This is a genomic window from Veillonella rodentium, from assembly GCF_900187285.1.
Lineage (GTDB): Bacteria > Bacillota > Negativicutes > Veillonellales > Veillonellaceae > Veillonella > Veillonella rodentium.
This window is the reverse complement of record NZ_LT906470.1, coordinates 222,843-552,500: the sequence shown is the minus strand read 5'-3', so window position 1 is coordinate 552,500 and position 329,658 is coordinate 222,843. Positions and strand designations below refer to the sequence as shown.

Here is a 329,658-nt window from a genome sequence, read left to right as displayed (position 1 = left end):
CTCATGTGCCCGGATAGCCATCGAAATCTATTAAATTGTAACTGACTTACCATTGAGTCAGTTTAGTATTTAATAAATAAATACTAAATGGTGGAGACGAGGAGATTCGAACTCCTGACCCCCTGCTTGCAAGGCAGGTGCTCTCCCAACTGAGCTACGCCCCCATGTTTCAATGGTGGGCCTAGGTGGACTCGAACCACCGACCTCACGCTTATCAGGCGTGCGCTCTAACCAGCTGAGCTATAGGCCCATTGAATATTATAAGAAATCATTATCTTGTAGATAACAGATCTCTCAAAACCGAACAATGATAAGTAGTAAGTACAGCTAGCGCTTATGCTACGTCTACTTACCCGCCAAAGTGTCGACCTAAGTGACATCCGGGCGCTCGGCCCGGTGTATGTCTCCCTAGAAAGGAGGTGATCCAGCCGCACCTTCCGATACGGCTACCTTGTTACGACTTCACCCCAATCATCGACTTTACCTTAGACGGCTGGCTCCCGAAGGTTACCCCACCGGCTTTGGGTACTTCCGACTTTCGTGGTGTGACGGGCGGTGTGTACAAGGCCCGGGAACGTATTCACCGCAGTATGCTGACCTGCGATTACTAGCGATTCCGACTTCACGTAGGCGAGTTGCAGCCTACGATCCGAACTGAGAGAGTGTTTCTCGGGTTCGCTCCACCTCGCGGCTTCGCTTCCGTCTATTGACTCCCATTGTAGTACGTGTGTAGCCCAGGTCATAAGGGGCATGATGATTTGACGTCATCCCCGCCTTCCTCCGCATTGTCTGCGGCAGTCTCTCATGAGTTCCCACCATTACGTGCTGGCAACATAAGATAAGGGTTGCGCTCGTTGCGGGACTTAACCCAACATCTCACGACACGAGCTGACGACAACCGTGCACCACCTGTTTTCTGGCTTCCGAAGAAGAGGAACCATCTCTGGTTCTGTCCATCAATGTCAAGACCTGGTAAGGTTCTTCGCGTTGCGTCGAATTAAACCACATACTCCACCGCTTGTGCGGGCCCCCGTCAATTCCTTTGAGTTTCAACCTTGCGGTCGTACTCCCCAGGCGGGGTACTTATTGCGTTAACTCCGGCACAGAAGGGGTCGATACCTCCTACACCTAGTACCCATCGTTTACGGCCAGGACTACCGGGGTATCTAATCCCGTTCGCTCCCCTGGCTTTCGCGCCTCAGCGTCAGTGTTCGTCCAGAAAGTCGCCTTCGCCACTGGTGTTCTTCCTAATATCTACGCATTTCACCGCTACACTAGGAATTCCACTTTCCTCTCCGATACTCTAGATCAGCAGTTTCCATCCCCTCACGGGGTTAAGCCCCGAACTTTTAAGACAGACTGACTGATCCGCCTGCGCGCGCTTTACGCCCAATAATTCCGGACAACGCTTGCCACCTACGTATTACCGCGGCTGCTGGCACGTAGTTAGCCGTGGCTTTCTATTCCGGTACCGTCAATCCTTCCAACTATTCGCAAGAAGGCCTTTCGTCCCGATTAACAGAGCTTTACAACCCGAAGGCCGTCATCACTCACGCGGCGTTGCTCCGTCAGACTTTCGTCCATTGCGGAAGATTCCCCACTGCTGCCTCCCGTAGGAGTCTGGGCCGTGTCTCAGTCCCAATGTGGCCGTTCATCCTCTCAGACCGGCTACTGATCATCGCCTTGGTGGGCCGTTACCCCTCCAACTAGCTAATCAGACGCAATCCCCTCCTTCAGTGATAGCTTACATGTAGAGGCCACCTTTCATCCATCCTCGATGCCGAGGTCAGATCGTATGCGGTATTAGCAGTCGTTTCCAACTGTTGTCCCCCTCTGAAGGGCAGGTTGATTACGCGTTACTCACCCGTTCGCCACTAAGATTGATAGAAGCAAGCTTCCGTCGCTCTTCGTTCGACTTGCATGTGTTAAGCACGCCGCCAGCGTTCGTCCTGAGCCAGGATCAAACTCTCCAAGATATCTTGAAGCTATTTGAATAGCTCATTTGTTTTGTTGTCGCTACAATTAAGTAGCTTTGAATTATGGTTGGTTTTGACTGTGTCAAAACCCGCACTCTGGCATATGTTCAATCGTTTTGATTGATTACCTATCATTGTTCAGTTTTCAAAGATCTGTTACCAGTTAACCCAGATAAAACCTGGCATCAAAGCAATTCTCATTCGAGCTGCTTTGCCAACTGGCGACTTGAATATAGTAACATGTTCACATTTTTATGTCAACATATTTTATATAGCTTTTTATGTTTCCACATAAATAAAATAACGAATAAGATACTACATCTTATTCATTAAGAAACAGCCCTTCAAAAGACTGTATGCATATTATAGTACAACCATTATATATACGCAAGGTTTAAGTTCCCCGTCGGCGAAACTTCATTTTTCATTCATCTTACGCCAAAGAAACCCTTAGGCCACAAAAATCGATATGCTTTAATCATTATAAAAACGCATTTGATAATACGAAATATATTGTGTACAATGTTTTTATAGAATAAAAATTAATCTATAGTTCGAAAATACAGAAATTATAGGACAGTATGCTTATATCTATAACTGTATTTACAACAAATGTGTTAATGTATCCTGTTACGTATAATTGTGTAAGGAGATTATTATGAAACGATCTAAAAACGTATTTACCAAAGCCATCGCTATAGCTGCAGTATGTGCAACAATGGCAACTTCAGTCTTTGCAGCACCACAAGGAACATTTGATACTACAGAAATTCAGGTAACCGGTCACGCTTCTCGATCCGTTGCGCCGACCTATGCGATTTTAACATTGGGTATCAGCAGTGAAAACGCCAATATCAACACCGCAAAAGCCAATAACGACCGCATCATGAGCGACCTCATCAGCAAACTCGCAAACTTAGGCATCGACAAGAAAGATGTGTATACCTCCAACATATCAATAAACCCTGCCAGCGACTATCAGGATGGTAAGCGCATAAACACCGGATATAGCGTATCCAATCGTGTCACCGTTAAGATTAACAACCTCAATAATGTAGGAAAAGCTGTTGATGCCGCAGTCAGCGTCGGCGCTAACGATATTAACAACTTATCATTCCAAAGCGAAACCTCTCAAGAGTTATCAGATTCACTCACCACCGAAGCTGTTAAAAACGGTCACCATAAAGCTGAGGTTATCGCCGCTGCTCTAGGACGCACATTAGGACCTGTCAAATCACTTTCTATCAGCAGAAATGAAACTAGCACTATCGACAATACTTATTATCGTAGTGCTAAAGTAATGGAAGCCGCACTTAGTACATCCACACCTGTGGAAAACGGCTCTTTAGTTATATCTCAGGATGCTAATATCATTTACTACTTACAATAGTTAACGAGGCACCACGCCTTCATGAACTGCTACGATGCCACCTGTCAACTCATGATAGGTGGCATTTTCATATCCTAACGACTTCCAAATTTCCAAAATTTCACGTTGATGAGGATAACGACGTAACGACTCCGGCAGCCAAGAATAAGACGAATTATCCTTACTCAACTTTCCTATAACAGGTAATATATAGGAAAAATATAAATTGTATAATTGCTTAAATCCCATCATACTCGGCTTTGCCAGTTCTAATACGACAACCTTCCCTCCCGGCTTTACAACGCGTTGCATTTCTGAAAGTACCTGTTTTATATCAGGCACATTTCTCATGGCAAAACCGCTCATAGCCGCATCAAAAGTATTATCTGCATAAGGTAATGCCATCGCATCACCCTGTACTAAATTAACTTGGTCCGATAAACCGGCCGCTTCAATTCGTGCATGCCCCTCCTTCAACATATCATGATTAAAGTCCAATGCCTCTACCATAACAGTCGGTTCCTGTCGTAATACTTCCTTTGTAAATACGCAGGTACCGCAAGCTACATCAAGCACATGTTGATATGGCCCCACATTCATTTCTTTTACGGCGAATTTTCTCCAAAAATAATCCTGTCCGAAGCTGAGTACCGTATTCATCAAGTCATAATGCTTGGCTATATTAGAGAACACGCCTTGCACAAATTCTTCTTTATCATCATAGGTTTTAAATTCTTTAGTATTCATTACTTTCACTTTCACAGATTAAAATATTTTGATATGTTGCATATGGCATAGTATACCATATCACCGACGACACTAAAAGCATCTCCACTGCACTCTATATCAATCGACTATCTCCTACAATGCCAGTTGTCTATTGCCTACAATTCTTGTTCGTTGTATAATGACATATGTCCCTTGTAAAAGGATTTATGATTTTGTAATTTATAAATTGTGGAGATCCACATCTACTAATTAAGTATTAATTAAGTATTGGAGTGTAACATGAATCGATTTATGACATCAATAAATAAAGTCAGCCTCATTCAACAAATTATTATCGGTCTGATTATAGGTATTGTGACGGCGCTTTATATTCCCGACATCGCAAAAGAATTATCACTGTTGGGTATCTTATTCGTAGGTGCTTTAAAAGGTATTGCACCGATTCTCGTATTTTTCTTGGTTATTACCGCCATCAGCAAACATCGATCCGGACAAAAAACGGGGATGGGCTCCGTCATCACTCTATACTTGTTAGGTACCTTCCTATCCGCCGCGTTAGCGGTTATCGTAAGCTGGTTTTTCCCAACCACATTACATCTCGCAACAGGGGCTACCGATGCGGCACCACCGCAAGGCATTTCGGAAGTAATGATTACATTATTAAAAAATATCGTAGATAATCCTGTGCACGCTTTGATGACCGGTAACTATATCGGTATTCTCGGTTGGGCACTCATGATTGGCGGAGCATTACGACATGCTCCAATGGGTACAAAAGAAAACATAGAATCCTTTTCCCAGGCAATTACAACCGTTGTAGGTTGGATTATCCGATTCGCCCCACTCGGAATTATGGGCCTCGTAGCCGACTCCATTGCTACAAATGGTATTGAAGCTTTACTAGGATATTTACAACTACTTGTTCTCTTACTAGGTTCTATGTTCTTTGTAGCACTTGTAATCAATCCATTGCTCGTATTCATCTTTATTCGTCGCAATCCATATCCTCTGGTATTCAAATGCTTACGCGAATCTGCAATTTACGCCTTCTTCACACGCAGTTCCGCCGCAAACATTCCGGTGAACTTGGATTTAGCTAAACGATTACACTTAAATCCGGATATGTATTCCGTATCCATTCCGTTAGGTGCCACAATCAACATGGGGGGCGCAGCCATCACCATCACGATTATGACGTTAGCTGCAGCTCACACATTAGGGATTCAAGTGGATATTCCGACTGCAATTCTCCTTTCTGTCATCGCCACTATCGGTGCTTGCGGAGCCTCCGGTGTAGCAGGCGGCTCCTTACTGCTCATCCCATTGGCGTGCTCCCTATTCGGTATTTCCAATGATATCGCCATGCAGGTTGTAGGTGTAGGTTTTATTATCGGAGTATTGCAGGACTCTACGGAAACAGCACTGAACTCTAGTACGGACATTCTCTTTACCGCTACGGCAGACTATGCAAAACGCGGCTATAACGAAGACTGGCAATAATTTTTGACGCCCTCAGAAACGAAACTATAAAAGTTAAATTAACTTTTGAATTCGGTTTACAGGGCGTCTTTTATTGTATAAGAACAACAATATATTACTTTCACTCGCATCGCAACACATAACCCCTCAAAAGCTATATATCTGTGGAATCTATTTAAACTATATGTCTGAGAAGTCTATTCAACCGATGTATTACACAGTCGATATTACAAATATATATTAAAAATAAAATCAGTCCTCTATATTGATTTTCTTCAATGTACTGATATAATAGAATTAACAATAATAACTCTCAATGATCAAATCAGAAAGGAATCGACATGAAACAATACGATATTATTGTAGTCGGCACAGGCGGTGCTAACATCGTAGTAGATGCAGCGCAAAAAAAGGGCCTTAAGATTGCACAAATAGAAAAAGGTAAATTCGGCGGCACCTGCTTAAACCGCGGCTGTATTCCTACAAAGGTAATGGTAACGGCAGCCAATGCCGTACAAGAGGTCGAGGAATTTAAAAAGATCGGTATCAATGTCAGCGAGGCAACAATGGACTGGAATACCATTTCAAAACGCGTATGGCATGTAATCGATGAAAACAAAGATATTTTTAAATATTACGATGCCTTTGACAATGTTGACGTTTATCGCGGCGCAGCCAGCTTTGTATCCGACAAGGTAATGAAAGTTCACCTCAATGACGGCGGCGAATCCGAAGAAATTACAGCCCCTATCATCATTCTAGGCACAGGCGGTCATAGCAACATTCCAAATGTACCGGGCCTTCAAGAGGCAGGTTTCTTATCCAGTGAAAGCCTCTTCGGTGATAAATATCCGGAAAAACCATATAAATCCTTAGCTGTATTAGGTGCCGGCCCAATCGGTGCAGAATTCTCACATGTATTCGCTTCCGCCGGTACAGATGTAACAATCATTCAACATAATGTACGTCTCGTACCGAAGGAAGATGAAGAAGTATCGGCTCATCTACTCGAAAATTACAGAGCTCGCGGTATCAATGTAGTCTTGAACCAGGATACCGTAGAGATACGCCAGGAAAATGGCCTCAAGGTCGTTGTAACAAAAGATCGTACAACGGGGGAAATCACGGAGACGAAAGTAGAAGAAATCTTAGTTGCCGCCGGCATTCGCCCTACCGTACAGGAATTACATCTTGAAAATACGGGCATCACAACTTGGAAGAACGGCTGGATTAAAACAAATGAGTTCTTGGAAACCTCCGTCGACGGTATCTATGCGTTAGGTGATGTGAACGGCGAACCCGCATTCCGTCACCGCGCCAATTACGAGGCGGATATCATTGCACACAATCTCTTCTATGCCACAAGCGAAAAGGATTATCGCTGGGCCCGTTACGACACACTGCCAAAGGTCACGTTTTCGTATCCTGAGATTGGCAGCGTAGGCCTTACCGAGGCGGAAGCAATCAAGGCCGGCTATAATGTAGGTGTCGGTAAAAACTACTACTCCGCTACGGCTAAAGGCTATGCAATGGGCATCAATCCGGGCGATGTAAATGACGGGTTTGTAAAAATCGTCGTTGATAAGGATACCAATTATATCCTCGGCATGCACGTTGTAGGCCCGCAAGCCTCTATCCTCTTCCAACCATATGTAAACCTTATGAACAGCGGTGTTACACCTTTAACCGCAATTAATGAGGATATCGCATCGGAACAAACTAAGCGACTACGTGCTCAAGGTTTAACGCGCAATATGGATCCACGATCGGTCATTACCGTCGGCGAAACCATGAGTCCTCACCCTTCTCTAATTGAAGTTATCATGTGGACTCAGGTATATTACGAACATCGCTGGTAATACAAAACCTGCTCATAAGGTGAAACTATATCATTACATGAAGTAATAAAAAAACGGTCTGTACCGATTAATGTCGGTACAGACCGTTTTTCTTTATTTCAATACGATAAATATTTAAATACTATCACATTCGTATCCATGGATTAACGACCTAAATCGATACCGCTACCCCAGATAATGTTTGTTTTACGTCCATCAAAACCTTGATCCGGTTCCGGTGGTAATTTACTTGCCTTACCTTGACCTACATAGGCTCCGGTTTGTGCATCGACAGTAACGACAACTTTCTTACCGTCTTGGTGCATCGTTACATGATAAAGGACCTTACCTTCATGTGCCTCAATTTTCCAGCCCTTCATAACCGCATCCGCACCTAATTGTTGCTTAGCCACAGCTTCTGCCTGAGCAGCTTCGATGACTTTATCTTTATTAAAGATTTCGCCAATCACTTTCTTAGGCTTACCGCCTTCTTCCATATCGGATACATTGCCCGTAATTACATCAATTTTCAATTTATATTGATGATATTTGCTATAACCTACCACTTTATAGCCATAATTTAAATCATTAGAATTCAATTCTACGGAATGAATTGCCGCATTAGGGAAACGATTTTGGAAAATCGTACCGATTCTACTCATCGTCATGACCATAGATTCACCAGGTGCACGTTGTACGGATATATCAGTACTCGTTTCCGGTTTTGTCTTACGGGCCTGCGCTTCGTTCGGTGCCGCAACGGACAAGACTCCGACCGCTAAAACCCCCGTTAACACCATAGAAACTAACTTTTTATTCATTTATAAATCCTCCTAGCATATACAGGCTTTCACCATTCGTGAAAGCATCTCATATAACAGAATCACCAATTAATGATAACCATATAGCGACAGTTAACTCAAAACTGATTTACAAACCTTCGTTTGAAGCCAATCGAGCCTCCACATCGGCCATCAACAATTTATAACATGTAGCCACCAAAGGTACACCTACTAACATCCCTATAACCCCCATGAGACTGGCACCGACGATAACCGCTGCAAACACCCACAGTCCGGGCAGACCGATAGAGTTTCCCACCACCTTAGGATATATTACATTACTTTCAATTTGGTGCAATACCTCTAGGATAACAACATACAATAATGCATCCATGGGGTTGACGGTGAGCAACATAACAGCACCCATCACTCCACCTATGTAAATACCGAGGAGAGGAATCAATCCTGTGAGGCCGATAACGCACGCAATCGTTGTGGCATACTCAATATTGAACAGCCATAATGTTACGCCTACCATAACACCCAAAATCAAGGCATCGATAAATTGGCCTACAAAGAAATTACTGAATGTCTTAACAGCGACATTACCTACATACGTTGTTCTCTCCACCCATACATCTGAAGCATACGCTTTTAACATGCGTTTTCCCTGTAAAATCAGACGTTCCTTATCAAGCAGCATATATACTGCGAAAATAAGTCCCAGCCCGATATTCAAGGTCCAGGATAAAACGGATCCCATCGTATCAACGATGTAAGAGCCGCCCTTTGTCCCCCATTCACGTGTATACTTTACAAAGCTTTCACCATTTAACGTGTCCATAATCGTTTGATTCGATGCAAACGGAATAGCCTCTGTTATATGTTGTATCCACACCTGAAAGTCCGCATAAAGTTGTGGTGCCGCCGAAACAATAATTGACATAGAATGAATTAATTGCGGTACAGCCATGCGAGCAATGAAATATACAATGAGACTGATGGTCACAAAGGATAAAATGATACTCAACGGTCTACGAATCTTATATCGCCAGCCAAACTTGGTTTTAGGCCACAGCCAGCGTTCATAACGAACGACAAGAATGTCCAACACGAATGCCATGCAGGCCCCTAAAATAAGGGGTACAAAAGCTGACAGTACAGCATCAATAGCATTAGCGATGTCGCCTATGCGAAGCGCCACTATCACCATAATGCCGGCCAGTATAATAGCGCCGACGAGTTGTTTATAATATTTGAATTTTTCCATACGCATAACCCACTTTACTATACTCACAACGCATACCATACCACATATTAATGAACGTTATATGACCTGCCAGAACACAAAAGCCCACCTTATCGCGTATTCAATTCCCGATAGATACGAGAGCATGACGATAAGATGGACTTAAGAAATATCTATTCTAGATTCATCTAGAAATTAGCGATGAATGTATACGTCTACACGACGATTTTCAGCTTTACCGGAAGAAGTTGAATTTGTTGCAACCGGTTTAGCATCGCCATTAGCAACACCGATCAAACGATTAGCTGCTACGCCGTTATTTACTAAGAATTGAGCAACGCTTTGTACACGGCGTTCAGACAAGTTGATATTATATTGAGGGTTTGCATCAGTATCAGCATTACCCATCAATTTAATCTGGTCCTGAGAGTATTTGTTTGCAGCTTTCAATGCAGCATCCAAGTTAGGCGCTTGATCATAACGTGGAGTGGATTGATCGGAGTCAAAGTAGATGGATTGTACATAGTAATCCAATTTAGGGGTTTCATGTTTAGGAGCTTCCTGTACTACAGGAGCCGGAGTGTATGCGGGAGCTGGCGCTGGGTCCGGAGTAGCTACCTTAGAACCACCGAAACGATAGGACAAGCCAACAACAGGACCTTGGAAGGAAACATTATGATCACCATCCGCTTGAGTGTTGATATAACGATACCCTGCATTAATATCTAAATCTTCAGTCGCTTTGTAACCTAATCCGGCTTCCAAAGAAGTCGTTTTCTTAGTCCCGATACCCGCTTTACCGTAAACTTCCACCTTGGAACCCAGAGCGGCTTTGCCGATTATACCGGCTTGAGCGATATTATTTGTACCATCCGTATCATGACTATGAATCCGGGCATAACCGCCATATAGAGCCAAGTTCTTGTTCAAGGATTGAATCAGATTTACTTCATGCATGTCGGTATCAAGACTTTTTGTATTCAAACCGTGATAACCATATTGAAGTGCCGTTTTATCACTTAATGCATAAGTTAAACCGCCGTCGAAATTCCATTTATGGGAATCTTTTTCACCATAAGCTTTTGCTTCTACACTGGATGCACCAAGATCTACTTGGACTTCACCTTTGTCAAATTGAGTTTGAGGTGTTGCACCTACTACAGAAACACCTACGGCAGTAACAGCCATCAAAGCTAATAATTTTTTATTCATTATAATGACCCTCCATAATATCCCTTCAGAAACAGCCAGGGACAGCAATAAGATAATTATATTTTACACAACTTTTTTAAGTTTATCAATATATTTTATGAAATTTATATGAACTTTCCAGAAATTATCTATTCGAATCGAGTAACATGCACCAATTACTCTTCTTCAGTTACGGAAAACCACGCGCGATGAAAAACCGCCGCAATAGCACCACCGATAAGAGGCGCCACAATAAAAAGCCATACCTGAGATAAAGCTTCACCGCCGGTAAATACAGCTGGAGCTAATGCGCGAGCAGGGTTTACGGATGTTCCCGTCAATGGAATACCGATTAAATGAACCATGGTCAATGTAGCACCGATAACAAGGCCCGCAATGGAAGATGTTTTTTCACTGGATGTGACACCAAGAATAACAAGTACGAAGACAAACGTAAGAAAGGTTTCAGCTACAAATGCACCGCCCATCGATAATCCGACAGCACTTAAGTCACCATATCCGTCAGCACCGTAACTGGAAAGGGTTTCAGATGATCTAACGATAAAGCTTAATAAACCTGTGCCGGCAAAGGCCCCAAGCACTTGAGCCGCTACATAGCCGCCGAAGTCTTTCAAAGACATACGACCGGCAAGCCAAACACCGATAGACACCGCCGGATTGACATGACAACCTGAAATATGACCAATCGCATAAGCCCCTGCGACGATAGTCAAACCGAACGCCAAGGCAATAGCTACAACACCTAAGAATCCAAGTCCTAAACCGCCTGTAAAACCACCTGTTACAACGGCCGTACCGGTCCCGAAAAACACCAAAATCATTGTACCGATAAATTCAGCAATATACTTGTTCACGATTGTCCTCCTTATAAAAATTAAGCATAAATAAAACATAGTCTGCATCCGTAGATTTCTATTATAGCGACCATGTTCTATTCGATATTATAAAAAACTCTAAACCTTGTCAACAAGGTTTTACACATTCAAAGTCCCTAAATGTAATCATATAAAACAACAAGGGCCCGGTCAGTATGCACTAACCGAGCCCTTATGCTTTCTTATATACATCCCTTACATATATATGAAATTAGATCCTCCGGATCAGACAACACATTCCCCAATGTGTCATTTTTTCCACATTTGTTATTTTACATGAATCCTCTTGATTATGCAATAAACTATTCATAAAATTTTCACATTTCTTTCATGAGAAAATTTAAACAATTCGATATTGCCAGGCCCCACGAATAAAACGTATATAAGCGCAACAAAGTCTCAACGACTGATCGAAACAAAGTGATAACCACGCCCCAAAGAGCCCAAGCCCCAATGTAATGCATAATAAGTATGTAATAACAGGACGGATGATTGCAACACTGACGAGAGAATATTTCATAATATAATATGTATCTCCCGCCCCCTTTAATACACCGGAATAAACTTGCTGTAATGCTTGAGGAAAGGCCGCAACAGCCATAACGCCCATCAACGATGCCGCAAGAGTGACTACCTCGCTTTCACGAGTATAAAACTGCACCAGAATATCACCTAATCCAAGGAAAATACAGGCGCTCAACAAGCCGACACAGAAACCGATTCGCGCTCCGATTTGACCATATGCATACGCCAGATCAGGCCGTTTGTGCCCCAAACTCTGTCCCGTATGGGATGCCCCTGCAAAGCCGAGCCCCATAGCAAAATAATAGAATATATCCATCAAGTTCATACATACATAATGTGCCGCTAGCGGAACAGCCCCTAACGACGCAACAATCATCGTATACGTATACATACCGAAGCGTTCAAAAAACTGCTCCCCGAACGAACTGCCTCCGACATGAAATACCGTATGTAATACCGATCGTTCAAAGCCCCATTTCGACGGATGTCTTAATGTTAACCCGTCCGATGTATGTCGTGAAATAGTACGCAACAATAAGAGTGCAATCACCGCACTGCTGAGCATTGTGGATACGCCTGCCCCCATAACGCCCAGCTCGGGGAAAAATCCGATACCGTAAATCAGAAAGAAATTCATAATGGTATTCAGAATATTGCCGACTACATTCGACTTAAAAATAACCTTTGTATTTCCGTAGCCGATAAGTGCGGCCCCCACAATTTGACTGAAAGTCTGAAACAAGAGACTGATAACAATAAACCGCCCATACCATACAGCCGTTTCAATATAGCTGTCCTCAGCACCTGTGAAACGTAAAATAGACTCTAAATTAAAGAAGCATACGGCCAACAGCGGTATATATATAAAAAAATTAAGCAAAATCGACTGCTTTAATACCGCATTCATACCGTCAATATCACCTTCACCATAACGGCGGGCAATGATAGCCGTTACAGCTATAGATAGAGCCCGACAGAAAATGAGCATGACCATCTCGGGCTGCCCCATTATGCCCGCAGATGCCAATGCACCTGCCCCCAAGCTGCCGACCATAGCAAGATCGATAGCGGTCATGAACTGCAGCATCAATCCCTGCAAGGTAGCCGGCCATGCGATTCGTAAATATTTACCGTACAATTCCTCCGTCGTTCCCACTGCTCCGATTCGTTTTGCTGCAGGTAGAATAGAATCCACCGAAAACCAACGCTGTATGTACTCTATCATAATGACTCCCTAAAACTAAAACAAGGAACGAACAGTATAACCCTTAATATCTTTTGTATTATATCATATATTTCGGTACAAAACGGACTATACTGGTATCATTTAATCAAGAATACATATCAAAATTGCAAAACGTTTTTCAATTGGTCCGACAAAACGAAAAACACATCCACGAAATTGCATTTCCATATAGTAAAAACAACTATATCAAAAGCGGATAGTTCATCTCGAACTATCCGCTTATTTACTCTGATGATCCAGGAGGGATTCTAACCCCCGACCCACGGCTTAGAAGTGTGTAGACAACCCCAGTATCTATCTAGGTTCACCAGCATTTATATATGTTTGCAAGTATATATGCAAGCATAATTACATTATTTTTTTATACTTGCACGAAGTACCTGTTCACAAAATTTAGTGTACAAATCATTTTAAAGTACTAACAAAATCAAGAGCACCATCTTTCATCCGATTTTTAGGGACATCTACTTTTAATTGTGACCAATCGATTTCAAACTTATCTATTGATGGTGGCTGTATATTAATCTCTTCTTTACATTGTACTTTAAACGGAATGGATGTGTTAATTAAAACTGTCCCTCTAAACATTACATCTATAGGGTTACCTGAATCATCAAAGAATACAGCCTCAGCACCCGTATTAGTAAACAATACGTAAGCTAATCCTTGAATATATAATACTCCTTCACAGTTCTTTCCAACTAAAGAAGTTAAGGCAAACGAAAAGTCCAACTGAGCTACTGACTCTATCCACTGTATACATATATTATAGTCAATAGCTTCATAGATATCTCGATTTTCCAGATATGAAATAGCTTCATCTTTAAACTCTGCACTATCAAAATGCTTAGTTAATAACTCTCCTATATTTTTATCGCCTGGCTTTAACTGCCGTAAAACAGGGAGAAATTGATTAATATTATTATGAGTTATAAAATCGTGATTACTTTTACTAAAGGCTTCCCTAAGAAGCTCATCAGTACTCACAATATGAATTGGTTCGAGAATACTTTTTTTAAATTCCTTTAATAAGTGAATATTTATCGCATCTTTAAATTCATCTTTTTTAGATTTACCAAATGGCGGTTTTCCTTCTCGATAATCCTCAACTATAGATTCAATACAGTCTTTTGATAACTCGAGTTTAATATTTTGAGGATTAGCCAAAAACTCTTCCAATGGTAAATAAATTTTTTTATTTAAGTCGTTTTGAAATGATTTCCAAGGACTTTTTATATCGTATTCTTCAAGATCCTTACAAAGCCCATTATATGCATCATTTAACGCTTTGAACCTATCATTATAATGTCGTATAAATTCAGCTTCTAGTACTGAAGTTAGTATTAAGGTTACTTGATTTTCTTTAATATATCGATTTAACTCACCTAAACCACCCCGATAAAATTGAAACTTAGCACTAGTAACTATATTCGTATCTATAAACACATACATTTTCCACCTATATATTTCTTATTTACGAGTAAATCCATTATAAGACGAAAAAGCTAACATATAAAAAGCAATCGCAATCGGAAGGCTACTATCCTCATCATTAACCTCACCATATGCACTAGCAAGATTTATAATCTCATTATAAACAGTATCATTATTCTTAACTTCGGAATAATGTTCATCAACAACTTTTTTTATAACTTCTGGTAATACCATACACAGCTTGAAAAAAGCATCCTTTTCACCAGTAACTAACTCATAAAATTTATCAATACTAACTCTACGAATTAACTTATGCTTCACTTTTTGTTTATCAACAGTAGTTTGCCACATAATATTTTGTGAGGTCTGTGCAATAGCCTCGACCAAAAAGCATGCACAATTATCATCCTGCAACAATTGATTCTGCATTTTAATAAAAGTCTTACTAGATGAAGCTGAATTCATTGTATTATGCTTATTTTTAAGTTCAACAAAAATACGCTTTACTGTCCTATCACTAGTAACATCGATTAGATTTTCTGGTTCGAATATAACATCCCAACCACCTTCTTTACCATTAGCAGGCACTCGGCAATTTTTTATATATTTAAAAATATTTTGATGAAAATAACCGATATCATTATTATTAGACTTATCACGCTGTCTAAAAATTTCATTCTTAACAATTTCTTCCCAAGTAGCTTTATAAACGGTTTTATCAAAAATCATTTTAATTGGATCAATAATATTCCTGTTGAACCGCTCTAAATCAAAAGGGCACAACTTTTCACCATACTTTTCAATAGTGACTGTTACATGTTCTGTTAGTTCTTCTTCTGTGATAAAATCCAAATTCCACATAGTTACTCTCCCATTTTATCCAATGTATGTTTTATAGAGCGTGCAACCTCAAAGGCTAAATTAACAGGTACTGCATTACCAATCTGCTTATACTGTTGCCCCATTGCTCCCGAAAATTCCCATTCATCAGGAAAGCTCTGACATCGTGCACTTTCTCTAATATTAAAAGGCCTAGCCTCCAAAGGATGACAGCGTTCTGTTTGTTTTTGACTAGGAGAAGTTAAAACTGTCAAAGATGGTTCATCTAAACTCATTCTACGCAAAATGCCAGTACGCCCTCCTCCCATGTTCCAAGTAGATTTCATATACTCTTTCGCAATATTCTCTGGAATATCTCGCCAATAGCCGCCTGGTGGAACCAATTCAAATATACTTCTTTTGTAATCTGAATATTGTGCCCCTGGACTTGGTGGACAATCTAATAGGATATCCTTTAAGACAGGTTTGTACTTATGTTTTTGGGGAAATTCAAACTCTACATAAGATGCAAGATCTTTACGAATACCAATCATAATTAAACGTTCTCTTTTTTGTGGTACACCATAATCCCAAGCGTTTAGTATCTTTTCCTTTATAACATACCCTTCATTTTCAAATACATTTAAAATTGTGTCATGTGTTCTTCCTTTATCGTGTGTTAACAAGCCTCGAACATTCTCAAATAAAAACATTTTAGGCTGTAGTTTTTTTAGAAAGACCGCATAGTGATAAAAAAGCGTACCTCTAGTATCCTCTAACCCAAGACGCTTACCTGCATAAGAAAAAGCTTGACAAGGCGCACCACCACTTAATAGATCTAACTCACCTTTTGCTATCCCAAAATATGACTCTAAATCTAGCGGACTTATATTAGCAATATCATCATGAATGACATTCCAGGTAGGACGATTAAGCTTTAACGTTTCACTAGCTGATTTATCAAACTCCACTAAACCAATAGTTTTAAACCCGGCTTTCTCTATTCCTAATGCGAGCCCCCCACCGCCTGCAAACAACTCAATTACTTTATACTTATTAGACATTATTACTATTTCCTTAATGATTAATTAACGCTATTGCCAAAACAGGGCTAACCATAGGTTAGCCCTTACTTTAATCAAACTATTCTTTTTTATATTATATAATGGCCCTATTTCTACGTCAATCGATGTTGATAGTAAATGAATTACTACTAGATAAACCACACTATTATTTTATTATATACCGATATCAATACTCTAAAACTAAAGGCTACATACCCCAATAGCTGTCTTGATTGTATTAATATATAAAAAATTGCTTCAATTCTATAAATTCGGAACTTTAATAAAAAATTCATGATTTTTAAGCGAACTGAGTCCACTAAACGCCCTCATAGAATTACACAAAGATGATACATTATGATAGATTAAGACTTAGGATTCAAAGACAAGCGTATAAACTTCTATAAACTCTTACTTTGACCTTATGCATACCATTGTTTCAAAATACCCTAGACCTCAAACTTAATATTTTTAAATAATAATTACTTATATATTATGAATCCATTACATTGAAATATTTAAACTTTTCAGCTGTATAATATAATACTGATAGCATATATAGCTATTCCTTAAGGTTAACCCCTAGGTGCATTGACACCTAGGGGTATTTTTTATGGGAGGATTTGTATGATCAAATATTACCAAAACACATTCCTGTTTATTAGTAAGCAACAGTCAGCATTACAGCCATTACTGGAATCATTACAATGGGCTTTTAGACAACAGATTGAACGTTTAGATGTTCCTCTTATTCGTATGGGGATGTTAGCCAATATGCTTTCGGACAGCCGAAAACATAGCATTCTTGATTATGATCTCTATCAGCATAATCAAACAAAGGAATATATTTTACGTATTCATACAGAAAGCGAAGGCGATACACACTCTATTGATATGGAATATTGTAGAGAGTATTTGTCCCCTGATATTAAATTACATTACGTATCAGAAGAACGCTCTGAACTGACCTATATTAATACAGATACATCGCATGTATACTTACCAATTCGATTCAAGATTGAATTATACATCGATGAAACCTATGATATTAACTATTTCCTAAACCTAACTACTTTACAAAGATTTTTAGTGGCGACATTTCCTTCGCTACATATTGATATCTTCGATGGTATTAAAGCGATTCGCTCTAAAATCAATCGTCATATTAAATCGCTAAATACTAATAACGCTAAATACTAATAATTGGTGTCAAATTTCCAGTTATGAATCAAAATAATTTATTTCTATACAAGGAGAATCGATTATGAATACTACAGTTGAAGCTATGTTAACAGAAATTTTGCCAAAGGCATCCGTTCAAGAGTTAGTGGAACGTTATGGAGATCCATATGATGCATTATTTCATGCAGAAGAATCTGAGTGGTATGATGCACCAGGTATGGGGAACCGTGGCATTGCCAAGCTACGTGCCATTAAATCCATTATTAAGAATGTGCAAAACAGGCCTCGTAAAGCCCCTATTAATGTGGGACGATCTATTGATATCTATAAGGCTATGTCAGATATGCAGTATTTTGAAACAGAACACGTACGAGTGCTATACCTTAACGCCAGAAACCACTTAATAAAATCAGAGGACATTTCTATTGGTGATGTAACAACAGCCTCTCTAGATATTAAATGTATTTTCTCTTCTGCCGTTCGTCTGAAAGCCTGTGGGATTGTTATTGTCCATAATCACCCTTCTGGTGATTCCCATCCAAGTGAATTAGATATTCGTTGTACTAAACGAGTTGCTGAAGCAGGTAGACTATTTGATATTCCAGTACTAGACCACATCATCATCGGACATGGTGAATTTCATAGTATGAGTGAATGTGGACAATTATAAGGAGGATATGATTATGCCAGCCAAACGTTTTATTTGCCCTAATGGGGATGAAATTAATATGTATGAATGCTTATTGCGATGCCCACAAGGTACGAGATGTATGTTTTTACCTACATTACGAGCTGTGGCTACCTCACTAGAACGTAATTTAACCAAACCATCTGTTACTGAGTTATTAAGTGGTACTCGCGAATTATATCTCAAAAAGATTACAGAATATGCCGTAGATCCACAAAAGCAACTATACGCTTTACATGGGTCAGCTGTGCATACAATTACAGAACGCCATACTAGCGGTAACATGCTTTCAGAAGAACGCTTAAAAAATACCACCACAACAGGGAAATTTGATTTATATGGGCAAGTGTTATCTAATACGGATACTACGCTAGGTGATCTAAAAATAACAAGCTCATATAAGCTTATGAAAGCATTAGGGTATTATAAAAAAGATGTTGAAACTGGTGAAGTATATAAGACGGGAGTAAAAAAAGGCCAACCTAAAACACGAAAAGAATTATTCACAGATGGAGTACGTCATGTGTTAGATTGGGCCTTACAATTGAACTATTACAGACTACTGTTAGAGGAAGAAAACTATACGGTATCATCTATGGTTATTCAGGCCCTTTGTCGTGATACAGGGCTACGTATTGCCTCTGAACGCGGTATTACAAAGACGTTATATCTTATCCCTATCAATCCAATCAGCAATCATTGGTTAAAACGATATATGGAAGCTAAAGCAAAACGGTTACAACAAGCCATAGAAACGGGTGTAGTGCCGAAGAAATGTAGCCAACGTGAAACTTGGCATGGTAAAAAATGTGAAGGCTATTGTACTGTATCCGCTCAATGCAAAGCGATTGAAGACGCACAACAAGTTAAATCAGCATAGTAGAAAGGAAGCATTATGACACAATACTGCGGTATTATTATTACGGAGACAGATCTCTATGTATCTGTGGTAAAAAGAATACAAAATAAAATTAAGGTACTAGATCGCTATATATGTAAGCGTGGACAATCACTCATTTCAGACTTAGCAGTCATTCATAGTAAAAATAAGCACACCCCTACACTTTACTCATTAGCCTATACTGAAATTCCACATCTTATATTTAATAAAACTAGTTCTAATACCCCTTTGCAAGATGCATGGAAGCAAAGAGACGAGCTTACATCAGCACGAGATAATCAACATATGTACCAATTTATATTACCCACTATAGATAACCAGGAATGGTTGTATATGGTGGGTATTTCTCAATCTAATATATCTGAATTACAATGTGCCGAAAAACAAAATCATATGGAAATTGAGGTTGTTTCCTATTGGCCAGTACCACTATTAGATTTACATAAAAATCATAGTAAGCCTACACTTCTACTCATTGAGGAAAATAGCATAGTTACGGGATATCTTTGTAACGGAACTGTCATTGTCACTACAATCAACTGGAATCGACATACAGAAACTCCAAAAGAGATGATACAACGATTGCTAAAAGAATCACCTATTACATTACATGATACACTCGAAATTCAAGCTTATTTGAGCGAAAAGACATATCCTTTGTGGAAAGATCTAATATCGCAATATGGTGAGGTTAATAAGTCAACAATTAATGACGTCTTAAATCATTTTACATATCGTTGGGATGGTGATGTACATATGGATGCATCTGTTGGCTTAAGTTATTATTTAGCACGAACTGGTGTGCAAGCGGAGGAATAAAAATGACAAATACTGCATTATATGAAAAGCTATCTCTTGCTATGAAAAGTTGTAGCTACATTGAAAAAACAGGTGAAAATATCTTTCATGGGTATTCTTACGTTACTAGTAGCGATGTATTGGAACGTGTAAACGACGCTCTTACAAGTGTAGGCCTCATTACAGCTGTTACCCCTACCCTTCTTGATTTACGAGAGGTACAAACAGCTAAAGGTAATATTGATAAGCACGCTACAATTAACGTTACGATTTCTATTATTGATATAGAGACAGGTGAATCAGTACAAATAAGTGGTATCGGTTCTGGTCAAGATAGTGGTGATAAGGCCATTATGAAAGCTGAAACAGCAGCTATTAAATACGCTTATATGCTGAGCTTCTGTATTGCTACTGGCGATGATCCAGAAGCTGATAATAATACTGACCTTAATACACAAACTATGTCACAGTCTAATGCACCGACTACTAGAAAGAAAGACATCGCTCCACAAACTATGGCAACTAATGATTTACATTGTACAGATTGTGGATGTGCTATATCCAGTAAAGTATCTAGTTATTCTAAACAACGTTATCATATGCCTTTGTGTATGAACTGCCAGAAGAACCATCAATTTGTAGCATAATCTTCCTCACTATACTCTGAAAGGAGGTGAGATTATGGATCCAGTAATTGCACGAATTGTTGTAGAGGCAGCTGCAGCTGCTTTAATGTATTTGATTGCAGATGAATAATACATGAGCCATGTCGATAATACGACATGGCTCATTTTATTTTTATCTATTCGCATTGATATTTGAGTAATTTTTTTCAATAGTCTACAAAAAAAGACCTAATTATACAGTTTTAAGACCTATCTAGCGGCACAGATTTGATATGACTTATGCAAAAATTAAGATGTATTAATTTTAAAGGAGGTGCTAATGACATGGAAAGCACAAAGCTTATAATCTTTAAGCAAATCGGTGCAAAAATAGCTTATTATCGTACTCTACGTAGTTTAACACAAGCCCAATTAGCTGAAATAATTAATGTTAGTCCAGACACATTGGGCAGAGTCGAGCGTGGCAAATATAACAACAATATTTCAATTTCTATGTTATTAGATATCGCCATGGGGTTAAATATCGAACTTGCAACATTAGTTACATTTACGGAGCAAGATCGAGAAATGTGGCCTACCTCAAAATAGGGTTTTATATGTAAGGAGATGTTAATTATGGCTAAACGCTATACGGTTCAATTTTATACGACACAGCCTTCAGTTATAAAAAGTACAAATGTAACTGCAAGTAATCAGTCAGATGCTCGTTATCAAGTAAAGAAGCGATTTGCGAGCAATGGTGTTATTATTCATGTCGTTTCCGTAACAGAGATTTAGGGAGTTGAATCATGCAAAGTTTTACATTATTTGATGAAACGATACGATTTGGGCCTGATATACAACTAAGAAAAAAAGCTAACGAATTATTAAGCTTCGACTTATAGAAGATAGAAATAATCTAGTAGAAAATAATGACATTGGAAATCCTGATGTTGCATACAACCTATTAAGAAATACTTTTTATCAATGGATTAACAAATGCCTAGATGATATTCGAGAATTTGCTCAAGAATGTAATCGTGCAGTAAGCGAAAAAGAACTTCGTGATATATTTAATCTAGTTGCTTTAAAAGTTGAAACGCAATTATTAGATTTTGAAATTGATTATGAAATTCTAAAAAATCTAACTTCGCATAGCAACATACGCATCAACGCAAGAAATAGATCAACTTTCCTATTAAAAAAGAGCGAATTGAAGAATTTAATCAAGATATTCTAGAGCGAACAGAAACTTTTAAAAACGCTTTAGATGAATATCCACAAAAGGATTATGACCTCTTGATTAAGGCATTCTTACTAGATGATATAAAGGCAATTATTAAGCATCCTGCTTTATTTTACGAATTAGATTTTATCTATAACTTAGGACTAAATATTGCATTACATCTTATTTGTAGATGGAATCCGACTTATAATGCTGATGAATGTGATGAAATAGTTGAAGCGTTATCAAATGACAGTATACCCTTTAATAAGATAATGGACAATTTACCAGAGTTAATTATGAATTTACCATTCTGTGAAGCATTATATACACAAGAAATTATGGATAGTTTTATATATGAAGAAGATCGAAGAAACTACTATCAAATTGCCCAATTTTTAGACATGGATGAAAATTTAGTATATTAACTTACAGGGAGACAAATTATGTTAAAAAAAGTATTATTTGCTACACTATTTGCAGTAGCAGCATTAAATGTAAATCAAATCGATTTTCAAAACAACTCTTTACTTCCACAAATTCATTTAACTAATCAAGCTACTGCTGAAACTCCATATCAACAAGGTTACAAGCATGGTAGACTTGATGCTCAATGGGGTACAGCTTTTGGTGATAATATGTTGTATCAAATGGCAAGCCCAGAGTGGCAACGTGGTTATAGCGACGGTTACAGATCTGTACGCTAATAAATTTCAAAGGATAAAAAACGATAAACTCGGATATAGGTAAACTATAACCGAGTTTATTTTTTATTAACGATTAAATTACTAATCTGATTTTACACCTTGATAATAAGGAATAGACTTTATTCCATAAGGCTCAATAATTTTATTAATCATCTGCTTGTATGACCATAATGACATACCTTGTTCATAACGCTTATAATCTAGCCCTATTGAGTTAATTATATAATGACAATGTATATGTGCTTCATTCTTGTAATGAATTGCACCCAATACTTGATATACACTTCTAGAAAGTAACTCCCCTACCCCTTTACATATTTCAAGGACTGTATCTAAGGAAATAGTATCATCACTATCTAAGGAAAACACAACATGTGTAAATGATTTAGACTCATGTTGTATATTTGCAAGATTTTTTATTAGCATAAACTCTGAAATTGGATTATCAATTCCCATTTGTATACCAAAAATATAATTACTAGAGGTCTTATGTTCATCTCTTATATATTCAATTGCATTTGGTAAATCCATTCCATTTCGTTTAATAAATTTTAATATAGCCATTATTTCAACTCCATAATTGTCTTATTCAATGTATCTACTACTTTCGTCAATTCACTAGATATAACTTTTTTATCATCTTTTGTAAGTGCAGTATTGTTTGATAATGCCTGATAAATATTCCCTAATAAAAATGCAATTAAACGTTTTGGATCAACTATCACAATTTTCTCCGTGTTTAGTGAACATCGCCTTATATATTCAGACACAGACATTTCGCACATATTAGCTTGACTTTCAATAAATTGAATCTCATCTTCTGTTAACCTTAAATTTAAGCGTTTGGATTTGCTATCTACTTTCATAATAAAACCTTTCTGTACATACAATCTATTTTTAATTATTTGTATGTACAGTCAGTGTTATTTTAATAATAAGGCCGGGAGATGTCTTTACTGACATCTCCCGGCCCACTGCCGTTTTTATAACGGATTCTCTCTTCTTTTCCAATATAATTTCCACTATCATACATTTTTTATCCCTTCTAAAAACGGCAGTGGATAAAGCAAGATAGTGATTTGTATGTACAAATTCTTCTCTTTTTTACCAAATTTACCAAAAATAAAATCATAAAAAGTATAAAAATATATATGTAAATACATCCTAAAAATCGGTAAAAATGGAAAATTTGGTAAATAAACTATTGAAGCTATTAATTTTTCTCCCTATTTACCGATGCTGTTAAAATAAACCCAAGATTAGGGAGACCATTATACCGCATTCTATCATACATAGGCTCACAAATAGCTTTATCTAATACTGCTTTTTTTAAACGAATACAACACCCACTTTTTCCACTGTTATCATTTTCTAAATATAATGATAAGGCCCATAAAAAATCTTCAAGTGTATCATATAACGATAGGTATGATTTCCTTAAATCATCCGTGCTACAAGTAACAACGGCATCTAAAAATTCATTTACATTACGTCGATTAATATATGGTAAATATAACCAAAAAATATTTTCATCAAATGTATCCTCTATAATATCAGAACGTTGTTCTTTTAAAAGATCATCTCTCAATACAAAAGACTTAACAGGCATAGCCTCAATTTCCTTACTATTTAATGCTGTATAGAGATTTCTAAAGAACAAATATAGGCATTTCTTTACTTTTTTCATACTATCACTTAACTGAAAAGTATCCTTATAGTGATATCTACGCTTAGTTAATCCATTTATTAGGATTGATATATTTTTATCTAGCCTAAGCAAATCAACTAGTTTCTCATCTTCTACACGACCCCATTTATAAGATGAATCAATATCATATATATTTTTAACCCATGTATATATTGATTCTGTAAGTTGTTCATTCGCTAAACTTTGATTCCAACGACTATCTTTAGTAGCCCAAAGAATAGATTGAGCCTCACATTGTCTTTGTTCTTCATCATTAAAGATATAACGTCCATTCTTATATTCATTTTCAAAATGAAAATATGTTCGATTCTCATTATATAGATATATAAAAAGATCTATGATAGTTTGATGCGTAATACTATATATACTCTCCTTATTTATAATCTGTGATTTAACGATTTCTAAAAAACTCATATCCCCTTTCACAATATCTAAGCCATACTTCATTTGTATATGAACTAAAAAGGGTTTCGACAATAACCTATCTAGGTCTTGAATTATATCTGAATCATAGTAAGATTCCTTATTTACTTTATTATATAAAGTTTGTAAGTCTTGCCGATATAAACGATAATTTGAACTCGACAATACACTGTATGCATCTAATTTATACTCTTCAATCTTCTTATCTGTCCCGTGTGCAACAATAGCATTTATAGTACGATCAATAAATGGAAATATATCAAATAAGAATGCTGATAAAACTTGATTTAATAATTCAATATTCTTTAAGATTTCCCCTATATTATTAACCGAGGAATCATCTAATAAAATAGATTGACCAGTAAATAATCCGTGAGATGGTGTTTCATTAAATCTATTTAATACAGAGACTGCCATATAATGTGGCAAATTACATAACAGCAAAAAAAAGAGTAAAAGAGATTTTGTAAGTTCATCACAGTTAAAAGATAGTAGCCGCTTAACCTCATAGGAGACATTCTGTTGAGAAAGCCATTTATATAATAATGTAACGGGTAAACAACATGTTTGAGCATCAAGTTCCTCAAGTATAAAAGATTCATCTAAAGCAAAATTACCTGCAACATCTTTTTTTACAAGATTCCTATATAATTTTTGTGACTGCTTAATTAGAGTTTCTAAACCTATATAGCCCGCCCCATCTAAAGCATCAAAATCAGCATCACTTAATAACATTTTTTTATGTATTAAAAGAGAATTTACGGGAGAATCAATAGATGAAGAAATTATATTGGGAAACTCTTTTGTAATCTGACTAGAAGCTGGTGCCGTTAGAATCTTAGTATTAAAACTATATATTTTATTAAAGACCATTGTAGAAGTACACTTTTTCACTCTTCGATTTCGGCTTAATACTGTACTCTCGTTTCTTAATGAATTACATAAATCTATATTTTTCAATATTGATAGTGCAATATAATGATTGACAGTATCTTTTATTAAAAATGAATCCGAATAAAGTGAAATAGTACTAGATCCAATATTTAAATGCATTATTCCAAGTAATATCCTTATAGCATCAAAATCTCTTGTTTCTAATCCCAGACTATCAAGAAATGCTTTATATTGATGTCTCGACGGTCTCGCCCCTACGTCAGATAAACACAATCCATAGGACGTATCTAATGCTTCATATAGATAATTCCATATATTGCCTATTTCAATATCAGGCTCTGTTGATTCAACTAACTCTCCTTCATACTCACTTAACCTCTGATTTAATAGCAATAAATACCTATTAAAGCAAATATATTCAGAATCTAGCGACCATATCTCTTCTTTCCCATACTTATAACTATAATTATCACCAGTGGTATCTTTTCGTATGGGATTACTGGTCAAGAATGCATTATAACACTCTCTATTCATAACCTCTAAATCACTTCTGTTCATTTTTATTTTTTGCCTCCTTAAAACAATATATATTGTATTTTTTATAATAATAGGACATTTTTTATTTAAAAATGGCCTATTTTATTTTTTTACACAATATATAACTAGTATAACACAAATAATCATATACTATTAGTGTAGTCAATTGCTACAAAGATATATTTCCTAAAGGAGGTAAAAAATGGAAAAATTTCTCTCTTTATCGCCAGATAATGAGCCTAAAAGAGCCATTATCTCAAAGGCTGAATCAGAAGATATTCAGTCACTAACAAACAATAGTGTTATCTACAAAGAGATCTCACTACCTAGTCCACCTAGAAATGATGAATTCTCATCTCCCCCATCTATTTCAACAGTAGACTCACCGAGTACATATGCTAGTATTTCTCCACCAGGAGCAATACTACCAGTTGAAGCAAAAGATATATCGATTGTCAATAATCGATATGATGAGCTATCGCTAACACCACAAAATGTATCTACATACCCAGTAGCATACACAGTATGCAATGTAAATGAGCTCCAAGTATCAACAAAAGCTAACTCAGCCCATTATAATAATCTCCTAAAAAATTTTGTCGAGCAAGACGATGTTATTTGTCAGATCGACAAATCAACACAAGAAATAAAAGATGAGATTGTAAACTGTGTGCTTTCGTTTACAGAGGAACGTGAGGTTTACGATTTAGATGATTGTCAAAGCTTTTATGTAATCCATGTCAAAACATCGATAACAGAAACAGACGTTATCATCAAAAAAGAACAACTTGAAACGCTATATACATTGCTCAAGAAGAAATTTCCTGAAATCAGTCTCAATGCCGACTGTGGAAAAGCTAAGGAGCTGTTTAAACAGTATATAGCTGAACGTTATATACAAGATAAGGCAGCTATGAAAAGCACAAAAATAAATAAATATCCTGGCTGGGGAAAAGCCTTTGAAGCAAAAAAATTTCATTCTGGACAGGATGAAAATGGTGACACATTGTTAGCTTTGCCAAATATTGACCAAACCGACAAATATAATCTATATGATTATGGTCTCAAATTATTAAAACTTGCTCCATTTGAGGTTGTTTTACCTCTTTTCTTACATGCTCATAGTGGTTTTGTAAGAAAGCTATTTCAAGAGGGTGCTCATCCTATACAGTATGTACCTACCTTAATTGCTCCTACTGGTAGTAGAAAAACATCCCTTTCAAAGATTTTCTTTCTACTCTTCAATCATGAGACATACGCATCATTTAACGATACTGACCGTGCCATCGAACTCGTATCAACACACTACAAAGATCAAACGATCATATTTGATGATTGTAAGTTAACAAATGATAAAACCTTACTAACTAAATTTGAGAAATTCATTCGTCCACTCTCAGAGGGTCAAGGTAGAGCAAAGTCTAGTGATGCAGGCAGTCGTTTGGAGCGAACACAACAAATGCACACAGCTATTATCACCGCAGAGTCCTATCCTAATGAATTACAACAGTCAAGCAAGTTAAGACTCTTACCTATTTTCATGACACAAAAAGATGTAAATAATGAGGTTCTATCTTACTTTCAAGATGAAAGGGCTTTAGCTAAACAACGCTCAAAGGTAGCAAAGCTAGATAAATATATGATGCTATTTATACATTATATCGAACAGCATTATGACGAAATTGTCCTTATGGTTCAAAAATCCTCACCAGTATATGGCATAAGTCAGCACGCAAGACTTAACTCAATGTATCAAGTACAATCACTTCTTGCCAAAATAATCCTTAATTTTGGCGTATGGTGCAACTATTACAGCCAAGAGCAAGCAAATATTATACATCAGCAATGGTGTAATACTATCAAAGGGGGTGTTCTTGAAAATGATAGTTTATGTAACGATGCAACTCCAACGACTCTGTTCCTTAGAACACTCGCTAATGGTGAAGCTGCTAATGAAATTGTTTATGCGCCTGATAAAGCCACCTATTGGGCTAACCCAGAACTATACGTTGGTATTATACATCAGTCAAAATTAATACTAATTCCAAGTTCAGCATACGCTTATGTCGAAAGAACTTGTCAACGACTAGGTCGACGTATGGAGTATACGATGGATACTATTGCAAATCGTTTACGAGATGAAGGTATCTCAGAAGGATATAGTGGCTCAGACCGCAAAAAGCCCCGACCATATACCAAACTTTCAAAAGGAAATAAAAAAATGGATGTTATCTGCATCCCACTATCTAACTATTCTAAATTAACCATGGAGGAAGATTAATATGAATATCAGCACTAACTATCCAGTACAAGAAACACCTAATAATACAAAGTTCTATATGGCAATATGCTCTAATGCATATGTAATAGACCACAACCTTGATTATATCGTCCAATGGATGGAGCAATATCATGCTATCTACTTTAGCCAGGTAAACACTGTAGAAGAAGCAAATCAATTAGCTTCTACTGTAATCTTCTACAACCAATCATTATATATTCCTAAAGATCAATGGTTCATAAATATATGTGTAGGTGAGCATAATACACAGCTTAACTATAATCCTAATACACCTATGATATTTAATGGTACTGTGAATGCAGATACTACCAATGAAATTATAGACAGTAATTCTTTAGGAATTTGGTCAATCATAGCTGACCAAGGTTATGGTATTGTAGATAATTCATACACGCTAAAAGGAATGATAGAGTCCAAAAAGCTGACCAATATTATTGCTAGAAAGTTCAAGACATTGACAGAGGCAAACGTATTTGCACGTCACCGCTACACCAGACGCTATAACTCTCTTTTTCCACAAGCCATTCTATATATTCCACAAGGAGATATGAATGTTAATCAGTTTTATCCCATTCCAAATTATGAACAGTTAAAACAACAAAGGCTCCATTTAATGGAGTGGGATAACTTACTCCAAAGAGACATGTTCCTATAACTAGCTCTTTATTAGATATAGTAATTCTTTGAAAAGAGGAGGGCTGTGACGGCCATGAAAACTTCAAATAAAACCAAAACAGCCCTCTCTATTCAAGAGTTGAGCGAATTCTTAAATGTATCAGTGCAAACACTTCGAAAGCGTTTACGTGATCAGGGGTATTTACTACCTAAAAATAAAGTAGGCAATTGCTATTACTTTACACTGAGTGATTGTGAAATCTTCATTGCAAATAACTATGCTGTCTTTTATAATGATTTTGTGAACAGGTACTTCGATGGCAGGAGAAACGAGTCCATTATGTACCAAATTCCATCAGGTAAAGGTATCATCTCAAAGGAAACACAACGAAGTGGTAAGGCGTACTATTATATACGCAATCTGCCTCTATATTGTGATGACCAGGGTAGCATTATAAAATTCCGCTCCAAAGGTTTCACCTCTAAGGAAGAAGCCGAAGCTGAGCGAAAACGAATGATTGTAGATCGTGATAATGGTCTGTATAAGTACCAGTTTATCGAAGTCGGTCACGTACAACAATCATCGAAGAAAAAAGTGCCAACTGATGCCAATCAGAGCTATTATGACTTCTGTATCAATTACTTTACAAAAGCAACGTATGCTGAAGCAACACGGAAATTATATCTGGATATAACGGAAAATAGAATCAAACCGTTCTTTGGTAATACCCCTATTTCCGACCTCTCTAAGGCCTCACTACAACAGTTTGTTGACCAATATACTACAAATATTCGCAAAACATTCATTGTACTGAGTTTAACCTTAAAGAAACTGTATAGCCTGGATTTAATTCCAACAAATTTCTATGATGCTTTGATTAAACCAGTCTCAACAGCATCAAAGCACCCAAAAGAGGCTCTGACAGTCAACGAAACACAATGTTTCCTGGACTATTATAAAGGCCACCATTTAGAACATTGTATGCTGTTATTATTCCAGTGTGGTTTACGTATTGGTGAGCTACAAGCTTTACAATGGGATGAAGTTGAGATTATTGATGATTGTAAAGCTAAGATTCATATTAATTCTTCATGGGGTGAAACCCAGTACGGCATGAATCGAAAAGAGCCTAAGACACGCTCAAGCAGGCGTGTAATCCCGATTAGTAATACTTATACTATCTCGGTGCTTAAACGTGCACGAGCAATGTCTAAAGGCAAGCTATGGGTAGCTGAAAATAAGATGGGTTTACGCCCTATCGATAAGCATAATTTTAGTAAACGCTATTTTACTAAGGTTGGTAAAGAATTAGGTGTTGAAAAACATTTATCAAGCCATGTAGCACGGCATACATTCATATCAAATCTAGTTCAGCACAACGTACCGTATACTGAAATTGCTAAATTAGCTGGCCATGATAGCACAGCAATGATAATTAAAGTATATGCTCATGCGATACAAGATGAAGAGCAAACTTTCAATTACGTATCAAATCTATACACCTGATGCAAGGATAACGCAAGTATAAAAAACTATACTTGCACCATATCCTTGCATTTATTTTATAGTAATAAAAAAATAACCATAAGAGCCAAAACCCTTATGGTTATTACATTTCTTTGGTGATCCAGGAGGGATTCGAACCCCCGACCCACGGCTTAGAAGGCCGTTGCTCTATCCAACTGAGCTACTGAACCATGTATACTCATATATAATTATCTACTATAGTATAATTTATGTCTTATTTGACGTCAATAAGTGAAACGTCTCACCTAAAAAAGGCAAAAAAAAATGGAGCGGGTGAAGGGAATCGAACCCTCGCGACCAGCTTGGAAGGCTGGGGCTCTACCATTGAGCTACACCCGCAAAATAAAAATGGTCGGAGCAGCAGGATTCGAACCTGCGACCCTCTGGTCCCAAGCCAGATGCGCTACCAAACTGCGCTATGCCCCGTCATTCGTTACTTTGCCATTATAGCAAACTCAATGGTTGATGTCAACCACTGCTATCACAGAGAACATCATAAAACATAGCTCTCTGTAACGAAATTTATTATATCACCGACAAAAAAAACTGACAAGTATTTTTATGTGAAATTCTATAATTTTATAAATAAAAATAGAAACCGTATAGCGACATTACGGAGCCACACGATTTCTATTAATATCATAATCCGAATCACTCTAGAGTCGTGATTTAAATATGTCACGAAAGCTATATTGTGATTAACCTTCGTAGCTGCCATCTTCAATAACTTGAGGATTTTTAGCGATACCTTGTTTTACAGCAACTTCAGCAACAGCTTTTGCTACAGCCGGAGCCACACGTGGATCAAATACGGACGGCATTACATTTTCATCATTCAATTCGCTATCAGGAATCAAATGTGCCAATGCATCGGCAGCAGCCAATTTCATTTCGTCAGTAATCTTGGATGCGCGAACATCGATAGCACCGCGGAATACACCAGGGAATACGGCCACGTTGTTGATTTGGTTAGGCGCATCGGAACGGCCTGTACCGGCAATGCGAACACCGGCGGCTTTCATATCCGCATAAGTCGCTTCCGGATTAGGATTTGCCATTGCGAATACGATAGCATCATCAGCCAGATTTTCCAAAATGTCTTTTGTGAAAGCACCCGCTGCGGATACACCGAGAAGAATGTCTGCCCCCTTCGCATTTTCAGCCAAGTTGCCATGTTTTTCTTCAAGGCCTAACATATCGATCAATTCAGCTTGCAAGGAGTCAAGGCGTTTATAGTCCTTATGCAATACACCGGAGGACACCAATACGGTAATGTTACGGGCACCTGCAAGATATAATAGGCGTGCAATGTTCGCACCGGCTGCACCGGCACCGTTTACAACGATTTTAGCAGTTGCTAAATCTTTCTTTACCAAACGAAGAGCACCTTTTACACCGGCAAGACACGCGATTGCTGTACCGTGTTGATCATCATGGAATACAGGAATTTCCAATTCTTCTTTCAAACGATTTTCAACTTCATAACATTTAGGGGAAGAAATATCTTCCAAGTTGATACCTGCAAAGTTTTTTTGCAACAATTTTACGGTGTTAATCAATGTATCCGCATCTTTTGTATCTACTACCAACGGGATACAGTCAACATTACCGAATTTTTTAAACAGAAGGGATTTCCCTTCCATTACGGGCAAAGCTGCAGCGGCACCGATGTCACCAAGGCCGAGTACACGAGTACCGTCGGATACTACGGCAACCATGTTGGAGCGGCATGTCAATTCAAAAGATTCCGCTTCATTATCTTTAATACGCAAGCATGGTTCTGCTACACCAGGAGTGTATGCGACAGATAAATCATGTGCGTCTTTTAATTCATATTTAGTTCCTACAGTTAGGAAACCTTTTAATTCACGTTTTTTCTGTACTGCTAATTCACGTACGTCCATAATAAATCTCCTTTTGGATACAAACGGACTCAATAGAGTCGGTATAAAATACCTCTTGCTAACATCATTATACAGAATGTATGTTAACATTTCAAGATTTTTCGATTTAGTTTTTCGAAACATTTAGAAATGTATAATGATTGTAATTTTACGCTTTCACAGACGGCAGATTACGACCATAGAAAATCTCCATCATCTCTTGTTTTAATTGATGTTTAATTTCCTTGATTTCACGAGCGCTCAACTCATCCTCGGTAATACCGAATAAATAATTGTCCAGATCAAATTCCTTCAACATCATTTTCGTATGGAAAATATTTTCCTGATATACATTCACGTCAATCATATTATATAGATTTCTAGTCTTTGCGTTAATGTAGTTTTGAATGGAATTGATGCGATGATCAATGTAGATTTTTTTACCCGATACATCGCGTGTAAAGCCGCGCACATGGTAATCCAATGTGAGAATATCCGAATCAAAGTTGTTAATCAAATAATTGAGGGCATTAAGCGGTGAAATCTGACCGCATGTGGACACCTCGATATCAGCACGGAATGTGCTGACCCCTTTATGAGGATGACTTTCCGGATATGTATGCACCGTAAGATGTGATTTATCAAGATGCATCACCACATCTTCTTTTTCAATTTCCTCTTCGGAAATCAAGATGGTTACGGACGCCCCCTGCGGATCATAATCCTGCTTTGCCACATTCAAAATATTGGCACCGATAATGCGGCTCACTTCCGTCAAAATCGATGTCAATCGTTCCGCATTATATACCTCATCAATATACTGAATATATTGCTTCTTTTCTTCCTCGGTACGGGTGTAACAAATATCATAAATATTAAAACTCAAGGTCTTTGTGAGATTATTAAATCCATATAACTTCATTTTAGGCTTCGCTTTAACTTGTGTATCCATGATATGTCATAACCCTTTCCATGCATAGACTTACTATTTTTTGTGAAAGCTTCGTTTCCGATACTTTCACCATATAATTAAACAATATCCTGTTTATATACAAACTCTACATCAAATTGTCCTTTATCATAGGTAACGACGGCAAAAGTGCCGCCGGATCGGTCCCGAGGTAATGAAATACTGCCCGGATTGACAAATAGCGCATCGTCCTGACGATATTCGCCATGATGATGACTGTGACCGGCCACGACCAGGCGCGCCCCCATCGAACGTCCCAGATAAAGCAATTCCTGTATTCGATTATAATATGGTACCTCATGACCATGAGTCATGTAAATATAGGTATCCTCCAGAGGAATCAGCTGTTCCCTCGGCTCGAGAGGCTGCACGCGATCATTATTTCCCCGTACCGCATAAACCGGAATCGCTGTATGATCCTGCATATACCTCGCATCATCGCCATAATCCCCGGCATGCAGCCACATATCGATGTGTCGGTTCTCTGTCGCTTTCAATACGAGATCTATATTTTCCAGATACCCGTGGGTATCGCTGATTATACCAATTTGTTTCATACTAACCTAAAATGTTTTGCATTCTAAACCTAACTGTGATTCACATTAAACTTACAGGCATTTTATAAGTTTCCGTAACGCACGGCCTCGATGACTGATGCTTTCCTTTGCATCGATAGATAGTTCCGCCATGGTTTTCTTACATTGAGGTACGTAAAAGTACGGATCGTATCCGAACCCCTCTGTCCCCTTCGGTTCATCTTGAATCAAGCCGTCACAAAAGCCTTCCGCAGTTATTTCACGACCGTCCGGATACACGAGGGCCAATGCACATACATAGTGGGCCGAGCGGTTGTCGTTTCCCTGTAAATTGCGAATCAGTTTCGCATTATTCGCATTATCATCTCCATGAACCCCTGCATACCGAGCGGAATACACTCCCGGAGCCCCGTCAAGCACATCCACCGTAAGTCCCGAATCATCCGCAAGACAGGGCTTCTTTGTGATCTGCGCATAATAACGGGCCTTGAGCAATGCATTTTCCATAAAGGTAGTACCCGTTTCCTCCGGTTCATCGATATCGATGACATCTTTCACCGGTACACATTCAATGGACAGATGTGAAAAAGCCTCTTTAAATTCACGGATTTTACCTTTATTTCCCGTCGCCAATACAATAGTTTCCATATTATACCTCCGGTGCCGTCGGAAATTCTTTGCCGACTTTATTTGCCGTAGTACCTAAGACTTCACGTTGTTTCGCCATCAATTCATCAGTAGCGGCCTCCGCTAAGTCGAGCAATGCATTGAGCTCATCCCGATTAAAAGTACCGTGTTCACCGGTCCCCTGCACCTCTACCAGATTACCGGAACCGGTGCGCACCACATTCATATCTACTATCGCAGCGCTATCTTCTTCGTAACAAAGATCGGTAATAGGACCGTCAGAGCCGATTCCCACGGAAATCGCCGCACAGAAGTCGGTAATCGGGAACTTTCCTGCACCGCCGAAGGTGAAATCCACCGCATCAACAAGCGCCACGAATGCACCGGTAATAGATGCGGTGCGGGTGCCTCCATCCGCCTGAATGACATCGCAGTCAACGGTTATGGACCGTTCTCCGAGGGCGTTAAGATCCACGACGGCGCGCAACGCACGCCCTATAAGACGCTGGATTTCAACGGTGCGCCCCGTCTGTTTCCCTTTTGCCGCCTCACGGCTGACCCTCGTCTGAGTGGAGCGAGGCAACAGAGAATATTCCGCTGTCACCCAGCCTTGACCTGTCCCTTTCAGCCAACGCGGTACGGAATCCTCAACAGTAGCCGTGCAAATGACCTTCGTCTTGCCGCACTCGATTAATACGGACCCTTCTGCATATTCCGTAAAATGCCGTGTAATCTTAATAGGTCGTAACTGACCCGCTGTTCTGTTATCGCTGCGCATAGGAACCTCACCATTCTAAAATTATACAGATAGAACGCCCCTTCACAAAGGGGCGCCGTTAGCTTTATTATAGCATATTTTTTCTATTTTACATCACAGAGGATATATCCCTCAGTACTTTCGAGCAATCATAATTCATATTGCCCCATGCCTAAAGGATCCACAACGACATAACGGTCGGCACCGCCTTCTATTTTGGCGCGTTTCGCCTCCGTTACCGCATCATGCCTCGTGTCCTCATCAGCCTGCCAAGGGATAAACATGGCATAGACACTTTGCGGGCCGTACGGTCCATATTGACCGCGTGATAAAACACTGTGCCACCCTACCTTATCCTCATACATACGCACTTTTTCGATACGTTCCTCCTGAACCCCCGTTTCATCGTAGTAAATATTGCGATAATCGGACCATATGGGACCTGATCCTAAACGCTCCGCCTCAGCCATATCATATCGATTCGCCCACTGTACCTTCCATTTCGATATGAGATCATCAATATATACTGTGACATCCTTTGACTGTTTATAACGCACAGGGTCAAATGCGGGTTCAATAACCTTGCTGTAATCGAGCCCCGCCATAGATAAAATGATACCCGTATTGACATACGGCAACGCTTCTTGCACCGAATAACCGCCTTCAAGAACGGCTATATCCGCCTGCAATAAATCGACCAGTTCCGCATACCCCTTTGCGGTCACCTGCATATTCGCCAACGGATCGCTGAAATGATTATCCTGTCCCGCAGAATTGATGACGATATCCGGCTTGAAATCCTCCAAAATAGGCAATACCAATTCTCGCATCACCGTTAGCAGACCTTCATCACCCGTGCCCGGCGGCAACGGAATATCTATATTCCCGCCGACGGCTTGAGGTCCGCCGAACTCGTCCATAAAACCCGTCCCGGGATATAATGTCCGCCCGTCCTGGTGAAAGCTGATATACAATGTATCGGGGTCGTGATAAAACACATCCTGCGTCCCGTCGCCGTGATGCACGTCCGTATCCACCACGGCAATCCGCTTGATTCCATATTGTTGACGCATATGCTGAATCATGACGGCTTCAATATTAATGGTACAAAAACCTCGAATGCCGTGAACCATGGACATCGCATGATGCCCCGGGGGCCGCACGAGTGCAAATGCACGATCCACTTCACAGGATAATACGGCGTCTGCCGCTGCAATAGCACCTCCGGCTGACACTCGATGTGCTTCCGTTACCCAGGAAGCCAAATCAGGGGCCCCTACATGAACGCGTTCAATCGTATCCCAATCGGCTACGACCGGGTTATACTCACGAATATTAGAGAGATCCAGCAAGCCCTCCTCTACGATCTGGTCTCGCGTATAAAGCAGGCGTTCCTGCCGTTCCGGATGGGTTTCGGAAATCTTCCAGTCAAAGGCAGGGAAAAATACGAGCCCTAATGTCTGACGGTCTTCTACCGCCTCGACAGGTTTCATACCGGCTTGTAGCTGACCTGCATTATATATCGCATATGGATTCCCATCCGGGTGTTTATCATTTATAGAATGTCCTTTAGAGATCAATCCATGACGCCTACGATATGACAAGCCTTTATTCCACATGATGTTTCACCCCCGCTTCAAGTTGTACTTTCACCGTAATCAAACGCTCCAGCGATCGCCAGCCCTCTACTACAGGAAAATCCTCCAGACTGATGATCTCTACATCCTGATGATGATTGAGACCCAATCGGTCAGCTTCAGCATACAATAAAGTTTTAGCGTAATCGACTACATCGTCACCACGACGCAATGTGCAATTCGCTTCCTTAATACCCAGTTCGGGAACAACGAGCATACGTCTCTTCGTATCGACATGAACGGTGATCTCGATGGTCGATAAAGCCACGGCCGCACCGATGGCATTGGCCACAGCCGCATTATCCGGAATGGTAACCGGTAAGTTCAGATATGTTCCTATACTTTCACCTAAGCTCGATGCCGTTCCCCCTACTACCACAAGCTGAGCCGGTTTAAATAGATCGGGATTCACGATATCCGCCACCACATAAACGGGACGTTTATTTTCCGCCGCCACAACATCTTCGATACCACATTGAATAGTCTGAAGTGCGGTATGTATAATTTTTTGAGCTGATTCCTCCACCGGACATGAACTATCCAAGGCACGTATTGACTCTTCGGCCAACTTCACATCACCATATCGGGCAAAGCCCGACACGATAAGAGCATCCCCCAAGGTCGGTTCCTTACCGCCGAGCGCCGCTGACGGACCCACGCGTTCAGGACCTACGGTTAAACCCCCGTCCTCAATGCGTACCACGGACTCGCCGCCGATACCGACAGAGGTTACCGCAAAAGACCGGACGGCACTCGGATATTCACGGATGGAAACACCGTTCTTCGTCATGAGAGGGCGTCCCTGTTTCCACAAGGATATATCCGTCGTAGTCCCACCAATATCTAATGCCACCGTATGACTGTCTCCGACCGCTCTCAAGGCATACAGCCCCAGTACTGTCGCGGCCGGCCCCGTGAAAACAGTTTCAACAGGACGTGACTTCATATGCGCAATCGGCAGCGAGCCGCCATCCGCCTTAAGGATATATAAAGGAGCTGTAATATTACGTTTTCGTAAAGCCTCTTCAACGCTCATTTTAAATGATGTGAATACAGGTGTAACCGCACTGTTAAAATAAGCACTGATTGTACGCCGCGGAAAATTTAAGGATCCGCTGAGGCTGCTCCCCGTCGAAATCACATCGTAATGTGGTTTCAGCTGATTCGCCACGAATAGTTCCTCTTGCGGATTACGAACACCGAACTTTGCCGATACGGCTGCCAGATTGTGTTTATGTCGATTAGCAGAAATATCCACTACGGATGTTTCCACTACAATACCGCGGTGGTCCGTATATCCCTTTATATATTGTGGTCGTACGGGAAAACTATGGTCCACATTCATCCCGGGCCCCGTAATAACATACAAATCTACAGGTTTTTCCTTATGTTCCACAATCGTATTGGTCACAACAGTCGTAGATAAAGTAACCTGCTCGATAGATTTCATCACACTATCATCTTCGCCTGTCTTAGCGGCATGAGTACGCAATGACTGTAACACCGCATCAAGGGCTGCACCGATACCGTCCATAAGATTATCCTTTGTTGTGCGCGCTTTTGCCGATGCAATCACACGATGTCCTTCAATGATGACCGCATCCGTAAAAGTACCGCCCACATCCAGTCCTAGTAACATAAAGCCTCCTATACCGATCAGATCGCTAGAAAATATATAATCGGTTAATCAGAAAATCAATCGGAACACAATAAAAAAAGCTGTACTCATCTCTATGAGACGAGTACAGCCTTCTGTTATTTCGCAGATACAGATGCGTAATTCTTGATGATAACAATCGGAGTCATTTGACTGTCATTACCGAACGGATTATCAATCAAAAGCTTTGCAATTTTACCGGCGTCAACGCCGCTGCTCGTACCGAGTACGGCGGAGCGCTTCAAGTCATTAACATCCGCTACAACGGCACCGTAGCAACCGGTACGGGACACGATTTTCTCCGCTACCTTATCCGGATTTTTCGGACCGTATACAATATGTTTATCGAATGGCGGCATGGTACCCGTTACGTCGTCGGCAAGGGCCGCGGCACGGGAAATGGAATAAAACACGCCGTTTTTTCTAAATATTTTCGCAAGGGCGCCAAGGATAAAGGCACCCAGAACTTTCCATTTACCGTCAATTTCCATAGCCGCCTGCATGCCGTAAACGGAACTCATGGACCCCTCTGCAGGTACAAAACGATTGATGAGACGAGCCTGCCAGGACGGCGTTAACTCTTCCGGACGGGTGAAATGTCCCTGCGTAATCGCCACAACGGATTCCGCTACGCACACGATATCCTCAGGTCCTATATTATGTCCGCCGTATTCAATAATGGCATCCACGATGTCGTCATTATCTGTCAGTATACGCGTAGGAACCGTAACCAATTCTAACTCTGCCATAGCTGCCTCCTTAATGCCCTAATGCGGCTTCTAACTCTTCCGGTGTCAATCGTACACGATCTTTCGCAATATGCCAGTCTTCACGACCGACCACCTGGTATACGATATCGATATTCATGTAAGGGAAACCGATAAGAGCGTCCCGAATGTTGCCATTCTTAGCTTTCAATGTTACATATAGACGAATTGTACCGCCCTTACGTGGTTCGATGATGACGGATTCAAAGTAACCGTCGTTACGGGGACGATTCATATCCATCGTCCAGGACTCTACTTTCACCGCATCAAACTGTTCCTCCGGCAAGAGATGACGAGGGAATAAATCCATTATAGTACCGTTCTGACGCCCCTTATTTACAAACGGAATATCACAGAACAATGTAATGCTATCAAATGTCATATCCAATAGTTGAAAGTTCGTTTTCCGTTTCGGCAGTAACACAATATGCTCATCGCCTTGTTTAAGGACAAATAAACGAAATAATAAGTACAGCGCCGCAATAATTACGATAATGGCAACTACTGCAGTTAGGATATTATATAACCACATAAGGACATCTCCTTTACAATGTAATATACTCTATAGTTCTGCGACTTGTATCAAGAAAGGATGCGCTCAACGTATCGCCTAAAGCGATATCCTTCGTGAAATACAAATTCACAGAGCCCGATGTTTCCTGCGGATTGAACAAATCATTTCCGGCTAATGTACGCCTCACAAGTTCACTTGTTTCAAAAGCGGGATCGATAAAACGAATTCGCCCCTCCGTCAGTTCCTCCAACAGAGACTGTACAAACGGGAAATGGGTACATCCGAGGACGACCACATCAATTTCTCGTGATAAAAGAGGCTGTAAATATTCACTACATACATCACGCACAGAATAATCATCTAAATGGCCCTGCTCGATTAATCCCGCCAGCTCGGGGCAAGGTTGTTCCCAAACGAGAACCTCATGATCCACCTCAAGGGCTACATGTTTGTGAATATGACTGTTTACCGTCGCCACCGTAGCCATGATACCGATAGTATTGCTCTTACTGGCAGCGATAGCGCTCTTCACCCCTTGAGATACGCCGATAACCGGCACGGACACACGCTCACGCACCGCATCCAAAGCCACCACCGTAAAGGTATTACAGGCGATGACAATCAACTTCACAGGCTGATTTTCTAACGCATCCGCAATGCGGCATGCCAACGCGGTGATTTCATCATCACTGCGATTTCCTACAGGATTATTCGCATTATCACCGATATAAACAAAATCTTCGTTAGGAAACTGTTCTTGTAATACCTTTAATACGGATAGACCTCCGACCCCGGAATCAAAGACGCCGATGGGCAATTGTTGTCGCTTACTCATGATGCATCTCCTCGACAGCTGCTAACATGGGTTGATAAAAGGTATCCTCCAGCCGTACGATCTTTCCCGTCGATTTCGACATGAACGCATTCTTCGTTTCGCCCGTCGCAAGCAATGCACCGTCAGAGGCACGACGCATGCGATAGCGGAAAACCATCTGTGCACGAGTCATCTTGACCAGGTAGGTCTCAATATGAATTTCATCATCAAATCTGGCCGGTTCTTTATAATCGCAGGATACATTCATAATGGGAAACACGATATCCCGATTCATCATATCCCACAATGTCACCCCGATATGACGGAGAAACTCGATGCGGGCCATTTCAAACCATCTGAAATGATTACTGTGGTGTGCAATACCCATCATATCGGTTTCATAAAAACGTACATGTATTGAAGCAATATGCATAAATCTTTCCTTCTTAAACAGAATACAAATTTCATTGTATATCTATTGCTATAGGGTGTCAAATAAATAGAGGCAGTTCAATCACAACAGGATTAAACTGCCTTAATTGGTGAAAGTTTACCCATTGCCACCAAAAGGGAAAAATTTCTTTGCTTGTTGCTGATGACTGGTCTTGATATATCGATTGGCAACCTTATACGCAATCCCGAGTACAGCCATATCATCTAGCCATCCCAAAACGGCAATCGTATCGGGAACTATATCAATGGGCAACACAAGATATCCCAGGGCACCGGCAATAACGGCTTTCACATATTTCGGCGTATCCTCGTCCCGCAAACAGAAAAACAAGGTCACCGCTTGTTGTACAAAGGCAAGTTTCTTACCATACCGCCCGAGAAAGGCGACGAATCTGGATTCACTGAGAAACTTACCGTATTTAATGATTTTTAATGGATTCATCACATTAATCCTTCAATGCTTATCTGCGAAATTCGTCAAACTTGGCCCTTGTGGTTTCCCTTACCGTAGAGATCGCCTGACCCGCAGATTCCTTAGCAGTGCCTACGACGTTCGTAGCCGTGGTTTTCGCATTCTCCACAGCCACTTGAGCCGAAGCCTTTGCTACCTCCACTCCGCCTTTAGCTAATTCCTTAGCAGTCTCAAATCCGTCCTTCGCCGATTCGTATTTTTCCTTCGCCGCATCGGACACCTTTGCCACAACTTCAGCGGCATTATCATGGAGTTGATACTTCGTTTCGTTATTCCACTTTTCAATGGCCGGACTTACCTTATCATCATAGACCTGTTTCAAAGTTTCCTTCGCCAGTCCTGTTTCATTGGCAATACCGGCCCACACGTCGCGTTGACCTTGCGTGAAAGGAATGCTGGTCGCTGCATCGCGGGCAATTTCGGAGGCCATCGCTTTGCCGTTTTCAAAGAATTCCGCAACCATGGGTTTGTAGCGTTCAATATCGGAAGGCATACCGTCCTGAATCCAGATATGTGCAATCTTGCCGATTGCATACGTCAATCCGATAGCCACAGGTATGCGGACAGCTTTCACAGGGATCAATAAGGATATAGCGGCAGTCGCTACAGCCGTACTCAAACCACCTACAAAGCCTACAACGGCACCTGTTTGTAATTCTACATCATATAAATGGGCAATGCGCGTTACCATATATGTTGCATTAGCACATAGCGCAACATTACTGAATTTTGGAGATAAAGCCAATGCTGCCGCACGACCTGCCCCCCAGAAAATAAATTGTTCAACTTGATAATCACGATCTTGAGAACCGTCCATAAGAGGCTCAAGTGTTACGCCATTATATTCCGCCATAATTATTCTCCTTTGTTGTGTACCAACTATAGGTCATATTATTAGTATTATTATACCATTCTATGTGTAGAAGTGAAATGAAATTTTATATTTGCCACCGTAAATGGTTTATATCGAAAAGCATCATTATGAGGGAAATCTTTACCAACTTGTAAGACCTCCGTCTATGGTCCACGCCGCACCGGTTACGAACGAAGCCTTACGGCTCAACAAGAATGCGATGACTTCACCGATTTCATGCGGTTTTCCGATGCGTCCCAACGGATAATGCTGCCCCATTTCCGCCTTTGCGGTTGCCATATCCTGATGAGCATGGGCGATTTGTTTATCCACCAATGATGTATCTACATCCCCGGGACACACGCAATTGACCCGCACCCCGTGGGGCGCCATTTCCAAAGACAGTGATTTAGTAAAGCTGACCACAGCCCCCTTAGATGCGCCGTATACGGAACATGCCACATTTCCTTGAAGCCCCGCATCGCTGGCCACCGTTACGATACTGCCCTTCGCTAATCGTAAATAAGGCAACGAAGCCTGGCATAAGAATACGGTGCCCTTCACATTGGTGCCGAACATCTCGTCAAAAGCGGCTTCCGTCACATCCGCCAGAAGTTCTTCTTCATAATACCCCGCAGCAGTCACGAGTGCCGAAATACCGCCGAAGAAATTTACCGTTTCCTTTACAATACGCTGACAATCTTCTATTTTCGATACATCACCTTGCACAAAGCGCACTTTTGACGAAAAGCGGCGCAATTTCATTTTCGCCTTCTGCCCTTCCCGTTCATTACGACCGTTGATAGCTACGCACCAGCCGTCCTTCAACAATAGTTCCGCCGTAGCAAACCCAATGCCCGACGTACCACCGCTAATCAATGCCACCTGTACATCACTTTTATGAGGCATACCTAGCCCTCCTATAAGTTCGTAATATAATCAAACACCAATTTTATGAGCATGACAGTCGTTACCAATAAAAACACGACACGCACCAGAGACGAACCTTTCATGATGGCCAGCTGCGAGCCTATATACGCACCGATCACCTGACCGACGGCCGCCGCCAATCCATAATAAATTTGTACATGCCCAAGATAGAAAAACACAATAAGCGATGCTAAATTACTGGTAAAATTTAAAATCTTCGCATTCGCCGAAGAGTGAAGAAAATCAAATCCCGTAAAAATAAAACCCATGATGAGAAATGTTCCGGTCCCCGGTCCGATAAAACCATCATACATACCGATGCCAAGGGCGAAGGCCATACAAACATATAAAGCCCGTCCCATCACTTGCGATGTACGGTTCACCTCGCCCCAGTTTCTTTTGAACACCACAAACAGCGTCACACCTACAAGAAGAATGATGATAATGGGTTTTACATAGAGCGGCGGCAGCGATACGACAGCAACGGTACCGATCATGGAACCTATAAAGGTAAACGGTAAAAGTTTACGAACCAGGCTGAAGTCGACCATACCGTTGCGCAAGAACGTGATGGATGCGCTGCCGGCGCCAAAAATGCTGGATAGTTTATTACTGCCGAGAGCCACGCTGGGCGGCAAGTTCGTAAGCAGCATAGCCGGCACGGAAATGAGCCCGCCACCGCCGACGATGGAGTCCACAAATCCCGCGAAAGCGCCTGCCACACAGAGCAACATAAGCACTAACATATCATAGGGTAATCCCGTTATTCCTATTAGCCAATCCATAGATTTCCTCTTTTCACATAGTACAGCAACGGTCGCCGAAGGCCACCGTTGTCATGCTTTATGTATTTGATTGTACCCCGAGTCGATCTAAGGCCAATGTGTATCCATCGGCACCATATACCAAACATCGTTTCACACGGCTGATTGTAGCCGTACTGGCCCCGGTTTCCTCTACAATTGTTTCATAGCTGTCACCGGAACGCAACATTTTAGCCACTTGCAAGCGTTGAGATAATGCCTTGAGTTCGTTGACCGTGCAAATATCCTCAAAGAACGCATAGCATTCTTCAATATTTTTCAAGGTCAGGATAGCGGTGAATAATTCATCATTTTGTAGGCTTCTTAATTTCTCATTTATGCTCATAAGTACCTCCTATTTCTTATTCATCGCTTTAGATAGACCGTCACCGATCATCTGAATTACCTGCACGAGGATAACCAAAATAATGATAGTCGCAATCATGATATCCGCCTGAAAACGTTGATAGCCGTACCGGATGGCAATATCACCGAGACCGCCGCCGCCGATAGCGCCGGCCATCGCCGAGTAGCCGATGAGGTTCACGATAAGAACCGTTACATTGTCGATAATAGTCGGCAAGGCTTCCGGCAACAATACCTTCCAGATAATCTGAATCGGACTGGCCCCCATCGATTGAGCCGCCTCGATAACACCGAAGTTAATATCCTTAATCGATGTTTCCACAAGACGTGCCAGGAACGGAATAGCCGCCAAGGTCAACGGCACGCAGGCCGCCGTCGTACCGATAGAAGTACCCGCCACCATACGTGTAAACGGGATGATGGCAACCATCAAAATGATAAACGGTACGGAACGAACCGCATTGATTACGGCCCCCAACACCTTATTCAAAGCGGCATTTTCGAGAATATGTCCCTTTGAAGTAACAACGAGAATAACACCTAACGGAATGCCCAGTAACATCGCCATTACCGTAGAGACAACGGTCATCTGCAATGTATCCAAGGTACCGGTTATGAGTAGATTAATGACTTGCTCTGACATAACCGATCACCTCGCTTTCAATTGGCAACGTTCTGATATACTCAAGCCCTTCCTGCGCCCTTTCAGGGTCACCGTTCAATATGACGATAAGACGCCCTACACTCGTATCCTGAATGTAATCGATGCCACCGAAAAGAATGCTGACATCTAAATCGAACCGTCTTACGAGTCCTGCCACGACAGGTTCATCTGTAGCTTGCCCCGTAAATTTAAGACGTACCAGCGGTGCAGTACCGCCAATCCATTGATCATGCAGTTCCAGATGTGCAAGTGCTTCAGGAGGCAGATTATCACTCACGACGGAACTAATAAAGTCCTTTGTCGTATTCTCGCGAGGATGTGTGAACACCTCAATAGTGCTGCCTTCTTCGAGGATTACGCCGCCTTCAATGACAGCCACCCGGTCACAGATTTCGCGAATAACATGCATTTCATGAGTGATGAGGACGATAGTAAGCCCCATCTTCTCATTGATATTCTTCAGTAATTTTAAAATGGAGTCCGTCGTCTGCGGATCGAGCGCGGATGTCGCTTCATCGCAAAGGAGAACCTTCGGATTGGACGCCAATGCACGGGCGATGCCGACACGCTGCTTCTGACCGCCTGATAATTGAGACGGGTAATTATTCATACGTTCCGTAAGGCCAACGATATCGAGAATCGGCATGATACGTTCCTTGATTTCCGATTTGTTCATGCCTTGCAGTTCCAATGGGAACGCTACGTTATCGTATACGGTACGGGATGATAACAGATTAAAATGTTGAAAAATCATGCCGATTTGTTTGCGCGCCTTACGCAAATCGGATTTTCCAAGATTCGTTAAATCAGTTCCGTTTACGATAACGGAACCGGATGTAGGCGCTTCGAGCATATTAATGCAGCGAATCAATGTGGACTTGCCGGCACCGGATTGACCGATAATACCGAAGATTTCACCTTCCTTGACGGTAAGATTGATATCCTTCAAGGCCTCCACACGATTAGCACCTTCATAGACTTTACTAATGTGTTGTAATTCTATCAAAATACTATCCTTTCTTATGAAAGTAAATGCTAAACTAGTTTAACCTGACCACAGGTTATCACAACAGAGTACACCAATAACATTATTTTTAATAATGCCGGAAAACCGGATATCTGTTTATACAACGGATACCAAGACACCTGTCAAGGGAGCCCTTCTTCCATCAACTTTTGTAATGCTTCTCGAAGCCGTAGTGTGACGGCACCCGGTTTACCACCGGATACAGGATTGCGATCCAGTTTGATGATTGGAATAACACCGCCAATCGTATCGGTAAAGAATAATTCATCCGCATCATCCACAAAGGCGCGGTCGAATTCCTTTTCAATAAGTGTAATGCCTAATGACGGTGCAACACGGGTCAGAATCATTTGACGTGTAATCCCCTTTAAGATGTGATTATCCGCCGGATGCGTGTACAAAATACCGTCTTTCACGGCAAACACATTCGACGTCGCACCTTCTGTACAAATATCGTCACGGAACAAAATGGCCGTATAAGCAAATTTCTTTTCCGCCTTTGTTTGAGCCAAAATATTCGGAATCAGGTTGGTCGTCTTAATATCCACATGACCCCAACGTTCATCAGGTAAGGCAATCGCCTTTACACCTTCCCCTAATTTATTAACCGCTTCCATGTCCAGAATACGGATGGACATAAGCATCTGCGGCTCCAACTTAGACCGATCATAGGCATGATGACGCGGGGCTACGCCACGAGAAATCTGCAAATAAATATACCCGTCCTTGATTTCACTTTGTTCAATCAGTATCTCATGCAACTCCGTCAAATCATCAGGTGTCATTTTAACAGGAATATCCATTTCACGCATAGACCGATACAGGCGATCCTGGTGATACGATAAGGCAAAACAACGTCCATTTACAACGCGTACCACTTCATATACGGAGTCGCCGAACAGATAGCCTCGGTCATCAATACTGACTACCTTGGCGCCGGCTTCGACGAATTCGCCGTTAAAATATGTTAATTCTTGCATAGGAGCACCTCTTTTTCTATATCGTTACTCTATTTCTAATAGCAATCATCATGAATTTATTATATCATAATTGCTTTTAAATTTTCACACTTTACTTTGTGAAAGATAATATTTTTCCATAAAAAAATCCGCCGGCATAGCATAGCAAAAAACTATGCCCGGCGGATAATTATCGGCCCAATACAAAACGTCGCACCTGTTTAGGCAACTGATCCAACGCAAGGGTCGTCAGATACGACAAGCCCAATGCCATGATATACATGGCGACAACGTGTATAACCGTATATGTTAAATTATATTTTGCCATCAGACCGGACAGGATGAGCAGCCAAAACGGATGAACCAGATACACACCGTAGGATGTATCCCCGATTTGAGACCAGAAGGCCTCCAACGTCACGTTGAGCGGTACCGTCTGAAACAAAAACAAGCTGAACAGAGTACCGAGCCCCGTATAGAGAACCCCCATCGGACTCATTTGATGTACCGTATAAATTGCTTCAAGCACGGTGTAATGCCATACATCCATCACATAGTAGTAGGCCCCCAGCATGAGCAATGCCGAACCCACCGCACCGACGGCCAATGCATAGCGGTAACGCCACATATACTCACGCACCACATCATATCGCTCGGCACAAACGGCACCCAAAAGAAAAATCCAAACATAGTGAATCACCCAGTAATTGAGGCGCATATCTAAAAGATATTTGATAGCCGGCCGGTCGCCGAAATATTGTGTCACCCACGCCCCGAGCATGTAAGATGATACATAATCGATACCCACCTGTAGCACCAAAAGAACCGACAGCCACAGCACGGGCCGTTTCAATATGACTTTCACCATGACGCGCCATATCGGCATCATCACATAGAACCACAAAAGGATGACCATAAAATACAGATGGTACATGGATGTGCCGAACAACATATTCACGGCCAGCGGTCCCGGATGCAGATTCGCGAAATTATGAGATGTCGCCGCTGCATAAAGCAGATAAAACAACGACCATACAATATATGGAAATAGCACCACCTGAATGCGGCGGTGCATAAATTCCTTATATGAGAATGGTCCCTCTACCGAGGTGTGATAAAACAAACCGAAGGCAGAAAGAAAAAAGAACGCAGGAACTCCGAAGCGTGACAGAATTTCCAGCACGCCGATGAGCTGTAAATTTACAAAAGGATTTTGCAATGCATAGGCCCCTACGTGAATGCCGATAACACCGAGCATGCAGAGTCCGCGCATATAGGTAATTTCCGGTAAAAATGCCTTTTTCATAACCATGCTCGTTTCATTAATGTCCCGGTGCAGCGGCCGGTGTCGGCACAAGACGAGGACCTTGAGAAGTCGTAGCCGGTTGTGTTACCACATTCGAAGGCGCTGTTTCTGTTTTTTGTTGTGTCGGTTGTGCAGGTTGAGCCGGTTGCACAGCTTGTCCATTTTGACCTGTCGCTTTTGCCTTAGCCTCTGCTTCCGCCTTAGCCTTCGCTTCTGCTTCGCGTTTTAGACGCAATTCTTTTTCAAGAGGAACTACCGGTTTATCATAAACGGTGATATCCGTTTCAAATAAACGACCCCATGGGAATGTAGCTTTCACCGTACGAGGATTTACCTTAAGATATTTTTCAGCGAAATCCTGAATGCGTTCGCCGAGATAGCTTTCAAGACGTTCATTGAGCTCGCCCGAATAGCGGACGTTATCCGTGCGGATAGAATCCTGCATCCGGTAAATATCCTTACGGATATTCGCCTGATAAGCCCAGTTATCCAAGTACTGTTGCGTCAACATGTTGCGATGGCTTTCAGGGCTCATAGTTTTGAGCAGCAGGCCTTGCGCAATCGCATAACCTACCGTATTACTTGCCGTATTCCAGCCGTTATAGGCAGCGATTTTATAAAGCATATCGCGTTTATACATAGCGGATACCAATGTATTGTCCGCACCATTATTATAGGCGATATCCGCAACACTCACATTGACACCGGAATCAATCGCCTGTTGAATGCGATCGACAAAGGCATTGGTGGATTTAGAGATCATCGGGAAGTTTTCAAAGTTTTCAGATTCCCCCGTACTTGTTGTAAGCGGTGTATTCACAGCCAATAAAACCGTCGGCTTGCCTTGCGTTACCATCGTACCGCCTACAGCCTGCACGTGTTCCGCAATCGTCTTATCAACGGTCTGATCTTCGTATCCAGGCAAGGTTTTACCGGCGCCGCCGAGAGGATAAATCACGGAGAATGTCGGTTTTTCCGCACTTTCATCGGTACGGGAACGAGCCATCAACAACAAGCCGAGTTGATCGGCCCCCGGGAAGCTGCCATATTTTTCAACAGGAATATCCTTTGAATAGGAATTCAGATAGCGACCTTCCAACGCGGACTGAGATAATTGAGATGTATCATCATGGCCCAATGCGAAATAATCGAATACGCCGCTGCGGGTTTCATCAATTAAGCCCTTATTGACCTTCATGTTCTTTTGACGACGTTCAAACCAGTCCTGCAGATATTCCACAGGCACGGAAGCTTGAAGGCTCATCAATTTTTGCGTTTCCTCCTGCGTCAAGGAACCTGCATCCATCTTGTCCTGCAATGCGGCAATTTGGAAAATAGTCGGACCGTATTCGGCGTAATATGCCGGCTCCGTACCGCCACCGCTGGCACGAGGGGAGCGCATTACCGTACCGAAACCGTAAATGCGCACATTTCTATGACGCGCCTTTAAGCCTTCAATTCGTTTCAACCGATTTTGCAATACACTGAGAGGAATATTATGCTTACGAGAATCAACAAGACCGCCGTAAATAAGGGAGTCCGTACTCAATACCATAACATCTGCACGACCGGCATTCTGTTCGACCCAGTCCCAGATTTTGTCCGCCTGACCTTGATAAGTCTTGCCGGAAATCAGATTCTGAGGTGGTGTCAACACGGTCATCCCCGCTTCACGCGCCGTATCAACGGTGTACTGTAAACTTACAGGACGATCATCTTGCGGTACATACAAAACGGTTTCCGCATCAACATAGATGGACGTACCTGTAGCAATAGCTGTTGCCATGAGGGCCACTTTCAACCACTTATTAGTCATATATAAACTCCTTCTCCATAGGCGGGCCAATGTAACCCGCAGAAATAACTGCTTTATAATACCTTTAATTTCTGACAGTTTTATGAAATCCTTATTACTACGATTATAGCACTTACCGAACCTTTGGCAAACTCCACCGATATTTGATGGCCAACAGGCGTATAATGAGAACGATACTGAAAGAGCCATACACGGCCTGTCCGGTCCAGCCGTACATGACCATAACGTAATAGACGATGCCGCCGATAATGCTGGGCAAGGCGTATACATCTTCTTTCAGAACGGACGGAATGCGCTGCGCCAGCATGTCCCGAATAATGCCTCCCCCGACGGCGGTTATCGTCCCGAGAAGAACGATAAAAATCGGTAAGTCCGGATACAATGTATAGCCCGCAGATGCGCCGGTCACCGTAAAGGATGCCAACCCCACCGCATCGGCAAACAGATAACTGGCCCGACTGCGAGGCCCCATCACCTGCCGTCGATATCGGCTGCTGTAGATAATAAATACGATAATCGTCACCGCAATGACCACCGTTACATACACGATATTCCGCAGCGAGTTCGGCGGAAAATAGCCGAGCAATACATCGCGGACAATACCGCCCCCGATGGCCGTCGCCAGAGCGAGAACGGACATACCGAAGATATCCATTTTCCGCGCCACCCCCACAAGGGCGCCGGATACGGCAAAAGCAATCGTCCCGATCATATCGAATATATACCATATAATATCCATAATTCCCCCACACAATCTATTCGCATAACTCTTCACACTATGATAGACTTTATGTAAAATATTATACATGAAGAGGTATGGTCATGACAAAAGATGAACAATATATGCAAGAAGCCCTCATTGAGGCCCGTAAGGCCTATGAATTGGGCGAGATTCCCATCGGAGCAATCTTGGTACACGACGATACGATTATTTCCCGCCATCACAACCGCCGCGAACTGGATCATGATGCGACGGCTCATGCCGAAATTCTCGTCATTCGCGAGGCCTGTGAAAGCCTGCAGCGTTGGCGGTTGACTGGATGTACCCTGTATGTTACGATAGAGCCGTGTCCGATGTGCGCCGGCGCCATTATCAACAGTCGTATCGACAGGGTTGTATATGGTGCGAGCGATTACAAAGGAGGCGCGGTAGAATCACTATTCAATGTGCTATCTCATCCCGGATTAAACCACGAGCCGGAACTCACGGCAGGTGTCCTCGGCGATGAATGTAGCCAAATTATGAAAGATTTCTTCAAAGAGCGCCGTAAAGCACGGAGGAGTACCCAAGAGGCTGAAGGGTCCGCACTCGAAATGCGGTAGGTCGGGCAACCGGCGCGGGGGTTCAAATCCCTCCTCCTCTGCCACATAACATGCACAAAGCGCTAACGCAAGTTAGCGCTTTTTTAATAATATATTTATCATGTTTATCCTTTAAGGGAAGTGAAATTGATGCAGAAATTCTATCCTTATCTGATTACCGTGAGCCACATGATTAATGATTCATGCCAGAGCGTGTTGCCCGCCTTATTACCGTTATTTATCTTCACCTACGGTCTCACGTTGGAACAGGCGGGTTTCCTCATTTTGGCCAACACCGCTTTATCATCTCTGTTACAACCCTTATTGGGTTACATTTCCGACAAGATTCATCAACCTCGACTCATCGCATTAGGCGTATTACTGTCCGCCTGCAGCATCGGTGTAATGGGTATTGTGACGTCCTATGAAAGCCTTCTTATCTGCGCCACATTAGCAGGTATCGGCTCCTCCATCTTTCATCCGGAAGGCGCCAAAATCATGAACCGCCTCGGCGGAGGCAAAAAAGGTAAGGCCATGGGAACCTTCGCCATCGGCGGCAGTTCGGGCTTTGCCTTCGGACCACTTTTTGCGGGGGCCATCGCTTATACAGTAGGACCTCACGGGCTGTTAGCTTTCACCGTCGTCGGAATTATCGTTTCAGTCATTCTATGCATCCTTATGCCGCGCATCGAAGCCCATGCGAATACGATTGAACAGGCCGTCATAACCAGGAATCATACGGTCCCGGCCGTTCCGCTCAAAAATTACTGGATGTATTTCGGCATTCTGTTTATCATCATCCTGTCTCAATCTATTAACTTCCGCGTTATCAACGCATTCATTCCTGTGTTCTGGACACGGGAACTGGGAACGAGCCCCGAACAGGGCAGCTTTGCCCTCACCGTATTCTTCAGCATCGGTATCTTTATGACCTATATCGGAGGTCTGCTTGGCGACAAATACGGACCGATTAAAATCATCCGCCTGTCCCTCCTACTCTGGCTGCCGTCCATGTTTCTGTTGCCGCAAGTGCCGGAATTTTCCGCCACCATTATGTTACCCCTAGGCTATCTTCTACTGGTTATTATCGGTGCAGCCAAGGCGCTCAGCTACAGTCCCGTCATCGTGTTGGGGCAAACCTATTTAGCTAAAAGCATCGGCTTTGCCGCAGGCGTCACCCTCGGGGTGAGCCAAACAATCGGCGGCATCATCGCACCTGTTGTGGGCAACATCGCGGATACATACTCCTTGCCGGTGGCGATGATGACTCTGGTGCCTTTCCTTCTCGTAGGATTGATAGCATCACTATTCTTAAAAGATCCGAAAAAATGGGAAGTATAAGACAAAAGCGGATATAAATAAATTAACGTACTAAAAAGCAGTTACTTCCAGTTGGAAATAACTGCTTTTTAAAAGGAGTGCACATTTGGAAAATACGATTTTGGAAAAATATGAAACAGGAAATTTTTCTAGTATATATGTGGGATCCAAGCCAACTATCAAATTGGCTATGCTTAGATTGGAAAACTTTATATCGTATTATCTAAAAGGTCCGGGTGGAATAGATTATAAGTCCAATATTCTTACTATTAATTCATATGCTCGTGAAATTTTTTATGTAGAACAAACTGATGTCGACAAATTCGAAAACTGGACAGTATACTATGACGATGAAAACGACTGTATCGCTATAAGACATTGCTATTGGGATAAAGCCTTAGATCGGGACATGATAATGGCGGACGAGAAATTAAGAGCTGATGTTAGGGATAACGGTATTGTTGGTGCAGTTCCACATATTAATAATGAAACGGTCATCGACGTAAACGAAAGTAGTAAAAGTAAACTTTTAAATACAATTAAAGGCCTTGATAACGTAATATCGAAAATGACGATAAAAAACCTTTGTAATAATTTAGATTATCACAAAGGGGATTACAAAATCTCCAGATCCCATAATTTAGACGTGTGATTAGAAACTATTATTAACGATGAGCAAGTCAAAATATATTCAAAAATACGCGACCTGACTAATCTAATATCCGATATCTTATCACAACCGATGGATACGTCATCAGAATATAAAATCTCCTTTGACTATCAACTGTCACCTATTGATGTACTAAAAAATACCTTTGCAATCAAAAAATAACTAAAGAGTAATAAAAAACTATTGATAAAATGCACCCGTTTAATAGCGGGTGCATTTTCATCATTTAGTAATGTATTATTTTCTATTTAGTATCGTTAGTTACTTACTAGTATCGATACTTTCTTAATGTTTCAGCATTTCATTGAGTATAACCACATCGGTTTCTTTCATGCCTTGTGCCACGACACCGATGCTGCGGATGGTTTCATCCACGGAATACGCCACGAGGCCGTCGCCTTTTTCGTAGTTTTTATTGAGACGGGCCTGTTTATACCCCATAAAAGCGCCGTTCAAAGAGATTGCGATTTTACCGGCACAGGATGGTTTAGCGCCGTCACAGACGATTCCGGACAGGCTCGCCAGACCGTTCACGAGGGTATTTCCGATAATTTCTTTGCTTTCACCCTTCAGAAAGGCTATCCCGGCAACACTGACGACACCGGCGGCTACAACGCCGCAGTAAGCGGATAGTTTGCCGATACCGGTTTTAACGTACAGCGTCAGAAGATTGGCAAAAACGAGAGCCCGATACAGTTCTTCATCCGTTTTCTGCAATTCTTCAGCAGTCGTGATGATCGGTACCGACACCGTCAAGCCCTGATTGCCCGATCCGGAGCAGATAACAACGGGTAACGGACATCCGCTCATACGCGCATCGGAACCGGCCGCAGCACGGGCCTTGCACTTAGTTTCAAGGGATAGATTTTCCTCATCAAGCAACAGGATTTGCCCGATATTAGCACCGTAAGAGTTCTTAAGGCCTTCATCCGCAATAGCCGAATTATAAGATATCTGCTGTTGGATTTGAGGAATAATTTCAGAAATATCGCCTGTCTTGGCAAATTTATAAATACTGTCAAAGTCCATAGAGCAGGTATCCGACTTATTTTTGCTTTCATCGGCGTGCTCGGAGATAACCTCACCGTCAAGCGCCAGATATGTCACATTGGTATGGTCATTTTCGATACGTATTACGGCCGTATGGTCATCGCTTTCAGCAACGATCTCGATATACAGATTGTCTACGCCCTCGGCCAGTTCTACGGTACAGAATTCGGATTCCGTCAACGTGCCGAGCCGTTTACGGTCTTCATCTGTAGCCGCCCCCAGCACCTCGAGTTCACGTTCCGGATGTCCTACAACAGCACCTAGAACGATGGCGGTAATAAGTCCTTTTCGCCCCCCGGAATTGGGAATGACTACAGATTTTACATTTTTAATGATATTTGCACTACAGCGTGCATGGATACGATTAGGAAATTCAGGTAAAACAGAGGCGACCTTTGCTGCCCCGTAAGCGAGCGCAATCGGCTCAGTACAACCGAATGCAGGTCGCATCTCTGCCTGCAACAACGAAACAAAATCCATATTAGACTTCCGCAATAATTTCCACCTCTACGGAAACGCCCAATGGAAGATCTTTTACGGCTACACAGGAACGAGCCGGTTTAGATGTGAAATACTTGGCATATACTTCGTTAAACGCCTTAAAATCACCGATATCCGCCAAGAAACACGTAGTTTTTACAACTTTAGAAAAATCCGTGCCGGCCTCAGTCAATACGGCTTCGATATTTTTGCATACCTGTTCAGTTTGTTCCTGAATGCCGCCTTCCACAACGGTTGCCGTAGCCGGATTGATAGGTACTTGTCCGGATGCGAACAAAAAGCCGCCCGATACCTTTGCCTGGGAATACGGTCCTACTGCTGCCGGTGCTTTGTCTGTGTGAATTGTGTTCATAATCAATCTCCTTTTCTAAAAATAAAATACTATATAAATTAGTCTTGCCCACAAAATGCCATTATTACACTTCACAGTAATACTTATACATCATAATTTTTTATGATGTATGATTTGTGAAAGCAACGAACCATTATAAACTATTTAATGGACTTGAAAGCCTTATCAAAAATCGGACTGAAATAATCGCGTTGTACATCGCTTGTAAGGCCGATATACAATGTCGGTTTTCCCGGTTTCATCACGAGAGCCGCTTTGGCATAATACGGTGCCTGCCAACCGCTACTATTCAGCAACAGGCGGGAACCCACCGTATACGTCTGATATTTTGTAGAGTTCAATCGTTTCATCGGCTCCGTATCCTCTACCGTAAGCGTAGTTTGTGATTTAGGGGTAACGCTAACCTTTTTAGGATCGCGACCGGATACGTTAATCGGTTCATTTAGAGGAATTACCGTAGTTTGTTTCGGCAATACATTGTTCACAGATGTCAACATGAGCTGTTCCATCGCCGGATCTAATTTACCTTGGTCTAACATCCCCATAACCACCGCCATATTCGGATTCATGGAGCGACCTTTATTCATTTCCTCAGCCATGGTCTTAACATCGACAGCGACCATAAAGGCATCCTTCTGACCGGTCTTATCATTTCCTTGTAATTGGTATGCATCATAGTTTACACCCAGATTCTGTAAAAAGTTCACCACTGACTGTTCCGGAGAAACCAACATAGCATTCGTTTTATTTGCAGATGTATTTAATGCCTTTTGAGCCTCTGTTAATGCATAGTTACGGGTATTCGTCTGAGATGCGGTCACCATCGTTACGTCATTAGGTACCGTCATCGTTCCCGCCAATGTATGTACATCCTTTGCCACGCCTACAGCCGTCAAAGTCCCCATTAAGCAAGCGGTACATGCTAATACTTTCAAAGATTTCATATTATTTGCCTCCCTTAAGAGATTGTGTCTGATAGATATGATTTAATTCGTTAGCCCAGTAGTCATGACTGGAATCCTCAGATAACAGGAACTGAACGGAAACGCCCTTGTCTGTCGGCACCGCATAACCGATGAGTGAGAACGGCGATTTGAATCCGTCATAGCCAAGCGAACCGCGAAGATCGCCTTTTACAGCCGTACCGTAGCGAGTTTGAACCGGCTCGTAGGCCATATGCGTTGCGTCAACCTTCATCTGTTTAATGCCGAATGTAATCCAGTTGATCAGTTTCTGCTTTTCAGAATCTTTCATCTTCTTATCGGCTAAAACAGCTTGGCTGAAAGATTGAATCAACTGTTCCGGCAACTTAGCATTAAATTCCGTCATTTTCTTTGCCAGCTTTTTCCCATCCAAGGATTCACCCTTAACGCTTTGCAGCTTATTTTCAGCGGTAGCTTTGGAGTACATCGAAATTTCTTTTGACAAAGGATGCTTACTATTTGCTTTTATCTTATCCGCATCGGAACCTTTTTCTAAAACCGTTTTCTCTATGGCTATTGCCCCGTCAATGATGGATTTTGAATAATCTATCGTCATATAATATGCCGTATGATGACCTTTTGCATCGGCTCCCTGTAACTGATATATAGAATATCCGTCTACAACATTACCTTCAAGTTGAGGTAACTGCACCGAATATTGATTTTGCATAAGTGCGTTCACCTGAGCACGGGCATTATCATTTGCCTGACGAATCAATTTATTCTGTTCCGCGGTGCGCATACCTGGATCAGATGGAATATCCGCCAACTTCACCGCTTTCACGGAGGCCGAAGTATTTCCTTGTAAGCCGTAACCCATATCAACCGTATCGGCACAGGCAACAGCGCCCATTCCGACAGTCAGACAGGTAGCACAAGCCAATGTTATTAGTTTTTTCTTGAGAGCTTTCATAAGACACCTCACTGATTAACAATCATAAAACAGTATTATAGAATGTAAAAGTTTCTATAACACGTATATTTATTATTATACTATATCTCTCGTCACTACTGTATATATTATTTTCGTTACTGCACGCTATAATTTACAACCCGCCCGTTCTGCTATACAATACATAGAGACAGAAAGGAGTACACGTGTTGTGTACATAAACCATATGATACAAGAATTAATCCCCCTCACCCGGCCGCGCACATTGGCGGCGGCCCTCGGCCCCGTTCTACTAGGGGCATCCTTCAACTATTATGCATTTGGCGCCGCACACGGTACGGCCCTTGCCGTATTCCATACGGTGCTCATATTCCTCGCCGTCGTATCCGCGCAAATCATCGCGAATATGTGGAATGAATATGCAGATTTTAAAAGCGGTCTCGATCACGGCCAGAAGGTCGGCAACGCAGGATCCATCACCCGTGGAACCATGAGTCCTACGCTCATCATGCGCCTCATCAAAACGGTAATGATCGTCCCCATCGTCATCGGCCTCTATTTATCGGCCACGATTACATGGTATTACTTGCCGGTCGGCGTGGTGTGCATCTTAATCAGTTTCCTCTATTCAGGAGGGCCCAAACCGATTTCACGTACACCCTTCGGCGAATTATCCTCCGGTATCGCCATGGGGCTTGCCATCGTACTCATCACAGGCTATGCATGGACCCGCGAGTTATCGTGGGCTCTGCTCATCCCCGGCATTCCCTCTACGTTGCTCGTCGGTTCCATCATGTTGACCAATAATATCAGGGATATTAAAAATGATGAAAGCCACGGACGTCGTACATTACCGATTGTACTGGGCCGTGACAAAGCGCTGCATCTCATGAGTATCTGCTACATCTTTAATTTTCTGTGGGTTATCGCATGGATTATCGTAGGACACATGACATGGTTTTCCCTCTTAGCTCTTTTAGCGGCACCGTTAGCATTCAAAACAGTGTATACCTTGGATATGTATGCAGACGAATTCCAATTGGACAAAGCCATGGGGACTACGGCAGGCGCCGCCATGATTTACCAGATTATGTGGTCTGTAGGGCTGATTATAGGCAAATAACTTTCACGTTCCTCATACCATAGCTTTAAGTTATGCATAACTCATACTAATACCTTCTTGCAGACTAGGAAATAATTTAGTAGTATAGATTTATTAAATAAACTTGGTACATAAATTTCTTGTAAAAGGAGTGTTTTTAATGAACAAATTTTTAGCATTGGCGGCAACCGTAATTCTCGGCGGCGCCCTATTAATCGCTGGTTGCAGCAGCGATAACAACAAGGCTGCAAGCGGCGACAAACAAGTTTTAAAAATCGGCGCGACGGCCGTACCGCATGCAGAAATATTAGAACAGGTTAAACCTGTTTTAGCAAAAGAAGGTATCGATCTTCAAATCACCGAATTCAGCGATTACAATACACCGAATTTAGCATTAGGCGACAAGGAAATCGATGCTAACTTCTTCCAACATACACCTTACATGGATGAATTCGCAAAGGCGCACAACTTGCCTTTAGTATCCGCCGGTGCGGTTCACTTGGAACCGATGGGCTTATATTCTCGTCAAATCAAGGATCTGAAAGATCTTCCTAAAAGCGCAAAAATCGCTATTCCTAACGACCCTACAAATGGCGGCCGTGCCCTCTTATTGTTACAGAAACAAGGTCTTATCACACTGAAAGATTCCAGCAATATCTTGTCCACCGTACAGGACATCGCCTCCAATCCTAACGAATACCAATTCGTAGAGTTGGAACCTGCTCAAGTACCTCGTGCACTTGACGATGTAGCTTTGGCTGCGATCAATACGAACTTCGCGTTGAACGTAGGCTTGAATCCCAGTAAAGACGCATTGGCTATCGAATCCAACGATTCCCCGTACGTAAATATCGTAACCGTGCTTAAAGGCAATGAAAGTGATCCACGTATCCAAAAATTGATGGCTGCACTTCATAGCCCGGAAATTAAAAAATTCATCGAAGATAAATATAAAGGTGCTATTGTACCTGCATTCTAATTAACAAATCTGCATAACACAAAACGGAGTCGGTTTAAACCGACTCCGTTTTTATATCTGCCGATTCGAAGGAATACGGCAGTAATTCTTGTAATGTAACAACTGTATATTCACCGTTTAGATTGCCCATGACTATATAAGGAATCTTAAACTCCGCAATCACCTGCCTGCAAGCTCCGCACGGCGAACAGGGGCCGTCCGTATCGGCTACGACGGCGATCGCAACAAATTCACGGCATCCATGACTGACAGCATTAAAAATAGCACTGCGCTCCGCACAGTTTGTCAGACCATAGGATGCATTTTCTATATTACATCCCTTATAAGTCATGCCATCCGAACCTAATACAGCCGCCCCGACCTGAAATTTGGAATATGGACTATATGACTGACGACGGACATCAACGGCTGTATTTATCAAATTTCCTACGGCCTCGACACCAAGCCGCTTCACATATTCTGTTGCTACTTGATAATTTTCCGATTGTACTAACTGCATATACACTCCTATGTTCGATTATTACTATCTCAACAAGATATCAGGATACTTATTCAATACTGCAATTGCACATGTAATATTACGTAGTTTACACAATACAACTAAGTTCAACTCAATTCAGCATAACATAATACAATTACATAATATATGTCATTCAACAATACCCAAAATCGTATTCGACACACCCGGTGCTACCGCATCAATAGTTATCGCATCTATATAGGTCTTCTCCGCTCCATCAAGCAAACTTTCATCACCGGCATAGAGCGTGGCGATTACATCAGCTTTGGAAACGGCATCACCTGTTTTCTTGTGCATCACAATACCCGCACCGTAATCAATAGGACCATCCTTAACGGTGCGTCCTGCACCGAGCATAACAGAGGCTACGCCGCATTGTTCCGTATTCATATGGGTGATATACCCGTTTGATTGCGCAATCACGTCACGTGTATAACGACCGACCGGCAACAAGCCATCATCATTGAGAACTCGCGCATTTCCGCCTTGAGCTGAAATCATGAGCCTCAACCGCTCAAGAGCGGCACCGGAATCCAATGCCTGTTGTACTCTTTCAAAGGCCGTGTCATAATCACAGATCTTACCTAAAACAAGCATATGGGCCGCCATAACAAGGCATTCATGAGTTAAGTCCTCAGGGCCGTTGCCTTTCAATGTATCGATGACTTCGCGAATCTCAAGCGCATTTCCTATCGCGTGCCCCAAAGGGCGATCCATATCGGTAAGAATGGCTTTCACAAAGCGGCCGTTAGCCTTACCGATATCCACCATGGCCTGTGCCAATTGGCGCGCATCATCCAGGGTTTTCATAAATGCTCCGCTGCCGACCTTCACATCGAGAAGAATGGCCTGTGCACCGGATGCCAGTTTCTTACTCATAACGGACGATGCAATGAGCGGAATACTGTCGACGGTCCCTGTCACATCCCGCAAGGCGTATAGTTTTTTATCCGCCGGGGCAAGACCTTCCGACTGTCCGATAACGGCGAGTCCGATGCGGTTTACCTGTTCAATGAAAGCATCCTGTTTCATCTCCGTCTGCAAGCCCGGAATAGACTCCATCTTATCGATGGTACCGCCCGTATGGCCGAGACCGCGGCCGGACATCTTGGCTACCTTGCCACCGCAAGCGGCCACAAGAGGCGCAATAATCAGGGTTGTTTTATCCCCTACACCGCCCGTGCTGTGCTTATCTACGGTTACACCATCAATCGAGGATAAATCCACCATATGACCGGATTTCGCCATTTCCAATGTCAATGTACCGAGTTCGTCTTTATTCATCCCGTTAAAGACTATGGTCATCAACAAGGCACTCACCTGATAATCCGGTATATCTCCGTTCACATAACCGGAGATGACAAAGTGAATCTCCTCAGACGTCAATGGCAGAGCGGCCCGTTTTTTCAGAATAATATCGTACATGCGCATCATATCACCGCCAGTCTAAAAGGCCACCTAAGCCTGTCTCAGGTGGCATCTCATCATCTACTAGTAATCTTCATCCAAATGATTTTTTAATAGTTCTACAGCTGCGCTGGCACCGATGCGTGCACAGCCGGCTTCAATATAGGCCTTCATATCCGTTACGGAGCGGATACCGCCGGCGGCCTTAATCTTTACATTAGGACCGATATGCTTTTTGAAAAGATATACGTCCTCTATACTGGCACCACCGCTACCGAAGCCCGTCGATGTTTTGATATAATCAGCACTGCCATCAGTTATGCACCGACATAGTGCGACCTTTTCCGCATCGGTCAGATAACACGCCTCGATAATAACCTTTAAAACCTTATTGCCGCAAGCGGCTTTAAGCGCTTTAATTTCCGATGTAACGGCCTCAAAGTCACCTTCCTTAACCTTGCCCAAGTTGACAACCATATCGATTTCATTGGCCCCGTCAAGGATGGCCTGTTCCGTTTCGGCCACCTTCACCTCTGTCGTTTCATAACCTAAAGGAAATCCGATAACGGTACATACGTTAAGCTTCGGAAAGGCTTCATGTGCAGCGCCTACAAAATCAGGTGGAATACATACGGAAGCGGTTTTATAAGTTACGGCATCCGCACAGATTTGCTTCACCTCATCCCACGTCGCGGTAGGTTTTAACAACGTATGATCCACATATCGTAACAGTTCTTTTCCTAACATCGTCCCTCCTATTCCCCATAGAATATGTCGCACATATTCTCATCAGTCAATTTATAACATAATCTATTTATGACATACAACAAAAGGACTGTACAAATTCCAACCGGTTAAAAAAACGACATTTGCTCCGGTTCCGGCTCTTTATGTAGAGCCTCCTGAGCCGACCGATTTTTCTCATCGATAAACGGCTCCAACGGAACCCCCGCACTTTTAAGCAAATCAGGCAAACTGTCAGCTCCGCGCAGTTTAGCGGCCTCCATCACGACCTTTGCACAGGTTTCCGCATCATCGAGAGCGTAGTGATGTTTAAACTCTACCCCCAAATAGGCGGCCATCGTATTCAACTTATGGTTTACCAGATCAGGCCATACGGCGCGTGATAATTTCACCGTACATGCATAATCAAGATTCGGCCAGGGAATCTTATAATAATCCAATGTAGCGCGAAGTACATTCATATCGAACTTGGCATTGTGCGCCACCATGATGTTTCCTTTCAAGTGGTTTTCATAGATGGCATCCCACAACTGGTCGAAAGTTTTTTCATGCAATACGTCCTTCGGTTCGATACCGTGGATTTCAATACATTCCTCATCAAAGCTCATAAACGGAGGCTTGATGAGGCTATACGCCTTTTTTGTAATCTGACCGCCCTTAACGGTGATAACGGCGAGCGAGCAGGCGCTATTTTTAAATTTATTGGCTGTTTCAAAGTCTAATGCAACAAAATCTAACATAGGACTCCTTTCACAAATCTATATATAAGAATTATCATCAATTACTATATTTATTATAGCATGAAACCTCGAATTATCTACTGCCCGAAGGTTCCTATCAGTCACCTATTTTACGGCGATTTACATTGACAGGACCGCCCCGATATGTAAAAATTATTTAGATATATATAATATGGAGGTTGTAACATGGCAGATGACAGATTAATCGTAGCCCTAGACGTATCCACCATGGATGAGGTGAAAGCGATCGTCACATCCCTCGGTGACGCGGTCAGCTTTTACAAGGTCGGCATGGAACTATTCTACGCCGAAGGGGAGAAAACGATTCGCTATTTACAGGAACAGGACAAGCATGTATTTCTCGACTTGAAATTACATGACATACCGAACACGGTGGCCCACGGTGTATCGTCCTTGACATATGTGGGCGCTAATTTAATCACGATTCATGGGCAGGGCGGCCCCGTGATGATGAAAGCAGCGGTACAGGCGGCTCGTGAAAGTGCGGAAAAGCTCGGCGTGGAACGTCCAAAACTATTGGCAATCACCGTGTTGACCAGCTTTGACGAAGAAGCTTGGACGGCTACAGGCGGTCAGTTGCCGATTTCCGATCAAGTTATCCGCCTCGCAAAGCTCGCTAAGGAATGCGGCATGGACGGCGTCGTATGCTCCGCCCTCGAAGCGAAAATGATTCGACAGGCCTGCGGCAAAGATTTTCTCATCGTCACACCGGGCATCCGTCCCTCTTTTGCGACTACAGATGACCAGAAACGTATCGCCACCCCGGCAAGTGCCCTTCAGGACGGTGCCTCCCGCCTCGTAATAGGCCGTCCTATCACCCAGGCAGAAGAACCTCGCGAAGCAGTCCGGCTAATTATTGAAGAAATGGAGAGTCTATCAAAATGATGACAGAACAAGAAGTAAAACAATTACTCATCGACACACAAGCTATTCTGGAAGGCCATTTTCTGTTAACCTCCGGTTTACACAGCCCTATGTACGTCGAAAAATTCAACGTCTTACAACATCCCAAATACACGGAAACACTTTGCAAAGACCTGGCAGAACGATTCCGCGATCAAAATGTGGAGCTCGTCATCGGACCTATGACCGGCGGTATCCTATTGGCTCATGAAGTAGGCAAAGCACTTGGCACCCGTGCCATCTTCACGGAACGCGAAAAAGGCGTAATGACATTGCGTCGAGGATTTAAAATTGAACCGGGCACCCGCGTCCTCATCGTAGAAGACATCGTAACCACAGGCGGTTCCGTTCAAGAGGTTGTCAACGTAGTTAACCAGAGCGGCGGTGAAATCGTAGGCGTAGGCCTCCTCGTCAACCGCTCCGGCGGCAAGGCCGAATTCGGTGTACCGAAAGAAAAAGTACAGGCTCTTCTAAACCTTGAGGTTCCTACATATAAACCTGAAGAATGCCCGCTTTGTAAAGACGGCATTGCCATGACAGAACGCGGATCCAAACATATCAAGTAAAATACCCGGAACACTATACCCGCTCCTGTTTTCCGATACAATATCAAAACATCCGACAATATTGTACGTCATACATGTTTAATTACATACAAAAAGCGCTCCTTCAATGAGGAGCGCTTTTTGCGTGTGTGTAGTTACTGTGTGTAAGAGAGTTTTTGATACATAATGTATCAGCATAGAGTGTGTGGCTCTATGGTGGCCATGAATGCACTTTCATGACCACGCCTCTAAAAGATTTCACCTATATGACTCGCAATCGATAATTCGATATATATTTGACAATCAGTCATTCAATATAATTACTGAGCCTGTGTATTCGGTTGTGCTGCCCCCTGTTGCGTATTGGATGCTTGTGGAGGCACGGCACCATCAGGCTGATTTCCATTCATAGGACCTTGAGGTGCATTCGGCTGACCTTGAGGCGGAGCCACCGGTCCTTGTGGAGGGTTTGGCTGTCCTTGAGGACCATTTTGAGGACCTTGACCAGGATTTTCCTTAGGAGGCATTCCGTCCTGAGGCCCCTTTTGATTCCGATCATCCATCATCGGTTTATCCATATGCTTATGCGGGCCGTCATGTTTCGGAGGTCGTCTAAACTGTTGTTCATTCGTTTTCATCCATTCACCGAAATTCGGTAAATCATTGACCACAAACGATGTCGTTGCACCAACGGCACATATAACCATGAGAATCGCCGCAATTATAATTCGTCTCATAAACCCTCCTCAGTCCAAATTTCCGAAGTAGCGTTCACGAACGCCACGCAGTTCTGTGCCAATAAAGATACATACAAGGCCGGCAAATAATCCCATGCCGCCTAAAGCAACCAACGTAACGATGGACAAAGCGGGAAATGCCGTCACATTTTCAAACGGCTGCCAGGAGATGCCCAACAAATACAAAACAGCCGGTGTAATAATAAATATAAGAACCCCTACAATATAAGATAATATGCTGCCGATGAACAATAGCGTACGGGAAGCCTTCTTGGCCATACTCGGCAATTGAGGTAACAACCGTTCTCTATAATCATCTAAACGCTCATAAAGAGCCTGCATATTAATCGCTTTACTTTCACCGTCCTGCCCCGAAGTATCCGTAATAATACCCGCGTCTACATAGGATGCATAGATTTCTTCTGGGGTCCCCAACGATTTTATAATTTCACCGTCGGTCAAACCCTTTTCATAACCGGCAGCGAAATGCTCCTCATAGATTTCTATGATACTTTCCACATCGGCAACGCGCGCTTTCTTAAAAATATTGCGCAATGCCTCTAAAAAATTATTTTTGGTCATTATAGTCGACTCCTTTCAACAGGATGTTGATAATACCGGAAAATTCATCCCATTCCTGACGCATTCTGGCATAGGCCATACGCCCATCCGCCGTAATGTGATAATACTTCCGCGATGGTCCTGTAGGCGACTCTTTCAAGTACGTTTCAACGTACTTCTCTTTCTTTAATCGATTAAACAATGGATATATAGTACCTTCCGAAATTTCAATATACTCCGAAATCGTACTCACAATTTCATAACCATAGCAATCATTCTGTGTTAGCAATGCAAGTACGAGCATATCCATAACACCTTTTTTTAATTGAACTTGCATAGTTCCTCCCCTTGGACAGTGCCCATAGGCAATGTGAAAGTTCACTTATAGACATCATTATCTATCAGCAAATACATTATAACACAAGGTACTATATATTGCAAGGTACTTTGAAATACAACATATAAATAATAATCCTCTAAATGGAGAATTCACAGTTTTTATCTATGTTTTTCACATTTAGAGGACCATGTAAATCATTTACAATTCAGATACTTCTTAACACTATTTAATCAGAACTTAATTACCGGATTGAGAACTTACAGCCCCCAATTTAACCTGTGTGCTCTTCGAACGCCCGTTATGAGTATAGGATACCAAAATCGTATCTCCCGGACTCTTAGAATCAATTTGCTCTTTTAATCCGATAAGATTTATGACGTCCTTTCCGTCAATCTGATCAATCGTATCGCCTTCTACGAGTCCCGCTTGTGCCATAGGCCCGTTATAATCCAATTGAACGACGAGAAGTCCATCACCTTCATAGCTCACATTGTTGCGCGCTGCCGTCTGTTTATCCACGGCCCATACGCCGAGGTAAGGACGTATAACCTTACCGTTTTTGATAATAGAGTCGATGATCGGCTTGGCGGAATTTATAGGAATCGCAAAGCCCATCCCTTCAACGCCTTCTTTGGAAATTTTGGCACTGTTAATACCGATTAACTCGCCATCCGCATTGATAAGGGCACCGCCGGAATTTCCCGGATTGATAGCCGCATCCGTTTGAATCAACGGGAAGCGTTGCCCCTGATCGTCAATGGTTCGCGCTAATGCACTGATAACACCGGACGTAACCGAACCTTTAAATTCGAGTCCCAACGGGTTACCAATAGCAATAGCCGGTTCCCCGACCTGTAAGGAGTCGGAATCCCCGATTTCAATAGGCTTAATATCCTTAGGCGGTGCAATTTTAACAACTGCCAAATCCGTTTGCGGGTCCGTACCGATAACAGTACCTGTTACGGTGCTGCCATCAGATAACGATACCGTCACCTCTCCATTTTTAGCGCCGGACACAACGTGATTGTTCGTAACAATATGACCGTCATTATCGATGAGCACACCGGACCCTACGCCTTCCCCCGCATAAATCGTGCGATTAAAGATATCTTTTTGAAATACCTGCGTAGTAATGCCAACTACAGCAGGCCCCGATTTTTTGGCAGCCTGTACGACAAAGGTATTACGGGTTTCAGTCAACGGTTTTGTCTGCTTTGTCTGTTCCCGTACAGTAGGCCGGTCCCCTCCTGCCGGATTGCCGAAATAGTAATAGCCCCCGCCTAATCCAATGCCCAAAGCCAGGATACAGGCGATGATGCTTTTTTTATATTTTGAAAAATTCATAATCTCTCCTTTATATTTAATTTTATAAAACTAACTTTGATGAACTAATTATAGTACGCAAACTTTCATAATGCAATATTTCAAATTTCAATAGTTTACACTGCAATATTTTACGTTGCGACATAAGAATCGTAAAACACAAAAGGCATTCATCAGCTGACGCTAACGAATGCCTTTTATGCATATAGCTTGAGAGTGTAAGGACTGTTGAGAGAGAGTATATGTGATCAGGAAAAGTATGAGAGAGAACTTATTAAGAGAGAGAAGTTTAGTGTATTACTTTTCCAGAATCAAATTTTTATCCTTACATACATAGTATACAACGAACAGTTAAACTATCAATGTAGCAATATAAAATATTCTTAAAGGTTTGATTACATCTATATAATAAGTTCTTATGAATTTATATGCGCTCAACAATCAGGCTTATCGCATCTACAATTTAACCATCATTCCGGTTCATCAGACAAATTTATAACCAACGCCCCAAACCGTAATGATATGTTTACTGTCGGACGGATTGTCTTCGATTTCTTCACGAAGGCGATTGATATGTACCGCAACAGTAGCATAATCGCCGTAGGAGTCCAACCCCCAAACGCGAGAATATAATTCTTCTTTACTGAATACGATATCGCGATTACGCATCAAGAATTCCAACAGCTGAAATTCTTTCTTTTTGAGATGTACTTCCTTATCATTAACCCAGACCTTCATCATTTTAGGATCAAGACGAATTTCTCCGGATTGAATCGCATTGGTTTCCATAGCGTCTTTTTCCGTCAAGCGTTTATATTGTGCCAACATCGCTTTAATCTTAGCGATCAATACGGATGGAGAGAACGGTTTTTCAATATAATCATCCGCACCGACCCCTAAGCCACGAATTTTATCAATATCATCAAGACGAGCCGTCACCATTACAATAGGAACACGTACCTTATCACGAATTTGACGGCATACTTCAAAGCCATCCATTTCAGGTAGCATAACATCCAAAATAATGAGATCTACAGGTGTATTTAAAGCGGCTTCAATACCATCGGTACCGTTATTCATAACCGTCACTTCATACCCTGCTACCATTAGATAATCCCGCTCAATGTTGGCAATATCCAAATCGTCTTCAATAATTAAGATATGTTCACTCATGTTTTTCTCCTTGCTTAGGGAACTCTAATATAACACGTAGACCATGAGGTCTAACATTTTCAATAACCACTCTGCCTTCAAAGATTTCCATAATTCTTCGAATGATCGACAACCCGAGGCCACTACCCTCCTGCGGATTCGTACGGGACGAATCGACACGATAAAATGGACGCATCAACCGTTCTAATGATTCAGGAGGCACTCCCGGACCGTCATCACTGATGACACAATAGACATAGTCCTCATCGCTGTTCACATCAATAACACAATGACCGATATCAGCCATTTTGTATTTAGCACTATTATTCAGTACATTCTGTAATACACGCTGCAGCAATTGCGGATTCGCATTGATATATGCCGAATCTGTGACGATGCGATACTGAATATCGATGCCGCGAGCCTTGTATGGCGCCAAATGATCTTCCACAAAATCCCGTACATACTGTCCCAGCTCAATACGCTCGGATGGACGAGATTCCTTCTTATAATTCAATGTGGTAATAAGGAATAGTTCCTCCAACATAGAATCTAAATCATTGGCACGTTTCAATATGATACCCATATAGCGTTTTTGCTGCTCTTCCGTAGGTGCAATACCGTCACGCACCCCTTCTGCATACGCCTTAATGGCCGTCAACGGAGTTCGAATATCATGAGAAATTCCGGCAAGCAGTTCTTTCTGCTGCTCCTGCTCGACTTCAATCTGCTGATTCGCCAGCTGTAACGACTTCGTCATGTTCTTAACATGAATCATGATAAACTTCGTGACAAACCTGTTAATGGCGAAGAATGTGATAATGAAAAGCAGGCTGGCTACGATAATGATGTAGAAAGATACAGACTCCATCAAGCTGTCACTACCGTTAGTGGCACGCTTAATCGCAATATGATACACATAAGAATGATGCGAATCATATTTTCTCATTTCATAAACGAAGGTATTATTGGACTGATACACAATGCCCTGTAATTCAGGGTTCACATCAATAAGTCCAACAATAGCGGAAGCACTATAAATCTGCGGATTACCATAGTGATACACCAGGGCTCCTTGATCCATAACTTCCACGTAAACTTCTTTCGGGTCCAGCAGACTATAGCTAGGTTTAACCAATGTGTCTATGAGATTATTTTCTAATCCATAAAAAGTAATCGTTTCAGCAATACGACTTACACTTTTGAACTGCTGTTCCTGTTCAATACGCAAATAGTAACCAGCATTAGCCAATATGCGCAGACCTGTAAAATAAAGCAAAAATAATATAAATGCAATTAAAATAGGTACTACAAACAGCACAACATTGGATATCCAAATTCGAATTTGTAAATTCACAGGGCTACCTCAATATCATAAATAGTAGATACTCCTTATAGTTTACGCTATTTTGAATATTTAAAGCAAGTACAAACGTAAAAAATGCCCCATAATAATTACTTATAGCTTATTACTCATTAATAAACAGGAGATGTATAAAATACCATTATGTCAAAAATGTTCTTAGACGTCGACAAACAAAAAGAGGATTCCGAAGAATCCTCTTTATATTTTGATTAACGACGATTAGCATCGAAGAAGTTAATTGCAACTTCTGGGAACATAGCGTAAGTCAATACGTCTTCATCAGTGATACCGTTGTAGCCTTTGGAAGCCAAATCTTGACGGTAACCTTCCAATTCAGGTTCGATAAGATCTGCAGGACGGCAAGTGATAGGTTCTTCATCACCGATAATAGTACGACGAATATCATCGGAGATAGTACCAGGTAACGCACCATATTTACCGCGTACAAGGTCTTTAACTTCATTAGGAACCATTTTATAACGGTCGCCCATCATAACGTTCATCATAGCCATTGTACCGACGATTTGGGATGTAGGTGTTACCAATGGAGGGTAACCCAAGTCTTCACGAACGCGTGGCATTTCATCCATAACGTCGAAGAAACGATCGCCCATACCCATTTCGTTCAATTGGTTTTGAGTGTTGGACAACATGCCGCCAGGAATCTGATAACGACGAACAGCCGGGATTACATCACTAGCTGGTTTCAAGTTGAATTCTTCAGCGATTTGTTGTTTAACTTTACGGAAATGATCAACCAACGGAATGTATTTATCAAGGTCAAGGCCAAGATCCCATTCAGTGCCTTTGAACATTTCAATCATAGTTTCAGTAGCCGGTTGGCTAGTTGCATGAGCGAATGGAGAAATAGCAGTATCGATGATATCCACACCTGCTTTAGCAGCTTCCCAGTATGTTGTGCTTGCAAGACCGCAAGTGAAATGGCTGTGCAAGTCGATTGGCAATTCACCGAAACGTTTTTTGAAAGTAGATACCAAATCATATGCATCAGCAGGTCCTAACAAACCGGACATATCTTTGATACAAAGGGAATCAGTCCCCATTTCCACCAATGTTTCAGCAACTTTCAAGAAGCTTTCAGTTGTATGTACAGGAGAAATAGTGTAAACCATAGCGGACTGAACATGAGCACCGGCTTTTTTGGAATACTTGATAGCGGCTTCCATGTTGCGAGGGTCGTTCAATGCATCAAAAATACGGATGCGGTCGATACCATTTTTTACAGCCGCATTACAGAATGCTTCCACTACGTCATCGGAGTAGTGTTTGTAGCCCAACAAGTTTTGACCGCGAAGCAACATTTGCAATGGGGTATTTTTCAAATTAGCTTTCAATTTGCGAAGGCGTTCCCATGGATCTTCATTCAAGAAACGAAGACAGCTGTCATACGTAGCGCCGCCCCAACATTCAAGAGCTTCATAACCAATATCATCTAAAAGACCGAGCACCGGTTCCATTTGTTCGTAGCGCATACGCGTTGCCAAAATAGATTGATGACCGTCACGAAGAACGGTTTCGCAAATTCTTAATTTTTTAGCCATGTTAATCCTCCACTTCGAAATAGTTTGTAAATGTAATTTTATGCATTCACAAAATGTCTATCTCACACCTATTTACCAACGTTTTTTGTAGTCTCTACACATGTAGATGAAACACTCTACAAATCGTTGTAGCATACTTATATTAGACTACTTATAAAATTCTTTGTCAACAACTATGTTATGCTATTTAATCATAAATTCTCCGATTTACTCGGCTCATATTCGTGACATAAATCACATCAATCCACTGAAACCCTAGTGATCATCTTGTATGTTTAAACAATACATATTTAGTATAATTCCTGTTTTTAATAATAAACCAAAAATTATTTCGAAATAATTTTTAGTTATTAGTGGCTGAGAATTTATTTATATCGGTATTTTTTAATGTAGTTTACCGAAACATATCGGTTTGCTTATAAGCTCATCACTTTTATTAATATATTGCTCATTTTGCTGTGATTCATAAATATACAAAAAGGTCCTATGATATACATATCACGGGACCTACGCGTATATATTTTCACTTTTCAGGTCGCATTAAGGCTTAACCTTCTTAGGCGCCGTTTCAAGCACGATATTTTTTCCATCGCGCTTTACCTGAATCGAAAAGGCACCCTCGCCTTCTTTAAAATATTCCATCTTAATATCGAGAAGCATTTTACCGATCAACGTTTCCACCTTTTCCGTCAAAAATTCACGATAGAAAGAATCTTCTTTCCGCTTTGTGCTCTGATGAATAGTCGGTTTATTCGCGACGCGTTCCATATCGAACATCGTTTCTTCAAAATTATCATCAGCTTTGAAATGTTTCATCATATCCGCATCGGATAAGCCTTTTTGTATTTTAATCTTTGCCATATTTAACCTCTCCTATCAATTCCATAATTGCTTTTTTCACCCGTATCGAATCAATACCGGACATGCAGTACTGTGCCGGTTTCGGACAGCGCCGTTTCCGACAGCCTAAGCAATCCAGCGTATCATTAACCAACACCCTATAATGACCGGTTAAAGGGCCCCAAATGTTCGGATTTGTAGGGCCGAACAGTGCAACAGCGGGTTTCCCAAGGGCTAGCGCCATATGAAGCGCTCCCGTATCGGCACTGACAACAACATCGCTCTTAGCAATGATTGCACCCAGTTCCTCCAGCGATGTGTGCCCCATCATATCCTGTACGATGTGTTTCATATCCGTCGCTCTTATAGTTTCTATAAAAGGTGCATACTGCTCCGCTTCTTTTTCACCGCCAAGACATATGAAATTCGCTCTGTATCGTAATGACTCCACAAGAGAATACCACTTGTCCTGAGGCCATTCCTTGCTGGTCCACGATGTACCCAACACCAGGCATATCCGCAAGATACCGGAGTTGGAACGCGTATCCGATGCATCCTCAGCCTTATCTGCTCCGTCAAGCGATGACCATATAGATTCCGCCCATTTTTTTGATTCAGGGCTGACACGGAAATTCATCGCATACAAAGTGTTAGTATCGATTATTTCCTTATCATCAGCACCATTCTCTTTCGATATCGCTATGCCTTTATCCGCCAATGCACGAGGTAATAGTTGTACTACATCCATGTATCGACGGATTACATGCGCCTTACCTGGTTTTGCCTTATAATTTGTAAAAAGCCAATTTAATTCCTTTGTACCGCCTAGGCCCAGTCGGATAGGTGCACCCGATGCAAGCAGTACAAGCCCCGATATAAGCCGTCCCTGTACATCAACAGCCACATCAAAATGATAGGGCTTCAGCTTGGCTTTCAGATCCCACCACATACGCCACATCGTAGGGATATGCAGTTTTTTTGAATGTGCCTCATATACATCCCGTTCCCACGGGATGATTTCATCTACATAAGGGTTGCCTTTCAGTAAGTCCGCCATGCCGGGCGTTACGATCCAATGCAACTTAGCATCCGGATACTGTTCCTTTATCCACCGAGCTGCGGGGGTGGCATGCAAAATGTCCCCAATATAGCTGAGGCGTACAAATAATATATTCATATACATCCTTATGCTACTACGACTGTAGGAAGAAAGCCTTTATAATGAAGTGACATTATAAAGGCCTTTTTGTTATGACTTCTTTTTATTTTCACTGTTTGATTTATTCGATTTACTCGATGAGGATTGGGATGAAGATTGAGATGATGTATCATCATCCGTAACCTTCGTAGTTTCCTCACTGCCATTCTTGATAATATCTTTCACATCAGACAATGTTAATTCATTGAATGTGGTAGGGTGATTATATTTATAAACCGGCTGGAATCCTACGCCTAATTTACCGGTATACACAGTCAATGCATTATTATCTTCGTCTACACGAGCGATATAAATGGTCTTGTCCATATCGACACCGATAAAGCGGAAACGTCCCGGCGGATTGATAACACGCCAGCCGCCTTCAACACCGTTGAACATAAATATATCACCGGTACGTACATTATCATAGAAGAAATTATCTTCATCATAAAATACGCCGATATGCCCGATATCCGTAGCCTGCATATAAACGCGGCGCGTATCATAGTTCGCATCGGTACGATAAATGCGATACGTATTTTCTCGCACCTTGACCTTCATGTAAACAACATTGGTCGCCTCGGAATAAGCGGCATCAACGATTTTACTTTCACGAGGCAAATCCTCAAGTTCCGTATCCACTTCGTGTTCAGGATCATCCGCATTAAGGCGTGCCATAACAACTTCGTTACTGCGATACAAGCCCATAATAGCATAGTTTCTATCCGGCATCCAGTTAAAGTAGCTGATAGAACGGCCCTTCAAATTAACCGTAGTCGGGTTGCTTTCACCGGCCTTGTAAATTTTCAAAGAATTCTCCGTAACCACCGCCATAAATTGGTGATCATAAGATACGTATTTTGTACCTTCCTTCACATCAGGAAAGTTTTTTGTATCATCCTTATTCGCCCCCGCCACGTTAAATTCCGTAGTAGGTGCAAACACATATTGGTCCAAGTATAGGTACACCCCACCTTGCAGCAGAATCCCCACCGCAAAAGCGCTCAGTACGCGCGTAAAAGGTTTCATGCATCCTCCTATTTTACGATAAACGCCGTCGGGATCATCCGTTCCCCTAATAAATCGGCCGGTTTGTTCACGACCTTACCGTTAAGATATAAGGTGGAACTGGACCCGCCATCCAGATTAGCCGCGATATAACAGCCTTTTTCATACAGGATATCCTGTACATCTCGCAATGTCGCCCCCAGTGAATATCCCGGTTGACGTCCGTCGATAACGAGGAATAATACGGTTCCGTCCTTCTTTTGACCGATAGCCGTACGAGGGCCTACGCCCCAACCGCCGTCACCTTCGGTAATCATTTTCTTACCGTCTACAATAAGAGGCGGCCCGAAAGTAATGCCTTCCATAGCTTTCATATCCGCTAATTCAGACTTGTTATAATTGCCGGCGATAAGATTTCCCGCCTTCGAAAAGCCTACAAAATCTACATCTTCATCGACCCCTACGTCCTTGCCAATAACATATTCACCGTCATGGAGAATAAAGCCGTACGGCAAACGACCGGTTCCGGTACCGTTCGGATCGTGAAATCCGCCGCCGTTAATAGCGGCGACAGCATTATTCATCTTTGCGATATTACTGGTCGTATCGCCTTTTTCCTGAATATTTGCAGCAGTTCCCACCTGAATACGACGAGGATCAGGAATCTCTAAAATATATCCGACATAACGAGCGGACTCAATTTTTTCAAGATTTAAGGTCTTATCTTCACGAGCATTAAACTTAAATAAATCCTGGCTCTTCACAACCCCTACCGTGCCCAATATGGACTGTAACTGTTCATCATTGAACAGCCAAGTAATATAGTGAGGATGACGAGATTGTAAAATGGCGCCGATTACGGCACGTTTTACATTATTAAACGGTCCAAAGAGCACCACGATCGGTGATGTAATAGCGGTAAATAAAATCACCATGATGATGAATTTTACCCAATTCTTTTTGAACAATGTATTTCTCCTTATAAATCACTGAAATGTTCGGTACTTAGACGTTCCTCAAAATGCTTGAGGTCTACCGCATTACCGACCCACACGCGCAAGATATTGTATGGATTATCGCCGGTATGAGCCCAACCGGACTTCATAGCCATACCCATTTTAATTTCCGCCTTCTCACTGGCTTTATCGGTGTATCCATTCTTATCCCCGTACGGATAACAGAACCAAGGATTATCCTTAATACCGACCTCTTTTTCAAGAGCTTGTTGTGCCCTAGTGATATTTTCTATTTGTTCAGCTTCTGATAACTGCCCCATCTCTATATGTTGAAAGCCATGATTAGAAATGGTCATACCGCCTTTATGCATCTCCCGCACCTGATCCCAGGTCAAACGGGTACCGATATCACCGGGGTTAATAAATACGGTAGCGGCGAAGCCATATTCTTTCATAACAGGATAAACTATGGAATACGTATCGGCATAACCGTCATCAAAGGTTAAGACAACAGGTTTTTCCGGCACAGCGGCACCGTTAACCACATATTCATATAACTGTTCCATTGTCAACGGATGATAGCCGTTATCTTTGAGAAACTTCATCTGCTGTCTAAACAGATCCTCTCGAATGACCGCATCATTATCCTTGTCTTCACCGATTTTATGATACATGAGAACAGGAATTCCAGACGGATGCACCATCTTGACCTCTTTCACAGGCGGTGCATTGTTCGCTGTTTCACCTTTCTGTGAAAGTACTCCGCATCCCGTCAGAGCCACTATAAATAAGATAACTATGCACGTTACCAATGGAATCCGTTTCATAGCTCCTCCTTTATCAGAAATAATTATATACAGATTATTATAGCATTTCTATGAAAAATAGTAAAAATTAACGCTTTACAAGCACTTCTTCCAGTGATTTTCTCGACCTCGGATACATACCTTCATCAGGGTCCCCCATAGCGATAATCGCCAGTACATCATGAGAAATTCCCAGGAAAGCCTTACTTTCACATTGCATAAAATACACATCATTCATCCACAACGTACCGATTCCTTTTTCCTTGGCCCCGAGCAGAATATGTTCAATGAATGCTCCTATAGCCTGTAAATCACTTTTTTCCCACACGTGATGATAATCCGGCAAATCATCATAAGGATTATATACGAATAATAAATCACTCGCCGTTTTCATCGCACCGAGACTGATTTCCAGACTGCCGAAATGCTCTTTTCTCGATTTATATTGTTCAAACACGTGAAAACCTAAATTAACAAAATGCTCCTTCTCTGCACCCGTCATATGGACAACCTGCCAAGGTTGCCGGTTTTTCGGCGATGGTGCCCGCATACCGAGCTGAACCAGTTCTTCAATTGTCTCAGTGCCTACGGATGTGCTCATTTTATACTTACGCACGCTGGTACGCAACTGTATCACTTCTTGTAAATTCATATCGTTCCTCGCCGCTGAATACTGAAATTTACCATGTATATTTATTGTAATATGCTATATGATACTATATTATTTTAATTATAATATATATGATATAATATAAAAATTACTGATATAAAAGGAGTCCTCATGAAAAAGCGCCTCGCCCTCATCCAGATGGATGTTCATGTAAATGACACAGAATATAACTATAATAATGTCCAAAAATTACTATTCAATGCCCTCGCTGAAGAGCCGGATATCATCGTCTTACCGGAAACATGGAACACGGGGTTCTATCCGTCAAAAAATTTAATCACCATCGCCGACCGCAACGGAGAACGCACGCAGACATTGTTAAGTGACTTCGCCAAGGAACACAATGTCAACATCGTAGGCGGCTCGGTAGCGGTAGCCAAAAACGACCATGTATTCAATACGTCATATGCATTTAATCGTACAGGTCAGCTCGTAGGAGAGTATTCCAAAATGCATGGTTTCAGTCCCGCCAAAGAGGACACGTACTTTGCCGGCGGTACACATACATCCCACTTCGAGCTGGACGGTATTCCTTGCAGCACGGTCATCTGCTACGATATCCGTTTTCCCGAACTCGTACGCATGGCTGCACTACCGAATACGGAACTTCTATTCGTACCGGCTCAATGGCCGACCATGCGACTTCGCCACTGGCAAGTGCTCAACGAAGTACGGGCAATCGAGAATCAGTTATTCTTATGTGCCGTAAACGGATGCGGTACCGTGGGACACGTTCAAAGCACCGGCCACTCCGCCGTATACGATCCATGGGGTACCAATCTGTTGGAAATGGACACTACTGAAAATATCCAATCCGTTGACATCGATTTTGATGTGGTTCAGGATATCCGCAATAAAATTAATATCTTTAAAGACCGTAAACCTGAACTCTATAATCTGTAAAATAAAGACACATTGTTACTGAATAATCTTCTAAAATTATCTCAAGCTTTAGAGGACCTTTATAAATAACAATGTGTCTTTTAATTTTTATCGTGTTGTATTCGGATTATAAAAGATAACACGGTTTAAAGAAATATCATTAACCTTTGTAGCAAATCCAAACTGAATGAAAATTACCAACGAAAGAATCGTCAATGCAAAAAGTTTCTTTTTCATAGAGTCCCTCTTCTACCATGTTTTAAAGGTTTATACTCAAATCACGCATCAACATAGTCATAGACATACAAAAAGGGACCTACACAAAACTGTAGGTCCTTATCTTGGTGCGGTTGGCGGGACTTGAACCCGCACGAGCGTTAGCTCACCACCCCCTCAAGATGGCGTGTCTGCCATTCCACCACAACCGCATGGAATAGAAAATGGTGCCTCAGGACAGAATCGAACTGTCGACACACGGATTTTCAGTCCGTTGCTCTACCGACTGAGCTACCGAGGCATTTTTCGTAAAAAAAAATGGCGACCCCGATCAGATTTGAACTGACGATCTTCGCCGTGACAGGGCGACATGTTAACCGCTACACCACGGGGCCGCGTATCAACTCGCGTTGACTACTTAGATAGAATATCATAAATTCCGAACTAACGCAACTATTTATCGAAAAAATTTTATGAATTTCTCTATTCTATGCTATTATCAGCGCTTTAAAGCTTTCACCACAATAAATAATCAAGAATACACATATTTTCGTCATTATACGAAGGAATCCATTAATTTTTGTATTTAATCAAAGTACTTTACTTCATATGCTACAATATGTATATATCTATGTGTAAAAATAATCACAACATGTCTATAACAGAAAGGGTCCTTATGAATCGATTTAATTCCAAAGGTGTCACTATCGCCATCATTATCGCTATCGTAGGCATTTTAGGCGCAGCATGGTATTTCTGGTGGTATCTGCCTCATACACCGGCATATACATTACAGATTATATATCAGGCCGTAAAGGATAAAGATGCGGACGAAGCCTTGCGACATATCGATACAAAATCGATCGTGCGCAATATCGTCGAACGCGAAGGTAATACATATGTAGACACATCCAATCCATTCGGAAAAGCGGCCATCGCAGCAAGCAAGACATTCGGTCCCGCATTATTAGAGGATGTAATACGAAAATATATTGCCGATCCGTCCAGTTTTTCCTCTCAACAGGCGGCACATGAAAGCCCTACTACCGCCCAATCCGACAGCGACAAAAAGTCCATGGTCGATCGACTCATCGAAGGCCGTATGTTTGAAGGACACGATGTAGAAATCAAAAATATTAAATCATCAGAAGAGGACGACGATAAAGCAACTGTAACGGTAACCGTACAAAATAACAAGCACAATATGACGAAGGACATTCGCCTCTTGATGCGTCATCTCGGCGACGGCACATGGGTTATTTACGATATACCGGATATTGAAGATCTATACACGATTACACGAAAATAATAGAATCACTCGTTCAGATACCTTATGTACGATAAAGGACACATCTGTGATGCGAATCACAGGATGTGTCCTTTTGTGTTTATTTATCGCTCAAAATTGACAATGGCCAAGGTCACCGTCACCTGGGATATGAGGCGCTCTCTGTTATCCAGCATATCGAAACGCCATACATGTGACGTCTGCCCCTTCACGAGCAATGTGCCGCGAGCCGTCAACTCACCTTCACATTTCATAGGGCGTAAATGATTCGCCGTAACGGATTGCCCGACACCGAATTTACTTTCATCTATAATTTCATTCGTCATCATGCCGGCCACGATTTCCGCGAACGCCAGTGTGGCACCACCGTTTAAATAACCTTGCGGTTGACTGTGAAAGTCACCCAAATGCATAACCGCCTCACATGTGTTATCGCTTGTCATATGAGGTTTATCAATTTGTAAGGATTCTATTAATGTCATAACCTTCGTCTCTCCACACAATATTCTTCAATGCGATCATCAAATACAGTCACACCTAAGCCGTCTCCATCAGGAACACTCATGACGCCATCCCTAAAAGATATATCAGGATAGATAAGGTCCCTTTCAAAATATCGGGACGAATCGGATAAATCCCCCGCCATATATGGATCCCCGAGAGCCGCTAGCTGCACATGGAGCATCTTGGAGATACCTGATTCCACCATACTGCCGATCCAATACGGAATATGACGCTCCCGACATAGATTGATAGCCGCCTTCGTCGGAACAAGTCCGCCCATACGCCCTACTTTCACATTGAGTACATCGATGAGACCGAATTCAATGGCATAGGACAAATCATCATAGCCCAAAATCGATTCATCCAGACAAATAGGCGTCATAATGTGCCAGTCATCAGAATTGAGCCGTTTCCATTTCCAGTCTCGGTAAGACTCTAGAGACGCGATGGCAAAGGGTTCCTCGATACAGGTAAGGCCCAGCTCATCATACCGCCGCACCTTGTCAATTTCAGCATAGGTATAACTCTGATTCGCATCGGCTGCGAGCACCAAATCGGTGTATGCATCACGTATTCGAGCCATACGCTCATAACCATCTACAGGATTTACCTTTACCTTAATACGATTGCAGCCGGTTGCAACAAATCGTTCCACCGTAGGTAAAATTTCCTCCATCGGCATATCTCCGATGACGAGACCGCTCTGTATAGTGTCGCATAACGGTTGATTCATAATATACGATACGGAATTGACTCCGATACGCTCACAATGCAGATTAATGAGAGCATTTTCAAGGGCCGCAATAGCCATAGGCATGCCGTCCCTCTTAAGCCAAAACTGCAGTTGCCGAATATAAGTCATCAGCTTGGCCGGCCGCATGAGTCGCAGGTTGAACACATAATCATCGACTATGGTGCGCCAACAGGAATCCACCGTTTCCACCGTATAAAAGGGTGTCGTGAAAGCTACGCATTCTCCATATCCCACATAGCCCTGCTGATCTTCGATGCGGACAACGATCGTTTCTCGATCACGCACCTCACCCTTCGACGTCTTAAAAGTAAATTTCAAAGGCAACCGCAATCGGTAAGTAGTAATACTTTTAAAGTTTAATATATCATTCATAAGCACCTCACTACATACCTGCAATAAATTAACGCTCCCGTGCAATAAGACTATTGCGCATAATCTTTCCCGTTCCGTTTCTCGGTAAAGAATCCATAACCTGTACATATTGAGGAATCTTATATTTCGCTAAATGCTCCTGTAAAAAAGCGAGTATTTCATCTTCCCCAAGGTTCTGATTATCATTAAAAGCCAAGAAGAGTGCAGGCACCTGCCCCCATTTCGAATGCGACATAGGTACTACAGCGCATTCTTTTACGGCATCCAATGTGTAGAGTAAGTCCTCGATTTCTTTCGGATAAATATTTTCACCGCCGGAAATGATGAGGTCTTTACGTCGATTCAGGATATATACAAAGCCGTCCTCATCAACATAGCCGATATCATCCGTATTAAAATCACCATCGATAGGTTCACGATTGATATAACCGCTCATGACCATAGGGCCTTTCAGATGAATTTCACCGATTCCCTCTTCATCGGCATCAACAATGCGTACCGTCATGCCCGGCAACGGCAATCCCACGGACTCAGATTTATCAGGATAATCCAGCACAGAAAATGTCACACTTTGACTAAAGGTTTCTGTCATTCCGTAGGTCTTATAAATCGGCAAATTCTTTTTTATACAGGATTCAATAAGGGACTGCGGAATAAATTCACCGCCCAGTAAGATGACGCGTAAGTTATGATGTTGAATTCTCGGCTCCAAGTGAGTCAGAATGGTAGGCACCAATGACATCATATTGATCCGATTACAATTGATGAGATCAAGGACCTTATCCTCATCATATTTCGGCAATACCGTAACGGCCGTGCCGTTATACAAGGACCGCATCAGAATCGATAAGCCGCTTACGTGAAATAACGGCAGCACCATGAGCCAGTTATCTTCATCGGTCACGCCTAACACAGATCGGGACGCCTTTACATGGGCACGAATCTGTCCCCAACGCAAGGGAACGGACTTAAACTGCCCTGTCGTGGCGCTCGTATTCATAATGGCCGCAACATCCGTATCGTTAAAGGTCCAGTCAAACGTATCCTCTATCACAGGGGCTGAAATGATACTTTCACACGATTCAAACGCAACAGAAATAGCGGAGTCCGGCACCTGATGACGTCGCTCAATGCTGTGCAATACAGTCGTAACACCTAGTTGTGACAGTTGAGTCTCAATCTCGTTCGTCTTAAGATGTACATTCAATAAGAGGACCTCTTTATGAGCCAGCATAGCCGCCAAAATATAGATTGCCATCGTCACGGAATTATCGGATAAGACAGCGATTCTCGACGCATCTAGAGATTCCAGGCTACGAGCTGCATAGATCACCCCTCGGCATATCTCCTCGTAGGTATACCCATTCATACATATGCGATTGGGATAGTGCCGAGCACCGTAACGTAACCACTCCATCATATTACCTTTCATCGAATCATCAATATATTCCATATATAAAAGAAAGGCGCCCCACAAGGAGGCGCTCTATGCGAATCGTATCAGCAAAACACATCAGCGGGAGCCGAAACATATCACCTCATACTGAACGACTCTCACCTCATGCATTATTTCATTAAGGGAATTTAGGAAATTGCTTAAAGTTAGGTTTGCGTTTTTCCTTAAACGCATCGCGACCTTCCTTAGCTTCATCGATAGTATAATACATTAACGTCGCATCCCCTGCGAATTGTTGTAAGCCCGCAAGGCCGTCCGTATCCGCATTGAAGGCCCCTTTCAACATACGCAACGCCATAGGAGATAATTCAAGGATTTCGCTGCACCATTGGACCGTTTCTTCTTCGAGTTTATCGAACGGCACAACGCAATTGACCATACCCATTTCATAAGCCTGTGCAGCCGTGTATTGACGACAGAGGAACCAAACTTCACGAGCCCGTTTATGACCGATCATGCGCGCCAAATAGCCCGCACCGTAACCGGCATCAAAAGAACCTACACGAGGACCGGTCTGTCCGAACTTTGCATTTTCGGAGGCGATGGTAAGGTCGCACACGATATGCAATACATGACCGCCACCGATAGCATAGCCGTTTACCATGGCGATAACAGGTTTAGGAATAACGCGGATCAAACGCTGCAGATCCAGAACATTAAGGCGCGGCACATTATCTTCACCTACATAACCGCCGTGACCGCGCACGCTTTGGTCACCGCCGGAGCAAAACGCTTCTTTGTCTTCCCCTTGTCCGTGGTTTGCACCTGTCAATACAATGACGCCCACTTCGTTATCTTCACGGGCCACCGTAAACGCATCAATCAATTCCATAACCGTTTTCGGACGGAACGCGTTGCGCACCTGCGGACGATTGATAGTAATCTTTGCAATACCGTTATAAGTCTCATAAATAACGTCTTCGTAATTACGATCTAGTACTTTCCAATCAAATTTACTCATGGATGTAACCTTTCTCATCTAAAAAATTCAGCACCGCCTGCTCAAATGCGCGCGGCTGCTCTATGTGCACATTATGCCCCGCCCCTTCGACGATGACATGGTGAAAGTTCGACATCGTGCCGAACACATCTCTTCCTATTGTAGTATATTTTATGTCCAACGCGCCACTCACATATAGTCCGGAGACGGATAATTTTTTCAAATCATCTCCCACATAGGGCATGACACCTTGTCCCGATCCACGCAATGTAGCGGCTAACGCATTCGGACTGTTATGTGCACGTCTACGATATATGAGTTCCCGTTGCTTCTGTGAAAGTCGTTGTTGTGATGCAAAAATCGGCGCTTGCGCCCAATGCTCCGCAAACCACGCCCCATCGTGAGTTTCAATACGTTTAGCCAACTCTTCATCAGTTCGTCTTCGCGCCTCACGTCCAGAATCCTCGGCAATGCCGACGGAACCGCTCTCTAAAATGAGGCGTTTGACCTCCGACTCATATTGCAATGTATAGAGCAAGGCTAATCTCGCCCCCATGGAGTACCCCATCAGATGATAGCTTTCACCGGCCACATGATACAGAACCGTATGCAAATCCTCCAGCATAACGGGAATCGTATAGGCCATCTCGTCATCGGGAACATCAGAATCACCGTGACCGATCGTATCGATGCGAATCATGCGATACCCCGGCAGTGTAATCCCGTTCCATGTATATCCGGACTCGGAAAATCCGTGAAGACATACCAGCGGCTCACCGGTGCCGACAATAGTCAAGCCGTATCGATAGGCCCCTAAGTCTATATACATGCGTTGCATATCAGTGGATCCGATATTTTTTATGCAACTCTCGACTTCCTTCCTTGGATGTTGGAATTTCAATGATATGTACCCCCGACTGACCGATATACTGTGCGAACGCCGCCTCTAAATCGTCATTATTCCGAACGCGCACATAATCAACACCGTATAATGTGGCAAGACCACTATAGTCAATACCTTGCGACGTGTTAAATAAATAATCGAAATGCTCCGTGCCTTTTTGGGGCAAGTATTGGAAAATGCCGCCCCCATCGTTGTTATGAAGGACGATGGTGAGATTCAGCTCATGTGTCTTTGCGATGGCAAAACCGTTCAAATCGTGAAAGAACGACAAATCCCCCGTCAGTAATACGGTCGTCTTTCCGTTCGTGGACAGGCCTAATGCGGTCGACACGGTCCCGTCGATTCCGTTGGTACCGCGATTTCCGTATACATCCGCATCACTGCGCCCACCGGCCCAGAAGTAATCCATATCGCGGACGCTCATGCTGTTGGCACTCATGATTTGACCGTCCTTCGGCATGAATCGTTGCAACATATAGATGGTTCGACCTTCGAATAATTCCGATTCCTTCGCCACCGCATCCAATTGATTACGACTGTATGATTCCGTATCAATCCATGCAGCAAGGTACTCATCGATAGAGGTATCAAACGTTTGATCGCAACCATCAGCAATGTTCTCTGTCCCGGTAAATGTATTCGCTACACCGGCCGAAACACTCGTCGTATCAGTAGCATTCACTGCACCGGCAGAATGCAATTCAAAAGTATATCCTTTGAAACCGTTCATCAAACCTTGTGCCGTCGACTGAATATACATGATCGTATTTCCCATAGGATTCGTATAATCCATAGTAGGACTCACTGATATAATCATCATCTCGTCCATAGATCCTATCCATTGTTGAACACGCTTGGATACAACCATCTGACCGATTTGTAAAATACAGTCCGGTTGCAATGCATCACGACGATTTTCATCAACCAAGAATGCATCATAAGAGGTAATGATATGCTCATCATCGATGCGGCGCATATTCGATAGCGGATCTGCAAGAATAGGCGCTTTAAGCATATGTCCCAATTCCAAAATAGCCATTTCTTCGTCAAGACTCCAAGACGGGCCTGACAAGACGAGAACCTTTTTGTTCAAAAGCGCCTCATAAATGGGCTTAACCTCGCTTGGCCGCAACATACCGGTCACCAATGAAAACGGTTGTTTCATGCGACCCGCCTTGAAGTACTTTCTATCAAAATCTGGTACCAACGGTTCAAAGAGAGGTACATTAATATGTACCGGACCGCACTTCAGGTCCATTGCTTTCATATACGCCTTGCGCGCCACCTGACGCGGATACGTATAGAAATGTTCTTCGCGAGGTACAGATAGCTCCTCATAGTAATTGACAGCCGTACCGAAAAGCTTTTGCTGATCTACCGTCTGCGGAGCCCCCACATGTTGTAATGTATGAGGTCGGTCGGCGGACAAAATAATAAGCGGAACGCCACTATATTGAGCCTCTAAAATAGCCGGTAAATAATGAGCCACCGCAGAGCCTGATGTGCACACCAGTACTGCCGGCCGCTTATGAGCCTTTGCGATACCTAAGGCCATAAAAGCAGCCGACCGTTCGTCAATATTCATATATGTTTCAAAGCCTTTATGCTCCGTAAAGAGCATAGCCATCGTCGTAGAACGCGAACCCGGACTAAATACGACATGCCGGACGCCGAGCAGATGCAGTTCGTCTACGAGGGCTGCAATATATTCGTTCATTTCGATTCCTTTCACTTTTCCCTTCGGTAAGGTGTGGTTCAAAAAATGCATTATAAATTAGTCAAAAAGGCTGGTTAGCATGAGAAAAACGACTTGGCGGCTTCGCGAAGCGAAGTAGGTGGCCTTGGAGGCTTTTCGCATGCTGACCAGCCATAACTACGAGAAATTTATAATGCATCTAATATGGTTCTCATTTTATTGTTAGTTTCCTCATACTCCGCATCCGCATCGGAGTCGCCTACGACACCGCAACCGGCGTAGGCATACAGGGTATTACCTATAACGAGAGCCGACCGAATGGCCACGACGACGATGCCATCCCCCATGTCTTTCATAAAACCGAATGGCGCCGCATACATACCTCGCTCATGGGTTTCATATTTCTGTAACAGAGCAAGCGCCTGCTCCCGCGGTTCACCGCCGAGGGCCGGTGTAGGATGCAGCAATTTCGCCCATTCGACCAAGGGCTTCGTCGAATCTGTAGCGGTAATGATGGTGCGTAAGTGGTATAGATGAGCCAGCTCCATAATGCCCGTTTCCCCTACCGATACATGAGGCGTAATGTCTTTCATGGTATTCAGAATCCGGTCCCGTACGATATTGTGCTCAAGCAAATTCTTAGAATCTGTAAGCAACTGTTCCTTTGTCCACGCATTTGGGCCATCCTTCGGCGCTGTTCCGGCCAACGCATAGCTCAAGATTTCGCTGCCTCGATGGCGCACCAGAATCTCCGGCGAAGCGCCTAAAAATGTGCGACCATCCTTTTCATACCCGAAAATAAAACAATTCGGATTATTATCCGCCAAATTAGCCAAAATGCTTGCCACATTAAAAGGTTCCGGACTCGTAAACTGAACCTCGCGGGATGCAACGACCTTTGTCGTTTTTCCATGCGCAATGCTTTCACCGATAGCATTCATCAAACGGTCCCAGTCGGCTCTATCATCACTCGTTTCCGCATACTCATGGCGTACGCGCGGCACCGGTACGTCCTCGATTACTGCCGGTTCCCCCGCATATAGGTAAAAAGATTCCCCGTTTTCCACAATATAGTAATGGGTGAAAGCAATCATCTCATGCCCCATCCCCTCCCATTTAGGGTCATTCGAGGCATCAAAAAAAGTATCCCCATAAAATACATAGGCATACCATTTACGGTCTTCGTCATCGAGAACCGTCGCCAAGCGCTTGGCACCGACAACGATACGGTCACTTTGACGATCCACCCAAAACACGCGTTCCTCATTCGGAAAATTGAGCCAAAAAGCTACGGGGCTATTCAGTTCCAACGGTTCTTTATTATATATCATAATCGTATATCGCTTATCGCTATTTATGTAATCAGATATTCATCATATAAAACGCCTAACGTATAAAAGATTTAGTCCTCTTACACGTCAGGCGTCATCGTTAAAAGTTTCTACATTTTTGATATGAGCCTAACGCCCTAGCACGTTAACGGGCTCTTTCACGTTTTCATTATATCATAAATAAGAAATAAAACAATCCTCCACTCCGGCCATGACACATAGCATAGACCCTCCCAATGATAAGGTTATTTCACTTTACCACCGGAAGGGTCATGCGCAATTCCACGATGTAGAGAATTATTTATTTGAAAGCTTTAGCACCGATATCCTTACGGTATTGCATACCGTCAAAGGAAATATGCTCTATTCGTCCATAGGCTCGGTCCAGAGCCGTCTGAAGATCCTTCCCGAGTCCCACGACGCCCAGAACGCGACCGCCATCGGTCACATACTGATGGTCGACGAGCTTTGTACCGGAATGGAATACGATAGTCGTATCATAGGGTTCGATATCCCCCTTAATCACATCACCTTTCGAAGATGTTTCCGGATAGCCTTTCGATGCAAGGATGACGCAGGCAGCGGATGATTGCTTCCACCGCACCTCTTCCGCTTTCAATGTACCCTCGGCACAGGACATCATAACTTCGCCCAAATCGCTGTCCAGTAAAGGCAATACCACTTGTGTTTCAGGATCGCCGAAACGCGCATTGAACTCGACCACCTTCGGGCCTTCATCTGTAATCATGAGTCCCGCATACAGACAGCCCACATACGGCATACCTTCATCAGCCAATGCTTTTACAACGGGATTTAAAATCCTCCGCATCGCCTCATCCCGAAGTTCATCGGTCAGAACCGGAGCGGGAGCATAGGTCCCCATACCGCCTGTATTAGGGCCTTTGTCGCCGTCAAAAATGCGCTTGTGATCTTGAGATGCAATCATGGGAACCACCGTCTCGCCGTCCACAAATGCGAGCAAGCTCGCCTCTTCACCGACCATGAATTCCTCTATAACCACGGTATGCCCGGCCTCACCGAAACGATTACCGCTGAGCATATCCTCCACGGCTGCATACGCTTCGTCCACGGTCATGGCTACAACGACGCCCTTGCCCGCAGCGAGACCGTCGGCCTTCACTACGATGGGCGCCCCCGTATCATCAATAAATGACTTTGCGGATTCAACGTCGGAAAATACGCCATATGCAGCGGTCGGAATATCATAGCGTTTCATCAGCTCCTTCGCAAAGACCTTGGAACCTTCCAGTTGAGCCGCCGCCTTGGACGGACCGAACACGGGAATACCTGCGCTGCACAAACTATCGCTAAGCCCTGCCACAAGCGGGGCTTCAGGACCGATGACGACAAGGTCCACCTGATTATCTTTCAGAAACTGAATCAAGTGTTCTGTTTGCTTCCAGTCGATTCCTACCAACTCGGCACAACCGGACATGGCCGCACTGCCGGGAACAGCGTATACCTTCGTTACACTGGGGCTGATAGAGAGGCGCCAAGCCAAGGCATGCTCGCGGCCACCACTGCCGATGACACATACTTTCATAGAGTCCTCCGTCCGGCGCCTAATGCGCCAAGTTTCATAACTAAAATATATTAAAATGAATATATACTCTGGCAATACTGCATTCCATGTTCCTATATCAATGTTTAAAATGACGAATGCCGGTAAATACCATGGCTATGCCCGCTTCGTCGGCAGCCTTGATGGATTCCTCATCCCGAATGGATCCGCCGGGCTGGATAATCGCCGCAATACCATGCTTCGCCGCCGCTTCAACGGTATCGCCGAACGGGAAAAACGCATCCGATGCCATAACGGCACCATGAGCCGCCTCACCCGCCTGTTCCAGTGCGATATTAGCGGAGCCGACACGATTCATCTGTCCCGCACCGACGCCCAATGTATGATGCTCATTGGAAATGAGTATGGCATTTGATTTCACATGCTTTACTATCTTCCACGCAAATTCAAGAGCCTTCCACTGCGCCTCCGTAGGCTGCACCTTCGTCACCACTCTATAATTAGCGCGGTCCTCAACGATATCATCCTCCGTTTGCACCAATAAACCGCCGGAAACTTTCTTTACCGTCATTTGCCCCGATTCCGGTTTCGACAATTCGATAAGGCGTATATTCTTTTTAGCTTCTAAAATGATCAACGCTTCCTCTGTGAAAGCCGGCGCCATGATAACTTCTAAAAAGATATGACTCATTTCCTCCGCCGTCGGGCCGTCCACTTCGCGATTAAGTGCAACGATACCGCCAAAGGCCGAAACGGAATCCGCTTCATAAGCCGATACATAAGCATCCTTCAATGTATCTGCCGTAGCGGCTCCGCATGGATTCGTGTGTTTAATGATACAGGCCGCGGGCTCCGTAAATTCCCACACCATATTCCAGGCCGCTTCCATATCCACAATATTGTTATAAGACAACTCCTTGCCGTGTAACTGCTTTAATGCCCCCATACCATGAGCCGTACCGATTTCCCTATAGAAAGCAGCCCGTTGATGGGGATTTTCACCATACCGGAGATCGGTCACCTTTTCATAAGCGCTTAAATATTCAGGCGGTGTAGGACCTTCTTTCAGAATGGTGCTCATGTAATTAGCAATAGCTATATCATAAGCCGCCGTATGTGCAAAGGCTTCCTTCGCCAAAGCGAAACGATATTTTTTTGACAATTCACCGTCTGTCTTTAACATGTGAAGAACTTCATCATAGTGATTCGGGTTGACCACAATCCCTACATATGCGTGATTCTTCGCAGCCGACCGTACCATTGTAGGACCGCCGATATCGATGTTCTCAATAGCCTCCTCCAGCGATACATCGGGTTTTGCAATGGTTTCCCGGAACGGATACAAGTTGACCGCCACCAAATCGATAGGTTCAATACCGTGTTCCGCCATCGCCTGCTGATGCTCTTTATTATCTCGAATAGCCAAAATACCGCCATGCACCTTTGGATGTAATGTTTTCACGCGACCATCCATCATTTCTGGAAAGCCCGTCAAGGATTCAACAGACTTTACGGGGATGCCTGCATCAGCGATGACTTTCAATGTACCGCCTGTAGAGTAAATGGTGACACCTAACTCAACTAATCCCTTTGCAAAATCTATAATCCCCGTTTTATCGGATACACTTAAAAGTGCATTCTTAATCATATATCCTCCCAACCTCTGTTTTCGCACAGAATGACAATCTTATTCTTCAATGCGTACGATGCGCCCCTCAACAGAAAGCTTATCAGCACAAAATAATCGCAATGCCTCAACGTATGTAGCATGTTCTACGGGTAATAACCGTTCACTCAACGTATCCTCCGTATCATCGGGCAATACAGGCACCGTATTCTGCATAATAATGGGCCCCGTATCCATACCGGTATCTACAAAATGAACGGTACATCCCGTTACCTTTACGCCCGCCTCAATAGCCTGTTGATGTCCATGCAAGCCCGGAAAAGACGGCAATAAAGCGGGATGAATATTTAAAATCCGATGCTCATAGCTGTCGATTAACTGACATCCGAGGATACGCATATATCCGGCGAGTACGATTCCGTCCACCCCATAAGGCGCGAGGGCCTCTAATTGAGCGGACTCAAAATCCGCCTTGGAATCATAATCCGACCGTTCTATGACGACGATGGGAATCCCCCACCCGTCCGCACGCTGTACAATCCCCGCATCATGATGGTCCGTAATAATTACAACGAATGTCCCGTTAATATAGTCGTCACACATGGCCTTATAAAGAGCCTCTCCGTTAGAACCGCGACCGCTGGCAAAGAGGGCCAGTCTCTTCTTCACAACTTTATTACCCATACCACCATTCCCTACATCGGTCGTGATACTGCCGACGCTATTGCTCACAATAGCGATAGCGCCGATATCATCAGTCTCATGCATCAAATTCAGCCCCTTTGAGAACTACAGGGCCGTCACCATTAACGACACGGCCGATTTCATAAACCGCTTCATTCCGTTTCGCAAGATCCGCTTTCACTACGTCCGCCTGTTCAGGTGACACGACGAGAATCATGCCGATTCCCATATTGAAAGTACGGTACATTTCAGGCCATTTCACATTACCCCACTCCTGCAGTTTTGTAAATACCGGCAGGCGAGGCCATGTACTGACATCAATATGAGCCGTTACGCCTTTAGGCAGAATGCGAGGAATATTTTCATAAAAGCCGCCGCCCGTAATATGAACCATCCCTTTGAGCAGATTTTTCTCTAGGAGCGGCAATACAGCCTTCGGATACAGCCGTGTCGGCGTCAATAACTCCTCACCCAAGGTTTTGCCGAACTCAGGAATTTTGGTATCGATGGAGAATTTCTTATGTTCAAATACGATTTTACGAACCAATGAAAATCCGTTTGAGTGAACGCCGGACGAAGGCAATCCCAAAATGATATCTCCCTCCGCGATATGTTCACCGGTAATAAGTTTAGGTCGATCAACGATTCCCACAGCAAAGCCGGCCACATCATAATCATCATTATCGTAGAATCCCGCCATCTCGGCTGTTTCACCACCCAATAGAGCACAGCCTGATTCCTCGCATGCCCGCGCTACACCGCGCACAATATCCGCGACTTTCACCGGGTCCAACTTGCCCACTGCAATGTAATCGAGGAAAAATAGAGGCGTCGCCCCCTGAACGAGGATATCGTTCACACTCATCGCCACACAGTCCTGACCGATTGTATCGTGTTTATCCATCATGATGGCGAGTCGTAATTTCGTCCCTACCCCATCGGTACCGGATACGAGCATAGGATCCGTCATGCTGTGCCCCGCCAAGGAGTACAGGCCTCCAAAGCCTCCTAAATCCCCTACTACCCCGGGAGTATAAGTGCGCTTTACGGATTCCTTCATCAATTCCACGGCGCGGTTTCCCGCATCGATATCAACACCGGCGTCACGATAGGTTAAACTGGTTTTATTCGAGCACATATTTGACCCCTTCCTCCTGTTCCGACGGAACCGCAACACTGTAATCACCATTGAAGCAGGCGAAACATAAATCATTTGCGCCTACTCCCGAAACAGCGCGACAGAGCCCCTCACGGGATAAATAATGTAACTTATCCGCATGAATATAGTTCTTAATCTCATCCACCGTATGAGTCGCTGCAATGAGTTCTTTTCTGACCGACGTATCGATGCCGTAATGGCAGGAGTACTCAATGGTGGGAGAGCTGACGCACATGTAAACTTCTTTGGCGCCCGCCTCTTTTAACATTTTAACGATGAGTCCGCTCGTAGTACCTCGCACGATGGAATCATCGATGAGAACGATACGCTTTCCGCTGACGACATGAGGCAATGCGTTGAGTTTCATGCGCACCGCCAGCTCACGTTCCTCCTGATTCGGTTTGATGAATGTACGTCCGCTGTAACGATTTTTAATGAGACCTTCCGCGAAAGGAATTCCGGAGGCTCTTGCATATCCTAATGCGGCGGTCGTTCCCGAATCGGGGATGGACATGACAATATCCGCATCATATTTTGTTTCATTATATAATTCACGCCCCATGTTGATACGCGCTTCATACACCGACTGACCGTCGATATGACTGTCGGAGCGGGCGAAATAAATATATTCAAAAACGCATAGCTTTTTATCGATTTTTTCGGGCTCCGCATAGATAGTGCTGCGTACACCGCTATCATCGATAATGACCATTTCACCCGGATCGATATGGCGTATAAACTCCGCCTTAATCGCGTCAAAAGCGCAGCTTTCACTAGACAGTACATATCCGTTCTCGGTCTTGCCTAAGCAGAGAGGTCTGAATCCCTGCGGATCGCGAAGGCCCACAAGAGAATCATTTGTGGTAATAACCAACGAAAAAGCCCCCTCGATTTGACGCGCCGCATCGGCGATGCGTTCTACCTGTGTGGCAGCCTTGGACCGGGCAATTAAATTTACGATAACCTCCGAATCCATGGTCGTCTGAAAGATCGAACCGTCCGCTTCAAGGCGCTTGCGGATAGCAAGGGCATTCGTCAAATTACCATTGTGAGCCACCGCGATCTGTCCGCCCTGATAATGAATGACCAAGGGTTGAATATTGCGAGGATTACTGGAGCCCGTCGTGGAATATCTGACATGACCGGTTCCCATATAACTCGGCAAGGTCGGCAATTCCTTAATAGCCTCCGTCAAAAGACCCATGCCCTTTTTCAATTCCACATCGTGCCCATCCGTAACGGCGATACCGGCGCTTTCCTGCCCCCGATGTTGTAACGCAAACAAGCCCCAGTACACATAACGAGCCACATCTACGGTATGATCAAAGATGCCGAACACACCGCATTCTTCATGCCACTTGTCAAAAATAGGATCGTAATTCATGAGTCACTCCGATTAAGCACGCTCGCCTGTGAGGCGGAACAACATCTCCTTATAGGCTTCTTCAACATTGCCGAGATCGCGACGGAAACGGTCTTTATCAAGCTTGTCACCCGTTGTAGCGTCCCAGAAACGGCATGTATCAGGAGAAATTTCATCCCCTAAAAGCACTTCGCCGTTATGTCTGCCGAATTCCACTTTAAAATCTACAAGGGTTACATTTTTTGTAGCCAAAAATTTCTTTAAAATATCATTTACTTTTAAAGTGATGGTAGAAATCGTATCAAGTTCTTCCTGCGTAGCCCATCCGAGCGCCGTAATCTGCGATTCATTGGCAAAAGGATCGCCTAATTCATCGTTTTTATAACAGAATTCTAGAATCGGATGTTGTAAAGGTGTTCCTTCTTCGATGCCGAAACGTTTCGCCATGGAGCCCGCTGCAATGTTACGAATAATAACTTCTAATGGAATGATATCCAAGGTAAGTACCAATTGATTGCGGTCATCTTCACGACGGATAAAATGAGTCGGTACACCCTCTTTTTTTAGCAGCTCAAAGAAGAACGAGGAAATCTTATTGTTCAATACGCCCTTACCTAGAATCGTGTCATGTTTTTCGCCGTTAAATGCGGTGGCATCATCCTTATAATGTACAATGTATTCATCTTTATTATCTGTCTGATACACCTGTTTCGCTTTACCTTCATACAATAATGTCAATTTGTCCAGTTCGATGTTAGCCATGATGATCTCCTTTGCCGTAAATTATGAATGATCTATTTTAACCGTAATAAATGCTGAAACTGTTAATATTAAAAATTAAAAACTTTAATTCCGAAAATTTCGAAGTATTCATTGGGCGATATATTACCTCGCAGCGGACGATACAGTCTGAATCGACATCATTTACCGAGTTCGCTCTGCAACGCCTCGTTGTCCGCTAACACTTTATCCGCCATATCCTTTCGATATTGCTCGTATCGTTCTTTTAATTCTTTATTGAAAGCGGCACCGATCTGTACCGCAAAGAGAGCCGCATTTTTAGCCCCGTCCACAGCCATCGTCGCCACAGGCATACCGGACGGCATCTGAACGATGGCGAGTAATGAGTCGACGCCCTTAAGAGCCGTCGCATTAAGAGGGATACCAATAACGGGAAGCGTTGTAAAACTTGCCACAACCCCCGGCAAATGAGCCGCCGCACCGGCACCGGCAATAAAGGCGATGGCACCTTCCGTTTCGAGGCGTGTTACGAAGGACCGCACAGCCTCCGGCGTACGATGAGCCGAAGCAATAACCATTTCATAGGGAATATCAAATTCATCCAATACGGCAGATGCCTTCTTCATTATATCCAAATCGGACTTGCTGCCCATGATGATACCGACCTTCATATAACCTCCTAATAAAAAAGCCCAGCCTGAACAGACCGGGTCAAATGCGCACAGATAGCCTCCGAAGATTCACTTGTTGATTGTTGATAAAAGCGTTTCATGGTGCTACCTCCTTTTAGTAGCTAAATTGTAACACTAACAAGACCTTCGGTCAATACTTTTTTCGAATAATTAATATATAAGTTTTTATTATCGTTCGGTATATATCGAACAGCAGAATAATTAGGAAACAAGATCTATGAAGAATTCACATAATAAATTAGATACTTCACTTCGATTGAAACAATGTCATCAAAGTCTTTCATGACAAGGTATAATCATATTTATCATATAGTTTTCAGCATACAAAAAAGAGACAGTCGATTTATTGAATCGATTGTCTCTTTTATTCAACTTCCGAACGATATGCTCTTTTATACATCAGCAGCTATATATTTATAAACCAACTACATCATGTTCTAATGCGCCGTACTTTCAAAAGCGCTTTTCAATTCACCTACAGATTCGGGAATATAATCCACGATAGATGACATCAACGCATACATCAAGGCAGGCTCGAAAGCATCATCAGCACACATATATACGCAGTCCAGATATAAACTGGAATCCTGCTCGTCAATATAAAGTTTATAATTCTTATACGTTGCATTTTCACGATTGATAAGCGCATTTAAGGCAGTCATATTCTGAGCTGTCACCTTTTCAGGGCCCAAAACCAAACGGATAACGCTGTAAATACTATTATCTAAGATCACAAATAACGGCATATCCCACAACGGAGATTTGATGTACGAACGATATACGACAGTACCGTCTTCATCTTCAAAATCCTTGCGTTCAAAAGACGTTATCTGCTCTTCTTTCATAAATTTGTCAAAGGCTAGTGCTTTCGGATTCATAACGACCTCTATTTAACTATGCCCGCTACCTTGAGAATACCTTGATGTACCTCATCCAGGTGAGGTTGGATTACACCTAATAAGATATTCACCAGCACGCTAGGGTCAAACTGTTCATCCAATGTAGGAACGGAAATATCCATATATATATTACCATCTTCATTGCTTACATAATATTTAGATACTTTATATTCCTGATTTAATGTATTCAATTCCTCTAACACGGAAGGAATCATATCTTTTGCAACAGATGTCGTCGTAATCGCTACACGCACATAGGAAAATGCGGAATCATCCACTACGATAAACACAGGCAGGCTGTTTTCATGCACATCTAAACGACCGTGATATACAACAGTATTTAAGTCATCGGTCAATTCCTCCTTAAGAAACCAACCGTTACCGCCTTTTTCAAGATCTGCTACAAGTAAATCAAATTTTTCTGCTTTGTGATTCATAATACCCTCTACAACTAATGACAAGACCACACACACATCAGTCTTCTAAAAATACACAACCATTATCCTTGAATTCTTTGATACGCACTAACGACTCTACACGGAACCCCGCATTTTCAAGGCGTTCACGTCCGGGCTGAAAGGATTTTTCGATGGCAATCGCCATACCCACCACTTCATCACCTGCTTCCTGCACCAATTTAGCCAGACCCATAGCGGCTTCACCGGATGCCAAGAAATCATCGATGATCAATACCTTTTCACCGGCTGGCAAGAACTTTTTGGAAATCGTGATTTCATAGTTTTCTTCCTTTGTATAGGAATAGACAACGGAATGATATACCTCATCCACCATGAGAATCGATTTTTTCTTGCGTGCAAATACCAACGGTACATCGAGTTCCAATGCGGCCATCAATGCTAAAGCGATACCCGATGCTTCTATAGTGACAATCCGTTGTACCCCCGCATCACGATAGCGATCTGCAATTTCCTTTCCGATGGCTTTGAACAAATGCGGATCGATTTGATGATTCAAAAATCCATCTACTTTTAACACGCGATTATTGAGGACGATGCCCTCATCTCGAATGCGTTGCTTTAATAATTCCATGTACTTATACCTCCGTATAACTATCTTTAAATTTTAACGTAAATAGGGGCTCAGGGTCAATATATATTGAAAGCACATTTCATATATTATTTAAAAATAAAACTATACCTTATTAAAAGATAAACTGCATTTCAAACTCCTCGCAAAAAATTTGAAATGCAGTCCAGCATAATCAGTATAAGGTATATGATTTATAAAATTTTATCCCGATTGCTTTCCTTATTTACAAGCAGCGCCGTAAATCGTGCAGCTCCTTCCGATTGCGGCACCAGTCGGGAGCGTACAAGGACGATATCGCGAGTCGGCACAGGGATATCCGTATCGATACGTACGATAGCGCCTTCCTGCATTTTTTCCTGTACCACATGACTCGGCAACATAGCAATCCCCATGTTGATTTCCACGAGGTCCAGCAACACATCGACACTGCCCAGTTCAAAACGAGGCTTGCGGCATGCACCATGAGTCACTTCATCAAAGAATGTCCGACTTGCGGTTCCCTTTTGCAGTAAAAGCATCGGTTCATTCAGGAGACGCCCCTGATCAAAGAATCCGGCCCCTTTATATTCATGACCGCCTACAAAAACATCTTGAATTGTCGCTAAAGTGGTCACCTCCAGCTGAGGATTTTCCCTCAATCCTTCGTAATCATTGACCACGGCTAACTGCGCTTCCTTATCAAGCACCAGCTGCACACAGTCCGGTGACGGTTTATTGATGATATGCAAACCGATTTCGCTTTCCTGTAACTGCCACTTATGAAAGTAGGGCAACAGAAAATGACGGCACAAAGTATCCGTAGCTGCCAGATTTAAACTTTCATAAGCCTGATTCACACGTTCCTGCAGTTGAGTAACGCCATTATCCAAAATGGAAAACGCCTTTGCCACCGTATCAAAAAGTTCCTTGCCTTCCGGTGTAAAGCCTACGGATTTTGTAGTCCTCACGAAAAGGGGCATATTGAGTTCCCCTTCCAACTGTTTAATACTTTGACTGATGGCGGACTGAGACACTCCGAGTTCCTTCGCTGCACGAGAAAAAGATAAATACAAACCGACACCTAAAAAAGTTCTGTATAAATCTGCAGATACTGCCATTTTATTCACCTCTGTTATATACTAATAATGGAACTTTGTATAAATTAATACATACGTCAATCAAAACTCTTTATCTAGCAGGATGCTCAGCTTATCTAGCAAAACGCTCAGCAATCGCGTAGAGTTCTTCATGAATCTCAGGTCTTATGACCTTCATGAATTTTTCACATTTATTAGAAATTCTAATCTTTTTATTAATAAGATTATCTTTACTTATAAGTCTAGACCGATTATACTTATTTTGTCAACTCCATAAACGGAATTTATACATTTGAGGAGGCTACAATGGCTATTCAACGCTTATTCGTAACGAAACGAGAATCTTTCAATCAAGAGTCAGAACGTATGTTACACACCTTACAGCAGGAGTTATCCTTGCCGGCTACTGCGGTAACAATCTATGAACGTTATGATATCGAGCATCTATCCGAAAAGGACCTGGAAAAAGCCAAAAATCTTATTTTCTCCGAACCGCCGGTAGATACAATCATGGATACATTACCATCTATAGACGGCCTCGTATTCGCTGTTGAATATGTACCGGGGCAATACGATCAACGGGCGGACAGTGCGGAGCAATGTATCTCCATGCTCACCCTTACATCGGGACACATCGTGCGTTGCGCCCGTGTATATGCCATAGAGGGCACTTTCACGGAAGCACAAAAACAGGCGATTAAAGCCTACTACATCAATCCCGTGGACTCCCGCGAAGCAAGCCTCGATATGCCGAGCACATTGGCCCTCGACCTGGAGGAACCGAAACCGGTGGCGACCATCGACGGTTTCACAGAGATGAGCGATGACGATTTAAGGTCCCTCATCGACAACTACGGTCTTGCCATGACCGTAGCGGATCTTCAATTAATCCGCCAGCAATACACCGATGTGGAGCGTAGAAACCCGACGATTACGGAAATTCGCCTCTTTGACACCTACTGGTCCGACCATTGTCGTCATACTACATTTATGACGGAATTGACGGATATCACCATCGAGGATAATCGTTTCACCGGCCCTATCAAGGAAGCCCTCGAAGAGTATATGAACGGCCGCAACGAATTATATGTATCGAAAACAAAGGCCCGTTCTCTCATGGATATGGCTACCCTGGCCGTAAAGGAATTGCGTCATGCAGGCGGCTTGACGAATCTGGACGAATCGGAGGAAATCAACGCATGCACGATTATCGTACCCGTAGACGTGAACGGTACGATCGAGGAATGGCTCCTCTTATTTAAAAACGAAACACACAATCATCCGACTGAAATCGAACCATTCGGCGGTGCCGCCACATGTCTCGGCGGATGTATCCGCGATCCGTTGAGCGGTCGCGCCTATGTATATCAGGCTATGCGCGTAACCGGAGCCGGCGACCCGCACACAAGCCTGGGAGATACATTGAAAGGTAAATTACCGCAGAAGAAAATCACCCGCGAAGCGGCTCGCGGCTATTCCTCATACGGCAATCAGATCGGTCTCGCCACAGGTGAAGTAAAAGAATACTACCATCCCGGCTATGTAGCGAAACGCATGGAAATCGGCGCCGTTATCGGTGCCGCTCCACGCAATCAGGTACGCCGCGAGGAACCCGTCGCAGGTGATGTCATCATTCTGTTAGGCGGGAAAACAGGTCGTGACGGTTGCGGTGGTGCAACCGGTTCCTCTAAGGAACACACCACGGAATCTCTCGCAACTTGCGGTGCGGAGGTGCAAAAAGGGAACGCCCTCACAGAGCGTAAAATCCAACGCCTATTCCGCCGCCCAGAAGTAACGACACTCATCAAACGCTGTAACGACTTCGGTGCAGGCGGCGTATCCGTAGCCATCGGAGAATTAACGAACGGTGTCACCATCAATCTGGACTCAGTACCTAAAAAATATGCCGGACTTGACGGTACGGAACTTGCTATTTCCGAATCTCAAGAGCGCATGGCCTGCGTCATCGCCCCTTCCGATATAGACCGATTCAAAAAGTTCTGCGATGAGGAAAATCTTGAATGCACAGTCGTCGCCGATGTAACAGATACGAATCGCCTCATCATGAACTGGAAGGGCGAAACTATCGTCGACATCAGCCGTGACTTCCTCAATACGAACGGAGCAAAACAGCAACAGACCGCCATCGTAACCGCACCTGACGAAAAATCCTATTTCCGTCGCGGTTCCGCCAGTGCGGACAACTTTAAGGAGCAATGGCTCGCCGCCGTATCCGATTTAAACACGGCATCACAACAGGGACTTGTCGAATGTTTTGACAGCACCGTAGGTGCCAACACGGTACTCATGCCATTCGGCGGTAAATTCCAGAAAACGCCGACCCAGGGCATGGTAGCAAAATTACCGGTTCTTCATGGCGAAACGACGACTGCCAGCATCATGACGCACGGATTCGTGCCGGAATTATCGGACTGGAGTCCATATCACGGAGCGCAGTACGCTGTGCTTTTATCAGTTGCCAAACTCGTAGCCCTCGGCGGTAATCGCAAAAGCGCATATCTTACATTACAGGAGTATTTCGAGCATCTTACGACAGCAGAATCCTGGGGTAAACCGGTATCAGCCCTCCTAGGGGCTTACAAGGCGCAAAAAGAACTGGAAATCGGTGCCATAGGCGGCAAGGACTCCATGAGCGGAACCTTTATGGATCTCACGGTCCCTCCTACACTCGTATCCTTTGCGGTAGATACGACATCCGCCAAAAATATTATAAGTCAGGACTTAAAAGGCGCAGATCATCGCCTAGTATTCTTCGATGTGCCTCGAACCTATAACGATACGCCGGACTGGGATCGCTTCAAGGAAAACTGCGATATCTTACAGGAAGAAATAGAAAAAGGTCGCATTTACTCAGCCTATGTTGTTGACCATGGCGGTATCCCCGAAGCCGTTACCAAAATAGCCCTCGGCAACAATATCGGTGTGAAGTTTGACAAATACGCTGAACGAGTTCTTTTCCAACCGGCCCTTGGCGCTTTCATTGCAGAGGTGGATATCAAAGCAGTCAACCACCTGCTAGAACTATTGGATTTAAAGGTTATCGGTGTCACACAATCCGATCCGGTTATCGAGTGGAACGGTCAATCCGTATCGCTTAAAGAGGTCCAAGCAGCATATGAAACTCCATTAAATGATGTCTTCCCTATGTATGCAAAAAACGGTACAGGTGAAGCCGTGGCCTATATTCACGATCAACACGCGAAACCTCGCAGCACATCCTTAAGGGCAAAACCGAAGGTACTTATTCCTGTATTCCCGGGTACGAACTGCGAATACGATTCAGCCCGCGCCTTTGAGCGGGCCGGTGCCGATACGGACATCGTCATCATCAGAAACCAGACACCGGAACAGCTCAAAGAATCCATCGATGTGATTAAAGGGAAATTAGCTCAATCGCAGATTCTCATGTTCCCCGGCGGCTTCAGTGCCGGAGACGAACCGGACGGATCCGGTAAATTTATGGCCACCCTCTTCCGCAATCCATACCTTGCGGAAGGCCTTGAAAATCTCCTGTACAAGCAAGACGGTTTGGTGCTCGGCATCTGTAACGGATTTCAGGCACTCATTAAATTAGGCTTATTGCCGGGCGGACATATTGAAACATTAACGGCGGATCATCCTACATTGACATACAATACGATCGGTCGCCATATATCCCGCATGGTTCATACAAAGGTAATTTCTACAAAAACACCATGGATGAGCGAAGCGAAAGCCGGAGAAATCTACACGGTACCGATTTCTCATGGTGAAGGTCGCTTTATCGCCTCTCCTCAACAGGTATTGGAATTCAACAAAACCGGCCAGATTGCCACACAATACGTCGACTTTAACGGTATTGCCTCCATGGACAGCCGGTTCAATCCGAATCAATCCGTAGCCGCCATCGAGGGCATTTACAGTCCTGACGGCCGCGTATTCGGTAAAATGGCTCACTCCGAACGTTGTGGCGCGGATATCAGCAAAAACATTCCGGGCAATTTGGAACTGCCTATATTCACATCCGGCGTAAAATATTTCAAATAATAAATATGTGATTCATAGCCTGCTCTTTTGAGTAGGCTATATCCTTACAGTTATAACCATATTAATGACTTTTATGCCGCCTGTTGAAAGCTGTCTTACTCATATATCGGCCCGAAATCAATCGAAAAAACAGTATTCCAAAAGTTATCATATTGATTTTTTTCGAAAATATTAGTATTATAAAGTGTCAATATAATTTACAATCATGATGATTCACGTGAATCTATATGTATACAAATGTGAGTGAAGAAAGGATTTTATTATGCATTGTGCTCAGAAAATGACTCATCATATCTACTGGATCGGTAGTAATGACTGGACGACTGAACGTTTTGAAAACTTATTCCCCATCCCAAACGGCGTAAGCTACAACAGCTATTTCATCGACGATGAGAAAACTTGTGTTGTAGACAGCGTGGATGCAGAAATCCGCGAAGAATACTTTGACAACTTGACTCACCTTCTAAATGGCCGCGAACTCGATTACATCGTGGTAAACCACATGGAACCGGATCATTGCCAGACATTACTCGAAACATTGCAACGCTATCCAAATTGTAAATTGGTCGGTAACGCAACTACTTTCCGTATATTCGAGCAATTTTATCGCACGCCGATGCCTGATAATTACTATTTGGTAAAAGAAGGCGACGAAATCTGCCTCGGCAAGCATACACTCGTATCCTATACGATGCCTATGGTTCACTGGCCGGAAGTAACATGTACATACGAAAAATCTACAGGCACCTTGTTCTCCGCCGACGCATTCGGTACATTCGGCACCATTAACGGCAACATTTTTGCGGACCAGACCGATTTTGTTGCGACCTATGAGGAAGAAGCTCGCCGTTACTACACCAACATCGTCGGTAAATACGGTCCTCAAGTGCAAAATGCGATCCGTAAAGTATCCGCTCTTGAAATCAAACGTATTGCACCGCTTCATGGCCCGATCTGGCGCACACCGGAAACAATCCAGTATATCCTGCAAAAATACATGCACTGGTCCAGCTATACGGCTGAGAAAAAAGGCGTTGTTATCGCCTTCGGCTCCATGTACGGCAATACCCGTGATATTGCACAGCAATTGGCAAAACAATTAGCGAAACGCGGTATTCCGGACATCAAAATCTACGATGTATCCAAAACTAACGCATCCTACATCATCGCTGATGCATGGAAATATACAAATTTGGTAACTATCGCGCCTACGTACAACTTGAATCTATACCTTACCATGGAAAACTTCATTCATGAATTGAAAGCTCTCAACTTCCAAAATCATAAAGTATCCATCATCGGCAACCATTCTTGGGCATCCGCTGCGATGAAAATGATGGTGGCTCACTTTGAAAATGATTTCAAAGATATAGAAATCATATCTGAACCGCTCGATATCAAGTCCTCTTTGAAAGACGAAGATCTTCCGTTAATTGAGAAGATGGCGGACGATATCAAAGCATCCATCGATGCAGCAGATATCAAGGATGTACAATAATATCCGGATAACAGTAAAAGCCACCCCATCGAGGGTGGCTTTTCTCTCATAAATTCACCGGATATAACCAAATTCATCATATTTATGGCTCAGAAAGCCGGATGAATCTTCTATTTTTTCCTTGACATGGACATCCCTTTTTCGTATACTATTTGAGTAGCTGTAAAACAACAGAATACATGGAGAGGTGTCCGAGCGGCTGAAGGAGCATGATTGGAAATCATGTGTGCGGTTATACCGTACCCAGGGTTCAAATCCCTGTCTCTCCGCCAAAGCAAATAAGACCCTAGGTTAAACCTAGGGTCTTACTTTTATGTATTCTCGTTGCTATACTTTCAATAATTTCAGGATTCGTCCTACAGCAACCACCGATAATATTTGCCCCTGCCTTTCGCCAGGTATCAACATAATCAATGAATGAGCTTTGATCTCCGGACCAGGTTTTAGTAACACCGTCATAGGTTTCACCGAGATTCGGATAAACTACGATGGGTTTATCCGTGACAGAGCGAATATCCTTGATCAACGATTCCACATACTCAGGTGCCGTGCAATTTATACCAAGACCCGTTACAGAACGTACCTTATCAATCATGTCGGCACATTTAATAATCGTTTCTCCGCTGGAGATGTGATGCTCATCCTTACAGGAGAAGGATATCCACGCGGGAATTCCTCTTGTCGTAAACGGATCCGATAAAGCCCTTGCAATAGCAATAGCTTCATCATAAGACGGTACTGTTTCACATGCGAGTACATCAGGATTCTCTTCACAAAAAAGTGCAAGACGGGGAATATGGAACACCTCAAGATATTCCGTTTGTACCCCATAATCGCCACGATATTCGGAGCCGTCTGCGAGAAAAGCCCCATAGGGACCTACAGAAGCGGCTACCAAAGGTTTAGGCAAAGCCCCTTCCGAATAGTACCGGACCCCATCAGCAGTTTTTTCACCGAGCTTGATTCCCCTTAATGTAAGAGCCCCGCTCGCCTTTGCTTCTATAAACTCGTTCCGCGCTTGTACGGCAAGACGGACGGATAACTTTACAAGATCCAACGCCTCTTCCGTTCCATACCCATGAGCCTTAAACCCCGCTACGGTAGCTTGATAGCCGGAGCTTTCAATAATATCCGCCCCGGCCGCCAAATACGAGATATGCACCTTTTTGATAATATCCGGATTTTCGATGAGCATTTTGGATGACCACAGTTCATCATGAATATCACAGCCATGGCGTTCCAGCTCGGTACCAAAAGCGCCGTCCAGCACGAGTTGTCCCCGCTCCTCAATAATATCTAAAAATGCACTTCTTCTAGCCATTACATCACCCATTCCAACCATATCTCATATCACGAGATGCGCTTCTCAAACTATACATTGACCACTATCAACCTCAAGATTCTACTATACAAATATCTATTTCAAATCTTCTGCCGGAGGCTCCTTGCCGAACCACTTCTTATAAATCTCACGATACTTACCGTTCGCTTTGATCTTCGCAAGTCCATCATTAATTTTATTTAGTAATTCGCCATTCCCCTTTTTCACAGCGATGCCAAGCGGTGCCGCTTCATAATCTTCACCCGTTACTTTAGCGATTCCCCGCCCTTTATTCATCACATAATACTCATTAACAGGCGTATCGTTAATTACAACGTCTACGCCCCGGTTCTGCAATTCTAAAAACGCATCGACAATGAGATTAAACTCACGCACTTGTGCATTCGGAATTTTACGGGCAATTTCAGCCCCCGTAGATCCGATGGATACACCGATACGCTTTCCTTCCAAATCCTTAAAACTTTTAATATTCGCATTATCCATATTCACAACCAGTCCATTACCGGCAATATAATACGGATTACTGAAATCTACGGACTTAGCACGCTCCTCGGAGATAGTCATATCTGAAATAGCGATGTCCAAAGTATTACTTTGCAATGCCGGTAACAAGGCATCAAAATTCAAATTCTGAATCTCCGCCTCCACGCCTTCTTCCTTCGCGATAGCATTGATTATATCAATATCAAATCCATCCAGTTTGCCCGTATTCTTTTCTTTAAATCCGAATGGTGCATATGTCGCATCCGTCCCTACACGCCAAACCTTATCATGATTGCTTGTATTACTGCCACAGCCGGCGATAAATAAACTGCCGGCGATTGTGAAAGCACACAGCAGTGCTCCAAATTTTGTAAATCTCATTCTATACCTCTAACAGAATTAACCCCCATTAATAAAGATATACACAAAATCGATATACCTATAGGGGTAATATATACATATCATATCATCGTATATATACGAGGTCAACAATCCCGACTATAAAAATAGGTTTTAAAATAATATAACTTATAACTATGACCGAGGCTCAACTGAAATATCCAGATACCTGAAATGATGTCTAAAAGCAGCGTTAACTATACATCAGAATGCACTTAGCAACACATCAAATCAGCTACGTGCCCTTATCTATATTTCCTTATCGATATACCTGAATTAGCTATGAACCGAAATATCTAATAATGCACTTATTTTCGCAAGAAAAAGAACTCCCTTTGGAAAATCTCAAAAGGAGTTCTTTTATGAATGAAAGATATTCGTAATCTATAACGACTCTATTTTGCTACTTTTTTCTCTTTTATGTACATAGCAACCTTATAAAGGAATGTACATAATAACAAGTACATTACGATACCAAGATATGTAGCTTCCGGTGTTTCCACCCATGTTTCAGCAAATACATTGACCCCGGCAATGCGAAGAACCGCACTGAATAAGGAGCCGATTGCACCACCGGCAACAAGACCGGATGCGATTGTACTGCCTTTAGAGAAACGAAGATCAGCTAACGCTTTATCTTTTGTACTATTTTGTACAAGGTAGGAAATCAAACCGCCGATAAGTAGAGGCGTATTGATTTCCATCGGCAAATATGTACCGAGGGCAAATGCCAAAGGCGGAACCTTTATCATCCACAAGATAACGGCAAAGAATGCACCGGCCATATATAAAGGCCACTGAGCACTACCGCCCGTCATCATCGGTTCAATAATGGCAGCCATAGCGTTCGCTTGCGGAGCATTAAGAGCATGGTCCCCTACGAATCCGTATGCATCGTTCAAGAGAATCATAACACCTACGGAAAGAACGGCACAAAGGATGGTACCGACGATTTGCCATTGCTCCATTTTCTTAGGTGTTGCACCTGTCATATGCGCCACTTTTAGTTCAGACATGAAGTTGCCGGCCATACCGATGGTCGTACCTATAAAGGATGCCATCATGAGGACCGCAACCATACCGACTTTACCGGTCATACCTGCTGCTGTCAAACATACAGCGGAGATGATAATCATAAAAATCGTCATCCCTGAAACCGGTTCCGTTCCTGTATAAGCGATAGAGCTGATGCCTACTACTGCCAACAGGAAGGACATGATGAGAACGATAAGAAACGCTACAATTGTCTGAGCGAAGCTTTCAGCATACATCACATGGAAATATGCGGCAAATAAAACCGTACATAACAGAATACCTGCACCGATCCAAGACGTAGGCACGTCGCGTTGCGTGCGAAGCAAATTAACATCCACCGTCTTGGAGCTGAAAATATCGAGAACCGCATTTTTAACGACGCTGGCCACGACCTTGGACATCGTTAAAAGTCCGATAATACCGGCCATAGCAAGCATACCGATACCGATATGACGTACATAATCAAGGAAGACCTTACGAATAGGCGCATCCCCTAAAAGGACCTCCTGTCCGTTGATGTGCATCACATGTTCCGGTGCCAAGAAATAGACAATCGGGATACATACAAACCATGAAAAGAAGGAGCCGGCAGCGATGATAGCCGCATAACGGAGCCCCGTAAAGTAACCTAACCCGAGCAATGCAGCATCCGTATCGACAGCGGCAGATATTTTCGTCTTATCCGCTAAAATAGCCCCCCATTTAAAGCTCATGGTGCGAATAACCTCTTGCCACCACCCTAAACTGTTGAGGATAAAATCATACAGCAAAGCGACAAGGCCGGAACCGATCATGAGTTTTGCCCTGCTGCCTTCATTACTCATCAACACTTCCGCAGCGGCACGACCACTTGGGAACGGATATACATAATGCATTTCCTCTACGAAATAGCGACGGAACATAACGCATAATAGAACACCTAATACACCGCCGAGTATAATAGGAATCGCCATTTGTGCAAAGGATACATCCGTTACGCCCCAAATATAGAGCGCCGGCAGAAAGAACATGGCCCCTGCCAATGTGTTCGTGCTGGAGCTGGCAATCGCTTGAATATGAACGGTTTCAGCAAAAGCATTTTTCCGTTTCAAGATAACCGCCGTCCCCATAGCGAGCACGGATACCGGTGCAAAGGCATCTACAGTTTGACCGATTTTCAAGCATAGATACCCCACGGCCAGTGTAAAAATTGCCGCGTAGAACAGACCCCAGAATACTACATAAGAATTAATCTCCGTATAGTCCTTCTTAGGATCCAACACAGGTTCTACGGGCGGAATTGAACGAATTTCGTCCGACATGGTAAAACCTCCTCACATAACATTAATAGAGTCGTATATCTATTCACCTTTATACTATCACGGCATTATACATGATTCAATTACTTTATATGCATAACAGGAATATTTTTACACTTTATTCTTCAATATATTTTGCATTTTCTCCGCCTCTGTTCTACAATGAAAGTATATTAAACATCTTTATTATGTAACGGCATAACAAGTACTGACATGTATAACACGTATGTTTAGTTACAAGGAGGCGCATTATGGAACCAATGGTTGAACGTTTTATACGATATACGAGTATAAATACACGATCCAACGAAGACAGCACGACCATCCCAAGCACACAAACGCAGGTGGATTTCGCCACCAATGTACTGGTGCCGGATTTGAAAGCTATCGGCCTTAACGAAGTCATCTATAATCATGACAACGGATTCGTTATCGGAACCCTCAATGCCAATACGGATGAGCCGGCCCCTGCTATCGGCTTTATCGCGCACATGGATACAGCGGACTACAATGCGGAAAATATCAAACCGCGCATCATCGAAAACTACGACGGCAACGATATCTGCCTCAATGAAGAGCATCAGATTTTCACGCGTCGTGCGGACTTTCCGAATCTTAAAAATTACATCGGCAAATCCTTAGTTGTAACAGACGGGCTCACATTGCTCGGCGGCGACGATAAGGCGGGCATCTGTGAAATCATGGAAGCACTCTCCTATCTCGTGGCTCATCCGGAAATCAAACACGGTAAGATTATGTGCGCCTTCGGTCCCGACGAGGAAATCGGCACCGGCGCCGACCATTTCGATGTATCTCAATTTCCTGTAGATTACGCATACACAATCGATGGTGAAAATCTGGGGCAGCTTGAATACGAAACATTTAACGCCGCCGGCGGAACCGTTACCCTCAAGGGCGTATCCGTTCATACAGGCACTGCCAAGGGTATCATGATAAACTGTGCTAAACTGGCCATGCAGTTTGATGCGCTTCTACCGGGTGCCGCGGTCCCTGAGCACACAGCAGGTCGTCAGGGTTTCTTCATGCTCATGAGCATGGAAACGCAAGTAGACACAGGCAAAATGAACTACATCATCCGCGACCACGACAAACAATTATTTGAAGCGAAAAAAACTTTCTTTATACAGGCAGGTCAAACGCTAAACGATATTTACGGCCGCGAAGTCTGCGAAATCTCTGTCAAAGATCAATATTATAATATGTACGATATCATCAAGGATAATATGGAATGCGTGAACGTAGCCAAAGCGGCTATGAAAAAAGCCGGTATTACACCGCTTTGCGATCCCATCCGGGGCGGTACGGACGGCTCCAAAATTTCCTTCATGGGCATTCCTACGCCGAATATCTTTACGGGTGTGGAAAACCTTCACGGTCGCCATGAATTCGCCTGCATCGATGACATGAAAAAAGCCGTGGAAGTTATCGTCAACATCGTAAATATTGATAAATAATTTGCATCTGCCATAACTATGTATATACACCATAAACATAGGCGTATAGGACAAATAGTATAGGGAAAAATCTTATAACATTACGCCCAAACCAGACAGCAATAACAAAGCCCTCTATCCCGAACGGAATAGAGGGCTTTCATTATATACAACGCAACATAAGCAATTAAATTTCCAAATACTTATTTGTCGAACATATTAAAAATATTATCTATATATTATTAGACCTATTCTAATAAGCGATTAAACTTTTTCTGCCGAACGTTTACGATTTTTAATTTCCTCTTCTTCGGCACGAGCTTTCAAAGAAAGATCCTTATCGGTTCCCACAAGGCGACCGTATAGAAAATAATACGCCGCAAATGCCACGAGAGCTACCACAACGGTGAGTTGGAACATACTGGTATATCCAACCATTTCTTTCACCCCGCCGAGTATATATGGCCCGAAGCCGAGTCCCATATCAAGAGCGATAAAATAAGTAGATGTAGCCACGCCGATACGATGAACCGGTACGATTTTAACGGTTACCGCCTGTCCGTTGGACATGAATGTACCATAACCGAGACCGACGAATACGGCGGACAACAATACAATCCATGTAGAATCGGCGGTACTCAACAAAAAGATACCGAATGCCAACGAGATAAAACAAGGATACAATACGAAGTTTTCCCCTTTCATATCAAAGAGGAGACCCAATAAAGGGCGTGTGATGGTAATGACCACGGCGTATACAACAAAAAAGAACGTACCCGCCATAATAAGATTAATCTCACGCGTATAGGATGCCATAAAACCGATAACACCGGAGTAAGCAAAACCCACCAATACGGACACGAGGCTGATAGAATTCATACGAGGTTCAATATAATCGGAAATTCTGATACCCTTATGGCTTTCAGACTCAATGGCAAGATTCGGTTCTTTAAATTTCATGATAACCGCCCCGATTACACAAAGAATAATGAGGGCCACACAGAAGGCAATGATAAAATCATATCCGACAGTGTGAAGCATGAGAATCCCGAGAAATGGACCTACCGCAGCAGCGAGAGATGTAGACAGCCCATAATAATTGATGCCTTCCCCGCGACGGGACATAGGAATAATAGCGGCCACGATAGTACTCGTCGCCGTAGATGTAATACCGTAAGCAAAACCGTTCAAAAATCGTACGCTATCAAGAATCAAAAGATTCGGTGTATAAAAGTACATCGCTGTAGATGCCAGATAAATCAAAAGTCCTACATAGAGCATTTTACGACATCCGAGGACACTGATAAAGCGCCCTGCCAAAAGTCGTGCCACAACGGTACCGATAATATAAATGCCTACAGCCAAGCCGGCCTGACTCGCAGTAGCATGAAGTGTATCTTTTGCAACAACGGCAATAATAACAATCAATAAATAATAAATTAAAAATACAAGAAAATTAATCACCGTATCGAGGACAAACGCCTTCGTCCATAAGGCCTCTTTAGCCTTATCCATAATATCAACTCCAATTCTCACGTAATTGTCAACCATGTGATGACAATGGTTAATTATAGACCTCTCGCGACAAAAAGCAAGAATTAAAAAGTTATTTTTGTTATTAATTTTATTTATAAATAATTCTATAAATCTTTTATTATATTCACACTATAAGTATTTAAATTCTCATATTATTTTTTGATAATTCAACTCATTCAACAAATTTGATCGATAACAAATCACATATATTCCTGCAACGTTGTAGCAGACATAAAAATACCTTTGAAAATACATCCTGAGTCTTACTATTCTCATCTTACAGACCAGGTGAAACTGTTTTCAAAGGTTATTTCTTATGATTATTTTGTTGTTAATCCGCACTGATGAAAGAAATTCTTATAAGCGTCAGCCTTTTTCACCAAACTTAACGGATAGGCTCTCGATGTCGACGGCAATCGGGTTAATGTCAATTCGCGACCATCGTATACAAAGGGAATCGTTTCTCCTGTCTTCGGCAATTTCACCTTCTCAGGCAAAAGGCTCAATAGGATTTCCGTCGCCTTACCGCCTGTAGTACCGATATGTTTGCAATCAGGAATTTGTTTAAGCACGTCTCCCAAATTAACTGTTTCCACCACATCAAGAAATGCGTCGGATGCATTACCATGCTCACGAATCGCTTTATACACAGTCGGACAAGAAGCAATCCCTTTTTCATCTAAAAACTGTTTGATTTTTTCAGGATCCATCGCCTTTTCTTCACCTTTTCTGAAATGATCTTTCTCACCAAAGAAAACAAGGCCAAATACGCGCCACATATCATTCTGAAAATTTGGATAGTGAAACTCCATAGCCCGTTTCTCCGCAGCGGGAGGAAATGTTCCCATCATCATAACCGTCGCCTGAGACGGTAAAAACGGAGGAAACGGTCTCGTTTCAATTACTTCTGCCATACGGCATCAACTCCTTTCACCATCCATTATGCACCCAACAGTGCTAAATAATCCAATGAATAATATCACACTAAGAACTATTGTCCTAAAGGCTTGGAAACAAGCTCATTAATATAATCAAAACCGACAGGTTCCGGATATACGAGGTACAAACATATTACCGCCATTACCGCAAACCCGATAGCCAGATACGAAAAGCCGCCGGTTCTCGGGAATTCATACAGTCCGAAGAAACGAATACCGATGGCGCTACCGATAGCGGTGATCAACGACGGAATGGAGAACATACCGTATACCGCAAAAACAACCATAAGGCCCGCATATCCGCCTACAACAGTAAGCATCGGCAACATACGAGTCATCGGACTTGTAAAGGAACGCTTAATCCCTTCCGGATAATTCGATGCTTCAACGCCGAACATACCGAGGAGTACATTAAAATCAACCCAGATAAATTCCCATGTACTTTTGAAAGCATTACGATGATTGCCTGCGTACCAGGCAAAAGCGGTAATTACCAAAACAGCAGCACCGGCACAGATAAAGTAGTATTCACCCGGGATTTGAGGTCCTGCATAAGCCCCTACCGCTGTCACAACGGCACTTAAAACAGCCAATACTATCACGCGATAAACCTGAGGACGTTGATTTTCAGGAATCCGTTTATATACAGTCGCCACCATCTCTAAAACAAAACAAGCCATAAAGAAGGCAAGTCCTGCAGCAGGGAGAAGGAAGAACGTAATAACCAAGGTTAAAATGAACGGAATGCAAATACGCCATTTAGGAAACAGAACCAAATCCTTATAATCAAGTCGTATATCCTGTGTTTCCGTCGTAAAGTTGTTGTATACCACGAACAACAACATAAACGCGATTACGTCCACGGGTGCAGCACCCCAAATCAATATAGTCGGAACAATAATCATCGATAGAGCTACCCCTGATAAACGAGACAGTCCGGCTACAATAAACCCGAGTAATAAAAAAGGTACAAAAGCAGATATAATTTCAAACATAATAATCCTCCCATCGTTGTATAAATTTAAGTATATAGTATCTGCCTCATTACATCAAGGATATACGATAGCGTACCTAATGATTATATGTCGAATAATTACGTTCCAGCCGTTTTCTCACCGCCGAAGCCGAACATCCCATCATTTGGGCTATACGCCTGACCCCTAGGCCTTCTCCGCGCAATGTGCGTATGCGATTTTCATCAAGGTCCAATCTATTTGAACGAAGGGTAATACCGTATTCTCTCAAATACACGGCAACCGTCGCGCCCTTTACGCCATACGCAAGGGCGATATCATCAGTGCTCATGCAATGATGTGTATAAAGGTACGCCATTTCATCCACCCGATCCGACCTGTGCCTGTTCCGCCTTACCGAAAGGCCCATATGACGCAATACATGCAGCACCTTCCACCGTGACAGTCCATAAATCCGTGCAATATAATCCGTACTATTACCACTTTCATAGGCCTTACATATTTTTACTACATCCATCGATACAGGACTATGAGATGCGGAACACAAAAGTCCATGTTCACGCATGCGATTAGCCATCGTTGTGACCGACACGCCATACCGTTTCGCCAAGGCAGAGAGAGACCACCGCCCTGTTTCATACAGGGATTGAACATGTCTCATATTGATTTCTTTTTTCAGAGGCCGCCGAGGAATCTGATACGCCTTCATGCGACGTTCAATCGTATCTACGCTACACTGAAAGTATTCCGCCACATCTCTCAGGCTCCATTTCTTCTCTACATACAATTCATATAATAACCGGCTCGGAATGACACGCACATTTCGATACATAAAAACACCTTCTCTCATAAACGAACTCCTCTCCCCTGTATTATGAAAGCTATACACCTAAAATACAATAAATAAGAGGTTCCCATCAGTCACAGGGGTGACCAATAGGAACCTCTTTAAATATGTAATTATATAATAACCCTAAGCCGCGATAAAATCAGCGATATCTGCGTTCAAGAGCTTTCGGTTTTCCTAAAATGAAAGACCATTTCATTCCCTCTCTTACAGAGAGATGCTTTTTATTAACCTTCGGCTTTGTTATTGATGATGCAGTCACGCCTATATTATCAGCCAGAACTTCACCTATTTTTCCTGTTTTATCACGCTTAAAGGCCGCCAAGCGCTCCTGCAATGTAGGACCCTCGACGGATCCTCCAGCAGTTCCTGTAGCTGCTCCTATAGGATTTGATGAGCCTGTAGGCTTATCTTGCACAGGCTTTGCAACCGTTTTCTGTGATTCTATAGTTTCAGGCTCCTGAGTTGTTGTTTTAAAGGAAGTCGCCTGCTCTTCGGCAGCACGTTCAACCGGCCTCTCCACATCAAGTTCTGAGGGGGCTACCTTGCGCTCTATAGAAATGCCGTACTCTTTTTCCATATCCTCCCACGTCATCTCTTCAGAGTTTGAATACGAAGTGTACGCTTCTTCATCAGAGTCCTGAGAATTCTTAGATTTTGAATTCTTCAAAAAGGAAAATAAGACATATCCGATAATCATAAGCGCAAATACCGGGTTATGCTCAAAAATCGATAGCACTGTAGACAAGATAGAGTCCATAACCGCTCCTATTCACCATCCGCTAAATTTTCACGCATTTTAGTATCGGCGATAATATTATTCATATTATAGTAATCCATAACACCTAAATTGCCGTTTCTGAAAGCTTCCGCCAATGCTCTTGGCACCTCTGCCTGCGCTTCCACAACCTTAGCCTGCATGTCTTGTGTTTTAGCACGCATTTCCTGCTCTGTAGCAACCGCCATAGCACGGCGTTCTTCGGCGCGGGCCTGAGCGATTTTCTTATCGGCTTCAGCCTGATCAGTTTGTAACTGAGCACCGATATTACGTCCTACGTCCACGTCCGCAATATCGATGGACAAGATTTCAAATGCGGTACCCGCATCAAGACCTTTACCCAATACGGTACGTGAGATGTGATCCGGATTTTCCAAAACATCCGTATGTTCTTCAGAGGAACCTACCGTAGTTACGATACCTTCACCTACACGGGCGATAATCGTAGCTTCACCGGCACCGCCAACAAGGCGGTCGATATTAGCACGCACCGTTACACGAGCGCGAACTTTCAATTCGATACCGTTTTTCGCCACTGCGGAAATAATCGGCGTTTCGATAACCTTAGGATTAACGGACATCTGAACGGCTTCCAACACATCACGGCCGGCGAGATCGATAGCGGCGGAACGTTCAAAGGTCAATGGGATTGATGCACGTTCAGCGGCGATCAACGCATCTACAACACGGTCAACATCACCGCCTGCAAGGTAATGTGCTTCCAGTTGGTTTACATTCACATCCAGACCGGCTTTGTTCGCCTTGATGAGAGGCATTACGATCTGAGATGGATTAACGCGACGCAACCGCATCCCTACAAGGGTAAAAATACCTACATTAACGCCCGCTGCGAGTGCGGACACCCATAGTCCCAACGGAACTACATATAAAAATACCATAATCCCAATGATCAGAATGGGAATCAAAATTAAAATACCTATATCCATAATTACCTCCATAAAATCATAAAACAGCCTGAAATTTTTTTAACCTAAATTTTTAGCGAATTTAGCGAATATTAGATAATAATTTACTAATAAAAAATTTCACTAATAAAACAAACAGAAGATCTTTTAAATATCATCCCTGTTTTCTTACAATATTCCGTCCTCCCACTACACGAAGCACCACAATAGGTGTGCCCTCATCGATAAAGTCCCCCTCGGTAACGACATCCACCAAGGTATCATCGATTTTTGCAATTCCTGCAGGGCGTAATGTAGTGTGCGCCACACCGGTCTTACCGACTAAATCGGCCTGTACATCATTAGATATATAACCGGCTTTTGCGGTCGACCTCTGCCCCAAAGTAAAGAGCCGACCGAGCCAAGTTTTTTCGAAATGATTAAAAAATACCACTAATAATACAATTAAAAGTGCGGTCAATGCCAATACTGCATAGAGTGCTGTCGTTCCTTCCCCTAGTGCCACATAAACACCCCACAGGAAGAAACAATATCCGATGATTCCTAAAATCCCGCCGGGTACGACCAATTCTACAGCCATCAGAGCTATCCCTATGACTATCCATATTAAAAACTCCATAGAGCCTCCTCTCTTTAATTAATTTTACGCAACTTATATGTCTATTATACAATACGAACGATAATTTACAAATAAAAAACGACTGCTTTCACCATCATACATATGATAAAAGCAGTCGTTTTGTCGCACATAGATATTAATTTATCGATATACTGTACATTCAATGTTTAATTATATTTATAATACATTGTTCTGTTATATTGATTGTGCATCAAATTATGTTTAAAAACAATTTTTATACATCAGTTTTCTTAAGCTGATCGTTACCGATACCCGTTTTCTGCAAAATCAATAAGATGATACTCATCGCCATACCTACCACTGTAGCAAGGCCCATACCTTTCAGCACAATCGGTCCCACAACGAGTTCCGCACCGCTAAGACCTACGACGAGAATAACGGATGTAAGAATCATATTAACGGGATTCGTATAATCCACCTTGCGCTCAACGAGCATGCGCAATCCGGATGCGGCGATAATGCCGAATAGCAGAATCGATACGCCGCCCATAACCGGTACCGGAATCGCATGAATTAAGGCAGCCACCTTACCTACGAAGGAAACAATCATCGCCAATACGGCCGCGCCGCCTATCACCCAGACGCTGAAGCATCGAGTAATAGCGAGAACCCCAATATTTTCACCGTATGTCGTATTCGGAGTGGCACCGAAAAAGCCGGATAAGATGTTAGCTAAGCCGTCACCCAACAAAGACCGTTGCAAACCCGGTTCCTTCATCAAGTCCTTTCCTACAATGTTACTGGTAACCACCAGATGGCCTACATGTTCCGCAAATACAACGAAAAGTGCCGGCATAATCATGATAATCGCATTGATATCAAAGACAGGCATACCGTAGAACTGCGGCAACGAGAACCATGGTGCCGCCTCTACGCCGGAAAAATTCACAACACCCATAAAGGCGGACAGAATATATCCGGCCACAACACCGATAAGAACCGGAATGACCGCAAGAAACCCTCTGAACACAACCGTACCGAGCAATGTTACAACCAATGAGAACATAGAAACGATGATGGCTTGACTATGACTCATCCCGAGGTTCTGATCTCCGATGAGGCCGGACATTCCCATGGCAACCGGTGCCAGTTCGAGGCCGATGATAGCAACGATGGCCCCCATCGCAGCCGGTGGAAAAAGCTTATCAATCCAACGCGTTCCGATATATCTGACCAGAAAGGACAAAATCACAAAGGACAGACCGAATACAACAAAGGCACCCTTCGCCGCTTCATAGCCTAATCCCGCCGCTAATACGGCGCCTACAGGCGCAATAAACGCAAAGCTGGAGCCGAGGTATGCGGGGATACGTCCTTTACACACGAACAGGTATAATAATGTACCGATGCCGTTCATAAACAGCGCCGTTGCCGGATCTACTTTCAGTAAATACGGAACAAGCACGGTAGAACCAAACATGGCAAATAAATGTTGAAAGCTAAGGAGTAACATTTTCCCCCAGGACGGGCGTTCTTGAATATCAATGTAATCGTTCATCGTTTTTCCTCACACAACAACAGGAACTGGATTGATTTTAAAAATAAGCGACAGATTAAATCATATCACTCAGTCTATACACAACATGTTATATAACACTATATATTAACGACCATCAGGACGCTTGCGGGTCCGAACAGGTCGCTTACGACTTTCGTTCGGTTTAAAAGGTCCCGGAAACGCTGTTTCCCCTGAATTTTTCACCGTTCGCGGTCTGAAGCGGCTCTGCGTTTCCTCCCGCAATGACGGTAATGCATCCGGTGTACCGACCTGTTTCACGCCTTCCACATTACGGCGTCCGATGCTGGCCAAAATCCCGACAGCCATAAAATTCATCAATAAAGATGAACCGCCATAGCTGACAAACGGCAACGGTACCCCCGTAACAGGCATGATCCCACAGACCATGGCAATATTAAAGAATGCCTGACCACTGATGAGCAATGTAATCCCCATCGCTAACCATTTGCCGAATGTATCGCGCGATTTGTTAGCAATGCGGAATCCAAAATATGTGAAAACGGCTACCAGTAAAACTACAAATACGGCACCGGCAAAGCCCATCTCTTGAGCCCACACGGCAAACGCAAAGTCCGTATGCGCTTCGGGCAGATAAAAATACTTAGACGTACCTTGCATGAAGCCTTCACCGAAAAGGCCTCCGGAGCCGACAGCCAACAAGCCCTGTACCGTCTGATAGCCCATATCCTGAGCATGAGGCCACGGATCAAACCAGGATTGTATACGCTCCCAACGGTACGGCGAAGATCGCGCTAATAAAAATCCAAGGAAAGCCGCTACTACAAAAGCACCGCCAAAGAACTTCCCGTCAAATCCGGCTAAGTAAATCAAGATAAAAGAAAACCCTAGAATGAGTACCATTGTACCCATATCAGGTTGAAGAATCGTCAACAAGCCAAAAATGATCGGCCACCCCAATGTCGGCAGCATATAACGCAATCGCTCGATTAAATAACCGCCTACATCAGGAAGAGGGGATTTAAATCTGGGGCGTTTCCACTTCATCGTACTCAATTTTGCCGATGTCCATATGATGGCCGCCAGTTTAGCAAACTCCGACGGCTGAATGGATATAGGCCCTATGACAATCCAACGTCGAGCGCCATTGATAACGGTCCCCATCGCAAAAACAATGATCAGACTGATAGCCGTAATCACCATGATTCGTTGCAGAATATGTTGCTTCTGCAATCGTCTATAATCATAACGATACAAAAGAATCCCCATTATTATAGATAAAATCAGATATGCAAGATGTCTTGGAAAATATCCTAGCAGCCCCGTATTATCGGAAATAGAGCTGATATAGGTGGCACTAAAAATATTAATACTACCTATAATCGTAATAATCAATATAGGCAATAACATGCCTTGCAGGTCATTTTTGAAAAGCGTCCCCCAACGACTGATGCCTTTATTTGGAGATTCCATATTAAACCTCCTTTATGACTTTCGGTTTAATCGCTTCCAAACGGAAAATCGGCTGCCCTTTTGCACTGAATTTCTCTTCGTACTCAGTTTTTACATTCGGTAAGTCGGTACTATGCAAATCATAGGTTACATTTTTAAGTTCCCAGCCGCAGGCCTTGAATTCCTCAAGGGAAAACATAAACAAGCCTTCATTATCCGTCTTAAAATGCACCTCTCCGCCGTCTTTTAAAAGGCGCGCATATCGATCCAGGAACGTATGATATGTGAGTCGACGTTTTGCGTGTTTCGCCTTAGGCCATGGGTCACAGAAGTTAATGTAAAATCTGTCTACCTCGCCCGGTGCTACAATATCTTCAATACCGGCAATATCAAACAAAGATACTTTCGCATTATCCCGCTTAGCTTCAAAAATTTTTCGTGCCGCATAATAAATAACGCCGATTTGTACCTCAAAGCCCACAAAATTCGCATCCGGATAAGCCTCTGACATGCCTGCGATAAAGCGACCTTTTCCCGTTCCAAGTTCCATATAGAGAGGCCGTTCAGGATGTGAAAAGAGGTTTCGCCACTTTCCTTTATGATCCGCCTGTCCGGACAAAATAATATGAGAATCATATTCGTGGATAGCCTCATCAATCCACGGTTTTCTTCGAAGGCGCATGTTATCTCCTTACGTTTATTTACATCGTTTATATCTATTTAAGTAGGTCATATACCTATCTTTTTAATTATAGAAAAGGGGGATATAAACGTCAATCCTATTCTAAGCACAAAAAGACCTGCTTCCGTAGAAGCAGGTCTAAGACTAGTTAAAAATCATGCTTTCAAGATTTTCTATTTGATACTTGCTAAGCCCTAATTCAGATAGACTCTTCTCAGCAGTGGTAAATAAATTGTTTTTACCAACGCGGGTTCCCAATGCTGCAGCCGCTACCAGTTCACGATCTAATTTACCTAAACGGGAGCGATTGCGGTTCTGAGGTTTCGGTTTTTTCATGCGGAACGTATTATACTGCACTGCATCCTTATCCTCATCGTTTTTAGTTTTTTCCAGTGTCCCCGCTACAGTGGTGCCATTCCCCAAAAGGGCACCCAATCCTGTACGCTTCGGCACCAATTTTTCATAATCATCCCCAAATTCAGGGCGTTCTTCACGCAATTCCGCAAAGGTGGCAAGAGCTGTATTCATCTGTTTCAACCCCGCAGCGGAATACAATTGACGAATTGCAATGCTCACCTCTTGAGGTGTCAATGTACCGCTTTCTATAGCAGATGTAATAGTTTGTTTCAAAGAAGCTTGATCCCCATTTGCCGTATACCGACCAATCAACACCAAATCCTTTTGTCTTGCATTAAGCTCTTTCGGTGTATATGTATTTATTTCTGAGATAGGCGGTGCCTGCTTCGATACCTGCTCACCCGCCCCATTAGCCTCGAACATATAGCCACCGGCAACGATAGCCAAGGCTAATGTTAAGGTTAATACTCGTTTCAACGTCCTGCAATCTCCCTTACCATTAATGTTATATAGATTTATCAAGCAATAATACTGTAGTTACATACATTAACAACAATTATTCTTACTATAATACATACTGTAGGTATTATTATATAATACTTCATCTAATTTTTATAGTCCCAGTTCCAAAAAAACTATAAATTTTTAACAATTATAACAAAACTATAAATTTAATAACAATCGAGAACTGTCATCAAATCAATCTTTATGCGGACTTACAGCATTTTAAAAACCATTACCAATTCTTAACATTCGAAAACTCCGCAACTATAATTATTTGTATAATTTTGATAAATCAATATTATTGATAAGCCTTAAGATTAATATCATTAAATTTTATTGCAACATCCGTTTTGCATCAGCTGTAATCTGTTCAACCGACACCCCATTTTCCCGTAAAAGTTCAGATGCATCGTAACGATCATGAAATTCTTTAGCAATGCCGTAATTTTTCACACGCATTGCAGAAGGCCCGTAAAAGCTGGCTACACGCTGCCCCCAACCACCTTCTACAACGCCGTCTTCTAAAGTAAATACAACAGAATGATTCTCTTTTAATTCTTCTAACAAATCTTCATCAATACCGGACGCAAATTTAGGATTTACCACGGTTGCATTAATACCTTCTTTAGCCAATTCATCAGCAACTTGATTAGCTGGATGGTAGAAATTACCTAAGCCTAACAAAGCAATACCTTCACCACGACGAGTGACTTCAGATTTATTTAATACGCTATAATCAGTCATATCAGCCACACCAGTCGACACAAACTCACCTACAGGAACGCGAATGGCTACAGGATGCTCATTCTGATGAACCGCATAAGCAGTCATTGCTAACAATTCCTCCTTATTCGTCGGTGCCAAATATACAAGATTCGGGATACTCGTAAGCATCGGAATATCAAAAAATCCTAAATGAGTCACATCATTCATACCATATACGGAAGCCATATGATTTATAATAACCGCACTATTATTATTAACACAAAGATCCTGCACTAACTGGTCATACGTGCGTTGTAAAAACGTACTGTATACGTTAAATACAGGTTTCCCTCCATTTTTCGCAATACCGGAACTCATCGCGACAGCATGTTCTTCCGCAATACCGACATCAACATATTGCTTTCCTGCCTCTTTACGCCAGTCCGAAACAAAGCAAAAACCGCCTGGAGTACCCGCATTAATTGCCACAACAGTAGGATCAGCCTTAATTTGTTCCATCAAATAATCGGCGATAACCCCCGCATAAGATGGTCCGTTATCAACGTGTTCAGGTTTACCTGTTTCAAGATTAAACGGCATGGTCCAATGGAAAGCTTCTTTATTTTGTTCTGCAATAGCATATCCCTTACCTTTTTGGGTAACGATATGTAAAACGATTGGATGGTCAATATCTTTTACATCCTTAAACACATGAATCAGTGTCTCTAAATCATTACCATCTGCTACAAAACGATAATCTAGACCTAGAGCCTTAAAGATATTGTTAGAACTTTCACCATTAGACTCACGCAATTCGCGAAGGCCACCATACAAACCACCATGGTTTTCTGCAATGGATTGATCATTATCGTTTACGATAATAATCATATTACTGTTTAATGTTGCGGCATAATCAAGACCTTCAAAAGCTTCCCCACCGGATAAGGAACCATCACCAATGATGGCAATAATATTTTCAGAGTCACCCTTTAAATTTCGAGCAGTAGCTAAGCCAGATGCCAAAGAGATAGATGTTGAGGTATGACCAATGTTAAAGAAATCATGGTCACTTTCAGTTGGGTCCGTATAGCCTGTTACATCATCATAATGGTCGTGATCTAAAAATGCTAAGGCACGTCCTGTAACCATTTTATGTACATACGATTGATGGGATACATCATATACGATTTTATCTACAGGAGAATTAAATACATAATGCAAGGCCATAATCATTTCAGCTGCCCCCATAGGAGGGCCAAAATGACCGCCATGTTCAGATACCTTTGTCATAAGAGCTTGACGAGCTTGTGCTGTTAAGTCTGTTAATTCAGAAATAGATAAACCTTTTAAATCGGCTGGGGATTTTACATCAATTAAATTCATACGTTTCCTTTCTATTTGTTTTGTATTATTAACCGTGCTATACTTTACTTCAAGTATGTACTAAGTATAGAACTTAAAGTTAGGTTTAAGTCAATACACCCTACATTTACAATTTTTATATCCATCTATAAATGAAATATATATTAGGAGGTTCAATGACATATACTGTTGGCGAAATTGCAAAAAAACTGAATATAGCACCTTCTGCTTTGCGTTATTACGACAAGGAGGGCTTATTGCCCTTTGTAGAACGTTCTAACGGAGGTATCCGTATATTCCGCGAAGAAGATATGGATTGGCTGGAGTTAATCGAATGTATGAAACGTACGGGTATGCCTATAAAAGAAATCAAACATTTTATCGACTGCTGCGTTGAAGGCGATATCCGTATCAACGATCGATTATCTATTATTAGAAATCAACGAGATCGTGTGCTAGCAGAAATTGAGCACCTACAAGCTCGCTTATCTATGCTAGAGTTTAAAACATGGTTCTATGAAGAAGCACAACGTCGAGGCACTTGCAGCTTTTATGAAACAGCAACCCCTGATGATATTCCACTTGAGTATCATAAATATTTCGAACGCAAATGGCGCGCCGATAAAGAAGCCACCGAAAATGGTGAACCACCTAAAAAATATAGAGCTATATAACAAAGAGGAGCTATCCAGCGGATAACTCCTCTTTTTGCAGTACATAATAATTATAGAACCGCTTAAATTAACAGACCCTAATAAACAATTAACTCTATTTATTAGGACTTTCAAATATAGTTCTATATCCCCCATCCATTATAGCAACGATTTGTTCAATCTCACCGGTCGGATCATCTGTAAACGTAAAACTTTCACCAGCATCAAAGGAGGCACTGGTTCCACAGGACGAACTCAGATCGCGCGGTACAGGACGCAGTTCTATATCGGTTACCCCCTCAGGGGCCTCACGTTTAAATCGAATCGCACCGAAATGGGAATAAAAAGTAGCAATATATTTCATAGATACTCAATTCTAGGTAATTTAACAAATGGAATTATAGATTACAAATATCAACTATACATTAATCATATCACATAAAGTCCAAACTGCTACAATCTAAGCATCAGCGCGTTTTGTATTAAATATAGCAATGATGAGTGCTACTATAAATCCAACACCTACAGCAATCTGACCATTCAATGTAGGCCCTGCACCGGATGCGGCAAGGCCAAAATTATGTGCAAATGCAGCCCCTGCCGCAAGGCCAAGTACTGTAACAGCGGAATCGGAATTACCTTCACCAGTCATGATAAGTTGACGCAACGGACAACCGCCAAGCAATACACTGCAGAAACCTGCAAGCGCCATACCCAGGAAGTTCCACAATCCATCTGTATGTGCAATCGGTTGGTTTTCAAAGCCGAGATGGAAATTACCAAAGCTGATATTTACAACGAATACACCAATGAGAACAGCTAAATAACCAAAGATAAGAATAGATTTTTTGAACAAGAACAAATCACGGAAGCCACCAACGGTGCAAAGTCGGCTTAATTGAGCAAGGCCGCCTACAACCAGACCTGCGACCAAGGAAATAAACCAAGGTGCATGCATTGAGCCGGGACCTTTTTGACTAAAGAGGATAAATGCCGGTGCAGCCACAAGGAGAATCAGCAAAGCCACTTGAATGGCAGGCATCATGGCTGATTCCAGTTTACTCAACGCATAGGTACGTTGCAATGAATATCCGCGCTTTAAGAAAATCGTTCCGATACCGACACCTCCGGCAAAGCCGAGAATACCGAAAATAACATTTAAATCGCCTCCGCCCAGGCGCAAAATCATGCGAAGAGGACACCCGAGAAACATTAAGGAACCGATCATGACAAAAAAGCCGAGAATAAATCGAATGATAGGCGACGAACCTCCCTTGCTCTGATGTTCCCCCCGAATAATGGATAATGCATAAGCGCCTAATATAAGCCCGATGACTTCAGGGCGAATATACTGTACCGGTGCAGCCCGGTGCAGCCCAAGACTACCAACGGTATCACGAATAAAGCAGGCGATACAAAACCCCATATTAGCAGGATTACCTGCCAACACCAGAAAGCCTGCAATGGCCCCGATAATAAGACCTGAAATAATCAACGTCCGTTTCTCATGAAACCCTTTCATAATAAACTCCTTTCCGCTTACCTATACAACAAAACCAAACTATATGAATCCACCCGAATAAAAATATATAAGCATGATATAATAACCATAAATATACATTATCATTCATGGAGATTGCCTATGAACTATATTTATCTGGACAATGCCTGTACGACATTTCCCAAAGCGCCGACCGTAGCGAACGCTATGGCAAACTATATTACAAACCGGGGAATTAATATCAACCGAGGCTCCTACACTCTCGCTTATGATGTAGAAGATATCATCTATACGACACGCGAACGTCTGCATCATCTATTCAACGGCTGCGATCCGTCCCATGTTATCTTTACACAGAATGTTACGATGGGCCTCAACATGGTCATTAAGGGGCTGCTCAAGCAGGGGGACCATGTACTCGTCAGCTCGATGGAACATAATGCCGTTATGAGGCCGCTGACCCAATTGCTTGCAGATGGCATCACATTTGATGTCATTCCTTGCGATACAACAGGATCTATCGACCTCCCTGCAATACAGAATCTCATTCAGCCCAAAACAGTGGCTATCATCATCAATCACGCCTCTAATGTATGCGGCACCGTACAACCTATTGCGGAAATCAGCGAAATATGCAAACGCCATAATTTACATTTCATCGTCGATAGTGCTCAGACAGCGGGCACACTGCCTATCGATGTGAAAGCATCACACATTGACGCACTCTGTTTTACAGGACATAAAGGATTACTCGGTCCGCAAGGTGTCGGCGGTATTGTAATGACAAAAGATATGGCAAATCAACTCATCGCACTTATAGCGGGCGGTACCGGCAGTTTTTCGCACTTGGAAACCATGCCGACCACGATGCCTGACGCCTTTGAAGCGGGCACGTTGAACTTACCCGGCATTATCGGCCTCAACGAAGGACTTAGATTTATAGAGTCTCGAGGAATAGAATCAATTCACAACCATGAAATGGCTCTAACCAAAACATTTCTCGCAGGATTACAAGCGATAAAGGGCATTCATATCATCGGTAAACAGGATACACAGGACAGGACAGCCGTCGTGTCAATCACCGTAGACAATATGGATCCGGCCACCGTAGCCTACGAGCTCGAATCAATCCATCACATCATGACTCGTGTGGGGCTTCATTGTGCACCGCGAGCGCACAAAACATTGGGAACCTATCCCAAAGGAACCGTGCGTTTCTCCTTCGGCTATGCCAATACCCAGGAAGATGTAGCAAAAACACTGTCCGCACTGCGCATAATTACGAATACTTAAATAATCTAAAGGTTATATATTATATATAGCCTTTTTTTCGTCCAAAACATTTCATTTATAGTGGGTACATTTTACACGAGAATATATGATTTGCCCTATGCCTCGCATAGTCGTCCGATTGCATCGGCACGGCACCGATTGCAATGTGTCATCTGAGGCACATAGCGTCGAATGAACCGGCGTATATTGTCAATTTCATTCTTCGTCGGGCTCCGATGATTCGCAAAGAATGTATCATGTACGGGAATCATGGCGATACAATTCATCAAGTCGACACCCCACTCTTCCGCCTGTTTAGCGATAGCCGGTACATGATCCATGTTGACTTCCGGTACAACCACCGTATTAATTTTGACGATAATATTTCGTTCCTTTAATTTTCTGATACTTTCAGCCTGACGTTCCAATAAAATACGAGCCCCCTCGATACCTCTATAAATCGTATCATCATAGCACACCATGGAATACATATGGCTCGCCACGACTGGGTCGATAGCATTTACCGTAATCGTCACATGAGTAATTCCTAAATCATGAATAGCGTCAATATAATCCGGAACGGCAAGACCATTACTGGATAAACACAACATCACATGAGGGATTTCACGTTTCACGAGACGAAATGTTTCGAGGGTCTTATCCGCATCACACATGGGATCTCCGGGTCCAGCAATACCGACAACGGAAATATCTCGACGCGCATCAAATACCTTCCGCACAAAAGATACAGCCTCTTGAGGCGTATATATATGTTGTGTCACGCCCGGACGATTTTCATTGGCACAATCGTACATGCGATTACAATAATTACATCGAATGTTACAATTCGGTGCTACCGGCAAATGTAATCGTCCCCAGTTGGCCGCGGCATCCTTGTTGTAACACGGATGATTTTGCAGGAAACTTTGTCCTTGAATCTCTTTCATACTCAACCTTTCCGTCCGAACTTAATGGCATTCTTATGACATACATGCAAACAATCACCACAGTTAGTACAGTTCATTTCATCGGGGCGAGTTCCCATTTCACAGATGCGCAGGCACGCATCACAGTTATCACAAGCATCGGTTTTATAGACTCTGAAGATAGAAATCTTACGAATCAGTTCCATGATGCCCCCTACAGGACATACAAATCTGCACCATACATTAGCAATAATAAGGGATGCGGCGATAATGGATACCACCGTAATGGTACGGGCAGCCCAATACCATTCTGAGAACTGCATAGATAAAATGACTGCATTAAAATATTCATCACTCGTCCGTATCGGTATCATAATGCGGGGATTGCCGTATTTGAAATATACGATAGCGCCTAATACAACCATAATCACCATCCCCAGCTGGAATAAACGCATATAGGACTTTCGATTTTTCCATTTGCTTATTGAAAGTTTCCCCAGCATTTGATTTACCCATCCACTTGGACAGAACCAACTGCAAAAAGCACGGCCAAAGAGGACTGCCATAATCGGGATGATAATCCACCATGCATAGAAATACGCGGTAATTCGCCCCCAGCAGGTAATCATGGAGCAGCTTTCACAGTTGACGAAAGGCACGATATAAGGACAGCGGAACACTCCGTAATACACCCATTTGCCCATAATAAAAAGAAATATAAACTGCACGATACGGCGCCATATGGATAGTTTTTTTACTGATCTGGATGCACAGGCATTTTCGGATTGAGCAGTACAGCTTGTGGATGCATGACATTGATTACACATCTTTTACACCGAACCTTTCTATCAAATCGAGACCTCTCGCACTATGAACGGATGTAAACCCGTGGTTTTCAAGGATTTGTTGCCCTTCCCTGGAGCGTGTAAACTCAATATAATCCGATGCTAATGCACGATCCTGCACATATTTCATCGTGTTAATGGTGAAAGTCAACGGTGCCGGCGGCACGAATTGTGGTGATATCGGGAAATATTCGATGCGATCCTTAAAACGGTCATGTGTAGTGAGCCGTTTTTCAATAATGGATACGTCCCCTTTCCCCTCTATAAGGTCGCACATCATAGAGATAACACAGGCATTTTCAGATACCATGTTTTTCATAATTCCCTCTGTCAAGCCGGATAATTTCATAATCCCCTTTACGGAAGCACTGCCGGGCGGTGATGCTCCCAGCGGCAACATGATCCGGACACCCGGCTCAGCCATATCCTGCAAATCTCTTATCCCCGCAGGATTTCCTTTCGGTGTCACGATAACATAGTCTGTAAAACATAGCGGTTCAAAGGCGATACTTACACCCTTCTTGCGCATAGTTTTCGCCAATTCTAAACCGCGAGCGCCAAAAATCTCGGTGCGACTCTTTCCGGCCATCAGGGATTTACCGATTGCCCCCGCAAAAGCACCTGTGTACTGAATATTATGTCCGGTATGCATCGTATAGACTTGATTTAAATCTAAAAAAGCCTCCGACAGCCCTCCACAGGTCCACACTTGAAGTGAATCAGTCTGTGTCGGTTTATACGCACCGCGTATAAACGAGGGTACTGCGGAAGCTGCGGCTAAAGCTAAAGCGCCACCAATAAATTGGCGCCGGGATATATCTTTTTTCAAAAATCCCACATACTCACCACCTTTTTACTGAACTTTACAGCATTCTATATATTTGTATTATAATATGAATTTAATGCATAATTCTAATATTCTATGCATTTTAGGTGAAATCTCTTTATACAGATTAATCATATTAAATACCATAATTCATCTAATTCTATAAAAACGATCTCTATATATTCACATCGACAATATTGAATATTTATTACATTCATATATCATGCACTTTTCGGCAAATAAAGAAACGGTATATATACTATGCATTACAGTTATAGCAACAGGCTATCAAGCAGTTTATTATTTCTAGATAATTTTACATTTATATTTACGTACTTGGTGTAACTGATGATTACTTATACCTATCAGGCGTAAAAAAAGCGGTACAACCGATTGGTTGTACCGCCTTGATTCATCAATTATTCAGCAGTGAATGGCAATAAAGCGATTGCACGTGCACGTTTGATAGATGTAGTCAATTTGCGTTGATGTTTTGCGCAAGTACCGGAAATACGACGAGGTAAGATTTTACCGCGTTCAGTCGTAAAACGACGAAGTTTAGCAACATCTTTATAGTCGATTTGATCGATATGGTCTGCACAGAAAACGCATACTTTTCTTCTTGGCTTTCTGCCTCTATCTCTTCTCATTGCGAATCCTCCTTTTCGAATTAGTAGGAGTCCCTGACACTAGAACGGGATGTTTTCGTCATCGCCGCCTGTACTGAAACTATCAAAATTGGACCCACCATCGAAAGAATTAGTATTCATATCAAGGGATTGGCCCACAAAGTTCGCTACCACTTCGGTAACGTACCGCTTTTGACCATCCTGAGTCTCATAGGAACGAGTCTGCAAGCGACCTTCTACAAAGCAACGGTTGCCTTTACGAAGATTACCTGCCGCTTCACCAAGTTTACCCCACGCAACGCAGTTGATGAAAGCAGTCTGTTCTTTCGTCTCATTCGTTGTGGAATCAATATAGGTATTCGTTGCAGCCACTGTGAAAGTTGCCACCGCACGACCTGTTTTGGTATAACGGACTTCAGGGTCACGAGCTAAATTACCTAGAATTTGTACAGAGTTCATGTTTTCCTCCAGGCTTTAATTATGCGTCGTGTTTTACAATTAAATGTCTTAGGACTTCATCGTTGATTTTTATTACACGATCGATTTCTTTGATTTCAGCAGGATCTGCTTCAAAGTTAATCAATACATAAAAACCGTCAGTGAATTTCTTCACCGCGTAAGCAAGACGTTTCTTGCCCCAACGATCTACCTTTTCTACTGTGCCGCCTACACGAGCAATTAAAGCTTCTACTTTTTCAATAACAGCGTTAGTTGCTTCCTCTTCAGCTGGTTTCACAATAAACATGACTTCGTATTTGTTCATACAAAATCACCTCCTCTTTCGGACTAATGCCCCTATCGACACATAGGGGTAGGAAGTGCTTACCATCAATAAGCCTTACTATTATAACCTAAATATATAATGAAAGCAAGGACACATTTTAAACTGCATCTCCCAAAAATGTATCCAATTCTTGGAGGCAGTTTATTTATAGCCCCTGCTTTCATAAAAATTATATTCTATTGTATCGTTCATCCTCCGGATAAGCTATTACAGCACAGAGAATAACAAATATAGCGATGATTCCCATCATCGGATATGCCGAATCGTTCGGCAGGAAGGTCAACATCAAAGATGATACGATACCGCTGCCATATTGCATAGCCCCCAATAAAGCAGCCCCCGATCCGGCCATTTTGCCGGCACGATCTAATGCCAATGCATTCGTAACCGCTGCGATAATCCCATTCATGGAGAAAAATAAAAAACAACCGATAACGATTAACCACAGCGAATGATATCCTAAAAACATCAATCCCATCACAATCGATACGCAAAAAGCGGCAAACAGAGTCGCATACCGCAATAATCGATCGAGGCGTATAGCACTGACGATACGGCGATTGATGGCGCTCAACAACATAACACCGATAATATTAACAGCAAACAGATATCCGAAATATTCGGTCGGAACTTGATATACGTCAATATATACGTATGGAGAGCCTGTTAAAAACGCATAAATGGCAATATAAAATGAACTCACACAGAGTGTATATTTCATAAATCCCTTATTGCGTAATAAAATCCAATAATTTATATATGTATGGCTGATAGAACGCTTGCTGCGTTTCTCCCGGGGATGTGTTTCAGGCAATACAGCCACCGCCACGAGCATCACTATACCGATTCCGACCAATAGCCAGAATATGGCATGCCATGTATACCACAAAAGCAAATGCCCCGCCAGCATCGGCCCCACAATAGGCGCAATCGCCATGACAATGGCAAGGGTCGACAACATCTTAGCCGCCTCGGTCCGACCATAGAGATCTCGAATCATGGCCCGAGATAACATAGGTCCTACACAAGCACCAAACGCCTGGAATACTCGCCAAGCAAGTAACTCCATCATGGATGAACTCAATGCACATCCTACAGAACCGATAATGAATAAAACTATCCCAATTATAAGAGGCTTCTTACGCCCAATTTTATCACTAACGGCGCCCCAGAAAAGCTGTGCCAACGCAAAACCTATTAAGAAACCGGTCAACGTAAGCTCCGCATCACCATTGAGATCTCGCCCCATTGCAGGCATAGCAGGCAAATAAATATCCGTAGATAATGATGTAAACGCCATTAAGGCACTTAATATAGAAATAAAAAGCCATCCTTTATTGCTAATCGTCAGCATAAAGTCACCACTTTCATATGCACACAGAACCACAATTTAATAACTATACATCCTCATTATACCAAAGCTAAGAATATAATAAAAAGCGTAGCAAAAACTACGCAAGATTCTATAGAAAACTATTGCACCATTATTCTATATAATTTACTATATAAACTATACATGATATAAAATTCCAATCACAGAAAAGGAGTCCTCATGGCCAATATTAATGAAAACTATTTAAACCTACAAGGTTCTTATTTATTTGCCGATATCGCTAAAAAAGTTGCAGATTATCAAGCGGCTCATGCGGATGCGGATATTATCCGTCTCGGTATCGGCGATGTTACATTGCCGCTCGTACCGGCAGTAATCGATGCAATGAGTAAAGCCGTTCAGGAAATGGGAAAAGCGGAAACATTCCGCGGCTATGGTCCCGAACAAGGCTATGATTTCCTTCGCCAAGCAATCATCGACGGCGATTATAAACCATTAGGCATCAAAATCGCTCCGGATGAAGTTTTCGTATCCGACGGTGCTAAATCTGATGTCGGTAATATCCAGGAATTATTCAGCGAAGACAATATCATCGCCATCACCGATCCGGTATATCCGGTTTATCTTGATTCCAACGTTATGGGCGGCCGCACCGGCGAAGCGGTGGACGGTATTTTCCAAAAGGTTGTGTACCTGCCTACCTCCGCTGAAAATAATTTCTCTCCTGAGTTTCCAACAGAGCACGTAGACATCGTATACCTCTGCTCCCCTAATAATCCGACGGGCACGGTGTTAAGTCGCACGCGTTTAGCTGAATGGATCAACTGGTGTAAAGAAAACGATGTAATCCTGATGTTCGACTCCGCCTATGAAGCTTTCATCAGTACGGATGATACGGTTCACTCCATCTATGAAATCGAAGGTGCCCGTGAAGTGGCTATCGAGTTCCGTTCCTTCTCCAAAACGGCCGGCTTCACCGGTACACGTTGTGCCTATGCAGTAGTACCGAAAGAGATAACAGGGAAAACTAAATCCGGTGAACGTCAAGCGCTCAATCCTATGTGGAACCGCCGTCAATGTACGAAATTCAACGGGGTTCCTTATATCATTCAACGCGGCGCCGAAGCGGTTTATACAAAAGAAGGCCGCGAACAGACACGCACTAACATTGCATACTACAAAGAAAACGCCCGCATCATCAAGGAAGGCCTCGAATCTATCGGCCTCACTGTATACGGCGGGGTCGATGCACCATATATTTGGCTTAAAACCCCCGAAAATATGACAAGCTGGGAATTATTCGACATCTTGCTTGAAAAGGTTCAAATCGTATCTACACCGGGGTCCGGCTTCGGACCTCACGGCGAAGGCTACCTTCGTTTAACATCCTTCGGCAGTCGTGAAAATACGATTCGCGCTGTTGAAAGAATCAAAACTTTACAGTTCTGATAATCATTCAACAGTCCGATCATCGTTCAAAATGCACAAATAACTATATACATAGAAAGACCGGGTACATCTTCATTTATTCGAATGAGATGTACCCGGTCTTTTCATATCATTTAGGACTTTAATATTTACTTGATAATGCCGATATTTAGTTTACGACACTTATTTTAATTAATGACGATTACTTTTAATTAAACGTATCCTCATAAACCAATTAGAAGCTATACCGTATCCCCGCATCCACGCGATAGGAATTATCTACCTTAGCACCAAAGTTTTTGGTGAAAGTCCCGTATACATATGTGTTCGGACGTACGCTCCAGGAACCTCCGAGTTCAAGATCAAGCCATGTATCTTTTAAATTTACTTCACTCCTTGTTGTCGCTTCTCCGGCCATACTGTATGTAGCATTCATTTTACCGGAAAACTCATGGGCTAAAGCAGCCTTAAGGAAGATATTGCTGTTCTTATTTTCCTTACCGATGCCTACACCGACGCGGCCGATAACGGAATTAATCCCATCAGAATCAATATGTACGTTGCTGCCCGCGTCAGTTCGAGCATCAAAGCTTTTACTGGACAAACGGCTGAACGACAACTCCGCATTAGGATCGATATAAAAACCATTGTCCTTCTTAATCCGTTTACCATATTCAACACTCAAGGACGCCCCTGTATTATGGTAATCACCGCTTAATGTAGTGCTTAAACTATTTCGAACGGTGAAGTCATTTTTCAAACGATTTACCTTACCAATCACATCTACATAACGGCCATCGGTAAACTGTTTTGCACCATATAGAGCTAAACCCGCCGTTTTACCTGAGCCGGAGCCTTGCGCATAATCACTATGGCTCGTGCCATACAATAAAGCGCCACCGACTGTCCAGTCACCATGAAGCGTATCATAGCCCACCTGTGCCATGTTGTACGTTTGATTTACATAGGCATCATCTGTCATTTTAGACTTACCGCCAATATATTTGCCCCAAACACCATGTGCAGCCGGATTGATACGCACATCCCCGAGACGACGTTGCAAATCATTCGTATCGGCCCTCATCTGCATAACAGAAGAAGTTAACGCACTTTTAGCCCCTGAAACCAATTCACTTTCACGGGTCGTCATCGATGTTTTATCAGATACATAAGCTCTGCCGTTTACATCATAACCTTCGGTTCCAAGATTAGCCGTCACCGTCGGACTGATAATGCCTTCATCGACCTGTACCGTAGTGGACAGATTGCGTTCCCCTTTAGTATATCCGGCATATACCAGTTTATTGGCCAAACGATTCAATACATCCCTGGGATTCGCCGATTTAAAATCACCGGATTCATTCAGAGCACCTGAGGAACTGTGCATGGTAAGAGCCGAACCTGTATCGGCATGATTGACAACGATGTCGCCTTTCCCGTTTTTCATGGCCGGAGCGCCCTTCAAATAATCCGCCACAGCATGACCTTTGTAATTATTGATCGTTATAGTTCTTTCATCCACCGGCTGAATAATACCGCGACTCGCCTCATCCGCACCGCCTATAAAGTGCTCCACTTTACTGCCTGTATACAAATAATTTGCCGTATCGGGACGACCTTGCGTCGGATATACACGTTCCGCCCCTAACCATTCATTGCGCCACGTAGCACCATTCTGCAGATATAATCTTAAACCGCCATGATATGGATTGTTATTGCTTTCATCAAATTCATTAAGTACACCGCCAACTAATTTAGAATTAGGCGTTGTTAAGCCCAAAGAAATTTCAGATCCATGATTATAAGGATTCACTTCAATGCCGTAATTCTTATTAATAAACCCTACATTACCGTACATCTTCACATCATTTTTCCCCGGATGTAAACCATCCATCCCGATATTCACGTAAACAAAACCTTCCTCGGAAAGTGCGGAATATGTATCCGAAGTATCTAGCGGATGTGTTTTAACATCTGCACCGCCGAGAACGCGAATATATCCGTCTTTATTTGCCTGTAAACCGACACCGACCACATCTATATCGGCATTTCCCTTTACAGTAACGCGAGTATCGTCATTATTGCCGTCACTGGTGAGACCGCCATAGCCGGCATAAATACCGCTCATATAATAATGCGCTAAATCAGGTCTTCTCTGAGTTCCGCTTTCAGCCGGAGCAGGATTTTTAACCTTTATCGTTACATTTTTATCCAATGCCACTTGCGTCCCATCAAGCGCATAAATAGCCGTTACATTATTATGGTATTTCGTACCGTTCACGCCCATGCCCGATACATCTACGGTCACATCATCCGTATAGTGCCTCGTCTCCCCCCACAAATTAAGTCCTATGGATTTACCGTCCGTATGGCTCGTGATCGTCGTAGCCGATACCATAACATCTGCGCTGGCGCCCGTAATAAGCAATGCCGCTATAACGGCAATATATGTAGTCCTTTTCATGTGCTGACCTCCTCAAACGTACACACAATAAATATCTACTTTTATTCTATCCGCCCAGAGGGTGTATGTGTCAATTCTTGGACATATGATGTTTTCTTTTCAATCCATAACCATGAGCTATGTATCGATATAGTTGTGCAAAATATAATTAGAGGATTATACCTTTACACATCGCCGAATAATATTCTATAGAATATTATTAAAAGCACTCATTCTATGCTATAATATTCAATGGAATTTACTTTAATTATATATAGGAGGCTAATATGAATATTCGTATCGGCATCGTCGGCTACGGCAATTTGGGCCGTGGCGTAGAAGCATCTGTTAAATTACAACCGGACATGGAACTGGTGGGCGTATTTTCTCGCCGAAGAGGTCTTAAAACTGTTTCCGGTGTTCCGACCTATACAATGGAAGATCTACCTAACTTCAAAGGGAAAATCGATGTTATGGTTCTTTGCGGCGGCAGCGCAACGGATCTTATCGAGCAGACACCGATGGTATCCAAATACTTCAACTGCATCGATTCTTTCGATACTCACGCACGTATTCCTGAACACTTCGCCAATGTAGACAAGGTGGCTAAAGAAGCTAAAACGGCTACATTGATTTCCTGCGGTTGGGATCCGGGTATGTTCTCCCTGCAACGTGTATATGCTGAAAGCATCTTGCCAAAAGGCAAGTCCTACACATTCTGGGGCCGCGGCGTATCGCAAGGCCACTCCGATGCAATTCGCCGTATCGAAGGCGTCGTTGATGCTCGACAATACACATGCCCCAAAGAGGAATATCTCGAAGCGATCCGCAACGGTGAAACACCTGAGGTTGACGCATACAAGGGGCACCTTCGCGACTGCTACGTAGTGGCTGCCCCTGATGCGGACAAATCAAAAATTGAAAACGAAATCAAAACTATGGAAAACTATTTCGTAGGCTATGAAACCGTGGTTCACTTCATCTCCCAGGAGGAACTCGATCGTGACCATAAGGGTATTCCACATGGCGGTTTTGTTCTTCGCTCCGGTGAAAGCACGGACGGCATACGTCACGTTGTCGAGTACTCCTTAAAGCTCGACTCCAACCCTGAGTTTACCGGATCCGCACTCGTTGCCTACGCACGCGGGATCTATCGTCTCGCTAAACACGGCGGCACAGGTTGCTACACCGTATTCGATATTCCACCGGCTTGGATTTCCACACATTCTGCCGAAGAATTAAGAGCACATTCTCTATAATAGAGCAAGGCCCTCATCGACTTAATAGATGAGGGCCTTTTTCATACACATTAAAAGAGAGACCATACCAGATGGTCTCTTTTTCGTTCTATTAACCTTATTTTACATTTAATTAATACCAGCGTGTTAACGGTAATTCATTCGTAACACCTTTTGTCATCAAAATTTGATGCAAGTCCATATTACCGATGTAGAAGCCTGCCGCACAGCCGCAGAGGTAAAGATCCCACATTCGTACGAATTCGCTGCCCCGTTTCGCTTCCACCTGTTCACGAACGCCTTGGAAATTGTTGTACCAATGCATTAGTGTCTTATAATAATGATACCGTAAACTTTCAACATCGATAACATTCATATCATAGTCATAAGCGAGACTGACCATTTCCCGAAGGGACGGCAGACATCCGCCGGGGAAGATATATTTACGGATCCAGGCACTTGTTTCTTTTTCAGACGGATCGCTGATATAGTGAAGCAGGAACAGCCCGCCGTCTTTAAGCATGTCCGACGCATCCTCCATATACAGAGGGAAATTAGGACGCCCTACATGTTCAAGCATGCCGATGCTGACAATGCGGTCAAAGGTACGTCCCGAAGCTGCTACATCACGATAATCTATAAGCTCGATTTCAACCTGTCCTTCAAGGCCATATTCTTTAATGCGTTCCTGCCCTTTTTTCCATTGTTCTTCGGAAAGAGTACACCCATAGCCCTTAACACCGTATTTACGAGCCGCCTCAATGAGAAGAAATCCCCAACCGCAACCGATATCAAGCAAGGTCATCCCCTCTTTTAAATACAACTTATCGAGAATATGATGAACTTTTTGATACTGCGCATCTTCGAGACTATCATTCTCACGCTTAAAATACGCACAGGAATAGCTCATGGTTTCATCGAGCCACAATTTATAGAATTCATTGCCTAAATCATAATGGGAGGATACTTGTTGTTTTTGATCTTTCTTTTTAAGACCTGCATTAAAGAGCGAACTAAGTACTTTCCGATTGATAGAGTCCTTTCCTACATGACCGAGGACTACACAAAGGGCTTTAAACAAATCCCCTTCAATTTCGATATCTTTACGCATATACGCTTCACCGAGGGCGAGTTCTGCGGATATCAACAGATCCTTCTTGGGAATATCGCGATTAACGATGACGGTAAACTCGGATTCTCCGTCACCGATCGTATATTCATTATCTCCAATTTTTACGGTGAAACAATGATCATTGAAACGTTCTAAATAATGTACTAAGAAACTATCAAATAGCTTGGAAAACATATTTAACTTCCTTTCCTATCAGCTTTCACTATATAGATTCAGAAATATATCATTAATATGGTCGGATAGATTCTATACCCTATCAATAGATACGCTCATAAATTATATCTATATAGTTACGGCAATTAAAAATCTATATTAATCCTATATTTAATATGAACTTATCAAATTTCTTGAGGTAACATATTTAACTCTATTTATATTATAGCACTTCTTTATAGCACTTCTAAATAATCTATTCTAAATTTATAGAACAACTCCATCGTATTAGTATGGTATAATATTTATTTGATAAGGTTTGTAACGAATTATTGATATAAACTTTCACAATGAACGAAATCGTCCACATATTCCATGTGGCATTATGTATTATGTATATCAAAGGTGGTACCATGAGCACAAATTTAGAAGTAGGCATTGTAGGACTCCCAAATGTCGGTAAAAGCACATTATTCAACGCTATTACCAAGGCCGGTGCGGAAGCGGCGAATTATCCGTTCTGCACCATAGAACCGAATGTGGGCGTTGTAGACGTGCCTGACGATCGTCTACAAGTATTGGCGGACATGTTCGGTTCCAAACGTATCCTGCCCGCAGCGATGCGCTTCGTAGATATTGCGGGACTCGTAGCGGGCGCATCTAAGGGCGAAGGTCTGGGCAACAAATTCCTCAGCCACATTCGTCAAGTGGATGCGATTGCACAGGTAATCCGTTGTTTCGACGACCCTAACATCACACATGTATCGGGTTCTATCGATCCGATTCGCGATATTGAAATCATCAATACCGAACTGTGCCTGGCCGACCTCGAATCCGTAGAAAAACGGAAGCAACGCATCGAAAAAATCGCTAAATCCGGCGATAAAGAAGCTCGTGCCGAACTACCATTGTTGGAACGCATCATCGAAGGTCTCGGAGAGGCAAAGCCGGTTCGTGCCCAAGGTCTCGACGAAGACGAAATGGATATGATCAAAGAATTGACTTTGCTCACGGCTAAGCCATCCCTCTATGTGGCCAATATATCCGAAGACGAAGTATCCGATTACTCCGCTAACGAGTACGTAAAACGCGTGGAGGAATACGCAAAAGCGGAAGGCTCCGGCATCGTAGTCGTATCCGCCCGTATCGAATCCGAAATCGCCGAATTATCCGATGAAGAAGCCGCTGCATTCTTAGAGGACCTCGGTCTTTCCGAATCCGGTTTGACGAAACTCATCAAAGCAAGCTATGCGCTCTTAGGCCTCATCAATTACTTCACGGCCGGCGAAATGGAGGCTCGTGCCTGGACCATCGTAAACGGTACAAAAGCTCCACAGGCGGCCGGTAAAATCCACTCCGACATCGAAAAAGGCTTTATCCGTGCTGAAATTGTATCCTTTGATGACTTACAAGCTAGCGGCAGTCAGAACGCCGCTAAGGAAAAAGGACTTGTACGCCTGGAAGGCAAAGATTACGTCATGAAGGACGGAGATGTAACACATTTCCGTTTCAATGTATAAACAAATTTATAATAACAAAAACCAGTAAATCACAGGATTTACTGGTTTTTTATTGCTATGTAATAGCTTTTTATATAAATTTATTTGTCATTTTTATTTAAAACATTTTTGACGCCGCTGATTGCACCATCTACGGCATCCTTAATGTCTTCAGTTGCTTTTTTAAGATCTTCAGTAACATCTTTAGCAACATCTTTAACTTTTGCCGCTGTATTTTCTACAGCACCTTCCGCTTGCATTTTCTTGTCACCGGTTAATTTACCTGCATTCTCTTTTAATGCACCTTTAGCTTGGTCAAGTTTTTCATCTAAGGACATGATTATGACTCCTTTCATTTAAACATATAATTTATGCATCCAGCCTAAAACGTTTTAGTTATTCATATATTCAACATTAAACACTTAAGCTATCTATATAAATTTATAAACATATCAATATATTTTATATCATATCATTCTACAATTAAAAATTAAATGAAAGGTTTCAGTTTAAGTATAGGAACGCAATCAAATCCCTCTTACGATTTCATCCATCGTGCGACGCGTCTTATTACGATGAGGTTCTTCATCACGATAGCCAAAGGCCGCCATTACGGCAATACCGAAATGTTTTGTATCAAACAAACCGAGTTCATCACCCAAGAATGCAGTCATCTTATCCTGGTTAAAACCTTCTAACGGACAGGAATCGAGGCCTTCATACGCGGCCATCGTCAACATGTTCGCCATTACGATATAAGCTTGTTTAGATGTCCAGTCGAATGCAGCGCGTTCAGACTCAAAGGTTTTGTAATCTTCCGTAGTAAACCCTGCATAGAAATCACGATATGCCGCATCAATTTCAGCAGGTAACTGTTTGACTTCTTCTTGAATATGACGAATATAAGGAGAATCAAATTCCAAATCGACCTTCTTGCGTGCCAGGATCACTACAAAATGACTGGCTTCTAGACCTGCCTGAATCCCCCAACCATAATCCTTCATTTTTTCTCTGATTTCAGGATTTTGAATCACCAACAATTGGAACGGTTCAAAACCAAGGGATGTCGGCGCCAAGCGTGCAGCCTGCAAAATGGCATTCCAATCTTCATCAGATATTTTTTTAGACGGATCAAACTTCTTGCACGCATATCGATACGTCATGGCATACTCCAGATCCTTACGGTCAAATTTAGGCGCTTGCAGTTTTACTGTTTCTATTTCATATTTACTCATTTGTATCTCCTTATTTAATACATAAAATAATCTGAAATCACTTTATCATATCCTGTTTATAGGTTCTTCCCCAGTCACACATAGCCATGATAATAGGTCGCAATGTTTCACCGAATTCAGTCATGCTATATTCCGTCTTAGGCGGCACTACAGGATAAATTTCCTTATGGATAACCCCTTCACCTTCCAGGTCTTTCAACTGCTGTGAAAGCATTTTTATCGTGGCCTGAGGAATCAACTTCTGTATTTCATTAAATCGCAACGTACCTTCCGTCATTAAATGAAATAAAATAATAGACTTATATTTACCGCCTACGACACTCAATGAAGCTTCAACAGGGCAGTTAAACTGTTTTTCTTCCATAGCCACCTCCTCACGTGCGTTCATAACCATTTCTTATTTAATAGTATCACGAGCCGCTCTGACCGACAAACTATTTCTCCTATTTATGAAAGCTTTTAGCAGCATGCACTAACCCGTCCAGCCAATCCTGATGACCATTAATCATAGGATTCGGCTTTGCTTGATGTAATTCTTTTGTCAATTAATAGCGTTCATTTTAGTATTCATAATAAGCTCCTTTATATTTATCAAAATCATTAATTTCGTCAGCTGATGATGTCAGTATAACCTCTATTAAACTTTCTAACAAGAACGCACAAAAAAGTCACATAGTTACAAAAAAGTAACCATGTGACTTTAGCTGTATAACCTCATCCGATTTACACATACATATTTAAAAGCTTTCAAAAATAAACTATCTAAAATTATGACCAAACAGGATCATTCGCTCCTTTTCCTGATTAAACAGGATGAAACCCAATTCATATAAACCATTTAAGTCGCCATCATTTAACAAAGTCATATACTCACCTCTATCATCTTTATTGATAATAATAGGCGCTAATTCCTGCTGTAAACAAGAATGCACAATAAGTGCTCTACCGGTCCGTCCATTACCATCGGCAAAAGGATGAATTCGTTCAAATTGTAAATGTTGTTCCATAATAGCTCTAATTTTATCTTCATCCGTAACCGCAATATCAAGTCGATACTGTAATGTATCGCTCCAATTTTTTAATGCTTCCGGCACCTGGTATGGCTTTGTCAGTTCAAAATCAGCACCAATCACCATATTTTGAACTACCTTAAATTGACCATTATCATCACGAATATGAGCTAATAATAATCTCTGCGTTTCTTTTATAGTTTCAATTGTTATCGGAGCTCGATAAGATTCCATTAAGAATGCTAAATATTCTCGATAATTGGATACCTCATAGAACTCGCGTAATTCCATTTTTCGAGGAATCATATTATCTAAGAGAATACTTTTTGTTTCTCCCTGTGTCAATGTATTACCCTCGATAGCCGTACTATGATGAGCCATGCGGACGATCATATCATCAATATATTCACGAGGCAATCTAAATCCGACCATATTTATCTCCTTATATAGCAAGAAATCCGTATGTCTATCATATCATAAATAAATAATACTCGATACTCAACTCGATACTCATCATTAAAAGCCTAAGTCTGCTACACCTTATACGGCACCGCCAGTTCACCTTTTTCATACCAGAATAATCCGGATGTACTGATGCGGTGCTCTTTTAATATAGTTTTTACATGATCCGCGATATCCGATTCTATTTCAATGGATAGACCGCACATGTCATGCAACTCCGGCGGCGTCGCCATCAGTTGATGAGGCACATTAAGTTCGAATAGAACCTTATCCGCCTTATCCCCAAAGTAATATGACGTAAATACGACGAGTAATTTTTTATTTTCCAATACCTCACCCCCTTGCCGGGAATCCTTTTACAAGAATCTTAAATGACTCATGATGACAAAGCCAGCCAAAAGATCAGATTGCAGTTTTACATTATAAAGTACACAGCCGACCTATATTAACATTACGCTATAGTTCCATTGCCCCCTAATGCCATTTATTTTAGCTTTTATTATAGCTTTACAATATTATCCCCCAGGATGGAGTCAGTAATAGCATACATATTAGTAATGCTGCCCACGCCCAGCTGGTCTTTAATGCCGAAATAATCGAGGCAGATACCGCATGCCGCAATTTCAACACCGACGTCAGCTAGCTTTTTAATGTTCTCTAAATGAACGGAATCATTTGTCACCATCTTAACACCGCTATTGATAAAGCAGATTTTGGATGGTTTTACATCGGCCTCAACCATGCACACCCAGAATGTTTTCATCAAATTGCGACCCAATTCCTCGCTGCCTTCACCGAGATAATCCTTTGTCATAAGGATAACGCGATTCCCATAATTCATAGGTGCACAGACAGTTTGTCCACCGCCGGTGCCATTTTCGCCGGGTGTCATGGTGAGATAAAACTCCTTACCATCTTGACGAATGGCCACGCCATAACCGCGGGATTTACCGAACTTTTCTACATTATCGCGACTCACCTCATTGTCTACAACGGTCGTAATAACCGCATCAGGATTAGCATCGCTCACTTTTTTGGTTTCAATAACAGGTTTCGGGCACAAACTGCCACGCACATCTACGGTCAATTCATTTTTCTTGCTCATCATACACCTCTTATCTATATCTCAATATATTTTGTAAAAATATCTATCTACAGATGATACTAAATTATAGATATAACATATAAATAGTTAAATAATTATCGTATATTACCTATTTATTCGATTATGCCGTTACGCGTACCGAAAGTCCACTGAAGCTTTCAACGGTTCCTACAATACAGGCACAATCTACATCCGCCTCATGTAGTGCCTCAACTAAGGCTGTTCCCTCGCGTTCAGGAACAGCGAATAGCAAACCGCCCGATGTTTGAGGATCAAACAGGATATCCATCCACACCGGATCAAGTTCCGCATTGACCTGCACATCGGTTATAGCCTTGCGGTTGCCGTATGACGCAGCCGGTACAAGTCCCATCTGAGCAGCCTCCACAACATCGTCAAAAAGAGGAATATCAAGTGCCTTGATATGAATCGTCACATCAGAAGCACTCGCCATTTCAACGGAATGCCCCATGAGACTGAAGCCCGTCACATCAGTACACGCATGAACCGTAAACGCGTGCGCCACCTCCGCCGCCATGCGATTCAACGTACTCATACTCGTTACAGCCTGTGCCGTTCCCGTCGGGAAAAGATCCCCTTTCAAAGCGTTATTCATGATGCCCGTTCCGATCCGTTTCGTTAAAACCAGTACATCGCCCGCTCGTGCACCTTTATTTTTCCAGATGTTATTTGGATTCACTTGACCTGTCACGGACATGCCGAATATAGGCTCCTTGTTCTCTATGCTGTGACCGCCCACAATAGCCGCTCCGGACTCGGCTACAATCGCCGCCGCACCATTAAGGACATCCGTCAGCACACCCTGTTCCACCAAAGGCACGGGAAAACCCACGATATTCATCGCTGTCAACGGCGTGCCGCCCATAGCATACACATCACTTAAGGCATTAGCGGCCGCAATTTTCCCGAATAAAGTCGGATCATTGACAACGGGCGTAAAGAAATCCAAGGTCTGCACCAATGCCAATGATTCGGATAGTTTATAAACCCCCGCATCATCCGCGCCGGTCATATCCGCCAATACATGCTCATTTGTTACGGGCATTACAGCTTTAAGAACGCGATTTAAAATGTGAGGACCGATCTTACATGCACAGCCTCCGCTTGTTACATAATCAGTGAGTCGAACCATAGGACCACCTCCTATTCAATTTCCGGTAAACGCGATACGATTTTCTTAACCGCTTTTTCAAACTTCGGACGCGGCATCAGCAGTTGATGTCCGCAACCGTTGCATACAATGAGAAAATCCGTGCCAATTCGCCTGATTTCCCATTGATCGCTACCGCAGGGATGCGACTTTTTCATCTGTACCACATCGCCCACATAATATCTCACAAACGCCATGATGCCTCCTTATACGGTATATAGTATTTATATACTTATTATACCTAAAATCCAAATGCTTATATAGGTGAAAGTATATATAACACAATTATCGAGCTCTAAACCAGAGCATAAATTATGAATTTGAATACCAGTTATAAGAAACTCCGGAGTCATATCTAAATAATAATGATTTTTCATTTGGTTATCATTCTCAATATCATTTTCTCCATTTCATGTAACTCCCTCACTTATCAACCTTTATTTTCCCGCACAAACACTGCATTGATAACTTTTATCATTTAGATTTTTTTCGAAATAAATTTTGTAAAAACACTTGCATTTCTCATTTAGTATGTTACAATATAGTCAACAATGATTATTCGTTAAGTATACGGATAGACCATTGTATATAAAACTGTTATATAAGCAAGTGCTAAACGGAACGAGTTAGGTAAGTACCGGTTCCATAAACAGGCAAGTGCCTCTTTCACTAAAGAACAGGTGTTCTTGACTATGTCGAAGTCGTCGATAAAACTTTCAGAATAAGTATTCTATTGTATCTAAACTTAAGTAGTCATGTAATACAGGGAATAAGTATTCCTACATATATTGCTTTCACGACCGGGTGGTTATGAAAATAAAACGTTAAGTAACATTCCAAGAAAACTGTAAGTACAAAGGAGACAATGAACATGGCAGAATTAAAAGGATCTAATACTGAAAAAAATCTTCAGGCTGCATTCGCAGGTGAATCTCAAGCATTCCAAAAATATACTTTCTACGCATCCGCTGCCCGCAAGGCCGGCATGAACGAAATCGCCGATTATTTCGAAGAAACGGCTCATAACGAATCCGCACATGCTAAATTGTGGTTCAAAGCGCTTCATGGCGGCGATGTATCTTCCGATATCGAAGCTAACCTTCGCGACGCCGCTGCAGGCGAAAACTATGAACACACTACCATGTACAAAGAATTCGCTGACGAAGCTGAAAAAGAAGGCTTTGCGAAAATCGCTTACCAAATGCGCGAAGTCGGCAAAATTGAAGCTCGTCATGAACAACGCTACCTTGCATTGGCTGCTCAAGTTTCCGGGAATAAAGTATTCCACAACGATCAACCGGTAGCATGGATCTGTGCCAACTGCGGTTACATCCATGTCGGGGAAGAAGCTCCTAAAATGTGCCCGGTTTGTGCACATCCACAAGCATTCTTCCACCGTTTTGTAGAATCCATCTAATCTGTAGGTACAGGTTTTATAAAACTGCAGGTGCAGACAACCTCTATTCAGTATGCACTGACAACTTCCTTAAAATACAAAAGACGATGACTCCGGTCATCGTCTTTTTTTGCCTTTATCGCGCTCTAACTGTTTTATTTAGCTTTCTATTTATCTTTAAAGATTTGTGTCAGCTGTTGTGCCGCCTCACAGGGATCATCCGCACCGGCTATAGCCGAAATAACCGCCACACCACATGCACCTTCATGTAAAACTTCCTTGGCATTATCCAGTGTAATGCCTCCAATTCCGACAATCGGCAACGATAAGCCTGCACGCTGCAGTTCTCCAATCCGCTCAGGTCCGCATAGCGCCTGCGCATCGGCTTTACTGCCCGTCGGATATACAGGACCGATTCCTGCATAGTCGGCATGGACGATATCTGTCTGCTTCAGTTCTTCCTGTGAATGAATTGAAATGCCCACTACCTTATGCCCCATATAGTTGCGAACAGACTCCAGATTCATGTCCTCCTGCCCCACATGAACTCCGTCCGCACCGACAGCTACGGCAAGTGCCACATCGTCATTAATGATATATAGCACATTATAGGCGGCGCAGATATTTTTCAGTTTCTGTGCCGTTGCCAGCTTGTCGATTCCGATTAGGGTGTTATCCCCTTTCTCCCGATACTGAAAGCAGGTCACACCGCCCCTACATGCGGCTTGAACGGTTTCCAGCAATGTATCTTCACTATGCCCTACATCCTGCGTGCCGCATATAAAATACACCTTTAACTGTTCAGGTACTATTACGGGCCGCATCGCATCAGCTTCATTCAGCACCGCATCATTCATCGTATACAGTTCATCGATGAAAGCCGTGCTGAAACTGCCCGATAACATACCGCACGCTTCAGCGGCTCTTTCACCGGCAATATCGTAATAGGCCAAAACATAGGCTAAAAATTCCGCCTGCGACAACCGGTTAAAAAAAATACCGCTGATGCTCATAAAAGCCGCTAATACAGCACCGAGTAAACATCCTGTTCCCGTCACGGATGTCATCAGAGGATGTCCGTGCGGCACGCTGTAAACACGTGTACCGTCAGACACATAATCAAGCGTTCCGGTAGCGACTACAGGACAATGAAGTAATCGGGATAAATTATATATTACAGATGAAATATCATCAACCTGTCCGCCATCGACACCTTGCCCGCTACCTGGCGAGGACTCATGCTGATTGTCATGAAGGGCAGCATAAACAGCTTTAATTTCACTCTGATTCCCCCGTAACAGGGATATACCTTGAGCGTCCAGTAAATCCAGTGCAACGGATAGACGATAGGATCCGGCGTGGCAACCGACAGGATCCAGTACGACCGGTACACGATGCTGTTTTGCCAAACGCAAGGCTGATTTATAATATTCAAATTTATCCGGCGTTACCGTTCCGATATTGATGAGCATAGCTGATGCATGAACTATGAGATTTTCCAAATCCTCCACACATTCACTCATCACCGGCGAAGCCCCTACTGCCAACAAACCGTTAGCGGTGAAAGTCTTAACCACATTATTAGTAATACAGACTACAAGTGGATTTTTCATCCGTAATTCCTGTAACATATGTAACTCCGTCCATGCACGGCCGCATATATACGGATTTTCCCGTTCTATCATTGCTCACCTCTATCATTCTATCCATCGCGCATCTCTATAGCTTCATCGCCATATGATTAACAGGACCGCAACCGTGTCCCAGCCCCGGATTATGTTTAATGGCAAGTGAAATATACTCCTTTGCGATACCGATTGCATCCATCACATCATGCCCCTTGGCAAGTTCTGCCGTAATGACGGCCGAAAAGGTGCAACCCGTACCATGCGTATGAATTGTATCGTATTTAGGGCTCGTCCAGCTGCGAGCTTCCCCCTTTTTTGTGAAAGCATAGTCCGTCGCACCTGTTCCTATATGTCCCCCCTTAATAACGACAACCTGCGGTCCCATATCCGATAATATACGCTTTGCCGCAATAGCGATATCTCTTTCACCGGAAATAGGCATATCCGCTAAAACCTCCGCCTCACTGCGATTCGGCGTAACCACTGCAGCCAAGGGAATAAGCTTCGTTTTCAGAAAATTGACCGCTTCATCGGACACAAGTCTATCTCCGCTGGTAGCAATCATGACAGGATCCATTACATACGGAATGGATTGATTCAAATAGGGATAGATCACATCCATCATCTCCGGTAGGGCAATCATCCCCGTCTTGACCGCTTGCGGCTCAATATCCGAATAAACATCGCTCAGCTGCCGTTCAATACTTTCAAGAGACACATGTTCCACATGATGAACGCCTGTCGTATTTTGAGCAACTACAGAGGTAACGATGGCCATACCGTAGACATGGCGAGTCTGAAAGGATTTTAAATCAGCCATAATACCGGCTCCGCCGCTCGGGTCCGTACCGGCTATGGACAATGCAGTATGTAGTTTCATTATGCCTCCTTATGTAATATGTTACGACGGAACAATATCTGTAATACTGCGAAACCAATGCACGCACCAGCAACAGAACTCATAAAGAAAGATATAATCAAGGTCAACAAGGACAACGGTTTGCCTAATAAGAAATTGGCCACCGGATAGCTGACAATAGCACCGATGAGACCTGTACCGATGGCTTCACCTAGAGTCGCCGCCCATATAGCGTTATACCGTTTATATAAAACCGATGATAACCAGGCCCCTATCATACTGCCCGGAAATGCCAACGGCGAGCCCAATGCCAGTATATTCCGCAGGCAGGATGTACCGAACGCCGCCCCCACGGCATAGCGGGAACCGACAAGAACAGCCAGTAAAACATTAATCATATGTTGAAACGGAAAGATACGGGCCGGACCTACAGGAATGAACGTGGTAGACAATACCACACCCAGAGCCATACAAATACCGGCGAGAATTAACTTTTTCATAATACCTCCTATACCGCCATGCATCCGCCACTCCGGGTACTTTACGAAATGCCCAACAAAAATGAGACCCTCCCCAAATGGAATGGTCTCACAATGCATTCTGTATCACTCCACTTTCCTACGCCGGTATTATCCGGATCAGGTCTAGGGTTTTGAACAGTCAATCTCAGCAAAAGCACCCCTAGTGGCAATATATTTTTATATTTTATTTATAACATTATTATAGAATCCATGCAACAAAAGAATATTATCAAAAACTTAATTTATATTTCTACATCAATAATATTATTATCGTGTTACAAATTAATCTAATTAACATACACTCTGATTGCTATATACGGGGTTATCTCCTAATAACCAAATCTAACAATCAATAATTCTTTCTGAGCTAATCTACATTATTTTTTAAATACGATGCAACGATAGGTACCAAAGTTCAACCACGTATCATACCATTCAACAGTAAAGGCCTCATCTGTATCAAGAGACTTCGCAAAAATATCATATACTGCACTATTTTGGATATTAATGGAAAACCCCCGACCATTCAGTACCGGTAAATTTTGATATGTATAATCGCGCAACGGAACAATTGATGTAATCGTTTTATCCCGCACCGTAATCGCTACTTTATCACGCAGTATGAGAATATCAAAATCTGATGGATATACATAACTTTCACCTTGTACAGGAATCACATCTCCTACATGGTACACCTGATTATCTATATGCACTTTATTGATATTAAACCCTTCAATATCATAAAAAAACTCTTCAAATATATCACCGCGTGCTTTTACAGTTCCATTAACAAAGGTATATAATTCTTGATTATCATCAAGTCGGGCCAAAATGATACCGCATGCAGACGTCATATGTGTGACTCTGTCAATCAAGATAAATTCTCCAATGCCCTTATGGGCAGTAAATGTATCGACGGCGATAGGCTCCTGGAATTTAAGCACAACATGAGCCATTTCATTCTTATGCAATTCATCAGCTTGAAGTCGTTCACCACTGTTAACATCAATCTTATATCTGATTTTAGAAACTACGGCAGATACAGTTTTTGTACCAATGCTTCCCCAGTATTCGGTACCTTCTGACAACTCACTGTCATCCATCCAAAGCAGATTGGCATCAACCTTTGCACTTACTGTAAGCTCAACATCTTTATAGAGTACACAACCACGAGATACGTCTACTTCCCGATCAAGTTGAATGGATACCGGCTGATTTTTATTCGCTGTTTCCACCCTATCAAATCCGATAACAATAGATTTAACCTTAGCTGTTTCTCCACTTGGTAAAATCTTGATATCATCGCCTACACGAATGGAACCGGATTGTATTTCTCCTTGAAATCCTCTAAATGTATGATCCGGTCTTGATACACGTTGTACCGGCATATAAAAACCGATCTCTTGTTTAGCTTCAATATCAACGGACTCTAAATACGGCAATAATGCAGAGCCTGTATACCAGGGTGTATTAACAGACAATGTAGTTATATTATCGCCTTCCGTAGCCGATACGGGTATCAATTCTACTTGATGAAGTTGTAAGTCGGCCTGTAAGGACAGTACCTCATCTTTAATCTCATTAAATCGGGCTTCATCATATCCAACCAGGTCCATTTTATTAATCGCAAATACAAAATGTTCAATACCCATCAACTTACAAATACGAGCATGTCGTCTTGTCTGTACAAGTACACCCTGTCTGGCATCCACAAGAATAATTGCTAAATCGGCAAAGGAAGCCCCTACTGCCATATTTCGTGTATATTCTTCATGACCTGGCGTGTCCGCCACAATAAAGCTTCTATGATCTGTAGTAAAATAACGATACGCCACATCAATAGTAATGCCTTGTTCCCGTTCGGCCATTAGCCCATCCAGCAGTAAGGAATAGTCTATTTCACCGCCGCGACTACCGACCTTACTTTCCAATTCTAAGGCCTCCTTCTGATCCGCATACAACAATTTGGAATCATATAGGAGATGTCCGATTAATGTAGATTTACCATCATCTACGCTGCCGCAGGTGATAAATTTTAATAAACTTTTCACTAGAAATACCCCTCTCTTTTTCTACGTTCCATACTACCTGCCGCTTCACTATCGATAACACGAGTTGTCCGTTCAGAGGATACTGCACTTAATGTTTCTTCAATAATTTCATCCAATGTATGTGCTGTTGACTCTACACCGCCAGTTAATGGATAACATCCCAGGGTTCTGAAGCGAACACTTTTCATAACCGGTTTTTCACCGGGCTGCAAAGGGAACCGATCATCATCAATCATGATAATATTGCCATCTCGTTCCACTACGGGACGCTCCGCGGCAAAATAAAGTGGTACAATATCGATTTGTTCACGCTTAATATATTGCCAAATATCGGTTTCCGTCCAATTTGATATGGGAAACACACGCATGCTTTCCCCCTTATTAATCTTCGTATTAAAAAGGTTCCACATTTCCGGTCGTTGATTTTTAGGATTCCATGCCTGTTCTGCGTTACGGAAAGAAAAAATACGTTCCTTCGCACGTGATTTTTCTTCATCCCGACGGCCACCGCCGAAGGCTGCATCGAATCCATATTTCATAAGGGCTTGCTTTAAAGCTTGTGTCTTCATAATATCAGTATACGCAGAACCATGATCGAAAGGGTTAATACCTTTTTTCACACCATCCAGATTAATGTATTCAATCATATCAATACCCAAATTTTTAGCAGTTTCATCTCGAAATCGGATCATTTCTTTAAATTTCCATGTTGTATTTACATGAAGAAACGGAAATGGCGGTTTTTCCGGATAGAAAGCCTTTAATGCCAAATGTAGCATAACGGAACTGTCTTTACCTATAGAATAAAGCATAACCGGTTTTTCACATTGAGCCGCCACCTCACGAATGATATAGATAGACTCGGCCTCTAATTCATCTAAATGGGAAAATGTACTCATAATTTCTATCCTTTCTAATATTGATTGGATTCTTGACGATCAATTGTAATCGTTTCTTGTCGTCCATCGCCAGTCTTAATGTGCCAATATAAAAAATGATCTTTTGTTTCTACGGTCATCATGCCGCCCTGACCTCCCATATCAGCCCCCAAATAAAAAGCTATAGCCTGTACAGGACATTCTTTCACACACGAAACACAACCCCAACAGTCGCGGGGGTAAGCCATATGAGCTTTTCCTGACGCATTCATTTCTATAAGAGTGCCAGGACATACCACCGTACACCGCTTACATCCTATACAACGCTTTGAATCAATCGCTATGCTCATAAGAATCCTCCCTTTTCACCAATGGCCGCCGTATCATCGTAATGGAACCATTAACCATTCTTGAATTAACAAAATGTAATCCATCACTATCAAGTGCTGGATAATCCAAATACTCACCAAAGGTATGCCATCTTGTTTCCTTACGGCCTAATAGATGTGCAATTAATACGGTACAGACAGTTAATCTATTTTTTAATTCATATATAAATACCAGCTCTCTAATGGTATGAACACGCAACAACGGAACCAGAGACTCGATTCGTTGTATTTCTAATTGAGCTTTTTCTAACTGCTTTGTGGTGTACTGATACATGGAACCGATACCTCCCGCATATGTATCCATTGCTTTCTGCATGGCTTCTTCTAAATCAGAAACAGAAAATCTCGGTTCCTCCTCACCCGATGAAAGTAAAAAATGATTATATTCCTGTACGGTCTGTTCTAACACATCATTCAAATCATTTTCATTAACGGAAGACGACTCAGATATACGTTTAGCAATTTCCAATGCCGCAATCTCACCTTCTACAAGAGCGCCCGTAACATATTTTTGTGGGCATCCACCGGCAACATCCCCGGCGGCGAATAAATTATGAATCGTCGTTTCACGATTGGTATTAACCCAATATCCACTGGCCGTATGACCACCTACTATATATGGCTCTGTACCTTCAATCTCAACGGCTTGCTGTTTCGGTCCACAACCTGTGTCAACCCACTTCAGGGTTTGACTGGGCGCCATATTCAAGTACGCTTTTAATAAATCATCATTTTGCTGATCAGTAATAGTTGTTGTATCTAAATAGCACGGTCCATGACCATCTAAGGTTTCTTTAACGGTTCCATATACTCGCTCAGATGTAGTGAGTCCATATTTTGTTTCATACACCTCATCGTGACTATTCACTTGCTTAGCTCCAACCCCTTGTGCAATAGTTCCTGTCGGTGCAATAGTATCTTTACAACGCAACGCAACAAAACGCATTTCAAAGGTCGTCATTTCAGCGCCATGACGAATTCCCATGGCATAGCCTGCTCCTGTGTTAAATGGTGAATACCACATTTTATGCCTCGAAAATCCCGGATTATTTGGACGATATAAACCTGATGCGCCGCCGGTGGCCACAATTACATACGAAGCACGGATTTCATACGCTATACCAGTTTCAATATGAAAGCCCACAGCACCTTTAATCGTATTGTCCCCTACAAGATAATCGGTAATAACAAGCCGGTTAATAACAGTAACATCATCTAACTGTTGCACCGCATCGGCTAAAACAGGCTTAATATTTTCACCGTTAATCTTGATGTTTCGATTACCTCTTGCTACATAAGACCCATCATCGTGTTTGAGTATGACAAGACCCAATTTTTCAAGATCCGCCGTTATACGATTCAAACCTTCACACATGGTGCGAGCTAAATCTTGACGTACAATGCCATTAGCATCTTTCACTTGATAATCCACATAATCGTCGATGGTACGCCCCTGTACAATATACGCATTCAGAGCATTTACCCCCGCAGCTAAACATCCGCTCCGTTTAATATGCGCTTTTTCAGCAATGATAATAGATGCCGAACTATGTCTTCTAAGTGTTAATGCACTATAACAGCCTGCCGTACCGCCACCGATAATTAACACATCTGTATGCAATACTTGCGTCTTCGTTATCGTCATGGGCTTCATCACCACCTTAAATATAATACAGATTATCCGTGCTCATTTTGCTGTTTTCCACAACATGGGTCATATTATGTTCAAATATATAGAGACGGTAAATAAGTACATCAACTGCTTCACCGACCTCGAATTCCATACCATCTAAATCAGCATTACTATAGGTCACAATATCGCCTATACGTACCCATAATTCCATATGATTCCCCTTAAACAAGATGCGTTCTATGACGCCTCGCTCGGCAGCGCTCATATACTGTTTTAAACTGCCCTTTTTATAAATCTTAATCGATTCCGGCCTAATGATAGCAGACGAGCCCGCGATAGATGTTTCAAAGCCTTTCAGCTGCCGATATGATGTCACCTCTGTTGACTTTCCCATAAACTGCGCCACGAATGGCGTTTGAGGCGCCCCATAAATATCACGGGAGGTCCCCATTTGCTCGACACGTCCTTGATTGGTTACAACTATATAATCAGCTAATTCAACGGCTTCCTCTTGATCATGAGTAACAAAAATAGTTGTAATGCCCACTTTTTTAATAGTTTCCTTCAGCCAACTCCGTAACTCTTCTTTCACCTTAACGTCAATAGCCGCAAACGGTTCATCCAGCAGCAAAACATTAGGTCTTGGGGCTAAGGCTCGCGCAAAAGCAACACGTTGTTTTTGCCCCCCTGACAATTCACTGGGATGTCGCTTTTCCAAACCACTGAGACCAATGAGGTCTAATAACTCAGTAACACGTTTTTTTATATCCTGTTTACTAAGTCCTTGCATCTCAAGGCCAAATGCAATATTTTCAAAGACTGTCATGTAGCGAAATAAAGCATAGTTTTGAAATAGAAAACCAATTCCCCGGTCACGAGGTGCTATCGTATTCACGATGGTATTATTAATCTTAATATCTCCAGAATCCGGCGTTTCTAAACCGGCAATCATGCGAAGTATAGTGGTTTTACCACTGCCACTGGGACCGAGCAATGCGAGGACATCACCTTGTTCAATACCTATATTTATATCTTTTGATGCATGGTATGTATCATAATATTTATTAACATTACACAATTCCACATACATTAGGATTGTCCTTTCTTTTCTACAATACTGCGAATAAGAAGCATAAGTAACGCCATACCAACTAAAACGGAAGAAACCGCAAAAGCGGATACTACGCCATTTTCTGACCCGGACATATATAAGGCATCAATTTCTAAAGGCAACGTAAATGTTTCACCTCTCGCCTTGGACAGTGCCGCTACCGCACCGAACTCTCCCAATGCACGTGCACTACAGAGAATTACGCCATATAAAAAAGGCCATTTAACAGTCGGGAATGTAATTCGCCAGAAAATAGTCCACCCTGATGCTCCCATTAAAGCAGCCGCCTCTTCCTCTTCTTTTCCTTGTGTAAATAAAACAGGAATGACTTCTCGATAAATAAAAGGAAAGGTTACAAAAATGGTTGCCAGTATCACACCGGGAACAGCAAATACAACACGAATGTCAAGATTAAAATAAGAATTGATACTTTCAATATATGGATGCAACCAACTCATACGGCCAAAAGTCATAATAAATGCAAGCCCTGCAATAACCGGAGATACTGAAAACGGAACATCAATAAGAGTTATCAAAAAAGATTTTCCCGGAAACTCGAACTTACCAATACAATAAGCAGCGGCTAAACCAAATACACCTGTAACAAATACCGTAACTATCATTGTACCGAGTGTAAGACCAATCGCAGAAATAACATAATTTGTCGATACGGCCGCTATATAAAAATCTACGCCCTTGGAAAAGCCATTAGCCAATACACTAATTAAAGGAATAACAAGCATACATATAATAAATAATATGACAACCACTATCGTCAGCACTTCACCGACAGATCGATATTTCATCTTATGCCCCCCTTACACGTCTTGCTTGCACAATATGTATAGAATTAATGGCAAACATAATAAGGAATGAAATAAGTAATAAAACAACAGCTACTGCTGTGGCGCTTGTATAATCAGCATAGTTAAGCTTTTGCATAATCACATACGATACAACTTGCGTATGTTCTTTTACACTATTTCCAGAAATATAAATAACACTCCCATACTCACCAATACCTCGCGCAAAAGCTAAGCCAAATCCAGTTAAAATGGCAGGTTTCAATTCAGGCAATATGATACGCCGATATAAGGTCCACTTGGATGCACCTAACACATAAGCTGCTTCTTCATAAGTTATATCAAATTGTTCCAATACGGGTTGCACCGTTCTTACAACAAAAGGAATGCCTACAAATATGAGGGCTATGATGATTCCGATATGGCTATATGAGATCTGAATCCCCCATTGCTGAAACAAACTGCCCACAGCCCCCTGAGACGAGTACAGTTTGGATAATGTGATACCTGCGACCGCTGTAGGTAGCGCAAACGGTATTTCAATCAGCCCATTGACGATAGTCTTACCGGGAAAGTCATAACGTACAAGTACCCATGCAATTAAAACACCAAAAATAACATTAATGATAGCCGCGATACATGATGTTCCAAGACTGGTGGCAAATGCATACAGTACATTCGGTGCACTGATAAGCCGCCACCATTTATCAACGGGTATAGTAGTTGCGAACCAGACAATGGAGGCCAGAGGAATCAAAATTAATAATGAAATCATAGAGATTGTGATACCCAAGGTCATTCCAAAACCAGGAATAGGTGTATTTCCCTTAGGTGCCATAAATTTCATCAAATACACCTCCATCTTTGAAGAACCGTTCATACACTGCAGGCCAGCCACCAAAATTGCGTATTGTAGTTAATTTCATCTGTGTATTAAATCGATCAGTATAGTCAGCCATCACTCGTTTATTAGATGGTCTAAACCCATAGTCGGCTAATAATCGTTGAGATTGTTCATCATATAAGAATGATATATAATCCTTGGCAAATGTAGTCGTCCCATTTCTATCTGTCACCCCCGTTACAACCGCTACACTTGGCTCCGCCTGAATACTGACGGAGGGTGTAATCATTTCATAGGTATCAGGATACTGATTTAGTAAATGAAACGCTTCATTTTCCCATAACAGAAGAACATCACCTTGACCATTTTCTACAAATGTCGTAGTCGAACTGCGCGCCCCTGAATCAAGAATAGTCACATTACGGTATAACTTGTGTACAAACTCTTTAGCCCCTGTATCATCTCCATAATATTGCGACCCGTAATACCATGCGGCAAGAAAAATCCAACAAGCGCCGCTACTGCTTTTAGGATCAGGAGCTATGACATGAACATCGGTTTTTATTAAATCGTTCCAGTCCTGTATACCCAACGGATTTCCTTTTCTTACTAACATAACAATAGTCGAGGTATAAGGTGCAGAATGATTAGGAAATGCATCAATCCAGTCATCTTGTATCAAATGAACTTTAGCTAATAAATTGATATCTTGCTCGGAACCAAGTGTAACCACATCTGCATTATTTCCTTCCATTACGGATCGAGCCTGCCCGCTTGATCCGCCATGAGACTGGGAAATATTCACGTCATATCCAGTTTTAGCCATATATGTGTCATGAAAAAGTTGATTGTATCGCTCATAAAACTCACGTGTTGTATCATAAGAAACATTAGTTAATCTGACGTGGCTGCCATCCACTTTACTTTCTCTGCCACAACCGCCGTAGACCGCTAACACAAGTAAGCATATGACAACAAAAATATACTTCATGAGCACCTCGAACTAACTTAATAGAATACCTATGCTAAGCACGGTTTGTAAAACGGCCGAAGGCGTAATCACATCAGTAAAAATAAAATCAGGTTGTAATTGGCGTTGCCATATATACACACAACCAATTACTATGTATCCTACCAGTATAAAAATTATGGAATAAATGTTATTGTCTGTGCCCATATTGCTCCACCCTTTCTAACAACTATAAAGATTCTAAAAATACTAATGTGTATAACCATCTTAATGTGTATAACCATCTGATAGCCCATTTATTTAATTTACAGACACATATACTTACTCATACTTTACAACTAATGCATCAAAGTCTGCGGTGTGATTTGAAATCCAGTCCGCAAAGGATAGATTTACACTTGTCAAAATTTCACCAAGTTCCACAAAAAACGAAGGAATCTCGGTGCTTATAATCGTTCCAATCTGTTCCGCAAAATGTTCATGTCCTAACGTTTCATTCCCCCCTCGGAACACTCTGAATGCCGGTGTAGGTACCTTATCCACCACCTTCATAGCCCCATGGAAACCAATTGTACCAATTTGATGAGTACCACAAGATGATGGACATCCCGAAATATGGAATTTTGGCAACAAGTCACTATTCACATGGGTCGCATTGCGAACCGCATCAAAAATTTGAATAAGCAATCCGGATGAATCTTGCAAGCCTACTTGACAAATGGTAGCTCCAATGCAGGAAACGGATTTATAAAAGTCATTAATCCCTCCCTCTTCTGTAATCGCCAAGGCCTGACGTGCTTCATCAGCGGTTAAATTCACAATGTATAATGATTCTTCTGAACTCAATCGTATTTGAACCTCATCATCAAGACTGCCCACATACTCAAGAACTTTCAGAAGTTGCTCTTTTGACGGATTTCCTCCAAATGGATGCCAGCTGACATAATATAAGCCTTCTTGTTTTTGTTCGCCTACACGTGGATTTTGTAATGTTGAGTCAATCTTACCGCGTTTTACTATGGAGGACATAAATTCAGATGGATTAATGGTCAAAGCTTCTGTATCTTTAACATTTGCCAAGTACTTCCTGAATGTATCTTGTAAGGCTTCAGGCCCACCTAATATATCTTGTAAATACCGAACCCGTGCTTTACTGCGATTCTTATAATTACCATGTTCAGAAAAAATCAATGCTAAGGTTTTCACATAATACAATATCTCTTCCGGTTGAATATGATCACCCACAAGGACCCCCATTTTAGGATTAGGTCCAAGTCCGCCTGCCACATAGACGGAAAATGTTTTCTCTTCAGGATGAGCAAGTACGCCGAAATCCTTAAACGTTACATGTGCTGAATTTTCTAAACCATTAGAAAACGCAGTCTTAAATTTACGAGGAAACTTAATGCCTTTAATCAAAGTTAATACGTATTCAGATAAAGCTCTAACATAAGGAGAAAAATCCCATTGTTCATCCTTCTGTAATCCTAATAATGGGGAAGCTGCCGTATTTCTCGGATGATCTCCGCCCGCCCCACGATTATAAATACCATGGCTATGACATTCGGCAAACAGCTTAATGATAGTTTCACCATCTAAATTATGAAATTGAATACATTGTCCAGTTGTAAAATGAGGTACTTTCAAATCATAACGACGAATTGCATTAGCGGTGAAACGAATTTTATCTTGATCCAATACACCACCGGGGAAACGCCACCGACTCATTCCTGAATCAGCACCTTTTTCTGCATAGCTGCCAAATGGACCGGATAACCCCTTATAATCTTGTACAGATATTTCCTTATTATAGAATTTTCTCGTATTTTCTATAAATATAGGATAATCTACAATCAATTCTTCTTTTAATTCTTTTGAAATAGCCATGATAAGACTCCTTTCTAATTCATATTAATTAAATGTGTTTTATAATATTTTTATTTCATATGTTTCAAGTAGGATATTACTCCGTTCTCATTTATGTGTCAACTTCCACTACGTATATTTTTTTATACAGATGTATATTCACCATTTTTACAGGAATTTATGAAGCCTCTTTTCATCTATAATCGACCGCTATTCATTTGTAATAAAAATCACAATGCTTTTTTTAAACTTCATCTAATATTTAATTCCAAAGCTTTATAGGATAAAAATTTTAGGATTTAAAATCAGGAAATCAGATAACATGATAAGACCTTTTTAGACAAAAAATCACAGTGCATAAATTTCAAATTTTTATACACTGTGTGTTATTTTTGTCCGTTTTAAATTTTAGTTGATGATAACAGTACCATCTTCACAAATCCAGTGCCTATCCCCCACCATTTCTGCTTCACTTTCATCATGCGTAACCCATATGCACGGTACATTCCACTCTCGAATGATAGCTATCGAATCCTCCCGTACATGTTTACGCAGAGTCCAGTCAAGCGCCGACAACGGTTCATCCAGCAACAGTATCGTCGGCTTCGAGAAAAGAGCTCGGCCCAATGCGACTCGTTGCTGCTCACCGCCGGATAACTGTCCCGCCTTTGTATGGCGATACCTTTCAAGTCCCAATCGCTTCAATAGTTTCTCACACATTTCAGACGTACCACGTTTGCTGTATTTAATATTGTTCTCCACCGATAAATGAGGAAATACAATATTACCTTGCGGCATGTATCCTACTCGACGATCTTGCGTCGGTACCCAAATCTTTTGATCTCTATCCGCCCATGTGGTCGCATCATATCGAATGATTCCCGTTGTAGGCTTTACCAAGCCTGCAATACACTTAATAAAAGTACTTTTACCACTGCCGGACCGACCCGTCAAAACCGTAATTCCATTCGGTAAAACTCCGTCAGCTTTCACAATAATAGAAGGTCTGACCACCGAAAAAGAAAAAATCACCATAGTCTCCTCTCCTTAATTATGATTGATTTGGCGGAATAAGGCGCCTTTAGTGAGAATGTGAATACCGCTCAACAAAGCCAATGTAAGTACACAGATATAAATAACCAGTTCAAAAGCGTCCATATACTGTCCCGCCTCTACATATGAATAAATCGCAAGCGGCATCGTGCGCGTAAATCCCGGAATATTGCCCGCAATCAAAATGGTAGCGCCAAACTCGCCCATGGCACGACAGAAAGCAAGAATACTGCCCGTCAAAATACCTTTCCACGCTAACGGAATCGATATGGTAAAGAAGATACGTAATTCCGATGCACCTAATGTACGTGCCACATCCTCCATATTATGATCCACGGACTGCAACGCGGAACGCACCGTCTGATAAAATAACGGAAAAGCGATGACAGAGGATGCCACGACGGCACCGGCCGCGGAAAATACGATGCCTAAGCCGTGGCTTTCAAGCCAAGCCCCAAAAGCATAACCGGGTGTAAATATCATAAGCAGTGCAAAACCTACAACTACGGGCGGTAATACAAGAGGCAGGGTAAGAATCGCATCAATAACAGCAACGCCGTTCCATCGGCATTGATTCATCAAGAAGCAGGTAATCAAACCTCCGATAATAACAAATATGAGGGCAAGACTCGCCACCCAGATAGACAACCATAAAGGACTCATAAGTGCCCCCTTTCTTAACATACATATTACATTATACATATTACATTCATTCTACCATAATAAAACGCCAGCCCTCAAAGCCAGCGTCTTAAATTTATTTACCGGTATAAAAACCGTATTTTTCCAATATCTTTTTACCTTCGTCGCTCATCACATATTGATAGAAGTCTTTTGCCAATGCATTATCATATTTCTTAATGATGCCGATAGGATAAATAACGGGATCATGAGAATCCACAGGTGTTACCGCCGCAATTTGCACCGCATCGCCTGCGGCGATAGCATCGGTTTTATAAATAAAACCTGCATCTCCGGCGCCCCGACTGATAGATGCGGTTACAGATTTAACGTCTTTTGCATACACTACATTCGGTTCAACTTGCTCCCATACGCCCATTTTTGTTAATACCTGTTTACCGTAGTTGCCGGCCGGAACTGTTTCAGGGGTACCCAACACTATACGTTTTACCGTCGTGATTTGATCCAAGCTGATTTGAGGTTGACCTTTCGGTACAACGAGAACCAACTCATTGGTAACAAACGGTTTCACATCAGTTACAAGGTCCTTTTCCTGTAACATTTTCATGTTTTTCTCGTCCGCAGAAATAAATAGACTTGCCGGTGCGCCCTGTTCAATTTGTTGACGCAATGTACCGGAGCCTGCAAAGTTAACAGCAATTTGATCATCCGCTAAATGACGGTCCTTCTTATACGTATCCGCCAATTCGGTAAGGGCCCCTTTGAGACTCGCCGCCGCTTGAACGGTAATTTTTTCGGATGTACTCGGCTTCTCTGAATCTGCAGTTTTGCCGTTGTCATTACCGCAGCCTGCCAAAAATGCAATCATGCAAATACTCATTAACAGTGCCAGAATTTTCTTCATGATTCCTCCTGCGTATCCCATATCGCTCCATTCCATGAAAACCATGGCATCTTCGACGGTGATACTTATACAACATACAATATGCTCATATTATACTATAAAAATTTCTCTTTGGCGGTATACTTTCACACTACTATACATAAATACCAGTAATGTATATCATAAGCACGAATAATGGATAAAATTTAGGGCCCCAAAATATACGTACTATGATATGATAATAATAGATAAATATTATAGCATCTATATGGCGCCAGACCTGTATAACAAATGTATACATTCATGCTCAAATCGTCATATTTTATATCATACCAGTAAAGAAACTCCAGGTGAGATGATGAATCTATTCGAATTAATAGGCCATATTTTTATCAATTCCATGGTCCCTATATTTATGCTCATCGGCATGGGATATGTATTAGATAGAAAATTCAAGCTCGATTTATATACATTGAGCAAACTCAATTTCTATATACTGCTACCGGCTTTCGTCTTTAAAGCCCTATATGAAGCCAAGTTTTCATGGAGTACATTGGAAATCGTACTTTGTGCCATTTGTGTACTCATACTGAACTATATCGTTTCAGATATTGTCGGCCGTCTAAACGAATACGACATCGCCAAGACAGCGACCCTAAAAAACTGCGTCATGTTCAATAACTGCGGTAACATGGGTGTAGCACTGGCACTCTTCGTATTCAGCAATATCCCTTATGTAATCAACGGAACCGCCCCCTATGCCGACCTCGGTATTCTAAGTGTCGTATCGATCATGGTCATTCAAACCATCACGAGCAACACTTTCGGATTCTACCAGGCCGGCGCCGGCCGATTGAGCTCACGAGATGCGCTCAGAGTCGTGTTTCACATGCCCATGGTCTACGCTGTACCCCTGGCACTTCTATGTAAACTGCTGCCTTATGACTTGCACAATGTCTTCGCTTACGCACCGCTCACGATATTCGCACAAGCCTTTGTGGGCATCGCGATGCTCGCTTTAGGTGTACAAATCAATAGAACACCGTTGAATTTCTTCAAATCTGATGTTTTGTTGGCAAGCAGCTTACGACTCATCGTAAGCCCACTTCTCGCAGCAGCTGTAACCGTATGCTTTATCCTGTTCTACGGCCCAATGCACCCCATTGCGGCGCAAACACTCGTCATCACATACAGCGTACCGAGCGCTATCAATATGGCCCTCATCGCCATCGAAATGAAAAATAATCCGGAATATGCAACACAGGTCGTCATGGGCTCTACTATTCTTTCGGCAGTAACCATGCCTATATTTATCACATTGGCATATTATTTATTTCCGCTATACTAACAAAAACACATCTCGTACAATCGACGAGATGTGTTTTTTTATACCGTATTCAAAAACTTTACATATCAATCTTCTATATTGAAATCAGTCTTTATTGATGCGCCACATGTTCCATCCCCATTCGCACAAGGCCTTCCACGTGATCATCATCGAGGGAATAATACACTGTCTTACCTTCTTTACGATATGTAACAAGTCGTGCCTGACGCAACACGCGTAACTGATGAGATATGGCGGATTGTCCCATTCCCATCGTCTCAGCAATATGATTGACGCACATTTCATTATCCAGCAATAATTCCACTATTGTAAGGCGTGTCGGATCACCAAGGATTTTGAATAGTTCTGCTAACTTGATTAAAGATTCTTTTGTGTCCCCCATCGGTATCCCCTTTCTATATATTATAGATATATTATACAAAAAAAAAGGCTTTGTTCATAGAACAAAGCCTTTTTATGTAATTTATTTATAACAATCTTATGACAGTTATTATTTAATAATTAATACCGGGCATGTGGAGTGGCTGGTCACATAGCTGCTTACACTACCCATAAATAAGCCTTTCAATGGTCCGAGACCACGACTGCCCATTACGATAAGATCCGCATTGTATTTCTTTGCCACAGCGAGCAATGCAGGTCCAGGAGAACCGACTTCAAATACACTTTTAACCTTAACGCCTGCAGGGATTCCTTTCACTACATCATTCAAGATTTCCTTACCGGTTTCCTCCATATCCTCAGCAATTTGTTCGGACACATAACCGCCTGAAATCGGTGTTTGATCAAAATTGGAAATAGCAGACACAATATTAGCAACGTGAACAACAATCAATTCAGCGTGGTTGCGATCCGCTACAGCGAGAGCATGTTCCAATGCGCGCTTAGCATTTTCAGAGCCGTCTGTAGGTACGACAATAGTTTTGTAGGTAACCATAATAACCCCTCCTATTCCTAATCCCTCAAAGGGGATATGATCAAAGATTGTTTAGCCTATATTACTATATTCTAGACAAACAAGGAAAACTCCTCTTTTTTCCCAGAGGATTTATACTCATTATAGCACAGATTTTTAAAAATTATGCAAATAATACAAATTTCTGCATATCATAATACTTGAGATGATTGATTTGTATTCAATGTCGTAGTCAATTTAAAACCGTCCAAAATGTCGATAAATTCAGGTGTCGCCAGTGTTACGCCCGCAGGTCCGATCATGCGAGCCACGGCCACATTGCCTTCATTACCGAGAATAATGGTCGCTCCGAAGGACACCTGTGCCGCCGCGGATGTATCGGCCGTATTCGGATTTTTCATGTGTCCCGTAATGTAGAACATTACGTTTCCGTCTACGATATGCGTTTCATATCGTGAAATCGTGGCCTTATTCACTTCCACCAGCTGCTTCACATAGTAATCGCCCAGCATCTGTTTCCCCATCATCGTCGGCACACCCGAGCTGACCGCCTGTACAGGAATTGTGAAAGACTCGATATCTAGTCGCACGTTGTTCTTGGCAAACGCTATTTTCCCTTTTTCGTTAATCCGTGTAAATCCCTTCGGATATGTAAATTTAATTCCTTCCACTACGTTGATATCACTCGTACCGGCGAGCATTTTCTGTACACCTTTAATGGTACCTGAGCCGCTCTTGCGATTCAATAACTCAAATGACGGTATCGTCGTTTCGAGCAATCCCTGTTCCATAAAGTCCTTTTGGAACGGAGGATAGGTGCTGGCCAAATTATATCGATGAGTCGGATCCTTATCCATGATAAACTCCGTTTCAAAAACGGATTGAACAGACTCCGTAGAGGTCATCTCCGCATAGGATTTCGGCGTAGTCCGGTTCCAACGGGCCGCTGTAGCACCTTTTTTAGCGAAAAACCCGCCTTCGATATCATTCGCATCAAATACATCGCTGTGCTGACGCCAAATGCTGAGATATTGCTCATTGCTCAAGCCCTTGATCGGCACACCGTACCAAGTCGTGTTCCATTCCTTCTGAGATACACCGTCCTGTGGCGTGTTGTTACGCTTCGTGAAAGAAACCGTATACGAATCTTCCTGGGTCGGTCCCGCCAGGTTGAAAGAATACCCCTGAATATGCCCGCTTTCACTGCGCACATCCATATCCACCATGACACCGTCGGAAACACGCCACGGAATGGTAAAAGTATATCCGTTTTTATAGTCCTTTACAACCGTATTCATCTTTGTCGCATACGATTTATATTGAGCCGGCAAAATAGATGCCGAGTCCGTTTGCGATTCCACAATAGCGTGAGGCGTCGCCTCCGTATCTGCCGCCATAGCCAACGGCCCAACAAATGCCGTCACAATCATAAACGCTGCGGTAAAACATAGTTTCATAGCTTCTCCTTATAACATATTATCCAAGAAAGCCTTGGTTCTTGGAGACTGAGGATTCGTAAAAATTTGTTCCGGTGAGCCTTCCTCCTGAATTACACCATCCGCCATGAAGATAACGCGGTCCGATACTTCCCGGGCAAAATTCATTTCATGAGTGACGATAATCATCGTCATGTGATCATCAGCCAATTGTTTAATCGTCTTCAATACCTCTCCGGTCAACTCCGGGTCAAGGGCTGATGTAGGTTCATCAAAAAGCATAATTTCAGGATTCATCGCCAAAGCGCGGGCGATGGCCACACGTTGCTGTTGACCACCAGATAAACGCGACGGATACATGTTACGCTTTTCCCATAACCCGACCTTATTCAGCAAGCGTTCAGCAATCGGCAGGATATCTTCTTTTTTCATGCCTCTGACCATGTGCGGAGCAATCATAATATTGTCAAGCACCGTCATATGCGGAAACAAGTTGAACGACTGAAATACCATCCCCATACGCAACAGTAAGTTATGTTGAGTTTGAGAATCCGCATATTTTACTGAACCGCTCTCATCAGTACTCGCAAGAACGGTTCCATCAACAGTAATAGAGCCGCCATCGATGGTTTCGAGTTGCCCTAAACATCGCAAAAATGTGGATTTCCCGGAACCGGAAGGGCCGATGATGGATACGATTTCCCCTCGATTCATCTTGAGCGACACATCGCGCAATACAGGCTGATTGTTAAAACGCTTTTCAATGCGCTCCATGTTTACAAATGCCATAACTACCTCTTAACTAGTCGCATTTACCGGGTTGATATACACGAGTTTATATACACGTGGTCAAGTATACGTGCTATGCATATATTAGCACATAGCAGCTTACTTAAAAATCACCCAGACACTCAGCTGCGACAGATTACTATAGAAACAGATTAATCTTCATATACGGAAAACCGTTTTTCCAGATAATTGAAGATATTCGTCAAAATAAAGGTAAAGAACAAATAGAACACAGCCGCCACAATAAAGGCGGAAATATCAAAATCCCGTTGCACAATCGATTTCGTAATGCGCAGAATGTCATTCATCGCCAAGACGTACACGAGGGATGTATCCTTCAATAAGTTGATTGTTTCATTAGCCAGCGGAGGCAGTACGCGCTTGAACATTTGCGGCAGTATGATGGTACGCATCGTTTGTGCATACGTAAAGCCGAGTACCTTCGCCCCTTCATATTGACCACGGGAAATGGATTGAATACCACCGCGGAAGATTTCACAGAGATAGGCCGCGTAATTCAACACAAATGTGATAACGGCCGCTGTAGCATCATCCATCTGAATGGCGCCGTCCGTAATGATTGGCAACGCATAATACATGAATAAAATTTGTAACATCAACGGTGTGCCACGCATCAAATAGACGAAAGCTTCAACGATTTTATCCACTAGCGGCAGTTTGGACAAACGCAATAGTGCGAGTAGAATACCGCCCGGAATCGATAAAATCCATACCACAAAGAACAGCGATACGGTTACCTTCAACCCATCCGCGATGGCGGGGATAATCTGCAATAAATAATCCATTAAATACTCCTTCAAAACACGACTAGAGAAGAGGCTTTTCGGCCACTTCTCTAGTGTACATTTCGTTCTTTAATTATCAGTTGTACAGACTGACCATAGCATTATTAGTATATCACGAATCGTGCTATTTAGCATCGCTCTTATCTAAGTCTGCGCCAGAACCCAACCATTTTTCAGCTAATCTATCAGCAGTACCGTCTTTTTTCATTTCCGCCAAGATACCGTTGATTTTTTCACGTAATGCAGTATCTTCTTTGCGGAAGCCTACAGCAAAATCATCAACACCATAATCGGTACCTTCTACGATTTTGTATTTACCCGGTTCTTTTGTCATCAAATAACGAGCAATAACACCGTCAGCGATAACCGCGTCGACACGGCCGATGCCAAGATCCATAAACGCACTTACGAAATCGGCATAGGATTTAATTTCTTTAACAGTTTTACCGCTTGGATCATCGGTCAAGGCCTTTTCGCCGGTGCTGGCCTGTTGTACGCCTACCGCCTTGCCCGCAAGATCGGATTTAGACTTGATGCTGTCTTCGTCATTACGAACGATGATGTATTGTTTATCTTTCATATAAACATTGGAGAATGCAATATTTTTTTCACGATCCGGAGTAATGGTTAAACCATTCCACAATGCATCGATTTTCTTGGATTTCAATTCCGCTTCCTTGCTGGACCAGTCGATAGCTTTGAATTCCACGTCCATACCGGCACGTTTAGCCGCTTCTTTTGCCATGTCGATATCAAAACCTACAATTTCGCCTTTTTCATCTTTAAAGCCCATAGGCGGGAAGCTGTCGTCCAAACCGATAACAACCTTTTTAGGTAGTTCGCCGTTATTCGTTTTCGTATCGCTGCCGCAGCCGCTTATGAAAGCCATCATGGATACCGCTGCAAGACCGATTACCATCACTTTTTTCCAATTCATCATTAGCCTCCACGGGGCACATAGCCCACCTTCACTACGAATTAATTTATCTGATGAATGTATTATACTTTAGTTCATTAAAGTTGTAAATAGCTAATTTGAAGAATTTCTGTGAATCGCATCCATCATGGCCATTTTATCCTTGTACGATACGAGTTGTATATCCAAAGGAATCACATAAATTCCGCCATGCTGATTCATAGCCTGCAGTTCACGCCACGCTTCGGTAAACCCGATGATATGATCATAATCGACAAATACATAGTACTCATCCCCATTAAACAGACTGTGAAAGTACTCTCTAAAAGAAAGAGGCCTACGTTTTAACACGAGGCCCTTTTCACAGATGAAAGCGATGCTTTCACCTAATCCATGGAGCCACCACAATATGCAAAGCAGCAGTAGATAGTACCACAAACGCGCAGCCCATTCGGACGGCATATAGCGCACCAAAAGCACGCACCCCAACACGCCGAGGATACGACCGATCCACTGTCCCCACCGATGTATTTCTATGCTCTGTTGTACGTTTCCTGATGAAAAGCGTTCCATCGCCTCTTTTTTCGTCATGGTTTGCCTCACGGATAGTAAAGTTTAATATATGATTTTATTTGCGGCACAAGCCCATCGCCTGTTCGACCTTACGGTACATACGACTAGCCTTGGCATGTGCCTTTTCAGCACCTTCATCAAGAATCGTATCAAGCTCGGAACTCGTAATCAGTTCATTGTAACGCTGCTGAATCGGTTCAAGTGTTGCCACCAGTAAATCGGCGATATCGGATTTAAATACGCCGTAACCCTTGCCGGCATACATGCCTTCGATTGTTTCGTAGCTATCCTTTGTAATAGCGCGGTAAATACCCATCAAATTGGAAATACCAGGTTTATTGTCCTTGTCATAACGAACGGCATTATCCGAATCCGTCTGAGCCCGTTTCAACTTCTTCACGATCTGATCCGGCGCATCGAGCAGACGAATCGTCGCATTCTGATTATCATCGGACTTACTCATCTTCTTCGTCGGTTCCTGCAGACTCATGACGCGAGCGCCCCCTTCACCGACCTTGATTTCAGGAATCACAAAGGTTTCCCCGAAACGACGGTTAAAACGTTCCGCCAAGTTACGGGTCAACTCAAGATGCTGCTTCTGGTCATCGCCGACAGGCACATAGTTTGTACCATATAGCAGGATATCCGCCGCCATCAACGGCGGATACGTAAGCAATGCGGTCGGGATGGAATCCCCCTGCTTTTGAGACTTGTCCTTGTACTGCGTCATGCGTTCCAATTCACCTACATAGCTGATGGATTGCATAACCCAACCGAGTTTAACGTGCTCGGGCACTTCGGATTGAACGAACAGTGTCACCTTCTTCGGATCGAGTCCGACAGCAAGGTATAAGGCCGCCAGATTACGAGTATTTTTGAATAGCTCCTTCGGATCCTGCGGCACGGTAATCGCATGTTGGTTAACGATACAATAGTAGCATTCATCTGTATCTTGATAGTCTAAGAAATTACGTAAGGCCCCCAAATAATTGCCCAGGGTTAATTCCCCACTCGGCTGGATGCCGGAAAATATAACTGCCATAATAAACTCCCTATAGTGAACAAACCAACAGGACTTAAGCCCTGTTGGTCATGTATATTACTCTACTGTTACGGATTTTGCGAGGTTACGAGGTTTATCCACGTCCGCACCGCGTGTAATCGCCGCATAATATGCCAATAATTGCAACGGCACAACCGCCAGGATAGGCGCGATAAACTTATTCGCACGAGGTACATAAATCGTATGGTCCACGTGTTTGGACAACTCGTCGTCACCCTTCATGCCGATACCGATAACGATAGCTTCACGAGCTTTTACTTCGCGAATGTTGCTGATCATCTTATCGTATACATCTTCCTGTGTCGCCAAAGCGATAACAGGTACGCCTTCCTCGATGAGAGCCAATGTCCCGTGTTTCAATTCGCCGCCTGCATAGGCTTCCGCATGAATATAAGAAATTTCTTTTAATTTCAAAGCCCCTTCCATAGCTACCGCATAATCGATGGCACGGCCCAGGAAGAACGCATCGGATTTAAAGCCGTAATGCTTAGCGAATGCTTTCATATCCTCATCCACTTCAAAAATTTCGTGAATCAAGTTCGGTAATTCTTTAATACCGCTTAAAATGTCCATCCCTAACTGAGCATCCATTTTACCGTTCAATTGACCGAGATATACCGCAAATAAAAGTCCCGCTACAAGTTGTGTAGTATAGGCTTTTGTGGATGCCACGGAAATTTCAGGCCCCGCCCATGTGTAAACGGTGTTATCCGCTTCACGGGAAATGCTGGAACCCACTACATTTGTGATAGCCAACGATTTTGCACCAAGGCGTTTCGCTTCTTTCAACGCGGCCAATGTATCGGATGTTTCACCGGATTGACTGATTACGATGCACAATGTTTTGTCGTCAGTCAACGGATTACTATAGCGGTACTCGGACGCGATTTCAACGCTTACGGGAATCCGCGCCAAGCTTTCAATATATTGTTTCGTCACAAGACCTGCATGGTATGCGGTGCCGCACGCAACGATGAGAATTTTGTTGAAAGCCGCCACATCGTCCGCAGTCCAGTTAAGTTCATCAAATACCGCCGTTTTGCCATCCTCGGAAATATGAGTGCCGAACGTATCGCGCACGGCCTTAGGCTGATCGTGAATTTCCTTCAACATGAAGTGTTCATAACCGCCCTTTTCAGCTGCTTCAGCATTCCAGTTAACGTGGAATACCTCTTTGTCGACAGCGTTGCCCTCACGGTCAAATACGGCCACATTATCACGTGTAACGATAGCAAGTTCACCGTCATTCAAGATATATGTATCGCGTGTATAGTTGATAATAGCCGGAATATCGGAAGCAACGAAGTTTTCCCCTTTGCCGAGGCCGATAACCAAAGGATTTTCTTTCTTTGTACAAATGATTTTGTCCGGTTCATCGGCACAGATGATTTCGAGAGCATACGCACCGTCTACACGATTCAACATACGACAAACAGTACCGACAAAATCGCCATCGTACATGTCCTCCAATAAATGTGCAACCACCTCTGTATCCGTTTCAGATTTGAAATGATATCCTTTTGCGATGAGTTCCTCTTTTAAAGGCATATAATTTTCAATAATACCGTTATGTACAACGGCAAATTTACCATCTTCAGATGCATGAGGATGCGCGTTCATATCGGATGGACGACCATGTGTAGCCCAACGAGTATGTCCGATACCTACAGTGCCTTCATTAGGATCCGCTTTCACAATAGTCTCTAAATTGGAGAGACGGCCTACCTTTTTTTGAATTTTAATAACATTTTCAGGACCGATAACAGCAATACCGGCGGAATCATAACCGCGGTATTCCAATTTTGCCATACCGTCCAATAAAAAATCTGATGCTTGATTAAAGCCAATGTATCCAACGATACCGCACATATGTGTTTCCTCCTATAGGGCACAGAGCCCTTATGGTTCATAATTCATTCTGTTAAACATCTCTTTCAAGTAACCTTTGTTCAATCGTCACCGATTGGCTTTGCTTTACTTGTTACGACCTGAGAGGCCGGAAGAGCATCCGCTGATGATTCGATAACCCTTCACCTCGTCGACCCGGACGACTGCCTTCGTCGGGTACCTGCGCTATTCGCCTTTACGAATTACGGGACTCCTTTCTTTAGGATACGGCAGACCTATCGGTATGAATACATACCAAATTATATTATACGTGAAAGTAGGGATGAAGTTCAAGCATCGGTATCATTTCATCGCCCTTTCATCCTTCTCTAATATACTCCTATCATTCTTAATTTTATGCAATTATATTTTATTGCATTTCCTTGATTGAAGTTTGGTGACTACTAATTTATGTAAGTGGTCATATAAAGGAGTCTATTATGGTTAAGAATGCACAAAAAAATACAACAAAAAAGAATAAAGTATCCTATAAAAACAAGCGCAGTTATGCCAAACTGCGTCGCTGGGTGATTCCCGCCGTATTCGGTGCGGCATTATCCGCCTTGGCCTTTGCGCCGACCTTTGCGGAAACAGTTGAACAGAGTCCAACCGTTTCCAACATGGTCACACAACAACAGCAGATGCCAACGACTCAATCCAATGCAGAATCCATGCCGGCAAATACACCTCCAAACAGCAATCCGCCTCCGGGAAATCCACCGGAAGGTATGCCGAATACACCTCAAGCCGAAGCGAATCCGAGTACTTTCACAGGTACATCCGTAATCACGGAAAATCAGACCGTGTCCCACGAATTCGTAACAAGCACGACAGCGGATCAGAATGCCCTCATCGGTAAAAACGGTGCGACCATCAATGTTATAGGTAGCGAATTGGACAAAACCGGCAACACGACGAGCGATGACAACAGTAATTTCCGCGGTCAAAATGCGATTGTCCTAGGCATAGAGGGCAGTCAAATCAACATTAAGGACAGCAATATTACATCCGATGCAAACGGCTCCAACGCCCTCTTCGCAACCGGCGAAGGCTCCATTATCAACGTGGAAAATGCAAATATCCACACAAAAGGCAATTCGTCACGCGGCCTTGATGCAACCTATAAAGGAACCGTAAACGGCAAAGACCTTACCATCACCACCGAAGGAGATCATTCCGCAACGCTGGCCACAGATCGCGGCGAAGGCACTATCAATGCGGATTCGGCGAAACTCACCACATCAGGCTCAGGCAGTCCTGTAATCTACTCAACCGGCAATATTACGGCGAACAATATAAACGGTGAAGCGAGAAATAGTGAAATCGGTGTCGTGGAAGGGAAAAATTCCATTACCCTCACAAACTCAACGGTAACAGGCTACAAGGATAACGGCTTTATGCTTTACCAAAGTTTCTCCGGTGATGCTGAAAGCGGCATTGCCCGACTCAAGGCGGAAAACAATACCCTTACCACCCTGTCCACCGGCGCATTTCTTTATGTAAACAACACCACCGCCGAAGCGGACTTGGCAAATAATGCGATCTCCATGCCGAATACGACGACCTTGGTGAAAGCCGCAGCCGACACTCGCTGGGGTAAGGCGGGAGAAAACGGCGGACATCTCAAACTCCGAACAAGCAACCAGGCTTTAAACGGTAATATCTTAGCGGATTCCATCAGTTCCGTCGCATTGGACATGACAAACGGATCAAGCCTCGTCGGCGCGATTAATCCCGACAATACATCTAAAAACATAACCGTAAAACTCAGCAAAGATTCCAGTTGGGTACTCACGGGCGACAGCTACGTAACATCCATTGAAAACGAAGATACCACAGGGGCGAATATAAGCCTTAACGGATATAAACTAGTTGTAACGGATAATAAACAATAGTATAAAAACAAAAAGCAACGTCATTTATAAATTGCACCTCCAAAATTGATCATAATCTTTGGAGGTACAGTTCATTTAGTACGTTGCTTTTTATATTTATGCCTTGTCAATAGAAATCAACGCCGCATTTTGTGCATGTATCAATGTAGTATCAAATAACGGTATATCCGTATCATCCTGTTTAACAAGCAGTCCAATTTCAGTACAGCCTAAAATAACACCTTGCACACAGATTTCACTAAATCACCAATAATATTTAAGATTATTGTATTCATTATGATGATTCAAATTTAAATCTCGCTCATCTCTAAGCCCCCTATATATGTAGCTGCAGCGACTTACTTTACGCAGGACGGAGCAAAGGTACATATATAGGGGGCATACTAGTTTTATATGAAGTTTATGCTAACCCCTGTTCTCTACCGATGATATCGGCAATTTCCTGACATAGGGACTGTAATGCTTCCTGATTGGGGCCTTCCGCCATGACGCGAATCAACGGTTCCGTGCCGGATGCGCGTACAAGCACGCGGCCTTCGTCGCCGAGTTCACCCTCAGCTGTTACGATAGCGGCTTTGATGAGATCATTATCTTCCCAGCCGGTCTTTGTGGCAACCCGTACGTTCACAAGTACCTGAGGATATTTCGTCATGATCCCCGCCAATTCGGAAAGCGGTTTTCCCTTTTCTTTCACAAGGGCCGCCACCTGTACCGCCGTCAACATGCCGTCACCGGTCGTATTATGGTCTAGGAAGATAACATGACCCGACTGTTCACCGCCAATAGATAAATCATGTTCGCGCATATATTCAAGCACATAGCGGTCACCGACAGCGGTGGATACGGTTTTCATACCCAATTCCTCCGCCGCTTTATGAAAGCCGATATTACTCATTACCGTACCTACAATGGTATCATCTTTGAGTTTTCCCTCTTCCTTCAGTTTAAGGGCGCATAACAGCATGATCTGGTCACCGTCCAGCACTTGGCCCTTTTCATCCACCAAAAGGCAACGGTCCGCATCACCGTCATTAGCGATGCCTAAATCGGCGTGATGTTGCTGTACCGCCACCTGCAAACCCTCGATATGAGTGGATCCGCAGTGATGGTTGATATTAAGTCCGTCCGGATTGACATTGATATTGATAACCTTTGCACCGAGGCCCGCTAAAATTTCAGGCCCCACGCTGGATGCGGCACCGTTCGCACCGTCATACACGATGGTCATACCATCTAAGGACGTATTGATGGTATGACGTACAAAATGAGCATAAAAATGCGCCAAATTGCTGTTATGTTCAATGCGGCCTATGCCATCACCGGTCGGACGGGGCAATTCATTGTTCGCACTTTGGTATACATAGGTTTCTAATTGATCTTCCACTTCATCAGGTAATTTAAACCCGCTGCCGTCAAAGAATTTGATACCGCTATCCGGATACGGATTGTGAGATGCGGAAATAACAGCTCCGGCGTCAAAACCTTGTTGTTGCACGAGGTACGCCACGGCAGGAGTCGGTATAACACCGGCGATAACCACATTGCCGCCGACGGAACAAATTCCTGCAGCCAACGAACTTTCCAGCATAGAGCCGGAAATACGCGTATCGCGACCGATCAAAAATGTAGGATGCGCCTTTTTTTTACTGAAATAAGTGCCCGCTGCACGTCCCAAATGATATGCCAACTCAGGTGTCAAAAACTCGTTGACCACTCCGCGCACACCGTCTGTACCAAATAATCGAGCCATAATTTTCCTCCTCCAAGATTTTGTGAAAGCTTTCACAAAACCACCTATAATTGCTGTTGTGTATTATATCACAATATATCACATATAGAATAACTCTAAATCATTGTTTTCCTATGAATGCACATTCATCAAGCCAGGTTAATAATTTACCTGCCATCCTAATTGTCAATTGACGGTCTGGCATATTTAGCCATACAGAGAATTGCCGTTTCGGCGCCGTCGAGGGCGGCGCTCATGATACCGCCTGCATAACCGGCACCTTCCCCCATAGGGTAGAAGCCTCCCACCGTAGGCGATACACGCTCCTCATTGCGCCCTATGCGAAGCGGTGCGGACGTGCGAGTTTCCACCCCCGTCATGCACACCTTCGGATCGTCAAAGCCATAAATACGGCGCCCCCAATACGGCAAAGCCCTCTCAAGAACGGACGTCACATAGTCCGGCAGGCACTCGTGCAAGTCGCAGTTCACTACACCTGGTTCATAACTGTATACGCTGTCCGCTACGGTCGGAGCCTGTGAAAGCCCTAAGAATTGCCCCACCGTCTGAGCCGGTGCATGAAAATTGGACCCGCCCAAGTTAAACGCTTTTCGCTCCCATTCGCGCTGAAAGGCAACACCGTCAAGGGGATGTGTTCCGAAATCGTCTGGTCCCACATTCACGACGATGGCGCTGTTCGCTACACCGCTGTCGCGGGCGTATAAGCTCATGCCATTCGTTACGACGCCGCCCTCTTCGGATGCGGAGGCCACCACCTGACCGCCGGGACACATACAGAAGCTGTATGCGGTGCGGCCTGATTCCTTATCGTGATACACCAGGGAATATTCCGCTGCACCAAGGCCCAAGCTGGCCGGCTCCACACCGTATTGCGACTGATCGATAATCGACTGATCATGCTCGATACGAACACCGATAGCAAAAGGCTTTGCAGTCATTTCAACATGACGTTTATGAAGCATTTCATAGGTATCGCGGGCACTATGTCCGACGCCGGACAGAACAACAGTCGTATCGATGCGTTCATTGTGATTGACTTCAACGCCTACAATACAATTATTTTCAATAAATAAATCCGTTATCTTCGCCCCGAAACGCACCTCACCGCCCCATTCAATGATGCGTTCGCGCATGGCTTTCACCATGGTCCGTAATTTATCAGTCCCTACGTGAGGTTTATGCTTGTACAGGATTTCCTCAGGAGCCCCGAATTCAACGAAATATTTGGAAATTTCATGGAGCCTAGGGTGAGTGATGCGCGTCGTCAACTTGCCATCCGAGAATGTACCGGCACCGCCTTCACCGAATTGCACATTGGATTCCGGTTTGAACAGCCCCTGTTTCCAAAATGTTTCCACGTCCATACTGCGCGTATCCACATCCTGCCCCCGTTCAAAAACGATGGGCCGATACCCTTCACGGGCAAGATAAAAAGCGGCCAGCATTCCTGCGGGCCCGAAGCCCATAACAACGGGACGATGAGCCAGAGGCACGGAACCGATCACAATCGGTTCCGGTTCTTCCGCATGAAACAGGGATACATCCTTCTGTTTCCCCAATCTTTTCATAACCTGCGCCTCGTGCTTCACCTCTATAAACAAAGTGTACACAAATACGATATTCGGTTTCTTACGAGCATCAACGGCACGGCGTACGACATGAATTGTTTGAATCGTACCGCGTAGCGCTGGATATTTCTTTTCTACAATATCTTTAATATCCGACTTGACCGTAACGGCCACGCGGAGATTTATTATTCTGATCATTTATGTACCTATCGTAAATAATCCATGAGAACAACGGTCCTCATGGATTATTTTTAAGTCCCTACATTACGTATTTTCTTTCTTCTGAACATCTATTTTAATACGCACCGTCGAGACATTACTGCTAATACCGTTCGGCAATACTAGATTATATGTGCCCTGTATCGGTGTATTCACACTGGATATATCAATCGGCTCCGTTTGAATTTCATTCACGCTGTCCACAATTTCCTCACGTCCCGTAATCGTCAGCTGAGACGGAGATTGTGTAATAGATTTGACCTCATAGCCATCAGCTACGGTTCCCGTGGTCGGTACGTTTATCGGTACAGCCTTATCCTTGCGCAATAAATTCAATTCATATTGTGCCTGCCCCTGTGCCGGATTGACATGCACATCCAATACATTACCGCTGTTATCCCATGCTTCAAGAGCGCCTACGCTGCTGAAGTTTTTAGTCTGTCCCGTAAGGTTTACCTTCATGACAACCTTTGCAGCCGCATTGACCTGCTGTTTGCGGCCCGATACGGTCACCTCTTTCGGAACAATCGTGACGGACTTCAACGCCACATCATCGGAGAATTTACCTAGCGGCACGATTTCAACAGGTAATTTTCGTTCCGCATATTCATCAACATTGATAGTGATATTATCCGGTTTAACCTCCACAAGCGTCATACCCGCCGGCGGGGTGAAAGTTATAGTCACATTATTCTGACCCGGCTTTACTCCGGAGGCGTCGATATAAGCCTTGAGAACATCGGCTTTCATCGTAATAATCGTATCTCGAGGTCCGCTCAAGACCACACGAGCCGATGCCGGTGCATCCTCGATAATATAATTTGATTCTAAATTTTGAACTTGAATCGGCACATTATAGGTAACCTCCATCACAGGGTTTTGATCCCTCATGATGAAGAACCACATGACGATTGCAGCCAAAATGGACAGTAATTTCGCAACCCAGTTGCGTTTCAAATGAATCATCATTTTTTCGCCCTCCATTTCCACATGCTTGTAATGGTTTGACGAGGGCGTTCCATAAAGGTACGCAAAGCCTCTTTAATCTGGTCTTCCGGTAAATGACGATAAATACGTCCGCCATATGTGTACGAAATGGTCCCCGTTTCCTCACTGACGACGACAACGACCGCATCGGTCTGTTCGGATAAGCCGATTGCAGCACGGTGACGAGTACCCAGTTCCGTACTCAATGTGCGATCCTCAGTTAACGGCAACAGACATCCGGCCGCACGGATACGCCCGTCCCGAATGATCAAGGCGCCATCATGAAGCGGTGTACTGGGAACGAATATATTTTTTATGAGCTCACGACTCAATACGGCGTCTATGAGAATCCCCGTATCGACAAAATCGTTCAAACCCACCTCGCGTTCAAATACGATGAGCGCCCCCGTATGTTCACGGGACATGACGCGAGCCGCCGCCATCACTTCATTGATGGCCATATCCATTTCCTCTTCGTTCACGTTTTGAGCCTTACTGAAAATTCGCCCCCGCCCCAACTGTTCAAGGGCACGACGCAATTCCGGCTGGAATACGACAGGCAACGCGAAGAGAAGTACCGTCATCCCTTGTTGTAAAATCCAGTTAATTACATACAGATTTAACAGATGACTCAATAAATTCAATACCGCCAAGATGACAAGGCCCTTCAAGAGAGATACGGCCCGTGTATCTTTAAGCAGTTTATACATATAGTAAATACCGATAGCAACCGTTAAAATATCAACGATATCAAGGAACCTAAAGGTATGTATAAGTGCGTCAAAATGCATATTCATAACTCCTTATACAAAATAATAAGGTACAGCCTTATCATATGACTGTACCTTATATTTTATCGTATTTTGAAAGCACTGTAAATTTAGAAACGTTCAAATTTAAATATTCTGAGTTTCAATCCATACATCCATCTCGCCGCCGCAGACCATGCCTTCCTTAACGGCCGCATCATCGTCAAGTCGAACTTCGATGCGACGATGAGCTTCCTTTTTCTTCAGGGAATCGACGGCACTAAGCCGAATTTCATTCTCCGCACGACCGCCGCCGATCGTACCGAAGATGGATCCGTCAGGGAATACCACCATCGACGTTCCCGCTTTACGTGGCGTAGAACCGCGAGTAAACAGGATCGTAGCCACCGCTAATGTTTCATTCTGACGGGCACTGAGATATTCAACAAACTCACGATTCATGGTTCACTCTACCTTTCCGCAATGAGCCGCCCTTTTTTCCACGTACCACTGCTAAATATTCACTGACGATGGACAGAGCGATTTCCTCGGGTGTTTGCGCACCTAAATCGAGACCGATAGGAGCGTAAATCATATCGAGTTCCTCCTGTGTCCAGCCCTGTTCCCGCAATACTTCAAACGCGTAATGAATGCGTTTCTGACTGCCCATTACGCCCATATAAGCTGGCAGATAATCGCGCAATTGCTCAAGACAGATATTATCGTATTCATGAGCTCTCGTAACGATGATAAACCCATTATATTCATCGAGAGGCAAATCATTCTTAAAATTTTCCAGCGGCAAACACTTACGGATAACGCGTTCATCGAAAAATTCAGGGACCACATATTCGGGACGATCGTCCACAACAGTAACGCGACATCCGATGAATAAAAGCAGATCTGTAATAGCACGGCTCACATGCCCCGCCCCCAACACGAGAACGGACGGATCATTTTCCACAGGTTGCACGAAGCATTCCATCTCACCGACCATGCAAAGAGCATTCAGTTTTGCCTTGTCTACGATAAAGCCTTCGATAGCCGTCCCGTAAAGAACACTGCCATCCTCCGCATAAATAGTTTTATCACCTTGTCGCGGTCCTGACAGAACCGTAACCATCAAGGTGGTTTCGGTCGCATGTAACCGATTTTTCATTACGTCATAAATCGTTTCCATCTTGATTCCTTTCATAGTCCCAAGCGGTTACAGCTTCCAGCACGCCTCCACCGACGGCAAGGGATTTATCCGAAATACTATAACAATGAGATTCTTCGCAACGGGCATCAACATCGGCCAACTTGAAATGATCCGATACGATGAGCCCGCTCTTTAAAATTCCCCGGAGAATACCTGTAATCTTTGCACGAACCGGTTCATCGTCAACATAACCGATCACTTCATTGGCCTGTACGGAGTCCCCTATATGACGCTTCGCCGTAAACAAACCGGCTTTCGGAGCATGAATTACCCGTTCATGAGTAAAACCGCCTACATCGCCGGGAATACCCGTATTCGGCTGAGCCGGCCCATCATAGATACAGCGTCCCAACCAGTGACCGCGCATCGTTTCAATAACCACATCCACATCATAACCGGCGGTAAATCCAGGTCCCACACCGACCACGAGTTCCGCATCGGATTTGTTAGTGCCTAAATTTTTCTTGCTCAAAATAGCATCCACCACGATGGAAGGATGTAGTGTAGCCAGCAAGTCTTCATAAGAAGAGGTCACAACGGGAATCACATCATTCGCCAACATCTCCGGTATTTCTTCAATGGACACATGGCGCGCCACATATCGCTCCAGAATCATCTCACCGCGATGTACTGCATTACCGTAGCAGACCTCGCGACGAATCATCGTAGGTATAGCTATTTCATTAATGACAACGGGATAGCCGGCCCGTTTCAATCTATATACAGCGCCGGAAGCGATATCACCGCCTCCACGCATAAGCACTAATGGTTTCATAATGTCTCGCTTTCACGACCTTGCAAATGCTTAAAATCATCAGGTGTATCGATATCGACCCCGATATCATCACTAATCCAGACCTTCACCACATGATCCTTACCGATACCGCGAATAATGGTTTTTCCGCCTTGATCACCATCGATTTGCTGTAATGCCGAAAACCAATGAGATCCGAACAGTACGGGGTTTCCCGACCGGTATGCCGCCCCGTAATGAGGTACGACAATTGTTTTGGGATCAGCATGCTCTTCGAACGCCTCTATAATCTGTCCTACGACAGGCCCCGTCAATAAAGGCTGATCCCCTACGGAACACAGGATGCCGTCAAGGGGTATCGGCGTCAAATCCAATAGATGACGTACCCCCATGGCAATGGATATCCCCTGCCCCTGTTCGGGACGAGTATTTTGAATCGCTTCAAAGTCATAGCGCCTTACGATAGGTGCCAGCTTGTCATGATCATCGCCGGTTATGGCTACAAAGGGCCGCTTGCAATCCGTCAGAGACAATATATCAACCCCGTCCCAACCTGATCGGAGCGCCTCACAAACCGCATCAAGAACAGTCTTATTGCGCCACGGTAATAACAGCTTATTACATCCCATGCGCTTTGATTGACCGCCTGCTAACAGGACAATACCTATATGGAAAGGTTCACGATCTATAGATTCCTTCACCGCTTTAAAAGCGGTCACACAATCATCTTTCACAGCAGTCATAATTACCTATCGGCATTGAATAATGCGACGGATTTCACAACTCGCCTTATATCCGTCGGCCAAGATGATGGCGGAAATATCACTGTCTACGATTTGATCGATAAAGTCGTCGATAATGCGATGTTGCACCGTATCGTAACCGGTACAAAACAAAACTTTCTTGCCCCGACTATACTGAAACAGCCCCTGCTTATGCAGCACGATGTCCGCCAGCATACGCGGCGTCACGATAGCGCCCATATCACGTTTCACGATATCCTGAACGAGCTCGATGTTATGAACATGTTCATCATCGAGACTGGTCCCCAACATCTGTAAATTAACGAGCCCTATGGTGGTCTTCGTCAATGACGGTATAACCGGTTCCGTCGTCTTCGGCGCTTTCAGCCATTTTTCCTTCGCACCGTCCGCCTCTACGACGATTTGCCAATTAGGATGTAGACGTGAGAGTCCATCGATAAAATCGCAATCTAAGGAGTCCACCTTGGTTCCCGTAATGCCCGAAAACCACGCACCGCAATAGCCTCGCAAAATACGTTCCGTACAATATTCATCGGCTTCATTAATATCCGTTGTATAAATCGGTTCATAATGAGCCACCTGTGATTCATAAAGACGCGTCGTGGTGGTAACCACCATCGGTTGACCTTTCAACCTGCCATATTCCACCAGCTTGGATAATACTGTCGTCTTACCGCCGGCCCCTACGAGAGCGACGATCCCCGGCTGTACCAAACGATTCCAATACGATGTTTGTTCATTCATAGAACCAGGCCTCCTTAGAAAGCGAACAGAAACAGCTATGCTTTATATTTCTCGTCCATTCCCATAAATACCTTCTCCGGTGTCATAGGCAATGTGCGGATATCGGCACCGACAGCATTTTTAATGGCATGTTGAATAGCAGGACATCCCGTATTTATAACGACTTCGCCGATTGATTTGGCACCAAATCCGCCTGTCGGTTCATAGGACTCCACAAAGTCCGTATGAAGTTCCCCTATATCCTGACGAGTCGGTATTTTATACGTCATGAGATTATTTGTTTCCAAACGACCGTTAGAGGAATACCGCACATCTTCATACAATGCCATGCCTATCGCCTGAACTACACCGCCTTCAACTTGAACGCGCGCCAATTTAGGATTGATGACGGTTCCGCAGTCAACACAGGAGTAGAAGTGAAGAGGAATTACTTTACCTGTCTGTTTATCGACCTTCACTTCCGCAATGGATGCCATGAACGGAGGTGGTGATGTATGGCTGCCCCATGTAGCAGAACCGGATAACTGTTCCGCTTTAGGCCCCACCACTAACTTCGGCGCCAATTCATGAATATCCATCTTCTTGGAACCGTCCTTTGTGGTGGCTACAACACCGTCGAAGTCAATATTATCAATATCTGTTTCAAAGAACGTCGCAAACTTTTCAATAATCTTGCTGCGTAACTCTTCCGCCGCCATTTTTGTGGCCGTACCCGTTACATAGGTTGTACTGGATGCATAAGAGCCGGGATCGAACGGTACAATATCCGTATCGGATTCAATAACCGTCATATATTCCATAGGACAACCGATAACTTCACACGCCATCTGGCTCAATACGGTATTAGAACCCGTACCCATATCGGAAGAACCGGTATACAATATATAGTTCCCGTCATCGCCAAGGCGAACTTCTACGGAAGCCACATCGATATTGGCAACACCGGATCCCTGTAAAGCTAAAGCCATACCGAGGCCGCCTCGATACCGTTCATCGATATCCCAGGAATGAGGCCGTTCATCCCATCGGGCCATTTCTTTTACTCGATTTACCGTATCCTGGAAAAGACCGGAATCAAGATATTCATCAGGTGCATATACTATGCTCTGTTCGCCTGCGGCAATCAAATTCTTTTGACGTAATTCCGCCGGATCCATGCCCATTTTATCGGCCAACTGATTGACTGCACATTCCAAAGGCCACAATGCCTCTGTAGCACCATAGCCACGGAACGCACCGCCCGGTGTATGATTTGTGTATACACCTTCGGTACCATAGTGAACAGCCGTCGCTTTATTATAAAGAGGAACGGATTTATGTTCCCCGGCCGTGGTCGTCGTGAAGCAATGTGTCGCATGAGCGCCTGCAGCCGTGATGGAATCCATATCAATAACCTTGATAATACCGTCCTTCGTAGCTCCGACACGAATCTTCCACTCACGAGCATGACGAGTCGTGGAACACGTCTGTGCCTCTGTACGATCGTACAGAAGATAACAAGGTTTCTTTAGCTTCCATGTCACAAAGGCGGTCATCAATTCGGTACACGCCGTTTGTTTAGAACCGAAACCGCCGCCGATACGCGGCTTGATAACGCGCACCTTCGATGCCGGAATTCCGAGAGCATGTGCAATGTGACGACGCACATGGAATACAATCTGCGTAGATGATACGATGACAATACGTCCCAATGCGTCAATATAGCCAAAGCTGTTAAACGTTTCCATCGACGTCTGACGTGTCGCCTGGTCAAAATAAGTTCCTTCCACCACATAATCGCATTTTGCGAGTTCCACCTCGATATCTCCGACACGTTTATGATAGGATACGCAAATATTGCGTTTATAATCCTGCCCTACAGGAATATTATTGTGAATATCATCCTCCGGATGGACAATTGTTTCATGATCTATAGCCGTATGCATGTCGAGAACCGGCGTCTGCACATCATACTCCACCTTGATAAGAGGCATCGCCTTTAATGCTGTCGCTTCATCCTTAGCCACAATGAGAGCCACCTCATCACCGACGTAACGGACTACAGGATCCAAGATGAGTGCATCATATGCAGACGGTTCCGGATACGTCTGCCCCGCCAATGTATATCTTGTATTCGGTACATCTTCATAGGTAAAGATGGCTTCCACGCCCGGAATCAGCTTAGCCTTTGATGTATCGATAGACTTTATACGCGCCTGCGCATGAGGGCTGCGAAGAGCCTTAATAATAAGTGCATCCTTCGGCACAAAATCGCGCGTATAGGACGGCTTACCCGTCAAAATACCTTTTGCATCGACTTTATCGTAAGATTTGCCAATGTGCTGCTTCATCATAGACCTCCTTCTAAGAATTTACGAACCCCTCGAAGTTGTGCTTCATAACCGGTACAGCGGCAAAGATTGCCGATGAGATATTCGCGAATTTCATCATCATTAGCCTTTGGATTTCTACGTTTCAAAGCAATCGCACTCATCATCATACCCGTCGTGCAGAAACCACATTGATCCGCCCCTTCACTGGCAAGACAGGATGCCAACAGTTCAGCTTCTTCCTGCAAACCTTCCAATGTGGTAATTTTATGTCCCGGTGCACGGAATGTAGGATATGCACAGGACAAGGTGATTTCATCATCCACCCATACGGTACACAGTCCGCAATTCGTCGTATCACAGCCGCAACGTACGCTGAAATAACCTAGATTGCGCAATGTATCCAGCAACATTTCATCAGTCGCTACATTAACAGTAACGTTTTTATTATTGATATTCAGTAACAATTCCATTATTGCAGCACCTCCCCGGACAAACGCTGAACCATAGCTTTCACCATTTCCATACGATATTCCTTGGATGCATGTGAATTCTTCTGGTATACTAATTCTTCCGAGGCGAGCAATGCCGCTTCTTTTACGCCGGCTGCGCCTTTTTCTGAAAGCACCGCACTCGCTTTAGGTGCTAACTGAGGGACGCCCGGTCTCGTGCCGATATACAATTCAACGCCTTTATCATCACGGCGAATGGATCCCGTCAAGATTGGAAAATCTCCGCGGGAAATACGCAATGCTTCGATAGCAACAGATACCTCTACCTTAGGAATACGAATTTCTACGAGAATATCTCGCTCCCTATAATTCATATAGTCCTGCATAGACATACGTCCGCCCTTAAAGGTGACGATATCCGCATGAACCGCCAACAAAGCGGGGATAATATCGGAAAATCCGAATTTACTTGCAACAGACCCGCCCATAGTGGCCATATTGCGAAACTGAATTCCAAGAATTTCCTTTACACCTTTTACTACAGCACCGCCACAAAATTTTTGTAACGGTTCAAAACGCTCCACATCTCCTTGTGTAGCCATGGCACCGATAACAAATTCGTTATCTTCTTCTTTCACATAGCGTAGGTCAAGCCCTACCATATCAATGACAGCAGGCCACGTACGACGACCCAAACGCAACCAGCACCCGCCCGCCAGCATAGGGGCAGTCTTGTTTTTTACGGCTAATTCATAAGCCTCTTCCACCGTCTTCGGTTGTAAAACCTTCATAAATGCTAACATAACCTGTCCTCTCAATGGTATACTAATACTAAAACTACAAGAAGCGACAGCCTAGTGAGCACGGCAGTCGCCAAACTCGAGGATGACCTATGGAATCATCTCGTCTATATATATTTATTCTATCAAGGATTCGCTACTAAATCTATGATTAACTCTATAAATTTACAAAAAATTTGCAAAGAATTACATATTCCAGCTGTAGGAATCGCTCCGTGGCCGCTTCCGGCCGATGCCCAAAATATTCTCTATGAAAGTAATCCATGTCCTTTTACCGCAGCAGATGTTACGGAGCGTATAAAGAGTCCTGAAGATTTTAAACCAAACGGTGCCATCGTATGCTTATTCCCCTATTATGTAAACTATACAGGGCCTACCAATTTATCGCGTTATACATGGGCAAAAGACTATCATCTGGTCATAAATGACTATTTGACACGGCTTGTCAACGAACTAGGACGATTAGAACCGTCCGCTCAATTTTCTATTCACTGTGATACCTCCCCCTTAGCGGACCGATACATGGCATATCTGGCAGGACTCGGCTTTTACGGCAAGAACAAGTGCTTTATCAATCCCACCTGGGGATCCTATATCGTCATCGGCACGGTACTCACCACACTGGAACTGAAACCGGATACGCCCTCAACGGAGTCCTGCATCGGTTGTAATCGATGTATCAGGTCCTGTCTAGGGCAATGCTTAGAAAATGATGAATTCAGCTATACCACATGTAAAAGCTACTTAACGCAAAAAAAGGGCGACCTTACCGATACAGAGCGGACTATTATCGGCAAAACGCCTCTCATATTCGGTTGTGATGTATGTCAAGAGGTGTGTCCGCACAATAAGAATCTCCCGACCACACCGATCGTGGAATTCCAATCTATTGAACCTGTGGTCGATACGGCGGAACTCGAAACTTTAACCAACAAGGAGTTCAAAGCCAAATTCGGTCAACGTGCATTCTCATGGCGCGGAAAGAAAATACTTATTCGAAATCATGAAATCATCGATTCCGAAAAACATAAAGACCGTATCGGCCAATGAATCCGATGCGGTCTTTACTATATTGATACATCTTATTTAATTTCGTAATAATTCAGCTCATCCAGCGACTTTCCTAATGCCGGCAGATAAAGTTCAAGGAACATATCAACTTCAGGCATATTTAGATTTTTTAACTTTACCAGAATCGTATCATGAGCTTCCTTGAATTCATCATTTCCCGCTTTTAACTCGGTTACGCATTTCATATATGCCGAGATAATATCCGCTGCTTTCACAATAGGCCACTCAGGGCTAGATTCAGCATCGACGATAATCGGACGATACACGGATTGTAATTGTTCCGGCAACGTGGTCAGCATTTTCTCCTGCGCCAATGTTTCAATTTCACCATACAATGCACGTAGTTTGGGATCGAAGTATTTAATCGGCGTCGGCATATCACCAGTGAAGATTTCACTCACTTCGTGATACATGGCGATAACAGCTACCTTGTTGATATCTAACTCTCCACCGAAGTATTCATTTTTTAAAGCCGCCAAATTATGGGCCACCATAGCTACCTCTAAACTATGCTCCTGAATATTTTCCGTTTCCGTATTGCGCATGAGACTCCATCGATTGATGAAACGCATACGTTTTAAAAATGCAAAAAACGAACTCATACATCCTCCCACATAATAAGGTTTACTTACATCCGCGACAACAAAACGGTAAAAGCACATAACTGAAAATCAATAATTATAAGCCTACTAATTATATTAAAATTTATAGACTATATTAATCAGGTTAATAATTATAACGATACTTTAATAACGACATTATATAACGCCGCGAAGTTTAAAGCCGTAGTCCAAAAACTGCACCGCTTCGTTCCACCGGTTATCATCGTTGAGCATAACCACAATCATGGTATGTCCGTTACGCGTCGCCGAAGCGATTAGACATTCACCGGCCGCCTGCGTATATCCCGTCTTGAGCCCGTTTGCACCGGGATATTTGTTACGAATGAAAATATTTGTCGTACGAATCGTCTCAGGATTGCGATTTTGATATGGCACCTTATAGTAATCATTTGCTACCTTATCGCGGAACATCTGATACTTCATTCCGTATGCGGCGATACGTGCCAAATCAAGAGCCGTGGAGTGATGCCCCACCTGTGTTAATCCATGCGGATTCAGGAAACGACTGTTCTTCGCGCCCGCCTTTGAGGCGATGCGGTTCATATCAGCGGCAAACTTTTCCACAGAACCGCTCACATTTTCCGCGACTACAACGGCCGCATCATTGCCGCTGGCAACCATCATACCTTCAAGAACAGCCTCCAACGTAATCTGATCACCTACCCGTACACCGAGATTGGATTCCTCCATACTCGTCGCATAATTGCTGATTGTCGCCAGTTCATCGAGATGAGTCCCCTTCAATTCAAGAGCGGTCAGGAGCGTTACCATTTTCGTGGTACTCGCAGGATGCATCCATTTATTGGGATTCTTTGCGAATAAAACCTCTTTCGTATCCGCATCAATAAGTACTACCGCCTCACCGATGGTCGACGGCGGTGAAATTGCTGCCGCCGCAGCTGTATTGTCCGCACCTGCAGTGAAAGCTAAAAAAGCCCCTATGCAGATAGCTGCAAAAACCATTCGTTTTATAATCGTAAACATACTTCTCTCTTTCTATGCATTCATTTCATCACGTTTAAGGTTCAACTTGGCTTCATGCTCAACAGCAGAGGAATCTACGTCCCGTACATATACAACGCGTTGCGGATACGGAATATCGATACCATGTTCATCAAACGTATCTTTCACACTCGACATCGTATCATAAAATACGTCAAGGTAATTACTAGTGTTAACACGAGCAAATGCAGCTATGCGCACAGAATTATCGCCAAATTCCTTGATGCCGATTTCCATAGATTTGCTGTTAAGAATACGCTTATCCTTCGAAAACACATCTTTTAAAAGTTGAATAGCTTCGTGATGATTATTATCATAACTGATATCAAATACAAAGGGAATCATACGCTCACGCATATACGAAAAATTCGTTACCGGTTGCGATGTCATCTGAGAATTCGGGATATATACGCGTTTTTGATCCTTTGTAGTGATGATAGTATTCATAAATTGAATCGCCTGCACATTTCCTTCAATATTGCCAACGGAAATGTAATGTCCCGCACGAAACGGTTTGAACAGCAAAATCAAAAGCCCCGATGCTAAGTTTGCCAAATTATTCTGCAACGCCAAGCCGATACCTAAACCAAAAGCACCGAAAGCGGCGATAAAGTTCGTCGTAGGAACGCCGAGTTGATTAATACAAATCAAAATGAGTCCCACCAATAACACATAATAAACCATCTGGCTGACAAAGCTCATCGCCGCCGGGTCATAATCGGCACGCGTCATAACACGCTCCGCCACGCGCTGAACCCAATGAATTACGTATCGTCCTACCAGAAATATAATCAGAGCAATTAAAATATTTCCGGCTTGACTAAAAAACCAGTCCTTAAGATGTATTATCGTACTTTCATCATTAAATAATAATGTTGATAAGATCGTCCAAATTTCAGTCATATATACCTCCTTAGTCTCTTGCTAGTATACCAAATTTCTCGGTAAAAGTATGATATAATTTCACGTATAACAAAACATTTATATAAAACTACAGGGAGCCCCACCATGTTTACCAATCCATACGAAGCACCGGACGAACTCGCCACAGGTGGTCACATAACAAAAGAAATCAATTCAGTAACCGTTTTATTCGATGATATTCACTATTCCCTATCCAGCGGGCACTTGAACGGAGGCTTTCACCATACATTGGCCGTACGGAATCAGCAACTGACATACCGAATTGAAACAGAAAAGGATTTGCCCGGCGGCTCCGTATCGAATTATTTGGCCCAGGAATTCGAACATATCGATACACCCGTCCATTTCAGTACCGCGCTGCTCACGTCGGCCGATATGATTCACCACGCGTATGCCAAAATAGAGGAACGCGACACCATCGTCGAAACAATCGTAACCGCCGGTTATGATAAAACGGCCCACCGCGCAGGAACAGGATATTGCTACGAAGAAAAAAACGGCGTATTCACAACGCCCGGAACGATTAATATCCTGATTTTTACAAACAAGGCGCTGACGGACAGCGCCATGGTAAAAGCGATTATGACCATCACCGAAGCCAAGACGGCAGCTATTCAGGATTGGCATATAGAAAGCGTACGTCGCCATCCATTTATCAACGAAGATATTCCGGATGCCGTTACGCAAGAACATTTTACCTCCGCTACAGGCACGTCAACGGACGGAATCATCCTCACCATCGATACAAACGGAGATATTTTAACCGATGCGGGATCCTTTTCACTCTTTGGCGACACCTTGGCCAAAGCCGTCTACGTAGGCGTACAACGGGCCTTACAGAACGGAACGGATTTAATTTCTACTAATTCCGATTAAGGAATAACTGAAGATAGATTCATGAATAACTGAAGGTGGATTCATAAACAACTGTGGGCAATTCATGAACACATCAAACCAACTGAATATATTCCAAGAAAAAACCGTACATCTAGGCGATTGAGATGTACGGTTTATTGCATATAAAACTGTCAAATATATTATGAGACGCGAAAATGAATTTCAAATTAATATTCATGAAAATATTCTTGTAATGTTTTCAGGTGTTTTGTTTTCGTGAGGCTTAACATCAATAAGATACGCGCCTTCTGTGGACTCAAGGTATCGCTCACCAAATAACCGGCTACTGCATCTTGCGGCACGGCTGATACCATTCCGCTGCCCGTCCTGGATGCACGCACAATCGGAAAGGACAGATTCTGCGTAATCTGCCGCACATTTTGAGGAATCGTACCATGTCCGAGGCCGGCCAGAATAAGGCCGTCCGGATTGGTCGCCACCACACTGAGCGGCACCATATCATCCATGCCTCCATAGCAAGTCAAGATAACCACGCGCGGCAATTCTTCGCAGTCGGTCACATCAAATATAGATTGATTCGTATGACGACGCGTTGAAGCTCTATAATAATACGCCTTACCGTCTTGAACTATGCCCAGATGTCCCACTAACGGACTATCAAAGGTTGCTACATTTGTGGTATTCCGTTTTGACACGTCACGAGCCCCGTCAATATATCCGTTAAGTACGACTAAAACACCTTTACCTACAGATTCCGGCGTACGAGCAACCTGAATGGCCTGTAACAGATTAATAGGTCCATCAGCACTGATAGCCCCTGCAGGCCGCATGGATCCGGTAATCACAACAGGTTTATCCGTATGTACAGTCAAATTCAGAAAATATGCCGTCTCCTCCATACTATCCGTGCCGTGTGTGATAACAACACCGCTGATATCATCCCGGTTCACCAGACGCTGCACCACTTTTGCCAATTTAATCCAGTCTTTAACAGTAATATCCGAACTTTCAATATTGCTGAACTGCGTATATGCATAAGGGCCATACGGTTTTGTACCCGGTACAGAGGCAAGGATTTCATCAAGTCCTAATACCCCCGGTGTATACCCTGTCAAATCCGTATCTGACGCTCCTTGACCGGCAATAGTACCTCCGGTAGCGATTAAGGCAATTTTAGTATCCATAATTCCTCCATGATTACCATCTATATAACTACTTTTCAAAGGGATTGAAAGCCGGCATCAATTCCAATTTATGTCGATTGATACGGTTCAGATGATCAATGCGTTCCTTTGTTTTCGCATCATCGATATCACCGCTCCGAATATACCGATCCAAGACGGCATAGGTAAATCCCAGCTTATCCTCGTCGGATTGTCCGCTAAGGCCGTCACTCGGTATTTTATCCACCAAATACGCCGGAATATCCAACAGACGTCCTATTTGACGAACCTCCTCCACCACGAGATGAGCCAACGGACTGAAATCCCCTGCGCTGTCCCCGAATTTTGTGGAGTATCCCACATAGTCCTCCGAACCGTTACAAGTATTGGCAATGCGCGCTCCATTCGGTAAATTCTGCCCCACTGCATACAGTACGGTCATGCGCAATCGAGGCGGCATATTAATCAAAGCATCCTCGGATAATTCCGTCCGCTTCGTAACAGAACTGAAATGCTCGCCCTTAATGATCGCAGATGTCAATGCTTTATAAGCCTCGTCGATATTCACCACTACATAGGGAATGCCCAAGTGCTTCACCACCGCTTCCGCATCATCGATATCGGACTGCACGCCGTTCGGCATGAGAACACCTACGACACGATTCGCACCGATGGCCTCTTTACAGAGCGCCGCCACAATAGTCGAATCTTTCCCGCCCGAAATGCCTACTACGGCACTGCACTGAGGTCCGTTTTGCTGAAAGTAATCTCTGATCCATTGAATCAGGGCCTTCTTCGTAGACTCTGCATCTTTTAACATAAGACCTCCTATTTCTTACGTCCAATGCGATTGAGTAAATCCATCTTCATATGATAGTAATCGGGACTCATATCCAGATAATGACGATGCGGATTTTCAAAGCGCTGTTCTTCCTGCCAGATTTCATCATACAGCTGTTTTTGAACATACGCACGAATTTCCGTCAACGACGGTAAGTCCATTAACAGCTTTCCGTCTTTAATAACAAGTTGCTGCATCTCTTTAAACGTACAGCGCTCAAAGTACAGCTCGCGCCACGGTTGCTCCGGATCGATATAGCGATACGGTTGATCCGTATTCGGCACTTCCTCCGGCAACGTCAATAATTCCGCAATGGCACGGCCCTGCTCATTATACACGCGATACACCTTTTTTAGTCCCGGGTTCGTAATCTTCTCAACGGACTCGGATACCTTGATACGAGGTTCCCAGCGACCGTTTTTTTCAATGCCTACAATTTTATACACGGCGCCGAATACGGGGTCACTCTTAGATGTGATAAGCCTTTCCCCTACGCCGAACATGTCGATAGGCCCGCCCTGACTCAACAACGATGTAATCGTATATTCATCAAGGCTGTTGGATGCCACGATTTTACAGTCCGTAAGGCCTGCATCATCAAGAATTCGCCGCGCCTGTTTCGCCAGATACGCCAAATCCCCCGAATCAAGTCGAATGCCTTTCAACCGATGTCCCATAGGTTCTAACACGTCCTTTGCCACCCTGACGGCATTCGGCACACCGGAATTTAACACATCATACGTATCGACAAGGAATATCGCATTATCCGGATACAGTTCCGCGTAGGCTTTAAAAGCCTCATATTCAGAATCATAGTACATCACCCAGCTATGGGCCATGGTCCCGCTGACGGGAATACCGAATTGCTGTCCCGCGAGAACAGTTGCCGTAGAATGAACCCCTCCGATGTAAGCGGCCCGTGCACCGTATACGGCGGCATCCACATTATGAGCGCGCCGGGCTCCGAAATCCGAAACGATGCGCCCGTCCGCAGCACGGACAATGCGGTTTGCTTTTGTCGCTATAAGCGACTCGTGATTCATCATCGCCAATACGGCAGTTTCTATAATCTGCGCATCAATGAGAGGGGCCACGACAGTTATAACCGGTTCATTGGGATAAATGATGGATCCTTCAGGAAACGCATACACATCGCCGGTGAAAGAAAAATCTTTCAGATATGATAAAAATTCTTCACTGAATATGCCCTGTTCCCGAAAATAAGCAATGTCATATTCATCAAAATGCAAATTTAAAATATATTCAACAATCTGCTCCAATCCGCCAAAAATAGCAAAGCCACCCTTGTCCGGATTACGACGGAAGAACACATCGAAAGCGACACGATCCGTATTCGCCTGCTTTCTATAATAACCATGAGCCATGGTCATTTCATAAAAATCCATAAACATACTGATATTACGACGTTCGTGCTGCATCAGTTCACCAACCTTCTGCTATGCAATAGATATAAGTACGCACCGATAATTTAAATCCTACGTATACGTTTATTATACATTATAACCGGCATATAGCCAGTATAATTATAATTGAATGATTCATATTATGTTATATGCTTAATTTTTACGATATCCAATTCATGTATATGCAACCTGATTCGCTTATTACGCCCATATATACCGCCATCATTATAAATCATTCATTCAATGGTAAACTATGCTAATAATCATTCTTATGATATAACTATATATATACAATATATACTGTCGTATAAATCATTTCGGCTTTGTGAAAGTAAGTATAAAGTGCAGTATGTTATCCACTGAAAAGATTTACTATATCTTTCAATATAGCTCAGCCGTATACTGATGTTTATTCATACTGAAATAAGAATGAGAGGTACCACTATGGAAACAATCGTTCAAGCCAAACGAGTATTAGAAATTTTTAAAGACATGAGCCAAATTCCTCGTGAATCAGGCAACGAAAAGGCTATCAGCGATTATATTGTAAACTTTGCAAAAAACTTAGGTCTTGAAGTACAGCAAGACGAACTTTACAATGTAGTCATTAAAAAACCGGCTTCCCCGGGCTATGAAAATCGTCCATCCGTTATCCTACAGGGTCATATCGATATGGTCTGTGTAAAAGACCACGACTCAAGCCACGACTTTTCAAAAGATCCTATCGCTAACATCATCGAAGGCGAATGGATGCACGCCGACCACACCACGCTGGGGGCGGATAACGGCATCGGCGCGGCGATGATGCTCGCCGTTATCGAAGACGATGCACAGCAGCACGGCCCTATGCAGTTACTATTTACCACAAATGAAGAAACGGGTATGGACGGCGCCTTCGCTATTAAAGAAGGCCAGGTCACAGGCGATTACCTGCTCAACCTCGATACGGAAATAGAACATGACTTCACCGTAAGTTGCGCGGGCGGTTGTCATATACATGTGAGCATTCCCCTCTTGCGGGAAAACAATCTGCAAGGATATGATGCGGGCTTATCCCTTGCCGTAACGGGACTTAAAGGCGGTCACTCGGGCATCGAAATCATTGAGCAGCGCGCTAATGCCAACCAGGTTTTAGCACGTGTCCTCTATGATTTACAAAAACAATATTCTATCAATTTAGCTTCTTTCACGGGCGGCGTAAAACATAATGCCATCCCGTCAAAAGCCGTAGCGGAACTCTCCGTCCGTTCCGAAGATGTGGAAGCCATCAAAACATTGTTGGAATTCCATGAAAAACAATATCAAAATGAGTACTCCGTACAGGATCCGGACCTCAAATTTGTCATCGAGGACATTCCGGCACCAAAGGTAGTCTATGCGGACGACACGTCGGAAGCTCTCCTCTCCTATGTATACCTCGCTGAAGACGGCGTTCATTCCATGAGCAAAACCATTCCGAACCTCGTGGAAACATCGGACAATATCGCCATCGTTCGCGAAAATACTCATACCATTGAAGTGCTGATTTCCATCCGTAGTTCCAATGGTAACAGTCTCGATTATTTAGCAAAGAAAATGTTATTGTTAGCCAGCGCCCTCGGCGTATCCGCTACTCGCACCGGCGGATATCCTGCATGGGAATACGATAAAGGCTCAAAACTGGAGGAACAGGCTATCTCTTTATATAACGAAATATCCGATACACCGGCGAATGTAAATGCGATTCATGCCGGACTCGAATGTGGTCTGCTAAAAGGTGTTTTACCCAAAACACAAATGATCAGTTTCGGGCCTACCATCGTTAGTCCGCACACCCCTCAAGAACGAGTATTTCTCCCATCTGTGGAGCGTGTATTCATTTATCTCAAAGCATTATTGGCAAAATTGCAATAATTACATAATTAAATATTTATTCATACAGGCGTATGCATTCATATATACATGATGAGGCATACGCCTTTTTCTGTACAAATATTTATGAAACCCTTGAATATATACCAATATACTCATATAAAGCATATAATTATTATATTTTAGATAAACACTCCCATCATCTTGTCATTCATAAGTATGCATATACCCATAGGAGTATTTTATATGTTATTCTATGGGTGTATACTGTGTTTACATTATTCAGGAGGTGCATATGATTCCCATTGTCATCATATCCGGTTTTCTCGGCTCCGGGAAAACAACATTTTTGCAACATATCCTAAAAGAACACAAGACGACTGATAAAGTCCTTATTATAGAAAACGACTTCGGCGAAACCAGCCTCGATGCGGTCCACCTGGCACAAACGGGCGCCACCGTACAGGAAGTCACATCAGGTTGCATCTGCTGCAGCTTGCAGGGAAACTTTCGGGAAGCCCTGCTCAACATCCTCAAAGACGACTCTATCGATGTCATATATATTGAACCATCCGGCGTAAGCAAACTCAGCGAAATTCTACAGACCTGTGAAGACGAGGATATCGCCGAAAAGGCATATGTCTATGCAGCCATAACTACGGTCGATGCCATGCAGGCGCCGATGTTCATCAAAAACTTCGGACTCTTCTTCAAGGATCAAATCACACATAGTGATGCCATATTTCTGAGTCATACAACAGACAGTCGACAAACGGACGTAACAAAACACATGATTGACGAATTGGCGCCACACACACCGATTCACGAAGAACCTTGGGATACATTGACATTACGGGACTATATCAATCAGCTCCACCACGATCATCATGTGGAAACACTGCATGATCATCATCACTTTATGAGCCATACATACAAGAATTTACGAAGTCTCACCACATTGCAGTGGAAAACCGTCATGGAAGGAATGCCCGATACGGTACTGCGTGCCAAAGGCATTGTACCGACGGCAGAGGGACCTCATGAAATCCAGTATGGTACCCATTACTGTACGCTGAGTCCGACAGAATCCACCGATTACAGTCTCGTCGTTATCGGTACCGATTTTAATGTACCGATGGTCCACAACGAAGTGTGCGAATCATGATTCCCGTTTATATTGTTATGGGCTTCATAGGATCCGGTAAAAGTACACTTATCAATGAACAATTACAGCATCGCAAGAAACTGGGCGGTACAGCCCTTATTTCAGCTGAGGAAGGCTCCACCAAACTCATCAAAGAGCCGCTCGTATTGAATCCCGATCAGTTAAGCGCCATCAATCCAAGCCACCAGGAATCCTACACAGATATCAGCAAAACAATCGCAACCTGTCTCGATAAGGTGCAACCGAAAGAGTTATGGATTGAATGGAACGGCATGCTCGGCTTTCACCAATTAGAAGCCCTGTTATACAGTAAAGATTTACGCGACAAGGTACGCATAGAAAAAGTACTGTACCTTTGTAGCGACGCATTTATATCCACGATACTGCCCGCCTTAGGTGCCAATGCTGAAAGCCAACTTTACTGCGCCGACATTATCATTACGGAGTCGGATCAACATGATAATCTGCTGCACTCTTATAATCCGGATGCCCACATCATCATAAAGCCGACGGCAAAAGATGTGGAACGGCTATGCAGGAAAAACACATGGGGCCTGATTCCGAACCTGCTCATTATGGTCCTTACCGCTTATATCCTGATCGTCACCGTTTTCCGGCACGATGTGCCCTATTCGGTTCATCAGTGTTTCGCCATAGTGACCGGACTCATCATTGAAGCCATACCATTTCTATTGTTAGGGACCATTGCCGCTACAGGCATACGTTTTTTCGTACCTCAACGCATATTATTAAAACTTTTAGGCGGCCATTCATGGAAAAGCTACGGCACGGCCATGATGAGCGGACTCGTTTTGCCCGTCTGCGACTGCGCTATAATACCTTTATTCAAGGCGTTAATTGACCGGGGCGTGCCTCTATCGGTAGTGATTTTATTCATGCTCGCCAGCCCTATCATCAATCCGATCACCATACTGTCCACCTGGTATGCATTTCCGGATAATCCGATGATAACTGTATGGCGTATTTTACTCGGTCTCTCCGTAGCACTCATTGTGGCGTTATCATTTCGATACCGCCCGCCCCGATTATCAGAGCTGAGGGGTTCAAAACAGAGCGGCCAAAACTTCATATACGAAGCCTTGAGTCTTTCCTCCCCCCCATCAGGTGTTCAAGAAACCGTTTATAACGACGATACAGGCGCTACAATAAAAAAACGTTCTTTAACAGAAAGAATGTTCAGACAATCAGCAGTATCTCCTAAAATCCTATTACTTCATATGGAGCGTGAATTTACACAATTATTGTTATATTTTTCCATCGCTGCCGCTGTCGTAGCCGTCTTTCAGGTTTACGGCAAACCGTTTCTGCTCAATGCAGGCATTGCATTACCGGATATGGCGACTATTCCGGTACTATTATTGGCAGCATTCCTATTCTCCGTATGCTCCACATCGGACGCCATCATCGGGAAAACCTTAAGCGGCCTCTTTCCACTCGGATCCGTCATGGGCTTTCTCATCTTAGGCCCTATGATGGATATAAAAAATGTATACCTGCTACGGCAATACGTTCCGGTCACATTCATATGGCGTCTCGGATTGACCGTCGTCATTACCGCCGGTCTTACAGCACTTTTATTTCTCAAGTTAATTCAGTAATCTTTTATATCAGAGAATACCATAAATTTTTCTGTATTAATAGTTATTATATTGTATCGGTTCTGCATCACTAAGGAGATGATTGTATGTTTTCAGAACTATCAACCAAAGATCGCTTTTCCATCGTGAAAGGTCTGCTCTATGCCACGCTGGGTATTACCTGTATCTATCTCATCGTGACAGGTCGTTATTTAAACTATGTGGCTCCGCGCTATGAATTATTGCTCGCCCTCAGCGGAATCGCCCTAATCCTAGGGGGTATAGTCACCGTCGCATGGGCCCCTCAACGCCAATACAAACACAATTGGCGTACTGTTGTACCTATCGTCATTCCCCTGATGCTGCTCATCGTACCGCCTGTTCTCGTTCCTACCGCACAAGTTCAGGGTTCCGCACGGATTAATGACGACACCAATAATTTTGATTTCTCCAGCGACGATATAGGTGAGGTCATTACGATTAATAATGAAAGTAAAGAACCGGGGATTTCAAAAGATAAAAAAGAAATCGTTTTGAACTCGGATAATTTCTATCAGACGATTGTCAAAATAGGTTCTAACGCGGAACAGTATAAAGACTATACCGTATATATGACCGGCTATGTAAACCGCGATGATAATACGTTAAAAAATAATGAATTCACCCTATCCCGTATGGCGATGACCTGCTGTATCGCCGATATAGCACCGGTGGGAATGACCGTCCATAAAGAAAATGGAGACAGCTTCCAGAACGATCAATGGATATCCATTGAAGGTAAAGTATCCACGCGGGACTTCCATGGACGACAACAACCATATATAGAAATTCAAAAAGTGAAAGCAGCGGAACCGATTCTGGGTTACGTATATCCATAAAAAATAAACCACCTCTAAAGCAACCTGACGGCACATTATCGGCCGGGCAGAGTCTTTAGAGGCGGTTTATTTTAATAAGCGAAATAATCACAATCAGATTCTATCTAAAAGCCATAATTAAATTGTATCTCAGAACTGCAATTCTTTCACAATTCGTTTTCCAAGAGATGCGGCTACAGCGCACAAGAATAAATCGGGACCTACCGGAATCAAGAAACATGTAAGGATAACGGCTTCAACACCAATCGGTTTGCCAAGATAGAAGTTCATAATGAAGTATAGATAAATCATACCGAGACCATACACAATAAATAGATTTATAACGGCCCCTACCAACAACCGTTTAAATGATAACACCTGCATGGATTCCGCAATACGACCTACAGCATAGGCACCGATCATAAATCCTATCAAGTATCCGAATGTAGGCTGCAAAATATATCCGGGACCGCCACCGGATGTAAAAACAGGCACTCCGATGAGTCCTAAAACAATATAAATTCCTACGCTGATAGCACCTAAACGACTACCGAGGACAATGCCGGCCAAGGTAGTGAACAGAATTTGCAATGTGAAAGGACAATTCGGCAATGGCACCCGTATAAAGGCCCCTACTGCAATCAACGCCACAAATAAGGCTGTCATGGTCAGCTGACGAGTACTAATTTTAGATGGTTTCGAAACGGTAGAACTCATGGTATACCTCCATTAACGACTTCAGTGGAAAATAATACAACCGATCCAGCACACGACATCACTTGTCATCGATGTACATCATGATGCCTATATGCTAAACAAACTACTAACTATTTGTATTAAATCACTTGTATTTTTAATTGTCAACTACACATACATCAATTTCGGTTGACTATAGTCATATGCAGTTATAAAATCGTTAATAACAGAACCTGTTATAATGTATAATTTATATATAGTATTCAATATATCATTATCAGGAAAATTAGGTATCAGTAATAACTAAAAGATATGGAGATATTTATACAAAACTCTCTGTTTCTTCATCTAATTTTCATGTAGTACCATTAAATTATGTAAAAGTAGATTGAACAAAATCTACTTTTACAAAAACCGTAATATATTACCTTGATTTTTGGTATTCAGGAGGCATTACTATGAAAAATGTTAAGAAATTATCAAAGGTATTATGTGCATTAGGTGTTAGTACAGTATTATTGGCCGGTGCAGTTAGTGCTGCAAATCATGGCGCATACAATAACCGCAGTAATTGGGCCGGTGTCGGCAGTGTAACTCCTTCCAACCAACAGAATTCCTCTGTTGATTACATGGGTGCCGTAACGACATTCCATCAATATTTCCCTAATGCTACAGTGAAATCGATTTCCTATGATGCAAAACACAACCCTTACTATGAAGTTGAAGGCTTCTCCGGCAACCGAGAAGTTAAATTAAAGGTTGATGAAGCGTCCGGTCAAGTCATTTCTAAAGAAGCTAAAAAATATGGCTCTTCCAAATCCAACAAAACTTTCAACGTTCAAAACATTATCATTCCGGAAGTAGCGGAAACTAAAGCTATCGAAAAAGTAGGTAGCGATTTCCAAACAATGGAATGGACTGTTGAACGCGACGGCGGCAGAGTAGTATACGAATTCGACATGACTACTGGCGGCGGTAAAAACGCTGAAGTAAAAGTCGATGCTACTTCCGGTCAAGTATTGAGTGCAAAAGTAAAAAACACAAAATACTAATTCCAATTTAACGTCCGGGGGAGCAATTCAGACCCTAACCACTCGTCTGGACAAACACTACATATAACACACATACTATACACACTCTCACACACTAACAACCTGTGACACACACACCACAGGCTCTCCTAAGTCTACGTACATGTAGACGAATATTTGACTTATGTCCACACACCGTAAGTCAAATAACACTATACTCCCTTTCAAAAAAGAACCTTGGATCAATGATCCAAGGTTCTTTTACTACGTTCAATTATACTTTGTCCAAAGCTTGTGCCAAATCTTCGATGATATCATCAATATTTTCAAGACCTACGGATAAACGAATCATATCAGGTGTAACACCGGCAGATTTCTGTTGCTCTTCGTTAAGCTGAGCATGTGTAGTGGATGCCGGATGAATAACAAGAGATTTCGCATCCGCCACATTCGCCAAGTTGGAGAAAATATCCAATGCATCAACAAATTTGATACCCGCTTCCTTGCCGCCTTTTACGCCGAATGTAAAGACAGCGCCGATTCCTTTAGGGAAGTATTTATCCGCCAAGGCTTTATATTTGCTGTCTTTTAACTCAGGATAATTGATCCAGGATACTTTAGGATGTTTACTCAAGAATTCTACGACTTTACGGGTGTTTTCCACATGGCGTTCCACGCGTAAGGATAATGTTTCAATGCCTTGTAGGATTTGCCAGGATGCCAGCGGAGTAATGCAGGCACCTGTATCACGCAATAACTGAGTGCGGACTTTCACGGTGAAAGGAATCGGTAGATCACCGTACACTAAACCGTTATAATGTTCATCCCCTTCCACAAAGCCGGGATAACGGCCGGATGCTTTATAATCGAATTTACCGGACTCTACAATAATACCCGCCAAGGTCGTACCGTGACCGCCAAGGTATTTAGTCGCCGAATGAATAACTACGTCTGCACCGTGTTCAAGCGGACGGAACAGATACGGAGATGCAAATGTATTATCTACGATTAAAATCACACCGTGTTTGTGAGCGATATCCGCTACCGCCTGCACGTCAATCAAATTGATACCCGGGTTACCGATTGTCTCAATATATACGGCCTTTGTATTATCATCGATAGCCGCGTCAAATTCATCTAAATTGTCCGGATTAACCAACTTTGTGGTGATACCGAAGCGAGGTAGTGTGGCAGTAAACAGATTATATGTACCGCCGTACAATGTGGACGCAGCCACAATATTATCACCTGTGCCCGCTACGTTTTGAATCGCATAAGTAGCCGCTGCGGAACCGGATGCTACCGCAATACCGCCTGCACCGCCTTCGAGTTGTGCCACACGAGCATCCAACACATCCGTCGTAGGATTGCCGAGACGGCTGTAAATTGCACCCGGATTTGTTAACGCAAATCGGCCTGCCGCTTCCTCCGCATCCTTAAACACGAAAGATGTAGTCTGATAAATCGGCACCGCGCGGGAACCTGTCGGGTCCACCGTATGCCCTGCATGTAATTGTAAAGTTTCAAATCTGTATTGTTTGCTCATCGTAACAACTCCTTTATATGTGATAACTATCTCATCTGTTTTATACCTAGTATAGTACTATGCTTTAAAAATTATGTCTACTATTTTTTACAGCACCTTCTCCATAACTTAAAACTATGGGGCATTTCGTGACATCCGCTTATACCCCTTAAAAGTTTAGGCGCCTATAGTTAAAAAGCCTCAAATAAAAACCAATGGTTTCTCAAAAACGACTTGCCAATTCTCCAAGCGATAATATGTAGGTACCTATTTTATTCCTAAAATAAAAAAGCTCCTGAACGGGTTTCAAAACGACTTGGCGGCCTCGCGTAGCGAGGTGGATAGCCTTGGAGGCTTTGAAACCCGTTCAGGGGCTACTAACATTCTATAAGATTAAATATAGGCACCTAAATTTTTATCGCGCTCAAACTTCATTTTTTGTATCTGTTCAATAATATACGGTGTTTCCTGGTATACATAGTAATTGAGCCAATTCGTAAACAACAACGTGCTCACCGAACGCCAACGCACAACGGGTCGCTGTTTTGGATCATCATCGGGAAAATAGTTTTCCGGTACATCGATTTTCAATCCCTTCTTGATATCCCGCACATATTCCCGATTAAGGGTATCCCAATCATACTCGGCATGACCGAACACAAAAATATGCTTATTATCAAGACTACGTACAATAGCGGCACCGGTCGGTTTAGATCCGGCCAATAATTCCAATTCACGATTATCCTTAATCTGCTGCAACGATACCGTCGTATGACGGGAATGAGGCATCCAGAACTTTTCATCAAATCCGCGCATTAATACAGGTTGATCATTATAAATATCATGCTCATACACACCGAATAACTTTTCATCCATGACGGATTTATTGATACCGAAATGATGATAAAGGCCGGCCTGTGCACCCCAGCAAATATAAAAGGTGGAATAAACGTGTTCTTCACCCCAGTCCATAATCTCTACGAGCTCAGACCAGTAATCCACCTCTTCAAAAGGCATCAGTTCTACAGGGGCGCCGGTAATAATCATACCGTCAAAAAACTCATCCTTCACTTCGTCAAAGGTTCGATAAAAGGTTTCCAAATATTCTTCATCCGTATTTTTAGATTTTCTCGACGCCGTATGTAGCAATGTCAGATTCACCTGCAGCGGACTGTTACTGAGAGCACGCAAAATCTGTGTTTCCGTAATCTCCTTTGTAGGCATCAAATTGACAAGCAGAATATGAAGCGGACGAATCTGTTGATTTTCCGCTCGTTCCGTATCCATAACGAAAATATTTTCCTGAGCTAACTTCGTAATGGCCGGTAAATTTTTTATCACTTTAATAGGCATAATATCACCTCTAGGCTTTATACAATTTAAAAACCTTTTTTCTCATAAGCGCTTCGCAATGCATCGAGACCTTGTTCCAGGGTCTTTCTCGGACAGGCTACATTAATCCGCTCAAAGTCCTCGCCGTCAACCCCGAACATGGAACCTGTATCAAGCCACAGCTTTGCATCATTCACGATCCATTCGTCCCGTTCTACAGGGCTCAGTGGCAGTTGAGAACAATCGAACCACATGAGATAAGTCCCTTCGGGTCTGTACATGTGAATCTTAGGCATATGTCTTTCAAAATAATCGATAGTGAATTGAATATTCCCTTGAATATATTCCTTCAGTTCATCGAGCCAATGGGCCCCAACCTTATACGCTCCTTCACAGGCAACAATGCCCATCGTATTTAACTGACTGTAACCGGCACGGTCGATTTCCTTGATAAAACGTCGGCGCAACGAATCATTCGGAATAAAAATATTGCTCACCTGCAGGCCTGCAATGTTAAAGGTTTTACTCGGCGCCGTACATACAATACAATGCTCCGCATACGCTTCACCGAGTCCGGCAAATACGCGATGTGTATGACCATCCCACACAAAATCAGCGTGAATTTCATCACTCACAATGATCACGTTATGTCTGATACAGATATCGCCAAGACGTCTCAGTTCTTCCTCAGTCCACACGCGCCCCACCGGATTGTGAGGATTACACAAGAGGAATAACGCAACATGTTCCTCGACGATAGCGCGTTCAATGCCCTCAAAATCGATAGTATATTTTTCATCTCCTTTTATAAGAGGCACATTGATGAGACGTCGATCATTATCATCAATTACCATGCTGAAAGGATAATACACCGGTTGATTGATGAGAACACCGTCCCCTTCCTTTGTGAAAGCGCGAACCGCCATCGCCAACGCGAACACGATTCCCGGCGTCTTCACAAGCCATTTAGCTTGAGGGGTCCAGTTAAAACGAGATGTAAACCAGTGCTCCAGCACATTCCAATATGAATCATCCGTATCCGTATATCCGAATACGCCATGATTTACACGGTCCAACAAAATCTGTTTCAACTCTGAAGGTATCTCAAAGTCCATATCCGCCACCCAAAACGGTAGGATATCCGCCGGTTTCCCCCGCTGCACAGCGAAATCGTACTTTAACGATTTCGTATGAGTTCTATCCAAGATTTGATCAAAATTATATCGTCCCATCGAAACTCCTTTTATTTTTTGAAAGCTTGCGCTAAATCGGCAATCAGATCATCCGTATCTTCAATCCCTACAGACAAGCGCAGCAATCGGCGTGTAATGCCTTTGCGCTCCGCATCCTCCGGTTTTAAATCCGGATGTGTCTGCGTTACAGGATACGTCAACAGAGATTCCGTCCCGCCGAGACTTTCAGCAAATTGAATCAACTCGATTCCTTCTAAGACGGTCTTCGCCGTTTCTTCACTATCTACCTCGAAGGACAACATACCGCCAAAACCTGTAGTCTGTGATTTATTAATTTCATAACCCGGATGTTCAGGAAGCCCCGGAAATAATACCTTGGTCACCTTCGGTTCGTTTTTAAGCCATTGTGCAATGGCAATGGCATTTTTCTGATGCTGTTCCATACGAAGCGCCAATGTTTTTACACCGCGGATAACGAGCCAGCTGTCCATGGCGGATAAGCAGGCTCCTACCGTTTTATAAATCAGTCGCAACTTTGCTGCGACTTCATCATCTTTCACAATCGTAAATCCCGAAATAACATCATGATGACCGCCGATGAATTTTGTGCCGCTGTGAATCACGATATCCGCACCCAAGGTCAACGGTTTCTGAAAATAAGGGCTCAAAAATGTATTGTCGATGATAACCAGTGCATTTCGTTCATGTGCCAACGCACACAATGCACGAATATCGGTAATCTCCATCATCGGATTCGTCGGCGTTTCAATATATACCGCCTTCGTGTTCGGTTTGAAAGCTGCTTTCACCGCATCTAGATCGGACGTTCCCACATAGGTAAATTCAATGCCGTTCTGTTCATAAATATTTGTGAACATGCGGATGGAGCCGCCATACAGGTCATCACCTAATATGATGTGGTCCCCGGGGGAGAATAAATGGAATACAGCGTCCACCGCCGCCATCCCCGAGGAAAATGCCAATGCATCCGTACCTTCCTCAAGACCGGCAATCAATTGTTCCAAACGGTCACGCGTCGGATTCGACTCACGCGTATATTGATACCCCGTTGTGTCACCCAATTGGGGATGGGAAAATGTACTGGACATATAAATTGCAGGGGAAATCGCACCGGTACTATCCGGTTTGCCACCGCCATGAACGCATTTCGTATTAAACTTCATTCCAATCAACTCCTCATATTCGTATACAATATGTTAATTATAAAAGTAGACTACGAGTAAGGTCAACAAAAATGGGCGTTCATCGGTGATGAGCGCCCTTAAAAGTCATATCTATTTTGAATGGGTTGTCATAACTAGAAACTAAGACGAGCTCGTTTCATAACGATCAAAGCCAATATAATTCCCAATGACGACGTGACAAGCTGAGGCCAACTAGCTACGAACAACATGGTGTTAACAATCTTTTCAGGGAATGAGAATAACGAAAAGAATATCGAGTATCCGCCAAAAAGCACCCCCGCTTTCACAATGGCACCTGCGACGACAAGTAATATCTTGGGTTTATGTTGTAACCAGTAAACGGCAAATACATAGGCCGTCGTGCCAAGCCCCGTAATCAGGATAAACGGCGGCACCGGCAACATACCTTGCAAGTAAGCCACCACCGGTGCGATCCAGGCTATAACGAGGCCGTTTTTCCAACCATAACGCCACGTCGCCAATACAAACGTAGCCGACGTAATCGTTCCGATGAGGAACATGCTCACCGTATTAGGAATAAACGGGAAAATAAGACGCAAGCTTTGCGCCAGTAAAGCGACGGCCAATAATAGCCCCGTACCGGTTATAGACTTTGTGGACATAAAAAACCTCCTCCAACAGAAAGTACAGTTCAGATACTTACTATTACACTATCAATATATTGATTTTTTTAGATTTGTCAAGCCTTACCGTTTCAGGATAAAAAGAAGCCGGCATATGTCTATCTAGCAACTTGCGCAGGATAGAGCGCATATCGCAAAGCATAATAATTATTAATAGATACTAAACTGCAAGTAAAAATATACTTCTAGCTAATTTAAATTTTATACAATATAATAAAAGGTGCGCTTTTAAACTGCAATATATCGAAAGGCTCTATATGAAACCATTTTTCCATTATATAAAACCCTTATGGGTCCCCATAATTACAGTATCGATATTATCTTTACTCAATGTGACAGGCACATTATATATACCGACATTAACAGCATCTATCATCAATGACGGCGTGCTCCGTGGCGACCTGGAAATGATTACAAGCTCCAGCATGAATATGCTCATCGTCGCACTTTTAACAGTATTATCCGCAATCCTAAGCGTAGCAATGAGCGCCCATATTTCCGCCACTATAGGTAAGGGCATGCGCAATGACTTGATAACAGCCTTACAATACTTTTCACTACGCGACTTCACACACTTTGGCACCGGTACCATACTCATGCGAACAAGCCGAGACGTAGAGAAGATCCAATCCGTCCTGGGAGAAGGATTAAATATGATTCTCCCTATGCCGCTCATGATTTGTGTCGGTCTCGGTCTTACATTCTATAAAAGCTGGCAACTGGGCCTCGTCATCCTCGTCGTTATGGCTTGTATGATATTCACCATCATCTTTATTGAAAACCGTGCTTTACCGCTCATCAAAGCGATACAGCTGAAATTAGATGATATTACAGACATGGTACGCGATCATATTGTGGGCATGCCTGTTATACGAGCTTTCAACAGAAGAAGCTACGAAAACGAAAAAGAAATCCGTATTTTCACAGAAACAGCACAACTCAACAAGCGATTGAGGCAAACCTTTGCCATCGGTTTGCCTACCATATTGATTCTATTTAATATGAGTACCGTTGCCATCCTATGGCTCGGCGGATACAACGTCAGCATGGGCACGCTACAGGTAGGAGATATCATGGCCGTCATCGAATACGCCAACCTCATTTTATTAAGTATGCTCATGGCTATTTTCGTAATCATCGATATTCCTGAAGCTATCGTATGCTACACCCGTATTCGAGAGTTGTTAGAACACAAAAACTCGGATATATTCCCTGAGCCCTATCGCACTGATGATGCAAAATCTAATGCCTCAAAATCGGTGCTACATACGCAACAAAGTTATGAGACACCCCCATCAACGACGACCGCAACCCAGGATACACCATTACTCGAATTCCGCAATGTTACCTTCCGCTACGATAATGCGGAATCACCTGCTTTAGAAAATATTTCCTTTACCGTTCATCACGGTGAAACATTAGCCATCATGGGCGATATCGGCTCAGGTAAAAGTACGATTACAAATCTCATTCCTCGCCTTTTCTCCATTGAATCCGGAGATATTCTCTTCAAAGGTAAATCCATCTACCAGTGGAATATAGACGACTTGCGTGCACATATCGGTTATGTACCACAAAAAGCCTACTTATTTACAGGCACTGTCGATATGAACGTACGTTATGGTGCCGCACCAGACCAAGATATTTCAATTCAAGATATAGAAAATGCATGCCGATTATCCAAGGCGGATGAATTTATCAGTCGCCTTGAAGGTGGTTACCAGTATATCGTCTCCCAAGGCGGTACAAATCTATCCGGTGGCCAACGCCAGCGTCTTGCTATGGCCAGAGCCCTTGTCCGCAAACCGGATCTGTTTATATTCGATGATAGTTTCTCCGCCCTTGACGGCACTACAGAACGTTCTGTCCGTACTGCATTACATGAAGAACTGCAAAAGGATAATCGACCTGCCCTCATCTCTGTAGAACAGAAGGTAAGTGCTGCAAAAAAAGCGGACCACATCTTAATCATCAACCGAGGCCAGGTTGCAGGCTATGGCACACATGATGAACTAGCAGGTACATCTACTGTATATCAACAGATTTTAGCATCTCAGGAGGTGACAGTATGAATCCATTACGTCGCTTCCTAATCGACTCTAAAAGCCAATGGGGCTGGCTATCTCTACTCATCTTAGCGCTGATTGCTGCAGCCATGTTTGAAGTCTCCGCCCCGGTCTTACTCGGTAAAATTGTAGATGCAATCGTCAGCGGTTTGAAAACGGATCAAGATATTAATTCGATTATATCTTCGGTAGATACCATCATTCTCTGGCTCATCGCCATCTATAGCGGTCATGCATTATTTACATACTGCGGCGAATATATGATGGCTTCCATCGGTTCAAAAACAGTATTAGCATTACGTACGCGTATGAGTACTCATTTATACTCATTGCCGATTGAATACTTTCACGATCACCAACGAGGCGACCTATTAAGCCGTCTCACCTCCGATCTAGATACCGTTGCGGAAACAATAGGCGAAGGCGTGCCGGGCCTCGTATCCGCCATTATCGGAATTATCGGCGCCACTGCTATGATGCTTTGGATCAGTCCGATTCTGGGAGCATCCATCATCGTCATCATACTGATTGGTATCGTATGCTTAACGTGGCTATCTAAACGGGCGCGTCGTGTCTATCTCAAAAATCAAAGTGCTTTAGGTGTTTTCAATAGTGGTATAGAGGAAATTGTAGTAGGAAAACCGATTATCCAAACCTTTGGACTAGAAGAAACCACTACTAATCAAGTAAATGTACTTAACGACAATCTATTTAAAAGTATGCGAAGTGCTGCTTTCACAAGTCAGCTAGTAGAACCTCTCGTTAAGTTCCTAAATCAAATTACCTATTGTCTCGTCGCTATTCAAGGCGGTCTTATGGTATTACGTGGGTCCATTTCCATTGGGGATATTCAGGCATTCTTCCTCTACGTAGGTCAGGTATCCGACCCCCTATCCCGTAGTTCCTATATTATGACGAAATTTCAAGAAACCGCTGCGGCCTTAGGTCGTATTTATGAAGTCATTGATACACCGTCTGAAATTGACGATGGTGCACTGACATTATTCGACAACGAATCCGGAACTGATACAGAAACGACTACTACCAACTCACCTATGATGTCCCAAAACCCGAGTAATCAGGCCCATACAGGTACAATCGATTTTAAACATGTTGATTTCGGCTATTCGCCATCCAATGTGTTTATGAAGGATATTAATATCCATATTCCAGCTGGCTCTATGGTAGCCATCGTAGGACCTACAGGGGCCGGCAAGTCCACATTGGTAAATCTTATCATGCGCTTCTATGATATTATGAATGGCCGCATCACCATCGATGGCGTGGATATTCGCGATATATCTCGTGAAAGCTTGCACAATACGGTGGGTATGGTATTACAAGATGCTTGGATTTTCACAGGCACTATCGCTGATAATATTGGCTACGGCAAACCAAATGCTACACGAGAAGAAATCGAGTATGTAGCAAGGCTTGCCATGGCAGATCACTTTATCCGCACCTTACCAAATGGATATGATACGATGCTCAACCGAGGTGGCGATGATCTATCCCAAGGTCAACGTCAGTTGATTACCATCGCTCGGGCCTTCTTAGCAGACCCGAGTATACTCATCCTTGACGAGGCAACGGCTAACGTGGATACCCGCACCGAGGTGGAGGTTCAAAAAGCCATGAACACTCTCCTCAAAGGTCGAACCAGTATCGTTATCGCCCATCGCTTATCAACAATAAAAAATGCCGATTTCTTACTAGTTGTAGAAAACGGCACCATCGTAGAACAAGGGACACACCACGAACTCATCAAATGCGGTGGTCACTATAAAGAACTCTATGAAAACTATGCTGCGGGCATGAGCGTATAAAAGAATTTGCAGTTTATCCCAGTCTCCCATTAGTGCATAAGCAATAAAAGCGATACCTGTACTTTCTCGTAAAAGAGAAATAAATAGGTATCGCTTTCATATTTTTATTTATCTATAATCATACCACCAGTAGCTTTTAAATCTTCATACACCTTATATCCAGCTTTAAGGTGTTCAATTTGGTTATCAGGAACTACATAGTCAAATTTGTATTTATCACCTTGTAGGCGAATAATAGGGTTAGAACCTTCAATTAGCATTTTTATACCAGGAACTAGTTTTTCAAATGGTACATCAAGGAATTCATATTTCCCGCCCATAACAATCTGAGTACTTTTGCCACCTCCAGATTGACCAGCAAAACTGTTAATTTCATAATCCCATCGATTTTGATCAGTTGAGAAAATAATCTTATCCCAAAATACCCAATCAATACCATCTGAAAAATTAACAATTTTAATTCGTTCATTAATAAAATTATCTTTACTAATCGCATACCAATATACTGCATCTTGAGCAGGTATTTGCTCACCCCAAGGTTTGTAAATAACACTTTTCTCAACCTTATCCTCATATTGTGGAACCTGAGAAAGAATTGATACAAGTTCATTAGATTTTTCTTTTTTTTGCTCAACTGTAACTACTGTAGAATTATTGGAAGTAATACTATCATCTGCTTTATTTGTCAGTGCAACTCCAATAAAAAATAAGATTAACATAACTATAGTTGATAAAAATACCTTTTTACGATTTGGATTTTGCTCATTTTTAGGAAAAACACGTTTTGGTGAAATTATACCTATAACGAAAAACAGAATAATAAATAAAAATATTAAAGCTACAACTACAGAGTACATAAATATCCCCTTTCTCCATAACCCCTTATACAAGCTTCACATTAGTTTCATTTTACGTCAATTCATATATATTTATCAATAAACAATTCATAAAACTTCCTATCTAAATAAAAACCCTCCTAAGTGAATACACTCAGGAGGATTTTAGACTATATCGATTACTACAAGTCAAAAGTATAATTATACACTATTTTTAGATATAGAATTTTCTATTTATAACAATCACCTATATCGATTAAACAGAAATAATGATCCTAAAATGACCGGTGCCCCAATATAGAGCCCCATATTAGGAATTTCTCCCAATAAAAATGCGGCTACAATAGCTGCCACTATGGGCGAGATATACATAAAATTGGTTACATCTGAAACCTTTTTCGCATGTTCCAAAGCAAAACTCCAGAATACAAAGCCTAATGCACTAGATAGGAATGCTAAATAGGCCATAGCAAATTTCGCACTAATCGGTGCCACAGCAATCATTTCAATAGCATGTTCCGCAAAAGGCAAAGCCATAATAGCTCCCGTAAACATAGACCACATAGCAATGGTAATAGGCTTATATCCTTTTAAACTAAGTCCTCGATTTAGAATATTATACACTGCAAAGAGTATCATACCTAACAAGGTCCACAAGGCTCCTACAGGAATAGTAAGGGCGGAATTCCATAGAATGATTATGGCTACACCTATAAAAGCCGTTATTGTAAACAGCCAACCTATGGGGCGGATTTTATCTTTATAAACGATCATGGCCATCAGCGCTGTCGTCATCGGAGTCAAAGCCATAATAATACTGGATGTGGCCGCCGGAATTGTGCGCAACCCTTCATTAAATACAACTTGGTAAACGAAATTGCCTGTAGCGCCCAACAAAATATATAGTCCCCATTCACGCCATGTTGTCGGTATGTGTAAGCCTTTTACAACACCAATTACCAGCATAAGTAAGGCTCCACCCATAACCCTTGCTACAGAAAGCGTTAATGAATCTACGGATTGTAATGCTATTTTACTGAAAGGAAATGCAGTAGCCCACACAGCAATAGTAGCAGAAGCACCTAAAAGTGCTTTCTTTCGATTTGTCATTAACATCCACCTTTCAACAATATTCGCATATACAATCTATTATACCTTTTACCTCCTATGTAGGAAACGATTTCTTCCTTATTGGTTCTACAAAATGTACAACAAATTTGTAGGAACAAGTAATAAAACTTTATGAAAGCTATGTTGCAGGAATAGCCCTGTAATTAAGGCAACTGGTTACTTAGCTTGACTATTGTAAGTTCACTATTGATTCCATTAATTTCAATGCAATTTTCTGATTCAGCCACGGAAAAATCATCCACAGGATTTCCACATTCTTCAAAGAGCAATTTAGTACGAATACCTTTTTTCACCGCTTTGAAAGCATACTCATGAGGAACATGCAGACGAGATTTCGCCGATATCTGATTTACATCAATTCGTCCCGTATAATCCGCTACATATATATCCATTGGAGAGTTGTTATCCAGCTCTATATGACTGTTACCGCCGGCAATATAAATCTCTTTAGCCGCTCCATCCAGCTCAAACTTTTCACTATCAATATCAAACAGTTCCAGTTTTTCACAATGGGTCGCTAACTCCGTATCTCCCATGTATTTTTCAGGCAAATTTATAAAAATCGACAGATGTTCTTTTACAAACTCCTCGGATAAGGATTTGGAACGATTTACATCCACATCGATACGCCTCTTAATATCATCGATTTTTACTTTCACCAGTTCCGTCAAATTTTCAATAGTATCACTGACCAGTTGAACCTTTATCTTCTCACCCTCTCCAGCTCTCATTTTTACATGATTAACAGAACCCAATTTAATATCGAAATGTTTTATCTCATCGATATCATATTCTACAACGCTTTCATAAGGATATCGAGGTTTAACCGCTTCTTCTGAAAGCAATTCATCCACAGAGACATTGAATACACCTGAAAGGGCCTTTAAATTCGAAATATCCGGCATCCCACTGCCCGATTCCCATTTTGTTATGGCCTGTCTCGACACATTGAGCGTTTCCGCCAATTTTCCCTGAGATAATCCGGATTGTTTTCTATACTCCCGTAATTTTTCATTAAAATCCATAATGTGACCTCCTATTTTAGGCAATATCAGTTACTCTTCAACAAGAGCTGCTCAGAGTATAGTATATAGTGTCAGTGTAGAAAAGAAACGCTTGTTTTCCTGACCGGCAACGTTCCGTAGCATCGCAATATACGTGCATTTATAGAGACTTACAGGCTGATTCTGTACAAGATATAAACGGCCTCCGAACAGTACACAAATATAAACTATCCGATCATACTATTGAATAATCCGTCTTCATCCTCTTTAATGAAATTTTCATACCCTTCAGTAATATTGATATGCAATTTCATATTATTATGTATGCATCAAGTGAGATCGCAAAAAGAAAAAACTCATACAAGCCGCTATATACAAGCAAACTTCAACAATTCGACTTATGGAAATTTATAAAATACTTCACAAAATCGCATAGTATGTATTGAAAATCTATATCATCTATTTATTGTGGAATTGTTACAAACATTGTACACTATAGGCATAGAAATCTATACTTATATCCATTTATGGAGGTGCAAGATGCAACATACTGCATGGAAAGATTTTAACACAGGTGTGTGGGATAAAGCCATTGACGTACGTGACTTTATTCAGAGAAATTATATCCCCTATGAAGGGGACGACTCCTTTCTTGCCGGTCCTACAGAACGAACCACAAAATTGTGGAACCAGGTACTGAAGCTTTACGAAGAAGAACGCGAAAAAGGCGGCATGCTTGATGCCGACACTTCCGTGGCAACCCACATCACTGCGCACGCGCCAGGATATATCGACAAAGACCTTGAAACCATCGTCGGTTTACAAACGGACAAGCCTTTAAAACGCGCTATGTTCCCATATGGCGGTCTGCGTACGGCAAAATCCGCTATCGAAGAATACGGTTTTAAAATGGATCCCCAAACGGAAGCCTTCTTCAAAACACATCGCAAAACTCACAATGACGGTGTATTCGACGTATATACACCGGAAATGCGTGCAGCTCGTACAGCGCATATCGTAACGGGCCTACCTGATGCGTATAGCCGCGGGCGTATCATCGGCGACTATCGCCGTATCGCTCTTTACGGCGTAGATTACCTCATCGAAGAAAAAAATCAGGAATTTGCTATCACCATGGGTGATATGCTGGAGGATGTCATCCGCGATCGCGAAGAAATCAAAGATCAGATCCGTTCTCTGAAAGAATTAAAAGAGATGGCGGCCTCCTACGGCTACGACATTTCCGAACCGGCAAAAGATGTACGCGAAGCGATGCAATGGATTTACTTCGGCTATCTCGGTGCCGTTAAGGAACAGAACGGTGCGGCTATGTCTATCGGACGTAACTCCACATTCCTCGACATCTATGCGGAACGCGATCTTCGCAACGGTACATATACAGAGGAACAAATTCAGGAATTCGTAGACCATTTCATCATGAAATTGCGCATGGTACGTTTCGCACGTATTCATGAATACAACAACTTATTTACCGGTGACCCTGTATGGACTACTGAATCCATCGGCGGTATGGGTACCGACGGTCGTACGTTAGTGTCCAGGATGTCCTTCCGTTACTTACATACATTACAAAACTTGGGACCTGCACCGGAACCGAATCTCACGGTATTGTGGTCCCCTCGTATGCCGATCGGCTTCCGCCGTTTCTGCGCGAAGTTATCCATCGCCACATCTTCTATTCAATATGAAAATGACGAATTGATGCGCCCTAACTCCGGAGATGACTACGCTATCGCATGTTGCGTATCCCCAATGCGCATCGGTAAGGAAATGCAGTTCTTCGGAGCCCGTTCCAACCTTGCGAAATGCTTACTGTACGCTATCAACGGCGGCGTAGACGAAAAGCTTAAAAAGCAGATCGGTCCTAAATATCGTCCTATCACATCGGAATACCTCGACTTTGACGAAGTATGGGAAAAATTCGACGACATGATGGAATGGCTTGCCGGCGTATATGTAAACGCTTTGAACATCATCCATTATATGCACGATAAATACGCCTATGAAAAATTGGAAATGGCGTTGCATGACCGCAAGGTGACACGTTGGTTCGCCACCGGTATCGCCGGACTTTCAGTTGTAGCCGATTCCTTATCCGCTATTAAATACGCTAAAGTAAAACCTATTCGAGATGAAAACGGCATCGCCGTCGATTTTGAAACGGAAGGTGACTTCCCTAAATACGGTAACGATGACGACCGTGTAGATAGCTTAGCGGCTATGGTTGTTTCCACATTCATGAACAAGATCCGCAAACACCCTACCTACCGTCAATCCGTTCCTACTATGAGCTTGTTAACAATTACTTCCAACGTCGTATACGGTACCGCAACAGGTTCGACTCCGGACGGTCGTAAAGCAGGTGAAGCTTTCGCTCCGGGCGCTAACCCTATGCACGGTCGCGACTCTCACGGCGCCGTATCCTCGTTGGCATCCGTAGCTAAAATGCCATGGCGTGATTGCTCTGACGGTATCTCCAATACTTTCTCCATCATTCCGGACGCATTGGGTAAATCTGGTGAAACATTTGTTTCCCTGAGCGATTTTGATATTGAGTTAGACCCTTCTCAACTGCCTAACGCCAATACAAATTTCGCATGCAGTGAACCAAATGTTACTATAGAGGAAGATAAATAATATCTTCCACGGTATCGAACTGCTTTCACCGGCATCGATACGAGTGTCAATCTTGGTTGAAAGGAGGTTATACCCATGAGCAACCAACAAGTTGATAACTTGGTAGAGTTATTGGATGGTTATTCCCAAAAGGGCGGCCATCATTTGAACGTCAACGTGTTTACTCGCGAAACATTGTTAGACGCCCAAAAACATCCTGAGTTGTATCCTCAATTGACGATTCGTGTATCCGGTTATGCGGTGCACTTTAACAAATTGACAAAACAGCAACAGGACGAAGTTATTTCCCGTACCTTCCACCAACGTATCTAATCGAGGTTTTCTATGACAGGACGTATTCATTCGGTTGAAACGATGGGTACGGTTGACGGTCCGGGCATGCGCATGGTGGTATTCCTGCAAGGATGTCCCATGCGCTGTGCTTATTGTCATAATCCCGACACGTGGAATGAAGACAGCGCGGACGCTAAATTCATGACCGTTCAGGAATTATGGGACCAGTACGAACGTAACCGCCAATTTTATACTAATGGAGGTATCACCGTCACCGGTGGGGAAGCTCTCATGCAAATCGATTTTGTTATCGAGCTTTTCACATATTTCCGTGAAAGAAACGTCCATACCTGTTTAGATACAAGTGGAATCTGTTTTGATCCCCACCAGGAGGTGGCCTACCGTAAATTGCTCAATGTCACCAGTCTCGTCATCCTAGATCTGAAAGAAATCGATCCAGCCAAGCATCTATGGTTAACGGGTAAACCGTTGGAGCCCATACTCGGGTTTGCCAGATTGACGGCTGACGTGGAAGTTCCGATTTGGGTTCGCCACGTAGTGGTTCCGACCATTACGGATAATGCCGATCGACACTATCGGCTAGGATTTTATCTGGGGACTCTGAAGAATTTACAAGCTGTTGACTGCCTTCCCTACCACGTTATGGGGGTTGCCAAATACAAGGAACTAGGTATTGACTATCGCCTTGAGGACATACCCGCCGCAACAAAGGATATGGCTGCACAGGCTTCAAAAACAGTATTGGAAGGCATCAAGGCCTACCGTCGCCATTGGTGGAGTCCCATCAAAACACAACAACAATCATAATCAAGTTTGAGGATAACTACCTCCCTTGATATATATACTCATATATACTAGGACTTGATCTATGATATTGCCCTAATCAATAGAGCCGCCCCCTTACAACCGGGGACGGCTCTTATTGCGTTTATAGACTATTTTGATGTCTTCAGTTGGTATACTGATTTCGGTATTATCAGTGCATTATTCTCTTTTATATTCAGTTTATTCTAATATCTATTTTATTTAGATACTACATTAATCGGTTCACCTTTAAAGAAGGCCTGCACATTATCTCGGATAATACCTACGAGCCGTTGACGTGTTTCAAGGCCTTTCCAACCCATGTGCGGAGTAATGATAACATTATCAAGTGTATAGAGAGGACTGTCCTCTGCAGGCGGCTCCACCTCCTGTACATCAAGACCTGCCCCAGCGATACGTTTAGCTGCTAATGCTTCACAGAGGTCCGCTTCATTAATGAGGGGACCACGACCGGTATTCACAATGACCGCATTAGGCTTCATCTTAGAGATTGCTTCTTTATTAATAAGATGTTTAGTCTGGTCATTCAATGGGCAATGTAATGTAATATAATCACTATTAGCTAGCAATTCATCAAGGCTCACATAACGAATACCGTCGCCATCAGCCTTTGGTGTGCGTGTATGAATAAGAATATTCATACCCAGAGCTTTCGCCACTTTTACCACTTCCATACCGATGTGACCGGCACCGATAACACCTAACGTTTTACCATTAACTTCTGTATGACTCACCTGTAGATATTTTGTAAAATTACTGCGGTCCCCTTTCGCAAGCATCACAATCTGCTGCTGCATGGTGGATGCAAAATTAAGGATCATCATAATCACCGTATGTGCGACACGTTCCGTGCTATAGGCCGGAATATTGCATACGGTGATCCCCTTTGCTTTCGCCGCATTAAGGTCGATATTATTATAGCCTGTTCCCGCTTCTACAATGAGTTTCACAGTATCAGGGAACTTTAAAAGCAAGTCAGCATCAACGGGTATTTCTTTTGTAACAACAACACGAGCACCTTGAATCCGTTCAATAAGCTCAGCATTTGTACTATTATCATAAACCTGTACATCATTAGATAATATGGAAAAATCTAAGGCTTTATCGTAATTCATTTTACTGGCATTTACCACTACCACGCGTTCATTCATGAGAGCCTCCTCAAATTCTTGTACAATTATAGAAAACTTTTAATAACATATATATTAATTATACTACATAGAAATTATAAATTTCTTTCATAAAAGTATTGTGTAATTCCTTAAAAGTTATACAATAAAAGTAATGTTACATAGAATTGAGGAAGACCATGAGACCTACCTATTTAACCATCAATACAAGTCTCGTTCGCGAGAACTTGCGTAAAATTAAAGACAGCTTACCGGAGTGGAGTACCTCTACGGCGGTCATCAAAGCCAACGGCTACGGCCACGGCAGCGTTATGATGGGCCGTATCGCCGTCGAAGAAGGCTACGAGTCCTTAGCGGTGGCCATTCCGGAAGAGGCCATTCCGTTGCGTCATGCGGGTATCATGGTCCCAATTTATCTGTTAGGGCTCACAAGGCCGCAATCCTTTGAAGTCATTGCCGATACAAATTCCATCCCCGCCGTATGCGAATCTACCGATTTAGCGGCACTTAATCAGGTGGCGGACAATCACGATATGATTATCAACGTCGCTGTCGCCGTCGATACAGGCATGCATCGCATCGGTATCCGTCCCGAAAACGCCGTCGATTTCATCAAAGAGGTGGAACAATATCCAAATCTGGCTGTTGATGGATTCTTTTCACATATGAGCAATGCCGATGCGGCGGATCAGACACATGCGCACAGCCAGACGGAAAAATTTCACAAGATGGTCGATGAAATTCGTGCATTTCGTCCTGATGCGGAATATCGTTTTTCCCTCGCCAACAGCGCGGGGCTCTTGTCTGTAAAGGACAGTCTATTTACGGATGCACGCCCCGGTATCATCCAGTACGGCATCATGCCGTCCCTTGATGTACCGAATCGTTTAGGGCTAAAACCGGTTCTCTCCTTTCACAGCGAGGTCGTACACGTACAGCACCTCGATGCGGGCGAAGGTATCGGCTACGGCTCCACGTATGTAACGCCGGAACCGATGACGATTGCAACCATCCCCGTCGGTTATGCGGATGGCTATCCGCGCAGTCTTTCAAACCGAGGCACCGTTCTCATTCACGGCACCCGTTGCCCTGTAGTGGGACGTATCTGTATGGACCAGTTCATGGTATCCGTACCGAATACGATTACCGTTAAACCGGGGGATAAGGTGGTTTTGCTCGGCTCACAGGGTCACGAAAGCATCTCCGCCCTTGAAATTGCGGCCCTCGCATCGACAATCCCGTACGAAATCTTCTGCGGATTCTCGGAACGAGTACCTCGGCAATATATATAACAACAGAAAAGATTAACTACAGAAAAAGGCCCGTCCGTCATGGACGAGCCTTTTTCTGCTGTTCCCTATACGTGTTTTACCGTGAAGTAAGTTACGTTCTTATTGTGAGAGAGTATTATATAGTGTATAACTTATGAATGGAAAGGAATCGAATTCATAAGGGGGGCCCCCTGAACAATAGACGGCATAGGAGAGAGTCAATGTTTGTCTATCCTATCCAGGGGGCGCATGTGTGTGTTGTGTATTATGTGTGTGTCTTGTGTGTATTGTGTGTATAGTGTTTTTCTGTGTGTCTCAGAGTTCTTCACAACAGCATAGGGACAGCCCCAGGAAAGCTTATTTCACAGCTTTCCCTGTTTTCGCATCCAATGTGATGTTTACAGGTTTATTCTGTGCATCATGGAATTGGATATTATACAAAGGAGTTCCGTTCTTATTAGCTACGGACCAGGAATCGATGCCGGTCGCTACATTGCCCGTTTGTTCATAAGCAGCATTGATAGCTACATGCGGAGGTAAAATGGTACCCGGATCGATAGCAGCTGTATCCATGGATTTGTCATAAGCCTTTGCAGGACCTTCTGTAACATTACCTGTAGCTACATCTAATTTCATGGAATGTGCACCACTTGTATTGAAACCTTCTACTTCATAGACAGCTGTTTTGTTTTCTGCTTTGAAAGATACATTGGTAATCTTGGAGTTACCGTATTTAGTTTCAAATTGATCTAATAGCTGGTTAGCACCTACTACGAATACGCTGTTTTCATCAACTACGCCGGACGGTTGAGCCGGAGATTTCACATTCTTCGTCATCACTTGTTTACCATCTTTTTTAGCGACATTTTTTTCACCTTTAATAGGATCGGCTTTTTCAGGTTTTACGGACTTTTTCGCATCTATCGGTTTGATTGCTTTATCGCCCTTATCACCTTTAATCGCTTTGTCACCTTTGTCGGCTTTCATCACTTTATCGGCCTTGTCAGCTTTTGTTACCTTCTCAGCTTTTAATCCTGTTGTATCAGCATCAACAGCGTCAACTGTTCTGTTGGATGCACGAACTACCTTCGTTTGACCAGGGGCCTTCGCCGCTGTTGCAGTGTCTATCGCAGGCACAGGAGCTGTAGGAGTTGCGGCACTAGCGGCAGCAACGGTTCCCTTCGTTGCAGTCGGTACCGGAGTTGGATCCATAGGAGCAACAGATGTGGTTTCCTCTTGTTGTTGAGTTACCGGTACCGGCGTTATGTCTGCCGCAGTCACCGCTACGGTAGCACCGAATACACCTGCTACTGCTAAGGCTATACTATTTCTTAAAATAGACTTCTTCATGATATCCTCCTTCTGTTTCGTCGTTCTCTTTCGTTGAACTGGTACCCATGTTACAGAGGGTCTATGAACTCAAAATGTAGAAGGGTTCAAATTTCGCTCTATATCGGTGAAAGCAAAATGAATTTATCGGTAATTTTCAGAAAACTTCAGTATTTTCTGTTTCCATTTAAGTCCTATATGAACACTGTACAAAAGGCCTCTGTTCCCTTATTTACGGGACAGAGACCTTGATAGCATCATTCTCATCACAGCAGGTTATATCATTCATGAGTAAACGTTCACAAAAATGTCGTAAAAATTTCTGACAACAAAAAACAGCAGCTTCCAAATACATCCGACATTGGAGCTGCTGTACAATTACATATTAATCATCAAATTTAACGGATAACAATTTACCGGTCATAGCATCTATGCGCACCGCTACCTCATGAGAATCATCGGTTCCGAATACAACCTTGTAAACCGGTTTACGGTGTTCGTTATGTACGGACCAGCTGTTAAGGCTTACAGCGCGACCTTTAGTCTGGGCAAACGCGAAATTCACGACCGCTGCAGGCGGTAGGATCTGGCGAGGATTAAAGGCCTTCTTATTTAACGACTTGCGATAATCCCCGTCTCGTTTTTCAAAGATCTGATTGGTCGCATAAATATATATGAGCTCATATTTTCCGCTTTCATTGAAGCCATCCACTTCGTACTTGATCTGTCCCCCATCGGCATCAAAGGAGATTTCCGTGATGGCCGCATCAGGATGATTCTGAATAAATGCATTCAACAAACCGTTGGCCCCTACAATGGCCGCATGACTTTCATCAACGACCTGTACGGTCGGCTGAACAGGCACCAATTTCGCCGATGCCACATTCGGCATGCCGAACGCAGCGGCTAACGCTAAAACTAAACTACCTTTTACAAATAAAGATTTCATAAGTTCCTCCATACATAAAGCACATGTATCTATACACTATATATTACAATTATACACTATATTCATCAGTTTCAAACATAATAATTTTCGATGCGTAAAATTAGCGTCCGTGATACAATGCATATAGTATTATTATCCCTTTACAAGTGAGCATTTATGATTTCAATTTATCCAACCATTTACCATACATTTCAATGCAAGGCCGACAAATGCGAAAATACATGCTGCCAACTATGGACTATCGACATCGATGAGGCCACCGCCCGGCGTTATCGGACGATGCCCGGACCTCTTGGTGAAAGCTTGCGCAGCGCCATAACCGTCGACGATGACGGCAGCCACTTTGTCTTTACCGATAAAAAACCGTATTGTCCGTTACTAAACGAACAAGGTTTATGCAAGGTCGTCTTAGAACTCGGCGAAGAAGGCCTCTGCGAAACATGTCACATGCATCCGAGATTCTATAAATATATCGAGGACTTGGAGCTTTGCGGAGTAGGTCTTGCCTGTGAGGCCTCCGTCGAACTGTTGGAGCGAGACGCCTTACAATTTACTATCGAGGACGACGACAACGAATTCGATACGGATGAGACAATAACGTTATTAAATGTGTTTCAGCTGCTCGGACTTGGCTTAGAGCCTGAACTTTTACAATATACACCGACACCGAGCGCAGACTATTATGCGAACCTGTTGAGTCTCTACAAAACGACAGAACCGATCGATGCAAAATGGACAGTCCAGTTAAACGACCTTTCTGCCCGTATATCGATCTTAGTTGATACGGTTACGAACTATGTAAAAACTGACGGTAAAACACAATATGATGCGACATTTTTCAATAAAGTCTATCAATATATTCTGTATCGCCAAATCGATATGCTCGCCGACCATTCCCTGGAAGCTTTGCTCGATTATGCAAAAGACGGCACGGAGTATATCCTGATGACCGGTGCCATCAACGGTAAGCCGCTGCAACAAGTCGCCAGATGGTCCCAACAAATCGAATACGACGAAGATAATGTGGAACTGCTGCTGCAAAACTACGACGCGTAAAATATAACCAAGCCACAATTTAGCCTCGAGATTATTTATTCCTAGGCTTATAGAACAGAATGTATATTTTTAATACCGATGCACACTATGCCATCGATGTAAAAAAATAACCGCAAGGACAAACGGCCTTGCGGTTATTTTAGTTGGAGCTGATAATAGGATTCGAACCTACGACCTACTCATTACGAATGAGCCGCTCTACCAACTGAGCTATACCAGCATATGTATAGATTTATAGTACATCTATATACAGGTATTGTCAATTTATATTATTTCAATACGGTATGAAGCCATTGATTCCAATGTTGGAGCACCGAAATGGACAGTGCCGTTACGATAAACATAACCAAAAAGGTCTTGGCAATTCCTAAGTTTACATAACGACGCATGATTTGCGCAGCGATAAATACGGCATAATACTGACTGAAGGTCGTGATAAAATACGCTACATCAACTATGTATCGTCTCCACGACAGAGTATATAAGACAACCCCTATCAAATGAATTAAAACTATGATTAACGTGCGTAACGCGTTCATATAGGACAGGCCATATATGTAATTCTGTACAACCCCTTTATAAGAGCCTCGGCCACCGACAAGGTCCAATAAACGCCATAAGATACATCCGCCCAATACGACTTGAACCACGAGAAAAGAAACACTTGCTAATGCAGTAATCCCATCAAATTGAGGCAATCCTTTCAGAAATTTAACGCCCGTAACGGAAATTACGTCTGCCACTACAAATGGTGAAAGATAGGTAACCAAATATAAAATGATGGTGGAAGCCACCAAGTTGATCAGAGCCTTTCTAAAGGTTCCGCCGTCAACAATATTCCAAAATGATCTGTCACTTAATTTTGTAAAGAGGTGTAATATTTCTTTATACCAGCTCATAATGTATATATACCTTCAAAAATACTACAGATAATCGCAGCCCCAACCATAACAGCCACACCTTCAAAGACGGAACCGCTGACACAGGCACCGATAATACGTCCCACGACATTGAACAACAGCATCAGACTCAACACACATAAGCTCACCAAGCTTATCCCCATAATAATTTGCACCCCTATCGGCAATGTGGCAAGGACCAACAAGACGCCCAATGTTAATGTGATCAAAGCTATCACCAGTTGACTGACAGCCATGATGTGAAGTACCCCGGTAACAACAGTCCGCACATAGAAGGTCCGTTCCCTGGCAAGTGCATACCCGCCTACCACAATAGACATGATAAGAGCTTTCACAACCACCCATAACAGATGTGAAAGGTTCCAGAAATCCTGTTGTGAACATAGTCGATTTACAAAACATCCTAAATCATGATGAGACAATAGCGGTAAAGGAATGATTTGTAATTTCAAGAATATAGTGGAATTGCGTATAAACGATCGAATGGCCTCCATATAAACGCTATCCCCTACAATGGTAAATTGATAACATATGAGTGCCAACACCAGCATAGCGGCGAGTTGCCCATAAACTGTATCGTAACGATATATACGAGCATTCTTATCTTCAATAGGGCTCAATAGGCGATACGCAAATTCTGTAAGACCGGCCAACATATGTTTCACCACCTTTCACAAACACTCAATAAAATGCCTATGTACATGAAACATAGGCATAAATAACTTGCTATAATCAATAGTTTTAAATATATCTATAAATATAAAATATATTTAAAAAATTCTATTTTATTTCATACTCATTATAGCACAAAAGCAAGGCATACAATATACCTTGCTTTTATAAGTCTATATATTTTTACTATTAATACTGACTATGATAATATGATTTATCACTGATCTAATTTCACTACAAAATTACGCATGTAGCCCCTTTAAAAGCAGGAACCCTGCCCCCCATATAATCGCAGCAAGTATCAGAAATGATAATATGGCAATACCGAGCGCAGTTAATCGGGAGATATTAATCTGACGGCTCAACAACGATACACTAACCCAGAAACACCAAAGTATTACGGCATATGATGAATAGACAAAAACCACCAGACCAATATAACGTACATAATTTGAAAGGTTTAACACTATGCAAAATAACAGAAATATCGTCTGCCATATAGCCAGAATACTCTTAAAAATCTGTCCATATGCCATCTCATACCAGCAAACCGTCAATACAGTTTCATAGGTTGTCTCTATCTTAAATTTACCGGCAATCCAGGAAAATATAACCGAGTAAAGTGCTAGAATAAAGTAAAGAAGCACTATACCGAGAGTAATTGAAAATAAACCTTGTCCTACTACCGTACCAAGCTCCGACCCCACCTCGCCTAATGGAACGCCTAAGAAAGCATCGCAGATCAAAGGGATTATCTGACTGCAGAAAATATACAGCAAAAAAGTCATCAATGTGGCAATAAAGCCCTTATGACAGGACCCTTGTTCTACAATCTGAGGAATCCCTCGTTTAAACGGAGCAATTACAAGAGCCCAAATATCTGAATACCATTTTGTTTCCATTTTCCCTCCCAAAAACTAGAACCGAACTATATCGGGCTCATTATATCATATTTTTTTATGAATTAGATACTAAATATTCACATGTAACCAAAGGATATTAGCATATTAATAAAAATATATACTGAACTTGGGTTTTGTCTGCTCCGCACCACTTATTTATCTCTCAAACCAAATAAAACCGGCGACCCGAGGTCGCCAGTTTTATAATTATGTTATTGCAATGATGCAACAATTTTTGTTAGGTTTTCATCCATTCGATCAAGATAGGATTTATTATCTTCATTACTTTCGATTGTATAAATCGTTTCGACTTTAGCCCCTACTTCCTGTGCTAATGTTTTAGACACATCAGGGCTTGCCATTTCCTCTGCAAAAATAGTTGTGATATGATTATCTTTGCAGTATTCGATGAGTTTTGCCAACTGCGCCGCATTCGGTTCACCTTCGGCAAATACATCTTCCACACTGTTCTGTTCCAACCCGAAATCACGGCAGAGATAAGCAAAGGCCGCATGACCAGTTACAAAGTTTTTATGAGGTGCTTTGGCGAATTGGTCTTCATACTTTTTAATCATAGCATCCAATTTCGCTACATAATCGGTATAGTTCTTTTCATAATAGTCTTTATTCGCCGGATCCGCTTTTACAAGGGCGTCTTTAATATTTTTCACTTCGATCTTAGCATTCTTCAAAGACAACCATGCATGAGGGTCTTCTGCTCCATGTTCTTTGATTTCCTCCGGATCTGTATTTTTAATAGTCTCTACACCGTCGGATGCTTTCACAGACACGAGTTTATCATTTTTAGCCGCCGCAATGGCCTGTTCATCCCAAGGTTCCATTCCGAGGCCGTTATACACGAATAACTGTGCCGAGGATAGCTGTTTCATGTTTTCCGGTTTCAATTCAAAATCATGAGGTTCCGTGCCGTCCGGAATAATCGTGGATACTTCCACCTTATCACCACCGATGGCCTTCGCAAATTCCGCCATCGCATTAAAACTTGTTACCACTTGGACTTTCTTATTTGCCTGTTCTTTCGGAGCATCATTACCGCATCCCGCAAATACAGCAGTCATCAATATACCAATGACTAACAACACCAATTTCCTGACCATAGTAGTCCTCCTTTTTTAATACTGATCGCCTTCGCACACAATTAATATGACACATCTTCTTTGTTGCAGTTGCGACTCAGTTGCATTTGTAATATAGTTATAGTATAAACGTACCAAAAATTTTGTCAATCAGAAAAGTGGTTTTCATATGTTATCAATTAAACACCTTTATTTTTCCTATCAGGGTCAACCGCCATACGTGTTGAACGACCTTAATCTACATATTCATAATGGTGATTATATATCCATCGTCGGTGACAACGGTTCCGGTAAAAGTACCTTGCTTCGCCTTATCCTGGGCTTTCTGACACCTGTAAAAGGCAGTATCAGACGGAGTACAAACAACATCCGTTATGTATCTCAAAAGAATGATTTTTCCCACGCCGGCTTTCCCATTACGGTAAGAGAAATCCTCGACTCCTATCGTAAATTATTAAAGATTAAAGATAAAAACGAAGCAAATCGCGTTCTATCTTTAACCGGCATGACAGACTTTAAGGACCGTCTCATCAGCAAGCTGTCCGGCGGTCAGGCACAGCGAATCTCCATAGCCCGCGCCCTCATCGGTCATCCGGATCTCATCATTCTCGACGAACCGTCTACAGGTATCGACCGTAAAAGTCAGGAGGGCATTTACGCACTCCTGCGCGAGCTAAACCAGAAGCATCATATTACAATTATTTCCGTAGAACACAATTTGGAAATGGCCCTTGCGAACTCCACGAATATTTATCATATTGCAAACGGACAGGGACATCTCTGCTCCCCGGAACAGTATGCCAACGAAATCATGCACAGTTCAGGACGTAATCCTGTAGCGCACATGGACTGCTCCTGTTTCACGGATATCAGAAAGATCAGCGATACAATAGGCGTAGATAATACAACTCCGATGTGTAACGAAACATTAAATCCACCATCAGATGTACAGACTGATACATTATCAAATATGACAACCGAGGAGGTGCGCCATGTTTAATTATTCATTTATGCAGAACGCCTTCTTCGTGGCCCTCTGCATCTCTCTGCTTTGCCCGTGTATCGGCATCTTTATGGTACTGCGCCGCTCCAGCATGATCGGCGACACCATGAGTCACGCATCCCTCGCGGGGATAACGCTCGGTCTGTTGACGAACACCAATCCCATTCTGGGGGCCTTCATCTTCACCGCCATCTGTGGCGCACTCATCGAGTTCTTGCGAAAATATTTCGCACACCATCTCGACCTCATCCTCACCATTATTCTATCCCTCAGCATCGGTACCGCCATCACCTTAATCAGTTCAGGGCTGTTGAAAGCAAACGCCAATGTATTCTTCTTCGGCAGTATCCTCACCGTCAATACGACGGACATGATCAGCATCGGAGCACTCACGGTTTTATCGGTACTCACCCTATACTTCTTGTATAACTCCCTCCTCTACATTGCGTACGATGAGGAAGCGGCTCGCATAGCGGGCGTAAAGGTTGATCTCATCAACTATATCTTCGCCATCCTCATGGCGGCCGCCGTATCCATTTCCATAAAAATCGTCGGGGTCCTCGTACTAAGTGCCATGATTGCCCTTCCCGTAGCATCCGCTCTGCAACTGGAAAAAGGATTCAGAGTAACACTCCTCTGCTCCGTCGGATTCAGTTTACTCGCCATGATTATCGGCCTCTTCGGCTCCTACTACCTCAATGTAGCACCGGGCGGCTTCGTATCCCTCACATCAGTAGGTATCTTATTAATAGTACTGGTCATCAAGAATATCCGTGCAGTTATGAGGCGTTTACAGTTCAGCAAATAATCGCGACAGTTTATATATTTCCAATTATGAAAGTATTACCGCCGAAAATCAGGTTTAATTTCAAAGACTATACTGAGAAATAAAGAGCAGCTTTCATAAAAAATACGTATAGTAACGGGAACGGGGAAATTTTATGAAGAATATACAATGGCCGGAAGGCATAAAAAAAACCAGACAGCGGGAAGCCATCTGGTCCATATTAACAACAGCAAAGAGACCCGTCACAGCCGTTGACATCGCCGACCGGATCGGCGAAGGTACAACATGGATGTCCACTATTTACCGTACCCTGGAATTACTCGAAACAAAAGGTATCATCACGCGTACCACCATCATGGGCAGTGATATGGCGTACTATGAGATCACACCTCATACACATCGGCACTATGCGGTATGCACCAGCTGCGGTACCATGATCCCGCTCCATACCTGCCCCGTCGTGGAAATGCCGCAGGAACTGACGGAGGCGGGATTTACCGTGACAGAACACCATCTGGAAATAGCGGGTCTATGTAAAAAATGCAATAACAAGAAATAAAAATGATGCCCAGAGAATCAAACGCCGGGCATCATTTTTATTTACTTTGGATACCTTAAAAACACAATATAGCATAGCCTTACAGGATGGTAAGGGCAATATCTATATACAAAAAGGACGTAACTGTATAGTTACGCCCTCTATAGTTTCATAATATATTCTATTTAACCGTATTCAGCTTTCACCAATCACAACATCAACGGAGCCACAAGAAATCCGAGTGCCACGGAGATAGCGATGGCAAGTACGCCCGGAATGAAGAACGGATGGTTGAATACGAGATTACCGATCCGTGTGGATCCCGTATCATCCATCTGTACAGCCCCTAACAGTGTCGGATATGTCGGCAGTACAAAGAGCGCCGATACGGCCGCAAAGGATGCGATAATGATGTACACCGATTCCGTATGTTCCGGTGTAATACCCAACGCCAGGATTACGGCCGGCACCAAAGCCTGCGTCGTAGCCGCCTGGCTATAGAGTAATGTGCTGGCAAAGAAGAATGCCACCGCCAACAGGAACGGATACGCCGTTACAAGGCTGGACGCAAGAGCTTTAATCTCAGGGATATGTCCTTTTACAAAGGTATCCCCGAGCCATGCAACGCCCAATACGCAGACACAGGCGGATAAGCCGGATTTGAACGTGCTTGTATTAACAAGATCCGCCGTATCAAGTTTACAGAAGAATGTAATCGCTGCCGCGATAATCATCATAAAGCCTACGATAGCATCATTCCGACCGAAGATAACAGGCTTGATGATACCGATATTTTTAGAAATAGCCGTCGCATAAAATACGATACAGATAATGCCGATTAAGAAAATCAAAACAGACGTCTTTGCCCCCGGTTTTAAGTGGAAATCAACACTCTTTTCACGAGGTGGCGCCACATGGCCCGCCGCCAATCGTTCCCGGTAAACCGGATCAGAAGATAAATCATTATTCGCAAATGTAGACATGATAAACGCCGTAATCATAACGCCCACAAAAGTTGTGGAGATACAGATGGCGAGCAGTGTCGGATAATTCACGCCAAACGGTTCAAGGAATCCGCTCATAGCCACGACCGCCGCTGATACAGGGCTCGCAGTGATACCGATTTGACTTGCCACCACGGCAATCGACAACGGAACGGAAGGTTTAATATTCTCACTCTTCGCCACCTCCACGATAACGGGAATCATGGAGAATGCCGTATGTCCGGTACCTGCCAAAATCGTAAGAAAGTACGTTACGGTCGGAGCAAGATAGTTGATATGCTTCGGATTTTTCCGCAAAATACCTTCCGCAATACGCACCAGATAATCAAGGCCGCCGGCGAGTTGTAATGCACAAATCGCTGCAATAGCAGACATGATTATAAGGATTACGTCCCATGGAATTTGCCCCGGGAACATCCCCATCCCGAGACTCAAAAGGACTACCCCCAGCCCGCCGGCGTAACCGATACCCATACCGCCGAGTCGTACACCGAGGAAGATGGCCCCAAACAAAATAATAATCTGCATAATTACATAAATGTCCATACGATGACCTCCTTTATACATATATAGTATCATAAGTATACTTAATTATCATAGTGAAACAGCATTGTATAGAATATAGTTTTTAAGTTTCAATATACCCCCATAAAAATAAGAGCCGCACGTATCGTTTGCCCATACGGAGCAATATATCGATAAGTGCGGCTCTCGTTTATTATATGCTGTAACCTTTATAAAATAATCGGCTTCATGTCTTCTAATACGCCTTCCTCTTCAGTGGCACGGCGAATGCTTTCACCGACAATGCGTACCATATCTTCAAGCTGTTCAACGGTGGAGGCCAACGGAGGCATCAGAATCACCACATCCCCGATCGGACGACAGATAAGGCCCTGTTCACGGGCCAATACGGCAACCTTCGCGCCGACCGCATCATTCGGACGATATGCTTCGTGCGTTTTCACATCCTTTTCCAACTCAATCCCCACGATGAGGCCTCGTTGGCGCACTTCTTTTACATGTTCGAGGGATTCGATCGGTTTCAATGCCTTTGTGAAAGCTTCAATCTTAGCCGGCAACTGTTCCATGATATGTTCATCTCTGAACACTTGCAACGAAGCCAACGCTACGGCGCAGGCTAACGCATTCCCCGTGTAGGAGTGACCGTGATAGAAGGTTTTTCGTTCCTCAAAGGTGCCGAGGAATCCGTCAAAAACCTGTTTCGTGGTGAGCGTCGCCGCCAACGGCATATAACCGCCCGTGATGCCCTTCGACAATGTCATGAAATCCGGTGCCACATCCTCCTGCTCACAGGCGAAGAATGTGCCGGTACGACCGAAGCCCGTAGCCACTTCGTCAACGATAAGGAATACATCATGAGCTTTAGTGAGCTCACGAACCCGTTTCAAATACCCTTTCGGCATGACGAGCATACCCGCAGCCGCCTGTACTAACGGTTCCATCACAAGGGCTGTAATTTCATCACCTTCACGGTCCAGGATGCGCTCCAATTCCGCCAGAGACTCTTCAAAAGCCTGCTCCCGTTCCGCTACATCCCGATACACACCGGGACTTGGCAAAGTAATCGGCTTAAATAATAAATTATGGAACACTTCATGGAATAGCTGAATGCCGCCGACGGATACGGTTCCCAGTGTATCACCGTGATAACCCGCGTTAAGGGATATAAATTTTGTCTTTTTAGTTTGCCCGACCTGTTGACGATACTGATAGGCCATCTTGATGGCAATTTCTATGGCCGTACTGCCGTCATCGGATAAAAATACTTTATCGAGTCCTTCCGGCGCCAGTTCCACCAATTCCTTACACAACTGTGCCGACGGAGGGCTCACAAGACCCAACAATGTACTGTGAGCGATTTTATCCGCCTGGTCTTTCAAAGCCTGATTCAACACGGGGTGATTATGTCCGTGAATATTAACCCACAAGGACGACACGCCGTCATAATATTTCTTGCCGTTCTCATCGATGAGATATATCCCCTCACCACGCTCGATTACTACCGGTTTCTGTGCGAGCCAGTCCTGCATCTGCGTAAACGGATGCCATACGAATTCATGATCCCATTGTGCCGCCTGTGAAAGCTGTTTTGCTGCCATCATATCACCTCATACTTACGATATTTCTATTGTTATATTAATTTTAAATTGTTCCATAAAGCCCATAGTATTCTTGTGAACACCTGAAATATCTACCTTGTCATTTTGTCCAAAAGGAAAGATAATTCATTGCTGTTTCAACGGAAATCCAGCACCGTTTTCCACAACTGTTCCGAGTCTATAAAGGACCGTCCCCATCCAAGCCGTACGCTATGAATATTCGGGCCTTGATACGGCGGCAATGCACCTGCTACCGGAAGTCCCGTATACCGCTCCATATCCTCTATATTCGTCTTTAATAAAAACGGGTCCACTAATGTCGTATCGTTTACGATGATTGCTTTCACGAAGATTCCGTGAGCCTTCGCATACTCGCAGGTCAATACGGCCCGGTTAATAGAACCCAAACGACCGTCGGCAATCATAATCGTCGGTAGCTCGATGGCTGCCATAAAATCCGTAAATGTCTTATCCCCGTAAAGAGGCGTCGTAATACCGCCCGCCCCCTCTACAAATGTCAGATCATAGCGCGATACCACATCTAATGTATGACGCACCACATCATCGTAATCAATGACTACATCCGCCAGCTCCGCAGCGAGACGCGGCGAGTAATCCCCCGCTAAAGCATACGGATTTACCTCGTGTCGGCGTGATTCCGGTATTCCTACAGACTGCATCAGATACGTAGCATCCTTGCTTTCCAGATCATTTCTTACATTATCCTCATCCATCGTAATGCACTCAGGAAACGGCACCGCACTGGATGACACAGGCTTCACCATTCCCACGGAAAAGCCGTCATCTTGAGCCATTGCACCTAATAAACCTGTTACGAACGTCTTCCCCACATCTGTATCCGTACCGATTATCGATATACCGAGCTGTTTCATCGGGAAACCTCCCATCATATAACAAACTATGAGTTAACCGTTTCATTCTGTCGAGTTAACAATCTCATTTGCAGTATACAGCCGAACCGCATATATAGTCAACCGTATTTAATTATTCAGTTTACAGAAAAATTAAAAGTACAGAGTACGACTTAATTACTAAGTTATATTAAATATTCTCTACCGTAATTAATACTAAAAATAATGAATATCTTGAATATCATGTATATTTTATTAATAGAAGTATAGATTTACGTCCCCCGACTGTGATACTATTAATTACGTAGTATATTACGCCGCATGATACCACATATGACGTAACTGTATGTACAGTAAGGAGGTTTTATCATGGGTATCAATCAAAAGACATTGCCCGGCATTTTGCTCTGTGCGATTCTCGCTATTCCTTGTTGGCTGTTAGGACAACAGTTCCATCTCATCGGCAGCCCTATTTTCGCCATTATTTTAGGTATTATCATCGGATCCATATTCACTTCCTGGAAACGTGAAAAAACAGGGACCGGTATCGGATTCACATCAAAGAAAATTTTGCAGTGGGCCGTTATCTTACTCGGCTTCGGGCTTAATATTACACAGATTCTGCATGTAGGCTGGATTTCGTTACCTGTCATTATTTCCACCATCGCTACATCGCTCATCGTGTCGTATGCGCTCTACCGCTTCACCCATATCGATTCCAATACGGCGGTCCTCGTCGGCGTCGGCTCCTCCATTTGCGGCGGATCCGCCATTGCCGCTGCGGCTCCGGTCATCAAGGCGGACGACCAGGATATCGCCCAGGCTATTTCCGTCGTATTCTTCTTCAATGTAGTGGCAGCCTTCGTATTCCCTGCCTTTGGTGACATGATCGGCCTCTCCAACATGGGATTCGGGTTATTCGCGGGCACAGCCGTTAACGATACATCATCCGTTACGGCAACGGCGGCCGTATGGGACAGCATGAAAGGCACCGGTACACAAGTTCTTGAATATGCAACCATCGTAAAATTAACCAGAACCCTCGCAATCATTCCTATCTGTCTCGGTCTTGCCAGCTATCAGGTATATAAAGCCAAAAAAGATGCCGCTCAGTCCGGTGGCGGTTCTGTCAGCATCGCTAAGATTTTTCCAAAATTTGTACTGTATTTCGTCATCTGTTCCTTGATCACTACAGTGTTATCCTATATAAAGATAGATACTGCATTCCTCAATATCTTTAAACCTATTTCCAAATACTTTATCACCATGGCCATGGTAGCCATAGGCCTCAACACGAACATTGTAAAGCTCATCAAATCGGGCGGTTCCGCCCTCGCGTTGGGCGCCTGCTGTTGGATCGCCATTACGGCGGTCAGTCTTTTGGCACAGCACATGATCGGTTTATGGTAAATTTATAGCAAAATAACAAACTTCATCTAGTCAACAACAACCGACATATGGTATAGTTAATGTATAGGAACTGAATGTTATACCTCCTATAATCTCTTAAAAGATGTACCCTCGCAGGTACTGATTAAAGTCGATTATAGGGGGTATTTTTTATTATATTTATATATGTTCATCACATCTATAGGAGAGAGGAGAGATCATATGTATTTCTTACAAGGGCTGCTCATCGGTCTCGCCACCTTTGCACCGGTAGGCATGCAAAACTTATTCATCATCAATACGGCTCTTGTTCAGCCGGTGAGACGTATCCTATTGACGATTCTCATCGTAGGTGTCTTTGACATGTCGCTCAGTATAGCCGCCTTCTTCGGCATCGGTGCACTTCTTGAAATCTGGCCTTTACTGAAGCTGGGCGTCCTTCTTATAGGCGGTATTTTAGTATCTTATATGGGCTACACCACGTTCAATACGGAGCCGGATATACGCAATGTAGACACCAATGTACCTATAAAGAAAATCATGATGTCCGCGCTCGTTGTATCCTGGGGCAATCCACAGGCTATCATCGATGCGAGCATGATGTTAGGGGCTTTCCAGGCAAACTTGCCACGAGAAGGTATTTATCAATTCTTTGCGGGATTCCTGACCATGACACCGATCTGGTTCGGCTCTCTCGCGACGGCGATGCATCTGTTATCAAAGAAAATAAAGTTTTCACATATGACAATAATCAACCGTATTTGCGGTAGTATCCTCATCGTATACGGCATAAAACTCGCCATCAACGGAATCCATATGCTCTTGGAACTACTGTAATTATCAAAACTACTACTGTAAAAGCCGTTAGCATCTCATTGCTAACGGCTTTTTTCTACGGATAGTTCATCTAGTATCTGTTTGAACATATCACTGAATATATTTATATATGTATTTGTCTGGTTTAACTGAGACACGAAAAAATACTGCTTTTCTATGGCGTGTCCATGATTGGTCACCTGTTTTCGCTCTATGCCCTGCATCGGCTCCGTCAAATATTCAAAACAGTCCAATAACAGCAATCCTTGATTACCGGCTACCAGGTATCTCGCCTCCTCCAACGTACGGGCGTACGCAAAGGCACCATTATAGCCGATAGCCTTTCGATAATGTTCCTCCTCGCCAAGTGTATACTTACCGCGACACACCAAGATGAGCGGCGCATCATCAATCTGTTTGATATCGATACTTTCAGTTGTCGTGTACCCTTGCGGAACCTCAATAACAGACCGTGCGGTCCCTACGAGATGAGTGTCATATATGTCCGCCAGGACCTGCCATTGATCATTAAACACAACATCTACGCGACGATCCTGTAGCATACCGTACAATTCTTCGTGACTGCCGCTGTACATGCGGATATCAAGATTCTTATGACTCTTTGCCATGCGGATGACGGTCTGTTGCAAAATCACGCCACTATAGCGATTTAAATAGCCGATGCGCAAACTGACCCTTGCATCTGTACCGATACGTGTCGTTTCCACCGTAATGTCATGAAATCGCTCCAACAGTTTCTTGCCCGTCCGATACAGATACTGCCCGGCCGGTGTCAGGTGAAAGCTGCGTTTTTCACGCACAATCAACTCCACGCCCAACCCTGTTTCCAAAGCCTTGATCTGCTGCGATATGGCGGACTGAGAAATATATTGTTCATTTGCGGCCTGGGTAAAGCTGTTATTCTCTACGACAGACACAAAATACTCCAGCTGTTTTAATAACATAAGGATATTCACTCTTTACAAACTGTCTATACCAAAAATAAAAATTTACATATACATCTTTATAAATCATCGACTTAACGGCGATTGGAAAATCAAAAAACTTGAACAATTGCACTAAATAGATTTACGGATCAGATTTTGGTAGATAAATAATGCAGCCGCAAAGAAAATGCCTGCCGTACTCCAAAAAACCGCACCATATCCGAAACCACGTGCAATCATACCGCTGATAACCGGTCCCAGAACATTCCCCATCATCGCCACACTGGATACGGCGCCAAAGACGATACCCCTACGCTCTACGGGCACGGCCTGGGAAATGAGGGTATTCGCAATAGGCGTAATAAAGCCCATAAAGAAACCTGCAATAGCCCGAAAGGTCCCCAAGGCCCAAACGCTCGGCACGATATACTGCAATACGAAAAATCCTCCTACCGCACAAGTCGCCATCAGCAAAATTCTCGGCATGGAAAGGCGTTTTGAGAAATGGCCGATGGACAGGGATGCAAGAGCGCTGAAAATACCGGCACCGAAAATGATAACCCCCACAATAGTCGCTACATACTCATCGTTAACATTCATATAATGTTTGATATAAAGCGGTAGAATCGGACCTATGCCGGTAATGCCGAAATTACAGAGAAACTGCATGCCCACCAGCAACCGAACGGTCGGTATCGATAAAAATGATTTAATCAACGACCACTGTGATTCCTTCTCGTCCACCTTATGTGTAAACTGCAAATTAGGCATTAAAAAATACACACCCAACAGACAAAGTCCCGACAAGGCGGAAAAGAGGAAAAATGGAGCCCGATACCCCAACAAGTCCGCCGCCAATCCGCCCATAAGGGGGCCGAAAACAAGGCCCATCACCATGGATGCCTGATAAAGCCCCATGGCCCACGGCACCTTCTCCTCCGGCGTAATCAATATAATGATGGCAAGACCTATCGGCACATAACCGCCTACGAGCCCCTGCAACGTACGAAGAGCCAATAGCTGCAGCGGTGTTTGTGTAAATCCGCATACACCTACAGAGGCCGTCAGAGTCAAGAGAATAAAAAGCATCACCTTGCGCGGTCCTATTTCATTAGCCTTACGGGACCAGAACGGCGCACTCAAAGCCACCATACAAGGCGTTACACCGGATACAATTCCCGCCCACATAGCGGCTTCACCCTGATCATGGAGACCCAAATCGACCAGGAATAACGGTATAAAGGATAGAATACCTATAATGGTTATTCCCGCGCCGACTTGAATGGCGCAAATCAAATATATCAATCGTTTCCAATCAGAACCCATATGCGTCCTTCTTTCCAATTCGATGAATCGTAATCTAAACTTATAGTATCGTTACCTAAACTAATTGTATCGTAAAGCACATAAAAAGACCATCAGTTCCGCTGATACGACATTTAAAATTTTACCTTTAAAATGACATACAGCAGTATCTGATGGTCTTTGAATATTCTTTTGCAATGCTCAGCCTTATTGTTTCCAGACTTTGCTCTCACAGAACACAATTATTTTTGTTTGAACATCCAGTAAATATAGTAAATAACTAAGGCATAAGTTAACACATCGAACACAGGCATGAACGGTACCATTTTGGACAGGCGTCCGAAACCGTGCACATGAATATTCGCCGCTATGATGGCGACGAGGTTAAGCCGGTGAATCCAGATCGCCTTTTTGCGGGATATGGACTTTGCCATATTTCCGATCCACGGGGTCAAGTATAAAATACCGAACACCAATGCAATAAGCATGGATACCGTGGATACATAGCCGCCCCAGAAACCCAACGGAGATTTAACGGCTTTAAGAAAATATACATACCAGTGAATACATACAAGTACCACGGTCACAATCCCTAAAATCCGATGAATTTGAAACATCTCCGCCGGATTATACCGCTTAATAAACCATTTAGGTTTCGTCGCGATATAAGTCATCACAAGCCATGTCACATACGGTACAAGACCTAGATGAACCTTCCAGTTACCAAACGATCTCCCGCCGGAGACATAACCGTATTCCACTAGCCCCATAAAAATCAAGGACAAAATAATAACCCACCACAAAATATGATACTTGCTCTTAAATTTTTTCTTAGCTACTTCCGCCATAATAAACCTCGTTTCTTCATCTCACTACAGACTATTATACGACTGATACTTGTGTTACAAACACTTTATCTCTAGAGCTACCTCTAATTTCCAGTTGTATCTCTAATTAAAATTTAAAGTTGAGATCTGCACGATAGTAATCATTTACTTTATTACCTTCATGCGTCTTTGCATGGAATCCATAATAAGCATTGATGCCGACATTCTTTTCCGGTGCATAGGATGCGCTTAATTGCCATGCTTTATAGCCCTCAAATCGCTTATTTTTCTGCAGATCATTGGACTCATATTTTTGAGTTTTAAATACCGGTGCATTTTTGGCCTGATCAAAATAATCTAAATGAACTGTCCAGGAGTTTTTCTTATCAATCTTATACTCACCCCATTTAACACCTACGTTCCACACATCGGAATCACTAACGCCGGAAGCTTTTACCCATTCACCTTCCACACCGAACTGTCCAAGATTATATTTTGCATTAAATCCGTATACATTATCAAAATCATTATTCCGCTTACCATTGGACATACGTACATTAGCTTTTCCCACATGTGCAAGCATAGCACCTACATCAAAATGCTTACCGATTTGAACCCTGGCATTTACCAAACCCACATCACCATTATCATCCTTGCTCACCTTCGCAAAACGCCCGGCAGTCATATAACCATAAGCGCCGTTCAACGTAACATTGCCGAGTTTTGCCGTAGCCCCGACACCGTCAAAATTAGAGGAGTAAATCAGACCGTTACCGAATTTCTGTGTATAACGGCCCGCATCGACGATAACATTTTTACCAAATTTATGCTCCACATAGGCTAGATCCCAATCAGCCTGTGCCGTCTTGGAGGAATCACCGAATTCAATAGAGCCCGTCGTGATACGAGCTTTGACCGAAGTATTTTTATTGACCTTTGCATCAAGTCCCAACCGTACACGCGTGGTAAATTTATCTTCGTAATCATAACCATCAATACCCTCTTTACCGATATAATTGATACGCGCATCCCCTGTAATTTTTACCTTACCTACACGATCTTCGAGTTTTGCCACACGAACGCCCAATGTATTCAACTCATTAGAAAACTCATCTGTCAGGCGATTCAATAAAGCCTGCTGCTCCGCATTGGCACGGTCCTGATTTGCCAACCCTTTCGCAATCATTTGCGCCATTTCATAGCGGGTAATATTGTTTTGTCCTTTGAAAGTACCATCCGGATAGCCGTTAATGATACCTGCTATCGCTAACTGATCAACAGCTTGATAGGCCCAACTGTCGGAGGACACATCGGAAAAAGGGTTGATGGCAAACGCTGTCACTACGCTCATTAGGGACATCACTGCAAAAGCACTGGTAATCTTACGTTTCTTCATAATAAACCTCATAAATAAGAACCGGGATAACGCACCATGAAAATTTGATGAACATTAATTTGTATAATCATTATCATCTTTAACATCAAAATAATAACAATTTTCATTATAATAGTAAAGAAAATTTATATATCAATCTTACAATCAATCATGCCTTATATAGATAGATCATGAACAAAAAAAGATCTTTACAACGGCAAAAGCGGAGCTTTCATCATCATAAAGATCTTTAATAAAAATTGATGTGCCCTATTCATAGACAGGAACATACAAATTAAACATCATCCTATTATTTATTTGTAATCCCGTTTTCGATAAACGATAAACGGACGGGTCAAGTAGTTGAGCGGAACACTCAAGCAGTGTACCAGCCGACTGAACGGGAAGATAATCGCCACAACCATCCACGCCAACATATGGAACTTGAACATAAACGGCACACCTTCCATCAGGGACGGATCCGGCATAAAGGATAGTAAGCTGCGGAACCAGGGACCGATGGATACGCGATAATCAAAGAAGCCGGATGCATTAAGCAATGTACCCGCCATGCCGCTGAAGATAGCTAAAGTGAGGAACAGATATAACCATTTATCAAGACGAGATGTGTTGACCTTCATTGCGGGAACCGTAAAACGGCGCTTCATCAGGAGTAAAAACCCGACGATGAAAATAACTCCGGCTACAGCACCCAAATACAACGCCCCTTCATGGTACATATGGTCATCAATACCGATAGCGGCGGTCCACGCTTTAGGTACCAATACCCCCACTATGTGCCCACCGATAACGCAGAGCAAACCGAAGTGAAACAGCGGATTTGCGATGCGCAACTGTTTTTTCTCTAAGAATTCACTAGATTTTGTAGTCCAGTTTCTTTCAAAATAAAAGAAACGGACAAGCGTGCCTACGATTAAGAAGGTAAACGCAATATATGGCAAAGCGCCCCATAAAAATTGATTCATCGTGCACTGTCCTCCAATCCATTCGCAACCGACAATATGATATCAAATAAGAAAGCATAGGTCAGTTTTGCTTCGATCAATCGCTCCCGAATGTACTCTAATTTCGGCTTGCAGTAATCATATACCTCACGCGCTTTATCCGGTTCGATAACGGCGCAAAGTTCTAAAATAGCCGGAATATAATCGGGCATTTCCTTTGGCAAGTCAAAACCGTTTTCGAGGAAAAAAGCTTTGTATTTAACGAGTTCTTCCGCCTGTTCCCCTGTACCTTGCACCTCGTAGGACGACAGATACATCGTCGTATTCCGACTGAAGTCAAAGGTCCGCACATATTGATCTTCAAAAGCCTTACGGTCCGATTCCTCAATATAATCGAAGAACTCCAACAAACCCTGGCGAAGTTGAGGGTGCTCAACGGATTGAGCATCCTCCCTCCATTCGCCTAATTCGTTATACCAGGTTTCATCGGGATAGCGAAGCAAAAAAGAAGCAATGAGAGCTATTTTTTGTGCATCATCCATTATGACAACCCCCTGTCGGACATGCAAAACCACGTTGTTGTTGCATTTCTAAGCGACCTTCTCGGGATACCTTGACATCGGACGGAATGACAAAGCGATCATTATATTTGGACAATGCCAGCAATTTATACATAGCATACATTTGCTCTTCCGTAAGATCCACCTCGTGAGCAATAGGTTCCGCTTCGATTTCACGACGGCGCATGTATTCGCGCATATCGAGAATGCGTTGTAACACGCGAGCCAAAATTTCCGTATTGCCGGCGGTAAACATATTCGCCAGATATTGTACAGGTACGCGCATTTCATGTGCATCCGGCAAGTATACATCGGATGTAACACGTTGCAAAATCGGGCTGAGCGGCGGCACATACCAAACCATCGGCAATGTACGATACTCAGGATGCAACGGTAATGCTACGCCCCATTCTTTTACAAGTCTATAAACAGGGGACTTCTGAGCTGCCTTCAGGAATGCTTCGGAGATACCTTCTGCGCGAGCAGCTTTAATAATCTCCGGATCATGAGGGTCCAAGATCAAATCTACCGTATTTTGGTAGATACCCTGTTCATCCCTTGTAGATGCCATTTCTTCCACCTTGTCCATATCATACAGCACAACGCCCACATAACGCATGCGTCCAACGCATGTTTCCGCACAGATCTGAGGTAGACCGTTTTCCAGACGTGGATAACAGAATACACATTTTTCAGCTTTGTTTGTTTCCCAATTATAGAAAATTTTCTTATACGGGCAGGATGGAACACAATGTCTCCAGCCGCGACATACGTCCTGCGATACGAGAACGACACCGTCTTCATCGCGCTTGTAAATAGCGCCGGACGGACATGCAGCCACACAGGACGGATTCAGACAATGATTACAAAGGCGCGGCAAATAACGCATGAACACTTCCTCATAATCAAATACGATATCTTCGCCCATTTTCGTGAGGTTTACGTCTTCACGAGCATGATGGCCACCGGCCAAATCATCATCCCAGTTCGGGCCCCAGGTAACCTCCATTTTCTGTTTTGTTACAAGAGAACGGGGGCGTGCAACCGGTTGATTGTTTTTACGACCGGAGTGAATCAATGTTTCATAGTCATATGTCCACGGCTCAAAATAATCCTTCAATTCAGGTTGTTCAGGATGATAGAACAACTTCATCAGACGGGAACCTTTAGAGCCTGTAGAAAGTGCCAGCTTACCGCTCTTGTCGATAATCCAGCCGCCTTTCCACTTCTCCTGATTTTCCCAGTTACGCGGATACCCTACGCCTGGGCGGGTTTCCACGTTATTAAAGTACATATATTCCGCGCCTTCGCGGTTCGTCCACGTATTTTTACAAGTGATGGAGCATGTGTGACAGCCTAGACACTTGTCCAAATTTAGGACCATGGATACTTGAGCTTTAATCTTCAAGCCAATCCACCTCCTTCAATTTACGAGCCACAATCGTCATATCACGTTGGTTACCGGTAGGGCCGTAGTAGTTAAAACCATAGCTCAATTGACCATAACCGCCGATCATGTGGGTCGGCTTCATATGAATATGTGTCGGCGCATTGTGCGTACCACCACGACGATCTTTCTTAACCTGTGTACCGGGAACGTTGATATGACGGTCCTGGGAATGGTGCATATAGGAAATACCGCGAGGAATACGAGGGGACACAACTGCACGAGCAGCTACTACACCGTTTTTGTTGAAAGCTTCCACCCAGTCGTTATCTTTTACGCCGATTTCAGCCGCATCATCTTCGTTGAGCCAAATGGTTTGACCGCCGCGGAACAATGTCAACATTTGTTGGCTATCGAAATACATACTGTGAGTAGACCACTTATGATGTGGTGTTAAGTATTTCAATGTAATTTCCGGTATACCTTCAATGGAATAATCCTTTTGGACAGGTTTATAGGATAAGACAGGTTTATACAATGCCATGGCTTCACCGTAATCGCGCATCATTTCATGATCGCAATAGAAGGATTGGCGACCGGTTACGGTACGGAACGGTACCTTATCTTCCGTAGATGTTGTAAATGGAGAATAACGACGATTTTTATCGTTCTTACCGGTACTTGTTACAGAACTGATGATAAAGCGCGGTTGACGAACCATATCATCAAAGGTAATTTTTTCCTGTTCGCGACCCTTTGCATTCTTTTCAAGACCGGAAAGACCCGTTTTTTCTTCCATCGCCTTCCAGGAGCGAACAGCGAGTTTACCATTTGTACAGGATGACAATGTCAACACCGCATTACAAGCTTCTTTACATTCATAGATACTTGGACGACCATGAGAAACGAATTCAGGATTGTCGATTGTACCATTCTGATCGTACAACGTCTTATATTCGTCGGAAACATCCCACGCCATACCGTGAGCCCCCATCTTATTTTCAATATTAGGCCCCAATGCGATGAATTTTTCAAAGATTTGACCGTAATCGCGTTTTACATGAACGAGGTTCGGCATAGTTTTACCGGGAATCGGTTCACATTCGCCTTTACTCCAGTCGAGCACCTTACCTTCCGGTTGTGCCACTTCACCGGGACTGTCATGACCAAGAGGCACCGCTACAATATCTTCGTATTCCGTAAAACCTGACTCTTTCGCTACGCGAGATACTGTTTCCGCAAGGGTACGGAATGTATCCCAGTCAGATTTAGTTTCCCATGCGCAGTCAACAGCAGCCTGGAATACGTGTACGTATGGATGCATATCCGTAGAGGACAGATCTTCCTTTTCATACCATGTGGCAGCAGGGAATACGATATCTGAATACAGACCTGTAGATGCCATGCGGAAGTCGATATCGATTAAAAGATCGAGCTTACCCGCCCCATCGGCTTCACGCCATTTAATTTCTTCCGGACGTGTAGGAGAATCATCGTCTTCCAATACCGCATTTTTAGTACCCAATAAATGTTTCAAGAAATACTCGTGACCTTTAGAGGAGGAGCCGATAAGGTTCGCACGCCAAACAAATAAATTGCGTGGATGGTTCTCTTTAGCCGCCGGATCTTCTACGCAGAATTGTAATTCTTTGTTTTTCAATGATTGAGCCACATATTGGTTGATTTCAGACTCCGTACCGGCACCGGATGCACGAGCATCGTTAATCAATTGTTGACTGCCTTTGTTGAAAGTAGGATACGATGGCAACCAGCCTAAACGAGCGGCCAACACATTATAGTCACCGGGGTGACGGTAGCGAGGCTTAGCCAATTTAGATACACGATCCGCTAAATCGATACAGTCGGAACGATATTGTTCCGTAGCAAAATAGAACCAGGATGTGCCATTTTGCAAACGGGGCGCCTTGCTCCAGTCATTAGCGGTCATAATACCGCCCCAGCCTTCCACAGGGCGCAATTTTTCCTGTCCTACGTAGTGAGCCCAGCCGCCGCCGTTAACACCTTCTGTACCGCAGAACATGATAAGATTCAAGATTGTGCGGTAAATAATGTCAGCATGATACCAGTGGTTGATACCGCCACCCATGATAATCATGGAACGGCCTTTCGTTTTTTCCGCATTATCGGCAAACTCACGAGCCGTAGCAATAGCGATATCAGCTTTTATGCCTGTGATTTTTTCCTGCCACGTAGGTGTGTAAGGAGTGTCATCAGTATAACTCGTCGCTACTTCACCGCCGATACCACGGTCGATACCGTAGTTAGCGAGAATAAGGTCGTATACGGTTGTTACTTTTACAGGGCCATCTACAGTTTGTATCGTAATGGTAGGGATTGCACGTTCAATAACACCTTCATGTGCCTCGTCACCAAAGTATGGCAATTTAACGATGGTAACATCCTCGCGTTGGTCAAACACGGATAATTGAGGATCAATTTTTGCCCCCGTATCGCGGTTTTCAAGACGCAAGTTCCATTTCTCAGGATGGGTATGACGATCACCCATTGTACCGTTCGGAACAACGATTTCTTTAGTCGTTTCATCGATCAGTACCATCTGGAAGTCAGCGCCTTCCTCTTGACGACCTAAGTCCTTCGCATTCAAGAAGCGACCCGGCTGCACGTTGCCGTTGATTTCTTCAACGCGTACGAGGAACGGCATATCTGTGAACTCTTTTGCATACTCCTTAAAGTATGGCGTTTCTTTATCGATGTAGTATTCTTTTAAGATAACATGCCCCATTGCCATAGCAAGGGCCGCATCAGTGCCGGCTTTCACATTGAGCCATGCATCGGAGGACGTCGTAGATTCCGCATAGTCAGGGGATACGGACACAACCTTCGTACCTTTATAACGAACCTCCGTCAAGAAGTGAGCATCAGGCGTACGAGTCAATGGAACATTGGATCCCCAAGTCATAATATAACCCGCATTATACCAATCACCGGATTCAGGCGTATCAGTCTGTTCACCCCAAACTTGTGGACTGGAAGGCGGCAAATCGGCATACCAGTCATAGAATGATAACGGAGTGCCGCCCATTAAGTTAAGAAAACGGGCACCGGCCGCATAGGACAACATGGACATCGCCGGAATTACGGAAAAGCCCGCATTACGGTCAGGGCCGTATGTTTTTGCAGTATATAATAAGGATGCGGCAGTAATCTCTGTCGCTTCCTCCCATGTGGAACGCACAAAGCCGCCCATACCACGGGCAGATTTATATTTTCTGGCTTTTTCTGGATCCTCTACAATGGATTTCCAGGCTTCGATCGGATTCTTGGCATTCTTTTTCGCTTCTCTCCAAAGCTCAACCAATTCGCCACGCACATACGGATATTTTACGCGCAACGGGCTATAGAGATACCAGGAGAATGTCGCACCGCGAGGGCATCCGCGCGGTTCATAATCTGGCATATCATCCGGCGTTTCAGGATAATCGATAGCCTGATTCTCCCATGCCACCACACCATTCTTAACGTAAATATTCCAGCTGCAGGAACCGGTACAGTTCACACCATGTGTCGTACGGACTACTTTATCGTAGGACCAACGGTCTCGATAAAAATTTTCCCACTCACGACCACCATCCTCTGTAATCTGATGACCGCTTGGAGACACGTCCTTCTTGCGAAGAAACTTAAACTTTTGAGACAACAGGCTCATCTCATGTCCTCCTTCAAAACTACAAAAAATCCCTTGTGCCAGGCATGCCGACACAAGGGAGAAAAGCCAATTATTCGATGTTACTGATGTTCGGATCGATAGTATCGACATCCAAATCAAGCAATCCGATTAATGCATCAAAGTCACAGATAACCAGATGGTGTTTGTCGTAGGCTACATAGCCTAGTCTTCGTAACTCACTGAGCATGCGATTTAAACTTTCTCTTGATGTGGCGGCAAATTCGGCCAGCTCTTGATTAGTCAAGGCAATATCTATAAAGATACCGTCCTCACGCTTAATGCCATAACTATTGGCTAAACGTAACAGGGTAGAATAAAAAGCACCCTTCTTGCCGTATAAAAGCAAATCACGGTACTTCGCCTGCTGGCGGCGCATATGTAATGTATAGATCTTCATCATCGCAATCGCTAACGAATGATCCTTTGCAATAGCCGACTCCAACACATCATAACGTATACAATACACAGAACTGGGTTCTCGTGCAATCGCATTAAACACGTATGTTTTTGTATTCTCCTCATAGAGAGGAATCTCGCCTATTACATTACCAGGGCCTACAAGACGCAGAGCAAATATATGCCCGCTGGCCTCAAATTTTTTTATACTGAATCTACCTTTTAAAACAATATAAAAGTATTCAGCCCTATCCCCCTCATGGAAGAGAAAATCACCTTTTTTTAGATGCACTTCATCCCCCGGCAAAGCAAGCAATTTATCAATTAGATTACGATCCATACTATCACCGCCTACGTACTTCAACATAAATCATTAGAAAAACTAATTCATCCTTCGTAAAAGTACATAATCCGTATACATTCAAGTACACTTAGGATTATTATAACTTATTAATTTAAATATATGTGTGTTTTATATCACATTCATAGTATATTCTACACTATATAATATGTGTGTGATTTAAAGCACATGTTATTAAAGATGATACAATAATTATAACGTAATTCTATTCTGAAAGAGAGTACCTTATTGAATTGGCATTCATCAAACTGTGTAGTTGTTATAGCAAGGAGAAGTTCATTATGAGCGAACTAAAAATGCCTCAAGTAGGCGCTAGCCGCAGTGAAATCGTGGCAAACTGGCAACCGGAGAACCCTGAGTTCTGGGAGAAATTTGGTAAGAAAATCGCGAAACAAAACCTGGTTATCTCCACTATCGCCCTAACCTTATCATTTTGCGTATGGTATTTATGGTCTACCATCGCTGCACAGCTGAACAGCGCGGGATTTAACTTTACAACGGATCAGTTGTTTACATTGGCCGCCTTTCCTGGCCTCGTAGGTGCTACATTACGATTTGTGTACACCTATATGCCGGCATTGGTGGGCGGTAAGAACTGGACATTCTTCTCCACACTTATCTTATTGGTCCCTGTTGTATGGCTCGGCTTTGCCGTGCAGGATACGACGACTTCCTATACCACATTTATGATTTTAACCGCTCTTATCGGTTTAGCGGGCGCCAACTTCTCGTCCTCCATGGCATATATCGGCAACTTCTTTCCTAAATCAGAAAAAGGTACCGCCCTCGGTATCAATGGCGGTATCGGTAACCTCGGTATTTCCGTAATCTACTTCTTGGCTCCATTTGCTATGGGCTCCGCTACACTGGGTAATATCTTCGGTGTAACACCGACTATCATTAAAGGCAATGCGGTATATCTTGCCAATGCAGCGTTCATGTGGATTGTACCGCTCGTAGTTATCCTTGCACTCATGACGCGTTTCATGGATAATCTGCCTCTAGATAAACCGAATCCTAAAAACCTCGTACAGATTTTCGGTAACAAACACACTTGGGCTTTGACTTTACTTTACACATGCTCTTTCGGTGCTTTTTCCGGTTATGCCGCAGCGCTTGGCCTCTTAGTAGGTAAAGAGTTCCCTGAAATTCCATTCGCATCGATTGCATTCGTAGGCCCGCTCGTAGCAGGTGCACTTCGTCCTGTCGGCGGCTGGCTCGCGGATAAGATCAACAGCGGTACAAAAGTTACCTTCATAAGCCTCATCGGTTTATGTGCTACAACGGCATTAATCGCAGTCGGTGTAGACATGCATAACTTTCCGTTCTTCTTTACAATGTCCATATTGACCTTCGTATGTTGCGGTTTTGCAACCGGCGCAACCTTCCGTATGATTCCGCATGTATTCGGCAATCCGTTGCTATCCTCACTTATTACAGGATTTGTAGCGGCCGTAGCTGCATACGGTGCTTTCGTTACACCTAAAATTTTCGGCTTCGTATATTCCACATTCGGCAATATCCATCCGGCCTTCGCCGTATTGCTCGCTTTCAACATCGTGACCGTAGCGGTCTGCTACTGGTTCTATGTGCGCAAGGCGGCAAATATGAATGTATAATTTTTTGAACAGAAAATTTATACGTACTAATACCATATTGAAAATATAATTCACATCAAAAAATTAAATGATAAAAGTTTTTCTGTTCAAAAATATATCCTTCAGCGAGATGAAGAAAGATAATAAAGGGGCTGTAACAGAATGTGGTTTTACCACATTCTAGTTGCAGTCCCTTTACAATATAAGAAATACCCAGAAAATTAGGTTTATAAAATCCTAGATTTTCTTGGTGTTTTTTGTTTTTAGACGCACCTAAATAGGCCATTAGACCTATTTGCATTTTTCTTAGTTTAAGCAGTTCCTTTTACGGTGAATACTGTTGTATGAATTCGTCCTGCTTGTATTCGGTTGTGTAGTTTTGTAAGATAAAATCCCATCGCTAATAGGTACAACATTTTATGTACTTTACCAGTCCCTCGATGTAAAAAACGTCTAAATCCAAGATCCTGTTTTAAGACACCAAATGTACCTTCCACTTGAATGGAGCGGTTAATCCGCAATTGGACACCTGTATCACTAAGCAGTCTACGTTGGTTTTCTGCCAATACGGCATCATAAGCAGGGGTAATCTCAATTCTCTTTATAGGATTTACTGTTGTCTGTTTCGCATACGGTTGACAGTCTTTTTTGTATCCACATCGGTTATAGGATTCACAAATATATACCTTTCGCTCAGATACAAATCCTGTTTTCTTTTTAATGTTACGTGTATAGGCATATTTTAATTGGCGCCCTTTAGCACATATAAACGAATCCTCTTCCGGTATATATTGCATATTACGAGCTTTACCAATATCGGTAGTCCATACCTTAGTCTTTTGTCTTTCATAATACTGTGGTTTTATACAAGATAGATACTGGTTGTGTTTTAACCATGTTAGGTTTTCATGGCTATCATAGCCGGCATCTGCCACTACATATTTGAAATGTTGTGTGTGAAGTCGTTCTAATTGTTGTACAAACGGAATTAATGTATTGGTATCATTAGGATTAGGGAATACACCAACTCCCATAATATATTCAGAATGAACAGCCAATTGTATATTGTAAGCAGGCTTAAGCTGTCCATTACACATATGGTCTTCTTTCATACGCATAAACGTAGCATCAGGATCCGTTTTAGAGTAACTGTTACGTTCCCCCCCATAATATACAATTGCTATTCGTATTCTTTTCGCTTCTCATATAAGGATTCTGCTCGTTCGTACAAACGTTGTAACGGTGTTTTATGCTTGCCTTTCCCTTGTACCAACACCATATGCCGTACTTCAATTTCTTTAGCTAAAAAGGTATATACAAATTCATCGTTCATATAAAATGCATCTAAGCCCAATTCATTCCAGATATCTTGCTTGAGTACAGATAATTTAGTGGGTAACATAGATAGCTTTTTCTCTACAGCTTTACACCATACAAACGTATATTTATTGGCATTAGCTTCTAGCTTGGTCCCATCAATAAATACTTCATTAAAGGTTAGTGTGTCACGTCTCGCAATCGCTTCCATTATCTGCGAAAATAAATTCATGAGTATATCTAGCGCACAATGTGCAAAAAATCGTTGAAACGTCATATGACTGGGGGTAGCATAACCTTGTAGTAGCCACATATAGTTAATATTTTCCTCGCATTGTTGTTGGATCATACGTGTAGAATACACGCCGTTGGACATAGCATAGACAAAAATCTTAAACAGAATGTGCGGTGGAACTTTAGAGTTTGGTATAATTAAATTCATTGGTATGGTTCTTTTTCATACTTAAATTATACCAATGGAATGGGTCCTTCGGGACCCTTTTTCCTTATAAAATACAGAAAAATAGCTATTAGTTGATTGTATATAATCAACTAATAGCTATTTTTAGTAGAAAGGGGGCTGTTTTGTTACAGCCCCTTTATTATCCAAAGATTTCTTCGAAAATACATCGTCAATACTAGTGAATACTTTATCTCCGTATATTATTGGAATATTTCTTCAAACAGCGCGTCGTCAATGATAGTTCCAACGTAGAAGTCGCTGAAGATACCATATCGTGCACTCGCTTCTTCAAAGCGCATATCATACACGATTTTTTTGAATTTTACATCGTCATCGCTGAAGATAGTTATGCCCCATTCCCAGTCATCAAGGCCACAGCCGCCGGTGGTGAATTCGGACAATACATCTAAATATGTTTTTCCGAGTTCGCCATGGGCTTTCATCAAAGCACCTCGGTCACGAGGAGGCAACATGAACCAGTTATCGGCACCTTCGCGTTTTTTGCTCATATTGTAAAAGCAGATATATTTATCACGCGGCACATGAGGATATAATTTCTGATTGACCTCTTCCGTGTCGAGTTTATCCTTAACGTAAGTGCTCACTTCAGTCACGGAGGTATACGAATACGTCTGCACCAATACGCTCGCAATGGCAAGGCGACGGAATGCGCGTTCCACCTGTGCCAAATATTCTAGAGACGGTCCCAAAACCCATAAAATCAGATCACCTTTAGCGCCGTTTACATCATAAAACGCATAACTGCCTTTCTTCGCCTGATGTTTTTCTTCGAGATCTGCCAAAAATGCTTTCAACTCGTTGCGAGCCGCCGTTTTTTCATCCGCCGTGAAGCAGTTCCACGCACTGAAATCCATAGCGAATACCATATGTTGACTATGCCAACCTTCTACTGTAGGGATTGCTTTACCCATTATAATCACTCCTATCGAATAAATAATTCAAACTAAACATAAATTATCAGACTATTTCTTCACTGATACGCTGTACGAGCTCCTTTGCCTGTTTTACGCCATCCGGGATACCGATACCGTCAAATGGTGTGCCGATAAGATATAAATTCGGATAATTCCGAGCCACATGTGCTCGTACGGCTGTAATACCGGCACGATGTCCTACATTGTATTGAGGCATGCAATGAATAAGACGATTGATTTTTACCCATTCAGGTGCAGCTGAAAAACTCATAATGCGTCGGATTTCCGTAACCGCCAATTCTGAAAGCTCATCATCGCTTAATCGTTCCACCATATCATTGCCGGGCTTTCCGATAAAGACGCGCAGCACGATTTTATCATCCGGCGTCGTCTGCGGCCACTTCTGATTCAAAATAGTACATGCCGTAAGCGGTGTATCCGTTTTTCGGGTGATTAAGAGTCCCGAACCATTCAATTCGCCGTCAAATGTGGCTTTATCAAAAGCCATGATGGCAATGGCACAGCTGGACTGCTCCATGGAGCGCAGGTAATCAAATCCGGAATCATCCCGAAACCATTGTTTATAAGCAGCCGGCGGCGTACAAATAATCAAGGCATCCGCAACAACATTTCGGCTCTGAGCGACGCCCTGCGCTCCATCCCTCAGGATTTCAGAAGGAGGTAAGGATAAGGATGAATCTGTGTCCGTATGTAAACACTCACAGCCACATCGTTCCGTTACATATAGCTCATATCGATCGTCATTGCGTTGAATATCATCAACAAACGTATTATTATATAATTTTACATTACCGGGCATAGCCGCTACGATAGCGGTGATAACGCTTTCAAGGCCGCCCGTCAACTGACGGAACATGCCAGATTGAGCGGCTGTGCCTTTACGGGCCTCTATCGTCGACTGATGCGCCGACTTCTTAGCGGACTGATACTTCGCGTATTGACTGTCCGTCATAACACCCTTGCCGGCGCGAGGCACATCGCCTTCCGCGGCGGCTCCCTTAACAGCCTTCGTAACGCCCGCCTTGGAGTGACTCATCTTTGCAGCCATCATTCCTTTGACCATGTTTCCGTATTTTTGTTCCACCTGAATAAAGTGAGGGAACGTGGACAGAAGACTTATCTTATAAATATCTCCACCGTAAATACCCGCCAATAAAGGCTCGATGAGCTTATCCATCATCTCCTGTCCCAAATGATACTTGAAGAAATGACCGATAGACACGTCGCCATTTACATCAAGAGGATAGGGATTTTTGAAATAATCCAATCCGGCCCTCAATTTACCGGGCCACGAAATAAGGGTAGCTTTCACAAAGGGCATGATTTCCGTAGGAATCCCCATGATGGAGCCGCCCGGAATAGGATGGATTCTGCCCTCATCATAGACATAAGCCTGCCCAGTTTCATTGGACACCAAAGTATCCCCCAGCCCCAAATCATATACGAGGTCCGTCATTTCCGTCTTGCGGCCCAAATAGGAATCGGGCCCCAGTTCGACTACAAAATCATCTACGTGCTCAGTTTGAATTTTGCCGCCAAATCGCGACGCCTGTTCATACAGTTCTATATTCCATTCCGGCTTGGCATGACCTAAATAAAAAGCCGCTGTCAACCCCGTAAGTCCACCGCCTATGATTATTACTTTCACAAACGAATCCTTTCTGTTATAGCATCAGCCATAGCTCGTATAAAGCGCACATCATCATCGGGCATCGGAACGCGTCCATATCTGGCGCCGCCGGCCTCGACAAAGCCCCTGCACTCTATATCATTATCATACAACACTTCCACATGATTGCTCACAAAGCCGAACGGTACGAACACGATATGTCTAAAACCGTTCTGTAGTGCTCTTTTAATGGCATTCTGCACCGTAGGCCCCAGCCATTGTCCGTGCGCCCCCGCACTCTGCCACGCCAGAGACCGATGAGGAAGTCCCAGCCGATCGGCAATCCGTTCTGCTCCCGCACGAAGGCTGTCCGCATAACTATCGGCACTCATAGTCTCCCCCACAGGTACGCTATGAGCACTGAAAATAACTGTCGTCTCAGCTTTATCAAATTTATGGGACTGTAAGTATCCCTGAATAGATGTCATCCAATAATCAATGAATGCCGACTGATCCCACCAGTGCCGAATAAATTCACTCGTTACGTGAGGATATTCCGCTACCGCGGCATCGACCCGATGCTCATAAGCACCCGTTCCGAGAGCCGAATAAAACGGCGCCGTCACTATAACTATAATATGACTGACACCGCATTTTACCAAATCCGCAACAGCATCGCCGATAGATGGCTGCATATGAAGATAACCGTTTGCTATCGGCACTGACGGCAACAAATCCTGTAATACATGACATTGCCGTTTCGCCATCGTCGACAGCGACTGATCTGTCCACTGCCCTATAGCATCATAACGATTTATCAAATTCTGTACTTCACAGTCTGTCGGAGTGCGCCCCCGTCGAATGCTCGTCATATACGGAATCAAGTCCTTCTTATCCGACGGGCTGCCATACGACAAAAAGAGCACTCCCACTTGTTTTGAATCTTTCACAATATCCGTCATCCCTCTTGCGCCCACAGTTCCCGGCTGCGTTCATGAACATAGTCCGTCAGCCAATGCAGTTTTTTCGGGTCCGCCTCAGGGAATACGCCATGCCCTAAATTAAAGATATGACGACCGTATCGGATACCGTCCAGCAATATACGGTCCACTTCACGAGCCAATGTCTTTTCATCGGCATATAGATACGCAGGATCCAGATTTCCCTGAATCGTTTGTGTTACGCCCCGCTCATAGGCCATATTGATGCAGCTGCGCCAGTCAAAAGCGATAACATCCAGCGGCAAATGAGACCAGATCGATACGAGATGATCCGTTCCGACACCGTTCATGGCAATCGGCAAGCTGGGATACTTGGCTTTCACCGTCTTGATAATACGCTCCACATGCGGATAAATCCCCTGTTTATACTGCTCCGCATTGACGGCACCGACCCAGGAGTCGAAAATCTGCAATGCATCGGCGCCCGCATCGGCCTGCATAGACAGATACGCAATGGACATATCCGCCAGCTTTGTCATCAGCGCATCCCACACCCGAGGGGCACCGATGAGCATCCCCCGCGTTTTATTATAATTCTTCGTCGGTCCGCCCTCTATGAGATATGAAGCAATAGTGAACGGAGCCCCGCAGAAGCCGATAAGCGGCACATCAAGCATACCCGTTGTGAGCAGTCTGATGGTCTTCGCAATATAGTCCACCTTCGTCGGATCGAACGGATCGAGGCGCTCCACATCCGCCATCGATTGAATCGGCGTAGAGAATACGGGTCCCACCCCGGGCTTGATATCCACATGAATATTCATACCCGTCATGGGACTCATGATGTCTTTATAAAGGATTGCCGCATCAACGCCGTATTCCTTAACGGGCAGTTCCGTGACACGAGCGCATAACTCCGGCTCCTTTGTAATTTCAAACAATGTATATTTCTCTTTTATCTTGCGATATTCCGCCTGACTACGGCCTGCCTGCCGCATATACCACACAGGTGTTACCCCCGGATTTTTACCTTGAATCATATCCAAGTATGCTGTATTCAAGTATTCATCCCCCTTCTGTTTCGCTGTATTGTCTATATACTAGCACAGGCATCCATCCAAAACTATTACTTCGGTTACACTCCGATATAACTTTCAATTTTATGAAAATTCCCTTTGTGAAAGTTCCCTTACAAATTAATTTATATGTACTGCTCAATATATTGCAATAAATCAGATACTTACACTTTGCGCAATTGATGATAGTCGATACCCGCAACGGATTGCGCCATATCATACACGCTGCGTTGACACGTAAAGAGCCAAATCTGTTGATCCGCACCGATATCGGCCAACAATTCCAAAGCCTTTTTCTGCCGCGATTCATCAAATCGAACCAGAATATCATCAAGAATAATCGGCAACGCTTCCACCTGATAGGAAAAAACCTTTGCCAACGCAAGTCGCAACGCCAGATACACCTGATCTCCGAGACCGCTGGACCAGAATTTCAGTTCCAATCGTTCACCATTCGTATTAACCAGTGCTATGCCTTCATTGATACCCATCATATCAATCGTATATTTACCGCCCGTCAGACGCTCCACATAGGACGATGCCAATTCCAGCATATGAGGCTGTTTTTCCTGTTCATACGACTGCTGTGCCCGTTCCATGCAATGACTGATGAGAACCTGCGTAGCCCAGTCTTCCAGAGCATCCTCCAACTGACTCTGCAGCTCCCGGCGTTCCTGTAACGCCTGATGTTGCTCCTGGTCGGATCCGAGCGCCCGCATGGATTCTACAATTCGTCCTCTTTTTTCATAGAGATTGGCCAGTTTTTCCTCAATGGACGTCATTTCCCGTTCCGAGTGAGCTAATTCATCAAGCCAGTTTTCCTTATTGCCTTCATGCAGACGACGGTAAAACAAATCTTTATTTTCCGCATCAGGTGCCAACAAATCGAGCTGCACCTGACTTTGTTTATAAATAGTCTGCCACTGTTTATACTGATCCTCATCGATGAGATGCTGACGGTATTCATTGGAACTATCCATACCCGCCTTATGCAACAACTCTTTCTGACGCAACAGCAGTTCCTTTTCCTTGCGATGCCAGTTGTCGTATTCGTTACGGAAACTTTTGCGCTGCTCTTCCTTTTGCTCCCAACGGATTTTATTTTGCTGAAAGTTCTTGTACTGATTGTATATGCGCTTCAACTCCGTCGGAGACACAGGGGTCTCTACGCCGAGGTTATACCACAAGGTCATGGCCTGATCCTCGATGAGACGCAACCCTTCCTTGTGTTCCTCCAAGCGTTTTTCATAGCCTTCAATAGTCCTTAGCTGCTCCTGATATTGGTCATACTCCTGCTTGAGTCCGAAGAAATCATCTTCACTTAGACTTTTAGCGGCCCCTTGCGGCAACCAGTTTTGCCATGCTTTATAAGATTCGTCATATATGGATTGTAACGTGAGGCCTTCCTGAGTCCATCTGTCCAACGACGCAGCAGCCGAAGAATTGGCTCCGGCCTGCTCTCTGGAGCTTGCCACCTGATCCAGCGCATCAAGCTGATGCTCTACATCGGATTTACGGGATAGCAGGAGCTCCAGCTGATAATTCAACTTAGATGTATCCGTACTTCCGTCATGACGCATCGTCGATGCATACCAGAACAGCCCCATCGATAAAAGAATCAGCACAAATCCGCCTACGGTATATAAGACGGATTCCAACGCCACCAGACCGACCAGGACAAGCAAAACGCCCACGACGGCACCGATGCCGCCGATGCGTTGCAACCACTTCGGCAATTGTGTCTGCTGTAATTCGCCATCATACTCTTCAAGCTTTTCATCTACGAGATCCATCTCCGCCAAAATACGTTGTAATTCAGCTTCCAGGGCTCCTCGTTTTGCAGCATTTTCATCACCGTCATCTGATGTTGATTGATGTTCCAGATGCGCTGATGTATCACCGACTTCAGACGGCTTGCGGTCCTGCCAATGTAACAGCTGGTCTTTAGCCGTACGCAATCGGCTTGCCAATCGTTCACCCTCAGCCCAGTTGACAGTATCCGGCATAGGCTCATCATCGCGCCATGTGGAATATAAGGTGCGGGAAAATTCAAGCTGTTCCTTGACCTTCCGGATGTATGTATCCCCTTCTTCACATTCACTGCGCAACTGCTCCCATTTAGCACCTTGGTGGATAAGATTTTCAATATCTTGCCCATATATACCGAAAGGGCTGTCGGGGCTGAAGTTCTCCGGCATCAAGGACGCTTCCTTTTCCTGCCATAACTTCATATTCTCCCGGGCCCGTCTGATATCTTCATCAATACGCAGAAACTCGTCCCGGCTGAGCGCCAAATCGCTGTTATATTGCTGCATATGCATGCGCGCTTCTTCGCTGCGTCTATATGTATCCCACGCCCGCAACACCACATCAATACCGTCTCGATAATCCTTCCACTCCTGCAACTGACTCTGCAGTTCCGCTTCGGTCTGTTCCGTACTGTGAAACTCCCGCTCCAAGGCTACATACTGAGCCTCATGCTGAGACAACCGACTTAATTTCTGACGGTTTTCTTTCAGTTCATCCATCAGAACATTGATGCGGCGCTTGCCGTTTGAGGACGCAACCAGCAAATCGGTGGCTCCTTTTTCCACATTCTTTACGGCAGAGCCCAAGTTCTCGCCTCCTTCGGCGCCGAAAAATCGTGAACGCACCTCTACCTCGCGCAATACATCGAGGCCTTGCAGATCATCAAGGGTCAATGCGAATATGCGGTTATATGTATTCTTATCGATGCCATGCCACCAATATTGGGACGGCTCCTCATGAATGGCCGGATTTCCCGGGCTGTAAAAGCTCAATTCTTTACCCTTACGGCCGATATAATAGCTTTCACCGTCGCGTTCTATATCAACGGAACCGTTCATGGGGCCGTACGTTTTATGCGTGCCGCCGAAAAGCAGCGTACGAAGCCCCTCCAAAAGGGATGTTTTACCGCTTTCATTCGGACCGTATAAAAGCTGAACCCCATTGGATCCGGCAGTAAGCGACCAGTCCCGATACGGGCCAAATTCATCAAATCGTATGCGTTTAATGTTCATCGTTAGCCCCCATCAACACCGTAACACCTTCCAATTCGCAGCGTTTCAAAGCGCGCTGCAACAATTCATCAGTCAAGAGTTCCGCATAAGGTCCCAACCGTTTAAATTCAGGACGTTCCGCCATGATACGTTGCGCCTCGCCGACACCGCCGGCAGATACCATATCGTCATAGGCACGCAAGTAATCACCGACCACATCGGATAACATACGACGCTGCGCTAAATTAACGGCCGGTCGCGTACTCGGAATCATTCGGTACGGCATGACGAAAACGGATTTTCCGTGTTCTTCCCCTTGCGACTCCTCAAGCCACAACTTGCGTATCGACTCCTGAGCGCAAAGGCGATGTAAAGGTCCCGTACCGGTCAACACAATAGATAATAAAATCGGTTTCTTATACTGTTTGCGTAAATTATCTTTCTTACGGCGCAGGATTTCCATGAAATCAGCTTCATTCTGCATGCCTGCGATATCGATTCTGATTTCTTCAAAACGAATGGCGCAGGTATCGATGAAACGCAGATCACAATGACCGTTATGCGATACGGACACCAGATAGCATCCCTTCGGCCCTACCTCTTTACGATGCAGCCCCTGCGGATTGCCCGCATACACGACCATCGGCTCTTCATTGAGCACCTGTGCTTTATGGATATGACCGAGCGCCCAGTAATCCATGGCAGCCTCCGCCAGATCACCTAAGCTGCACGGACCGATTACATCATGATTTTCCGCACCTTTACTGGATCCCACCGTACCATGCATAACGGCGAGAGAGAATTCATCACGTTCAAACGCACGATACTGATTAGCGAAATTATCGCCTTCATTACCATGTCCACAGCTGATACCGTAAACACCGCCGATTTCTATAGTATTGACGAGCAGCGGAAAACGTTGTACCTGCGTATCGGAAAACACATGCACATTATTCGGCATTTGCAGTTGTGCCTGCCAACTTTCAGCAGGATCATGATTTCCCTGCACCATGTACACAGGAATGCGATGCTCCGCCAATCTGTAAAGGGCACGCACAAATCGCACCTGTGCCTCCAGATTATGATCTTCACTATTATAAATATCGCCGGCAATAACAACGGCGTGAACCTGTTCATCAATCGCTGTATCTACAATATTGTTAAAGGCGGTATACGTCGCCTCACTCACCATGCGATCAACGGTACGACTCATACCGGTCGCATATTGAAAGGGTGCGCCTAAATGCAGATCACCACAGTGTATAAATCGAAACGGCTGCATCTATATTCACTCCTTTGTGTCAGTACCATTAGTCAAAAATTATATATTTACAATATTTTATTATACTATAAAACGATGGATATTAGTTAGAAATAACTATCAATCTCCTCATATAAAAAATGCATTCCTGCACATTTGTTAACTATTTCATTTATAAAGTTGACAAATGTATCCGTAAAAGTTTACAATCAAATTGTCAATATTTTACGATTAAAATTAGGTTAACAATATATCAGGAGGCTAGTATGGCATTACCTATAGCTCAACAATCATCCCAAGCGGGAACATACGAAAAAATTCTTACCATTGCAAACCGCATCATGAACGGCGGTGAAATCACAAGGGAAGAAGCCATAGAACTGATTCACACCTCAGACGATGACACTATGATTCTACTTGCGATGGCCGATAAAATACGCCAACATTTCAATGACAATTCAGTTGATGTATGCGCCATTGTAAACGCACGGTCCGGTAAATGTCCCGAAAACTGTAAATTCTGTGCTCAATCGGCACACCACAATACAGGGGTTCAGGAATACCCGTTTATGGATGAAGAAAGCCTTCTCGACGCGGCACGCAAAGCTAAAGAGGCCGGTGCAATCCGCTTTTCCATCGTAACGAGCGGTCGCAATACAAATAACCCCAACGAATTTGAACAAATCATACACATTCTGGATCGCATCAAAAATGAAATGGGTCTTGAAATCTGCTGCTCACTCGGTCTATTGAACTACGATCAGGCTGTCAAATTGAAGAAGGTCGGTGTTACACGATATCACTCCAATATCGAAACGGCACCGAGCCACTTCCGGGATATTTGCAGCACACACTCATACGAAGATAAAATGAGCACCATCAACAACGCTCAAAAAGCGGGCATCCGCGTCTGCTCCGGCGGCATCCTAGGCCTCAACGAAACTCTGGAACAACGCGTAGAAATGGCATATGAACTTAAACGTTTAGGCGTTGATTCTGTGCCGTTAAATATTTTGAATCCTGTTAAAGGCACACCATTTGAAAGTAACGAGGCGTTGCCTCCGCTTGAAATCCTACGTACCTTCGCCGTATTCAGATTTATCTTGCCGAAAGCTTTAATTCGCACTGCCGGCGGTCGTGAAGTAAATCTACGGGACCTGCAGGCCTATGCATTGAAAGGCGGTCTAAACGGTATCATGGTAGGCGGTTATTTAACAACCGGCGGCCGTTCTCCGAAAGACGACCTTCAAATGCTTCAGGATTTGGGCTTAAGCCGGACTGTCGCTCAACCCTGAAACTTCAATGATATAAAAAATCCGGTTTATACATTATTTACATATATAAAAGGAATCGTCCGGCTTGCTGTGCCGGACGATTCCTTTTATTTCATAATAAACCTGTTTAATTCCATAATAAATTATAAATAGCCTGTCCGTTCGTATTTCCCTCAATAGGCTCGGGATCCTCATTATAATTCACGTTCTGATAAGGCGTACCGTCAGGCATATAGGCATCCACCGTAATCGTCTCCATTGTATAATTATATCGACTTATATACACTTTATAACGTAATTCGTCACCACTCAGCTCATTGACGCGCAACCATAACAATGCATCAAACTTACTTTTTTGAACGCTGTCATTATCAATGAACAGTTGATTACCGGATGCATCAGCCCCCACGTAGTACCATTCCGTTGCCAAAACAGTTCCGTCTGTACTGAGTAGCCACAAAAGAGACAATATGGTAAATATTTTCCTCATAGGACTACTCCTCTCTTACTACATGAACCATATATTTTATAAAAGACTGAAGCTGATCAACCCTTTATAAAGTATACGACTTTCCCCTTTCTATATAATACCAAAAGAAGATACCATTTATCAACAATGATTAAAATTTATCATCAATTTTTATTAAATATGAAAGAAATATGAAAAACATAAAAGAAATTTCTAAAATATTTTCATTTTCTGTTCATTTCTATTGCGTATTATAATAATGTCAAATGATAGACGAAGGTAACAATTCCCTGGTTACTTTGGATGTATTTATCTCCCGACAAGTAATACTAACCCCAAACCTACTACTTGTTTAAATACATCAGGTCATTTGATATTAATACTAACACTCCCCTTACATGAAAAAGACTCCGTATGGAGTCTTTTTTCGTTGTATAAAAACTTCACAGAATACTAAAACATAAGCGAATATGAAGACTATTTACTTTGTAAACCACGATAAACGAGTTCAAAAATAATTTTCTGAGCTTCTAACCACTCATCGCTTTGAGACCACTTGTATTCTTTATTAACGGCATATAGTCCGTGTACTAAAAATAAAAAAATAGATACGCCCACATCAAATGAAACCCCAAGTGCTTCTGCCATAACGAGCCCTTGCCGATCTTTTTCACGCCGTATAATACGTTGTAATACATATTCTGAAATTTGTTCATCTAAAAATAAGGGTAAATACTTTTTATGTCGCATAATACGCTGACATAACGGCAGTCTATCAAAAATAGAATCGTATGCTTCTCTCAATGAAACAGAATCAGAAGCAGCTGATAAGGTTTTAGCTATAGTTTGTAAATTATTATTATCTACCATTTCTGAGTTTGAATAAGCGATTGCATCATCCACTAAATCATCAACAATTTCCATAATATTACTATAGTGTAAATAAAAAGTAGAACGAGTTATACCTGACGTTTTACACAACAATGTTACTGTTACAGACTCAAAAGAATGGTTCTCTAGACAGCCAAGCAACCCTTCTTTTAACAACATACGTGTCATTTCTTTTCGAGTTATCATAAAACCTCCAATATAGACACTTTTATACAATGTGTCTATTAATAAACAGAGTATTAATTATTGTTGAGACTAGTATAACAAAACAAGGTACACTAATTGAATAGATTACAAATAGTAATCTATTCAATTAAATCAATAGTAATTCAATTAAGGAGATAGCCATGACTCAATATACTCACATTCGAAATGCAACGGGAAAATTAACAATAAAAAACACAACATTTCTTATTGATCCATTCTTAGCACCAAAAGATACTTATCCTGGCTTTGAAGGAACATTTAACTATCAACAGAGAATGCCTATGGTTGATTTGCCTGTATCAATAGACAATCTATTAAGCGATATAACTGCAGCAGTAGTTACACATACACATCTCGATCATTGGGATGATACGGCAATTAAATCTATTCCAAAATCACTTCCTATTTTTGTACAAAATACAGCGGACAAAGAACTTATTACGTCACAAGGCTTTAATGATGTACGCATCATTTTTGAAAATCTAGAGTTTAATGGTATCACATTGAGAAAAACAGGTGGCTCTCACGGCACTGTAGAAATGTATGCGAATCCAATTCTCGCACCATTAGCAGGCGATGCGATGGGCGTTATTTTTGAAGCACAGGACGAACCAACAGTTTACCTTGTAGGCGATACAGTGTGGACAAGCGATGTAGAAAAGGCACTGCTTCGTTTTGACCCTAACGTTATTATTATGAATACAGGATATGCTCAAATTTTAGGCTTTGAAGATAGTATTATTATGGGTACAAAAGATATTGGCCGCATGGTGGTACGCAAACCAGAGGCTAAAATCATCGCTGTTCACATGGATACAGTTAATCATACAGCAACAAGCCGTAAGGATGTGCACAAATTTATCAAAGGCACCAACATTGAAAGCCATGTAGCAGTGCCTGAAGATGGTGAAACCATCACACTTTAATAGGTCTAAAACAATTAGTACATTATACTACGGCTAATACAAGACTAGTAAAAAATCTATCCACAAACAATAAAAAACACCCTCTAAAGTCTAATAGTCATAATAACTACAAGATCTATAGAGGGTGTTTTTATACTTAACTACAAATTATAATTTATCAAAAGGATAAACTATTTTACTGCTACCCAACCTAAAGCGGCACGTTTGTCATCGATATCCGCCAAGATTTTTTCAGCTACCTTCTTAGGATCGGTATTTACATACATAACAGACCCTAAAATGTCTTTAGTATCCTCTTTGAGCCATTTTGTAACGGCATCGGACCCCTGCGTAGGCGGTTCAACGCAATGATAGGAGTTGATACCCATCAAGCGGAAGCCGAGAGACGCATCGATACCTTTTTCATTGGACCATTCAGGACTGGACATGGCAAACGGCAACTGCGGCAAATTAAGGCCCAGCTCAGCGGCGATACCGCCGAAGATACCCGATGAACGGGCATTATCCACGCATTCACCGACATGCCATACCGGCGGTTGATCATCACCTAGAAATTCCTGCAACGCAGGGCTACATTTCTTAATAGCATCTGTATTACAATAGCCCAGCTTCATCAACGGGAATGATGCGCAACCGTTCGTTAAAATGATACAGCCGTTTTTAATGAGTTCATCAACGATATCAACGGTCGCTTTTTCATAAATAACACGAGGGTTTGAACAACCGACTACATTGACGATACCGCGAACCTTACCGGATTTTAAAGCCTCCGCTAACGGTTTGAAAGAACCGTAATGTTTAACCGTGGATTCCGGAGAGAAGCCGACCTCAGCCGTAATTTCGTATGGAGGAATAAATACCGGCATGCCTTTACGCAATTCATGAGCTTCAAGGGCACGATCCAAAATTTTCCGTGCCAACGCTTTCGTTTCCGCCAAATTCGTATGATGGTGATCATAGCCGATATGTTCCGCACCCGGCAGACGAGCCGCATCGGATGTGGTAATCACCTTTGTATTAAAACAACGCGCCACGTCCATGATAGCTGGGTACACATCCTGTACGTCCGCTACCCAGCAATCGAGTGCGCCCGTACCGAGCACGAGCTCTGCCCCGATAGCATTACACAACGGAATAACATTTTCATACCGATACATGCTGGACAAACCGGAGCAGCAGATACCGTAGAACTGGATACCTTTTGCGCCGATAGCCTTAGCTTTTTCCTGATATTCTTCAGATGCACCGATCGTGCAGATCTGAGATACCAGCGTCGGCAAATGACCATGTACGGCGATATTTACATAACCTTTTTTAAGGGCTCCGATATTAACCTTGGACGTACGACGGCCGCCTTGACCGAACAGCGCATCCGTAGCGATATCCGCCGCCACTACACCGGTAAATGTGAAAGCCAGTCCGCAACGCAGGAATTGCTTCATGTTGCTTTCCCAGTCGCCATCCGTACCGACACAGGTGCGATGATATGCATCAAAGGCTTCATTGTATGCGGAAATAGGTAAGATATCCAAATTTTTCCAGACTTCGCGGCGTTCAGCAGGTGCCATCGCCGTAATCGTTTTATATTCACCCGGAAGAGCACGACTCAAGTCTTCCAGCAACACATCCGCCAAATCGTTAGCGACGTCATTTAACGGGCGCCCTTCCTCAGGAATGTTGAACGCCTTACATACGGTACGGATTTTCTCTTCTCCTAAAATAGGAATATCCAATTCACCGTTAGCAGCCGCTTTCAGAGAAATCAAAATTTCGCGCGCATGTGCACCATGTTGAGTCAACCCGCCTGCAGCGGCACGGGTCATGTTACGGGCAACGATAAGATCCGCATCCGCGCCGCAGACACCACGAGGGCTCTTAGGCGTAATCTTGCAGGGTCCCATAAAGCATATGCGACAACATACGCCGGCAATACCGAATGCACATTGCGGCTGCTGTTTATCGAAACGGTCGAAAACCGTGTCACAACCGATCTGCTCCATACGAAGAATCATTTCACGAACCGCCGGATCCGGTGTCTGTTCGATTACATCCTGTTTTGTAGGCCATGTTTTGCGATACTCCGCAACGGCTTTCAAATAATCGTTTACACCATGTTCATGAGGCACGCCGGGCTCATGGGTATGCGGCACCCATTTATCCGTAGGCAAAGCTTTGGCATGGCTATGATCATGATCGTGGTCATGATTATGTACATGTTCGTGACTATCATCATGAGTTTGACCATGCTTATGCTGATGACCATGTTCATGATCGTCCGTATGATTATGGTCATGATGGTCTTCATGATCATGTCCGTGATGATGCCCTCCACAATGACAATGTTGATGTTTATGGGCATTTTTATTTTCTGCATCTTTACTCATAGTAAACCTCCTTGTGACCTACATAGGCCAAGCATTAACAATAAGGAACATAATCCTCACCACAATTCATAGTTAATACTACCATAGTCATGGATTTTAAAGCCTATCTTATAGATATGTTTTAATTTACTATAAGTATATTTTCTGCGCGGACATTTGTCAATTATATTTTGAGAAAATTTTTTCACATATACATTTATAAATCCGATAACAACAATGTTTTTGCATCACTTTATTCAGCTTATATTCATAAATTTGTGAACAAATTAATTTCCACTAAACCAAGGGAATTAACCTTGCCATATTCATTATGTAAAATAATATAGTTTCAATATATGATGATATCTTTTTGATATGTGATGATATCGTTTTGGTATGCATATACAATGCTATAATTTGGGTATATATGGGTATATGATTATATAAACAATAATAAGAAGGGCCGCACCGGCTGCGATACATTCGCAGCCGATACAGCCCTTCTTTTATTATTACATTAATGTTTTAAGTACATTCATAACTTCTTCCGGTAATTCGTTCTTATGACCGATGAGTTTTTCCACATAGTCATAACGGAACTCAAAAGCCTGATGTAACTGATGATGGTATTCACGCACTTCAAATGGCGGTTCAAAGCCCGGTATCTCAACGTAGGAAAGATTTTCATACGCACCGAACGGTTTAAAGTCCAAATTGCCTTCCACCAATTGTTCCAATAAATTCAACGTCACTTCCTTAGGAATTTTCTTTTCCAGGAAGAATCCCGTGTTCATGATAAAGCAGTCCACACCGCACTCTTTAAAGAGTTTTTTGTAGCTTTCATAATCACGAACCAATGGATAGGTACGGAACGGATTTGCATACGGTTCAATAACGAGTGCGTCCGGATCCACGTGCGCGTCGAGTTTTTCAGCCGTAGAACGACGCGTCGCCAACGTCGCCCCCATGGTGGACGCCAACACAGGGTCGGATATCTTAAGAATCGGCGGCAATGTTTTATCCTTCATGAGCCATACGATGGCATTGACAGGTTCACCTACATAATTTACGCGATTGTCCGTCCAGAATTGAGATTTAATGGCACGACCGTTGTTATTGCGCACATCCTCAGCCAATACGACCTTGCGGCCCTCTTCATCCATCGTCACCCCTACATTCTGCAAGGTCAACAGGAATTCATTCGCCGGATGTTCTACAGGATAATCCTGCATTTTATCGAAATACGTAGGCTCCATCGCAATCGAACTCAAATCCTTCGTATTGATGATATACGCATCGTCATGCAAAATGGAAATATCGTAACGACCATTGTGTTTTTCATGAGTCAACGTGGATTTACCGGAACCGGACAGACCGAACACACCGATGGTATACGTCTTGCCGCCGTCCAGGTTATAGCGCTTCATACCTCCATGACAGGCGACATAGCCGAAGCGATTCGCCAAAGACCACGCCAATGTAAGGGTGCCTTTTTTATGTTCCCCGAAATAACGCATGCCGAGAATCATCGCGCAGTTATGAGCAGGATCAAAAATCGCAAGTCCGCCCGGATGACCGGGAACCACATAATCAGGGTCGGAGTAAATATAGATATCTCCTTCGGGAATATCTTCGCTTTCATTATAGAATTCTTTTACAGCAGCATCAAAAAATTTAAAGTTCATCACCCAGGAATATAAAATGGATGCATGATCTTTCGGAATCATCAAGTGAGCACGGGCGGTAAATTTCTTATCGAGGCCGACGATAACCTGTGCAGCAATCCATTCCTTACCGCGACTGTCATACACGGCGTCACGCGCAATATTGGCAAGTTCGATTTCATCAATACCTTCATCACCGATAATACGACGAGCCTTTGCGTAACGCCCCGTCGTCTTGCCGTCATTCGTAACAAGCACCTTCGCATCGGCCGGTAAGCCCTGCTCCAGGGGTTTATGTACAGGCATATCGAGGACGATGACACCCGGTTCTTCAGAAGCCAGCTGATACGCTTGTGCCACAGAGGTAACCGGTTCTACATTATTTCCATAAAATGCGGTTTCAATCGTACTGCGTAACTTCGAAAATAATGGGTTTGTTTTGATTTCACTTTGTTTCCAAACGCGTCTCGTCGACATAATATCTAAATCCTCACCTTTTAATATATACATGATTTCATCTGTGAAAGTATGAAAATAGCCAATACTCTCATTAATACTTATTTTACCCTTTTCTATCAAGTTTGTATACATAAAACAACCGGCGCGCCCTTAATATTGTGTATTTACTATTAATTAGTGCAACATAATTAAACCGGCAAAAGCCGCATGCCAGTACTTACACCAACATGCGGCTGTAACCAGGATATACCATACGCTCCCAATAGCACGGTACCTCCTATACATATACAATATAGGAAATACGAAAGGTCAACTATTATTATTGATGAATGCATTTAGTTTGGCAATCAGGTCGTTCACATCAAAATCTCCACGTTCCGCAATCATTTTAACCGTCGCCACCTTCGCCATGACTTTCACCATAGGGGTTTTCAATTTTTCAAATTTAGGATTCAAGGAAACCAAATAATCCACCACATCCGGAGAATGTTTGATCAGCTTGGACAATGTCGTTTTCTCATCGATGTGAACGTATCCGCCCGCATCGACTGCCAACGGTTCTTCTGCCACCGATTCCGCCGCTTTTAACGCCAAGGATTTTTCCGAGCCGCCGTCACCTACGTAATCGGACTTATCCCATGTCAACAATGTGCGGGAACCTTCCAGTTCGCGAATATGCGTGCAGTCCTGCATCATTTCCAAAACACCGCGGAACTTGCCCTTTTCATCACGCACAGCGGTATAAATAACATAGATAAACAAACCCGGTTTATTGATCCAGAACTCAGCCTGACTTTGTTCGCCGGAACGGAACTTTTCAACGATTTCCTCCACGATATGTACAGATTTCGCAGGATGACAATTCTTCACTTCGCGTCCGATAACATTGGCACTGCGAGGGAAAATCCGATGCGCCGTATCACTGTAGAATTTAACGAGTTCATTTTCGTCCACATAGGATAAATCTACAGGCAAGTGGCGAAAGATTAAATTGATCTGATCCAGGGTCAACTTTCCTGTAGCAACATCGAGAACGGCATCCTTACCGACCGGTGCACCGTCTACAGGACCTACATATTTAGACAATAGCCCTGCCAAATCATTCAGGAATTCATTAGATACGGCGCCGCACCGAGCAGAACCGCTTTGATTCGGTTGCGCAGCGGAATCGTTGATGCCCGGCACCACATAAAGTCCCGGAGTCTTAATGATAGCGTACCCGATTTCATGGTCATTCTTGCTCATGCGCACGAACTCTTCATCGCTCAGCAATTTGAAAGATGTAGGCAACAATACTTCCAGCTCTTTGGAATTCAAATCGCGTAACTTAGCCAATGTCTCCGGTACAGATGCCAGGAACTCATCATATTTATCTTCACGAAGCAATGCATAGGATGCGGAAATGGCATCACGCACCGCATCGTCAAATGTCCACATGATGCGCGTAGGTCGGTCAAAGCCATGATCCTCCAGCATCGGATACAGCTGATTCTGCTTTCTGGATAAGTGAGTCCGCCATTGAGCAAGAAAATCAAAAACACCGAGCCACGGATTCTTGATAAATTTATCCTGCTTCAACAATTCATCGGCCTCGACAGCCACCTTTTCAACGGCGTTGATCTCCTCCAAATACACCCACAGCGGATGATTTTCAGGATATTCATTCTCAGCGCGCACCAGTACGCCATCAAACAGATTCAGCAGATCATCCATCTTGTCGAGAATTTCCCCATCCTTATACACGCCCTTTAAACTCTGCTCCGCGTAAGCAAACTCATCAGGCGTACAAGTACCTAATTTTTCTTTCAGAATACGATTCCCGTCCTCCAGTGACAATTTACCGTCCAAATAATCCTCTTTTACGGACACGATAATTCTATACCGCTCATTATTAATATCCAGTTCTTGTTTTAAGGAATTCATAATTTATACCTCCAGGAGCTCACTCGTTTATGACTATGTTTTTATTATATCATTTTGAAAGTGATTTTCAGTATCCACAGGCACAATTTTATAATTTGTGAAAGTTTTTATACATATACTACACGTTTTATCCTGTCGCCCGATACACTAAGAACTGATAGGAACAGTTACACAAATAAAAAGACACCCTCACAACTATGTGAAGGTGTCTTAAAACCGTATCTTATTTTTTAAAATCAATAAATTCTGTTTTAAAAGATTCTACCGGCTTTCCATCGGAATCGGAAGCGGGCTTAAATCGCCAAGATGATACAGCGTCCACAATAGACGCATCTACCGCGGCATCCCCGCTGGATGTAAGTAATTTTACGTCGTCTACCGCTCCGTTTTCCTTAATGGTAAATTGTACATCAATGCCATGTATGTCGCCGGAATAAGCATCCAAAACCGCCGAATCAACAGCCGGTGTAGACACAGCTACAGGCGGTTCATACGGCGCAGCCAGGGCCGCCGTCACGGAGCCGGCAGCGACCAATGCACTTAATGTTATACAACGCAACACTTTGTTCATCATCATTCTCCTTATTTAGCAGATTGACCTACAACCTTCTTAGGTAATGTAATCGTCATACCAATAATAGATTCATGCGGTTTCTTATCGTTGCCGATGGCAGGTGTGAATTTCCATTTCATAATGGCATCTTTTACAGCCTCATCGACCGGTGCATATCCGGAAGACTGTTCCACGAACACTTTCTTCACAGCGCCCTGTTTATCAATCAAAAATCGAACCCTCATATTCGGTGCCACCTTAGCTGTCTGAGGGATCTCAGGCATTTCAGGTTTCACGATGGTAACCTCTTTAGGGGGTGAAATAAAACCCGCCGCGTTTGCCGTATAATTTCCAAACATCCCGAATGATGCCGCAAGTACAGCCGCAGCGGTATAGCGAATAATTCTATTCATGATATAAGTCCTCCTTGGTTCTCTTAATCTATGGATATTATCATACTAAATTAATATGAAGAAATGAAGAAATTAATCATTTTTCTTATTGAGATTTAATCTCATTTATGATATAGTCTAATTAAAGTAATCGATCGGCCATCACACATCATGTCGATGTGTAACATAAAAAATAAACAAGGAGGTTCTTCATGAAACGTAGAAAGCGTATTCAAATGAAGGTCATGATGATACTCGGTATCGTAGCCCTCATCGGGCCGGACCAGCTGCAATCATTCATACACTAAAGAATTCATGACCTCGGCAGAAGTACGACAGTTCTGCCCCAGCCGCTACGTTGGTAGCGGCTATTTTTCTGTATTTTTTATACGGGAGGTTTATTATGAAATTCAATCGACTTGTATTAATCGCTCTATCGTTAACCGTCATGATGCTGGCTCTGACCGGTTGCGGAAAGGACTCCGCCCGGGACGGGCAAAAGAAACTTCAGGTCGTGGCAACTACGACGATGTTGACGGACCTGGTGAAAGAAATCGGCGGCGATGATGTTTCAGTCCAAGGTCTCATGGGCCCCGGCGTCGACCCCCATCTCTATCAGGCCAGCGCAGGTGATGTGACGGCCATGTCAAAAGCGGATATTGTCGTATACAACGGTGTTCACCTGGAAGGAAAAATGGGCTCCATCTTTGACAATTTGGCAAAACAGAACAAAGCGACCATTCGCGTATCCGACGCTATCGATCCGTCCACACTGCTCGATTTCGAAGAAGACGGCGTATCCGCAAAGGATCCGCACATCTGGTTTGACGTAGCCAACTGGAAATTGGCCGCAAAAGCGGTCTATGAAGGTTTGTCCAAAGCCGATCCTGCACATAAGGAAAACTTTCAGAAACGTTATGAATCCTACCTCACCAAATTAGATGAAGCGGATGCCTACATTAAAACACAGGCCGAATCCATTCCTAAAGAGTCCCGCGTTCTCGTAACGGCGCACGATGCATTCCAATACTTTGCACGGGCCTACGGATTTGAAGTCAAAGGTTTACAGGGCGTAAGCACCGCTACGGAAGCCGGCACGCAGGATATGAACGAGCTCGTCCAATTCATCGTGGATCACAAAATCAAAGCCATCTTCGTGGAGTCATCGGTACCGCATAAAACGATTGAGGCCGTTCAGGAAGCCTGCAAGGCTAAAGGCTGGGACGTATCCATCGGCGGCGAACTGTATTCCGATTCACTCGGCTCCGAAGGAACTGAAGGTGGCACATATATCGGCATGGTAAAAGCCAACATCGATACCATTGCGAAGGCACTTAAATAAAAATGTTAATTCAAAACCTGTTAATTAGAGAACGAAGTCGGTGCTGCAGATATGTATATTAAGACCTGCTAAAATAGAGCACGAAGTCGATACAACAAATTTATATAACAAGGAGGCATGTATGGAATGCGCCGTAGAAGTTGAAGATATGACCGTCGCCTACACGACAAAACCCGTGTTATGGGACGTGGATATGAAGGTCCCTATCGGTTCACTGGCAGCTATCGTCGGTCCCAACGGAGCCGGTAAGTCCACATTATTAAAGGCCATGCTGGGTCTGCTGACAGTCATCTCGGGCAGCGTCAAATTTTACATCGACCATCACCTGGCAATCAACAAAAATGATTACAAAAAGATCGCTTATGTACCGCAAAGCGGCAGCGTTGACTGGGATTTTCCCACCACCGTGTCAGATGTGGTCCTCATGGGCCGTTACGGACATCTGGGCTGGTTCAAACGCCCTACCAAAAAGGACAAGGAGTTAGCTCTGGCCATGATCGATAAAATGGGCATGACCGATTATGTGGACAGACAGATCCGTCAGCTCTCCGGCGGTCAACAGCAGCGTGTCTTTCTGGCGCGCGCCCTCGTTCAGGAGGCCGATATTTATCTCATGGACGAGCCGTTCAAGGGCGTAGACAAGACGACGGAACGTGCCATCATCACATTATTACAGGAGATGAAAGATCGCGGAAAAACAGTTATCGTCGTCCACCACGACCTTAATACGGTACCCCAATACTTTGATTGGGTCACACTGGTTAATAAACAAACCGTCGCTTACGGTCCTGTATTGGACACATTCACTCAGAAAGCGATCGAGCGTACCTATGGTACAGGAGGGATTCTATGACGATACTCCATTCCTATACGACGCAGATGGTATTGCTCGGCACCGCTCTATTGGGTCTTGCCAGCGGCATCGCAGGCACCTTTGCGGTACTTCGCAAGGAAAGCCTCATCGGAGACGGCTTATCCCATGCGGCATTACCGGGCGTAGTGCTCGCCTTTTTGCTGACCGGCATCAAGAATATAGAGGTGCTCATCGCGGGTGCCGCCCTTTCCTCGATTGCCGCCGCATGGCTCGTCACGATTACCGTGGAAAACAGCAAGATTAAATTCGACGGAGCGTTAGCCACCATTCTCTCCGCCTTCTTCGGCTTCGGCATGGTGCTGCTCACCTATATTCAGAGCCTCAACAAAGCCGGGCAGACGGGGCTTTCAAAATTCATATTCGGACAGGCGGCCACCATATTGGCGCGCGATGTATATATTACGTCCGTCGCGGCGATTATCATCATGATCCTGACCGCTCTGTTCCGGAAGGAACTGAAACTCATTTCCTTTGATCCGGAATACGCCAGGACGTTACAGATTCCTGTGACGTTTACGCTCATTTTATATCGGGCGCTGCTCATTATGACCATCATCATCGGGATTCAATCGGTGGGCGCCATTTTGATCAGCTCACTCCTCATCGCACCCGCCGTGGGTGCCCGGCAATGGACAGATAAACTGGGCACCATGTGTATATTGGCCGGCATGTTCGGAATGATCTCCGCCATCGGCGGCACATTGTGGAGCACCGCTGTTTCCAAATTGCCTACAGGGCCGGCGATTATCGTCATTCTGTCGATTTTGGTATTACTCAGCCTGCTGTTCGCACCGAACAGAAGCCTCCTATGGCAGCTGCGCCGCGTTCGTCAGACGAAATACGCATTAAAATCCATGTCGGGCCCTTCCACCGAAAAAACGATGCCGTCGGATCCGGTCACACCAACCTCTGAAAGCGGCAATATAGGAGGTACCCTATGACAGCTCACACTGAAATATTGCTCATCGCTATGGCGGTCTCCATCGCCTGCGCCGTGCCCGGTGTCTTTCTGGTACTGCGCCGCATGTCTATGATGGCCGACGCCATTACGCACACCGTATTTTTAGGCATCGTGCTTGCCTTCTTCGTGACGGAAGACTTGAATTCGCCATTCCTGCTCGTCGGGGCTACGCTCGTCGGCGTCGGAACGGTATGGCTCATAGAGATGATTCACAATACACATCTCGTCAACGAAGATGCGTCTATCGGCATCATCTTTCCCCTGCTCTTTTCAGTCGCCATCATTTTGGTGAGCCTCTATAGCGGAAATGCCCATCTTGACGTGGATACGGCATTACTCGGGGAAATCGCCTTTGCGCCGTTCGACAGATTCATTGTGAACGGCACCGATTTAGGCCCCGTATCGCTGTGGATTTCACTCACGGTGGCCGCCGTCAACCTGCTATTGGTCATTCTGTTCTACAAGGAACTGAAACTGTCCACCTTTGATCCGCTGCTGGCGGGACTGTTCGGCTTCACGCCGATTCTCATCCACTATGTATTGATGACCATGGTCTCCCTCACCGTAGTTGCCTCCTTTCAGGCGGTCGGCGCCATCCTTGTCATCGGGCTCATGATCGGGCCTGCAGTCATCGCTTATTTATGGACCAACTCCGTGAAAGCCATGCTCATCAGCAGCATCGTCATCGGTATTGTATATGCCGTTATCGGCACGGAGGTTGCTTTCACCATGGATGTGTCCATTGCGGGTTCCATCGCCACCACCATCGGTATAGGCCTAGTTATCGCCGTCATCGCTACACCGAAGACCGGTTATATCGCCACATACCTCCGGCAGCGCCATCTGCGTCGCCATTATCGGGAAACGATGATGCTGTGCCATATTTACACACATATGAATACACCTATCGCGCACGTTGAAAACGGCATCGGTACCATTCATGAACATTTGAACTGGAGGCCTGATTATACTCATCAAGCTGCTTCACAGCTAAAGAAACAAGGTCTATTATATGTGACAAATGGACACTACGTGCTTACTGATAAGGGTATAGCACAAGTTAAAGAGATTATTTAAATACAATACCAATACTTTTCCCAACAAAAAGAAGCTGAAATCAATGCTGCTCTGCAAAGATTTCAGCTTCTTTTAATCTAAAATACAATCCGCATTTGATACCATTTAGCACCGCCATGATCAGACTCTGATTCTCCTTCATTTACAAAACCAAACTTGGCATAATAAGGCAGCTTTTCTTCCTTACAGGTTAAAATGATACCCTTTCGGTTTTCCTCTCTCGCAAGGTCGATAAACGCCCCAATTAACTTACCACCTACACCGCGATTGCGGTATTCAGGCATCGTATTTAGACCAAAAATCATTTGCCATGCGCCATTGGGATTATGTAAGAAAGCATCGGCGAACATCTCATCCGTCAAGACTTCATCATCCGTTACAAAACCATCGATAAAACCAATCGGCGTAGCTCCATCAAAGGCAATTAAAAACTGACCTGCATAACGGTCTAATCGTTCCTTAAAAGCCTCACGAGGCGCCGCCTCTGCAGGAGGGAAACAAGTTGCTTCTATATGTGTCACTAAATCTAAATCTGCGGTTGTCGCTTTTCGTATTAATATATCCATATCCTTCTCCATCGTATCTACATATCGGTTTTAGTATATATCGTTTACATAACAAAGGCTACACGTATGATATGTACCCCCTTTACTGGACAACTAGTAAAGGGGGTATTTTCATGAGATATAGTTATGAATTTAAAAGAAAAGCAATTGAATTGTTTTACCAAGGTAAATGGCCGGAGACACCAATCGGAGTATTGACTCATACTTTTCATGAGCAAATAAGGAAATGGGCTAAACAAGAAAAGTTTAACGGACCAGAAATTAATGAGCATCGTACAGATAATAAGCGTTGGTCTCCAGAGAACAAATATGAGTTAGTATGCCAAGTATTATCTGGTAAATCTATACGTTCTGTATCTGTTATGGCTGAAATTAACACTGGCCAACTGTATCAATGGGTTCATAAATACAAAACTTTGGGATACAATGGTCTTATTAATAAACCTAAAGGGCGACCATCAAAGGATTCCAAAATGAAAGCAACTAAGACCATCTTACCTCGAAAACTCAAAGAGAGTGAATATGAGGAGCTAATTCGCTTACGAGCTGAAAATGCTTACATTAAAGCTGAAAATGAAGTCATAAAAAAAGAGATTGCCTTGAGAGAAGAAAAAGAGGCTGCGCGACTCAAGGCGAAAAAGCAGCGATTATCAAAACGCTCCGCCAACAAGGCTATCAACTAAAGTATCTTCTGAAAGCTATGCCAATGTCCAAATCTACCTATTATTTTGAACTCTCTAAAGTAGATCTTGTAGATAGAAGAAATACACAAGTAAAAAACGAAATTCAAAAGATTTTTACAGAACATAAAGGCCGGTATGGTGTACGCCGTGTATACCAAGAGCTTCTTAACCGAGGTTTTATAGTCAATCATAAACGAGTACAAAGACTTATGCATATCATGGGACTTGCTGGAAAACGGCCAAAGAAGAAGTATCACTCTTATAAGGGACAAGTAGGTAAAGTGGCAGAAAATATTATTAATAGAGATTTTAGTACAACCGCACCATTACAAAAGTGGACTACTGATGTATCTCAATTTAACTTCTCTTGGGGAAAATGTTATTTGTCACCTATTTTAGATATGAATACGAATGAGATTGTTGCTTATGACTTAGCATTAAGACCTAACTTAGAGCAAGTTTCTCGTATGTTAGATAAAGTCTTTAAGAAGTTTACCAATCTTTCGGGATTAATCTTCCACTCTGATCAAGGCTGGCAATACCAACATAAGTACTTTAGGAAAACACTCAAAGAACATGGTATTATTCAATCTATGTCTCGAAAAAGAAATTGTTATGATAACTCTGTGATGGAAACCTTTTTTGGTAGATTGAAAACGGAAATATATTATGGTTTTGAAAGGGAATATTCATCATTTAATGCTTTTGCAGCAGCGATAGAAGAATACATTAACTATTACAATAACAAAAGGATTCAAGCAAAAACAAAATGGATGCCCCCTGTAAAATACAGGAAAGCATCCATGTGTTTAGGCTAGTAAATAATATGTGTCCAGGAAAATGGGTACATATCAGTAACTCTATGTACGTGTAGCCTTTTATTAACAATTTGACCAGTTATTTGCTATACAGATTATCCGACCAATCATCTTTTCGTATATTTAGGTACATTACGATATTGCATCGGCAAGGAATTATCTTTTATTTTAAAGCCATGCTTTTCATAAAATGAAGCATTCTTACTTTCACCAATCATAACATTAATGTACAAGTAAGACTTGTAAGCCTCTTTCACCATTTCTAGCAAATGACCTGCAATACCTTGGCCATGATAATCAGGATGAACCAGTACATAATTGATGAAGCACACTAACTCGCTATCATCCATGACACGAATAAGACCAACTAAACGATCGCCATCCCATGCAGAAATCACGCGCGATGAATTCATAAGAGCCTTATGTAATCGATCAGGATATTTACCTACTACCCAACGAACAGACAGAAATAACTCTGCTACTTGCTGAGAGGTAAAATTTCTTTCTTCTGTATACGTAATCGCCATAAAAGCTCCTCCTATAAATCTCGAGATATATGCTATCAAAGAGATGGTATCCATCAGTTAACTAAACTATATGACTATATGACTATATAAGTATTTAACTACATAACTATATAGTCACATAATATTAAACAAGTTCCTTGCTCATATAGATAACATCATCCATAGGGTTATGATAATACGGCTCACATTCAATAAAACCATGCTTCTTGTACAGATGGATTGCTGCTTGCAATAGTTCAATTGTATCTAGCACCATTTCTTTATATCCAGATGCCTTGGCATGGTCCATAATGCTTTCAATCAGACGATCACCGAGAGCATGACCACGACCCTCGGGACGCACATATAGGCGTTTCATTTCACAACGGGTATCACTATGCTGATAATACGCCACCATGCCGAGCACCACATCATTATCATCAATTGCAACCAATAATTCACCATTTGGCGCCATATATTTCTCTGCTATATCTGCTAATTCCTTATCTAAATTCTGAAAGGACAAATCGCGACCAAGCCACTGCGTATACTCTTGAATTAGCTCTTTTACTTGATCTAAATACGGTTTGCCATCAATAATATGAATCATATAACCTCCAACGGATATAATACCCTACAATTATTTTTTCTCATGTGGCTTATGCTGAAAGATTTCTTTTACAATCCCTTCACCAACAACATTGCCACCTTCCATGATAAAGAACTCAGTACCTGCTTGTAAAGCAGAATAATCTACAGTTTCATAAAGTGGCAGCGCATTAGCTCCTATTTCTTTATCAAAGATGACATCTTCACCATCAATAAAGTTAATACTAAGATATTCCTCAGTACCTTTTATAACAAAATGAGGACAGTACATTCCATAATTTAAATTCGGTAGACTCGTTCTCTTCTTACTGAAGAATGTAACTGTGCAGCCAATAGTAAAATCTAAATTACTCATTCTGCGCCTCATTCAACTACATATACCATATCACCTTTAAAGTATATGTTCATTATACAGTGTACGGGATTCCCTTCGGTCCATAACCAACCCTGGAATACAGCGTGTCCCCAATTATAGGTCTCCGTAATGACCTCAAACTCACTTTCACTATAATCCTGTTGATACTGAGGTAACTCAATTCTTTTACCTGTGAAAGTATCTAGTATTGTAATATTAAACACGAGAATTTCAAAAAAATCTATATCGCACATCTCAAATACAACTTGAGCCTTATGAGTTTGCTCAACACCGTTCTCATGGGAGAAAATGTACTCAAAAGTAAGGATCAAATTATCGTCTACGTATTCTATTTTCTGTACCCTTGCATCATGGAGAGAATATTTGGGATGATTGCCAAAAGATTTAGTTGTTTTCATATTCTCCTATATATAATCAGCACAATTAACAATATCAATATCAATATCAATAATAATTATTAGAAAAGGACTCTTTAACCCGATTATATTATATTATTTTAAAACTGTCTTTCTAGTCATATCCCAATTAAATTTTAATGTACAAAGTGTAGGATTTATCTTATCAAGATATGCAAGAAAAACAAATGTACCTATTCTTTTCTCTTTAATATCTCTTGCAATATCATTTATATTATCAGATGATAACAGATAATCTCTAAGTAAATTAGACAATGTAAAACTAATACTAATGTCATTATTAGATTGAGTAGCTTCTGTTACAATAATCCACTTATCAGGTTCATCATCATGCCACTTTATTCCAACTGTTTGATGAGGATTTCTTTTCAATAGTTCATTAAATAAATCGTTCGATAATAGTGGAACTATAAATGGGCTATTTATAGTGGCTAAATACATAACTTTATTCTCAATACGCTTAAATAAAGTTTCTATCATAGTAGTAAGTTTAATATCATTATTAAAATTAATATTAGCATTTAAGAGTGTATTCTCAAAAGCCTGATCTATCCACTTTTTAAACTCTAAAAATTCTTCTCGTACCTTATCCTCTATACCATTAACAGAAAAATATTCTACAATGTTGTAAATTGAGGCTCTAATTAGGCAATATTCTTTACCAGATAAATCTACTAAATGGATCCTATGAGCTAAAGCAAAGCGTTGTGCAGGTTCTGAGAAACCGGTAGTAGAAAATATAGCATAATGATAATGATATCGTTCTATAGACAATTGATCATCATCTAAATCTACCGTTGAATAATTTGTATTTACATCTTCTAAAATTCCAACACCCATTCTAACCTTATCAATACCTACAGGATTTTCTGCATAAAACTTAGCCTCTACAAACAATCTAAAAGGATATACAAATGGAGGCGTAATTTTAAACCGCCCTAAAGTATCAAACTGATGATACCCACCTCTACCCTTTATATTTAAATTATTATTCCGCTTTTCAATCTCTCGACCATCCTCATTTCTAATTATTTCATAACCATTAACCTCAATAAGTTTTGCCAATACTATTTCTAACAAGGCACCTCTTGCCGGTCCTTTTCTCATTTACATCTCCTAGAATATATTTATACCAAAATAGAAGAGCACCTAACAACATATTCTATAAAACTAAATTCTCAGTTTTATTTGCAGTAGAATCAAGATCTTCATCTAATTTATTAGACAATTTAGTAGTAATCTCTATTAATAACTCACAAAAAAAATCCATGACCTGAGAATCATGTTCCTTTTCATTTATTTTGGATATAGTATATGTATCTCCTTTTGAATAGTCTAAAAGTTTAAAAATATCTTCTGCTTCTAGTTTTCTTAAATTAGATTTTATTATTATCGACTCTTTACTATTACAACGTAAGGTAATGTCTTTATTTTCTTCCATTATAACTTCAATTGTTTTATCCATATACCTTTAACCTCTTTTCAATAGCCAGTTTTCCACCATCCATATTATCAGCAACAAGCTTTAGCATATTAACTTCAGTATCCTCAAACTCTAAACATCCAGCTTTTATCTTTATCATATTATTATTTTTTTCTACAAAAATTATTTGTTCTACATCTAAATTAACAACTAATAGTGGATTATGTGTGACAATAATTATTTGTTTCTGATTCCTTATAGAGTTGAAATACTTTATAAGCTTCTTACTAATATTATTATTTGAAATATGATCTTCTGGTTGATCGATAAGAAAAATACTTTTATTAGTTTCAAATTCTGATATATATTTAAAATATGCTAGCGACTGCTCTCCTAATGTACTACCCAGTTGCGCTTCACCATTCGATATGTCAACTATATAATTTTTACATTCACACATCTGATCAAGAAATTTCTTTAAATTTTCCCGGTAGATTTCATCTATCTTTTCATAAGAAGTACATCCTCTAATTGCATCCACCAAACTATTCCAATCTTCAATACTTTTTAGTTTTTCTATATCTAAATAACTTTGATTAAACATAGCTCGCATAAAATCGTCGTGTACGTCTTTTTCATGATAATTTGATTCAGAATTAAAGTTAAACCCACAACTAGGCTTTTTACTATCTCCTTTTAACTTTTTCGGCTTTTCAGGAAATATATTTTCTCTAATATTTTTACATACAGCATCAATAATACTCTTTATAAACTTATTTCTTTTCTTTCGAAAAGCAGTTGAATCTCTATCTTGAGATGATGAAGCTTCACCGACTTTTCTACTATATTCAGATATCTCAGATGAGATTATATTACGTAAATTCTTTTCGACTTCAATTGTATCAAAATTATTTTTAATCTCATCTCGGATTGGAACCAATAAACTTAAAGCCCTATTAATTTCATTTGTAAATTTATCAAAATATACATCGTTCAATAAAGTTTCAAGTTTATCTACTATATCAGATACATCATTTTTATACTTTTCATGTATATTTTCTATATCTACAAAATCCTCATCACAATGAATCTCTAAAAAATAAGTAGGATTATTATTTGATACATTATATGTAAGAGATTTTTGCTTTAAATTATCAATCTCTATCTTTCGTTCTATATTAGTTTTAATATAGGTAAATAGATTCTTTGCATAAGATTCATATATTTCTCTAAATGTCGAATGGTTTACAGTATAAAAGTTATCATTAGTAAATAAGGTCTTTGAATCAAACTTTTTTATTATTTCCCCTTGTCCAATAAAAAGCTTACAAAATGAATCATTATGATTACAACATAACTTATTCTCGTTAACCAAAGCTTTTATATATGCTGGAGAGGATGCCTTATCAGCTAAAAGCTTTAATAAAGTAGATTTTCCCGATCCATTTTCTCCAATTATTACATTTATACCATTCACTAAAGGAATCACTTGTTTCCCTATATTAAATGCTTCAATATAATTAACGTTGCTGTTTTCTTGTTGATTAATTCTAGTTTCAGGAGAAGTAACTGCCATTAAGAGTCCTTTAAATGTTGGTAATATTTTAGCTCGTGAATGAGTAAAACTTTTATTTTTATTCCCATGGTCATGGTTTGGATAGGCGGCCCATTCATGGCAATCACTACCCATTACCAATCCAATATTCGCTGGAACATCTTTTAAATTGTTTTTTAGAATACCTTCCACGTTAGGGCGCTGAAATTCCAGAGCATTTATATAACCTGTTTTTATTAAGTCTATTGGCTCCTTAGCAGATTCACTCAACGAGTTGTGTTTCCCTCCTTGCCTATCTAAACTATTTCTCTGACAGGCTATTAATATTACGTCAAGGCCTATCGTTCTTAGAAGTGTTTCAAATCTTTCTTTTGTATAATATTCCTCCTTACTTTGTAATAAATCATTACAAATACATGTTTCAATTTTTCTATAATTATCACTATTGTTTTTAGCATCAAAGATTGTAATAATATGACACTTCCCCATATCACTATCTATTTGAACATCAAATTCAACACCAGCAACTAGTCCTCTCACATTACTATATGACTTTGACTTTATTATGCTATCTAATTTTTCATATAGCTCTGCATCGAATCTATTATGATCCGTAATAGAAAACAGCCCCACATTATGTTTTTGTAATTTATCTAATAAAACATCAACATTGTCAACAGTAGATTCATCAACAATACCCTTACTTTCTTTATATTTACTAGCATAAGAATGAATATGTAAATCAAATTTCATACATTAACACCTCCCCTGTGTAAAGCTATTACAATATGCATCAAAATAATTTAAACAATATACTTATACTACTTTTTAGTATTCAATTTATTTAATCGATATAACAATACCTAAAATATCTGCAAACCAGGAAACTCTACCGCTCAATTTATTACCATAAAAGTTTCCTGACAAATAGTTCAACCACGATAAAAAGATACTGAAGAAATTTTTATAAAGTATTATTTTGAGGTCTTGCTGATACATACACTTGGCTTTGAGTAACATAATTATCTATTGTCAAGAAAGATTTACCTAATTCATTCAAACTAAGAATTAACATATACTCTGCAACTTCATTATAATGATTAATACTACGCATAGGATCTAGCTTTTTACGAAAGTTTTCAAAGCTATCCCCCCAAACAATCCACCGTTTCTCCTCTCGATCATAATAGCAGTTTTCTTCAAGCCATAAATTTTCATCCTCGCTTTGATAAAAATCTGGATCAGCAATGAAGTCTGCCCACGGAAATAATTTAGGAAAAACTTCAGTATAAGACGTATATGGAAAGCGATATGGATATAAGTACTTACTTTCTCCGTTCTTATCATTGATGATTAATTCTATGGTGCCAGCTCCACTACATTTATTAACCCACTCTTCAGAGTGAAGTCTAATCATGCCACCTCTTTGAATAATCTGCATAAAACTCTTTTGAGATAGTAAAAAATTATAATTCATAATATGTTCTGGCAATTTTGTAAAAGCCAATAGGCTTTGATGTGAAAATTTATCCAAAAACAATTGATTTAATGGAATTTTAACGAAAAAACCTTTTCCTTTACCTCCTTTTGTTTTTTCTATAGTTTTAACTGTTAATTTTTCCCAAATACACTCATCATTATCAGGATTATATAAAACTATGATGCAAGGAAGGGAATTAGTAGTCCAATAATTATATTGGCGTTCACTAATATCTCGAAATATTATATACTCCCCTTTCCGCTCTTTAAACCAACTTTGTCCCGACTTTATTTGCAACCCTAATAACTGACTCACCTCACCATTCACTTCAGTAAATTCCATATGAGCATCAATACCTACATCATCTATAGGTTGTTCTCTAAACATCCACTTATAATGTGCAGCAAGTTTCCCACAATGATACACCCCTTCACGTTCAATAGAATTTGCCATTTAATCACTCCTTATCAATACTAAAAAATCCCCTTATAATGTTTAAATTGTCTTACTTCAAAGTTATAGAATTAACTTGTACTATACGCCTTTACACTATAAATAAAAGCCTCCCATCAAAATGATAGGAGGCTTTTATGCGCTCTTTAAATTCAAAACTCTCCCTTTCACCCCTATTCTTTTACCTTTCAGTTAAAGTTAGTAATACTCAAAAGTTTAGTTAATGAATTTAAAATTAATATTTCTTTTTATTCCCACTCAATCGTAGCAGGTGGTTTAGATGTAATATCGTACACGATACGGTTGATGTGTTGTACTTCGTTTACGATACGACGGGAGATTGTGTCCAATACGTCGTAAGGGATGCGCGCCCAGTCAGCAGTCATGAAGTCTGTTGTTGTTACGCCGCGCAATGCTAATGTGTAATCGTATGTACGGAAGTCACCCATAACGCCTACGGTACGTGTAGATGTTAATACTGCAAAGTATTGGTTGATACTGCGATCAAGGCCAGCTTTTGCAATTTCGTCACGGAAGATGTAGTCCGCATCACGCAAGATGTCGAGTTTATCTTTCGTAATTTCGCCCATTACACGGATAGCAAGGCCAGGACCTGGGAATGGTTGGCGCCATACGAGGTAATCAGCCAAACCTAATTCAGAACCAAGTTCACGCACTTCGTCTTTGAAGAGATTACGCAATGGTTCGATAAGACCTTTAAAGTCTACCACTGCAGGCAAGCCACCTACGTTGTGGTGAGATTTGATAACTTCAGCTTCGCCAGTACCGGACTCAATAACGTCAGGGTAGATTGTACCTTGCGCTAAGAAGTCAACGGAACCGATTTTGCGGCCTTCGTCTTCAAATACGCGGATGAATTCTTCGCCGATAGCTTTACGCTTAGCTTCTGGATTTTCAAGACCAGCCAATTTATCTAAGAAACGTTTTTCTGCATCGACGCGAATGAAATGCATGCCGGAATCTTTGAAAGCTGCTTCTACTTCGTCGCCTTCGTTTTTACGCATTAAACCGTGGTCAACGAAGATACAAGTCAATTGGTCACCTACAGCTTTAGAAATAAGAGCTGCTGCAACGGAGCTATCTACACCACCGGACAATGCCAATAATACTTTGCCATCGCCTACAGTGTTGCGGATGTCTTCAATAGCAGTTTTTGCATAGTTTGCCATTGTCCATGTGCCTGTGAAGCCGCACACTTCGTACAAGAAGTTGTGAAGCATTTCTTTGCCATGTTCAGTGTGTAACACTTCTGCATGGTATTGCATAGCATATAGTTTACGTTCTTTATTTTGCATGGATGCAACAGGGCAATCCTTAGTATGTGCTACGATTTCAAAGCCTTCAGGAACCTTTTCTACATAGTCAACATGAGACATCCACACAACTTGGTCTTCTTCCAAGCCTTTGAACAATGGAGATGTAGTGTCCACCTTAGTCGGAGTTTTACCGAACTCGCGGTTTTCCGCAGATTTAACTTCGCCGCCCAATGTATACGCCATAAATTGCATACCGTAGCACATGCCGAGGACAGGAATACCAAGTTCAAAAATCTCCTTGTCGATTTTCGGGGAATTTTCTTCGTACACGCTGTTAGGACCGCCCGTAAAGATAATCCCTTGCGGTTTCAGTTCCTTAATTTTTTCCAATGCTTTGTTGTATGGATATACTTCGCAGTATACGTGATTTTCACGAACGCGGCGAGCGATCAGCTGATTGTACTGACCTCCGAAGTCAACAACAATAACAAATTCCCTGTTTCCCATAATTCCTCCATTAAGCAAGAAGTTGTATTTTACAATACTTTCACATATATATTTACAAATTAACTTTATTTACGTTATCTGCCAAAATTAGCCATGAATTTCTACACCTAATACCGATCGTACAAATTCCGGATCAAAATGTTTTGTTCTAGATTCACCATATCCCAAATCAAGTGTTGAAATAGATTCCATCTCATCTTGTGAAAGTTCAAAATCCCATACATTTATATTTTCAATCATTCGTTCTTTATGAGTCGTTTTAGGTATGACAACAACACCACGTTGAATATTCCACCGTAACACCACTTGCCCAACCGTTTTGTCATGAGTCTCTGCAATATCTTGTAAGAGTTTCTCCTCAAATGGACTATATCGCCCGCCGCCTAATGGTGCCCATGCCTCAGGCACAACATCATAATACTTCATCGTATCTAACGCATCCGGTTGTTGAAAGTAAGGATGTAGCTCGATTTGGTTTACTGCTGGCTTTATATCTACGCTTTCACAAAAATTCGTCAAAATATTAGGATAGAAATTACTTACACCAATATTCATTAAGCGACCATCACGATAAGCTTGTTCTAATCCACGCCAAGCACTAAAATAGTCTCCCATGGCTTGATGCAATAAATATAAATCAATATACTCGATCCCTAAATTCCTTAGCGATTGATCAATCCCCTCATCCACATCATAGGCATTCATATCTTGCACCCACAACTTGGATGTGATAAATAAATCTTCACGTTTTACTTTGCCCATAGCAATTGCTTCCGCAATAGCTTCACCTACGGCCGCTTCGTTTCCATATACAGCTGCTGTATCAAACAAACGATAGCCTACATCAATTGCATCAAGTACAATCTGTTTACATTGCATTAAATCAGTAACTTGAAAAACGCCAAATCCCAACATTGGCATCCGAGCACCGGTATTGAGGGTTGCATATTCCATTATTATCACCTCATTTGAAACGTTTTACGTTTATATTTCATTATAGCATAGGAACTTATACGCCTCTATATATTCCGAATAAAAGTTTCACAAAGCTTTTAAACATTCAGATTTGTCTTAATACGTTTATGTAGTGTAACAATTAATTTTTACTTCTAATTACTAATATATAAGCTCTAACATCTAATAGTCAGCATCTAATTTTCACTGTCTTTTTTCTTATCATTATTATGTTTTACCATTTTAACGGCCCCTACGGGACAGATGGAATAACAGTCCCCGCAGGAGATACAACCCTTGCCAATGATAAACTTAACAGCACCTTCCGTTATGCACTGAACGGGGCAGTCTACAGCACAGGCGCCACATTTGACACAGGTATCATCAATATGGAATTTTATTTCTTCCATGCGCTGCCTCCTTTCAGTCAACTTCTACCTTCCGTTCCTATAACGCTTACTCAAAACAATTAATTCCGATGAGCAGACACCAATTATTTAGTGGAAATCAATTTATCCGTGACGATTGCGAATCATCACATTTCATCGCGTTTTATGAAGTGCCTCATTATATGCAATCGCTGAATAGATGGCTCTTTCCACTCCATGATGGTTATTATCCGTCGTTTCATAGCGGGCCGCTTCTTTTATATTAGCATTTGCATTGCCCATGGCCACACCGGCACCGGCAAAGCGCAACATGGACAGATCATTTTCGCTGTCGCCGATTGTCATCACTTCGTCAGGGCTGAAGTTCCAGTGCTTTGTCAACGCCTCCACAGCCGTACCTTTTGTCGTATGAGGCAACACGAATTCTAAATTTCCCTCACTGGATAACAGCACATCGTAAAAGCGCTCCCGCCCCGCTCCGTCATGAGCCAATCCCTGATAGTCGTCACGCAGGTCCTGTAAAATGCGCTGACGCATCGGTTCATCGCCATAAAAAATCTGTATTTTCTCAGGGCCTTCATCAAGGGATTCCATATGGACCGGTAAATCACAGACCATGGTGCGCGTCGCCAGAATAAAAGGCCGGATATTCGGTCGGAAAAAGAACGTGGACTGCTCCGTTTCGCATTCCGACAATCCTCCATTCACCGGATTGCAATTATCTCCGACGGATATGGATTGATTCTCGTCTATCGATGTGCCGGATACTGTGTCAGCCGATTCATCACCACGATCACAAATGCACGAGGTTAACCGTTCAGGCGTGATACAACGCGACGGAGGATACATGCCGAAGATTTGGTCCTTCACATAAGCCTCCACGTACACGCCGTACGCAAGGAGTTTGCGCAACAAATATAGCGTCTGCTCTTTATCGAAGGCGATATGAAACAAATTTTTATTTTCATCCTTATCAATGACGTACGCCCCGTTGGTACACATAAAGTACCGCAGGCAGGGCAATGCGTCGATAACATTATGCATTTCATTCCACGCGCGGCCGCTGGCGATGGCAACACGAATACCGCTTTCACGGGCGGCACGAACAGCGTCCACCACCTCCGGGGCAATCGCCTTCGCATCATTGACCAAGGTACCGTCCACATCGGAAACGATGAATCGGATCGGCTTGTCACCGGTGAGGCCAATATAGTTTTGAACCGTTAAATTGTTTGAGTGAATCATATGACCTCCCTAAACTCCGCTACAATATCCGCCAGTATCTGCGGATCATCCATCATATGCAGCAATGTTCCACCGATAATGCCAGCGCCATCGAGGATTGTTTTTTCAATGGTCGAATCCAGCATGGCCGCTGCAAATTCTTTCGAGTGGCACACCTTCTCCTCACCGGCCAGGCGAAGTTTAGGATGAAAGGCCGCACATTGAAAGCTCACATTACCGATATCCGAACTGCCCCCGATATCGGCCGGTCCCGGCTTGAAATCAATGCCGAGCTCCTCCATCACCTCTTCGATGAGATGCGTACCCCGCGCATTCTGATTCATGCTGTCATAGGAATTGCCGTAAAATGCATAATCCACGGTCGTTCCCGTACAGAGCGCCGCCCCTTCAAAGATCTGTTGAATCTGCCGGGATACGCCGTTCAGGTAATCCCGCTCCGTATGACGTACCGTTACCTCCAGCTCACCGAACGGAGGAATCACGTTAGATGCGGTACCGCCGGAAATAATCCATGTACCGATACGCGTTTCCGGCCGCACCTGTTGACGCAGCATATCCATCGCATGAATCGCCAGCTGCACACCGTTCACCGCATTAACGCCGTTCCAAGGCTCCTCTGCCGCATGAGCCGGCTTACCGTGGAACTGAGCACGGAAACAGTCAAGGGCGAGAAACTGCGAGTTCGGCCGCGTTTCCATTCCATCAAGATGCACCATAATCGCCAAATCATATTCCTTGAACACGCCAGCATTGCACATATCGACCTTGCACCCCTTCGCCTCCTCGTCAGGGGTCCCGATAATATCGATATCCATGGTGAAAGCCGCGCCGTCCTCGTGCATTTTATGTAACGCTAGCGCCGCCAATATGCTCATGGACCCGCTGGCGCAATGGCCGCACGCATGACCCACCTCGGGCAGCGCATCATATTCACAGAGAATCGCCAGACGTCCCTGAGGGTTCTCCACTTTCACAGCGGACGCCTTAAACGCGGTCGGTAAATTACAGAATTCATAGGTAACAGGAATACCGTGTTTCTCCAGAGCAGCGCCAATGGTTTTAACGGACTCAAACTCGCGGCCGGAAATCTCCGGATTCTTCGCCAATGTATAGTTGATCGTGAAAGCATCCTGCGCAAAGCTTTCACAAGCGGAACGGAACGTATCGATACGGGACATATGAACCTCCTGAAAAATCGTGATTTAATACCTTTAATTATACAATGTTATTGCCTATTGTTACAAAATTCCGTACAATATAATCAGATTTGTAAAAACCGACGTTTATGACATGGTTTAGGAGGATATTATGTTCAAGTTCAAAAAATTGACTGCCCTCGCCCTCGTAGCTGTAGCGGCAATGGGAATTCTGGCCGGTTGCGGCAACGAAAAAGGTAAAATGACCCAACAGGAAGGTGTGTTACGTGTAGGTTCCGAAACAACGTTCCCGCCGTTTGAATTTACGGAAGGCGATAAATATGTGGGCTTTGACGTTGACCTATCCGAAGCAATCGCTAAAAAACTGGGCATGAAAATGGAATTCAAGTCCATGGGCTTCGACGCTTTGATTCCGGCTGTTCAATCCGGCGATATCGACATGATTGCGGCAGGTATCAACGCTACTCCTGAACGCGAAAAAGCATTGGAATTCTCCGATGTTTACTTTGATCAGGGCGGCTTTATCACGGTCGTACGCAAAGACAACGACACAATTCACAACATGGATGAATTGGCGAATAAAACCGTAGGTGTTCAGATCGGTACCATTCCTGTAGAAATGGCACATAAAATTCCGGGAACGACGGTAAAAGAAATCGATTCCAATGCGAATATCTTCATGGAATTAAAAGCCGGCACCATTGACGGCGCTATCATCGACAACGCGGTTGCCATGTACTACCTGAAACAAGGCGCCGACAAAGACCTTAAACTCGTAGGTCAACCTACACAATCCCCGGGCATCGTACTGGGCGTGAAAAAAGGCAACACCGAACTGCAGCAAGCTGTTAACAAAGCCCTCAAAGAACTTAAAGAAGACGGCACATACCAAAAAATCTACGACAAATGGTTCGGAGATTATACAAAAAAATAACCCTTTAACGTGCGCTTAGTACGCTATCAATAAAGACACCTCTTGAAAAGCCTCCGAGGCCACCCCTTCGGCGCCAAGTCATTTTTCAAGAGGTGTCTTTATTTTTTCTATCTACCTATGACCACCGCTAAAGGTTTATTTTGTTTGTATCGCTAACGCGTTTTTAGGAGCCGCCAAGTCGTTTTCCTCGAGGATTTATTTTTTTTACAAACTACAGCAAATAGGGTTATTGTTTTGTATAGGAGGAAAAACGGTATGCCAAGTCATTTTTCAAAAGGTGTCTTTATTTTTCTATCTACCTACGGCCACCGCTAAAGGTTTATTTTGTTTGTATCGCTAATACGCTTCTCCCGACGGTCTTTAGAAATTTTATATTTATTATTTACTGCAACTCCAACCGTAGTTTGCAGTGATGGGGTTCTCTCTAAAAACGACTTGGCGTTTCTCCCCGACGGTCGGGCATGGCACCGATTTTTAGATAAATTATTTATTATATACCGTCAGATTGCGTACCAAGAGAGAGGAACCAACCTGTTCAAAAAACGACTTGGCGGCGTAGCGTTGGCCTCGGAGGCTTTTTGAACAGGTTGGTTTCTTCTACTTCTACGTTTTTCTATGACGGTATATAATAAATATGAAATGATAAAAACGAAAGGAGTCCTTATGGGGCAATATTTCACAGACCGCCTGCAAGAGGTCTTCCACATGATTTTTACGTCTTACGATCAAAAGGCCGCTCAAGAGGGGTTGCGCCGGTTGGAGTTAATTGTAAATAATCAAAATACAGACAGTTATACAACGCATCACAGTTTACGAAGTGACGGGCCGACACCTGCGGAGTCAACCGAGTTAACCGATCAGGAATTATATACCATACTGAAAAATCCGGAGACGCGCGAACTCGGTGATGCTTATGCGTTACTGGCCAGAGTCTATGCAGGTCCTCACTTTACATGGGAGGAATCCGGATTTCCCGAGGACAATATGCGTACATACCAATGCCTTCATGACAGCATTCGCCGACATAGTCCTATCGGTACCCTACAGACATTGCGCATTGCCGGCTCTATCACGCCTACGGTAAAAAAGGATATGGAGCTGTCTTTTGATGATGCTTTCAACATCGTATACGAGTACGCCCAGCAAGGCGATGCGTACTGCCAGTACGTCATAGGCAACGTATTTTTCTGGCGCGATGACAGGCGTATCGATGCGGCCAGAACATTACTGGAGCCCACAGATTCAAAGTGGTCTAATCGATTACAGCGGGTCTTTCAGAGTCGCAATATTCAGGACGGTATCGCGGCGCTGCAAGGAATCATGACGGACAAAGCATTACATGCAAAAGCCCTGAATGCGGCGAAGTTCTGGTTCAACAAGGCCTTAGATAATAAACTGGCCATGTTTCAGGGCAATCTAAGGAATATTTACATCGACGAAGGTGACCATGACAATGCACGGCGTGTTGCGCGAACCGCTTCGGAGCTGGGAAACCCGACAATGATGCTCTATACGGGTCTCGACTGTCACGAAAACGGCCGCTACGAAGATGCTTTCACATGGTTTACGAAGGGTGCCGCCTTGGGACAACCGGAGTGCATCGCCGAATTGGCGGACTATTATTACCATTTCTACGATGCGAAAGATCTCCGAGCCACGATTCCCTACGACCCGATTAAAGCCATCGGCCTCTATCGAAAGGCGGCCGCCAAAAACTTCAACGATGCCGGCTATGCGGCGCTGCAGGCGGCCTTCGGATATATCTTTCACATAGGACATCTGCCGTTGGACTGGGGGCTCATTGCGGATTTAACCCATACGGCGGCCACGAAGGAACGGTTCGTCTTCGCCCTGCCCTACATAACCTATATACGGCTGCATGGATTGGGCGTTTCGCAAAATACCCGATTCGCCGTCCAGTCATTGCTGCGCGTCTTGGAGGAGGAAACCCGCGCCCTTGAAAAAGAGGATCGCGTTCTCTTTTACGACATTACCCGCGCCTTGACGCGTGTCGCCCTCGGCTACGCTTATGAAAAAGGATATGTTACGGGCACCCCTGATCTTGATATGGCCGTTCACTATTATGAAAGCTCCCATCAGTACATCCTGTCCCACAAGGCCAATTGCGATGAAGAAATGCGGAGTTTTCCCGTCGATGATGAAGCGGCGGATCGCCTGCAGGCCTTTGAAGAAATTGACGGGTATCGGCTCTACAGGGAAGGTTACACGGAATCCGCGTCGCCCGCACGTCCGGCCCCTGCAGCATGGCCGCAGTTCGGAGCACGCCTTGCCATCGATACGGACGATTATCCTTGGGAGACCACATTATACGATTGGAATACGATTGAGACAGCATTACAGAAACATCAACGCATGATGCTCAGCTTTTACAATCATTTCCTATCCATTCCGAATATGCTCCGCAACCTTAATAAACTGGAGGCACAGCCTCTCCCGAATAACAAGTATCAGGTGCGATTACACGGTTATACAGAAACGGAAGGTCAGGAAATCACCTATAAGGCCGTGCTGGATATCGAATCGGTGCGGACACTTCTACACACGATCTATGAAGATCGCACCATAGCCGCATTATCCGACGAGTGGGCCCTTGAAAGCGAAAAATCGCAACCGACTTGGCATTATGTGCTTGATGTGGATCAGGAACCGTTTCTGCTCGAAGAATACGACGACGCCGGCGCCATGATTCAAACGGCACTGCAAGGTCTCAACGATAAACAGTATAAGCAAATCAACATCCGCACGCATGACTTCATCGGACCGTCGTACTTCATCTTTCGCGGCAATTCCGCTCATCCGTTCAGGGTGCAGCTGTATCTGAAAGAATCCGTACGCCATCACATCGACGAAAACGGTGAACAACAGAATACTCCGGGAAACGCATATCTATTTGAGCACTACTTCGATAACGAAATATCGTTAAACTATTGGATTCAAAAAACCATTAATACGCTGGAAATACCTGACCTTGATCAGTGGAAACAACTGAGAGTTCCTAAAGATTTACAGTAACAAAAAGGCTAGCCTATAGACTACAAGTCTGTAAGCTAGCCTTTTTCTATATACATCAGAATAAGAGTAACTGATATTAATCTATTCTCTAAAATTTTTTATAACGATTAATCTGCATCATGCAATCATGCAATCATGCAATCATGCAATCATGCAATCATGCAATCATGCAATCATGCAATCATGCAATCATGCAATCATGCAATCATGCAATCATGCAATCATGCAATCATGCAATCATGCAATCAACCGATTATAAATTTTTCACGACACCTGCGCAACGATGGCATAGTGTAGGATGTTCGCTGTCCTGACCTACCGTATCGCGGTGAATCCAGCAGCGTTCGCATTTTTCAAGACCCGATGCGACAACAACGGTAGCAACGCCGGTTTCATCGTCCTTAACAGCCTCAGCCGGAGCAGCGCCGTTTACGATGTACGCTTCGGATACGATAACAAGTTTAGCCAAACCTTCTTCGCCAAGCGCATGCAATGCATCGAAAGCGGCACCTTCAGCGTATACTGTGATGGCTGCATCCAACGGATGACCGATTGTTTTGTCTTGACGCGCGGTTTCCAATGCTTTTTGTACGGATGTACGCAAGTCTAATAATTGACTCCATTTATCCGCCAATGCCTGATCGAAATGATCCGCATGACCTTCCGGCCAATCGATGAGCATAACGGATTCAGGCATACCGTCTTCCTTCGGCATGTATTTCCATACTTCTTCCGCTGTGAAAGAAAGCACCGGTGCCACCATCGCCACGAGAGTTTTCAGGATTTCATACATAGCCGTTTGAGCGGAACGACGAGCCGCGTCATTCTTGCTTTCAGCATACATCGTATCTTTCATCACGTCCAGATAGATGGAGCTCAAGTCTACTGTACAGAAGTTATGGATTGCATGGTACAACATGTGGAATTCATAGTTTTCATATGCATCAGTAACCTTTTGACGCACTTCTTCCAAGCGCAATAAAGCCCATTTATCGAATTCGGACATATCCTTATACGCCACTTTATCGGTATTCGGATTGAAGTCATCCAAGTTACCAAGCAAGAATCGGAAGGTATTACGAATTTTACGGTATACTTCAGACAGTTGTTTTACGATGTCTTTGGACAGACGCACGTCCGCCTGGTAATCCGCGGAGGATACCCACAAGCGCATAACATCAGCGCCGTATACGTCGATGATATCGCTTGGAGCCACCGTATTACCTACGGATTTAGACATCTTTCGGCCTTCTCCGTCCACAACGAAGCCGTGAGTCAATACGGAATTATATGGCGCCTTACCCGTTGTCGCCACAGCCGTCAACAGGGAAGAGTTGAACCAACCGCGATGTTGGTCGGAGCCTTCAAGGTACATAGCGCATGGTACGTCAAGATCGTTTACTTCGAGTACGCCCGCCCAAGAAGAACCGGAGTCGAACCATACATCCATGATGTCCGTTTCTTTTTTGAACTCATCATGACCGCAATGAGGACATTTGAAACCTTCCGGCAACAATTCCTTAGCGCTGTGAGCCCACCATGCATCGGAGCCTTCAACAGCGACCTTTTCCTGTAAAGCCTTGATCGTATCATCGTTGATGATATGTTCACCGCAACTTTCACAATAATAAATAGGAATCGGCACGCCCCAGATACGTTGACGGGAAATTACCCAGTCACCGCGGTCGCGAACCATGTTGAAAATGCGGTCGTGACCCCATTTAGGGATCCATTGCACCTGATTATCGATAGCATCGAGCGCCTGTTGACGGTAACCGTCAACGGAGGAGAACCACTGTTCCGTCGCACGATAGATAACAGGATTTTTACAGCGCCAGCAGTGAGCGTATTGGTGACGCAAGCTGGATTTATGAAGCAATGCATTATTATGCGCCAAGATTTTAATAACAGGCACCTCTGCATCGTGAATTTCCACGCCCGCCAACGGGAATTCGGTATCGCCATAACGGTTGTCGTCCACTTGTTTCGTGTAATTACCGGTTTCATTGACAAGGGATACGATAGGAAGTTCAGTTTTGCCTTCCTTGTTATAACGCATAACGATGTTAAAGTCGTCTTCGCCGTGTGCAGGCGCCGTATGAACGCAACCGGTACCGGCTTCAAGCGTTACATGGTCACCGCATAATACAGTGGATTTACGTTCTACGAATGGATGTTTGAACTCAGCCAATTCCAAATCGGCACCGGAGAAGCGGTTCACGATTTCGTAATCTTCAATACCGATATCCTTCATAGCCGAATCAACGAGATCAGTCGCCATCAAATAGTATTCGTCGCCGGCTTTTACCCAGCCGTATTCAAGTTCAGGATTAACGGAGATAGCTACGTTTGCAGGCATTGTCCAAGGTGTCGTCGTCCAGATAACAGCATATGCCTGTTTTGGATCTACACCTGCCGGCAATGTCACCTTTTTCTCGGATACGTAAGGGAATTTTACGTAGATGGAGAAAGATTTTTTCTCAGCGTATTCGATTTCCGCCTCCGCTAATGCGGTTTCACAGTGTGTACACCAGTATACAGTTTTAAGCCCTTTGTAAATGTGTCCGCGTTTCGCCATTTCGCCGAAGATTCCGAGCTGCTTCACTTCGAACTCAGGGCGCAATGTCAAATACGGGCGATTCCACTCACCTAATACACCAAAGCGAATAAAATCCTGTTTTTGTGTTTCTACGCATTCTAATGCATATTCCTTACATTTGTTACGCAAATCTAATGGTGCCATTTCATGACGGTTAAGACCAGTGTTCTTAATAACCGCATGCTCGATAGGCAATCCGTGCGTATCCCACCCCGGAATATAGCGTGTATAATGACCGGTCATCGTTTTGTATTTCATAACGATATCCTTCAAAGTTTTGTTGAGGGCATGACCGATGTGCAATTTACCGTTTGCATATGGAGGGCCGTCATGCAAAATGAATGGCTTTGCGTCTTTACGCAACTCCAAACGTTTTTGATAAATCTTGTTATCTTCCCAGAACTTTAAAATTTCCGGTTCCCGTTTCGGCAAATTGCCGCGCATCGGGAATTCTGTTTCAGGCAAATGTAACGTCTTACCGTAATCCATGATGTGCTCCTTTTACATAAAAAAATCGCCCGTCCCCGAAGGGACGGACGTCATATCCGTGGTACCACCCTACTGACTCTCGTTACTTGTGAAAGCCGGCGCCACCGCATATTCCGCGGTTGTCACACCATGCGAGCGCATGATTGTAACACATGAGACGCAACTTATCTCTCATATTGTGAAAGTCTCTTAAACATATAACGGTGTTCACCGGCGGCGTTGCCGCTTGCTCCAAAGTGATCCGCATACATCCGGATTTCCAAACCTTTCAGCCCATGAGTTCGGTCTCTACTAAACCCTTCCGATGTGTGCCGTCTTTTTCAACGCAATATTCTTATATACTAGATAATTATAGGGCGGAAATATAATGATTGTCAAATCAGTTTTGATAAAATTTATATATCAATAATATTCCGATTATGAAAAATCTTGATTAAGCAAAACTTCATTAACATTTCATAAACCCTTTTGAAGCAATATATTGATTAATTTTACTTAATTAATGTACAATATATCATAATTAACACTTTATAAATAGTTTAAATTTGTAGTTTGAAAGTGAGGAGTATTATGAGACGATTATGCCTTATGATTCTAAGTGTGTGTATGTTAGTGTTGTCCGGATGTGCCACTATCGATTCGGATGTACACATCAACCGTGACGGCAGCGGTACCTGGGATGCAACAGTAAGCTCCCAATCAGGTCCATTAGAAAAGAAAATGATCACTGATACGTTAGCAAACAATAATGTGCAAAACTATACATTAAAAGCACCTAATGCAGAAGGCAAAATGACTACCGTAGAGGATTCTGACACTACAGCTCGTAAAGTATGGAAAGTTGAAACTAAATTTGCAAATGGCACAGAATTAGAGCAAATACGTAATGCCATTACAGCACGATTCTCAGGAACCTCTAAAGAACCTGCATTGCAAAAGACTGCCGATGATGCATTTATCATTGATTTAGGTAAAGCTGCGGGACAAACTAAAATTACTGTAGACGGCGATATCATTAAAGAAAGTGTTCAAGATGGAGCGCTCAACGGAAACACAGTTACATTCCCTCCAAATAGTAAAATCCACTTCACCTTCAAGCCAAGCCATAGCTGGTTGCTTTATGTTGGTATCATTTTAGGTATTATCATTATAGGTGGAATTGGCTATAATTTTTATCTACGTCGTAAATATTATGGCGATGCTGCATAAGGAGATTACTATGAAAAGGAATATATTGATTGGCTTATTATTAACTTTCACCATAATGCTCATTACAGCCTGTGGTAATAGTAATAATGATAATAACAAATTCAACGGTACTTGGATTGCATATGAAAAAAATGACCAGGTTGCAGAGCTGACCATTGAAAATTTAGGCAAAGAAAGTATTGTTTCGTTATCTACCTATGAATACAAAGCGTTAATGGACTCTACTACCAGCGGACTATCACATGCCCAGATTTCTAAACGGACCGGTGAAACAGGAATTGTGCATGCAGATTATCTATTGCAGAAAAAAAAGACTCCTATTTATAACGCAATTGGAGTTGTAACCGGCAATCGACTGAACGTCAATACAGACAACGCTAATATGTCTATTTTATACAACGAAAAAGATGATACTTTAATCATAGAAAATATTGTATTTCACAAACAATCAGACGATAATTCTATAAAATCATATTTGCCCAAAATACAAGCGGTTATAAAAAATAGTAATATCGAGAAAAACGACGACTATATGAAAGGCCGAATTGAAAAGCCAACAGTCCAATTCGACTTTTCTTTTGATGATTCCATCTTAGACAATGCACAATAAGGAGATTCTTACAATGAAATACATAATCAAAATTAACCTATTTATGATTATAATAGCATCTCTATTCATCATTACAGGTTGCGGAAAAAGTAACTTTGACGGAACTTGGGTCGGCTACGATGATAATAAAACAATGTATCACTTATCTATTCAGGAAAATGGCGATGCTTACCTCATTACAGAGGATGCATATACCTATAAACCTGCAAAAGACTATCCTAGACCTAATTCGTATTTTCCATCTTTTACTAATGAAGACCGTTCTAAAAATGTTACTTTTGACATTAATTTTATCCTTACTAAACAAAAGTCAGACTTATCAAGTACGACAGCTCAGCTTAACAAAGATAAGGATCAACTTATCGTAGGTAAAGGATTTGGTAATATATACTTTAATGAAAAAGATGAAACTTTACTTTTTAACGGCATTCGCTTCAAAAAAGCAACAGACAAAAATGTTACAGATACTGTCCTCAAAAAATTACAATTTGCAATGAACCAAGAATTGAAAGTAAAATACCATCAGTACGGTGAACGGGGACTAAGCAAATTAACTGATCATGTAACTCTTGGAAACATCACATTTGATGACTCGGTTCTAACACAGTCAGAATAAAATTTTTCTCCAGGTACTGAATCCACGTCCCAAACCAGTATAAATTAGTAGGATTCTTCTTTACAAACAAACATAGCGGATAGTCGATTACATATAATCAACTATCCGCTATATTTTTATGCTTGCTGAGCAATCTGTTCAAAAATCTTTGTGCGTTTATTCAAGTATAGTTTTGTCAATGTACAGAACGGATCTTTATGCTCTAAAGCTTTGTGATATAAATAGGATCTGCCGCGACAGCCGCCGCCACACATATATTTATATTCACAGTCACTGCAGTCTGAAATATCATCTACCGTTATTCCGGACCACTTTGCTTCTTTATTCTTAAGAATGTTCTTCAAAGAATCAGTCTTAAGACTGCCCATTTTCATCTCCTCTTTATGTAGCATATGACAAGGAAAAACATCTCCGTTAGCGGCAACACTGACTATACCGCACCCTAGACCACAACCGACTTTGCATCCTAATCCGTCAAGGCCGTCACTCTGTCCGTTAATAACACTATCTTCAATGTAAACACCCTCTACGTCATTAACGAACTTTGAAATCTTACCAAGATCACTTTCATCTAAAACGAAACCGGAAAACGTTTCATCGTGCGGGTCTACTGAGAATATACTAAAATTAGAAGATACATTTAATTCGTTTGCAAGTTGAATATATTCTTTCATATATTCAACATTTTTCTTGTGCAAAGTAAACACTAGATTGACAGGGATAAAATCTTTGAAATGTTCAACGAAATCCAATACCTTATCCATTATACCGTCATTTCTGATAAACCGTGTTTCCCTATTATATCCGTCCACCGACACATTCAAAACATCAAGGTACGGAAGGGCTTCTTTAACCCGATCCCAGTCCATTGTACCGTTTGTAATCGCTGCAGCATACATATTATGCTTCTTAATGCGTTCGAGTATTTGTGGCATATCGGTTCTCAAAAAAGGTTCCCCACCGGATATGGTTATTCCTTTGACACCACATTCCGCCAGTTGATCGACAATATTTAATAATTCTTCAGTAGATAAATCCTTTTGTGAGTTACGATTTTCTATGAAAGAATAACACCCAACACAGCTTAAATTACATCGATCTGTCACGTGGAGATAGGCAGTATTCAAGTTGCCGGCAGATCTCGTAAAATAACCGAGCTCATTCAAAGCCGTCATAATCTGTTTCTCTTTATCACTTAGACTACATTCACCGAGCTTGCCCTGTTTAATTTTATCAATAAAATTTAATCCCTCGTCATCCAGACCGATTATTGCACCATTATCACCATTGCCGATGATGTTTACACCTTTGACATTAAATAAATAAGTCCTATCATGAAGCATGTTGCTCATTCACTTCTCCTCCTTTTTCTATTAGTCGGTAGAATAAAGACCCATTATCGTACAATTCATCAAAACATCCGACTTCTCGAATGCTGCCGTCCTCTAATACAATAATTTCATCATATAATCTCAAGATATCTTCATCCAAGAAGTGCGTAACATTGATAACCGTTGCATCAAGTCCCACCAGCTCGCGTTCCAATATTTTAGCAGTAAGATTATCGAGTCCGAACGAGAACTCATCAACTATAACAATATCCGATTTCTTTAAAAGCGCTCTGCATATTTCAATACGCTTTTTCTCTCCACCGGAGAAATTTATTCCGTTCTCCTGAACAATCGTTTTAAGTCCTTTAGCTAATTTATCAACTGTCTTTCTCAGATTTGCTTTATCAATAGCCTGATCCAATAAGTTATCGGAAACCGTGTTACCCAACGTTAAATTGTATTCCAACGTATCATTGAACATCACACTATGCTGCTGCATATATGTGATATTATCATACACGGATTCATCATCAATCTTACTGTATTCGTATCCATCAATAGATATAGAGCCTGAATAGTTATCAAAATAACGCAAAATCATCTTTAATAAAGTCGTTTTCCCGCTTCCGGACATGCCTACGATTGCGTACTTTTTACCTTTCTCGAATGCTATGTTGATATCCTGAAGTGTATTCTGCTCTTTTCCCGGATAAGCAAAACTGACATCTTTAAATTCTATACTTTTACTGAATTGAATCCGATCAGTATCATGTAGTTTATCGATATCAATATCATGAACACCAGATTTTCGCAACTTGATCTCATCGATATTATTCCATACTTTTTTTGCCGAAATGACACGCCCCAATGACAACAATATCATCATAATAGGGCTCATAATACTGTTGGAAAGTTGCACAACGGCAACCATATCGCCCACACGTATTTCATTTATACTCACGTAATAGGCACATATGAGAAACATTGCCAAGCTCAACATAAATGCGGCAAAATTAGAAACAACCAAAACAATATCTTCGAACAACTTACTTTTCAGTCTTTTACTTTCAAGTGCATTATTATATCGGCCAAACGAATTTATAACATTTACCAATACACGATAAGCCTTGATGACTTCAAAAGCATTAAAATAATCCTTTATAACACCATTAAACTGTCCAAAACTGACGAGATATTCGTTCTTATACTTCCCCATCTTAGTGCCTAATAAGTTAGGGATGATCAAGCCTGCTATAACTAACCCTAGCATAATAAAGATAATTTTATAGTATATAAACCACATAATAACAAATGCAGCAATAACTGTAGCTATGCCACCGACAATACTATACAGGGTCTCAAAATAATCATCTTCAATAATATAAATATCTTGATTGAGAACAGATGTATAAACGGATGTATTATTCTTACGGAAATCACTTATATTCTTACTAAATACTTCTGTAAAAATACGGTTCTTTTCCATTCGTATTATAGAATTTATCAATCGATCCTTTACATATACATATAAAGCCGATATGCCAAGAACAGCCACTGCAAATCCTAAAGATATCATTACCTGAGCGGAACTGATTTCCTGTTTTTCAACCAAAGTATTAGTAATCCATTGTATTAACAGCGCTAATGCCGGCAACGCAATTGCATAAAGGATGGCTAGCGTTAATGAACTTATCGCCATTAACGGTTTTTGAAAGAGTAAGCTAAACCGTTTCATCTTTCTTTGCTCTACTTAATCGATAGGTAACAAACCAATGTAAAATCACGAAAATAACGATGCCGGTAATAGTATCTTCTATTGGATTGTTAGCTTGTACGGTCACATTATTACTATTTATAAAATTACTATTTGCCAGAATAGTTTCAAGTCTGCTGCCTGTTAAGATAAAGAAATTCTGTAAAATGCTATATACTGCAAAAAAAGCAACATTTAATCCAGCCAATGTCCTCAAATGTTGTTTTGCTTGATTTCTGAAAAGAAACAAAAGAATAATCGATATAAAAATTTGAGCTACAAGAATACCCAAAACAGACAACCCATTGAATTGATCAGTATATACCGTAAGGGCCAATATACTGAGAAGATATACAAGAGACAATATAAAAACATATTTTTTCATAATCGGCCTCCTCGAATCATTAATAATGGTTACCATTTTACATCAAACAATCATTGCATTATATATTAAATGTAGTAAAACAGGATACGCTAGCTTTCCTGTTTTATAATAAATGAATCCGGCAATTAATCCGAAAGGAAATCTAAGCACAAGATTGTCTACAAAGCTATTACCCATATGTGTTATAAAAGCAAAAACCATTGCCGCTATTCCAATGACAATATAATCATTCCTGAATATTTGTCTTAATTGGGTAAAAAGAACGCCCTTACTCCAGAACTCCTCACAAAAAGCAATCGGTATGTTCTGCATAAGGGCAAAGACAATATCGCCTCCTAAAAATATTGTTTTTACTATTATAAGAGATACAATCAAAAGACCTATAATTATACCATCCATCGGTAAATCAATAACTAGCCCTAAATCAGATAAATTACATACCTCTTTATCATTTTGGCGTAAATAAATCACCGGGAAAATTACCATTCCAATAATCATACTTATCCAAACGGTAATCAAAGCGGAGAAGTGACCATATCGTAAATCGCCGATAAGAAGATCTATTATTAAACCTGCAACAAGTGTTAAAACAACTGGAAATACAGATAGAACAACAAAATTTATATATAACTTCTCCTTATCTTCCTTAATTTGATTCATTGATCTCAATCCTTTATAACAAACTATTTATTTTATTATTAACATCAACGTATCAACAAAACTAAACATAATCATTGAATAGAACTATTAAAATGAAGAGTCTTGAATGGTAGCTTTTATCTGACAATATACACACCTAAATCAAAATAATGTACTATAAATTATCTTATCAATATAAAGCTAATATAAAACTGATAAAGAATTAGAAGCCTTTCGCCCATTTTGGACCGTAACTGATGCTAACAAACCATACACCTGCAGAAACACAGTTACCGGATTTAGTAAGTTTTGAGAATAACATAGTAAACTCCTCCATTCACACAGTGTTTACTACCATCCAAGACCTTATACATATTCCTTGCGAACATAAACTCCACAAAGAGTATGTTCAAAAATATAAACTGAATAATATTATCAAATACCACACATATTCATCTTGAATAACTTATAATAATTTCATCAATTACTAAAAATTAACCGATATACTCTCAATTTTAAAATAAAGTGCCTCGGATGCCAGTACTCATTTAATCAGTCAATCTTAAAACAAATTACTATAAGTCTTAATTCATCAAATAGATTAAATAGGTTGACAATTAGAAGCCTTTTGCCCAACTTGGACCATAACTAACAGCAACAATGCCTATACCAACAGAAACACAGTTACCAGATTTAAAAAGTTTTGAGAATAACATAGTAAACCCTCCATTCACACAGTGTTCCGGCATCCGAGACCTTATATGCATATTCTTTATGAACTTAAAGTTCACAAAGAGTATGATCAAAATAATATGAGATAAATAATTTTACTACTCACTAATTTCTTATACCTATAGCAAACCATTATGTGCTAAGAGTCAAATCGATATCCTATAAAGCCATAATAAGATGCCTTGGATGTTGGCTCTCATTCAATCAGTAAACTCGTTAGAATAATAATTCACTAAGCCTTCTTCAACTAATCAAATAAGTTTAAAATTACATCCTTCTTAGCCAAGCCAACGTACGCCATAGCTAATAATAATAAGACCATACTTAGTAGAGAAACAGTTACCAGAGTTAGTAAGTTTTGCAAATAACATAATAAAACCTCCATTCACACAGTATTCCAACATCCAAGGCTTTATACATATTCCTTGCGAGCATAAAAATCTCACAAAGATATGTGCTGACATATTATGAAACAGCCCTTTGCCCGGTGGTCATGAGTAATGCAGGTTTATTATCTACCAGTTATTAAATTTAATCTCCGTTTTTAGTTCAATGTATGAAATACATCGTTTATGCTTCTACCGAGAACTACGGCTATATCATTAGCTAATTTTAAGCTAGGAATCGTTTTCCCATTTTCAATACTATTGATAGTCGCTCGAGTAACACCTACTTTTTCTGCTAATTCATGCTGAGATAAGCCCAACATAGTTCTATAAAGCTTTATTCTGTTTGCCATTTTCTCCCACTGCTCCCTTTTACTCATCCGTCGTTTTGAAATAAACCTATCTGCTATTTCAAAACAGACTTCAACACTCTTGCATTCAATACAACACGCCTTACATACAACACAACACGGCTTACATTCGATACAACACGTCTTACATTTACTACAATAAAATAAAAATTTGCATCCGGAAAAGTCTATTGCACGTTCAGTTAAATCAAATTTACTTTTAGTAAACTTTAATTTACTTTATGTAAAATTTACTTTACTTTTTGTTAAGTTGATTATACTGCTTTTGTTTTTATAATGCAAGCATTAATTTAAAATTTATTATTTTTTTAGTCAAATAAAAGAAAACATCTATCTAAACATCTATAGATACATGCTTCAATTATTAAATTGTACAACAAATTTACATTTTTCACCATCCTATTTCAACATAAAATTGCACCTTCAAAATTTAACTTACTTTTGAAGGTGCAATTTACAATTTAACTAAAATAGTGGATCTAAATACTGTCCAATTGCATATTGTATTTTAAGCAATTCAAGAATTTTTAATTTTAAAGCAAAATATAATGTTTCAAACGATTGATTAAAATCTAAGCCATAATTAACCGATCCACAAAGAACCACAGCACAACAATCGTACAGATGATTCCTACGATAAGGTTCATTGTCGGCGATGAGTCTATAAGCCCCATCTCATGCGCCATCCGCTTCGTCATCCGCATATAACCGGTCGGCATACCGAACCGATTCTCTGTACTTTCACCGGGCATGGCCATCAGGATAAAGAAAATCACCGTTCCTATTAACGGTATAATATTAATAAACACAAAAACGCCCGAACGTCCCTGATCATGAAGACGACGGACAGCAACGGCAACGCCGGGAATCGCTACGGCCACGGATATAAGCACTAACAGCACTAATCCTACCCCTACACCGACGATGCTGGACAATGGACTAATATAACTCAAAAAAGCACAGATAAAGAGAGTCGCCACAAAGAGCAGCTGATACATCAATAAAAAAAGCCAGTATTCACCACGACTTGCACGGCCTTCAAAATCGGCATACTTATAAATGAGACATCTCTTACAATTCTCGATCAATCCTAAATTATATTTATCTAACGAGGTTGATACATTATGAATACGACCGCAGTATGAACAGTATGAGCCGCTATTCAACCCCTCGTGTCCACAATATGGACACATCCTCATGGATAACTCCTTTCTTCGACAATTCATATATTTGTATATGAACAGACTATACCTATAGATATATACGCACATGATAGTAAGGGAATCATATTTGATTTCCATACAAGATGTTTTTAATTTCATCTTATATTCATCTTACTACAAAGTCTTATATTGTCTATAAAGGAGTTGTTAAACTTTCATAAATTAATATAAACTCACCGATTATATTGAGCACCTATTATCTGATTACTAAACACCAAGAACAAATATGTATTAAAAGCAGTCATTCATGGTATCTAAAAGTAACCGTTAAAATTAACAAATGCCCAAAGCAGATTGATGACGACCGAGGTCATAGAAATTACCTCAAACAGGAATGCCACTGTTCCCATGAGCCAGTCCTGGCGTCGTGTAGGCGTTGCTTCCACACCGATTGTTTGACTCAATTCAGGCGTCACCGTAATATAACCGGTTCGTTCACCATAGACATTGACGCCTTTATCACCGGGGCGCAATTCATAGGTGAGCAGCATAAATACCCCGATAATCGGAATAAATCCCAATAACTGTGTCCATCCGCTTCGCCCGATATCATGCATACGACGCGTCGTGATGGCCAGATTAGGCAATATACAAAACAGACTCACGATCATGCTGACATATTGAAAGCTGTCAAAAGCCTGATAAAAACCCATTTCATGACAGAGAAAAAGAAATACCTCCACGATACCTTGCATAATCATGATACACGCTATGAAACGCCAATATTCACTACGACTTGCACGGCCTTTAAAATTTACAAAATTCCTGACCCCCAAGAGGAACGCATCGGTATAATTTAAATCATATATATTTACTGATCGCATATTCACCTACTCCTTTTCAGCGGGCTTTACAGAATAAATCACCCACGCGGTTCCCGTATAATACATATTAACAGCCATGCTCCGTCTATTGCCTTTGAAAGTGACAACATAACTCATATATTCCTTAATCGGTTCATCGTCCTCACTGCGATAGACAAAGTCCAGTGAAATATTTTCAACCGCATAATTCTGCTTGTTCACCTTGTTTTTCCATGTCTCAAAATCACCGTATCGCTCCATTTCACGAGGTGCTAATTGACGATATGCCGTCCTGTAATCTCCTTTCGCAAGAGCATCAAAATACAGTTCGATCACCTTGCGTCCGTCCGCCGTAGCTTGCGGATTTCTCAATTCTATAGCCGCTTTTGTGGTAAAAGAACTCGGTTGCAATGCGGCATAGGCGGATAACTCCCTCTCATAGGCACGGTCAACGAGAGACATACCTAAATAATTGCAAATAGAACCGACCGCCAATAACGCAATCGTTATAATGATCGGCACATTATGAGCAGCCACACTTTCAGCGCCAGAAACACTTGCCGAAACAGAATGATGTTCAGAGGCGACTTCGGAAACGAAATCACCTCCAGAAATATAGCCGGGATCCGAATCAGGAGCAAATTCAGTATTAGAAGCAGATTCCGCATTAGAAACGGTGCCAACATTCGAATCCGTTTCGGTATTGAGGGCATACGGCTGGCTTTTCTTACAAAAGAAAAAGATTAACAGTAGCCAGCCCAGTATGGGCACCAGTATCAAAACAAGTAATTCACGGGAGTTATTGGAGTCCCGTAATCGCCGTGCCATCAGCATGATCATAGGTAGGCACAAGAGTAATGTTAAACAGACTAATAAACCTTTTTCAAATCCGACGACATATATAAAATGATTTGGCGTAAAGACGGCCACCAGTCCCATAAGTAAAGTAATACATCCATATAAAAAGACTATAGAGGCCTTAGTTAGCCAAAAATCCCGCCGATTTGTACGTCCTTTGCCGTTCGCATAATTCAGTACCAACTCATTGTAGAGGATACTATATATGTTCTCTTTCATAATGCTCCTTATATCAATCGCGATACAATATATCCGTATATCAACAAACTCATTTATAAATTAATTTATAACTATTATACTATGTTCTAAGGAAGTGACAAATACTCATCATTTCTTCATTAAACCTGCATATACTATTAAAAAGTTTTTCAAAACTAAAAATTACACAATTAATTTTGTATTTGTATAGGAGAAACATTATGAAAGCTAAATTGATCAAAGCAATCGCCATGTCAGGATTAGCCGCATTTTTAGTTGCCGGCATCGGATCGAATGCAGCACAGGCAAAAGAATATCGCTATAAAATCGGCGAGCCATATGAATCCCATACATATAAAGACGGTTCCTACGATAAAAATCATAATCATCGCAGCACATGGCAACCCCTTCATCAAAAGAAAGAACGAAAAGCTAAAAAGAATAAGAAGCGGAGACATTCCTACTGGGGCCAGTTCGATAACAAGAGCGAAGCGGAACGCAGCCATGCTCATATGAGAGCGGAATCTACAAACGGCTGATATTTTTCATATTACTTTCACTACCTTGCATTACATTATAGTCAGTACATGATGTAAATTCCGGATAACACTATGTACTGACTATTAACATTAGAATTTGTAAAATGCAAGGAGACATATTATGAAAGTAAACTTCAAAAAAGCTCTCTTATTAACAACTATGAGTATGTTTTTAACAGCAGGATTGGCAAGTGCGGCTGATAAACAACCGTTCGATAATCCGCCGCCTCCACAAGAGGTTCAGCAACATCATAAAGAATTAAAGGATCAACCACCTGCTCCAAAACCACCTAAAGAAAAGAAACACAAAAAAGTAAAAAAGGCGCCTTCCCACCATCATCAAAATGCACCGAAACAACCGCAACAGCCTGATATGCCAAGATAAGGTCTACATAAAAAAATCCCTCGATACCGAGGGATTTTTTTATTGCTCACTTACAGCGGCTTTCATTTTTTTGACATACTCAAACAAAGCCTCATCGGCCGATTCTCCGTAGTCCTTAATAATCTTAACGATGGCGGAGCCCACGATAGCACCGTCCGAAACGGATGCCATAGCCGCCGCCTGCTCCGGCGTGGAAATACCGAATCCGACGGCAATCGGAATATCCGTATACTTGCGAATCGACTCGACGATGGATTTAATATCCGTCTTGATTTCGCTGCGCATACCGGTAACGCCGAGAGACGATACACAGTAAACGAAACCTTCCGCATCTTTCGCGATCATTTCAATGCGATTTTCGGATGTCGGCGCGATGAGCGATACCACTTCAACACCATATTTATGTGCAATACCTGCCAGCTCACCTTTTTCTTCGTACGGCATATCCGGCACGATGATGCCTGCAATACCCGTTTCTTCGCAGAGTTTAAAAAATGCTTCACGGCCGAATACATAAATCGGGTTCAAATAAGTCATGAACACGAGAGGCGCCGTCACCGCATCATCTCCGGAGCGCAAACGACGCACCATATCGAAGATATCGTTGATTTTTACGCCTGTCGACAATGCACGGGTGCTCGCCTCCTGAATAACGGGCCCTTCCGCCGTAGGGTCCGAGAAGGGAATACCGATTTCCACCATATCCGCACCGGCCGCAACCATAATGCGAATATAGCGCTCCGTCGTCTCAATGCCGTGATCCCCGGCGCTGATGAACGGGATGAATGCCTTGCCCTTTTTGAAAGCGTCTTTAATCTTACTCATGAATATCCACCCCTCTGTATTTCGCCATAGCCGCCACATCTTTATCACCGCGACCGGATAAACAAATAATAATGATATCGTCCTTACTCATGGTAGGGGCGATTTTGCGTGCATGCGCCACCGCATGCGCACTCTCGATAGCAGGAATAATGCCTTCTAACCGGGATAAGTATTCAAAAGCATCCACCGCTTCATCGTCCGTTACAGGCACGTATTCGGCACGACCGCTATCGTGCAGGAATGCGTGTTCCGGTCCGATGCCCGGATAATCAAGACCGGCCGAGATAGAATATACCGGCGCGATTTGTCCGTCTTCATTCTGACAGAAATAGGATTTCATACCGTGAAAGATACCTACACTGCCCTTCGACATTGTCGCTGCATGTTCTTCCGTATCGATACCGCGTCCGGCAGCCTCGCAGCCGATGAGACGCACGCTTTCATCAGGAATAAAATTATAGAACATGCCCATCGCATTGGAGCCGCCCCCAACACAGGCCATAACAGCGGTCGGCAGTTTACCCTCCGCCGCCAGAATCTGCTCACGCGCTTCACGGCTGATGATGGATTGAAAATCACGTACGATTAGCGGAAATGGATGCGCCCCCATAACGGAACCCAACACATAATGCGTGTCCGCCATGCGGTTCGTCCACTCGCGCATCGCCTCCGACACGGCATCTTTCAATGTACCCGTACCGCTCGTTACGGAATGAACCTTGGCCCCCAACAGTTCCATCCGGTACACGTTGAGCGCCTGGCGTTCACAGTCCTCTGCACCCATGAACACTTCACAGTCCATACCCATCAAAGCCGCTACGGTAGCCGTCGCCACACCGTGTTGGCCGGCACCCGTTTCGGCGATAACGCGGGTCTTACCCATCCGTTTCGCGAGCAGCATCTGACCGAGTACATTATTCAACTTATGAGAACCGGTGTGATTCAAGTCTTCCCGTTTAAGGTAGATCTTGGCACCACCCAAATCCTTTGTCATACGCTTCGCATAATACAAAAGGGACGGACGGCCGGTATAGTTGCGATGTAAATCCTCCAGCTCACGTACAAACTCGGGATCGTCTTTATATTTGTTGTACGCCTCTTCCAATTCGATGACTGCATTCATCAATGTTTCCGGCATAAATTGACCTCCGAAAGAGCCAAAATAGCCATGTCTTGCTTGCTTACTCATATAACTTACCTTTCTTGAGACTCATTTATATAATGATTCAAATTCCAACATAAGATTTCCCGATAACAGGTTCCTCCCATAATAGAATTATCTGATACTATCATTTACTCTACTCTGTGATGAATCGCATCATAAACCATCTATACTATAGGATACATCTATGTGAACTCCGTGATTAATAGGCGATGCGTCTTACCATCTTTGTGAAAGTTTTGATTTTTTCCTCATCTTTTACGCCCTCTGTTTCTATGCCGCTGCTGATGTCGATACCATAAGGCCGCACCGTGCGAATGGCGCGGGCCACATTGGTGCTGTCGATACCGCCGGCCAGCATGAACGGTCGTTCAAATCCATCTAAGCAGGACCAGTCGAACACTTCACCCGTACCGCCCCGCTCAATCCCGTGATATGCATCAAACAGGAGCATATCCGCTCCGCTGTCAAGCCACGCCTGTGCATCCTCGGCACTGCGAATCTGAACAGCTTTCCACACCTCCAGATCTGTTTGTTCCTTCAATGCTTTGATGAAAGATTCATCCTCATCACCATGTAATTGAATAACATCAAGGCCGACCTCGCCGGAGATGCTCACCAGGTTCTCAATGGATTCATTAACAAATACGCCTACCGTTTTAATACCGAAGTCGTTATTCTCAGCGCTCGCAATACCATCCTGTGTAATAGCTAGAGAATAACTATACTGCTTATGAAGCCCGTCCACAAGTTGCTTCGCCTGATCAACGGTTACCCGGCGCCTGCTCGGTGCGAACACGAGACCCATGTAATCCGGCTTTGCCTCTACTATGGCGGGAATCGTTTTCACATCATAAATACCGCACATCTTGACTTTCGGCGTATAGTATGTCGGTCCGTAAAGATACGCCAGCTTTTCAACCTTGTCAGGAGCACGCATGAATGTTTCCCCCATCAACGCAACTCCGATGTTATTGTCCCGCAGCACCTGAATGTCCTGCGGCGTTTCAAGACCGCTTTCAGATACGAAAATTACATCGTCCTGCACCAGATTCCGTAAGCGCACGCTGTTCTGAACGTCCACCGTGAAGTCCTTCAGATTCCGATTATTGACGCCGATGATACGCGCCCCGCACTCAATGGCCATCTGCACCTCATGTTCATCATGAGCCTCCACCAGAGAGGACAGCCCCAATGAATCCGCCAGTTCGCGGAACTTCATCAATGTAGGCACATCGAGGCAGGCACAAATCAGAAGGATTGCCGATGCGCCCCAGACCTTAGCCTGGTAAATCTGATATTCATCGATGATGAAGTCCTTCCGAAGCACCGGAATCTTAACAGTATTCGCAATTTCCTGCAAGTATCGTTTATCGCCCTTGAAAAAATCCGGCTCCGACAGCACGGAAATAGCCGCCGCGCCGGCCAATTCGTATTCCTTGGCGATATCCAGGTACGGAAAGTGCTCAGCGATGATTCCCTTTGATGGCGACGCCTTTTTAACCTCACAGATAAAGTTAAAATCCTGCTGGCGCAAGGCCGCCTCGAACGGAAATCCCGTATCAGCAGGCAACGCTGATGCGGCCGCTTTCACGGACTCCGGGGATTTCTCCTGTTTTTCTCGAGCCACCCGAATCCCGGTGGCCTCTACAATTCTATCTAAAATCAACGGTTATACCTCTTGCGTTACTTTCACAAATCGTTCCATCGTCGCCAGCGCCTTGCCGGAGTCGATCATCGATTTCGCCTCGTTGATTCCGTCCGCCAATGTAAGACCGTCCTTGGCCAGATAAATCGCCATACCCGCATTGAGGAGAACCGCGGTGCGCTTACCGCCTTGCTCACCGCCGAGGACGCGACGTGTAATCTCCGCATTCACTGTTGCATCGCCGCCTTCAAGCTCGATTTTGTCGGCATAGTCAAATCCGTAATCCTTAGGATCCAGTTCGTAACCAGTGAAAGCGCCGTTATTAATTTCACATACGTACGTCTTATTCGTAGCCGTAATCTCATCGAGACCATCAAAACCGTGCACTACGGCGCCGCGCTTTACACCGAGATTGGACAATACACGCGCCAACGGCTCTACCAACGCTTTATCGTAAACGCCCATCAATTCAACGGTAGCCCCTGCCGGATTCGCAAGAGGTCCGAGGATGTTGAACACGGTGCGAACGCCCAAGGCTTTACGCACGGGGCCGGCATATTTCATGGCCTGATGATATACGGGGGCAAACATGAAGCACATATTCGCCTTATCCAACACCTGCTCATTTTGCGCGCCATCGAGTTCCAATTTAGCCCCCAACGCTTCGATGAGGTCCGCAGCACCGCATTTACTGGATACACTTCGGTTACCATGCTTTGCGACAGGTATGCCGGCAGCGGCAATGATAAACCCGGAAGTAGTGGAAATGTTGAACGTATTCGCTTCATCACCGCCGGTGCCTACAATTTCCACAACCGTGCCGTTATGAGGTACGGAGCCCGCCTTCTCGCGCATAACCTCTGCAAAAGCGGTCACCTCGTCTACCGTAGAGCCTTTGGCCGCAAGAGCACATAAGAAACCGGCTATCGGAATCTCCGATACATCGCCGCTCATAATTTTGTTCATCGTATCCTTTGCAAGGTCATAGGATAAATCCTGACCATGCGTTACAGCATATAATGCATCTTTTATCATTTTTATATCTCCTTTTGGGAATATTTCTAGCAAATTGATACCTATACGAACACGATCCGGTGACGATTGGCATATGGCCTCAGCCTCCAGAGGCCACCCACCCCTATTCGGGGCCGCCAAGTCGGCTTCGGCCATATACCAATCGTCCCTATATGCATATAAACAATCATATCAATTTGCTAGAAGTATCCCTCATATTAACATTTAACCACTGAACCTGCGCATTGTATGCCGTAACGCACAGATTCATGCCCCAAAACATGCGCTTCACCTGGAAAGACGCTACACGCCCCCTCCCGAGATAAGGGGATCTGATTCGCAATACCTTAGGCTTGTAGTAACCGTCTTAGAACGGCATAAAGGAGCGCTCACAAACGACTTAGCGCGCGAAGCGGGTGGCTTTGAAAATCAAAATTTCTTATTCTATGCAAGCAATAAGGTCTTGAGGAACGACTTGGCGGCCCCGAAAGGGGTGGTTGGCCTTCGGAGTTCCGAAAGACCTTATTGTTGCTACAAGAAATTATTTCAAAATAGCCCCTAGCGCCGATTTATAACCGTTTTACTTGCCTAAGAAATTGCGAATCATTTGTTCCCCGTTCGGCGTCATGATCGACTCCGGATGAAACTGCACGCCGTAAATCGGATAGTCCTTATGTTCCACGCTCATCACTTCGCCATCCGCTGTAACGGATGTAATGATGAGATCGCTCGGAATTGTTTCATCAATAATCGCCAGGGAGTGGTATCTTGCCACTTCAAATTCTTCGGGCACATCTTTGAGGATTTTTGACAGACGCACCTGTTTCGCCACGCTTTGTTTACCGTGCATCACCTGCTTTGCATAGGACACGGTGCCGCCGAATACTTCGCCGATGGCCTGATGTCCGAGACACACGCCGAGAATCGGAAATTCTCCTTTGCATTCGCGCAGCAGGTCTTCATATACGCCTGCGTCGACAGGCCTGCCCGGTCCCGGTGAAAGTATCACATGGTCCGGTTTCAACGCTCTTATTTCATCAACCGTCAGTTCATCACTGCGAATCACCTTGATATCCGGATCAACGGATCCCACCAGTTGATACAAATTAAAGGAAAAGCTGTCGTAATTATCGATGAGGAGTACCATTATTCCACCTCCTGTGCCTTTGTAATAGCGCTCACCATGGACTGCGCCTTATAAATCGTTTCATTATATTCACTTTCAGGAACGGAGTCGCGTACAATACCGGCACCGGCCCGAACATATACCTTGCCGGCCTTATTCATCGCCATGCGAATGCCGATACATACGTCCATGTTACCGGAAAAGTCGATATAGCCTACGGCACCGCCGTATACACCGCGCGGACTCTTTTCAAGCTCATGCAGAACTTCGATCGCCCGAATCTTCGGCGCTCCGGATAAAGTCCCTGCCGGCAATGTAGCGCCGATGGCGTCCAATGCATCCTTACCGTCCTGAATTTCACCGCTTACGGTGGAGGTGATATGGATGACGTGAGAGAAGCGCTGCAGCATATGTAAAGCCTCTACTTTCACGGAACCGAATTTGGAGATTTTACCCAAATCATTACGACCTAAGTCGACGAGCATATTATGTTCCGCCAGCTCTTTCTCGTCATTGATGAGTTTTTCCTCGATAGCAAGATCCTCCGCTTCACTTTTACCGCGAGGCATCGTTCCCGCAATCGGGAATGTGTTAAGCGTGCCATCCGTCAGTTTCACTAATGTTTCGGGCGATGCGCCGGTCATTTCCACATCACCGCCGGACAGGTAAAACATATACGGCGAAGGATTCAGCATACGCAACACGCGATACGCATTCAAAAGACTGCCTTCAAACTTCGCTTCGCGCCGATTCGACACAACGGCCTGAAAGATATCCCCTTCCTTGATGTAATGCTGTGTCTTTGTAACGACCGCTTCAAACTCTTCCTTTGTAAACTCTGATGTAAAATCGGACTGCAGCAGGCCCTTCGGCACATCCGCCTCCTTACCATGAAGCACGAGGTCTGCCAATGCATTCAGCTCAAGTTCGGCCTTGTTATAGTTCCGTTCCAGATCCTCGGTGCCGATATTGGCGATTAAATAGATTTTATTTTTGTAATGATCGAAGGCGATAACCTTATCAAATAGCATCAGATCCACATCGTTGACCATCGCCGGATCATCATCCGGGACCGGCACATCAAGGGTCGGCTCGATGTAACGAATATATTCACATGCGAAATACCCTACGAATCCACCTGTGAAAGTCGGCAATTCTTCGAGTCGCGGGCTCTTGTATTGATGCAAGATGCGACGAATTTCAGCGGCAGGATCCGAACAGGCAAAGGTACGAATCGTCCCGTCTTTAATCGTCATTTGATGGTTTTTACAAAACAACTCAATCTTAGGATCGTAGCCCAAGAAGGAGTAACGGCCCCAATGATTGCTGTTATCCGCACTTTCAAGCAGATATGTATGACTGCTCACCTGTTTTAACGCTTTCAGCACGCTAATCGGTGTACGTACATCGGATAAAAGCTCCACGTACACCGGCACGATATCGTACCCCGGTGCGACGGCTTTTACACGATCAAGAGTAGGAAACATCATAAGAACCTCCATTCGGCATTTGCCAACAAAAAAACTCGCCCATGACAATTGACGTCAAGGACGAGTCTATAGTTCTATCGTTACAATGTAATTGTAGTGCTCTATAAATCGCGGTACCACCTTGTTTGAATGCATTGCATTCCCCTTTCGCAGGATACTAACATATCCCTCACGATTAACGCTCGTGTGACGTTGGAGAATACTGAGATCGGGTATCTCGCTCGGCCATAACAACCGGTCATCCCAATCTGTTCACTCCACCCTCGGTGGTCCATTTAATAAGCTGCGTACTACGGGTTCTCAGCCAGTCCCGCTCTCTGTGAGTGCATTTCCTATTTTTATCTCCACCTCATCGGTTTCTAACAGGCGAGTATAAAATTATAATTTGATTATACGGTTTCTATAGAATGAAAGTCAAGGATAAATCTCAACTTTCAATATACCAAGATTTTTTAAACAACAATTGATAACTGACAAAAATATTGATATATGGAATAAAAAGGCCAATAATCCATAACCCGCTTAATAGAGAATCATGAAGTCTACGTATACCTAGTGTAATCATAGCTATGGCTGGCCATATTAGGATAGACATAAAGCTCCAACGTGGTATATAAAGAGGGATATCCAGCTGAACAATTAACGATACTACTGCTATAATCATATACATAATAATATCCATGAAAGCGCGAGATCCTACAAGGCCAACCCAAAAGGCTGATACGGAAGTCCTTCCCTTAATATCAAAAATCCTAGCAAATAGAACATCCCATATACAACTGCACACATAGTCAAATTTGCCAGCATCCTTATCTTCACTAATGGTAGAACTTCGAACGTAAGCAATAATGTAGTTATTATATCTATCTCGACCTTCATCTAAACCATACTCATTAGAATCTGGCACGCTGAGAGGCAAGGCAAAGCAAGCTAAAATGAAATACTGCCAAAAGAACCCATCCCAATAAAAGCTTGCATTTACAATAGTCTCGGATATAGACGCCCAACTAAAACTCATCCCCCAATACACCCATAAGCTTATGTACACTATGGGGACCAAGATCATATACCACAAGGATGAACCACAATCATTTAGTCTACGTTTAAGTATAAAAATAGTTGCAACTATATGTATAATCTGTAGACTTCCAAAATAAATATAAGACAAATATTGACTACCTTGAAGCGGAGTCCCTTGAATAAGCCCTATCAATACAACAAATATAAGATAAACTAAAAATTTACTAATCACTAATCCAAACACAGCCCACAAATATGCTAGTCTGCCTATGCGTTGATTCACTCGTAATATCTCTATATTTTGTTTAAATAGTGAAAATTCATTATCTAACCACATTATTATAATTCTCGCTACGCTCTCATAACAATTTTCTAATCCTTTTTATTCTAATATAGATTATGTGGTGAATTGTAAAATATGAGATTAGAAAATTAATTTAATTTTGTCGCATTACTTATTACAATTCGAGAAGAAATATAAAGAGATTTATTTAGTATTATTATCCAAAAAATTATTAAAACTCGACTTAACATTAAAGTAAATATAGTATTGGATATAACAAAAGAAAAATTGTTATCAAAATAAAAACCTTAAATTTCAATATGAAATTGAACAGTACTTAGATTTACTGCTTTACTTACTTCTTCTAAAAAGACCTCTTGTGGTGTTTTGTAATGTAATATCTTGCGTGGCGAATTATTACACCAGTGAAGGGCTCGTTGGAGTGTATCATCTGAGACATTTTCTATTCGATTCCCTTTTGGAATAAAGCGGCGAAACAGACCTTCCGTTCATCAGAACCGCTTTCCCAAGCCGAATAGGGATGCGCAAAATAGATAGATAGTATTTCATCTTCAAGTTCAGATGTCATCGATCTTCATTGTATTAAATGAACCCAGACGTCGCTGTTCATATGTTAATTGTCCGGAATCTGCTACATATACAATACAGGCTTTGCCTTGTCGAATTTGAACAACAGAACCGCATTTTATCTCTGAATAAATGGTAGTTTTGAGTGCCCTAATACGGTAGCAATAGAAGTAATAGAATCACCAGCAGCAATTCAAGCCACATAAAAGCGTTCTTCAAAGTTTAAGTGTTTGTTTGTAATATCGTGTTATGATTAGTGTAGTCCATAGTGATTACCTCGTTAGATTATGTTTCGTCACTTAAATCATAACATAGGTTCACTATGGACTTTTTATGTGTTCAATTTCATTCTACAATTAAGCACAATTATATTTTATCAACTATTGATCTTTTTCTTTATAATGTATTAACGATTCAATATTTCTTTCTAAATCACTCTTCTTTATAATTTTAAAATCTAAACATTCAATAACTATATCCATCATAGTACACATAATTTCAAATCGTTTACCATGAGCATAAGCATAACCACATTTCACTATATTATTGGATACACCAGTTCTTGATTGTATAGTCACATTATCAACAGATATATTCTGTAGAAATAATCCTGTATTACCATTTTTAAACTGCTGTATATTTTCAAAATTCATTAAATCATTATCTATCTTTATAAATGAGCAATGATAAAATTCAATTATAAATGTTTCAGCAGCCAATTTAGTTGTACTACCCAAATCCATAATATTTATATCTAAAACACGTTGATCTGGATAACGTAGTTTTAAAAGTTCTTTCTCTATTAGTTCTTTTTCCATACTATTATTTCCTTTCATTTTTGTACTCTGTATTACTTATCGAGTTTTCACCTTGTTTTATTTTTATATGCGAATCAGGACTATCACTTGGGGTAATTTTATAACGTTCATTTAATGCATTTCCATTCTTATCATAAAAATGTATATGTTCATATTGAGTAATATTATCAGGTGGGTCCACTCTATATCTCATTACTTTATTACTGTCTTTTACATGTATAAATCCTGGTTTATCAGTTTTAATAGATCTAGAATCAAAAAAGTTCCAATTATTTGGCTTATACGTATTAAATATTTTACTCAGATCTCCGTATGATTTTTCAGAAATAGGATAAAGTAAGCCTTTACTTTTAAATGGATCATAATCAAAATCAACTTGACTAATAATATTATTTTTTCTATATACGGGTTCTACGGTTTGTGTTATAGGGCTCATGTTACTAGGGAATCCAGTTTTAATGCGTCCCATATCACCATTAGCAAACATCATGCCTGGTGTATTAACAACATCATCCATAACCATATTCATTTCAGCTATCCGTAATATATTTTGAATTTCAGGGGTCCCATCATCATAAATCATATAGTTACCAGACATAAAATATTTTCTTGTCGGATCTGATACTACAGGAATACCAGCTAAAACATTTCTATTTCCTTGATATTCGCCTGTAAATACTGGTTCTGAACTATTACTATAAACCCTATAAATTTTACCTGTAGATTTTTCTGGCCACTCATCTATGACTCTTGGGATTTCTTCAATTACAGTAGGATTATTTACACTAGGATTATCCCATGAAGAAGTATCCTTTATAGCCCAATCTGCAGTTCCAACATGAACTTTTCCCATAGGTTCATCAATATTAGTCCAACTCAGATCCGAATTAATTAAGACTTCCTGTCCTTCTAATTGATGTCCTTTTTCAGGATTTTGTACAACAACGCCAGAAATAAAATCAGTACTTAATACAGATGGATCCACCAGTTCATCACCAGTTCTACTTCTCTTATACACGCCACCATCTAAAGCAATAATATAATAATAAGAAGATTTAAGCTCAGATAGCTCATCAGGCTGTTTCATCCTACCATATGCATTATCTCTAGTCCCATACTGCGCTTCAGCCGCTCCGGTAATAACAGGTTTTCCTAATCCGGCATTTACTACTGCTCCTACCCCGGCACTGAGCCATTGTGCCACAGCAGGATTTGTCTTAGCCACTTTTTGAATTTCACCAATTAGTGCCTCATTGGTAACTCCCGCATAGAAACCGCTACCTGGTTTATTCCCGGCAACTCGAGCGGATACTTCCGCCACTACACCATGAGCAATCGCTTTAGCCACTTTCTCTTCTTTAGTTTTCGGTTCCCAATAATGCAATTGTTCAAATGCATCTTTAGCAAAGAGCCGAGCTAATTCCTGTCGTTCCTCTACTTTCTTCTTATCAAAGATTTTGTCCAATTTATTTAGACTATTAGCGGTATCTCTAGAAATCGAACGTATATCTACAGATTCATCATGTACAGTTATTGTACCATCAGCAATAGCAGATTTGGTAGTGCTATGTGCGGAATCCTTAGATTCAGGTAATAATTTCGGTAAAAGTCCTAGCGAATTATATACCGCATCTTGTCCCGCTTGACTTAGCGACTTAAAGTTTCCTATATGATTATAACTCACACCTGTATTCTTCGAGGAGTACTCAGCCGTATTTTCAATATCTTTCATCGCTAAGCGACCGGTAGATACTGTATTCTTTTCTGCAGCAGCTTTACTGTCAATAATGGCCCCTTCTAATGTGGTAGTACCTTTTGTAGTAATTGTATAACCATCCTTACCGGCAAAGATACCGGCTTGCTCCGTTACACCGGCATAGTTGCTACGCATATCTCCTTTAGAATGCTCACCGAAAATATTACCTAATTGAGTTCCATTTGTAGAAACACTAAATCCTGTATTTTTCTGTTTCCCCACATAGGTCTCTTTATCCTGTAAACTTTGAATATATAAATTACCACCTACGTTGGCAATAACTTTAAAGACAACAAACAAAAAACCCGCCCATGACAATTGACGTCAAGGACGAGTCTATAGTTCTATCGTTACAATGTAATTGTAGTGCTCTATAAATCGCGGTACCACCTTGTTTGAATGCATTGCATTCCCCTTTCGCAGGATACTAACATATCCCTCACGATTAACGCTCGTATAACGTTGGAGAATACTGAGATCGGGAATCTACGCACGGCCATGACAACCGGTCAGCCCAATCTGTTCACTCCACCCTCGGTGGTCCATTTAATAAGCTGCGTACTACGGGTTCTCAGCTAGTCCCGCTCTCTATAAGTGCATTTCCTATTTTTATCTCCACCTCATCGGTTTCTTTCAAGCGAGTATAAAATTATAATTAGATTATACGATTCCTATAAAATGAAAATCAAGGAATTTTAATCACTTGCAAATTATTCTGGCATGGAGATACCTAAAATCAGAAGATTTAATAATCCAAAAATTACTAATTCTATTACAAAGATTATAATTATTATAAAGTCAACAGCTTTTATCTACTTAACTGTTTTAACTGTTGAAGAATTATGCCAAGCATTGTTTGATCTGTATGCATTAATAACCTTACAAAATTTTCATTCCACGACCCCCCTAATTGTGCAGAAATTTCTAAATGCCCATATTTCTTAAATCGAGCTTTTACATAGTCATCAGAATCTTCATAATTAATTAAAAATTCTCCCTCCAATTCCATATACATCTTTTCAATATCACAAATCAATTTCTCATAATCACTAAACATTATGCCAAAATTAGTCTTACCAGAAAAATCACCTGCCCGCATATAAATAGAAAACTCATACCACCTATCAAATTTTTCTATCAATTCAATTTTTATATCATTCATAATTTTATTCCTTATTTAAATTTAAAATCATCAAATTGTTGTGTATTTTTATTATAAACATAATGTATCTCAATACCATTAACATTTTTAGCCATCTTCACCCAACCTAATTGACCTGGCCACCTTTTATCAGTCATTGGAAATGGTAATTGCTTAGCTCCACTTAACGGGTCTCTAAGCACACTCTCCATAGCTAACTTTTGCTTCAAATTACGTGGCTCAGTTTTCGCCATCCCCATATTAGACCGCCCAAGACCTGCTTCAACACTTTTTCTCAGCTGATATAATTCCGCATTAAATATATTCGCTTGAGTATAAATTCGTGGTATATCCTGCTTTATCGAACGCATACTAACCATATTACCACGGCCCATAGAATTTCCACCAGCATACAACATCCCATTCTCTGAAGCATAATCAAGAGAAGCATTAAATTCAATCCAACTTGTAAGTTTTATAAGATCTGGATCTTCATCAGGAAATATTGGAAATCCACCACTACTAAACGTTCTTGTTTCTTCATCAAACTCTATAGCTTGCCCAGCTTTTGCATTATAATTTCCCTTATACTCACCAGTTAAAACTTTACTACCATCAGTAACAATACAAAGAGATGAATGCCAACGTAATCTGAAATTAACTATATAAAGAATTTAGTATTCTATAAATAGACAAAGCAATTGTAAGAATAAATATCCATATTGGAATATTATTGAGATATATCCATACAAGAATACTAAAAGAAACCCAAATAGAAATATCGAAAGAAATTCAGCCGAGTAAAGCCCTTTTCTGTTGGTATACCAACTAGTTTATTATAGAATCCTAAAATAAAAAAACAAATATACTTGTAAGTATTAATTTATATTTATACTCCTCCTATAAATACGAATAATAATACGTCTTCCTCGAATTAAATGTAATAATAATATACTACCTATAACTAATATAGGAATGATAAACCTATAATCCAGTTTCAATGCTGTCGCTTCAATAGCATTACCCACAATAGTAATCGATAAAATCGATTGTACCAATAATTCTAAACCTTATTAAATTTAATAGTTTGACTATTGTACGCTTCATTTATTAATGCTTATATCCTTATAAAACTCTTTATTTTTCAAATTTTTTTGCTTAACTGTAGAATAAAATTGAATAACTAAAAAATCCATGGTAAACCTTGTGTTATGATTTAAGTGACCAAACATAATCTAACCGAGGTAATCACTATGGACTATATTAATTATAATACGACATTACGTACAAACACTTAAGCCTTGAAGAACGCTTTGATGTAGAAAAGAGAATCGCCACTGGCGATTCTCTTACAGCTATTGCAACCATATTAGTACGCTCTAGAACTACTATTTATACAGAGCTAAAACATGAATCTGTTGTTCAAACTCGACAAGATAAAGCTCGTCTTGTATATTTAGCAGGCTCCGGACAATTAACGTATGAACAGCAACGCCTTGGCTCATTTAATACGATGAAGTTAAGCTCCATAGAGTCCTTCATATTTTGGGTTAAAGAGAAAGTATTTAAGAACATTGGTCTTTTGATGCTGCTATCGGATATGCTAAATGTAAATATATATTTGCACATAATGAAATAGTTTGTACCAAAACTTTATATAATTATCTTCATCAAGGACTACTTGGGATAAAAGCTATTGATCTACCTTTAGTATTTGTGGATATATCTGACCTTGAAAACGATATACTATCTATTTTGCAAGATCCAATATGCTTGAGAACGAGGCTTTAACAAAAAACATAACGGTTTATTCCAAAAGAAAAACGAATAGAAAGTATCTCAGAACATACACCCCGACGAACTCTTCATTGGCGTAATAACTTACCACATAAGATATTACATTACAAAACACCACAAGAAGTTTTTTAGAAAAAGTTAATAAAATAGTAACTCTAAATACTGTTCAATTTCCTATTGCAATTTAAGCTAAAATATATTTCTAGAATACTTCCGAAAAAGAATTTTACCAATAAAAATGAAAATATATGTTTAAGATTCAAAACAAGAAATACACTTCATTCAGTAGCATATACATAAAAAAGCTTTGAAATTCCATTTACTACAACATTAATTACCTCCTCTTCCCAAAAAGGTAAAATATAGTTCGAAAAACTATCTATAAAATCAACTTTTAAAGATGGATTATCTAAAAACATATCATTAAAGTGTTTAACAATTAGAATATACCCATCATAAGTATTTAACCATGATAAATCACGTAAATAATCCTCAAACTGTGACCATAAAACAACTTTACTAGGAAAAAAAAAGGCTTGAGCTAAAGACTGAAATAAATCTTCTTTGCTATTTATTTTAGATCCATCAATAATAGCTTTGAATAAATGTCTCTTTTCTAATATCCCTACTTCACTTTTACAACCAACTTCACTTAAAATAATAAATTTATTATGTACCATTCTATTTTCTCCAAATTTCATACATTTACACTACTCAATTTTTATAAAACTTTTATAATGATTATCCGTATAATAAACACTTCCATCACTGCCTCTAACAAATCGTTCACTATCCCGTATAGGTCCAGTATAATTATTTACATCATACTCTTTATATGTTATCGCATTACCATTAGTATCTTTATTAGGTAATTGATTATCCCTATTTGCATATCGTCTCCCCGCTGCAGTTCCAGGAGTTTGCCCACTATAATTACCTTGCCAATTAATATTCTTATAATTGGAATAAGATCTACTTACATGTGTTGGTAAACTGTTAAATGATTTAGATGGAATATTTACTATACTTCTTAATTGATATTTTGCTACATTATTTAAATTACTAGTAAACTTACCAATATTAATAGATGCAGATCCACCTCGGCCTCCCCCAGCAAGGTCATTCATATTAGCCAAAACAATTTCAGTTTCTGCTTTATCAATAGCAGCTTTAGTTTCATTTACATCAGGCACATAATACCCGTTTGAAATATAATAAAACGAACCTCCATTATTATAAGTCACTCGTTCAAGAGGATATCCTTGTTGCAAGAACTCAATACCTCTATATCTATCGGTAGGTTCAATATCTCCATTATCATACTCATTATAATAACGACCTGAACTTTTCTCAAACCATGTTGCTTTTAAATTCCGTGTAGGCTTAATATTTAACCAATCCAAGTTAGTCGAACTTTTATCTTCTTGATTCGATAAATACCCACTATTTTTGTCCCAAACAGATTTAACCAAACCGAGAGATTCCTCCACATTTGAATAGCTTCTGTCCGAATTTATGATTACTTCTTGCCCTCGGGATTGTGATCCAGGTTTAGAAAATTGAATTACAGCATATTCTCCTGGTAACACCCCATAAGGCAAGTACATATCTCCCCATCGACTTCTTAAAAAGGCCTGATTTTCTTCTGTTCCATTTAACTCTGGTGGTACTATTATATTAATAAATTCGCCACCTTTTAAATCATCACTCTCCTTAATCGTTCCAGTTGCATTCCACTTCGTTCCATACTGTGCCTCAGCAGCCCCGGTAATAACAGGTTTTCCTAATCCCGCATTTACTACTGCCCCTACGCCGGCACTGAGCCATTGCGCCACAGCAGGATTAGTCTTGGCAACCTTTTGAATGTCACCAATTAACGCCTCATTGGTAACTCCAGCATAGAAACCGCTGCCCGGCTTATTACCGGCAACTCGAGCGGATACTTCCGCCACTACACCATGAGCAATCGCTTTAGCCACTTTCTCTTCTTTAGTTTTCGGTTCCCAATAATGCAATTGTTCAAATGCATCTTTAGCAAAGAGCCGAGCTAATTCCTGTCGTTCCTCTACTTTTTTCTTATCAAAGATCTTGTCCAATTTATTAAGACTATTAGCGGTATCTCTAGAAATCGAACGTATATCTACAGATTCATCATGTACAGTTATTGTACCATCAGCAATAGCAGATTTGGTAGTGCTATGTGCGGAATCCTTAGATTCAGGTAGTAATTTTGGTAAAAGTCCTAGCGAATTATATACCGCATCTTGTCCCGCTTGACTTAGCGACTTAAAGTTTCCTATATGGTTATAACTCACACCTGTATTCTTCGAAGAGTACTCAGCCATATTTTCAATATCTTTCATCGCTAAGCGACCGGTAGATACTGTATTCTTTCCTGCAGCAGCTTTACTATCTATAACAGCCCCTTCTAATGTAGTAGTGCCTTTTGTAGTAATTGTATAACCATCCTTACCGGCAAAAATACCGGCTTGCTCCGTTACACTGGCATAGTTACTGCGCATATCTCCTTTAGAGTGCTCGCCGGAGATACTACCTAATTGAGTCCCATTTGTAGAAACACTAAATCCTGTATTTTTCTGTTTCCCCACATAGGTCTCTTTATCCTGTAAACTTTGAATATATAAATTACCGCCTACATTAGCAACAACTCTATCACCTTTGACTGTAGAGCCTATTACATTCGTATCTTTACCGGAAGTCATATTTTAAATGTCATTACTGTTTCCAGTTTATAATGCTTTCTGTGAAAGTATTTTTCCCCATTGACTCGTAACCTTCCCCTCTATGATCTTGACGCCCTTATAGTCACATAAATGTCTTAGTATTTCACGTAAACTATTTCTATATTGATTATATATAACTTTCCGTCTACACTTATGTGTAAATACTATGTGGTATTTACAGAACCATTCTGTGTGCGCAAGACTTTGTGTCTTTGTTGCCATATAAAATCACCTTTCTTTTGCATATAATGCCGCTTGAACACCTTCATTATACATAAAGCAAGGTGATTTTTTGTATAACTTTCGTTGCCACACCCGCATAGCGGGTGGTTTTATGATTCACGACTACGTCGCGAACCAATCTAAAGACAATAACGGAAAAGCCCCGATACAAAACGTATTGGGGCTTTCTATCTTAAATCTTATATTAGCTTATTAACTTTTAATAAAATTAGAGGCACCATACTAGGGATGAAAGTCAAGAAATTTTAATTTCTGCTTGTTGTTCTGATATAACAAAATTTTTAACGTACAATTCTATATATTGGCAATACTTCATCAAAACACTTATGATTTCTTCGCCTTATCTTCGCCTTGCTCAATAAGCTCTTTGACGATGGAGTAGTCATCACTCTCTAATTCTTCTAAACGATCTAAAATAATAAAATCCTCCCCATAAATGTTAGATAATTCGCCTAATGAGTTAGCATATTTATTAGTTCTTCCATATTTGCGCACAGACTCATAATATTCATCATTTGGAATCTTTATAATTTTAGGATTTATGACATTCATCGTAATAATAGTTATCCCAGATTCTCCATAAGTGTACAATTTATTATCTACCTTTCTATAGCTATAAATAAGTCGCTCAAATCCATTATCACGCCATGTATCTTCAAATGAATAGTTAGCATGCAATTTATATCTTCCAAAAGCATAGTATTTATTATAATCATAGTTAATGAAGATTAATAAAGACTGTGAGACTATTATACCTAACAGAAAAAGTATAGCAATATATTTATACATTATATTTACTCCAATAAAAAAACTAACTTACAGAAAAATCATATGTAGTTTTGTATGCAAACGTTCGTCTATAACCTGATTGTTGTAAAATATAGGCCGCTTCATAAATTCTTGGGTATTTAATCCATTCAGCTAAAATTTTACCATGATCCCAATTATCAATTATAGTAATAACTGCTCCATTATATGCATTACCATTTTTAAATGTTGTTATTGTTGAAGCACTGCCTAATGCTAAGGCTGCATCAGCTCCATATCCATAAAAACTATGAGAATTAGTATATGTTGGCATATTCTCTGTGGTGTTTCGAGACTCATATACCGCATCTGATATTATATCTAAATTCATAGAACTATATTGTTGTGATCTAAAAATCTGATTTATTACCGAGTCGGAACCAAATGTATAAATTGGATAACCGTGCTCAGTATAATCTACAGCAACAATACCATGTGCATTAGGATCTTCATCTAAGAAAAACCCAAGTAGGTCTCTGGCTACTGGCGTGATCCCAAATTTCTCAGCATTATTATATGCATATACCAAATCATTATAAGCTTTTTGTATATCTTCTTCACTATAAGAATTCCCTTGAGCAATCTGATCTAAATATTGTCTATCAAATAACTTTTTAAAACCATTATATTCATTTAATCTAACATCTTTTGCATGTTCTGTTAATTCTAAATTCCACTTCGTTCCATACTGCGCTTCAGCCGCTCCGGTAATAACAAGTTTTCCTAATCCCGCATTTACTACTGCCCCTACGCCGGCACTGAGCCATTGCGCCACAGCAGGATTTGTCTTGGCAACCTTTTGAATGTCACCAATTAACGCCTCATTGGTAACTCCGGCATAGAAACCGCTGCCCGGCTTATTACCGGCAACTCGAGCGGATACTTCCGCCACTACACCATGAGCAATCGCTTTAGCCACTTTCTCTTCTTTAGTTTTCGGTTCCCAATAATGCAATTGTTCAAATGCATCTTTAGCAAAGAGCCGAGCTAATTCCTGTCGTTCCTCTACTTTCTTTTTATCAAAGATCGTATCCAGTTTATTAAGACTATTAGCGGTATCTCTAGAAATCGAACGTATATCTACAGATTCATCATGTACAGTTATTGTACCATCAGCAATAGCAGATTTGGTAGTGCTATGTGCGGAATCCTTCGATTCAGGTAATAATTTCGGTAAAAGTCCTAACGAATTATATACCGCATCTTGTCCCGCTTGACTTAGCGACTTAAAGTTTCCTATATGGTTATAACTCACACCTGTATTCTTCGAAGAGTACTCAGCCGTATTTTCAATATCTTTCATCGCTAAGCGACCGGTAGATACTACATTCTTTTCTGTAGCAGCTTTACTATCTATAACAGCCCCTTCTAATGTGGTAGTACCTTTTGTAGTAATTGTATAACCATCCTTACCGGCAAAGATACCGGCTTGCTCCGTTACACCGGCATAGTTGCTACGCATATCTCCTTTAGAATGCTCACCGAAAATATTACCTAATTGAGTTCCATTTGTAGAAACACTAAATCCTGTATTTTTCTGTTTCCCCACATAGGTCTCTTTATCCTGTAAACTTTGAATATATAAATTACCACCTACGTTGGCAACAACTCTATCACCTTTGACTGTAGAGCCTATTACATTCGTATCTTTACCGGAAATCATATTGACCGTATTAGCTGTTATTCGAGAAGGTGCGTATGATACTTTCTCGGTATTTTCTCGTTGCATACCTTTATTATAATTAGCATCAAAGCCTAACATACCTCCACCATTCACACTTATATTAGCCCCTACGGACCAGCTTTTCGTATCATTATTTTCTGTTTTACGACTTGTATTAGTTGCGGCTTGCAAATTAATCGTATTATCAGCTACTACATCAACCGTTTTACCTTGTATCGTTTCACCTATAGCCGTGATCGTTCCTGTATTCAGTGCATTAGATTTCGCTAATAAGGAAGTAGTATTATTGGATATAATCTTACCACCTGCATAGTCGCGATCATGTAATTCAGTAACGCTCTTGCTGTAACTGGATCCAATGCCGACATGAATATTAGCTAACCCATCCTTCTTAGCACGCTTTTGTGCTTTATATTGAGACTGATCCCCCTGTATATCAGCCATTTCATTAAAACCTGTCTGATACTCCTGGGCACCTTCTACAGCGAACCGGTCACGCATTCCTGTTACGGTCTTCAGTTGTTTTTCAGTTAACTGTCCGGATGATGCCAACCGATCGAGTCTCGCACTAAAATCCATTTTTTGCAGTCCGGAATCCATTAAACTATCTGCATGATTAACAACATTAGCCGGCGTATATGCCCTATATTCGTTAATATTAGTAAGTCCTTTACGTAATTCTTTACCAGCCTCTACATATTCAAGCGCTGCCAATCGTTTATCATGTCGATCTTTTCCTTTTTGTTGCAACGCATAGGCACCATTAAGAGCTGATGCAATAGAGCCTCCTAAACTTACAGTTAAACCGGAAGTTTTAACTTCATGTGTCTGCTTTATATCAGCCGTATTATGTTTGCCGTCAAGGACCATATCCGGCGCCTGTACCGTTGCATTTGTACCTGCTAATATAGAAGCGCTTGTCAAATGAGCGGCCTCATTCGCATGAATGGCAACTTTTCCTTTAGCTGCCCCAATT

Annotated in this window: 302 protein-coding genes, 11 tRNA genes, 1 rRNA gene, 2 pseudogenes and 1 riboswitch (1 of these 317 cut by a window edge); of the genes and pseudogenes, 73 read left to right on the top strand and 243 right to left on the bottom strand. The window is 42.5% G+C overall.

The window, feature by feature from the left end:
• Positions 1-88: 88 nt before the first annotated feature.
• The 3 genes from CKV62_RS02410 to CKV62_RS02400 form a co-directional block, all read right to left on the bottom strand.
• Positions 89-164: transfer RNA gene (locus CKV62_RS02410), tRNA-Ala, on the bottom strand.
• A 9-nt stretch (positions 165-173) separates the two neighbouring features.
• Positions 174-250, bottom strand: a tRNA-Ile gene (locus CKV62_RS02405).
• Positions 251-412: 162 nt separating this feature from the next.
• Positions 413-1,976: ribosomal RNA gene (locus CKV62_RS02400) — 16S ribosomal RNA — on the bottom strand.
• Positions 1,977-2,694: 718 nt separating this feature from the next.
• Here CKV62_RS02400 and CKV62_RS02395 point away from each other — a divergent pair.
• Positions 2,695-3,366, top strand: coding sequence for an SIMPL domain-containing protein (locus CKV62_RS02395; RefSeq protein WP_231968356.1), 672 nt, complete (start codon positions 2,695-2,697; stop codon positions 3,364-3,366).
• Here CKV62_RS02395 and CKV62_RS02390 read toward each other — a convergent pair whose 3' ends face one another.
• Entirely contained in the window at positions 3,367-4,092 is a 726-nt protein-coding gene (locus CKV62_RS02390) for a ubiquinone/menaquinone biosynthesis methyltransferase (protein WP_095065426.1), read from the bottom strand.
• Positions 4,093-4,353: 261 nt separating this feature from the next.
• Here CKV62_RS02390 and sstT point away from each other — a divergent pair, with 261 nt between their 5' ends.
• Both sstT and CKV62_RS02380 read left to right on the top strand, forming a co-directional pair.
• Positions 4,354-5,574, top strand: coding sequence for a serine/threonine transporter SstT (gene sstT / locus CKV62_RS02385; RefSeq protein ID WP_095065424.1), 1,221 nt, complete (start codon positions 4,354-4,356; stop codon positions 5,572-5,574).
• A gap of 320 nt (positions 5,575-5,894) precedes the next feature.
• Positions 5,895-7,412: a dihydrolipoyl dehydrogenase family protein gene (locus tag CKV62_RS02380; protein ID WP_095065422.1), complete on the top strand. Its 1,518-nt coding sequence runs from the start codon at positions 5,895-5,897 to the stop codon at positions 7,410-7,412.
• A 143-nt stretch (positions 7,413-7,555) separates the two neighbouring features.
• Here the strand turns inward: CKV62_RS02380 and CKV62_RS02375 are convergent, their stop codons facing one another.
• From CKV62_RS02375 to CKV62_RS02340, 8 genes are all read right to left on the bottom strand, one after another.
• On the bottom strand, positions 7,556-8,212 hold the full coding sequence (locus tag CKV62_RS02375) for a PepSY domain-containing protein (RefSeq protein WP_095065420.1): 657 nt from the start codon (positions 8,210-8,212) through the stop codon (positions 7,556-7,558).
• A gap of 109 nt (positions 8,213-8,321) precedes the next feature.
• On the bottom strand, positions 8,322-9,443 hold the full coding sequence (locus tag CKV62_RS02370) for an AI-2E family transporter (protein ID WP_095066695.1): 1,122 nt from the start codon (positions 9,441-9,443) through the stop codon (positions 8,322-8,324).
• A 174-nt stretch (positions 9,444-9,617) separates the two neighbouring features.
• Positions 9,618-10,634, bottom strand: coding sequence for an OmpA family protein (locus CKV62_RS02365; RefSeq protein ID WP_095065418.1), 1,017 nt, complete (start codon positions 10,632-10,634; stop codon positions 9,618-9,620).
• A gap of 155 nt (positions 10,635-10,789) precedes the next feature.
• On the bottom strand, positions 10,790-11,488 hold the full coding sequence (locus CKV62_RS02360; RefSeq protein WP_095065416.1) for an MIP family channel protein: 699 nt from the start codon (positions 11,486-11,488) through the stop codon (positions 10,790-10,792).
• Positions 11,489-11,849: 361 nt separating this feature from the next.
• On the bottom strand, positions 11,850-13,259 hold the full coding sequence (locus CKV62_RS02355; protein ID WP_095065414.1) for an MATE family efflux transporter: 1,410 nt from the start codon (positions 13,257-13,259) through the stop codon (positions 11,850-11,852).
• Between the two features lie 426 nt (positions 13,260-13,685).
• Complete coding sequence (locus CKV62_RS02350; protein ID WP_157728911.1) at positions 13,686-14,726, bottom strand: PIN domain-containing protein; 1,041 nt, start codon at positions 14,724-14,726, stop codon at positions 13,686-13,688.
• 24 nt (positions 14,727-14,750) lie between these two features.
• Complete coding sequence (locus CKV62_RS02345) at positions 14,751-15,575, bottom strand: Eco47II family restriction endonuclease (RefSeq protein WP_095065410.1); 825 nt, start codon at positions 15,573-15,575, stop codon at positions 14,751-14,753.
• Positions 15,576-15,577: 2 nt separating this feature from the next.
• A complete protein-coding gene (locus CKV62_RS02340) occupies positions 15,578-16,597 on the bottom strand; it encodes a DNA cytosine methyltransferase (RefSeq protein ID WP_095065408.1) in 1,020 nt (339 codons plus the stop codon).
• Between the two features lie 627 nt (positions 16,598-17,224).
• Between CKV62_RS02340 and CKV62_RS02335 the strand changes: the two genes are divergently transcribed.
• The 9 genes from CKV62_RS02335 to CKV62_RS02300 all read left to right on the top strand — a co-directional run bounded on the left by CKV62_RS02335 (position 17,225) and on the right by CKV62_RS02300 (position 22,703).
• Positions 17,225-17,797: a hypothetical protein gene (locus CKV62_RS02335; protein WP_095065406.1), complete on the top strand. Its 573-nt coding sequence runs from the start codon at positions 17,225-17,227 to the stop codon at positions 17,795-17,797.
• A gap of 64 nt (positions 17,798-17,861) precedes the next feature.
• On the top strand, positions 17,862-18,449 hold the full coding sequence (locus tag CKV62_RS02330) for a JAB domain-containing protein (protein ID WP_095065404.1): 588 nt from the start codon (positions 17,862-17,864) through the stop codon (positions 18,447-18,449).
• A gap of 13 nt (positions 18,450-18,462) precedes the next feature.
• Positions 18,463-19,347: a hypothetical protein gene (locus CKV62_RS02325; protein WP_095065402.1), complete on the top strand. Its 885-nt coding sequence runs from the start codon at positions 18,463-18,465 to the stop codon at positions 19,345-19,347.
• 15 nt (positions 19,348-19,362) lie between these two features.
• Positions 19,363-20,187, top strand: coding sequence for a hypothetical protein (locus CKV62_RS02320; RefSeq protein ID WP_095065400.1), 825 nt, complete (start codon positions 19,363-19,365; stop codon positions 20,185-20,187).
• Between the two features lie 2 nt (positions 20,188-20,189).
• The gene (locus CKV62_RS02315) at positions 20,190-20,813 is read left to right on the top strand and encodes an ERF family protein (RefSeq protein WP_095065399.1); all 624 of its coding nucleotides are present in this window, start codon (positions 20,190-20,192) and stop codon (positions 20,811-20,813) included.
• Positions 20,814-21,116: 303 nt separating this feature from the next.
• Positions 21,117-21,380, top strand: coding sequence for a helix-turn-helix domain-containing protein (locus tag CKV62_RS02310; protein WP_095065397.1), 264 nt, complete (start codon positions 21,117-21,119; stop codon positions 21,378-21,380).
• Between the two features lie 27 nt (positions 21,381-21,407).
• Positions 21,408-21,569, top strand: a complete 162-nt coding sequence (locus CKV62_RS09425) for a hypothetical protein (RefSeq protein ID WP_157728910.1) — start codon at positions 21,408-21,410, stop codon at positions 21,567-21,569.
• Positions 21,570-22,070: 501 nt separating this feature from the next.
• Positions 22,071-22,424: a hypothetical protein gene (locus CKV62_RS02305; RefSeq protein WP_095065395.1), complete on the top strand. Its 354-nt coding sequence runs from the start codon at positions 22,071-22,073 to the stop codon at positions 22,422-22,424.
• An 18-nt stretch (positions 22,425-22,442) separates the two neighbouring features.
• Positions 22,443-22,703, top strand: coding sequence for a hypothetical protein (locus tag CKV62_RS02300; RefSeq protein ID WP_095065394.1), 261 nt, complete (start codon positions 22,443-22,445; stop codon positions 22,701-22,703).
• Between the two features lie 81 nt (positions 22,704-22,784).
• Here the strand turns inward: CKV62_RS02300 and CKV62_RS02295 are convergent, their stop codons facing one another.
• From CKV62_RS02295 to CKV62_RS02285, 3 genes are all read right to left on the bottom strand, one after another.
• Positions 22,785-23,267 carry a relaxase/mobilization nuclease domain-containing protein gene (locus CKV62_RS02295; protein WP_095065392.1) on the bottom strand — a complete coding sequence of 161 codons (483 nt, stop codon included), beginning with the start codon at positions 23,265-23,267 and terminating at the stop codon, positions 22,785-22,787.
• Positions 23,267-23,569 (bottom strand): plasmid mobilization protein, encoded by a 303-nt coding sequence (locus CKV62_RS02290; RefSeq protein WP_095065390.1) that lies wholly within the window; start codon positions 23,567-23,569, stop codon positions 23,267-23,269. Before CKV62_RS02290 ends, CKV62_RS02295 begins: the two co-directional genes overlap by 1 nt.
• A 347-nt stretch (positions 23,570-23,916) precedes the next feature.
• Positions 23,917-26,286 (bottom strand): hypothetical protein, encoded by a 2,370-nt coding sequence (locus CKV62_RS02285; RefSeq protein WP_095065388.1) that lies wholly within the window; start codon positions 26,284-26,286, stop codon positions 23,917-23,919.
• A gap of 181 nt (positions 26,287-26,467) precedes the next feature.
• Here CKV62_RS02285 and CKV62_RS02280 point away from each other — a divergent pair, with 181 nt between their 5' ends.
• From CKV62_RS02280 to CKV62_RS02270, 3 genes are read left to right on the top strand one after another with little or no spacing between them, the layout of a single operon-like run.
• The gene (locus CKV62_RS02280) at positions 26,468-28,546 is read left to right on the top strand and encodes a hypothetical protein (RefSeq protein WP_095065386.1); all 2,079 of its coding nucleotides are present in this window, start codon (positions 26,468-26,470) and stop codon (positions 28,544-28,546) included.
• A 1-nt stretch (position 28,547) separates the two neighbouring features.
• Complete coding sequence (locus CKV62_RS02275; RefSeq protein WP_095065384.1) at positions 28,548-29,222, top strand: hypothetical protein; 675 nt, start codon at positions 28,548-28,550, stop codon at positions 29,220-29,222.
• Between the two features lie 54 nt (positions 29,223-29,276).
• Entirely contained in the window at positions 29,277-30,689 is a 1,413-nt protein-coding gene (locus CKV62_RS02270) for a tyrosine-type recombinase/integrase (protein WP_095065382.1), read from the top strand.
• Between the two features lie 114 nt (positions 30,690-30,803).
• Here CKV62_RS02270 and CKV62_RS02265 read toward each other — a convergent pair.
• The 25 genes from CKV62_RS02265 to CKV62_RS02145 all read right to left on the bottom strand — a co-directional run bounded on the left by CKV62_RS02265 (position 30,804) and on the right by CKV62_RS02145 (position 51,260).
• Positions 30,804-30,880: transfer RNA gene (locus CKV62_RS02265), tRNA-Arg, on the bottom strand.
• A 95-nt stretch (positions 30,881-30,975) separates the two neighbouring features.
• Positions 30,976-31,049 (bottom strand) — tRNA-Gly (locus tag CKV62_RS02260).
• 10 nt (positions 31,050-31,059) lie between these two features.
• Positions 31,060-31,136 (bottom strand) — tRNA-Pro (locus CKV62_RS02255).
• A gap of 272 nt (positions 31,137-31,408) precedes the next feature.
• Entirely contained in the window at positions 31,409-32,614 is a 1,206-nt protein-coding gene (locus tag CKV62_RS02250) for an NAD(P)-dependent malic enzyme (RefSeq protein ID WP_095065380.1), read from the bottom strand.
• 148 nt (positions 32,615-32,762) lie between these two features.
• Positions 32,763-33,545 carry an adenosylmethionine decarboxylase gene (speD, locus tag CKV62_RS02245; protein WP_038117920.1) on the bottom strand — a complete coding sequence of 261 codons (783 nt, stop codon included), beginning with the start codon at positions 33,543-33,545 and terminating at the stop codon, positions 32,763-32,765.
• Between the two features lie 77 nt (positions 33,546-33,622).
• Positions 33,623-34,120 carry a metallophosphoesterase family protein gene (locus CKV62_RS02240; RefSeq protein WP_095065379.1) on the bottom strand — a complete coding sequence of 166 codons (498 nt, stop codon included), beginning with the start codon at positions 34,118-34,120 and terminating at the stop codon, positions 33,623-33,625.
• 51 nt (positions 34,121-34,171) lie between these two features.
• Positions 34,172-34,747 carry an XTP/dITP diphosphatase gene (locus CKV62_RS02235; RefSeq protein ID WP_095065377.1) on the bottom strand — a complete coding sequence of 192 codons (576 nt, stop codon included), beginning with the start codon at positions 34,745-34,747 and terminating at the stop codon, positions 34,172-34,174.
• Between the two features lies 1 nt (position 34,748).
• Positions 34,749-35,504, bottom strand: coding sequence for a ribonuclease PH (gene rph, locus CKV62_RS02230; RefSeq protein WP_095065376.1), 756 nt, complete (start codon positions 35,502-35,504; stop codon positions 34,749-34,751).
• A gap of 128 nt (positions 35,505-35,632) precedes the next feature.
• Positions 35,633-37,102, bottom strand: a complete 1,470-nt coding sequence (locus CKV62_RS02225; protein ID WP_095065374.1) for a histone deacetylase family protein — start codon at positions 37,100-37,102, stop codon at positions 35,633-35,635.
• Entirely contained in the window at positions 37,092-38,759 is a 1,668-nt protein-coding gene (locus CKV62_RS02220; RefSeq protein WP_095065372.1) for a hydantoinase/oxoprolinase family protein, read from the bottom strand. Before CKV62_RS02220 ends, CKV62_RS02225 begins: the two co-directional genes overlap by 11 nt.
• Before the next feature lie 116 nt (positions 38,760-38,875).
• Complete coding sequence (locus CKV62_RS02215; protein WP_095065370.1) at positions 38,876-39,526, bottom strand: coenzyme F420-0:L-glutamate ligase; 651 nt, start codon at positions 39,524-39,526, stop codon at positions 38,876-38,878.
• 10 nt (positions 39,527-39,536) lie between these two features.
• Positions 39,537-40,076: a hypothetical protein gene (locus tag CKV62_RS02210; RefSeq protein ID WP_095065368.1), complete on the bottom strand. Its 540-nt coding sequence runs from the start codon at positions 40,074-40,076 to the stop codon at positions 39,537-39,539.
• A gap of 13 nt (positions 40,077-40,089) precedes the next feature.
• Positions 40,090-40,893 carry a glutamate racemase gene (murI, locus tag CKV62_RS02205; RefSeq protein ID WP_095065366.1) on the bottom strand — a complete coding sequence of 268 codons (804 nt, stop codon included), beginning with the start codon at positions 40,891-40,893 and terminating at the stop codon, positions 40,090-40,092.
• The gene (locus CKV62_RS02200) at positions 40,886-41,305 is read right to left on the bottom strand and encodes an acyl-CoA thioesterase (RefSeq protein ID WP_095065364.1); all 420 of its coding nucleotides are present in this window, start codon (positions 41,303-41,305) and stop codon (positions 40,886-40,888) included. The genes murI and CKV62_RS02200 overlap by 8 nt, the downstream gene beginning before the upstream one ends.
• A gap of 117 nt (positions 41,306-41,422) precedes the next feature.
• Positions 41,423-41,767, bottom strand: coding sequence for a YkvA family protein (locus tag CKV62_RS02195; RefSeq protein WP_095065362.1), 345 nt, complete (start codon positions 41,765-41,767; stop codon positions 41,423-41,425).
• Between the two features lie 19 nt (positions 41,768-41,786).
• On the bottom strand, positions 41,787-42,650 hold the full coding sequence (locus CKV62_RS02190; protein WP_095065361.1) for a hypothetical protein: 864 nt from the start codon (positions 42,648-42,650) through the stop codon (positions 41,787-41,789).
• 141 nt (positions 42,651-42,791) lie between these two features.
• Positions 42,792-43,559 (bottom strand): SDR family NAD(P)-dependent oxidoreductase, encoded by a 768-nt coding sequence (locus tag CKV62_RS02185; protein WP_095065359.1) that lies wholly within the window; start codon positions 43,557-43,559, stop codon positions 42,792-42,794.
• Between the two features lie 11 nt (positions 43,560-43,570).
• Entirely contained in the window at positions 43,571-44,365 is a 795-nt protein-coding gene (locus CKV62_RS02180) for a TSUP family transporter (RefSeq protein WP_095065357.1), read from the bottom strand.
• A 58-nt stretch (positions 44,366-44,423) separates the two neighbouring features.
• Positions 44,424-44,729, bottom strand: coding sequence for a YerC/YecD family TrpR-related protein (locus tag CKV62_RS02175; RefSeq protein WP_038117953.1), 306 nt, complete (start codon positions 44,727-44,729; stop codon positions 44,424-44,426).
• Positions 44,730-44,738: 9 nt separating this feature from the next.
• Complete coding sequence (locus CKV62_RS02170; protein ID WP_095065355.1) at positions 44,739-45,392, bottom strand: methionine ABC transporter permease; 654 nt, start codon at positions 45,390-45,392, stop codon at positions 44,739-44,741.
• A complete protein-coding gene (locus tag CKV62_RS02165) occupies positions 45,373-46,419 on the bottom strand; it encodes a methionine ABC transporter ATP-binding protein (RefSeq protein WP_095065353.1) in 1,047 nt (348 codons plus the stop codon). The genes CKV62_RS02170 and CKV62_RS02165 overlap by 20 nt, the downstream gene beginning before the upstream one ends.
• A 143-nt stretch (positions 46,420-46,562) precedes the next feature.
• Complete coding sequence (locus CKV62_RS02160; protein WP_095065351.1) at positions 46,563-47,420, bottom strand: aminotransferase class IV; 858 nt, start codon at positions 47,418-47,420, stop codon at positions 46,563-46,565.
• A 169-nt stretch (positions 47,421-47,589) separates the two neighbouring features.
• A complete protein-coding gene (locus CKV62_RS02155; RefSeq protein WP_169835170.1) occupies positions 47,590-48,705 on the bottom strand; it encodes an acyltransferase in 1,116 nt (371 codons plus the stop codon).
• A gap of 16 nt (positions 48,706-48,721) precedes the next feature.
• Positions 48,722-50,521 carry a DUF4127 family protein gene (locus tag CKV62_RS02150; protein ID WP_095065347.1) on the bottom strand — a complete coding sequence of 600 codons (1,800 nt, stop codon included), beginning with the start codon at positions 50,519-50,521 and terminating at the stop codon, positions 48,722-48,724.
• Positions 50,522-50,633: 112 nt separating this feature from the next.
• The gene (locus tag CKV62_RS02145; protein WP_095065345.1) at positions 50,634-51,260 is read right to left on the bottom strand and encodes a trimeric intracellular cation channel family protein; all 627 of its coding nucleotides are present in this window, start codon (positions 51,258-51,260) and stop codon (positions 50,634-50,636) included.
• An 83-nt stretch (positions 51,261-51,343) separates the two neighbouring features.
• Here CKV62_RS02145 and tadA point away from each other — a divergent pair, with 83 nt between their 5' ends.
• From tadA to CKV62_RS02125, 4 genes are all read left to right on the top strand, one after another.
• On the top strand, positions 51,344-51,844 hold the full coding sequence (gene tadA, locus CKV62_RS02140) for a tRNA adenosine(34) deaminase TadA (RefSeq protein WP_095066694.1): 501 nt from the start codon (positions 51,344-51,346) through the stop codon (positions 51,842-51,844).
• Positions 51,798-51,888 (top strand) — tRNA-Ser (locus tag CKV62_RS02135). Before tadA ends, CKV62_RS02135 begins: the two co-directional genes overlap by 47 nt.
• Before the next feature lie 85 nt (positions 51,889-51,973).
• Positions 51,974-53,164 (top strand): MFS transporter, encoded by a 1,191-nt coding sequence (locus CKV62_RS02130; protein WP_095065343.1) that lies wholly within the window; start codon positions 51,974-51,976, stop codon positions 53,162-53,164.
• An 85-nt stretch (positions 53,165-53,249) separates the two neighbouring features.
• Positions 53,250-53,795, top strand: coding sequence for a hypothetical protein (locus CKV62_RS02125; protein ID WP_231968355.1), 546 nt, complete (start codon positions 53,250-53,252; stop codon positions 53,793-53,795).
• Positions 53,796-54,098: 303 nt separating this feature from the next.
• Here the strand turns inward: CKV62_RS02125 and CKV62_RS02120 are convergent, their stop codons facing one another.
• The 4 genes from CKV62_RS02120 to CKV62_RS02105 form a co-directional block, all read right to left on the bottom strand.
• A complete protein-coding gene (locus CKV62_RS02120; RefSeq protein ID WP_095065341.1) occupies positions 54,099-55,343 on the bottom strand; it encodes an L-cysteine desulfidase family protein in 1,245 nt (414 codons plus the stop codon).
• 1 nt (position 55,344) lies between these two features.
• Positions 55,345-55,716 (bottom strand): RidA family protein, encoded by a 372-nt coding sequence (locus CKV62_RS02115; protein WP_095065339.1) that lies wholly within the window; start codon positions 55,714-55,716, stop codon positions 55,345-55,347.
• A 140-nt stretch (positions 55,717-55,856) separates the two neighbouring features.
• Entirely contained in the window at positions 55,857-56,660 is an 804-nt protein-coding gene (locus CKV62_RS02110) for a hypothetical protein (protein WP_095065336.1), read from the bottom strand.
• A 1-nt stretch (position 56,661) separates the two neighbouring features.
• On the bottom strand, positions 56,662-57,612 hold the full coding sequence (locus tag CKV62_RS02105) for a hypothetical protein (RefSeq protein ID WP_095065334.1): 951 nt from the start codon (positions 57,610-57,612) through the stop codon (positions 56,662-56,664).
• Between the two features lie 205 nt (positions 57,613-57,817).
• Between CKV62_RS02105 and menA the strand changes: the two genes are divergently transcribed.
• Positions 57,818-58,714, top strand: a complete 897-nt coding sequence (gene menA, locus CKV62_RS02100; RefSeq protein ID WP_095065332.1) for a 1,4-dihydroxy-2-naphthoate octaprenyltransferase — start codon at positions 57,818-57,820, stop codon at positions 58,712-58,714.
• Between the two features lie 139 nt (positions 58,715-58,853).
• On the top strand, positions 58,854-59,672 hold the full coding sequence (locus CKV62_RS02095) for a MetQ/NlpA family ABC transporter substrate-binding protein (protein WP_095065330.1): 819 nt from the start codon (positions 58,854-58,856) through the stop codon (positions 59,670-59,672).
• A gap of 34 nt (positions 59,673-59,706) precedes the next feature.
• On the opposite strand, the gene CKV62_RS02090 is transcribed toward CKV62_RS02095, so the two are convergent.
• From CKV62_RS02090 to CKV62_RS02075, 4 genes are all read right to left on the bottom strand, one after another.
• A complete protein-coding gene (locus CKV62_RS02090; RefSeq protein WP_095065328.1) occupies positions 59,707-60,171 on the bottom strand; it encodes a cytidine deaminase in 465 nt (154 codons plus the stop codon).
• Positions 60,172-60,321: 150 nt separating this feature from the next.
• The gene (locus tag CKV62_RS02085; RefSeq protein WP_095065326.1) at positions 60,322-61,623 is read right to left on the bottom strand and encodes a pyrimidine-nucleoside phosphorylase; all 1,302 of its coding nucleotides are present in this window, start codon (positions 61,621-61,623) and stop codon (positions 60,322-60,324) included.
• Positions 61,624-61,683: 60 nt separating this feature from the next.
• Entirely contained in the window at positions 61,684-62,346 is a 663-nt protein-coding gene (gene deoC / locus CKV62_RS02080) for a deoxyribose-phosphate aldolase (RefSeq protein WP_095065324.1), read from the bottom strand.
• 107 nt (positions 62,347-62,453) lie between these two features.
• Entirely contained in the window at positions 62,454-63,083 is a 630-nt protein-coding gene (locus CKV62_RS02075; RefSeq protein WP_095065321.1) for a 3'-5' exonuclease, read from the bottom strand.
• Between the two features lie 186 nt (positions 63,084-63,269).
• Between CKV62_RS02075 and pyrF the strand changes: the two genes are divergently transcribed.
• Together pyrF and pyrE are read left to right on the top strand one after the other, a co-directional pair.
• Complete coding sequence (pyrF, locus tag CKV62_RS02070) at positions 63,270-63,989, top strand: orotidine-5'-phosphate decarboxylase (protein WP_095065319.1); 720 nt, start codon at positions 63,270-63,272, stop codon at positions 63,987-63,989.
• On the top strand, positions 63,986-64,573 hold the full coding sequence (gene pyrE / locus CKV62_RS02065) for an orotate phosphoribosyltransferase (protein ID WP_095065317.1): 588 nt from the start codon (positions 63,986-63,988) through the stop codon (positions 64,571-64,573). Before pyrF ends, pyrE begins: the two co-directional genes overlap by 4 nt.
• Positions 64,574-64,872: 299 nt before the next feature.
• Here pyrE and CKV62_RS02060 read toward each other — a convergent pair whose 3' ends face one another.
• The 13 genes from CKV62_RS02060 to CKV62_RS02000 form a co-directional block, all read right to left on the bottom strand.
• Positions 64,873-65,289 carry a transcriptional regulator gene (locus CKV62_RS02060; protein WP_095065315.1) on the bottom strand — a complete coding sequence of 139 codons (417 nt, stop codon included), beginning with the start codon at positions 65,287-65,289 and terminating at the stop codon, positions 64,873-64,875.
• A 9-nt stretch (positions 65,290-65,298) separates the two neighbouring features.
• Positions 65,299-65,871 (bottom strand): DUF1700 domain-containing protein, encoded by a 573-nt coding sequence (locus CKV62_RS02055; protein WP_095065313.1) that lies wholly within the window; start codon positions 65,869-65,871, stop codon positions 65,299-65,301.
• Positions 65,858-66,187, bottom strand: a complete 330-nt coding sequence (locus CKV62_RS02050; protein WP_038118023.1) for a PadR family transcriptional regulator — start codon at positions 66,185-66,187, stop codon at positions 65,858-65,860. The genes CKV62_RS02055 and CKV62_RS02050 overlap by 14 nt, the downstream gene beginning before the upstream one ends.
• A 240-nt stretch (positions 66,188-66,427) precedes the next feature.
• Positions 66,428-67,534 (bottom strand): S1C family serine protease, encoded by a 1,107-nt coding sequence (locus CKV62_RS02045; RefSeq protein WP_095065310.1) that lies wholly within the window; start codon positions 67,532-67,534, stop codon positions 66,428-66,430.
• Between the two features lie 462 nt (positions 67,535-67,996).
• Positions 67,997-68,686 (bottom strand): response regulator transcription factor, encoded by a 690-nt coding sequence (locus tag CKV62_RS02040; RefSeq protein ID WP_038118031.1) that lies wholly within the window; start codon positions 68,684-68,686, stop codon positions 67,997-67,999.
• The gene (locus CKV62_RS02035) at positions 68,679-70,022 is read right to left on the bottom strand and encodes a sensor histidine kinase (RefSeq protein ID WP_038118036.1); all 1,344 of its coding nucleotides are present in this window, start codon (positions 70,020-70,022) and stop codon (positions 68,679-68,681) included. The genes CKV62_RS02040 and CKV62_RS02035 overlap by 8 nt, the downstream gene beginning before the upstream one ends.
• A gap of 218 nt (positions 70,023-70,240) precedes the next feature.
• On the bottom strand, positions 70,241-71,593 hold the full coding sequence (locus CKV62_RS02030; RefSeq protein ID WP_008715613.1) for a pyruvate carboxylase subunit B: 1,353 nt from the start codon (positions 71,591-71,593) through the stop codon (positions 70,241-70,243).
• A gap of 540 nt (positions 71,594-72,133) precedes the next feature.
• Positions 72,134-72,454, bottom strand: coding sequence for a hypothetical protein (locus CKV62_RS02025; protein ID WP_095065308.1), 321 nt, complete (start codon positions 72,452-72,454; stop codon positions 72,134-72,136).
• Positions 72,441-73,610: a glycosyltransferase family 9 protein gene (locus CKV62_RS02020; protein WP_095065306.1), complete on the bottom strand. Its 1,170-nt coding sequence runs from the start codon at positions 73,608-73,610 to the stop codon at positions 72,441-72,443. The genes CKV62_RS02025 and CKV62_RS02020 overlap by 14 nt, the downstream gene beginning before the upstream one ends.
• A gap of 72 nt (positions 73,611-73,682) precedes the next feature.
• Complete coding sequence (locus CKV62_RS02015) at positions 73,683-74,660, bottom strand: hypothetical protein (RefSeq protein ID WP_095065304.1); 978 nt, start codon at positions 74,658-74,660, stop codon at positions 73,683-73,685.
• Positions 74,661-74,668: 8 nt separating this feature from the next.
• Positions 74,669-75,607, bottom strand: coding sequence for a phosphodiester glycosidase family protein (locus CKV62_RS02010; protein ID WP_095065302.1), 939 nt, complete (start codon positions 75,605-75,607; stop codon positions 74,669-74,671).
• An 11-nt stretch (positions 75,608-75,618) separates the two neighbouring features.
• Entirely contained in the window at positions 75,619-76,422 is an 804-nt protein-coding gene (locus CKV62_RS02005; RefSeq protein WP_095065300.1) for a polysaccharide deacetylase family protein, read from the bottom strand.
• Between the two features lie 67 nt (positions 76,423-76,489).
• Positions 76,490-77,053: a nitroreductase family protein gene (locus tag CKV62_RS02000; protein WP_095065298.1), complete on the bottom strand. Its 564-nt coding sequence runs from the start codon at positions 77,051-77,053 to the stop codon at positions 76,490-76,492.
• Between the two features lie 129 nt (positions 77,054-77,182).
• On the opposite strand from CKV62_RS02000, the gene CKV62_RS01995 reads away from it, so the two are divergent.
• A complete protein-coding gene (locus CKV62_RS01995) occupies positions 77,183-77,974 on the top strand; it encodes a carbon-nitrogen family hydrolase (protein ID WP_095065296.1) in 792 nt (263 codons plus the stop codon).
• A 321-nt stretch (positions 77,975-78,295) separates the two neighbouring features.
• On the opposite strand, the gene CKV62_RS01990 is transcribed toward CKV62_RS01995, so the two are convergent.
• The 3 genes from CKV62_RS01990 to CKV62_RS01980 form a co-directional block, all read right to left on the bottom strand.
• Positions 78,296-78,381, bottom strand: a tRNA-Leu gene (locus CKV62_RS01990).
• 13 nt (positions 78,382-78,394) lie between these two features.
• Positions 78,395-78,470: transfer RNA gene (locus CKV62_RS01985), tRNA-Phe, on the bottom strand.
• An 18-nt stretch (positions 78,471-78,488) separates the two neighbouring features.
• Positions 78,489-78,564 (bottom strand) — tRNA-Asp (locus tag CKV62_RS01980).
• A gap of 281 nt (positions 78,565-78,845) precedes the next feature.
• On the opposite strand from CKV62_RS01980, the gene CKV62_RS01975 reads away from it, so the two are divergent.
• Positions 78,846-79,478 (top strand): hypothetical protein, encoded by a 633-nt coding sequence (locus CKV62_RS01975; RefSeq protein WP_095065294.1) that lies wholly within the window; start codon positions 78,846-78,848, stop codon positions 79,476-79,478.
• An 83-nt stretch (positions 79,479-79,561) separates the two neighbouring features.
• On the opposite strand, the gene CKV62_RS01970 is transcribed toward CKV62_RS01975, so the two are convergent.
• The 18 genes from CKV62_RS01970 to CKV62_RS01885 form a co-directional block, all read right to left on the bottom strand.
• Positions 79,562-79,939, bottom strand: coding sequence for a PaaI family thioesterase (locus tag CKV62_RS01970; RefSeq protein ID WP_095065292.1), 378 nt, complete (start codon positions 79,937-79,939; stop codon positions 79,562-79,564).
• Entirely contained in the window at positions 79,936-81,087 is a 1,152-nt protein-coding gene (menC, locus tag CKV62_RS01965; RefSeq protein WP_095065290.1) for an o-succinylbenzoate synthase, read from the bottom strand. Before menC ends, CKV62_RS01970 begins: the two co-directional genes overlap by 4 nt.
• A gap of 28 nt (positions 81,088-81,115) precedes the next feature.
• On the bottom strand, positions 81,116-82,507 hold the full coding sequence (gene menE / locus CKV62_RS01960) for an o-succinylbenzoate--CoA ligase (RefSeq protein WP_095066693.1): 1,392 nt from the start codon (positions 82,505-82,507) through the stop codon (positions 81,116-81,118).
• Positions 82,508-82,661: 154 nt separating this feature from the next.
• Positions 82,662-83,504 carry a 1,4-dihydroxy-2-naphthoyl-CoA synthase gene (gene menB / locus CKV62_RS01955; RefSeq protein WP_095065288.1) on the bottom strand — a complete coding sequence of 281 codons (843 nt, stop codon included), beginning with the start codon at positions 83,502-83,504 and terminating at the stop codon, positions 82,662-82,664.
• Positions 83,497-84,321: a 2-succinyl-6-hydroxy-2,4-cyclohexadiene-1-carboxylate synthase gene (gene menH / locus CKV62_RS01950; RefSeq protein ID WP_095065286.1), complete on the bottom strand. Its 825-nt coding sequence runs from the start codon at positions 84,319-84,321 to the stop codon at positions 83,497-83,499. The genes menB and menH overlap by 8 nt, the downstream gene beginning before the upstream one ends.
• 1 nt (position 84,322) lies before the next feature.
• A complete protein-coding gene (gene menD, locus CKV62_RS01945) occupies positions 84,323-86,104 on the bottom strand; it encodes a 2-succinyl-5-enolpyruvyl-6-hydroxy-3-cyclohexene-1-carboxylic-acid synthase (RefSeq protein ID WP_095065285.1) in 1,782 nt (593 codons plus the stop codon).
• A 167-nt stretch (positions 86,105-86,271) separates the two neighbouring features.
• Positions 86,272-87,414: an isochorismate synthase gene (locus CKV62_RS01940; RefSeq protein WP_095065282.1), complete on the bottom strand. Its 1,143-nt coding sequence runs from the start codon at positions 87,412-87,414 to the stop codon at positions 86,272-86,274.
• A gap of 301 nt (positions 87,415-87,715) precedes the next feature.
• Positions 87,716-88,978, bottom strand: a complete 1,263-nt coding sequence (gene purD, locus CKV62_RS01935) for a phosphoribosylamine--glycine ligase (protein ID WP_095065280.1) — start codon at positions 88,976-88,978, stop codon at positions 87,716-87,718.
• Positions 88,979-89,075: 97 nt separating this feature from the next.
• Positions 89,076-90,605 carry a bifunctional phosphoribosylaminoimidazolecarboxamide formyltransferase/IMP cyclohydrolase gene (purH, locus tag CKV62_RS01930; protein WP_095065278.1) on the bottom strand — a complete coding sequence of 510 codons (1,530 nt, stop codon included), beginning with the start codon at positions 90,603-90,605 and terminating at the stop codon, positions 89,076-89,078.
• Between the two features lie 39 nt (positions 90,606-90,644).
• Complete coding sequence (gene purN / locus CKV62_RS01925) at positions 90,645-91,268, bottom strand: phosphoribosylglycinamide formyltransferase (RefSeq protein ID WP_095066692.1); 624 nt, start codon at positions 91,266-91,268, stop codon at positions 90,645-90,647.
• A gap of 76 nt (positions 91,269-91,344) precedes the next feature.
• Entirely contained in the window at positions 91,345-92,406 is a 1,062-nt protein-coding gene (gene purM, locus CKV62_RS01920; RefSeq protein WP_095065276.1) for a phosphoribosylformylglycinamidine cyclo-ligase, read from the bottom strand.
• Positions 92,393-93,811, bottom strand: coding sequence for an amidophosphoribosyltransferase (gene purF / locus CKV62_RS01915; protein ID WP_095065274.1), 1,419 nt, complete (start codon positions 93,809-93,811; stop codon positions 92,393-92,395). The genes purM and purF overlap by 14 nt, the downstream gene beginning before the upstream one ends.
• A gap of 12 nt (positions 93,812-93,823) precedes the next feature.
• A complete protein-coding gene (gene purC, locus CKV62_RS01910) occupies positions 93,824-94,552 on the bottom strand; it encodes a phosphoribosylaminoimidazolesuccinocarboxamide synthase (RefSeq protein WP_095065272.1) in 729 nt (242 codons plus the stop codon).
• 158 nt (positions 94,553-94,710) lie between these two features.
• The gene (gene purE, locus CKV62_RS01905; RefSeq protein ID WP_095065270.1) at positions 94,711-95,202 is read right to left on the bottom strand and encodes a 5-(carboxyamino)imidazole ribonucleotide mutase; all 492 of its coding nucleotides are present in this window, start codon (positions 95,200-95,202) and stop codon (positions 94,711-94,713) included.
• Between the two features lie 458 nt (positions 95,203-95,660).
• Positions 95,661-96,101 (bottom strand): hypothetical protein, encoded by a 441-nt coding sequence (locus CKV62_RS01900; protein ID WP_095065268.1) that lies wholly within the window; start codon positions 96,099-96,101, stop codon positions 95,661-95,663.
• Positions 96,102-96,109: 8 nt separating this feature from the next.
• The gene (locus CKV62_RS01895) at positions 96,110-96,559 is read right to left on the bottom strand and encodes a hypothetical protein (protein WP_054674178.1); all 450 of its coding nucleotides are present in this window, start codon (positions 96,557-96,559) and stop codon (positions 96,110-96,112) included.
• A gap of 37 nt (positions 96,560-96,596) precedes the next feature.
• The gene (locus tag CKV62_RS01890; protein ID WP_038118102.1) at positions 96,597-97,172 is read right to left on the bottom strand and encodes a xanthine phosphoribosyltransferase; all 576 of its coding nucleotides are present in this window, start codon (positions 97,170-97,172) and stop codon (positions 96,597-96,599) included.
• Positions 97,173-97,363: 191 nt separating this feature from the next.
• Positions 97,364-98,269 carry a LysR family transcriptional regulator gene (locus tag CKV62_RS01885; protein WP_038118105.1) on the bottom strand — a complete coding sequence of 302 codons (906 nt, stop codon included), beginning with the start codon at positions 98,267-98,269 and terminating at the stop codon, positions 97,364-97,366.
• A 285-nt stretch (positions 98,270-98,554) separates the two neighbouring features.
• Here CKV62_RS01885 and CKV62_RS01880 point away from each other — a divergent pair, with 285 nt between their 5' ends.
• From CKV62_RS01880 to CKV62_RS01870, 3 genes are all read left to right on the top strand, one after another.
• Positions 98,555-102,295 (top strand): phosphoribosylformylglycinamidine synthase, encoded by a 3,741-nt coding sequence (locus CKV62_RS01880; protein ID WP_095065266.1) that lies wholly within the window; start codon positions 98,555-98,557, stop codon positions 102,293-102,295.
• Between the two features lie 262 nt (positions 102,296-102,557).
• Positions 102,558-103,793, top strand: a complete 1,236-nt coding sequence (locus tag CKV62_RS01875; protein WP_095065264.1) for an FprA family A-type flavoprotein — start codon at positions 102,558-102,560, stop codon at positions 103,791-103,793.
• Positions 103,794-103,974: 181 nt separating this feature from the next.
• Positions 103,975-104,065 (top strand) — tRNA-Ser (locus CKV62_RS01870).
• A gap of 14 nt (positions 104,066-104,079) precedes the next feature.
• Here CKV62_RS01870 and mmuM read toward each other — a convergent pair.
• From mmuM to CKV62_RS01855, 3 genes are all read right to left on the bottom strand, one after another.
• Complete coding sequence (gene mmuM, locus CKV62_RS01865; protein WP_095066691.1) at positions 104,080-105,114, bottom strand: homocysteine S-methyltransferase; 1,035 nt, start codon at positions 105,112-105,114, stop codon at positions 104,080-104,082.
• 96 nt (positions 105,115-105,210) lie between these two features.
• Complete coding sequence (locus CKV62_RS01860) at positions 105,211-105,999, bottom strand: basic amino acid ABC transporter substrate-binding protein (protein WP_095065262.1); 789 nt, start codon at positions 105,997-105,999, stop codon at positions 105,211-105,213.
• 413 nt (positions 106,000-106,412) lie between these two features.
• Positions 106,413-108,353 carry an OPT family oligopeptide transporter gene (locus tag CKV62_RS01855; protein ID WP_095065260.1) on the bottom strand — a complete coding sequence of 647 codons (1,941 nt, stop codon included), beginning with the start codon at positions 108,351-108,353 and terminating at the stop codon, positions 106,413-106,415.
• A 248-nt stretch (positions 108,354-108,601) separates the two neighbouring features.
• Between CKV62_RS01855 and pepT the strand changes: the two genes are divergently transcribed.
• Entirely contained in the window at positions 108,602-109,825 is a 1,224-nt protein-coding gene (gene pepT, locus CKV62_RS01850; RefSeq protein ID WP_095065258.1) for a peptidase T, read from the top strand.
• Positions 109,826-110,068: 243 nt separating this feature from the next.
• Here pepT and CKV62_RS01845 read toward each other — a convergent pair whose 3' ends face one another.
• From CKV62_RS01845 to CKV62_RS01790, 12 genes are all read right to left on the bottom strand, one after another.
• Entirely contained in the window at positions 110,069-111,319 is a 1,251-nt protein-coding gene (locus tag CKV62_RS01845; RefSeq protein ID WP_095065256.1) for an MFS transporter, read from the bottom strand.
• A gap of 341 nt (positions 111,320-111,660) precedes the next feature.
• Positions 111,661-112,254 carry a uracil-DNA glycosylase family protein gene (locus CKV62_RS01840; protein WP_095065254.1) on the bottom strand — a complete coding sequence of 198 codons (594 nt, stop codon included), beginning with the start codon at positions 112,252-112,254 and terminating at the stop codon, positions 111,661-111,663.
• 77 nt (positions 112,255-112,331) lie between these two features.
• A complete protein-coding gene (locus CKV62_RS01835) occupies positions 112,332-113,273 on the bottom strand; it encodes a hypothetical protein (RefSeq protein WP_095065252.1) in 942 nt (313 codons plus the stop codon).
• Positions 113,274-113,349: 76 nt separating this feature from the next.
• Complete coding sequence (locus CKV62_RS01830; protein WP_231968350.1) at positions 113,350-114,102, bottom strand: helix-turn-helix domain-containing protein; 753 nt, start codon at positions 114,100-114,102, stop codon at positions 113,350-113,352.
• Between the two features lie 139 nt (positions 114,103-114,241).
• Positions 114,242-114,859 carry a hypothetical protein gene (locus tag CKV62_RS01825; RefSeq protein WP_095065250.1) on the bottom strand — a complete coding sequence of 206 codons (618 nt, stop codon included), beginning with the start codon at positions 114,857-114,859 and terminating at the stop codon, positions 114,242-114,244.
• An 8-nt stretch (positions 114,860-114,867) separates the two neighbouring features.
• Positions 114,868-115,824, bottom strand: a complete 957-nt coding sequence (gene floA, locus CKV62_RS01820) for a flotillin-like protein FloA (RefSeq protein ID WP_095065248.1) — start codon at positions 115,822-115,824, stop codon at positions 114,868-114,870.
• 133 nt (positions 115,825-115,957) lie between these two features.
• Positions 115,958-116,422 (bottom strand): NfeD family protein, encoded by a 465-nt coding sequence (locus tag CKV62_RS01815; RefSeq protein WP_095065246.1) that lies wholly within the window; start codon positions 116,420-116,422, stop codon positions 115,958-115,960.
• 235 nt (positions 116,423-116,657) lie between these two features.
• Complete coding sequence (gene uraA / locus CKV62_RS01810; RefSeq protein ID WP_095065244.1) at positions 116,658-117,941, bottom strand: uracil permease; 1,284 nt, start codon at positions 117,939-117,941, stop codon at positions 116,658-116,660.
• 105 nt (positions 117,942-118,046) lie between these two features.
• Positions 118,047-119,393, bottom strand: a complete 1,347-nt coding sequence (locus CKV62_RS01805) for an FtsW/RodA/SpoVE family cell cycle protein (RefSeq protein WP_095065242.1) — start codon at positions 119,391-119,393, stop codon at positions 118,047-118,049.
• A 1-nt stretch (position 119,394) separates the two neighbouring features.
• Positions 119,395-120,054 carry a tRNA (guanosine(46)-N7)-methyltransferase TrmB gene (trmB, locus tag CKV62_RS01800; RefSeq protein ID WP_038118146.1) on the bottom strand — a complete coding sequence of 220 codons (660 nt, stop codon included), beginning with the start codon at positions 120,052-120,054 and terminating at the stop codon, positions 119,395-119,397.
• A 144-nt stretch (positions 120,055-120,198) separates the two neighbouring features.
• Positions 120,199-120,888 (bottom strand): hypothetical protein, encoded by a 690-nt coding sequence (locus CKV62_RS01795; RefSeq protein ID WP_095065239.1) that lies wholly within the window; start codon positions 120,886-120,888, stop codon positions 120,199-120,201.
• Positions 120,889-121,248: 360 nt separating this feature from the next.
• Complete coding sequence (locus tag CKV62_RS01790) at positions 121,249-123,003, bottom strand: 1-deoxy-D-xylulose-5-phosphate synthase (RefSeq protein ID WP_095065237.1); 1,755 nt, start codon at positions 123,001-123,003, stop codon at positions 121,249-121,251.
• Between the two features lie 155 nt (positions 123,004-123,158).
• Here CKV62_RS01790 and CKV62_RS01785 point away from each other — a divergent pair, with 155 nt between their 5' ends.
• On the top strand, positions 123,159-123,656 hold the full coding sequence (locus CKV62_RS01785) for a MerR family transcriptional regulator (protein ID WP_095065235.1): 498 nt from the start codon (positions 123,159-123,161) through the stop codon (positions 123,654-123,656).
• Between the two features lie 94 nt (positions 123,657-123,750).
• Here the strand turns inward: CKV62_RS01785 and CKV62_RS01780 are convergent, their stop codons facing one another.
• Together CKV62_RS01780 and yedE are read right to left on the bottom strand one after the other, a co-directional pair.
• Positions 123,751-123,999, bottom strand: coding sequence for a putative Se/S carrier protein (locus tag CKV62_RS01780; RefSeq protein WP_095065232.1), 249 nt, complete (start codon positions 123,997-123,999; stop codon positions 123,751-123,753).
• Positions 124,000-124,095: 96 nt separating this feature from the next.
• Positions 124,096-125,157, bottom strand: a complete 1,062-nt coding sequence (gene yedE / locus CKV62_RS01775; RefSeq protein WP_197696283.1) for a YedE family putative selenium transporter — start codon at positions 125,155-125,157, stop codon at positions 124,096-124,098.
• A gap of 120 nt (positions 125,158-125,277) precedes the next feature.
• On the opposite strand from yedE, the gene CKV62_RS01770 reads away from it, so the two are divergent.
• A complete protein-coding gene (locus CKV62_RS01770) occupies positions 125,278-126,429 on the top strand; it encodes an aminotransferase class V-fold PLP-dependent enzyme (RefSeq protein WP_095065228.1) in 1,152 nt (383 codons plus the stop codon).
• Between the two features lie 95 nt (positions 126,430-126,524).
• Here CKV62_RS01770 and CKV62_RS01765 read toward each other — a convergent pair whose 3' ends face one another.
• The 7 genes from CKV62_RS01765 to CKV62_RS01735 form a co-directional block, all read right to left on the bottom strand.
• Entirely contained in the window at positions 126,525-127,355 is an 831-nt protein-coding gene (locus CKV62_RS01765) for a radical SAM protein (RefSeq protein ID WP_095065226.1), read from the bottom strand.
• A gap of 2 nt (positions 127,356-127,357) precedes the next feature.
• Positions 127,358-128,161: a 4Fe-4S binding protein gene (locus CKV62_RS01760; RefSeq protein WP_095065224.1), complete on the bottom strand. Its 804-nt coding sequence runs from the start codon at positions 128,159-128,161 to the stop codon at positions 127,358-127,360.
• Positions 128,154-129,017: a substrate-binding domain-containing protein gene (locus tag CKV62_RS01755; protein WP_095065222.1), complete on the bottom strand. Its 864-nt coding sequence runs from the start codon at positions 129,015-129,017 to the stop codon at positions 128,154-128,156. The genes CKV62_RS01760 and CKV62_RS01755 overlap by 8 nt, the downstream gene beginning before the upstream one ends.
• Before the next feature lie 407 nt (positions 129,018-129,424).
• Positions 129,425-129,655, bottom strand: coding sequence for a 30S ribosomal protein S18 (gene rpsR / locus CKV62_RS01750; protein WP_004693795.1), 231 nt, complete (start codon positions 129,653-129,655; stop codon positions 129,425-129,427).
• A gap of 39 nt (positions 129,656-129,694) precedes the next feature.
• Positions 129,695-130,093 carry a single-stranded DNA-binding protein gene (locus tag CKV62_RS01745; protein ID WP_038118163.1) on the bottom strand — a complete coding sequence of 133 codons (399 nt, stop codon included), beginning with the start codon at positions 130,091-130,093 and terminating at the stop codon, positions 129,695-129,697.
• 19 nt (positions 130,094-130,112) lie between these two features.
• The gene (gene rpsF, locus CKV62_RS01740) at positions 130,113-130,397 is read right to left on the bottom strand and encodes a 30S ribosomal protein S6 (RefSeq protein WP_038118165.1); all 285 of its coding nucleotides are present in this window, start codon (positions 130,395-130,397) and stop codon (positions 130,113-130,115) included.
• A 190-nt stretch (positions 130,398-130,587) separates the two neighbouring features.
• Complete coding sequence (locus tag CKV62_RS01735) at positions 130,588-131,772, bottom strand: multidrug effflux MFS transporter (RefSeq protein ID WP_095065219.1); 1,185 nt, start codon at positions 131,770-131,772, stop codon at positions 130,588-130,590.
• 198 nt (positions 131,773-131,970) lie between these two features.
• Here CKV62_RS01735 and CKV62_RS01730 point away from each other — a divergent pair, with 198 nt between their 5' ends.
• Positions 131,971-133,200 carry an LL-diaminopimelate aminotransferase gene (locus tag CKV62_RS01730; protein WP_095065217.1) on the top strand — a complete coding sequence of 410 codons (1,230 nt, stop codon included), beginning with the start codon at positions 131,971-131,973 and terminating at the stop codon, positions 133,198-133,200.
• A gap of 214 nt (positions 133,201-133,414) precedes the next feature.
• Here CKV62_RS01730 and CKV62_RS01725 read toward each other — a convergent pair whose 3' ends face one another.
• Positions 133,415-135,643 (bottom strand): autotransporter outer membrane beta-barrel domain-containing protein, encoded by a 2,229-nt coding sequence (locus CKV62_RS01725; RefSeq protein ID WP_095065215.1) that lies wholly within the window; start codon positions 135,641-135,643, stop codon positions 133,415-133,417.
• Between the two features lie 266 nt (positions 135,644-135,909).
• Between CKV62_RS01725 and CKV62_RS01720 the strand changes: the two genes are divergently transcribed.
• The gene (locus tag CKV62_RS01720; RefSeq protein ID WP_095065212.1) at positions 135,910-136,881 is read left to right on the top strand and encodes a diaminopimelate dehydrogenase; all 972 of its coding nucleotides are present in this window, start codon (positions 135,910-135,912) and stop codon (positions 136,879-136,881) included.
• 112 nt (positions 136,882-136,993) lie between these two features.
• Here CKV62_RS01720 and CKV62_RS01715 read toward each other — a convergent pair whose 3' ends face one another.
• Entirely contained in the window at positions 136,994-138,166 is a 1,173-nt protein-coding gene (locus CKV62_RS01715; protein ID WP_095065210.1) for a class I SAM-dependent methyltransferase, read from the bottom strand.
• A gap of 392 nt (positions 138,167-138,558) precedes the next feature.
• On the opposite strand from CKV62_RS01715, the gene ychF reads away from it, so the two are divergent.
• Positions 138,559-139,665, top strand: a complete 1,107-nt coding sequence (gene ychF / locus CKV62_RS01710) for a redox-regulated ATPase YchF (RefSeq protein ID WP_095065207.1) — start codon at positions 138,559-138,561, stop codon at positions 139,663-139,665.
• Positions 139,666-139,745: 80 nt separating this feature from the next.
• Here the strand turns inward: ychF and CKV62_RS01705 are convergent, their stop codons facing one another.
• From CKV62_RS01705 to CKV62_RS01665, 8 genes are all read right to left on the bottom strand, one after another.
• On the bottom strand, positions 139,746-139,982 hold the full coding sequence (locus CKV62_RS01705; protein ID WP_095065205.1) for a CsbD family protein: 237 nt from the start codon (positions 139,980-139,982) through the stop codon (positions 139,746-139,748).
• Between the two features lie 189 nt (positions 139,983-140,171).
• Positions 140,172-140,879 carry an NAD(P)H-dependent oxidoreductase gene (locus CKV62_RS01700; protein WP_095065203.1) on the bottom strand — a complete coding sequence of 236 codons (708 nt, stop codon included), beginning with the start codon at positions 140,877-140,879 and terminating at the stop codon, positions 140,172-140,174.
• Between the two features lie 37 nt (positions 140,880-140,916).
• Positions 140,917-141,243: a winged helix-turn-helix transcriptional regulator gene (locus CKV62_RS01695; RefSeq protein WP_095065201.1), complete on the bottom strand. Its 327-nt coding sequence runs from the start codon at positions 141,241-141,243 to the stop codon at positions 140,917-140,919.
• A 394-nt stretch (positions 141,244-141,637) separates the two neighbouring features.
• Positions 141,638-142,321, bottom strand: coding sequence for a Fic family protein (locus CKV62_RS09620; RefSeq protein ID WP_095065200.1), 684 nt, complete (start codon positions 142,319-142,321; stop codon positions 141,638-141,640).
• Positions 142,322-142,422: 101 nt separating this feature from the next.
• Entirely contained in the window at positions 142,423-142,680 is a 258-nt protein-coding gene (locus CKV62_RS01680; protein ID WP_095065198.1) for a putative Se/S carrier protein, read from the bottom strand.
• Between the two features lie 170 nt (positions 142,681-142,850).
• Positions 142,851-143,456, bottom strand: a complete 606-nt coding sequence (gene yedF, locus CKV62_RS01675; protein WP_095065196.1) for a sulfurtransferase-like selenium metabolism protein YedF — start codon at positions 143,454-143,456, stop codon at positions 142,851-142,853.
• A 121-nt stretch (positions 143,457-143,577) separates the two neighbouring features.
• Entirely contained in the window at positions 143,578-144,609 is a 1,032-nt protein-coding gene (gene selD / locus CKV62_RS01670) for a selenide, water dikinase SelD (RefSeq protein ID WP_095065194.1), read from the bottom strand.
• An 11-nt stretch (positions 144,610-144,620) separates the two neighbouring features.
• On the bottom strand, positions 144,621-144,824 hold the full coding sequence (locus tag CKV62_RS01665; protein WP_095065192.1) for a DUF951 domain-containing protein: 204 nt from the start codon (positions 144,822-144,824) through the stop codon (positions 144,621-144,623).
• A 674-nt stretch (positions 144,825-145,498) separates the two neighbouring features.
• Here CKV62_RS01665 and rbr point away from each other — a divergent pair.
• A complete protein-coding gene (gene rbr / locus CKV62_RS01660; protein WP_095065190.1) occupies positions 145,499-146,044 on the top strand; it encodes a rubrerythrin in 546 nt (181 codons plus the stop codon).
• A gap of 146 nt (positions 146,045-146,190) precedes the next feature.
• Here rbr and thiM read toward each other — a convergent pair whose 3' ends face one another.
• The 15 genes from thiM to modA all read right to left on the bottom strand — a co-directional run bounded on the left by thiM (position 146,191) and on the right by modA (position 162,175).
• Positions 146,191-147,708, bottom strand: a complete 1,518-nt coding sequence (gene thiM / locus CKV62_RS01655) for a hydroxyethylthiazole kinase (RefSeq protein ID WP_095065188.1) — start codon at positions 147,706-147,708, stop codon at positions 146,191-146,193.
• Between the two features lie 34 nt (positions 147,709-147,742).
• On the bottom strand, positions 147,743-148,531 hold the full coding sequence (thiD, locus tag CKV62_RS01650) for a bifunctional hydroxymethylpyrimidine kinase/phosphomethylpyrimidine kinase (RefSeq protein ID WP_095065186.1): 789 nt from the start codon (positions 148,529-148,531) through the stop codon (positions 147,743-147,745).
• A complete protein-coding gene (thiW, locus tag CKV62_RS01645) occupies positions 148,531-149,010 on the bottom strand; it encodes an energy coupling factor transporter S component ThiW (RefSeq protein ID WP_095065184.1) in 480 nt (159 codons plus the stop codon). The genes thiD and thiW overlap by 1 nt, the downstream gene beginning before the upstream one ends.
• Positions 149,011-149,108: 98 nt before the next feature.
• Positions 149,109-149,203: riboswitch (TPP riboswitch) on the bottom strand.
• Positions 149,204-149,408: 205 nt separating this feature from the next.
• Positions 149,409-151,082 (bottom strand): sulfate adenylyltransferase subunit 1, encoded by a 1,674-nt coding sequence (locus CKV62_RS01640; protein ID WP_095065182.1) that lies wholly within the window; start codon positions 151,080-151,082, stop codon positions 149,409-149,411.
• Positions 151,082-151,981, bottom strand: a complete 900-nt coding sequence (gene cysD / locus CKV62_RS01635) for a sulfate adenylyltransferase subunit CysD (RefSeq protein ID WP_095065180.1) — start codon at positions 151,979-151,981, stop codon at positions 151,082-151,084. The genes CKV62_RS01640 and cysD overlap by 1 nt, the downstream gene beginning before the upstream one ends.
• Before the next feature lie 14 nt (positions 151,982-151,995).
• Entirely contained in the window at positions 151,996-152,310 is a 315-nt protein-coding gene (locus tag CKV62_RS01630) for a 4Fe-4S dicluster domain-containing protein (RefSeq protein WP_095065178.1), read from the bottom strand.
• On the bottom strand, positions 152,294-153,994 hold the full coding sequence (locus CKV62_RS01625; protein ID WP_095065176.1) for an adenylyl-sulfate reductase subunit alpha: 1,701 nt from the start codon (positions 153,992-153,994) through the stop codon (positions 152,294-152,296). The genes CKV62_RS01630 and CKV62_RS01625 overlap by 17 nt, the downstream gene beginning before the upstream one ends.
• A gap of 16 nt (positions 153,995-154,010) precedes the next feature.
• Positions 154,011-155,072: a sulfate/molybdate ABC transporter ATP-binding protein gene (locus CKV62_RS01620; RefSeq protein WP_095065174.1), complete on the bottom strand. Its 1,062-nt coding sequence runs from the start codon at positions 155,070-155,072 to the stop codon at positions 154,011-154,013.
• Positions 155,072-155,899 carry a sulfate ABC transporter permease gene (locus CKV62_RS01615; protein ID WP_095065172.1) on the bottom strand — a complete coding sequence of 276 codons (828 nt, stop codon included), beginning with the start codon at positions 155,897-155,899 and terminating at the stop codon, positions 155,072-155,074. The genes CKV62_RS01620 and CKV62_RS01615 overlap by 1 nt, the downstream gene beginning before the upstream one ends.
• Position 155,900: 1 nt before the next feature.
• A complete protein-coding gene (cysT, locus tag CKV62_RS01610; protein WP_095065170.1) occupies positions 155,901-156,743 on the bottom strand; it encodes a sulfate ABC transporter permease subunit CysT in 843 nt (280 codons plus the stop codon).
• Complete coding sequence (locus CKV62_RS01605) at positions 156,724-157,731, bottom strand: sulfate ABC transporter substrate-binding protein (RefSeq protein ID WP_095065168.1); 1,008 nt, start codon at positions 157,729-157,731, stop codon at positions 156,724-156,726. Before CKV62_RS01605 ends, cysT begins: the two co-directional genes overlap by 20 nt.
• Positions 157,732-158,031: 300 nt before the next feature.
• Positions 158,032-159,597 carry a nitrite/sulfite reductase gene (locus tag CKV62_RS01600; RefSeq protein WP_095065166.1) on the bottom strand — a complete coding sequence of 522 codons (1,566 nt, stop codon included), beginning with the start codon at positions 159,595-159,597 and terminating at the stop codon, positions 158,032-158,034.
• Positions 159,598-159,984: 387 nt separating this feature from the next.
• Positions 159,985-160,611, bottom strand: a complete 627-nt coding sequence (locus CKV62_RS01595; protein ID WP_095065164.1) for an ATP-binding cassette domain-containing protein — start codon at positions 160,609-160,611, stop codon at positions 159,985-159,987.
• Between the two features lie 12 nt (positions 160,612-160,623).
• Positions 160,624-161,292, bottom strand: coding sequence for a molybdate ABC transporter permease subunit (gene modB, locus CKV62_RS01590; RefSeq protein ID WP_095065162.1), 669 nt, complete (start codon positions 161,290-161,292; stop codon positions 160,624-160,626).
• A 94-nt stretch (positions 161,293-161,386) separates the two neighbouring features.
• The gene (modA, locus tag CKV62_RS01585; RefSeq protein ID WP_095065160.1) at positions 161,387-162,175 is read right to left on the bottom strand and encodes a molybdate ABC transporter substrate-binding protein; all 789 of its coding nucleotides are present in this window, start codon (positions 162,173-162,175) and stop codon (positions 161,387-161,389) included.
• A 337-nt stretch (positions 162,176-162,512) separates the two neighbouring features.
• On the opposite strand from modA, the gene CKV62_RS01580 reads away from it, so the two are divergent.
• Positions 162,513-163,502, top strand: coding sequence for an AEC family transporter (locus CKV62_RS01580; RefSeq protein ID WP_095065158.1), 990 nt, complete (start codon positions 162,513-162,515; stop codon positions 163,500-163,502).
• A 91-nt stretch (positions 163,503-163,593) separates the two neighbouring features.
• Here CKV62_RS01580 and CKV62_RS01575 read toward each other — a convergent pair whose 3' ends face one another.
• From CKV62_RS01575 to glmS, 9 genes are all read right to left on the bottom strand, one after another.
• Positions 163,594-163,884 carry an ArsR/SmtB family transcription factor gene (locus tag CKV62_RS01575; RefSeq protein ID WP_095065157.1) on the bottom strand — a complete coding sequence of 97 codons (291 nt, stop codon included), beginning with the start codon at positions 163,882-163,884 and terminating at the stop codon, positions 163,594-163,596.
• Positions 163,885-163,992: 108 nt separating this feature from the next.
• Positions 163,993-164,439 (bottom strand): universal stress protein, encoded by a 447-nt coding sequence (locus CKV62_RS01570; RefSeq protein ID WP_095065155.1) that lies wholly within the window; start codon positions 164,437-164,439, stop codon positions 163,993-163,995.
• A 170-nt stretch (positions 164,440-164,609) separates the two neighbouring features.
• The gene (locus CKV62_RS01565) at positions 164,610-165,875 is read right to left on the bottom strand and encodes a hypothetical protein (protein ID WP_231968348.1); all 1,266 of its coding nucleotides are present in this window, start codon (positions 165,873-165,875) and stop codon (positions 164,610-164,612) included.
• A 9-nt stretch (positions 165,876-165,884) separates the two neighbouring features.
• Entirely contained in the window at positions 165,885-166,643 is a 759-nt protein-coding gene (locus tag CKV62_RS01560; RefSeq protein ID WP_095065153.1) for an amino acid ABC transporter ATP-binding protein, read from the bottom strand.
• 152 nt (positions 166,644-166,795) lie between these two features.
• Entirely contained in the window at positions 166,796-167,449 is a 654-nt protein-coding gene (locus CKV62_RS01555; RefSeq protein ID WP_095065151.1) for an amino acid ABC transporter permease, read from the bottom strand.
• Between the two features lie 124 nt (positions 167,450-167,573).
• The gene (locus CKV62_RS01550; RefSeq protein WP_095065149.1) at positions 167,574-168,386 is read right to left on the bottom strand and encodes an amino acid ABC transporter substrate-binding protein; all 813 of its coding nucleotides are present in this window, start codon (positions 168,384-168,386) and stop codon (positions 167,574-167,576) included.
• 93 nt (positions 168,387-168,479) lie between these two features.
• Positions 168,480-168,956, bottom strand: a complete 477-nt coding sequence (locus CKV62_RS01545) for a hypothetical protein (protein WP_095065146.1) — start codon at positions 168,954-168,956, stop codon at positions 168,480-168,482.
• Between the two features lie 37 nt (positions 168,957-168,993).
• On the bottom strand, positions 168,994-169,980 hold the full coding sequence (trpS, locus tag CKV62_RS01540) for a tryptophan--tRNA ligase (RefSeq protein ID WP_095065144.1): 987 nt from the start codon (positions 169,978-169,980) through the stop codon (positions 168,994-168,996).
• A 57-nt stretch (positions 169,981-170,037) separates the two neighbouring features.
• A complete protein-coding gene (gene glmS / locus CKV62_RS01535) occupies positions 170,038-171,870 on the bottom strand; it encodes a glutamine--fructose-6-phosphate transaminase (isomerizing) (RefSeq protein WP_095065142.1) in 1,833 nt (610 codons plus the stop codon).
• Positions 171,871-172,328: 458 nt separating this feature from the next.
• Here glmS and CKV62_RS01530 point away from each other — a divergent pair, with 458 nt between their 5' ends.
• On the top strand, positions 172,329-173,783 hold the full coding sequence (locus CKV62_RS01530) for a hypothetical protein (protein ID WP_095065140.1): 1,455 nt from the start codon (positions 172,329-172,331) through the stop codon (positions 173,781-173,783).
• 96 nt (positions 173,784-173,879) lie between these two features.
• Here the strand turns inward: CKV62_RS01530 and CKV62_RS01525 are convergent, their stop codons facing one another.
• The 13 genes from CKV62_RS01525 to CKV62_RS01465 form a co-directional block, all read right to left on the bottom strand.
• Complete coding sequence (locus tag CKV62_RS01525; RefSeq protein WP_269456719.1) at positions 173,880-174,011, bottom strand: hypothetical protein; 132 nt, start codon at positions 174,009-174,011, stop codon at positions 173,880-173,882.
• A gap of 172 nt (positions 174,012-174,183) precedes the next feature.
• Positions 174,184-175,533, bottom strand: a complete 1,350-nt coding sequence (gene glmM / locus CKV62_RS01520; RefSeq protein ID WP_095065138.1) for a phosphoglucosamine mutase — start codon at positions 175,531-175,533, stop codon at positions 174,184-174,186.
• Between the two features lie 158 nt (positions 175,534-175,691).
• Positions 175,692-177,299 (bottom strand): NAD(P)/FAD-dependent oxidoreductase, encoded by a 1,608-nt coding sequence (locus CKV62_RS01515; RefSeq protein ID WP_095065136.1) that lies wholly within the window; start codon positions 177,297-177,299, stop codon positions 175,692-175,694.
• A 66-nt stretch (positions 177,300-177,365) separates the two neighbouring features.
• Entirely contained in the window at positions 177,366-178,289 is a 924-nt protein-coding gene (locus CKV62_RS01510; RefSeq protein ID WP_095065134.1) for a CdaR family protein, read from the bottom strand.
• Positions 178,286-179,098 (bottom strand): diadenylate cyclase CdaA, encoded by an 813-nt coding sequence (gene cdaA / locus CKV62_RS01505; RefSeq protein ID WP_095065132.1) that lies wholly within the window; start codon positions 179,096-179,098, stop codon positions 178,286-178,288. The genes CKV62_RS01510 and cdaA overlap by 4 nt, the downstream gene beginning before the upstream one ends.
• Before the next feature lie 105 nt (positions 179,099-179,203).
• Entirely contained in the window at positions 179,204-179,518 is a 315-nt protein-coding gene (locus CKV62_RS01500; RefSeq protein ID WP_038118231.1) for an XdhC family protein, read from the bottom strand.
• On the bottom strand, positions 179,508-180,236 hold the full coding sequence (locus CKV62_RS01495) for an XdhC family protein (protein ID WP_095066689.1): 729 nt from the start codon (positions 180,234-180,236) through the stop codon (positions 179,508-179,510). Before CKV62_RS01495 ends, CKV62_RS01500 begins: the two co-directional genes overlap by 11 nt.
• Entirely contained in the window at positions 180,220-181,032 is an 813-nt protein-coding gene (gene yqeB / locus CKV62_RS01490) for a selenium-dependent molybdenum cofactor biosynthesis protein YqeB (protein WP_095065130.1), read from the bottom strand. Before yqeB ends, CKV62_RS01495 begins: the two co-directional genes overlap by 17 nt.
• Positions 181,029-181,754: a nucleotidyltransferase family protein gene (locus CKV62_RS01485; RefSeq protein WP_095065128.1), complete on the bottom strand. Its 726-nt coding sequence runs from the start codon at positions 181,752-181,754 to the stop codon at positions 181,029-181,031. The genes yqeB and CKV62_RS01485 overlap by 4 nt, the downstream gene beginning before the upstream one ends.
• A gap of 6 nt (positions 181,755-181,760) precedes the next feature.
• Positions 181,761-182,519, bottom strand: coding sequence for a selenium cofactor biosynthesis protein YqeC (gene yqeC / locus CKV62_RS01480; RefSeq protein ID WP_038118235.1), 759 nt, complete (start codon positions 182,517-182,519; stop codon positions 181,761-181,763).
• A 35-nt stretch (positions 182,520-182,554) separates the two neighbouring features.
• Positions 182,555-184,852 carry a xanthine dehydrogenase family protein molybdopterin-binding subunit gene (locus CKV62_RS01475; RefSeq protein ID WP_095065127.1) on the bottom strand — a complete coding sequence of 766 codons (2,298 nt, stop codon included), beginning with the start codon at positions 184,850-184,852 and terminating at the stop codon, positions 182,555-182,557.
• Positions 184,849-185,301, bottom strand: a complete 453-nt coding sequence (locus CKV62_RS01470) for a (2Fe-2S)-binding protein (protein ID WP_095065125.1) — start codon at positions 185,299-185,301, stop codon at positions 184,849-184,851. Before CKV62_RS01470 ends, CKV62_RS01475 begins: the two co-directional genes overlap by 4 nt.
• Positions 185,301-186,083, bottom strand: coding sequence for an FAD binding domain-containing protein (locus CKV62_RS01465; protein ID WP_095065124.1), 783 nt, complete (start codon positions 186,081-186,083; stop codon positions 185,301-185,303). The genes CKV62_RS01470 and CKV62_RS01465 overlap by 1 nt, the downstream gene beginning before the upstream one ends.
• A 144-nt stretch (positions 186,084-186,227) precedes the next feature.
• Between CKV62_RS01465 and CKV62_RS01460 the strand changes: the two genes are divergently transcribed.
• Positions 186,228-187,130 carry an epoxyqueuosine reductase gene (locus CKV62_RS01460; protein WP_095066688.1) on the top strand — a complete coding sequence of 301 codons (903 nt, stop codon included), beginning with the start codon at positions 186,228-186,230 and terminating at the stop codon, positions 187,128-187,130.
• Between the two features lie 32 nt (positions 187,131-187,162).
• On the opposite strand, the gene yfbR is transcribed toward CKV62_RS01460, so the two are convergent.
• From yfbR to CKV62_RS01445, 3 genes are all read right to left on the bottom strand, one after another.
• Entirely contained in the window at positions 187,163-187,753 is a 591-nt protein-coding gene (gene yfbR / locus CKV62_RS01455; RefSeq protein ID WP_095065122.1) for a 5'-deoxynucleotidase, read from the bottom strand.
• Between the two features lie 156 nt (positions 187,754-187,909).
• Complete coding sequence (locus tag CKV62_RS01450; protein ID WP_422821977.1) at positions 187,910-188,737, bottom strand: D-alanyl-D-alanine carboxypeptidase family protein; 828 nt, start codon at positions 188,735-188,737, stop codon at positions 187,910-187,912.
• A 33-nt stretch (positions 188,738-188,770) separates the two neighbouring features.
• Positions 188,771-189,679, bottom strand: a complete 909-nt coding sequence (locus tag CKV62_RS01445; RefSeq protein ID WP_095065118.1) for a mechanosensitive ion channel family protein — start codon at positions 189,677-189,679, stop codon at positions 188,771-188,773.
• A 105-nt stretch (positions 189,680-189,784) separates the two neighbouring features.
• On the opposite strand from CKV62_RS01445, the gene CKV62_RS01440 reads away from it, so the two are divergent.
• Positions 189,785-190,576 (top strand): adenosylcobinamide amidohydrolase, encoded by a 792-nt coding sequence (locus CKV62_RS01440; RefSeq protein WP_095065116.1) that lies wholly within the window; start codon positions 189,785-189,787, stop codon positions 190,574-190,576.
• A 188-nt stretch (positions 190,577-190,764) separates the two neighbouring features.
• On the opposite strand, the gene CKV62_RS01435 is transcribed toward CKV62_RS01440, so the two are convergent.
• Genes CKV62_RS01435 through CKV62_RS01425 form a run of 3 tightly spaced genes read right to left on the bottom strand, consistent with a single transcriptional unit; the run spans position 190,765 to position 194,001 of the window.
• Entirely contained in the window at positions 190,765-191,742 is a 978-nt protein-coding gene (locus CKV62_RS01435; protein ID WP_095065114.1) for an asparaginase, read from the bottom strand.
• A gap of 28 nt (positions 191,743-191,770) precedes the next feature.
• The gene (gene nadE, locus CKV62_RS01430) at positions 191,771-192,541 is read right to left on the bottom strand and encodes an NAD(+) synthase (RefSeq protein WP_095065111.1); all 771 of its coding nucleotides are present in this window, start codon (positions 192,539-192,541) and stop codon (positions 191,771-191,773) included.
• Between the two features lie 8 nt (positions 192,542-192,549).
• Positions 192,550-194,001 (bottom strand): nicotinate phosphoribosyltransferase, encoded by a 1,452-nt coding sequence (locus CKV62_RS01425; protein WP_095065109.1) that lies wholly within the window; start codon positions 193,999-194,001, stop codon positions 192,550-192,552.
• Between the two features lie 429 nt (positions 194,002-194,430).
• Here CKV62_RS01425 and CKV62_RS01420 point away from each other — a divergent pair, with 429 nt between their 5' ends.
• The 4 genes from CKV62_RS01420 (at position 194,431) to CKV62_RS01405 (ending at position 199,478) form a co-directional block, all read left to right on the top strand.
• On the top strand, positions 194,431-195,879 hold the full coding sequence (locus tag CKV62_RS01420) for an aminoacyl-histidine dipeptidase (RefSeq protein ID WP_095065107.1): 1,449 nt from the start codon (positions 194,431-194,433) through the stop codon (positions 195,877-195,879).
• A 253-nt stretch (positions 195,880-196,132) separates the two neighbouring features.
• Positions 196,133-197,002, top strand: coding sequence for a CobW family GTP-binding protein (locus CKV62_RS01415; RefSeq protein WP_095065105.1), 870 nt, complete (start codon positions 196,133-196,135; stop codon positions 197,000-197,002).
• On the top strand, positions 196,999-198,621 hold the full coding sequence (locus CKV62_RS01410; protein WP_095065102.1) for a permease: 1,623 nt from the start codon (positions 196,999-197,001) through the stop codon (positions 198,619-198,621). Before CKV62_RS01415 ends, CKV62_RS01410 begins: the two co-directional genes overlap by 4 nt.
• Positions 198,622-198,707: 86 nt before the next feature.
• Positions 198,708-199,478 (top strand): TIGR03943 family putative permease subunit, encoded by a 771-nt coding sequence (locus CKV62_RS01405; RefSeq protein WP_095065100.1) that lies wholly within the window; start codon positions 198,708-198,710, stop codon positions 199,476-199,478.
• 129 nt (positions 199,479-199,607) lie between these two features.
• Here CKV62_RS01405 and CKV62_RS01400 read toward each other — a convergent pair whose 3' ends face one another.
• Positions 199,608-200,174: a biotin transporter BioY gene (locus CKV62_RS01400; protein WP_095065098.1), complete on the bottom strand. Its 567-nt coding sequence runs from the start codon at positions 200,172-200,174 to the stop codon at positions 199,608-199,610.
• A 437-nt stretch (positions 200,175-200,611) separates the two neighbouring features.
• On the opposite strand from CKV62_RS01400, the gene CKV62_RS01395 reads away from it, so the two are divergent.
• Positions 200,612-201,205, top strand: a complete 594-nt coding sequence (locus CKV62_RS01395) for a PepSY domain-containing protein (protein WP_095065096.1) — start codon at positions 200,612-200,614, stop codon at positions 201,203-201,205.
• Between the two features lie 253 nt (positions 201,206-201,458).
• Here CKV62_RS01395 and CKV62_RS01390 read toward each other — a convergent pair whose 3' ends face one another.
• From CKV62_RS01390 to CKV62_RS01370, 5 genes are all read right to left on the bottom strand, one after another.
• Positions 201,459-202,730, bottom strand: coding sequence for an O-acetylhomoserine aminocarboxypropyltransferase/cysteine synthase family protein (locus tag CKV62_RS01390; protein WP_095065094.1), 1,272 nt, complete (start codon positions 202,728-202,730; stop codon positions 201,459-201,461).
• 372 nt (positions 202,731-203,102) lie between these two features.
• A complete protein-coding gene (gene metA, locus CKV62_RS01385; RefSeq protein ID WP_095065092.1) occupies positions 203,103-204,062 on the bottom strand; it encodes a homoserine O-acetyltransferase MetA in 960 nt (319 codons plus the stop codon).
• Between the two features lie 26 nt (positions 204,063-204,088).
• Positions 204,089-205,273: a MalY/PatB family protein gene (locus tag CKV62_RS01380; RefSeq protein ID WP_095065090.1), complete on the bottom strand. Its 1,185-nt coding sequence runs from the start codon at positions 205,271-205,273 to the stop codon at positions 204,089-204,091.
• Positions 205,274-205,284: 11 nt separating this feature from the next.
• A complete protein-coding gene (locus CKV62_RS01375) occupies positions 205,285-206,418 on the bottom strand; it encodes a trans-sulfuration enzyme family protein (protein WP_095065088.1) in 1,134 nt (377 codons plus the stop codon).
• Positions 206,419-206,552: 134 nt separating this feature from the next.
• Positions 206,553-207,062, bottom strand: a complete 510-nt coding sequence (locus CKV62_RS01370) for an ECF transporter S component (RefSeq protein WP_095065086.1) — start codon at positions 207,060-207,062, stop codon at positions 206,553-206,555.
• Positions 207,063-207,340: 278 nt separating this feature from the next.
• Between CKV62_RS01370 and CKV62_RS01365 the strand changes: the two genes are divergently transcribed.
• Together CKV62_RS01365 and CKV62_RS01360 are read left to right on the top strand one after the other, a co-directional pair.
• Complete coding sequence (locus CKV62_RS01365; RefSeq protein WP_095065084.1) at positions 207,341-209,155, top strand: ABC transporter ATP-binding protein; 1,815 nt, start codon at positions 207,341-207,343, stop codon at positions 209,153-209,155.
• Positions 209,152-210,975 (top strand): ABC transporter ATP-binding protein, encoded by a 1,824-nt coding sequence (locus CKV62_RS01360; RefSeq protein ID WP_095065082.1) that lies wholly within the window; start codon positions 209,152-209,154, stop codon positions 210,973-210,975. The genes CKV62_RS01365 and CKV62_RS01360 overlap by 4 nt, the downstream gene beginning before the upstream one ends.
• A gap of 104 nt (positions 210,976-211,079) precedes the next feature.
• Here CKV62_RS01360 and CKV62_RS01355 read toward each other — a convergent pair whose 3' ends face one another.
• From CKV62_RS01355 to CKV62_RS01345, 3 genes are all read right to left on the bottom strand, one after another.
• On the bottom strand, positions 211,080-211,832 hold the full coding sequence (locus CKV62_RS01355; protein ID WP_095065080.1) for a hypothetical protein: 753 nt from the start codon (positions 211,830-211,832) through the stop codon (positions 211,080-211,082).
• 222 nt (positions 211,833-212,054) lie between these two features.
• Complete coding sequence (locus CKV62_RS01350; RefSeq protein ID WP_095065078.1) at positions 212,055-212,921, bottom strand: DMT family transporter; 867 nt, start codon at positions 212,919-212,921, stop codon at positions 212,055-212,057.
• Between the two features lie 164 nt (positions 212,922-213,085).
• Entirely contained in the window at positions 213,086-213,967 is an 882-nt protein-coding gene (locus CKV62_RS01345; protein WP_095065076.1) for a helix-turn-helix domain-containing protein, read from the bottom strand.
• Positions 213,968-214,486: 519 nt separating this feature from the next.
• On the opposite strand from CKV62_RS01345, the gene pflB reads away from it, so the two are divergent.
• The 3 genes from pflB to pflA all read left to right on the top strand — a co-directional run bounded on the left by pflB (position 214,487) and on the right by pflA (position 217,705).
• Positions 214,487-216,604, top strand: coding sequence for a formate C-acetyltransferase (gene pflB, locus CKV62_RS01340; protein ID WP_095065074.1), 2,118 nt, complete (start codon positions 214,487-214,489; stop codon positions 216,602-216,604).
• 75 nt (positions 216,605-216,679) lie between these two features.
• On the top strand, positions 216,680-216,916 hold the full coding sequence (gene grcA3, locus CKV62_RS01335; RefSeq protein WP_004693956.1) for an autonomous glycyl radical cofactor GrcA3: 237 nt from the start codon (positions 216,680-216,682) through the stop codon (positions 216,914-216,916).
• Between the two features lie 12 nt (positions 216,917-216,928).
• A complete protein-coding gene (gene pflA, locus CKV62_RS01330) occupies positions 216,929-217,705 on the top strand; it encodes a pyruvate formate-lyase-activating protein (RefSeq protein ID WP_095065072.1) in 777 nt (258 codons plus the stop codon).
• Positions 217,706-217,920: 215 nt separating this feature from the next.
• Here the strand turns inward: pflA and CKV62_RS01325 are convergent, their stop codons facing one another.
• Positions 217,921-218,874, bottom strand: coding sequence for a 2-hydroxyacid dehydrogenase (locus CKV62_RS01325; RefSeq protein ID WP_095065070.1), 954 nt, complete (start codon positions 218,872-218,874; stop codon positions 217,921-217,923).
• Between the two features lie 158 nt (positions 218,875-219,032).
• Between CKV62_RS01325 and alr the strand changes: the two genes are divergently transcribed.
• Positions 219,033-220,145, top strand: a complete 1,113-nt coding sequence (alr, locus tag CKV62_RS01320; RefSeq protein ID WP_095065067.1) for an alanine racemase — start codon at positions 219,033-219,035, stop codon at positions 220,143-220,145.
• 336 nt (positions 220,146-220,481) lie between these two features.
• Here the strand turns inward: alr and CKV62_RS09505 are convergent, their stop codons facing one another.
• Together CKV62_RS09505 and CKV62_RS01305 are read right to left on the bottom strand one after the other, a co-directional pair.
• Positions 220,482-221,474, bottom strand: a complete 993-nt coding sequence (locus tag CKV62_RS09505; RefSeq protein WP_197696282.1) for a PepSY domain-containing protein — start codon at positions 221,472-221,474, stop codon at positions 220,482-220,484.
• A 364-nt stretch (positions 221,475-221,838) separates the two neighbouring features.
• Positions 221,839-222,402 carry a PepSY domain-containing protein gene (locus CKV62_RS01305; protein WP_095065065.1) on the bottom strand — a complete coding sequence of 188 codons (564 nt, stop codon included), beginning with the start codon at positions 222,400-222,402 and terminating at the stop codon, positions 221,839-221,841.
• Positions 222,403-222,558: 156 nt separating this feature from the next.
• Between CKV62_RS01305 and fliB the strand changes: the two genes are divergently transcribed.
• On the top strand, positions 222,559-223,458 hold the full coding sequence (gene fliB / locus CKV62_RS01300) for a flagellin lysine-N-methylase (RefSeq protein WP_095065063.1): 900 nt from the start codon (positions 222,559-222,561) through the stop codon (positions 223,456-223,458).
• A 144-nt stretch (positions 223,459-223,602) separates the two neighbouring features.
• Here the strand turns inward: fliB and CKV62_RS01295 are convergent.
• From CKV62_RS01295 to CKV62_RS01275, 5 genes are all read right to left on the bottom strand, one after another.
• A tRNA-Thr gene (locus CKV62_RS01295) sits at positions 223,603-223,678 on the bottom strand.
• A gap of 49 nt (positions 223,679-223,727) precedes the next feature.
• On the bottom strand, positions 223,728-224,357 hold the full coding sequence (locus CKV62_RS01290; protein WP_095065061.1) for a hypothetical protein: 630 nt from the start codon (positions 224,355-224,357) through the stop codon (positions 223,728-223,730).
• On the bottom strand, positions 224,354-225,034 hold the full coding sequence (locus CKV62_RS01285; RefSeq protein ID WP_231968347.1) for a hypothetical protein: 681 nt from the start codon (positions 225,032-225,034) through the stop codon (positions 224,354-224,356). Before CKV62_RS01285 ends, CKV62_RS01290 begins: the two co-directional genes overlap by 4 nt.
• A gap of 258 nt (positions 225,035-225,292) precedes the next feature.
• Positions 225,293-225,952 carry a hypothetical protein gene (locus CKV62_RS01280; protein WP_095065059.1) on the bottom strand — a complete coding sequence of 220 codons (660 nt, stop codon included), beginning with the start codon at positions 225,950-225,952 and terminating at the stop codon, positions 225,293-225,295.
• A 212-nt stretch (positions 225,953-226,164) separates the two neighbouring features.
• Positions 226,165-227,070, bottom strand: coding sequence for a metal ABC transporter substrate-binding protein (locus CKV62_RS01275; RefSeq protein ID WP_095065057.1), 906 nt, complete (start codon positions 227,068-227,070; stop codon positions 226,165-226,167).
• 148 nt (positions 227,071-227,218) lie between these two features.
• On the opposite strand from CKV62_RS01275, the gene CKV62_RS01270 reads away from it, so the two are divergent.
• The 3 genes from CKV62_RS01270 to CKV62_RS01260 all read left to right on the top strand — a co-directional run bounded on the left by CKV62_RS01270 (position 227,219) and on the right by CKV62_RS01260 (position 229,398).
• Positions 227,219-228,049 carry a metal ABC transporter ATP-binding protein gene (locus CKV62_RS01270; protein ID WP_231968346.1) on the top strand — a complete coding sequence of 277 codons (831 nt, stop codon included), beginning with the start codon at positions 227,219-227,221 and terminating at the stop codon, positions 228,047-228,049.
• Positions 228,042-228,860 (top strand): metal ABC transporter permease, encoded by an 819-nt coding sequence (locus CKV62_RS01265; protein WP_095065055.1) that lies wholly within the window; start codon positions 228,042-228,044, stop codon positions 228,858-228,860. The genes CKV62_RS01270 and CKV62_RS01265 overlap by 8 nt, the downstream gene beginning before the upstream one ends.
• A gap of 133 nt (positions 228,861-228,993) precedes the next feature.
• Positions 228,994-229,398 (top strand): Fur family transcriptional regulator, encoded by a 405-nt coding sequence (locus tag CKV62_RS01260; RefSeq protein ID WP_095065053.1) that lies wholly within the window; start codon positions 228,994-228,996, stop codon positions 229,396-229,398.
• Between the two features lie 188 nt (positions 229,399-229,586).
• Here CKV62_RS01260 and CKV62_RS01255 read toward each other — a convergent pair whose 3' ends face one another.
• The 3 genes from CKV62_RS01255 to bioD all read right to left on the bottom strand — a co-directional run bounded on the left by CKV62_RS01255 (position 229,587) and on the right by bioD (position 233,397).
• Complete coding sequence (locus CKV62_RS01255) at positions 229,587-230,927, bottom strand: anaerobic C4-dicarboxylate transporter (protein ID WP_095065051.1); 1,341 nt, start codon at positions 230,925-230,927, stop codon at positions 229,587-229,589.
• 188 nt (positions 230,928-231,115) lie between these two features.
• A complete protein-coding gene (gene bioA / locus CKV62_RS01250; protein ID WP_095065049.1) occupies positions 231,116-232,504 on the bottom strand; it encodes an adenosylmethionine--8-amino-7-oxononanoate transaminase in 1,389 nt (462 codons plus the stop codon).
• 137 nt (positions 232,505-232,641) lie between these two features.
• Entirely contained in the window at positions 232,642-233,397 is a 756-nt protein-coding gene (bioD, locus tag CKV62_RS01245; RefSeq protein ID WP_095065047.1) for a dethiobiotin synthase, read from the bottom strand.
• A 348-nt stretch (positions 233,398-233,745) separates the two neighbouring features.
• Between bioD and CKV62_RS01240 the strand changes: the two genes are divergently transcribed.
• Complete coding sequence (locus tag CKV62_RS01240; protein WP_095065045.1) at positions 233,746-234,786, top strand: YeiH family protein; 1,041 nt, start codon at positions 233,746-233,748, stop codon at positions 234,784-234,786.
• A 201-nt stretch (positions 234,787-234,987) separates the two neighbouring features.
• The gene (locus CKV62_RS01235; protein WP_095065043.1) at positions 234,988-235,602 is read left to right on the top strand and encodes a LysE/ArgO family amino acid transporter; all 615 of its coding nucleotides are present in this window, start codon (positions 234,988-234,990) and stop codon (positions 235,600-235,602) included.
• A 41-nt stretch (positions 235,603-235,643) separates the two neighbouring features.
• Here the strand turns inward: CKV62_RS01235 and CKV62_RS01230 are convergent, their stop codons facing one another.
• From CKV62_RS01230 to CKV62_RS01190, 9 genes are all read right to left on the bottom strand, one after another.
• Positions 235,644-236,546 carry a LysR family transcriptional regulator gene (locus CKV62_RS01230; protein ID WP_095065041.1) on the bottom strand — a complete coding sequence of 301 codons (903 nt, stop codon included), beginning with the start codon at positions 236,544-236,546 and terminating at the stop codon, positions 235,644-235,646.
• Positions 236,547-236,660: 114 nt separating this feature from the next.
• On the bottom strand, positions 236,661-237,854 hold the full coding sequence (locus tag CKV62_RS01225; RefSeq protein WP_095065039.1) for an MFS transporter: 1,194 nt from the start codon (positions 237,852-237,854) through the stop codon (positions 236,661-236,663).
• 221 nt (positions 237,855-238,075) lie between these two features.
• Complete coding sequence (locus CKV62_RS01220) at positions 238,076-238,681, bottom strand: ferric reductase-like transmembrane domain-containing protein (RefSeq protein WP_095065037.1); 606 nt, start codon at positions 238,679-238,681, stop codon at positions 238,076-238,078.
• A 106-nt stretch (positions 238,682-238,787) separates the two neighbouring features.
• Positions 238,788-240,056, bottom strand: coding sequence for a putative porin (locus CKV62_RS01215; RefSeq protein ID WP_095065035.1), 1,269 nt, complete (start codon positions 240,054-240,056; stop codon positions 238,788-238,790).
• A gap of 293 nt (positions 240,057-240,349) precedes the next feature.
• Positions 240,350-241,021, bottom strand: a complete 672-nt coding sequence (narI, locus tag CKV62_RS01210) for a respiratory nitrate reductase subunit gamma (protein WP_095065033.1) — start codon at positions 241,019-241,021, stop codon at positions 240,350-240,352.
• Positions 241,018-241,542, bottom strand: coding sequence for a nitrate reductase molybdenum cofactor assembly chaperone (narJ, locus tag CKV62_RS01205; RefSeq protein ID WP_095065031.1), 525 nt, complete (start codon positions 241,540-241,542; stop codon positions 241,018-241,020). Before narJ ends, narI begins: the two co-directional genes overlap by 4 nt.
• Positions 241,535-242,968: a nitrate reductase subunit beta gene (gene narH, locus CKV62_RS01200; RefSeq protein WP_095065029.1), complete on the bottom strand. Its 1,434-nt coding sequence runs from the start codon at positions 242,966-242,968 to the stop codon at positions 241,535-241,537. The genes narJ and narH overlap by 8 nt, the downstream gene beginning before the upstream one ends.
• Entirely contained in the window at positions 242,958-246,635 is a 3,678-nt protein-coding gene (locus CKV62_RS01195) for a nitrate reductase subunit alpha (protein ID WP_095065027.1), read from the bottom strand. Before CKV62_RS01195 ends, narH begins: the two co-directional genes overlap by 11 nt.
• A gap of 70 nt (positions 246,636-246,705) precedes the next feature.
• Positions 246,706-247,392, bottom strand: a complete 687-nt coding sequence (locus CKV62_RS01190) for a Crp/Fnr family transcriptional regulator (protein WP_095065025.1) — start codon at positions 247,390-247,392, stop codon at positions 246,706-246,708.
• A 302-nt stretch (positions 247,393-247,694) separates the two neighbouring features.
• Between CKV62_RS01190 and CKV62_RS01185 the strand changes: the two genes are divergently transcribed.
• Positions 247,695-249,032 carry an MFS transporter gene (locus CKV62_RS01185; RefSeq protein WP_095065024.1) on the top strand — a complete coding sequence of 446 codons (1,338 nt, stop codon included), beginning with the start codon at positions 247,695-247,697 and terminating at the stop codon, positions 249,030-249,032.
• 290 nt (positions 249,033-249,322) lie between these two features.
• Here the strand turns inward: CKV62_RS01185 and CKV62_RS01175 are convergent, their stop codons facing one another.
• From CKV62_RS01175 to CKV62_RS01140, 8 genes are all read right to left on the bottom strand, one after another.
• Positions 249,323-250,129: a transposase gene (locus tag CKV62_RS01175; protein WP_095065020.1), complete on the bottom strand. Its 807-nt coding sequence runs from the start codon at positions 250,127-250,129 to the stop codon at positions 249,323-249,325.
• 62 nt (positions 250,130-250,191) lie between these two features.
• A complete protein-coding gene (locus CKV62_RS01170; protein WP_231968396.1) occupies positions 250,192-250,704 on the bottom strand; it encodes a transposase in 513 nt (170 codons plus the stop codon).
• A gap of 287 nt (positions 250,705-250,991) precedes the next feature.
• On the bottom strand, positions 250,992-251,723 hold the full coding sequence (gene hemQ / locus CKV62_RS01165; protein WP_095065017.1) for a hydrogen peroxide-dependent heme synthase: 732 nt from the start codon (positions 251,721-251,723) through the stop codon (positions 250,992-250,994).
• 46 nt (positions 251,724-251,769) lie between these two features.
• Positions 251,770-253,395 carry a protoporphyrinogen oxidase gene (gene hemG, locus CKV62_RS01160; RefSeq protein ID WP_095065015.1) on the bottom strand — a complete coding sequence of 542 codons (1,626 nt, stop codon included), beginning with the start codon at positions 253,393-253,395 and terminating at the stop codon, positions 251,770-251,772.
• Positions 253,392-254,306, bottom strand: a complete 915-nt coding sequence (gene hemH / locus CKV62_RS01155) for a ferrochelatase (RefSeq protein ID WP_095066685.1) — start codon at positions 254,304-254,306, stop codon at positions 253,392-253,394. Before hemH ends, hemG begins: the two co-directional genes overlap by 4 nt.
• 8 nt (positions 254,307-254,314) lie before the next feature.
• Positions 254,315-255,358: a uroporphyrinogen decarboxylase gene (hemE, locus tag CKV62_RS01150; protein WP_095065013.1), complete on the bottom strand. Its 1,044-nt coding sequence runs from the start codon at positions 255,356-255,358 to the stop codon at positions 254,315-254,317.
• Between the two features lie 179 nt (positions 255,359-255,537).
• A complete protein-coding gene (locus CKV62_RS01145) occupies positions 255,538-258,414 on the bottom strand; it encodes an ATP-binding protein (RefSeq protein ID WP_095065011.1) in 2,877 nt (958 codons plus the stop codon).
• Positions 258,404-259,675 (bottom strand): metallophosphoesterase family protein, encoded by a 1,272-nt coding sequence (locus CKV62_RS01140; protein WP_095065009.1) that lies wholly within the window; start codon positions 259,673-259,675, stop codon positions 258,404-258,406. The genes CKV62_RS01145 and CKV62_RS01140 overlap by 11 nt, the downstream gene beginning before the upstream one ends.
• A 245-nt stretch (positions 259,676-259,920) precedes the next feature.
• Between CKV62_RS01140 and bioB the strand changes: the two genes are divergently transcribed.
• Positions 259,921-260,949 carry a biotin synthase BioB gene (gene bioB, locus CKV62_RS01135; protein ID WP_095065006.1) on the top strand — a complete coding sequence of 343 codons (1,029 nt, stop codon included), beginning with the start codon at positions 259,921-259,923 and terminating at the stop codon, positions 260,947-260,949.
• Between the two features lie 106 nt (positions 260,950-261,055).
• Here bioB and CKV62_RS01130 read toward each other — a convergent pair whose 3' ends face one another.
• Positions 261,056-261,418, bottom strand: a complete 363-nt coding sequence (locus CKV62_RS01130; RefSeq protein WP_095065004.1) for a hypothetical protein — start codon at positions 261,416-261,418, stop codon at positions 261,056-261,058.
• 456 nt (positions 261,419-261,874) lie between these two features.
• The gene (locus CKV62_RS01125; RefSeq protein WP_095065002.1) at positions 261,875-262,474 is read right to left on the bottom strand and encodes a TetR/AcrR family transcriptional regulator; all 600 of its coding nucleotides are present in this window, start codon (positions 262,472-262,474) and stop codon (positions 261,875-261,877) included.
• Positions 262,475-262,635: 161 nt separating this feature from the next.
• Here CKV62_RS01125 and CKV62_RS01120 point away from each other — a divergent pair, with 161 nt between their 5' ends.
• Positions 262,636-263,421: an MBL fold metallo-hydrolase gene (locus tag CKV62_RS01120; protein WP_095065000.1), complete on the top strand. Its 786-nt coding sequence runs from the start codon at positions 262,636-262,638 to the stop codon at positions 263,419-263,421.
• 170 nt (positions 263,422-263,591) lie between these two features.
• Here CKV62_RS01120 and cooS read toward each other — a convergent pair whose 3' ends face one another.
• The 5 genes from cooS to CKV62_RS01095 all read right to left on the bottom strand — a co-directional run bounded on the left by cooS (position 263,592) and on the right by CKV62_RS01095 (position 270,796).
• Positions 263,592-265,805, bottom strand: a complete 2,214-nt coding sequence (gene cooS / locus CKV62_RS01115) for an anaerobic carbon-monoxide dehydrogenase catalytic subunit (RefSeq protein WP_095064998.1) — start codon at positions 265,803-265,805, stop codon at positions 263,592-263,594.
• Between the two features lie 491 nt (positions 265,806-266,296).
• Complete coding sequence (locus tag CKV62_RS01110; protein ID WP_095066684.1) at positions 266,297-267,925, bottom strand: phosphoenolpyruvate carboxykinase (ATP); 1,629 nt, start codon at positions 267,923-267,925, stop codon at positions 266,297-266,299.
• A gap of 291 nt (positions 267,926-268,216) precedes the next feature.
• Positions 268,217-269,830, bottom strand: a complete 1,614-nt coding sequence (locus CKV62_RS01105) for a DUF438 domain-containing protein (protein WP_095064996.1) — start codon at positions 269,828-269,830, stop codon at positions 268,217-268,219.
• A 223-nt stretch (positions 269,831-270,053) separates the two neighbouring features.
• On the bottom strand, positions 270,054-270,407 hold the full coding sequence (locus CKV62_RS01100; RefSeq protein ID WP_231968343.1) for an energy transducer TonB: 354 nt from the start codon (positions 270,405-270,407) through the stop codon (positions 270,054-270,056).
• A gap of 5 nt (positions 270,408-270,412) precedes the next feature.
• Positions 270,413-270,796: an energy transducer TonB gene (locus CKV62_RS01095; protein ID WP_038116325.1), complete on the bottom strand. Its 384-nt coding sequence runs from the start codon at positions 270,794-270,796 to the stop codon at positions 270,413-270,415.
• 382 nt (positions 270,797-271,178) lie between these two features.
• Between CKV62_RS01095 and CKV62_RS01090 the strand changes: the two genes are divergently transcribed.
• The 4 genes from CKV62_RS01090 (at position 271,179) to CKV62_RS01075 (ending at position 275,029) form a co-directional block, all read left to right on the top strand.
• Positions 271,179-272,117, top strand: coding sequence for a metal ABC transporter solute-binding protein, Zn/Mn family (locus CKV62_RS01090; RefSeq protein WP_095064992.1), 939 nt, complete (start codon positions 271,179-271,181; stop codon positions 272,115-272,117).
• 121 nt (positions 272,118-272,238) lie between these two features.
• Positions 272,239-272,970, top strand: coding sequence for a metal ABC transporter ATP-binding protein (locus CKV62_RS01085; protein WP_095064990.1), 732 nt, complete (start codon positions 272,239-272,241; stop codon positions 272,968-272,970).
• Positions 272,967-273,932 carry a metal ABC transporter permease gene (locus CKV62_RS01080; protein ID WP_095064988.1) on the top strand — a complete coding sequence of 322 codons (966 nt, stop codon included), beginning with the start codon at positions 272,967-272,969 and terminating at the stop codon, positions 273,930-273,932. Before CKV62_RS01085 ends, CKV62_RS01080 begins: the two co-directional genes overlap by 4 nt.
• The gene (locus tag CKV62_RS01075; protein WP_095064986.1) at positions 273,929-275,029 is read left to right on the top strand and encodes a metal ABC transporter permease; all 1,101 of its coding nucleotides are present in this window, start codon (positions 273,929-273,931) and stop codon (positions 275,027-275,029) included. Before CKV62_RS01080 ends, CKV62_RS01075 begins: the two co-directional genes overlap by 4 nt.
• Positions 275,030-275,106: 77 nt before the next feature.
• Here the strand turns inward: CKV62_RS01075 and CKV62_RS01070 are convergent, their stop codons facing one another.
• On the bottom strand, positions 275,107-275,595 hold the full coding sequence (locus CKV62_RS01070) for a GNAT family N-acetyltransferase (protein ID WP_095064984.1): 489 nt from the start codon (positions 275,593-275,595) through the stop codon (positions 275,107-275,109).
• Positions 275,596-275,708: 113 nt separating this feature from the next.
• Between CKV62_RS01070 and CKV62_RS01065 the strand changes: the two genes are divergently transcribed.
• The gene (locus CKV62_RS01065) at positions 275,709-276,278 is read left to right on the top strand and encodes a helix-turn-helix domain-containing protein (protein WP_231968342.1); all 570 of its coding nucleotides are present in this window, start codon (positions 275,709-275,711) and stop codon (positions 276,276-276,278) included.
• A complete protein-coding gene (locus CKV62_RS01060; protein WP_231968394.1) occupies positions 276,242-277,096 on the top strand; it encodes an IS3 family transposase in 855 nt (284 codons plus the stop codon). Before CKV62_RS01065 ends, CKV62_RS01060 begins: the two co-directional genes overlap by 37 nt.
• A gap of 107 nt (positions 277,097-277,203) precedes the next feature.
• Here CKV62_RS01060 and CKV62_RS01055 read toward each other — a convergent pair whose 3' ends face one another.
• The 13 genes from CKV62_RS01055 to CKV62_RS00995 form a co-directional block, all read right to left on the bottom strand.
• Positions 277,204-277,623 carry a GNAT family N-acetyltransferase gene (locus CKV62_RS01055; protein ID WP_095064978.1) on the bottom strand — a complete coding sequence of 140 codons (420 nt, stop codon included), beginning with the start codon at positions 277,621-277,623 and terminating at the stop codon, positions 277,204-277,206.
• Between the two features lie 124 nt (positions 277,624-277,747).
• The gene (locus CKV62_RS01050; RefSeq protein WP_197696281.1) at positions 277,748-278,212 is read right to left on the bottom strand and encodes a GNAT family N-acetyltransferase; all 465 of its coding nucleotides are present in this window, start codon (positions 278,210-278,212) and stop codon (positions 277,748-277,750) included.
• Positions 278,213-278,242: 30 nt separating this feature from the next.
• The gene (locus CKV62_RS01045; RefSeq protein WP_095064976.1) at positions 278,243-278,566 is read right to left on the bottom strand and encodes a hypothetical protein; all 324 of its coding nucleotides are present in this window, start codon (positions 278,564-278,566) and stop codon (positions 278,243-278,245) included.
• An 8-nt stretch (positions 278,567-278,574) separates the two neighbouring features.
• On the bottom strand, positions 278,575-278,985 hold the full coding sequence (locus CKV62_RS01040; protein ID WP_095064974.1) for a hypothetical protein: 411 nt from the start codon (positions 278,983-278,985) through the stop codon (positions 278,575-278,577).
• A 93-nt stretch (positions 278,986-279,078) separates the two neighbouring features.
• Positions 279,079-280,110 carry a PDDEXK family nuclease gene (locus CKV62_RS01035; RefSeq protein WP_095064972.1) on the bottom strand — a complete coding sequence of 344 codons (1,032 nt, stop codon included), beginning with the start codon at positions 280,108-280,110 and terminating at the stop codon, positions 279,079-279,081.
• Between the two features lie 55 nt (positions 280,111-280,165).
• The gene (locus tag CKV62_RS01030) at positions 280,166-280,468 is read right to left on the bottom strand and encodes a hypothetical protein (RefSeq protein WP_095064970.1); all 303 of its coding nucleotides are present in this window, start codon (positions 280,466-280,468) and stop codon (positions 280,166-280,168) included.
• Positions 280,461-282,734, bottom strand: coding sequence for an AAA family ATPase (locus CKV62_RS01025; protein WP_095064968.1), 2,274 nt, complete (start codon positions 282,732-282,734; stop codon positions 280,461-280,463). The genes CKV62_RS01030 and CKV62_RS01025 overlap by 8 nt, the downstream gene beginning before the upstream one ends.
• A gap of 211 nt (positions 282,735-282,945) precedes the next feature.
• Entirely contained in the window at positions 282,946-283,914 is a 969-nt protein-coding gene (locus tag CKV62_RS01020; protein ID WP_095064966.1) for a DUF4365 domain-containing protein, read from the bottom strand.
• A gap of 248 nt (positions 283,915-284,162) precedes the next feature.
• A complete protein-coding gene (gene guaA, locus CKV62_RS01015; protein WP_095064964.1) occupies positions 284,163-285,698 on the bottom strand; it encodes a glutamine-hydrolyzing GMP synthase in 1,536 nt (511 codons plus the stop codon).
• An 87-nt stretch (positions 285,699-285,785) separates the two neighbouring features.
• Entirely contained in the window at positions 285,786-286,652 is an 867-nt protein-coding gene (locus CKV62_RS01010) for an aldo/keto reductase (protein ID WP_095064962.1), read from the bottom strand.
• A gap of 197 nt (positions 286,653-286,849) precedes the next feature.
• A complete protein-coding gene (locus CKV62_RS01005; RefSeq protein ID WP_095064960.1) occupies positions 286,850-287,062 on the bottom strand; it encodes a 4Fe-4S binding protein in 213 nt (70 codons plus the stop codon).
• Between the two features lie 132 nt (positions 287,063-287,194).
• Entirely contained in the window at positions 287,195-288,286 is a 1,092-nt protein-coding gene (locus CKV62_RS01000) for a Cof-type HAD-IIB family hydrolase (protein ID WP_095064958.1), read from the bottom strand.
• The gene (locus CKV62_RS00995; RefSeq protein WP_095064956.1) at positions 288,283-289,464 is read right to left on the bottom strand and encodes an amidohydrolase; all 1,182 of its coding nucleotides are present in this window, start codon (positions 289,462-289,464) and stop codon (positions 288,283-288,285) included. The genes CKV62_RS01000 and CKV62_RS00995 overlap by 4 nt, the downstream gene beginning before the upstream one ends.
• A 130-nt stretch (positions 289,465-289,594) precedes the next feature.
• On the opposite strand from CKV62_RS00995, the gene CKV62_RS00990 reads away from it, so the two are divergent.
• Positions 289,595-290,377, top strand: coding sequence for a basic amino acid ABC transporter substrate-binding protein (locus tag CKV62_RS00990; RefSeq protein ID WP_095064954.1), 783 nt, complete (start codon positions 289,595-289,597; stop codon positions 290,375-290,377).
• A 663-nt stretch (positions 290,378-291,040) separates the two neighbouring features.
• A complete protein-coding gene (locus CKV62_RS00985; protein ID WP_095064952.1) occupies positions 291,041-293,410 on the top strand; it encodes an SEL1-like repeat protein in 2,370 nt (789 codons plus the stop codon).
• 253 nt (positions 293,411-293,663) lie between these two features.
• On the opposite strand, the gene ileS is transcribed toward CKV62_RS00985, so the two are convergent.
• Entirely contained in the window at positions 293,664-296,498 is a 2,835-nt protein-coding gene (gene ileS / locus CKV62_RS00980) for an isoleucine--tRNA ligase (RefSeq protein ID WP_095064950.1), read from the bottom strand.
• A gap of 570 nt (positions 296,499-297,068) precedes the next feature.
• On the opposite strand from ileS, the gene CKV62_RS00975 reads away from it, so the two are divergent.
• From CKV62_RS00975 to CKV62_RS00965, 3 genes are read left to right on the top strand one after another with little or no spacing between them, the layout of a single operon-like run.
• Positions 297,069-297,707 carry a hypothetical protein gene (locus CKV62_RS00975; RefSeq protein WP_095064948.1) on the top strand — a complete coding sequence of 213 codons (639 nt, stop codon included), beginning with the start codon at positions 297,069-297,071 and terminating at the stop codon, positions 297,705-297,707.
• 10 nt (positions 297,708-297,717) lie between these two features.
• A complete protein-coding gene (locus tag CKV62_RS00970) occupies positions 297,718-298,317 on the top strand; it encodes a hypothetical protein (protein ID WP_095064946.1) in 600 nt (199 codons plus the stop codon).
• A gap of 43 nt (positions 298,318-298,360) precedes the next feature.
• A complete protein-coding gene (locus CKV62_RS00965) occupies positions 298,361-298,933 on the top strand; it encodes a hypothetical protein (RefSeq protein WP_157728908.1) in 573 nt (190 codons plus the stop codon).
• A gap of 116 nt (positions 298,934-299,049) precedes the next feature.
• Here the strand turns inward: CKV62_RS00965 and CKV62_RS00960 are convergent, their stop codons facing one another.
• The 8 genes from CKV62_RS00960 to CKV62_RS00925 form a co-directional block, all read right to left on the bottom strand.
• Positions 299,050-300,285, bottom strand: coding sequence for a radical SAM/SPASM domain-containing protein (locus tag CKV62_RS00960; RefSeq protein ID WP_095064942.1), 1,236 nt, complete (start codon positions 300,283-300,285; stop codon positions 299,050-299,052).
• Positions 300,266-301,999 (bottom strand): ABC transporter ATP-binding protein, encoded by a 1,734-nt coding sequence (locus CKV62_RS00955; RefSeq protein ID WP_095064940.1) that lies wholly within the window; start codon positions 301,997-301,999, stop codon positions 300,266-300,268. Before CKV62_RS00955 ends, CKV62_RS00960 begins: the two co-directional genes overlap by 20 nt.
• Positions 301,986-302,402, bottom strand: coding sequence for a hypothetical protein (locus CKV62_RS00950; protein ID WP_095064938.1), 417 nt, complete (start codon positions 302,400-302,402; stop codon positions 301,986-301,988). Before CKV62_RS00950 ends, CKV62_RS00955 begins: the two co-directional genes overlap by 14 nt.
• A 42-nt stretch (positions 302,403-302,444) precedes the next feature.
• On the bottom strand, positions 302,445-303,062 hold the full coding sequence (locus tag CKV62_RS00945; protein WP_095064936.1) for a CPBP family intramembrane glutamic endopeptidase: 618 nt from the start codon (positions 303,060-303,062) through the stop codon (positions 302,445-302,447).
• Between the two features lie 1,255 nt (positions 303,063-304,317).
• Entirely contained in the window at positions 304,318-304,512 is a 195-nt protein-coding gene (locus CKV62_RS00940; RefSeq protein WP_095064935.1) for a helix-turn-helix transcriptional regulator, read from the bottom strand.
• Between the two features lie 590 nt (positions 304,513-305,102).
• Entirely contained in the window at positions 305,103-305,756 is a 654-nt protein-coding gene (locus tag CKV62_RS00935) for a DUF805 domain-containing protein (RefSeq protein ID WP_231968341.1), read from the bottom strand.
• 251 nt (positions 305,757-306,007) lie between these two features.
• Positions 306,008-306,577 carry a DUF805 domain-containing protein gene (locus CKV62_RS00930; protein ID WP_095064931.1) on the bottom strand — a complete coding sequence of 190 codons (570 nt, stop codon included), beginning with the start codon at positions 306,575-306,577 and terminating at the stop codon, positions 306,008-306,010.
• Positions 306,578-306,583: 6 nt separating this feature from the next.
• Entirely contained in the window at positions 306,584-307,633 is a 1,050-nt protein-coding gene (locus CKV62_RS00925) for a DUF805 domain-containing protein (protein ID WP_095064929.1), read from the bottom strand.
• Between the two features lie 200 nt (positions 307,634-307,833).
• Between CKV62_RS00925 and CKV62_RS00920 the strand changes: the two genes are divergently transcribed.
• Both CKV62_RS00920 and CKV62_RS00915 read left to right on the top strand, forming a co-directional pair.
• Complete coding sequence (locus CKV62_RS00920) at positions 307,834-308,151, top strand: hypothetical protein (RefSeq protein ID WP_095064927.1); 318 nt, start codon at positions 307,834-307,836, stop codon at positions 308,149-308,151.
• Between the two features lie 121 nt (positions 308,152-308,272).
• Entirely contained in the window at positions 308,273-308,536 is a 264-nt protein-coding gene (locus tag CKV62_RS00915; protein ID WP_095064925.1) for a hypothetical protein, read from the top strand.
• A gap of 39 nt (positions 308,537-308,575) precedes the next feature.
• On the opposite strand, the gene trpA is transcribed toward CKV62_RS00915, so the two are convergent.
• From trpA to CKV62_RS00855, 12 genes and pseudogenes are all read right to left on the bottom strand, one after another.
• Entirely contained in the window at positions 308,576-309,361 is a 786-nt protein-coding gene (trpA, locus tag CKV62_RS00910) for a tryptophan synthase subunit alpha (RefSeq protein WP_095064923.1), read from the bottom strand.
• Complete coding sequence (gene trpB, locus CKV62_RS00905; protein WP_095064921.1) at positions 309,354-310,550, bottom strand: tryptophan synthase subunit beta; 1,197 nt, start codon at positions 310,548-310,550, stop codon at positions 309,354-309,356. The genes trpA and trpB overlap by 8 nt, the downstream gene beginning before the upstream one ends.
• Positions 310,551-310,725: 175 nt before the next feature.
• Complete coding sequence (gene trpC, locus CKV62_RS00900) at positions 310,726-312,192, bottom strand: indole-3-glycerol phosphate synthase TrpC (protein ID WP_095064919.1); 1,467 nt, start codon at positions 312,190-312,192, stop codon at positions 310,726-310,728.
• Positions 312,193-312,195: 3 nt separating this feature from the next.
• Positions 312,196-313,206, bottom strand: a complete 1,011-nt coding sequence (gene trpD, locus CKV62_RS00895; RefSeq protein WP_095064917.1) for an anthranilate phosphoribosyltransferase — start codon at positions 313,204-313,206, stop codon at positions 312,196-312,198.
• A 559-nt stretch (positions 313,207-313,765) separates the two neighbouring features.
• Entirely contained in the window at positions 313,766-314,332 is a 567-nt protein-coding gene (locus CKV62_RS00890; RefSeq protein ID WP_095064915.1) for an anthranilate synthase component II, read from the bottom strand.
• Entirely contained in the window at positions 314,332-315,801 is a 1,470-nt protein-coding gene (locus CKV62_RS00885; protein ID WP_095064913.1) for an anthranilate synthase component I family protein, read from the bottom strand. The genes CKV62_RS00890 and CKV62_RS00885 overlap by 1 nt, the downstream gene beginning before the upstream one ends.
• Before the next feature lie 427 nt (positions 315,802-316,228).
• Complete coding sequence (locus CKV62_RS00880) at positions 316,229-317,158, bottom strand: DUF805 domain-containing protein (RefSeq protein ID WP_095064911.1); 930 nt, start codon at positions 317,156-317,158, stop codon at positions 316,229-316,231.
• 254 nt (positions 317,159-317,412) lie between these two features.
• Positions 317,413-317,687 (bottom strand): annotated as a pseudogene (locus CKV62_RS09645) (transposase); the annotation flags it as partial.
• Between the two features lie 385 nt (positions 317,688-318,072).
• The gene (locus CKV62_RS00870) at positions 318,073-318,510 is read right to left on the bottom strand and encodes a hypothetical protein (RefSeq protein ID WP_157728907.1); all 438 of its coding nucleotides are present in this window, start codon (positions 318,508-318,510) and stop codon (positions 318,073-318,075) included.
• A gap of 4 nt (positions 318,511-318,514) precedes the next feature.
• Positions 318,515-320,566: a hemagglutinin repeat-containing protein gene (locus CKV62_RS09500; RefSeq protein ID WP_095064906.1), complete on the bottom strand. Its 2,052-nt coding sequence runs from the start codon at positions 320,564-320,566 to the stop codon at positions 318,515-318,517.
• 508 nt (positions 320,567-321,074) lie between these two features.
• Positions 321,075-321,428: a WapI family immunity protein gene (locus tag CKV62_RS00860; RefSeq protein WP_095064904.1), complete on the bottom strand. Its 354-nt coding sequence runs from the start codon at positions 321,426-321,428 to the stop codon at positions 321,075-321,077.
• Positions 321,429-321,439: 11 nt separating this feature from the next.
• Complete coding sequence (locus CKV62_RS00855; protein ID WP_197696280.1) at positions 321,440-321,802, bottom strand: hypothetical protein; 363 nt, start codon at positions 321,800-321,802, stop codon at positions 321,440-321,442.
• Positions 321,803-322,686: 884 nt separating this feature from the next.
• Between CKV62_RS00855 and CKV62_RS09530 the strand changes: the two genes are divergently transcribed.
• Positions 322,687-323,046, top strand: a complete 360-nt coding sequence (locus tag CKV62_RS09530; protein ID WP_331711901.1) for a helix-turn-helix domain-containing protein — start codon at positions 322,687-322,689, stop codon at positions 323,044-323,046.
• A 436-nt stretch (positions 323,047-323,482) separates the two neighbouring features.
• Here CKV62_RS09530 and CKV62_RS00845 read toward each other — a convergent pair whose 3' ends face one another.
• From CKV62_RS00845 to CKV62_RS00825, 5 genes and pseudogenes are all read right to left on the bottom strand, one after another.
• A complete protein-coding gene (locus CKV62_RS00845) occupies positions 323,483-323,905 on the bottom strand; it encodes a barstar family protein (protein WP_157728906.1) in 423 nt (140 codons plus the stop codon).
• Between the two features lie 9 nt (positions 323,906-323,914).
• Positions 323,915-325,927, bottom strand: a complete 2,013-nt coding sequence (locus tag CKV62_RS00840; RefSeq protein WP_095064900.1) for a hemagglutinin repeat-containing protein — start codon at positions 325,925-325,927, stop codon at positions 323,915-323,917.
• 75 nt (positions 325,928-326,002) lie between these two features.
• Positions 326,003-326,170: pseudogene (locus tag CKV62_RS00835) on the bottom strand (transposase); the annotation flags it as partial.
• Positions 326,171-326,515: 345 nt separating this feature from the next.
• Positions 326,516-326,980: a hypothetical protein gene (locus tag CKV62_RS00830; protein ID WP_095064898.1), complete on the bottom strand. Its 465-nt coding sequence runs from the start codon at positions 326,978-326,980 to the stop codon at positions 326,516-326,518.
• Between the two features lie 22 nt (positions 326,981-327,002).
• Positions 327,003-329,658, bottom strand: partial view of a hemagglutinin repeat-containing protein gene (locus tag CKV62_RS00825; RefSeq protein WP_231968340.1) — the 3' portion only. It continues 1,673 nt past the right edge of the window; only the last 2,656 of its 4,329 coding nucleotides appear in the window; the start codon falls outside the window, past its right edge; its stop codon occupies positions 327,003-327,005.

Excerpts from the sequence above, each read along its gene's own strand:
- CKV62_RS02395 (WP_231968356.1), top strand. The coding sequence starts at position 2,695 with ATGGCAACTTCAGTCTTTGCAGCACCACAAGGAACATTTGATACTACA.
- CKV62_RS02390 (WP_095065426.1), bottom strand. The coding sequence starts at position 4,092 with ATGAATACTAAAGAATTTAAAACCTATGATGATAAAGAAGAATTTGTG.
- sstT (WP_095065424.1), top strand. The coding sequence starts at position 4,354 with ATGAATCGATTTATGACATCAATAAATAAAGTCAGCCTCATTCAACAA.
- CKV62_RS02380 (WP_095065422.1), top strand. The coding sequence starts at position 5,895 with ATGAAACAATACGATATTATTGTAGTCGGCACAGGCGGTGCTAACATC.
- CKV62_RS02375 (WP_095065420.1), bottom strand. The coding sequence starts at position 8,212 with ATGAATAAAAAGTTAGTTTCTATGGTGTTAACGGGGGTTTTAGCGGTC.
- CKV62_RS02370 (WP_095066695.1), bottom strand. The coding sequence starts at position 9,443 with ATGGAAAAATTCAAATATTATAAACAACTCGTCGGCGCTATTATACTG.
- CKV62_RS02365 (WP_095065418.1), bottom strand. The coding sequence starts at position 10,634 with ATGAATAAAAAATTATTAGCTTTGATGGCTGTTACTGCCGTAGGTGTT.
- CKV62_RS02355 (WP_095065414.1), bottom strand. The coding sequence starts at position 13,259 with ATGATAGAGTACATACAGCGTTGGTTTTCGGTGGATTCTATTCTACCT.
- CKV62_RS02345 (WP_095065410.1), bottom strand. The coding sequence starts at position 15,575 with ATGTGGAATTTGGATTTTATCACAGAAGAAGAACTAACAGAACATGTA.
- CKV62_RS02340 (WP_095065408.1), bottom strand. The coding sequence starts at position 16,597 with ATGTCTAATAAGTATAAAGTAATTGAGTTGTTTGCAGGCGGTGGGGGG.
- CKV62_RS02335 (WP_095065406.1), top strand. The coding sequence starts at position 17,225 with ATGATCAAATATTACCAAAACACATTCCTGTTTATTAGTAAGCAACAG.
- CKV62_RS02330 (WP_095065404.1), top strand. The coding sequence starts at position 17,862 with ATGAATACTACAGTTGAAGCTATGTTAACAGAAATTTTGCCAAAGGCA.
- CKV62_RS02325 (WP_095065402.1), top strand. The coding sequence starts at position 18,463 with ATGCCAGCCAAACGTTTTATTTGCCCTAATGGGGATGAAATTAATATG.
- CKV62_RS02320 (WP_095065400.1), top strand. The coding sequence starts at position 19,363 with ATGACACAATACTGCGGTATTATTATTACGGAGACAGATCTCTATGTA.
- CKV62_RS02315 (WP_095065399.1), top strand. The coding sequence starts at position 20,190 with ATGACAAATACTGCATTATATGAAAAGCTATCTCTTGCTATGAAAAGT.
- CKV62_RS02310 (WP_095065397.1), top strand. The coding sequence starts at position 21,117 with ATGGAAAGCACAAAGCTTATAATCTTTAAGCAAATCGGTGCAAAAATA.
- CKV62_RS09425 (WP_157728910.1), top strand. The coding sequence starts at position 21,408 with ATGGCTAAACGCTATACGGTTCAATTTTATACGACACAGCCTTCAGTT.
- CKV62_RS02300 (WP_095065394.1), top strand. The coding sequence starts at position 22,443 with ATGTTAAAAAAAGTATTATTTGCTACACTATTTGCAGTAGCAGCATTA.
- CKV62_RS02295 (WP_095065392.1), bottom strand. The coding sequence starts at position 23,267 with ATGGCTATATTAAAATTTATTAAACGAAATGGAATGGATTTACCAAAT.
- CKV62_RS02290 (WP_095065390.1), bottom strand. The coding sequence starts at position 23,569 with ATGAAAGTAGATAGCAAATCCAAACGCTTAAATTTAAGGTTAACAGAA.
- CKV62_RS02285 (WP_095065388.1), bottom strand. The coding sequence starts at position 26,286 with ATGAACAGAAGTGATTTAGAGGTTATGAATAGAGAGTGTTATAATGCA.
- CKV62_RS02280 (WP_095065386.1), top strand. The coding sequence starts at position 26,468 with ATGGAAAAATTTCTCTCTTTATCGCCAGATAATGAGCCTAAAAGAGCC.
- CKV62_RS02275 (WP_095065384.1), top strand. The coding sequence starts at position 28,548 with ATGAATATCAGCACTAACTATCCAGTACAAGAAACACCTAATAATACA.
- CKV62_RS02270 (WP_095065382.1), top strand. The coding sequence starts at position 29,277 with ATGAAAACTTCAAATAAAACCAAAACAGCCCTCTCTATTCAAGAGTTG.
- CKV62_RS02250 (WP_095065380.1), bottom strand. The coding sequence starts at position 32,614 with ATGGACGTACGTGAATTAGCAGTACAGAAAAAACGTGAATTAAAAGGT.
- speD (WP_038117920.1), bottom strand. The coding sequence starts at position 33,545 with ATGGATACACAAGTTAAAGCGAAGCCTAAAATGAAGTTATATGGATTT.
- CKV62_RS02240 (WP_095065379.1), bottom strand. The coding sequence starts at position 34,120 with ATGAAACAAATTGGTATAATCAGCGATACCCACGGGTATCTGGAAAAT.
- CKV62_RS02235 (WP_095065377.1), bottom strand. The coding sequence starts at position 34,747 with ATGGAAACTATTGTATTGGCGACGGGAAATAAAGGTAAAATCCGTGAA.
- rph (WP_095065376.1), bottom strand. The coding sequence starts at position 35,504 with ATGCGCAGCGATAACAGAACAGCGGGTCAGTTACGACCTATTAAGATT.
- CKV62_RS02225 (WP_095065374.1), bottom strand. The coding sequence starts at position 37,102 with ATGTGGAATAAAGGCTTGTCATATCGTAGGCGTCATGGATTGATCTCT.
- CKV62_RS02220 (WP_095065372.1), bottom strand. The coding sequence starts at position 38,759 with ATGTTACTAGGACTGGATGTGGGCGGTACTTTTACGGATGCGGTCATC.
- CKV62_RS02215 (WP_095065370.1), bottom strand. The coding sequence starts at position 39,526 with ATGGCAGAGTTAGAATTGGTTACGGTTCCTACGCGTATACTGACAGAT.
- CKV62_RS02210 (WP_095065368.1), bottom strand. The coding sequence starts at position 40,076 with ATGTGGTTATATAATATCCTAACTGCAGTAGTTGCCATTATCGTAATT.
- murI (WP_095065366.1), bottom strand. The coding sequence starts at position 40,893 with ATGAGTAAGCGACAACAATTGCCCATCGGCGTCTTTGATTCCGGGGTC.
- CKV62_RS02200 (WP_095065364.1), bottom strand. The coding sequence starts at position 41,305 with ATGCATATTGCTTCAATACATGTACGTTTTTATGAAACCGATATGATG.
- CKV62_RS02195 (WP_095065362.1), bottom strand. The coding sequence starts at position 41,767 with ATGAATCCATTAAAAATCATTAAATACGGTAAGTTTCTCAGTGAATCC.
- CKV62_RS02190 (WP_095065361.1), bottom strand. The coding sequence starts at position 42,650 with ATGGCGGAATATAATGGCGTAACACTTGAGCCTCTTATGGACGGTTCT.
- CKV62_RS02185 (WP_095065359.1), bottom strand. The coding sequence starts at position 43,559 with ATGCCTCATAAAAGTGATGTACAGGTGGCATTGATTAGCGGTGGTACG.
- CKV62_RS02180 (WP_095065357.1), bottom strand. The coding sequence starts at position 44,365 with ATGGATTGGCTAATAGGAATAACGGGATTACCCTATGATATGTTAGTG.
- CKV62_RS02175 (WP_038117953.1), bottom strand. The coding sequence starts at position 44,729 with ATGAGCATAAATGAGAAATTAAGAAGCCTACAAAATGATGAATTATTC.
- CKV62_RS02170 (WP_095065355.1), bottom strand. The coding sequence starts at position 45,392 with ATGTCAGAGCAAGTCATTAATCTACTCATAACCGGTACCTTGGATACA.
- CKV62_RS02160 (WP_095065351.1), bottom strand. The coding sequence starts at position 47,420 with ATGCAAGAATTAACATATTTTAACGGCGAATTCGTCGAAGCCGGCGCC.
- CKV62_RS02155 (WP_169835170.1), bottom strand. The coding sequence starts at position 48,705 with ATGAAAAAGGCATTTTTACCGGAAATTACCTATATGCGCGGACTCTGC.
- CKV62_RS02150 (WP_095065347.1), bottom strand. The coding sequence starts at position 50,521 with ATGACTAATAAGTGGTTGAAAGTGGCCCTCATGGCAACAGCTATTGCT.
- CKV62_RS02145 (WP_095065345.1), bottom strand. The coding sequence starts at position 51,260 with ATGGATATTATATGGTATATATTCGATATGATCGGGACGATTGCTTTT.
- tadA (WP_095066694.1), top strand. The coding sequence starts at position 51,344 with ATGACAAAAGATGAACAATATATGCAAGAAGCCCTCATTGAGGCCCGT.
- CKV62_RS02130 (WP_095065343.1), top strand. The coding sequence starts at position 51,974 with ATGCAGAAATTCTATCCTTATCTGATTACCGTGAGCCACATGATTAAT.
- CKV62_RS02120 (WP_095065341.1), bottom strand. The coding sequence starts at position 55,343 with ATGGATTTTGTTTCGTTGTTGCAGGCAGAGATGCGACCTGCATTCGGT.
- CKV62_RS02115 (WP_095065339.1), bottom strand. The coding sequence starts at position 55,716 with ATGAACACAATTCACACAGACAAAGCACCGGCAGCAGTAGGACCGTAT.
- CKV62_RS02110 (WP_095065336.1), bottom strand. The coding sequence starts at position 56,660 with ATGAAATCTTTGAAAGTATTAGCATGTACCGCTTGCTTAATGGGGACT.
- CKV62_RS02105 (WP_095065334.1), bottom strand. The coding sequence starts at position 57,612 with ATGAAAGCTCTCAAGAAAAAACTAATAACATTGGCTTGTGCTACCTGT.
- menA (WP_095065332.1), top strand. The coding sequence starts at position 57,818 with ATGATACAAGAATTAATCCCCCTCACCCGGCCGCGCACATTGGCGGCG.
- CKV62_RS02095 (WP_095065330.1), top strand. The coding sequence starts at position 58,854 with ATGAACAAATTTTTAGCATTGGCGGCAACCGTAATTCTCGGCGGCGCC.
- CKV62_RS02090 (WP_095065328.1), bottom strand. The coding sequence starts at position 60,171 with ATGCAGTTAGTACAATCGGAAAATTATCAAGTAGCAACAGAATATGTG.
- CKV62_RS02085 (WP_095065326.1), bottom strand. The coding sequence starts at position 61,623 with ATGCGCATGTACGATATTATTCTGAAAAAACGGGCCGCTCTGCCATTG.
- deoC (WP_095065324.1), bottom strand. The coding sequence starts at position 62,346 with ATGTTAGGAAAAGAACTGTTACGATATGTGGATCATACGTTGTTAAAA.
- CKV62_RS02075 (WP_095065321.1), bottom strand. The coding sequence starts at position 63,083 with ATGTTAGATTTTGTTGCATTAGACTTTGAAACAGCCAATAAATTTAAA.
- pyrF (WP_095065319.1), top strand. The coding sequence starts at position 63,270 with ATGGCAGATGACAGATTAATCGTAGCCCTAGACGTATCCACCATGGAT.
- pyrE (WP_095065317.1), top strand. The coding sequence starts at position 63,986 with ATGATGACAGAACAAGAAGTAAAACAATTACTCATCGACACACAAGCT.
- CKV62_RS02060 (WP_095065315.1), bottom strand. The coding sequence starts at position 65,289 with ATGAGACGAATTATAATTGCGGCGATTCTCATGGTTATATGTGCCGTT.
- CKV62_RS02055 (WP_095065313.1), bottom strand. The coding sequence starts at position 65,871 with ATGACCAAAAATAATTTTTTAGAGGCATTGCGCAATATTTTTAAGAAA.
- CKV62_RS02050 (WP_038118023.1), bottom strand. The coding sequence starts at position 66,187 with ATGCAAGTTCAATTAAAAAAAGGTGTTATGGATATGCTCGTACTTGCA.
- CKV62_RS02045 (WP_095065310.1), bottom strand. The coding sequence starts at position 67,534 with ATGAATTTTTCAAAATATAAAAAAAGCATCATCGCCTGTATCCTGGCT.
- CKV62_RS02040 (WP_038118031.1), bottom strand. The coding sequence starts at position 68,686 with ATGAGTGAACATATCTTAATTATTGAAGACGATTTGGATATTGCCAAC.
- CKV62_RS02030 (WP_008715613.1), bottom strand. The coding sequence starts at position 71,593 with ATGGCTAAAAAATTAAGAATTTGCGAAACCGTTCTTCGTGACGGTCAT.
- CKV62_RS02025 (WP_095065308.1), bottom strand. The coding sequence starts at position 72,454 with ATGGCAAAGATTAAAATACAAAAAGGCTTATCCGATGCGGATATGATG.
- CKV62_RS02020 (WP_095065306.1), bottom strand. The coding sequence starts at position 73,610 with ATGAATATATTATTTGTACGCCTCAGCTATATTGGGGACATTTTGCAT.
- CKV62_RS02015 (WP_095065304.1), bottom strand. The coding sequence starts at position 74,660 with ATGAAACCTTTTACGCGCGTACTGAGCGCTTTTGCGGTGGGGATTCTG.
- CKV62_RS02005 (WP_095065300.1), bottom strand. The coding sequence starts at position 76,422 with ATGAAACGGATTCCATTGGTAACGTGCATAGTTATCTTATTTATAGTG.
- CKV62_RS02000 (WP_095065298.1), bottom strand. The coding sequence starts at position 77,053 with ATGAATTTACAAGAAGTGATACAGTTGCGTACCAGCGTGCGTAAGTAT.
- CKV62_RS01995 (WP_095065296.1), top strand. The coding sequence starts at position 77,183 with ATGAAAAAGCGCCTCGCCCTCATCCAGATGGATGTTCATGTAAATGAC.
- CKV62_RS01975 (WP_095065294.1), top strand. The coding sequence starts at position 78,846 with ATGAATCGATTTAATTCCAAAGGTGTCACTATCGCCATCATTATCGCT.
- CKV62_RS01970 (WP_095065292.1), bottom strand. The coding sequence starts at position 79,939 with ATGACATTAATAGAATCCTTACAAATTGATAAACCTCATATGACAAGC.
- menC (WP_095065290.1), bottom strand. The coding sequence starts at position 81,087 with ATGAATGATATATTAAACTTTAAAAGTATTACTACTTACCGATTGCGG.
- menE (WP_095066693.1), bottom strand. The coding sequence starts at position 82,507 with ATGATGGAGTGGTTACGTTACGGTGCTCGGCACTATCCCAATCGCATA.
- menB (WP_095065288.1), bottom strand. The coding sequence starts at position 83,504 with ATGAGTAAATTTGATTGGAAAGTACTAGATCGTAATTACGAAGACGTT.
- menH (WP_095065286.1), bottom strand. The coding sequence starts at position 84,321 with ATGCAACGCATGTATATAGACTTAGGGGCCTATCGATACGGCTTGACT.
- menD (WP_095065285.1), bottom strand. The coding sequence starts at position 86,104 with ATGAACGAATATATTGCAGCCCTCGTAGACGAACTGCATCTGCTCGGC.
- CKV62_RS01940 (WP_095065282.1), bottom strand. The coding sequence starts at position 87,414 with ATGATATATAATAAAGAACCGTTGGAACTGAATAGCCCCGTAGCTTTT.
- purD (WP_095065280.1), bottom strand. The coding sequence starts at position 88,978 with ATGAAAGTATGTGTCATCGGCAGTGGTGGCCGCGAGCATGCCTTGGCT.
- purH (WP_095065278.1), bottom strand. The coding sequence starts at position 90,605 with ATGATTAAGAATGCACTTTTAAGTGTATCCGATAAAACGGGGATTATA.
- purN (WP_095066692.1), bottom strand. The coding sequence starts at position 91,268 with ATGGGTAATAAAGTTGTGAAGAAGAGACTGGCCCTCTTTGCCAGCGGT.
- purM (WP_095065276.1), bottom strand. The coding sequence starts at position 92,406 with ATGTGCTCGAATAAAACCAGTTTAACCTATCGTGACGCCGGTGTTGAT.
- purF (WP_095065274.1), bottom strand. The coding sequence starts at position 93,811 with ATGAATTACGATCCTATTTTTGACAAGTGGCATGAAGAATGCGGTGTG.
- purC (WP_095065272.1), bottom strand. The coding sequence starts at position 94,552 with ATGGCTAACATCGAACTGGACAAATTGACATTATTGTATGAAGGTAAA.
- purE (WP_095065270.1), bottom strand. The coding sequence starts at position 95,202 with ATGAAGGTCGGTATCATCATGGGCAGCAAGTCCGATTTGGATATAATG.
- CKV62_RS01900 (WP_095065268.1), bottom strand. The coding sequence starts at position 96,101 with ATGAATCCGAAAGCACTAGCCTTTGACAAATTTATGAAAGAAGAGCAG.
- CKV62_RS01895 (WP_054674178.1), bottom strand. The coding sequence starts at position 96,559 with ATGAATCACAAAGCAGAAAAATTTGATTTACTTGTAGCAGATCTTGAA.
- CKV62_RS01890 (WP_038118102.1), bottom strand. The coding sequence starts at position 97,172 with ATGGAATTATTAAAGCAACGCATTCGAGATGAGGGCATCGTCCTCAAT.
- CKV62_RS01885 (WP_038118105.1), bottom strand. The coding sequence starts at position 98,269 with ATGGCAGTATCTGCAGATTTATACAGAACTTTTTTAGGTGTCGGTTTG.
- CKV62_RS01880 (WP_095065266.1), top strand. The coding sequence starts at position 98,555 with ATGGCTATTCAACGCTTATTCGTAACGAAACGAGAATCTTTCAATCAA.
- CKV62_RS01875 (WP_095065264.1), top strand. The coding sequence starts at position 102,558 with ATGCATTGTGCTCAGAAAATGACTCATCATATCTACTGGATCGGTAGT.
- mmuM (WP_095066691.1), bottom strand. The coding sequence starts at position 105,114 with ATGGCTAGAAGAAGTGCATTTTTAGATATTATTGAGGAGCGGGGACAA.
- CKV62_RS01860 (WP_095065262.1), bottom strand. The coding sequence starts at position 105,999 with ATGAGATTTACAAAATTTGGAGCACTGCTGTGTGCTTTCACAATCGCC.
- CKV62_RS01855 (WP_095065260.1), bottom strand. The coding sequence starts at position 108,353 with ATGTCGGACGAAATTCGTTCAATTCCGCCCGTAGAACCTGTGTTGGAT.
- pepT (WP_095065258.1), top strand. The coding sequence starts at position 108,602 with ATGGAACCAATGGTTGAACGTTTTATACGATATACGAGTATAAATACA.
- CKV62_RS01845 (WP_095065256.1), bottom strand. The coding sequence starts at position 111,319 with ATGGATAAGGCTAAAGAGGCCTTATGGACGAAGGCGTTTGTCCTCGAT.
- CKV62_RS01840 (WP_095065254.1), bottom strand. The coding sequence starts at position 112,254 with ATGGCAGAAGTAATTGAAACGAGACCGTTTCCTCCGTTTTTACCGTCT.
- CKV62_RS01835 (WP_095065252.1), bottom strand. The coding sequence starts at position 113,273 with ATGTTTGAAATTATATCTGCTTTTGTACCTTTTTTATTACTCGGGTTT.
- CKV62_RS01830 (WP_231968350.1), bottom strand. The coding sequence starts at position 114,102 with ATGAGAGAAGGTGTTTTTATGTATCGAAATGTGCGTGTCATTCCGAGC.
- CKV62_RS01825 (WP_095065250.1), bottom strand. The coding sequence starts at position 114,859 with ATGGACTCTATCTTGTCTACAGTGCTATCGATTTTTGAGCATAACCCG.
- floA (WP_095065248.1), bottom strand. The coding sequence starts at position 115,824 with ATGGATATAGGTATTTTAATTTTGATTCCCATTCTGATCATTGGGATT.
- CKV62_RS01815 (WP_095065246.1), bottom strand. The coding sequence starts at position 116,422 with ATGGAGTTTTTAATATGGATAGTCATAGGGATAGCTCTGATGGCTGTA.
- uraA (WP_095065244.1), bottom strand. The coding sequence starts at position 117,941 with ATGAACGATTACATTGATATTCAAGAACGCCCGTCCTGGGGGAAAATG.
- CKV62_RS01805 (WP_095065242.1), bottom strand. The coding sequence starts at position 119,393 with ATGGAATCTCCAAATAAAGGCATCAGTCGTTGGGGGACGCTTTTCAAA.
- trmB (WP_038118146.1), bottom strand. The coding sequence starts at position 120,054 with ATGCGCCTTCGAAGAAAACCGTGGATTGATGAGGCTATCCACGAATAT.
- CKV62_RS01790 (WP_095065237.1), bottom strand. The coding sequence starts at position 123,003 with ATGAATTTAATTGATGTAAAATCCCCAGCCGATTTAAAAGGTTTATCT.
- CKV62_RS01785 (WP_095065235.1), top strand. The coding sequence starts at position 123,159 with ATGACATATACTGTTGGCGAAATTGCAAAAAAACTGAATATAGCACCT.
- CKV62_RS01780 (WP_095065232.1), bottom strand. The coding sequence starts at position 123,999 with ATGAAATATATTGCTACTTTTTATTCCCATTTCGGTGCGATTCGATTT.
- yedE (WP_197696283.1), bottom strand. The coding sequence starts at position 125,157 with ATGAAAGGGTTTCATGAGAAACGGACGTTGATTATTTCAGGTCTTATT.
- CKV62_RS01770 (WP_095065228.1), top strand. The coding sequence starts at position 125,278 with ATGAACTATATTTATCTGGACAATGCCTGTACGACATTTCCCAAAGCG.
- CKV62_RS01765 (WP_095065226.1), bottom strand. The coding sequence starts at position 127,355 with ATGAAAGAGATTCAAGGACAAAGTTTCCTGCAAAATCATCCGTGTTAC.
- CKV62_RS01760 (WP_095065224.1), bottom strand. The coding sequence starts at position 128,161 with ATGTGTAATCAATGTCATGCATCCACAAGCTGTACTGCTCAATCCGAA.
- rpsR (WP_004693795.1), bottom strand. The coding sequence starts at position 129,655 with ATGAGAAGAGATAGAGGCAGAAAGCCAAGAAGAAAAGTATGCGTTTTC.
- CKV62_RS01745 (WP_038118163.1), bottom strand. The coding sequence starts at position 130,093 with ATGAACTCTGTACAAATTCTAGGTAATTTAGCTCGTGACCCTGAAGTC.
- rpsF (WP_038118165.1), bottom strand. The coding sequence starts at position 130,397 with ATGAACAAATACGAAGTCATGTTTATTGTGAAACCAGCTGAAGAGGAA.
- CKV62_RS01735 (WP_095065219.1), bottom strand. The coding sequence starts at position 131,772 with ATGCTGACGATTAGCAATAAAGGATGGCTTTTTATTTCTATATTAAGT.
- CKV62_RS01730 (WP_095065217.1), top strand. The coding sequence starts at position 131,971 with ATGGCCAATATTAATGAAAACTATTTAAACCTACAAGGTTCTTATTTA.
- CKV62_RS01725 (WP_095065215.1), bottom strand. The coding sequence starts at position 135,643 with ATGAAAAGGACTACATATATTGCCGTTATAGCGGCATTGCTTATTACG.
- CKV62_RS01720 (WP_095065212.1), top strand. The coding sequence starts at position 135,910 with ATGAATATTCGTATCGGCATCGTCGGCTACGGCAATTTGGGCCGTGGC.
- CKV62_RS01715 (WP_095065210.1), bottom strand. The coding sequence starts at position 138,166 with ATGTTTTCCAAGCTATTTGATAGTTTCTTAGTACATTATTTAGAACGT.
- ychF (WP_095065207.1), top strand. The coding sequence starts at position 138,559 with ATGAGCACAAATTTAGAAGTAGGCATTGTAGGACTCCCAAATGTCGGT.
- CKV62_RS01705 (WP_095065205.1), bottom strand. The coding sequence starts at position 139,982 with ATGTCCTTAGATGAAAAACTTGACCAAGCTAAAGGTGCATTAAAAGAG.
- CKV62_RS01700 (WP_095065203.1), bottom strand. The coding sequence starts at position 140,879 with ATGAGTAAATATGAAATAGAAACAGTAAAACTGCAAGCGCCTAAATTT.
- CKV62_RS01695 (WP_095065201.1), bottom strand. The coding sequence starts at position 141,243 with ATGGAAGAAAAACAGTTTAACTGCCCTGTTGAAGCTTCATTGAGTGTC.
- CKV62_RS09620 (WP_095065200.1), bottom strand. The coding sequence starts at position 142,321 with ATGGTCGGATTTAGATTGCCTCGTGAATATATTGATGATATGATCGTC.
- yedF (WP_095065196.1), bottom strand. The coding sequence starts at position 143,456 with ATGAGCAAGAAAAATGAATTGACCGTAGATGTGCGTGGCAGTTTGTGC.
- selD (WP_095065194.1), bottom strand. The coding sequence starts at position 144,609 with ATGGTTCGACTCACTGATTATGTAACAAGCGGAGGCTGTGCATGTAAG.
- CKV62_RS01665 (WP_095065192.1), bottom strand. The coding sequence starts at position 144,824 with ATGGCGTTTGTGAGATATTATGTGGGCGATGTGGTACAGATGAAAAAG.
- rbr (WP_095065190.1), top strand. The coding sequence starts at position 145,499 with ATGGCAGAATTAAAAGGATCTAATACTGAAAAAAATCTTCAGGCTGCA.
- thiM (WP_095065188.1), bottom strand. The coding sequence starts at position 147,708 with ATGATAGAACGGGAAAATCCGTATATATGCGGCCGTGCATGGACGGAG.
- thiD (WP_095065186.1), bottom strand. The coding sequence starts at position 148,531 with ATGAAACTACATACTGCATTGTCCATAGCCGGTACGGACCCGAGCGGC.
- thiW (WP_095065184.1), bottom strand. The coding sequence starts at position 149,010 with ATGAAAAAGTTAATTCTCGCCGGTATTTGTATGGCTCTGGGTGTGGTA.
- cysD (WP_095065180.1), bottom strand. The coding sequence starts at position 151,981 with ATGAGTACATTTTCCCATTTAGATGAATTAGAGGCCGAGTCTATCTAT.
- CKV62_RS01630 (WP_095065178.1), bottom strand. The coding sequence starts at position 152,310 with ATGAGCATAGCGATTGATTCAAAGCGTTGTATAGGATGTAAGCGGTGT.
- CKV62_RS01625 (WP_095065176.1), bottom strand. The coding sequence starts at position 153,994 with ATGACGATAACGAAGACGCAAGTATTGCATACAGATGTGTTAATTATC.
- CKV62_RS01620 (WP_095065174.1), bottom strand. The coding sequence starts at position 155,072 with ATGTATGTGGAATTGTGTAATGTTAATAAATATTATGATACATACCAT.
- CKV62_RS01615 (WP_095065172.1), bottom strand. The coding sequence starts at position 155,899 with ATGAAATATCGATCTGTCGGTGAAGTGCTGACGATAGTGGTTGTCATA.
- cysT (WP_095065170.1), bottom strand. The coding sequence starts at position 156,743 with ATGAAATTTATGGCACCTAAGGGAAATACACCTATTCCTGGTTTTGGA.
- CKV62_RS01605 (WP_095065168.1), bottom strand. The coding sequence starts at position 157,731 with ATGAAGTATATTTTTGTTGTCATATGCTTACTTGTGTTAGCGGTCTAC.
- CKV62_RS01600 (WP_095065166.1), bottom strand. The coding sequence starts at position 159,597 with ATGGCTATTTCAAAAGAATTAAAAGAAGAATTGATTGTAGATTATCCT.
- CKV62_RS01595 (WP_095065164.1), bottom strand. The coding sequence starts at position 160,611 with ATGGTGATTTTTTCTTTTTCGGTGGTCAGACCTTCTATTATTGTGAAA.
- modB (WP_095065162.1), bottom strand. The coding sequence starts at position 161,292 with ATGAGTCCTTTATGGTTGTCTATCTGGGTGGCGAGTCTTGCCCTCATA.
- modA (WP_095065160.1), bottom strand. The coding sequence starts at position 162,175 with ATGAAGAAAATTCTGGCACTGTTAATGAGTATTTGCATGATTGCATTT.
- CKV62_RS01580 (WP_095065158.1), top strand. The coding sequence starts at position 162,513 with ATGAATCTATTCGAATTAATAGGCCATATTTTTATCAATTCCATGGTC.
- CKV62_RS01575 (WP_095065157.1), bottom strand. The coding sequence starts at position 163,884 with ATGGGGGACACAAAAGAATCTTTAATCAAGTTAGCAGAACTATTCAAA.
- CKV62_RS01570 (WP_095065155.1), bottom strand. The coding sequence starts at position 164,439 with ATGGTTACCTACAAAACTATTGTCGTACCTACAGACGGCTCTGAAAAT.
- CKV62_RS01565 (WP_231968348.1), bottom strand. The coding sequence starts at position 165,875 with ATGAAACTATGTTTTACCGCAGCGTTTATGATTGTGACGGCATTTGTT.
- CKV62_RS01560 (WP_095065153.1), bottom strand. The coding sequence starts at position 166,643 with ATGGCATTTGTAAACATGGAGCGCATTGAAAAGCGTTTTAACAATCAG.
- CKV62_RS01555 (WP_095065151.1), bottom strand. The coding sequence starts at position 167,449 with ATGGATTATTTATTGCAGATTATCCCCGCCATCGCGGATGGGTTGAAG.
- CKV62_RS01550 (WP_095065149.1), bottom strand. The coding sequence starts at position 168,386 with ATGAATTGGAAAAAAGTGATGGTAATCGGTCTTGCAGCGGTATCCATG.
- CKV62_RS01545 (WP_095065146.1), bottom strand. The coding sequence starts at position 168,956 with ATGACGAAAAAAGAGGCGATGGAACGCTTTTCATCAGGAAACGTACAA.
- trpS (WP_095065144.1), bottom strand. The coding sequence starts at position 169,980 with ATGGCAGTTATATTTTCCGGCATCCAGCCGAGTGGGGAATTAACCCTG.
- glmS (WP_095065142.1), bottom strand. The coding sequence starts at position 171,870 with ATGTGCGGTATCGTTGGATACATTGGCTTTAATCAAGCATCAGATTTT.
- CKV62_RS01530 (WP_095065140.1), top strand. The coding sequence starts at position 172,329 with ATGGTTAAGAATGCACAAAAAAATACAACAAAAAAGAATAAAGTATCC.
- glmM (WP_095065138.1), bottom strand. The coding sequence starts at position 175,533 with ATGGCTCGATTATTTGGTACAGACGGTGTGCGCGGAGTGGTCAACGAG.
- CKV62_RS01515 (WP_095065136.1), bottom strand. The coding sequence starts at position 177,299 with ATGATCAGAATAATAAATCTCCGCGTGGCCGTTACGGTCAAGTCGGAT.
- CKV62_RS01510 (WP_095065134.1), bottom strand. The coding sequence starts at position 178,289 with ATGATGATTCATTTGAAACGCAACTGGGTTGCGAAATTACTGTCCATT.
- cdaA (WP_095065132.1), bottom strand. The coding sequence starts at position 179,098 with ATGCATTTTGACGCACTTATACATACCTTTAGGTTCCTTGATATCGTT.
- CKV62_RS01500 (WP_038118231.1), bottom strand. The coding sequence starts at position 179,518 with ATGAATCGTGAGTTTGTTGAATATCTCAGTGCCCGTCAGAATGAAACA.
- CKV62_RS01495 (WP_095066689.1), bottom strand. The coding sequence starts at position 180,236 with ATGGAAACGATTTATGACGTAATGAAAAATCGGTTACATGCGACCGAA.
- yqeB (WP_095065130.1), bottom strand. The coding sequence starts at position 181,032 with ATGAAACCATTAGTGCTTATGCGTGGAGGCGGTGATATCGCTTCCGGC.
- CKV62_RS01485 (WP_095065128.1), bottom strand. The coding sequence starts at position 181,754 with ATGACTGCTGTGAAAGATGATTGTGTGACCGCTTTTAAAGCGGTGAAG.
- yqeC (WP_038118235.1), bottom strand. The coding sequence starts at position 182,519 with ATGAATGAACAAACATCGTATTGGAATCGTTTGGTACAGCCGGGGATC.
- CKV62_RS01475 (WP_095065127.1), bottom strand. The coding sequence starts at position 184,852 with ATGATGAAGCAGCACATTGGCAAATCTTACGATAAAGTCGATGCAAAA.
- CKV62_RS01470 (WP_095065125.1), bottom strand. The coding sequence starts at position 185,301 with ATGGAATTGTTACTGAATATCAATAATAAAAACGTTACTGTTAATGTA.
- CKV62_RS01465 (WP_095065124.1), bottom strand. The coding sequence starts at position 186,083 with ATGTTAGCATTTATGAAGGTTTTACAACCGAAGACGGTGGAAGAGGCT.
- CKV62_RS01460 (WP_095066688.1), top strand. The coding sequence starts at position 186,228 with ATGATTAACTCTATAAATTTACAAAAAATTTGCAAAGAATTACATATT.
- yfbR (WP_095065122.1), bottom strand. The coding sequence starts at position 187,753 with ATGAGTTCGTTTTTTGCATTTTTAAAACGTATGCGTTTCATCAATCGA.
- CKV62_RS01450 (WP_422821977.1), bottom strand. The coding sequence starts at position 188,737 with ATGGTTTTTGCAGCTATCTGCATAGGGGCTTTTTTAGCTTTCACTGCA.
- CKV62_RS01445 (WP_095065118.1), bottom strand. The coding sequence starts at position 189,679 with ATGACTGAAATTTGGACGATCTTATCAACATTATTATTTAATGATGAA.
- CKV62_RS01440 (WP_095065116.1), top strand. The coding sequence starts at position 189,785 with ATGTTTACCAATCCATACGAAGCACCGGACGAACTCGCCACAGGTGGT.
- CKV62_RS01435 (WP_095065114.1), bottom strand. The coding sequence starts at position 191,742 with ATGGATACTAAAATTGCCTTAATCGCTACCGGAGGTACTATTGCCGGT.
- nadE (WP_095065111.1), bottom strand. The coding sequence starts at position 192,541 with ATGTTAAAAGATGCAGAGTCTACGAAGAAGGCCCTGATTCAATGGATC.
- CKV62_RS01425 (WP_095065109.1), bottom strand. The coding sequence starts at position 194,001 with ATGCAGCACGAACGTCGTAATATCAGTATGTTTATGGATTTTTATGAA.
- CKV62_RS01420 (WP_095065107.1), top strand. The coding sequence starts at position 194,431 with ATGGAAACAATCGTTCAAGCCAAACGAGTATTAGAAATTTTTAAAGAC.
- CKV62_RS01415 (WP_095065105.1), top strand. The coding sequence starts at position 196,133 with ATGATTCCCATTGTCATCATATCCGGTTTTCTCGGCTCCGGGAAAACA.
- CKV62_RS01410 (WP_095065102.1), top strand. The coding sequence starts at position 196,999 with ATGATTCCCGTTTATATTGTTATGGGCTTCATAGGATCCGGTAAAAGT.
- CKV62_RS01405 (WP_095065100.1), top strand. The coding sequence starts at position 198,708 with ATGTTTTCAGAACTATCAACCAAAGATCGCTTTTCCATCGTGAAAGGT.
- CKV62_RS01400 (WP_095065098.1), bottom strand. The coding sequence starts at position 200,174 with ATGAGTTCTACCGTTTCGAAACCATCTAAAATTAGTACTCGTCAGCTG.
- CKV62_RS01395 (WP_095065096.1), top strand. The coding sequence starts at position 200,612 with ATGAAAAATGTTAAGAAATTATCAAAGGTATTATGTGCATTAGGTGTT.
- CKV62_RS01390 (WP_095065094.1), bottom strand. The coding sequence starts at position 202,730 with ATGAGCAAACAATACAGATTTGAAACTTTACAATTACATGCAGGGCAT.
- metA (WP_095065092.1), bottom strand. The coding sequence starts at position 204,062 with ATGCCTATTAAAGTGATAAAAAATTTACCGGCCATTACGAAGTTAGCT.
- CKV62_RS01380 (WP_095065090.1), bottom strand. The coding sequence starts at position 205,273 with ATGGGACGATATAATTTTGATCAAATCTTGGATAGAACTCATACGAAA.
- CKV62_RS01375 (WP_095065088.1), bottom strand. The coding sequence starts at position 206,418 with ATGAAGTTTAATACGAAATGCGTTCATGGCGGTGGCAAACCGGATAGT.
- CKV62_RS01370 (WP_095065086.1), bottom strand. The coding sequence starts at position 207,062 with ATGTCCACAAAGTCTATAACCGGTACGGGGCTATTATTGGCCGTCGCT.
- CKV62_RS01365 (WP_095065084.1), top strand. The coding sequence starts at position 207,341 with ATGAAACCATTTTTCCATTATATAAAACCCTTATGGGTCCCCATAATT.
- CKV62_RS01360 (WP_095065082.1), top strand. The coding sequence starts at position 209,152 with ATGAATCCATTACGTCGCTTCCTAATCGACTCTAAAAGCCAATGGGGC.
- CKV62_RS01355 (WP_095065080.1), bottom strand. The coding sequence starts at position 211,832 with ATGTACTCTGTAGTTGTAGCTTTAATATTTTTATTTATTATTCTGTTT.
- CKV62_RS01350 (WP_095065078.1), bottom strand. The coding sequence starts at position 212,921 with ATGACAAATCGAAAGAAAGCACTTTTAGGTGCTTCTGCTACTATTGCT.
- CKV62_RS01345 (WP_095065076.1), bottom strand. The coding sequence starts at position 213,967 with ATGGATTTTAATGAAAAATTACGGGAGTATAGAAAACAATCCGGATTA.
- pflB (WP_095065074.1), top strand. The coding sequence starts at position 214,487 with ATGCAACATACTGCATGGAAAGATTTTAACACAGGTGTGTGGGATAAA.
- grcA3 (WP_004693956.1), top strand. The coding sequence starts at position 216,680 with ATGAGCAACCAACAAGTTGATAACTTGGTAGAGTTATTGGATGGTTAT.
- pflA (WP_095065072.1), top strand. The coding sequence starts at position 216,929 with ATGACAGGACGTATTCATTCGGTTGAAACGATGGGTACGGTTGACGGT.
- CKV62_RS01325 (WP_095065070.1), bottom strand. The coding sequence starts at position 218,874 with ATGAATGAACGCGTGGTAGTGGTAAATGCCAGTAAAATGAATTACGAT.
- alr (WP_095065067.1), top strand. The coding sequence starts at position 219,033 with ATGAGACCTACCTATTTAACCATCAATACAAGTCTCGTTCGCGAGAAC.
- CKV62_RS09505 (WP_197696282.1), bottom strand. The coding sequence starts at position 221,474 with ATGAAGAAGTCTATTTTAAGAAATAGTATAGCCTTAGCAGTAGCAGGT.
- CKV62_RS01305 (WP_095065065.1), bottom strand. The coding sequence starts at position 222,402 with ATGAAATCTTTATTTGTAAAAGGTAGTTTAGTTTTAGCGTTAGCCGCT.
- fliB (WP_095065063.1), top strand. The coding sequence starts at position 222,559 with ATGATTTCAATTTATCCAACCATTTACCATACATTTCAATGCAAGGCC.
- CKV62_RS01290 (WP_095065061.1), bottom strand. The coding sequence starts at position 224,357 with ATGAGCTGGTATAAAGAAATATTACACCTCTTTACAAAATTAAGTGAC.
- CKV62_RS01285 (WP_231968347.1), bottom strand. The coding sequence starts at position 225,034 with ATGTTGGCCGGTCTTACAGAATTTGCGTATCGCCTATTGAGCCCTATT.
- CKV62_RS01280 (WP_095065059.1), bottom strand. The coding sequence starts at position 225,952 with ATGGAAACAAAATGGTATTCAGATATTTGGGCTCTTGTAATTGCTCCG.
- CKV62_RS01275 (WP_095065057.1), bottom strand. The coding sequence starts at position 227,070 with ATGGTCAGGAAATTGGTGTTGTTAGTCATTGGTATATTGATGACTGCT.
- CKV62_RS01270 (WP_231968346.1), top strand. The coding sequence starts at position 227,219 with ATGTTATCAATTAAACACCTTTATTTTTCCTATCAGGGTCAACCGCCA.
- CKV62_RS01265 (WP_095065055.1), top strand. The coding sequence starts at position 228,042 with ATGTTTAATTATTCATTTATGCAGAACGCCTTCTTCGTGGCCCTCTGC.
- CKV62_RS01260 (WP_095065053.1), top strand. The coding sequence starts at position 228,994 with ATGAAGAATATACAATGGCCGGAAGGCATAAAAAAAACCAGACAGCGG.
- CKV62_RS01255 (WP_095065051.1), bottom strand. The coding sequence starts at position 230,927 with ATGGACATTTATGTAATTATGCAGATTATTATTTTGTTTGGGGCCATC.
- bioA (WP_095065049.1), bottom strand. The coding sequence starts at position 232,504 with ATGGCAGCAAAACAGCTTTCACAGGCGGCACAATGGGATCATGAATTC.
- bioD (WP_095065047.1), bottom strand. The coding sequence starts at position 233,397 with ATGAAACAGCTCGGTATATCGATAATCGGTACGGATACAGATGTGGGG.
- CKV62_RS01240 (WP_095065045.1), top strand. The coding sequence starts at position 233,746 with ATGGGTATCAATCAAAAGACATTGCCCGGCATTTTGCTCTGTGCGATT.
- CKV62_RS01235 (WP_095065043.1), top strand. The coding sequence starts at position 234,988 with ATGTATTTCTTACAAGGGCTGCTCATCGGTCTCGCCACCTTTGCACCG.
- CKV62_RS01230 (WP_095065041.1), bottom strand. The coding sequence starts at position 236,546 with ATGTTATTAAAACAGCTGGAGTATTTTGTGTCTGTCGTAGAGAATAAC.
- CKV62_RS01225 (WP_095065039.1), bottom strand. The coding sequence starts at position 237,854 with ATGGGTTCTGATTGGAAACGATTGATATATTTGATTTGCGCCATTCAA.
- CKV62_RS01220 (WP_095065037.1), bottom strand. The coding sequence starts at position 238,681 with ATGGCGGAAGTAGCTAAGAAAAAATTTAAGAGCAAGTATCATATTTTG.
- CKV62_RS01215 (WP_095065035.1), bottom strand. The coding sequence starts at position 240,056 with ATGAAGAAACGTAAGATTACCAGTGCTTTTGCAGTGATGTCCCTAATG.
- narI (WP_095065033.1), bottom strand. The coding sequence starts at position 241,021 with ATGAATCAATTTTTATGGGGCGCTTTGCCATATATTGCGTTTACCTTC.
- narJ (WP_095065031.1), bottom strand. The coding sequence starts at position 241,542 with ATGGATGATGCACAAAAAATAGCTCTCATTGCTTCTTTTTTGCTTCGC.
- CKV62_RS01195 (WP_095065027.1), bottom strand. The coding sequence starts at position 246,635 with ATGAGCCTGTTGTCTCAAAAGTTTAAGTTTCTTCGCAAGAAGGACGTG.
- CKV62_RS01190 (WP_095065025.1), bottom strand. The coding sequence starts at position 247,392 with ATGGATCGTAATCTAATTGATAAATTGCTTGCTTTGCCGGGGGATGAA.
- CKV62_RS01185 (WP_095065024.1), top strand. The coding sequence starts at position 247,695 with ATGAGCGAACTAAAAATGCCTCAAGTAGGCGCTAGCCGCAGTGAAATC.
- CKV62_RS01175 (WP_095065020.1), bottom strand. The coding sequence starts at position 250,129 with ATGCGTATGAAAGAAGACCATATGTGTAATGGACAGCTTAAGCCTGCT.
- CKV62_RS01170 (WP_231968396.1), bottom strand. The coding sequence starts at position 250,704 with ATGTCCAACGGCGTGTATTCTACACGTATGATCCAACAACAATGCGAG.
- hemQ (WP_095065017.1), bottom strand. The coding sequence starts at position 251,723 with ATGGGTAAAGCAATCCCTACAGTAGAAGGTTGGCATAGTCAACATATG.
- CKV62_RS01145 (WP_095065011.1), bottom strand. The coding sequence starts at position 258,414 with ATGAACATTAAACGCATACGATTTGATGAATTTGGCCCGTATCGGGAC.
- CKV62_RS01140 (WP_095065009.1), bottom strand. The coding sequence starts at position 259,675 with ATGCAGCCGTTTCGATTTATACACTGTGGTGATCTGCATTTAGGCGCA.
- bioB (WP_095065006.1), top strand. The coding sequence starts at position 259,921 with ATGGCATTACCTATAGCTCAACAATCATCCCAAGCGGGAACATACGAA.
- CKV62_RS01130 (WP_095065004.1), bottom strand. The coding sequence starts at position 261,418 with ATGAGGAAAATATTTACCATATTGTCTCTTTTGTGGCTACTCAGTACA.
- CKV62_RS01125 (WP_095065002.1), bottom strand. The coding sequence starts at position 262,474 with ATGATAACTCGAAAAGAAATGACACGTATGTTGTTAAAAGAAGGGTTG.
- CKV62_RS01120 (WP_095065000.1), top strand. The coding sequence starts at position 262,636 with ATGACTCAATATACTCACATTCGAAATGCAACGGGAAAATTAACAATA.
- cooS (WP_095064998.1), bottom strand. The coding sequence starts at position 265,805 with ATGAGTAAAGATGCAGAAAATAAAAATGCCCATAAACATCAACATTGT.
- CKV62_RS01110 (WP_095066684.1), bottom strand. The coding sequence starts at position 267,925 with ATGTCGACGAGACGCGTTTGGAAACAAAGTGAAATCAAAACAAACCCA.
- CKV62_RS01105 (WP_095064996.1), bottom strand. The coding sequence starts at position 269,830 with ATGAATTCCTTAAAACAAGAACTGGATATTAATAATGAGCGGTATAGA.
- CKV62_RS01100 (WP_231968343.1), bottom strand. The coding sequence starts at position 270,407 with ATGATGATGAACAAAGTGTTGCGTTGTATAACATTAAGTGCATTGGTC.
- CKV62_RS01095 (WP_038116325.1), bottom strand. The coding sequence starts at position 270,796 with ATGAATAGAATTATTCGCTATACCGCTGCGGCTGTACTTGCGGCATCA.
- CKV62_RS01090 (WP_095064992.1), top strand. The coding sequence starts at position 271,179 with ATGAAATTCAATCGACTTGTATTAATCGCTCTATCGTTAACCGTCATG.
- CKV62_RS01085 (WP_095064990.1), top strand. The coding sequence starts at position 272,239 with ATGGAATGCGCCGTAGAAGTTGAAGATATGACCGTCGCCTACACGACA.
- CKV62_RS01080 (WP_095064988.1), top strand. The coding sequence starts at position 272,967 with ATGACGATACTCCATTCCTATACGACGCAGATGGTATTGCTCGGCACC.
- CKV62_RS01075 (WP_095064986.1), top strand. The coding sequence starts at position 273,929 with ATGACAGCTCACACTGAAATATTGCTCATCGCTATGGCGGTCTCCATC.
- CKV62_RS01070 (WP_095064984.1), bottom strand. The coding sequence starts at position 275,595 with ATGGATATATTAATACGAAAAGCGACAACCGCAGATTTAGATTTAGTG.
- CKV62_RS01065 (WP_231968342.1), top strand. The coding sequence starts at position 275,709 with ATGAGATATAGTTATGAATTTAAAAGAAAAGCAATTGAATTGTTTTAC.
- CKV62_RS01055 (WP_095064978.1), bottom strand. The coding sequence starts at position 277,623 with ATGGCGATTACGTATACAGAAGAAAGAAATTTTACCTCTCAGCAAGTA.
- CKV62_RS01050 (WP_197696281.1), bottom strand. The coding sequence starts at position 278,212 with ATGATTCATATTATTGATGGCAAACCGTATTTAGATCAAGTAAAAGAG.
- CKV62_RS01045 (WP_095064976.1), bottom strand. The coding sequence starts at position 278,566 with ATGAGTAATTTAGATTTTACTATTGGCTGCACAGTTACATTCTTCAGT.
- CKV62_RS01040 (WP_095064974.1), bottom strand. The coding sequence starts at position 278,985 with ATGAAAACAACTAAATCTTTTGGCAATCATCCCAAATATTCTCTCCAT.
- CKV62_RS01035 (WP_095064972.1), bottom strand. The coding sequence starts at position 280,110 with ATGAGAAAAGGACCGGCAAGAGGTGCCTTGTTAGAAATAGTATTGGCA.
- CKV62_RS01030 (WP_095064970.1), bottom strand. The coding sequence starts at position 280,468 with ATGGATAAAACAATTGAAGTTATAATGGAAGAAAATAAAGACATTACC.
- CKV62_RS01025 (WP_095064968.1), bottom strand. The coding sequence starts at position 282,734 with ATGAAATTTGATTTACATATTCATTCTTATGCTAGTAAATATAAAGAA.
- CKV62_RS01020 (WP_095064966.1), bottom strand. The coding sequence starts at position 283,914 with ATGGCAAATTCTATTGAACGTGAAGGGGTGTATCATTGTGGGAAACTT.
- guaA (WP_095064964.1), bottom strand. The coding sequence starts at position 285,698 with ATGGGAAACAGGGAATTTGTTATTGTTGTTGACTTCGGAGGTCAGTAC.
- CKV62_RS01010 (WP_095064962.1), bottom strand. The coding sequence starts at position 286,652 with ATGGAATATGCAACCCTCAATACCGGTGCTCGGATGCCAATGTTGGGA.
- CKV62_RS01005 (WP_095064960.1), bottom strand. The coding sequence starts at position 287,062 with ATGGAAGAAATAAAATTCCATATTGATGATACCTGTGTCAAATGTGGC.
- CKV62_RS01000 (WP_095064958.1), bottom strand. The coding sequence starts at position 288,286 with ATGATTCACTCAAACAATTTAACGGTTCAAAACTATATTGGCCTCACC.
- CKV62_RS00995 (WP_095064956.1), bottom strand. The coding sequence starts at position 289,464 with ATGTCCCGTATCGATACGTTCCGTTCCGCTTGTGAAAGCTTTGCGCAG.
- CKV62_RS00990 (WP_095064954.1), top strand. The coding sequence starts at position 289,595 with ATGTTCAAGTTCAAAAAATTGACTGCCCTCGCCCTCGTAGCTGTAGCG.
- CKV62_RS00985 (WP_095064952.1), top strand. The coding sequence starts at position 291,041 with ATGGGGCAATATTTCACAGACCGCCTGCAAGAGGTCTTCCACATGATT.
- ileS (WP_095064950.1), bottom strand. The coding sequence starts at position 296,498 with ATGGATTACGGTAAGACGTTACATTTGCCTGAAACAGAATTCCCGATG.
- CKV62_RS00975 (WP_095064948.1), top strand. The coding sequence starts at position 297,069 with ATGAGACGATTATGCCTTATGATTCTAAGTGTGTGTATGTTAGTGTTG.
- CKV62_RS00970 (WP_095064946.1), top strand. The coding sequence starts at position 297,718 with ATGAAAAGGAATATATTGATTGGCTTATTATTAACTTTCACCATAATG.
- CKV62_RS00965 (WP_157728908.1), top strand. The coding sequence starts at position 298,361 with ATGATTATAATAGCATCTCTATTCATCATTACAGGTTGCGGAAAAAGT.
- CKV62_RS00960 (WP_095064942.1), bottom strand. The coding sequence starts at position 300,285 with ATGAGCAACATGCTTCATGATAGGACTTATTTATTTAATGTCAAAGGT.
- CKV62_RS00955 (WP_095064940.1), bottom strand. The coding sequence starts at position 301,999 with ATGAAACGGTTTAGCTTACTCTTTCAAAAACCGTTAATGGCGATAAGT.
- CKV62_RS00950 (WP_095064938.1), bottom strand. The coding sequence starts at position 302,402 with ATGAAAAAATATGTTTTTATATTGTCTCTTGTATATCTTCTCAGTATA.
- CKV62_RS00945 (WP_095064936.1), bottom strand. The coding sequence starts at position 303,062 with ATGAATCAAATTAAGGAAGATAAGGAGAAGTTATATATAAATTTTGTT.
- CKV62_RS00940 (WP_095064935.1), bottom strand. The coding sequence starts at position 304,512 with ATGGCAAACAGAATAAAGCTTTATAGAACTATGTTGGGCTTATCTCAG.
- CKV62_RS00935 (WP_231968341.1), bottom strand. The coding sequence starts at position 305,756 with ATGAATTGTCGAAGAAAGGAGTTATCCATGAGGATGTGTCCATATTGT.
- CKV62_RS00930 (WP_095064931.1), bottom strand. The coding sequence starts at position 306,577 with ATGCGATCAGTAAATATATATGATTTAAATTATACCGATGCGTTCCTC.
- CKV62_RS00925 (WP_095064929.1), bottom strand. The coding sequence starts at position 307,633 with ATGAAAGAGAACATATATAGTATCCTCTACAATGAGTTGGTACTGAAT.
- CKV62_RS00920 (WP_095064927.1), top strand. The coding sequence starts at position 307,834 with ATGAAAGCTAAATTGATCAAAGCAATCGCCATGTCAGGATTAGCCGCA.
- CKV62_RS00915 (WP_095064925.1), top strand. The coding sequence starts at position 308,273 with ATGAAAGTAAACTTCAAAAAAGCTCTCTTATTAACAACTATGAGTATG.
- trpA (WP_095064923.1), bottom strand. The coding sequence starts at position 309,361 with ATGAGTAAGATTAAAGACGCTTTCAAAAAGGGCAAGGCATTCATCCCG.
- trpB (WP_095064921.1), bottom strand. The coding sequence starts at position 310,550 with ATGAGTAAGCAAGCAAGACATGGCTATTTTGGCTCTTTCGGAGGTCAA.
- trpD (WP_095064917.1), bottom strand. The coding sequence starts at position 313,206 with ATGATAAAAGATGCATTATATGCTGTAACGCATGGTCAGGATTTATCC.
- CKV62_RS00890 (WP_095064915.1), bottom strand. The coding sequence starts at position 314,332 with ATGGTACTCCTCATCGATAATTACGACAGCTTTTCCTTTAATTTGTAT.
- CKV62_RS00885 (WP_095064913.1), bottom strand. The coding sequence starts at position 315,801 with ATGATGTTTCCTACTCTTGATCGTGTAAAAGCCGTCGCACCGGGGTAC.
- CKV62_RS00880 (WP_095064911.1), bottom strand. The coding sequence starts at position 317,158 with ATGTGGTTAGATAATGAATTTTCACTATTTAAACAAAATATAGAGATA.
- CKV62_RS00870 (WP_157728907.1), bottom strand. The coding sequence starts at position 318,510 with ATGGAAAAAGAACTAATAGAGAAAGAACTTTTAAAACTACGTTATCCA.
- CKV62_RS00860 (WP_095064904.1), bottom strand. The coding sequence starts at position 321,428 with ATGAATGATATAAAAATTGAATTGATAGAAAAATTTGATAGGTGGTAT.
- CKV62_RS00855 (WP_197696280.1), bottom strand. The coding sequence starts at position 321,802 with ATGGGCCGTGGTAATATGGTTAGTATGCGTTCGATAAAGCAGGATATA.
- CKV62_RS00845 (WP_157728906.1), bottom strand. The coding sequence starts at position 323,905 with ATGAAATTTGGAGAAAATAGAATGGTACATAATAAATTTATTATTTTA.
- CKV62_RS00840 (WP_095064900.1), bottom strand. The coding sequence starts at position 325,927 with ATGACTTCCGGTAAAGATACGAATGTAATAGGCTCTACAGTCAAAGGT.
- CKV62_RS00830 (WP_095064898.1), bottom strand. The coding sequence starts at position 326,980 with ATGTATAAATATATTGCTATACTTTTTCTGTTAGGTATAATAGTCTCA.